Origin of the sequence: Bartonella sp. B1099, from assembly GCF_944801835.1 — a bacterium.
Taxonomy (GTDB): domain Bacteria; phylum Pseudomonadota; class Alphaproteobacteria; order Rhizobiales; family Rhizobiaceae; genus Bartonella.
The window spans coordinates 395343-856715 of record NZ_CALYLN010000001.1 but is presented as its reverse complement, the minus strand read 5'-3'; the positions used below and the strand labels follow the sequence as shown (position 1 = coordinate 856715).

At 38.9% G+C, this 461373-nt stretch carries 371 protein-coding genes, 6 tRNA genes and 8 pseudogenes (2 of these 385 running past the window's edge); 205 read left to right on the top strand and 180 right to left on the bottom strand.

Features of this window, described 5'->3' with window-relative positions; translation table 11 throughout:
• Both NNJ73_RS03655 and NNJ73_RS03650 read left to right on the top strand, forming a co-directional pair.
• A protein-coding gene (locus NNJ73_RS03655) for a hypothetical protein (protein WP_254492763.1) crosses the window boundary here: on the top strand, positions 1–1230 show its 3' portion. Its footprint begins 6 nt before the window's first position; only the last 1230 of its 1236 coding nucleotides appear in the window; its start codon lies beyond the left edge, outside the window; the stop codon is at positions 1228–1230.
• Positions 1227–2432, top strand: coding sequence for an ATP-grasp domain-containing protein (locus NNJ73_RS03650; protein WP_254492762.1), 1206 nt, complete (start codon positions 1227–1229; stop codon positions 2430–2432). Before NNJ73_RS03655 ends, NNJ73_RS03650 begins: the two co-directional genes overlap by 4 nt.
• 174 nt (positions 2433–2606) lie before the next feature.
• On the opposite strand, the gene NNJ73_RS03645 is transcribed toward NNJ73_RS03650, so the two are convergent.
• From NNJ73_RS03645 to rplU, 4 genes are all read right to left on the bottom strand, one after another.
• Positions 2607–2696: transfer RNA gene (locus NNJ73_RS03645), tRNA-Ser, on the bottom strand.
• 546 nt (positions 2697–3242) lie between these two features.
• Positions 3243–5780, bottom strand: a complete 2538-nt coding sequence (ptsP, locus tag NNJ73_RS03640) for a phosphoenolpyruvate--protein phosphotransferase (protein ID WP_371923247.1) — start codon at positions 5778–5780, stop codon at positions 3243–3245.
• Positions 5781–6751: 971 nt separating this feature from the next.
• Positions 6752–7021, bottom strand: a complete 270-nt coding sequence (gene rpmA, locus NNJ73_RS03635) for a 50S ribosomal protein L27 (protein ID WP_254492761.1) — start codon at positions 7019–7021, stop codon at positions 6752–6754.
• 12 nt (positions 7022–7033) lie between these two features.
• Complete coding sequence (gene rplU, locus NNJ73_RS03630; protein ID WP_254492760.1) at positions 7034–7510, bottom strand: 50S ribosomal protein L21; 477 nt, start codon at positions 7508–7510, stop codon at positions 7034–7036.
• 289 nt (positions 7511–7799) lie between these two features.
• Here rplU and NNJ73_RS03625 point away from each other — a divergent pair.
• Positions 7800–7889 (top strand) — tRNA-Ser (locus tag NNJ73_RS03625).
• 572 nt (positions 7890–8461) lie between these two features.
• Here NNJ73_RS03625 and pgi read toward each other — a convergent pair.
• The 3 genes from pgi to NNJ73_RS03610 form a co-directional block, all read right to left on the bottom strand.
• Positions 8462–10126 carry a glucose-6-phosphate isomerase gene (pgi, locus tag NNJ73_RS03620; protein WP_254492759.1) on the bottom strand — a complete coding sequence of 555 codons (1665 nt, stop codon included), beginning with the start codon at positions 10124–10126 and terminating at the stop codon, positions 8462–8464.
• Between the two features lie 188 nt (positions 10127–10314).
• Positions 10315–13452, bottom strand: coding sequence for an efflux RND transporter permease subunit (locus NNJ73_RS03615; RefSeq protein ID WP_254492758.1), 3138 nt, complete (start codon positions 13450–13452; stop codon positions 10315–10317).
• On the bottom strand, positions 13449–14588 hold the full coding sequence (locus NNJ73_RS03610) for an efflux RND transporter periplasmic adaptor subunit (RefSeq protein WP_254492757.1): 1140 nt from the start codon (positions 14586–14588) through the stop codon (positions 13449–13451). Before NNJ73_RS03610 ends, NNJ73_RS03615 begins: the two co-directional genes overlap by 4 nt.
• A 366-nt stretch (positions 14589–14954) precedes the next feature.
• On the opposite strand from NNJ73_RS03610, the gene NNJ73_RS03605 reads away from it, so the two are divergent.
• The 4 genes from NNJ73_RS03605 (at position 14955) to NNJ73_RS03590 (ending at position 19897) form a co-directional block, all read left to right on the top strand.
• Positions 14955–15031, top strand: a tRNA-Arg gene (locus tag NNJ73_RS03605).
• 770 nt (positions 15032–15801) lie between these two features.
• Positions 15802–17475: a formate--tetrahydrofolate ligase gene (locus tag NNJ73_RS03600; protein ID WP_254492756.1), complete on the top strand. Its 1674-nt coding sequence runs from the start codon at positions 15802–15804 to the stop codon at positions 17473–17475.
• Positions 17476–17659: 184 nt separating this feature from the next.
• On the top strand, positions 17660–17893 hold the full coding sequence (rpsU, locus tag NNJ73_RS03595) for a 30S ribosomal protein S21 (protein WP_005774473.1): 234 nt from the start codon (positions 17660–17662) through the stop codon (positions 17891–17893).
• A 1446-nt stretch (positions 17894–19339) separates the two neighbouring features.
• Positions 19340–19897, top strand: coding sequence for an SH3 domain-containing protein (locus tag NNJ73_RS03590; protein WP_254492755.1), 558 nt, complete (start codon positions 19340–19342; stop codon positions 19895–19897).
• Positions 19898–19916: 19 nt separating this feature from the next.
• Here the strand turns inward: NNJ73_RS03590 and irrA are convergent, their stop codons facing one another.
• A complete protein-coding gene (irrA, locus tag NNJ73_RS03585) occupies positions 19917–20456 on the bottom strand; it encodes an iron response transcriptional regulator IrrA (RefSeq protein ID WP_305883331.1) in 540 nt (179 codons plus the stop codon).
• Positions 20457–20690: 234 nt separating this feature from the next.
• Between irrA and fabA the strand changes: the two genes are divergently transcribed.
• Genes fabA through fabI form a run of 3 tightly spaced genes read left to right on the top strand, consistent with a single transcriptional unit; the run spans position 20691 to position 23344 of the window.
• Positions 20691–21200, top strand: a complete 510-nt coding sequence (fabA, locus tag NNJ73_RS03580; RefSeq protein ID WP_254492754.1) for a 3-hydroxyacyl-[acyl-carrier-protein] dehydratase FabA — start codon at positions 20691–20693, stop codon at positions 21198–21200.
• Positions 21201–21255: 55 nt separating this feature from the next.
• Complete coding sequence (gene fabB / locus NNJ73_RS03575; protein ID WP_254492753.1) at positions 21256–22476, top strand: beta-ketoacyl-ACP synthase I; 1221 nt, start codon at positions 21256–21258, stop codon at positions 22474–22476.
• A 49-nt stretch (positions 22477–22525) separates the two neighbouring features.
• Positions 22526–23344: an enoyl-ACP reductase FabI gene (gene fabI / locus NNJ73_RS03570; protein ID WP_254492752.1), complete on the top strand. Its 819-nt coding sequence runs from the start codon at positions 22526–22528 to the stop codon at positions 23342–23344.
• A gap of 1007 nt (positions 23345–24351) precedes the next feature.
• On the opposite strand, the gene gpsA is transcribed toward fabI, so the two are convergent.
• The 11 genes from gpsA to acnA all read right to left on the bottom strand — a co-directional run bounded on the left by gpsA (position 24352) and on the right by acnA (position 38784).
• Positions 24352–25356, bottom strand: a complete 1005-nt coding sequence (gpsA, locus tag NNJ73_RS03565) for an NAD(P)H-dependent glycerol-3-phosphate dehydrogenase (protein ID WP_254492751.1) — start codon at positions 25354–25356, stop codon at positions 24352–24354.
• Between the two features lie 397 nt (positions 25357–25753).
• Entirely contained in the window at positions 25754–26476 is a 723-nt protein-coding gene (gene cyoD, locus NNJ73_RS03560; RefSeq protein WP_371923233.1) for a cytochrome o ubiquinol oxidase subunit IV, read from the bottom strand.
• A gap of 5 nt (positions 26477–26481) precedes the next feature.
• On the bottom strand, positions 26482–27150 hold the full coding sequence (locus tag NNJ73_RS03555) for a cytochrome (ubi)quinol oxidase subunit III (RefSeq protein WP_254492749.1): 669 nt from the start codon (positions 27148–27150) through the stop codon (positions 26482–26484).
• Positions 27147–29165, bottom strand: a complete 2019-nt coding sequence (gene cyoB / locus NNJ73_RS03550; RefSeq protein ID WP_254492748.1) for a cytochrome o ubiquinol oxidase subunit I — start codon at positions 29163–29165, stop codon at positions 27147–27149. The genes NNJ73_RS03555 and cyoB overlap by 4 nt, the downstream gene beginning before the upstream one ends.
• Positions 29166–29240: 75 nt before the next feature.
• The gene (gene cyoA, locus NNJ73_RS03545; protein WP_254492747.1) at positions 29241–30212 is read right to left on the bottom strand and encodes a ubiquinol oxidase subunit II; all 972 of its coding nucleotides are present in this window, start codon (positions 30210–30212) and stop codon (positions 29241–29243) included.
• A 106-nt stretch (positions 30213–30318) separates the two neighbouring features.
• On the bottom strand, positions 30319–30786 hold the full coding sequence (gene aroQ / locus NNJ73_RS03540; RefSeq protein ID WP_254492746.1) for a type II 3-dehydroquinate dehydratase: 468 nt from the start codon (positions 30784–30786) through the stop codon (positions 30319–30321).
• A 54-nt stretch (positions 30787–30840) separates the two neighbouring features.
• Positions 30841–31974, bottom strand: a complete 1134-nt coding sequence (gene recF, locus NNJ73_RS03535) for a DNA replication/repair protein RecF (RefSeq protein ID WP_254492745.1) — start codon at positions 31972–31974, stop codon at positions 30841–30843.
• Between the two features lie 20 nt (positions 31975–31994).
• Positions 31995–33116: a DNA polymerase III subunit beta gene (gene dnaN, locus NNJ73_RS03530; protein ID WP_254492744.1), complete on the bottom strand. Its 1122-nt coding sequence runs from the start codon at positions 33114–33116 to the stop codon at positions 31995–31997.
• Between the two features lie 187 nt (positions 33117–33303).
• Complete coding sequence (gene dnaA / locus NNJ73_RS03525; protein WP_254492743.1) at positions 33304–34875, bottom strand: chromosomal replication initiator protein DnaA; 1572 nt, start codon at positions 34873–34875, stop codon at positions 33304–33306.
• A gap of 713 nt (positions 34876–35588) precedes the next feature.
• A complete protein-coding gene (gene rpsT, locus NNJ73_RS03520; RefSeq protein WP_139412681.1) occupies positions 35589–35855 on the bottom strand; it encodes a 30S ribosomal protein S20 in 267 nt (88 codons plus the stop codon).
• 241 nt (positions 35856–36096) lie between these two features.
• A complete protein-coding gene (acnA, locus tag NNJ73_RS03515; protein WP_254492742.1) occupies positions 36097–38784 on the bottom strand; it encodes an aconitate hydratase AcnA in 2688 nt (895 codons plus the stop codon).
• Between the two features lie 296 nt (positions 38785–39080).
• On the opposite strand from acnA, the gene ccmA reads away from it, so the two are divergent.
• The 5 genes from ccmA to NNJ73_RS03490 are packed head-to-tail and all read left to right on the top strand — an operon-like array spanning position 39081 to position 42026.
• On the top strand, positions 39081–39692 hold the full coding sequence (ccmA, locus tag NNJ73_RS03510) for a heme ABC exporter ATP-binding protein CcmA (RefSeq protein WP_254492741.1): 612 nt from the start codon (positions 39081–39083) through the stop codon (positions 39690–39692).
• A gap of 11 nt (positions 39693–39703) precedes the next feature.
• Entirely contained in the window at positions 39704–40369 is a 666-nt protein-coding gene (ccmB, locus tag NNJ73_RS03505; RefSeq protein ID WP_254492740.1) for a heme exporter protein CcmB, read from the top strand.
• Positions 40370–40415: 46 nt separating this feature from the next.
• Entirely contained in the window at positions 40416–41195 is a 780-nt protein-coding gene (locus tag NNJ73_RS03500) for a heme ABC transporter permease (protein WP_254492739.1), read from the top strand.
• Positions 41183–41434, top strand: coding sequence for a hypothetical protein (locus NNJ73_RS03495; protein WP_254492738.1), 252 nt, complete (start codon positions 41183–41185; stop codon positions 41432–41434). The genes NNJ73_RS03500 and NNJ73_RS03495 overlap by 13 nt, the downstream gene beginning before the upstream one ends.
• Positions 41409–42026, top strand: coding sequence for a DsbE family thiol:disulfide interchange protein (locus tag NNJ73_RS03490; RefSeq protein WP_254492737.1), 618 nt, complete (start codon positions 41409–41411; stop codon positions 42024–42026). The genes NNJ73_RS03495 and NNJ73_RS03490 overlap by 26 nt, the downstream gene beginning before the upstream one ends.
• A 678-nt stretch (positions 42027–42704) precedes the next feature.
• Here NNJ73_RS03490 and NNJ73_RS03485 read toward each other — a convergent pair.
• Genes NNJ73_RS03485 through NNJ73_RS03475 form a run of 3 tightly spaced genes read right to left on the bottom strand, consistent with a single transcriptional unit; the run spans position 42705 to position 45867 of the window.
• The gene (locus NNJ73_RS03485; protein ID WP_254492736.1) at positions 42705–43688 is read right to left on the bottom strand and encodes an Hsp33 family molecular chaperone; all 984 of its coding nucleotides are present in this window, start codon (positions 43686–43688) and stop codon (positions 42705–42707) included.
• Positions 43689–43723: 35 nt separating this feature from the next.
• Positions 43724–44659, bottom strand: coding sequence for an ornithine carbamoyltransferase (argF, locus tag NNJ73_RS03480; protein WP_254492735.1), 936 nt, complete (start codon positions 44657–44659; stop codon positions 43724–43726).
• Positions 44656–45867, bottom strand: a complete 1212-nt coding sequence (locus NNJ73_RS03475; protein WP_254493203.1) for an aspartate aminotransferase family protein — start codon at positions 45865–45867, stop codon at positions 44656–44658. The genes argF and NNJ73_RS03475 overlap by 4 nt, the downstream gene beginning before the upstream one ends.
• A gap of 486 nt (positions 45868–46353) precedes the next feature.
• Between NNJ73_RS03475 and NNJ73_RS03470 the strand changes: the two genes are divergently transcribed.
• The gene (locus NNJ73_RS03470; RefSeq protein ID WP_254493201.1) at positions 46354–46884 is read left to right on the top strand and encodes a GcrA family cell cycle regulator; all 531 of its coding nucleotides are present in this window, start codon (positions 46354–46356) and stop codon (positions 46882–46884) included.
• Between the two features lie 923 nt (positions 46885–47807).
• Here the strand turns inward: NNJ73_RS03470 and NNJ73_RS03465 are convergent.
• Both NNJ73_RS03465 and NNJ73_RS03460 read right to left on the bottom strand, forming a co-directional pair.
• The gene (locus NNJ73_RS03465) at positions 47808–48398 is read right to left on the bottom strand and encodes a Smr/MutS family protein (protein WP_254492734.1); all 591 of its coding nucleotides are present in this window, start codon (positions 48396–48398) and stop codon (positions 47808–47810) included.
• A gap of 46 nt (positions 48399–48444) precedes the next feature.
• On the bottom strand, positions 48445–49137 hold the full coding sequence (locus NNJ73_RS03460; protein ID WP_254493200.1) for a Tim44/TimA family putative adaptor protein: 693 nt from the start codon (positions 49135–49137) through the stop codon (positions 48445–48447).
• Positions 49138–49306: 169 nt separating this feature from the next.
• Here NNJ73_RS03460 and NNJ73_RS03455 point away from each other — a divergent pair, with 169 nt between their 5' ends.
• Positions 49307–49801 carry an FxsA family protein gene (locus NNJ73_RS03455; RefSeq protein WP_254492733.1) on the top strand — a complete coding sequence of 165 codons (495 nt, stop codon included), beginning with the start codon at positions 49307–49309 and terminating at the stop codon, positions 49799–49801.
• Positions 49802–49943: 142 nt separating this feature from the next.
• Positions 49944–50420, top strand: coding sequence for a protein-export chaperone SecB (secB, locus tag NNJ73_RS03450; RefSeq protein ID WP_254492732.1), 477 nt, complete (start codon positions 49944–49946; stop codon positions 50418–50420).
• A 66-nt stretch (positions 50421–50486) separates the two neighbouring features.
• Here secB and NNJ73_RS03445 read toward each other — a convergent pair whose 3' ends face one another.
• Positions 50487–52787 carry an NADP-dependent malic enzyme gene (locus NNJ73_RS03445; protein ID WP_254492731.1) on the bottom strand — a complete coding sequence of 767 codons (2301 nt, stop codon included), beginning with the start codon at positions 52785–52787 and terminating at the stop codon, positions 50487–50489.
• 197 nt (positions 52788–52984) lie between these two features.
• Between NNJ73_RS03445 and mutS the strand changes: the two genes are divergently transcribed.
• On the top strand, positions 52985–55714 hold the full coding sequence (gene mutS / locus NNJ73_RS03440; protein WP_254492730.1) for a DNA mismatch repair protein MutS: 2730 nt from the start codon (positions 52985–52987) through the stop codon (positions 55712–55714).
• A 341-nt stretch (positions 55715–56055) separates the two neighbouring features.
• Here mutS and ilvD read toward each other — a convergent pair whose 3' ends face one another.
• From ilvD to NNJ73_RS03425, 3 genes are all read right to left on the bottom strand, one after another.
• Complete coding sequence (gene ilvD, locus NNJ73_RS03435; protein ID WP_254492729.1) at positions 56056–57894, bottom strand: dihydroxy-acid dehydratase; 1839 nt, start codon at positions 57892–57894, stop codon at positions 56056–56058.
• Positions 57895–58487: 593 nt separating this feature from the next.
• A complete protein-coding gene (locus NNJ73_RS03430; protein ID WP_005774433.1) occupies positions 58488–58739 on the bottom strand; it encodes a DUF1150 domain-containing protein in 252 nt (83 codons plus the stop codon).
• A 26-nt stretch (positions 58740–58765) separates the two neighbouring features.
• A complete protein-coding gene (locus NNJ73_RS03425) occupies positions 58766–59197 on the bottom strand; it encodes an Hsp20 family protein (RefSeq protein WP_139412667.1) in 432 nt (143 codons plus the stop codon).
• 120 nt (positions 59198–59317) lie between these two features.
• Between NNJ73_RS03425 and nth the strand changes: the two genes are divergently transcribed.
• The 10 genes from nth to NNJ73_RS03375 all read left to right on the top strand — a co-directional run bounded on the left by nth (position 59318) and on the right by NNJ73_RS03375 (position 70355).
• Positions 59318–60079, top strand: coding sequence for an endonuclease III (gene nth / locus NNJ73_RS03420; protein ID WP_254492728.1), 762 nt, complete (start codon positions 59318–59320; stop codon positions 60077–60079).
• A 156-nt stretch (positions 60080–60235) separates the two neighbouring features.
• Positions 60236–60439, top strand: coding sequence for a 50S ribosomal protein L35 (gene rpmI / locus NNJ73_RS03415; RefSeq protein WP_005774429.1), 204 nt, complete (start codon positions 60236–60238; stop codon positions 60437–60439).
• A 33-nt stretch (positions 60440–60472) separates the two neighbouring features.
• A complete protein-coding gene (gene rplT / locus NNJ73_RS03410) occupies positions 60473–60874 on the top strand; it encodes a 50S ribosomal protein L20 (protein ID WP_005774428.1) in 402 nt (133 codons plus the stop codon).
• Between the two features lie 94 nt (positions 60875–60968).
• On the top strand, positions 60969–62051 hold the full coding sequence (gene pheS, locus NNJ73_RS03405) for a phenylalanine--tRNA ligase subunit alpha (protein ID WP_254492727.1): 1083 nt from the start codon (positions 60969–60971) through the stop codon (positions 62049–62051).
• A gap of 31 nt (positions 62052–62082) precedes the next feature.
• Complete coding sequence (gene pheT / locus NNJ73_RS03400; RefSeq protein WP_254492726.1) at positions 62083–64497, top strand: phenylalanine--tRNA ligase subunit beta; 2415 nt, start codon at positions 62083–62085, stop codon at positions 64495–64497.
• A 1561-nt stretch (positions 64498–66058) separates the two neighbouring features.
• Positions 66059–66967, top strand: a complete 909-nt coding sequence (locus NNJ73_RS03395; protein ID WP_254492725.1) for a metal ABC transporter substrate-binding protein — start codon at positions 66059–66061, stop codon at positions 66965–66967.
• Positions 66964–67794, top strand: a complete 831-nt coding sequence (locus NNJ73_RS03390; RefSeq protein ID WP_254492724.1) for a manganese/iron ABC transporter ATP-binding protein — start codon at positions 66964–66966, stop codon at positions 67792–67794. Before NNJ73_RS03395 ends, NNJ73_RS03390 begins: the two co-directional genes overlap by 4 nt.
• The gene (locus NNJ73_RS03385) at positions 67791–68657 is read left to right on the top strand and encodes a metal ABC transporter permease (protein ID WP_254492723.1); all 867 of its coding nucleotides are present in this window, start codon (positions 67791–67793) and stop codon (positions 68655–68657) included. Before NNJ73_RS03390 ends, NNJ73_RS03385 begins: the two co-directional genes overlap by 4 nt.
• Complete coding sequence (locus NNJ73_RS03380; RefSeq protein WP_254492722.1) at positions 68654–69559, top strand: metal ABC transporter permease; 906 nt, start codon at positions 68654–68656, stop codon at positions 69557–69559. The genes NNJ73_RS03385 and NNJ73_RS03380 overlap by 4 nt, the downstream gene beginning before the upstream one ends.
• Before the next feature lie 409 nt (positions 69560–69968).
• Positions 69969–70355 carry a YbaN family protein gene (locus NNJ73_RS03375; protein WP_254492721.1) on the top strand — a complete coding sequence of 129 codons (387 nt, stop codon included), beginning with the start codon at positions 69969–69971 and terminating at the stop codon, positions 70353–70355.
• A 462-nt stretch (positions 70356–70817) separates the two neighbouring features.
• Here NNJ73_RS03375 and pncB read toward each other — a convergent pair whose 3' ends face one another.
• The 5 genes from pncB to aroA form a co-directional block, all read right to left on the bottom strand.
• On the bottom strand, positions 70818–72122 hold the full coding sequence (pncB, locus tag NNJ73_RS03370; RefSeq protein WP_254492720.1) for a nicotinate phosphoribosyltransferase: 1305 nt from the start codon (positions 72120–72122) through the stop codon (positions 70818–70820).
• Positions 72123–72237: 115 nt separating this feature from the next.
• The gene (locus NNJ73_RS03365; protein ID WP_254492719.1) at positions 72238–80823 is read right to left on the bottom strand and encodes a GH36-type glycosyl hydrolase domain-containing protein; all 8586 of its coding nucleotides are present in this window, start codon (positions 80821–80823) and stop codon (positions 72238–72240) included.
• Positions 80824–81054: 231 nt separating this feature from the next.
• Positions 81055–82755, bottom strand: coding sequence for a 30S ribosomal protein S1 (gene rpsA, locus NNJ73_RS03360; protein WP_254492718.1), 1701 nt, complete (start codon positions 82753–82755; stop codon positions 81055–81057).
• Positions 82756–82888: 133 nt separating this feature from the next.
• Positions 82889–83536, bottom strand: coding sequence for a (d)CMP kinase (cmk, locus tag NNJ73_RS03355; RefSeq protein ID WP_254492717.1), 648 nt, complete (start codon positions 83534–83536; stop codon positions 82889–82891).
• Positions 83533–84861: a 3-phosphoshikimate 1-carboxyvinyltransferase gene (gene aroA, locus NNJ73_RS03350; protein WP_254492716.1), complete on the bottom strand. Its 1329-nt coding sequence runs from the start codon at positions 84859–84861 to the stop codon at positions 83533–83535. The genes cmk and aroA overlap by 4 nt, the downstream gene beginning before the upstream one ends.
• A gap of 186 nt (positions 84862–85047) precedes the next feature.
• On the opposite strand from aroA, the gene NNJ73_RS03345 reads away from it, so the two are divergent.
• Complete coding sequence (locus NNJ73_RS03345; RefSeq protein WP_100129789.1) at positions 85048–85428, top strand: TIGR02300 family protein; 381 nt, start codon at positions 85048–85050, stop codon at positions 85426–85428.
• A 107-nt stretch (positions 85429–85535) separates the two neighbouring features.
• A tRNA-Ala gene (locus NNJ73_RS03340) sits at positions 85536–85611 on the top strand.
• A gap of 1326 nt (positions 85612–86937) precedes the next feature.
• Here the strand turns inward: NNJ73_RS03340 and NNJ73_RS03335 are convergent.
• Both NNJ73_RS03335 and NNJ73_RS03330 read right to left on the bottom strand, forming a co-directional pair.
• Entirely contained in the window at positions 86938–87525 is a 588-nt protein-coding gene (locus tag NNJ73_RS03335) for a hypothetical protein (protein ID WP_254492715.1), read from the bottom strand.
• Between the two features lie 113 nt (positions 87526–87638).
• Complete coding sequence (locus tag NNJ73_RS03330) at positions 87639–88820, bottom strand: DNA recombination protein RmuC (RefSeq protein ID WP_254492714.1); 1182 nt, start codon at positions 88818–88820, stop codon at positions 87639–87641.
• Positions 88821–88911: 91 nt separating this feature from the next.
• Here NNJ73_RS03330 and def point away from each other — a divergent pair, with 91 nt between their 5' ends.
• From def to truA, 3 genes are read left to right on the top strand one after another with little or no spacing between them, the layout of a single operon-like run.
• Positions 88912–89442: a peptide deformylase gene (def, locus tag NNJ73_RS03325; protein WP_254492713.1), complete on the top strand. Its 531-nt coding sequence runs from the start codon at positions 88912–88914 to the stop codon at positions 89440–89442.
• Positions 89442–90371, top strand: a complete 930-nt coding sequence (gene fmt / locus NNJ73_RS03320) for a methionyl-tRNA formyltransferase (RefSeq protein WP_254492712.1) — start codon at positions 89442–89444, stop codon at positions 90369–90371. The genes def and fmt overlap by 1 nt, the downstream gene beginning before the upstream one ends.
• Before the next feature lies 1 nt (position 90372).
• Complete coding sequence (gene truA / locus NNJ73_RS03315; protein WP_254492711.1) at positions 90373–91116, top strand: tRNA pseudouridine(38-40) synthase TruA; 744 nt, start codon at positions 90373–90375, stop codon at positions 91114–91116.
• A 32-nt stretch (positions 91117–91148) separates the two neighbouring features.
• Here the strand turns inward: truA and NNJ73_RS03310 are convergent, their stop codons facing one another.
• Positions 91149–92012, bottom strand: coding sequence for an LOG family protein (locus tag NNJ73_RS03310; RefSeq protein WP_254492710.1), 864 nt, complete (start codon positions 92010–92012; stop codon positions 91149–91151).
• Positions 92013–92118: 106 nt separating this feature from the next.
• Here NNJ73_RS03310 and dapD point away from each other — a divergent pair, with 106 nt between their 5' ends.
• Complete coding sequence (gene dapD, locus NNJ73_RS03305) at positions 92119–92967, top strand: 2,3,4,5-tetrahydropyridine-2,6-dicarboxylate N-succinyltransferase (protein WP_254492709.1); 849 nt, start codon at positions 92119–92121, stop codon at positions 92965–92967.
• Positions 92968–93549: 582 nt separating this feature from the next.
• Here dapD and lepA read toward each other — a convergent pair.
• The 3 genes from lepA to argB all read right to left on the bottom strand — a co-directional run bounded on the left by lepA (position 93550) and on the right by argB (position 98016).
• Positions 93550–95355 carry a translation elongation factor 4 gene (lepA, locus tag NNJ73_RS03300; RefSeq protein ID WP_254492708.1) on the bottom strand — a complete coding sequence of 602 codons (1806 nt, stop codon included), beginning with the start codon at positions 95353–95355 and terminating at the stop codon, positions 93550–93552.
• Positions 95356–96163: 808 nt separating this feature from the next.
• Complete coding sequence (locus NNJ73_RS03295; RefSeq protein WP_254492707.1) at positions 96164–97078, bottom strand: DMT family transporter; 915 nt, start codon at positions 97076–97078, stop codon at positions 96164–96166.
• 32 nt (positions 97079–97110) lie between these two features.
• Complete coding sequence (gene argB, locus NNJ73_RS03290; protein WP_254492706.1) at positions 97111–98016, bottom strand: acetylglutamate kinase; 906 nt, start codon at positions 98014–98016, stop codon at positions 97111–97113.
• Positions 98017–99126: 1110 nt separating this feature from the next.
• On the opposite strand from argB, the pseudogene NNJ73_RS03285 reads away from it, so the two are divergent.
• A pseudogene (locus tag NNJ73_RS03285) lies at positions 99127–99347 on the top strand (Arm DNA-binding domain-containing protein); the annotation flags it as partial.
• Between the two features lie 491 nt (positions 99348–99838).
• Here the strand turns inward: NNJ73_RS03285 and dnaJ are convergent.
• Together dnaJ and dnaK are read right to left on the bottom strand one after the other, a co-directional pair.
• Positions 99839–100981 carry a molecular chaperone DnaJ gene (dnaJ, locus tag NNJ73_RS03280; RefSeq protein WP_305883330.1) on the bottom strand — a complete coding sequence of 381 codons (1143 nt, stop codon included), beginning with the start codon at positions 100979–100981 and terminating at the stop codon, positions 99839–99841.
• A 158-nt stretch (positions 100982–101139) separates the two neighbouring features.
• Positions 101140–103032 carry a molecular chaperone DnaK gene (dnaK, locus tag NNJ73_RS03275; protein ID WP_254492704.1) on the bottom strand — a complete coding sequence of 631 codons (1893 nt, stop codon included), beginning with the start codon at positions 103030–103032 and terminating at the stop codon, positions 101140–101142.
• Between the two features lie 1025 nt (positions 103033–104057).
• Here dnaK and NNJ73_RS03270 point away from each other — a divergent pair.
• Positions 104058–104612 (top strand): copper chaperone PCu(A)C, encoded by a 555-nt coding sequence (locus NNJ73_RS03270; protein ID WP_254492703.1) that lies wholly within the window; start codon positions 104058–104060, stop codon positions 104610–104612.
• 113 nt (positions 104613–104725) lie between these two features.
• On the opposite strand, the gene lysM is transcribed toward NNJ73_RS03270, so the two are convergent.
• Positions 104726–105181: a peptidoglycan-binding protein LysM gene (gene lysM / locus NNJ73_RS03265; RefSeq protein ID WP_254492702.1), complete on the bottom strand. Its 456-nt coding sequence runs from the start codon at positions 105179–105181 to the stop codon at positions 104726–104728.
• A gap of 386 nt (positions 105182–105567) precedes the next feature.
• Between lysM and NNJ73_RS03260 the strand changes: the two genes are divergently transcribed.
• The 6 genes from NNJ73_RS03260 (at position 105568) to thpR (ending at position 110545) form a co-directional block, all read left to right on the top strand.
• On the top strand, positions 105568–106290 hold the full coding sequence (locus NNJ73_RS03260; protein ID WP_005774392.1) for a response regulator transcription factor: 723 nt from the start codon (positions 105568–105570) through the stop codon (positions 106288–106290).
• Between the two features lie 39 nt (positions 106291–106329).
• Positions 106330–108114, top strand: a complete 1785-nt coding sequence (locus NNJ73_RS03255) for a sensor histidine kinase (RefSeq protein ID WP_254492701.1) — start codon at positions 106330–106332, stop codon at positions 108112–108114.
• A gap of 22 nt (positions 108115–108136) precedes the next feature.
• Positions 108137–108601, top strand: a complete 465-nt coding sequence (locus tag NNJ73_RS03250; RefSeq protein WP_254492700.1) for an HPr kinase/phosphatase C-terminal domain-containing protein — start codon at positions 108137–108139, stop codon at positions 108599–108601.
• 135 nt (positions 108602–108736) lie between these two features.
• Positions 108737–109135 carry a PTS sugar transporter subunit IIA gene (locus NNJ73_RS03245; RefSeq protein WP_254492699.1) on the top strand — a complete coding sequence of 133 codons (399 nt, stop codon included), beginning with the start codon at positions 108737–108739 and terminating at the stop codon, positions 109133–109135.
• Positions 109136–109152: 17 nt separating this feature from the next.
• Positions 109153–109449: an HPr family phosphocarrier protein gene (locus tag NNJ73_RS03240; RefSeq protein WP_139412640.1), complete on the top strand. Its 297-nt coding sequence runs from the start codon at positions 109153–109155 to the stop codon at positions 109447–109449.
• Between the two features lie 556 nt (positions 109450–110005).
• Positions 110006–110545 carry an RNA 2',3'-cyclic phosphodiesterase gene (thpR, locus tag NNJ73_RS03235; protein ID WP_254492698.1) on the top strand — a complete coding sequence of 180 codons (540 nt, stop codon included), beginning with the start codon at positions 110006–110008 and terminating at the stop codon, positions 110543–110545.
• A 94-nt stretch (positions 110546–110639) separates the two neighbouring features.
• On the opposite strand, the gene grpE is transcribed toward thpR, so the two are convergent.
• Entirely contained in the window at positions 110640–111308 is a 669-nt protein-coding gene (gene grpE / locus NNJ73_RS03230) for a nucleotide exchange factor GrpE (RefSeq protein WP_254492697.1), read from the bottom strand.
• A gap of 124 nt (positions 111309–111432) precedes the next feature.
• On the bottom strand, positions 111433–112503 hold the full coding sequence (gene hrcA, locus NNJ73_RS03225; RefSeq protein ID WP_254492696.1) for a heat-inducible transcriptional repressor HrcA: 1071 nt from the start codon (positions 112501–112503) through the stop codon (positions 111433–111435).
• A 484-nt stretch (positions 112504–112987) separates the two neighbouring features.
• On the opposite strand from hrcA, the gene rdgB reads away from it, so the two are divergent.
• On the top strand, positions 112988–113635 hold the full coding sequence (rdgB, locus tag NNJ73_RS03220) for an RdgB/HAM1 family non-canonical purine NTP pyrophosphatase (RefSeq protein WP_254492695.1): 648 nt from the start codon (positions 112988–112990) through the stop codon (positions 113633–113635).
• Positions 113632–114831: a radical SAM family heme chaperone HemW gene (hemW, locus tag NNJ73_RS03215; RefSeq protein ID WP_254492694.1), complete on the top strand. Its 1200-nt coding sequence runs from the start codon at positions 113632–113634 to the stop codon at positions 114829–114831. Before rdgB ends, hemW begins: the two co-directional genes overlap by 4 nt.
• A gap of 430 nt (positions 114832–115261) precedes the next feature.
• Here hemW and dapE read toward each other — a convergent pair whose 3' ends face one another.
• The 3 genes from dapE to NNJ73_RS03200 form a co-directional block, all read right to left on the bottom strand.
• Positions 115262–116434 carry a succinyl-diaminopimelate desuccinylase gene (gene dapE / locus NNJ73_RS03210; RefSeq protein ID WP_254492693.1) on the bottom strand — a complete coding sequence of 391 codons (1173 nt, stop codon included), beginning with the start codon at positions 116432–116434 and terminating at the stop codon, positions 115262–115264.
• A 222-nt stretch (positions 116435–116656) separates the two neighbouring features.
• Entirely contained in the window at positions 116657–117403 is a 747-nt protein-coding gene (locus tag NNJ73_RS03205; RefSeq protein ID WP_254492692.1) for a M48 family metallopeptidase, read from the bottom strand.
• Between the two features lie 32 nt (positions 117404–117435).
• Complete coding sequence (locus NNJ73_RS03200) at positions 117436–118215, bottom strand: carboxylesterase (protein WP_254492691.1); 780 nt, start codon at positions 118213–118215, stop codon at positions 117436–117438.
• Positions 118216–118409: 194 nt separating this feature from the next.
• On the opposite strand from NNJ73_RS03200, the gene infC reads away from it, so the two are divergent.
• Positions 118410–118928 carry a translation initiation factor IF-3 gene (gene infC, locus NNJ73_RS03195; protein ID WP_254473632.1) on the top strand — a complete coding sequence of 173 codons (519 nt, stop codon included), beginning with the start codon at positions 118410–118412 and terminating at the stop codon, positions 118926–118928.
• A gap of 1502 nt (positions 118929–120430) precedes the next feature.
• Positions 120431–122197 (top strand): ABC transporter ATP-binding protein, encoded by a 1767-nt coding sequence (locus NNJ73_RS03190; RefSeq protein ID WP_254492690.1) that lies wholly within the window; start codon positions 120431–120433, stop codon positions 122195–122197.
• Positions 122198–122652: 455 nt separating this feature from the next.
• On the opposite strand, the gene NNJ73_RS03185 is transcribed toward NNJ73_RS03190, so the two are convergent.
• From NNJ73_RS03185 to NNJ73_RS03175, 3 genes are all read right to left on the bottom strand, one after another.
• The gene (locus NNJ73_RS03185) at positions 122653–122880 is read right to left on the bottom strand and encodes a hypothetical protein (RefSeq protein ID WP_254492689.1); all 228 of its coding nucleotides are present in this window, start codon (positions 122878–122880) and stop codon (positions 122653–122655) included.
• Between the two features lie 547 nt (positions 122881–123427).
• Entirely contained in the window at positions 123428–128080 is a 4653-nt protein-coding gene (locus NNJ73_RS03180) for a translocation/assembly module TamB domain-containing protein (protein WP_254492688.1), read from the bottom strand.
• Entirely contained in the window at positions 128080–130044 is a 1965-nt protein-coding gene (locus NNJ73_RS03175) for an autotransporter assembly complex family protein (protein ID WP_254492687.1), read from the bottom strand. Before NNJ73_RS03175 ends, NNJ73_RS03180 begins: the two co-directional genes overlap by 1 nt.
• 402 nt (positions 130045–130446) lie before the next feature.
• On the opposite strand from NNJ73_RS03175, the gene NNJ73_RS03170 reads away from it, so the two are divergent.
• Complete coding sequence (locus NNJ73_RS03170; RefSeq protein ID WP_254492686.1) at positions 130447–131979, top strand: YifB family Mg chelatase-like AAA ATPase; 1533 nt, start codon at positions 130447–130449, stop codon at positions 131977–131979.
• Between the two features lie 11 nt (positions 131980–131990).
• Here the strand turns inward: NNJ73_RS03170 and NNJ73_RS03165 are convergent, their stop codons facing one another.
• The gene (locus NNJ73_RS03165) at positions 131991–132950 is read right to left on the bottom strand and encodes a transporter substrate-binding domain-containing protein (protein ID WP_254492685.1); all 960 of its coding nucleotides are present in this window, start codon (positions 132948–132950) and stop codon (positions 131991–131993) included.
• 575 nt (positions 132951–133525) lie between these two features.
• Here NNJ73_RS03165 and gyrB point away from each other — a divergent pair.
• The 11 genes from gyrB to tsaE all read left to right on the top strand — a co-directional run bounded on the left by gyrB (position 133526) and on the right by tsaE (position 151293).
• Positions 133526–135958 carry a DNA topoisomerase (ATP-hydrolyzing) subunit B gene (gene gyrB / locus NNJ73_RS03160; RefSeq protein WP_254492684.1) on the top strand — a complete coding sequence of 811 codons (2433 nt, stop codon included), beginning with the start codon at positions 133526–133528 and terminating at the stop codon, positions 135956–135958.
• Positions 135959–136076: 118 nt separating this feature from the next.
• A complete protein-coding gene (gene ubiE, locus NNJ73_RS03155) occupies positions 136077–136859 on the top strand; it encodes a bifunctional demethylmenaquinone methyltransferase/2-methoxy-6-polyprenyl-1,4-benzoquinol methylase UbiE (RefSeq protein ID WP_254492683.1) in 783 nt (260 codons plus the stop codon).
• A gap of 2 nt (positions 136860–136861) precedes the next feature.
• The gene (gene ubiB / locus NNJ73_RS03150; RefSeq protein ID WP_254492682.1) at positions 136862–138448 is read left to right on the top strand and encodes a 2-polyprenylphenol 6-hydroxylase; all 1587 of its coding nucleotides are present in this window, start codon (positions 136862–136864) and stop codon (positions 138446–138448) included.
• A 68-nt stretch (positions 138449–138516) separates the two neighbouring features.
• Positions 138517–139938, top strand: coding sequence for a bifunctional phosphopantothenoylcysteine decarboxylase/phosphopantothenate--cysteine ligase CoaBC (gene coaBC, locus NNJ73_RS03145; RefSeq protein WP_254492681.1), 1422 nt, complete (start codon positions 138517–138519; stop codon positions 139936–139938).
• 1251 nt (positions 139939–141189) lie between these two features.
• Complete coding sequence (locus NNJ73_RS03140) at positions 141190–141909, top strand: sulfate transporter family protein (protein WP_254492680.1); 720 nt, start codon at positions 141190–141192, stop codon at positions 141907–141909.
• A gap of 993 nt (positions 141910–142902) precedes the next feature.
• Positions 142903–143823, top strand: coding sequence for an acetyl-CoA carboxylase, carboxyltransferase subunit beta (gene accD / locus NNJ73_RS03135; RefSeq protein ID WP_254492679.1), 921 nt, complete (start codon positions 142903–142905; stop codon positions 143821–143823).
• 4 nt (positions 143824–143827) lie between these two features.
• The gene (locus NNJ73_RS03130; RefSeq protein ID WP_254492678.1) at positions 143828–145147 is read left to right on the top strand and encodes a folylpolyglutamate synthase/dihydrofolate synthase family protein; all 1320 of its coding nucleotides are present in this window, start codon (positions 143828–143830) and stop codon (positions 145145–145147) included.
• Between the two features lie 43 nt (positions 145148–145190).
• Positions 145191–146189: a complex I NDUFA9 subunit family protein gene (locus NNJ73_RS03125; protein ID WP_254492677.1), complete on the top strand. Its 999-nt coding sequence runs from the start codon at positions 145191–145193 to the stop codon at positions 146187–146189.
• A 725-nt stretch (positions 146190–146914) separates the two neighbouring features.
• Positions 146915–148312 (top strand): adenosylhomocysteinase, encoded by a 1398-nt coding sequence (gene ahcY / locus NNJ73_RS03120; RefSeq protein WP_254492676.1) that lies wholly within the window; start codon positions 146915–146917, stop codon positions 148310–148312.
• 36 nt (positions 148313–148348) lie between these two features.
• Complete coding sequence (locus NNJ73_RS03115; RefSeq protein WP_254492675.1) at positions 148349–150814, top strand: PAS-domain containing protein; 2466 nt, start codon at positions 148349–148351, stop codon at positions 150812–150814.
• 11 nt (positions 150815–150825) lie between these two features.
• A complete protein-coding gene (gene tsaE, locus NNJ73_RS03110; RefSeq protein ID WP_371923246.1) occupies positions 150826–151293 on the top strand; it encodes a tRNA (adenosine(37)-N6)-threonylcarbamoyltransferase complex ATPase subunit type 1 TsaE in 468 nt (155 codons plus the stop codon).
• A 169-nt stretch (positions 151294–151462) separates the two neighbouring features.
• Here the strand turns inward: tsaE and trxA are convergent, their stop codons facing one another.
• The 6 genes from trxA to NNJ73_RS03080 all read right to left on the bottom strand — a co-directional run bounded on the left by trxA (position 151463) and on the right by NNJ73_RS03080 (position 164088).
• Entirely contained in the window at positions 151463–151786 is a 324-nt protein-coding gene (trxA, locus tag NNJ73_RS03105; RefSeq protein ID WP_254492673.1) for a thioredoxin, read from the bottom strand.
• A gap of 178 nt (positions 151787–151964) precedes the next feature.
• The gene (gene addA / locus NNJ73_RS03100) at positions 151965–155438 is read right to left on the bottom strand and encodes a double-strand break repair helicase AddA (RefSeq protein WP_254492672.1); all 3474 of its coding nucleotides are present in this window, start codon (positions 155436–155438) and stop codon (positions 151965–151967) included.
• A gap of 2 nt (positions 155439–155440) precedes the next feature.
• Positions 155441–158560: a double-strand break repair protein AddB gene (gene addB, locus NNJ73_RS03095; RefSeq protein WP_254492671.1), complete on the bottom strand. Its 3120-nt coding sequence runs from the start codon at positions 158558–158560 to the stop codon at positions 155441–155443.
• Positions 158561–158996: 436 nt separating this feature from the next.
• Positions 158997–160571 carry a peptide chain release factor 3 gene (locus tag NNJ73_RS03090; RefSeq protein ID WP_254492670.1) on the bottom strand — a complete coding sequence of 525 codons (1575 nt, stop codon included), beginning with the start codon at positions 160569–160571 and terminating at the stop codon, positions 158997–158999.
• Complete coding sequence (locus NNJ73_RS03085; protein WP_254492669.1) at positions 160571–162232, bottom strand: lysine--tRNA ligase; 1662 nt, start codon at positions 162230–162232, stop codon at positions 160571–160573. Before NNJ73_RS03085 ends, NNJ73_RS03090 begins: the two co-directional genes overlap by 1 nt.
• 620 nt (positions 162233–162852) lie before the next feature.
• The gene (locus NNJ73_RS03080) at positions 162853–164088 is read right to left on the bottom strand and encodes an argininosuccinate synthase (RefSeq protein ID WP_254473674.1); all 1236 of its coding nucleotides are present in this window, start codon (positions 164086–164088) and stop codon (positions 162853–162855) included.
• Between the two features lie 173 nt (positions 164089–164261).
• Here NNJ73_RS03080 and NNJ73_RS03075 point away from each other — a divergent pair, with 173 nt between their 5' ends.
• Positions 164262–164903, top strand: a complete 642-nt coding sequence (locus tag NNJ73_RS03075) for a LysE family translocator (protein ID WP_254492668.1) — start codon at positions 164262–164264, stop codon at positions 164901–164903.
• Between the two features lie 795 nt (positions 164904–165698).
• Here the strand turns inward: NNJ73_RS03075 and rlmN are convergent.
• The 6 genes from rlmN to lptC form a co-directional block, all read right to left on the bottom strand.
• Positions 165699–166925 (bottom strand): 23S rRNA (adenine(2503)-C(2))-methyltransferase RlmN, encoded by a 1227-nt coding sequence (gene rlmN / locus NNJ73_RS03070; protein WP_254492667.1) that lies wholly within the window; start codon positions 166923–166925, stop codon positions 165699–165701.
• A gap of 42 nt (positions 166926–166967) precedes the next feature.
• A complete protein-coding gene (locus tag NNJ73_RS03065; RefSeq protein WP_254493198.1) occupies positions 166968–167471 on the bottom strand; it encodes an invasion associated locus B family protein in 504 nt (167 codons plus the stop codon).
• A gap of 727 nt (positions 167472–168198) precedes the next feature.
• Positions 168199–168663: a PTS IIA-like nitrogen regulatory protein PtsN gene (gene ptsN, locus NNJ73_RS03060; protein WP_039759419.1), complete on the bottom strand. Its 465-nt coding sequence runs from the start codon at positions 168661–168663 to the stop codon at positions 168199–168201.
• Positions 168664–169783: 1120 nt separating this feature from the next.
• On the bottom strand, positions 169784–170578 hold the full coding sequence (gene lptB / locus NNJ73_RS03055; protein WP_254492666.1) for an LPS export ABC transporter ATP-binding protein: 795 nt from the start codon (positions 170576–170578) through the stop codon (positions 169784–169786).
• Between the two features lie 6 nt (positions 170579–170584).
• The gene (locus NNJ73_RS03050; RefSeq protein WP_254492665.1) at positions 170585–171184 is read right to left on the bottom strand and encodes an LptA/OstA family protein; all 600 of its coding nucleotides are present in this window, start codon (positions 171182–171184) and stop codon (positions 170585–170587) included.
• A 76-nt stretch (positions 171185–171260) separates the two neighbouring features.
• On the bottom strand, positions 171261–171905 hold the full coding sequence (lptC, locus tag NNJ73_RS03045) for an LPS export ABC transporter periplasmic protein LptC (RefSeq protein ID WP_254492664.1): 645 nt from the start codon (positions 171903–171905) through the stop codon (positions 171261–171263).
• 184 nt (positions 171906–172089) lie between these two features.
• Here lptC and ihfB point away from each other — a divergent pair, with 184 nt between their 5' ends.
• The 7 genes from ihfB (at position 172090) to NNJ73_RS03010 (ending at position 177697) form a co-directional block, all read left to right on the top strand.
• A complete protein-coding gene (gene ihfB / locus NNJ73_RS03040; protein ID WP_026500856.1) occupies positions 172090–172368 on the top strand; it encodes an integration host factor subunit beta in 279 nt (92 codons plus the stop codon).
• Between the two features lie 7 nt (positions 172369–172375).
• On the top strand, positions 172376–172672 hold the full coding sequence (locus NNJ73_RS03035; RefSeq protein ID WP_254492663.1) for a lipopolysaccharide assembly protein LapA domain-containing protein: 297 nt from the start codon (positions 172376–172378) through the stop codon (positions 172670–172672).
• A 160-nt stretch (positions 172673–172832) separates the two neighbouring features.
• The gene (locus NNJ73_RS03030; protein WP_254492662.1) at positions 172833–173765 is read left to right on the top strand and encodes a class I SAM-dependent methyltransferase; all 933 of its coding nucleotides are present in this window, start codon (positions 172833–172835) and stop codon (positions 173763–173765) included.
• A 2-nt stretch (positions 173766–173767) separates the two neighbouring features.
• Positions 173768–174616 (top strand): RNA methyltransferase, encoded by an 849-nt coding sequence (locus NNJ73_RS03025; protein WP_254492661.1) that lies wholly within the window; start codon positions 173768–173770, stop codon positions 174614–174616.
• Positions 174613–175116, top strand: coding sequence for a signal peptidase II (gene lspA / locus NNJ73_RS03020; protein ID WP_254492660.1), 504 nt, complete (start codon positions 174613–174615; stop codon positions 175114–175116). The genes NNJ73_RS03025 and lspA overlap by 4 nt, the downstream gene beginning before the upstream one ends.
• An 832-nt stretch (positions 175117–175948) precedes the next feature.
• Positions 175949–176722: a Bax inhibitor-1/YccA family protein gene (locus NNJ73_RS03015; protein WP_254492659.1), complete on the top strand. Its 774-nt coding sequence runs from the start codon at positions 175949–175951 to the stop codon at positions 176720–176722.
• Between the two features lie 111 nt (positions 176723–176833).
• Positions 176834–177697, top strand: coding sequence for an endonuclease/exonuclease/phosphatase family protein (locus tag NNJ73_RS03010; protein WP_254492658.1), 864 nt, complete (start codon positions 176834–176836; stop codon positions 177695–177697).
• A gap of 6 nt (positions 177698–177703) precedes the next feature.
• Here NNJ73_RS03010 and polA read toward each other — a convergent pair whose 3' ends face one another.
• From polA to NNJ73_RS02980, 6 genes are all read right to left on the bottom strand, one after another.
• Entirely contained in the window at positions 177704–180613 is a 2910-nt protein-coding gene (gene polA / locus NNJ73_RS03005) for a DNA polymerase I (protein WP_254492657.1), read from the bottom strand.
• 328 nt (positions 180614–180941) lie between these two features.
• Positions 180942–181649 carry a DNA polymerase III subunit epsilon gene (gene dnaQ, locus NNJ73_RS03000; protein WP_254492656.1) on the bottom strand — a complete coding sequence of 236 codons (708 nt, stop codon included), beginning with the start codon at positions 181647–181649 and terminating at the stop codon, positions 180942–180944.
• 4 nt (positions 181650–181653) lie between these two features.
• Entirely contained in the window at positions 181654–182241 is a 588-nt protein-coding gene (gene coaE, locus NNJ73_RS02995) for a dephospho-CoA kinase (RefSeq protein ID WP_254492655.1), read from the bottom strand.
• A complete protein-coding gene (locus tag NNJ73_RS02990) occupies positions 182238–183110 on the bottom strand; it encodes a shikimate dehydrogenase (protein WP_254492654.1) in 873 nt (290 codons plus the stop codon). Before NNJ73_RS02990 ends, coaE begins: the two co-directional genes overlap by 4 nt.
• Positions 183103–183699 (bottom strand): Maf family nucleotide pyrophosphatase, encoded by a 597-nt coding sequence (locus NNJ73_RS02985; protein WP_254492653.1) that lies wholly within the window; start codon positions 183697–183699, stop codon positions 183103–183105. The genes NNJ73_RS02990 and NNJ73_RS02985 overlap by 8 nt, the downstream gene beginning before the upstream one ends.
• 12 nt (positions 183700–183711) lie before the next feature.
• Complete coding sequence (locus tag NNJ73_RS02980; protein ID WP_254492652.1) at positions 183712–184536, bottom strand: pyruvate, water dikinase regulatory protein; 825 nt, start codon at positions 184534–184536, stop codon at positions 183712–183714.
• A 558-nt stretch (positions 184537–185094) separates the two neighbouring features.
• On the opposite strand from NNJ73_RS02980, the gene rho reads away from it, so the two are divergent.
• The 6 genes from rho to NNJ73_RS02950 all read left to right on the top strand — a co-directional run bounded on the left by rho (position 185095) and on the right by NNJ73_RS02950 (position 192061).
• Positions 185095–186360, top strand: coding sequence for a transcription termination factor Rho (gene rho, locus NNJ73_RS02975; protein ID WP_005774324.1), 1266 nt, complete (start codon positions 185095–185097; stop codon positions 186358–186360).
• Positions 186361–186391: 31 nt separating this feature from the next.
• Complete coding sequence (mnmE, locus tag NNJ73_RS02970; protein WP_254492651.1) at positions 186392–187699, top strand: tRNA uridine-5-carboxymethylaminomethyl(34) synthesis GTPase MnmE; 1308 nt, start codon at positions 186392–186394, stop codon at positions 187697–187699.
• Between the two features lie 106 nt (positions 187700–187805).
• Positions 187806–189674: a tRNA uridine-5-carboxymethylaminomethyl(34) synthesis enzyme MnmG gene (mnmG, locus tag NNJ73_RS02965; RefSeq protein WP_254492650.1), complete on the top strand. Its 1869-nt coding sequence runs from the start codon at positions 187806–187808 to the stop codon at positions 189672–189674.
• Positions 189674–190315 (top strand): 16S rRNA (guanine(527)-N(7))-methyltransferase RsmG, encoded by a 642-nt coding sequence (rsmG, locus tag NNJ73_RS02960; RefSeq protein WP_254492649.1) that lies wholly within the window; start codon positions 189674–189676, stop codon positions 190313–190315. Before mnmG ends, rsmG begins: the two co-directional genes overlap by 1 nt.
• Before the next feature lie 13 nt (positions 190316–190328).
• Complete coding sequence (locus NNJ73_RS02955) at positions 190329–191126, top strand: ParA family protein (protein ID WP_005774319.1); 798 nt, start codon at positions 190329–190331, stop codon at positions 191124–191126.
• A 38-nt stretch (positions 191127–191164) separates the two neighbouring features.
• Positions 191165–192061 carry a ParB/RepB/Spo0J family partition protein gene (locus NNJ73_RS02950; protein ID WP_254492648.1) on the top strand — a complete coding sequence of 299 codons (897 nt, stop codon included), beginning with the start codon at positions 191165–191167 and terminating at the stop codon, positions 192059–192061.
• 22 nt (positions 192062–192083) lie between these two features.
• Here the strand turns inward: NNJ73_RS02950 and NNJ73_RS02945 are convergent, their stop codons facing one another.
• The 7 genes from NNJ73_RS02945 to dapF form a co-directional block, all read right to left on the bottom strand.
• Complete coding sequence (locus NNJ73_RS02945; protein ID WP_254492647.1) at positions 192084–192551, bottom strand: hypothetical protein; 468 nt, start codon at positions 192549–192551, stop codon at positions 192084–192086.
• 621 nt (positions 192552–193172) lie between these two features.
• On the bottom strand, positions 193173–193661 hold the full coding sequence (locus NNJ73_RS02940; protein WP_254492646.1) for a hypothetical protein: 489 nt from the start codon (positions 193659–193661) through the stop codon (positions 193173–193175).
• Positions 193662–193663: 2 nt separating this feature from the next.
• A complete protein-coding gene (gene gloB, locus NNJ73_RS02935; protein ID WP_254492645.1) occupies positions 193664–194425 on the bottom strand; it encodes a hydroxyacylglutathione hydrolase in 762 nt (253 codons plus the stop codon).
• Positions 194426–194494: 69 nt separating this feature from the next.
• On the bottom strand, positions 194495–195181 hold the full coding sequence (locus NNJ73_RS02930) for a septation protein A (RefSeq protein ID WP_254492644.1): 687 nt from the start codon (positions 195179–195181) through the stop codon (positions 194495–194497).
• Entirely contained in the window at positions 195178–196425 is a 1248-nt protein-coding gene (ftsY, locus tag NNJ73_RS02925; RefSeq protein ID WP_254492643.1) for a signal recognition particle-docking protein FtsY, read from the bottom strand. The genes NNJ73_RS02930 and ftsY overlap by 4 nt, the downstream gene beginning before the upstream one ends.
• A 14-nt stretch (positions 196426–196439) precedes the next feature.
• Positions 196440–197723 carry a tRNA (N(6)-L-threonylcarbamoyladenosine(37)-C(2))-methylthiotransferase MtaB gene (gene mtaB / locus NNJ73_RS02920; protein WP_254492642.1) on the bottom strand — a complete coding sequence of 428 codons (1284 nt, stop codon included), beginning with the start codon at positions 197721–197723 and terminating at the stop codon, positions 196440–196442.
• The gene (gene dapF, locus NNJ73_RS02915; protein WP_254492641.1) at positions 197723–198574 is read right to left on the bottom strand and encodes a diaminopimelate epimerase; all 852 of its coding nucleotides are present in this window, start codon (positions 198572–198574) and stop codon (positions 197723–197725) included. Before dapF ends, mtaB begins: the two co-directional genes overlap by 1 nt.
• Positions 198575–198799: 225 nt before the next feature.
• On the opposite strand from dapF, the gene NNJ73_RS02910 reads away from it, so the two are divergent.
• From NNJ73_RS02910 to lpdA, 8 genes are all read left to right on the top strand, one after another.
• Positions 198800–199345: an AprI/Inh family metalloprotease inhibitor gene (locus NNJ73_RS02910; protein WP_254492640.1), complete on the top strand. Its 546-nt coding sequence runs from the start codon at positions 198800–198802 to the stop codon at positions 199343–199345.
• A 97-nt stretch (positions 199346–199442) separates the two neighbouring features.
• A complete protein-coding gene (gene zapE / locus NNJ73_RS02905) occupies positions 199443–200639 on the top strand; it encodes a cell division protein ZapE (protein ID WP_254492639.1) in 1197 nt (398 codons plus the stop codon).
• A 287-nt stretch (positions 200640–200926) separates the two neighbouring features.
• On the top strand, positions 200927–201889 hold the full coding sequence (mdh, locus tag NNJ73_RS02900; RefSeq protein ID WP_254492638.1) for a malate dehydrogenase: 963 nt from the start codon (positions 200927–200929) through the stop codon (positions 201887–201889).
• 91 nt (positions 201890–201980) lie between these two features.
• Positions 201981–203177 carry an ADP-forming succinate--CoA ligase subunit beta gene (sucC, locus tag NNJ73_RS02895; protein ID WP_254492637.1) on the top strand — a complete coding sequence of 399 codons (1197 nt, stop codon included), beginning with the start codon at positions 201981–201983 and terminating at the stop codon, positions 203175–203177.
• Positions 203178–203180: 3 nt separating this feature from the next.
• Positions 203181–204083 (top strand): succinate--CoA ligase subunit alpha, encoded by a 903-nt coding sequence (gene sucD, locus NNJ73_RS02890; RefSeq protein WP_254492636.1) that lies wholly within the window; start codon positions 203181–203183, stop codon positions 204081–204083.
• Between the two features lie 168 nt (positions 204084–204251).
• Entirely contained in the window at positions 204252–207251 is a 3000-nt protein-coding gene (locus NNJ73_RS02885) for a 2-oxoglutarate dehydrogenase E1 component (RefSeq protein WP_254492635.1), read from the top strand.
• Between the two features lie 32 nt (positions 207252–207283).
• Positions 207284–208495, top strand: coding sequence for a 2-oxoglutarate dehydrogenase complex dihydrolipoyllysine-residue succinyltransferase (odhB, locus tag NNJ73_RS02880; protein ID WP_254492634.1), 1212 nt, complete (start codon positions 207284–207286; stop codon positions 208493–208495).
• 31 nt (positions 208496–208526) lie between these two features.
• Positions 208527–209933 carry a dihydrolipoyl dehydrogenase gene (lpdA, locus tag NNJ73_RS02875; protein WP_254492633.1) on the top strand — a complete coding sequence of 469 codons (1407 nt, stop codon included), beginning with the start codon at positions 208527–208529 and terminating at the stop codon, positions 209931–209933.
• 1102 nt (positions 209934–211035) lie between these two features.
• Here the strand turns inward: lpdA and NNJ73_RS02870 are convergent.
• Together NNJ73_RS02870 and NNJ73_RS02865 are read right to left on the bottom strand one after the other, a co-directional pair.
• Entirely contained in the window at positions 211036–212274 is a 1239-nt protein-coding gene (locus NNJ73_RS02870; protein WP_254492632.1) for a saccharopine dehydrogenase family protein, read from the bottom strand.
• A 53-nt stretch (positions 212275–212327) separates the two neighbouring features.
• A complete protein-coding gene (locus NNJ73_RS02865) occupies positions 212328–213425 on the bottom strand; it encodes a carboxynorspermidine decarboxylase (protein ID WP_254493197.1) in 1098 nt (365 codons plus the stop codon).
• Positions 213426–213592: 167 nt separating this feature from the next.
• On the opposite strand from NNJ73_RS02865, the gene NNJ73_RS02860 reads away from it, so the two are divergent.
• From NNJ73_RS02860 to mnhG, 7 genes are all read left to right on the top strand, one after another.
• Positions 213593–214090, top strand: coding sequence for a BA14K family protein (locus tag NNJ73_RS02860; RefSeq protein WP_254492631.1), 498 nt, complete (start codon positions 213593–213595; stop codon positions 214088–214090).
• Between the two features lie 233 nt (positions 214091–214323).
• The gene (locus NNJ73_RS02855; RefSeq protein ID WP_254492630.1) at positions 214324–217245 is read left to right on the top strand and encodes a monovalent cation/H+ antiporter subunit A; all 2922 of its coding nucleotides are present in this window, start codon (positions 214324–214326) and stop codon (positions 217243–217245) included.
• Positions 217245–217586 (top strand): Na+/H+ antiporter subunit C, encoded by a 342-nt coding sequence (locus NNJ73_RS02850; protein ID WP_254492629.1) that lies wholly within the window; start codon positions 217245–217247, stop codon positions 217584–217586. Before NNJ73_RS02855 ends, NNJ73_RS02850 begins: the two co-directional genes overlap by 1 nt.
• Complete coding sequence (locus tag NNJ73_RS02845) at positions 217586–219208, top strand: monovalent cation/H+ antiporter subunit D (RefSeq protein WP_254492628.1); 1623 nt, start codon at positions 217586–217588, stop codon at positions 219206–219208. The genes NNJ73_RS02850 and NNJ73_RS02845 overlap by 1 nt, the downstream gene beginning before the upstream one ends.
• Positions 219205–219687 (top strand): Na+/H+ antiporter subunit E, encoded by a 483-nt coding sequence (locus NNJ73_RS02840; RefSeq protein ID WP_254492627.1) that lies wholly within the window; start codon positions 219205–219207, stop codon positions 219685–219687. The genes NNJ73_RS02845 and NNJ73_RS02840 overlap by 4 nt, the downstream gene beginning before the upstream one ends.
• Positions 219687–219968 (top strand): K+/H+ antiporter subunit F, encoded by a 282-nt coding sequence (locus tag NNJ73_RS02835; protein WP_254473751.1) that lies wholly within the window; start codon positions 219687–219689, stop codon positions 219966–219968. Before NNJ73_RS02840 ends, NNJ73_RS02835 begins: the two co-directional genes overlap by 1 nt.
• On the top strand, positions 219965–220375 hold the full coding sequence (gene mnhG / locus NNJ73_RS02830) for a monovalent cation/H(+) antiporter subunit G (protein ID WP_254492626.1): 411 nt from the start codon (positions 219965–219967) through the stop codon (positions 220373–220375). The genes NNJ73_RS02835 and mnhG overlap by 4 nt, the downstream gene beginning before the upstream one ends.
• Positions 220376–220391: 16 nt before the next feature.
• On the opposite strand, the gene NNJ73_RS02825 is transcribed toward mnhG, so the two are convergent.
• The 4 genes and pseudogenes from NNJ73_RS02825 to NNJ73_RS02810 all read right to left on the bottom strand — a co-directional run bounded on the left by NNJ73_RS02825 (position 220392) and on the right by NNJ73_RS02810 (position 223330).
• Positions 220392–220784 carry an MliC family protein gene (locus tag NNJ73_RS02825; RefSeq protein WP_254492625.1) on the bottom strand — a complete coding sequence of 131 codons (393 nt, stop codon included), beginning with the start codon at positions 220782–220784 and terminating at the stop codon, positions 220392–220394.
• A 17-nt stretch (positions 220785–220801) separates the two neighbouring features.
• On the bottom strand, positions 220802–221185 hold the full coding sequence (locus NNJ73_RS02820) for an MliC family protein (RefSeq protein WP_254492624.1): 384 nt from the start codon (positions 221183–221185) through the stop codon (positions 220802–220804).
• A gap of 403 nt (positions 221186–221588) precedes the next feature.
• Positions 221589–222722 carry a 3-dehydroquinate synthase gene (aroB, locus tag NNJ73_RS02815; RefSeq protein ID WP_254492623.1) on the bottom strand — a complete coding sequence of 378 codons (1134 nt, stop codon included), beginning with the start codon at positions 222720–222722 and terminating at the stop codon, positions 221589–221591.
• Positions 222697–223330, bottom strand: a pseudogene (locus NNJ73_RS02810) (shikimate kinase). Before NNJ73_RS02810 ends, aroB begins: the two are co-directional and overlap by 26 nt.
• A 95-nt stretch (positions 223331–223425) precedes the next feature.
• Between NNJ73_RS02810 and NNJ73_RS02805 the strand changes: the two are divergent.
• The 4 genes from NNJ73_RS02805 to NNJ73_RS02790 all read left to right on the top strand — a co-directional run bounded on the left by NNJ73_RS02805 (position 223426) and on the right by NNJ73_RS02790 (position 226346).
• Positions 223426–223587 (top strand): hypothetical protein, encoded by a 162-nt coding sequence (locus tag NNJ73_RS02805; RefSeq protein WP_254492621.1) that lies wholly within the window; start codon positions 223426–223428, stop codon positions 223585–223587.
• Positions 223584–224510 carry a site-specific tyrosine recombinase XerD gene (locus NNJ73_RS02800; RefSeq protein WP_254492620.1) on the top strand — a complete coding sequence of 309 codons (927 nt, stop codon included), beginning with the start codon at positions 223584–223586 and terminating at the stop codon, positions 224508–224510. Before NNJ73_RS02805 ends, NNJ73_RS02800 begins: the two co-directional genes overlap by 4 nt.
• An 89-nt stretch (positions 224511–224599) precedes the next feature.
• On the top strand, positions 224600–225556 hold the full coding sequence (locus NNJ73_RS02795; RefSeq protein WP_254492619.1) for an acetyl-CoA carboxylase carboxyltransferase subunit alpha: 957 nt from the start codon (positions 224600–224602) through the stop codon (positions 225554–225556).
• Between the two features lie 40 nt (positions 225557–225596).
• Positions 225597–226346: a murein L,D-transpeptidase family protein gene (locus NNJ73_RS02790; protein ID WP_254492618.1), complete on the top strand. Its 750-nt coding sequence runs from the start codon at positions 225597–225599 to the stop codon at positions 226344–226346.
• 866 nt (positions 226347–227212) lie between these two features.
• Here NNJ73_RS02790 and NNJ73_RS02785 read toward each other — a convergent pair.
• The 3 genes from NNJ73_RS02785 to NNJ73_RS02775 form a co-directional block, all read right to left on the bottom strand.
• A complete protein-coding gene (locus NNJ73_RS02785; protein WP_254492617.1) occupies positions 227213–228274 on the bottom strand; it encodes a GTP-binding protein in 1062 nt (353 codons plus the stop codon).
• A gap of 392 nt (positions 228275–228666) precedes the next feature.
• Entirely contained in the window at positions 228667–229758 is a 1092-nt protein-coding gene (locus NNJ73_RS02780) for a D-alanyl-D-alanine carboxypeptidase family protein (protein ID WP_254492616.1), read from the bottom strand.
• 608 nt (positions 229759–230366) lie between these two features.
• Positions 230367–231173 (bottom strand): 1-acyl-sn-glycerol-3-phosphate acyltransferase, encoded by an 807-nt coding sequence (locus NNJ73_RS02775; RefSeq protein WP_254492615.1) that lies wholly within the window; start codon positions 231171–231173, stop codon positions 230367–230369.
• A 129-nt stretch (positions 231174–231302) separates the two neighbouring features.
• Here NNJ73_RS02775 and thiD point away from each other — a divergent pair, with 129 nt between their 5' ends.
• Complete coding sequence (gene thiD / locus NNJ73_RS02770) at positions 231303–232157, top strand: bifunctional hydroxymethylpyrimidine kinase/phosphomethylpyrimidine kinase (RefSeq protein WP_254492614.1); 855 nt, start codon at positions 231303–231305, stop codon at positions 232155–232157.
• Between the two features lie 324 nt (positions 232158–232481).
• Here the strand turns inward: thiD and NNJ73_RS02765 are convergent, their stop codons facing one another.
• Positions 232482–233033, bottom strand: coding sequence for a GNAT family N-acetyltransferase (locus NNJ73_RS02765; RefSeq protein WP_254492613.1), 552 nt, complete (start codon positions 233031–233033; stop codon positions 232482–232484).
• Positions 233034–233378: 345 nt separating this feature from the next.
• Here NNJ73_RS02765 and NNJ73_RS02760 point away from each other — a divergent pair, with 345 nt between their 5' ends.
• Entirely contained in the window at positions 233379–233600 is a 222-nt protein-coding gene (locus NNJ73_RS02760) for a hypothetical protein (protein WP_254492612.1), read from the top strand.
• Between the two features lie 258 nt (positions 233601–233858).
• Here the strand turns inward: NNJ73_RS02760 and NNJ73_RS02755 are convergent.
• Positions 233859–233933: transfer RNA gene (locus NNJ73_RS02755), tRNA-Gly, on the bottom strand.
• Positions 233934–234119: 186 nt separating this feature from the next.
• Here NNJ73_RS02755 and NNJ73_RS02750 point away from each other — a divergent pair.
• The 7 genes from NNJ73_RS02750 (at position 234120) to NNJ73_RS02715 (ending at position 241948) form a co-directional block, all read left to right on the top strand.
• Positions 234120–235097 carry an ABC transporter substrate-binding protein gene (locus tag NNJ73_RS02750; protein ID WP_254492611.1) on the top strand — a complete coding sequence of 326 codons (978 nt, stop codon included), beginning with the start codon at positions 234120–234122 and terminating at the stop codon, positions 235095–235097.
• Between the two features lie 63 nt (positions 235098–235160).
• Positions 235161–236057 carry an ABC transporter permease gene (locus NNJ73_RS02745; RefSeq protein WP_254492610.1) on the top strand — a complete coding sequence of 299 codons (897 nt, stop codon included), beginning with the start codon at positions 235161–235163 and terminating at the stop codon, positions 236055–236057.
• A complete protein-coding gene (locus NNJ73_RS02740) occupies positions 236050–236844 on the top strand; it encodes an ABC transporter ATP-binding protein (protein WP_254492609.1) in 795 nt (264 codons plus the stop codon). The genes NNJ73_RS02745 and NNJ73_RS02740 overlap by 8 nt, the downstream gene beginning before the upstream one ends.
• Before the next feature lie 4 nt (positions 236845–236848).
• Positions 236849–237889, top strand: a complete 1041-nt coding sequence (holA, locus tag NNJ73_RS02735) for a DNA polymerase III subunit delta (RefSeq protein ID WP_254492608.1) — start codon at positions 236849–236851, stop codon at positions 237887–237889.
• 625 nt (positions 237890–238514) lie between these two features.
• Positions 238515–239453 (top strand): prephenate/arogenate dehydrogenase family protein, encoded by a 939-nt coding sequence (locus tag NNJ73_RS02725; RefSeq protein ID WP_254492607.1) that lies wholly within the window; start codon positions 238515–238517, stop codon positions 239451–239453.
• A 1155-nt stretch (positions 239454–240608) separates the two neighbouring features.
• Positions 240609–241445 (top strand): YihY/virulence factor BrkB family protein, encoded by an 837-nt coding sequence (locus NNJ73_RS02720; protein ID WP_254492606.1) that lies wholly within the window; start codon positions 240609–240611, stop codon positions 241443–241445.
• A gap of 50 nt (positions 241446–241495) precedes the next feature.
• A complete protein-coding gene (locus NNJ73_RS02715; protein WP_254492605.1) occupies positions 241496–241948 on the top strand; it encodes a YaiI/YqxD family protein in 453 nt (150 codons plus the stop codon).
• A gap of 252 nt (positions 241949–242200) precedes the next feature.
• On the opposite strand, the gene NNJ73_RS02710 is transcribed toward NNJ73_RS02715, so the two are convergent.
• Positions 242201–245497 carry an Eco57I restriction-modification methylase domain-containing protein gene (locus NNJ73_RS02710; protein WP_254492604.1) on the bottom strand — a complete coding sequence of 1099 codons (3297 nt, stop codon included), beginning with the start codon at positions 245495–245497 and terminating at the stop codon, positions 242201–242203.
• 807 nt (positions 245498–246304) lie between these two features.
• On the opposite strand from NNJ73_RS02710, the gene NNJ73_RS02705 reads away from it, so the two are divergent.
• Positions 246305–246682 (top strand): hypothetical protein, encoded by a 378-nt coding sequence (locus NNJ73_RS02705; RefSeq protein WP_254492603.1) that lies wholly within the window; start codon positions 246305–246307, stop codon positions 246680–246682.
• Between the two features lie 198 nt (positions 246683–246880).
• On the opposite strand, the gene NNJ73_RS02700 is transcribed toward NNJ73_RS02705, so the two are convergent.
• Entirely contained in the window at positions 246881–247573 is a 693-nt protein-coding gene (locus NNJ73_RS02700) for a TlpA disulfide reductase family protein (protein WP_254492602.1), read from the bottom strand.
• A 32-nt stretch (positions 247574–247605) separates the two neighbouring features.
• On the opposite strand from NNJ73_RS02700, the pseudogene argH reads away from it, so the two are divergent.
• From argH to NNJ73_RS02675, 5 genes and pseudogenes are all read left to right on the top strand, one after another.
• Positions 247606–248968: pseudogene (argH, locus tag NNJ73_RS02695) on the top strand (argininosuccinate lyase).
• 86 nt (positions 248969–249054) lie between these two features.
• A complete protein-coding gene (locus NNJ73_RS02690; RefSeq protein WP_254492601.1) occupies positions 249055–249240 on the top strand; it encodes a lipoprotein in 186 nt (61 codons plus the stop codon).
• Positions 249241–249249: 9 nt separating this feature from the next.
• Positions 249250–250524, top strand: a complete 1275-nt coding sequence (gene lysA / locus NNJ73_RS02685) for a diaminopimelate decarboxylase (RefSeq protein WP_254492600.1) — start codon at positions 249250–249252, stop codon at positions 250522–250524.
• 116 nt (positions 250525–250640) lie between these two features.
• Entirely contained in the window at positions 250641–253067 is a 2427-nt protein-coding gene (locus NNJ73_RS02680; protein WP_254492599.1) for a TIGR02302 family protein, read from the top strand.
• Positions 253068–253290: 223 nt separating this feature from the next.
• Positions 253291–254061, top strand: a complete 771-nt coding sequence (locus NNJ73_RS02675; RefSeq protein WP_254492598.1) for a methyltransferase domain-containing protein — start codon at positions 253291–253293, stop codon at positions 254059–254061.
• 769 nt (positions 254062–254830) lie between these two features.
• On the opposite strand, the gene NNJ73_RS02670 is transcribed toward NNJ73_RS02675, so the two are convergent.
• The 3 genes from NNJ73_RS02670 to tsaD form a co-directional block, all read right to left on the bottom strand.
• Positions 254831–255511 (bottom strand): response regulator transcription factor, encoded by a 681-nt coding sequence (locus NNJ73_RS02670; RefSeq protein WP_254492597.1) that lies wholly within the window; start codon positions 255509–255511, stop codon positions 254831–254833.
• Positions 255512–256139: 628 nt separating this feature from the next.
• Positions 256140–256568, bottom strand: a complete 429-nt coding sequence (locus NNJ73_RS02665) for an EVE domain-containing protein (RefSeq protein WP_254473832.1) — start codon at positions 256566–256568, stop codon at positions 256140–256142.
• Positions 256569–257105: 537 nt separating this feature from the next.
• Entirely contained in the window at positions 257106–258200 is a 1095-nt protein-coding gene (gene tsaD, locus NNJ73_RS02660) for a tRNA (adenosine(37)-N6)-threonylcarbamoyltransferase complex transferase subunit TsaD (protein WP_254492596.1), read from the bottom strand.
• Positions 258201–258586: 386 nt separating this feature from the next.
• Here tsaD and NNJ73_RS02655 point away from each other — a divergent pair, with 386 nt between their 5' ends.
• The 4 genes from NNJ73_RS02655 to NNJ73_RS02640 all read left to right on the top strand — a co-directional run bounded on the left by NNJ73_RS02655 (position 258587) and on the right by NNJ73_RS02640 (position 264297).
• A complete protein-coding gene (locus NNJ73_RS02655; protein WP_254492595.1) occupies positions 258587–259900 on the top strand; it encodes a hypothetical protein in 1314 nt (437 codons plus the stop codon).
• Positions 259901–259912: 12 nt separating this feature from the next.
• Positions 259913–261475, top strand: coding sequence for a heme biosynthesis protein HemY (locus tag NNJ73_RS02650; protein ID WP_254492594.1), 1563 nt, complete (start codon positions 259913–259915; stop codon positions 261473–261475).
• A gap of 146 nt (positions 261476–261621) precedes the next feature.
• Positions 261622–262368 (top strand): glutamine amidotransferase, encoded by a 747-nt coding sequence (locus NNJ73_RS02645; protein WP_254492593.1) that lies wholly within the window; start codon positions 261622–261624, stop codon positions 262366–262368.
• A gap of 942 nt (positions 262369–263310) precedes the next feature.
• Positions 263311–264297, top strand: a complete 987-nt coding sequence (locus tag NNJ73_RS02640; protein WP_254492592.1) for a DUF2125 domain-containing protein — start codon at positions 263311–263313, stop codon at positions 264295–264297.
• A 999-nt stretch (positions 264298–265296) separates the two neighbouring features.
• Here the strand turns inward: NNJ73_RS02640 and NNJ73_RS02635 are convergent.
• Positions 265297–270006 (bottom strand): NAD-glutamate dehydrogenase, encoded by a 4710-nt coding sequence (locus NNJ73_RS02635; protein ID WP_254492591.1) that lies wholly within the window; start codon positions 270004–270006, stop codon positions 265297–265299.
• A gap of 275 nt (positions 270007–270281) precedes the next feature.
• Here NNJ73_RS02635 and NNJ73_RS02630 point away from each other — a divergent pair, with 275 nt between their 5' ends.
• The 4 genes from NNJ73_RS02630 (at position 270282) to rpsP (ending at position 273486) form a co-directional block, all read left to right on the top strand.
• A complete protein-coding gene (locus NNJ73_RS02630) occupies positions 270282–270938 on the top strand; it encodes a carbonic anhydrase (protein ID WP_254492590.1) in 657 nt (218 codons plus the stop codon).
• 241 nt (positions 270939–271179) lie between these two features.
• Positions 271180–272742, top strand: coding sequence for a signal recognition particle protein (ffh, locus tag NNJ73_RS02625; RefSeq protein WP_254492589.1), 1563 nt, complete (start codon positions 271180–271182; stop codon positions 272740–272742).
• A gap of 24 nt (positions 272743–272766) precedes the next feature.
• The gene (locus NNJ73_RS02620) at positions 272767–273096 is read left to right on the top strand and encodes a chorismate mutase (RefSeq protein ID WP_254492588.1); all 330 of its coding nucleotides are present in this window, start codon (positions 272767–272769) and stop codon (positions 273094–273096) included.
• Positions 273097–273111: 15 nt separating this feature from the next.
• Positions 273112–273486, top strand: coding sequence for a 30S ribosomal protein S16 (gene rpsP, locus NNJ73_RS02615; protein WP_005774248.1), 375 nt, complete (start codon positions 273112–273114; stop codon positions 273484–273486).
• Between the two features lie 153 nt (positions 273487–273639).
• Here rpsP and NNJ73_RS02610 read toward each other — a convergent pair whose 3' ends face one another.
• On the bottom strand, positions 273640–273855 hold the full coding sequence (locus NNJ73_RS02610) for a DUF1674 domain-containing protein (protein WP_254492587.1): 216 nt from the start codon (positions 273853–273855) through the stop codon (positions 273640–273642).
• Between the two features lie 87 nt (positions 273856–273942).
• Between NNJ73_RS02610 and htpX the strand changes: the two genes are divergently transcribed.
• The 3 genes from htpX to NNJ73_RS02595 all read left to right on the top strand — a co-directional run bounded on the left by htpX (position 273943) and on the right by NNJ73_RS02595 (position 278190).
• Positions 273943–274986, top strand: a complete 1044-nt coding sequence (gene htpX / locus NNJ73_RS02605; RefSeq protein WP_254492586.1) for a zinc metalloprotease HtpX — start codon at positions 273943–273945, stop codon at positions 274984–274986.
• Between the two features lie 59 nt (positions 274987–275045).
• Positions 275046–276410 carry an RsmB/NOP family class I SAM-dependent RNA methyltransferase gene (locus NNJ73_RS02600; protein ID WP_254492585.1) on the top strand — a complete coding sequence of 455 codons (1365 nt, stop codon included), beginning with the start codon at positions 275046–275048 and terminating at the stop codon, positions 276408–276410.
• Positions 276411–276474: 64 nt separating this feature from the next.
• Positions 276475–278190: a heparinase II/III family protein gene (locus NNJ73_RS02595; protein ID WP_254492584.1), complete on the top strand. Its 1716-nt coding sequence runs from the start codon at positions 276475–276477 to the stop codon at positions 278188–278190.
• Between the two features lie 817 nt (positions 278191–279007).
• Here NNJ73_RS02595 and NNJ73_RS02590 read toward each other — a convergent pair.
• The 3 genes from NNJ73_RS02590 to NNJ73_RS02580 form a co-directional block, all read right to left on the bottom strand.
• Positions 279008–279160, bottom strand: a complete 153-nt coding sequence (locus tag NNJ73_RS02590) for a DUF1127 domain-containing protein (protein WP_254492583.1) — start codon at positions 279158–279160, stop codon at positions 279008–279010.
• 348 nt (positions 279161–279508) lie between these two features.
• Positions 279509–281128, bottom strand: a complete 1620-nt coding sequence (purH, locus tag NNJ73_RS02585) for a bifunctional phosphoribosylaminoimidazolecarboxamide formyltransferase/IMP cyclohydrolase (protein WP_254492582.1) — start codon at positions 281126–281128, stop codon at positions 279509–279511.
• Between the two features lie 802 nt (positions 281129–281930).
• Complete coding sequence (locus NNJ73_RS02580) at positions 281931–282713, bottom strand: SURF1 family protein (protein ID WP_254492581.1); 783 nt, start codon at positions 282711–282713, stop codon at positions 281931–281933.
• A 298-nt stretch (positions 282714–283011) separates the two neighbouring features.
• Here NNJ73_RS02580 and rpmB point away from each other — a divergent pair, with 298 nt between their 5' ends.
• The 3 genes and pseudogenes from rpmB to NNJ73_RS02565 all read left to right on the top strand — a co-directional run.
• On the top strand, positions 283012–283329 hold the full coding sequence (rpmB, locus tag NNJ73_RS02575) for a 50S ribosomal protein L28 (RefSeq protein WP_005774236.1): 318 nt from the start codon (positions 283012–283014) through the stop codon (positions 283327–283329).
• 130 nt (positions 283330–283459) lie between these two features.
• On the top strand, positions 283460–284143 hold the full coding sequence (locus tag NNJ73_RS02570) for a VUT family protein (protein WP_254492580.1): 684 nt from the start codon (positions 283460–283462) through the stop codon (positions 284141–284143).
• A gap of 971 nt (positions 284144–285114) precedes the next feature.
• Positions 285115–285345: pseudogene (locus NNJ73_RS02565) on the top strand (Arm DNA-binding domain-containing protein); the annotation flags it as partial.
• A 19-nt stretch (positions 285346–285364) separates the two neighbouring features.
• On the opposite strand, the gene cobT reads toward NNJ73_RS02565, so the two are convergent.
• From cobT to NNJ73_RS02550, 3 genes are all read right to left on the bottom strand, one after another.
• Positions 285365–287257: a cobaltochelatase subunit CobT gene (gene cobT, locus NNJ73_RS02560; protein WP_254492579.1), complete on the bottom strand. Its 1893-nt coding sequence runs from the start codon at positions 287255–287257 to the stop codon at positions 285365–285367.
• A 15-nt stretch (positions 287258–287272) separates the two neighbouring features.
• Complete coding sequence (gene cobS / locus NNJ73_RS02555; protein WP_254492578.1) at positions 287273–288253, bottom strand: cobaltochelatase subunit CobS; 981 nt, start codon at positions 288251–288253, stop codon at positions 287273–287275.
• Between the two features lie 203 nt (positions 288254–288456).
• Positions 288457–289077, bottom strand: coding sequence for a J domain-containing protein (locus NNJ73_RS02550; RefSeq protein ID WP_254492577.1), 621 nt, complete (start codon positions 289075–289077; stop codon positions 288457–288459).
• Positions 289078–289200: 123 nt separating this feature from the next.
• Here NNJ73_RS02550 and NNJ73_RS02545 point away from each other — a divergent pair, with 123 nt between their 5' ends.
• Positions 289201–289473: a BolA family transcriptional regulator gene (locus NNJ73_RS02545; RefSeq protein WP_254492576.1), complete on the top strand. Its 273-nt coding sequence runs from the start codon at positions 289201–289203 to the stop codon at positions 289471–289473.
• Between the two features lie 20 nt (positions 289474–289493).
• On the opposite strand, the gene NNJ73_RS02540 is transcribed toward NNJ73_RS02545, so the two are convergent.
• Both NNJ73_RS02540 and NNJ73_RS02535 read right to left on the bottom strand, forming a co-directional pair.
• On the bottom strand, positions 289494–290462 hold the full coding sequence (locus tag NNJ73_RS02540) for a tyrosine recombinase XerC (protein ID WP_254492575.1): 969 nt from the start codon (positions 290460–290462) through the stop codon (positions 289494–289496).
• Positions 290463–290465: 3 nt separating this feature from the next.
• Positions 290466–291287 (bottom strand): SapC family protein, encoded by an 822-nt coding sequence (locus tag NNJ73_RS02535; protein ID WP_254475135.1) that lies wholly within the window; start codon positions 291285–291287, stop codon positions 290466–290468.
• 131 nt (positions 291288–291418) lie between these two features.
• Here NNJ73_RS02535 and rimM point away from each other — a divergent pair, with 131 nt between their 5' ends.
• The 7 genes from rimM (at position 291419) to NNJ73_RS02500 (ending at position 297546) form a co-directional block, all read left to right on the top strand.
• Positions 291419–291964 carry a ribosome maturation factor RimM gene (gene rimM / locus NNJ73_RS02530; protein WP_254492574.1) on the top strand — a complete coding sequence of 182 codons (546 nt, stop codon included), beginning with the start codon at positions 291419–291421 and terminating at the stop codon, positions 291962–291964.
• A 306-nt stretch (positions 291965–292270) separates the two neighbouring features.
• Positions 292271–292969, top strand: a complete 699-nt coding sequence (gene trmD, locus NNJ73_RS02525) for a tRNA (guanosine(37)-N1)-methyltransferase TrmD (RefSeq protein ID WP_254492573.1) — start codon at positions 292271–292273, stop codon at positions 292967–292969.
• Positions 292970–293178: 209 nt separating this feature from the next.
• Positions 293179–293607, top strand: a complete 429-nt coding sequence (rplS, locus tag NNJ73_RS02520; protein WP_254492572.1) for a 50S ribosomal protein L19 — start codon at positions 293179–293181, stop codon at positions 293605–293607.
• Between the two features lie 487 nt (positions 293608–294094).
• Positions 294095–294496: a succinate dehydrogenase, cytochrome b556 subunit gene (sdhC, locus tag NNJ73_RS02515; RefSeq protein WP_254492571.1), complete on the top strand. Its 402-nt coding sequence runs from the start codon at positions 294095–294097 to the stop codon at positions 294494–294496.
• An 18-nt stretch (positions 294497–294514) separates the two neighbouring features.
• Positions 294515–294901 (top strand): succinate dehydrogenase, hydrophobic membrane anchor protein, encoded by a 387-nt coding sequence (sdhD, locus tag NNJ73_RS02510; protein ID WP_254492570.1) that lies wholly within the window; start codon positions 294515–294517, stop codon positions 294899–294901.
• Between the two features lie 6 nt (positions 294902–294907).
• Positions 294908–296752, top strand: coding sequence for a succinate dehydrogenase flavoprotein subunit (gene sdhA / locus NNJ73_RS02505; protein ID WP_005774221.1), 1845 nt, complete (start codon positions 294908–294910; stop codon positions 296750–296752).
• 14 nt (positions 296753–296766) lie between these two features.
• The gene (locus NNJ73_RS02500) at positions 296767–297546 is read left to right on the top strand and encodes a succinate dehydrogenase iron-sulfur subunit (protein ID WP_254492569.1); all 780 of its coding nucleotides are present in this window, start codon (positions 296767–296769) and stop codon (positions 297544–297546) included.
• A 1542-nt stretch (positions 297547–299088) separates the two neighbouring features.
• Here the strand turns inward: NNJ73_RS02500 and virB11 (NNJ73_RS02495) are convergent.
• From virB11 (NNJ73_RS02495) to NNJ73_RS02395, 21 genes are all read right to left on the bottom strand, one after another.
• Positions 299089–300150 carry a P-type DNA transfer ATPase VirB11 gene (virB11, locus tag NNJ73_RS02495; RefSeq protein ID WP_254492568.1) on the bottom strand — a complete coding sequence of 354 codons (1062 nt, stop codon included), beginning with the start codon at positions 300148–300150 and terminating at the stop codon, positions 299089–299091.
• Positions 300125–301261, bottom strand: a complete 1137-nt coding sequence (gene virB10, locus NNJ73_RS02490) for a type IV secretion system protein VirB10 (protein ID WP_254492567.1) — start codon at positions 301259–301261, stop codon at positions 300125–300127. Before virB10 (NNJ73_RS02490) ends, virB11 (NNJ73_RS02495) begins: the two co-directional genes overlap by 26 nt.
• A complete protein-coding gene (virB9, locus tag NNJ73_RS02485) occupies positions 301261–302067 on the bottom strand; it encodes a P-type conjugative transfer protein VirB9 (protein WP_254492566.1) in 807 nt (268 codons plus the stop codon). The genes virB10 (NNJ73_RS02490) and virB9 (NNJ73_RS02485) overlap by 1 nt, the downstream gene beginning before the upstream one ends.
• Before the next feature lie 13 nt (positions 302068–302080).
• On the bottom strand, positions 302081–302782 hold the full coding sequence (locus tag NNJ73_RS02480) for a virB8 family protein (RefSeq protein WP_254492565.1): 702 nt from the start codon (positions 302780–302782) through the stop codon (positions 302081–302083).
• On the bottom strand, positions 302779–302922 hold the full coding sequence (locus NNJ73_RS02475; protein ID WP_254475109.1) for a TrwH protein: 144 nt from the start codon (positions 302920–302922) through the stop codon (positions 302779–302781). The genes NNJ73_RS02480 and NNJ73_RS02475 overlap by 4 nt, the downstream gene beginning before the upstream one ends.
• A gap of 244 nt (positions 302923–303166) precedes the next feature.
• Complete coding sequence (locus NNJ73_RS02470; RefSeq protein ID WP_254492561.1) at positions 303167–304012, bottom strand: type IV secretion system protein; 846 nt, start codon at positions 304010–304012, stop codon at positions 303167–303169.
• Positions 304013–304131: 119 nt separating this feature from the next.
• A complete protein-coding gene (locus NNJ73_RS02465) occupies positions 304132–304878 on the bottom strand; it encodes a type IV secretion system protein (RefSeq protein ID WP_254492564.1) in 747 nt (248 codons plus the stop codon).
• On the bottom strand, positions 304875–305018 hold the full coding sequence (locus tag NNJ73_RS02460; protein WP_254492563.1) for a TrwH protein: 144 nt from the start codon (positions 305016–305018) through the stop codon (positions 304875–304877). Before NNJ73_RS02460 ends, NNJ73_RS02465 begins: the two co-directional genes overlap by 4 nt.
• Positions 305019–305262: 244 nt before the next feature.
• A complete protein-coding gene (locus NNJ73_RS02455; RefSeq protein WP_254492561.1) occupies positions 305263–306108 on the bottom strand; it encodes a type IV secretion system protein in 846 nt (281 codons plus the stop codon).
• Between the two features lie 119 nt (positions 306109–306227).
• Complete coding sequence (locus tag NNJ73_RS02450; RefSeq protein ID WP_254492562.1) at positions 306228–306980, bottom strand: type IV secretion system protein; 753 nt, start codon at positions 306978–306980, stop codon at positions 306228–306230.
• Entirely contained in the window at positions 306977–307120 is a 144-nt protein-coding gene (locus NNJ73_RS02445) for a TrwH protein (protein WP_254475109.1), read from the bottom strand. Before NNJ73_RS02445 ends, NNJ73_RS02450 begins: the two co-directional genes overlap by 4 nt.
• A 244-nt stretch (positions 307121–307364) precedes the next feature.
• Positions 307365–308210 (bottom strand): type IV secretion system protein, encoded by an 846-nt coding sequence (locus NNJ73_RS02440; protein WP_254492561.1) that lies wholly within the window; start codon positions 308208–308210, stop codon positions 307365–307367.
• Between the two features lie 188 nt (positions 308211–308398).
• A complete protein-coding gene (locus NNJ73_RS02435) occupies positions 308399–309139 on the bottom strand; it encodes a type IV secretion system protein (RefSeq protein ID WP_254492560.1) in 741 nt (246 codons plus the stop codon).
• Entirely contained in the window at positions 309136–311607 is a 2472-nt protein-coding gene (locus NNJ73_RS02430; RefSeq protein WP_254492559.1) for a VirB4 family type IV secretion/conjugal transfer ATPase, read from the bottom strand. The genes NNJ73_RS02435 and NNJ73_RS02430 overlap by 4 nt, the downstream gene beginning before the upstream one ends.
• A 2-nt stretch (positions 311608–311609) precedes the next feature.
• Positions 311610–311918 (bottom strand): type IV secretion system protein VirB3, encoded by a 309-nt coding sequence (locus NNJ73_RS02425; RefSeq protein WP_005774510.1) that lies wholly within the window; start codon positions 311916–311918, stop codon positions 311610–311612.
• Positions 311919–311930: 12 nt separating this feature from the next.
• On the bottom strand, positions 311931–312242 hold the full coding sequence (locus NNJ73_RS02420; protein WP_254492558.1) for a conjugal transfer protein: 312 nt from the start codon (positions 312240–312242) through the stop codon (positions 311931–311933).
• 120 nt (positions 312243–312362) lie between these two features.
• Complete coding sequence (trwL, locus tag NNJ73_RS02415) at positions 312363–312680, bottom strand: VirB2 family type IV secretion system major pilin TrwL (RefSeq protein WP_254492557.1); 318 nt, start codon at positions 312678–312680, stop codon at positions 312363–312365.
• A gap of 139 nt (positions 312681–312819) precedes the next feature.
• The gene (gene trwL, locus NNJ73_RS02410) at positions 312820–313140 is read right to left on the bottom strand and encodes a VirB2 family type IV secretion system major pilin TrwL (protein WP_254492556.1); all 321 of its coding nucleotides are present in this window, start codon (positions 313138–313140) and stop codon (positions 312820–312822) included.
• 134 nt (positions 313141–313274) lie between these two features.
• A complete protein-coding gene (trwL, locus tag NNJ73_RS02405; RefSeq protein ID WP_254492555.1) occupies positions 313275–313598 on the bottom strand; it encodes a VirB2 family type IV secretion system major pilin TrwL in 324 nt (107 codons plus the stop codon).
• Positions 313561–313860, bottom strand: coding sequence for a KorA family transcriptional regulator (gene korA / locus NNJ73_RS02400; protein ID WP_254492554.1), 300 nt, complete (start codon positions 313858–313860; stop codon positions 313561–313563). The genes trwL (NNJ73_RS02405) and korA overlap by 38 nt, the downstream gene beginning before the upstream one ends.
• Positions 313861–313986: 126 nt before the next feature.
• The gene (locus NNJ73_RS02395) at positions 313987–314628 is read right to left on the bottom strand and encodes a TrwN protein (RefSeq protein ID WP_254492553.1); all 642 of its coding nucleotides are present in this window, start codon (positions 314626–314628) and stop codon (positions 313987–313989) included.
• 742 nt (positions 314629–315370) lie between these two features.
• Between NNJ73_RS02395 and NNJ73_RS02390 the strand changes: the two genes are divergently transcribed.
• Entirely contained in the window at positions 315371–315658 is a 288-nt protein-coding gene (locus NNJ73_RS02390; protein WP_005774518.1) for an H-NS family nucleoid-associated regulatory protein, read from the top strand.
• Between the two features lie 908 nt (positions 315659–316566).
• On the opposite strand, the gene NNJ73_RS02385 is transcribed toward NNJ73_RS02390, so the two are convergent.
• Positions 316567–317844: a ubiquinone biosynthesis hydroxylase gene (locus NNJ73_RS02385; protein ID WP_254492552.1), complete on the bottom strand. Its 1278-nt coding sequence runs from the start codon at positions 317842–317844 to the stop codon at positions 316567–316569.
• A 788-nt stretch (positions 317845–318632) separates the two neighbouring features.
• Here NNJ73_RS02385 and NNJ73_RS02380 point away from each other — a divergent pair.
• From NNJ73_RS02380 to NNJ73_RS02345, 8 genes are all read left to right on the top strand, one after another.
• Complete coding sequence (locus tag NNJ73_RS02380) at positions 318633–321077, top strand: DNA translocase FtsK 4TM domain-containing protein (protein WP_254492551.1); 2445 nt, start codon at positions 318633–318635, stop codon at positions 321075–321077.
• A gap of 556 nt (positions 321078–321633) precedes the next feature.
• Complete coding sequence (locus tag NNJ73_RS02375; protein WP_254492550.1) at positions 321634–321804, top strand: hypothetical protein; 171 nt, start codon at positions 321634–321636, stop codon at positions 321802–321804.
• 531 nt (positions 321805–322335) lie between these two features.
• Positions 322336–322944 (top strand): outer-membrane lipoprotein carrier protein LolA, encoded by a 609-nt coding sequence (locus tag NNJ73_RS02370; protein WP_254492549.1) that lies wholly within the window; start codon positions 322336–322338, stop codon positions 322942–322944.
• Positions 322945–322977: 33 nt separating this feature from the next.
• Positions 322978–323787 (top strand): exodeoxyribonuclease III, encoded by an 810-nt coding sequence (locus tag NNJ73_RS02365; RefSeq protein ID WP_254492548.1) that lies wholly within the window; start codon positions 322978–322980, stop codon positions 323785–323787.
• A gap of 68 nt (positions 323788–323855) precedes the next feature.
• Positions 323856–325334 (top strand): efflux transporter outer membrane subunit, encoded by a 1479-nt coding sequence (locus tag NNJ73_RS02360; protein ID WP_254492547.1) that lies wholly within the window; start codon positions 323856–323858, stop codon positions 325332–325334.
• Positions 325331–326554: an efflux RND transporter periplasmic adaptor subunit gene (locus NNJ73_RS02355; RefSeq protein ID WP_254492546.1), complete on the top strand. Its 1224-nt coding sequence runs from the start codon at positions 325331–325333 to the stop codon at positions 326552–326554. Before NNJ73_RS02360 ends, NNJ73_RS02355 begins: the two co-directional genes overlap by 4 nt.
• 3 nt (positions 326555–326557) lie before the next feature.
• Complete coding sequence (locus NNJ73_RS02350) at positions 326558–328543, top strand: MacB family efflux pump subunit (protein ID WP_254492545.1); 1986 nt, start codon at positions 326558–326560, stop codon at positions 328541–328543.
• 945 nt (positions 328544–329488) lie between these two features.
• Complete coding sequence (locus NNJ73_RS02345) at positions 329489–334450, top strand: type ISP restriction/modification enzyme (RefSeq protein ID WP_254492544.1); 4962 nt, start codon at positions 329489–329491, stop codon at positions 334448–334450.
• A 461-nt stretch (positions 334451–334911) separates the two neighbouring features.
• Here NNJ73_RS02345 and NNJ73_RS02340 read toward each other — a convergent pair whose 3' ends face one another.
• From NNJ73_RS02340 to NNJ73_RS02315, 6 genes are all read right to left on the bottom strand, one after another.
• Positions 334912–335574 carry a YdcF family protein gene (locus NNJ73_RS02340; protein ID WP_254492543.1) on the bottom strand — a complete coding sequence of 221 codons (663 nt, stop codon included), beginning with the start codon at positions 335572–335574 and terminating at the stop codon, positions 334912–334914.
• Positions 335575–335578: 4 nt separating this feature from the next.
• Complete coding sequence (locus NNJ73_RS02335) at positions 335579–336532, bottom strand: ABC transporter permease (protein ID WP_254492542.1); 954 nt, start codon at positions 336530–336532, stop codon at positions 335579–335581.
• The gene (gene ftsE / locus NNJ73_RS02330) at positions 336525–337184 is read right to left on the bottom strand and encodes a cell division ATP-binding protein FtsE (RefSeq protein WP_254492541.1); all 660 of its coding nucleotides are present in this window, start codon (positions 337182–337184) and stop codon (positions 336525–336527) included. The genes NNJ73_RS02335 and ftsE overlap by 8 nt, the downstream gene beginning before the upstream one ends.
• Positions 337185–337659: 475 nt before the next feature.
• Positions 337660–339603 carry an acetate--CoA ligase gene (gene acs / locus NNJ73_RS02325; RefSeq protein WP_254492540.1) on the bottom strand — a complete coding sequence of 648 codons (1944 nt, stop codon included), beginning with the start codon at positions 339601–339603 and terminating at the stop codon, positions 337660–337662.
• 871 nt (positions 339604–340474) lie between these two features.
• Positions 340475–340651: a hypothetical protein gene (locus NNJ73_RS02320; protein ID WP_254492539.1), complete on the bottom strand. Its 177-nt coding sequence runs from the start codon at positions 340649–340651 to the stop codon at positions 340475–340477.
• Positions 340652–341616: 965 nt separating this feature from the next.
• Positions 341617–342306 (bottom strand): YggS family pyridoxal phosphate-dependent enzyme, encoded by a 690-nt coding sequence (locus NNJ73_RS02315; RefSeq protein ID WP_254492538.1) that lies wholly within the window; start codon positions 342304–342306, stop codon positions 341617–341619.
• Between the two features lie 165 nt (positions 342307–342471).
• Between NNJ73_RS02315 and leuS the strand changes: the two genes are divergently transcribed.
• Entirely contained in the window at positions 342472–345126 is a 2655-nt protein-coding gene (leuS, locus tag NNJ73_RS02310; protein WP_254493195.1) for a leucine--tRNA ligase, read from the top strand.
• On the top strand, positions 345113–345727 hold the full coding sequence (locus NNJ73_RS02305; RefSeq protein ID WP_254492537.1) for an LPS assembly lipoprotein LptE: 615 nt from the start codon (positions 345113–345115) through the stop codon (positions 345725–345727). Before leuS ends, NNJ73_RS02305 begins: the two co-directional genes overlap by 14 nt.
• Here NNJ73_RS02305 and fsa read toward each other — a convergent pair.
• Entirely contained in the window at positions 345724–346377 is a 654-nt protein-coding gene (fsa, locus tag NNJ73_RS02300) for a fructose-6-phosphate aldolase (protein ID WP_254492536.1), read from the bottom strand. The genes NNJ73_RS02305 and fsa overlap by 4 nt on opposite strands.
• A gap of 737 nt (positions 346378–347114) precedes the next feature.
• Here fsa and NNJ73_RS02295 point away from each other — a divergent pair.
• The 10 genes from NNJ73_RS02295 to NNJ73_RS02250 all read left to right on the top strand — a co-directional run bounded on the left by NNJ73_RS02295 (position 347115) and on the right by NNJ73_RS02250 (position 359083).
• Entirely contained in the window at positions 347115–349310 is a 2196-nt protein-coding gene (locus NNJ73_RS02295) for a primosomal protein N' (protein ID WP_254492535.1), read from the top strand.
• Positions 349311–349723: 413 nt separating this feature from the next.
• Positions 349724–349993, top strand: a complete 270-nt coding sequence (locus NNJ73_RS02290; RefSeq protein ID WP_254492534.1) for a hypothetical protein — start codon at positions 349724–349726, stop codon at positions 349991–349993.
• 697 nt (positions 349994–350690) lie between these two features.
• On the top strand, positions 350691–351275 hold the full coding sequence (gene atpH, locus NNJ73_RS02285) for an ATP synthase F1 subunit delta (RefSeq protein WP_254492533.1): 585 nt from the start codon (positions 350691–350693) through the stop codon (positions 351273–351275).
• A complete protein-coding gene (gene atpA / locus NNJ73_RS02280; RefSeq protein ID WP_254475045.1) occupies positions 351275–352810 on the top strand; it encodes a F0F1 ATP synthase subunit alpha in 1536 nt (511 codons plus the stop codon). Before atpH ends, atpA begins: the two co-directional genes overlap by 1 nt.
• Positions 352811–352830: 20 nt before the next feature.
• On the top strand, positions 352831–353769 hold the full coding sequence (locus tag NNJ73_RS02275) for a F0F1 ATP synthase subunit gamma (RefSeq protein ID WP_254492532.1): 939 nt from the start codon (positions 352831–352833) through the stop codon (positions 353767–353769).
• A 19-nt stretch (positions 353770–353788) separates the two neighbouring features.
• Positions 353789–355396, top strand: coding sequence for a F0F1 ATP synthase subunit beta (atpD, locus tag NNJ73_RS02270; RefSeq protein ID WP_254492531.1), 1608 nt, complete (start codon positions 353789–353791; stop codon positions 355394–355396).
• A gap of 125 nt (positions 355397–355521) precedes the next feature.
• Positions 355522–355938, top strand: coding sequence for an ATP synthase F1 subunit epsilon (atpC, locus tag NNJ73_RS02265; protein WP_254492530.1), 417 nt, complete (start codon positions 355522–355524; stop codon positions 355936–355938).
• Between the two features lie 34 nt (positions 355939–355972).
• Positions 355973–357604, top strand: a complete 1632-nt coding sequence (locus tag NNJ73_RS02260; protein ID WP_254492529.1) for an MFS transporter — start codon at positions 355973–355975, stop codon at positions 357602–357604.
• Between the two features lie 24 nt (positions 357605–357628).
• Positions 357629–358633, top strand: a complete 1005-nt coding sequence (locus NNJ73_RS02255) for an HlyD family secretion protein (protein WP_254475038.1) — start codon at positions 357629–357631, stop codon at positions 358631–358633.
• Positions 358634–358855: 222 nt separating this feature from the next.
• Entirely contained in the window at positions 358856–359083 is a 228-nt protein-coding gene (locus NNJ73_RS02250) for a hypothetical protein (protein WP_254492528.1), read from the top strand.
• Here NNJ73_RS02250 and NNJ73_RS02245 read toward each other — a convergent pair.
• Positions 359080–359367, bottom strand: coding sequence for a hypothetical protein (locus NNJ73_RS02245; RefSeq protein ID WP_254492527.1), 288 nt, complete (start codon positions 359365–359367; stop codon positions 359080–359082). The genes NNJ73_RS02250 and NNJ73_RS02245 overlap by 4 nt on opposite strands.
• Positions 359368–360301: 934 nt before the next feature.
• Here NNJ73_RS02245 and ispG point away from each other — a divergent pair.
• The 3 genes from ispG to NNJ73_RS02230 all read left to right on the top strand — a co-directional run bounded on the left by ispG (position 360302) and on the right by NNJ73_RS02230 (position 364891).
• Positions 360302–361543, top strand: coding sequence for a flavodoxin-dependent (E)-4-hydroxy-3-methylbut-2-enyl-diphosphate synthase (gene ispG / locus NNJ73_RS02240; RefSeq protein ID WP_254492526.1), 1242 nt, complete (start codon positions 360302–360304; stop codon positions 361541–361543).
• 822 nt (positions 361544–362365) lie between these two features.
• Positions 362366–363532 carry an MFS transporter gene (locus tag NNJ73_RS02235; protein ID WP_254492525.1) on the top strand — a complete coding sequence of 389 codons (1167 nt, stop codon included), beginning with the start codon at positions 362366–362368 and terminating at the stop codon, positions 363530–363532.
• 759 nt (positions 363533–364291) lie between these two features.
• A complete protein-coding gene (locus tag NNJ73_RS02230; protein WP_254492524.1) occupies positions 364292–364891 on the top strand; it encodes a hypothetical protein in 600 nt (199 codons plus the stop codon).
• Between the two features lie 301 nt (positions 364892–365192).
• Here the strand turns inward: NNJ73_RS02230 and NNJ73_RS02225 are convergent, their stop codons facing one another.
• Positions 365193–366095 (bottom strand): polyprenyl synthetase family protein, encoded by a 903-nt coding sequence (locus tag NNJ73_RS02225; protein ID WP_254492523.1) that lies wholly within the window; start codon positions 366093–366095, stop codon positions 365193–365195.
• 442 nt (positions 366096–366537) lie between these two features.
• Between NNJ73_RS02225 and rpmF the strand changes: the two genes are divergently transcribed.
• Positions 366538–366717 carry a 50S ribosomal protein L32 gene (gene rpmF / locus NNJ73_RS02220; protein ID WP_005774555.1) on the top strand — a complete coding sequence of 60 codons (180 nt, stop codon included), beginning with the start codon at positions 366538–366540 and terminating at the stop codon, positions 366715–366717.
• A gap of 1554 nt (positions 366718–368271) precedes the next feature.
• Here the strand turns inward: rpmF and NNJ73_RS02215 are convergent.
• The 3 genes from NNJ73_RS02215 to NNJ73_RS02205 all read right to left on the bottom strand — a co-directional run bounded on the left by NNJ73_RS02215 (position 368272) and on the right by NNJ73_RS02205 (position 371110).
• Entirely contained in the window at positions 368272–368856 is a 585-nt protein-coding gene (locus NNJ73_RS02215) for a CarD family transcriptional regulator (RefSeq protein ID WP_139412475.1), read from the bottom strand.
• Positions 368857–369160: 304 nt separating this feature from the next.
• Positions 369161–369502 (bottom strand): ferredoxin FdxA, encoded by a 342-nt coding sequence (fdxA, locus tag NNJ73_RS02210; protein WP_254492522.1) that lies wholly within the window; start codon positions 369500–369502, stop codon positions 369161–369163.
• Between the two features lie 21 nt (positions 369503–369523).
• Positions 369524–371110: a hypothetical protein gene (locus NNJ73_RS02205; RefSeq protein ID WP_254492521.1), complete on the bottom strand. Its 1587-nt coding sequence runs from the start codon at positions 371108–371110 to the stop codon at positions 369524–369526.
• Positions 371111–371696: 586 nt separating this feature from the next.
• On the opposite strand from NNJ73_RS02205, the gene NNJ73_RS02200 reads away from it, so the two are divergent.
• Complete coding sequence (locus tag NNJ73_RS02200) at positions 371697–372608, top strand: RNA polymerase factor sigma-32 (RefSeq protein ID WP_254475021.1); 912 nt, start codon at positions 371697–371699, stop codon at positions 372606–372608.
• 137 nt (positions 372609–372745) lie between these two features.
• Here NNJ73_RS02200 and NNJ73_RS02195 read toward each other — a convergent pair whose 3' ends face one another.
• Positions 372746–374305: a M48 family metalloprotease gene (locus NNJ73_RS02195; protein ID WP_254492520.1), complete on the bottom strand. Its 1560-nt coding sequence runs from the start codon at positions 374303–374305 to the stop codon at positions 372746–372748.
• A 150-nt stretch (positions 374306–374455) separates the two neighbouring features.
• On the opposite strand from NNJ73_RS02195, the gene NNJ73_RS02190 reads away from it, so the two are divergent.
• From NNJ73_RS02190 to rimJ, 4 genes are all read left to right on the top strand, one after another.
• Positions 374456–375091, top strand: a complete 636-nt coding sequence (locus NNJ73_RS02190) for a thiamine diphosphokinase (protein WP_254492519.1) — start codon at positions 374456–374458, stop codon at positions 375089–375091.
• Between the two features lie 103 nt (positions 375092–375194).
• A complete protein-coding gene (locus tag NNJ73_RS02185) occupies positions 375195–375581 on the top strand; it encodes a glycine zipper domain-containing protein (protein ID WP_254492517.1) in 387 nt (128 codons plus the stop codon).
• Positions 375581–377446 (top strand): ABC-F family ATP-binding cassette domain-containing protein, encoded by a 1866-nt coding sequence (locus NNJ73_RS02180; RefSeq protein WP_254493191.1) that lies wholly within the window; start codon positions 375581–375583, stop codon positions 377444–377446. Before NNJ73_RS02185 ends, NNJ73_RS02180 begins: the two co-directional genes overlap by 1 nt.
• A 552-nt stretch (positions 377447–377998) precedes the next feature.
• Positions 377999–378562 (top strand): ribosomal protein S5-alanine N-acetyltransferase, encoded by a 564-nt coding sequence (gene rimJ, locus NNJ73_RS02175; RefSeq protein ID WP_254492516.1) that lies wholly within the window; start codon positions 377999–378001, stop codon positions 378560–378562.
• Between the two features lie 593 nt (positions 378563–379155).
• Here the strand turns inward: rimJ and NNJ73_RS02170 are convergent.
• Positions 379156–379416, bottom strand: a complete 261-nt coding sequence (locus NNJ73_RS02170; protein WP_005774567.1) for a DUF2312 domain-containing protein — start codon at positions 379414–379416, stop codon at positions 379156–379158.
• Between the two features lie 264 nt (positions 379417–379680).
• Here NNJ73_RS02170 and NNJ73_RS02165 point away from each other — a divergent pair, with 264 nt between their 5' ends.
• The gene (locus NNJ73_RS02165; RefSeq protein ID WP_254492514.1) at positions 379681–380169 is read left to right on the top strand and encodes a DUF1036 domain-containing protein; all 489 of its coding nucleotides are present in this window, start codon (positions 379681–379683) and stop codon (positions 380167–380169) included.
• Entirely contained in the window at positions 380166–381602 is a 1437-nt protein-coding gene (gene pyk, locus NNJ73_RS02160; protein WP_254492513.1) for a pyruvate kinase, read from the top strand. The genes NNJ73_RS02165 and pyk overlap by 4 nt, the downstream gene beginning before the upstream one ends.
• 829 nt (positions 381603–382431) lie before the next feature.
• Here the strand turns inward: pyk and NNJ73_RS02155 are convergent.
• Complete coding sequence (locus NNJ73_RS02155; protein ID WP_254492511.1) at positions 382432–382815, bottom strand: cell division protein ZapA; 384 nt, start codon at positions 382813–382815, stop codon at positions 382432–382434.
• 12 nt (positions 382816–382827) lie between these two features.
• Positions 382828–383103: a DUF4164 domain-containing protein gene (locus NNJ73_RS02150; RefSeq protein ID WP_005774573.1), complete on the bottom strand. Its 276-nt coding sequence runs from the start codon at positions 383101–383103 to the stop codon at positions 382828–382830.
• Between the two features lie 336 nt (positions 383104–383439).
• On the opposite strand from NNJ73_RS02150, the gene tkt reads away from it, so the two are divergent.
• From tkt to NNJ73_RS02120, 7 genes are all read left to right on the top strand, one after another.
• On the top strand, positions 383440–385446 hold the full coding sequence (gene tkt, locus NNJ73_RS02145; RefSeq protein WP_254492509.1) for a transketolase: 2007 nt from the start codon (positions 383440–383442) through the stop codon (positions 385444–385446).
• Between the two features lie 204 nt (positions 385447–385650).
• Positions 385651–386658: a type I glyceraldehyde-3-phosphate dehydrogenase gene (gene gap, locus NNJ73_RS02140; protein WP_139412467.1), complete on the top strand. Its 1008-nt coding sequence runs from the start codon at positions 385651–385653 to the stop codon at positions 386656–386658.
• Between the two features lie 558 nt (positions 386659–387216).
• Entirely contained in the window at positions 387217–388410 is a 1194-nt protein-coding gene (gene pgk, locus NNJ73_RS02135; protein ID WP_254493190.1) for a phosphoglycerate kinase, read from the top strand.
• A 120-nt stretch (positions 388411–388530) separates the two neighbouring features.
• Positions 388531–389562 (top strand): class I fructose-bisphosphate aldolase, encoded by a 1032-nt coding sequence (locus NNJ73_RS02130; RefSeq protein ID WP_254492508.1) that lies wholly within the window; start codon positions 388531–388533, stop codon positions 389560–389562.
• A 155-nt stretch (positions 389563–389717) separates the two neighbouring features.
• Positions 389718–389777: a hypothetical protein gene (locus NNJ73_RS10090; RefSeq protein WP_371923245.1), complete on the top strand. Its 60-nt coding sequence runs from the start codon at positions 389718–389720 to the stop codon at positions 389775–389777.
• A gap of 47 nt (positions 389778–389824) precedes the next feature.
• Positions 389825–389947: a hypothetical protein gene (locus NNJ73_RS10085; RefSeq protein ID WP_371923232.1), complete on the top strand. Its 123-nt coding sequence runs from the start codon at positions 389825–389827 to the stop codon at positions 389945–389947.
• 637 nt (positions 389948–390584) lie between these two features.
• A complete protein-coding gene (locus tag NNJ73_RS02120) occupies positions 390585–390926 on the top strand; it encodes a hypothetical protein (protein WP_254492506.1) in 342 nt (113 codons plus the stop codon).
• A 658-nt stretch (positions 390927–391584) separates the two neighbouring features.
• Here the strand turns inward: NNJ73_RS02120 and rpmE are convergent.
• On the bottom strand, positions 391585–391806 hold the full coding sequence (gene rpmE / locus NNJ73_RS02115) for a 50S ribosomal protein L31 (RefSeq protein ID WP_005774581.1): 222 nt from the start codon (positions 391804–391806) through the stop codon (positions 391585–391587).
• A 188-nt stretch (positions 391807–391994) separates the two neighbouring features.
• On the opposite strand from rpmE, the gene NNJ73_RS02110 reads away from it, so the two are divergent.
• Both NNJ73_RS02110 and NNJ73_RS02105 read left to right on the top strand, forming a co-directional pair.
• Positions 391995–393785 carry an ABC transporter transmembrane domain-containing protein gene (locus NNJ73_RS02110; protein WP_254492505.1) on the top strand — a complete coding sequence of 597 codons (1791 nt, stop codon included), beginning with the start codon at positions 391995–391997 and terminating at the stop codon, positions 393783–393785.
• Between the two features lie 290 nt (positions 393786–394075).
• On the top strand, positions 394076–395353 hold the full coding sequence (locus NNJ73_RS02105) for a hypothetical protein (protein ID WP_254492503.1): 1278 nt from the start codon (positions 394076–394078) through the stop codon (positions 395351–395353).
• A gap of 439 nt (positions 395354–395792) precedes the next feature.
• Here the strand turns inward: NNJ73_RS02105 and NNJ73_RS02100 are convergent, their stop codons facing one another.
• From NNJ73_RS02100 to NNJ73_RS02065, 8 genes are all read right to left on the bottom strand, one after another.
• Positions 395793–396584, bottom strand: a complete 792-nt coding sequence (locus NNJ73_RS02100; RefSeq protein WP_254492501.1) for an inositol monophosphatase family protein — start codon at positions 396582–396584, stop codon at positions 395793–395795.
• Positions 396585–396596: 12 nt separating this feature from the next.
• Positions 396597–397172: an elongation factor P gene (efp, locus tag NNJ73_RS02095; RefSeq protein WP_012232455.1), complete on the bottom strand. Its 576-nt coding sequence runs from the start codon at positions 397170–397172 to the stop codon at positions 396597–396599.
• 654 nt (positions 397173–397826) lie between these two features.
• Positions 397827–398192: a helix-turn-helix domain-containing protein gene (locus tag NNJ73_RS02090; protein WP_254492499.1), complete on the bottom strand. Its 366-nt coding sequence runs from the start codon at positions 398190–398192 to the stop codon at positions 397827–397829.
• A 381-nt stretch (positions 398193–398573) separates the two neighbouring features.
• The gene (locus tag NNJ73_RS02085; RefSeq protein WP_254492497.1) at positions 398574–398939 is read right to left on the bottom strand and encodes a helix-turn-helix domain-containing protein; all 366 of its coding nucleotides are present in this window, start codon (positions 398937–398939) and stop codon (positions 398574–398576) included.
• A gap of 803 nt (positions 398940–399742) precedes the next feature.
• Positions 399743–400786: a tetratricopeptide repeat protein gene (locus tag NNJ73_RS02080; RefSeq protein WP_254492495.1), complete on the bottom strand. Its 1044-nt coding sequence runs from the start codon at positions 400784–400786 to the stop codon at positions 399743–399745.
• Positions 400787–401447: 661 nt separating this feature from the next.
• Positions 401448–401759 carry a hypothetical protein gene (locus NNJ73_RS02075; RefSeq protein WP_254492493.1) on the bottom strand — a complete coding sequence of 104 codons (312 nt, stop codon included), beginning with the start codon at positions 401757–401759 and terminating at the stop codon, positions 401448–401450.
• A 230-nt stretch (positions 401760–401989) separates the two neighbouring features.
• Positions 401990–402358: a helix-turn-helix transcriptional regulator gene (locus tag NNJ73_RS02070; protein WP_254492492.1), complete on the bottom strand. Its 369-nt coding sequence runs from the start codon at positions 402356–402358 to the stop codon at positions 401990–401992.
• A gap of 362 nt (positions 402359–402720) precedes the next feature.
• On the bottom strand, positions 402721–403086 hold the full coding sequence (locus NNJ73_RS02065; protein WP_254492491.1) for a helix-turn-helix domain-containing protein: 366 nt from the start codon (positions 403084–403086) through the stop codon (positions 402721–402723).
• Positions 403087–403973: 887 nt separating this feature from the next.
• On the opposite strand from NNJ73_RS02065, the gene NNJ73_RS02060 reads away from it, so the two are divergent.
• Together NNJ73_RS02060 and NNJ73_RS02055 are read left to right on the top strand one after the other, a co-directional pair.
• The gene (locus tag NNJ73_RS02060; protein WP_142416016.1) at positions 403974–404162 is read left to right on the top strand and encodes an antitoxin; all 189 of its coding nucleotides are present in this window, start codon (positions 403974–403976) and stop codon (positions 404160–404162) included.
• Complete coding sequence (locus tag NNJ73_RS02055) at positions 404162–404449, top strand: type II toxin-antitoxin system RelE/ParE family toxin (protein WP_254492489.1); 288 nt, start codon at positions 404162–404164, stop codon at positions 404447–404449. The genes NNJ73_RS02060 and NNJ73_RS02055 overlap by 1 nt, the downstream gene beginning before the upstream one ends.
• Before the next feature lie 276 nt (positions 404450–404725).
• On the opposite strand, the gene NNJ73_RS02050 is transcribed toward NNJ73_RS02055, so the two are convergent.
• Positions 404726–405490: a TIR domain-containing protein gene (locus tag NNJ73_RS02050; protein ID WP_254492487.1), complete on the bottom strand. Its 765-nt coding sequence runs from the start codon at positions 405488–405490 to the stop codon at positions 404726–404728.
• A 314-nt stretch (positions 405491–405804) separates the two neighbouring features.
• Positions 405805–406467 (bottom strand): thiamine phosphate synthase, encoded by a 663-nt coding sequence (locus NNJ73_RS02045; RefSeq protein WP_254492485.1) that lies wholly within the window; start codon positions 406465–406467, stop codon positions 405805–405807.
• A 142-nt stretch (positions 406468–406609) separates the two neighbouring features.
• Between NNJ73_RS02045 and NNJ73_RS02040 the strand changes: the two genes are divergently transcribed.
• From NNJ73_RS02040 to ybgC, 8 genes are all read left to right on the top strand, one after another.
• Positions 406610–407752, top strand: a complete 1143-nt coding sequence (locus NNJ73_RS02040; RefSeq protein WP_254492484.1) for an OpgC family protein — start codon at positions 406610–406612, stop codon at positions 407750–407752.
• A gap of 200 nt (positions 407753–407952) precedes the next feature.
• Positions 407953–408459, top strand: coding sequence for a DUF1465 family protein (locus NNJ73_RS02035; protein WP_254492482.1), 507 nt, complete (start codon positions 407953–407955; stop codon positions 408457–408459).
• Positions 408460–408492: 33 nt separating this feature from the next.
• Positions 408493–408639 carry a hypothetical protein gene (locus NNJ73_RS10080; protein ID WP_371923231.1) on the top strand — a complete coding sequence of 49 codons (147 nt, stop codon included), beginning with the start codon at positions 408493–408495 and terminating at the stop codon, positions 408637–408639.
• 118 nt (positions 408640–408757) lie between these two features.
• Positions 408758–408925, top strand: a complete 168-nt coding sequence (locus tag NNJ73_RS02025; protein ID WP_254492481.1) for a hypothetical protein — start codon at positions 408758–408760, stop codon at positions 408923–408925.
• Positions 408926–409374: 449 nt separating this feature from the next.
• The gene (ruvC, locus tag NNJ73_RS02020; RefSeq protein WP_120122707.1) at positions 409375–409890 is read left to right on the top strand and encodes a crossover junction endodeoxyribonuclease RuvC; all 516 of its coding nucleotides are present in this window, start codon (positions 409375–409377) and stop codon (positions 409888–409890) included.
• A gap of 13 nt (positions 409891–409903) precedes the next feature.
• Positions 409904–410518: a Holliday junction branch migration protein RuvA gene (ruvA, locus tag NNJ73_RS02015; RefSeq protein WP_254492480.1), complete on the top strand. Its 615-nt coding sequence runs from the start codon at positions 409904–409906 to the stop codon at positions 410516–410518.
• A 13-nt stretch (positions 410519–410531) separates the two neighbouring features.
• On the top strand, positions 410532–411623 hold the full coding sequence (ruvB, locus tag NNJ73_RS02010) for a Holliday junction branch migration DNA helicase RuvB (protein ID WP_254492478.1): 1092 nt from the start codon (positions 410532–410534) through the stop codon (positions 411621–411623).
• A 217-nt stretch (positions 411624–411840) separates the two neighbouring features.
• Positions 411841–412281: a tol-pal system-associated acyl-CoA thioesterase gene (ybgC, locus tag NNJ73_RS02005; protein ID WP_254492477.1), complete on the top strand. Its 441-nt coding sequence runs from the start codon at positions 411841–411843 to the stop codon at positions 412279–412281.
• A 597-nt stretch (positions 412282–412878) separates the two neighbouring features.
• On the opposite strand, the pseudogene NNJ73_RS02000 reads toward ybgC, so the two are convergent.
• A pseudogene (locus NNJ73_RS02000) lies at positions 412879–413255 on the bottom strand (helix-turn-helix domain-containing protein).
• A 713-nt stretch (positions 413256–413968) separates the two neighbouring features.
• Here NNJ73_RS02000 and tolQ point away from each other — a divergent pair.
• From tolQ to NNJ73_RS10075, 5 genes and pseudogenes are all read left to right on the top strand, one after another.
• Positions 413969–414682 (top strand): protein TolQ, encoded by a 714-nt coding sequence (tolQ, locus tag NNJ73_RS01995; RefSeq protein WP_254474970.1) that lies wholly within the window; start codon positions 413969–413971, stop codon positions 414680–414682.
• Between the two features lie 15 nt (positions 414683–414697).
• Positions 414698–415150 carry a protein TolR gene (gene tolR / locus NNJ73_RS01990; protein ID WP_254492475.1) on the top strand — a complete coding sequence of 151 codons (453 nt, stop codon included), beginning with the start codon at positions 414698–414700 and terminating at the stop codon, positions 415148–415150.
• 125 nt (positions 415151–415275) lie between these two features.
• Positions 415276–416859: a cell envelope biogenesis protein TolA gene (locus NNJ73_RS01985; protein ID WP_254492474.1), complete on the top strand. Its 1584-nt coding sequence runs from the start codon at positions 415276–415278 to the stop codon at positions 416857–416859.
• Positions 416860–416902: 43 nt separating this feature from the next.
• Positions 416903–418228, top strand: coding sequence for a Tol-Pal system beta propeller repeat protein TolB (gene tolB / locus NNJ73_RS01980; RefSeq protein ID WP_371923230.1), 1326 nt, complete (start codon positions 416903–416905; stop codon positions 418226–418228).
• A gap of 677 nt (positions 418229–418905) precedes the next feature.
• Positions 418906–419013, top strand: a pseudogene (locus NNJ73_RS10075) (DUF4102 domain-containing protein); the annotation flags it as partial.
• A gap of 723 nt (positions 419014–419736) precedes the next feature.
• Here NNJ73_RS10075 and NNJ73_RS01975 read toward each other — a convergent pair.
• Complete coding sequence (locus tag NNJ73_RS01975) at positions 419737–420483, bottom strand: YebC/PmpR family DNA-binding transcriptional regulator (protein ID WP_254492472.1); 747 nt, start codon at positions 420481–420483, stop codon at positions 419737–419739.
• Between the two features lie 383 nt (positions 420484–420866).
• Between NNJ73_RS01975 and NNJ73_RS01970 the strand changes: the two genes are divergently transcribed.
• The 12 genes from NNJ73_RS01970 to NNJ73_RS01915 all read left to right on the top strand — a co-directional run bounded on the left by NNJ73_RS01970 (position 420867) and on the right by NNJ73_RS01915 (position 432379).
• The gene (locus NNJ73_RS01970; protein ID WP_254492471.1) at positions 420867–421562 is read left to right on the top strand and encodes a DUF1013 domain-containing protein; all 696 of its coding nucleotides are present in this window, start codon (positions 420867–420869) and stop codon (positions 421560–421562) included.
• 192 nt (positions 421563–421754) lie between these two features.
• Entirely contained in the window at positions 421755–422276 is a 522-nt protein-coding gene (gene pal, locus NNJ73_RS01965; RefSeq protein WP_254492470.1) for a peptidoglycan-associated lipoprotein Pal, read from the top strand.
• Between the two features lie 53 nt (positions 422277–422329).
• Positions 422330–424279 carry a tol-pal system protein gene (locus NNJ73_RS01960; protein WP_254492469.1) on the top strand — a complete coding sequence of 650 codons (1950 nt, stop codon included), beginning with the start codon at positions 422330–422332 and terminating at the stop codon, positions 424277–424279.
• Positions 424280–424297: 18 nt separating this feature from the next.
• Positions 424298–425758: a tRNA lysidine(34) synthetase TilS gene (tilS, locus tag NNJ73_RS01955; protein ID WP_254492467.1), complete on the top strand. Its 1461-nt coding sequence runs from the start codon at positions 424298–424300 to the stop codon at positions 425756–425758.
• A 114-nt stretch (positions 425759–425872) separates the two neighbouring features.
• Positions 425873–427999 (top strand): ATP-dependent zinc metalloprotease FtsH, encoded by a 2127-nt coding sequence (ftsH, locus tag NNJ73_RS01950; RefSeq protein WP_254492465.1) that lies wholly within the window; start codon positions 425873–425875, stop codon positions 427997–427999.
• A gap of 135 nt (positions 428000–428134) precedes the next feature.
• Positions 428135–428317 (top strand): hypothetical protein, encoded by a 183-nt coding sequence (locus NNJ73_RS01945; protein WP_254492464.1) that lies wholly within the window; start codon positions 428135–428137, stop codon positions 428315–428317.
• An 808-nt stretch (positions 428318–429125) separates the two neighbouring features.
• Complete coding sequence (glmM, locus tag NNJ73_RS01940) at positions 429126–430496, top strand: phosphoglucosamine mutase (RefSeq protein WP_254492463.1); 1371 nt, start codon at positions 429126–429128, stop codon at positions 430494–430496.
• A 302-nt stretch (positions 430497–430798) separates the two neighbouring features.
• The gene (locus NNJ73_RS01935) at positions 430799–430894 is read left to right on the top strand and encodes a hypothetical protein (protein ID WP_254492462.1); all 96 of its coding nucleotides are present in this window, start codon (positions 430799–430801) and stop codon (positions 430892–430894) included.
• A 13-nt stretch (positions 430895–430907) separates the two neighbouring features.
• Positions 430908–431156: a HigA family addiction module antitoxin gene (locus NNJ73_RS01930; protein ID WP_254492460.1), complete on the top strand. Its 249-nt coding sequence runs from the start codon at positions 430908–430910 to the stop codon at positions 431154–431156.
• 200 nt (positions 431157–431356) lie between these two features.
• Entirely contained in the window at positions 431357–431620 is a 264-nt protein-coding gene (locus NNJ73_RS01925; protein ID WP_254492459.1) for a type II toxin-antitoxin system RelB/DinJ family antitoxin, read from the top strand.
• A gap of 103 nt (positions 431621–431723) precedes the next feature.
• Entirely contained in the window at positions 431724–432065 is a 342-nt protein-coding gene (locus NNJ73_RS01920) for a type II toxin-antitoxin system RelE/ParE family toxin (RefSeq protein ID WP_254492458.1), read from the top strand.
• Positions 432065–432379, top strand: a complete 315-nt coding sequence (locus NNJ73_RS01915; protein ID WP_254492457.1) for a DNA-binding transcriptional regulator — start codon at positions 432065–432067, stop codon at positions 432377–432379. Before NNJ73_RS01920 ends, NNJ73_RS01915 begins: the two co-directional genes overlap by 1 nt.
• Before the next feature lie 22 nt (positions 432380–432401).
• Here the strand turns inward: NNJ73_RS01915 and virB11 (NNJ73_RS01910) are convergent, their stop codons facing one another.
• The 16 genes from virB11 (NNJ73_RS01910) to NNJ73_RS01835 form a co-directional block, all read right to left on the bottom strand.
• Entirely contained in the window at positions 432402–433454 is a 1053-nt protein-coding gene (virB11, locus tag NNJ73_RS01910; protein ID WP_254492455.1) for a P-type DNA transfer ATPase VirB11, read from the bottom strand.
• Between the two features lie 65 nt (positions 433455–433519).
• A complete protein-coding gene (virB10, locus tag NNJ73_RS01905; protein WP_254492454.1) occupies positions 433520–434704 on the bottom strand; it encodes a type IV secretion system protein VirB10 in 1185 nt (394 codons plus the stop codon).
• Between the two features lie 39 nt (positions 434705–434743).
• Entirely contained in the window at positions 434744–435595 is an 852-nt protein-coding gene (virB9, locus tag NNJ73_RS01900; RefSeq protein ID WP_254492453.1) for a P-type conjugative transfer protein VirB9, read from the bottom strand.
• A gap of 2 nt (positions 435596–435597) precedes the next feature.
• Positions 435598–436269 carry a virB8 family protein gene (locus tag NNJ73_RS01895; protein WP_254492452.1) on the bottom strand — a complete coding sequence of 224 codons (672 nt, stop codon included), beginning with the start codon at positions 436267–436269 and terminating at the stop codon, positions 435598–435600.
• Positions 436266–436547, bottom strand: coding sequence for a type IV secretion protein VblB7 (locus tag NNJ73_RS01890; RefSeq protein WP_254492451.1), 282 nt, complete (start codon positions 436545–436547; stop codon positions 436266–436268). Before NNJ73_RS01890 ends, NNJ73_RS01895 begins: the two co-directional genes overlap by 4 nt.
• 14 nt (positions 436548–436561) lie before the next feature.
• The gene (locus NNJ73_RS01885) at positions 436562–437473 is read right to left on the bottom strand and encodes a type IV secretion system protein (protein WP_254492449.1); all 912 of its coding nucleotides are present in this window, start codon (positions 437471–437473) and stop codon (positions 436562–436564) included.
• A 62-nt stretch (positions 437474–437535) separates the two neighbouring features.
• Positions 437536–437835: an EexN family lipoprotein gene (locus NNJ73_RS01880; RefSeq protein ID WP_254492448.1), complete on the bottom strand. Its 300-nt coding sequence runs from the start codon at positions 437833–437835 to the stop codon at positions 437536–437538.
• Positions 437836–438140: 305 nt separating this feature from the next.
• Positions 438141–438431 carry an EexN family lipoprotein gene (locus NNJ73_RS01875; protein WP_139412421.1) on the bottom strand — a complete coding sequence of 97 codons (291 nt, stop codon included), beginning with the start codon at positions 438429–438431 and terminating at the stop codon, positions 438141–438143.
• Between the two features lie 302 nt (positions 438432–438733).
• A complete protein-coding gene (locus tag NNJ73_RS01870; protein WP_254492447.1) occupies positions 438734–439114 on the bottom strand; it encodes an EexN family lipoprotein in 381 nt (126 codons plus the stop codon).
• Positions 439115–439323: 209 nt separating this feature from the next.
• Complete coding sequence (locus NNJ73_RS01865; protein WP_254492446.1) at positions 439324–439704, bottom strand: EexN family lipoprotein; 381 nt, start codon at positions 439702–439704, stop codon at positions 439324–439326.
• Between the two features lie 2 nt (positions 439705–439706).
• Complete coding sequence (locus NNJ73_RS01860; protein WP_254492445.1) at positions 439707–440129, bottom strand: EexN family lipoprotein; 423 nt, start codon at positions 440127–440129, stop codon at positions 439707–439709.
• A 2-nt stretch (positions 440130–440131) separates the two neighbouring features.
• The gene (locus tag NNJ73_RS01855) at positions 440132–440398 is read right to left on the bottom strand and encodes an EexN family lipoprotein (RefSeq protein WP_254492444.1); all 267 of its coding nucleotides are present in this window, start codon (positions 440396–440398) and stop codon (positions 440132–440134) included.
• A 23-nt stretch (positions 440399–440421) separates the two neighbouring features.
• Positions 440422–441195 carry a type IV secretion system protein gene (locus tag NNJ73_RS01850; RefSeq protein WP_254492443.1) on the bottom strand — a complete coding sequence of 258 codons (774 nt, stop codon included), beginning with the start codon at positions 441193–441195 and terminating at the stop codon, positions 440422–440424.
• Positions 441192–443552, bottom strand: a complete 2361-nt coding sequence (locus NNJ73_RS01845) for a VirB4 family type IV secretion/conjugal transfer ATPase (RefSeq protein ID WP_254492442.1) — start codon at positions 443550–443552, stop codon at positions 441192–441194. Before NNJ73_RS01845 ends, NNJ73_RS01850 begins: the two co-directional genes overlap by 4 nt.
• Positions 443549–443875: a type IV secretion system protein VirB3 gene (locus NNJ73_RS01840; protein ID WP_254492441.1), complete on the bottom strand. Its 327-nt coding sequence runs from the start codon at positions 443873–443875 to the stop codon at positions 443549–443551. The genes NNJ73_RS01845 and NNJ73_RS01840 overlap by 4 nt, the downstream gene beginning before the upstream one ends.
• A gap of 28 nt (positions 443876–443903) precedes the next feature.
• Positions 443904–444251, bottom strand: a complete 348-nt coding sequence (locus NNJ73_RS01835; protein ID WP_254492439.1) for a TrbC/VirB2 family protein — start codon at positions 444249–444251, stop codon at positions 443904–443906.
• 146 nt (positions 444252–444397) lie between these two features.
• Between NNJ73_RS01835 and NNJ73_RS01830 the strand changes: the two genes are divergently transcribed.
• Positions 444398–445129 (top strand): nuclease, encoded by a 732-nt coding sequence (locus NNJ73_RS01830; protein ID WP_254492438.1) that lies wholly within the window; start codon positions 444398–444400, stop codon positions 445127–445129.
• A gap of 375 nt (positions 445130–445504) precedes the next feature.
• On the opposite strand, the gene NNJ73_RS01825 is transcribed toward NNJ73_RS01830, so the two are convergent.
• On the bottom strand, positions 445505–445957 hold the full coding sequence (locus tag NNJ73_RS01825; RefSeq protein WP_254492437.1) for a phage holin family protein: 453 nt from the start codon (positions 445955–445957) through the stop codon (positions 445505–445507).
• A 3-nt stretch (positions 445958–445960) separates the two neighbouring features.
• Positions 445961–446299, bottom strand: coding sequence for a YqjD family protein (locus NNJ73_RS01820; protein WP_254492436.1), 339 nt, complete (start codon positions 446297–446299; stop codon positions 445961–445963).
• A gap of 700 nt (positions 446300–446999) precedes the next feature.
• Here NNJ73_RS01820 and NNJ73_RS01815 point away from each other — a divergent pair.
• Together NNJ73_RS01815 and NNJ73_RS01810 are read left to right on the top strand one after the other, a co-directional pair.
• A complete protein-coding gene (locus tag NNJ73_RS01815) occupies positions 447000–447875 on the top strand; it encodes a MotA/TolQ/ExbB proton channel family protein (protein WP_254493187.1) in 876 nt (291 codons plus the stop codon).
• Complete coding sequence (locus NNJ73_RS01810) at positions 447872–448471, top strand: biopolymer transporter ExbD (protein ID WP_254492434.1); 600 nt, start codon at positions 447872–447874, stop codon at positions 448469–448471. Before NNJ73_RS01815 ends, NNJ73_RS01810 begins: the two co-directional genes overlap by 4 nt.
• A gap of 850 nt (positions 448472–449321) precedes the next feature.
• Here the strand turns inward: NNJ73_RS01810 and dut are convergent.
• Together dut and NNJ73_RS01800 are read right to left on the bottom strand one after the other, a co-directional pair.
• Positions 449322–449861, bottom strand: a complete 540-nt coding sequence (gene dut, locus NNJ73_RS01805) for a dUTP diphosphatase (protein WP_254492433.1) — start codon at positions 449859–449861, stop codon at positions 449322–449324.
• Between the two features lie 285 nt (positions 449862–450146).
• On the bottom strand, positions 450147–450956 hold the full coding sequence (locus tag NNJ73_RS01800; protein WP_254492432.1) for a VIT1/CCC1 transporter family protein: 810 nt from the start codon (positions 450954–450956) through the stop codon (positions 450147–450149).
• Between the two features lie 1034 nt (positions 450957–451990).
• On the opposite strand from NNJ73_RS01800, the gene NNJ73_RS01795 reads away from it, so the two are divergent.
• The 3 genes from NNJ73_RS01795 to NNJ73_RS01785 all read left to right on the top strand — a co-directional run bounded on the left by NNJ73_RS01795 (position 451991) and on the right by NNJ73_RS01785 (position 453433).
• Entirely contained in the window at positions 451991–452662 is a 672-nt protein-coding gene (locus NNJ73_RS01795) for a hypothetical protein (RefSeq protein ID WP_254492431.1), read from the top strand.
• A 296-nt stretch (positions 452663–452958) separates the two neighbouring features.
• Positions 452959–453174, top strand: coding sequence for a hypothetical protein (locus tag NNJ73_RS01790; protein ID WP_254492430.1), 216 nt, complete (start codon positions 452959–452961; stop codon positions 453172–453174).
• A 106-nt stretch (positions 453175–453280) separates the two neighbouring features.
• Positions 453281–453433, top strand: coding sequence for a hypothetical protein (locus NNJ73_RS01785; protein WP_254492429.1), 153 nt, complete (start codon positions 453281–453283; stop codon positions 453431–453433).
• 430 nt (positions 453434–453863) lie between these two features.
• On the opposite strand, the gene NNJ73_RS01780 is transcribed toward NNJ73_RS01785, so the two are convergent.
• The 3 genes from NNJ73_RS01780 to NNJ73_RS01770 form a co-directional block, all read right to left on the bottom strand.
• Positions 453864–454397, bottom strand: a complete 534-nt coding sequence (locus tag NNJ73_RS01780; protein ID WP_254493186.1) for a type II toxin-antitoxin system PemK/MazF family toxin — start codon at positions 454395–454397, stop codon at positions 453864–453866.
• A 414-nt stretch (positions 454398–454811) separates the two neighbouring features.
• Positions 454812–455381, bottom strand: coding sequence for a disulfide bond formation protein B (locus tag NNJ73_RS01775; protein WP_254492428.1), 570 nt, complete (start codon positions 455379–455381; stop codon positions 454812–454814).
• 12 nt (positions 455382–455393) lie between these two features.
• A complete protein-coding gene (locus NNJ73_RS01770) occupies positions 455394–455999 on the bottom strand; it encodes a YqaA family protein (RefSeq protein WP_254492427.1) in 606 nt (201 codons plus the stop codon).
• A 196-nt stretch (positions 456000–456195) separates the two neighbouring features.
• Here NNJ73_RS01770 and NNJ73_RS01765 point away from each other — a divergent pair.
• A tRNA-Leu gene (locus NNJ73_RS01765) sits at positions 456196–456280 on the top strand.
• A gap of 18 nt (positions 456281–456298) precedes the next feature.
• On the opposite strand, the pseudogene NNJ73_RS01760 reads toward NNJ73_RS01765, so the two are convergent.
• Positions 456299–456545, bottom strand: a pseudogene (locus NNJ73_RS01760) (integrase arm-type DNA-binding domain-containing protein); the annotation flags it as partial.
• Positions 456546–457384: 839 nt separating this feature from the next.
• Between NNJ73_RS01760 and NNJ73_RS01755 the strand changes: the two are divergent.
• Complete coding sequence (locus tag NNJ73_RS01755; RefSeq protein WP_254492426.1) at positions 457385–457660, top strand: hypothetical protein; 276 nt, start codon at positions 457385–457387, stop codon at positions 457658–457660.
• Positions 457661–458191: 531 nt separating this feature from the next.
• Here NNJ73_RS01755 and NNJ73_RS01750 read toward each other — a convergent pair.
• The 3 genes and pseudogenes from NNJ73_RS01750 to fumC (NNJ73_RS01735) all read right to left on the bottom strand — a co-directional run.
• Entirely contained in the window at positions 458192–459082 is an 891-nt protein-coding gene (locus NNJ73_RS01750) for an outer membrane protein (RefSeq protein ID WP_254492425.1), read from the bottom strand.
• 723 nt (positions 459083–459805) lie between these two features.
• A pseudogene (gene fumC / locus NNJ73_RS01745) lies at positions 459806–460007 on the bottom strand (class II fumarate hydratase); the annotation flags it as partial.
• Positions 460008–460588: 581 nt separating this feature from the next.
• Positions 460589–461373: the 3' portion of a class II fumarate hydratase gene (gene fumC / locus NNJ73_RS01735; protein WP_254475541.1), read on the bottom strand. Its footprint extends 604 nt past the window's final position; the window shows 785 of its 1389 coding nt (coding positions 605–1389); the start codon falls outside the window, past its right edge — the gene reads right to left on this strand; its stop codon occupies positions 460589–460591.

Here is a 461373-nt window from a genome sequence, read left to right as displayed (position 1 = left end):
ACATGGGGGGGTTATGTGCGCAAACAGCTAATGTTTCGGTTTTATGGGCTTGTTGTTCTGCTCTATTTTTCTGATATGGTGCTCTTCTTAAGTAACCTTTGGAATGCTTATCGCATAACATCCTCATCGATTTTTTTAGGGATAACCATGGCTTTGGGAACCCTTACGCCCTATCTTTTGAAAAAAAGTGGTCTTGTACACATTAAAGCCTCGCTGCGCTTGGGAGATTTATATAAAAGGCGGATTGTCATCTACAGCCTTCTTTTATTGATTGCTCTTTTTCATTATGTTGATTCCCCCTTTGGTTTTATTGTGGTCTCTATCTCTATTGGTTATCTCTCTTTGATCACCTTAAGTACGCTAGAGACTTATAATACTAAACTCGCCCTTAGTGGTTATATTAGCGCCCAAAAAGCTTCCCGCATTATGCAAACAGTGGTGCAGATTGGTGCCTTTTTGGGAGCAGCATTGAGTGGTTATCTCTTAGAAGCCACCAGCCCACGAGGAGCAGCAGCTGAAATCGGCTATAATGGTTTGATTGCAGCTATTTGTGTGTTTGACATTATCATAAGCCTTGTTGCTGGATATATCATCTTTTGCGATGAATATAGTACCGTGTGCACTACAAATGGCTTGCCACCTGCCACCGATAAAGAACCAACGCTTATACCGCAAGCAGATAAGCTTTCCCTAGAGCTTAAACTTTTATGCGTCTGCATAGGCCTTATTGGCTTTCACATTTGCGCCTATAATACACTGGCAACCATTCTTTTTCAGAGTGTGAAAGATTTTGGCTCTGAATATTATGGACTGTGCAGTGCAGTTGCGGGTGTGGGCGCTTTTTTGGCTGCTTTTATCAAAATCCCGCGCTTTGAATTCATCTTCCCAGCCCTTATGTTGGGTTTAGCTGATCTTATTTTTAGCACCACACAATCACCTTATTTGGCTGTGGCCTTTTGCTTTTTTATTGGCTTTTCGATGAATACCATGCGGATTAACGCACGCAAACATATGATTGAAGCAACAAAAACAGAAACTCAAGCAGAACTGGTGGGAAGCTATAGTGGCATGCTTTATACGCTCTCCCAATCGGCGGGTTATGTTATTCTTGGTTTTCTTACAAGCTCTGCTCTTATGGGCCCCCAAGCAGCCATTTATCTTCTCCCCCTTATCGGGCTGATAATCTTTATCTATGTTCTTTTTCTTTCATCACAGCGGGACAAAGCATGAGCAAAACCATTCTTATTGTCGATCCTTTCTCCACGGGTGCTCTCTATGCCCCTGCTTTGCAAAAATTGGGCTATACCTGTTACGGTGTTATCTCTCAACCAATTCCTTTTTCACACTTCATGCTTTCTTATCAGGGTGAAGGCATGGCAGAAGCAAAACTTCATAGTATCGATGAGATAAAACAGCGCTTTCCTATCGGCGCGATAGAAGCTGTTATAGCAGGAGCTGAGGGAGGTATTTATTGTGCAGAACAATTGGCTGCTTACTATGGTTGTCCTGGAAATAACCCCTTGACCACCGATTGGCGGCGGAAAAAAGCAGCAATGCAAAGGCGCCTTTATGAAAATGGTTTATCCTATATAAGGTCAAAGATTCTTACAAAAGGCGATTGTACTCTTGATGATTTTGAAAGCCCCAGCGGCTATGTGATAAAGCCAAACGATTCTGCTGGGAGTGATGGTGTTTTGTTTTTCTCTAGCCGTGAGGAAGTGGCAGCGTGGATTTCTGAAATTGACTGGACACAGAAAAATATTTTTGGTGTACCTAACGAGGCTTATTTGCTTCAAGAAAGATTGGAAGGAGAAGAATACATCGTAGATGCCGTTGTAAAGGGAGAGGCTATAAAGATATGCGCTTTATCACGATATAAAAAGGGTATTCATAATGGAAGTGCCTTTGTTTATGAATCGCTTGATGTGCTTGATGCTCAAGCCCCCCTTTATACCGCTCTGATCTCTTATGCAAAACAGTGCATTCACGCGGTGGGGATTGAATATGGACCTGCGCATATGGAAATCATGCAAACCGCTCACGGCCCAGTGATGATCGAAGTAGGAGCCCGCCTCCACGGAGGGATTGCACCCACTTTGTTTGCGCATTGTTACGAAAATGACTTACTTGAAAGCTCCGTTAACCTTATTGCCGGAAAGTTTTCGCCAACACCAAGTCGTTTCAAGAAAAAAGGACGTATTATCTTTCTTATCAACAAGATCGATGGTCATATTATAAAAGATGTTAACTTGTGGAAGAAAAAGCTTCATTCTTGGGAAAATGTGGTTCATTTTATGCTCTTTTTTAAAGAAAATGAGCCTCTGCCCCTGACTATCGATTTAAATACCTGCCTAGCCATTATAGCAATTTTGGGACAGAGTGATGATGAATTATCGACTCTGGAAAAGATAATTCGTAGTAATTTTTTATAGAGAAAACATCAATTGGAAATAATAAAAAAAGCCTAAAAATGCTGAATTTACAAAGCTGTGCCTTTAAGCTTATGAAAATCTATTTAAGGGAACAAGATAAATAAAAAAATAAATCAACAAAATTAAAGAAAAAAAACCTTGAACTTTTATATAACCCATTGATTTTACGATTAATGGCGGAGAGAGAGGGATTCGAACCCTCGATATGGTTTCCCATATACACGCGTTCCAGGCGTGCGCCTTCAACCACTCGGCCACCTCTCCAGAAGTCTCGCACTATACCCAGAAAGAAATAACGTGCAAGCCTAAATTATACATTCAAAATTCAAAAAACAAATTCATGTATTAAAATAAAAGCTGATATCTGTTGAATAACAAGCACATCCTCTCTTTTTAAGAAAAAACTTTTCCGTGGATAGTTATGTACAACGCAAGAATGGGAATAAAAAAGCTTATTAACATTGATTATACCATCAATAAATAGAATAAGAACGATATGAATTTCTTATATTTCTAATATTAAAATTGCTTCATCTAGATAATAAATTTCAATCAAAATCATTTTCAACCTTCTTTCCTCCCCCGAGAATGAGGATTCTTAACCATGACGAATCTGATTTAAAATTGCTCTCTCTTAAAATGAGAGCTATCTGCTCATCACTTTTATATTGTACTTTATAGGCAAAGTTTTATAATTTATCACATATAAATATTAATATGTTGCCTATAAATCGCTCTAAAAAATAATGAGCCACCATATTAAAGATCTAAGACCTTGCACAATGAGCGCATTCTTTTCTCTTCACGTTCTTACCACTGTATATCCTTGCTTAGAGCACGTACAGCGCGTGCAGTTTCACATTGTAGGGCTTTTTGTGCTAAAATTTTCATCTCTTCAAAACTATGAGTTTGCAAACACGCCTTTACTGGAGAAATATCGCAAGATATCATAGAAAGCTCATTAATTCCCAATCCAGTCAAAATCATTGCACCAAAAGGATCTCCAGCGACACCACCGCATACACTAACCCAACATTTATGTTGTGCAGCTCCCTGAATAGTCTGATAAATCATACGTAAAACTGCTGGATCAAGACTATCAGATTCAGACACAAGATACGGATTTTGCCGATCAACTGCCATTGTATACTGTGTTAAGTCATTGGTTCCTATTGAGAAAAAATCAACATGAGCGCCAAATACATCTGCCATAATAGCTGCTGCTGGAACTTCGATCATAATACCAAGTTTTAATTTTGGTGCATCAATATCATTGCGGATTTCTTCTGCAATCTTTTTTATGGTAACAATCTCTGAAACAGACATCACCATCGGAAACACAATCCATAAATCTCCGCCCTCTTTTGCTGCTCGATACAAAGCACGTAATTGCGGAACCAAAAGATCACGCCGACGTAACAAAAGCCGTGTTCCTCGAACACCTAAAAAAGGATTATCTTCTTTAGATAAATGTAAATGCGTAACCTGTTTATCCCCACCAATATCAAGCGCCCGAATAATTAATGGCTTATCTCCTACAGCTGCAATCATCGCCCGATATATATCAAATTGGACCTCTTCATCCGGAATATGCGGATTCTCTAAAAATAAAAATTCTGTACGCATCAGTCCAATACCTTCAGCCCCCGAATCAAACGCAACAGGAACCTGATTTGCATAATTGACATTAGCCATGATACGAATTCTTTGACCATCTGTCGTTTGTACTGGTAATCGAGACGCACTTATCTCAATAACACGTTTTTGTGCAACACTATCAATATGCCTTTGAGCATCTTCAACATCTTCATGCGTAGGATCAAGGTAAATGAACCCGTTATTACCATCAATAATAGCTTGAATATCAGACTGAACCGCTAAAATATCATCACCTACAGCAACAACCATCGGAATACCAAGCGTACGCGCCAAAATAGCTGTATGAGAGAGTGGACCTCCCCATGCTGTTGCTAATCCTTTCACTTTTATACCATCAAGTTGTGCGACATCAGAAGGAGAAAGATCATTTGTAACCAGAATAACACCACTTGGAATATCATTTAAAAAGAAGGATCTATAGTAGGATGGATTTATTTCACCTAAAACACGACGACCAACATCAATTAAATTAACCGCACGTGCCGCTAACAAAGGATTATCCACCTTAGAAAACATATCTGAAAATTGCCGAACCGCTCTATCCCAAGACCAAGCAACACCATGACCTTCTGCTATAAAACGACAAGCTTGAGCTATGAGATTTTCATCTTCCAGCAAAACCATTTGCGCAGAAAAAATCGCAGCAGAATCCGCTCCCATACGCACTGTAATATCAGAAATCACCGATGCCAGTTTATGTTTTGTTTTGGTAAGAGCATTTTCAAGACATGCTGCACCAACTGCAAAATCAATTGGCTGATCTATTATGGAAATATCATTTTGCCTTAAAACAAAAATCTTACCAAACGCTAACCCTGAACTTGCCCCAACACCAGAAATGCCTTTTTGCATGGAACGTGGATACCAACCATGAAAAGTCTTTGTTTGAGATTCTATTTCTCTTACCACGCATTTTTCACTAATACTCACCTTTTTTACAATAGCAATGGCATCATTGAGAAGTTGTGCTCCTTCTACAGCATCTGTAGAAAAAATCAGAACATCACCATTTTTTGCGCCTAATTGTAATAACCCAACCAAATTTTTCATTTCAACGGCATATTGACCATGGCGAACTCTGATAGAATTTTGAATTTTTTTCGCAAAATCAACCCAAAGAGAAGCTGGTCGTGCATGCAGACCACTTGGATAATCTAAAGTCCATTCCTGACACACCGAAAGATCACCAAGAAAAGTTTTTTCTTGCTTTATATCCTGATAAAACAAAGTTGTAACAATTTGCTGTTTGTCCGTAGTTGTCGCAAGTACTTCGAGTTGTTTTTTATCAAATAAAAGAGACGTCAATTTTTTGCAAATTTCTCTATAACGATCTGGACACGCTGCAATGGCAATAATCAAATGTGCTTTCTTTCCATCCTGCCACTCAACACCAGCAGGAACCTGTATAACAGCAACAGCATCTTTGATGATTAAATCACTATTTTCAACCAAGCCATGAGGAATGGCTATACCATTCCCAAGCCAAGTATTCGTTATTTCTTCACGTGCAAGCATGCTTTCCAGATAGCACTTGTCAACTGCGCCAACCTGCACAAGCAACTCAGCAGCAGCATAAATTGCATCATTTTTATGATTAAAAGCAGCTGCAAGTTGTACAGATTTGATAGACAAGATTTCACCCTCGGTCAAATCTACATTCATTGCTTCTGCTTTCTCAAATCCCATCATGAATTCAAACTGCCTCACATTTGAATACAAATATCCTTGATAAATTTCATTTCAAAGTCCCATTTTCAAAAATACAAGAGGTACACATCATCACGATTTTTTTGTTTCACGCAATTCAATAAAGCTAAGTGAGGTGCTTAAATACCTCAATATAACCGATAAAACAATTGGATATTTCCCGCGGGTAGCTTAAACCATCATAAGCAAATTTGACTCTTAACTCTTACTTTACAAAGACAAAACCTCAATTTTTACAGCCCCAATCACCTGAAAAACTATGTTTTAAAAACGCTCTCTTTATCACAAGTTATTCAACATAACTTTCCATTATTCTTCCTATAAGAAAGCATCCTTCTCAATTATCTGTAACTCAGCTAACAATTTTAACTCTTCCTCCAAGCTGATTTAACTTGCTGTGTCCCTCTTATCAATTTATTACACCATCAAAAATTGTTCCATGCACCTTACTATCTTTAAAATTCTGTGCAACTCGCCCTACGATATTCATCCATCAATCATATAACAGTGATATATTTTAAGCGAGCCCTTTGCTTCAATCAATATCGCAAACACACAATGCCCTCTGTCGCACATTTGCAAAATACGCAACGCCCCCAAACACCATCATCAGTCACGAAGCCCTTCTTTATGTATAAAAAGAAAGTAAATTCTTCTCAATTATTTATCATACACAAATTTACCAATAAATTCCATCATAACATCAATACCTTCAATGCAAACACAACACAGCAAAAATTTTTCCCTCATAGAAAAAATTCATTTCCTCAATTCTACCTTTTTCGTTTTTCGTATACTTTTTAGATTCATCATAGTACCAATGCAAAAAGGGAAAGATAACATTCTATCTTTCCCTTTTAGTGCTTATTAACACTTAAAAACCACAACTGCAATTCAATGAAATTACAAAATCCAATGACGCCCCAGTTGATTGCTAGGGAAAATGCTACAGATTATTCTGTTGCCTCCACCATAGGGATAACTGAAACATAGGAACGGTTACCTGCTTTGCGTTGAAAAGAAACCTTTCCTTTTGATAAAGCAAAAAGCGTATGGTCTTTTCCCATGCCGACATTGTCACCAGGATGCCAACGTGTGCCGCGCTGACGGATGATAATATTCCCAGCAATAACGGTTTCACCACCAAATTTTTTAACGCCTAGACGTTTCGATTCTGAATCACGACCATTACGCGAGGAACCACCAGCTTTTTTATGTGCCATAGACGCTCTCCTTTAATCTTTCTTACTTTTTGATGCTACAGCCGCTTTCTTCTGCGATGCAGCCTTTTTTTCAACCATTTTCTCAGCCTTCTTCTCAACAGCGGCATTTTTTGTTTCTTTTGCTGCCGTTTCTTCTTCTGTTATAGATTTTGCAGCTGCTTTTTTAGGCTTTGAACCACCCATTAAAATTTCTAAAACACGCAGTGTTGTAAATTCTTGACGATGACCACGCGTGCGTTTAGAATTCTGACGGCGGCGTTTCTTAAATGCGATAACCTTGCGTCCACGTGCCTGTTCTAAAATCTCAGCTGTCACCAGCGCATCAGCAACAACAGGGGTCCCGATAACTGCATTACCTTCTTGCCCAACCATCAAGACATCGTTGAATTCAACAACATCACCCGCATTTCCAATAACTTTTTCAACTTTTACCACTTGGTTAGCAACAATGCGGTATTGCTTACCACCGGTTTTAATGACTGCGAACATTTTTTATCCTTCCGTTCACTCCAGCTCTTATTTAATTTTTACCTTGAAATAAGGGGAAATAGGCTGCTTTTTATCAGTCGTAATCAATTTTAAAAAAGGATAAAACCTTCCTTAACACAAATATGCGCAGATTCCTCCACGCTGATATTCCACCTATATGAAGGAATTTCTATTCTCTGTCAATAAAGTCCCATAAAAAAGAAAAAAAGGTTGTACCAAAAACAATTGAAGGTTATCTACCCATCATAGGCTATACTTAAATAGTGCGCATTTTTGTTGCACTTCATATGGAGAGGTGGCTGAGTGGTTGAAAGCACCGCACTCGAAATGCGGCATAGGGGTAACTCTATCGAGGGTTCAAATCCCTCTCTCTCCGCCATTGATTTAAAAGGATTTTTGCCAATCACTAACCTTTGATAGAGTTTTAGAAACAATAGTGATTATAGAGCTCTTTGCAATGCCGTTGATTAACAGGCTCAATGCGTTTTATCCGCATAAGAGTTTTTTATAGTAACAAGCCCCCTCAGCTTTTTTCATACAATGTGCGCATTTAAAATTAATATTATGAGTATTTATTCAAAAAATTTTATCTCTTCCTGTAAGCACAAAAAGGAGTGTAATAATTGAATATTGTTTATACAGCTCTTTCTTTTATTTCTAAGCCTTTTAAGTAAATAGATAGCCCCTGAAAATAAATAAAGGCGCGCTAAAACCTATGAATATATAGAGGCCATATAATTAGAAAATGAAAAAAGTTTGATGCATATATGATGCACACACTGGCATCGCCTGCTAAAATCACCTCAGCTAAATCTTCAATTTTTGATTTTCTATTGCTAAAATCCAGTTCAAAAAATAAAGGAGCGTAGAATAAAATAGAGAATTGTCTTATTATTTCTCTCTTATTCTACCTTTGCTTAAGTTCGTACAAAATTTCTTATCAAATTATATTTATTTTGCGCGTCTTGCTTGAATATGGGCAAGCAACCCTAATGTTGAACTATCGCGATTATTCGCTTTACTTTCTCCACGAAGAATGGGGAGTAACTCATTTGCTAATTCTTTACCAAGTTCAACACCCCATTGATCAAATGAATTAATATTCATTAAAATCCCTTCAACAAAAATACGATGTTCATAAAGTGCAATGAGACGACCAAGTGCAAAAGGCGTTAATAAATCTTGAACCAGCGTAATGCTGGGACGATTTCCTTTAAAACTTCTATGAAGTGCTAAATAATCTGCTTCACGTTCATCAACGCCATTTTTTATTAAGATATGCCGAGCATCTTCAACACTACGTCCTTTCATCAAGGCTTTTGATTGCGCTAAACCGTTTGCTAGCAACATCTCATACATAGAATGTAAATTTTCCTCATGCCCTTTTATAAATAAAATAAACTCTACAGGAACAACATCGGTTCCTTGATGTAGAAGCTGAAAAAAAGCATGTTGGCTATTTGTTCCTGAATCACCCCAAACGATTGGACCACTTGAAAAATTTAGTGGTTTTCCATCCAGCGAGACTTGCTTCCCATTTGATTCCATATCAAGCTGTTGTAAATAAGCTGGAAAATGTATTAAGCGCTGTGCATAGGGAATGATAGAGCGTGATGAATAACCACAAATAACACGATGCCAGAACCCTAAAAGAGCAAATCGAATAGGAATATTTTTATGCAAGGGCATGGTTTTAAAATGTTGATCCATTTGTAAAGCACCATTGAGAAATTGGCGAAAGTTTCGCCCCCCTACTGCAAACATAACAACAAGCCCAATGGCAGACCAAATTGAATAACGTCCTCCAACCCAATCCCAAAATTTAAAAACTCTTGTGGAATCTATGCCAAATTCTGCCACTTTATCAAGCGCACTCGAAACAGCAACAAAATGCGTGTGAATAGCTTCTTCCCCTAAATGTGAACAAATCCACTGACGTGCAACTTGAGCATTGACCATTGTTTCAGCCGTTGTAAAAGTTTTAGAAGCAATGACAAAAAGCGTTGTTGCTGGATTCAAAAGAGAGAGCGTATCAGAAATATGAGCACTGTCAGCGTTAGAAACAAAATGGCAGCGTGGACCATCATGATAAGGTTTTAAAGCATAGGTGACCATTGCAGGACCAAGATCAGAGCCTCCAATACCAATATTTACAATATCCCTTATTCTCTTTCCACTACTTCCCTTATAGCTGCCATCACGCACCTTTTCAGAAAATCTCTCCATATCTTTAAGGACGTCTTGAATATCGGGAATAAGATTATGACTATCCAGCATGAAAATTTCATCGGCAGGTAAACGTAATGCAATATGAAGAACGGAGCGTTTTTCAGTTGTATTAATGGCTTGGCCCGAAAACATTGCATCACGCCGACCCAACACATCTGCTGCGACAGCTAAATCATCTAGAAGTTGCAATGTTTTAAATGTTACACCACATTTTGAAAAATCGAAAAGAAGATCATCAAGTCTGAGAGAAAAATGAGAAAAACGCTGGTCATCCTCTATAAAATGCTGACGAATATCATAGACTCCATCTTTTGCAGCATGGTTTTTTAAAGCTCTTAATGCGGCTTCAAAAGCCTTTTCATTTCGAATCGAAAAGCTATCTGCCATAAGCTTATCCTATACGGTTATTGATCATGAAATCTCTGTCTAAACAATAACAAAGTAGAAAATATCTCCTTGATTGTTTGCTCTTTTCACTGCTCACACAAAAAATGAAGGAATATAAAAGTAAAAAATAAAATCCTAAAATGATACTTTTACAAAAATAAACTTTCAAATTTTTTTTACTTGATACATCATTTAAGTTGATTGAGTTCTTTGGTTAAGCGCAAATCTTCTTCTGCTTTTGGTCTTATAAAACGCCCTAAAAAAAGATAAACAACCGGTGTAACGTAAAGCGTAAAAATCGTTGCTAAACCTAAACCACCAACGATAACCCAGCCTAAAGCTATACGAGCTTCTGCACCAGCACCTTTGGCTAAAACCAAAGGAATACCCCCTAGAATGGCACAAATCATTGTCATACAAACGGGACGAAGGCGAATATTTGCTGCTTCTTCTACAGCTTCACGCACATTTCTTCCCTGATCACGTAATTGATCTGCAAATTCAACAATCAGAATACCATTTTTTGCCATAACGCCAATTAACAAAATTAATCCAATTTGACTGTAAATATTAAGACTCACACCACTTAAGAGCATAGCAATCACAGCACAACCTATCCCTAATGGAACAGTGGCGATGATAATGAATCCTGAAATAAAGCTTTCAAACTGAGCCGCTAAAACCAATAAAATAATCAAAAAGGCAATGCCAAAAACAATCATAAAATTGGAAGATGTTTCATGAAGTGTTTCGGCTTCTCCTAAGGGGACCACATAGGTTCCCTTCGATAACAAAGGAGAAGCAATTTTCTGCACAGTTTGATAAGCATCCCCTAAAGTGATATCTGGAGCAAGATTTGCGCTTAAAATAACAGCGCTCATGCGCTTTTCCCGTTTTAATTGGGGGGCGATAGCTTTTTCATGTAAACGCGCAATAACCGATAAAGGAACATATCGATTGTCTTTGGTCTTTAAAAAAATATTTTCTAAATCACTAGGACTCTTCATAGGATTTTTATGCGATATCAATTTAACATCGTAAGGATGATCATCCACGTTAATGGAACCAATCTTTTTACCATCCAACATTGCTTGTAATGTATCGCCCAAATTGGTGATATCAATCCCTAAATCGGAGGCTTTTTTTCGATTGATTTCAATAAAAAATTGCGGTTGTGTAGCGTCAACAGTAAGACGTGGGCGAATAAAACGCGGATCTGCTTGTAAAACACGTACCAACTGATCAGCAATAGGTTGTAATGTTGCATAATCATTACCAAGAATTGCAAATTGTAACCCTTGCCCAGTTCCTCTCACACCTAGAGAATTTCCCTGTGCAGCAAACACAAAAACTGCCGGAAATTGCCTAACCTTCGCATTAACATCTTTCACAATTTCTTGCTGACTGCGTAAACGTTTATCCCAAGATGAAAGCAATAAAACCAAAAAAGCAGTATTGGGTGAACCGCCAATACCTGCAATAGAGTAATTGTTAGCAATCTCACCTGCATCACGTAATGGCTGTAAACTTTCTTCAATTTGCTCTACCTGTTCGTTCAAATATTGTGTTGAAATACCTTGTGGTCCATTAATGACCAAAAAGATAAGGGCCCTGTCTTCTGCTGGCGTTAATTCCTGTTGCAACTTCGTATAGCCTCCAACGCAAAGTACTGCAAAAACAAGTGAAGCAAAAACAACAGTCCAAGGCTTTTCTAAACACTTATGCAAACTATCAGTATATGCCTTATGAAACAAAGAACCCCATTTATATAAAAAAGTAAAATGATGATGGGCTTTTTCCTCTTTCTCCTCAATATGTTCTTTGAGAAAACGTGAAGCCAACATAGGGCAAAGCGTTAAAGCAACGATTGAAGAAAGCAAAATAGAAATTGCCAAAACAAAACCAAATTCTCTAAAAAGTCCTCCAACTTGTCCAGGAAGAAAAGAGATAGGGACAAACACAGCCACTAAAGTCAATGTTGTTGCGACAACAGCAAAAAAGACTTCACGGGTTCCTAATACCGCTGCGGCCCTAGAACCTATCCCCATATTGCGCCATCGAACAATATTTTCCAGAACAACAATGGCATCATCTACAACAAGCCCTGTTGCCAAAACAAGCCCTAAAAATGTGAGAATATTCAATGAAAACCCTACAAGATAAATAGCGGCAATAGTACCAATCAAAGCGACTGGAAGAGATAAAGCAGGTATCAGCGTTACACGAATGTCTCTGAGAAAAAGAAAAATAACCAAAATAACGCTCAAAATAGCTATGACCAATGCAACCTCAACCTCATGAAGGGCGCTTTTAATAAAAATTGCATCGTCACTAATAACGTCTATATGTACAGAAGAAGGAACGATACTTTTTAGGTTATCAACAACAGCTCTAACGCCTGCAGAAATGTTAAGCGTGTTGGATTGTGCTTTACGCACAATACCTAATCCAATCCCTGTCTTTCCGTTGATACGAAGAATAACGTTTTCTATATCGGGTGATAAAGTTACATGCGCAACATCACCAAGATGTACACGAGGCTTTAAAACAACTTGTTCAAAAGATTCTGGTGTTGTTAAACGTGCGGTGGCGCGGACAACTAAAGTTTGCTTAGAATTGCGTAATGATCCTACTGGAACATCCGTTGTCATATCAGCAAGAACACGTGAAATGTCTGCAACAGTTAATCCATAACTTGCAAGTTTTGCTTGATCTATATCAATCTGAAAAATCTTTGTGCGCGCACTTGCGATCTGGACATCACCAACACCATCAACAGCAGAAATTGCATCAACAATCTGATCGTCTACAACTGCGGTTAAATCATCAATACTCATTGTTGGTGATGTCACAACCAAATACATCATGGCAGCAGCATTCGAATCTGCTTTAATGATCAAAGGGACATCTGCATTTTTGGGTAAAGAATAAGCAATGCGAGACAGAGCATCCCGAATATCAGATGCTGCTACATTCAAATCAACACCGACATTAAAATTAATCTGCACACGGGAGCGTCCAAAAGAAGACGTTGAAGAAATCGTCTTAACACCTGAAACGCGAGAAACAGCATCTTCTATAACTTTTGTCACTTCACGATCAATTGTTTCCGCCGACGCACCAGAAAACATTGTTACAACCGTTGTTACTGGCGTATCAACATCGGGTAATTCTCGCACATCAACATTCAACCATGCTGCAAATCCTGCAATGATGATCATGGCATTTAAAACAAAAGTAAAAACTGGTCTGCGAATAAATAAGGCAATGAGACCCCCTTGCTCCGCTTGTGACATTGGCTGTTTTGTGCTCAATTCTTGGCTCACTGTATATCCGTTCCATAAACTGCTGATAATTGCTGTTGATGGGACTTTGGATCATCAATAATTACTTTACTTCCTGGATAAAGCATTTGCACCCCTTGAATGACAACTTGATCACCATTTTCTAAAGAGGCTTTCACGAAAACTTGATCTGCTTTATGCTGAATAATCGATACGGGTATAGGCTCTACTTTTCCTTCTCTCACACGCCAAACGAATGACCCTTTACTGTTCCATTGAATCGCAAGGGGATTAACAACAGGGAAAGAACCACCATGAAATTGCAAGGCAACAGAAAAGGACATACCAGACATGAGTGTATCTTTTTCATTATTGACTTCAACCTGAGCATGAAGTGTACGGCTTTCTGGGTCAACGACATTATCAATCGCGTAAATATGACCAACAAAAGGCTTATCTGGCTGCGCTGTTAATGTTGCCATGACCTCATCTCCTTTATGGATACGCGATACATATCGTTCAGGGACCCATATATCGACTAAAATGCGTTCCCTATTCTCAATACGTCCTATTACAGTATTAAGGGTCACGTTATTTCCCACATCAACAGGTAGAATACCAACAACTCCAGCGATTGGTGCATGAATTGTTCTCCGGTCGAGATCTACCTCAGCATTCCGTAAAACAAAATTTGCATTATCTAGCTCTAAGCGTGCCGTAATTTCTTGCACTTCTGTTGCTGTATTGCTAGCTCGTAATTTAAGAATCCGCGAAAGCGTTAATGCGTTATTATCACGTTGTACTTTTGCTTTTGCGGCCGCTATTTCTTCCTTTTTAGAATCAAGCTTTGCAATCACGTCTCCCACTTGTACTTTTGTACCAGCAGACACAAAAAGCTTATCAATAACACCTGATGATAAAGGGGTTAAATCTACTTCAGCAAGTGCTTTTCCACTCCCAATAACGTTAAGGTGTTCAGAAAAATCTTGGACTTTTACAAAATCAACAACAACATTCGTCGGTGCTCTTCCTATTTTTCCCTTTGAAGCTTTATACGATATACCCGTTTTATTCACCATAGAAATAGGTTGCTCTGCACTCTGTTTTCCAGCCCAATAAGCAACCGTTAAAACGATAATTAATAACACCAATGGAAAGATCTTTTTTAATAACGCCATACATCTACCCTTGCTGTATCATGTTTATCTGAACTAGTTTTCAACAGTCATATCGGCGTTTTACACAAAAAACCAACAGCAGGTATATATCTTACCCCCCACCGCAAAAACTTATCTTATTTCTGGCTGACTATCGTTCATAGTCTGAAACGTCAAGTTAACTATCGTTCATATTGCTTTGTACGATCATAACAAAAAAATGACCTTATCAAAAATCCAATTGAATCCATAATATATTATAACTTTTTTTAATATTTCATAAAAATAAAGAGATTTTTTTTATGACGATCCAAGTTTCACTTGCATTTCTTTAATGAAACGATTAGGAACCCATTGTCTTAGACAATGTAGAAAATTGAAATGTGTGCACCCGTAGCTCAGCTGGATAGAGCACCAGACTACGAATCTGGGGGTCAGGAGTTCGAATCTCTTCGGGTGCGCCATCTATCAATAAATTCAATATCTTACTCACAAACCCAAGCTTTTTAAATTCTTTTAATACGTAATTTATTTTTTGCCTATCTTTGAATTTCTTATAGCTTTTTATTCCATTCTGGTGTGAGTCGTTTTTTTAATCCTTTTGATAGAATGGGATGTTTGTGGCCTTTAATTTAATCCAAAGGTGTTTTCATTAGCAATAATCGTAGTGATTGCATGAGTTGGTGGGTGTTGTTGCTTTTTTTCGCAATCTATGCGCTTGTTTTTGATTTCTTCTGGATTATATTTTCTAATCAGTTGGGTAATTTTTTACGTGCTTATTTCTATCTTTTCCAGCAAGCAATCTTTCTGAACATTTCATTTTTGTTCGCCCTATCTTAAGAAGAACTTTAGGTATGTCTCCATAAATTGCAGTTTTTACCGCCTTCTAAAATTCTTCCAGCAGGCTATCCAGAATAACAAATACAAGATATCAATATCGCTGCGTAAAAAGTTTTTAAATTAATTACCCAAAAACTTTCTGCTAATGTTCATCATGAGCTCATGTTGAGAATGATATTGCAGGCTGGCTAAAAACTTATCGAAACTGAAAATACAGAATTTTTTCCCAAAAAATGCTAAAACTCTTCTTGTGCTCTTTTAGTATTATCGCTTGCGCGATACATCATTGATCTCTATGCTATCTTATACTTTCTATTTTCTATGGATTTTTTTCATTAATCTATAAAGTACAGATTCCAAATGTTAATAAAAGCTCCGTTTAAAGAATTTTTCCATGCCTAAAACAGATATTGAAATTGCTCGCACTGCTAAAAAGCAGCATATTACTGAAATTGCACAAAAAATTGGTATATCACATAAAAATCTCATTCCCTATGGACATGACAAAGCTAAAATTTCTTCCTCCTACATAAAATCACTCAATAAAAATCCAGATGGTAAACTTATCCTCGTCACGGCTATCAATCCCACACCTGCTGGAGAAGGAAAAACAACAACAACGGTTGGACTAAATGATGCTCTTAATCTCATTGGCAAAAAAACAATAGCCACTTTGAGAGAACCATCTTTAGGCCCTTGTTTTGGTGTAAAAGGTGGTGCTGCTGGTGGTGGTTATGCGCAAGTCGTCCCAATGGATGATCTTAATTTACATTTTACCGGTGATTTTCATGCTATTACAGCAGCGCATAATCTTCTTGCTGCAATGGTCGATAATCATATCTATTGGGGAAATACTCTAAACATTGATCCACGTCGCATTGTTTGGAAGCGCGTTCTTGACATGAATGACCGGGCATTGCGCGATATCGTTATTTCATTGGGGGGCATAACAAATGGTTTTCCACGCCAAACAGGTTTTGATATTACTGTTGCATCAGAAATTATGGCACTTCTTTGTCTTTCTGAAAATTTAGAAAACCTTACACAAAGACTCAAAAAAATTATTGTTGCCTATCGTTATGATAAAACACCCGTAACAGTGGCTGATCTTAATGCAGAAGGCGCAATGGCAGCTCTTCTTAAAGACGCCATACAACCCAATCTTGTACAAACAATTGAAAATAATCCTGTTCTCGTTCATGGAGGGCCTTTTGCCAATATTGCTCATGGTTGTAACTCAGTTATAGCAACAAAAACCGCTTTAAAACTCGCTGATTATGTTGTCACAGAAGCAGGATTTGGAGCCGATCTTGGCGCAGAAAAATTCTTCAACATCAAATGTCGGCAAGCAGGTATTGTACCAAATGCAACGGTGATTGTCGCAACGATTCGTGCATTAAAAATGAATGGTGGTGTGGATAAAAATAACCTGACAGAAGAAAATATTACCGCTTTAGAAAAAGGAGCCGCTAATCTTTTACGACATATCAAAAATATGAAGCTCTACGGTATCCCTTGTGTTGTAGCGATTAATCATTTTGATAGCGATAGCGATGCTGAAATAAGAACATTACAAAAAATAGTTGCAACAACTGGACACAAAGCTATTATTTGTAAACATTGGAAACAAGGTGGAAAAGGCGCAGTAGCACTTGCACAAGAACTTGTTACCTTAATTGAAAAGAAAGATTCCGATTTTAAAGTTCTCTATCAAGATGATATTCCCCTCATTCAAAAAATTAATTGTATTATAACAAAGCTATACGGTGGGCGTGGCGCCATCATCTCATCTCCTATTCTTAAACAACTTGAATCTTGGGAAAAAGAAGGTTTTGGTACCTACCCTATTTGTATGGCAAAAACACCTTATTCTTTTTCTGCTAATCCTAAGCAATATGGTGCTCCTGTCGATTTTGAAATTCCTGTACGAGAAGTTCGTCTCTGTGCGGGAGCCGGCTTTATTGTTGTCATTTGTGGAGATGTTATGACCATGCCCGGCTTACCGCATTATCCTGCCGCTGAAAAAATTCATCTTGACAAAAATGATCAAATACAAGGGCTTTCATAAGTTATAGCCGTAAACTCTATCCTTTATTATAAAAAGCATTTTATTACAAAAAGAATAGAATTTTAAAAAGCTATATAGACAAATGTCTTATTTGTATGATATAAACCTTTGTCTTTTTAGATATGCCTTTAAAAGGACGTAGGTTTTCCTATCATTTATGACACTGAAAAAAGCAGGATAAATAGTGCAAGTACTCGTTCGTGATAATAATGTTGATCAAGCGCTGCGCGCGTTGAAAAAAAAGATGCAGCGTGAAGGTATCTTCCGTGAAATGAAAATGCGTAGTTATTATGAAAAGCCATCTGAAAGGCGTGCTCGTGAAAAAGCTGAGGCTATTCGTCGTACACGTAAGCTTGCTCGTAAACGTGCGCAAAGAGAAGGTTTTGTGAGTAACGGACGAGCTGGTGCAATGAAGTGATGTGCTTTTGATGCATCATAGAATTGCATAAGAAATAGAGAATAAGCCACCAAAAGACTTTATCTTTATAGGCAATTGCGATAGATTGCTTTGATTTGTTGTTTTGTGTGTGATGTTGTCGAAGACTTTAGTTATATAAACGAGTGTGTTAATTATCTACAAAGTGATAATTTTTTTATCATAGAGATGGAGTTTACTTCACTTTGTAATTTTTAATAATAGATAACAAACGACATTTTCTTTAGAGATTTAAGCGATTTTTTCCTATGTAAAATGCGGATTGAGTGTAAGATATTTTATTATCACTTTTCACTATAACTCTTCTCCTTCTTTTTATCTCTTAAAAATTGTTTCTTATATGCACGTCTGATGATGATTTTCTTTTTTTGTCCTTAAATATTCTGCATCTTTCGAAGATTTTAGATGCGTTTGCAAAACATAAATGATTATCGCAATATGCGATTGTGCGTGTAAGAATATGAAAACACATAATTCTTTTTCCCTTCACTTATGGTAATTAACCTCATAAGCGTATTGAATAATCCCTCCTATTTTATCAAACCTTTTTATACTGAGTTGAAACAAACGAAAATTGAAAATAAATAGAGAAAACACTCTTATTTTAATATGGATGTAAGTGTCTTATATACCCATTTTTGATAAAAATGTTTTTACAATTCTAATAACGAATTAAAATTGATAACTTATTGATTTATCATCATAAGTAATCGTCTTTCATATCAGCTAATAACTCCGCATGCAGCAAATTCCTTCAATATCCTCTCATACTTGAATCAATTTTTTTGCTTGTACATCGACAAGCGGGGGTTGTCTGCAAATAAAATAAAAATGCTTTTTATAAACGCTCTAAATAATAGGAACGGTATAACATTGAGACCTGTGAAATAGAATGATGGTGTACCTGCTTATTAATGTACGGATAAACAATATCATTGCATAAGATCTTATATATCAACCTATTCTATAATGTTGCTCATATTTTTAAACTTAAATGCTTCATTCAGCGTATTCTTTTGTCCATTCAAAACTGTCTCTCAAGCCAAATCATAATCCCTTTACTGGACAGTTTTCGTGTTCATAACATGCATAATTATACTTTTATTTCAAGAAACGCTCTTGGAAAAAAAGAGACAACATTTTAGCTCTCATTTCCTATACAAAAACTGCTCCAGTCACGATATATTTTGCTGTTTTAATATTTTTCTCACGCATACAACTCGCAAAAAATCCAATATTTATTTACAACTATCCCCTCATCAACCCCCTAAGCACTCAGAAATTCAAACTTTTATTTGCCTCTTCTCGTAACAATTTTTTCATTGTTTAGATCTCGTTAACGGGCGATATGGCATAATTTTTATCAGCCTCCAATCTTATCTTCCAGATTTTAAATGACCAATATATGACGAAATAAAGGAGTTCAGTGTGCAAAATTCTCGTTGGTTTCGCGTTTTAATGTTTGCATGTATCTTAATAACAAAAGTCATTGTATTGAGTTCACCACGTTTGTTGCACGCACAAACCCTTAATCAAAATTTAGGACCTAGTGGTTTACCGCTTCCGCGATTTGCTTCGATTAAACCTACTCGTGTTAATGTCCGTGTTGGGCCAGGAAGCAACTATTCTATTATTTTTACCTACAAAAAGAAGGGACTCCCTATTGAAATCATCCAAGAATATGATCAATGGCGCAAAATTCGTGATGCAGAAGGCGATGAAGGGTGGGTATATCAATCGCTTTTATCAGGAAAGCGAACGGCTATAACTATTCCATGGCAAAAAGATAAAACAAAAAGGCTAATGCTGCGAAAAAAACCCACCGATAACTCAGAACTTGTTGCAGAAGTAGAGCCTAATGTCATTGGCAATATCCACCAGTGTGATGGACAATGGTGCGAAATCACTCTTAATAATGTCCATGGATGGCTTCATCAACCTCAATTATGGGGGATTTATCCTGATGAAAAAATAAAAGGCTGGTGAATGCTCAAACGCATCAAATTTAATTTTTATTCCTTATTAAATATCCCTGCTCCCTACCACAAGATTGATTTTTTGGTTTTAATCGCACAATTAAATCAACATGTGAAATTTCCATACCTTCTGGTGGTGTAGGCAAATTTCCAATAATGGGAGACTCTTCTAAATTGCAAGGAATATCAAGAATACGATTTTTACCTTCTATATAAAAATGGTAGTGATCAGAGGTATTCGTATCAAACCAAGTCTTCGAGCCTTCTACGGCAATAATCCGTAACAATCCCGCCTCTGTAAATTGATGAAGCGTATTGTAAACCGTTGCTAAGGATACAGGAACACCTGCTCTTACCGCTTCCTCATAGAGTTCTTCAGCCGTAATATGACGATTTCCTTCGGAAAAAATCATATGTGCAAGTTCTAACCGCTGACGTGTTGGACGCAAACCATTTTCACGCAAACGTTTTTCTAACATAGAAGCGGAATAATATTGCACACCCTCTCCACATTCTTTTGTGGACTGTTGCTCTTCATTCATATCTAAATTGTCTGCATTCTCTGACATATTACAAACCAAAATATCTTCCTGCTTCAATAAGATAAAAATATAAAAAAAATGGGAATAGTATGGTGCAATCTTGTATTCCATTTTTAAATAATTATCTATGTAGAATACATAAAAAAGGGCTTTTGTCATTAAAAATGATATAAAATCATTTCCCTCCCTTTAAAATTTGCTCTAAAAGTAGGTCGGGGAAAAGCGCAGAAATAAAGATATATGCAAATAAATGGAGTAACCATGGCTGAACAAAAGTCTCGCTACACTTATGAAGAGCTTCTAAGCTGCGCTCGCGGCGAAATGTTTGGTAAGGGTAATGCGCAATTGCCGGCACCGCCAATGTTGATGATTGATCGAATCACTCAAATCAGTGAAACTGGTGGCAAATACGATAAAGGAATGGTTCGTGCTGAATTTGATATTACACCAGACCACTGGTTCTTTAATTGTCACTTTATAGGTGATCCCGTTATGCCAGGATGTCTTGGATTGGATGGTATGTGGCAATTAACAGGTTTTTTTCTTGGTTGGTTGGGAGAACCAGGGAAAGGGAGAGCGATATCAACAGGTGAAGTAAAATTATCAGGTATGGTAACACCACAAACCAAACTTCTTGAATATGAAATAGATTTTAAGCGTATTCGACGGGGAAATTTAGTCTTGGGAATAGCTGATGGATGGCTCAAAGCAGATGGAGAAACTATTTATAAAGCGAATGATTTGCGCGTTGCTTTATTCAAAGAAGGTTGAATTTATTTTCATCAGGAAGAATTTTTACTATTCTGTATGGAATAAGGAGGTATGAATGCGTCGTGTTGTTGTAACCGGAATGGGGATTGTTTCCGCGATTGGAAATGACACCCAAGCCGTTTTAACCAGTTTACGTGAAGCAAAATCCGGAATTTCTTACGCACCTCAATATGCTGAGTTGGGCTTTCGTAGCAGAGTTTACGGTAAACCTGATATTAATATAGAAGAATGCGTTGACCGACGCGCTTTACGTTTTCATGGACGTGGAACAGCATGGAATCATATTGCCATGGATCAAGCAATTGCCGATGCAGGTTTAGAGCCTCATGAAATATCAAACGAACACACAGGTATTATTATGGGCTCTGGAGGGGCTTCAACACAGTCAATCGTCGAAGCTGCCGACATTACGCGCCAAAAAGGTCCGAAACGTGTTGGACCTTTTGTTGTGCCTAAAGCAATGAGTTCTACAGCATCTGCAACACTGGCAACTTTTTTTAAAATAAAAGGGGTCAATTATTCAATCTCTTCAGCTTGTGCTACCTCCAATCATTGTATTGGGAATGCTTATGAAATGATTCAATATGGTAAACAGGATCGTGTCTTTGCCGGTGGCTGCGAAGATTTGGATTGGACACTCTCTGTTCTATTTGATGCTATGGGCGCTATGTCTAGCAGATATAATGATATCCCTCATAAAGCTTCACGGGCCTATGATGTCAATCGTGATGGATTTGTTATTGCTGGAGGTGCTGGCGTTTTAGTCCTTGAAGAACTAGAACTTGCTAAAGCCCGTGGAGCAAAAATCTACGGAGAAATCGTTGGATATGGTGCGACATCCGATGGACATGATATGGTTGCTCCATCAGGAGAGGGAGCAGAGCGGTGCATGCGCATGGCTCTTGCAACAGTCCACGATAAAATTGATTATATCAATCCCCATGCAACAGCAACGCCTGTTGGGGATCCTCCTGAAATAGAAGCTATCCGCCGTATTTTTGGAGCAGGTGATCAATGCCCCCCCATTTCTGCTACCAAATCTCTAACAGGCCATTCCTTAGGAGCCGCAGGTGTTCACGAAGCAATCTATACATTGTTAATGATGAACCATAATTTTATCTGTGAAAGTGCCCATATTGAAGAACTTGATCCAGCTTTTGCTGATATGCCAATTGTTCGTGAACGACGCGATCATCAACAACTTAATACCGTATTGTCAAATACTTTTGGCTTTGGCGGTACCAATGCAACGCTTATTTTTCAACGCTATGTATAAATGAAAGTTCTTAGTAATTGAAAAAAAATACGGTCTTACGGAGAATAATATGAAAGGTTTGATGGAGGGCAAACGTGGCCTTATTATGGGAATTGCGAATGACCATTCAATTGCTTGGGGCATTGCCTGTCAACTCGCACAAGCAGGAGCTGAATTAGCATTAACTTATCAAGGAGATGCTTTCGGAAAACGTGTTCAGCCCCTAGCAGATAAGCTTGGCTGCAAATTAGTTCTAGAATGTGATGTTGAAAAAATTGAAAGTATCGACGACGTCTTTGAGAAACTTGAAAAAGAATGGAAAACGATTGATTTTATTGTCCATGCTATTGGTTTTTCAGATAAAAATCAGCTAAAAGGGCGTTACGTTGATGTTACAACACGTGAAAACTTTCAACGTACAATGGTTATTTCAGCTTATTCCTTTACTGAAATTGCTCAGCGTGCGGGAAAGCTTATGCCTCATGGAGGGGCACTTTTAACCCTTACCTATGGCGCTTCACAGCAAGTTGTCCCTAACTATAATATCATGGGAGTTGCTAAAGCTGCTTTAGAAGCTATGGTCCGTTATTTAGCGGCAGACTTTGGTCCGCAAAATATCCGCGTCAATGCGATTTCAGCTGGTCCTGTTAGAACTTTAGCAGGTAATGGCATTGCAGCTGCGCGTGCAATATTCTCACATCAACGACGGAATGCCCCATTACGTCGTACCGTGAATATTCACGAAATTGGAAAGTCTGCTCTCTACCTACTCTCTGATTTGTCATCAGGCGTTACAGGTGAAATCCATTATGTTGATTCAGGCTATAATATCATGTCTATGCCAATACTTGAAGAACTGAAAAAAACTGAAGATTCCCAAGAAGGATAAAAAATATCCAACTAAAAAATAAAATCGATTATCTGAGAGTGCTTTGGTTGCGTATTGGGTGTTACTCTACTAAACCAAACCTCATGGAGAAGGTTTTCAAATCCAATCTGTTGCACATATGATGTACATACAATTCTCACTAAGGGAATATGACCGATTGCAGAAAAAATCATTACGAGATAGCAAATGGCTTGTTTCAGAAATTTTTAATTCCTCTAATGACAAGGGAAACGAAATTCTATTGCAGTTATTACGCTTTCCTTTCAACTTTTCGAGCCAAAGATAATCCATATATTTCTCTCAAGCTAGCCTTTATGAATATAACGCAAAGAACGTGTACGCTCCTCTATAAGGATAAGCAAACACAAAGCCAATTGTGTCATTATTATTGTTTTGCAAAGCGTTTTATAAAAAACTAATCTATCTTTCCAATCCATTTTGCTAGAAAGCTTTGTGTTTTATGGTGTTGTTTTCCTAGCAGAGCCCATGCTTTTTCTACAGCTTGTAAATCAACATCAACCCCAAAGCCGCAACATATTTAGGACGAAATTAAGGCGTTTCGAGCTTTCTCTGCTGTTACAGCTTCTGTATGCTAGATACGTAATACCCTCCCCCTCTAGTATACAAAAACTATTAAACGCACAAATAATATTGGAAATTGGATAATAGCAATGATATTTCTAGCTTAACTTTATATAAATAAGGTGCTACTCTCCCATGGATTTTCTACTATTCTTCAAATATTATTGTAAGAGGCGGTTAAGAAAAAATTAAAATGTCTCTTTCATTACATTAAACAAATATATGTAAGTGGAAATGATAGTTTATTTTCAAAGAGATACTTAATAAGAGCCAAAACTTTTATATTTCTGCCATATTTCATAAAAAAATCGAATGATATGAATCTGTAATTTTCTGAGATGTAATAGTCTTATACAATCATCAATACAATCTATTTTATATTTCTATTTGTTACGATTGAAATTATTTAAGAATACAGGATACCATTATATTTCGTCCTTGAGAGTGCGACTTAGTAATGTGTTAGCTGCTTCAGTTATATTTTTACCACCATAGAGAATTTGATAGATTTGTTCTACAATAGGCATTTCTACCCCAATACGTTGCGCTAACGTATGTACTTCCTTGGTATTCAAATACCCTTCCACAACCTGACCAATTTGTCTTTCCGCTTCTTTTATATCTATTCCTTTACCAAGAAGTACCCCAAAACGACGATTACGCGACTGATTATCAGTACATGTCAAAACCAGATCACCTAAGCCTGTCATTCCCATAAATGTGGAAAGCTCAGCCCCCATAGCCCCCCCTAAACGACTAATTTCAGCGAGTCCTCGTGTGATGAGAGCTATTCGTGCATTGGCCCCCAATCCCATGCCATCTGATATTCCTGCACCAATAGCAATAACATTTTTGACGGCTCCCCCTAATTGAACACCAATCATATCTGAGCTTTTATAAACTCTAAAACTTTTGTCACAATGAAAAAGTTGCTGCAATTCTTTAGCAAACCCAACATCAGAAGCAGCTATCGTCATTGCAGTAGGCCAACCAATAGCGAGTTCTTTAGCAAAAGTTGGTCCAGAAAAAACAGCTAAAGGGATTTTTTCACCTAGAATCTCACGAGCGACATCTTGTAAGAGACGTCCTGTACCACGTTCTAAACCTTTCGTTGCCCAAATAACGCGTGAATGTTGATCCAAATAAGGCTGAATATTATACAACACTTGATGAAATACATGGCTTGGAACAGCCATTAGTATATTATCACTTGCTGTTATCGCAGTTTTAAGCGAAGCTTCAAGGAATAAATTTTCAGGAAATCGAATATCAGGTAAATATACTTGATTACAACGCTGTTCTTGTAATTTTTTGATGTGTTGAGAATTATATCCCCAAAGTAAAACATTATGACCATTACGAGCAAGAGCAATCGCTAATGCAGTACCAAAAGAACCAGCACCAATAACTGTCATTGCAACGGTTTTCATTAAGTTTTCTGTTTATTTTCTAAATTGCTGATTTAAATTGCACGTTATTATTATAAATAACCTCACTGCTCTCTTTAATATAAATCCTGTAAAGCTAAAACGTTACTTCTTCGTAGCTTTATTTCACACAACATAAAAACTGTTTTTCACGCCCTCTTTCTTTGTATTGAATTGTACAAATTTTATATTTTTTTACAAATAGCCATTTGTTTCAAAAATTAAAGCTTGATTAAATACTCAAGGAACCGTCTTGTTAAAAATACAAGTGTATTCAAAACCATGATACGCATTCCCCTGATATCTTACACTTAGCCTCTTCTTCATACCCTACGATTTTTTTCGACAACACCTATAGAGCTGATACATGCCGCATCAGCTCTATAGGTATTTTTTACAACTATTCTACGGGAGAGTGCATACTTGGAGTTTGCTCCATAGGCACTTCTGAACCAGGCGCTTGATCCACAGGAGTCTGCATACTTGGAACTTGCTCCATGGGCACTTCTGAGCCCGGTGCTTGATCCACAGGAGTCTGCATACTTGGAACTTGTTCCATGGGCACTTCTGAACCCGGTGCTTGATCCACAGGAGTCTGCATACTTGGAACTTGTTCCATGGGCACTTCTGAACCAGGCGCTTGATCCACGGGAGTCTGCATACTTGGAACTTGCTCCATGGATATTTCTGAGTCCAGCATATTTTCTGACTGTTTTCTTACAGATATATCTTTGTTTGATAACTGCTCAGATACTGAAGAATCATCCATTCTTGATATTTCTGGTTCAATAACACGTCCTGAGCCACCCATCATATTATAATTCAAATGGGAAATAGCCCACCACGTACCTCCAATAATAACAAAAACGCAAATAGCAGCAAACCATAAAGCGCTTAAATTCCATTTGGCATCTGGACCAGAGTTCAAGTGTAAAAAGAAAACAATTTGTACTATAATCTGAATAATTGCCATCCCAATAAGATACGCAACCTTTGTACTAATTGCCCAACTTTCCATCATTCCATACATTACAGGAATAAAAGAACCCAAGGTAAAAAATACAGCCAGAATAAAACCAACCAAATAGGAACCAGTACTGGGACCATGTGTTTCATTTTGCATGCTCATCACAACGCTCCTAATAGATAAACCATGGTGAAAACACCAACCCATACAATATCAAGTAAATGCCAAAAAATGGAAAGGCATGCTAAACGTGTTTTATTATTCTGATCCAAGCCATTACGACGAAGATGAAAAAACATCACAACCATCCAAAGAAGACCAACACTTACGTGAAGTCCATGGGTGCCAACCAAAGCAAAAAATGCTGACCAATAAGCAGAGAGAATTTCTCGTCCAAAAAGCTGTAAACCTGTTGCAGAATCGATACCCGCATAAGCATTTGGATCATAATAAAAAACCTCACCCAACAATTCATGGAATTCGTAAAGTTCCATACCAATGAAGCAGCACCCAAATACAAAGGTAATAGCCATCCATAAACGCACACCACTGATGTTGTTTTTATGTGCTTGTACCATTGCAAAACCATAAGTGACGGATGAAAATAATAAGAAAGCAGTCTCAACTAAAACAAACTTTAAATCTATAAATTCATTGCCCGCTTTACCGCCCCCATAAGAAGCAGAAAAGACAGCAAAACTTGAAAAAAGTGTCGAAAACAGGATTAAGTCTGAAAGAATATAGACCCAAAAACCAAACGTCATGACCGAGCTACTATCGTGGTGAAGTTTATCCACAGTACTCGCATTATTCATTGTTACTGCACTCATACTGTCACTCCTTGCTCTTTAAGAACAGCTGTAAAGGTATCTTCAGTTTTTTGTACTTCTTCAGCTGGAATATAATAACCATGGTGATCACCTGTTAATGAATGACACACAAGCGTTGCAATAAAACCAATCAATCCGATCGCAACAAGCCACCAAATATGCCAAACAAGCGCAAAACCAACAACTAATGAGAAGAAACCAGCAATAATTCCAGCCGATGTATTCGACGGCATATGAATTTTTGTAAATCCACTTGTCGGGCGTTGATAACCACTTTTCTTCATATTCCAATAAGCATCATCAGACTGTATCTTTGGGAGAAGAGCAAAATTATAGGAAGGAGGCGGTGAAGAGGTAAACCATTCAAGTGTACGTGCATCACCCCAAGAATCATTTAACCTTACCGGTAAGTGACCTTTATGCTTAATACCGTACCAAATTGCCAAAACAACCTGTAACACAAAACAAAGGATACCAAGTAAGATAATAAAAGCACCTAGAGCAGCAATAATAAACATTGGTTGCCAACTAGGTTCCATATAATGCTGAAGACGACGCGTCGCTCCCATTAAACCAAGGGCATAAACAGGGAAAAAGGCAAGATAAAAACCAATAAACCAACACCAGAAAGATGCAATCCCTAGTATGCGATTTGGTTTATAACCAAAAACTTTTGGAAACCAAAAAGCAAGCCCAGCTAGATAAGCAAAAACAACGCCTCCGATAATTGTATGGTGAAAATGCGCTATCAAAAACAGCGAATTATGAAACTGCCAATCAGCAGGGACAATCGATAAGAGAACTCCCGTTAATCCACCACCAACGAAGGTAAAGATCATGCCCATGCACCAAAGCATTGGAGGTTCAAAGCGTATCCTTCCTTTATACATCGTGAGCAACCAATTGAAAACTTTTACACCTGTTGGAACGGCAATAATCATCGTTGCGATACCAAAGAAGGTATTTACAGCTTCACCGCCACCCATTGTGAAGAAATGATGCCCCCAAACAAGAAGCGAAAGAATCAAAATAACCACCATAGCCCATATCATGGAAGTGTAACCAAAGAGACGTTTTGAAGAAAAAGTTGATACGACCTCAGAAACAATTCCAAAAGCAGGAACAACCAAAACATAAACCTCAGGATGACCAAAAACCCAAACATAGTTAATCCATACCATCGGATTTCCGCCACCAACATTGGAAAAGAAATTCATACCCAAATAACGATCACAGGCCAAAAGTGCAAAAGCGACAGTTAAGACAGGATAAATCACTAAAATAAGGACATTACTGACAAAAGCGCTCCAACAAAAAACAGGCATTCTCATCATTGTCATTCCAGGAGCACGCATTTTAATCAGAGTCGCAACAAAATTGACTGCCCCCATTGTTGTCGCGATACCAGAAAGCTGAAGTGACCATAAATAATAGTCTACCCCTGTATCTGGACTCGTTTGCAATTCTGTAAAAGGTGGATACATGAGCCAACCACCACGACCAAAATTACCAACACCTAGTGATATATTAATCAAGATTGCCCCAGCTGCCGTAATCCAAAAACCTAGATTATTTGCAAAGGGAAAAGCAACATCACGCGCACCAATTTGAAGCGGTATAAGATAATTGAAAAGACCAAATAAAATGGGCGTAGCCATGAAAAAAATCATGATCGTGCCATGCGCCGAAAAAATTTGATCAAAATGCTCAGGGGGCAAATAACCTGCTGTTTCACTCCCAAGAGCTAAAGCTTGATGCGTTCGCATCATAAGTGCGTCCGCAAAACCGCGAACAAGCATAATAATTCCAAGAACTATATACATAATACCAATGCGTTTATGGTCAACAGTTGTAATCCAATTTCGCCATAAAATCCCCCACCACCCAAGCACTGTTAAAGCAACAACAGCAACTAAACCAATTACAACAATCGCGATACATGTATACAAAACGATCGGCTCATGTGCAAGCGCATGAAAAGCACCTGCCGTAGGATCTGTAAGTCTTCCAAACATTTCTCAACCCATTTCAAATGAAATTCAAGTTTAAAAGAAACCTTATGTTAAAAGGGCTCTTTCTCTATTGACCCTTTAAATAACATCAGGATCAAATACTGAACACAGCGCACCCCACAGTGTCTGAGCAGCAGCACGTTTCATTAAATCTTCATTACATACCGTATTTTCATCGACACACCGATTAACAATACGATAGTAAAGCCGCTTCTCAACAGGTGCAAAATAACGAACCTCAGCATCTTTCTCTTTCGCAGCAATATCGCCCATACGAGGCGCAATAGAAAGTTGACGATAAGATTTACGATCAAGTGCTCGACCATTAGCCCGAGCTTTTACAATCCAATCTTCAAAATCCTGCGAAGACACAGAATGCCACTTAAACCGCATCCCTGAAAAACCATCGCCGCTGTAATTTGCTGAGGTCCCCTTGAATACGCCTTGTTCTTCAGCGATCAAATGCAACTTAGCATTCATCTGCGGCATAGCGTAAAGAACTGTACCCAATTTAGGGACCCAAAAGGCATTGACAGAATTTTCTGACGTCAATTGCAATAAAACTTGACGTCCTTTAGGCGCGTAAATTTCATTGACCGATGCAACACCATATTGAGGATAAATAAAAACCCATTTCCAATCAAGAGCTATAGCATCAATCTGCAATGGCTCTCCTTCACCCACAACCTCTATTGGAAGAGGCTTAGCAGGCTCAAGCTTATAGGTATAATAAGCCGTTAGTGAACCTAAAACCATTACAATTACAATTGGGATACCCCACATTACAGCTTCAATTTTATTTGAATGCGCCCAATCAGGAGAGTAGTTCGCTTTCGTATTCGATGCACGATATTTTATCGCTAAAAATACCACACTCACCATGACTGGAATGACAACGCAAAGCATAACAAGCACACAAATAACAATCAAAATGAGCTGCTGACGTGCTACATAACCTGATGGTTGAAGGACATCCATTTTACAACCAGACAAAAGCAGTGCTTCCCCTAAAATCACAAGCATTCCTAATTGTCGAACAAAGCTTTTCATCTTCTTTTACCCCCGTCATATGCACTAAAAATTGCCATAAATATAATACCTCATATTGTACAGATTTGAAAATAATTATCAAGTGAATTCAATGTCTATATTACTCTTATCCAACACTTAACTCTTTACCTTTACAACTTATTAATTGTTTTGCAATATACTCAAGTGCAAACCGATATCCATCACTTCCAAACCCACTTATGATAGCGTCTACACCTGCAGATGTATAAGAATGATGACGAAAAGCTTCGCGTTGATAAATATGGGATAAATGAACTTCTACTTTTGGCCCTGAAAACATTTTTAGAGCATCAAGAAGAGCGACAGATGTATGACTATAAGCCGCTGGGTTGATGATCAATCCAGAACTTAACCCTATTGCTTCTTGTATCCATTCTACTAGCTGACCTTCATAGTTACTTTGATAAAAATTTACGATAACATCAACTCTTTTTGCCCATTCTCTGCAACTTTTTTCTATATCTTCTAAAGTTTCAGTTCCATAAATTTCTGGCTCACGTTGACCCAGAAAGTTTAAATTAGGACCATTTAAAATCGTTATCATCACAGACATAGCAAGCCTTTTCTTCTCGACTATCACTTATTAAAAAAATATTTAGCATGTTTTTTACAGCAATAAAGCGCCATCCTTAATTTCAAAAAATTCTGCACGTCCTTTTAAGTCATCAAATAAAAGACGATCTGTTCCTGTCATAAATGTTTGCACAGCTAAATCATCAAGAATATCAAATAAAGCAGCACGTCGATGTGAATCAAGATGAGCAGCCATTTCATCGAGAAGAAGAATGGGAGCCCTTTCCGATATCATACCCGTTAGACGAGCATGACACAAAACCAGACCTGTCAAAAGAGCTTTTTGTTCACCTGTTGAACAAGATGTTGCTGCTCTATTTTTATCTGCATAAAAAACTTGTAAATCTGTGCGATGGGGGCCCTCTAATGTTCGCCCAACAGCACGATCCATTGCGCGATTACGCCGCAACAAATCACAAAATTGCTCTTCAACTTCAGTGGCTGATAGTCTCCTTAGAGCTGTTTCTAAAAAACCATCAATTTGCAAAAAAGTCCGTGGAAAGGGTATCTGAGATGGCATTTGTGTAAACATGTCATTTACAAGCCGAATAACATCAATACGCGCCGCAGAAATAGCTGTTGCCAATTCTGCCATCTGCTTTTCTAAAGCATCAAACCAAGCAGTATCTTCATTGCCATCCAAAAACAAACGATTACGTGCGCGCATCGCTCTATCATAATCGGATATGCGGCGACTATGCAAAGGATCAATGGCCAAAACCATACGATCCAAAAAACGTCGGCGTTCAAGCGAGGGGCCGGTAAAAAGACTATCCATAGAGGGTGTTAAGATACTAATATGACAGTAATCTGTTAAGCAATCACTTGGCTCATTCACACCATTAATATGGACCTTTCGACTGTTATCGCTAACCTCCAAAGCTGTACCAATCTTCACTTCACCATAAAGAGCACATTCAAGACAGGCAAAGATAACAAATCCTTCACCGCCACCATCTATAAAGCTAACATCAGAATATGCAGCCCGTCGCAAACCACGACCCGGAGAAAGAAAAGATAACGCCTCTAAAAGATTCGTCTTACCCGCACCGTTGTGGCCCGTAAAAACCACATGCTGACCCGAAAAATGAATATTAAAAAAAGAATAATTGCGATAACGTAAAAGCTTTAGCTGCCTCACAGACACTTTATGCACATGACTTGCCATGCATTGCAAAACAATCGCCCCTAAACACGAATAGGCATCAGTACATAGAGCACATCCGCATCATCATTATCACGAATCAGAGCTGGCGCTCCAGCTTCAGCCAACATAAAAACCATCTCATCGCTTGAAAGCTGCCCAGCAATATCCAAAAGATACCGTGAATTAAACCCTATCTCAAGTGGTTCAGATGTGTAAGTTACGGATAATTGATCTTCCGCACTGCCCGAATCAGGACTATTCACAACAAGCCTTAACTGTCCATGCTCAATCGTTAACTTAACTGCACGCCCCCGATCACTCGAAATCGTTGAAACACGATCAACCGCTGAAGAAAAATCCTGTCTATTAACAACTAATTCTTTATCATTTCCAAGAGGGATAACACGTTGATAATCTGGAAATGTTCCATCAATTAACTTTGATGTAAAAATCACAGAACCTACAGAAAAACGAATTTTTGTTTCTGAAAGCTCTATACATACATCACCATCATTTTCTTCTGAAAGAAGTTTTTGCAACTCTCCCACAGCTTTACGAGGAACAATAACACCGGGCATTCCTTCAATTCCCGAAGGCGCTCCCATCTCAACTTGTGCCAAACGATGACCATCCGTTGCCACCAAACGCAGTTTCAAAACATCATCATGAATAACATGGAAGTAAATACCATTAAGATAATAGCGGGTTTCTTCAGTAGAAATGGCAAATTGCGTACAATCAAGTAAATGTTTCAATCCTGAAGCCGATAGAGAAAAGCGATAACCAAACTGCCCAGGAAGTGACTCTGGAAAATCTGCCTTTGGAAGACATTGAAGTTGAAAATGCGCACAACCCGAAATAACGGACAGTGTACTCGATTGATTCTCATCGATGGCTAATACAACCTCATTGCCCTCAGGAAGTTTTCGAATGATATCATAAAGCAAATGTGCCGGAACAGTTGTTGCTCCGGCTTGTTCAACATTGACTGTAAAAGATTCTGTAACCTCTAAATCGAGATCTGTTGCCTTTAACTGCACATGACCATCTTCTGCATCAATCAGCACATTCGATAAAATAGGAACAGTATTACGGCGTTCTACCACACGGTGAACACGACCAAGAGACTTGAGAAATTGATTGCGATCCACTGTAATACGCATAAAAGCCCCGTATGATTTACCAAAAACGATAAGAATTCCTTAGAATTAAAATAACAGATCCTTGTTTAAAGAATCGCTTGCTAGAGTTTATTAAACCTCTTTTAAAATGGCAAGTCACTCCTGCATAAGAAAAAACAAATTCCTTCTTAAATCCCTTAAAGTTTCTTCAAAGAAAAAACGATAAACACTATACAGCCTGTTCTCCAATCAACCGCTTAAGCAATTCGAGCTCCTTGGCCAAGGTCTGATCACCACAAACCAAATCTTCAATTTTACGCACTGCGTGTAAAACTGTTGTATGATCACGTCCACCAAAACGACGACCAATTTCTGGCAACGAGCGAGGCGTTAATACTTTCGCTAGATACATCGCAACTTGCCGTGGCTTTACAACCGTCCGTGTTCGACGATTAGACAACAAGTCCTGTTTAGAAACATTATAATGGCGTGCTACCGTACGCTGAATTTCTTCAATCCGAATACGCTTAGGTTCACCTGGGCGTGTCAAGTGACCTAATAACTCATCAATCCGTTCTAAAGATAAATCAGACTCAAAAGATTGACGAAATAAGAGCTGGTTAAATGCACCTTCAATATCGCGCCCTGACCCTAAAACCGTTTTTGCAATATATTCCAAGACATCATCAGAAATTGATATCATGCCATCATCTTGCTGTGCCACCTTCAACCGCTGGCGCAACATTTGCAAACGCATTTCATAATCTGGTGCCTCAATTTCAAGGGCAACTCCTCCCTGAAGACGAGACCGAACGCGAAGATCAAGCGATTCTAATTCCGCTGGTGGACGATCTGCAGCGACAACAACCTGTTTTGCACTATCAAGCAACATATTAAGCAAATGGCAAAATTCATGTTGTATCGACTTACCTTGCAAAAACTGCATATCATCAATAATCAAAAGGTCGATATCGCGAAGCTGTTCTTTAAAAGAAAGAGCATCATTATCACGAATAGCTGTTGCAAAACGCCACATAAAATATTCAGCCGTTAAATAAATAACACGTGCAGATGTTAAACGCTTCAATGCAGAAGCAGCAATCGCTTGAAGCAAATGCGTTTTTCCTAAACCAACAGACGCGTGAATAAAAAGAGGATTAAAACGCAAAGCACTTTTATGCCCTTCTGCAATTGAACGCGCTGCCGCTAAAGCAACGCGATTAGATGCTCCCACAACAAAACTTTCAAAAGTATAGCGAGAATCAAGGGGAGACCCAAAAACTCCTGCTTGAGAACTTTTGGCTGAATGCTCTGCACAATTCTCAACAAAAGATGAAGTTGTCGGCTCCTCCAGCACAACAGAAGACGGACTTGTTTTACAAACAACATCTCTTGAAACGCGTTCCATACCGCGAACGATGACTTCAACACGAAGAATTGCTGAGTTCTCTTGTTTCCATAAATGAGTCAAAAGAGAACCATAGTGATTATTAATCCATGAACGTAAAAAAGCAGTAGGAACAGAAAGCTTTACAAGAGTATGACTATACTCAGCAAGTTTCACACGACCAAACCAACTGGTATAAGCTTCAACACCAACCTGCGCCTTTAATTGTGCCATAACACGTACAAAAGCCGCCGCACTCTCCTCCTCTGAAACAATAGAATGCCCTATAGAAGCATTTCTACAAACAACATCATCACTCTCTGTCATTCTATTCTTTATTATGTTCTCTGCCGACAGGATATTCACCGAAACCCTTTTAAAGGAACTAGCTTTAGAGTTCAATTTATCCACCATCTTCCATCCTGATAAAAATAAAATTTTGTCCTGCCAAACAGCTAAAATAAATCTAGCGAAGGCAAAACGCCCTACCCCAAATAAGATTACTCACCCTCCCCTAGGATAGCCTCATCACAACCCCACTAACAAAGATGACCAATAAGATTTACTTGCACTCATGATATGACCCACCCTTCTAAAATGGCAAACATACCAACTAAGAGAACTAAAAAACCATCAAAAAACCTATCCAACACAAAAGCTTTTTAAAAGCCTAAACCAAAGATTTTATATTCAACAAAATACAGGATAATGCGCTGATGTGACCCCTTCATGCTTTTTAGTCTTCATTAAGAACCATACAAAACAGCAGAGGTAAAATGCAAGAGGGCAAAATAAAATCAAAAGCTCTCAAAAAATGCTGTAAAAATGCTTATTTCAATGAGGAATGAGAAAAATAATTGATTCAATTCATTTTTTTTCTCTGAATTTACCAATCATTAAAGAATCTCTTCAGATTTAAAAAAAAAAATAAAATGCTTGACAAAAAAGACTCTGTAAAAATCCACAAAGCTTGTGGATAACCATACGCCCCCCTATAAACTTTCTCTCCTTTTTCAAGAGGAGAATCGTTATCGATTCTTGTTTTCAATAGAAACTGTTTGAAACAATAAATAAAAAGCCAGTACCCTTACGGGTACTAGCTTGATTCTGAATAAAATAAAAAAAGCTTAAACGCTGAGATCCTTTAAACGCTTCGCTAAACGCGATACTTTCCTCGCAGCAGTATTTTTATGAAAAACGCCTTTAGAAACCGCACGCATAATCTCAGGCTCAAAATTTTTAAATGCAACTTCTGCAGACGCCTTATCGCCCCCTGCTATAGCATCATCAAACTTACGCATAAAAGTACGAACGCGTGAACGGCGGGCCCTATTAACCTGTGTGCGTGCTGCAACCTTGCGCACCGCTTTTCGAGCAGAAGGTGTATTCGCCATAAATATAATCTCTCTTTCAACACCTTGGTAAAATGAGCCTTAATAATAACTCTACCAATGTAAACAAACCTAACTCAAGCAAAACTATAAAGCTGCCTATAATTCATGTGGCTTATAGCGCAATGTCAAAGCCAACGTCAATTAAATTTTCAAAGACAAACATAAAAAACGAAACCAAATTCTTTGATCCGCAACTTTATAGCTTAATCGTTTAAAGATATTCCTCAACGAACAAAGGCATTTAAACAGCTAGCTTACGCAAGACATATTGTAAAATTCCACCATGATGCAAATAATCTAGCTCATCTTCAGTATCAACACGGCATAATAATGGAACAGTTTTTACTGTACCATCAGAAAAAGTAATTGTCGCCACTGTCTTTTGACGAGGTTTCAAGTTATGAATCCCTTCAATTGTTACCTTTTCATCTCCCTTTAAGCCTAAAGATTTCCAACTTAACCCTTCCTCAAAGACAAAAGGAACAATCCCCATACCAACAAGATTAGAGCGATGAATCCTTTCAAAAGATTGCACAATCACCGCTTTGATACCAAGAAGATTAGTCCCCTTGGCGGCCCAATCGCGTGATGATCCATTGCCATATTCAATCCCCGCAAAAACAACGAGCGGAATACCTTCTTGTTTATACACCATCGCTGCATCGTAAATGGTTTGTTCTACTGCTGAGGGATAATGAACCGTATAACCGCCTTCTCGACCATTTTCTCCTAACATGAAATTACGAATGCGAATATTGGCAAAGGTCCCACGCACCATAACTTCATGATTCCCACGGCGCGTCCCATATTGATTAAAATCAGCAACATTAACACCATGATCCATTAAATATTTTCCAGCAGGAGAAGCTGCCTTAATAGAACCAGCAGGAGAAATATGATCTGTCGTGATTTTATCACCAAACAAACCTAAAATCCGCGCATCCTTAATATCTGGTAAGACATCAGGATTTTTCTGCATATCATCGAAATAAGGTGGATTACGGACATAGGTGGATTGCTCATCCCAAGAATAGGTAGACCCTGTGGGGATCTGAACTTTTTGCCAATTTTCATCTCCCTTAAAGACATCTGCATATTTTTCAGCAAAAACCTTACGCGTGACATTTTCTTCGATAAATGCCTGTATTTCTTGAGAAGTTGGCCAAATATCTCTCAAATAAATCGGTTGACCATTTGAATCTTCACCAAGAGGCTCTTTGGTTAAATCTTTACACACCGTCCCGACCAGTGCATGGGCAACAACTAACGGGGGTGAAGCTAAATAATTCGCTTGCACATCAGGGGAAACACGCCCTTCAAAATTACGATTTCCTGAAAGAACTGCAGCTGCAATAATACCATTGTCATTAATCGTTTTGGAAATAGCTGGGTGCAAAGGGCCAGAATTCCCAATACATGTTGTGCATCCAAACCCCACTAAGTTAAATCCTAATGCATCTAAATCTTTTTGCAGACCCGAATTTTTAAGGTAAGCTTCAACAACTTGTGAACCAGGTGCAAGAGAAGTTTTTACCCATGGTTTGCTTTTGAGACCCTTTGCCACCGCATTTCGTGCCAAAAGACCTGCTGCAATAAGAACACTTGGATTTGATGTATTGGTACAGGAAGTAATCGCAGCAATCACCACATCACCATGACTCAGCGTATATTCTTCACCTTCAACTGGATAATGCTCATCTTGTCCTGAAGTTTTCTTATAGTCTTCAACCAATGCCTTCTTAAAACCTTGTCCAACATTTTCCAATGCAATACGCCCTTCCGGACGTTTAGGACCAGCCATAGAAGGAACAACAGTTCCCATATCTAATTCAATTGTATCGCTAAAAACGGGATGAGCCACCCTTTCGTCATGCCACATCCCTTGTGCTTTGGAGTAAGCCTCGACTAAGGCAATCCGATTTTCATCACGCCCTGTCATGTTGAGATAACGCACTGTCTCCTTATCAATTGGAAAAAAGCCACAGGTTGCTCCATATTCAGGTGCCATATTCCCAATCGTCGCCCGATCAGCAAGCGTCATATGCTCCAAACCAGGGCCAAAAAATTCAACAAATTTACCAACAACGCCCTTTTGGCGGAGCATTTGAGTCACCGTTAACACGAGATCGGTGGCTGTGACACCTTCTTTAAGTCTCCCTGTTAGGCGAAAACCAATCACTTCAGGTAATAACATAGAGACAGGTTGTCCTAACATTGCCGCTTCAGCTTCAATACCGCCAACCCCCCAACCTAAAACACCCAAACCATTGACCATCGTCGTATGCGAATCAGTTCCTACACAAGTATCAGGATAAACCGTCTCTCCCCTCTCTTCATTCTTCATCCACACGCATTGTGCTAAATATTCGAGGTTAACCTGATGACAAATCCCTGTGCCTGGAGGAACGACACGAAAATTTTGAAAGGCTTGTTGCCCCCATTTCAGAAAACGATAACGCTCACCATTGCGTTCATATTCATGCTCAACATTTTCCTTAAAGGCCATGGGAGTGCCAAAATCATCAACAATAACTGAGTGATCAATAACAAGATCAACGGGGATGAGAGGATTAATTTTTTCAGCGTTTCCACCAAGTTTTACCATAGCATCACGCATTGCAGAAAGATCAACAACAGCCGGAACACCCGTAAAATCTTGCATAAGAACACGTGCAGGACGGTAGGCGATTTCTGCTCCTGCGCTCCCTTTGTCGCTTAACCACTTAGAAACACTGAGGATATCTTCCTTTTTAACTGTGCGACCATCTTCAAAGCGCAATAAATTTTCGAGAATAACTTTCATCGAAAACGGTAAACGCGAAATGCCTTCAAGCCCATTCTTCTCCGCTTCGATTAAGCTATAATAAGTATATTCTTTGCCACCAACCTTTAATGTTCTGCGACAATTAAAGCTATCAATGTGAGTCATGACTGTCCACCCTCATACTATAAACCACCCAATTTCCAGGAATGAACAACACAAACTACGAGTCAAGGTCGCAGCTTGAGCGCAGACGCAATTACCTCCGCCATCCATTTCCCCCTCCACCTTTCACAGGTAAATGCGGAAATCAGCGCCAAAAACCATTCTACACCAGATCTTGATGTAACACCTCCCTTATAGAACTATTTCTAGAACTATTCTAGGGACAATTGCATAAAAAAACGTGTTTTTTTATGCAATAATGCAATAAAGAATAGGAAAATATAAAAATAGGCAATCACATGGTGTTATCAGGCAAAGATTTAGCAGCTTACAGAAACGGGGAAATTCTGTTCAAAGGTCTTTCTTTTCATTTATTTCCACGGCAACTGATGACCATCACCGGACCAAATGGAATCGGAAAATCTACATTACTGCGAATCATTGTCGGTCTTCTTGAAGCTGCTGAAGGCCATATCGTCCTTAAAGACGATGAACAAAGATACCCTGTTGCCACTGCGTGCCATTATCTCGGATCTCAAAATGCCATGAAACCTTTCTTATCTGTCATTGATAATTTGCAATTTTGGGCAGAGCTTTATGGACAGCCTCTATACTCCCCCTATGAAGCCCTTGCCGATATTGGTCTTTCTGATCTTGAATATTTACCCTTTAACACACTGTCAACTGGGCAACAAAGGCGTGTCGCTCTTGCTCGTCTTTTGCTCTCCTATCGCCCTATTTGGATTTTAGATGAACCAATATCAGGACTTGATAGCCATGCTCACAAACGCCTTGCTCGTATTTTTCAGCGCCATCTCAATCAAGGGGGTATGATTATTGCCGCAACTCATAATTCCTTAGGTATTCCAGAAAACCATACAATCGCTCTAGAAAAATTTTTACCTTTCTAGGAGAGAATAAAATGAAAGCACTGTTCTGGCGTGATCTTAAACTATTATTAGCGCCACAAACCTCTTCGCTAACAGGACTATTGTTCTTCATCACTGTTGTGGTCATAACTCCCTTTGCCATTGGACCAGATCCAAAAATTCTTGCACAAATAGGGCCAGGGATATTGTGGTTTGGAGCCCTTCTCGCAGGACTCCTCAACCTGAACAAACTTTTTCAAATCGATCGTGATGATGGTAATCTCGACCAATTTATCCTTTCAGGACAAAGACAAAGTTTTACATTGATCGTCTTTACCAAATGCATCGCCCATTGGGTAGGTACGATGCTTCCTCTCATTTTTACCACGCCTATTTTAGCTCTCATGCTCCACTTAGATGTCACGATAACTTTTACAACAATACTTACCCTTTTATGCGGAACACCAGCTATTATTTTTATTGGCGCCATAGGAGCGGCACTTGCAAGCTCATTGTTACATAGCACTCTTCTTATTTTTATCATTATCTTGCCGTGGATCATTCCAATTATGATTTTTGGCGTTTCAGCGGCGACAGCTCCAACAAATCCAAATGCCTCTTTTCTCACTTCCTTAGCTCTTCTTAGCGCTTTTTCACTTTTTTTGAGTCTCTTTAGCTCTTTTGTTGCCTCTCTAACGCTCAAGATTTTATCCGAATAGTAAAAGATGATTGCCGCATAGAAAAATTCTGCCTATTATAAATTTCATGAATGAACCATCTCACGCACATAAAATGAGATCACTCCCTGCAAGTTTTTCCCGTTTTATGAAAATAAGTAAAATCATTTTACCATGGCTCGCCAGCATAACGTTATGTCTTCTGATCTTAGGGCTTATTCTAGTGATGCATTCACCAGACGACTATCAACAGGGTATGACTGTTAAGATTATGTATCTCCATGTCCCTTTCGCGTGGTTGTCTACATTCTGTTATATAACGATGAGTGCAGCAGCATTCGGAAATTTGATTTGGAAATATCATCTTGCTGATGTGGCTCTTAAATGTGGGGCGCCCATGGGAGCAATTTTTACCGCTTTGGCCCTCATGACAGGAGCGCTTTGGGGGCGCCCTACCTGGGGAACATGGTGGGTATGGGATGCACGATTAACATCGGTTTTAATCCTGCTTTTTATCTACCTTGCCATTATCTTGCTTGGACGTGCTTTTGACAATCAAGTAAAAGCTGCTCGTGCGACTTCAATTCTTACCCTTGTTGGTTTTGTTAATATCCCTATTATTAAGTTTTCCGTTAATTGGTGGAATACATTGCATCAACCAGCCTCCTTGTTACGTGCTGGAGGACCAACAATCGACAAGGCTATGTTATGGCCCCTTATAACCATGTTATTTTGTTTCGTCTTTATGTTTATTGTGCTCTATTTGATGGCTATGCGAAATGAAATCAATAGCCGTTATATCAAAATACTTCAGATTAAAAAATCCCGTCGTGCACAACAACAGGACTCTTCATCATGCTTGACCTAAATGACATCCACAGCGGACTTTTAGGAAACCTGTCTTTGAAAATCGATTTTTTCCTTGGTACCCTTAAACACAAGCAAATTGTTGTTTTAAGCTATACACTTTCTGCAATATCCCTCCTCTGTCTTATTGGCTATATTCTTTGCAAAGCTTTCTACCAAAAAAAAATTCTCCAACAGCTAAACAAAAAAGAAATGTCAAAAAAAGAAAAATACAATGAAGAACATCCCTCCAAAACTTAAAAAAAATATATCTTTGCCTGTTTTGTTTGTTCTTTTTGGACCATTTGTGCTTTTTCTTCTTCTCATGGTGTTTTTTTTCAACTTTATGCATAAAAAACACCCGCAAGATCCTTCTCTTCTCCCAAATGCATTGGCTGGGAAACCAGCCCCTGATATACACCTTCCTCTTCTTGATCAGGAAAATTATCTTCATTCAAAACAGTTTAAAGGACGTGTCACATTGGTCAATTTTTGGGGTTCTTGGTGTTTACCCTGTCGTGAAGAGCATCCTCTTCTTATGAAAATTGCACAAGATAAACGTTTTGATCTAATTGGTATTAATTATAAGGATAACAAAGCAAACGCCCTGCGTTTTTTAAATCGTTTTGGTAATCCTTTTAAATTGATTGGCTTTGATGTTTCAGGATATACAGCCATTGACTGGGGGGTATATGGACCACCAGAAACCTTTCTCTTAAATAAAGAGAGCATCATTATTGCCAAACATGTTGGTCCCTTAACATGGCAAATTTATCAAAAAAAGATCCTCCCCAAAATTGAACAAGCAATCATGACAGAAGAAAAAATGAAATATCAACATATTGATTTATAAATGTAATTTATCATTTCTCTCTATTCAATGAAAACACCAAGTACTATGAGATTTTTTCACATCTTCTTATGTTGAATCAAAAAAATATCTTAGAAAAAACTAAAAATGCCTTTTTGTACATTTTTCAAATAGAAGTGTCATGAACAACGTTTTAAATTGAAAAATACGGTCATGCAGACTTATAAAAAGATAAAATTTTAACAGGATTACTATTATTGATTCAAACACACATGTGAAAAGATATCTGTAGAAAAAACACCTAAAAAATGACAAATCCGTTCCCTCGCAGTGTCATTTTTCTATTTATGCCCTATACACCCCCTCTGTTCGTAAGAGTTTTCATAAGGTTCATATTGAGTCTTTTTTATACGTTCTTATTCTCTCGATAATTCCTCTTATGATCATAACCAATGATCTTTTTTGACTCTTAAATAAGACAAATTCGAGTAAGAAAATATGACTATAGTCAAAAAGAAGCCCTTTCGAGAAAAGAAAGTATCTTTTACAGGGCTTCTCTTTTTAAAAAGGCATATCGAGTGAATAGTGATTTCAACAGAAAGATCATTGGCATACATCGAAAAATGCTAAGGAAAGAAATATTCAAGAGCTTCATATGAGCTTATGCTTTAAGTTTTTATAGCGCGAATAAAATGGGCTTTATCATTTTTATGAAGTTGATTATATTTTTTCTTCCAAAAATTCTTGCGGTGTAAAACGATATGTTTTTGAGCAAAATTCACATGTCACTGAAATATATTTATTTTTAACCATTTTATTGCGTTCATCAATCGGGAAGCCTTCTAGGATTCCTTTGATTTTTTCACGCGAACAAGAACATTGATCAACAAGAGAAAAAGGATTAAAAACTCTCACACCTTGTTCATGAAAAAGACGGAATAAGAGCTGCTTACTCCCGACTTTGGGATCTGTTAATTCTGAACTCTCAATCGTTGCCATGAGTATTTTAGCTTCTTGCCATTGGTTATCTAATTGGGTTTTGGATTTTGTTTCTTCTCGCTTTTGATGATGGGACGATGCTTGGGGCAAAAATTGAGTCAAAATACCTCCAGCTCGCCAGCTTTTCTGCGGTTTTCCTTGGTTGTCACGATTGATTAATATAGCAACAGCCAAACGGATATCGGTAGGAATTTGCTCTGATTGATCAAAATAAATACGAGCAGCTTCTTGTAAATTTGATCCATCTAATGCCACTATCCCTTGATAGGGTTGCATGTGGGACCCTTGGTCAATCGTGAAAGCTAAAGTGCCTTTTCCTAAAAGTGTTTCTGAAAACGTTTGATCATTGTCTATAGCTTGGTTAAGCTGTTCTTTATCAAAACGGGCGTATCCACGTAAACTGGAAGGAGGAGAAAAATCACACACTAACATATTAACCGGCCCATCGGAATGGGTTTGTAAAATAAATTTTCCCGTAAGCTTGAGAGAGGTTCCAAGCAGAACAGTTATAAGTAAAGCCTCTGCCAGAAGATATGAAACTGGTTCAGGATATTGGTGTCTGTTAAGAATAGAATTCAAAGTCTCCCCAAGTTGTACGGCACGTCCACGGATATCAAGTTCTTCGACTTGAAAAGGAATCACACTATCATCTTCATGCAAAGAGATATGGTTGAAAGAGGCTTCATCTTTAGCTTGTTCACTCATGGCTTTGCCTTTTATTATAATCTGTTATAGGGAAACTATTGTGGAGAGAAAAACGCATCTTGTAAACACCAAGAAAGAATTGCTTTTTGAGCATGAAGACGATTTTCAGCCTCATCGAAAACAACGGAGTGCGGCCCATCAATCACAGTATCGACAACTTCTTCCCCACGATGAGCAGGAAGACAATGCATAAAAAGAGCATCAGGTTTTGCTAATTTCATGAGCGCTTCATTGACTTGATAAGGCTGAAAAATAGAACGGCTGCGAGCACGAAATTCTTGTCCCATGGAAACCCATGTATCGGTCATAATACAATCAGCACCTTGAGCCGCTTTTTGGGGATTATGAGTTAGCGTAAGATGTGCTCCCCGTTCACGTGCCCAATCTATAAATTTTTCTTGTGGTTCACTACCCTTTGGAGTGGCAATACGCAAATGAAAATCAAAAAGAGCCGCCGCCTCAATCAAAGAATGAAGCACATTATTCCCATCCCCCATCCAAGTAAATATTTTGCCCGTAATTGACCCTCGATGTTCTTCATAGGTTAAAATATCTGCTAGAACTTGGCAAGGATGTGTATCATCTGTAAGGGCATTAATGACAGGAATTTGTGCATATTGCGCTAATTCAAGCATGCGTTGATGTTTTGTTGTTCGCAATATTACGATATCCACAAAACGCGATAAAACGCGTGCCGTGTCAGCTATGGTTTCGCTATGACCAAGTTGCATTTCTGAACCCGTAAGCATAATTGTATCTCCCCCAAGCTGGCGCATACTAATATCGAATGAAATACGGGTTCGTGTAGATGGTTTTTCAAAAATCATCGCAAGTGTTTTGCCCTTAAAAGGTTTTGAACCTTTCCCTCGTTTAAAAGATGCTTTAAGTTTTTTTGCATATTCGATCAGTGCGCGTGCTATTTCTGGCGTTAAAACAGATAAGTCCGTGAAATGACGAAGAACATTTGTCATGTGTGTGATATTAGTCTTTCTTTGTTTACAGAAAGATGAGCAACTGCTTTTTCAATACGATGCAAACTTTCATCTATTTCTTCTTCCCTAATGATAAGAGGAGGCAATAAGCGCACAACGTTGTTGTTAGCTGCAACACTTAAGAGATATTCATTGTCCAAAGCATTAATGACAAGATTTGCAGGAACAACACACTGAATGCCCACCATAAGGCCCATCCCCTGAACGGCGCAGATAATATCAGGATAGATATTGAGAATATGCAAAAGTCCACTTTTCAGCCTATCCCCCATGTTTTGCACATGGTTAAGAAAACTTGGCTCTAATAGAACATCAAGAACACTATTTCCTACAGCCATTCCAAGAAGGTTTCCTCCAAAGGTTGAACCATGGGTCCCAGGTATCATACTTTTTGCAACTTTATCCGTTGCAAGGCAAGCGCCTAAGGGAAATCCTCCTCCTAATCCTTTTGCGAGGGTAAGAATATCAGGTGTGACATCACTCCATTCATAAGCAAAAAGCTTTCCTGTTCGTCCCATGCCCGTTTGGACTTCATCAAAAATCAACAATAGATCATTATCATCGCATATTTTACGCAAAAATTTTAAATATTCATGAGAAACCGTTCGTATTCCTCCTTCTCCTTGAATAGGTTCAATAAGAATAGCAGCAGTATTTTTATGAATAGCGTTACACAAAGCGATTTCATCACAAAAAGGGACTTGAATAAATCCACCCGCTTTAGGTCCAAAGCCTTCAAGATATTTTTCATGCCCAGTCGCAGCCAGTGCTGCAAGTGTCCGTCCATGAAATGCCCCTTCAAAAGTAATTATTTCAATGCGTGATGGATAACCCGCAGCATAATAATAATGACGTGCCGTTTTGAAGGCGCATTCCAATGCTTCAGTGCCTGAATTGCAGAAAAAAACCTTATCCGCAAAACTATTTGCACAAAGCCGCGTAGCAAAAGCTGTTTGTTCAGGAGACTGAAAAAGATTGGAAACATGCCAAAGTTTTTCAGCTTGTCCTTTGAGCGTATCAACTAATTTAGGATGGGCATACCCTAATGCATTAACAGCAATGCCAGATGTGAAATCGAGATAATGTTCTCCTTTATCCGAAATAAGCCATACCCCACGCCCCTGTTCAAAATGCAAATTTCGTCGCGCAAAACATTCATAAAGTGGTTGTATAGAGATGGCATCCATCATAATTCCCTTTATATTTTAACCTTTTCAATATATATACAAAGAAACACGACAAATAAAACAACATGATACATTTCATTCCGGTGCTTTCAACATTTCACTCGATTAATGGTTACACCTATGGAATAGATCATTACACCAATTGAAAAAAAGTCAATGAAGGTTCTACAAATAAGCATTTTGGGAAAAAAACCTTAAACAAAAGAGAATGTTTAACCTATGATTGATTTGCAAGTTGGGGAAAACATTCTAAATAAACTTTTCAAGAGGCAAAGACTCTTGTCATAGAGTGAGTGCATATTGTAATTTACACTATCGTTAAGCAAGATGATGTGTTTTGATTTGTAAGTTCCACAAGTTGGATGATTTTCTTATGCTCACTTAGAGTATAAAATTCTTTCATTCAGCGCATTGAAAACATTATTGAAACATTTGAAGATGCAAAGGGGAAGCATCTCAGTGGCGTTATCGGAATGGAGTGCTGATATGGGTTGGACATGTGAACGCGTTGAGCTTCTTAAAAAGCTTTGGAGTGAAGGGTTAAGTGCAAGTCAAATTGCTGCCCAATTAGGTGGGGTCAGCAGAAATGCAGTCATCGGCAAAGTGCATCGATTGAAGTTGCCAGGGCGTGGTAAGACAGCACAAGGAAGCACGCGTGCGCAAAAAACTTCCGCAAATAACCCATCATCTCCACGTGTGCGTCGCAACACATCCACAGTATCGCCAGTAAACACATCATCTATCAACGTTGAAGAAACAGCTTTAAAGACAGAGTTTGTAGCAGAAGATGTTAAAGAAGTTGATATGTCCGCAAAATCTAATGTCGTGGTGCCTATATCACGGCAACTTAATCTGTTACAATTGAGTGAAAATACATGTAGATGGCCGGTTGGCGATCCATTATCAGCCGATTTTCATTTTTGTGGGGCCGATTCTGATGAAAATAGTCCCTATTGTGCTTTTCATGCTAAGCTAGCATTTCAGCCCATATCTGAAAGACGGCGAATAAGAGTATAATATCTGCCGATATAATTTCATATTATGTACTTTTTGCACCTCATAATTAAATCTCAATGATAGAATTATTATAAAAAAGAGGTTTGTTGAGGTTTTTAATGAATGAAAACGTTTCTTCATGAAAATATTCAACGATTATAAATCTATGCTCTTCTTTATTTTCACGATTCTCTTTAATTTAGTTGTATCGTTTTTGAAATTATCCATAGGAGTATGTTTTGAATAATGCAGTTTCCCAATCTATTATGTTTTTATTCCTCGTGTTTTAATAGCGTACTATCGTGGTTGATAAAAATAATTTATCGTTTGGCAACCTGAGTAAAAACCACGAATATATATCTCTTATTTTAAGCTCTCTTATATTGAATCAATCAACACTTTTGGTTTGCGCGTCACGTGCAAAAGGGCCCCATGTAGAGTAAAAATATTTAAAGAAAAACATACCTCTTATACCCCCTCTCAAGTTTCAAGAGTTTTGCAATATGAGGGGCTAGAAAAATGTGTGATGGTGCCGGCTTGCACTTTTATTAAGCGTAAAGATAGAGGTTATATAATCAATTTTATACGCTTCATGGAGGTTACTATTTCATGCGCTCTATCACAGAATAAGCTTGAAATTATTAAGAGATATTTCTCTAAAATAAGCACGTGAATATGTACCATAAGCGTATTTTGTTTGAGGCGTGCTGTTTTGCTATGAGGAACCTGCCCTCAAAAGACATGCGATAAACAAAAGTGTGAAACAATGCGTAGTGCGTAAACGAATAGTCTTTATAAAAAATTAAAATAAGGAAATATTGCATTCAAGTCTCTTATGCAATAGACGAAAATAATAAATTAATATGTTATGATGCCTCTTCTACGATCTATAATATACGGGATCTTTTGAAATTAATATTGAACCTGAAACGACTACAATAGCATCACATTTCTTTTCCCGACACAAAACGACGCAACCAAACATAAAGCGCACCCTCACCGCCATGCTGGCGCGCTGCTTGCTCAAATGCATGAACATAATATCGAAAAGCTGGTGTTGATAACCAATAAGGAACAAATCTATACAAAGCCCCATCACTCCCAATGGATCGTCCTTTTCCTGTAATCACAAGGACGTAACGCAATCCACTCTGTTGAGAGGATTGTAGAAATTTTTTTAAGAAAAAATAAGCTTCTTCCTGCATATAACCGTGAAGATCAAGACGCGCCTCAAGAGGATAACGACCTTGGGAAATTTTACGATGTGCAACATGATCAAAGAAATGAATCTTATGCGCTTGTGTAAGGGCTCTCTTTTCTTTTTTAATAATTGTTGAGCGTTGTTGATTTTCCTGAATCCCTAGAGGGGTTTGAGTTATGCACTGTTTCTTATCAGTAATATTTGCAATATCTTCTGAAATAGAAGAGAGCCTCTTATTATGAAGCGGTGTTATTGTGCGACAAACCTTCTCCCATAAAAGGCGATCTTGTGAAGTTAATAAATCTCTTTTTTGTCTCCATTTACTTGAGGACATTTCAATTTCTCATAAATTATTGAGTAATTATGGAAGAAAAAATACTTTAATTTTCATCCTCTGTAGCAAAAAGCTTCCAGTTTGGGTCCGATGATAGGCTATTGCGAACAAAAGTCCAAATATCTCTAATTTCTACGATAGCATCGGGATCACCGTCTATACGCTCGCCCTGTTCATTATAAGTAACAGAAATCATCTCACTGATAATACGTATCGTTAAAAGTTCATTCTTTTCTTGTATTGCCGCTGCAACAAACTCAATTTTATTAATTCCAACAAAAGTAAACTCTATTTTTTCTTTGTTTTTTTCTCGTTGCTCAATAGCAGCACAAAAGCTCTCAAAAACATCCTGACAAAGCAAATTTTTAAGTTGACTGCGATCACCTTTGGCAAAAGCTGTTACAATCATTTCATAAGCAATTTGTGCACCTTTTATAAAAGATTGAGGAGAAAAATGAGAATCAATTCTACGCAGTGCACGCAAATTTTCATTCAAAATACTCCCCTCTGGTGCAATCTCATCAATTTCACTAAAATCGCCTTTTTGTAAATTTTTTTGATGAGGGAACGAAACAATATTATCCGTCGTTTCTGTCTCAGCTTGTTTTTTAGAGCGACGTGAATAAGGATCAAAGGGAGGCTTTTCAAACCCAATTCGCTTCCCTAATACACTACGGAGTTGCACAAAAATAACAACCATAACAACAAGAGCGATGACAAGTATAACGTCAAATTCCATGGGCGCTGTCAATCTCCAAGCTTTAAGTCTGTAATAAACATTGCAGTCAATATCATTTATCAATAAATATGTAAAATAGAGAAGCCTACCATTCAAATATTTTTGTAGATTTTATATAAGGAGTGCTTGTAAGAATTTCTCCCCGCCTCTTCCAGAAGGAAATTTTCATGTGATAAAACTTTATTCTATAAATCCTCGTTTTTTTGTCGTTGTCTTTCTCTGCATTCTTTTAATTGAGATCGCTGGTTTTATTTTTGTTGGTCAAGAAATTGGCATTCTGGCAACTTTGAGTTTGGTTATTCTCACAACCATAGTTGGGGTTGTTTTATTGCGAATTCAAGGGATTAGCCTTTTAAAAAACATACAAAATGAACTTATCCAAGGACGCACATTAGAAAACAATATTATTCATGATTCTTTCATCATGTTGAGTGCGATTTTGCTTATTCTCCCCGGTTTTGTAAGTGATCTCTTGGGAATATTACTTCTTATTAAGCCAATTCGCTCTGTTGCTTGGCATTTCTTTTCATCATTTAAAAACACAATGAATGCCAATACGAAAAACAAAAATGACTCTGAAAAAATCATTGATCTTAACGCTGAAGATTACAAAGTTCATGATACGACAGAATCTCCCTGGCGCAAAAATGATGATAACCATTGAAAGTCTTAAAAGAATCTGTAACGAACGAAAAAAATAATCAAGATAAAGAGCGCATTCCTTGCAACCTTTTGCAAGGCGTGATAACCAATTCGATCTTTAGATCTAAAATAAATACATATTATAAATGAGAGAGGTTCGTCGTATGGCCGAAGGTGAAATGAACAACAGTGGTGGAGAGCCAGTTTTTGCAGTATTAACGCAATATTTAAAAGACTTATCATTCGAGAACCCAGGTGCTCCTCATTCATTGCGTGTGCGTGAAAAATCACCACAAATTGATATCAATATTAATGTCAATGCTAACCCAATTGGTGATGATAATTATGATGTTGTCTTGTCTCTCTCCGTCAAAGCCAATGATAACACTGAAACCTTATTTCATGTAGAACTGATTTATGGGGGTGTTTTTCACCTTAAAAACATTCCACAAGAACATGTTATGCCACTGGTCTTTATTGAATGTCCCCGTCTTTTATTTCCATTTGCTCGCCAAATTATATCTGATGCTACTCAAAACGGTGGTTTTCCGCCTTTGTGGATTGATCCTATTGATTTTGCAGCCCTCTTCCAAAAGCGTCTCGCTGAAGAACAAAAAGACAATCAAATACAGCCTTCTTAAAAATTTGTTCTTTTGCTATCATAAAGCCCTTTAATATATTATTGGTATATTAGGGGCTTTTTTCCTTTAGACGACCTTTGCCGCATGATAAGCTGCAAGCATTGCAATATTGACAACATCTGTATCGCTTCCACTAAACGGTACAATTTGAACAGATTTTTCCAATCCAATTAAAATAGGACCGATGATGGTTGCTCCTCCAAGTTCTTGTAACATTTTGCTTGCAATAGAAGATGCGTGATAGCTAGGCATAACCAAAATATTAGCGGGCTCTGTTAATCCCATAAATGGATATTGCTGCATCAATTTGGAATTAAGCGCTACATCAGCACTCATTTCTCCATCAAATTCAAAATCAACTTTGCGTTCATGCAAAATATTAATCGCATCCTGAATTTGTTGTGTAACCTTCCCTTTCATATAACCAAACGTAGAAAACGCTAAAAATGCAACTTTTGGCTGATATCCAAATCCACGCACAAACGAAGCGGTTTGTTCCGCTATATCCGCTAATTCTTCAGCATTAGGATTTTCATAAACAGCAGTATCCGCAATAAACACAGTTCGATCACGGCAAATAGCCATTGAAATACCAATCAATCGTTCTTTTGGTTTTTCATCAATTGCTCGACGTATATCAACCAGCGCTGTTTCATAATTGCGTGTCACCCCTGTAACCATTGCATCCGCATCTCCTAGTGCCACCATACATGCAGCAAAATAATTTCGATCATTATTGATACGGCGATGACAATCACGCAACAGCCAGCCTTGACGCTGCATCTTTTTATAAAGATAATTCGCATAAGCATCTGTACGACAGGAAAGCTTAGCATTCATCACTGAAATACCTTCACGCTCCAGATCAATTCCAGCGATAACAGCCGTTTCTCTCACTTGCTCTTCGCGACCAACCAAAATTGCTTGTCCTAATTTTTGATGAACATAGGAAACAGCAGCCCGCATGACTTGCTCTTCTTCACCTTCTGCAAAAACAATTTGTTTTGGTGCTTGACGAACATGGTTATACACTCCACGCATCACTGAAGAAGTAGGATTACGTCTCGCATTCAAATCGCGCTCATAGGCTTCTAAATCATCTATGTTCTTTTGTGCAACACCACTTTCCATTGCTGCTTTTGCTACCGCACTTGAAACAACCGTCAACAAACGCGGATCAAAAGGAACAGGAATGATATAATTAGGACCAAATTTTAATCGCTTTCCATGATAGGCTTCTGCAACACTGTCAGGAACTTCCTCATGCGCTAAATTAGCAAGGGCCCTTGCCGCAGCAATCTTCATATCTTCATTAATAACCGTTGCGCGCACATCAAGCGCACCACGAAATATATAAGGAAAACAGAGAACGTTATTAATCTGATTTGGATAATCGGAACGCCCTGTTGCGACAATGGCATCCTGACGTACTTCTAAAACCTCTTCCGGCGTAATTTCTGGATCGGGATTAGCCATAGCAAAAATAATTGGCTGCGGCGCCATAGATTTTACCATTTCAGGAGTCAGTGCACCTTTAGCAGAAACCCCGAAAAATATATCTGCCCCTTCCATTGCTTCCATAAGCGTACGTTTATCCGTTCGAACAGCATGCGCCGATTTCCATTGATTCATGCCCTCTTTACGACCTTCATAAACCACACCCTTCGTATCACAGAGGATGATATTTTCAGAACGAAAACCCATCGCTTTAATCAGTTCAATACAAGCAATCCCAGCAGAACCAGCACCATTACAGACTAACCGCGTATTTTGCATATCGCGTCCTGTTAAAGCCAAAGCATTGAGAACACCAGCAGCCACAATGATTGCTGTACCATGTTGATCATCGTGAAAAACAGGAATATTCATCACTTCGCGTAGACGACTTTCAATCATAAAGCACTCAGGCGCCTTAATGTCTTCAAGATTAATTCCACCAAAAGAGGGTTCTAAATGACGCACCAAATTGATAAAATTTTCCGTATCGTTGATATTAATTTCTAAATCTATGGAATCAATATCCGCAAAACGCTTAAATAACACTGCTTTACCTTCCATGACCGGCTTAGAGGCAAGAGCACCTAAATTTCCTAATCCTAAGATAGCGGTACCATTTGAAATAACAGCAACAAGATTGCCTTTTGCTGTATAGTCATAAGCGAGCGCTGGATTTTGAGCAATTGCCTTAACGGGAACCGCAACACCTGGTGAATAAGCAAGGGCTAAATCATGCTGTGTTGCCATAGACTTTGTTGCAACAATCTCAAGCTTTCCTGGTCGACCACGACTATGAAAATCAAGAGCTTCTCGTTCGCTCGCACTGTAAACTGTTTGAGACATTTTCTGATCCTGATCGCTCTTTTTCATCTCACTTTATTTTCTCCAAAAACAGTGTAAATTTTGCTTGATAATGCTTATAGTCATTCAATTTGATTCATATGTTAGAAATCGCTATTCTTTAGCCTTAGCAAATCTGATGATGCGTTTCAATTTAGAGATAAATAAATATCGAAGTAAACAAAAAAGAGTAAATGCTTCACTGAAAAGGAACAGGCCACGTAGAAATGGATAAAAAAAACGACCATAAAAATAATTTAATTCCACAGCCTGCTTCCTCTCAAGAACGTCTTACACCTATGATGGAGCAATACATAGAAATCAAAGCTGTCCATCATGATTCCCTTCTTTTTTACCGAATGGGAGATTTTTATGAATTATTTTTTAATGATGCAATTGAAGCTGCTCAGGCTTTAGGAATCACACTCACAGCACGCGGAAAACATTTAGGGCAAGATATTCCTATGTGTGGTGTTCCCGTTCATGCTGCAGATGATTATTTACAAAAATTGATTGCTTGTGGTTATCGCGTTGCTGTTTGTGAACAAACAGAAGATCCTGCTGAGGCAAAAAAACGCGGCTCAAAATCTGTTGTTCGGCGTGATGTTGTTCGCCTTGTAACCCCTGGAACAATAACAGAAGAAAAACTCCTTGATCCAACACGCGCAAATTATTTGATGGCACTTTCTCGGGTAAAAACCGTTGATGGAGAAGAGTTTGCCCTTTCTTGGATTGATATCTCAACAGGCATATTTCGTGTAACTGAAAGCCGCCAAGAAAAACTTTTAGCCGATATTATGCGTGTCGATCCACAAGAAATCATTGTTGCTGATTCCTTTTTTCATGATCAATCGCACAAATCACTTTTTAATGTTCTTGATCGTATCGTTTCACCTCAACCGGCGTGTCTTTTTGATACCCTCACTGCTGAACGCGATATTTGCACTTATTTTAAACTTTCAACGCTTGAAGGTGTTGCCGATTATTCACGCTGTGAACTCTCTGCAATCGTAGCTGCTATTCGTTATATCGAAAAAACACAAATCACGCATCGTCCCCCCCTCATGCAACCTGAGCGCCAAAATGAAAGCGCTACCCTTTTTATTGATGCTGCAACCAGACTAAGCCTTGAGCTTATTCGAACAACATCAGGTCAACGGGATGGAAGCTTATTAAAAGCTATTGATCGCACTGTAACAGGAGGAGGATCTCGCCTTCTCATCGATCGCCTGATTGCTCCTCTTACCATCCCTTCTGCTATTGATACGCGTTTGGATTCTATCGATTTTTTTCTCCGTAATCCTTCTCTTGCAGAAGCGATAAAACTCACTTTAAAAGGGGGACCAGATATGCCCCGCGCCGTTTCACGTTTGGCTCTTGGACGAGGAGGCCCCCGTGATATGGCAACGATTCAACGCGGCTTTGAAATCATTCGTGAAATTCATCAGCTTCTTAATAATGAGCTCCTGCCTCAAGAAATAAGTGATATACAACAGGTGTTTTCAAATCTACCCGTTGCTTTACATTGCCATTTAGACCAAGCATTGGCTGATGATCTGCCACTGCTTAAACGTGATGGTGGTTTTATTCGTTCCAATTATCATCAAGAGCTCGATGAAATGCGTGCCTTACGGGATGAATCACGCCGTGTCATTGCTGAACTTCAAGCGCAATATGCCCAAGAAACAGATATTAAGACGCTTAAAATAAAGCATAATAATATTCTAGGCTATTTCATTGAAGTCACCAGTACACAAGCATCTGCCCTTACAAATGATCCACAAGCTAAAGCACGCTTTATTCATCGGCAAACAATGGCAAATGCTATGCGTTTTACAACAACAGAGCTTGCTGATCTTGAAAGTCGTATTGCCCATGCTGCAAACCACGCCTTGACACTTGAACTGGAAATCTTTGATACGCTTGTTCAGGAAATTATCAAACACGTTGATTTTATTCGTAAAGCCGCTGAAGCCCTTGCTATTTTAGATGTCTCTGTCGCTTTAGCACATCTTGCTGAAGAACAAGGATATTGCCGCCCTAAAGTTGATCATTCACTAACCTTTCATATCACCGCAGGTCGCCATCCTGTGGTTGAGCAAGCACTCCGAAAACAAGCAGCCGAACCCTTTGTTGCCAATCATTGTGATCTCTCTGTGCAAGAAAATCAGCAATATGCAGCAATCTGGCTTTTAACAGGACCTAATATGGGAGGAAAATCAACTTTTTTGCGGCAAAATGCTCTTATTGCGATTATGGCGCAAATGGGATCCTTTGTTCCAGCAACTTCAGCACATATTGGCGTTGTTGATCGCCTGTTTAGTCGTGTTGGGGCTTCCGATGATCTTGCACGGGGACGCTCAACTTTTATGATGGAAATGGTTGAAACGGCAACGATTCTTAATCATGCCAGCCACCATTCCCTTGTTATTCTTGATGAAATAGGACGTGGAACATCAACCTTTGATGGACTTTCCATTGCTTGGGCTGCCGTTGAATATCTCCATGAAGTTAACCATTGTCGTGCTATTCTCGCTACCCATTTTCATGAAATGACAGCATTGACCGAAAAACTTGACAGACTGCATAATGTAACCATGAAAGTTAAAAATTGGGATGGTGATGTGGTTTTTCTCCATGAGGTCACACCAGGAGCCGCTGACCGATCCTATGGTGTACAAGTTGCAAAGCTTGCTGGGCTTCCTCCAGCTGTTATTTCACGAGCAACAGATGTCCTCCTTCAATTAGAACAAGGTGAAATGGCTGGAAAAGGACATAAACTCATTGATGATTTACCGCTCTTTTCACTTAAAGCAACCTCTCCTCTCAATGAAAAAAGCAACAAACATGATGCACTTCACGAAGCTTTAAAAAATATTCATCCCGATGAGCTCTCCCCTAAACAAGCTTTAGAAGCAATTTATCATCTCAAACAACTGGAAAAAAATCCTTTATAGGCCAATAAACACTGTATTTTTTCTTGATTGTTCTGATGCATATTAGATTTTACACACTATTATCACCTTTTCATGCAAAATCTGTTAAAAAGCATTAAATGGATATAAAGAAAGCAAATGTATAGACATTTCCTCAAACCAATTGTTTATTTTCTTGTAAAATCCAACAATCATAGCACTGTATTTTTACTTCTCTCTCAAAACCTTATGTATCCTATGCATCCTGGTTTAAAATATTTTTCCAGAGCCAGGTAAAATAATCAGCTTGGAATATTAGGAAAAATACTTACTCCATCTCTTATCACACCGTTTATTTTCCATAAACCGGACCTTTCATGTAATCATATGCTACGAACTGCACCCTTTGCAGCAGATGTTGTCATTGCAGCATAAGCTTTGAGAGCCTTTGAAACTTTGCGCTGACGCTTCTCAACCGGCTGCCAAGCATCTTTTCCTTTTGCTTCCATGTTAGCACGACGCTGCTTCATCTCAACGTCATCAACCAACATATGAATACTCCGGTTTGGAATGTCAATTTCTATGATATCCCCTTCTTCCACCAACGCAATTTCTCCTCCTTCAGCCGCTTCTGGTGAAACATGTCCTATCGAGAGCCCTGAGCTCCCCCCTGAAAAACGTCCATCCGTAACAAGTGCACAAACCTTACCCAATCCTTTAGACTTAAGATAACTCGTTGGATAAAGCATTTCTTGCATTCCAGGCCCCCCACGTGGTCCTTCATAACGGATTAAAACAATTTCACCTGATTTAATTTTATCATTTAAGATTGCTGAAACAGCTGAATCTTGGCTTTCAAAAATTCTTGCTGGACCTTTAAAAGTCAAAATTGATTGATCAACACCTGCTGTTTTTACAATACAGCCATCTTTAGCAAGATTTCCATAAAGAACTGCCAATCCTCCATCTTGTGAATAGGCATGTTCCTTATCGCGAATCACACCTTTTTCACGATCACGATCAAGAGTCTCATAGCGACAAGATTGGCTAAAAGCTGTCTGTGTTGGAATCCCCCCTGGAGCAGCACGATAAAATGTACAAACTGTTGGTTCATTGGTTTGTTTCACATCCCAACGATCAAGAGCTTCTTTCATCGTTTTTGCGTGAACCGTATAAACTGATGTATCAATGAGTCCTGCCGCATCTAATTCGCCTAAAAGCCCCATAATACCACCCGCGCGATGAACATCTTCCATATGGACATTCGCAACAGCAGGAGCAACCTTGCATAAAACTGGAACACGACGTGAAAGGTGATCAATATCCGTCATGGTAAAATCCACCTCGCCTTCTTGCGCCGCGGCTAAAAGATGCAGTACTGTATTGGTTGACCCCCCCATGGCAATATCAACGGTCATAGCATTTTCAAAAGCCTTGCGTGAGGCAATAGAACGTGGCAAAATTGTTGCATCATTTCTTTCATAGTAACGCTTGGTCAATGCAATAATCTGCCTTCCAGCTTCTTCAAAAAGCATCCGTCGATCTGCATGCGTTGCGAGCACTGATCCATTTCCGGGAAGCGAAAGCCCTAAGGCTTCTGTTAAGCAATTCATGGAGTTGGCCGTAAACATTCCTGAACAAGAACCACATGTAGGACAAGCTGCACGCTCCATTTCAGCAACTTCTTCTTCTGAGTTCTGGTCTGAAGCGGCGGCGACCATAGCATCAACCAAATCAACCCTTAAGTCTTGATCTTTCCATTTAATCTTACCGGCTTCCATAGGACCACCCGAAACAAAGATTGTTGGAATATTCAACCGTAAAGCAGCCATTAACATTCCAGGTGTAATTTTGTCACAATTAGAAATACAGACGAGAGCATCCGCACAATGGGCGTTAACCATATATTCTACAGAATCAGCAATGATTTCACGTGAGGGTAAAGAATAGAGCATTCCATCGTGCCCCATGGCAATTCCATCATCGACAGCAATGGTATTAAACTCTTTTGCAACACCACCGGCAATGGCTATCTGTTGTGCAACCAATTGTCCAAGATCTTTTAAATGGACGTGCCCTGGTACAAATTGTGTAAAAGAATTTGCAATCGCAATAATGGGTTTACCAAAATCCGCATCTTTCATCCCTGTTGCACGCCAAAGACCGCGAGCTCCCGCCATATTACGCCCGTGTGTCGATATTCTTGAACGATAAGAAGGCATTATTTTTCCCCTCAAATAATTTCATTTTGCTTGTTGTGCTGTAACTTTACTATAAAAACAAGAGCTTTAATATTCAAAAGAGAAAAATACCTTGTACTGAGGCATTTGAAGCACAAAATTAAAAGCCCTGCATAAACTTCCTCATAAAGACACAAAGCTTTTATTTTTCTATGACTTGTTAATCAACATCTAATCCCAGCGTAAATGCATGTTTGAAACAAGTATCAAAACGGTTCAACGCAGCACAAATTCTTCCAGACTTTTATATGCTAGATTTAGCGCGTATATTGCATCTATCTGTTTGCGTAATTTCTGGAACGAGACGGCAGCCAATTGGTAAAGACTATGAAAGCCTCATGGTAAAAACTTACCATATCCTTACACTTTAAGCTTTATGCCTTTTAAAAGCCTCCATAGAGATATCTCAAATCAAGCCCGTGAATGGTATAAAGGCCCCATAAATGAATACACTTATAGAGCACCATTCCTCCCTTTACACTTATTTAAAGAGAAATACAGCTCAACATCCTTTAATTGAGAAAAAACAAATAGAATTTATTAAAGAGCTTAAGTTTTTTCTCGTAAAGCGCAATCTAGTGTAGAGTGACAATTTGGAGTTCGTGCTCATTGGCTCCAGCAAGAGCAATAGAGCGTTCATCAGATAAAATGATAGGATAACCTGTTTCACCAAAAAGCGCCCATATGGTAATGCCTGGGGTCATAGGTGGAAGATCTGGAAAGTTTTTAGCCAGATCATCTGTACAAACCTTTTTTAAATAAGCAATCTGTCCCGCATCAGAGTAGGACGTGTTCTGAAACGATAAGCTTTGTTTATGTTCTCCCATTTCACTGTTCCTTTACGCCTTAACTTTTATGACTCACCACTACTGACTTTAATTGGAATCTGTTTTATTTCTTTTTTTAGTTTTGGTTGATACAGATTAATTGATAAAAGACCATTTTTCAACTCGGCATTTGTGACATTCATCCCTTCAGCAAGAACAAAGGTCCGCTGGAATTGTCGCGCAGCTATACCGCGATATAAATATTGATGATTTTGATTGTCTGTTTGTTTACCATGAATAACCAATTGATTATCATCGAGCAAAATATTAAGATGATTAATCTTAAATCCAGCAACAGCTAAAGTTATCCGGATATGATTTGCATCATCGTTTTTATGTAAACGTTCAATATTATAGGCTGGGTAAGCCTCATCAGCTTTACCGATACGTTGTAATATTTTTTCTACGGTTTCAAATCCTAAAAGAAAAGGATTGGAGAAAGGTGTCACATGTGTCATTCATGAGTATCCTCTTTAAAGCGGCTTTACTTGACCAAACCCTATATAAAGTGTTCGCTGCATTCTTCTCATATGGCGAGCGTGAATGATAACTTCAAGAGAGATAATTAAGAGAGTTCCATGACTCAAAGTAACATAAAAGTACCTCGAAATACTATAAAAATATCAAAAGTGCGAAATTTATCTAGTATATTATATAATGAAGATGAAATTGCAGAAATATTTCGCCGTTTTTCTGTGCAACGCCCGACACCTAAGAGTGATCTTAGCTATATAAATACTTTTACGCTTTTGGTTGCCGTTGTTCTTTCAGCTCAAGCAACAGATGTAAGCGTTAATAAAGCGACAAAAGAACTCTTTCACCTTGCTGATCAACCAGAAAAAATGATTGCATTAGGAGAAGAAGAAATAGCATATCATATTCGTTCAATTGGTCTTTGGCGCGCAAAAGCACGCAATGTTTATGCACTTTGCAAGTGTTTAATGGAGAAATATGGTGGTCAAGTCCCTGATACGCGTGAAGCACTTATGGCTCTTCCAGGCGTGGGGCGCAAAACAGCTAATGTTATTTTGAATGTTGCTTTTGGTCAGCCTACATTGGCAGTTGATACACATATTTTTCGCTTAAGCAATCGTCTTGGTTTGGCACCTGGCAAAACACCAGAGATTGTTGAGAAAAAATTATTAAAAATTATACCGATTCATTATCTTCGTCATGCGCATCACTGGCTGATTTTGCATGGGCGTTACATCTGCCAAGCACGTAAAGCACAATGTAGGCAATGTATTATTGCGGATCTCTGTAAAGCTGCAAGCAAAACAAATGCTATTCCGGCACCTTTGGTTGAAATTCAAGGCAACGGAGCGCCGTTTTTTTTGTAATACGCTCTTGCTATTTTGTGTATACTAGCTTATAAAAACGTCTCTGGAGAACCGCCCGGCAGGGCATGCCGTGGCTGTTTAAATGCTTATTCAAGTGTTGGTCCACTTGAATGGATAAAATATTCGATTGAATTAATTAATGTATGGAGTAGCAAAATGCCCAAGATGAAGACCAAATCATCCGCTAAAAAGCGGTTTAAAATCACTGCGTCAGGCAAAATTAAAGTAGCAGCCGCCGGTAAGCGCCACGGCATGATTAAGCGTTCGAATAAATTTATTCGCGATGCACGTGGAACAATGGTTTTGTGTGAACAAGATGCTAAAAAAGTCATTCAGCATTATTTGCCGAATGGTCATTAAACCTTGCGCTTTTGATTTTGAGGAGATTATAATATGGCACGTGTGAAAAGAGGTGTGACAGCACACGCTAAGCACAAAAAAGTTCTTAAACAAGCTGAAGGCTTTTACGGTCGACGTAAAAATACCATTCGCGCTGCTAAAGCAGCCGTTGATCGTTCAAAGCAATACGCTTATCGTGATCGCAAAAATAGAAAGCGTACTTTCCGCGCTTTGTGGATTCAGAGAATTAATGCGGCTGTTCGTGCAGAAGGTTTGACTTATGGACGTTTTATTGACGGCTTATCAAAAGCCGGTATTGAAGTTGATCGTAAAGTTCTTTCAGATATAGCAATCTATGAAGCGGAAGCATTTTCTGCTTTAGTTGCTTCGGCAAAAAAAGCTTTAGAATATTTAAAAGACACAACACCTAATGCTTTTGAAAGCGCTGTCAAGTAAGCCAGTCGTGTTCTCTTAAAGCATTTATTTATTCGAGGTCCCGTGCTGGCTATTGCGAGTGCGGGTTTTTTTTATTAAAAAAATAGGCAAAAATATGAACGATATTGAGCGTCTGGAACAAGAAATTTGTTTAGCCTTAGAAGCTGCAGGTGATGAACAGGCACTTGAAGTAGTGCGTATTGCAGCATTGGGTAAAAAAGGCAGCATCTCTGAAAAATTAAAAGCATTAGGAAAGATGGAGGCAAGCGAGCGCCAAAAAGTTGGCCCTATTCTTAATGGATTAAAAAATCGTATTTTAGAATTATGGACGCAAAAGCGTGATCTTCTGAAAAGACAAAAAATGAATGCCCGTCTTTCTCGTGAAACGGTTGATATTACCTTGCCTGTTCGTTCTTCGCCTATGGAACGGGGGCGTATTCATCCTATTTCACAGGTGATTGAAGAAATTATCGCCATTTATACAAAATTGGGTTTTTCACTTGCAGAAGGACCAGATATTGAAACAGATTATTATAATTTTACGGCATTGAACTTTCCTGAAGGGCATCCAGCACGTGAAATGCATGATACCTTCTTTTTTAATGTTGATAAAATGGGAGAACGCAAATTATTGCGGACCCATACCTCGCCTGTACAAATTCGCACACTGGAAAAACAAAAAGCACCGATACGGATCATTATTCCCGGGAAAACATATCGTATGGATTCAGATGCAACGCATTCGCCCATGTTTCATCAGGTCGAAGGTCTTGTCATTGATAAAACCTCTACCATCGCCCATATGATGTGGCTGCATGAAACTTTTTGTAAAGAGTTTTTTGAAGTTGCTTCAGTAAAAATGCGTTTTCGTCCCTCTTTTTTCCCTTTTACTGAACCATCTATGGAAGTAGATATTCAATGTGATCGTTCTGGTTCAGAAGTAAAATTTGGCGAAGGACAGGATTGGTTGGAAATTTTAGGATGTGGAATGGTGCATCCTCATGTGTTGAAAAATGTTGGTTTAGATCCCGATGAATATCAAGGCTTTGCATGGGGAATGGGCATTGACCGTATCGCTATGTTGAAATACGGCATGCCTGATTTACGCGCTTTTTTTGATGCTGATCTGCGTTGGCTAGACCATTATGGCTTTCGTTGCTTTGATATGCCTGCTTTTTTTCCTAATAGAAATGTGTGATCTTATCATCGCTTTCATGTGAGGTTTTAAAATGAAATTTACTTTGTCGTGGTTAAAAGATCACTTAGAGACAGATGCATCCTTGGATGAAACTTGTGAGAAACTAACAGCGATCGGTCTTGAGGTTGACCATGTTGATGATCGTTCTTCTTTAAAAGGTTTTGTGATTGCGAAAGTTTTAACAGCAGTAAAACATCCTGATGCAGATAAACTCCAGATTTTATCCGTGGATACAGGCTCTGGTACACCTGTTCAAGTTGTCTGTGGAGCACCAAATGCACGTGCAGGACTTGTGGGTGTTCTTGCGTTACCCGGTACTTACATTCCAGGACTCGATGTGACATTATCTGTAGGAAAAATCCGTGGTGTTGAAAGTTTTGGGATGATGTGTTCATGGGGTGAGCTTGAATTATCAGGTGAACATGATGGGATTATCGAACTTCCAGAAGATGCACCTATTGGGGTGGGATTTGCAGCTTATGCTGGTTTAGATGATCCGATCGTTGATATTGGTTTGACTCCCAATCGCTCTGATTGCACAGGTGTTCGCGGCATTGCCCGTGATCTTGCTGCTGCTGGAATCGGGCAATTAAAAGAATTGTCTTTACCAAAATTTGAAGCTTCCTTTGACACACCCCTCGACGTTTCATTCGATTTTTCACAAGCTTCATCGTTATGCTTAGGTTTTGCTTGGCGTGAAGTGCGTAATGTTCAAAATGGTCCATCACCACAGTGGATGCAACAACGTTTGAATGCAATTGGTTTAAGACCGATTAATGCGCTTGTTGATATAACCAATTACATCAGTTTTGACCTTGGTCGTCCGCTCCACGTTTTTGATGCTGACAAAATTAAAGGGAATTTGTATGTTCGTTGTGCATATGAAGGAGAACAACTTCAAGCACTTAATGGAAAAATCTATCATTTGAGTGTTCAGGATTGTGTTATTGCCGATGAAGACGGTGTTGTTTCGATTGCCGGTATCATGGGTGGTGAGAGAACAAGCTGTGATGAGACGACGCAGCGCGTTATTATTGAATCGGCGCTTTGGGATACGCAAAGCATCGCACAAACAGGGCGAACATTAGGTCTTATCAGTGATGCACGTTATCGGTTTGAACGGGGTGTTGATCCGGCTTTTATGGAAACAGGGCTTGAGATTGCAACAGAATTGGCCTTACGTCTTTGTGGTGGTGAAATATCCAAGGCAAAAATTATTGGCTATCAGCAACAAGAAACCAAACAGATTGCTTTTCCTTTTTCTGAAATTAAACGTTTGACACATTTGGAAATAGAGCCAGCAAAAGTCATCTCTATTTTAACGAAACTTGGATTTTGCGTTGAGGGAAAAGGAGATGTCGTTACAGTAAAAGTACCATCATGGCGCCCTGACATTATGGGTAAAGCCGATTTGGTGGAAGAAGTCATGAGGATTTATGGGTTAGATAAAATTAAACCTATCCCTTTGGAAAACTTCGCAGAAGGAAAAGATCAAGTTTTAACATGCGCACAAATTCGTTCACGCGCTACCCGTTTGGCTTTGGCACATCGCGGTATGAAAGAAGCGGTAACGTGGTCTTTTATCTCCGAAAATCAGGCTCTGGCTTTTGGGGGAGGTCAAACACAGCTTAAATTGGTCAATCCTATTGCCGCTGATATGTCAGTGATGCGTCCTTCTCTTTTACCTGGTTTGCTTATGGCAGCACAGAGAAATGCTGATCGTGGTTTTTCTGATCTTGCTTTGTTTGAAGTTTCCAGCATTTATGAAGGCGATACCCCTGATAAACAACGACGTGTTGTAAGTGGGATTCGTCGTGGTACAGAGCAATTTGAAGGGACTGGGCGTTTTTGGAATGGAAATGCAACAGCTGTTGATGTTTTTGATGCCAAAGCAGATGCTTTAGCCGTTTTAGGAGCATGCGATATAGATGTTAGGAAAGTGCAAATTGAAGTTGGAGCCCCCGATTGGTATCATCCAGGTCGTTCAGGAGTTATAAAACTTGGTTCAAAAATTATTCTTGGTTTTTTTGGTGTTCTTCATCCAGCGACCTTAGAAAAATTAGATATCAGTGGTCCTTTATGCGGCTTTGAAATTTTTCTAGATCAAATTCCAGAACCAAAGAAAAAAACAACGAAAAGCCGTCCTCCTTTGAAATTATCGCCGTTTCAAATGGTGCGGCGTGATTTTGCATTTATCGTTGACAAAACAATTGCTTCTTCTCTTATTGTTCGTGCTGCTCAGGGAGCCGATAAAAAACTTATTCATTCCGTACAGGTTTTTGATCTTTTTGAAGATCAGAGCCTTGGTGAAGATAAAAAATCTGTTGCCATTGAAATTGTTATTCAACCGATTGAACGCACTTTGACAGATAAAGACCTAGAAGAAATTGCTGCAAAAGTAATAGAAAATGTCACTAAAACGACAGGCGCTTATCTTCGTCATTGAGTATTTTCGTATGACTTTTATAAAGATAGGAGCGCTTTATGAGTGCTCCTTTATTTTTTAAAGGTTTAAATTCTATGAAATTTTTTGAAAAAGAGTTTTACGATAATCCATTCATTGATAATTTTTATCCTAAATAAGAATCCCCAATATTATGGGACTTATCATTTCAAATCCCCTTTGAATGAATCAAAATCATTGATTCTCCACCTTAAAGTGGGGCAGTTGTTTAGAAACCATAAAAAAGAAATAAAAATGCTTCTTACACAGGCCCTCAAATGCCAAAGTCTATCGCAATATGAAGAATTGATCGTGCAACAATGGATTGAGAAAATAAAATAATGATACCACATTTTGTAAAATCAATGATGGAGCTCATCCCCTTTGGGACCTGTATCTTTCAGCTCAAGCCCATGAAATGAATATAAGGGGTTATGTTAAAACAAGTCGCATGAATAACATGATAAGTCTCTGTTTTGAGCGTTCTGTTTTTGTGTGAAGGATGTGATCTCATTGGAAAATGAGAGTAAAAACATGGGGCAATACACATTCTATGAATTAAAAGACATTGTTTGAGATGCTTTAGAAAAACGCAAAAATTGCATTATAACTGTAAATAACTTGACTAACCTGATCTATTAGAGCCACCAGTAATAGACTAAAACCCTTTGGATTTTCAAAATTCATTTTCTGTAAAGCTGAATTAAAAAGAGAAGATCATCGGAAGATGTTTTTTTACTTTATATCTTGATATTCTCTTCTAAAAAAGCTGTATTCTTATTTCAGAGATAGACCAAACAGATATACGTAATATTTTTGCTCCATTTTAGCAGATAAAAGCGAGAGTTGCTTATAAGGCTTTTAAACGTAATGTTTTTTCAAATGTGCGCTTTGAAACATATTTCAATGCTTCTAGGTCTATTTTACGACAGCATGCGTGAATGGTATGATTAAAGCTTATTTGGGAATTATCCTCTTTATGCTTAATAAAAAAAATTTGCTCCATCATACTTTCTCTGTTCTAGCTTCTATGTAATCGACAGCCCCTTGTATTGGCGAGAGACCATAAGAAGCATTTTTATCCCTTTCTATCGTTTTTGTTCACAGGTTCATTCTGCTTGTACTGATCAAGTAAAAGATAGTCATTGCGTCATAATAAGAAAGTTTAAAATGATAAAACCCTATGATATTCAGGTCATTAACTCAATAAAACGATACGTTATCCTTATAAATGAATATGTTATCATTGGAATGAGCTGTTGATTCAGCAGCAACAGAAAAGTCACAGGCTTTATGAGATAAAAAGTGCCATAAAACACAAGCTTACCAGCAACGAATGAGAAAGATATCTCAGCTTTTTATTAAATGCTTTGCAAAACAACAAAGCAACCTTTCTTTAAAACCATTCACCTTTTTCAAGGTGAATTTTCAAGACGATAAAAAATTATTTTTAAAGGACTTGAAAAGTTAATTTTTGTAAAAATCCTTCATTGCAAATGTAAAAGATAACTGTTATTGCTAAATGATAATGCAAATCATTCGCAATAAAATAAAGAGAAAATTAATGAATATAAAAAAAATTTTTACTCTCATTCTGGGAAGTTTTATTTTTCTTACTCCCAATTTAGCGGTATGTGCTGGTAAATTTAAAGCTGTTACGACATTCACCATTATTGCCGATATGGCGCGAAATGTAGCGGGTGATGTCGCTGATGTTGAATCAATCACGAAACCAGGTGCTGAAATTCACGAATATCAACCCACCCCTCGTGATCTCATGCGTGCACAAGGCGCAAATCTTATCCTATGGAATGGGTTAGAGTTAGAACTTTGGTTTGAAAAGTTTTTTCAAAATATCAAGGATGTTCCAAGTGTCGTTGTTTCAAAAGGCGTTGTACCCATTACAATTGGTGAGGGCCCCTTTAGTGGTAAACCGAATCCTCATGCATGGATGTCACCGACCTCTGCTTTGATTTATGTTGATAATATTCGCGATGCCTTTGTAAAATATGATCCTGAACATGCTGCTATTTATAAAGAAAATGCTGAAATTTATAAGCAGAAGATTCGCGCCACCATTGATCCAATTAGAACTGAATTGGCAGCAGTTCCTCAAGATAAACGTTGGCTTGTAACCAGCGAGGGTGCATTTAGCTATTTAGCACGTGATTTTGATCTAAAAGAACTTTATTTATGGCCCATTAATGCGGATCAGCAAGGAACCCCGCAGCAAGTTAAGCATGTTATTGATATGGTTCGAAAATACAATATTCATGCCGTTTTTTCTGAGAGCACAATTTCTCCAGCACCTGCAAAACAAGTCGCAAGAGAAACAGGAGCTAAATACGGTGGTGTTCTCTATGTTGATTCTCTCAGTGAGAAGAATGGTGAGGTCCCCACTTATATTGATTTATTACGTGTCACGAGTGGACGTATTAGCAAAGCCTTATTAGAGGGAGTAAAAAGCCAATGACGGAATGTGGAATATTTGCCCAAGGGGTAACGGTAACTTATCGTAATGGACATACAGCTTTACGCGAAGTAAACTTTGAAAGTCCAAAGGGTTCTATTACAGCATTGGTTGGCGTTAATGGATCCGGTAAATCAACATTATTTAAAGCGATTATGGGGTTTGTACGCCCCTCAAAGGGAAAAATTCGCATGTTTGATTTGCCCGTTGATGTCGCTTTGAAAAAAAACCTTATTGCTTATGTTCCTCAAAGTGAAGATGTGGATTGGAATTTTCCTGTTCTGGTTGAAGATGTTGTCTTGATGGGGCGGTATGGCCATATGAATTTCTTTCGCTATGCCAGCGCACGAGATTATGAAGCTGTTCGTGTTGCCTTGGAACGCGTGGATATGTTGCCTTTTGCCAAGCGCCAGATTGGAGAACTTTCTGGTGGACAGAAAAAGCGTGTCTTTCTGGCGCGTGCTTTGGCACAAAAAGCAAAAGCTATTTTATTAGATGAGCCGTTTACAGGGGTTGATGTGACAACAGAAGATAAAATCATTGCTTTGTTACAAGATCTTCGTAAAGAAGGAGCCGTGATCTTGGTCTCTACCCACAATTTAGGCTCTGTTCCGGAATTTTGTGATCATACGGTTTTAATTAAAGGAACCGTTTTAGCTTCTGGGTTAACCGAAAAAATCTTTACAAAGGAAAATCTGGAAAAAACTTTTGGAGGGTCTTTGCACCACCATATTTTCGATCTTCAAGGCGCTAAAAAAAATGATGTTTTCATGGGAAGAAAACAATCCGCAGTTCGTGAAAATATTGAAAAAGTGGAGAACGTTGCATGATTTCTTTTTTGCTTGAACCACTGAGCTATCAATATATGGTAAATGCAATGTGGGTTTCTGGATTAGTGGGGTGTGTTTGTGCCTTCCTTTCAGCTTTTTTGATGTTAAAAGGTTGGTCATTAATTGGTGATGCGCTATCCCATTCGATTGTTCCTGGTGTCGCAGGAGCTTACCTTTTAGGGTTACCTTTTTCACTTGGCGCTTTTTTTTCTGGTGGTCTTGCTGCGGCAGCTATGCTGTTTTTTAATCAGCGAACAAAACTGAAAGAAGATACCATTATTGGTCTCATTTTTTCTTCCTTTTTTGCTTTTGGGTTATTTCTCAAATCATTAAAACCAATGGCTGTTAATATTGATACAATTGTTTTAGGAAATATTTTAGCAGTCAGTTCATCAGATATTATACAATTAGCTTTTATTGGTTTTTTCTCTTTGTCCATATTGCTTTTGAAATGGAAAGATCTCCTTGTTTCTTTATTTGATGAAACACACGCACGTGCCATTGGATTGAACGTAAAGTTTTTAAAGATTCTCTTTTTTACACTGCTTGCTGCTTGTACTGTTGCTGCTATGCAAACGGTTGGCGCATTTTTGGTTATTTGTTTGGTGGTGACGCCTGGGGCAACAGCTTATCTTTTAAGTGATCGTTTTGTGAATATCTTGGTTATTGCAGTTATAATTGGGACATTCACAAGCGTATTAGGTGTTTACGTGAGCTATTTTTTGAATGCACAAACGGGTGGTGTTGTCGTGCTTTTTCAAGCATTCTTATTTATGTTAGCTTTTATTTTTGCTCCTAAACACGGCTATATTGCTGCGCGTTTACGGATAAATGCAGCAAAAAAAGGTGTGATGTTATCATGATTGATCAATTACTACTTCCTTTTCAATTTTCTTTTATGTTGAAAGGCATGCTTATTGTTATGATCCTTTCTATTCCAATGGCAATGCTTTCTTGTTTTCTTATTTTGAAAGGATGGGCCCTGTTAGGCGATGCCATTTCCCATGCCGTTTTTCCAGGTGTTGTTGTTGGTTATATGACAACACCGTGGGTGATAGCATTTTTAGCTTCTTTGCCATTTGCTTGGTTCCAGCATATGCGTCCAGAGAATATTACAATGACTTTGATTACTTGCGGTGCTTTTGTTGCGGGTATGATTTGTGCACTTACAACAGGTTTTTTGGGAAGCAATAGTCGTATCAAACAGGATACAGTGATGGGTGTTGTTTTTTCATCGATGTTTGGTTTAGGGCTTGTTTTGGCAACATCTATCTATAGTAGCCTAGATTTAAATCATATTCTATTTGGTAATCTGTTGGGCGTTAATTGGCTTGATATTACCCAGACAGCAATCATTTCTGCCATTGTTACTTTTATTTTAGGCGCAAAATGGCGCGATTTTATGCTGTATATTTTTGATTCAGTACAAGGGCGTGCGATGGGATTGCGAATATCACTGCTCCACTATACCCTTCTCACAATGATTTCTCTTACAATTGTTGCGGCTTTGAAAGCTGTTGGAATTGTGCTTGTGATTTCTTTACTGATAGCACCAGGAGCAATTGCTTATCTTGTCACAAAACGGTTTTCTTTTATGTTAATGATCGCGATACTTGTTGCAGCTCTTTCTGGTTTTTTAGGGATTTATCTCAGCTTATTTATCGGCTCTGATTCTGCTTCCACAATTGTGTTGATCTTGACATTGATTTTTATTGCCATTTTCATGACGATTTTCGTTCGTCGAAACACAGTTCAAGAAACTTAACGGTGATAAAATTCATGCATATCAGCCATGCATTTTTATATATTGTTTCTCATGCTTATTTTAATTAGAGGTTGAGTCGCTAGGTTATTTTTCCTCCTAATGTCTAGCAAATGAGTGCAGTAAGTATTCTCCCCCCCCAACGCTGCATTCTTAATTAAGAGGCTGCATTGATTTATTCTGCAGCCTTTTTATTTTTTTACTTTTCTAAAATCTCTTCTTATTTCTTGAAACCATTTAAAATGATTATCATATTGCAAAGCTATTTAGTATCTTGAAGGAACTTATGACAGTAAAGACACTTACACATAGAAATGTGTGGAGAGGGATTATCCATTCAAATACATGAACAGTGAAACAGATACAATTTTTTGTGTAAAATTTTTTACGTGAAAGAAAATAATACGAGAAAATGAAGAAATATTTCAAGATATCACACCCTTTACGCCTCTGCTACTCTATAGCAGGTTGGGTAATGATTATATTAGGCATTATCGGTGTGGTATTACCTATTATGCCAACAGTGCCTTTTTTGTTGGTTGCCTCATGGTGTTTTACGCGTTCTTCTCCACGTTTTCATCACTGGTTGAATCATCATCGTATTTTTGGTCCCTCTCTTAAACGATGGGAAGAAAGAAGAGCTATTTCTCCATTTGTTAAAATTTTTGCCGTGATGAGTATGACAGGAGGGGGATTATCCTTTTTCGTAATGGTACACCCTCCTTTATGGATTTCTTTACTCGTTGCCGTTATATTATTGTTGATTGCTATTTATATTGTGACACGTTCATCTTCATAAAGACTCTATGAGAGATGCTCTTTTTAGCTTTGACTTATTTGTTAGAACAATAAGGGAAGATTTTTCTTTCAAGTTTTAGTATAACTTCTCCATATTCAAAATACATATGAAATAACAAGCTTTTTATAAGCAAAGAAAATTATGTACAATCCCTTTAAAACGCATAAAGAGTCGTTTTGTAAACAATGATAAATTACATTCATTAAGAGGTTTTATTTTTGTAAAGCATGTAAATTTCGCTAAACTTTCTTGGCATGTTAAGCCTTTTTAAGTGCCTCGTGCATATTTTTAAGTTTTGCTTATCGCACCTTATGTAAGTAAACCGCATATATGAGAAACCAAGTAGAATCCACTCAACAAGAAGCTGAACGATTTACTGTGACCTACAAGGGTTAAGAATACTCGTCCTTAGAGGAGTAAAGGTTACTTTTTAAACAATATATTCGTTTAAAAAGCCCAAAACTACATCTTTATAGGTCTAGAAACGCGCTTTTTATTGCCAAAAAAATTGAGATAATGTTGTATTTCTTTTGAATCACCGATCGTTTTTTCAGGATTATCTGAAAGTTTTACGGCTGGTCGACCATTGGCATGGGTCACCTTACAAACAAGGGAAAGAGCATCAAGGGTTGCGATTTCTTGAGGAGCACAACCTGTAAAGTCATTGGTAAGATCAGTGCCCCATCCAAAACTCATGCGCACTTTTCCATGGAAATGATGATAGGTTTTTTCAATTGTATTGACATCAAGTGCATCAGAAAAAATTAAGAGTTTTTCGCGTGGATCTTTCCCTTTTTCTTTCCACCATTGAATAATACGTTCTCCACCTTCAATAGGGGGTGCACTATCCGGTCTAAAACCCGTCCAATCTGCTACCCAATCTGGAGCATTGCATAAAAATGCTTCTGTACCAAAGGTATCAGGTAAAACAATGAGAAGATTTCCGCCATAATAACGGTTCCAATCTTGCAAAACTTGATACGGAGCTCTATGTAATTCATCGTCGTTGTTGCTGAGAGCAGCAATAACCATAGGCAATTCATGCGCATTGGTTCCAATAGCTTCTAAATCTGTATCCATGGCAAGAAGAACATTAGAAGTTCCCGTAAAAGAATGACCAATACCTTCTTTTAATGCTTCAACACACCAGCGCTGCCATAAAAAAGAATGGCGACGCCGTGTCCCAAAGTCAGATATTTTAATATCAGGCAATTTTTTAAGGCGCTCAACTTTACTCCACATTTTTGCTTTAGCACGTGCATAAAGTACATCAAGAGCAAAGCGATCCAGTTTTTTCATAGCAGCACGTGAGCGTAATTCACTGACGATAGCAAGGGCTGGGATTTCCCACATAGAGCTATGAGCCCATGAACCATGAAAATGCAGAATATATTGGCTATCTTTGCGGGTTAATTCATATTCTGGGAGTTGAAAATTCTCAAGCCACTGAAGAAAATCCGGTTCAAAAATTTGTTTGCGTCCATAAAATGTATTACCAGCAAGCCAGATCATTTCTTTTTTTGTAAAGCGCAAACTAAGAGCATGATCAAGTTGGGCACGCAATTCACTTTCATCAATATCATCAGCAAGCCGTATTGTTTTAGAGCGATTTATAAGAGAAAAAGTAACATCGACAGTGGGATAAAGCCCCCAAATCATCTGTACCATAAGAAGCTTATAAAAATCTGTATCAAGAAGTGAACGAATAATGGGATCAAGCTTCCAAGTATGATCGTAAACACGTTTAGCAATATCCGGATGATTCATAATTTTTTTCTTTCAGTCTCATAAAATCTAAAATTATTATGTACCAACACGGTCAATATAGGCGGTGCAAGGACTATAACAACTCTAAGATTTTAGGCAAGAATAAAAAAGCTCTTTAGCTTTTCTGTTTTGAGGACTTAAGTATGCGTATGATTTCATGTTTTCCCGTTTTTTGTAACTTTATCCCTGTATGAACTTCGGTATATTTTTTGCCATTAACATGAAGTATATTTTTAGATCCCCATTTGACTTTAATGGTATAAACAGCCTCATAAAATTTCATTTTTACTTCACACTTTGGCCAAGTAGAAGGTAAATGTGGTTTTAAAAACAACAGATCTCCCTGACGCTGTATTCCAAGAATAGCTTGTGTTGCAGCATGATAAAACCAGCCTGCTGAACCTGTATACCATGTCCAACCACCTTGTCCAAGGTGTGACTCAACGGCATAAATATCTGCGGCCATTACATAAGGTTCAACACGATAAGTTTCAGGATCTTGTCCATGATTAATAGGGTTAATTGTGGAAAATAAATGATAGGCTTTATCGCTTTCATTCATTTCAACAAGCGCTAAAATGCTCCAAATAGCACCATGGGTGTATTGTCCACCATTTTCTCGAATACCTGGAGGATAACCTTTTATATAACCAGGTTCGAGCGTTGTTTTATCAAAGGGAGGCCAGAAAAGACGTAAAAGTTTTCCTTGTTTATCATAGAGACGTTCAAGCATTGAGGCCATAGCTTGTTTTTGGCGCTCAAGCAGTGCCATTTGAGAAATGACAGCCCAAGATTGAGCAATGGTATCAATTTGGCATTCATCATTGATTTGAGAGCCAAGAGGCGTCCCATCATCAAAATAACCACGTCGATACCAAGTACCATCCCAAGCATTTTTTTCTAGAGATTTTTTCAAACGTTCAAAATACGCGCTCCAGGTTTCAATACGAGTGTTATCACGCTGTTTTTGAGCTAAAGGAATGAATGCTTGTAACGTGCACCCAAGAAACCATCCCAACCAAGTGCTTTCGCCTTTTCCTTGCACACCGACCAAATTCATGCCATCATTCCAATCGCCACCTAAAATAAGAGGGAGCCCATGAGATCCACAGCGTTTAATGGCAAGGTCTAAAGCTAAAGCACAATGTTCATAAACTGTTGCAACCTTTGAGGATTGGGTAGGTTGAAAATAAGCATCCTGTTGCCCACTTTTGAGAACATCGCCTTCAATAAAAGGAACGAGCGTATCAAGAAAAGCATCATCGCCAGTGGTATTGACATAAAAAGCTGTTGCATAGGCAAGCCAAACGATATCATCAGAAATGTGTGTGCGAACACCAGCATTTGTTTCAGGCAACCACCAATGTTGCACATCCCCTTCAAGAAATTGATGCGCAGCTGCGTTTACCAATTGTTCATGGGCTAATTGTGGTTCCAACAACAATAAAGACAAACTATCTTGTAACTGGTCACGAAAGCCAAATGCACCACTTGCTTGATAAAAGGCAGCGCGCGCCATAATGCGGCATGCATAGACTTGATAAGGAAGCCAATGATTGACCATAATATCAAAAGAGGGATCAGGTGTTTTTACTTGGAGCGGGGAAACAAAATCACTCCAATATTGTTTTTGTTGTGTGAGCAAAGTTTCAAAATCACTTGCACGTACTTGATTGAGTAATTTTTCAGCTTCTTTTCTATTTTCAGCACTGCCAAGATAGAAAATGATTTCTTTTGTTTGACCTGGAAGAAGGTCAATATCATAAGCAAATGCTGAACAAGGATCATATCCTGCTTCAATAGTATTCGAAAGTGCCCTGGCTTTACCGATCGCGTTTGGATGTGTTACAGTTCCCGTTGCACCAATAAATTCGCTGCGATTGGTTGTGGTGCTGGTTGGCGTTTCGGATGCTGATAAAAATGTAACTTGTTGAAATTTTTCAATGTGATAAGGATTTTGAATAAAATGTGCCCCCCATTTAGCCTCGTAAGAGGGAACAATGAAAGGAGCATATTTTGTTTGAGTCTTGCCTAAAACCCATTCAACATAATTATAAAGGCGTAAACTGCGTGGCTTTTCCCCTTCATTCGTGAGGAGTAGACGTGAAAAGCGAACAGGTTTCTCTAGATCAAGTGTATGGGTTAGTTCTAATGCGATTTCTGAATGTGTCGACTTAAAAGTTGAGAATCCAAAACCATGACAAGCCTCATAGATAACATTTTCATCACATTCGACAGCAGAAACGGGTGAGAAACGTTTTAAAGACTGGCGATCAACCAGATAAAGCGCTTCGCCTGGCCGGTTAGACGTTGGATCATTCGCCCAAGGCGTTAATTGATAATCACGGCTATTGTGAGCCCAAGTAAAAATTGCACCTTCAGCAGAAACATGAAAACCAAATCCGTAATTAGCAATGACGTTAATCCACGGATGCGGTGTCGTTGTCCGTCCATGAAGACGTATGATATAATGATTATGCTGATTAAAACCACCATAACCATTCCAATATTTTAGATCTTCTCCAGTCATTGGAGGAAAAGATGGTTTTTGTCGGCTCGCAAGACCAATGGAAGCAAAAAGATTTTGTTCAGTTTGTGTTGTGACTTGTCTTCCTTTGTTATATTTTGAGGTGTCTAATTGATCATGAGCCCCCTGATCACTTTTACGAATTGAGAGATCAAAATCATTCTCACTAAGTCGTTTAAGCTGTTCAGATAAAGAGCCATTTTCGGCATCGAGAATAATGCGTGCGGATGCAAGAAGCGTTTTAAAACTTTGCTCACTCATTTGATCACGCCGAAGCGTAAAAATATGTTGGCGTGCATTTGGTTCTTGCGTGTAATGTCGATAAGATTCGCATACCCATTCAAGAGCGCGTTGTGTATTTTGTATATAGGAAAATGCTTGTTCATTGAGAATGACTAAATCAACAATAAGTCCGCGCATCCGCCAATATTCATGTGCTTTAAGGAGCTCACGCAATACAGTTATATTTCCCTCGTTATTTAATCTAAGAAGACAAAGTGGATTGTCACCAGAAATGGACATGGGCCAAAGATTAGACTGTTTTCCAAGTGTTTTTGCTAATATTTCAGAAGGAAGACGCCATGTTCGATCAAGATAGATAAGAGGCGTTGCATATTTTTGATAGACAATCGCTTCTTTAAGCGAGGTTCCGCTCTGATACAGTGCAACTTGTGAGCGTGTCCATGCCATTGAAAGTTCTTTTTGAAACATATCAGGTTGTCGATAATGTTTTATATGATGATGCAGTGCTTCTTTTGTATGAGCAGCAAAAGTCCAAAAAATAAGTTCTGCTTTTCCATGGGCTGGAATTTTTATACGGCATCGCAGTGACATAATAGGATCAAGAACACAACCTTGACTGTTACTAAAATGAGCATTTCGATCAAATGCAGCGGGCCGATGAATGGATCGCCCCCGACCAATAAACAACGAACGATCCGTTTCAGCTTCTGTTTCTCTAAGAGTATCTGTTGTACTGGAAACAAAATGAGCAATATAAATTTCAGGATCATTAGGTGAGCGTTTGCGCCTTTTGGCAAAAATTGTTTTGCCCTCCTCAGCAATTTCCGTCTCTATAAACATCCGTGAAAAAACAGGATGAGCTTGGTCCATATCCATTGTTGCAAGCGCTAGTTCACCATACGAGGTTACTTCAATAAGACAGTCTTTGTTTGTTGTATTCATCAGTTGAATACGTCTACCTTCACCACATCCTTCAGATGTAATAAGACATTCAAGGGTTGATTTGATACCATCAACCATTTTCGTATATTCAGCCTTTTCATCCATAAAAATGCTGACAGCTTCTTCTTCAATAACGCGTGTTGGTTCGCTGGTCACAGACCACCACCGTCCACTATGTATATTGCGTAGGAAGAATAAAATCCCTTGTTGATCTTCTGTTGCATCAGGAATAAAGCGCGTAATCGCATAATCGTGCCAACGGCTATAGCCAGAACCATTCGCTGTCAACATGATAGAATAAAAACCATGAGACAAAAGTAAAGTTTCCCGTGGTTTAAGCAGCGGATTTGTAATAATGCGCAAAGGGGCGGCATCCAATACTTCAGATTTATTGCGCATACGATGAATAGCTTTGGTGTGAATCATAGGAATAAGATGGGCAGCGCGCTCTTGTAAAAGCAATTGCGTTGCTTCCACAACGGGATCACGGTGAAAACGATCACGCATTCGTCCTTGAAAAATAACATTGTTAAGAGCAAGAATAGACATACCATGATGGTGCGCATAATAATTGCGTACAATAGCGTATTTTTCCCCTGTTTTTACGCGTGAAGGGGTAAAATCAATAGAGTCATAATAACCATATGTTCCTAAAGCTCCAAGATTACGCAATCGCTTTAAATTGGTTACAGCTTTGTGAGGCACATATTGTGCTGCAAGAAAGCTGGCATAGGGAGCAATGACAGCATTGCGTGAAAGACCACGTTGGAGTCCGAGGTTGGGAACACCAAAATGAGCATATTGGTAATTCATTAAATGATCACGAGCATTAAATGCAGCCTCTGAAATCCCCCATGGCAATTCCCGTGTATGAGCATATTGTATTTGACAACGAATAATCAATCGATTGGTTTGATCCAAGAGAGACCCTAAAGGTTCATGCATCACAAGAGATGGCATAAGATATTCGAACATGGAACCAGACCATGATAAAAGAGCACCTTTCCACCCTATGGGAACGAGGAGTCGACCAAGATGAAACCAATGTTTAAGTTTTATATCGCCTTTTGCAATGGCAAAAAAACTTGCAAGACGTGCCTCTGAAGCAAGTAGATCATAACAGTTTTCATCGAGTTTGTTTTCTTGAACACGATATCCAATGGATAAGAGATGCCGTTTAGGCTGTTCTAAGAAATCAAATTTCATATCAAAGGCTATTTGCCTTGCCGCTATAGCTAACCTGTTTAGTTTTTTGCATAATTTTTCAGGATCACAATGAGCCATTGCATCATGATGATAAGCATCGCAAGTTTCGATAAGGCATTTAGACCAACAAAGCGCACGAGCAGATTCTATTGTTTGAATTTTTTGGTCGAGTTCATTAACTAAGTCTACAATATCATGGGCTGCACGTGAAAGATCCTTGATGTGAGAAGGTATCGTATTTTCTTGTTCGACAAAAGTACGGAAAGAGTGATGAAAACGAACAATATTTTCTTCAACTCTTTGTCGTAAAGCGCGTAGACTTGGTTGATGATCTGGAATTTCTTTAACCGTTTCTTTAAGAATAATAAGAACATCCGATAAGCCTTCTCGATCACTTTGAAAAAGAAGATGCGGTTTTTCAGCCCATTCCCTTAAAGCAGAAGAGAGTGTTACCAAATGACCAGCAAGATTTCCTGAATCAACGGTTGAGACATAAGTGGGCAAAAGAGGCCTGAGTGTATCCGTTGCATACCAATTATAGAGGTGACCATGGAACTTTTCCATTTTTGCAAGAGAGCGTAATGTACATTCGATACGGGTAACTGTTTCTTCAAAACCAATCCAGCCAAAATCACGTGCCGCAATAATAGACAGGAGATAAACTCCGATATTTGTAGGGGATGTGCGTTGAGCAACAAGAGGTTCAGGGTCTTCTTGAAAATTATCGGGAGGCAAATAATTGTTTTGCTCATTGACAAAGGTTGCATAATAAAGCCATGTCCGCCGAGCAATAGAGCGGAGGATTTTTTCATCTTTTGAAGAAAGTTCAAGGCTATCTTGAAATGTTGAAGGTTGACTTACAACCCAAGCAATGAAAGGTGAAAAAAACCATGCTATCCCAAAAGGCAAAGCAATAAAGCTTGCAAAACTATTAAAAAAAAGAGGGAGTGTTAGGGCAAGAGAACCAATAAGTGATGCTGGTGCCATTGTAAAAATATAGAACTGCAAACTATTGGGCATTGATTTTGTTGCGGCAGAGGTTTTCCATTCAAGAAGATGCTGTCTTGAAATCGTCATACGATAGAGTGTACGAATAATCGCATCTGTCATAAAATACGCCGAATGAGCAAGAAAAGTCGTCTTAAGAAAGATATCAGCGCTTGTAAGAGTGGTTTTATTCCAAATTAATTGAAAATGTCCGCGCAAAGAATAATCTATATTGGATGAAAAAAACGTTTTTAATACACATAAAATGGGGGCAATGAAGGTGCTAAGCAACAAAAATATCTGCCAGATGAGTGCACTCTTTAATGGCAAAAGAGCCCACCCTGCAAACGCTGCAACTAACCACATGAGTGGTGTAAGAGAACGACGCAAATTATCCTGCATTTTCCAACGCGTCACGGAGCTTATTTTATGGCGAGAAAAAAGATAGGGCAAAAGTTGCCAATCACCACGAATCCAGCGATGATAACGCATAACATCAATATGATAAGCCGTTGGGTAGTCCTCAATGACTGTGATGCTACTGACCAGAGCAGTACGGGCATATCCTCCTTCTAAGAGATCATGACTGAGAACAGTATTTTCTTTAACTTTGCCGTCAAGTGCTTGTTCAAATGCATCAATATTATAAAGACCTTTACCGATAAAAGTACCTTCTCCTAAAAGATCTTGATAAGTATCAGAAACAGCAAAAACATAAGGATCAATACCACGGCTGGTCGAAAAAACCCGTTGGAAAATTGATGTTTTTTTTCCTGTTGTCAGAGACGGAATAATGCGTGGCTGCAAAACGCTATAGCCTTTGACAACCTTTCCACTTTGCGGATCAAAAATGGGATGATTGAGTGGATGATTAAGCTTTCCAACAAGTTTTGTCACACTTTCAGGGGTAAGACGTGTATCACAATCCAGTGTCATAACAAAACGACAATCCATCGGAAGATTTGGATTAGGAGAGTAAAAACTCGTATTTTTATCGCCTCTTAAAAGCCGATTGAGTTCATGAAGTTTTCCCCGCTTTCGTTCCCATCCCATCCAACATTTTTCACCGCTATTATAAAGACGTCGGCGATGTAAAAGGAAAAAAACAGGAAATTCATCACGATGATAACGACCATTGAGTTTATCAATACCCTTTTGCGCATAGTGCAACAAATCAAGATCATCTTGCGTTTCTCTCAAGGGAGCATCTACCCAATCTGTAATGAGTGCAAAATGGACCGCACCTTTAGGATTGGAAAGATAGTGCACTTCAAGATTGTGCACTTGCGCATCAATATCATCGCATGATGTTATCAAGGTAGGTACAACAACCATTGTCCGAGCATGTTTTGGAATACCTTCTTTATATTCATAACCAATGAGCTGTCTTGATGGAACAAACCATGAAACAACTGTATTAAAGAAAGAAAAAACCGTATCCATAGCAGGAAAAAGCGCTAATACAGTAAAGCAAAGGGACATCCATAGTGTCATACCAGATATTTGGAAAACGGTATAGACTGCAAGCAAAAGGGCAAGCGTCAGAAAAGAGACAGGTATGGCAATGACTCTCAGTTTTAAGCAATAAAAAGCGCGTGCCCATTTTATGAGAAGAGGCGGCGTATATCCACAAGCCTTTTCAAATATGCCACGACCATCACCGACAAGATACCACCCAACAGAGGAATAATGAGGCATATCTTCAAAAGTGGGGTTTGCCATTTCTACAGATTTGTGTGCAACTTCCAGCTCGCTAAGAGATGAAAAACGTGAGATTTTTTCAATGACTTGTCGATAAATACTGCGTGAATGGGAATCAATTTCAGAAAAATCACTCTTTTTACGTAAAATAGCATCGACACAACTCACAGTTTCAAACCATATGGTCCAGTCAATATTATCTATCGCTTTAAGAGCACAGATAATATTGCCCATGGTCACACCATCTGCCGCTTGTCGGGTATGCTCATCGGCTGTTGCACTTTCTAAGCTACTGCCTTGACTTTCTAATTGCTTTTCAAGCCAAGTTAACGCTATGGTTGAATCGATAGATGCACTGCGCAGGCGATAGAATAAATGCGCTGAAAAAGTTGGGTCAGCAGTGAATGGTTTGTACTGCGTAAAAAGAGAATTTAGACTGGTTTTATTTTCTACAAGAGAAATTTTATCAGCTACTTGACTGGCAAGATGGCGCATCTGCCGCGCTTTTTCGATACGCACTGAAAGACGACGAACATTTTCAATGAGTAGCATTTGCATAACTAAAGGAAGAGCCCACAATTCACCAATTGTGAGCGCACAAACTTCTTGAAACCCATTGATCATAACTGTCAGTGTTTCTTGTGAAAAACTGCTATCGGTATGCGCAATATAAAGCCAAGTTAAAGCAAAAATGCGTGGTATTCCTGCTTTTTGTGGTGAAAGAGGAAGTTGCCTTATGAAGGACTTAGGGAGATTACGGCGTAATTGTTGTATGGTTTTATCAATGGTGTAATGATTATCAATGAGCCATTGCGCAGACGGTGCGATAGTTTCATCGTTTCGGGCAGCAAAATCACTGGTATGAAAGGCATGAAGAATAAGTTTAGCATTTTCATTCAATCTCTTGCGAAAATCTTCTACTCCTTCATATTCAGGGAGTAAAATTTCTTTGCCAGAAGCTATATCATGCCCTAGATCATAAAGATCTTCCTGTACTTTATAAATTGCACGAAGAGGAAAATCACTATTAATAAAATGGTCTTTTCTCTTCTTTTGAGAAAAAAAGTACTTTATGAAAGGTATTGTGCACGCCATAATGTCCCATTATCATTCAATTACATCGCTTTTTATTTAAATTGTAAGCATTTTATTTGAATAGTGAACCGTTGATAGACAAAAAACAAACTTTTTGTTTTTATTTGCAAGCAGTTATAATAATTTTTAATGCGATAATTAAAAATTAAGGAAATAATTTCTTTAGAAAATAAAAAGGTCACTCATTTTAGGAGTGACCTTAATAATACCATCAATGTTAATGATTGATGATTAATCTTGTTCTTGTTTTTTCAAAGCTGCACCGAGAATATCGCCAAGAGAAGCACCTGAGTCTGTAGAACCATATTGGGCGACAGCTTCTTTTTCCTCTGCAATTTCTAACGCTTTGATCGATACTGAAATTTTACGTGTTTTTTTATCAAATGCTGTGATGCGCGCATCAACCTTTTGTCCAATAGCAAAACGCTCAGGACGTTGTTCATCACGATCACGCGCGAGATCAGCACGCCGAATGGTTGTCTCAAGATTGTGATCAATCAATTTCACATCAATGCCATTTTCGTTAACAGCGATCACTTCACAGGTTACAACAGCCCCTTTTCGCAATTCGCCAGAAGCGGCGGCTTCTCCAACTTTATCGCTGGAAAGCTGCTTAATTCCAAGAGAGATACGCTCTTTTTCAATGTCAACATCCAAAACCACAGCTTTAACGATATCGCCTTTGTTGTAAGTATCAATGACTTGTTCACCTGGACGGTTCCAATCAAGATCAGAGAGATGAACCATACCGTCAACATCGCCTTCAAGCCCAATAAACAGACCAAATTCTGTTTTATTTTTAACCTCTCCCTCAATTTGTGAATTGACAGGAAATTTATTGGCAAAAGCTTCCCATGGATTTTCAAATGTTTGCTTTAAGCCAAGAGAAATACGCCGTTTAGAAGGATCAATTTCAAGAACAACCACTTCCACTTCCTGTGATGTAGACAGAATTTTTCCAGGGTGAACATTTTTCTTTGTCCAACTCATTTCAGAAACATGAATCAATCCTTCAATCCCTGGTTCAATTTCAACAAAACCACCGTAATCCGTAATGTTGGTCACAGCACCCGTAATTTTTTTACCAATCGGATAGCGGACACTGATGCTTTCCCAAGGATCACTTTCAAGCTGTTTCATTCCAAGAGAAATACGGTGCGTATCTTGATTAATGCGAATAATCTGAACTTTAATCGTTTGACCAATTGTAAGCACTTCAGATGGGTGGTTTACACGCCGCCATGCCATATCTGTAACGTGTAAAAGACCATCAATTCCACCAAGATCAACAAAGGCACCATAATCTGTGATATTTTTCACCACACCTTCAACGATTTGGTTTTCTTCAAGATTTTGTACAATTTCTGAACGTTGCTCAGCGCGGCTTTCTTCTAAGACTGTACGACGTGAAACCACAATATTGCCACGACGACGATCCATTTTCAAAATTTCAAAAGATTGTGCATTATGCATGAGAGGTGAAACATCACGAATGGGACGAATATCAACTTGGCTGCGCGGCAAAAAAGCAACAGCACCATCAAGATCAACTGTAAAACCACCTTTTACTTGGCTAAAGATAACGCCCTCAACGCGTGCACCAGCATTGAATTTTTCCTCTAAACGGACCCAACTTTCTTCGCGCCGTGCTTTTTCACGCGATAAAACAGCTTCGCCCATCGCATTTTCAATGCGTTCAATATAAACCTCAACTTCAGCGCCAACTTGCAAAGAACCATCTTTTGCTTTAGCTCCAAATTCTTTGAGAGGTATACGTCCTTCGACTTTAAGTCCAGCATCAATAATGGCCATGTCTTTTTCGATTGCAATAACACGACCTTTAACAACAGATCCTTCATTAAGATCATTGGTTTGAAAAGATTCTGTTAAAAGGGCTTCAAAATCCGCTGTTGTGGGATTGTATTGTGACATAAGAACTCCTAATATATACCTTATCTTATAAGGTATGAGCGCTAGGTTAGTGTTAACATGGGCAACCCCTTAGCCTTTTCCCTTGAATAAAGGAGGAAAAATTAGCGCTAGGCTGGGAGCCACCTTAATGAATTTATCCAATTATATGCATTTTTATGATTGGATCAATAAAAGCACATGCAATTGCAAATGTTGCTTCTATACTCAATTCTGACGTATCAAGCAAGTGGGCGTTTTTTGCTGGTTTTAGAGGGCTTTGTTTGCGTGTTATATCGCGACTGTCTCGCTGTTCAAGATCACTAAGAATTTCATGATAATTTGCTTGCCCCCCCTTTTCTAAAATTTCTTGGTAGCGACGTTTGGCACGTATCTGAACATTGGCTAGAACATAAAACTTGATATCGGCATCAGGACAAACGATCGTACCAATATCTCGCCCATCGAGCACACTTCCAGGTAAAGTTTTGGCAAAATTACGTTGTTTTTCGACAAGAATTTTGCGTACAGCAGGGTTAATCGCTATTTTTGAAGCCGCTTCACCAAGTTCATGAGAAGAAAGAAGAGCAGGATTTAAGGTATTAAAATCAAGTTCATTAGCACAAATGATAGCATTTTTTTCATCATTAAGAGCCAGTTTTTGTTGTAAAAGTGCATAAGCAACACCACGATAAGTAAGCCCTGTATCCAGATGATGAAGATGATAATGTGCAGCGATCTTGCGTGCTAAGGTCCCTTTGCCTGAGGCTGCAGGTCCATCAATGGCAATAACAAAAGGCTTCAAGCGATTTTTCCCCCAAGTTGTTTTATAAAAGGAATAAATTCCGGAAAACTCGTAGCAATCATTCGTTTATCATCAATGGTAACAGGTTTTTCTGATGCAAGCCCAAAAATGAGAAAACACATCGCAATTCGATGATCAAGATGTGTGGTAACATGTCCACCCCCCAAATTTTTAGCAGAGCCTTTCCCATAAACAACAAGAAAATCTTGACCTTCTTCACAGTCCACGCAATTAATTTTTAACCCTTGAGCAACAGCAGACAGCCGATCTGATTCTTTAACACGCAATTCTTCAATTCCTAGCATCACTGTTTTGCCTTCTGCAAAGGCTGCTGCAACCGCCAAAGCAGGATATTCATCAATCATCGATGGAGCACGTTCCTTCGGTACAGTAACACCTTTGAGAATCGATGATTTTATCTGTAGATCGGCAACATCTTCTCCACCTGTTTGGCGCTGATTCAAAAATTCAATTTGAGCGCCCATTTCCCACAATGTTTCAATAAGTCCTATTCGAGAATTGTTTATCAAAACATTTTCAATAGTGATATCAGAATCTTCTACAAGAAGGGCTGCGATAATTGGAAAAGCAGCAGAAGAAGGATCTCCGGGAATATGAATCGTTTGTCCAGTAAGATGGGGGTGACCGTGAAGATGAATCAAACGTGCTCCTTCTTTATCTCTTTCTATTTCAAGTTGAGCACCGAATGCTTTTAACATTTTTTCCGTATGATCGCGCGTGAGAACCGGTTCAATAACGGTTGTAATGCCAGCGGTATTCAGTCCAGCAAGGAGAACTGCCGATTTAACTTGAGAGGAAGCTATTGGGACACGGTAGCGAATCGGATTAGCCATTTTGGGGCCATAAAGCGTTAAAGGAAGGTGATCGCCATCTGTTGCTTCAATTTCCACCCCCATAAGACGCAGTGGATCAAGGATACGTCCCATAGGACGTTTAGAGAGAGAAGCATCACCCATAAAAGTTGTTTTCATATGATAGGGACCAACCATTCCCATAACCAAACGAGCACCTGTTCCAGCGTTTCCAAAATCTAAAGGTTTTTGTGCAGCTAAGAGGCAACCATTCCCTGTTCCTCGTACGATCCAGAAGTCATCTTTCTTAATCATACAGGCGCCCATAGCCTTCATAGCAGCAGCTGTATTGAGTACATCAGCGCTTTCAAGTAATCCGTGGATATATGTTTCACCATTTGCTAACCCTCCCAATATAAGAGAGCGGTGGGAGATTGATTTATCTCCTGGTATTCGAATTTTTCCAGAGAGACTACTCGATTTATAGGCGGTTATAGGGATTGCTTTTTGCATGGAAATTCTGTTTAATTCTATCTAACTTGTATGAAATTATGCATTCTTTAGCACATGCTTTAAAGGGCGTCATGAAAAAATCTACGTGGAACAGTATATTTATCTTTGACAAAGGCATTATTTTTCGATTAAGCACCATAAAATTTATCTTTTAATGGAATAGAGTTAATCAAAGAGGCACGGTTTATGGCAAAACAGGAACTTGGAACGAAACGTGTTGATCCAGAAACAGGAAAAAAATTTTACGATCTAAATCGCGACCCTATTGTGTCGCCTTATACAGGAATCTCTTATCCGCGTTCTTATTTTGAGGTTGCAGCAGCTGAAGCAAATAATGAAGAGGAAGTGGATACTGAAGAGCTTGATACAGCACTTGAAAAGTCTGCTTTTATGCTTCTTGAAGAGGATGATGATGGTTCTAAAGATGACGATCTTCCTGATCTGGAAGATAGTGATGTTGATCTTGGTGATGACGACGATACATTTTTATCTCACGATGATGACGATGAAGATGATGACGTTACCGATATTCTCGGAGGCGGCGTTTCTAATGATGACGACGCTTAAAAGAAGGCATCTTTTTCATTGAATGCAAATTCTTCTTGATCTTCAATTTTTCTCGTTTTAGAAAAGTTGAAATTATAGACTATTCTTTTGGGGAAAATTTGTTTTTAGGGGCTATAGCTCAGCTGGGAGAGCGCTTGCATGGCATGCAAGAGGTCAGCGGTTCGATCCCGCTTAGCTCCACCAAAAGAACCAGCTCTTCTCTCAAGGAATCAATCTATAGCAGAGAACGTGTGATCAATTTAAAAAGGTTATGGGCTATGTAACTATTAATCTATTAGTGCACGCTTCTTTCAGCATTATAATATATTTGTAATCATTTGTTGGATTGTGAAATTTTATTTTCATAGTAACGGAAAGTAAGTGACGTTTTTTATGCTTTGCATAGAAATAAGAAATGTATTGTTTATCTTACACATTGTTTTAAAAACAAAATTTTAACTCCCCTCCGCTACAACATTTCCGCAAAATTAATATATTGGTTATGGATATCTTGTTAATAGGTGCAAGCTACCTAAAATAAAAGCTCTAGAACAGGATATACTTCTCGATCATAGCGAATCAAAACTTTTTCCAGTGTTTTTAATCTTATCAAATGACCTACCAATTTAAAAAAAATCCCCACTTAAATAATGTTCACCAGCTCATTCCTGAGGTATGTTAATGCCTAAAGAACATATTGATTTATCATGATTAAATTATCTCCTCTATTCAATAATAATTCCGAACAGAGTATGCTTTTCTTATCATAAATCCTCACATATTAAATCAATGAAAATCGTTTCCTTAGCACATCATGAGCAAAGTTGAGGTATAGGAGCAAAGCGACGCTATCACACATTTTGCCCGCTCCCAATGTTACTTCATGCTAAAAGAAAATCTTGCCTTGATTATATGAAAGCAGTATATAGCTTCCCCCCTAAACAATAGGGGCGTACAATAAGATAACTTTTTAATTAATATGGAAAGTCTTCATCTCATACAATACTAAAGACTATTAGTCTTTTGGAAGGCTACAACTATACCTTTATACGAAGCAACATTTTTATGAAGCGATGCTCTTTCGTTTAATGCATTTCTCATTTTTTATATTGAATGTTTTACCCTTTTATGATGCTTGAATTGCATTTATTTTAATTGCTCTTTTATACGCTTAACAAATAAATATTCATGTCATAATCAAGCCAATCATGCGCATAATGAAATTTAAAAATTTCCTTCAATAATTTCTGTCATTTCGCCCAGAGTTAAATGCCAGCGTTCAATGGAAGATAGTATCCATTGTAAATTTTTTGAATAAATATACCTTCTTAAGGAGGACAAAAATATCAAGAGTGTCTTCAAATAGATTATGTCTTGCAAAAGCTTTCTGTCACTTGAGTTTATTTTAATTTGTTTCTTTAATAATCGGAAAAACGATACTGCCTTATCACCCCATAAGAAATTTTACTCTTGAACAATTTTATCCCATCAATTCATCAATTCCCTAATTGAGATTTTTAAAAATCTTTCCTAATGCCATCCACATCTCTTTAATTGCTGTGCATAGAGCTTAGACATCCTTGCCATACGCTGTGCTGCCTGTGAAAGTGCAGCATTAATATGTCCACCACTCCGCGCATAAGCACCATGCCCCATATGATAATTTAAATAAAGGCTATAGGCATCATCAAACCTCACCCCATTGCGCTGAACACTTTGGCGATGATACCAAGCAACAAAATCAGCAGCATCTGCAAAATTCGTACGCCATGCAAAAGACTTTCCTGTAGAGCGCAGATACATTGCCCATGTACTGTCAAGCGCTTGAGAATAACCATAAGCTGTCGACCGACGCTTCCATGGAATAAAACCAAGTAGTTTTTTGCGTGGAGGACGTGCATTATGACGAAAACTTGATTCCATATTAATAGTTGCCAGAATAATCGGCATAGGAATTCCATAACGCATTTCTGCTCTTTGAGATGCCCTACCCCAATTATCAAAAAAACCATTTTTTTGTGCTAGAATAGCGCAAGCATTGTTTGTGTGGATGGGAGTGGTTGTTGTGCACCCCCCTAGCAAAAACACCAGTGCCCCTAAAAACAAAAGGTGTCGCATATTCCCTATTCCTCTCGTTTAAGAAATAAAACAAGATAGGGATACTAAAAAATTATTACCAATCAATAAAGAACATGATCTGAACTTGTAATCGTTCAGAAGCTTGCTTTTCTTTATTCTTCATCAACCAAACGCAATGTTTGCGACTGAGCCGATGTTGTCATTTTTGTTGATTCTGAGTAATTTTCTTTTAATTCGACAGTTTCAATGCGATTTGCCCGTTTCATAATTTTGGAGGACGATATTAAAATTCCCTCTATATCTTCACCTACTTTGTGAAAGTGCTTCTGTAGTGCGCGAACACGTATATCCATTCGTCCAAAATCTTCCATCAATTTTGCCACTTCTGATTGAATTAAATGCGCTTGTTCACGCATCCGTGCATCTTTCATAATGGTTTGGACAACTTGAACAGAGAGCATCAACAAAGACGGTGAAACAATAATTACATGAGCTCTATTGGCTTTTTGTACCAATGGCTCAAAATCTTCATAAATTGTTGCAAAAATCGATTCCGATGGGACAAAAAGAAAAGCGGTGTCATGGGTTTCTCCAGGAATTAAATATTTTTGCGCAATATCACGGATATGGACTTCCATATCGGTACGAAATTGGCGTTCTGCCTCTTGGCGCTCTTGCTCTGATGCAGCTTTACGCAGAACATTCCAAGCCTCCAGAGGGAATTTAGCATCAACAACCAGAGATGGTGCTTTATTGGGCATATGAATAAGACAATCTGGGCGCTTTCCATTGGAAAGAACTGCCTGAAAAACATAAGCATTTGTTGGTAAGGCATCGGCAATAATAGCTTCCATTCGCCCTTGACCAAAAGTACCCCGTGTCTGCTTATTGCTTAAAATAGACTGCAACTGAACAACTTGTCCCGTAAGCGATTGAATATTATTTTGTGCCGCATCAATCACAGCTAAACGCTCTTGCAAACGATTCAAATTTTCATACGTTGATTTGGTCTGTACCTGAAGTGTTTGTCCCAAACTTGTTGTCATGCCATTGAGTTGCTCACTGAGTGATTTGTTCAATTCAGCTTGCCGTTGACCAAAAATTTCCGCCATCGTTTGCATGCGCCCTTGCATTTCAGCTTGTGTTTTGAGCAAAGTAGCCATTTGCTCTTGTGCTTCACGAGCACGCTTGGCAATTTCATTTTCCAAAAATGCTTTTTTTCGATGAGAATGTATCAGCATAAAAAATGCCAAACAGACAAATATCAATAAAAGCAAAAGTGTTAGTTCAGAAAAAAGCCCACCAGCCAGTATAGAAAAAAACGAATCAAACATGAGAAGTAATATAACGCCCTCATCGTAAAAAAGCGCAAAAATTTGTTATTCAATATTGACCCATACACAAGCATTGATTAATCTGTACCTTATGTCAATGAGATCTTTAGTTACTTTACCAGATCCAATTTTACGCGAAGTGTCCAAACCTATCGAGCATGTTGATGCAACCCTCCAAAAGCTTGCAGATGATATGTTGGAGACCATGTATTGCGCTAAAGGCATTGGTCTTGCTGCTATTCAGATTGGTATACCACTGCGCATATTAGTTATGGATGTCTCTCCAAATGAGGAACCGAAAAATCCGTTTGTCATTATCAATCCAGAAATTCTATGGCTTTCAGAAGAACGTAATATTTACAAGGAAGGTTGTCTTTCTATTCCTGACTATTTTGCAGAAGTTGAACGCCCTAAACGTCTGCGTGTTCGCTATCAGAACCGTGAAGGAAAACAGACAGAAATTGAAGCAGATGATCTGTTGGCAACTTGCTTACAGCATGAAATGGATCATTTAGATGGGCGTCTTTTTATTGATTATATCTCAAAAATCAAACGCGATATGGTGATACGAAAATTTAAAAAACGCGCAAAAGAAAAAAATACTCAGGAAGCAATTTTGTAATGGCATTACGGTTGAGTTTTATGGGAACACCCAGTTTTTCTGTTCCCGTTTTGCATGCTTTATTGGATGCTGGTCATGATGTTGTCGCTGTTTATAGTCAACCTCCTCGCCCAGCAGGACGTCGTGGTCTTAAACTCATCCCCTCACCCGTGCAAAATGCAGCAGAAGAAAAATCTATTCCTATCTTTACGCCCCAAACACTCAAAAAAGCCGAACAACAAGCCCAATTTGCAGCACTTCGTGTTGATGCTGCTGTTGTGGTTGCCTATGGACTCCTCTTACCAAAAGCTATTCTTGAAACACCGCGTTTTGGATGTTTTAATGCCCATGCTTCGCTTTTACCACGCTGGCGTGGTGCTGCACCTATTCAGCGTGCAATTATGGCTGGGGATAAGAAAACCGGGATGATGATTATGAAAATGGATGAAGGGCTTGATACAGGGCCTATTGCCCTTTCACACTCTATTCCCATCACTGATACAACCACTATGGGTGAACTGTCAAATAAGCTTTCATATATCGGCGCAGAACTTATGATAGAAACTCTATCAACTTTAGAAAAAGGACAACTCAAACTGACCCCCCAATCAGAAGAAGGCATCACCTATGCTGCCAAAATCAAAAAGGAAGAAACTCGCATTGATTGGACAAAATCTGCTGAATTTATTCATCGATATATTCGTGCACTCTCTCCCTTTCCTGGTTGCTGGTGTAACATGAATATCGTGGGACAAGAAGAACGCGTAAAAATTCTTGGAAGTCGTTTAATAACTGGTCCTTCTCTTGAAATTGGTCGAATAGAACCAAATTCTTTGATTGTCCATTGTGGACAAGGGCTCCTTGAAATAACCCACCTGCAAAGATCTGGTGGTAAAATCCTTGAGAGCGCAACCTTTTTGCGAGGTGCTCATATTTCTGCTGTTTTTTGATATGCCCCGTTTTAAACTTACTCTTGAATATGATGGATCAAATTATGCTGGCTGGCAGCGTCAAGCAGAGCTTCACACAATACAAGGAGCTCTTGAACAGGTGATTTTTCGCTTTAGTGGACAACAATTAACTATTACAACAGCGGGTCGAACGGATGCTGGGGTGCATGCTACGGGACAAGTTGCCCATGTTGATTTCATAAAAAACTGGCCTCCATATACTGTACGGGATGCGCTCAATGCTCTTTTACGCCAACAGGGAGAAGCGATTTCAATCTTAAATGTAGAAAATGTCCCTGATGACTTTGATGCACGATTTTCCGCTATCAAACGTCATTATCTTTTTAAAATTCTCAATCGTCGCTCTCCACCAGCCTTAAATGCCAAACGTGTGTGGTGGTTGCCAAAGCCTCTTGATGCTGAAGCTATGCATGAAGCCGCTCAAAAGCTTGTAGGACAACATGATTTTACAACTTTCCGTTCAGCACATTGCCAAGCCAAAAGCCCTATTCGGACCCTTGAACGCCTCGATGTGCAAAGAGAAGGTGAAGAAATCTTCCTTTATGCGCGAGCCCGCTCTTTTCTTCATCATCAAATCCGTTCATTCGCAGGAAGCCTCATGGAAGTGGGGATTGGACGTTGGACAACTCAAGATCTTGAAGCAGCTCTTCATGCTAAAGACCGTAAACATTGTGGTGTTGTTGCTCCCCCTTCAGGACTTTATTTAACCAAAGTAGAATATTAACTGTCTCACAAAAATGACTTTTTCAAAAACAATTAAGGCAGTTTATAAAAAGAACGAATTTCTTTGAAAGCTTCTGCTGCTGTATTGACAAATTTCACCAAATTAACATCCGTAGGAGCAATTGTACCTTGCGAAGCTAAATATTCAAAATTGACCGCATTGCTCCAAAATTCTTTGCCAAACAATAAAATTGGTACCTGTTTCATACGCCCTGTTTGTATTAAGGTTAACGTTTCAAACAACTCATCCAAGGTCCCAAATCCTCCAGGGAAAATAGCTAATGCTTTCGCTCGTACTAAAAAATGCATTTTTCGCATCCCCAAATAGTGAAAATTGAAACACAAATGCGGAGACACATATGCATTAGGCTCTTGCTCATGCGGTAAAATAATATTTAAGCCAACTGTTGGAGCACCAACATCACAAGCACCACGATTTCCTGCTTCCATGATCCCTGGTCCGCCCCCTGTAACAATCACAAATTCACGATATTCTGTTTTCGCTGAATAAAGGGAACACAAACGTGCAAATTCTCTGGCTTCATCGTAATAATGCGACATAGCATGCAAGTTTTTCTTTTGTATTTCATTTTTTGCAGCCCACGCTGCTTGCCCGGGTTCAGGAATACGTGCACCACCAAACAAAACAACTGTTGATTGAATATTATATTCTTTAAGTGTTATCTCTGGCTTTAAAAATTCAAGACCAATACGTTGTGAGCGCAGCTCTGGTCGCATCATAAAATCTTGATCGATATAGGCTAAACGATAAGTAGGTGAACACATTTGTGCTGAATTAGAAACTTTATGGATCTGTTGGAGAGCTTCTCTCGTGTGAAGAAGTGGTGTCCAATTTTCTTGTTCTTCTTTTCTTTTTTCTTTACAGCCTTTTTTCATGCACATGTCCTACTTTCTCATCGTTTTATTGACTGAAAACATTTCTTCGCGTAGGTCATAGAGAATAAATCTTGAAGCTTTCAACTTGTTTAACGGAACTCTCGTCATGACCCATCTCACACAACTTGAAATCATTATCGAAAAAGCATTTGATGATCGCGATTCTGTCAATACTACCACAAAAGGCGAAATTCGTGAGAGTGTCGAACACACATTGAACCTTCTTGATAAAGGTGAAATCCGTGTTGCAGAACGGCAAAAAAATGGACAATGGCATGTTCATCAATGGTTGAAAAAAGCTGTTTTGCTCTCTTTTCGGCTAAACCCAATGCAAATTATTGCTGGTGGAATCAATGGAACACATTGGTGGGATAAAGTTCCCTCAAAATTTTCTGGTTGGAAAGAAAATGATTTTCAAAAAGCGGGGTTTCGTTCCGTTCCTGGAGCAATTGCACGTCATTCTGCCTATATTGCACCAAACGTCATACTCATGCCATCCTTTATCAATCTTGGTGCTTTTGTCGATGAAGGAACAATGGTTGATACCTGGACAACCGTTGGTTCTTGTGCACAAATTGGCAAACATGTTCATCTTGCTGGTGGTGTTGGTATTGGTGGCGTTTTGGAACCTCTGCAAGCAAATCCAACAATTATTGAAGACCATTGCTTTATTGGCGCTCGCTCTGAAGTTGTTGAAGGCTGTATTATTCGTGAAGGTGCTGTTTTAGGCATGGGAGTCTTTATTGGGAAGTCTACAAAGATTATTGATCGTACAACAGGGGAAATTTTTATCGGTGAAGTACCAGCCTATTCAGTTGTTGTACCGGGGTCTCTTCCTGGAAAACCACTCCCTAATGGTGAAACAGGCCCAAACCTTTATTGTGCTGTTATTGTAAAACGTGTTGATCAAAAAACACGCGAAAAAACATCCATTAACGAGCTTTTACGTGATTAGATACCATGTTGATTGATAATGTCATTTATTGTTTTTCAACTTGAATAACACCCTCAAATACAAGGAGTCTCTTATTTCAAATCCTTGCATATTGAATTAATCGCTCTCATTTCCTTGCACATCACAAACGTAAGAAGTGTATGAGTAAGACACACCTTAATACACAGAGTAAAAATGTCCTTAATGAACGCTCTCAAACACCAAGAGCTATCATAACATTTTGAATGCGCAAAAAGTATGATGATAGCAGCACGCGTCTTTATGACATGTAAAGATGATCATGCCAAATGGGTTTTATGTCATTTACGGAGGCTTTAGATTATCCTTTTGACAAATACCATTGTGAAATGAGATCGGGTGTATTGAGAGATATTTCTTAAAAAAAAGGGAGCCAATATGCAACACCAATGTATTTTGTTTAAAGCATTCCATTTTACGTGAGCAACGTAACACAATGAAAAAACACACTATACCCAAAAATGTGAGGACTGAGAAATTGCCATTTAAGAAGCACTCTTTAAGAACCTGAACAATCAACAAAAGCAAAAGCGCAATCTAATGAGGAAAATACGCCTTTTTTCGTTATTTATTCATTTTAAGGGCTTGAATAAAAGCTGACTGAGGAATTTCTACCTTTCCAAATTGGCGCATCCGTTTTTTACCTTCTTTTTGCTTTTCCAACAGTTTACGCTTACGTGTCACATCGCCCCCGTAACATTTTGCTGTTACATCTTTACGCAAAGCACGAATTGTTTCGCGCGCTATAACTTTACCACCAATAGCCGCTTGAATTGGAATCTGAAACATATGCTGGGGAATAAGATCTTTCAGTTTTTCACACATGGAACGCCCACGCTTTTCCGCAATCGTGCGGTGCACAAGCATCGACAATGCATCTATAGATTCTCCATTCACCAAAATAGACATTTTAACTAAATCCCCCTCGGCATAATCCCTCATCTGATAATCAAAAGAAGCATACCCCTTTGAGATCGATTTTAAGCGATCATAAAAATCAAAAACAACTTCATTGAGTGGTAAATCATACGTCACCATAGCACGCGTTCCAACATAGGATAAACCAACCTGTATTCCACGCCGCTCTTGGCACAGCTCTAAAATTGACCCAAGATAATTATCAGGAGTCATGATTGTCGCTCGGATCCACGGTTCTTCGATAGAAGAAATTTTAACCACATCAGGCATATCTGCTGGATTGTGCAACTCTTTAACAGAACCATCATTCATATTCATACGATAAACAACCGAGGGTGCTGTCGCGATTAAATCCAAATTAAACTCACGCTCTAACCGCTCTTGAATAATTTCAAGATGAAGAAGCCCTAAAAAACCACACCGAAAACCAAACCCCAAAGCCGCAGATGTTTCCATTTCAAAAGAAAAACTCGCATCATTTAAGCGTAATTTGCCCATGGCTGCACGCAAATCATCAAAATCGGCAGCATCAATTGGAAAAAGTCCACAAAAGACAACTGGTTGCGCAGGCTTAAAACCAGGTAAAACATTTTCACAAGGACGACGCTCTTCAGTAATCGTATCGCCAACCCGTGTATCGGCAACCTCTTTGATAGAAGCAGTGATAAAACCAATCTCACCTGGTCCTAATTCATCAACCTGCACCATTTTAGGTGTAAACACCCCAACGCGCTCAACAGGATATTTTGCCCCTGTCCCCATCATACGAATGGTTTGGCCTTTTTTTAACACACCATCAATGACTCGCACTAAAACGATGACACCAAGATATGCATCATACCAACTATCAACCAACATTGCCTTCAAGGGATTTGCACCATCGCCTGTACGTGGAGGGGGTAATTGTGTAACAATTGCCTCCAAAACATCAGGGACACCCAAACCTGTTTTCGCTGATATTTCCACGGCCCCAGATGTATCAATGCCTATCACATCTTCAATTTGTTCTTTAACACGCTCAGGTTCTGCTGCTGGAAGGTCAACTTTATTGAGTACAACAACCAATTCATGGGAATTATCAATGGCTTGATAAACATTTGCTAATGTCTGTGCTTCCACCCCTTGGCTCGCATCTACCACCAACAGAGAACCTTCACAAGCTGCCAGTGACCGCGAAACTTCATAAGCAAAATCCACATGACCTGGTGTATCCATAAGATTTAAAATATAGGTCTCACCATCCTGTGCTTTATAGTGTAAACGTACTGTTTGTGCTTTAATAGTAATTCCACGTTCGCGCTCAATATCCATGGAATCGAGCACTTGTTCTTTCATCTCACGTGTGTCAAGCCCCCCTGTTATTTGAATCAAACGATCCGCTAAAGTGGACTTGCCGTGATCAATATGCGCCACGATGGAAAAATTACGAATATAATTACGATCTATTGTCATATAAGGCGATTTAGCAAAGAATAATATAAAACGCAAAGACCAATTATGTCTTATCGAGAACCTTTCAAAAGAATATTAACCCCAACAGCCTTTCAAAACATGAACTTCTCATAGCATAAAAAATAAGGCTTTTATTTAATAAATTAAATACCAAAGGGACTAAAATGATCTTTTTGCATCTTGTTTGATGACTCATAGGCTGGTAAGCCGCTACCATCACACACTTTTCCAACCTCCAATGTTGCGATAGTCCTTGATACTTGAAAGAATTTATAGAAGGCGTGCCTTTTTTATGCAATTTTAACCACATGGCTCTCGCTTATGGCGTGTAAGCAAATGATTGGGATTGATTTAACATGAAAAACATTTGAAATGAGAAAATTTTACAGTCTTCAGAGTTTTAACTCAATATAAATAATGTTATATTATCATTATAAATCAATATGTTGTATGAATATCGGGTGGACGCGTATATCACTTAAACTTTCGATAAAATTTGCGAGAAATGCTTTTTATTTGTATGCAATAATTTGCTTTTTTAGCAATCTTATATAAAATAAATGTATGTTGAAAGGGATCGTTTTCTTTTTAACGTTTAAAACTGTAGAAATAAGCTCTATTGCATAGAGTTTTTATGTACTTTTTGTACAACTCCTTTCTTCCTCCGTTAAAGATAAAAACATTAACTTTCTTCAAATAATTGGATAATATATTGATTTATAATGATCATTTATTGTTTTGTAATTTAAATGAAAACGCTGCAAGCAAAAAACGCATGCAATAAAATCATCATAGGAAAAGTGCATCGCTAATCAATTTTTTCAATTGCTTTACTTTTTTTACGCCATTGTGAAGGTTGTAATTCAGCAACAATGATCCCAATCAGAATAAACAAACCACCTAATAAAGCTAAAAGAGATAAATGCTCTCCAGCCAAACGCCCAACAATGCCAGCCCACACCGGTTCACCTGCGTAAATGAGTGTTGCACGCGTAGGGGAAATAGACTTTTGTGCCCAATTCATCGCCAATTGAATAATAGCACTCATTAATGCTAATCCCATACCGATACTAAACCATACCCACGAAAATTCAGGAATGCTTTCACCCATCAAAGGCATACAAGAAAATGAAAAAAAACCACTAAAGAATAACTGGATAATGGTTACACGCCGACTATCAACCTTGTTGGCAAAAATTCCGATGAGTATGACTTCTCCAGCAATCGCTAAAGCGCCCAATAACGTCAAAATTTCGCCTTTTGAAAAATCAAAACTTCCTGGCTTTTGTCCTGAAACAAGTACAAGCCCAATAAAAGCAAAAACAATACCAACCCAACAGGCAAAACGGGGAGGTTTTTTAAAAACAATCCATTGCAAGATTGGAACCATCGGAACATAAAGCGCTGTGATAAAAGCCGACTGACTACTAATAATCGTTTGAAGTCCAGCTGCTTGAAAAGCATAACCCAAAAACATGGATAAACCAATTGCCATCCCAGCAAAAACTTCATAAACAGTTATACCTTTTATAGAGCGCCAAAAAATTGCTCCACATATAAGGGAGGCAACAATAAAACGAAATCCAACAAAAAACAGAGGACCGCTATAGCGTACTGCAATGTGAATGACTAAAAATGTAATCCCCCACAATATTGTTGCAGCAAATATTGCCAATTCTGGTTTGCTTAATAAAGGATATTTAAACTGTTTGATATTCGTCATGAAAGACCTTCTCCTCCAATTTTCCGCACAATTTATGAAACAATAAGCGTTCCAACTCCCTGTTCAGTAAACAGCTCTAGTAAAACAGAATGAGGGGTTTTTCCATTCAAAATGACAACACCTTCCACACCATTTTGAAGGGCTTTCACACAAGTCTCTACTTTTGGAATCATGCCTCCTGAAATTGTTCCATTTTTGATAAGTTTCTCAGCTTCAGAAACTGTCAATTCTTTTAAAAGCTTACCCTGTTTATCCAAAACACCAGGAACATCAGTGAGAAATAAAAGACGTTTAGCTTCTAATGCACCCGCAATAGCTCCAGCAAAAATATCAGCATTAATATTATAGGTTTTACCATCCCGACCTGGAGCTACAGGAGCAAGAACTGGTATCATTTCAGAACACGCTAATAGATCCAGTAATGTACGATCAACTTCAATAGGTTCACCCACAAATCCCAAATCTAAAACACGTTCAATATGCGAATCAGGATCAATGACAGTTCTATAAGCCTTTTCGGCAAAAACCATATTGCCATCCTTTCCGCACAACCCTATTGCCCATTCACCCTCAGCATTGATGAGTGCAACAATCTCCTTATTGATGGAACCCGCCAAAACCATTTCAACCACTTCAACGATCCGTTCATCGGTTACCCGTAAACCGTTTTCAAATCGTGATTCAATCCCCATTTTCATTAAAATTTCAGCAATCTGAGGCCCTCCACCATGAACAACAACAGGATTAATCCCCGATTGCTTTAATAGAGCAATATCACGCGCAAATGCTCGTCCCAAAGCGGGATCACCCATAACATGACCGCCATATTTTACAACAACTGTTTCATTTTCGTATTTTTGCATATAAGGTAAAGCAGACGATAAAAATGCTGCTTGTTTTTCCAAAACATCAACAGCACTGTTTTTAGCATCATCCATTAATAGAGCCTCCTCATCACTTTTTACCATCCCTTAGTGAAATTTAGGAAAAGTGAAAACAATAAAACAAAGCTTTACTCTATCTATCCCCCTGAAAATCGTCAAATTTCCTTCAAATTACGAAAACGTAATAACGAGATGAAACAAGAAAACAACTTCCTCAATAAAATTAGCAACGAAAAATTAAATAAAATAAGCGCAAAAAACGTCATTATTTTATGATCTGATGTATAAAATTGAAGAGTAAAATTTTTAAGCTACACTGTACAGTCAACTTATTAGCTTACCCTTGTGGATACTTAACAATGAATAGGAATATATACAACCATTGATTTTGTGAAATAAAAATAAAATTTTCTTATAATAATAAAGTTAATATATCACCGACATAAAAATCGCTCAATTGCTTTATTTATATCTTATTTAAAATTGAACTTTCGAAAATATCAATGAAATAATTTACGAAAATGCACGTTATGGGGAGTTATAATAAACTGATTTATAATAATAATTTATATTTTTATAGCGTAAAAAAATAAGAAATTTGGGTAGAAGAATGTTTTGTCATTTTAACTCTCAAATTACAAATCAATCAAAACCATTGGTTTTCACATTAAAAATGAAATTGACACATGAACACCATATAAAGCTTATAATATAATTTGATTTATAATCATAATTTAACGTTATCCGAATAAAATGCCCTATATTTTAAAGCGGGCTGAGGTTAAGACTATGAAAATAGCACTTTATACAATCGATCATGAGAGGTTATATTATTGGGAATAAGATAGATTGCCCAACAGCTTTTGTAACCTTACTTGATCAGTTTTTGCCATTTTAAAATTTTATGATGGAGCTTTTAAAAAGAGTTTTGAGTAAAAAATCATAGACAAGAAAGATAAACACAAAATTTGGAACCTTTTCTTTTTCGTACAACATATTGATTTATAATGATAATTTACTATTTTGTGTGTTGAATGAGAGTCCCGAATAACGTAAGATTCTCTCATTTCAAATCTGTTTATGTTGAATCAATCAAAACCACTCCCTTGCACGTCAAAAGCGGGGCTGGCGTGTGGGTTAAAATTGTATAAGAAAGGACTAAAAATGGCTCTTATGAATCGGCTTAATGCAAGATCTGTCGCAACATTGGGGGCTGGCAAATATAATGATGGTGCCGGCTTGTTACTTCATAAGCGTAAAGATGGTGGTGCTCAATGGCTTTATCGTTATACCATTCACGGGCGTCGTCGCGAAATGGGCTTGGTGCCTTAAGAGATGTTTCTTTAAAACAAGCCCGTGAATTGGCAAACCAATGGCGTTCTGTTTAAAGAAAAATGTTCGTAAAAGATTTTGTCTGTAAATAACCTGGATTCTTACTGGGTCGGTTCCACCTGATAGCCGCTCATGTGATTTATTCACTGAAGCCTCTACAAAAAAGCCTAAGAACCTTGCACTTTCTAAAAACACTTCATGTGTGCAAGAGGCTTATGTGGCTTGTATTACCGCCTTAAATGACGATCTTTTATGGCACAAAAGATAAATGCCATTAACACTGGTATTATCAGTCATTCAGTGTATCCTTCTATGGATAAGCTCTTTTTAAAATGTTATAGGCATTTCAAAGCAAGGCTTATCCATAAAATTCATTAAATGTAAAAAACTCTGCGCAGCAGGAGCTTACACTTAAATTAATCGTTTCTCTTTTTTCTTTTCAAACCAAAAGAATGCTTCTCAAAGATAATAAAACAATCGAAAGTTTAACGAAAATAACCTTCCCAAAATATTTTCTCATGTACTCTGGAAACATTCACCTATTTTAACCGGAAATATTTTCAAAAAATTCTTTCATCCGTGAAAAAAAACCATGTGATTGTGGTGAATTCTCATGATTGGAAAGCTTTTCAAATTTTTGCAATAATTCACGTTGCTCTTGCGTAAGTTTCTGCGGTGTCTCAATCGTGATATGGATATAAAGATCACCCCTTGCTTGCTGACGACGCAACATAGGCATGCCTTTGCCTTTAAGACGGAATTGACGTCCATTTTGTGTCCCTTCTGGGATCTTAACACGTGCTTTAACACCATCAAGGTCAGAAACTTCAAACTCTCCTCCTAAAGCCGCTGTTACCATCGAAATAGGAACACGACAGTGAAGATCTGCTCCTTCTCGCTGAAAAAATTCATGCGGTTTAACAGAAAGGAAAATATAAAGATCACCATTAGGACCACCACGAATACCAGCATCACCCTCACCAGAAAGACGAATACGCGTCCCATCTTCAATACCAGCTGGAACATTCACGCTTAATGAACGTTTTTTCTCTATGCGTCGTGTCCCCTGACATTTGGGGCATGGATCCGTAATCGTTTCACCACGTCCATGACATGTAGGACATGTTCGCTCAATAGAAAAGAAACCTTGTGCAGCACGCACACGACCAGATCCATGACATGTTCCACAAACTTGCGGCCTAGAGCCCTTTCTCGCGCCTGAACCTTCACAAACATCGCACGTGACAGAACTAGGAATATTAATTTCTGCAGTTTTTCCTGAAAATGCCTCTTCTAAGGTCACTTCCATATTATAACTCAAATCTGCACCACGTTCGCGACCATCACCACGCTTACGGTGCACACCTCCCATCATCTCACCAAAAAAATCTTCAAAAATATCAGCAAATCCACCACCAGCAGCAAAACCGCTAAAGGGATTGCCTCCCCCTTGACCACTGCTATTTTCAAAAGCCGCATGACCAAATCGGTCATAAGCAGCACGCTTTTGGGGATCTTTAAGAACTTCATAGGCTTCGCCAATTTCTTTGAATTTTCGCTCTGCCTCTTTATCCCCGGCGTTGCGATCAGGATGATATTGCATTGCCAATTTACGAAAAGCAGATTTCAATTTTTTATCATCACATTCACGAGTCACGCCAAGAACTTCATAATAGTCAACCTTCATCATGTATTCCTGATAGTTTTTCTATCATCCACCTTTATGGATAATATCACTTTTAATTTATATTTTTAGCAACAAACTTGCAACTTATCTCAAATAATAAAGCCCAGCCTTATATTTCAAAGGCCGGGTTTATAAATTAATCAACACACATGCTGACACTATTTCTTCTTATCATTAACTTCTTCAAAATCAGCATCGACAACATCATCATTCTTTGTCTCTGTTTCAGTGTCAGCGCTCGCTGCTTGTGACGCTTCATACATAGCCTGCCCAAGCTTCATACTGACTTCTGCTAATTTTTGCATCTTTGTTGTTATTTCTTCCGTATCACTGCCTTCAAGCGCAGATTTCAAATCAGATATTGCTGTTTCAATCTGCCCCTTTTCTTCAGCTGATACTTTATCGCCATATTCATTGAGTGACTTTTCAGTTGAATGAATAAGAGCCTCCGCTTGATTTCTGGCTTCAACACCTTCACGGCGTTTTTTATCTTCAGCCGCGTGCTCTTCTGCATCCTGCACCATTTTTTCAATATCAGCATCACTTAAACCACCTGATGCCTGAATACGAATTTGATGCTCTTTACCTGTTCCCTTATCTTTGGCCGAAACATTAACAATACCATTCGCGTCAATATCAAAAGTAACTTCAATTTGCGGTATACCACGCGGTGCTGGAGGAATACCAACAAGATCAAATTGAGCCAATAACTTATTATCACTGGCCATTTCCCGTTCACCTTGGAAAACGCGAATCGTTACAGCACTCTGGTTATCATCAGCTGTTGAAAAAACTTGCGATTTTTTCGTCGGAATCGTGGTATTGCGCTCAATGAGACGTGTGAAAACGCCCCCCAATGTTTCAATCCCTAAGGATAAAGGTGTTACATCGAGCAGCAACACGTCCTTAACATCGCCTTGTAAAACGCCCCCTTGGATGGCAGCACCCATCGCAACCACTTCATCGGGATTAACACCTTTATGTGGATCCTTGCCAAAGAAGTTCTGCACAACTTGCTGAATCTTGGGCATACGCGTCATACCACCCACCAAAACAACTTCGTCAATCTCACCAGCCTTTAATCCAGCATCTTTCAATGCAGCTTTACAAGGCTCTATGGTACGCTGCACTAAATCATCAACGAGCGATTCAAATTTTGCCCGAGTCAATTTCATTGTTAAGTGCTTGGGACCTGATTGATCTGCCGTGATAAATGGTAAATTGATTTCTGTTTGCTGTGATGAAGAAAGCTCAATCTTTGCTTTTTCTGCCGCTTCTTTTAAACGCTGTAAAGCAAGTTTATCATTTTTCAGATCAATTCCTTGCTCTTTTTTGAATTCATCGGCAAAATAGCCAACCAAGCGCATGTCAAAGTCTTCACCCCCTAAGAATGTATCTCCATTGGTTGATTTAACTTCAAAAACACCATCTCCAATTTCAAGGACTGAAATATCAAATGTACCACCACCAAGGTCGTAAACAGCAATTGTTTTGCCGTCCTTTTTGTCTAAACCATAAGCTAAAGCAGCAGCAGTTGGCTCATTAATAATCCGTAAAACTTCAAGTCCAGCAATTTTACCCGCATCTTTAGTCGCTTGACGTTGTGCATCATTAAAATAAGCAGGAACGGTAATAACTGCTTGCTCAACTTTTTCACCAAGATAAGATTCAGCTGTTTCTTTCATCTTTTGCAGAATCATCGCTGAAATTTGCGATGGAGAATATTTCTTACCCGCTTCTTCAACCCATGCATCGCCATTGTCACCTTTAACAATTTTATAAGGCACAAGTGCTTTATCTTTTTCAACCATAGGGTCATCAAAACGGCGACCTATCAAACGTTTCACTGCAAAAACTGTCCCTTCAGGGTTTGTGACTGCCTGACGTTTAGCAGGCTGTCCAACAAGCCGCTCTCCCCCATCCGTAAAGGCAACAACGGAAGGTGTTGTCCGCGCTCCTTCTGAGTTTTCGATAACTTTTGCGTTTTTGCCATCCATAACAGCCACACAAGAGTTCGTCGTCCCCAAATCAATACCAATTACTTTTGCCATATTATAATCTCCATTCAGCAAGCTACCTCAACCTTCATAAAGCATCTTTTTAAGATAGCTCCTCATAACACTCAAAGCCCGTATTCTGCTTCAAGCAACATAAATAATAATAAATCGCAAGTCGCCAACAAGCCTCGCTGTCCCGTATATAAGAACAGGATTTTATTGCTACAAGAGAATAATGAGAGAAACATCTCCAAAATAAAAAATTTCTTTTAAAATAGGCACTCTAATAACCCATAAATACCATATTTATGAAAGACTCGAGATCATCATATATTTTTCCCGCAATTCTCAACAAACATATCTGTCTATAAAAATAAAAAGAATCATTGAACACGCGCTCTTGATCTCTCATCATGAAGTAAGAAATACTGACACAAAAGCTTTTTAAAAATATCGCTTAAAGGCGAATACTTATCTCATAAAATAGTATAAACCTTCCTTAAGACTATAAAATAGCCATCATATCTTATGAACCTATTTTTTATAAACCTCCTTCAAGTATTAAACGGTACTTTTCCAAATGCTCATATTGATAACGATATCTTTGATCGATCTCCTCTTACAAAATTCTTCTTCTAATAGACTCATCGTTCATTACTATTTGAAAGCTGTGCTTTAAATTCACCGAAAAAGCTTTTTCTTAACTGTATCCTTCTAAAATTCGAAAATATATAATAATGCCTCTGTATAAACGCTTTAAAGTACCAAGAGCTGTCGTAACGCTAAGAGTTTATAAAGTTTATGATCTTTCTGTATTGTATCTTTATTCAGTAGAATAATAGTGGATCGTAAATTTTTAGCATTTACAAATACTTTTGTGAGATGAACACAGAAATGTTGCGAGATGTTTTGCCTTTGTAAACATGACTTTCTTTCTTTAATATTCAAGAATTCTATGATTTCTATTCTCATATTAAATCAATTTTATTTTAGTAATTCTTTGCTTTTATTTTAAATAAAAAATCTGCTAAAATAAAAAAACAATTTAAATTGTGAGTCTTATGAAGGAGGGTGAATCAATGGTAACATCTATTATTAAGAAAATAACAAATCTCATCTTTAAGAATACAATACATGCACTATTTCCGTATAAAAAGGTTATCGCAAGTATCGTGTGTGCTCTTCTTTTTGCTGGTGTAACCCTACCAGCAAGTGCTCAGCAATATAAACTTGGTGACATAGAAATTCTCAATCCTTGGGTACGCGAAACACCTAAAGGTGCAAAAGTTAGTAGCGGTTATTTTTATATTATTAATCACAGTAATACCCCAGATCGTTTAGTTTCTATTTCCACAAACGGCGTAAAAACAACAGAAATGCACACTATGGCCGTTGTTAATGATATTATGAAAATGGAAAAAATGCATAATGGCATTGAAATTCCGGGAAATGGCGAAGTCACACTCAAGCCCGGGGGTGATCATATTATGTTTATGGGGCTTTCACAACCCTTCAAGCTAGGTGATAAAATTAGCGCAAAATTGACATTTGAGAACGCAGGAACCATTGATGTTGATTTCTCTGTAAACGCTATGAAAACAACCTCACCTTCCAAATCCACTCCTGCTCATTAAGCCCTTTTTATTATAGACACACATTTTATAAAATGAAGAAGCGTGAAATTGTTTACGCTTCTTCATTTTGTTTAATGCCATAACATAAGCAAAAAATTATCCTCTTTGAGGCATCAAAGATGATCAACTTCAGGAATACGTAAAACTTGTCCAGGATAAATTTTATCAGGAGATTTTAGCATTGGTTTATTGGCTTCAAAAATAAATGTGTTTTTATTCCCTTGCCCTTTTCCATAAACTTCTTCAGCAATTTTCCAAAGATTATCACCAGACTTAACCTCATAAAAACGAGACGTTTTTTTAGGAGTCGTATCGATAACCTTTAATTGCTCAACATCCACAGAAGAAATACCTTGTGAATTACCAACAACCAGAAGTGCTTTTTCAAGTGTTTCCCTATCTGGAACCTCACCGCTTAAAATAGCTTTACCATCTTCAACTTGAATATTGACTTTTTCTGTATCAAGTTGAAAACGATCAAATGCGGACTTAAAGTCTTTTTCCTTTGGCTCATGCTCCCCTATACCTAACTTTTCCCCTACAGTTTTAATGAAATTAAAAAATCCCATTATGACCTCCTTTCGTGTAGCAGAAACAAATTTTTGTGCATATATTGCCACATTCTTGTCTTTGCTCTTAAAACACATAGGTGGATTTTCTAAACTTCAACAATCAAAACTAAACATGTTCAATTTTGGGACAAAGACAAGAATAAACTTTGCAATAAATTTTAATAAAAAAAGCCTTTATGCAAATTTTCTCTCAAACGAAGGGATCTTAATAGACGGAGAAACATTATAAATTATGAAAGCAAAACAAGATTTTACAGGAATAACAAAAGGTTTTTTACTTTGCTACAATTTGTATCATATTTGTTTTGCAAAAAAAATGTGAACTCCCATATAAATAAGTGTGGGTAATTTGCTACCGCAGCAATAGAAAGGTCTAAGAAACCATGAAAGATACACCAACAATCACGCAAACGATTGTACTTGTTGATGATGATCGCAATATTTTGACATCTCTATCTTTTGCGCTTGAGACAGAAGGATATCGGGTTGAAAGCTATACAGATGGAGCATCTGCACTCAAAGGTCTCACACTTCACCCCCCACATTTAGCTATTTTTGATATTAAAATGCCCCGAATGGATGGGATGGAGCTCTTGCGTCGTTTACGTCAAAAATCTGATCTTCCCGTTATTTTTCTTACCTCCAAAGATGATGAAATTGATGAATTATTTGGTCTCAAAATGGGAGCTGATGATTTTATTACGAAACCTTTCTCCCAACGTCTTCTCATCGAGCGCGTGAAAGCTATTTTGCGCCGTTCCAATGCACGGAACCAACCACTTTCTACAGGAACTTCTTCCACCTCTTCTCTCAAACGTGGAGATCTTGTAATGGATCAAGAACGTCATACCTGTACTTGGAAAGATAAACCTGTTATTTTAACTGTTACGGAATTTTTGATTCTGCAAACCCTCGCACAAAGACCAGGCGTTGTAAAAAGTCGTGATGCCTTAATGGATGCTGCCTATAGTGATCAGGTCTACGTAGATGATCGCACCATTGATAGTCATATTAAACGTCTGCGTAAAAAATTTAAACAAGTGGATGATGATTTTGCAATGATTGAAACACTTTATGGTGTAGGTTATCGCTTTCACGAGGTGTAAAACTGCTTTGTCGCAAAAATTTGAACGGCAATCAAATCGATGACAGACAATTCTCAACTGGAAACTTTAAAAAAAACAGCCCCTAACGGTATATCCTCAGCGCCATTTCTTATGTTTGCTCGTTTACACCTTCGAATACAACGTCTCTTTAGACAATTGCTTTTTTCCAGTCTCACACGCCGCATTGTTATCTTAAACATTGCTGCCCTTGCCGTTCTGGTTACAGGCATTTTATACCTTAACCAATTTCGCGATGGTCTCATTGAAGCAAAAATTAAAAGTTTATGTACCCAAGGAAAAATTATTGCTGGGGCCATTGCTGCTTCTGCAACAGTAGATACAAACTCTATCCTGATTGACCCCCAAAAACTCTTAGAGTTACAGGCTGGTGAAAGCGTTACACCCGCCCCTCAATCAACCGACTCTTGGGATTTTCCCATTAACCCTGAGCAAGTTGCCCCTCTTTTACGACGTCTCATCACACCTAAAACGACACGAGCACGTATCTATGATCGTGATGCTACTTTACTTCTTGATTCGCGGGTTCTTTATTCGAGTGGAGACGTTTTTAGATATGATTTACCCCCCCTTAAAACAGAACAAAATATATGGGATCGTCTTACTTCATGGTATTCAAACACATTTTATGACAAAGGTATTGTTCTTGATAGAGAACAAACAAAAAACCGTGGTATTGCTTATCCAGAAGTCTACCGAGCATTAAACGGATCTCTTGCTACCGCCAAAAGACGCAATAGACAAGGTCAACTCATCGTTTCTGTTGCTGTTCCTGTTCAACGTTATCGCGCAGTGGTTGGTGCTCTTCTTCTTTCAACAACTGGCTCCGATATTGATAACATTGTAAAAGCCGAAAGACTGGTTATATTCAAAGTCTTTGCCGTTGTGGGCAGTGTACTTTTGGTTCTTTCGCTCTTTTTAGCCCATACGATTGCCCATCCATTAAGCAAATTATCTGCATCTGCTAACCGAGTGCGGAATGGCAATAATCAGCGTGTAGAAATTCCTGATTTTTCAATGCGTGAAGATGAAATTGGTCATCTCTCAACCTCTATTCGTGACATGACCAATGCTCTTTATATGCGTATTGAAGCCATTGAACGCTTTGCGGCTGATGTAAGCCACGAATTAAAAAATCCTCTCACTTCTCTCCGCAGTGCTGTTGAAACCCTCCCTCTGGCGAAAAATGAAGAAGCACAAGAAAAATTGCTTGAAATTATTCAACATGATGTGCGCCGTCTTGATCGATTGATTACAGATATTTCTGATGCATCGCGGCTCGATGCAGAACTTGCACGAGAAACCGCAGAGATCGTTGATATGACACCACTTTTGGAAAGTCTTGTTCATGCCGTTCAGGAAGTATACCGCAATGCACAAACCATCGATGTAAGCCTGAATATTATCCCACGTCCTTATGGAAAACCTTATCTTGTGCTAGGACATGAGCTCCGTTTAGGGCAAGTGATTTCCAATCTTCTTGAAAATGCACGTTCCTTTATTCCTCGTAATCGTGGCAAAATTTGCATTACTATGAAAAGCCATGCTTCAACTCTTATTTTAACCATTGAAGACAATGGCCCTGGTATTCGTTCAGAGAATATTGAACGTATTTTTGAACGTTTCTATACTGATCGCCCCAACGAAGATGCTTTTGGACAAAACTCTGGACTTGGTCTTTCTATTAGTCGGCAAATCATCGAAGCCCACAATGGGACAATTACAGCCGAAAATATTATTGATCCGTCACCTGGAAAATGTAAAACTGGTGCACGTTTTATTATTATGCTTCCCCTCGTTAAATAATCTTTTACCCAAAGTAAAGGACATGAAAACAAAATGTGAAATACTCCACGCAAATTGCCTTCAATTGGGGGGAAAGGGGCTGTTAATTAAAGGTCCCTCGGGATCAGGAAAATCGACCCTCACCCTTGCTTTGCTTGACCGCGCCGAGTGGTCAAAACGTGAAGCAAAACTCATCAGTGATGATTATACAATGCTACGTGTGGAAAATGGAAAACTTCACGGATACACGCCTGACAACTTACAGGGCGGTATTGAGATTCGTGGCGCTGGTCTTTATATGATAGAATTTCAAAAGCACACAACCGTCGATTGTGTTATTTTTCTCGGCCCCGAATATGAACGTTTTTCTACAAATAAAACTTTTCAATTTGAAGATTTGCACATTCCTCTTTTAAAACTTCCTTCTCTTCACGAAGCCGATTGTACCGCCATTTGTCAAGCTATTGAAGCATTTTTGTTTAGAAAATTATGGCGCAAACCTGTTTAATTTTTTTCTAAAGATAAAAAAATCACACTTTTTGCCTTTTTTTTGCAAATTTTTCTTGGCAGCAAGACAAAGCATTGTAAAATACCTTTCCCACCAATATGGTCGGATCTTATTAGTTAACAGGAGTTTGCGTAAATGATTGGACTCGTGCTTGTAACGCACGGTGAGTTGGCTGTTGAATTTTTACATGTCGTGGAACATGTTGTTGGAACACAAGAAAAGTTCGCAACAATATGCGTTCATCCCGATGACGATATAGATCAGCGCCGAGGTGATATTATAGCCGCAGTAACCGATACAAATACAGATCATGGCGTTATCATATTAACAGATGTGTTCGGGGGGACACCATCAAATATAGCTATTCCTGCTATTGAAAAAGGACGCGTTGAAATGATTGCGGGGGTTAATTTGCCCATGCTTATTAAATTGATTTCTATTCGCAAATGTCCTGATATCTCATTATCAGACGCGTTAAGAATAGCACAAGAAGCAGGACGTAAATATATTAATGTACCAAGTATGATTTTATAGCGGATGATACAATACTGATGCTTTCCAAAGATGCCCTCCCCTCTCAAATAAGCCGTCATTTCAATATCTGTAATAAACGTGGGTTGCATGCAAGGGCTTCCGCAAAATTTGTGCAAACTGTTGATAATTTTAACGCCACTGTTGAAGTTGAAAAGGATGGAAAAATCGTTGGTGGATCATCAATTATGGGACTTATGATGCTAGCGGCTTCAGCAGGTTGTAACCTTACCATTCGTGTTTGGGGACCAGAAGCAACAGATGCTCTTAATGCTCTTGAAAAGCTCATCAATAACAACTTTGGAGAGGAAAACTAGCGCTTTCTCATAATAAACAAGGATGATGATTCTTAGAGAATAAAAATTTCCGCCATTATCTTGAATTTTGATTGCTTTTCCCGTTTTATGCCAAATTTTTTTTACTTTCTTTCCTAACATTATTTCGCCAATTTAAATAGTTGTTGCGTATTATGGCTGTTACCCACCTTAACTGTATGATTGATATCTTTACGGAAAAGAGAATTTTGACTTGGACTGAATATGTTGGCTTTTAGGCAAAAGAAAAAGATCAAGATAATTTCACAAATCAGAAATTGATCAACTTTCGTTATTTTCTACTCAATTTGCAGTTTTTTATAACACACAAGCAATCCCCGACTTTAGATCATTGTGATATGGATCATGAAAACGCAATTTTTATCGATATCATAACCACTTTCTTACAACAAATAAGTTTTGTACATTTATAATTATGGTAAGCATTTTTTAGACATTCTTTTTCTATACTATTGCCTTATCTTTTGTAGCATTCTTCCCTTTTAATTTATCTTTCATTGCACTTGATATGATATCTTTTCATTATAGGGAGATAATAATGGGTCGTTTATTTAGTGCTCTTCAGATTCCTCAACAAATAACGCAACAACTTGTATCGTTGCAAAAGGGCTTACCAAATACGCAGTGGATTAATCCGCAAAATTTTCACATCACTTTGTCTTTTTTCGGTGAAGTTGAAAATGCTACAGCAGATGCACTTAGGCATGCCTTTGATACAATAAAGCTCCCTCCTTTTATGCTACAAATAGATGGTTTTGATATTTTTGGTTCAGAAAATACTTCTCCTTCTCTTGTTATTCGCATTAAACCTTGTAAAGCTCTCAATCTTTTACACGAAAAAATACAATGTATTCGCAGCCATTTAGGTCTAACGCCTGATAAAAGAGAATTTACGCCACATATTACCATTGCGCGACTGCGCAATACTAAACCTGAAGACCTTGTTCCTTATCTGCTCTTTCGAAGAAATTTTTCATTTTCTCCTTTTGAGGTCGATCACTTTGTTTTATTTTCATCACCATTTCCCTCAAGCGATGTCGTGTATCTTGTCAAAGGAAATTGGCCCCTTCAGAGATAAAAGGGTGTTTGTAACACCCTTTAAAACTCTTTGAGAAAAGACCCCAATACACGCGAAATTGCAGGGAATGCTGCATTTTACGTTAGAGGTTATGTTATTGATGTGAAGCCGAATCAGTTTCAACAGAGGCTTCTTTTGTTCCTCCTTTAGCCACACCCACTATCGCTGGGCGTAAAACCCTCTCTCCGATAATATAACCAGCCTGAACCACTTGTTGAACAGTGTTATCGGGAACATCGGCATTAGGAATTTCAAACATCGCTTGATGAAAGTGAGGATCAAATTTTTGCCCCTCTGGATGAATTTTCTGTACCCCATGACGCTCTAATGCTGCCATCATGGCACGTTCTGTCATTTCAACACCTTCTGCCAATGATTTCAAACCAGAATCACTTTCTCGTGAACCTTCTGGTATTGCTTCCAAAGCGCGATTGAGATTGTCAGAAACAGATAACATATCCCGTGCAAAATTAGCAATGGAGTAAGCCTTTGCATCCGCTACATCACGCGCAGTACGGCGTCGAAGATTTTCCATATCTGCAGCAAGACGTAAAAGCTGATCTTTCAACTCTTTATTTTCATCCTGCAAAGACACTAAAGAATCAACCTCATTATTTTCTTCCTCAACCTCTCCATGTGCTTCTGTTTTATGTGTTTTTAAAAATTCATCCGCGGCTTGTTTAAGTGTATTACGATCAGATGGTTTTTTTAAATCGCAATTTTCAAATGAAGCGTCAGTAAATTTGTTTTTTTCATCAGACATAAAAATTCTATTCCTTCATAAGATTTGTTATTCTCGATATCGAAATTTTACAGACAAAAATCAAGGGGTATTAATGCATATTAATACAATGAGCTTCTATAGTACAAATACTTACCTGCATCGTTTAACGCAATAACTGTGACACAAGTTGAGCTGTATAATCAACCATAGGCACAATCCTTGCATAATTAAGTCGTGTAGGACCAATAACGCCTAAAGCACCAATGACTCTTTGTTGTGAATCACGATAAGGTGCTACAACTAAAGAAGAACCAGAAAGTGAAAATAACTTATTTTCTGAACCAATAAAAATTCGGACCCCTGACCCTTCATCCGTTAAATCGAGAAGCTGTGCCATACTCTCACGTGTTTCAAGATCATCAAACAAATGGCGTAACCGTTCTAAATCTTCTTCTGCTTTCACATCTTCAAGTAAATTACTGCGTCCACGAACAATGAGGTGTATTTTATGATCAGCATCTTTTCCTCCCCAAAGAGCTAATCCCGTTTCAACAAGATGATGCGATAAATCATCAAGTGCAGCCCGTGTTTCTGCGCATAGGCAAGCAATTTCCTCTTTAGCTTCACTCAAAGTACGCCCTTGAATATGGGCATTGAGAAAATTCGTTGCTTCTGTCAATTGTGCATGGGTAACCCCTTCTGGCAAATGAACAATACGATTTTCAACCTCACCTTGTTGAGTCACTAAAACGGCAAGAGCATGCTCTCTATCAAGACGCACAAATTCAATATGTTTCAATGTTCCTTCTTGTTTTGTTGCGAGAACAAGCCCTGCTCCACGGGAAAGATCTGAAAGAACTCGGCTTGCTTGAACAAGAAAATGTTCAACCGATTGTGCATGACCTGCCTCTTTGACTTGCATTTCAATATTTTCTCGCTCCTCGTTTGGCAAATCACCCGCTTCCATAAATGCATCAACAAAAAAACGTAAACCCGATTGGGTTGGCATTCTCCCTGCTGAAACATGCGGGGCATAAATCAAACCGAGATGTTCAAGATCACTCATCACATTGCGAATCGTCGCAGGTGATAAGGTCTGTTGCAAAAGTCGCGAAAGATTGCGTGACCCTACAGGTTCACCATCATTAAGATAGGCTTCAACAATATGGCGGAAAATATCACGCGAACGCTCATCAAGATATTTTAGTTCATTATCAATAGGCTTGTGCTTCATCACAATTGTTTCACTACTTAAAAAACACTCTTCTCTTATATAAGTTTTGCTAAGGTTTGGTCAAATAATCTAAAGTAGTATCAAAACATATTATCCCTATTGAGCCATAAAACATCATCTTTTAGAGCGATGATATAAAGCATATAAATTGTGCATGAAGTGTTTTTTATTAGAGTGTGTGATTGGATATTTAAGACAGGAATTGGTCTCTTTAGGAGCTTACCAAGAAGAGCTTGTTTGTTTATAAACCACTGGAAGTAGAAAATTGGATTTCTACCATAAAAAGACTTTCATAAAAAAAATCGTCTCTCATATCTTTTTAATCGTTGTCTTTACAAAATACGAAAATTTTTATTTGAATAAAATATCATAAAACAAGTAAAATAACTCTATCATATAAAATCAAGCAGAATGTGTGTATATGAGCATTTAAGCTGGTTCTTAGCACAAGAATAGTTCCCCTTTCATTTTTGGAGAAATCTATATGAGAAGCATAGCAGATAAAAAACTTGTCATTGCGACGCATAACGCCGGCAAATTACATGAAATCACCACCTTGGTTGCACCTTTCGGTTTAATAACACAATCAGCAAAAGAGCTTGGCTTGCCAGAACCAAAAGAAACAGGAACAACATTTGAAGAAAATGCTTATATTAAAGCTTTTGCAGCAGCAAAAAAGACAGGACTTCCTGCCCTCTCTGATGATTCAGGCTTAGAGGTCGATGCATTGGATGGTGCACCGGGCGTTTATACAGCTGATTGGGCGATTCAAGCCGATGGTACACGTAATTTTCCAAAAGCGATGCAAAAAATAGAAGATGAACTCCAAAAAGTCGGAGCACGAGAAAAAAGCCAACGGAAATGCCGTTTTGTATCCGTCATTTGCATTGCGTGGCCTGATACTCATGCAGATTATTTCCGCGGATACGTTGAAGGAACATTCATTTGGCCTCCACGGGGAGATAAAGGCTTTGGCTTTGATCCTATTTTTTTACCAGATGGATATGAAAATACCTTTGGAGAAATGTCAACAGAGCAAAAACACGGCTGGCAACACAATGACATTCCCCCTCTTTCACATCGCGCACGAGCTTTTAAACTTTTGGCTGAAAACCTTTTGGCATTCTCATGAATGAACCTTTTGGCATTTACATTCATTGGCCCTTTTGTGCTGCTAAATGTCCCTATTGTGACTTTAATTCACATGTTCGCCTCCATGGTGTTGATCAGCCGCGTTTTGTCACCGCCTTTAAGCGCGAAATAGAAACGCAATACCATAAAATAGGTCCACGCCATATTACGAGTATTTTTATTGGTGGGGGAACCCCCTCTCTTATGGAGCCGCAAACTGTTGATGCCCTCTTGCAAGCACTTGCAAAAAAGTGGATACTTGATGATAAAGTTGAAATTACATTGGAAGCTAATCCATCCAGTGTGGAAGCAGAACGTTTTCGCGGATACCGTGCTGCAGGTGTTAATCGCTTATCTCTAGGAATACAAGCACTCAATGATAAAGCATTGCGCAAACTTGGCCGACTCCATAATGTAGAACAAGCTCTTTATGCCATTGATTTAGCACGGCAAATTTTTCCACGCTTATCCTTTGATCTTATTTATGCTCGCCCCGAACAAACCCTTGAACAATGGAAATCTGAACTTGTACAAGCCATTGATTTGGCAGCAGACCATCTTTCTCTGTATCAATTAACAATCGAAGAAGGAACCGCCTTTAAACGACTTCATGATGCAGGAAGGCTTATCCTTCCCCCATCTGAGCTCGCAGCAGATCTGTATCATCTTACCCAAGAAATAACAACTCTGTATGGACTTCCTGCCTATGAAATCTCAAACCATGCCATGCCTGGTGCTGAATCAGCACACAACCTTCTTTATTGGCGTTATCACCAATATGCAGGCTTTGGTCCAGGAGCACACGGCCGTTTTATTGAGAACATACCAAATTATTCTTCCACCTTTTCAAAAACATCTTTATCACACCTTGAAAACCATGAACGTTATGTCACTATCAATGAAAAGAATCCCGAACAGTGGCTTGAATTAGTCGAACAAACAGGGCATGGCTGTATTGAAACAGAACGATTAACTCTTCAGCAACAAGCAAATGAAATGCTCCTCATGGGTTTGCGCCTTTGTGAAGGCTTGGAACTTACACGCTATGAAACCTTAAGTCCAAAACGTATCCCAATAGAAAAACTTATCGATTTACAACACCAAGAATTGGTCGAAATGGTGGATAATCAACGCTTAAAAGCAACAACCAAAGGACGTATTGTTCTTGATTATGTCATAAGCCAACTTGCAAACTAAAGTTTTTATAACAACATATTGATTTTAATGATCATAATTATTTTTCATAGCAAAAATGAAACAAAAATATCGTAAAAATTTTTTTAAAACTGTTTATAATACATTAATAACAACCATTCACTTACCCCTTAAAGGTAAGGGAATTTTTGGATAAAAATGACTTTTATGAACACTTTCAAATGCCAAAAGCTATCGTCATATTTTGAGATAGAAAATATATGATGGTCTAACTTTCTTTTTTAGAAGCGATAAAGGTGATGATTCACAGAGCTGAAGGCTTTACGAGAAAAAATTCCAGCTTTAAAATTGCGCACCACGTACTCTAAAACCACTTGATATATTAACACCTAAAACGACAATGTTTTATGGGAACAAAAGGGTTTTGTGGTAAAATAAGATAAAGATACTATTGAACCAAACAATTATTTTTTTATGCAAAAAAATCAACAATAAAACGCTCATAAATAACTGTGAGCGTTTCCACTGCATCAAGAGCGACACATTCATCAACCATATGCATCGTTTGCCCTGGTAAGCCAAATTCAACCACGGGGCAATAATCCTTAATAAATCGCGCATCTGAAGTTCCTCCAGATGTGGAGCATTCTGGCACACTCCCTGTTACACTTTTAATAGCATTGGATAAAATTTGAATAAGTTTATCATTTTTGGTCAAAAAAACATCCCCTAAACTCGGAATCCATTTAAGCTGATAAGAGGGATATTGACCGCTGTTATTTTTTGATTGCACCAAAGCAAGACGCTTTTCAATTTCCGCCATCAAGGTTTCTTTTGTCCAAAGATCATTGTAGCGTATATTAAAACGAACCGTTGTCTGCGCTGGAATAACATTGACCGCCAAATTACCGGTATCAATGGTTGTTAGCTCTAAATTACTGGGTTGAAAATTCTCTGTCCCTTGATCTAAAGCCGTTTGTGTCAATGCTTGAATAAGCTTACTTGCCAAAGGCAAAGGATTAGCAGCCCGCTCTGGAAAAGCAACATGACCTTGGCGACCTTTCACAGTAATAATCCCAGAAATCGATCCGCGACGACCAATTTTGATAACATCACCAACAGCCTTTACGCTTGTTGGTTCTCCCACAAGAGCCGCAGTCCATTTTTCGCCTTTTTCTTCTGCCCATTGGAGAAGTTTTACCGTGCCATTAACAGCAGTCCCCTCTTCATCACCAGTAATTAAAAGGCTTATCGTTCCTTTAATGGATTGTTTCTCAAGAACGCGCGCGAGAGCCGCAATAAAACAGGCAATACCGCCTTTCATATCAACAGCACCCCGCCCATATAATTTCCCCTGATCTATAACAGCTTCAAAAGGTGGATAAGTCCAATCTTCTAATGCACCTGGCGGTACGACATCCGTATGACCTGCAAACATAAGATGGGGTCCTTCGCTTCCCATTTTTGCATAAAGATTTTCAACATTATCTGTATTTTTATCCGTAAAAATAGGGCGCTCAACATGAAATCCCATTTTTTTCAAAAATTGTTCCAACGTTGATAAAGCCCCTGCTTCATGAGGTGTAACAGAAGGACAACGAATCAGTGCCTGTAATAGCTGAAGTGGATCTGTAAGAACAGACATAAAAACCCCTTCCCATTTGTTATAAATTATCGGAACTTAAGGGTATTACGCTGAATGGCAAAAAAGATAAAGTAAAAACATTGAAGACACTCAGCAAACCAAGCAGGGGAGGACAATCGTGCTGAGAGCTTCAATGGCTTCCTCATCATGCATGACGAAGCACACATACAACGAAACACTCAACAAAAAGTTCCGTTAAATATTGCTCTCATTTGCAAGTTTTTACGCCTCTAATTTATATGAATCAAAATTAATGGCGTGTAGTCTATGAGCATTTTCTTTCAACCAAGCACGATACGTTTTACTATCAGGGCAAAGTTTCTCACAAAGAGCCCAAAATCTTGGTCCGTGATTCATTTCAACAAGATGAGCAACTTCATGAGCGACAACATACTCAACAACTTCTTTTGGTGCCATAATAAGGCGCCAAGAAAAAGAAAGACGCTTATCGATGGAACAAGATCCCCAACGACTTCTCGTGTCTTTATAACAAATGGATTTAACTTTCCGCTCTACCTGATGGGCATAATGTGCCACCAAAGGTGTTATAATAAGTGCTGCTTGTTTTTTTAAAACATCAGCAATGCGTCTTGGAAGATATTCTAATTGACCATAAACAATAATTTGAGGTCCTTGCTCCGCATCTTCTGTAACAATTTCTGTTACTCCACGTCCTTGCTCATGCTTTATGGTATGGAAAACACCCAAGAAAGGAATTGTTGCGCCCTCTTTGAGATAGGTATTTTCATGAGAAATTTGTATACGCTTAAGGCGCATCTCAATCCAAGACTGATGTTTTTCAATAAAACTTTCAACCGTACAGAGATTTATCGCTGGTGGTGTTGTTACACAAATCTCCTGACTGCTGGCATCAATACGTAAGGTAAGACGGCGGGCGTGCTTATTCTCCCGCACACGTATAGGGATAGCACGATCAGAAAAAATAAAATGCTTTTTAGAAATGCTCATATATTTATCTTCATCATCAATAAATAGCCCCCTTATTTTGCATTAATCTGATTAATTAAAGATCTCAAGGCTGTTTCTAGACAATCTAAATCCTGTGGACGAGAAAAACGGTGATCTGCATCACGTACAAGTGTCAATGTTACGTCATGAAGAGGTAAATGATCAAGTAAAGTCAATGTATGCTGATAAGGTATCTTATCATCTTCCATTCCTTGGAGAATATGAATTGGACAGCCAACATCAATACATCCTCTCATAACACAATTTTCGCGTCCATCTTCAATCAATTTTTTTGTAAAGGGCATCGGCTCCTCATCACCAACAGCAGGTCGTTCAATATAGCCTTTTTCTTCCAAAATTTTCCATTCTTCAGGGCCTAATTCTGGTTCCACCAATGTTTGTGTAAAATCAGGCGCTGGAGCAATTAATATCATACCAGCAAGCTTCTTATTTTTCTGTGCTAGCATCATAGCAAGCCTTAAAGCAATCCATCCTCCCATAGAGGAACCAACCAAAATTTGCGGTCCCTCACAATAGGTTTCAAAAGCTGCTAAACTTTCGCTCACCCAACGAGAAATCGTTCCCTGAAAAAAATCTCCTTCAGATTCCCCATGGCCAGAGTAATCAAAACGTAAACAAGACAAATCATGCTTTTGAGCAAACTGATCAATCAACATCGCCTTACTTCCCAACATATCGGACTGATAGCCATGAAGCCAAACCAAACCTGGAGAGTGGCGCCCTTTGCGATGGCGTACTGCAAGAGCAGTGTCCTCAAATGAAAAAAACTGGCAAGGAATATTTTGATTCATGATTCTTTTCCTCCATAAAACAATTTCTTTAAATCAAGAGAAAAACTTTTATAATCTAAATCACTTAAAAAAGTAACAAATCAAATAATGAAAAATACACGAATTATAGTTGTTTTTATGTACATAATTGTATATTAAATTAACTGTAATTGAATCAAAATGAAGGAGCATAAACCATTCGTAAACCGTTTAAAATGACACCTACCCAAAAAGACGGACCACGTTCAAATCAGGATATTCGGGTATCTCATGTGCAGCTTATCAATGATGAGGGACAACATCAGGGAGTTGTTGCAATACAAGAGGCTCTTGCTATGGCCGCAGAAGCTGGACTTGATCTGGTTGAAATTGTACCAAATGCCGAACCGCCCGTATGTAAAATCATCGATTTGGGCAAATTAAAATATCAAACTCAAAAAAAAGCTGCAGAGACGCGTAAAAAACAAAAAGTCATCGAAATCAAAGAGATTAAGATGCGTCCGAATGTTGATGTTCATGATTATGGAGTCAAGCTCAGGGCTGTTCATCGCTTTATTGATCATGGTGATAAAGTAAAGATTACTTTGCGTTTTCGTGGTCGTGAGATGGCTCACCAAGATCTTGGATTAAAGCTTCTTCAGCGTGTGAAAGAAGATACAAGTGAAATTGCCAAGATTGAATTGGAGCCAAAACTTGAAGGGCGGCAAATAATGATGGTGATAGCACCTAAATAGTTTTTCATTGGAATATGTCCTATGTACAACTCATCAAGATGAGCGTGTAAGTATATCGTTTAGAGGCACCATGTTATAGGGTTGTGTGGTGCTTTTAAGGTTTTGTAAATGTGTATAGATCTTTTTAAGAGTTTAATAGTGCTTTCTTGATTTATAAGAAGAACATATTAAATGAGAGAGCGTTAGCATCGTAAGGTCTTCTTCATTTTCAGCTCTCTTATTCATGGAATCCAGCAAAAAATCATTTTCTTGTACATCACAAACAGAGATAATGCATAAAATATTAAAAAACTCGAAATATCTTTTGTAAACCATTTAAAATGCCAAAGCCTGTAGCAATATGGAAACTGGTAAAGAAATGATGGGGTGTTAGTTTGAACTTTCGTAATCATAAAGATAATGGTGCCTTTTAGCACTACCACCATCATCTGTTACTTGCAATGGCAACGTATTGGTTTATAAAACAATTCATTGTTTTGCATGTTGAATAAGAGTTCCGAAGATTGTAGGATTCTTTCATTTCAAATCTGTTTCATGTTGAATCAATCAAAATCGCTTGCTTGCACATTACAAGTGAAGAGAATTGTGTGAAGAAAAACTATACAAAAAAAGAGTAAAAATGCCTCTCACAAATCGTCTCGAGTGCCAGCGGTTATCGCTACGCGCACGAGTTGTCAAAGTGTGTGATGGTGTCAGCTTGTTTCTTCATAAGCGTAAAGATGGAGGTGCTTAATAACAACACTTTACCAAACTGTATTCAATAAGCCAGTGGACAACCTGTGTTTATTTTTTCAAATCAGCGATCATCTCCTCATTAAAAATTTCCCCTTATTATCCTACTCTATTGTCAGCATTCTCAGCAACTTTAGCCACTATCTCTTTTAAAGAGAGGTTGTTTTGTTGATTCATCACCAAAGCTTTTAAAAATTTTTTATTTCTTTGGTTTTAACTTAACCTTCTGAATGTAATAGGATAAAGCGTATACGCAACGTTATAGGATGAAAATGATATATTTATAAATGCTCAAAGCATAAAAAATTTCTTGCGCGATATTTTACATGGAGCGGAATAGAATAACATATTAATTAATGATAATAATTTATATTTTTGCTCCTTGAATAAGAGAAGTGAATATCGTAGAATTTTCTCCTTTCAAATCTTTTAATATGAAATCAAACAAAAATACTCACTTGTGCATCATAGAGGATATGATGTGCATAGAAAGAAATCATTATCCTCTTATGAAGCTTTTCAAGCGACTAGGGGAGATTGTTGCAATATGCGAATGCCAATAGAGTAATGGTATCAGCTTATATCTTATAGATGGTGTCTATAGGGCACAGACCATTTCTGAAGAATTTCACGTTATACGAAACGTTATCGCATGAAAGAACATGACGCACATTGAAAGAAGAAGGCTCTTTTTGTAAAAAAGATTAAGGAGCTTTAATTAAGAGCGCTTCAATCTTGCATAAAACAACAAGAAAATATAGAAGCACTTCATGGCCAAAAAACAACTTTCCTCTTTTGATAAACATCTTATTATCCGCCTTTTGCGAGAAAATTTTCATAAACATGCGCGTTGGTACAGTGCAGCGATTATTTCAATGATCATCATTTCCTGCACAACGGCAACCAGTGCATGGATTATGCGTGATGTTGTTAATTATATTGTTGATGCGCAAAATTTTGCTATGATCGTTGTGATTTCTAGCTTCATTGCTTTTATCTTTATTCTTAAAGGAATTGCAACTTTTTCCCAAACTTACTTCTTAAGCAAAGCAGGCAACAGTATCATTGCTGAACAACAGCGCAAAATTTATGCACGCCTTATGGAACAAGGTGTCTCTTTTTATCACAATAACACGTCATCTGATCTGCTTGTGCGTGTGACCCATAATGCAACAGCTGTGCGTAATATCATTGATACGATTATCACAACTTTTGTGCGTGATTTGCTCTCCGTTAGCGGTTTGTTGCTTGTCATGTTCATTCAAAACTTTGTGTTAATCTCCATTACTTTAATCGTAGGACCACTGGCTTTTTTAGGTGTTCGAATGGCTTTAAAACGCGTTCGCCGCCTTATGGAAAAAGAACTTCTTTCACTTGGTGAAATTATCAAAATCGTGCAGGAAACGGCTGTTGGTATTCGAGTCATCAAGGCTTTTTCACTAGAAGAAGTCATGAAAAAAAGGATGGACAAAGCCATTTGTGATGTTGAAAAACAAACAAACAATATTGCAACACTTGAAGCGATTACCAATCCTATTATGGAAACACTCACAGGGGTCGCCATTGCCGGTATTATCTGTTTTTCCGGATACCTTGCAACCCAACGCTCAGGTGTTCAAGGTGAATTTATGTCCTTTATTGTTGCTTTACTTTTAGCTTATGAACCCGCAAAAAGACTAGCAAATGTCCGTGTCAAAATTGAATCTGGCTTGGTCAATATCCGTACGATGTTTGAAATACTCGATCGTCCCCTCACTGTTACAGAGCATAAAGAAGCTAAAGATCTAAATAAAACGCAAGGAACTATTCATTTCGAGGATGTTTCTTTTGCATACACTGATAACAAAATGGTATTGAAAGACATCAATCTAGAAATAGAAGCCGGAAAAATGACCGCATTGGTAGGACCATCTGGTTCAGGAAAATCAACCCTTATCAATCTTATTATGCGCCTTTATGACCCCACAAAAGGACGCATATTGATTAATGATCAAGACATCCGCTACACAACATTTCGTTCTCTGAGAAACCTGATGGCCTATGTAGGGCAAGATACTTTTCTCTTTCAAGGAACCGTTAAATATAATATTGGGCTTGGAAAAGAAGGCGCTCGTGATGACGAAATTATCGCAGCAGCAAAAGCAGCAAATGCTCATGACTTTATTATGAATTTGCCAAAGGGTTATGATACACAGATAGGCGATAATGGCTGTAATCTTTCAGGGGGACAAAAACAACGCCTTGCTATTGCTAGAGCAATGATTCACGATAGTGAGATTCTGATTCTTGATGAAGCAACAAGCGCTCTTGATTCACACACTGAAACACAAATTAATGAAGCCATTCATCATCTTACCAAAGGGCGTACAACGATCATTATTGCGCATCGCCTTTCAACGATTGCTCGTGCTCATAAAATTGTGGTCATACAAAATGGGCAACTAATTGAACAAGGAACTCAGAAAGAATTACTCGCAAAAGAACATGGGTTTTATAAAAAACTTCATAATATCCAGTTCAAAAAACACACGTCTTAATTTCTAGGTGTTTAAAGAAGATTAAATTAAAAAATAGATAGAAGCTAACGTCCCACTTGTAAAAACAGAATTACCAAGGGAAAGTATTATTTCAATTAAGAATTAGCAAAAAATTTATGGTTTATTGAAAATAAACTTCTTGGATTTAGATGAAAGCCTTACATACTTTCAAAACACTTGGTCAAAGAGGCTACACGCCTTACTATCACCACACTTCAAATGACTGTCTTCTATAAGGGATCTATTATACCTTTTCACAAGCAATCTTGTGAAATAGGTTCAAGCGCACACTAAGAAATATTTTTTTAAACAAGCCCATAAATTTGCAACACAAATGTGTTATATTTTGAGGTATTTCGTTGGGGAACCGTTCGTTACAAAAAAAGTGATCTCATTCAAAAACACAATAAACAAAAATGTAAAAAATAATAGGTCATTTTTATTATTGAAAAATATTACTTTAACTGCGTTTGAAAATAAAATCGATATTTTATAAATTCTATGCTTGCCTCAGGCTTTTGTTTATCGCATTCTTTAATGAGCGCACGTCCTTCATGTAAAACAAAATGGCATTCTGTTGCAAATTCACCGGCTTGTTTTAAAGAGACGTCTCTCAATATTCTCCCAAACTCATTTTGCGACAACATCCGTGAAATTGTATAACGATAAATCCATTTGAGCACCTCCATCTTTACGCTTATGGGGTAACAAGCCAGCACCATTCACACTATTTTGTCAGCTCGTGGGTATTGCGACAGCCCTTAGTTCTCGAGATGATTCATAAGAGGCATTTCTGAATCGTTTTTACCACGCAGACTTCTCCACTTTAATATACAAGAAAACGGTTTTTATTTAATATGAGAGAGATTTGCAATGAGAGTAGCTTACGGCATTCAAAGTTCTAATTCAAGGTGAATAAAGATAAATTAACTTTATAAATCAATATGTTGTATATAATACACTCTTTAGTCAACAGCATGAAATGGGCTTGAGAATAAGGCTTAAGTATTTTTCTAAAATAAATATAAATCAGCAAAATAATATGCTCTCTTTCATGAAGACTTTGTTTCTTTAGAGACTGTCATAAACAAAAAATCAACTATTTTGGATCGTTCTCTTAACACCGCAATAAAACACTTCTCCTTTGAGTATATTTCTAGTCTAAGCTTCCTTCCCTGCCCGAGAAATGAGAGAGAAAAAATAAAAAACTTGTTTTTTAAACTTTAATCTTTAGTAGTCTCTTTCATAAAAGAGACCAATACTCGAATTTTTTTCATTTCCTATAGCGCCTTTAGCTTTGAGGTGACGGGAAATATCCAAATTAATTGTCCCTTTTGTCGTCCCATCAGATCCTGCTTCAAAGCCTAAATAAATGTTATTGTGTATGTAGCGTCCAATGCGTAAACCTGTATTACCCTTTTCATTAACGATAACATCAAGATCATCAAGTCCAATTTTAGTTCGTAAAGTATTCAACAAAGATGTATTAGAACCACCTGCGAGATCAGCGGCGGCGGCCGCAAGTTGCGCAATCTGAAATGGTGATAGTTCACTCAGAGAGCGATTAAAAATCAAACGCGCTAAAATTTCATCCTGTGGCAAATTCGGTTGTGAAGAAAAATTAATATCAAGATTATCAATCGTTCCACTTACGGTTACAGTGACGCGAATGTCACCACTGTTATTGTTGGTTACAAAATAAACCGTAGGATTAAGATTACCGCTAAAACTTGCTTGTCCCTGATCAAAATTAAGGCGTTGTGAAAGAATATCAAAACGTCCACGAATCATTCTAAATTCACCCACTGGATGCACATCATTTAATGGACCTGCTAAATTAATGCGCCCTCCCAGTTCGGCATCTAACCCTTTTCCCCGTACAAAAAATTGATTGCGTGCTGTAATACGCATATTTGATAACATAACAGATGATGATTCTTCTGTGACACTAGGACTTTTATTCGTGCTCTTAACATCAGCACGTTCAAGTGTTGTTTGAATTGGCTTTGTTAAATTCTTATTTTTGACTTCAAGAAACTTAGCATTTTGAAAATGATCAGGAACCAGAATTTCAGCCTTTTCAACGATGATATCTCCACCAATAACAAGATCACTGAGAAAATGACCTGTCATTGTCATCTCACCTGACAATGTTGCAAGAATCATAGAACCATCATTATAATTGGCATTATCAAGATGAAAGATCAAATCTGTCTCTAAATCATTAGAGATACGACCTGAAGCAGAAATTTCCCCTCCCTCAGATGAAGAAGCTGAAGCTTTTTCTATAAGAATATGATCGCCATTTAATTTGCCTTCAAGCGTTATATTATTCAATCCTACATGGGTTTTTGAATCTAAAAAGCTACCATCGGCTATAGAAATATTTCCAATAAATTGTGGCTTTGATAACGCACCATTAAGAACTGTATTAACTCTTGCTGTACCCGTTATATATGCACCACGCTTAGCTAATAAAAGATTAACAAAATCAAGAGGCATTATCCCTTTAACATTTAATTTTGCCTCTGAACCATTAAGAGAAACAGGCCCATGAATGGAAAGATCTAATCCTTTATCTCCAGTTGCTATCATATTTTCAATATGCAATGTCGTTTTTTTATAAGAACCACGAGCATTTATATTGATTGACATCGGTCCTTTATGCGTCATAGTGGTTAAACTTTGACTTGAAAGCTCAAAATGAGCCGATGGATCCTTCATTGTCCCATCAATATCAATTTTGCCTATCACCATCCCATCAAGCGCTTGTCCTGCAATAAAGCTATTCGCCAAACGTGCAGATAAATTTTGCAAATTAATATGGAGATCAAGTTTGTCTTTCTCTAAAGATACCAGCCCTTGAGCTTGTGCTTGTACTCCTTCTCCTGTTAAACTTGCATTCAAAGTAAGGTTTTGATCTAAGGTTTTCCCCGTAGCAGAAAGCGAAAAAGGCATAATTTTTTTATCTTGAAGAGCAACGGTTGTCAGTTCCTCACCTTTTATATCGTAGGTTATATCAGGTTTTTTTAAATGACCACGAATCATAACCTTTCCTGTTACACTCCCTGCTGCCCCAAGATCGGATTTCCACAGATTGGCTAAAGTAGCAGGAAGAGAATCCACGGTAAGTTGCAAATTCAGGGTATCTTGAATATTCCCTGCAAGGGTAATTTTACCGCCATTTATTACAATTCCTAATTCATTGATTGTTATCCCATCTTTATCAAAAACAATTATCGATGGTTTTGGCAATGTTGCATGAAAATGGTGTTGTTTTAAATCTACGGTTTCAATTTGCACTTCTCGTTTTATGCCTTTTGGAAGTTCTACACCCATTACTCGACCAGAAAGCTGAGCATTAAGAGCATCATGCAACATCGCTTGGACAGTAAAAACCGTTTGTTCATTATTTCTATTGGCGTGAGCTTTTAAACGGTTGACCATTATCAAAGGAGTTTGGATATGCTCTGCATTGATAACACCTTCAAACTGTGTCGCACCAAAAGGATCAAATATGTCGGCATCGATTGCCAGTTTTTTTATTTTATTCTTGGCAAAATTCAAATGGTTAACATGCGCCTTCACATGGGCTTTTTGTCTGCCATGTTGTTCATCAAAAATAAAATCTCCTTTTACTTCTCCACTACCATCCTGTAAAAATAACGCTGAAAGCACTGAAATATCATCGGCATCAATATGCAGCGCTCCTTTCAAAAAACCTCCAAATCGTTGAGAAAGATCACCCGTTATTTTTGCACTTCCCCCTTTAATATCAATATTCTCAAGTTTTCGAATCTTATGAGAATCCTTAAAAGAAGCAGATAAATGAAGAGGTTTATAAGCAAAAGTTCCTTCAACTTTCACATCCCCCGTTAAAGAAGTAACGGGTGCTGTATTATCTACAAGTGCCTTTATATTAAGTGTTGTGTTTTGAAGTTTCTTCCCCATAACGAAGGCTTCAGCAATATGAGCACTTGTATTGAGCTTTATATGGCTATTGCGCCCTCTTGCTGTCCCTTGAATTGTAAGCGCACCGCTTATCTTCGAATCTAATTTGGCGAGATCAGATATTTGAGCAGATAAGTCCATTTTAGCGCTTTCATCCGAAAAATAACCATTAGCTTTTATGTTTGTATATTGATTTTTCAAATTTAAATGACGTAAAATAAAGCCCTTCGTATTTCGAGCAATACCACCTGAAAGAGTGATATTTCCTTTGAATAAACGATTTAAAGGCTGCACACCTATTTTCATATTGTCAGCCATTCCTGATAATTTCAAATCAAAAATGCCACTCAATAAACCAATCGTTCCTTTGGCTTTAATATCTGCACTACCAGAGAGGGGTTGTTTACTGAATACTTCTAAAGGAGTTAGTGTTTGGGCTTTTAACCCAAGATCACCTTTAAAAATAAAATTCTCCATTGTCCCTTTTAACCAAGAAGAAAAACCCTGAGACGTAACACTAAGATCATGAATAAAAATTGGTTTATTCGAAACAATATCCGTATCTAAATGTACATGAACTGCTTGGCTTAAATCTTCTACGACCCCTCCTTTAATCTTTTTAACCCCTTGAAGCGTTCCATTAACCTGAACACCAACATGACGAGAAGCCGCATTATCAAAATTTTCGCTTACTCCCCCCATATCAAAAACCGCATCGCGAATATAAATATTTTTATTGCTAAAATGATGGACAACCAGCCGCCCATTCCAAGATTGTTGTCCTTCACGACCATAGTCAATGTTCAAAGCAACATTATTCGCAGGTTTTGACGCCTCTGATATGGGCAAATGAACAAACTCCTTTTCGTTATCAAGAGCTATTTTGCCATCAATAAAAAGCTGACGCAAAAATCCATCAGCGGTTATTTTAGCATTGGCGATAACATTCATTGCTTTGCCCTGAAGAACCATCTGATCAAGGTGAGTCACCCCCTCTCTTGTCCTTCTTGCCTCTGCTTTTAATATTATATCAGATGCGAAGAGATGACGATATTGAGAAGGTATTAAAGGATCCAATCTACCCTCTAGTTTTGTAGAAAAACTGTGTCCTTCTGAAACACTTGCAAGAATAACATGACCATCTAAAATAGAATGATGATCGGATTCTAAAGAAAGCTTGATAACCAAATCATCAAAAGTACCATCACCTTTAATCGCGAGATTCAATGCTGGGCGTTTTTCAATGTTAAAAACATTCGCCAAAATACCATTTTGCGGTTCATTAGCAGAGATATCAATGTGAGCTGTACGATTGTTCTCTGATATCTTGGTAAGAACAGAAAAAGACCCCGGTGCGTCTAAACGATGCGCCACCATATCAACATCAAAATGACCACTTGCCAAAGTGAAATTGCCTTCTAAGGACATATCAGCAGAAAAACCAAAAAGATTCTGCTCAAATGTCACATGTTGAGCTGTAAGTGTATTGATCGAAAGAGCAAGCGGCAGTTTTGGTAAAGAAAACCTACCCGTCTCAAGAGAAGAAATAAAAGAAGAATTGCCTTGTGGTTTGCGTAAAAGCGTAATCTGTTCTGCCGAAAGCTGATTAATATCCATCCGCCCTCTTAGCAATGCTAGACGATTCCAATCCATTTTGGCATTAGTAATTTTAAGCCAAATCCCCTTTTTATCACTGACAGTAATCGCATCAATTGTTGTTTGAGAAGACAGCGCTCCTTGCATATTGTGCAAGCGAACTTGACGATTAGGTGCTGAAAGCTTGCTTTCAATTAAAGAAACAAACCATGAACGATCATCTGCTGTCTCTTCGCTAGAGGGAAGATGGCCTTCTTTTTGCGCAAGAACAAAACCTCCGACCAAAAAAAACACAAATCCAAAAAAGAAAGCTGATAAACGTACGCTTTTTTTCATTAAAATGCTTGTCCTATACCCACATAAAAACCAATGCGAGGATCACCCTCCTCCCTTTTTAAAGGAAAGGCTAAATCAACGCGTAAAGGACCAAGACCTGTCATATAACGACCTCCTATACCGGCTCCCCATTTAATTTTTTGAGAAAAATCAAAATTCGCCTTTTTCCCTACGAGACCTCCATCAAGAAAACTGACAAATCCTATTTTATCATTTAAAGAAACACGCAATTCTGCCGATCCCTCAATAAGCGCCCGTCCGCCAACAATCGCATCATTTTCTGTTTTGATACCAATATTACGATAAGCATAACCACGAACAGAGCCCCCACCACCAGAAAAAAAGAGCGTATCCGCAGGGACTTGTGCTGTATTATTTCCAAGAATTGTACCAAACTTTGCCCGCGCAGCAAAAACAAAACGATCCCCTTCATCCAACGCCCAATAAGAACGACCTTCTGCTGTTACTTTTGCAACAAAATTGCTAAAACGCATCTCATAAAAGGGTTCAATGAAAACTTCACCATATAAACCTTTTGTTGCATTGAACTTATTATTACGACTATCATAAATCAAACCGCTAGGAAAACCAATTGTTGTAAAATTACGGCTTCCAAAATAGATATCACGTGAGTAACCATTTGAAACTTCTATAGCAGCCTGTCCCGATAGATTACTATTGAAAATATGCGTAATACCTAATTTCCCTTTGATAGCTTTCGTTGTATAATTTTCCAGAACATCTTGCTGTATTTTTAATTCTGACCTGAGATCTGTATCAGGTGTGAGTACACCAGGTTTTATAAATGTACTACCGAAAAGATAATCAAAATTTTTAAAATTATATGATTGTTTTTTGTTGCTGCCAACACCATTTATTTTTGTTTCAATTTTAAGGACTTCTGCATGACCAAAAAGATTGTTATGCATCCAATAAGCTTCAAAACCAGCACCATCTAATGTTGAATAACTACCCCCTACACCAAAACGACGCGGCTTACGTTCTTGTACAATAAGCATAAGCGGTAAACTGCCATCTGGGTTAATGGTATCAGCCTCACGGATATTGATCGCACGAAAAACACCAAGACGTGCAAGACGTTCATTTGCCTTAGCTAACGCATCGGAATCGTATTTCTGGCCGGGTTTCAATCCGGTCATCCATGCGATATAAGCTGAATCGACACGTGGTTCCTTACTTATATTACGGACACTTAAAGGACCATAATGAGCCTTTTGTCCAGAATCAACAACAATCCTTCCTTCAATACGCAACGCAGCATGATCAGCCACAATCTCACTTTTTATAATTTTAGCTTTTGCATAACCTTGTTGACGCCATCCTTCTACCGCCCATTTTTCTGCTTTCAAAATGGTTTCAGATTTGGCAATAGCTCCAACTTTATAGCCCAATTCTTCAATGGTGAGCATTTTATGCGCTTTACGCTTTTCAGGAGGCGCTACTTTATCAATATCTGCAATACTAAAAACATATTGTGGACCAGCATTAATCGTAATAACAATATTGGATTGTGCTGGAAGTTGCGTTACTGGACTTAAATCAGCAGCTTCTAAGCCATTAATTTTAATACTAATAACACCACCATAGCGCCCATCAGCATAAAGAGCAGAAAGAATAGCACGATAATCTGAACGCGCTTTGGCTAACAAACCAGAAGAACTCGCAGATGCTTTCTCTTTATCTGCAAAAAGAGAAGAGACAGATTTAACTATTTTTATGCCTTCCGATGGCGCCCCTGGTGGCGTAACAATATCAACTTTGTAAAATCTCTCTGTACTTTTAACAGAATGTGAAGAAGAATTTGTTTTCTTTTGACCAAAAAGAGGGATGCCGAAAAAATCAAATGCAGCAAGTGGCTGTGGAAAAGCAAAAGCGAAACACAAACCTATAAATACACAGCGTACAGTTCCTGATTTTAACAAAATTCTTGCTTGGTATACCATAAATCAGATACCTTTAATACACTTTGCATCTACTACACTTTAAATAATATAAAATAAAAAAGGTAAATATGACTACTTCGCATGCTTTATACGTTTTATCACATCAAATAACACTCTGCGATACATAACGTCACCCTCCCCTCATATCTTAACAACATTCTGCTCTGTTGTATCACACAAACAGCCTTATTCCTTCTTCTTAACATATTCATTTAGCTTATTATAAGTGTTTTATTGCGCTCCATATTATCATGGTTAAATTTGTACAAATAACTTACCATGAGAACGCTATAAAAACCTATGTATGCATATAGACCTCTCCATTTAAAAAACCATAGAGATGCTTCTTGATTTTTGTGCGTAGATATGATTGTCTCTCCCAAGTCTGAAGGGGGAAGATAAATGATCGCACGTATTACAACTGTTGCTTTTCGCGGTCTAGAAGCAGTTCCTGTCGATGTACAGGTTATGATTTCATCCGGTAAAATAGGAATGGCTATTGTTGGATTAGCCGATAAAGCCGTTGCAGAAAGCCGTGAACGTGTACAAGCAGCCCTCCATGCTTGTGGGCTTTCTATGCCAACCAAACGAATTACGATTAATCTTGCACCAGCTGATTTGCCTAAAGAGGGATCACATTATGATTTGCCAATTGCTGTAGGCTTAATGCTTGCTATGGGAATCCTCCCTCCCGAAGTAGCGCAAGACTATGTCATTTTAGGTGAATTGTCACTGGATGGTTCGCTGACCGCTGTCAATGGTGTTTTACCAGCGGCCATGACAGCTGTATCACTCGATAAAGGACTGATTTGTCCCTTTCAATGTGGACCTGAAGCAGCATGGGCAAATGCAGAAATAAATATTCTTGCCCCAGAAACTCTTCTTACGATAGTCAATCATTTTAAAGGGACCCAAATTCAAAAACGTCCACAACCGCGCCAATATACAATCGAAACTGAACTTCCAGATCTTTGTGAAATCAAAGGACAGAAAACAGCCAAACGTGCCTTAGAAGTTTGTGCTGCTGGACGCCATAACCTTTTGTTTGTCGGTCCTCCTGGTGCTGGAAAATCTATGTTGGCGCAACGCTTACCTTCTATTCTACCCCCTCTTGATAGTCGCGAGCTTTTAGATGTCTGTCTGATTGCATCTATTACAGGAGAAACAATTCACAATACCATTTCACTTCATTGCCCCTTTCGTGCTCCACATCATTCTGCTTCTATGGCAGCAATGATTGGTGGAGGACTTAAAGGACGACCAGGAGAAGTTTCACTTGCTCATAATGGCGTGTTATTTCTTGATGAGTTGCCTGAATTTTCTCCGCAAGTTCTCGATTCCCTTCGTCAACCTTTAGAAAGTGGAGAAGCGGTTATTGCTAGAGCTAATCACCATATCAGCTATCCTGCTCGCTTCCAACTCATTGCCGCAATGAATCCTTGCCGATGTGGTATGGCAGGTGAAAAAGGCCATGTTTGTGCTAAAGGTATACGCTGTCAAATCGATTATCAATCCCGTATTTCTGGTCCGCTGCTCGATCGAATTGATTTACGAATTGATGTTCCTGCTTTGACAGCGATGGACCTTATGCAACCAGAGAAATCAGAAAAAAGCTGTGATGTTGCAAAACGTGTCGCACGGTGCCGTACCATTCAAGCCAAACGTTTTGCAAAACTAGGGTTGAATCATATCCGAACCAATGGCGATTGCCCTGCCAAAATTATAGAACAAATTGCCATTCCTGATAAAAATGCCGCCATACTCTTACAAGATGTGAGTGAAAAAATGCACCTTTCTGCACGTGCTTATCATCGTATTCTCAAAGTTGCACGCACAATTGCTGATCTTGATGGATCCGATAATCTTTCACGCCATCATCTTGCAGAAGCTATCTCCTATCGACTCGGTACGGAAAGATTAACAGCTCTTAACTAAAAAACTGCTCATCAATAAAAACTTATTGGAAAATAACGTAAATAAAGCTCTGCGAGTTTACCATCCTCTTCTAAAGATTTTAGGGCATAATTGAGGATATCAACCAATTTTTCGTTCTTTTTTGCAACAGCAAGCTGCATTCCTTGACCCAATAACTGTGGAGCCATATATGCCCCCCCAACAAAATGGCAGCAATCAACAGATTTTTGATTTTTGAACCATAACGATAAAGCAAATCCATCATCAAAAATAAGGTCAATTTTATGCTCCTGTAAGGCTTTATAGAGCTCTTCTCTCTCTTTAAATCCTTGCCATTTTGCTTTAGGAAAATAATCATGAAAAAGCTTTTCGTGAATACTGTTAGACAAAACACCACTGGTTAAATGGACCAATTGATCGCTTATTGGTTCATCAAGATTTAACTGTCGAGAAGCAACAAATCGCGCTGGAAAGCGCAAATATGACTTTGTAAAAATAAGATCTTGTTGGGTTTGACTTGTTTCTTTTAAACCCGCAATAATGACTTCTGCACCACCATTTTTGACATGCTCGACAAGCTCTTTCCAAGGAACCACTTCTACTTCACAAAGTTTCTCTAAGTTTAATTTTGAGCAAAGAGCACGCAATAAATCGATATTATAACCTGCAAGATGCCCCGTTTGATCAAGAAAATTAAAAGGAGGAAAATCAAAAGTTGTTACAAAACGCAAACGAATGATATCCTTGGTATCAGGTTGTACAAAATGTTCATGCGAATCAAAAAAAGAAGGCAACCTTCCAGCTATTTCAGCTTCTGCGTAAGAGAAAAATAGAAATCCCCCTGCTACAAATAAAATACGAATAAAAAGAGTGTATAAATTATGGAGTAAAAAATACTGTAAACGCCATTGAAGATGTTTGATGTGGATAGGTTTTCTTATTTTCAAAATCTCTTCCCCATTTTTCAAAGATAAGATGCAACGCTGCTTCATTATTATCTAACGCTCTTCACTAAAATATCTTCCGTTTTATCAATAAAATTCTTGCGCTTTTTTAAACTGTTAAAAATTTTAACAGTTTGCGTATATTTTTTGAAATATATTGAAAATGCTTAAACTTTTGATCTCAAATATTCCCAAATAAATCTATAAAAAGAAATTAACCTTATAGAATTCTCAAGGTATTTGACGTTATACTCTTCAAACTCAGCTTCTCTCGATAAATTACGCTTTTAAATTCTTTTGTCTTCCCATTCATGCGATTCACTTAACGAAAGGCTAGACAGATAAACCCTGCGCTGAATATTCACCACGCACTGTAAAAATACTTAAATATATCAAAGAAGCGCTTACTTATTTTATATAACCGTCCTAAATGACAGTGTTTTACTGTATAATAGTGTCATATCATTTCATCATTCTCTCCATTATATATCGACAGATATTGAATCTAACGCTGATATACGGTAAATGTTTAATGTGGTTATTCCATAAATAACTGAGCGGAACATTGAGCTTTAAAAAAGCGGATAAAATATTATAAATTGAACACAGAAATGGACTAACTTATGAGTGATGAAATAACCTCACCGACACCAGGCGATGACTATGGCGCCGCCTCTATCAAAGTTCTCAAAGGTCTTGATGCTGTACGCAAACGTCCGGGTATGTATATCGGTGATACTGATGATGGATCAGGGTTACATCATATGGTCTATGAAGTTGTAGACAATGCTATCGACGAAGCTTTAGCCGGTCATGCAACCCTTGTAAACGTCACACTCCATGCGGATGGTTCTTGTTCGGTTCGTGATAATGGACGTGGAATTCCAACAGATATCCATCCAACAGAAGGTATTTCTGCTGCTGAAGTTATCATGACACAGCTTCATGCCGGTGGAAAATTTGATCAAAACTCTTATAAAGTTTCAGGTGGATTACACGGTGTTGGTGTCTCTGTGGTGAATGCACTCTCTGTTTGGCTTAAATTGCAAATCAGACGGAATGGTAAAATTCATGAAATATCATTTACCCATGGAGTGGCTGATGCTCCCTTAAAAGTTGTTGGCGATTGTGATCGAGAAAGTGGAACAGAAATTAGATTTTTACCAAGCTCTGAAACTTTTACCATGGTTGAGTTTGATTTTGAAACTTTAGAGCGTCGTTTACGGGAATTGGCCTTTCTTAATTCTGGAGTTCATATTCTTCTTGTTGACGAACGTCATGCTGACATTCAATCCGTTGAATTGCATTATGAAGGTGGATTAACAGAGTTTGTCAAATATATTGATCAATCAAAAAAAGCGTTGCTTGACACTCCTATTTACATTACCAGTGAAAAAGATGGTATGGGCGTTGATGTTGCTTTATGGTGGAATGATTCCTATCATGAAAAGGTCTTGTGTTTTACCAATAATATTCCTCAACGGGATGGTGGAACGCATTTAATCGGTTTTAGAAGTGCTCTTACACGCCAAATTAATGGTTATGCTGAATCTTCAGGGATTGCCAAAAAAGAAAAAGTGAATTTAACCGGTGATGATTGTCGTGAAGGATTAACAGCTATTCTTTCTGTCAAAGTTCCTGATCCTAAATTTTCTTCACAAACAAAGGACAAATTGGTTTCTTCTGAAGTGCGCCCTATTGTTGAAAATTTGGTCAATGAAGGTCTTTCAATATGGCTGGAAGAACATCCTAATGAAGCAAAGCTTCTTATTAGTAAAGTGGTGGAAGCTGCAACAGCACGTGAAGCAGCACGTAAAGCACGTGAACTCACAAGGCGAAAAGGAGCGCTTGATATCACTTCTCTGCCAGGAAAACTTGCCGATTGCCAAGAGCGTGATCCTGCAAAATCAGAAATCTTTATTGTCGAGGGAGATTCAGCAGGTGGTTCAGCAAAAAGTGGACGTTCACGTCAAAATCAGGCAATTTTACCTCTTCGCGGTAAAATCCTCAATGTTGAACGAGCTCGCTTCGACCGTATGCTCTCATCTGATATGATCGGAACCCTTATTACAGCTCTTGGAACATCTATTGGTAAAGATGAATTTTCACCCGATAAATTACGGTATCATAAGATTATTATCATGACAGATGCAGATGTTGATGGAGCCCATATCCGCACTCTGCTGCTCACTTTCTTTTTTAGACAAATGCCCGAGTTGATTGAACGGGGACATCTTTATATTGCGCAACCACCTCTTTATAAAGTATCGCGTGGAAAATCTTCTCAATATATTAAAAATGAAGCAGCCTTTGAAGAATTCTTGATCGATACGGGACTAGAAGAAACAACTCTCGAGCTTTCAACGGGAGAGGTTCGTGCAGGGGCTGATTTATATCAACTCGCTAAAGATGCCCGTATATTCCGTCAACTTTTAAATGGTCTTCATACCCGTTATGACCGCAATGTTGTTGAGCAAGCAGCCATTGTTGGGGCTTTTAACTTTGAAGCCTTTGCAACACAAGAAAAAGCACAAAAAATAGCAGATGCTGTCGCGCAGCGTCTTAATCTGATTGCTGATGATATGGAGCAAGGATGGCGTGGGCAATATACAGAAAATGGAAGTTTATGTTTTGAGCGTGTTTTGCGTGGTGTTAAAGATGTTATCACGCTTGATGCAGGACTTATAAACTCAACAGATGCACGTCAGATTGATCGTATTTCCCAAAATTTTAGCGACCTATATCATCCTCCTCTTCTTTTACGCCGCAAAGATAAAACAGAGCATATTTTTGGACCTATGAGCCTCTTAGAGAGCATTTTTACAAACGGTAAAAAGGGTATTACTCTTCAACGCTATAAAGGTCTTGGGGAAATGAATGCTGAACAGCTTTGGGAAACAACCCTTGATCCCAATGCGCGTTCTCTTTTACAAGTAAAAATTAATGATGCAACCGATGCAGATTCACTCTTTTCTCGTCTCATGGGTGATGAAGTTGAACCTAGACGTATTTTTATTCAAGACAATGCCTTAAGCGTTGCTAATCTTGACATCTAAAGGTACTCTTCTGTTTTTGGCTGTATAAACGTCGCAGTTTTATACGTTGTTTTTTCGTATTTGAACATTACCTCTCTCTTTCATTTACGATAAAATAAAAATAAGGAAGGTCATAGATATGGCAACTGAAACAGAACGTGTAGGCGCCCAAGGAGGTATGGAGCACTCCTTTGGGTTCACAAGAGTTGATGAAACACAAAAACAATCCATGGTGGATGGTGTGTTTCATTCTGTTGCTGAAAATTATGACAAGATGAATGATATCTTATCCTTAGGGCTACACCGTGTGTGGAAAAATTCTATGGTTGCATGGCTTTCTCCACCAGCACTTTCTCATTGGAAAGTTCTTGATGTCGCTGGTGGTACAGGTGATATTGCTTTTCGTATCCTTAATGCTTCACGCCAAAAAGCCCATGCTACGGTTCTTGATATTAATGGCTCTATGCTCAACGTTGGCAAACAACGCGCACAAAAAAATGGTCTTGCCCCTCTGATTGATTTTGTTGAAGCCAATGCAGAACATCTCCCTTTTGAAAATCAAAGCTTTGACGCTTACACGATTGCTTTTGGAATTCGCAATGTTCCTCATATTGATCAAGCTCTTAGAGAAGCTTTTCGTGTTTTAAAGCCCGGTGGACGTTTCTTATGTCTAGAATTCTCAAATGTCGAGATGCCTTGGCTCGATAAAATTTATGATCTTTGGTCTTTCCATGCTATCCCTAAACTGGGTCAATTTATTGCAAATGATGGCGATGCTTATCGTTATTTGGTTGAGTCTATTCGCAAATTTCCTAAACAAGATGATTTTGCCCATATGATCAAGCAAGCGGGATTTTCACGCGTATCGTACCGCAATCTCACCGGTGCGATTGCAGCACTGCATTCAGGTTGGAAACTTTAAAAATGGTGCAAATTTCTCCTTACTTTCAATTGATGCGTGCAGGATGGGTTTTAGCGCGTGAAGGTGTTTTAAGTGCTCTTCCTCATGATGATCTTCAAGGATTTCCAGCGTTATGTCATCGTATAGCGCGTGCATTAGCACGACGCAAAACAAAAAAGAAACAGCGATCTGAAAATATTTCGTATGCCATCAATAAGCTTGGACCCTCTTACATAAAACTTGGTCAATTTCTTGCCACAAGACCTGATATTGTCGGACGGAATGTTGCAGACGATTTGTCACAACTCCAAGATCGTGTTGAAACATTTTCTTGCAGCGCCGCTATTGCTCAAATTGAAAGTTCTCTTGGTCGTTCTATTGATGATTTATTCGTCAATTTTTATCCCCCCATTGCCGCTGCTTCTATCGCTCAGGTTCATCCTGCTGAATATCGTGATGAAACCGGTCATAAGAAAAAATGTGCCGTAAAAGTTATTCGTCCCAATATCCGCGCGCGTTTTTCTAAAGATCTTAGAGGTTTTTATCTCATTGCGCATTTACAAGAACGTTATATCCCTGCCTCCCGAAGGCTGCGCCCTGTTCGTGTGGTGGATACTTTAGCACAAACAACACGCCTTGAAATGGATCTACGCTTAGAAGCAGCAGCCATATCTGAAATGGCTGAAAATATTCAACAGGATACCGGTTTTCGAGTGCCAAAAATTGATTGGGAACGAACAGGGCGTAATGTTCTTACCATGGAATGGATTGATGGTATCAGAATATCCGAAATTTCCAAGCTTAAAGAAGCGGGTTTTGATCTACAGGCGCTTGCCATTACGCTTATTCAATCTTTTCTACGCCACACATTGCGTAATGGTTTTTTTCATGCCGATATGCATCCTGGTAATTTATTTGTAGACTCAGATGGGTGTATTGTTGCTGTTGATCTAGGGATTACAGGAAGGCTTGGCAAAAAAGAAAAACATTTCCTTGCTGAAATTCTTTATGGCTTTATTACCCGCGATTACCATCGAGTAGCCCGCGCTCACTTTGAAGCAGGCTATGTCCCTTCACACCATAATATTGAAAGCTTTGCGCAAGCCAATCGCGCGATTGGTGAACCAATTCACGGACAATCAGCACAAAGCATTTCCATGGCTAAGTTGCTCACATTGTTGTTTGAAGTCACTGAATTGTTTGACATGCAAACGCGACCTGAACTTCTCTTACTGCAAAAAACAATGGTTGTCGTAGAGGGTGTTGCTCGCACATTAGACCCCAGTTTTAACATGTGGAAAGCTTCTGAACCCGTTGTCAGAGAATGGATTAGTAAAAATTTAGGCCCCATAGGTGTTGCAAAAGACTTTAGCGAAGGAGCGCAAGCTCTCCTTTCTCTGGCACGCAAAACACCACAATTGGTACAAAATTTCCAGCGTATAGAAGAAGATTTCAATCAAATAAGGAAAACAGGTTTTAATCTTTCTCCTGCGACCCTCAAACAACTTGCTGCTGAACAAAGTCGTAGAAACCGTTATGGTCGTTATAGCCTGTTTATTATTGCACTTTGTTGTGTTTTTTTCACTTTTTACTTTTTTCATCTTTTCTAATCTCCTTAATATGCTAAAAATATCAACAATGAAATCATTGCAATCATTTTGTTTCTTGGAGATATTTTATGGCCAGTATTACTATTCGTAACCTCTCTCCTGAAATTAAAGAAGCTTTGCGCATACGCGCCGCGCAAAATGGCATTTCTATGGAAGAAGAAGCGCGCCGTCTTCTAAGTAATCCTACCGCTCTCACCCCGCACCTCTCTCATGTAAGTGCCGTTGAGGTGCAATCATTGCAATCAAAATCACTCCTTCTTATTATTGGTGGAAGTATTGCGGCCTATAAAGCGCTTGATCTCATTCGTCGTTTAAAAGAACGTGGAGCACACTTAAATGTCGTAATGACAAAAGCAGCGCAAAAATTTATTACGCCTTTAGCCGCTGAAGCTTTAAGCGGTCGTACTGTATATACTGATTTATTTTCACGCGAAGAAGAACATGATATCGGACATATCCGCCTAGCTCGTGATGCCGACCTTATTATTTTAGCCCCTGCTACAGCCAATCGCATTGCAAAAATAGCCCATGGTATAGGAGATGATCTCGCCGATTGCATCCTTTTAGCAGCACGCTGTCCACTCTTAATTGCCCCCGCTATGAATCCAGCCATGTGGGCGCATACAGCCACTGTTCGCAATGTTGCACAATTGCGCGCAGATGGCGTTCATATTATCGGACCAGAAATCGGAAATATGGCTGAACGTGACGAGACAGGCCATGGGCGCATGAGTGAACCCTTAACCATTGTCGCTGCCATAGAGGCTCTTTTAGATGACCATGAAAAACCTCTCTCTGGCCGCCATTTCATCGTTACCTCTGGTCCTACCCATGAACCCATTGATCCAGTGCGTTATCTTGCTAATCGATCTTCGGGTAAACAAGGTCATGCCATTGCAACCGCCCTTGCGCATTTGGGGGCAAAAGTAACTCTTATTTGTGGACCCGTTAATCTTGCAGATCCACAAGATGTAAAAACTATTCACGTTGAAACAGCACAACAAATGTTACAAGCTGTTCAAGAATCATTGCCCGCTGATGGTGCCATCTTTGTTGCTGCTGTTTGTGACTGGCGCAGTCAAACGCAATCTTTACATAAAATTAAAAAGAATGCTCATAAAACACCACCATCCCTCCATATGGTTGAAAATCCCGATATTTTAGCAACAATTGGACATGCTCCAAACCGCCCCTCCTTGGTTATTGGTTTTGCTGCTGAAACTTGTGATATCATTGCCAATGCACAAAAAAAATGTGTTGAAAAAGGCGCTGATTTCATTCTTGCTAATGATATTTCTCTTCAACCGGATGGCACAAGTGTCATGGGCGCTGATACAAATCAAGTTTATCTTGTAAGTAAAGAAAAAGTTGAACAATGGCCCCCTATGCGTAAACAACACGTAGCGCAAAAATTAGCAAATATAATCGTATCATTTTTTGCCCTCCAAATGCCTACACCTCATGAGAAAAAAGCACCTCATTTCAAATAATAAATTTTAAAACGCTAAAACATCTCATAAAATAAGAGATGAATTTTTGAAGACACAGAAGCTATCTATCCATCTCGATTAGATTAGATAACATATTAATTTATCATGATAATCTAGCGTTATTCAACTTGAATGAGAACCCCGAATATCGTAAGCTTCTCTCATTTCAAATCCATATATTGAATCAATCAAAACCATTTGCTTACACGTTAGCAAGGATGGCTGCATGAATAGAAAATGTTTAAGAAAAGACTAAAAAATCTATAATGAGCTGTTTCAAGGGCTAAGTGCTTGTCGCAACATTGAGAGGATTGGCAAAGTGTATGGTGCTACCGGCGTGTTCTTTTGTTAAGCATAAAGGCAGTGGTGCCCTATAAGTTTTTATAGTATTCATGGCAGCTTTATCCTTATCCCATTCACAGGAGCTATTGCAAAATGGGTGTGACAAGCGTTGAGACATGTTTTTTTTAACCGCATCTTACCCTAGCCTTCATAAAGAATAGAATTTTTTATACCACTGTCTTTCCAACTTCTAAAAAGACAAGCTAGAACCATCGTTTGCCACCCTTCAACTTTACGAAAGCCTTACAGTAGGAGAAAATTTGAGAGAATATCTCTCTATTTTGGATCCTCATTAAAATTGAAGATGATAAATTCTCTTCATAAATGAATAGTGTTATTAGCTAAAAATTATTCGTTCCAATGCACCATTTGTATGAAAAATGTTTCAATAAATTCTTACTTTATAGCTCTTAAAATTCAAAATATTAGGGATCGTGCAAAACAAATAAGGATATCGATAAACAAAATTAGGAAACTATACTGGATAAAAAATATCAGTAAAAAACGCCTACTCAATATTTCTTACCACCTTAATTTATATATCATGTAAATGCAATAAGCTAAACTCTATACGAAAATATTTAAAAACTCTGCTACAATAGCTGCTTCTTAAATTCTGCTCGGTTTTTTAAAACCAAAATTCCTATTGATTCAAATTTTATTTTAAACGAAGAAGCTTTCGTTATTTTTTATTTTAATTTACTTATTCTATCCATTCTATAAGAAAAATTTAGCCTGATTTTAATAAATATATACAAGGTGAAAATCCTCTTTTTTACAAAGCAATATCAATGTATTTCTTTAGTGTTATTGAAAATAGAGCTTTAATTCAAGAAAGGAAAAATTACACAACACCTTCTTTAAATATATTTCTTGTTTTTTTTGCTTCTTTCCTTAGTTTATTAATCTATGATTTTTACTGCTGCCTATCGTGCTTTACAACGTTTGCTGACTTCACAATATAGCATTATGATCCTAAAAGCATTGGGGATTACTTTTTTTGTGCTCGCCATTTTATGGTTATGTGTGCACCAACTTTTTGTGTCTTATTTTTGGCCTTGGGTTTCTCAGTTTCTTCCTGGACTCCCGAGTTGGGCAGGATGGTTGGGATTTAGCATGCTTATCATTTTCAATCTTGGTTTGGCTCTTTTGTTGGCTTTTTTGATTGCCCCCATCACCGCTATGATTGGTAGTTTTTTCATTGACTCTGCTGCTGAAATTATTGAAAAGGAAGATTATCCAAATGAGCCTCTTGGACAAGCTATGCCATTTGGGCGTTCTCTTATACTCTCCTTTAAATTTGTTATTTTAAGCCTTCTTGGTAATGGAATTGCTTTTATTTTATTCTTCATACCAGGTGTTAATTTCATTGCTTTTTATATTATTAATGGTTATTTGCTTGGGCACGAATATTTCTTGTTTGCTGCTTATCGTTTTCGAACAGAGCAAGATGCGCGTGCTTTTTTACATACTCATTATACAACGGTTTTTGGTGCTGGATTATTGATTGCGGTTTTTGTTTCAATTCCCATTCTTAATTTAGCTACACCACTTTTTGCAGCTGCTTTTATGACACATTTACACAAAATGCTTTCCCAAAAAAACATGGCACGCATCACTCAAAAATAATATTCTTTAAACTTCACAAAACTTGTCAGCCAAAGAAAACATACTATAAAATTCTATGCTTGGCCTTTTTAAGTCAATATATTGATTTATAATGATAATTTATCGTTTTATGACATGAGTAGAAAACCTAGATATCATAAAACTCTCTCATTTTAACCCTGTTCATCTTGAATCCAATTGCAATGGTTTGTTGAGATGTCATAAACGGAAACGGTGTGTGGATAAAAGCACTTTTAAAAAGGCATAAAAGACCTCTCATACTCCCTCTCAATGCAAAAATTATTGTCACATTGGAAACGAGCAAAGAGTATGAAGATATCGGTTTGTACCTTCTATTTCAGTAAAAATAGGGGAGCATCATGAATTTTATACCTTTCATGGAAAGGAGAGTATACGCTTCATAGGCACTCTCATGAATATGTGAAACTGTTAAATCTAGAAATACGTGGATACACAATAAAAATGATATTTTTGAGGGTGCTTTATTTTATGTGAAACGCGTGCGCTTTAAGAAAACCGTTTGAAAAAAATCTTGCTCTACTATTAGCGTTTCGCTAACATAACATTGTCATATCCGTTCTTTTTAATGGATACATATCACCTTGTTAAGGTTTTTTATATTATGAGGTTTCTTTACTTTAGGACTGTTGATGTTCGTGATTAATTGGAGAGTCATTTTTATTAAAAGAAAATAAGCCGTTTGTTAACCAGCGCAAGAGGTGAGTTTTAACACCAAAGTCAAAGAATAAAAACATATAAGTTCTTAAGATGTCTTAGAGATTTGTGATAGGGAACACTCGTCGTGCATATGATTTTTATGACATTGGAAATGGTAAAAATAAAAAAACAATGAGGTTAGAGCTATACGTGCATGAATAAAAGTATTAAATGGATTCATTATTGTTCAGCCGGAAAAGCAAATGTAACTGCTTAAGTTCTATATTCTTTCAAATCATGCAAAAGATGTGTAATATTTAAAGGAAGGCTATAAAGATGAACTGGATTACAAATTATGTTCGTCCTAAAATTAACTCTATATTGGGACGCCGTGAAATTCCAGAAAATCTATGGATTAAAGATCCTACCAGTGGTGAAATGATCTTCCATAAAGATCTGGAAGCCAATCAATTTGTGGCTCCCAATTCTGGCTATCATATGCGTATCAGTGCCAAAAATCGTCTCATGCATTTTTTTGATGATGGTGTCTATACAGCTCTTGAAAATCCAAAAGTTGTAACAGATCCTTTAAAGTTTCGCGATGAAAAACGTTATATTGACCGGTTAAAAGATTATCGTTCTAAACTTGGTGTTGATGACAATATTTTAAGTGCACGCGGTACGATTGAAGGCTTACCCATCATTGCAACCGTTCAAGATTTTGCCTTTATGGGTGGATCTCTCGGTATAGCTTCAGGAGAAGCTATTATCAAAGCTTTTGATACGGCTATTGCGGAAAGGTGTCCTTTGGTTCTTTTCGCTGCTTCTGGTGGTGCGCGCATGCAAGAAGGAACACTCTCATTGATGCAAATGCCCCGTACAACAGTAGCAATCGAAATGCTGAAAGAAGCAAAACTTCCCTATATTGTTGTTCTGACCAATCCAACCACCGGTGGTGTTACTGCTTCTTACGCCATGCTTGGTGATATTCACATTGCTGAACCCGGTGCTATGATTGGTTTTGCTGGCCCACGTGTGATTCAACAAACTATACGCGAAACTCTACCAGAAGGTTTTCAAAGTAGTGAATATCTGCTTGAACATGGTATGGTTGATATGGTTGTATCGCGTTTAGAAATGAAAACAACCATTGCACGTCTTTTACGCTTAATGATGAAACATCCTGCTGTTGTTAACCCTTCCCACCCATCCCCTACAGATTCTCAAACATTGCTTTCTACAACAAAAGCAGCTTAAATTTATGCAACAAAGTCAAGTACAAAGGGTGGTGGATGATTTACTCAAGAATTATCCGAAAAAATTTGATCTTTCTTTAGGGCGTATTGTCCGCCTTTTAGAGCGTCTCGGCAATCCACATTTAAAACTTGGCCCTGTTATTCACATTGCTGGAACAAATGGCAAAGGATCCGCCTCAGCAATTTGTCGTGCTCTTTTAGAAAGTGCAGGCTACTGCGTTCATATGTATAGTTCACCTCATCTCGTCAACTGGAATGAACGCTGCCGGTTAGGACAAAAAGGAGGTGGTCAATTTGTTCCAGAGACCTTATTAGCTGAAACAATCCGTGAAATCATAAAAGTCAATCATCAAGAGCCGATTACTATTTTTGAAATTTTTACAGCCGCTGCCTTTATGCTGTTTCGTATACATCCAGCTGATGTTGTCATTTTAGAAGTTGGGTTGGGAGGACGTTTTGATGCTACCAATGTCATTAACAAACCAGCCGTATCGCTTATTATGCCTATTGATTATGATCATGAGAACTTTCTTGGAAACACAATTGCTCAAATCGCTTTCCAAAAAGGGGGGATTATCAAACCAAACGTTCCTGTAGTAATCGGTAAGCAAAATTATGAAGAAACTCTCGCTACTTTAATATCCCTTGCCGATAAAAATAAAGCACCTTATTCTCTATTTGATCAAGATTATCAAAGCTATAAAGAACATGGACGTATGGTTTTTCAAAACAATCAAGGTCTCATGGATCTTTCCCTTCCTAACCTTATTGGAGACTACCAAGTTGCCAATGCTGGTGCTTCTCTTGAAGCAGTCTATCAAGCAGGTTTTCAACTTTCAGAACAAGTCATAAACAACGCTTTGAAAAATATTTATTGGCCCGCACGTATGCAACATCTCACCCACGGATATTTGGCTGATCAACTGTCTCCTAAGTTTGATTTATGGTTAGATGGTGGTCACAATCCTGCTGCTGGAAAAGTTATTGCCGCTGAACTTACACAATGGAGAAAAAAAACAGATCGTCCCATTATTATGATTGCTGGCATGATCAATACAAAAGATGCTGTCGGTTATTTTCGTCCTTTAGCGAGCCTTGTCGAGAAAGTATATACGATACCGCTTATTAATAATAACGCCAGTATCTGTCCAATAAATTTAGCTGAATCAGCCCAAAAAGCAGGAATTTTTGCGTCCGCCCAAGCACACCTACAAGATGCTTTGCATAAAATTAAGGAAGAATATCAAGAGGCTATTGTTCTTATTGGAGGTTCCCTTTATCTTGCGGGCGATATTTTGCGTGACAATAAAACACCACCGTGTTAGAAATTGACTATTTTTAAAGCTTTGAAAGATAGACTTTTTAATCATGCAACTTGATTGTGCACTTTATCAACATCCTAAACTTATTACTGTTTTTGGCGGGTCTGGTTTTGTAGGACGTTATGTCGTTGAAACTTTGACGAAACAAGGATATCGCGTTCGTATCGCTGTTCGTTGTCCACAAAAGGCTTATTACATGCTCCAAATAGGAGAAGTAGGACAAACCCAAATGCTTAAAACGGATATCAAGCATCGTGCCTCTGTTGCACGCGCATTACTTGGAGCTGATGCTGCAGTGTTTTTGCCTGGTAGTTTAAAACAAGCCAATCAATCCAATTTTAAAAGTACACAAATTGATGGTACTTACAATGTTGCTGAACTAACAGCAGAAGCTGGTATTCCACTCATCTATATGTCAACACTTGTAGCCAAAGAGAATGCTTCATGTCTTTATGCGCGTGTTAAATTTATGGGTGAGCAAATCATTCATAACAAGCATTCTCAAGCAATTATTATCCGTCCATCTGTTATCTTTGGACCAGAGGATTGTTTCTTTAATACCTTGGCAGATTTGTCCCGTTTTTTACCCATTATGCCTCTTTTTGGAGGTGGACAAAGTAAATTGCAACCCGTGTATGTTGGTGACGTTGCTGAGTTTATTGCGCGCGCTTTAGATGGGCAGGTTTCTTGGGGAAAAAATTATGATCTTGGTGGTCCCCAGATTATTACCTTCCAAAATGCTCTTGAAAATATACTCAAAATTATTCACCGTAAAAAAATGCTTCTGTCGATGCCTCTTTCTGCGGGGGTATTGATTGGAGGAGTTTTGGGAACAATCGGTAAATTGCCCTTTGTACCAACACTTGTAACGGTTAATCAGATACGCTTTTTGCAAATGGATAACATTGTTTCTCAAGAAGCTCTTGAAAATGGCTATACTTTAGAAGGTGTGGGAATTACTCCTAAAGCAATCGCTGCGTCCTTGCCAAGTTATCTCTGGAGATTTCGTCTACATGGTCAATTTTCCCAAAACTTAACCGTCTAAAATAAATTCTCCCAAAACTGAATTAGTTATTTGATTTATAATTCATGGCTTGTTGTTCGCTATTTTAAAAACAGCGTGTTCAATAGATTGGTGTTTTTGCATCTTAAATGCTCCATTCAAGATTACATAAAGTGTTTCTTCACACATTTACAGTCTTTTGATAAAAATTATTGAAAATAGAAAAAAGTATCTCTTAATAAACTGTCTTTATGCAAAAGCAGAGGCACCCCATAGGAATCTAAAAAAAAACTATGCTGAGATTACCTATTCATAAATATAAAGATAACAACATATAGCTTTGCATTATATTATTTTGCTCAAAAGCTTAATCATGAAATGAAACAAGGTAATGATACTTTTTCTAAAAAACTACATGAATGAGGAGAATAAGAGTATACTATTTTTGATTATCCTGTAAAAAAGTCGATATAAAAACTGTGAAGCAATACATCATTTTTATTCTTTAAAAGGTATACCTCTGAAGATTTTTAAAAGCTTTAACCTTCCGTAAAAAGGATAAAATTTTGTTTTTATAATAAGACTTATCCTGAGATCTCTTGTCCTCTTCGTAAATCACTACTCAGATCCATAAATGCATATTTGTTGCACAAATTTATAGAGATTTTAAAAGAACTTTTTCACATAAAGAAGTCTTCTTCTTGTCTTGCATTTTTTTTTAATTTCTCCTACCGTCTTTAAAGAAACTGATTTTAAAGGAATGAAGAATGACAGCTCAAGATTTTGTTGTCAAAGATATTGCCCTTGCCGCTTATGGTCGTAAAGAACTTGATATTGCTGAAACTGAAATGCCTGGCTTAATGGCTTGTCGCAAGGAATTTTCCTCCAATCAACCTTTACGCGGTGCGCGGATTTCTGGCTCATTGCATATGACAATTCAAACAGCTGTTTTAATTGAAACATTAAAAGCGATTGGTGCCGATATACGGTGGAGCTCTAGCAATATTTTTTCCACGCAAGATCATGCAGCAGCAGCTATTGCCGCAACGGGTATTCCTGTATTCGCCGTTAAGGGTGAAACATTGGAAGAATATTGGACTTATATAGATGCAATTTTCCAATGGCCTGACGGTAATCCTTCCAATATGATTTTAGATGATGGAGCAGATGCTACAAACTATATTTTAATGGGAAGTCGTGCAGAACAAAATAAAGATATCCTCTCGCATCCCAAAACAGAAGAAGAAGAAATTTTTTTCAAACAAATTCAAAAGCGTATGGATATAACGCCAGGATTTTTTACACGACAACGCGCAGCAATTAAGGGTGTAAGCGAAGAAACCACAACAGGTGTCAATCGTCTTTATCAATTACAAAAAGAAGGGCTTCTGCCTTTCCCTGCTATTAATGTCAATGATAGCGTCACGAAATCAAAGTTTGATAATAAATATGGATGTAAAGAATCATTGGTTGATGGTATTCGCCGTGGAACAGACGTGATGATCGCGGGGAAAACTGCTATTGTCTGTGGTTATGGTGATGTAGGAAAAGGTTCAGCGGCGTCTCTTTCAGGTGCTGGAGCTCGTGTTAAAATAACAGAAATTGATCCTATTTGCGCGCTTCAAGCGGCTATGGATGGCTATGAAGTTGTTAATTTGGATGATGCTGTCTCCAGTGCTGATATTATCATCACAACAACAGGCAATAAAGATGTCGTCCGTTTAGATCATATGCGCCAAGTAAAAGATATGTGTATTCTTGGCAATATTGGTCATTTTGATAATGAAATCCAAGTCGCAGCCCTTAGAAATTTGCCATGGACCAATATTAAACCTCAAGTTGACATGATCACCTTTCCTGATGGAAAACGTATCATTTTGCTTTCTGAAGGGCGTTTGTTAAACCTCGGTAATGCGACGGGGCATCCTTCTTTTGTCATGTCAGCTTCGTTTACCAATCAAGTTTTAGCGCAAATTGAACTTTTTACCCGTGCCGAACACTATAAAAATGAAGTCACTGTTCTGCCTAAACATCTTGACGAAAAAGTTGCACGTCTCCATCTTGATCGATTAGGAATAAAATTAACTGTTTTATCAAAAGAACAAGCTGCTTATATTGGAGTTACACCGCAAGGACCTTATAAACCAAACCATTATCGTTACTAAAATGCTTCCTTGGGTTTAAAAAGAGGGAAAAATGTCGTGCTCAGCTTTGGTGACCATACCCCCAAAGAAAAAGCTCAAAACATGATTCGAATCTTCACGTATATATTTTGCCTTTTTTTCTTTTTTTCTCCAACACGCACTGTTGCTCAGTCGTTAGAAGGTTATTTACCATTCTCTTTCACTTTGCCAAATGGTCCATGGCTGCTTTTAGCGCTGTGTGGAGGAATTTCTTGTGCTTCATTTTTTACGTGCATGGTTGTTATTATGCATGCAAAAAAAGCAGCCCAGAAACCTTTGAAGATAATTCAGACAGATTTTTCTGAAAAACTTAAATATTATGAATGGCTTCTGGAAGAAACCAAACAACTCCTTCTTATTTGGGAAAATCCAACATCCTTGCCTCGTGTCGTTGGTGGCCTTTCCACATTACAAAAAATAGGCATTGATCAGCAAGATTTTCAGCGCTTTGAACTCTGGGTTGAAGAAAATTCTCTGCAAGAACTTGATTATGCGTTGACTCAACTGTGTTGTAAATGTCACCCTTTTGAGCTTTCTATCACCACCACAAATAATGTGCTGCTACAAGTTACAGGGGTTATCGCAGGAACAGTCGCTATTGCTCGTTTTCAAGATATCTCAAAACAGCAGAACGAAAATGCTCGTTTACAAAAAGATATTGCTCGCCTTCTTACTGAACTTAGAATGCAGCGTAATCTTCTTGATCTTATTCAAGAGCCTGTATGGATAAAAGATTGCGAAGGAAAAGTTTGTTTTATCAATCGCGCCTTTAGAGAAATGACAGACTTTCGTGAAGATAGTGATGAAATGGGTGATCTTTTCAATGAAAACACACAACGCAAAACAGATGAAACAGAAACAATTTTTCAAGAACATGTTCATACCGTCATTGATGGTGAACGGCGCTATTTTCATCTCACACGTCTCACAACAGCCGAAGGAATGGCTGCTTTTGCACGAGATGACAGCGCCTATGAAAGTCTTTCTCATGAATTAAGATATGTGCTTCAAAGCCATTGTGAAACCCTTGACCAAATCTCAACAGCTGTCGCCATTTTTGATACAAACCAAAAATTAAAATTCTGCAATCATGCTTTTAAAATTTTATGGCCGTTAGAAAGTTCCTTTTTAGAAAGTGAACCAAGCCATACATTATTCCTTGAACGTTTACGTGAAAAAGGGCTCATTGCTGAACATCCTGATTGGCGTGCGTGGAAAGAAGAACTTTTTAAAGCCTATCGGCAAACAGAATCGAACCAACAAATTTGGAATCTTCCAGATGGTCGTACGGTGCGTGTTGTCTCGAATCCTCATCCACAAGGAGGGGTTACGTGGCTTTATGAGAACCTTACAGAAAAAATTGATCTTGAACGCCGTTATAATACACTTATTAAAATACAAGGTGAAACACTTGATAAACTTTCTGAAGGTGTGGTCGTTTTTGGTGCTGATGGACGCCTTCGTTTATCGAATCCTTCCCTGTCGAAATTGTGGTCGCTTCCTTATAATTTAATGGTAGAAGGAACCCACATTACACAGTTAAAAAGCCATTGTTCAGCCTTAACAGTGCGACAAGAATGGGATCAATTTACTAAATTCATTACCGGTTTTGCTGAAAAACGTGAAACATATTCAGGTCGTATAGATCTTAAAAATGATATGATTATTGACTATACTTTGGTCCCTCTTCCCGATGGACAAACGATGCTTACTTTTGTGAATGTCACAGATACTGTCCATGTTGCACGTGCTCTTCAAGAAAAAAATGAAGCCTTAGAAAGTGCAGATCGTTTGCGGAATGAATTTGTTCAACATGTTTCCTATGAATTGCGTACACCTCTCACCAATATTATTGGATTTTCTGACATTTTACGGGATCAAATTTTCGGTTCTATCAATGAACGTCAACAAGAATATCTTGGGCACATTCATTCAGAATCAGGAACCCTTTTAAATATTGTTAATGATATTCTTGATCTTGCCACTCTTGATGCAGGTATTATGGAGTTAGACATAAAACCAGTTAACATTGCCGATGCGATGATACAAGCAGTAGCCCGTGTAGAAGATCGCCTTAACGGGCGTCATATTACGCTTTTACAACAAATTTCTCCTTCCCTAAACACTATTTCTGCTGACGAAAAACGCTTACATCAAATTTTTGTGAATGTCTTAAGTAATGCACTTAATTTTGCAACGGAAGCGAGCACAATTGAATTTTGTGTCGATGAACAAGATGATAACATTGTCTTTAGCGTTCACAATGAGGGCTCTGACATCCCTGAAGACATTCTTGATCGTATTTTTAAACGTTTTTCTTCCCATTCACACCATGGTGGGCGTGCAGGAGCGGGGCTTGGTCTTTCGCTTGTGAAAAGTTTCGTTGAACTACATGGTGGACATGTTGAAATTCTTACCGGTTCTGGAAAAGGAACAACAGTTAAGTGTTTTTTCCCCCTCCCAAAAGGAGATGAGATTTTTTAATGAAAGCCTTAATGAATTTTGATTTTTTTCTTGAAAATGAAGAGGCAACAAAGCTTTTTGCAAAAAATTTAGCCCTTTCTTTAAAGCCAGGGGATCTTGTAACGCTGCAAGGGGATCTTGGAACTGGAAAATCAACCATCGCACGGACAATCATCCAAACGCTTGCAAACGATAACACTATAGATGTTCCAAGCCCTACTTTTACTCTTGTGCAAAGCTATAAACTTCCACAGTTTGAAATTATTCATGCTGATCTTTATCGACTTTCCATGGCAGAAGAAATTGACGAATTAGGGCTTCATGAAGCACGTGAGAAAACCATTTTACTCGTTGAATGGCCAGAAAGAAGTGCAGATCTTTTAGAGATTGCCACTTTTGCACTCACCTTACAATACAAAGCACAGGGACGTCATGTGACATTGAAATCAGCACAACATTCCATTGAATGTTTGCAACAATCTTTTGCAATTCGTTCATAAAAAATATCGCATAATCACGCTTAACAATATGGACTCTTAAAAGCATTAAAATAAATGCATCTAACTTTTTTCTTTAATTGAACTTCTTTTACAATATATCGTAGAATATTTAAAAAAAATCAAAAGGAGAGATAAAATGTCTCTCCTTTATCGTTGCCTATGTATAGCATTAACTAAGCCCATCTTTTATCCATTCAGAAAGACGTCCTTTAGAGGTAGCGCCAACCATATTTGATGAGACATTTCCATTTTTAAACATTAATAATGTAGGGATAGAGCGTACTCCATATTGGGTAGCCAATTCCGGATTTTCATCAATATTTACTTTGACAATTTTAACTTGATTTTGCATTTCCGTTGAAATTTCATCCAAAATTGGCGCAATCATTTTGCAGGGACCACACCATTCTGCCCAAAAATCAACCACAACAGGGGTGGAAGAAGTTAAAACTTCACTTTCGAAATTGTTCTTATCAACTTTTATACACGTCATTGATTTATCCTTTATACTACTCACTTTTTATAGATTGGTATAATAACAATTCATATCAAGTTATTGTAAAAATAAATTATTAAAGGGCTTTTCTGTACCAAAAATTGTGGAGTGCGTTTATTTGAACGATTTTATGAAAGTAAAAAAGCATAAAGATACTTTGAAGGGAAAGAATAACTTATAAGGCAATTTCATCAAGAAATGCCTCAAGCTTTTCTGGAGGAAGTTTAAAAATTTTAGCTTCTTTACTGTAGATAAGCAGAGCTTGGACATCTTTATTGGGATGAATAGCCTGCAACAATTTCCGATAAAGAGCCATTTGCAACCAATGATGAGGAGCAATAGCGGCTTCATTTTCTGGTGGGTGTCCCGTTTTAAAATCAGCAAAGATAATGCTGTTTTTCGTGATGTAGAGACGATCAATTTGACCAGAAACTGCTTGTTCTTTTCCACGAATTTTTACAATACCCATTAAAGGAACCTCAGCACGTGAATGCTCAGAAAAGAGAGGTTTGAGGTAAACATGATCTAAAATTTTCCAAACATGGCGAAGAGCACCTTCTCTTTGGCTTTTCTCCCAATGAGAAGCTTTGATATTGAGATAGTTTCGAGCATAATCTTGACGTTTTTGTGGGGGGCAATTGGGTAGATATTGTAATAATCGGTGAATGAGATGACCATATTCAATGAAAAAAGCTCTGTTGGTGTTTGTTTCTCCTAAAACAGGCGAAGTGAAAAGTTGTTTTGGGCTTGAAGAAAGCTCTGTATCAGCTTCAATGGAAAGGCTTGCGACAGAGGGTTTTAACGGTTTTGGAAGCATTGGTTCTGCTGGTACTTTATGAGAGAAAAAAGCAGGCAAAGGTGGTAAGGCTTGACTCTCAGCGAAAGCGACTTCTTGGTTTATAGAGGCAGAAGAAGATGTAATGCAATAACGCCAAGCTGCAATATCTTCTGCGGGACCTTTTATAGCAACCGCATGGGGTTCAAGGGCGTTTTTTACCAGTTGTAGCCATGTGTCAGAGGGCGTTTTTTTACCTTTATATCCACAAACAAATAAACGATCTTCAGCACGTGTCATTCCTACATAAAGAAGGCGCCTATATTCTTCTTCGGCACGCTCTTTTAAATGTGAAATTGCTTTCTTAGAGAGCTTTGTATCAAACTTTTCATTGGGGCGCCAAATAAAAGCTTCTTGTCCGTTCCCTTGTGTATTGTCTAAAGAAACTTTAAGCAAATGAGGCGCATGCTGAGGATGCCAAATCGCGCTACCAGGATCAACCAAAAATACAACAGCAGCTTCTAGTCCTTTTGCAGCATGAACAGTCATGATGCGAATTTCTTCATTGTTTTGTTCAAATTCACGTTTAATTTCTGGTTCGCTTGCACTTAATGTTTCTAAAAAAGCTTGTAATCCTGGTAATCCTGTTTTTTGAATGTTAAGCGTATAATCCATAAAAGCATCGAGCACATCATTGGCTTCAGATCCTAAACGAGACAGAATTTTTTGTCTTCCCTTATCATTATTCAAAATATGGCTATAAAACTCGAAAACCGGTATTTTATCTACTAAAGCGCGATAATGATTCAACTTTTCAAAAGCATCTTTAAAAGATGCTTTCAATGATGCGTGCGTAAATAAGCTTTGCCAAAGAGAGCCGGTGCGGTGTGCGGCAAGCTGATAGAGTTCCTCTTCACAAAAAGCAAAAAGGGGGCTTTTTAACACGCAAGCAAGAGAAAGATCATCTTGTGGCTGCAAAACAAAACGCCCAAGTGCCATTAAATCACGGATACTAATATGTTTGGTGAGTTGTAAACGATCAGCCCCTGCTACGGGAATATTAAGGTGTTTAAGAGCACGAGAAAGAGCTGAGACAAATTTATCACGTTTACGGACCAAGATCATAATATCACTTGCCCGTATTAAGCGTCCTTTTGCTGGAAGCATTTCGCCTTTTCGTAACCAGCCAGCAACCGTTTCAGCAATTTTTTCTGCTAAACGCACTTCAGGTGTATCTAAATGGTCAACGCTTAAATGCCAGTCATGCGGAAATTCGCTTGTTTCTTTAGAAATAGCATCCCATATAACAACCTCTCCCGGACTATGAACACGAATAGCTTCATGCACCGTCTTTGTATTTTCGGCCGAAAGTCCTTTATAGTTTTCTGGTGTTTCAAAAACAAGATCAACGCTTTTAAGAATATCTGCTGTAGAGCGAAAAGAATAATGCAATTGTATTTTTTCAAATTGCTGATTTGTTTGCTGCGCTTTTTTTTGAATAATTCGTCCATTTGCAGCAAAATTTTCTGGAGCCGCACCTTGAAAAGAATAAATAGATTGCTTTTCATCTCCAACAGCAAAAAGAGTCCGTATATTTGTTCGTTGGCTATACCCTGAGAAAAATTCTTGTGCCAACAGTTGAATAATTTGCCATTGCTCAGGGTTGGTATCTTGTGCTTCATCAAGTAGAATATGATCAAGCCCCTGATCAAGTTTATAGTGCACCCATTGGCTTGCACCTTTGCGCTGTAACAAATGAAGTGTACGCTCGATAATGTCATCAAAATCTAAGAAGCCATTGGCCTTTTTTAGATTGGTATAGATTTCGAGATAAACAGTACACAGCTGAAAAGCAGCCATATTGAGGGTGGCAACTTTTGCGCATTGATATTTTTCTAAAAGAACAGAAAGCTTGTTTTGTTTATCTTCAAGCATCTGTTGAATAAAAGGCCAAATTTCATCTGATTTTTTACGAAATAAATGTGGAAAATTACGTGGTTTACCCTCTGTGGTCAAATAAATATCAGAGACAATATTGAGAATATTGGTCTCATCACGCGCTTCTTCTAATTGGGAAAACTTTTCCACCATCTCTTTTAGACGTTGACTGCCATTGGTTTCACAATGCTTAAGAGCATAAAGAGGAAGACGCGCGGTTTGTTGAATTTGTTCTAATAGGGATTGGTTTGTTTCATCAGGCGCTAAGTAAAAAAGCGCACGAAATTTTTCTTCTCCATTTTCAGATAAAAGAGAAGAGAAAAAATCAGAGAGTTTATGTTGCTTTTCAATAGCTTCATAGAGAAGTTTGTTAAAAGTATGTTCGCTAATAACTTGAAGTAACTGTTGTAAAGCAGGCTGTATATCACGACGTACTAAAAGTTGGCGACGGGATTCTTGTCGTAATTTTTTGCGACTGACATCATCAGGAATTTCAAAATGCCGTGCAATATTGGCTTCTAACATAAATTGATACAAGAGAGATTCGCAAAAAGCATGAATCGTTTGAATTTTTAAGCCACCAGGTGTTTCAAGAGCACGCGCGAAGAGTTGTCGTGCATAAGTTAATTTTTGCGCATTGACGGGCTTATTTTCAAACCGTGTCAAGGTTTCTTGCAGCTGTGCATCATCCAGTTCATTCCAACTGGACAACGTGCGAAAAATTCGTGATTGCATAACAGCAGCAGCAGCTCTTGTATAAGTAAGGCATAAAATACGTGCTGGAGGCGTACCATTTAAAAGCAAACGAATAACACGTTCACTTAAAACATGCGTTTTTCCAGATCCTGCATTCGCAGAAACCCACACGTTTTTCTGGGGATGTGTTGCCGTCGCTTGTGCATCAAGAGCAGCTTCAGGAATAGAAAAAAACGTCATGATTACTCTTCTTCATGAAAACCAATTGACCATTCCCACAACCTTGCTAAATGGTCGTAGTCACCTTCATGCCGTTTTTCAATGGGAACAGCATGTGAGAGATAGCCTTGTTGTGGATTTTGATAATACGTTATAAGGGCAATAAGATTTTTCCATGCGATTTCACCAAGATTAACGGCACTAAGATAAGTTTTTTTGTCTTTTTCCGTTAAAAGAATGGATTGAGATTTAATTTCACCTTTTCCGTTCAGAGGAACATAAAATAAATTTGAGGGAACAAGATCTTGAAAATCTGGAAATGCCCCTTCCATCAGCAAAGCTGTTTCTAAAGCCAATTGTGGAAATAATAATTCACGAACTTGTTTTGATGAAGGAGGGGTTCCAGTTTTGAAATCTAGAATTTCAACCATTTTGTCTGGCAAAACATCAAGGCGATCAGCCCGTCCTGAAAGGGTTACTCCTGTTTTGCCTATAGGAATTTTTTGTGAGACTACTTCCGAATACCGCTCTCGCGGTCCTAAACTTTGTTCCCATTGAATTAGAAATGGAGCAAGATTTTCAAAACTGTTCCACCAAACTGTTTCAATATCAGGTGGAAAATTGAATTTATCAAATTCTTTACGTCCAATAGAAAGCAGAACATTGAGTGCATTTGCAGCATTTGGATTTTTTATTTGTGTGCAAAAAGCGGCAAGAATAGCGTGATAAAGTATTCCGCGCTCAAGTGTGCTAGGGTCATGAATCAGTGCTTTAAGAGGTTTGAGTCGTAAGATTCTTTTGGCATAAATAGCATAAGGATCATACCGCAATGTTTCTATTTCAGTGACTGAAAAATGACGCGGACGCATAGTAAGAGGTGGTACAGGACAAGGACGTTTCACCTCAGAATTTACGCTTGTATGATCAAGCATCTTGCTCCAATGGCGTAATATTTCACCGCGTGCACGAATTTGTTTCCAAACCTGTTTTCCTACAACTGTTTCTATACGTTGTAGCCATCGTGAGGGAATAGAAGGAGTATGATTAACCCGCAATGAACGACTCATCACCACTTTATCCATTCCCATAGCCCATTGAAAATCATGCGCAGAAACACCTATACGTTGCTCTGGTGGTTCCAGAGTTAACATCATTTTCATCGGGCGCGATAAAAAAGCATCATTTCGGGTTGATATCGGCCATGAACCTTCATTAAGACCGCCGATGACCACTGTATCAACCGTTTGCAAACGTGATTCCAAAGTACCCCAGATGAATAAACGTGGATGTCCTCCAGGTGAAGGTGTGACGGAACGCGTTGCGATCAATGCAGAAAACATAGCAGGCCATTCGCTAAAATGAAATGTTAATCCTGATTGATCACTGACCAATTCACGCAAAAAATTTGATAGGGTTTGTCCTGCTTCGTGTTGATAAAGATGAGCAAGAGAATTATCCTCATTGCGACCAAAATTCTCAAAAATTTCAACAGTTGCTATCGCAGCTTCATTGACGGTGCATTCTTTCTCTTGTTTCATGAGAAAGGTTAAAGGTTCAACAGCTTTCTTCAAAAGATGACACAGAAAACGTGCTTCTTCAAACTTCTGCTGATCAAGGGCATTCATTTCAGAACGATCATGAGAATATGTTTCAATCCATTTTTCAAGGAATTGATCACATTCAAAAAGATTGATGCGCCCTGTATTCCCTCGAAGTACAAAAAGTTCAAAATTTTCTGCCAGTTCGCGTAAGCGATGACGGTTTTGGTGGAGTGTTGTCAGTGGATGTTTAAGAAGAGAAAGAAAAGCAATGGGATCATCAGGTTGCAACACATTTTCTAAGATCAGTCGTAAGAGTGTTACAGGCAATGTTTGTGCAAGTGGTATTCCCCCTGAATCATTTGCTTCAATACCAAATCGCTGTAATTCCGCCGCAACACGGCGGGCTAAATTACGGTCATTTGTAATAAGAGCTGCGGTTTTTTTGGGATTTTCAATAGCTCTTCGTAAAGCAACAGCGATAGCCAGAGCTTCCTCACGTTCATTTATAGCTTCAATAAATGACCAATCTGCACAAAGTTCCTCATAATCATCACGGACAATTTGTACCCATTTATCGGTTGTAGAAGCTGGTCGGAATGCTTCTGATAAAAGCGCCATTCGCCTTTTCTTTGTTGCACTTTGTTGGCCAATCTCACAAACATGGGCGCGTTGACACTCCATGAGAGTTAAAAGTTTTTTTAAATGATATTGAGGATGGCTAAAAACGTTTTCTACATGATTAAAAGAAGCAGAAACTGCTTTTTCTTTATTGCTCGTGCCAAGTGCATTCCATTGCTCTTCATCCATATGAAGATCAAGACCCGGAAGAACAACTGCCCCTTTTGGCAGAGAGGCTATAACCTTTAAAAGATGAGAAACTTCCGGCATAGAACCTGATACACCAGCCGCAATGATAGGTTTATCAGATTGTGCGCGTCGTAAAGTCTCTGCGTGCATTGTAAGTGCTTGATTACGCCATTCAGCGGGATTACTTCGTTGCCTTTCTGTTAAAATTTGCGGCCAATTTTGTGTCACAATCGTTAAAAAATCGAGCGTTATTTGCCACCATTCAGCGACCATATCAGGGGCAATATCTTTAAGTTTTGACCAGTCTGCTCCTTCTGTTTCAATTTCATCCATCAAATGTGCTAAATCTTGAGCAAGCCAAAGTGCATCGGCACTATGAGCCGGAATAAGCACATCTTCTGTACCAAACATGGTACGCAAATGTGCAGGCAAATTTTCACGCCATGGACGAATAAGACGCGCTAAAAGCAGCAGGCGTTCACTTTCGCCAATGGGTGGATTGAGAGTGCTGGTATGATTTTCAACAAAAAGGAAACTGTCTTCATCGACATCTCCTAGAGCACGAATGGTTGGCAAGAAGGTTGATCGTGTATCACTTCTTTCAACAAAGGCTAAACGCAAAGCCCGAGCCGCACGACGTGTCGGAACATAAATAAGGCTATCGGCAAGAGCCGTTTGAATATCTCCATCAGAAGCAAAATTATCAATAAGGGCACCAGAGAACAGCGCATCAACAAAGTGAGGCAAAAAAGCTGTTCCAGAAGAAATAGAAAAGACACGTGGTTTATAGGTCATATGATATTGTATTTGGGATAACAAATTCCATCTTATTGATTATTTGTATTATTTTGACTGTATACAATTTTCATACAATTAAAAACTATATTTATACAGGAGATTCTTAATTTAGATTTTAAAAAGATTGAAAGACATTTCATATCTTATCGTAAAAAAACATATCAAAATTTTTTTGATATGTTTCAACGAAGAATGGGCGATAGCTTGTTCTCTAACTCACATAAGTACTCTAAAAAATATTAAAATTTTAAAAGCGCCAAAAGTATAAATATATTGTAAATTATTGAATATAATAGTTAAATTTACGGCATTCTTTCTATCGTGCACTCTGAAAATGTTCTTTACATACTCTATCACTTTCAGAAAAAATACTCCAACTCAACGTGACAAATGATTACCAACCAAATTGTTGTATAACCGATTCTTCTTTACATTAAGCGCGTATTTGATAATCTTTAAAAGCAGAAAATTTTATTTTAGGAGCTCTTTCTGCCTCATAATTTAATGAAAAATGGTTCTCTGCTAAAAATACTGGATCACCCTCTAAATCATACGCAATAGCAGAGCGGTGATTGCTGAGAAACTTTTGCAACTCATCTTTGCTCTGTGTTGAAATCCAACGACATACATTAAAGCGTGCTGGTTCAAAATTTACCGGTAAAGAATATTCTATTTTCAATCGCTCTTTTAAAACATCAATTTGCAAAGCACCAATAACACCAATGAGAGAAGGTGACCCATCATCTGGAATAAATAATTGCACAACCCCTTCTTCCGCCATCTGTTGCAAAGCTTCTTTAAGCTTTTTTGCTTTCATTGGATCGCCTAAACAAACACGACGCAAAATTTCTGGTGCAAAATTGGGGACTCCCTTAAAGAGGATATCTTCTCCTTCAGTCAAAGTATCGCCAATCCGTAACGTTCCATGATTAGGGATTCCTACGATATCACCAGCATAGGCTTGATCAGCAATTTGGCGTGAACGCGCAAAGAAAAATTGTGGAGCCGAAAGTGTCATCGGTTTTCCTGTTCGCACTAACTTTGTCTTCATGCCGCGTTCAAGTGTTCCAGAACAGACCCGAAAAAATGCAATACGATCACGGTGATTAGGATCCATATTTGCTTGAATTTTAAAAACAAACCCCGTCATTTTAGGTTCAGTTGCTATGATATTGCGCTGATCTGCACTTTGATCACGAGGACTTTGACCAAAATCAATGAGTGCATTGATCAAATCACGAACACCAAAATTTCGTAACGCCGAACCAAAATAAACCGGTGTCATATGCCCTTCACGGAAAGCTTGAAGATCAAAATTTTTGCAAGCATTTCGAGCGAGTTCCACCCCTTCAATAAAAGTTGAATGTTGATACTCTGGAAGTAAATGGACAATTTCACTGGGATCTGAAACGATCTGTTGTGTTACTTCATCATCTTTTTGACGAAATCGATTATGATGAAGATCAAAAGTCCCAACAAAATCTTTACCCGTCCCAATGGGCCATGTTATGGGTGCGGTATCAAGCGCTAGCTTTTCTTCAATTTCATCTAAAAGCTCTAGAGGATCACGCGCCTCACGATCCATTTTATTGATAAAAGTAACAATAGGAATATCCCGCATCCGACACACTTCAAACAATTTCAGTGTTCTAGGCTCAATCCCGCGGGCGCCATCCAAGACCATGATAGCACTATCAACAGCTGTCAGCGTGCGATAGGTATCGTCTGCAAAATCTTCATGGCCTGGCGTATCTAAGAGATTAAAAATATGATTTTCATATTCAAACGTCATCACTGAAGTCACAACGGAAATACCACGATCACGCTCAATATTCATCCAATCAGAACGGGTTTGAATACGATCCTTTTTAGCTTTTACTTCTCCTGCAAGTTGAATAGCACCACCAAACAATAAAAGCTTTTCTGTCAATGTCGTTTTTCCAGCATCTGGGTGAGCAATAATTGCAAATGTACGGCGTCGCTTTACTTCTTGCACTCTTCTTTCCATTATTCCTCCACAGATCGTGCAAGTGCTTCAGCAATTAGTGCACGCATTTCATTAATCCCATAAAGCGCAATAAATGATCCCAATCGTGGTCCTCGTTCCTGCCCTAAAAGGACTTCATAGATCATTTGAAAAAAAACATTTGAAACACCCGGTCCCCCTTCAGGGCTTTTTTTGTTATGATCTTGATAGCGTTCTATTAAACGTGCAACATCAAGAAGTGCATTTTGAATCATATTGCTATCAGCAGTTTCAGGCAAACTGGCTAATTTTGCATCAATTTGCGCTAATGTTGCCCGTTCACTATCATCTGCTGCGCGAAATTTTTTGTTAGGTTTCACAAAAATATCAAAATATTTAAGAGCAAATTGCACTAACTGATCAAGTTCTGGATAAGTTTGTGCATTGGCTCCTTGAGCATAGCGAGAAATAAACCCCCAGAGAACCTCTTTATTCTCTGCATTTGAAGCACTTACCAAATTCAACAGAAGAGCAAAGGGAACCGGTAAATCAACCTGTGGAGGACAACCATTATGGATATGCCATACTGGATTATTAAGCCGTTCTTGCCAACTTTGACGACCATAAGCTGAAAGATGTGCATAATATTCATCCACGACTTTGGGAATAACATCAAAATAAAGCCTTTTGGCTGTTTTGGGCTTTGAAAACATATAAAGCCCTAAACTCTCCGTTGGAGCGTAAGTAAGCCATTCATCAATGGTTAAACCATTTCCCTTGGATTTGGAAATTTTCTGACCCTTTTCATCCAAAAAGAGCTCATAGTTAAATCCTTCTGGAGGTTTCCCACCCAAGACTTTACAAATTTTAGAAGAAAGATTTGTGGAATCGATAAGATCTTTTCCTGCCATTTCATAATCAATGCCAAGCGCTGTCCAGCGCATAGCCCAATCAACCTTCCATTGACACTTAACCTTGCCCCTAGTGACCTCCGTTTCTATAGTTTCTCCTGTTTCAGGCTCGATATAAGTAACCGTTCCTTTTTCAACATTACGCGCAATCATCGGTACCTGTAATACTTTCCCAGAAAAGGGAGAAATCGGTAAAAAGAGAGAATAAGTCGCCTGCCGTTCTTCACCCAATGTTGGTAAAATAATTGCCATCACCTTGTCATAACAGGCAAGGATTTTTAAAAGTGTTTCATCAAAACGACCGGAACTGTAATAATCCGTAGCACTTGCAAATTCATAATCAAAACCAAAACGATCAAGAAAAGCCCGTAAACGTGCATTATTCGCCGCTCCAAAAGAAAGATAATCATCTCCAAAAGGATCAGGAACGCGGCTCAACGGTTGACCAAGATAATGTTCCATCTTCTCGCGATCAGGCACATTCTCAGGGACCTTGCGCAAACCATCCATATCATCAGAAAAACAAAGCAGCTTTGTTTTTACTTTATTCTCTGTAAGGATATGAAATGCATGACGCACCATGGTTGTACGTGCCACTTCACCAAAAGTTCCAATATGCGGTAAACCAGAAGGCCCATAACCTGTTTCAAATATTACACTGTCTGGATAACCCGTCTTTTCGTACCGTTTGATAATCTTACGTGCTTCTTCAAATGGCCAAGTTCTCGATTGAGCAGCCGCATCCTTTAATTCAGGCGTAAGGCTAAGGGCATCACACTGATCACGCATCATTATCTTTATCCTAAAAATTATACTCTTTTCAAAATAGGGTGTATGGTTCTTGAATTTATTCGTCAATAATAGCAAGCAAAAATATGGAAATTTCTTGATACTCACCATATAAAAACAAACCACGCTGTAAACATATTTTATTTTGATAAAAATAAAAAACGTTCAATATTATAAAGCAAAAGTATCTTGTTTTGCTTATCAAAGCCTTCTTTTTTCTTAATCATAAGGCGTGCTTATTATATTGGTGAGCAAACCAACATCATCACAAACTTTGCTCCCTAATGTTGTTACAATTCTTAACGCTTGAGATGATTCATAAAAGATATGCCTTTCTTGTACAGTTTTTACCCACATGGCTCATCAGCTTGTAATATGCAAAAAAATGATTTTGATTGATTCGATATGAGAGACATTTGAAAAGAGAAAATTTTAAAGTCTTCAAGATTCTAAATTCAATAGAAAAAAGATAAATTATCATTATAAAACAATATGATAAATCATAAAAACGAAATCTCTAATAGTAAACAAAAGAACTGTAAAAAAATTAATAGATAAAAATACTTCAATAAATCGTTTCATACAAAAGCACTAACCCACATGATACTTGTCAAAAAAATCTTTTATTTCTTTTCTTTATCACCTTGATGCTGCATGGCTAATGTACGCAAGCGCAGAGCATTTAATTTAATAAAACCCGTTGCATCTTTTTGATTATAAGCGCCTTGATCATCCTCGAAGGTTACCAACTCACTCGAATAAAGCGATTTTTTACTTTGGCGTCCTTCTACAATCACATTTCCTTTATAGAGCTTTAATGTAACTTCACCTTCAACATGTTCTTGAGATAAATCAATCGCTGCCTGCAACATCTTGCGTTCAGGCGAAAACCAAAAGCCATAATAAATGAGTTCTGCATAACGTGGCATCAATTCATCTTTTAAATGAGCTGCACCACGATCTAGCGTTAAAGATTCCATAGCCCTATGTGCTGTCAAAAGAATGGCCCCCCCTGGGGTTTCATAAATACCCCGTGATTTCATACCGATAAAGCGATTTTCTACTAAATCTAACCGACCAATACCATTATTGCACCCATAATGATTTAATTTTGTAAGTAAAGTTGCAGGTGATAAATTTTTTCCATTGATTGAAACAGCATCGCCTTTTTTAAAACCAAGCGTGATTCTGGTTGCTTGATCGGGAGCATCTTCCGGCGAAAGAGTACGCATATGGACATATTCAGGAGCAGAAAGTGCCGGATTTTCTAATATCTTTCCTTCTGATGAAGAATGCAATAAATTTGCATCCACTGAAAAAGGTGCTTCACCTTGCTTATCTTTTTCTATAGGAATTTGATGTGTACGTGCGAATTCAATTAGATCTGTTCGACTCTTAAAATCCCAATCACGCCATGGAGCAATAATCTTGATATCAGGATTAAGTGCATAAGCAGAAAGCTCAAAGCGTACTTGGTCATTGCCTTTTCCTGTTGCCCCATGGGCAATGGCATCCGCTCCTGTTTCCTTAGCAATCTCAATAAGCCGTTTTGAAATAAGTGGACGCGCAATTGATGTCCCCAAAAGATATGTTCCTTCATAAACAGCATTGGCGCGAAACATTGGAAAGACAAAATCACGCACAAATTCCTCACACAAATCTTCAATGTAGATTTCTTTAACACCCAGCATCTCTGCTTTACGACGCGCAAGTGCTAACTCTTCCCCCTGCCCTAAATCAGCTGTAAAAGTTACAACCTCAACGCCTAGTTTAGTTTGCAACCATTTGAGAATAATTGATGTATCCAACCCCCCGGAATAAGCCAAAACAACTTTCTTCATATTTTGCCACTTTTTCATTTTAAAGTTCTATATGAGCTGCTTTTTTTATTTTTTCCTAAAAATTTAAACGATGCAAGAAATATAAAAATAAATTCTTTTTAAGCAACATTAAAAAGACTCAAAAAGCGTAAATAAAGGCGCTTCGGACTATAAATAGCGTGAACACTACTTAAAAATAAGAGGAGATTTAGGTGTCATTTCTACCGGAGTGGTCTATTATTGTACAATTTTCTTTAGCATCGTTGATTTTAGCACTTATTCCAGGACCAGACATGATGCTTTCTGTGGGAAGAACCATTACACAAAGCAAAAAAGCTGGAATTATGTGTGCCTTGGGGAGTGCAACAGGATTTGCTATTCAAGTTATTGCTGTAGCACTTGGCTTGTCAGCACTTATTTTTGCTGCGCCACACGCCTTTGTTCTTCTGAAAATTGTTGGAGCCTTTTATCTTTTATGGTTTTCTTTCCAAGCTTTACGGAGAAAACCAACATTTTCCTTTGAACAAACATCTTCTAAATCTCAAAGCTCCAAACGTAACTATCTTGCTGGTATTGGAATTAATCTTCTCAATCCTAAAGTTATACTCTTTAATGCAACATTCTTACCACAATTTATCAATGAGAATGATCCTATGGCAACACAAAAGTTACTCTTTTTAGGACTCTCTTATATTCCTATTTCTTTCCCCATTACAATTTCGGTCGTTTTTACAGCGCATAAACTTACCAAAACCCTTAAACAAAATCCTCTCTATATTCGCTTTCTCGACTGGCTTATTGCAGGGACCTTTACCAGCTTTGCTCTCCACCTTCTTATCGTTACAAAAAATTGATTTATAAGGTGTAATTTATCGTTTTTAATTTAAATGAGAACTCTAAATATTGTGAAACGCTCTCATTTTAAATCTGTTTATATTGAATTAAACAATAGCTTTATTTTCTTGTACATCACAAGAAAAGCTAGAATTGTCGTGTAGATAAAAACGACTTAAGAAAAGAATATCTCTTATGATGTGTCCTAAACACCAAAATCTTTTACAACATTGAAAACTAAAAATTTGAATGCTCGTGCCAACTTACATACCTTGTATGAAACCTTAAAAATATGGATGGTATCATATATTTCACAGAGGTTTTTGTGCTATAGTTTTCACAGGCGTTGTCGTGAGACGGGGAGTACATTAAGAAATGCTTTTTTAAAAACATATCAATGGATAACAATGGTATTTATGGTGTGGGATATTTATATTTTAGTCACACCATTTTATGTATGAAGCATAATCTTGCTAAAAAACGTAACAAACAAAAGCATCAGGCAATGTATATCTCCACTCTTTAAAAGTTGTTACTGTCGATGCTTTTAAAAATCATAAAACCGAAGTAAAGAGTGTGAAGTGAGGTGAAAATGAGTGACTCTTGAGACTTTCCTCTAAATTAGGCTGCCTCCTCATTTCAGAGATTACACAAACAGACTTTATACAATATCTTTCCCCTATTGAACCTATACAAGCAAAGACTGTTTGTCTCGCAAATCCGTCTTAATCTCTGTCTCACACATATCTCTATATGACGTTTATATGTTGATTTACGAAAAAATACAGGCTTTATAGCACTGAAAATTACATTAACTAATGACCAATGGCATTTTCAAGTTTCAAACGTTCAGATTTTCGTAAGCGCTCTGAAGCCGATTTAAGCTGTCCACATGCAGCTAAAATATCGCGTCCACGCGGTATCCGAATAGGAGAAGCATAGCCTGCTTGATTAACAACATCAGCAAAACGCTCGATTTGCTCCCAATCAGAACATTGATAATTACTCCCTGGCCACGGATTAAAAGGAATTAAATTGATCTTCGCTGGAATACCTTTTAGCAACTGTATTAATCGCTTAGCATCATCTAAACTATCATTGATATCTTTCAGCATAACATATTCAAATGTGATTCGTTTTGCATTAGACAGACCAGGATAATTACGGCAAGCATCCATGAGAAGAGCAAGCGGATATTTTTTATTGATAGGAACAAGCATATCCCTTAGTGTATCGTGTACGGCATGCAGTGAAATTGCTAACATCACACCAATTTCTTCCCCAGTTCGAATAATTCCAGGAACAACCCCACTGGTTGAAAGCGTAATTCGACGTTTTGATAAAGAAAGTCCATCGCCATCAGAAGCAATCAATAAAGCTTTTTTTACAGCTTCAAAATTATAAAGAGGTTCTCCCATTCCCATCATAACAATATTGGTAATTTTGCGCCCTTCAACAGGAACAATTGCCCCATCAGGCGTATCCTTATCAGGAAAATCCCCCAAACAATCACGTGCAACCAACAATTGTGCCAAAATTTCTTCCGCCGTCAGATTGCGAACAAGCATCTGCGTTCCCGTATGACAAAAAGAGCAGGTTAACGTACACCCGACTTGCGATGAAAGACATAAGGTCCCACGTCCTTCTTCAGGAATATAAACCGTTTCAATTTCAACAGGTCTTCCAGCCCCACGTGCAGGAAAACGTAAGAGCCATTTACGTGTGCCATCCTTTGATATTTGTTCTCCAACAATTTCAGGACGTGCAATGGAAAAATGATGTTTAAGTGTTTCCTGCATTGCTTTAGAAATGTTCAGCATTTCACCAAAATTTGAAATGCCACGGACATAAAGCCAATGCCAAAGTTGGCGTGCACGCATACGCGTTTGACGCTCTGGTACACCAACTGTCTTTAAAGCTTGCACTATTTCATCTTGCGATAATCCAATTAAAGAGAGCTTAGAACTCTCCTTCACCACCACATTATCTGTTTTTTGTGCTAAACATGAACCAACAGGTCTAAGGTCGTAGGAAATAGCCATTGCTTTCCAATTTACATTACTATTTTAAAAGTTATTAAAACCTTAATGGCACTTTTGAGCCGCATTTAATGCAGCAGTGACTCCTTTTAAGGAATAAGTATAGGTGGTATGCGTTCCTCGTTTTGATATTGCTTTCACCGTCATATTGTTTCCAGCACGCATCGCAGAAACAAGTTGCTTTTCTAGCTCTGATGACGCCAACCAAGCTGAGGAATCCTTCGTGAAAAAATCAAAGTCCTTATCTCCAATGGTCACTGTCACTCTCGACCCTTCTTGAAGCGTATAACCAGCCATAAACTGCGGTTCAAACGAAACAGGCGATTGAGAACGCTTGGTAACTAAGAAAAAATTATCCCCATGATTAACCGTTGTTGGAAGAGCCTTCAAAGGAACAGATAACACATAGCAAATCGTATTTTGGGACGATTTATAAGAATAGGCTCCCCACGCTTCAAATTGATTTAAACGGCTTGGCGTTTGTGCACATACCGCCCCGGCTGTAACAAGAACCATTACAGATGCAGCAATAACAGTCTTTTCAAACATCTTCATTTAGCTCACTTCTTTAATCTCTAACAAGATTCTCTTCATTGGAAAAGTTCAAATAAAAACTCCTCAATACTCATGTGTAATTATCCTAATTCCTTCAATAAGCGAAATATTTTCACAGCAATCAGAACAGATTTCACGTTTCATTGTGACCTTTTAGTCGTTACCAAAATATGAACTTTTTATTCAATAATCGCATTAAAAAACAATATTTTTGATTTCACATCACCCATTTCGTTTTTTCATAAAAAACGATTCCTTTAGGCAATAGGATTTCAAAACAAGATAAAAATATACCACCACTCTGCTGAGAAATAAACCATACTCTTTACATCACAAGCAATCTGCTGCAAAACTTTGAAAATACACTCTATAATCCCCAAAAAATTTCATAGCATCTCATAGCTTTGTGAATATCATTTCTCAACTCTACACATTCAATACACGTCTGTCCGTAAGATACTCCACCTTTTAACTATTATAGTGTATTCATACGTCGTATTCAATATCATGCTGATATCGTCTTGTCATAATCTTAAAAATATCTTGCAAAAATAACCAAATATTATCAATATATTAAATCACAAAACATAGAAGCCTTAGATTCTGTCTCAATAGCGAATCGCATAACGTTATCTTTTACTATCAGCCCTTTAAGATATAAATTATACTATTTCTAGGCTCTATGGTGTATACTCCGCAATTTATACACTTATAATCTTTTTTAAGCTGCGTTTGATTCTGAAGTTTGAATCAATAAAGCATAAAGCGCATTGGCATTGTGCGTATTGCGTAATTTTTGCACAACATCAGCATGACGCAAAACACGTGCAATCTGTGATAAAGCTTTTAAGTGATCTGCACCAGCATTTTCAGGTGCCAAAAGAAGAAAAACAAGGTCTATAGGCTCATCATCGAGAGCTTCAAAATCAACAGGACTTTCAAGACGTGCAAATATACCAATAATCCGATTAATATCAGGTAATTTTCCATGCGGAATAGCAATACCACCACCAAGCCCTGTTGAACCAAGCTTCTCACGTTGCAAAACAATATCAAAAATTACATGCTCACTAAGACCTGTCAGCTGAGAAGCTTTTTCGGCTAAAATTTGCAGAACTTGTTTTTTCGAATTAGCCTTAAGAGCCGGAATAATTGCTTCCGGTGCTATTAACTCACTCAAATTCATCCTTTAATTTTCCTCTTACACGCTCAAATGCTCACCAATAAACCTATAAACGGTATCGAACCTTTAAGTTCTTTCACTTTTCGCAACAGCGCATGTGTTTTTATTTTTCAATTTATAATGGGTGATGGCTTAATACGTCTCATATCACTTTTAACAGAACAATAAATAGTGCTTAGCTCCTCATTAACCGCATGAGAAAAGAAAAAAAGAAATGAAGTTGTTCATAAAATTAATTTCCTTAAGACACTAGAAAAGGGCATTATTTATAAGTTTATTAAACCTGCCATAAAAGTTAATGTATAACTCCCCATTAGATTTTTTTCTTTCTTTAAAAATGAACTCTTAATAGAATGAGAAGCATATCGAGCAAAATGGACCTTTAGTTTGAAAATTACTGTATAGCTTAAACAAAGCCTTATAACAAGAACCTAAAGCTTTTCTCCCATTTTAAATACGCTATACAAGCCAATAAAACACGACAATCCCTATTGAATAAACGCAATATATAACGGATGGATGCTCCAATCAAAATACCCAAAACAGCATCATCGATATGTTCTTTGATTCGACAGAGAAAGTGTGATGAATATCTCTCACTTTTCAACAAAACACGCATTTATTTGCAGCCTCGTTTATCACTCATTATTAAGTTAATTCAATGATATCTTTTCTATGATACAATCATGAGTAAGCTCAACCAATAAAACAATAAACTCATCTTAAGTGACGAAACCTCTTTCACCACTCAATGAGAATTTATTAGATTATACTCATAAAAGAAGTTTGGCATAAATAAGGAGATTTTCAATAATTCAATAATAATGTCATAAAGACAACTATCAGAGAAAAACTTATTGCACACCCCAAATTAAAAAACTCTATCCTAAAGTCACATTCTTTTATTGCTTTACAAGCCTTTAACAACATGATCATCGTTTCTCAATAAAGAAAAATTTGCCTTTGTTTCTGTAATAGAAATATATCGATAATATGTTTTATTAATAATCACAATGAAACCTTATCTACCTCCTTTGAAATGTGTTTGATTACTTAGAATAGTGTTTGTAGCAACTATGTTGTTTCTATTAAACTTAAATGGAAAAGCATAAAAGCTGTAAAATCATAGAGAAAACTGATGTCCTAAATAAATTCTGCGGACATCAACATTGTTGATAATATCATTAGGACGACCGTGAACTAACACTTTGCCGGTATGAATAATATAAGCGCGGTCGACAAGCCCTAATGTTTCGCGTACATTATGATCTGTTATTAAAACACCAATGCCACGCTTCGTTAAATAACGAATAAGCTGCTGAATATCAAAAATAGCGATAGGATCAATTCCTGCAAATGGTTCATCAAGTAACATAAAATGAGGACGAGAAGCTAAAGCGCGCGCAATTTCAAGTCGTCGACGTTCACCCCCAGATAACGAAAGTGCAGGCATTTTACGTAAATGATCAATTTTAAATTCATGTAAAAGACTATCAAGCTCTTCGCGTTGTTTAAGGCGATCTTTTTCAATGACTTCTAAAACAGCTTTGATGTTATTTTCTACGGAAAGACCACGAAAAATAGATGCTTCTTGGGGAAGATACCCAATACCTAAACGTGCCCGTCGATACATCGGAAGATGCGTAATATCAAATCCATCAATTTTAATGGATCCTCCATCAGATTTTATGAGCCCCGTAACCATATAAAAACAAGTTGTTTTACCTGCCCCATTAGGCCCTAAAATGCCAACGGCTTCTCCCGTACGAATGCCAAAAGAAACACCATTAACTGTTGGTCTTCCTCGATAAACTTTAATCAAATGACTGGCAATCAAAGTCCCTTTTAAGCGCTTTTTTGAAGCTTCACTTGCAAGGTCATGCTGATCAGTCTGTTTTTTTCTTTTGATTCCAAACATGAAACCTTAATGGCCATTTTGTTGATTTTGTTTAAAAATAATAGAAACGCGACCTTTTTTCTTAGTCGTCTCACAACCTTCTAAAAAAGCCTGTCCGCTTTCCATATTGGCCGTTAATTTGCATCCTGTTGCCACATTGTCACCATCCGTTAATACAACATGATTCCCTGTCAAGCTCATCATTTTTGATTTTCCATCAAAAACACCTCTATCTCCCGTAGCAACTTGCGTCGCTATTTTTATATAGACTTTTCCTAAGGCTTCCATTTTTTGTATACTCGACGAACCAAACAAGGCAACAGATGATGCCTTCCTATCTTCCCTGTTTCTATCCGCTTCTTTATGGGCTTTATCATAATAAACAATTAATTTTGCCGTCCGTAAAAGACGTTCACCTTGCACCACTGAAACATCACCCTTAAAAAGGGCTATCCCTTCTTTATCACGTATTTCTAAAGAATCTGCATGAAGCTCTACCGGTTCTTTGTCGTTTGATAGATTTATTCCAAAATGGGTCCCTTCAGCATATCCTAAAACCGTTCTTCCTCCTAACATTCCCATGCTAAAAGCCAACGTCATACCGATCCATCTTTTGTATGATCTCATTCTTTCAATTCTTCTGTTTGCATATACACATGAATTCTCTTTTAAATATCCCTTAAAGATTCATCTTGATATTGCGTCATTGCTTTTCAAGCACTAAATGCACACCACCATGGAAATACATGTTTTTTCCTTTTTCTCGAATTTGTAAGGCATTGGCAGCAAGATGAAAACCGGCTCGCTGAATATTAACGCGTTGTTCTGTTTTTAACTGTCCCTCAGATAAATTAATATTAGCCGACATAAATTGTGCCATTATCCCATCATTCGTTGTAATGGTGAATGGCTTATCCAACTGTAAAAAACCATGAATGTTATCGTAAATACCCCCTTGTGCAGCAAGAAAAACTTGTCTTTGCTGGCCCACAGATGCTTTCGCTGTAATGTTTTGTAATCCAATTATTCCAGAGCGCGTATGATCTTGAAATGCCTTTTCTGCTTTAAGCCAATAAGGTTCATGAGCACGCGTATACCCTTCTAATTTTAGATTGAGCATTGTCAAGTTCGTCACTCCATTCTCTTCATTATTCAAAGGTATAGGCTCAGACGTAACGGGAACCAAGAAAAACGTAAACCAGCAAAAAACTACCCCTGAAACTAATGCTAAGAGGGGTAAAAAAATTTTTAAGTGGCTAATGCGACGCGAATGCCGAGATGCTTTTTTAAAAACATCTCCAACAGATGATTGCGTTGAAAAGACTTCATAATGATTGTGTACGGACATACTCTCCTAATCTCTTAAAATTCCGCATTTTTAATCTGTATAACCTTTATAAGAGGTATTTTCAAATTTTGTTTCTTGAAATTTATTTTTTCTTGGTTTTATTTTGCTTTTATCCGTTTATATATTGTAATATGCATGAAGTGCACAATTATAAAAAAGTTTTTTGTGTGAAAGTGAGGCTATTGTGGTTAAATCAGAGCTTGTGCAAATTATTGCTCGTCACAACCCGCATCTTTTTCAACGGGATGTGGAGAATATTGTAAACGCTATTTTTGAAGAAATTTCAACAGCACTTGCCAATGGCGATCGTGTTGAACTTCGGGGATTTGGAGCTTTTTCTGTAAAAAGCCGTTCAGCCCGTAATGGACGTAATCCAAGAACAGGAGAAGCCGTTGCTGTTGAAGAAAAATGGATTCCTTTTTTTAAAACAGGCAAGGATTTACGCGACCGTCTTAATCAGTGAGAAACTTATGATCATTAAACGTATTCTTCTAACAAGTATCGGTGTGATTATCACAGCGTTTTTGATTGTTTTTATCGTAGCTAATCGTCAAATTGTTCCGTTAACCCTTGATCCTTTTCGAGCAAATTCTGAAAGTTTTACTTATCATGCTCCTCTCTTTATATGGCTTTTTATTTTCTTTGGTTTTGGTATTTTATTAGGAAATCTGATCCGTTGGTTTTCCTATCACAAATGCAAAAAGGCCCTCAAAAAAAGTAAAGCTGAGATCGAGAAATTGAAAACGTCTATCACAAATCTAGTGTAATGGTCTTTTAATGAAGTCTTTTTCTCTTTAGTATTTTATATTCAATACAGAATTTGTTTCTATACGTGTTTTAATTGATTTTAGTTCTTTTGCACTTTTACGAAACATTTAAGAGTTTTATAATGTAATTCTTTATACTTCATATACCGTGATACAAAACATGCCTGCACAATGCTTTCAATCCTCCCACAAGAATAGATATCCGCAGGAAAAGTTGCCTCTTATTTTAGAAACAGGTATGAGTGAAAATTATGCTCTCATTGATTCTGGCAATGGACAAAAATTAGAGCGTTATGGGGATTATCGAATTATTCGACCAGAAGGTCAAGCATTATGGATGCCCGCTTTATCACAAAAACAATGGGCTGATGTTGATGCTATTTTCACAGGAAACCGTGATGAAGAAGGTGTTGGTCGTTGGCATTTTCCTAAAAAGCCACTTGGTGAAACATGGCCTCTTTCTTGGAATGGATTGTCTTTTCTAGGTCGCTTTACTTCCTTTCGTCATGTAGGCGTTTTTCCTGAACAAGATGCCCATTGGCGCTCTATGGAAGAACAAATTGTTAAAGCCGCACGTCCTATAAAACTATTGAATCTTTTTGGCTATACAGGTGTTGCCTCTTTGATTGGAGCACGAGCGGGTGCAAACGTTACCCATGTTGATGCTTCTAAAAAAGCCATTGCCTGGGCAAAAGCTAATCAGGAAAGAGCAGGATTACCAAATCATTCTATTCGCTGGATTTGCGATGATGCTGTAAAATTTGTCGAGCGAGAACTGCGTCGCAAAAAAAACTATGATATGATTCTTCTCGATCCCCCTGCTTATGGACGTGGACCCCATGGCGAAGTTTGGCAACTGTTTGATCATTTACCAGCCATGATCACAAATTGTCGTAAACTCCTCTCTGATAAACCGCTCTCTGTTGTCCTTACAGCTTATTCCATTCGTGCTTCCTTCTTTGCACTTCATGCTTTAATGCGCGATGCATTTGTAAATCTTGGGGGTACAGTCGAATCAGGAGAGCTCATTTTGCGTGAAGAAATTGCAGGGCGCGCCCTTTCTACTTCTCTTTTTAGCCGTTGGATTGCTTGAATATGTGTAGACCCAAAACCGGTAGCGTGAAAGAAATTACCTCTCTTAGCAACCCTATCATAAAAGATCTTAAAGCACTTAGCCAAAAGAAAAACCGTAATCGAGAAGGTCTTTTTATGGCAGAGGGATTAAAATTGGTCATTGATGCTCTCAATCTCGGTTGGACAATACAGACACTTATTTTTTCTAAAAGCGAAATTGGTAATGCCACTATCGAAAATACTGCTGCACGCGCTGTAGCCAATGGTGGTTTTGTTATCAAAGCCTCACAAAAGGTTATGGAATCACTTACCCGACGCGATAATCCACAAACAGTTATTGGTATTTTCAAACAAAAATGGCAACCTCTTGAAATGATAAAAGGGCAAGCTAAAGATGTTTACATCGCGCTTGATCGTGTGCGTGATCCTGGAAATCTTGGGACTATTATTCGCACTGCTGATGCTGTAGGTGCTAAAGGTGTTCTTTTAATTGGCGAAACAACAGACCCTTTCTCACCTGAAACAGTTCGTGCAACCATGGGATCTATTTTCTCTATACCCCTTTATCGTTTTGATGAAAGCGCCTTTTTAAACTGGTCGGCTCACTTTAAAGGCATAATCGTTGGCACCCATCTCAAAGGATCTCTGGATTATCGCACTCTTGATTTGAAAAATGGTCCGATAATCCTTTTAATGGGAAATGAAAAACAGGGGTTATCAGATATTCTGACAAGTCGGTGTGATAAACTTGCACGTATTCCACAAAGTGGACGCGCTGACTCGCTTAATCTGGCTATAGCAACAGCTGTTATGCTTTATGAAATCCGTCGCCCTTATTTAACACTGGAACCATGCGAGGAAAAAATATGATCCGCAAATCACTCCCTTTTTTTCTTCTTGGCTTAGCCCTTACAGTAGGACTTGACCAAGCTGTTAAGTATTGGATTATGCACAATATGCCTTTAGGAACAGAAATCCCGCTTATTCCTTTCCTTTCCCTTTATCATGTGCGTAATTCTGGCATTGCATTTTCGTTTTTCTCTTCCTTTTCTCACTGGGGAATCATTGCCATCACGATCATTGTGATTATCTTTCTTTTATGGTTATGGAAGAATACTGAAGACAACAAATTTTTAATGCACTTCGGTCTTGCCCTTATTATTGGGGGAGCAATCGGCAACCTTATTGATCGTATTCGCTTTCATCATGTCACTGATTATATACTTTTTCACATTGATGATATTTTTTATTTTGCTATTTTTAATCTTGCAGATAGTTTTATCACTCTGGGTGTTATTGCTATCCTTATTGAAGAACTGCGTACTTGGATGAAAGCAAGACATCATTCCAACCATACATCTCCTCATTGATGTTCTCATCGCCTTAAAAACAGAGATTTTTAACCACCATAAGCTTGATTACAAATCCTTTTGGATAATTCTTGTAGCTGATTACTTTACATATTTTTCTTTATGAGAATTTTTTTCTCTTCAATTTTACATATCTATCTTTGCTTAATACAAAAAAACTGACTTCAAATAGAAATCAATATTTTTTATCCATATATCCTCTATCACACCCTAAGAAAAAATATTTTACAGCTTTTTATTAGCACGCCAATCCTGCTCGTGTGTCGTGCAAGAAAATAATCTTGATGGATTGAATATAAACAGATTTGTCATCAGACAATCTTACGATATTTTTGGGAGATATATTTAGAGTAAAAAATTAATATATCTTTATATATCAACGTGTTATATAAAAACTCAATTCAATTAGGAGTTCTGGTAGGGCAGAGCATATGCAATCTTGAAGGTTGAAAAATAGTGTGATGCTACGCAACACTTTTCTTATCACCTTAAAGATAGATATTTTATAAGTGAGAATTATAGGGTTCCTGTGAATAATAAAAAAAATTTTAGTATCGTCCTTTTATCTTGCAAAAATATGGCAAAAAATGGAAATATTTTTCATGAAAATGAACCATTTTCTTACAAATTTGTAAGGTTCCTTGCTTTGATAAATCTCTTGTAATTTTTAAATAAATCTCCATAATAAAGGGAGATATGCTGGAATTCCGCCAGTGATTCTGAAGGTTTTTGTATTCGCTAAATTAAAGCTTATACAAAGTTTGTTTCTGGAATGAGAGAAACACTTTAAAACCCAATGCCTGACGGAACATATGCTAAAGGATTTTATATTATGGCTAATTTTAAAAATTTACGTTCAGCGCCTACTTCTCATGCTGATGCATCGATTGATCAGGGATTGCGCGACTATATGTTGGGTGTTTACAATACAATGGCCATTGGTTTGCTTATTACAGCTGCTGCTGCCTATGCAATTGTATCATTAGCAACGACAACAGATATGAACCAGGCAGCAGCTCAGATCAATAGCAGTGTTTATTTAACATCATTTGGAGTAACATTTTATACATCGCCATTTTCTTATATTGTGATGTTTGCACCACTCGTTGCAGTTTTATTCCTCAGTTTTAAAATTAATACATTAAGCACCAATGCTGCCCGTAGCCTGTTTTTTGGTTATGCTGCTTTAATTGGGCTTTCACTCTCTTCAATCGTTTTACGTTATACGACAGAGAGCATTGTACAAACCTTTGTTATTTCCGCTGCAACTTTTGGAGCTCTTTCACTTTATGGATACACAACAAAGCGTGATCTTACAGCAATTGGTTCATTTTTATTCATTGGACTGATTGGCTTATTGCTTTCTATGGTTGTGAATATTTTTCTTGGATCAAGTGCTTTGCAATTTGCTATCTCCGTTATTGGTGTTTTTATTTTTGCTGGTTTAACAGCTTACGATACTCAAAACATTAAGTTGATGTATTATGAAGGAGATCAAGGCGATACCAGAGGTCGTAAAGTTATTATGGGCGCGTTGAGTCTTTATCTTGATTTCATCAATATGTTTGTCTTCTTGCTACAATTTCTCGGTTCAAACCGTGATTGATTGCAAAAACAGCGCTTAATGAAGGAACCTTGTTTCTAAAAGAGACAAGGTTCTTTTGTTTTTGGTGTAAGTTTTTATCCTTTGCCTTTTAGGAATTATTCTTTTCGTAAAATGACAAAAATGCCTTACAAGCAAAAACTCCCTTGGTTTAGCGGTTTTATTCAACAAAAGCTCCATAACACCCTTTTAAAGGCAATCCATAGCCGTTCTCATCATCCATCAAATATTCTCAACCCAAATAATCATTATGATCTGACCGTTGCTTCCTATAATGTGCATAAATGCGTAGGTATTGATAAAATTTTTAATCCTACTCGGATTGTCCGTGTTATTACTGAATTACAAGTTGATATCCTTGCTCTTCAAGAAGCAGATAAACGTTTTGGTGAACGTATTGGTTTAATTAATCTTCAACTGTTAAAAGCTGAAACCGGTTTGATTCCTGTTCCTCTCAATACTATGTCACCTCAGGGTCATGGTTGGCATGGGAATGCTCTTTTTTTGCGAAAGGGATATGTACGTGACACTTTACAAGTCACTCTTCCTGGTATTGAACCACGTGGAGCTATCATTGTAGAATTGGAAATGGCAGCAGGTCCTATTCGTATTATTGCGGCTCATTTTGGCTTATTACGTTATTCTCGCAAACAACAAACAAAAATGCTCCTTGCAATTTTGCAAAAACGCTCCCTCATGCCTACACTCCTCATTGGAGATTTTAATGAATGGAGGATGGGAAAAGGCTCATCTTTAAATCATTTTTATCCCTATTTTGATAGCGCACTTGAAGTTGTACCAAGCTTTCCCTCTCGCTTTCCTTTTTTAGCTCTTGATCGCGTTTTTGCCTTTCCTCACCAATTGGTAACAAATCTTGAAAATCACCATTCACCACTTGCGCGCATTGCCTCAGATCATTTGCCAATCAAAGCTTATCTTAATCTTGCTAATGCAATAAATATCCTGAAAGATAAATGAAAAAAGTTAATGTGCCTCATCCCAGTTTTGAGCCGTCATGACTTTCACTTCAAGGGGTACAGACAAAGATAAAACCGGCATTGTAGCATTTTCCATGACATTTTTAACAACTGCCATGGTTTTTTTACTCTCTTCTTCTGGTACTTCAAAAATCAGTTCATCATGCACTTGAAGCAACATTTTTGCTGATAGTTTTTTTTCTTTTAAAGCACCTTCCATCTGTATCATAGCGCGACGAATAATATCGGCCGCAGAACCTTGAATGGGAGCATTAATCGCTGCTCTCTCATTAAGAGAACGAATTTTTACATTCTTTGCTTTTATTTCTGGATAATGGATACGACGTCCAAAAATTGTTTCTACATAACCATTCTCATGCGCAAAGCTTTTAATCTTTTCCATATAATCTTTAATTCCTGGAAATCTTTCAAAATAAAGTTGAATATAACGACCTGCTTCTTGGCGTGAAATCCCTAATTGATTGGCTAATCCAAAAGCTGAAATACCATAAATAATACCAAAATTAATCGCTTTTGCACGCCGTCGTGTATCTGAAGGCATTCCCTCTATCGCAATGCCAAACATTTCTGACGCCGTTATAGCGTGAATATCATGTCCTTTAGCAAAAGCTTCTTTTAACGCTTTTATATCCGCAATATGTGCGAGAATGCGTAATTCAATCTGACTATAATCAGCAGAAAGCAAAACATGTCCTTTGGGAGCAATAAAAGCTGTTCGAATCTTACGTCCTTCAGCAGTTCGTACTGGGATATTTTGCAAATTTGGTTCTGATGATGATAACCGCCCTGTCGATGTTATTGCCAAAGAATAATTCGTATGAACACGCCCTGTTTTTGGTAGAATATAAGAAGGTAAAGCATCAGCATAGGTCGATTTTAGCTTTGCAAGTTGACGCCACTCAATAATTTTACGCGGTAAAATATGACCTTCAGCAGATAACTCTTCTAAAGTTTGTGCAGAAGTTGACCATTGGCCACCCTTTGTCTTAGCGCCTCCAGGCAATCCCATCTTGCCAAAAAGAATATCCCCCAATTGCTTTGGCGAAGCAAGGTTAAATTTTTCATCCGCTTGTTTATAAATTTCTTCCTCTAAAATCAAAGCAGCTTGTGTCAATTCTCCTGAAAGGCGCAATAAAATCTGCCGATCAATAAGAATCCCGCGCTCTTCCATTCTTGCAAGAACTTCTACAAGAGGTCGATCAAGGCGTTCATAAATTTTTGTCATACCCTGAGAGACAAGTTGCGGTTTCAAAACTTGCCAAAGACGTAGCGTTATATCCGCATCTTCCGCTGCATAAAGGGTTGCTTGTTTTAAATCTACTTGTGCAAAAGAAGTAATTTTTTTTCCGTTATGTGTTAAATCCTTATAGGCAATAGGTTTATGTCCAAGCCAACGTTCCGATAAATCATCCATATTATGGGTTAAAGTTCCAGCATCCAAGGCATAGGACAAAAGCATGGTGTCATCAAAAGAACGTATCACAATGTCATATTGCTTCATCACCAACCAATCATATTTTATATTCTGACCAATTTTTAACACCGCTGAATCTTCTAATATCGGTTTTAAAAGTGCTAAAGCTTTTCGAGTCTCAATCTGCAAAGCGATGCGCCCACCCCTCAAAAGATCCTCCTCTCCTTCATCAAAATGTTCAAGAGGTATATAGGCCGCTTTTTCTGGCTGTAATGCGAGTGAAAAACCAACGAGTTTTGCTTGCATCGGATCAAGAGAGGTTGTTTCAGTATCAAAAGCGAAAAAACCCTGCTCTTGTGCTTGTGATAACCACTCTTTTAAAATTTCCTCATCAAGAATTGTTGTATAAGTCTCTCTGGTAACTTTTTGAATCAGTGCTTGATCTTTACGTTTTTGTGCAAAAGCTTGTGGAGAATTTTCAGAAAACTCATGACGAGATTTTTGCTCTATGTTTTTGGTACTAAAATCATGCTTGTCGTTAGGTTTTTCCCATTCAACATCTATATCCAGTGCATCAATAACAGCTGCATCGCATGCTGTCGCCTCTGCTACGCGACGCGTTAATGTTGAAAATTCCATCGCTTTCAAAAAAGCAATTAAGCGTGGTCCATCTTGTGGCTCCAAAATAAAATCATCTAAATCACTGTCTATAGGAACATCTGTTTTAAGCTTAACAAGTTCACGAGAAATTTTAACCTGTTCACTATAAGCTTGTATGTTTTCACGTCGTTTTATTTGTTTAATTTCAGTCACACGTTGCAACAAAAGATCAAGAGAACCAAACTGATTTAACAACTGAGCAGCAGTTTTTGGTCCAATTCCTGGAATCCCTGGTATATTATCCGTCGAATCTCCAATTAATGCTTGTAAATCGATCATCTTTTCAGGATGAACACCCCATTTTTCTATAACTTCTGAGACACCTATATGCTTATCTTTCATTCCATCATACAAGGATACATGCTTATTGACGAGTTGCATAAGATCCTTATCAGAAGAGATAATCGTTGTTTTTGCACCAACCTTTGTTGCCAATTGTGCGTAGGTCGCTATCAAATCATCCGCTTCAAAGCCTTCCTTTTCAATACAAGGCAAATTAAAAGCTTTTGTTGCTTGGCGGATTAACGCGAATTGAGGAATTAAATCTTCAGGAGGTTCAGAGCGATTCGCTTTATACTGAGGATAAATTTGTTTTCGAAAAGTATCAGATGAATAATCAAAAATAACAGCAAAGTGTGTTGGAACAATACCTGTCGCTGTGTTACGAGCATCACAAAGTAATTTCCATAACATATTACAAAAACCAGCTACGGCTCCTATAGGAAGTCCATCCTTTTTACGTTTTAAAGGCGGTAAAGCGTAGTAAGCACGAAAAACATAGCCTGATCCGTCAACCAACAAAAGATGATCTGTTGCTTTCATGACAATTTTATTTCTCCATTTCAGCTAAAAAAACACATTCCCCTTATATATTTTTTTCATTTTTATTTTAATTTTTTCATTTTGCCTCTAAAAAGCCATTTTTTCTTTTCATAAGACATGAAGTCGTTACACTTTATATTATGTACCTAGAGCTTTTCTTTGCTGTTACAGGATTAATAGCTTTCATTTTGCTCCTCCTATGATAGCTGAGGTACAATGTAGCGACAGGGTCGTTGTGGTGTTCCCCTCCCCACAACGACCGTTTTTTTGACAACCGTATTTTTCATTCCTAATCTTAAGTAACTTTTTTAAAGATAAAGTAGGGATGTTATTCATGAATTTTGAAGTTATTCCACAGAGCTTTTTCACCCATTTTTCTGATAAAATCAGCGTGCAACCTTTTTTCCTGTGCAGTCAATCTTGAAGGTAAAGCCTGTGGACGAGATTTAACTGCATAAGATGTATCTTTATCATTTTGGGTATGTTCATCAACATTCCTTTTGTTCTCAAAACCCAATACGCCCTGCTTTCCACCAATCAGTTCAATATAAACATCGGCCAAAATCTCCGCATCAAGCAAAGCGCCATGAAGAACACGATGGCTGTTATCAATTCCAAAACGTTTGCATAAAATATCAAGAGAATTAGGACCCATAGGAAATTTACGCCGTGCCATAGCCAATGTATCAAGAATATTATCAACACTGATAAGCGGCTTATTGACGCGTTTTAATTCTGCATTAATAAAACCTATATCAAAACTGGCATTATGCGCAATCATAGTCGCACCATCGATAAATTCCAAAAATTCATCAACAATATCACTAAAACTTTTCTCGTTTTTTAAGCGTTCATTGGTTAATCCGTGAATTGCTACAACTTCATCAGGAATAATAACGCCTTCAGGGTTTAAATAAACATGAAACTGGCGCCCTGTAAGATAACGATCAACCATTTCTACACAACCAATTTCGATTATGCGATCTTTCTCTTTATCTAAACCTGTTGTTTCTGTATCAAAAATAATTTCCCGCATAACTTCAATTCTTTAGCAATTTTTTTATCACATCAAAAACCTGTTGACGTGTATTCTCTAAATCTTTCCCTGTATCAATAATAAAATCAGCACGTTCTCGTTTTTTTTCATCCGACATTTGCCTCGCATTGATAAAGGCAAATTTTTTCTCATTCATTCCTTGGCGAATCATCACACGTTCTTTTTGTATCTCTGGTGGAGCAGAAACAACAATAACGCTATCTACACGACTTTCACCATTTTTTTCAAACAGAAGTGGAATATCAAGAATAACTAATTTTTCCCCCTGGTAGCGCGCTGTATCAATAAATTCTTTTTCTTTTTCTTGCACCAAAGGGTGAATTATTTTTTCTAATGTTTGTAATTTTTCCTTATCATCAATCAAAATTTCAGAAAGTTTCAGACGATTAACTTCACCGTTTTCAACAACACCAGGAAAAATACGCTCTATGCGCGACAAAGCTGGCTCACTTTTATAAAGCTGTTGTACCGCCTCATCAGCACTAAAAACAGAAATACCCGCTTGCTTGAAAAAATCAGCAACTGTTGATTTTCCCATAGCAATTGATCCCGTTAATCCTATGATCTTCATTCTCTCTCTTCACTCATATCCTCTAAAATAGCTTCCCGTAATGCTTTTGTTACCTGTGGTCTTATTCCAAACCACTGTTCAAAACCTATAACAGCCTGATGGAGAAGCATCCCAAACCCATCAACAGTCTTTAGACCACAAGCTTTTGCCTGTTGTAAAAAAGGGGTTATCAATGGTGTATAAACAATATCTGTTACTAATGCCGTTTTTTTTGCTTTATGAAAATCACAAAAAAAAGGATCATTTTCTTCTTCTGGATTTTTTATGCCAATGGACGTTGTATTAACAATCAAATCAGCTTGATAAAGTATTTCATGGACCTTATGCCAATCGTAGACTTTAATAGGTTTTCCAAAATGTTGGGCTAAATTATCAGCGCGTTGTTTTGTACGGTTAACTAAATAAATCTGTTCAAATCCGCGTTCTTTTAAAGCATAGAGGATAGCGCGTGCAGCACCACCTGCTCCAAAGACAAGAGCTGTTTCCCCTTCCCAATCAGATGCAAAATCATCAAGATTAGCGCTAAAACCATAGGCATCACTATTTGTGGCACAGAGTTTATCTCCTTCATACCAAAGTGTGTTAGCCGCACCAATTATTGTTGCTGTTTCATCTTTATAATCTGCTAGACGAAAGGCTTCCTGTTTATGAGGTAGAGTAATATTTCCTCCACAAAAGCCCATTTTTTGTAAAGAACTAATAAAATGGTTGAACTCTTCAGAAGACACTTCCTGTGCAAGATATTCCCCTTGTAAATTATATTGTTTAAGCCAAAAATTATGAATTCTTGGCGATTTTGAATGATGAATGGGAAAACCAACAACAAAAGCGCGGGGATAATTTGTTTTTTTTATTGTTAAGTCAACCATCGATAATCCCTAAATGACGTAATTTTACGAGTAGAGGGAGCAAAGGTAAACCAACAATAGTGAAAAAATCTCCATCAATTTTTTCAAAGAGTTGAATCCCTTCCCCTTCAATTTGATAGACTCCCACACTGTTTAAAATATCTTTTCCTACACGCACTAAATAACGTTCAATAAATTTTGATGAAAGTAAACGTACGGACATATGTGCACTAAAAGCTTCAACCCAAATTTTTTGACCATTTTTAAATAAAGCTACTGCACTATGAAGAGAATGTGTTTTTCCTGATAATTCGCATAAACGTTGATGTGCTTCCTTAATATTTGTTGCTTTATGAAAAACTTGACCTTCCAAATCAAGCACTTGATCACAACCAATAACAAAAGCATCAGGAAAACGATCTGAAACATTTTTTGCTTTTGCACACGCAAGAAAACAGCTAAGCTCTTTAGGTGTTTTTTCTTTTGCTTTTTTTTCTACTTCTCTTTCATCAAAAGAAGCTCCTTCAATTAAAAAATTTAAACCTGCTTTTTTTAATAATTGTGCACGATAAAAACTAAGAGATGCTAATATTAATGTCTCTGTGTTCATGAGAATTTTCTCTCATTTTCCTTCACGAAATCGTGATAAAAATTCAAATATTGCCGCTGCAGTTTCTTCAATAGAGCGCCTTGTGACATCAATAATAGGCCAACCAAAACGTTCGCAAATGCGTTTTGCATAGATTAATTCTTCAGCTATGTTAATACGATTTGTATAACTATCAAGAGCAAAACCTTCTCCCAAATCACGATTTTGGCGAATATGTGAGATTCTTTCAGCTGAAGCAATTAAACCAATAATTAAAGAATTTTTTGCCTCTAAAAGGGATTCTGGTAAATCAATATTAGGAATAAGAGGGACATTGGCCGTTTTGATCCCCCGATTTGCTAAATAGATACTTGTTGGCGTTTTAGAGGTCCTTGAAATTCCTACAAGGATTACATCTGCTTCAGATAAGCTACTGCAAGATTGTCCGTCATCATGCTCTATCGTAAAATCCAATGCCTCAATACGGCGAAAATAATCAGCATTAAGATCATGTTGTGCGCTCGCACGTAAATGAGTTGGCATTCCGAGATAAGACTGAAAAGCATTAAAAACAGGATGTAATATATCAATATAGGGAACTTTTATTTTTTCGCATCTTTTTTGAAGAAGAAGTTTAAGTTCTTCATCAATTATTGTGTAAAGAACAATACCTGGCTCTTGTTGTATTTCATCAAGAGCTTTTTGTAACTGTATTTTGTTACGAATCATAGGATAGATATGTTCTGTTGCCTGACTCATTGTATACTGGGATGCTACAGCTCTTCCAACAGAGATTAAAGTTTCCCCCGTTGCATCAGAAAGCATGTGTAAATGAAAGGATTTTTTTTCTTTTGTCACAAAAATTTTAACTCCTTGTTAAGACATGTGTATATATCTTTATGCTTTTTTATAAAACTAAAATTTAGAAAAAATCTTCCATTATTATGCACAAATAAATCCCTTGTGATAATTGAACGCTGCTTATGAGAAAAAAGAGGGGATAATATCTTTAAGATAGTGTTATTTTTATTCTTTTTATCCTCTCTTTTGTGGATAAAATTGAGGATAAATGAAGTGTAACTAATAATTCACACTAAACACAGTTTTAAATAAAAAGAATCCTTACCTTTAATATAAATTTATTAATAAAAAGTTTTGGAAAAAAATACTCTTGAATGGAATTTCATTAGTGCTATATAGCTTAAGTTCATATTTTTGTTGTAAAATAATTAAATACAAATAGTATTTAATTATTTTTTATATAATATTCTTAATATTACACGAATAAATTTTCATATAAATGGTACTTGCAGATTGAAAAAATCGAGTGTAAAATGCCTTTTTCTTGAGAATATTTCATTCTACAAATCTCCATGTTCAGGATAATTCTCTCCTTAAATTTAAAGAGCATCTTTCATGCAAAAAATGAAACTACAAGAACTTAAAAGCAAAAATCCCGTCGAACTTGTTTCTTTTGCTGAAACATTAGAAGTTGAAAATGCTTCCCTTATGCGCAAACAAGAATTAATGTTTGCAATTTTGAAAAAACTTGCTCTACAAGATGTAGAAATTATAGGAGAAGGCGTTGTTGAAGTTTTACAAGACGGATTTGGATTTTTGCGATCTGCTGATGCTAATTATCTTCCTGGACCTGATGATATCTATCTTTCACCTTCACAAATTCAGTCATTTTCTCTAAAAACAGGCGATACCATCGAAGGCCCTATACGAAGCCCAAAAGAAGGGGAACGTTATTTTGCTCTTCTTAAAATTAATACAATTAATTTCGAAAAACCTGAAAAAATTCGTTATAAAATTCACTTTGATAATCTCACCCCTCTTTATTCAAATGAACGCTTCCAAATGGAAATACAAGATCCTACAGAGAAGGATATGTCATCGCGCGTGATTGATTTGATATCTCCATTGGGAAAAGGACAAAGAGGATTAATCGTTGCACCACCTCGTACGGGAAAAACAGTTCTCCTTCAGAATATTGCTCATTCTATTACCACTAATCATCCTGAATGTTATCTTATTGTTCTTTTGATTGATGAACGACCAGAAGAGGTTACAGATATGCAGCGTTCAGTAAAAGGAGAGGTCGTTTCTTCTACTTTTGATGAACCTGCAATACGTCACGTACAAGTGGCAGAAATGGTCATTGAAAAAGCCAAACGCCTTGTTGAATATGGTCGTGATGTTGTTATTCTTCTGGATTCGATTACACGTTTGGGGCGCGCATATAATACGGTTGTTCCTTCTTCAGGTAAGGTTTTGACAGGTGGTGTGGATGCAAATGCTTTGCAGCGTCCAAAACGTTTTTTTGGTGCTGCACGTAATATTGAGGAAGGTGGATCTTTAACCATTATTGCAACGGCTTTGATTGATACAGGAAGCCGTATGGATGAGGTTATTTTTGAGGAATTTAAAGGAACTGGTAACTCGGAAATCGTTCTTGATCGAAAAGTTGCTGATAAGCGTATTTTCCCTGCTATGGACATTTTGAAGTCAGGAACGCGTAAAGAAGAGCTTTTAGTCGCACGACAAGATTTACACAAAATTTTTGTTCTTCGTCGTATTTTAGCGCCTATGAATGTAACAGATGCAATTGAATTTTTGATTGATAAATTAAAGCAAACAAAAAACAATAGTGAATTTTTTGATTCAATGAATACATAGAGTCATTAAAGTTTTTATTAGGATAGAACCTGTGGATACAATCTTTGCTGTTTCGAGTGGATTGTTACCTTCAGGGGTTGCAGTCATTCGGCTTTCTGGTCCTCATGTTGTGCATGTAGTTAAAACGCTTTGTGGTTGTTTACCTAAAGCGCGCTTTATGCATCATGGAAATCTTACTGCTCGTGATGGTAGTTTTTTAGATTCTGCTTTAACTGTTTTTTTCCCCGCTCCTCATAGTTTTACAGGAGAAGATTGTGCAGAATTCCATTTGCATGGCGGAAAAGCAGTTGTTAATCGTTTTCTTGATGAATTATCTACATTTTCTGGATGCCGTATGGCTGAGGCAGGTGAATTTTCACGTCGTGCATTTATGGAAGGGAAATTAGATCTTGTTCAAGCAGAAGGTTTGGCTGATTTAATAGAAGCAGAAACTGAGAGTCAACGGCGTTTAGCGGTGATGGGGACAAGTGGACATTTAACGACACTTTATCGTGATTGGCGCCATAAGCTTATGAAAGCGCGTGCTTTTATTGAAGCAGAACTTGATTTTGCTGATGAAGCAGATATTCCCAACACAATATCTGATAAAATTTGGAAAGATGTGGAAGATCTTTGTATTTCTCTTCGAGAACATATTGCTGAAGGAGAGCGTGCAAGTATTTTACGTGATGGATTAAAAATTGTTATTGCGGGGGCTCCAAATTCTGGAAAATCAAGCATTATGAATCGTCTTGCAGGAAGATCTGTTTCTATTGTAACGGAAGAAGCAGGGACAACGCGTGATGCTTTAGAAATGAGGCTTATTCTTGCTGGTTTACCTATTTTTTTAACGGATACTGCTGGTTTTAGAAAAACAGAAAATAAGGTAGAACAATTAGGAATAGAAGTTGCTAAACAGCATGTTAGAGAAGCTGATTTGGTTATTTTGGTTTATGATATAGGAAATCCTAAGCAAGTCGATTTACCAGAAACATCGGCTGAAATATGGCATATTGGTAATAAGCTTGATCTTTATAAAAAAAATGACCAGTGCTGGTCTATACAATTTTCTGCATTAACGGGTTTAAATTTTGATTGTTTTATCAAAGCACTTGAATTATTTTGTCATCATCGTGCTTCTGAAGTTGGGAACCTTGTTCCGGCGCGAAAAAGACAACTTCAACTCTTAAAGGAAGCTGTTAAGGAAATTGAAAATTCTCTCAATTATCATTCTCTTGATCTCAGTTTACGTGCAGAACATCTCCGTCGTGCAAGTGATTTTCTTGGAAAAATTACGGGAGATATTGATGTTGAAGATTTACTTGATATTATTTTTTCAGAGTTTTGTGTTGGTAAATAATGATTCACGTGAAACATTAATTATTTTATAGACAGATTTTAAAGATTATGTAATTTATGTTTGTTTCACGTGAAACCTTAGAATTATTTTCTATGGAATGAATTAAATGCAATCATATGATGTTATCATTGTTGGTGGTGGTCATGCTGGCTGTGAAGCAGCTTCAGCTTCAGCGCGTGTAGGAGCACATACAGCACTTGTGACACATAAAATATCAGCATTGGGAACAATGTCATGTAATCCTGCTATTGGAGGACTTGGAAAAGGGCATTTAGTTCGTGAAATAGATGCGTTAGATGGTCTCATGGGACGTGCAGCAGATGCTGCTGGAATTCAGTTTAGACTCCTTAATCGACGTAAAGGACCAGCAGTAAGAGGTCCACGGACACAAGCAGATCGGCAACTTTATAAAGAAGCCATTCAAAAGCTCTTAAAAGAACAAGAAAATCTTAAGCTTATTGAAGATGAAGTTATTGATCTTGTTATTAAAGATCATTGTGTAACAGGTGTTGTTTTAAAAAAACAAGGAATAATTTTTTCTGGTGCTGTTGTTTTAACAACGGGAACATTTTTAAATGGCTTTATTCATATTGGTGATAAAACGTGGGCTGCTGGTCGTATGGGAGATCCCTCAAGTGTGCAACTTGCTGAACGTTTGAAAAATTATTCTATAAAACTTGGACGATTAAAAACAGGAACCCCTGCTCGTCTGAGTAAAAAAACAATTGATTGGGATCGTCTTCCAAAACAACAAGCCGATGAAAAACCTGTTCCTTTTTCTCTTTTAACAGAGAAAATTAAACAGCCACAAATTGAATGTGCAATAACACGTACAAATGCGCAAACACATCAAATTATTCGTGATAATATTCACCGTTCTGCTTTATATTCTGGAAATATTGAAGGATTAGGACCTCGTTATTGTCCCTCAGTTGAAGATAAAATTGTTAAATTTGGGGAACGTGATGGACATCAGATTTTTCTAGAACCAGAAGGATTAAAGGATGATACGGTTTATCCAAATGGTCTTTCTACTTCTCTTCCTGAAGACATACAAATTTCCCTATTGAAAACCATTGAAGGATTGGAAAATGCTACAGTTTTACAACCTGGTTACGCTATTGAGTATGATTTTGTCAATCCGCAACAATTAACGAGAAGTTTAGAATTACGCTCTTTAGCAGGTTTGTTTTTAGCAGGACAAATTAATGGGACAACAGGATATGAGGAAGCGGCAGCACAGGGCCTTTTAGCTGGATTAAATGCGGCACGTAAAGTGGGTAAATTAGATGAAATACTTATAAGTCGTTCTACGGCTTATATTGGTGTTATGGTTGATGATTTGGTTTCACGTGGTGTTTATGAACCTTATAGAATGTTTACATCACGTGCTGAATTTCGTTTATCTTTACGATCTGATAATGCTGATACGCGTTTGACACCTTTGGCACAAGAATGGGGGATTATCAGTAAAATAAGGTGGGATTGTTATCAGAAAAAGCAACAACGGCTTGATCAAGCACGATCAATATGCCAAAATCTCTTTTTAACACCGAATGAAGCTTCTGCTCATGGATTACATGTGAATCATGATGGAATTAAACGTTCGGCTTATGATTTTCTTGCTTATCCTCATATGACTTTAGAGCGTCTTTCACATTTTTGGCCACAATTAAAAACAATTGATTCTAAAACAGTGGAATCTTTAGAAATTGAAGCACAATATGCGGTTTATTTAGATAAACAAGCACAAGATATTGCTTCTCTTCAGAGGGATGAACGTTTAGAAATTCCTCCATCTCTTGATATTCAGGCAATTTCAGGTCTTTCAAATGAGCTTAAATCAAAAATTAAAGAAATGTCGCCGCGTTCAATTGCCGATGCACAAAAAATTGATGGTATGACACCCGCCGCGTTATCTCTTATTATTACATATATTCAACGTCAACGACGTGAAAAGGCTAAAACAGCTTAATGGATTTTTCTACAGAACAAAAATATCAGCAATTATTAAATATAGTTCCTTCTGTTTCACGTGAAACGATGGAAAATTTAATTCAGTTTGAGTCTTTAATACTTCAATGGAATGCGCATATTAATTTGATATCTTCTGCCACAATACCAGATCTATGGATACGGCATATTTTAGATTCAGCACAAATTTTTCCTTTGTATAATCATTCTTTACAGTGGTGTGATTTAGGATCAGGAGGAGGTTTTCCCGCAATTGTGATTGCTATCTTTTTGAAAGAAAAAGGAACAGGGCACATTAATCTTGTTGAAAGTAATGGAAAAAAAGTTGCTTTTTTGCGAACAGTTATTGCTCAACTCAATCTTCCTGCAACGGTTTATCATGCTAGAATTGAAGATGTATATCAAAAAATTCCCATATCCGATATTATAACGGCGCGGGGATTAGCGCCGCTCAATGTTCTTTTACCGCTTATTTTTCCTTTATTAACAGAAAAAACAATCGCTCTTTTGCAAAAAGGTCGGGATTACGCTGCAGAAATAAAAAATGCCTCTGCCAATTGGCACTTTGATCTGTTAAAACATAAAAGTAAAGTTGATGAAAATTCTGTTATTTTAGAAATTTCTCATATTCGATCATATTAGAGGGTAAAGCAAAATGAGCGAAACAAGAATTATCGCTATTGCAAACCAAAAGGGTGGAGTCGGAAAAACAACCACAGCAATTAATCTTGCAACAGCTTTAGCAGCCATTGGTGAAAATGTCCTTATTATGGATGTTGATCCACAAGGTAATGCAAGTACAGGCTTGGGAATTGATCGTAATAGTCGTCCTTTGTCGTCTTATGATGTTCTGGTTTCTGGAGTTTCAATTACACAAGCGGCTTTAAAAACAGCTGTACCCAATCTTTACATCGTTCCTTCTACACTTGATCTTTTAGGTGTAGAAATGGAAATTTCTTCATCACAAGACCGTATACGACGCTTGCGTAAAGCTCTATACGATGATCCAGAAATGGAAAAAAAATTCAATTATATTTTAATTGATTGTCCACCATCACTTAACCTTCTGACACTGAATGCTATGGGAGCTGCGGATTCCGTTTTGGTACCTATGCAATGTGAATTTTTAGCGCTTGAAGGTTTAAGTCAATTGCTTGAAACAGTAAAACAAGTGCGATCTGTTCTTAATCCATCTTTAGAAATCCAAGGTATTGTTCTCACTATGTATGATGGACGGAATAATCTTTCAAATCAAGTTGTTGAAGATGTACGTTCTTTTATGGGAGACAAAGTTTATCGTACTGTTATTCCACGAAATGTAAGAGTATCAGAAGCACCCTCTTTTGGTAAACCTGTATTGCTTTATGATCTCAAATGTGCTGGGAGCCAAGCTTATTTACGTTTAGCATCAGAAATGATTCAACGTGAAAAACAAGCACGCGCTGCTGCTTAGAAATATAAAAAATATATAAAGGTTTAAAGAGAAAAATTATGAATGATGATCTCTCAAAAAAAAGACTAGGACGTGGATTAGCAGCATTAATTGGCGATATCAATTTAAACAATAATCTTGCACGTTCATCAAGTTTTGATAAATTAACCGAATCCAGTAGTATTTCCGAACGATTTGTTCCTCTTGAATCTATTTCATGTAATCCTCATAATCCGCGGCGTCATTTTACTGAAACAGAGCTTGATAATTTGGCACAATCAATTCGTCAGCACGGTGTGGTTCAGCCTGTTGTTGTAAGACCTTTAAAAGATCATCCCCATCGGTTTGAGTTAATTGCGGGTGAACGACGTTGGCGTGCTGCACAACGTGCAAATTTAAGTCAATTACCCGTTATTGTTCGTGATGTGGATGATAAAACCGCTTTGGAATTGGCTATTATTGAAAATGTTCAGCGGGCTGATCTTAATCCTATTGAAGAAGCAAAGGGATATGAGATGCTCCTGAATGAACATGATTATACACAAGTTGATTTAGCACACGTTATTGGGAAAAGTCGTAGTCATGTTGCTAATACGCTTCGTTTGTTAAAACTTCCAGAAAAAGTACAACAATTTTTAACCGATGGGCAACTTTCCGCTGGGCATGCACGGTGTCTTATAACCGTTGATAATCCACAAGAGTTAGCTGAAAAAATTATCCGTGAAGGGCTTTCTGTGCGTCAAACAGAAATACTTGCCTATGAGCAAGCTAATCCTAAAACTAAAAAACGTACTGTCATGGAAAAAAATGCAGAAACAAAATCTTTAGAAAAATTACTTGCAGATGTCATTGGAATGAAAGTTATCATTCGGCATGGTAAAAAAGGTGGTGATTTAAAAATACATTATTCTTCATTAGAACAATTAGATGAAATTTGTCGTCGTTTACAAAGTTAATCAATTATTTTTAAAGACCTTTTTAACAATTCCCTTTTAAAATTTTGATCATTCTATACATATGTTCTTTAGCGAATTCAATATTACTTGAAGGTATAATATTTTGTTCATGAGGAAAAGTTTCTTCATTTGTAAGCACAATTAATGTTGCTTGAAGTGCAAGTTTGCTAATAGTAAAATCTCTGGGTGTGAGATTGTTTTTTCTTAAAATATTTACGAGTTCTTGTTTACTAGAAATATAAGTGATATATTCCTCAAGATGATCGTTATCAGTGGTAAAACCACTTTTTGTATTTTCTTTTTTTAGCTCTGGAAGTAAATTTTCACATTCTTTTTCAATTTTTTCCAGCTTTAAAAGAAGATCTTCTGTTAAGGGATAATTGGCCACAAGAGGTGATATAAGAGAAGAATTATCCATTTCTTGCTTTTTTTCTTGAGTGTGTAATACAAAAGGAAAAAGGAAAATAAAACATAATATGAATTTAAACATAATCAAATACCTTTTCTTGTACGAATTTCAATAAAGATTTTTCATTTATTGTTCTTTATTTTTAGAAAAATCATTTATAAATATAACCGAAAATAAGGTAATTGTTCGGAATGGTAAAAATATGATGATTTTTAAATGAACCATTCTTTAATAGGGGCACGATTCCTCATGAAAAATAAAATGCCACTGGTTTCCAATTCACACGCTTATTTAAAAAAGATATTTTCCAGGCTTTTTCAAGCCCATTTCATGATGGTTTCTGTGATAAGGTACTATGAATAATAGAAAATTATAGGATTCCAATTTTTATGCTTATGAAGGAGTAAGCTATATCATTACATTCTTTGATAGTTCCCACAATCTGCTGCGATAAGCTCTTGGCATTTAAGATGATTCATAAAAGATATTTTTGTTATAGAGTTTCACTTCACACGGACTGCTCTGCTTATAATATGCAAGCGGATGGTTGTGATTGTTTTAAAATGAGAGAGAGTTGTAATAAGAGAATCTATGGTATTTAAAATTCTAATATAATATGAATTAAAGAAAAATTACCATTATAAATCAATATTTTGACTTATATAAAAAATGGAAAGATATTTTCCGACAGCTTATAATTGATTAGTTTTTAAACATGAATTCTTCACAGCTTCCTAAAAGAGTCGTTATTTTGTAAAAATGCTTTTTAACAAATTCAAGATTATTTAGAAATATAATATTTTTTTCAAATGAATATTCCTTTTCGGGTACAAATGCAAGAAGCATTGATATTTCTATAAGTGCTAAGGTGCTAGCAGCGAAATCTTTAGGTGTAAGATTATTTTTTTCTAAAATATCCATGAGTTTTGGTTTATTAGAAATATAGGCCGTGTAATTTTCAATACTAGAGTGAGTCTTAGAGTCATAAGTGATGGGGTTATTCTTTATTTCTGGAAGTAAAATCTTACATTCTTTTTCGACTTTTTCCAGCTTTAAAAGAAAATCTTCTGTTAAGGGATAATTGGCAATGAGAGGTAATGTAAGGGAAGGGTTATCCGTTTCTTGCTTTGTTTCTTGAGCATATGATAGAAAAGGAAAAAGGAAAAGAAAGAACAGTAGAAATTTAAACATGATTAAAAATTATCCTTTATTTTTCGAATTTCAGCAAAAAACTCTTCATCTGTAGCATTCTTCATTGAAAGATTTTTTCTGATTGCTTGATCATCCCAACGAAGAAAGGGATTTGTTGCTTTTTCTTGCTCTAATGTGACAGGAAGAGTCATAGCGTTTTTTGCACGTAATGAAAAAACTTCTTCTGCTCTTTGTTGAAGTTTTTGATTACCTGGATCAAGTGTCAATGCGAAAAAAGCATTATTTTTTGTGTACTCATGTCCACAATAAAGAAGTGTTTCGTCAGGAAGTTGACGAAGTTTTTTTAAAGAGTTTAGCATTTGTGCGGCTGTTCCTTCAAATAGACGTCCACAGCCAAGTGAAAAAAGTGTATCTCCAGCAAAGAGTAATTTTTTTTCAGGAAAATAATAAGATAGTGCTCCTAGGGTATGGCCAGGGGTTGAAAGAGCTAAAAGTGTATGGGAGCCAAAAAAAATTTTTTCATCAGGTTGAAGTGTTTGATCAAGGTGATGAATTTTTTCTTTTTCTGCTTCTGGTCCGATAACCATAGCGTTGTACACTTGTTTTAATTCTGCTACGGCTTCTACGTGATCATAATGATGGTGAGTCACAAAGATAATGTTAAGTGTCCAATTACGACGCTTTAAAGCATTGTGAATTGCTGCGCTTTCAGGAGCATCGATTGCGGCTGTTATACCGCTTTTTTCATCATGAATGAGTACACCAAAATTATCTTCTCGACAGATAAACTGTTCAATCAACATGTCTTTTCTCCTGAACAGTGCACAATGATAAAATTTATACAATAACGTGTAATATAAATTATGTTGTATTTAAGAATTAGATTTATCCTCTTCTGTAAAAAGCCCTTGTGAGTGTTTTAGTATAAGAGGCATTTGGGTAAGCATAAAGAGAATTGTTATAGGCATGACGCCAAAAACTTTGAAACTCGTCCAAAAATTATCGCTAAAATTACGCCAAATGATTTCATTCAAAAGAGCAAGGAAAGCGAAAAAAAATGCCCAACGATAGGTGAGTTTTTTCCAGCCTAAATCATCAAGTTTTAAGGTAGAGTCGAGAGCATAACGTAAAAGTGGTTTTTTAAAAAGCATCCCACCAAAAAGTATAAAAGCAAATAAGCTGTTAATGATTGTTGGTTTCATCTTTATGAAAGTTTCATTATGAAGCCAGAGCGTTAGAAAGCCAAAAACGAGAACAAATATTCCCGAAATAAGAGGCATAATAGGAATTTGTCTTGCAAGGATCCACGATAAGCTTAGAGAAATAATAATTGCTACCATAAAAATAGCTGTTGCAGGAAAAATGGGCTTACTAAAATTTTGAAAAAATTCAATGTTTTTTATCAACCATTCTCCCTTATAATTGGCAAAAAAGAAGGCGACCAATGGCCCCATTTCTAAGAGAAATTTAAATGTTGGTGAGAGAGGTGCTTTTTTATTGTTGTTCATATTTTTCTCAGAATTATTGTGTGAATTAGGGTTCGTTAAAGGTTGTTTCATACATGTTTTCCTACAATAGTTTCGGCAAAGTCAGAAGCAGAAAAGGGTTGAAGGTCTTCAATATTCTCTCCTACACCGATAAAATAAATGGGTAATTTATATTTTGCTGCGATCGCGACAAGAATTCCTCCGCGTGCAGTCCCATCTAGTTTTGTCATGACTAAACCATTAACACCGGCAATATCACGGAAAATCTCCACTTGGCTGAGTGCATTTTGTCCGGTGGTGGCATCAAGTGTTTGAAGAATTGTATGGGGCGCTTGGGGAGAGTGTTTTCTTAAAACACGAATAATTTTTGCCAACTCATCCATCAATTCAGATTTATTTTGTAAACGCCCCGCTGTATCAATAATTAATACATCACTGTTTGCTTTTTTTGCCTTCTCGAAAGCATCAAAGGCTAAGCTTGCGGCATCTGCACCCAATTTAGTTGAAATAACAGGAGAATCGGTACGTTTACCCCAAATATGTAATTGTTCAATCGCGGCGGCTCGGAAAGTGTCACCTGCAGCAAGCATAACTTTTAGTCCCCCTTCAGTTAATTTAGCGGCAAGTTTTCCAATAGTTGTCGTTTTTCCAGTACCGTTTACACCGACCAGCAAAATAACATGAGGCTTATGACTGAGATCAAGTTCTAATGGTATTGCTACAGGCTCCAAAACTTTTTTGATTTCATCAGCAACAATCATATGAATGTCATCTGGGGAGAGATCTTTTTCATAACGACTGGAAGCTAAAGTATTCGTGATGCGTGTTGCCGTTTCTACACCGAGGTCAGCTTGAATAAGAATATCTTCGAGCTCTTGCAATGTCTCTTCATCAAGTTTTCTCTTAACGAAGAGGTCGCTAATTGATCCGCTTAGGCGTTGTGAAGAAAGGGCTAAACCTTTTTTAAGGCGTCCAAACCACGCTGTCTTTTTTTGTTCAACAGAGGGTTCGGGTAAAGTTTCTTCACTCTTTTTTTCACGAATGGTGTTTGTGACAATAATTTTGCCATAAGAAGGAACGTCACCAGAAAGGAGGGGGCTATCAGAATGGAGTTCTAAAGATGTGGGGAGGTCATCGTGTTTTATAGGTGTTGATTTTTTACTTTTTGTTTTTTCGTTCTCTATAGAAGTTTGGCTGTTTTTTATCTCTTCATTTTCTTCTATTATATCGCTTTTATCAGGAGCGAAAATTTGTTCTATTTTCTGCTCTTTGGATTTGGAATAAGAGAATATTTTTTTTATAAAAGATTTTGTCATAAGAGTTTTCCTGCTCAAGCAGCGTTTAATTTTGGAAGGACAGCAATTAATTTATCGCCATCATGGTCAATGATAAGAGCTTGAACAATTGTTCCTGCTTTTGCACCTTTAATTTGTACAAGAGTATAATCTTCCGTTCGTCCAATTTCATCTTTTTCAACAAGAATTGTTTGTTGGCTGTTTTGTAAATGAGCAAGATGTTTTTGGTAAACCTCTTCACCTGCTTTACGCAATCTTTCAGCACGCATCTTAACTATTTTACGGTTGACTTGTGGCATTCGTGCGGCAGGTGTCCCTTCTCTTGGACTAAAGGGGAAAACATGAAGGTGGGTTAAATTACAATCTTTGATTAAAGCAAGACTGTTTTGAAACATCTCTTCTGTTTCCGTAGGAAAACCAGCTATTAAGTCGGCACCATAAACCATTGTAGGACGTTTGGAACGTAATTCTTGGCAAAATTGAATAGCATGTTCACGCAAATGACGACGTTTCATTCGTTTTAAAATCATATTATCGCCTGCTTGCAAGGATAAATGCAAATGGGGCATGATCCTTTTCTCATAAGCTAAAAGATTTATAAGTTCTTCGTCTGCTTCAATAGAATCAATAGATGAAAGGCGTAATCGGGCCAAATCGGGAACATGATGTAAAATGGCTGATGTTAATTTTCCTAAAGTCGCTTTTCCAGGAAGATCGTGACCATAACTTGTAAGGTCAACACCTGTAAGGACTACTTCTTGAATCCCCTCGCCTGTCAGTTTTTTAATTTGCTCTATGACAGCACCCATGGGAACTGAACGAGATGGTCCACGTCCATAAGGAATAATGCAAAATGTACAGCGATGATCGCATCCATTTTGTACCTGTACAAAAGCGCGGGTGCGCTCTTGCATTGCACTGACCATATGGGGAGCAATTTTTTGTACTTCCATAATATTATTAATACGCACCTTTTCGGAATGGTTAATACCAAAATCAGGAAGTTGACGATAAGAATGGGCGTGAAGTTTATCTTCGTTCCCTAAAACAAGATCGACTTCTATCATTGAGGCAAAATTTTGTGCTTCTGTTTGGGCTGCACATCCTGTTACAATAATGCGTGCATGAGGATTTTCACGCCGCGCTTTGCGGATAGCTTGTTTTGCTTGTCGTACGGCTTCGGCAGTGACAGCGCAGGTATTAAAAATAATAGCACCATCTTTGAGCTGGTCTAGACCTGAAGCAGTGCTTTCTTTGCGAATGATTTCCGATTCGTAGCTATTGAGTCGACAACCGAAAGTTACAATTTCTACTGCCATCAAGAGTGATCCTTTTTATAGCACCCTGTTAAAGGATTTAAAAAACCACTAAATTGATATTTTATGGGTCCTGTCATAATAATGCGATTATCTTCTCGGTAAAAAATATTAAGTGTTCCCCCTGGTAAATTTACATCGATATGGCGCTGTGTAAAACCACGTCGATAAGCGGCTACGGCACTGGCACACGCAGCACTCCCACATGCTTGTGTTAATCCTGCTCCTCGCTCCCATGTCCGTAAATTTAGACTTTTCTTTGACGTTATGCAAGCAATGGAAATATTGCACCGTTCTGGAAAAAGGGAATCATGTTCAAGTATTGGTCCGTATTTTTCTAATGGAATATGTTGAAGATCATTTTCAACAAAAAAGATAGCGTGAAGATTGCCAATAGAGACAAGACAAGCATCTTTTAGAGGACCAGCTGTAATTTCTACGTGATTGGTATCCACTATTTCACGTGAAACAGGCATCTCTTTTGCATTGAAATTTGGGCATCCCATATCAACAGAAATGAGATTGTTGGTTTGGTATGTTCCTTCGATTATTCCAGCAGGCGTTTCTAAACAAAAATTGTCACCAAAATTATGGTCTTTAAGCCATGCAATGACACAGCGGGTACCATTGCCACAAGCTTTAGCCTTTGAACCATCAGCATTCCATATTTCAATGCGGAAGTCGGCTTCGTTCTGGGTGGGTGTGTGGATAGCCATGATTTGATCAAAATGCATTTCAGGATTTGCCGATAAAGCAAGGATGGCTCGTGGTGTAAGAGCCTGTGTGCTTTCGCGCATATCAGCAACAATAATTTGATTTCCAAGACCGTCCATTTTGCTAAATGGCGTTTTCATGAAATTTCTCTATTCTAAAGATTACTTATTCAAGGGATATATGACTAAAAACCTTATAAATTTCTAGTGTTTAATAAACATAAACTTAAGTACATAAATTATTTTTTTTAAAATAAGGTATTTTAACCCTGTTTTTTTAATTTGTTAATTTATCTTTGTAATTATAAAAAATATTCACTTAATTTTTTTGTAAGCTTATTTATTGTCATGGGAGAGAGTATAGATATGTCGTTTTCAAAAATTTCATTTTTCGTTGCAATGTCAACTGTAATGCTTTTAGGGGGATGTTCAACAGCACGGTTTGACAGTAATGATAATAGTAACGCATTAGAAGTTTTTTATCCATCTCAACAAATGACAACATTGGAAGTTTCTGATCCATCGTCTACTTCTTCATCTATATTTGAAGCTGCAAATGCTTCGATGTATGAGAAAGGAGATTCTCAGAGCGATGGACGAATGGCTAGTCTCGAATTGCCAAGCAATGCCACTGATTTGTTTCCTGCAAGTATTGCTGGGGTATGGAATCTTTCTATGGGGGGTAAAGTTTGTCGGATTGCAACGCCACAAACAAAGTTTGGACAAGGGTACAGAGCTGGTCCTTTACACTGTCCAGGAATTGCTTCTCAAGCGAGATCGTGGGCTGTAAAAGGAAAAAGATTATATTTCTATAATAATTCTGGACGTGTTATCATCGCTCTTTATTCTTCAAATGTTGATCGTTTTGAGGGACGTACACTTGATGATCATCCCATTGTTTTAAGCCGTTAGATCATTTTTTACTGTTTATGAAAAAATAAGCTATATGGGCAGATTCGTGAAAAGAATTTGTATTTTTCATTGAAAACGGTTGGAAAAGGTTGTTTGGATGGTTCTCGTTTCAACGCGCTATAAGGAGCTGGTCTCTAAAAGGGAAGTCCGTTTTGATCCAGCTCAGTTGGCTGTAACAGAGCACTTTGATCATTTATTAAAAAAAATTTCGGAACAAAATGCTTCTCGTCCTTGGTCTTTGATATTTTGGTCTTTTTTTAAAAAAATATTTAAAAAGAAGAAACAAGATTTTGTTCGTGTTGCAAAACAAGGGGAAAATAGCTCCTTTCAGGGATTGTATATTTATGGTGAAGTAGGACGGGGCAAAACCATGCTGATGGATTTGTTCTTTTCTTGTTTGCCGAAGGTCCATAAAAAACGCGCTCATTTTAATGATTTTATGGCTGATGTGCATGAGCGTATTAATGTTTATCGTCAAGCATCTGGGCGTGCAAAATCTAAACAAGATAATCCTATTTTAGCTGTTGCTGAAGATTTTGCACGAGAAGCAAAGGTGCTTTGTTTTGATGAGTTTACTGTAACAGATATTGCTGATGCTATGGTGTTGGGGCGGCTTATTTCCGCTTTGTTTGATAAAGAAATTTTCTTTATTGCGACTTCAAATGTGGCGCCGGATAACCTTTACTATAACGGTTTAAATCGTGAACTCTTTTTGCCTTTTATTGAAGTTTTGAAAGCATATGTTCGTGTTGTTAATCTTGATGCAAAAACAGATTATCGTCTTGAAAAATCAAATCTACAGTCTGTGTATGTAACGCCATTAGGGAAAAAGGCAGATGAATGTATGGATCAAGCATGGGCACGTGTGTTGCAAGGGCATAAAGAAAGATCTGATGAGCTTTCTATAAGAGGGCGCCTTATTCCTATTCCGCGTTTTGCTGCGGGTTGTGTGCGCTTTGATTATCAAGACTTGTGTGCAAAACCTTTGGCCGCAGCTGAGTATTTGGTATTGGGCGAGCGTTATCATACGATTTTTATCGATAATGTACCGATCATGGATGACACATGTCGCAATGAAACAAAACGGTTTATTTTGCTTATTGATATCCTTTATGAGCGTCACACCCGGTTATTTATGTCGGCAGCAGCAGGGGTGGAAGATTTGTATAAGGGGCATGCTCAGACACCGGAAACATTTGAATTTCAAAGAACACAGTCACGTCTCTTTGAAATGCAAAGCTACGATTATTTGAAGCTTTGGGAAGAACATTTTCTTTTGAAGAAAAAGCTTTGATTATACTTTTACCTTTACGTAAACTGTAAAAACAATAACTCTTTGAAATTAAAGAAATGTAATAATTCTGTTGTATTTTTTTAAAATTCACTTTATCGATACATCATGATAATTTTCTAATAGTTGTTTCTGCGGAGGGTTGTTGTTTCTGTAAGGAGAGAAATTTGTAATTTTCATTTCTTTATTCCTTTTTATGATATCGTTTAAATATGGTTGAAGTCAAAAATTTTCAGTATATGGGCGCTGATGAGTGTGCGCTGAATGATCTAAAAGTTAGGAAAAATAAAATGGCACGAAAAAAGATAGCTCTCGTTGGTTCAGGTATGATTGGGGGTACTTTAGCACATATTATTGGGTTAAAAGAGCTTGGTGATGTGGTCTTATTTGATATTGCAGAAGGTATGCCACAGGGTAAAGCTCTTGATATTGCTGAATCCTCTCCCGTTGATGGTTTTGATATTAATTTAAAAGGTGCAAATGCTTATGAAGCAATTGAAGGGTCTGATGTTGTTATTGTAACAGCAGGGGTTGCACGCAAACCTGGCATGAGCCGTGACGATCTTTTGGGTATTAATTTAAAAGTCATGGAACAAGTTGGTGCTGGGATTAAAAAATATGCACCTTCAGCTTTTGTTATTTGTATCACAAATCCTCTTGATGCAATGGTGTGGGCGTTGCAGAAATTTTCAGGTCTTCCCGTCCATAAAGTGGTTGGTATGGCTGGTATTCTGGATTCAGCGCGTTTTTGTTATTTTTTATCGGAAGAATTCAAAGTCTCTGTTAAAGATGTAACAGCATTTGTTTTAGGTGGGCACGGTGATTCAATGGTGCCTTTGGTACGTTATTCAACAGTTGGTGGTATTTCTTTGCCTGATCTTGTTAAAATGGGTTGGACAACACAGGAAAGGATTGATCAAATTATTCAACGGACCCGTGATGGTGGTGCAGAAGTTGTTAGTTTGTTAAAAACAGGTTCTGCTTATTATGCACCAGCTGCTTCTGCCGTTTCCATGGCTGAAGCTTATTTAAAGGACACTAAGCGTGTTGTGCCCGTTGCAGCCTATCTTTCAGGGGAATATGGCGTAAATGATACCTACGTTGGTGTTCCTGTTGTACTTGGTGCAGGTGGTGTTGAAAGGGTCATTGAAATTGATCTTGATAAAAAGGAAAGAGAAGCTTTTGATTATTCCGTAAATGCGGTTAAAAAGCTTTGTGAAGCTTGTATTGCTCTTGTGCCTAGTCTCAAGTAAATAAAACAAGTTTTCGTTCATTAAAATAAAGTATTTTAGAATATTAGAACTTTAGGATTAATAATAATTCATAAAAGAAAAGGACAAATGCATGAATATCCATGAGTATCAGGCCAAACGTCTGCTTCATGAATATGGAGCACCCATTGCAAATGGTGTTGCTGTTTATTCTGTAGAGCAAGCTGAAAAATGGGCAAAAAAATTGCCTGGACCTCTTTATGTGGTTAAAAGTCAGATACACGCTGGTGGTCGTGGTAAGGGTAAGTTTAAAGAACTTGATCCTGATGCAAAGGGTGGTGTTCGGCTTGCACAATCTGTTGAAGAAGTTGTTGCAAATGTTCAAGAAATGCTTGGGAAAACTTTGGTAACCAAACAAACTGGTCCAGAAGGTAAACAGGTCAATCGTCTTTATATTGAAGATGGTGCCGATATTGAGCGCGAGCTTTATCTTTCACTTTTGGTTGATCGTAGCGTTGGTCGGATCGCCTTTGTTGTTTCAACAGAAGGTGGAATGGATATTGAAACAGTTGCTGAAGAAACACCAGAAAAAATCTTCACTCTGCCCATTGATGCTACGCAAAGTGTTACCTCAGCTGATTGTGCAAGACTTTGTGATGCATTGGAATTGCGCGATAGTGCACGAGAGGATGGTGAAAAGCTTTTTCCGATTCTCTATAAGGCATTTTGTGAAAAAGATATGAGCCTTTTAGAAATTAATCCGCTTATTGTGATGAAAGATGGTCATTTGCGCGTCCTTGATGCAAAAGTTTCTTTTGATAATAATGCCTTGTTTCGTCATCCAGATATTTTAGAATTGCGCGATCTTTCAGAAGAAGATCCAAAGGAAATCGAGGCTTCAAAGCATGATCTTGCTTATGTTGCTCTTGAAGGCACAATTGGTTGTATGGTCAATGGTGCGGGTCTTGCGATGGCAACCATGGATATCATTAAGCTTTATGGCGCTGAACCGGCAAATTTTTTGGATGTTGGGGGTGGTGCATCAAAAGAAAAGGTGACAGCTGCTTTTAAAATTATTACAGCTGATCCAAATGTTAAAGGCATTTTGGTTAACATTTTTGGTGGTATTATGCGTTGTGATGTCATTGCTGAAGGTGTGGTTGCTGCTGTGCGTGAAGTTGGTTTAAAGGTTCCCTTAGTTGTTCGTCTTGAAGGTACGAATGTTGAGCAGGGTAAAGCAATTATCAAGGACAGTGGTTTGAATGTTATTCCCGCTGATGATTTAGATGATGCTGCTCAAAAAATTGTTGCAGCCGTGAAGGGAGCTTGAGTTATGTCGATTCTTGTGAATAAAAAGACGAAAGTTCTCGTTCAAGGGCTTACAGGAAAAACAGGAACATTTCATACAGAACAGGCGCTTGCTTATCATGGCACGCAAATGGTTGGTGGTGTTAATCCTAAAAAGGGTGGAGAAACATGGGAAGGTTCAAAAGGTGAGACTCTTCCTATCTTTGCTAGCGTTGCAGAAGCAAAAGAAAAAACAGGCGCGGATGCTTCTGTTATTTATGTTCCTCCTGCAGGGGCTGCAGCAGCTATTATAGAAGCAATTGAGGCTGAAGTTCGTCTAATTATCTGTATTACGGAAGGTATCCCCGTTATGGATATGGTTAAAGTAAAGGCGCGATTAGAAAACTCAAAATCTCGTCTTATTGGTCCTAATTGCCCTGGTATTCTCACGCCAAATGAATGTAAAATTGGTATTATGCCTGGTTCTATTTTCAGAAAAGGCTCTGTTGGGGTTGTTTCACGGTCAGGAACTTTAACTTATGAAGCTGTTTTTCAAACGAGTCAGGAAGGTCTCGGACAAACAACCGCTATAGGAATTGGGGGCGATCCTGTTAAGGGAACTGAATTTATTGATGTGTTGGAAATGTTTTTAGCAGATGATGAAACCCAGTCTATTGTGATGATTGGTGAGATTGGTGGATCGGCTGAAGAAGAAGCAGCACAGTTTTTACAAGATGAAGCAAAAAAAGGTCGTAAAAAGCCCGTTGTTGGCTTTATTGCTGGTCGTACGGCTCCTCCAGGGCGTACAATGGGACATGCTGGTGCTGTTATTTCTGGTGGTAAAGGTGGAGCAGAAGATAAAATTGCGGCAATGGAATCAGCAGGGATTCGTGTATCTCCTTCGCCATCACAGATAGGTAAGACTTTGATGTCAGTTTTGAAAGGCTAAAAGAAAATTTCACCTGAATTAAGAATATTTTCTTAATTCAGGTGAAAAAAAACTTGAGTATAAAAGGTATAACTTTTTTGAATTTTCGACCCCTCATCTGCTTTGTAAGCATTTAAAGGTTGAAAAAGAGATATATAAGGAGACGGAATAAATGTTCCGGAGAGGTATATGGCAAGGCAGGACGAGATAAATAGTCTTTTTGCACAGACGTCATTTCTTTATGGTGGGAATGCGGATTATATAGATCAACTTTATGCTCAGTATGAAAAAGATCCTACCAGTGTTGATTCACAGTGGCGTGCTTTTTTTGAAGGCCTTCATGATAACAAAGAAGATGTTCTCAGAAATGCTGAAGGAGCAACGTGGCAGCGTGATCATTGGCCATTAAAGCCAGATGGTGAGTTGGTTTCTGCTCTTGATGGTGATTGGTCTTCTCTTGAAAAATATCTTGGTGATAAATTAAAGGAAAAAGCAGCAACAGGGGGTGCTCAAAAGGGAAAAGTTTCTAGTGAACAAGATATTATTCGTGCAACGCGTGATTCTGTTCATGCCATTATGATGATTCGGGCGTTTCGAGCACGGGGGCATCTTCGGGCAAAGCTTGATCCTCTTCAATTGGCGGAAAAACTGGAAGATTATAAAGAACTTTCTCCAGAAGCTTATGGTTTTACTCCTGCTGATTATGAGCGTTCCATTTTTATTGATAATGTTTTAGGATTAGAATATGCAACTATTCCGCAAATGCTTGAAATTCTCAATCGTACCTATTGTTCAACAATCGGTGTGGAATATATGCATGTTTCGGATCCAATCCAGAAAGCATGGCTTCAAGAGCGTATTGAAGGGCGAGATAAAAAAATTGCTCTCACACAGCAAGACAAGAAAGCTATCCTGAATAAGCTTATTGAAGCAGAAGGATTCGAACAGTTTTTAGACACGAAATATAAAGGGACAAAACGTTTTGGACTTGATGGTGGTGAAGCGCTGATTCCTGCTCTTGAACAGATTATTAAATGCGGTAGTGCTTTAGGCGTTCAGGAAGTTATTTTAGGCATGGCCCATCGTGGTCGTTTAAATGTTCTTTCACAAGTTTTGGCTAAACCGCATAGAGCCATCTTTCATGAATTCAAGGGTGGGTCTTATAAGCCAGATGATGTAGAGGGATCAGGTGATGTTAAATATCATTTAGGAACGACGGCTGATTTAAACTTTGATGGAAATAAAGTTCATTTATCGCTTGTGGCTAATCCTTCTCATCTTGAGATTGTTGATCCGGTTGTTATGGGAAAAGCTCGTGCTAAACAAGATCAACTTGTGGGGCCTACGCACACTGATTCACTCCCATTAAGTGAGCGTTCAAAAGTATTGCCATTGCTTATTCATGGTGATGCTGCTTTTGCAGGACAAGGCGTTATCCAAGAAACTTTTGGTCTTTCAGGTCTTAAAGGTTATCGTGTTGCAGGTTCACTTCATGTGATTATCAATAATCAGATTGGTTTTACAACAGCGCCACGTTTTTCACGTTCTTCGCCTTATCCATCTGATGTTGCAAAAATGATTGATGCTCCCATTTTTCATGTGAATGGTGATGATCCTGAAGCGGTTGTTTTTGTTGCTAAAATAGCAATGGAGTTTCGTCAAATTTTCCATAAACCGGTGGTCATCGACATGTTTTGTTATCGCCGTTATGGACATAATGAAGGCGATGAACCTTCCTTTACGCAGCCACTTATGTATAAAGCAATTCGTAATCATAAAACAACTCTTCAGCTTTATAGTGATCAATTGATCGCAGAAGGAGTGATTTCTTTAGAAGAGATTGAGCAACAAAAAAAATTATGGCGCGATAAACTTGAAGGTGAGTTTGAAGCAAGTGCTTCTTATAAGCCTAATAAGGCTGATTGGCTTGATGGAAGCTGGACGGGACTTAAAGCCTTTAGTAATGCTGATGAGCAACATTCTAGAACAACGGGTGTTGAATTAAAGACTTTAAAGGAAATTGGTCAGAAACTTGTCGAAGTTCCAGAAAAATTTCATGTTCATAAAACGATACAGCGTTTTTTAAACAATCGTGCTAAAATTTTCGAAACTGGTGAGGGCGTTGACTGGGCAACCGCTGAGGCTCTCGCTTTTGGTTCACTTTGTTTAGAAGGAGCACCGGTTCGTCTTTCCGGTGAAGATGTTGAAAGGGGAACTTTTTCACAACGTCATTCAGTTCTTTATGACCAAGAAAATGAAGCGCGTTATATTCCTTTGAATCATTTACAAAAGGGGCAAGCGCTTTATGAAGTTGTTAATTCTATGCTTTCTGAAGAAGCTGTTCTTGGTTTTGAATATGGATATTCTCTTGCTGAACCACGAGGATTAATACTTTGGGAAGCACAATTTGGTGACTTCTCGAATGGTGCACAGGTCATCTTTGATCAATTTATTTCATCTGCAGAGCGTAAATGGCTTCGTATGTCTGGTCTTGTGTGCTTATTGCCTCATGGTTTTGAAGGACAAGGACCAGAGCATTCTTCTGCACGTTTGGAGCGGTTTCTTCAGCTTTGTGCGGAAGATAATATGCAGGTTGCTAATTGTACAACTCCTGCAAATTATTTTCATATTTTGCGTCGACAAATTAAGCGTGATTTTCGTAAGCCATTAATTCTAATGACACCTAAATCGCTTTTGCGTCATAAGCGGGCTGTTTCTCTTCTCAATGAAATGGGACCAGAAACGAGTTTCTCTCGTGTATTGCTTGATGATGCAGAATGTCTCAAAGATTCTGTCGTGAAGTTGCAGAAAGATAATAAAATTCGCCGTGTCGTTCTTTGTACGGGAAAGGTTTATTACGACCTTTATGAAGAACGTGAAAAAAAGGGTATCGATGATGTTTATCTCCTTCGTGTTGAACAGTTGTATCCTTTCCCTGCAAAAGTTTTGGTGAATGTGTTATCGCGCTTTTTGCAGGCAGAAGTTTTTTGGTGCCAAGAAGAGCCAAAAAACATGGGGGCTTGGTCATTTATTGAGCCTTATTTGGAATGGGTTTTGACGCATATTAATGCGCAATATTCACGTGCTCGTTATGCAGGACGTCCGGCGAGTGCGTCACCAGCCTCTGGGTTAATGGTGAAACACCTTGAACAACTGGCTGCGTTTCTCAAAGACGCGTTAGGTTCTTAATTTGTTACTACTCTGATGTATGGAAAAATATTATGACTACTGAAATCCGTGTTCCTACTTTGGGCGAATCGGTTACCGAAGCAACGGTTGGCAAATGGTTTAAAAAACTTGGTGAAGCTGTCGCTATGGATGAGCCTTTGGTTGAATTAGAAACTGATAAGGTAACTGTTGAAGTTCCTTCTCCTGTTGCAGGGAAATTATCTGAAATCATTGCAAAAGAAGGCGATACGGTCGAAGTGAATGCTCTTTTAGGAGCGGTGGAAGCTGGCCAAGCCGGTGTTTCCCAATCATTTTCGCCTTCTGCAGCATCTATTCCAGCGGCTTCATCTGAATCAGAGAAGCTTGCTTCGAGCAGTACTATGCCTCCTTCACCCGCAGCAGCAAAATTGATGGCTGAAAATAATGTGGCAAAAAGTGATCTTGCAGGTTCTGGAAAACGTGGGCAAATTCTTAAAGAAGATGTTCTTGGTGGATTAGAACAAAGAACAAACGCTCCTATACCTTCTTCCTCTGCGGCCAGTTCTTCAGTGGTTTCTGTTCCAGAAACACGTGAAGAGCGAGTCCGTATGACGAAATTGCGTCAAACAATCGCCCGACGGCTTAAAGATGCGCAAAATGTAGCAGCAATGTTAACCACATTTAATGAGGTTGATATGTCGGCGGTGATGGATTTGCGCAAGCGTTATAAAGATCTTTTTGAAAAGAAACATGGTGTTAAACTTGGTTTTATGGGATTTTTTACCAAAGCTGTTTGTCATGCATTAAAAGAACTTCCTGCTGTTAATGCTGAAATTGATGGAACAGACATTGTTTACAAAAACTATGTCAATGTTGGAATTGCTGTTGGAACGGATAAAGGGCTTGTCGTTCCAGTGGTGCGTGATGCAGATCAAATGTCATTGGCAGAAATTGAAAAGGAGATTGGCCGTTTGGGACGTCTTGCGCGTGATGGAAAATTAGCCGTTTCTGATATGCAAGGTGGGACTTTTACCATTACTAATGGTGGTGTGTATGGATCGTTGATGTCAACACCGATTTTGAATTCACCACAATCTGGTATTTTGGGAATGCATGCGATTAAAGAACGGGCAATGGTTGTCGAGGGCCAAGTTGTGATCCGCCCCATGATGTATTTAGCGCTTTCTTATGATCACCGTATTGTGGATGGGCAAGAAGCTGTAACTTTCCTTGTGCGTGTTAAGGAAAGCTTAGAAGATCCGGAACGCCTTGTTCTTGATTTGTAAAATACAGTTTTCAGGATGAAAGGAAAAACGGATGTCTTATGATGTGGCTGTGATCGGAGCGGGTCCAGGTGGTTATGTAGCAGCAATAAAGGCGGCACAACTAGGGCTTAAAGTAGCGATTATTGAAAAACGTACAACATTAGGGGGAACATGTCTCAATGTTGGTTGTATACCTTCTAAAGCATTGTTACACGCTTCAGAAGTGTTTGCTGAAACCCAGCATGGTTTTGAAACGCTTGGGATTTCTATTGGCAAATCTAAGCTTAATCTTGAACAAATGATGGTTCATAAGAAAGCAGTGGTGACAGCTAATACAAGCGGTGTTTCTTTTTTGATGAAAAAAAATAAAGTTGATACTTTTTTTGGAACAGCCAAAATTGTAAACGCGGGTCATGTGGAAGTTGTTGCTAGAGATGGTAACAAGCAAACAATTGAAACAAAAAATATTATTATTGCTACGGGCTCAGAGAGTTCAAGCATTCCAGGGGTGAATGTTGAAATTGATGAAAAGATAATTGTTTCTTCTACGGGAGCTCTTTCCCTTGAAAAAGTACCATCACGTATGATTGTCGTGGGCGCTGGTGTCATTGGTTCGGAACTTGGGTCGGTTTGGAGCCGCTTGGGGGCTAAAGTGACTATTATTGAGTATCTTAATAAAGTTTTGGGCTCAATGGATGGTGAAGTTTCACGTCAATTTCAAAAGTTAATGGAAAAACAGGGGATTGAATATAAAACGGGTGCAAAGGTAACAGCCATTACACAATCTGGCTCAACGGCTCAGGTAAGCTTTGAATCTGTCAAAGGTGGTGAATCTGAAACTTTAGAAGCTGATGTTGTGCTTATTGCGACTGGGCGTTCTCCTTATACAGAGGGGCTTGGTTTGAGTGAGGCTGGTGTTCAGGTAGATGAACGCGGCTTTATTGCCATTGATGCTCATTGGCAGACAAATGTTCCTGGAATTTATGCGATTGGTGATGTCGTAAAAGGACCAATGTTAGCGCATAAAGCAGAGGAAGAAGGCGTTGCGGTGGCAGAAATTTTGGCAGGTCAAAAAGGACATGTTAACTTTGATGTTATTCCTAGTGTCGTTTATACACAGCCGGAAATTGCGAGTGTGGGAAAGACGGAAGAAGAACTGAAAGAAGCCGGTATTGAATATAATGTTGGAAAATTTCCTTTTATGGCTAATGGTCGTGCACGCGCGATGCAAAAGAGTGATGGATTTGTTAAAATTCTTGCTGATAAAAAAACAGATCGGGTTTTGGGCGGGCATATTCTTGGATTTGGTGCTGGTGAAATGATTCATGAAATTGCAGTTTTAATGGAATTTGGTGGTTCATCAGAGGATCTAGGACGCTGTTGTCATGCACACCCTACCTTATCAGAAGCAGTTCGTGAAGCAGCTTTGGCAACATTTGCTAAACCGCTTCATATTTAAAAAGCTTTTAAAAAGGACATTTTAAAAAGCCAAAGAGGACAGTAAATATTTGTGAAGCATGCAAAAAATTTTGAGAGAGAATAAAAACAATCGTATGAGGTGTTCCACTTAATTTTTTGTGTGCTTTTCAATAATTGTTATTTTAAATCTCTGTTGTGCTGTTTTGATTAATTACCCTGTTGTGCACACGCGCTTAGAGCGTGTGGTATTTAGTCTATATCAAGTTTTACATATGTGGTGTTTCATCATGTTATAAATTTCGAGATGGGATTCTCAGCCTATTTACGTGCTGTGTTTTAAGGAAACATCTCTCAAAGCTCTCAAATCTATTTCGCGATGGAGCTGGTGAATGGTATAACTATAAAGCTCTTCGTGAAGTATATAAAACTCATTATATACCATCATCTTTATGCTTCATAAAAGGTATAAGTCAGCACTATAAGTTATATTGACGGGTCTTCAATGTTATACTGATTTTCGGTTATTTGACAGCGTTTATAAAAGGTATTTTTTCTTGCTGCTCCTTTTATTCATACGGACTCCTACCGCTTGTGACATGTAGAAAAAATAGTTTTGATTAATTCAATATAAAATGAAAGAATCCTACGATATTAGAGGACTTTCATTCGGCGTGTAAAACAATAAATTATACTTACAATTTATATTCAGAGCAAAGTTTTCTTATAGAGCTGTATGAAGTGGAAAGCCAAGAGAAATTTTTTCAAAGAAAGCAGGATTGGTGCGAGTTAAGGATCTTTGTTTTTTAAGATGAAGCGGGTGCTAAATATTTTGAAAAATACCACCTTAAAAGGTGGTATTTTTATATCTTTTGTTGAGGAACTCTCTTTTTAAGGATAATAGCAGGTCATACGGTATGATTAAATTAGTTTTTACCTCTTAGTTCTTTTTAATTGTTGCTTTCTCTGTCTTAAAAAGATGATCTGGTTCTTCTTTAAAGTTTTTAAGAAATCCCAATGTTGTCAAAATATGATCCATAGCTAAAATTTTTGAAAAAACATAATTTCTTAAGAATATTAAGTTTTTTATGAGACAGTTTTGTAATAACTTAAAAATCAAGCCTATGCACTCTATAGGGATAAATTTAAAATTGTAATTTTTTATCCTCTTGTTGTTCTCTTATAAAGGTAGGGAGCCCCATATGATCAAGATATTTGAGGAAAGGACGGGGAGGTAATTCTTCTACATTGACCATCGTTTTAACATCCCATTCGCCTGTGGCAATGAGAAGAGCTGCTGCTGCTGCGGGTACACCAGCTGTATAAGAAATGCCTTGTGCACCGGTTTCATGAAAAGCTTGTTTGTGATCGGCTATGTTATAGATAAAAATTTCCTTTGGTTTTCCATCTTTTTCGCCTTTGATCAGATCTCCAATACAGGTTTTTCCTGTGTATTCAGGGGCGAGAGAAGAAGGATCGGGTAAGACAGCTTTGACAACTTTTAAAGGAACGACTTCTTGTCCTTCTGCAGTTTTAATGGGCTGTTCGGATAAGAGACCAAGATTTTTCAAAACGGTAAAAACAGTGATATAACGATCACTAAACCCCATCCAGAAGCGGACATTTTGGACATCAAGATTTTTGGAAAGTGAATGAATTTCATCATGTCCTGTCATATAGGCTTTTTGTTTTCCAACAACGGGAAGATCCCATTCATGGCTGACTTCAAACATTTTATTAGAAGTCCATTTTTTATTTTGCCATGACCATACTTGTCCTGTAAATTCTCGGAAGTTAATTTCTGGATCGAAATTTGTAGCAAACCAACGCCCATGATTTCCAGCATTAATATCAATAATATCGATGTCTGTGATTTTATCAAAATAACATTCACGCGCTAACGCTGCATAAGCATTCACTGCACCTGGATCAAAGCCTGCACCCAAAATAGCAGAGATACCCACTTTTTCACATTCTTGACGCCGAGGCCATTCATAATTGCCGTACCAGGGTGGGGTTTCACAAATTTTAAGAGGGTCTTCATGAATGGCAGTATCAATATAAGCACATTTAGTTTCGATACAGGCTGAAAGAACAGACATATTAAGAAAGGCTGAACCAACATTAATGACAATTTCACACTTGGTTTTTTGGATGAGCTTTACAGTTTCTTCTACATTCATGGCATTGAGCGAATGGCTTTCGAGAACACCTTGTTCTTTCATGCTGCTTTTTTCTTTAATAGAAGCAATAATGGCTTCACATTTTTTGAGTGTTCGTGAAGCAATATGAATTTCGCCAAGAATATCGTTGTTTTGAGCACATTTGTGGGCAACAACTTGTGCAACACCTCCAGCACCAATAATGAGAACGTTTTTTTTCATTGTAGGTTCATCTCCTTTTTAATACTGTTGTATGACGTTTTTTATGGTTATTTTTATGAAAGGCTTGTCCGATAGTCATTGTAGCTGAATTGGCGTTGCAGCGTTAATTTACCATCGCACTCTTTAAGAACAATAGCAGGCATTGTTACACCATTAAACCAATTTTTCTTGACCATTGTATAACCTGCTGCATCTTGAAAAGACAGTCTATCTCCTACTTGAAGAGGTTTTTGAAACTGAAACGTTCCAAAAATGTCTCCAGCAAGACAAGATTTTCCGCAAATCATAATTTCGTGTTCTCCTTGATTGGGTTCTAATTTAGCATTTTCACGATAAATGAGAAGATCAAGCATATGTGCTTCGATTGAGCTATCGACGATGGCAAGATTCTTTTCATTGTACAATGTATCAAGGACGCTAACTTCTAAGGTGGTGCTTTTGGTGATAGCAGCTTCTCCTGGTTCCAGAAAAAGAGTGACACCATGGGTCTGTGAAAAGTTTTTTAAGCGTTCTGCGAAAGCTTCTAGCGGATAATTTTCAGCTGTAAAATGAATTCCACCACCAAGGCTTATCCAATCTACGGCAGAAAAAAGTTCTGAAAACTTTTCTTCCATGTACCCGAGCATTTGATTAAAAAGATTAAAATCAGCATTTTCGCAATTGTTATGAATCATTAAGCCGTTGATGAGAGGTAGAACTTCTTTAATAGCACTTTGGTTCGTTTCTCCTAAGCGGCTAAAAGGGCGAGAGGGATTGGCAAGATCAAAATTGGATGCACTTATTCCTGGATTTAATCTGAGACCTCGTTGAATGGTTTTGGTTGCATCAGAAAAGCGTTGAAGTTGCTGGATTGAGTTAAAGATAATTTTATCTGCATAACCACAGGCTTCATCAATTTCGTGATCAGCCCACGCAACCGAATAGGCATGGGTTTCTTTACCAAATTTTTCTCTTCCTAAACGCAGTTCATAAAGGGATGATGAGGTGGTTCCATCCATGAACTCAGACATTAAATCAAAAACACTCCATGTGGCAAAACATTTCAAAGCAAGCAAAACTTTTGCTCCTGACATTTCTCGTAAACGAGAAATTATTTGCATATTTTTGATGAGTTTCGATTTGTCTATAAGGTAGTAAGGGGTTTTTATCATCATTTATTCATTCTTTTTTAAAGGATCTTATTCTTGAGATCAGCGTTTAGTACAAAGAGTAACAGAATGTCTCAAGAAAAAAGAATCTTAAGAAAAGAATCTGTTTCTGTCTAGCAAGAGAAAGGCTTTCTGTAACGGTTGTCGTTTATTCGTTCGAGTTTTGCGTTATGCGTATGAAAAAAAAATTATATTATGCTTTAGCTTTTGTATTTATAAGCAGTCTTTTTATTATAACAACCGCTCGTGTTCATTTGGGGCAAAATAGAGGTGATGCTAAAGCCAAACTGGTCTCTCAAACCGCTGTACAAGAGAGTTCGGTGCCTTTGATTTTTACGGGACGTAGAGAACTGAATGGTTTTAAGGGTTATCATCATTATCGGCGTGGTTATGTTAAGTATAAAGATAATTGGTGGTATCCTGAAGCGGCTTTTGTTACATCATCACACTTAAGCACAAAAGGCGCATCATTAAAAGTTGTATCAGATGCTAAAAGAGTCTTTTTAACGGCTTCTTCTGAAAGTCCAGAAAAAAAAGAGCCATGGATGCTTAAACAGCATATTGAATCTTGTCGTGCTCGTTATCGCTCTTATAATCAAAATGATAATAGTTTTCAGCCTTTTCATGGGACTCGTAGACAGTGCTTATCGCGCTTTTTTAAAGGATAGAAATGATTAAATAAAATTTTAATTGCTTCTTGTCGTGAGCGTTATTGTTCTTACAATAAAAAGAGAACTGGAGTTGTGCGCAGCATTTCCATGCAAGCATTGTTTTTTGAAAAATTTAAATGCTTTTAAGTTTTATTAAATCTTATTATCATTAAGTGTGCAATGGGGGGGTGAGAATATAAATTTTTGTTTTGTCAATGACAAAATATTAAGGGTAGGATGGAGCTGAAAGAATGGCAACACGGGAAGCAATGCTAATATTGCTCATTTTGCTTCCCTTTTGTGGGAGTGCTGTTATTGGCTTTTTTCGTTCGACAGCAAAAAATAATGAAGCATGGTTTGCAGGGGGTATTGCTCTCTTTAGCTTTCTTTTTACAATCATGCTTTATCCGGCAATTCGTGGCAATCACATTATCCGTTTAAATATTTCTTGGCTCCCAGAATGGGGAGGTGATTTGATCCTCCGGATGGATGGCCTGTCTTGGCTTTTTTGCTTGCTCATTACAGGAATTGGGCTGCTTGTCGTTGTTTACGCCCGTTATTATATGGATCCTGCAGATTCTGTTCCACGATTTTTTTCTTTTTTTCTAGCCTTTATGGGCTCAATGACAGGGATTGTTTTATCAGGTAATCTCGTGTTTTTGGTTGTTTTCTGGGAACTTACCAGTATTTTTTCTTTTTTGTTGATTGGTTATTGGTATCATAATGCGAGTGCGCGTGAAGGGGCGCGTATGGCTTTAACGATTACAGGTTTGGGTGGTTTTGCCCTTTTTATTGGGGTTTTATTGATTGGGTATATGGTTGGTAGTTTTGATCTGGATAAAATTTTGCAGTCTGGAGATGTGATCCGGTCAAGTTCGCTTTATATCCCTGCCCTTATTTGTATTTTATTGGGTGGATTAACAAAAAGCGCACAGTTTCCTTTTCATTTTTGGTTGCCTAATGCGATGGCAGCGCCAACACCTGTATCGGCTTATCTGCATTCGGCAACGATGGTGAAAGCTGGGTTGTTTTTGCTGGTTCGTTTATGGCCCGTACTCTCTGGGACAGAGTCTTGGTTTTGGATGGTTGGCTTTTCAGGACTCTCAACACTTCTCCTCGGCGCTTATTTTTCCATGTTTCAGCAAGATTTAAAGGGATTGCTCGCTTATTCAACGATTAGTCATCTTGGATTGATTACAACGCTTTTAAGCCTTGGGAGTCCCCTTGCTTGTGTTGCTGCGATTTTTCATATGGCTAATCATGCTACTTTTAAAGCGTCTTTATTTATGGCTGCTGGCATTATTGATCACGAAACGGGAACACGTGATATGCGTAAGCTAACAGGTCTTTATCGCTCTATGCCGATTACAGCAACTCTTGCTTTAGTCGCAAGTGCGGCAATGGCTGGTGTTCCTTTGCTCAATGGTTTTTTATCAAAAGAAATGTTTTTTGCTGAAGCTGTTGAAACGCATATGGAATCATGGCTTGATTGGATTGCTCCTTATGTCGCAACGCTTGCTAGTTTGTTTAGCGTGACCTATTCTATACGTTTTATTCATGGTGTCTTTTGGGGACCAAAACCTCATAAATTACCCAAAACTCCGCATGAGCCGCCGCATTTTATGCGTTTACCCATGGAACTTTTGGTGTTTATTTGTTTGGCTGTTGGTATTTTTCCTAATTTAACAATCGGGCCTATTTTAGATAACGCTGTTGTCTCTGTTTTAGGACCGATGACGATCTCTTATAGCTTGGCTGTTTGGCATGGGGTTAATACACCATTAATGATGAGCTTGGTGGCTTTATTTGGGGGTGGTTTGCTCTACGTTGTTGGGCGGCGTTATTTTTTATCTTGTGATGATGGGGCTCCCTTTTTTCGTCATTTGAAAGGACCGCGTATTTTTGAACGCATTCTTGTGATTATTTCTTGGAAATGGGCACGCGCGGTGGAAGCTCTTTTTTCAACACGTCGTTTGCAAATCCAGTTGCATTGGATTTTTGCTGTGTGTTTTATTTTTGTTGGTCTTTTGCTTTGGCGTGATGGTTTCATTGCACTAGGAGGGTTACCGCTTTTTCCACTTGATATTCCTTTTCTCGCGCTTTGGCTGGTCGGTGGATTGTGCGCGCTTTTAGTCGCTTGGCAAGCAAAGTTTCATCGTCTTGCATCACTCATGCTGTTGGGGGGAGCAGGGTTAATGACGTGTGCAACCTTTTTATGGCTTTCTGCGCCCGATTTGGCTATAACGCAATTGGTTGTTGAAGTGGTGACAGCTGTTTTATTATTGCTTGGTTTGCGTTGGTTGCCTAAGCGTGTGTATAATCCTGCTCCAACGTCTATTCATTTCGGGGTACGTTTACGTCGCGCTCGTGATTTCATTATAGCAATTATGGGAGGTGCTGGTGTTGCATGGCTCTCTTTTGCGATGATGACACGTCCTCAAGGGACAACAGTTTCTAATTTTTTTCTGAAAAATGCTTATTCTGGTGCTGGTGGTCGCAATGTTGTGAATGTATTGTTGGTTGATTTCCGTGGTTTTGATACGATGGGAGAAGTTGTGGTTTTGGGGGGTGTTTCTTTGACTGTCTTTGCTCTGTTACGTCGATTTCGCCCTGCTCCTGAAAGTATTGAGCCGCCGTTTCAACAACGTGTTCAGGAAGCTTTTGATAAGACACAACCGGATCGAAATGTCGGGGATACAGTTTTGAATTATCTCGCCATTCCTTCTGTTATTATAGGGTGGCTCTTTTCTGTTATTATTGCTTTTTCTTTTTATTTATTTGTGCGAGGACATGATCTTCCTGGAGGTGGATTTGTCGGCGGTGTGACTTTAGCGATAGGCTTTATTTTGCAGTATCTTGCCCGGGATATTCGTTGGGTGGAAAACCATTTAAGAGTTTTGCCTTTACGTTGGATGGGCTTTGGCTTATTGCTATCAGTTGTCACGGGAGCAGGGGCTTTGTTTGTTGGGTACCCTTTTTTAACATCATTTTTCCAATATATTCATGTGCCTTTGATTGGAAAGATTCCTATAGCATCTGCTTTTTTGTTTGATTTTGGTGTGTTTTCTCTTGTGTTGGGAGCAACGATTCTCATTTTAATCGCACTTGCACATCAATCAATACGCAGCTACCGAATCGGTAAAAAACCTGCTTTAAAAGGGAAGGAAAATTAATGGAAATTATTCTTTCTTTGGCTATTGGTGTTCTTGTGGGATCGGGAATTTGGCTCATTTTGCGTCCTCGAACTTTTCAAGTCATTCTTGGTTTGTCTTTGATATCCTATGGCGTTAATCTTTTTATATTTGCAATGAGTAGGCCACGCAGTAATGCAGCGCCAATTATTGATCCTACGATGGCTATCAATCCAGCGAATTATGTTGATCCTCTTCCACAGGCTTTGGTTTTAACGTCAATTGTGATCGGTTTTGCAACGACAGCTTTATTTTTGGTTATCTTGTTGGTTTCACGCGGTTTAACAGGTTCAGATCACGTTGATGGGCGTGAGGTACAGTGATGGAAGCTTACGTGAATTATCTTCTTATCTTGCCGATTCTTTTGCCGTTAACTACTGGAGCCTTTCTTCTTTTCTATGATGAACGTCGTTCAAAACTGAAATCACTCATAAGTATTTTTTCTGCCGCATTGTTAGTTGTCATTGCTGTTTTACTGGTGATACGTGCTCTTGACGTCGCACCAGCTGTGGATGTTTATCGGCTTGGTAATTGGCCTTCTCCTTTTGGTATTGTTTTGGTGCTTGATCGCTTAAGTGCTATGATGCTTTTGCTTTCTAGTGTGTTGATCAGCGCGACGTTGGTTTTTGCTCGAGCACATTGGTATAAAGCGGGTCCTCATTTTCAGTCATTGATGCAATTTTTCATGGTTGGAATAAACGGCGCTTTTTTAACAGGTGATTTATTTAATTTATTTGTATTTTTTGAAGTGATGTTAACAGCTTCTTATGGCCTTGCGTTGCATGGTTCTGGTCCATTACGTGTGCGTGCTGGGTTGCATTATGTCGTGGTTAATCTGGTTGCTTCGTTGTTTTTTCTCGTTGGTGCGGCGCTCATTTATGGAATCGTAGGCACCCTCAATATGGCTGATTTGGCTGTAAAAATACAATATATCGCTTCTAGCGATATAACTTTATTCGAAATAGGGGCTGCACTTTTGGGAATTGCTTTCTTAATTAAAGCGGGGGTGTGGCCATTGAACTTTTGGCTGATGCCAACTTATAGTGCAGCAGTAGCGCCTGTGGGAGCTTCTTTTGCACTTTTAAGCAAAGTCGGTATTTATATTATTTTACGTTTAACATTGTTATGGTTTGGACCAGAAAGTGGACATTTTAGCCATTTTGGTCAAACGGTTTTGTTTTACGGTGGGCTTGCCACTATGGCTTTTGGTTTTATTGGAGTGTTGGCAAGCCAGATTTTGGTACGTTTGGCAGCTTATAGTGTTTTGATTTCTTCTGGGACATTGTTGACAGCAATTGGGATTGGCAATACAGACCTGATTGCAGGGGCACTCTTTTATATTGTTTCCTCAACTTTGGCACTGGGTGCTTTTTTTCTTTTGGTGGAATTGGTTGAGCGCTGTCAAGATGTTGCAGCCAATGTTTTGACGGTGACAATGGAAGTCTATGGGGATGATGAAGAGGAGGAGGAAGATGAAGTCGGGACTTATTTACCAGTAACTTTGGCAATTCTTGGGGCTTGTTTTGGTCTTTGTGCTCTTTTGATTATTGGTCTACCTCCTTTTTCTGGCTTTGTTGCTAAATTTATGATGTTTGTGGCACTCTTAAACCATAGTAAAGAAAATATTTCTCCCTCTCTACCCGTTTATCACGATTGGCTTTTTATGACTTTTGTCACTCTCTCTGGTTTTGCGGCTTTTATTGCGATGACACGAACGGGCATTCGAACTTTTTGGATTTCTCTTGAAGGGAGAATTCCACGGGTGCAAGTGATTGAATTTGCCCCTATTGCTGTTCTTCTTGCTTTGGGTTTTCTTATTACAGTTGTCGCTGGTCCTGTTAGTCGTTATATGTTTGAAACAGCTAAAACTTTGTATGAGCCTCAAAATTATATTGGTAGCGTTTTAGATGATTTTTCTTTTGAAAATAGGGGGATTCATCAATGAAATATTGTTATTTTTTCCCTTTTTCTAGCGTAGCAATTATTTTTATGTGGCTGATCTTAAATGGTTTTAGTGCTGGTCAACTGCTTTTAGGCGTTATTATTGCGTTATTTGGGGGCTGGATGATGCGGCTTCTTGAGCCGGAAAAAATAACTATTAAGAGTTGGCGTGCTGTTTTTCAGCTGTTTTTTCGTGTGTTTATTGATTCTATTATTTCAAATATTGCTGTGGCTTGCTTCGCTTTAACCAAAAGATCTCGAAAACAGCAGTCTGGTTTTATTGTGGTGCCCATTTCGCTTGAAAGTCGCACCGCTTTAGCTGTTTTGGCATGTATTCTTTCAGCAACTCCAGGGACTGTTTGGATTGCCTATAATAGAAAAAATAGTGAACTTTTGCTTCATGTCTTAAATTTTGAAAATGGATATGACTACCAAAAATTGATCAAAAAACGCTATGAGCAATTACTTTTGGAGATTTTTTAATGAGTATGCTGATCCTTTATTGGGGGCTTTATCTTTCACAGTTTTTTTTAAGTTTGGCAATGATTCTTGCACTGTTTCGGTTGATTCGTGGTCCACGAGCGCAAGATCGGATTGTGGGGTTGGATGCTCTTTATATAATCACTATTCTTTTGTTTCTGACATTCGATATCCGTTCAGGAACAACCATTTATTTTGTGGCAGCTCTCATTGTTGGCTTATTGGGCCCTGTATCAAGTATTGCGTTGGCAAAATTCCTTATGCGGGGGGAGATTATTGAATGAAGGACGATGTATCGCTTATTGTTGCTATTGCTGTTACGTTTTTTTTGATCTTAGGATCTGTTCTCACGTTGATTGGAACGATAGGATTGGTGCGTCTTCCCACTTTTTATAAGCGTTTACATATGCTTTCGTTGAGTACAAGTTGGGGCGCTGGTAGTATTCTTGTTGCGTCGTTTCTTTATTCAATTTTTGTCGATCATCATTTTGTTTTTCATGAATTTTTGTTGATGATTTTTTTACTTGTAACAATACCAGTCGCTTCTATGTTGATATCACAAGCAGCAGCTTATCGAGACTATTCAGAAAATAAATTAAAAAAACCGCTGGCCCTTTTATCACGTCAGATGGAAAAACAAACACCCACTTCCGAAGAAATGTCATGTGATACGAGCCAGAGCGATTTTTAAGATACCATAAGCTTTTTTATTCTGGTTTTTGTTCTTCTATACAGTGAATAAGATTTTTTTCTTCTGGGTCATTGATGAGATCAGAAAGCATGGCTTCGTTCCCTTTTGTCCACCATATATAGGGTCCTCCCATATATTTTGTTCCAGAAGCACTGATACTACGGGAAGCGATGATGCGCTTTCCTTGCCATATGAAATCAACAAGTGAAATATTACCCGCATTGAGATAGGTTACTTCAACAGACTCTTTATTTGTCCCTGTCTCGCATTGATAGGCAGTAACTTCTGTTGTGGGCTCTGGATCATCTGGGACTTCAATAACTAAAGAGCCAGCAAAAGCATTAAGTGAACCGAAGAGCGGTAGGCTTAAAGCAGTAAAAAATCCTACAATAAAAGCAATTTTTTTCATGATATTTCCTCAGTTATTTAAAATAATAACAGTGATTCATCCTTACAGAGGATGGGTTTTTTTTCTTCTGGATCTTGGATAAGATCATAAAGTGTTACTTCTTTATTTTTCTCCCACCAGATATATTGCTCCCCTACATATTTTGCTCCAGAAGCAGCAATCACATTCGCAGCGATAATACGATCACCTTTCCATTTGAAATCAACCAATGAAATATCGTCAGCGTTGTGATAGGTTGCTTCAACGCGTTCTTTATTTGCACCCATATCACATTGATAGGTTATGGTTTGTGTTTCTGGATTACCTGACACTTCAATGACTAAAGCAGCAGCTAAGCTACTCGTGACATTGAGAAATAATAAAAAGGAAAAAAATCCTAAAATTTGTAGAGTTTTTTTCATAATGCTTCCCTATATGAAAAGTAATTTGTCTTAATAAGATGGTGTCTACGGCAGGATTCGAACCTGCGACCCCAGGATTCATACCACTTCGGTTTTCACCGCCAACCTTATTGGTTGTTTGTGGTCTGGACTGTCTCTTCACCTTGAAGCTTGCGCCTTTTAGGTGCTGCCCGTTCAGTCTCTACACCTTCCTCTCATGTGAAGAGAGGCTTGGCTCGGGATTGGCATATCGTTTTGCCCATGAAGCTTTCCCCGAATTTGAGCAGATCCGCTTTGTGGATTTCTCCTCAAAGCGCCCAATTTTTAGGAATCCTGTGCTCTATCCTACTGAGCTACGCAGACATCATCATAGCTATTTCCTTTAATAGAAGTATAAAAACGAATCAATTATATTCAATATGAATTAACGAATTTCTGTTAATTTTTGTTCCAAAAAGGATAAAACTGCATTTGGTGGAACATTTTTTGCAATAAAAGATTGGCCAAGTCCGCGTGTCAAAATAAAAGTCAAATTATTTTGTGAAACTTTTTTATCTTGAGCAATGAGAGTCATTAATGTTTCAGCATCTGGTAGCTCTCCTGGGATATCCTTTAACTGTGTAGGCAAACCCACAGCTTTAAGGTGTGTTTCGATACGATGTATGAGTGTGGGGTCACATAGATTCAGTTGTGCAGAGAATTGATGTGCCAGAATCATTCCAATTGCTACAGCTTCACCGTGAATTAAACGCTTGGAATCATAAGAGGTTGCTGTTTCAAGCATGTGTCCAAAGGTATGACCGAGATTTAAGAGTGCACGTTCTCCTGTTTCGTATTCGTCGCGGGCGACTATGGCAGCTTTAAATTGGCATGAGCGAACAATGGCTTCTATTCTTATCGCACCATTGGAAAAAATTTCTTGTCCGTTTTTTTCAAGCCATTCAAAGAAAGTAGGCTGGTTAATAAGTCCATATTTGACCATTTCCGCATAACCTGCGCGAAATTCACGTGGTGGGAGTGTATTAAGAACAGATGTGTCAGCAATAACGCATTGCGGTTGATAAAAAGCACCAATAAGATTTTTACCATATCGGCTGTTGATGCCCGTTTTTCCACCAACAGAAGAATCAATTTGTGCAAGAAGTGTTGTGGGCATCTGGATGAAATTCATTCCGCGACGTATCATACTTGCCGCAAATCCTGCTAGATCTCCAATGACACCACCACCAAAAGCAATCACACAGTCACCTCTTTCTAAGCGTGCGGCAAGAATTTGGTCGATGACAGTTTGCAAGGTTGAAAATGATTTTGACTGTTCTCCTGATTCTACAATAATAGGGACGGTATGGATTTTATTTTTTGTTAACTCTGCTTGTAATGGATCCAAATGGAGAGGTGCAACATTTGTATCTGTAACAATTGCTAAACGCGTTTGATGAAAATTTTTTTTCTGAAGAGAATGCTTAATTTGTAAAACAGCTTGTGTAATAAGATCTGGACCAATGATGATATCGTAACAGTGCTTGTCTAATTTAATGGTGACGGTTTTGGCTTGCATGCTTGTTCTTTCTATCGTTATTTTTTTGTATAGAGGTAATGTTGTAGAGAGCGTATGACATTTTTTGCTACACTGTAGGGGCTTTCTTTATGACTGTTAATTGTTACGTTTGCTTTTGCATAGAGAGGATAACGCTGCTCCATGAGTTTTTGCATCGTTTCTTTAGGATTTACTGTTTGAAGAAGTGGTCGTGTTGGACGCTTTGAAACACGTTGCATCAGGATATCAAGATCTGCTTTGAGCCAGATAGATATTCCATTTTGCTGAATAGCTTTTCGTGTATCTTGATTGATATAAGCACCACCACCGGTTGCTAAGACAAGGGGACGTTTTTTTATCAGGTTGAGAATAACACGCTGCTCAAGGGAACGAAACTCCGCTTCACCATAGATTTTAAAGATTTCTGTGATAAACATTTGCGCTGCTTTTTCAATTTCTTGATCAGAATCATAAAAGGGTAAATCAAGCATGGTGGCAACACGTTTTCCGATGACTGATTTTCCTGCCCCCATAAGACCAACAAACACAAGAGCTTGATTATCGAGAGATGATAAGATTTGTCTTTTTATTTGTGACAGAGGCGGATATTGGGGTCGATTACTTTTCATAGCTTATTTCGGCATTTATCTGCTTTAAAGTCAATTCCTGTTAATCTTTATAAGATAGAATAAGAGATAGAGTATTTTGGAAAGTTTATTATTTTATGCCAACATTAACCAGACTTTTGATGATTCTTTTCATTTTGCTTGCTATTCTTTTTAGTATAATGATCATTCTTGTCGTTTTTGTTGAACCTGTAACTGTTGATATGTCTGTTGATGTCCCTTTGGATTCGCTGGCTCTTTCTTTGAGAATGAATCAATGAAAAGTAACATTGTGATAGAGCGTTTTCTTGAAATGATGAGTGCTGAACGAGGCGCTTGTGCTCATACGCTTGTGGCTTATCAGCATGATTTACAGTGGGCGCAAGAGGAATTGTCTTCGCATTCGGTTTCGCTCCTTTCAGCACAAAAGGAGGATCTCATTGGTCTTTTGTCGCTCATGCATACATTTGGTTTTGCCGCAACGTCACAAGCGCGCCGTTTATCAACATTGCGTCAATTCTATCAGTTTCTTTATGCAGAAGGATTAAGAGCAGATGATCCTTCCAATGATATTGATGCTCCTCGCCAAGGACGTCCTTTGCCCAAAATTATCAGTGAAGATGCGGTGACAAAATTTCTTGATTTGGCGCAGGTGGAGGTTAATCAAGCAGATTATGGATCGAAGGATTATTTGCGCGCATTGCGTCTTCAGCTGTTGAGCGAAATGCTTTATGCAACAGGTTTACGCATTAGTGAGTTGGTGAGTCTGCCTGTGCAGGCTGTTCGAGGGAAAGCATACAGTATTTTGGTTCGCGGTAAGGGAAAAAAAGAACGAATAGTGCTGTTATCAAAAAAAGCTCATCAAGTTCTTTTGCAGTGGTTGGATTTGCGTGATCAAGGGAAAGATGCGAAAAGCCTTTATCTTTTTCCAGCCCATTCAGAAACAGGCTATATTGCGCGTCAAGTTGTTGCGCGGGAATTGAAAAATCTTGCTAAAAGGGCTGGAATAAAAAGTGAAAGCTTTTCTCCCCATGTGTTGCGCCATGCTTTTGCTAGCCATCTTTTGCAAAATGGTGCTGATTTGCGTGCCGTTCAACATTTGTTAGGTCATTCTGATATTTCTACCACTCAGATTTATACCCATGTGTTGGAAGAGGGACTTTATCGTCTTGTTAATGAGCATCATCCACTTGCCGATGCGTAAAAGGCTCGTTAAAGAAAAGGTGATGTTTTTGAAAAGACTTTATAAAGCAAATTATAAGTGTATAAGTGACACTGAATGAGTTGGTACAAATGTATAATTATCTTGATTTTGAAAAACCAGTTGCTGATCTCGATGGGAAAATTCTTGAATTAAAAAAAATTTCTCAGGAAAAAGGCGGTCTTGATATGAGTGACGAGATTGCGCGTCTTGAAGCACGTTCCCAAACGGCATTGCGCGATCTTTATAAAAAATTGTCGCCGTGGCAAAAAACACAAGTTGCTCGTCATCCTGATCGTCCGCATTTTATGGACTATTCTAAGCGCTTATTGAGTGATGTGACACCTTTGGCAGGAGATAGAAAGTTTGCTGAAGATGAGGCTATTCAAGCTGGATTTGCACGCTTTAAGGGAGAAGCCGTTGCTTATATCGGTCAAGAAAAAGGTCACGATACACAAACACGTTTGCGTTATAATTTTGGTTCTGCACGTCCAGAAGGATATCGTAAAGCTGTCCGTGTTATGGAAATGGCTGACCGCTTTGGTTTGCCACTCCTTACTTTTGTTGATACAGCGGGTGCTTACCCTGGGGTAAGCGCTGAAGAACGCGGGCAAGCAGAAGCAATTGCTCAATCAACCGCTGCAACTTTGCGCCTAAAGGTTCCTGTTGTATCCGTTGTGATTGGAGAAGGTGGTTCTGGAGGGGCGATAGCAATTGCCGCTGCCAATAAAGTGTATATGTTGGAACATGCGATTTACTCGGTTATTTCTCCAGAAGGAGCAGCGTCTATTTTATGGCGTGATCCAGCACGTGCAAAAGATGCTGCAATGAATATGCGTATTACCGCTCAAGATTTGCTTCACTTAAAGATTATTGATGGCATTATTTCAGAGCCTGTAGGAGGAGCGCATCGTGATAAAGAGATTGCCATTGATGCAACGGGTGAGATTATTTCACAGGCTTTAAAAGCGATGGCTGGAAAAGATGGTGAAGTTCTTAAACAAGAGCGAAGGGAAAAATATCTTCAAATTGGTCGGTCATTAACATAAGTCGTTTTTTATAAGGGGTGTTGGATTGGAGTTGTTTTCGATGACATTTAACAGATTCCTGGCTGTGTGTGTGTTGTTTGTAATGGGAATATTGACGGCTTGTGAAGGAAGATTACCAGCTTCTATTCGTGCTAAAGTTGAGCAGCCTCTTCCGCAAGAAATCCAGAATAGAATGGCTTTGTATGATATTGATCCCTATGCACCAATTGTGATGCGTTTTTTCAAGGAAGAAAATCTTGCCGAAGTTTGGAAGCAATCTCGTTCCGGTCCTTTTATCTTAGTTGCTCGTTATGGCATTTGCAAGTGGTCTGGTAAGCTTGGACCTAAATATAAAGAAGGGGATCTTCAGACACCGGAAGGTTTTTATACGATTACGGCAAATCAAATGAATCCTTATTCAAAATATTATCTTTCTTTTAATATAGGATTTCCTAACCTTTATGATCAGGAAAATGGTCGTACAGGAAGCAATCTTATGGTGCATGGTTCTTGCTTTTCTGCCGGTTGTTATTCTATGAGCGATAAGAATATGGCTCAAATTTATGCCTTTGCACGAGACGCTTTTAAAGGAGGACAGAGAGCATTTCAGTTGCAGGCTTTTCCTTTCCGCATGACCAAGGATAATATGTTACGTCATAGCAATAATCCTCATTACCCATTCTGGGTGATGCTTAAGAAAGGTTATGATTTTTTTGAAGAAAATCGCCAACCTCCAACCGTTGAAGTGTATGGAAAACGTTACATTTTTAATCGCGATATTGATAAAACTTCAGTTTCCCTCATGAAGTGAGCGTTATTTTATTCCGCTATACTGTAAAATACCATCGCTTACGATGGCGATACAAGACATACAAAATTTTATGCATGAGGTATTTAAGGGAGTTACCTATTTTAAACGCTGAGTTTGTTTATAGAGCTTTATGTCAGTAAATCGAAGTAGGAGGACCAAGAGCAACTTGCCCAGAGAATTTGGGTTGTTTGCAGACCAGTATGGATGGCAATTTTGGTTTTCTCGTGGAGAGTGAATTAACATAAAATGTTTCTCTCTTTTTACTTTCAAAGGGTTTTATTCTTTTATGCTGTAAAGTATTGTCTTATCGTGCTGGTCTATAAGATAATATATACATCTAAAAATACGTTATCAGCTCTATTGATTTTAGTTTTTTTGCTTAAACTTAAGAGGATTTTGTTTCAATCAGTTGAAGAAATATAGAGTTAAGTAGAGTATTTAAAACCAAGAACGTATCCAATGGGGTTTTTGAAATGAATCACATGAAGTGATTCGCAGATGAGGTGTACGTCGAGAGAAAACAACCTGATTACAGATTGGTAAATATTAAAAAATTTTACAATAACAATTTGATTTATAATTTTCTATTTTAATAAGAGTTTGAATATCATGAGGTCTTTTATCTGAAAATCTGTTTATGATAAATCAATCACAATTATTCGCTTGCACATTCCAAGAGCAAAGCGCTGCATGGATAAAATTGTACAATAAATAAAATTTTACAATAAAAATGCCTCTCATGAATCGTCTCATGTGCCGAGAGCTACCAAACATTGGGGGCTGGAAAAATCTATGGTGGAGCTGTTTTGCTTCTTTAAAAGCGCAAAGAGGGTATAGCTCCATGGATTTAACGTTGTAAGGGTGAATTAAAACTTTATTCCTGGAATGATGAGAGGGTTTTCCAAGAGAGCTGTTTTGTCTGCAGTATCTATGGCTGGTTTATTAAAAAAAGCATTGAGAAGTTTTTGTATTGCTTCTTTTTCAATACCATCGGCAATGATGACAAAACGTGTTTGTTTTATTCCTTTTGGCCATGCTGGAAGTCTGATGGGGGGATGAAAAAATGTTTGTACACCATGTAATACAAGGGGGCGATAAGGATCATCACGCAATGCGATTATTGCTTTAATACGGAGTAATTTTGTACCATAACGGTCTTGTAGGAGATCTAAAAAAGCTTCAATTGTGGCATAATCAACGAGTTCTTCACAATCTAATGAAAAGGTACGAATGGTTTTATGGGGGGTATGGTCGTGTGGAGCGGTGGTAAGATTTTGCTTAAGGTGTGTATTTTCTCCTGGTTCATTCCATAATGTGTGATTTATTAGTAGATTTGAGCAGAAATCTTCAGAGTGGACATCAATGATTTGTGCTGCAGGATTCATTCGTTTAAGTGTGTTAAGGAGCGTATTAGAAAAGGATTGTGGTGCTGTGAGATCTGTTTTGGTGAGAATAATTTTATCAGCAAGGATTAATTGTTTATATATTTCAGGATAGCGTTCACATATGGAAAGTGTGCTTAATGTATCAAATGTTGCAAGAACAGCATTTATGGACAATGTTTGAATAAACAGTGGGTGGCTTAACAGTATTTGTAAAATAGGGGCGGGATCAGCCATCCCTGTTGTTTCAATAATAATGTGATTGAGTTGTTTGATTTGTCCTGTCTGAACGCGATTGATTAAATCCATTAATGTATCAATGAGATCACTGCGTAAATTGCAGCATAAACAGCCATTGGCAAGCTCAATAATTCCTTCTGTCGTCTTTTCAACAAGAAGATGGTCAATACTGATTTCGCCGAATTCATTAATGATAACAGCACATTCCGTTAAGAGAGGGTCTTGTAACATACGGTTGAGCAAAGTTGTTTTGCCAGAGCCTAAAAAACCAGTGATAAGCGTGAGAGGAATGCGCTTCATTTTCATTTTAATCATCAACCGTGGTTCTGTTTTAAAGAAACATATCTTACGACGTCAATTCCATTCATAATGGGGCGTGAGGGATATGTGATGGGTAATTGCCTACGAAATCCATTTTATCACCACTTTTAAGTTTATAAAGGTAAGTGCGGGTGCAATCATGTTACTTTTTAGCGCTCATGTTATAATAATTTTTGGAATTTGAAAGGTCTTATAGGAAGAGTTTTAATTCCTTACTTTGATTATTTTATCTATTATGCTCGTCTATCTTGTGATGTGTGAAAGAGACAGATTTTAATTGATTCAACAGCGATGGATTTGAAATGAGAGAATTTTACGATATTTGTGGTTTTGGAGAAACGGGGCAAAATAATTAATCATAAATTGTGAATTGTGGCTTACGGTTTTTTTATAGAATAGTTTGCGCGTTTTTTATACGAACTATGGGGTTTTCTTAGCGGTTTTACTGTTATTTTAGGCGTCTGTGGACTACGAATGAGATGTACTACTAAAGGATGAGAAAAAGAATGTGGAGCGGTGATAAAAGGTGAGGTGAGAATAATATTTCCTTGATCATCATATGAATTGGCGTGCATTTTTATGGCTTCAGGCGTGCATGTTTGTTGTCTCATATTGTTGGCTTGTGTTATGTTGCTCCCATAAGGTTTTAATGTTGTGAGTGTTAGTTGGGGGCTTCCTTGATGTAAAAATCCTATTTCAAGAAGTTGTGCCGCTTTTTCTTCCCTTTCACTTATGTTGTTTGCCCCTAGAATGACAGCAATAATTGTACGTTTATTGCGGGTGGCTGAGGCAACAAGATTAAAACCAGAGGCGCAAATAAAGCCTGTTTTCATACCGTCTATTCCATAAAAACGACCAATAAGGTTGTTTGAGTTATGCTGGATTTTTCGGTTGTTACCAAAATCAATGGCTGGAATAGAAAAATAATGAGCATATTGTGGAAATTCTCGACGTATTTGGACAGCTAAAAGAGCAATATCACGTGCGGTGGAATAGTTCTGAGGGTCTGGTAAACCACTTGCGTTTGCAAAATGGGTGCCAAACATGCCTAAGCGTTTAGCTTCGCTATTCATTTTGCGTACAAAAGCTTTCTGTGAACCTGCAATGGCTTCACTCATGGCAATGGCCAAATCATTGGTCGATTTAACCATGGTGATACTTAAGGCTGTATCAAGTGTGAGAACAGAACCAGCTTTATAGCCTGAACGATACGCGGGAGCTTTTGCAGCATATTCGCTGATGGTGATAGGTTTGTTGGGTGAAATTTCCCCTCGGCTCATGGCGCGAAAAATAACATACGCGGTCATTAATTTTGTTAAGGAAGCTGGATACCAACGCTCAAAAGCTTGATTATGTTTTAAGATATGTCCCGTTGTAACATCAACAGAAATAAAAGGCTGTGCTAAAGCAAAAGTGCTCGACAAACTCAAAATGAAATAAAAAAATAAATTGTAGAAGAGACGTTGCATGAATTTAAATCCAGTTCCTTCTCATTCGTTATTTAGAATTGTTTTAATGTAGCATACAAAGCTTTTAAGTCCAGTATAGAGAGGACAGATGGTTAATTGCTATATTGAGTTATGTCTCATGGATAAAAACCAACACTCATTTTATTTTCCCCTTGAATTTGGTTTGATGATTGAAGTCTCTCAAGAAATACTTTTTAAATAATGAAGATTGTAAAAGATTTCAGGTTCTTGAGGGGGGTGATGTTTTTCAGGAAAGAACAAGTTCGTATAACTATACATTTTGCCTGTTATTCTTTTATATATAAACATTGATTTGTAATGATCATTCACTATTTTACATATTGAATGAGGCTTTTGAATATTATACAACTTTTTCACTCCAAATCTGTTCCACATTGAATAGGGATAAATTATATTTATAAATCAATACCCTGTGTGTTATTTAAATGATTTTAAGGAAAGCAAGAATGCTTTCTCAAAAAAATTCATACGTTGATCATTTTTGATGATGTGTGTTTTATAATTTCGGATGAGAGAGTTTGAAATATCTCCCTTATATTTTTGTTTCATATGCTGCATTTAACACACAAAGTGATGTTTTTTATCAATCAAGATTGTGTTTCATGATGCTTCAGTTTTTGAAGCTTTTGAACAGCAGATGGTGGCATAGGAGGAGGGGTAGGATCTTGAGCGGCTAAGAGAAGCAGTTCATCACATGCTTCTTCAGTTTTTTGGATTAATTGATTTAGAAAATCACGTTTGCTTAAACCTGCTTCTATCGGAGGAAGAATACGAACACGAATTGTTCCGGGATAGCGGCGGAAATTACTTCGTGGCCAATATAAACCCGCATTGTGCGCAATAGGGACAACTTGAAGTCCTAATTCATTATAGAGTGCGACAATTCCTGATTTATAATCTGGTTCTTGACCAGGTTGTCGGCGTGTTCCTTCGGGAAAAATGAGGATTTGGCGTCCTTGTTTTACTTTCTCTTTTGCTTTTTGTATAACCATTTTTAAGGCTTTGATGGGCGTTGTGCGGTTAATGGGGATAATTTGTGTTTTTGCCATATACCAGCCAAACAAGGGAATCCACATCAATTCACGTTTTAAAATGAGAGTGGGATCATCAAAATAGGGAACAAGGCTAAAAGTTTCCCATGCAGATTGATGTTTTGGAGCAATGATATAAGCCCCTTGGGGGAGATTTTCTAATCCTTCAATTTCATAACGTGTGCCTGCGATGTATTTTTGCAAAAATAGTGTAACGCGCGCCCATGTTTTAGGAACAATCCATGCCTTTTTTCGGGGCATGAGAAAATAAACGGGAGCGTAAAGAATCATTTGTATGAAAGTTGTGGTATAAAAGGCGAATGTAAAAAGAATAGAACGAAGGATAAGCACTATATTTTCCATTTTATATCTATAAGAAGGCTTCGTATATAATATAATTCGCATGAGAAAACATTTTCTTTATGTTTTTTCAAGCATCTATTTTTTCGGTAATTCATTTTCCGATATTTAAAAACAGAAGGAAAGAGATTGATGGAATTACAAAAAGATGAACTTTTTATTCCACGGATTTTATCTATTGCGGGAACAGATCCTTCTGGTGGCGCTGGAATGCAGGCGGATTTGAAGGTTTTTTCAGCTATGAAAACTTATGGTATGAGTGTGGTTACAGCTGTTGTTGCACAAAATACTCAGGGTGTGCATTCTTTTCAAGCATTAGATGCTTCTTTTGTTGCTGATCAAATTGATTCTGTTTTTGAGGATATCCACGTTGATGCCGTTAAAATTGGTATGGTTGCAAATGCTCAGATTGCACAAGCTATTGCAGAACGTCTTGCTTATCATAAAGCGCGTTTCATTGTTTTTGATCCGGTTATGGTTGCAAAAAGTGGTGATGTTCTTTTAAAGTCTGATGCCATTGAAATTATGCGTGAAGTGCTGGTACCCATGTCAACTTTGATTACGCCCAATTTGCCTGAAGCTGCACTGTTATTGGGATGTGATGTGCAATGGTCTTTAGAGGCTATGTATCAATATGCTCCACGACTCTTGGCGCTAGGGTGTCATGCAGTTTTGTTAAAAGGGGGACATTTGAATACGCTTACCAGAAATAGTACAGAAAATTACGATTGTTCTAGTCCAGATCTTTATTGTGATCGTAAAAGTCTGGTTATGCTTGAAGCTTCTCGTCTTTCAACCACACATGATCACGGGACAGGGTGTACAATTTCTGCTGCTATTGCAGCTTTATTGCCTACACAGCCTTTAGACTGCGCCGTTAAACAAGCAAAAGAGTATTTACATGGAGCGTTATCTGCCTCAAATGCTTTGCAAGTCGGGAAAGGACGAGGTCCACTTCACCATTTTTATGCATTGTGGAAAAATTGATACAACAATTTATGGTGAAAAATCTCCACTCTATGAATTTGTTTCGTCGTTATAGGCTGTTTTGAACTTATAACGGATAAATGTTAACACATTGTAGCTTAACAGTTGTTTTGTATTTAAAGAGAATTTAGAGAGACAAAAAGTTATAATTTGTTGCTTTTATATATGTTTTTTATGATTAATATATTCTATTTAGAGGCAATTTAAAGTGAAAAATAGAGAGCCAAGAGACTCTTATAAATCAAGGTTTGTTAGTAAAAAGGGTAGAGGGATTTTTAAAAGCCTTTTATAAGACGATATTAAAGATCGTTGATCCTATCATATTCACTGTTGTATTGATTGGTTGGCTATATTTGCGTTCTGCTGAGAATAATAAATGCTCATTCCCTCGTGAGATGCTTGCAGATCAATAACATGACAATTCTTTCTTTTTAAATGCTGAATGGCAATTTTTGTTATGAATGTCCCAATACCTCTTTTCTGAAAATCTGAATGGGTGACAATATCATAAACGCCACCAATGCCATCCGCTTTCATACAAAAACATATGGCTACAGGATTGTTATTGATATAACCAACGAACAGATCTACATTAGGATCTTTTTTATAAAAGCTTCCTATCGTTTCATAAAATATGACCGCTTCTTTATCAAAAGGCTCGAAGACGGATGCCATAACATTTACGTAATCTCTAAAATCTTGAAGTGATTCAACTTCCTTGATTTTGAAGTTATCTGGCGTAGAAGTTATATGTGAATCTATATCTTGCGCTAAAGCCGCCATTCCTACCTCTGTTTCAACATGCTTTAAACCAATCGATAAAAGAATTTCATCAACTTTATAATGAGATGAATGAGGTCCAACCCACCAAGCCAAAGGAAGTTTCTGTGCATTGAAAGAATCGATTATGGACTTTGCTTGGCTTACAGGTACCGTTTCTTGTAAATTTTTAGCAGAGATAATGTTGAATGTGTCTGAAGAAAATGTTTAATGAACAGAAGATACGCCATTTGAAAAATCAATAACCTGCATTTGGGGACATAATTTTGGTAAAAAACGGACCTTTGAACAAAAATTATTTTCTAATGATAAGTTAATTTTTATTTTGTTTAATATTTGTTTTCCTTGTCATTTCTCATTGATCTTTTAATACTGAGGGCCGTAAAAAAAATCCGTTAGCTCAAAGGTGAGCCCAAATTCTTTTACATAAGTTTTTATAAAATGAAAGGTCGCAAAAGATCTGCCGCCAATACTAAAAAAATTACCCTCGCGATGACAAGAGACAATGCAAAATACTGTTGTGGCAAAATATTGTTGGGAAAAATGCCTTTGAGAAAAATATTCCTAGCAAAGTTACAAGTTATTGTTGCCAAACAGTGTCATAAACCAATGGGAATTGTCTCAAGCATAGCTTTACACGAGGGACCTAGCGAATTACAATGATTTCCTAGAAAAATGCTGCTTAAATCACTTTCATATAAGTAATGACTATTTTTTCTGAGTTAAAAATAATGATCCGATGATTGAGAAGCAAAATTCCATAGATTCTCACAAAAAATGACGAATCTTAAAACACCCTTTGAAAGGTCTATGAAGACCCTTTGAGAACCCCTTAAAAATCATGTGAAACAAAATAAATTGGTACAAAATGCTGACAAGCTATAATGACTCTACGCAAAAACAAATAAATTAAAATTTAAATGGAGCGGGCGATGGGATTCGAACCCACGACCCCAACCTTGGCAAGGTTGTGCTCTACCCCTGAGCTACACCCGCTCACCGATTCGATATATACTCTGCTTGTATGGCGTAGGCTTCTGTGAATTGCAACAAAAAAATATCATCTCAGTTTGATTTATTTTGTCTATGTTTCGATAAAATGAAATAAAGATTGATTTTAGAAGATTTTTCAGTAATAAATCATTCCTTTTTTAATTTTTGCATGGAGAGGGGTGGAGTGTAATGTTGAAGAGAATAAATATATTAGGGATTGTCATCGCAGCTGTTTTTATGATGAACAGTGTTGCAAAAGCCGATGACCAAGTTAAGCACGTTAAAGTTGCTTTAACACAAATTATGATCCATCCTGCGGCGGATGCTGTTCGTAAAGGGGTGGAAGATGTTCTTGCAGAAAATGGTTATAAGCAAGGTGAGAATTTTCAACTGACCTTTTTATCAGCGCAGGGTAATATTTCAACAGCAACGCAAATTGCACGTAAATTTGTTGGTGATAAACCTGATGTTATTGTAGCGATTACTACACCTTCAGCGCAAACAATGCTTGCGGCAACAAAAACAATACCTATCGTCTTTGCAGCGATTTCTGATCCTATCGGAGCTAAAATCGTTTCTTCTCTGACCAAACCTGGTGGTAATATGACGGGGAGTTCTGATCGTATCGATGTTGCTGAAAGTGTTAAACTTTTGCAAGAAGTAAAACCAGATTTGAAAAAAATTGGTTATCTTTATAATGCTTCTGAGGCAAATTCTGTTTCAACCCTTAAGACGTTAAAGGATGTGGCAAAAAAAGCTGGAATTGAAATCATTCCTTCATCGGCACCAAAGCCGTCAGATGTTCAGGCAGCAACACGCGCTTTAATCGGTAAGGTCGATGTTATTTTTGTTCCTGCTGATAATACGATTCTGTCTGTTTTAGAAGGAGCCATAAAGGTCACACAGGAAGCCAATATGCCTGTGTTTACTGTTGATGCGAATACGATAGGACGTGGTCCTTTTATGACACAAGGTGTGAATTTCTACGATGTTGGGGTTGATGCTGGAAAGTTGGTTGTGCGTATTCTAAAGGGTGAAAAACCTGGTGATATTGATGTTGTGCAGGCCGCTAATAATGACATTCGAATTAATCTGAAAGCAGCAAAAAAGGCAGGAATTGTTATCCCGCAGGCCGTTATTGACCGCGCAACAAAAGTGATTCAATAACTTTTGTTGAGAGAGTGTTGATACAATAAAAGTACGTTACGTTTTCATGGGGATTTTCTTTACATGAATATATTTGCCTTTTCTGGCGCTGTGGAATTAGGTCTTATTTATGCGTTTGTGGCTATAGGGGTTTATCTCTCATTTCGCGTTTTGGACTTTCCGGATTTGACAGTTGATGGCTCGTTTCTTCTTGGGTCCTGTGTTTGTGGCGTCTTGATTCTTTTAGGTTTTAATGCATGGACAGCTATGGCATGCGCTTTTTGTGCGGGTATGGTAGCAGGTTTGATCACAGCTCTGTTGAATTTGCGTTTTGGCATTTTGAATCTTTTGGCTTCCATTTTAACAATGTCAGCACTTTATACGGTTAACCTTCGTATTATGGGAATTATGGGAGGGTCTAATGTTAATTTGGCGCTTGCCGATACGGCTTTAACACCCTTTTATAATTTGTTTGGGTTGTCTGATATCTTTGTGCGTCCTCTTTTCGTTGGGATTGTATTGCTTGTTGTGGCGTTTTTGATTTGGCGCTTTTTAGAAAGTGAAATAGGTCTTGCTATGCGTGCAATGGGCGCTAATCCACGCATGGCGACGGCGCAAGGGGTTCATACATCTGCATTGATTTATTTTGGTATGGGGCTTTCCAATGCCTGTGTTGCACTTGGTGGTTCTCTTTATATTCAAACTGCAATTGCAACAGATATTACCGGTGGAATTGGTACAATTGTTTTTGGATTGGCTGCCGTGATTATTGGCGAAACGCTTTTTCGTACGCGCAATATTTTTTGGATTATAGTCAGTTGTATTGTGGGGTCTGTGCTTTATCGTGTGGCGGTGCAATTTGCATTTGAAGCTAATGGAATTGGTATTGATACCTCGACAGATCTTCAGTTGATTACGTCACTGTTGGTTGTGTTAACTCTTATTGTGCCACGCTATTGGAGGAGGCGTAAACGTGATTGAGTTGTTTCATGTTGGGGTCACATTTAAACCACAAACGCCTTTGGAAAAACAGGCATTAATTGATATTAACCTCAAAATTGATCAGGGTAGCTTTGTTACGGTTATCGGTTCAAATGGTGCCGGTAAATCAACGTTGCTCAGTGTTCTGGCGGGGGAAACGCTTCCCTCGACAGGAAAAGTGGTTATCAATGGACAAAATGTTTCTAGGCAATCAGTCAGCGAACGTGCAGGAAAAGTGGCATGTGTTTTTCAAGATTCGTTAAAGGGAAGTTGTGGTTCTTTAACAATTGAAGAAAATTTGGCTCTTGCTGCTCTTCGAGGAAATCGTCGTAGTTTGCGTTCAGCTTTAAACCATGAAAAAAAACAATTTTTTCGAGATAAAATTGCTCAATTAGGCATTGGTCTTGAAGCCTATATTCAAAATCCTATGGACAGTTTATCTGGTGGACAACGCCAAGCCGTTTGTCTTGTGATGGCAACGTTAGCCCATGCAGATGTTTTATTATTGGATGAACATACCTCAGCACTGGATCCTGGGATGGCTGATTTTGTGATGCGGTTGACGGAAAAAATCGTTGAAGAGAAAAAATTAACGACTATTATGGTCACTCATTCTATGCGCCAAGCTCTTGATTATGGCGATCGCACATTAATGTTGCATGGTGGAAAAGTGATTTTGGATGTCTGTCATGAAGAGCGTAAAGGCTTGGATGTTAGTGATTTAATTCATATGTTTCAGAAAGTTCGAGGGGAAGTTCTTGATAATGATGAACTGTTAATGGATTAAGAGTGTGGCTCAGAAAAAAGCACATGAGGTTGATCAGTTTCTAACGCGTTTCTCACGTGCTTTTCCTATTGTTCTCATTTATGGGGCAGATCGTGGTCTTATTTGTGAGCGTGCTCAACGTTTTGCCAAGCTTACAAAGGTCGCAATAGAAGATCCATTTTCAACAATTCGTTTGGATGCGGCTGAAATTGATAAAGATCCTGCACGTTTGGAAAATGAAGCGCGGACTTTATCGCTTTTTGGGGGGGATCGTTTAATATGGATTTCTAATGCTGCTAACCAAAAAGGTTTTCTTGCAGCCTTGAAGCTTTTAATTGAGAAACCACCGGAGAAAAGTTTTATTCTCATTGAGGCAGGGGATTTGAAAAAAGGAATAGGGTTGCGCAATGCTGTTGAAACGGCAGAAAATGCAATGGCTTTGCCCTGTTTTGCCGATGATATGCGTTCTCTTGACAGTTTGATTGATGAGGTTTTAGGGCAGTTTAAGAAGACTCTTTCTTTGGATGCACGGAGATGGTTGCATGAAAGTTTAGGAGTCGATCGTCTTGTATCACGAGGTGAATTAGAAAAACTTTGTCTTTATGCTTCAAATGTTCATATTACTCTTGAAGATGTGAAGGCTGTTGTAAGTGATGTCAGTGCTCTTTCTCAAGATGAAATCATTGACGCTCTTTTATTGGGCGATATATCAGGTTTTGAAGCACATTTTAACCGACATGCAGCATTGCAGGGGGCGCTTTTTTTTATTTTAAGTACAGCACAAAGGCATTTTCAGCAATTACAGCTCTTGCGTTATCAGGTAGAGGTTGAAGGCAAATCGCCTTTTACGGTGGTTTCTCAAGCGCGTCCCCCTATTTTTTTTCAACGAAAAAAAATTGTTGAACAAGCTTTAAAATATTGGAAATTAGAACAGATTTCTTACGCAATGGAAAGAATTCAGACTGCTGTTTTAGACAGTCGTAAAAATACACTTTTGGGTGAAGCCATCATTCGTCAAGCTTTGTTAGGACTCACAATTATTGCACGACGGCAAATGGCAGCTTAACATATTTAAAATATGATGATTTTTTATTTTGAGTATAGCACAAGGGTATTTTCAGCAATTACAACTCTTGTTTTACCAGATAGAGGTTGAAGGCAAAACGCCTTTTACGGTGGTTTTTTAAGCGCGTCTACTCATTTTTTCAACAGAAAAAATTGTTGAGCAAGCTTTAAAATATTGGAAATTAGAATAAATTTCTTACGCAATGGAAAGAATTCAGACTGCTGTTTTAGACAGTTGTAAAAAGGCATGTAGAGAAGAAGTTCTTATTGTAAGGTGCAAAAGACATGATTTTGATTAAACTCAACATAAGAAGGCTTAAAATAAAATAATCCTGCGGTATTTAAGGGATCTCTTTCAATATAATAAATAATGTCATTATCTTTATGAATCAATGCGTTGTATGTTCGTAAGAAATGAAGTGAGAATTTTAAAGTTTGTTGTTCCATTTTTCGTATGTTTTATAGGTAAAAATGATCTGTTGTTTATTTACGCAGGGTAAATTGTATTATTCTCTCGTTGTAGTTTTTTAATATTTTGCGCATAACTCATTAAGACGAACAAACAGAAAATTATGTTTTTACAACTGTCTTTTTTGCCATTTGCAAAGAATCTTTAAAGGTGAAAGATGCCCCATATTCAATTTGAAAAAATAGCACTCATTGGGATTGGTCTGATTGGATCTTCTTTAGCAAGAGTAATTAAAAAGAAAAATCTTTCAGCTCAGGTTTCTATTGCAACGCGTCGTCAAGAAACACTGGAAAGAGCGCGTGAATTGGAACTTGGAGATTTTTATACAACGGATAATGCAAAGGCTGTTGAAGGTGCTGATCTTGTTATTATTTCTGTTCCTGTTGGAGCGAGTGCAGAGGTGGCAAAAAACATTCATAATTATTTAAAGCCAGGGGCGATTGTGAGTGATGTTGGTTCTACAAAAGAATTGGTTATTACAGAAATGGCACCTCTATTACCAAAAACGGTTCATTTTATTCCGGGACATCCTATTGCTGGAACGGAATATTCAGGTCCGGATTCTGGTTTTGCTGATTTATTTATGAATCGCTGGTGTATTTTAACACCTTTTGCAGATAGTGACGCGACAGCTGTCGCACGATTGACAGTGTTTTGGGAAGCTTGTGGGGCGCGTGTCGAAAAGATGGAGCCGAAGCATCATGATCTTGTTTTAGCGATTGTTTCGCATTTGCCACATTTGATTGCTTATAACACTGTTGGGACAGCGAGTGATTTAGAAAAAGTAACAAATTCGGAAGTGATTGCTTATTCTGCTTCCGGTTTTCGTGATTTTACGCGTTTGGCATCTTCTGATCCCGTTATGTGGCGGGACATTTGTTTGCACAATAAAGAGGCTATTTTAGAGATGCTGGGTCGTTTTAGTGAAGGGCTTGCTTTTTTAGAACGGGCAATTCGTATAGGTGATGGTGAAACACTGTTTAATTTTTTTACCCGTACGCGTGCTGTACGTCGTAATATCATTGCGGCGGGACAGGAAATTGACGCCCCTGATTTTGGCCGTCATAGCGTTTCTAAAGAGAGGAAGCAAAATTAAGAGATTTTTGAATTTTGTGCTGTTGTTTTGCTCATTCTTATCATGCTTCTTAGGTATCTGCTTTTTTTAATTGTTCGTTGTGATGAAGATACGGCGCTGTTCTCTGTTGTTTGTACGACGAATAAGTGGCGCTGCTTACCTTTATCTCCAACCCTGTGCTCCAAAATGGTTTTTGCATTCTCAGAGGGACGCTTGTTGTTTTGGTTAGCCAATTCGCATAAATGAGAGCGAAAAGAGATATGCTTCAAGTTCAATTTATTTCATATCAATGGACATGCAATTCTTATTAATTACGTCTGTAAAAGGAAAGAAATCATTTTTTTTGAAAGATAAAGGCTTTGTTCAATAATTGTTTGTATTGCTGATGGTAAAGACCTATAAAATGCTTCTATGGTATTATTCTTCACATCATCGAGCCAAGAATTATAGCCCCATCAATTTGATTTTTACGAATATAATCAAGAGATTTGCGAAGGATTTTTCAGGGAGAGGGATTTTGTATGAATGCCTGTAAATCAATGCAAGGATAGGTTGTATTATGGGTGTTGTCTCGTAAAATGTTTTATAAAAAACAGAGAGGCATTCTCCAATCGATGATAAGTATATTTTTCATTTTATGATGTTGTTTTTTCCTAAAGTTTGTACTTTTTCTGTCAATTGTAAACGAATATTCAAATCTCATGGAGCAACATGTTTAAAAAAAATATTAATATGATTCAGTGTATTCGTTGTTTAGCTTTTATGTGCTTGTTTGGAGTGGAAATATTCTATCTGATTGATTGCTCTTTTGAAGTGGCGAAAAACTTTATTTGAGAAAAATATATAAAGGCGTAAATATAAAAACTCACTTTCATCTATTCTCTTTGCATTTAAGCGTTAAAACGTGAAGAAGCACTCATGGAAAGATCTTTTCCTCAGATTTTATTTTTTGTGTTCTTTAATGGAGCGGAGCTCTCAATATAAAATAAAAAACTCTAAACAGAAAACAATTTGATTGGTAAACTTTGTTGGCTTTTCAGTTTTTGAAGAGGGTGAGGCTTGACCACATGGATTATTGCCCTCTATACATAAAAAATGTTTGTTTTTAAAGTTTTGATGGTTTTTATAAAGTGTGAGATAACTGAAAAAAAGGATATTACCAGAAAGTATTGAGGTTTGTTTAGGAATATCTTTTGGTATGGCTATCGTATTTTTGGTGACGCAATAAGTCATTATTGGCGTGATAGTGGGAGTGCTTTCGCAAGCCATGTTGCGCTGTCAGGTCTTTTAGCATTTTTCCCTTTTTTTATTTTTGGAACATCTTTTGCTCGTTTTCTTGGGGCTTTTACCTATACACCGCAAAAAATTAAAGCGCTCGTACAGTTATTGCCTGATGTCATTGCTGAGCCTTTATCGCAGGAAATTGTCAATGTTTTAACCCTTCATCAAGGAGGTGTGTTGACGCTTTCTGTTATTGGAGCGGCTTATTTTGCTTCTAATGGAATAGAGGCTTTGCGTACAGCTTTGAATAAAGCTTACCGTGTGACGGATCAACGGAGTTTATTGTTTTGTCGTTTTCAAAGTTTGTTTTTTGTGATCCTTGGCGCTTTTGGTCTTGTTGTGATGAGCTTTTTATTGATTTTAGCGCCTTTGTTGATCAAAATTATGCAAAATCATTCTTTTTTTATGACTGAATATATTGGGATCATTCGTTTATGGCGGTATACAATTGCTGTCGTTATTTTATTTGTGAGTCTTTTGATTGTTCATAAATGGCTTCCAGCAGGACAGCGGAAATTTATAGATATTTTACCAGGGATTGTGGTGACAATGTTTGTATGGTTTATGGCTTCTCTTGCTTTTGCGCAATATTTAACGATGTTTGATTATATTTCAACTTATGCGGGGTTAGCATCTATTATGGTTGCCATTATCTTTCTTTATATACTAAGTGCAATTTTTATTTTGGGGGGTGAAATAAACGCTGCAATCATGTTTTATCGCAATTATTGACAATTGTTTCGGTGAATGAAAAAACCTGTGGATCCTATGAAAGACAAAAGATGGGGCAAGGAATAAGACCAGCCATTACTTTATTGGTTGATGCGGATGCCTGTCCTGTAAAAGCTGAAATTTATCGTGTTATGAATCGTTATCAGCTTAAAACATTTATTGTCGCAAACCGTTTTCTTTCTCTTCCCCAAGAAGAACTCATTGAAAGAATCGTTGTTTCTGATGGGCTTGATAAGGCTGATGATTGGATTGTCGACCATGTGCATGAGGCGAGTATCGTTATTACCAGTGATATCCTTTTAGCTGCAAGGGTTGTAAGGTCTGGGGGGCTTTGTCTTTCGCCAACGGGGCGTATTTTTAATGACAATTCAATCGGCCAAGCTTTAGTCATGCGCAATTTGATGGAAAATTTGCGAGAGCAGGGCTATATAATAGGAGCTCTCTATTCTTTTTGTTACAAAGATTGTTCTATATTTTTACGGTATTATGTAGAATTTGCATAAGTCCTTGATTTTATAGTGATTTATTTAAGGCTCTATTTTCAGATAGAGCCTTTTCTTATATATTATAATGTAAAATAGCTGAATTTTTAGGAAAAAATTTATTTGAATAAAATAATAACATAATTACGAATACACAAAAAGCAGCCTCTTTGGACTGCCTTTAAAGTATGAACCAAGCTTCAAAACAAACGTTTAGAATATCGGTACACGATAAATGATTAGATACAAAATAACAAGCCTATTTTGTATTAATTAGGCTAATTTATCTAACATATCTAAATAAATAATGCTTATATCACTTTTAATTCGAGTGATTGCCTGTTTATCATTATGTTTCTCATGAGCTATTTTAGATAAAGTCGCAATTTTATCTTGATAATCCTTAATACCATTTAAACCATAAAGAGGTATTTGATACCGCGGATTTATAGGGAAGGATCGGCCATCAGATGATATTTTCACAAAATTGCTCACTATATCAGCATTTATTATTCCTGCAATATAATACGCTTCATCTAAACTAATATAAGAACCATCAGGTCTTTGAGATATAGTTACTGCATGATTTTGAAATACAGGAGGCTTTAATTCCCCCCACGGCATCATTAAAGGTTTGGCTATACTAGCAACATTCTTTGTATTATCTCTAAAAGCAACATGATAAGGTGCAAAAGTATAATCCCCAACTCTTGCTAATGAGTAAAATGGGACATTTTTGCCGTTAATAATTTTTTTACTATAAGGATTTTGGGCTTCAAAAATTTCTTTATAAGCTATAAAATGTTTAAATAGTTTGGGAGAATTTTCTCTTAGAGATAACTCATCTATAGCTACTCGTTTGCTTACATTTTTATCATACGCAAATGGTACAATAAATTTACTATTTATATGAAAAGGCGTAATATCTACTCCTCTAATCAAAGGATGTAGATATTTTTTTTCAACAAATACATGCATTGGACTAACTTTAAATTTAGATTTTTTGAACTGTGCATTTCTTAATGTAACCTCATTTTCTGTACGCACACCATTTTTAATATATTCATAAAGCATTAACTCTAAAGGATAAACTTCAACCCCTTCTCTACCTCTATAATCTGATGGTTTTAATGCAATCAATTTAACTTTTTCAGTATTAATAGCATGATTATCTTCATCATAAAATGTTAAGAAATTAGTGCTTCCATTATTGGGCTGAATAACTTTACCGTTAGTTATTTTGAATGTTTCTTCTATGTTAAGTAATTCAGTCTTAGTATTTATATTCCTATTTTTAGTGTATTTATATATTTTTAAGCCTTTTTGGTAATCTTGAATTTGTTTTGTGAAATAATAAGTATAAAATTTTTGCATTACTCCTTCAAAAGGATTGCCTGCTTTAGTCCAGTCATCAAAACCTAAAAAATAGGCTTTTTCATTATTTGTTAATAATAAATTACGATAACCTTCATAAGTTTTTTGAACTAAAAAAGTGTCAGGCATCAATAGCCCCATAACACCTTTAGGATCTAACCAATTACTTGCTACTACATTCGTTATTAATGCTGCGACATTAAGATTTATTCCTCCAGTTCTGGCATCACCTGAAAATATAGTTTTTGTTATACCAAGAGATTTAATTTTTTCTCGATAATGTGATGGTAGATTTTTCCAATCCACCCAAGGTGGATTACCTACCACAATATCAAACATACCTATTTTAGATGTTGTTAAATAATTAGTTATGATCCTAGCCCAGATTCCATTCCAATTATTTTTTTCAAATCTAACAAAATTATCAGCTAACTCTTGTAATTTTTTATTTATTATATGAATTTCTTTATATTCTTCAGGAATTAACACTTTTAATCTATTAAATACAGCTTTTGCGTTTAACAATTGTATATCTAACTCTATGTCAATCATACAGCGAGAAAATTTCTTTAAATTTCTTAAACCAACTTCAGGAAAATAAACAGGAAAAGTCATATCATCTTGATTTGAAGTTGGGATATTTGTATTAAGGGAATATTTTATAAACTCCACATTATCTAAAACAACTAATTCTGGGGTATAAGCAGCATCCCCTGAATAGATTGGTATTTCTATTTCCGAGTCAAAAGTCATAAATTGTGATATATTGAGAAAATAATTTACTCTCGCCGTTAGTACAGCTAATGGATTTAAGTCAATACCAACAACCCTGGATGTTATTTCTCTTAGAATATCTCCTTTATCCATATCTTTTGGTAAAGAACGAATTAATTGGTTAATCAAGGCGGTTATAAAAGTTCCTGAACCACAAGTAGGATCTAGTGAACGCCATTTATTACTTTGTTTTAAATTTTGCATTGTTATTGTCTTATGAGCAATATGATTTGCTAACCAATACGGCGTATAATATTCACCTAATGCATGACGTACAGGTGAAGGCATAACAGTTTGATAAAGATTTTTAAAAAAATCTTTAGCTTTTACCTGAGAATTAAAGAAATCAAATGTAGTATATTTATTTAATTTTTGTATAATTAATTTAATACTTACTGCAATTTCATTATTCCATTGAAATTTAGTTGAATACCATGAAAAGAAGTCTCCCTCTAATAAATTTTGCACTCCGTAATCTCTAATAATTGATCCAGACTCTAATTCCATCATTTTTGCTTGTAATGAATGTGAGTCAGCGTTAAGCATTTCTGCATAATTTACTAAAGAATCATCAAATTTAACTTGGGATACAACTTTGAATGCTATTAATTTGATCAAAATAGAATATGCTGTTTGTAAAGAAAATAGAGCATTGTATTCACTTTCAACATTTTCTAATGATAATGAAAGATAATCACCAAGAGCTTTTTTACGTTTAATAATATCTTTTTGTTGAGAATGGTCATTATGTGATAATTTAAATAAATTTTTCCATTCCTTTAGTAGCATTTGGGTTTTTTCTGTTGCTGAATCGTTAATTGTTTTATATAACAGCAGGGATAAATTTCTAATCGGTGAGTTAGTTGTGGGAGAAAAATCATCTATTAAAGCTGTAGAATCAAAAGTTTTTTGATTAAGTCCCACGATAGCTTTAATTAGTCTTGCGTAGTGATTACTTGTAATTGAAGTAAAATTTTCTTGACGTAAAATTCCATTATTATCAATAGTAATAATATAACAGATTTCCCCATCTGTGAGTAAGCCAAAAGACTTTAAAATGTGATTTTCATTTTCACCTTTGAGGTAGTTCAGTAACTGTTTTATAGCGTTTTTTTTATCTTTATCTGATGATAATTTGCTGGGCTGTTTAAATTCAATTAAAACATTAGCAAGAGCAGTATCAACTCGACCAGATTTAAATGTTACAATATTTTTTTCCTTAATTGGTTTATATTCAAAGTCTAGTTCACTAAAAAATCGCTCAAATAACGCATATAAATAGTTATCGAATCTTGTTTCAATAGTTTTTTCATTAGGTGCTGTAGAAGCGTCTTCTTTTACTTTTTGAGTAATTTTTTCTAGTTCTGATATAAAATCTTTATTATTAAAGACACTTTCTAATGTGTTTAAATTAATATTCATTTATTATCCTTATTTGATGATTTTACTGTTAAATGAAAATCACTTTTTTATGAAGATGGTTTTTGTTCTTAATTTTTGTCTTTAGGGGTGTTCTTTATTTATTGTTTTTCAGTGATTTCTTTAAACCAAATCGCAAACGCATCTTTTATATGTTTATAGAGTTTATCGCAACTATGGCACAACATTTCCTCATTTCATCCCAAGCCAAAACATTTTCTTGAATGCAGATAGTAGGCTATTTCATGAAGGAGTGTTTGATTTGTTTTTTGTAAATTGAGATGAGGAGGCAAGGAAAATGTAGTCTATACGAAATATGGTATACAATTTAAAGTCTATTGGATTTCTACTCGCAAGTAATGGTGCAGAAAACATTGCAAGCACACATTTTCTGTTACGTCAGGTACAATTTCTGCTAACCACAAGAAACCGATTCAAACCTGTTTGTTATGTTTGCTTAATTTGTGAATGCAGCCAAAGAAATTTCAGCATTACAGCTATACCGTTTTTCTGATATGAAGAATTATCGCTCAAATTTCAGATTACTCCATAAATTTAGAAAAGTCTTATTTTGAAAAACGTGATATAAAATTACTTGCTAATGAAGTTGATGTGGGTGGCGCTTACGTTCATCTCGTCTAACGCAAAGCTAACTAGAGAACCAACTGCATCGACAATCATCTAAAAGAAAATGAGAATTCCGATAAACGTTGTGTGATTGCGGCACGTGAATATTATTCCTTTGAAAAAAATTAAAATACTTTGCATTGTGGAGGAAAGCATAACCACATTTTTACCGTTCGCAGTGTAATGCGGCCTGTCGTTAAGCAATTTGCCGATAAATTTATCAAACGGAGTTCACGCATCAATACTGATAAAAGTAATGCCTATACTGCATTGATGCCTTATTACACCTACGTACTGTCAATCATAAATACGAATATTGCAGTGATTCAGGCATTACTAATAATCAAGCAGAGTCGTATTTTTCTCGCTTCAAAAAACCGCTATTTCATAGCTATTGGACTTACCAAACTGGTTTTAGAATGTAATAATCATCTTAGCAATGCAATGATAAAAAGTCATATGGTATCAGTATGTGGTGCATTAACAAACTGGTTAGATCAAGCTGTAGTGGAAAAGTTGACTATCAATGCCGTTGATGTGCATTGGAAGCACAAAGAGTAATTTCCTTTATATTTTTATTTCCACTTAATATAATATTTTTCTACTTTATAAAATTAACTAAAACAAATTCCACAATTTAAAATTTGTAGGATTTTAAATAAAATCAATCGGTAAAATCTTCGTGCAACTGCTAAATAATACCGCATTTATCGGCATTGGATCTCGTTATACAACGTTTAAAAAGACGTGGTTATTAGATTATTGTGCTTCTTTTATGACAGCTTTGATAAGTGCTTTGGCTTCATCATTGGCCCATGGCGCTGCCCCATTATAGGAAGCAATCAGATAACCCTTTTTATCAATGAGAAATGTGATGGGGAGTCCTAAAGCAAGTCCTTGTTTTCTCATGTCGTTGAAGATACTCATGGTTTCATCGCGATAGTAGACTAAATTATCAGCATGAATATCTTGCAAAAATTGCTGAATTTTTTCCACAGAAGCGGCTTTATCGATATTAATCGCTACGACATCAAAGTTTTCTCCACCCAATTCGCGTTTTAATTGCGCAAGTTCCGGCATTTCTGTGCGGCAGGGTACGCACCAGATAGCCCATAGATTGATAAGTATCGGTTTTCCGTTAAATTCAGCAAGTGTGTGGTCTTTTCCTTGAATATCTTTGAAAGAGAGAGTGTTCATATCTAAGGGTGTATCCATAAATCGCATGTGAGCAAAAAAGCCTGTTGCGGCTTTTTGGATTGTCATCATTTTTTTGTTTTGTATCTTTTCGGTCTTTTCTTTTGAAAAAGTGTTGGCAAAAGAAGAGACCTTCTTGTCATGATGATTTTTTATTGCGTATAAACTGACACCAACCAAAATAATAAAAAAAGATGCGATAAAGATTATCTTCTTTTTGTTTTTCTTCTTTTGGCTATTAACACTTTGAGGAATCATGATTTTATCCTTTTTATGGGTGTTTTTAAAATATGATCGATGAGAAGGTAAAGAACCAAATGTGTGTGGGGCGGTTTATTGCAGAATTTGCTGCCGTTATGGAAGAAATGAACACCTTAATTGATATTGAACAAAAATTCTATCGGCAATATATTGAAGGTTCGCTCTCTCATGCTGTGATATTAGCGCAAACAAAGATTATTTTACAGTCTGATTATGAAAAAATTTCTCATAGTTTAAAATTATTCTCAAAGAAATTAAAGAAGGTACATTTGTTTTTTCACGAACGCTTAAAAATATCTCATATGAATATTGAAGCGCGATTAAGCGCGTTGATTGGTCGTGGTGCTGGGCATTTGCATATGGCGCATGCACGCAATGATCAAGTGGCTGTTGATTTTCGGTTATGCGTTCGTGAAGCAGTGCAGAAAGTAGCACAAGCCTTAAAGGCGTTTATAAAGCAATTGCTTGCTCTTGCAGAAAAACATGTTAAGACCTTTTTGCCAAGCTTTACGCATTTACAATTGGTTCAACCCGTAATATGGAGTCATTAGAGGATGGCATATGTTGAAATGTTTGGTTGCGATTTATCGCGGATGTCTGGTGCTATTAAGCGAATGAATGAATCGACTTTGGAGGCTGTGGTTTTGGCAGGGGCATGTTTTCCGATTGATCTCTTTATGACAAAAAAAGCTAGGTTCCCGAAAATCTATAGGCAATTCAATTGATCGTGTTTTTAACCGTAACTTTACATTGAAATTTTTAAGGGCTGGTGCTCTTTGTACAATGCATCTTTCGCGTTTAGCAGAAAAAATCATTCTTTGGTTAAGTGAACAGTTTTATTTTATTCGTTTGTCAGGTGCCTTTTCAAGAGATTTATCTATTATGCTAAAAAAGAGAAATTCTGATACAGCAGAGTTGGTAAGGGCGAAAGCAGGTCGATTAAATAGTGCGCTTATAGGATTGTTGACGATGATGAAAGGATTACCGCTTGCTTATTTAAAGGATATATAAGAAGATAAAGAATATATGTTTAATGGGGCTTTGAGTTTGGACTTATCATTGACAGCGATGATAGGGATGGTTGCTGATTTGGAAGTGAATAAAAAAGCCATGAAACAAGCAGCGGATTTAGGGTATGTAACAACTACGGATTTTGCTGATTGGCTTGTCTCCGCATTAGGGATTACTTTTCGTGAGGCACATCATATAACAGAGCGTGCTGTAGCATTGGCAGAAAGAAAACAGTGTCGCCTTCAGGATTTATCATTCGATAAACTTCAAGCAATTTGTTTTGGTATCAATATGGCACTTTTTGATGTGTTGACCGTTGAAAAGTCTGTTGAAAATCGCAAAAATTTTTGGGGAACAGCACCAGCAAAAATTCTCAGGTAAATTGCATATTGAAAAAAGCATCTTGTGAGCGCTTGAGTGATTGTGCTTTAAAGGTAAAAAGAGATCGAGATGAGGAAAGAGGGCAGATGAAAATTATAGTAAAGGGGTTGGTGATTGTCCTTTTGGGGGGCTTGGGTGTCGTTGTCGCTGGGTGTGGGCGTAAAGGGTCATTAGAGATGCCTCCTGCAAGTGTGGAAAAGTCTATGCAGGGAACATCTGCTGCTAAAAGTGAAGATGACCAACCTTTTATTCTTGATCGTTTGATAAAGTAGGAGAAAAATATGAATTTTTTTCCCTACCATCAAGGTATGCTTTATGCTGAAGGGTGTTCGCTTGCTGCTCTTGCGCAGGAGGTGGAAACACCTTTTTATTGTTATTCGGCTAATGCATTGGTCACATGTTTTAAGGACTATCAAAAGGCATTTCAAGGGATGCCTAGTTTGATTGCTTATGCGGTTAAAGCTAATTCTAATCAAGCAATTTTAAGGCTTTTAGCGGCAAATGGGGCAGGTGCTGATGTGGTCTCAGAAGGCGAATTACGGCGCGCCCTTGCTGTTGGTATTCCGGCACATCGTATTGTTTATTCTGGTGTTGGTAAAACCGTGAGGGAGATAGATTTTGCTCTTTCTCAGAATATTTATTGTTTTAATGTTGAATCAGAACCGGAACTTGAACAGTTGTCACAACGTGCTGTTGCGCTTTCAAAGACAGCACGTGTTTCATTACGCATTAATCCAGATGTTGACGCAAAAACTCATAAGAAAATTACGACAGGAAAATCTGAAAATAAGTTTGGTATTCCATTGGTGTTGGCAAGAGAGGCTTACAAAAAGGCTGTCTCTTTACCTGGATTGCAGGTTTGCGGGATCGATATGCATATTGGCAGTCAAATTTGTGATTTAAAGCCATTTGAGGAGGCATTCTTTCTTATTGCAGATTGTGTGCGTCAATTGTGGAGCGATGGTTATGCAATAACGCATATCGATATTGGTGGTGGGCTTGGTATTGCCTATGGTTGTGAACAACATACTGTACCCTCTCCTTTTGATTATGCTGCGCTGGTAAAGAAGCATATTGCTCCTTTAGGGATTAATATTGTGGTGGAGCCGGGACGCAGCATTGTAGGTCAGGCTGGTGTGTTGGTAACCTCTGTTCTCTATTTAAAAAAGGGACAAGGGCGGAATTTTGTTATTGTGGATGCAGCGATGAATGATCTGATGCGACCAACGCTTTATGATGCTTGGCAGAATGTCGTCCTTGTGAAACAAGCAGTAAAAGACGCTCCTCTTATTCGTGCAGATATTGTGGGTTCCGTTTGTGAGACTGGTGATTATTTGGCATTAGATCGCTGTTTGCCGATTTTGGCACCTGGTGATCTTTTGGCAATTACTCAGGCTGGGGCTTATGGTGCTGTGATGGCAAGTACTTATAATAGTCGACTTTTGATCCCTGAAGTTCTCGTGCAAGATACACGTTATGCGGTTATTCGTCCACGCCTTGATTATGCGCAATTGATGGAATGTGATCATATTCCTGATTGGGTTGAGCATTCTTAAATGTTTTTGGTCTTATTTTTACTAAACTTTGATGAAACAATTTATTTTCTGGAAATTGTCTTATATGGGTTTTATGATCTTAATGCATCACGGTAAAAGGGGAAAAATGCTTGTTTATGAAAAATAAAAACATCAAGAGCTTTGAAATAAAGCTTTTGGGTGTACGCATTTTGATGTGGGGGATCCTTTCATTTGAACGGGTATGGATACGGTTGTTGCCATTTTTCCTTGTTCTTAGTCTCTTTTGTTCGCTTAGCTGGTTGGGGGTTTTTGGCGTTTTAGGCTATTGGTCCCATTGGCTCTTACTTGGGGTGTTGCTTGTTTGTGCTGGAGCGAGTTTATTTTTTCTTATTGGTTTTCGGTTTCCCACAATGCGGGAAGTGGATCACCGTCTTGAACGCGTTAATGATCTTAAACACCAGCCTTTGAATATTCAGACAGATCATGTATGTTCTGAAAATGAAGAAGATTTTAGTGGTGTTATTTGGCGTGAGCATCAACGCCGAATGGCAAAACAATTAGACCATTTAAAAACTGGATTTATCTCTCTTAATAGTGCGGCTTATGATCCTTTGGCTTTGAGGGCTTTGTGTGTTCTCCTTTTTGTGTGTGCCTTTAGTTTTTCTTTTGGTTCACGTGGGGGGCGCTTGGCTGATGCTTTTGATTTTCGTCCTGTGATTGATGAAAAATTCATGCGGATTGATGCGTGGGTAACACCACCTGCTTATACTGGCGTGGCACCGATTTATTTGACAAAAGATGAGAAGACACAACTGGAAATTCCTGAAGGGAGTGATGTGGTTGTGCGTGTTGTCAATGGGGCTGGTGTTACAGTCAAAGCAAAAACTGTAGAAGATGGGCAGAAAGTTTTGTTTTCAGAGAAAACGGAAAAAACAGCTTTCAATGAGCCAATCGTTCATTTTGAAACCCATTTAGAGCATTCAATGGATTTGTTTATCTCATCACGTCGTAAAAAACAGCAGTGGCATTTACAGGTGATGAAGGATAAGCAACCAACAATTGATTGGCTGGAAAAACCAGGGCGGATTTTAACGGGGTCGTTAGAGTTGCGGTATATGTTGGATGATGATTATGGTGTGACAAAGGCTTTTGTTGAAATAGAGCCTCTCTTTCAGAATAAAAGTGCTTCTTCTCTTTATCACGCACCGGAAATAAAGCTTCTTCTTCCACGGAGTGGAAAAGGTAAAATGCGAACAGTGCACGATGTCTCAGCGCATCCATGGGCGGGTTCACAAGTCAAAATTACTTTGGTGGCAGAAAATGGTGCAGGGCAGACAGGGCATAGTAAAACTTTTGTTATGATATTACCGCAGCGTGTTTTCTCAAATCCTGTTGCGCGTGCGGTCAGTGAATTGCGTCGTTTACTTGCTCTTGATGCTGCTGCGAGAGAACGTGTATTGGATATGCTCTCTGCTTTGTTGGTGCGTCCAGAAAAGGGGCTTCAAAATGTAACGCATTTTCTCGTTCTACAAAGTGCGTGGACAAGGCTCTCTTTGGCACAAACAGACGAGGATTTGCGCGATGTGGTGGATTATTTATGGCAGATTGCTTTAGGTCTTGAAGGTAATCAGCTTGAATCGGCGCAAAAAAAATTAAAACAAGCACAAGCTGCTTTACGCGATGCACTGCGATATGGTGCTCCAGCGGCAGAAATTGAACGGCTTATGGCAGATTTACGTCAAGCTATGGATGCGTATATTCAAGCTTTGGCTGAAAAAGCACCAGATGGTCAAGTTTCTAAAAATTCTAAAAGCTCAAAAAGTCCTAATCTTTCTGAAAATACATTACAAGAAAAGCTGAATCTCATTGAGGAAATGGCTAAAACAGGCTCTTCTTTAGCAGCAGAACAGCTCTTGACGGAAATTGAACAGACGCTTGACCACTTGCATGTGCAAAAAGGCAATCATAATGAGAAAGAAAACAATCAATCTGCACAAATGAAAGAAAAAATGGACAAACTTGGTGATTTAATGCGTCGTCAGCAAGAAATTCTCAATGAAACGCATCAGTTGGAGATGAAACAAAAACGTGGGGAAAATGTACCGGAAAAACAAAAAAAATCTTTAAAAAAACGTCAGACTGAATTGCAGTCTGAATTATCAACATTAGAAAAAGAATTATCAAAACAGGGATTTGAAACAGGTGATGCATTGAAAAAAGCGGAAGAAAAAATGAATTCTGCAGGAGATGCTCTTGATCATGGAAATCATCAGGCATCTATACAAAATCAGTCTGATGCTTTGGAATCTTTGCGACAAGGTGCCCAAAGTGTTTTGAAAAAAATGCGTGAAATACTCAAAGAAACAGGAAATGCTCAAAACTCTGATTCTGGTCCCAAAGACCCTTTAGGGCGTCCACTTTCTTCAAAAAGCGATGAAGGACAGGAAAGTGAGGCACTCCCACAAGAAAGTGATCAAATGCGTACGCGGCAAATTTTGGATGAAATTCGCAAACGTTTGGGCAAGGAACATATTCCAGAAGCAGACAAAAACTATCTTGAAAGGTTGCTGCATTTTAATTAACAAATTGTTGGCTTTTTTCTTAATTGATGTCAGAAACAACGTATGAGAAACCTCTATGGCGTTCATCTCAAAAGAAAATGATTAAAGCGCTTATAGTGCAATAATCATCTATTGTACGGTTTTTGGGGTTATTTAAGTTTAAAATGTGAAATATTAAAATGTTCGCTATTGCGGAGAAAGTGTAGAAGTCCATATAGGGTGAGTAAATAAAAACTGTAATATTTTGAAATTTATTTCTACATGGTATGTTGAGTTGGATATCGTTACACTGAAAGATTTTTATGCTTCTGCACTTGGACTACGTGTACAAAAGACACTGTGTGACCAGTTGAATTTATGGTGGCCAGATCTTGCGGATAAACGGGTTATGGGGTTGGGGTATACCCTTCCTTATCTTTCTGCATTGCGTGAACGGACTCAACAATGTTTTGCTTTTATGCCAGCAAGACAAGGTGCTTCGTCTTGGCCTTGTGTTGAAAAAGTTGCTACAGCGCTTGTTTTTGAAGAAGATTTGCCACTTTCTGATGTATCGGTTGATTGTATTTTATTGGTTCATGCCTTGGAATATACAGAGAATTCATTTGAAACGTTGAATGAAATATGGCGTGTTTTAGCCCCCAATGGTCACTTAATTGTCATTGTTCCTAATCGTTCTGGCTTTTGGGCGCGTAATACGACTACGCCTTTTGGTTACGGTGAACCTTATACGCGGCAACAGATTACGCGTTTGTTTGAAAAAACAAATTTTGTTTCTGGACCAATACAAGAAATTGTCCATTATATGCCTTCTACAGGTTATGTTTCGCGGTTGTTCTCATTTTTTTATGAACCATTTGCACGCCATCTTTTTCCCTATTTTGGTGGCCTCCTAATGTGTCAGGCGCAAAAACGTATCTATCAGGGATTACTTGTACAGCGTCGTCAGTCACGACGTGTTTTTATTCCTGCTTTATCCCCACAGACAAGAAATATTTTAATTTATAAAGATCATTAATCATTTTGCTATTGGCATAAGAACTACCTTTTATTTCAAATTTTCCGCATATTGAATCAAACAAAATTATTTGTTTGTACACAAGTGGGTGGGCCATGTAGGTTGAAATTATATAAGAAAAAACATGCTTCTTATGAGTTTTATGGACTGTCTCAAGAATTATAGGGCTGTCACAACATTTTAGAGCAGGCTCAAATGTGTGATGGTGCTCGCTTACTCTTTTATTAAGTGTAAAGAGGGTGGTGCTTAATGTCTCTCTTTATCGTTAAGATAAACATTTTGCATTCTTATAATGAATTATCCTGTCTTTTAAGAGGAGATAAGTAAGGGATGGGGAGAAAATATAAAAATTATCTCTCAATGTAGGCTCAAAAATGTGAGGTAAAGCAGTGAAGGGGAGCGGTATCTTTAAAAAATAATTATAAATATCAATATGTTAAAGAAGATACTTATGATAAAGAATGCTGCCTTAAAAGAGAGTACGATTGTTTGTATGCGAAACATATTTTAAATTTTTAAAGAGAGCAAAAGTATATGAAGCAGAAGTTGCCAAGTATATCGTGAGGATGGAAAGTATTTCTATTGTTGGTTTTCGTGTTGGGATATTTTCATAACGGATTTTTTGTATTTTGTCATAAAAGTGCTGATAGATGAAAACTTTATACGCTACCACCCAAATTGCATGTGAGCGTTTTTTCATCTTGTTTTTGTCTTAATGCAAAGGAAGGCTAAAGATACTAAAATTATTTTTGAAACAGTCCATATCAAATTAAAAGTTTAAACGATACCCATTTTGATCGGTTATGAGAATTTGTGCATTGGAGGGATCATTTTCGATTTTTTGTCGTAAACGATAGATATGGGTTTCTAAAGTATGGGTGATAATATTTTCATTATAACCCCAAACTTGTTCTAATAATGTTTCACGGCTGACAATTTTATCGTTAGCGTAATAGAGGCATTTGAGAATCGCAGCTTCTTTTTCTGTGAGATAGATTTTATTGTTGCATTGATCAAGAAGGAGCTTTTGTCTTAGTTTAAAAGTATAGGGGCCAATCTGAAAGGTTGCGTCTTCATTTTGTTCATATTGGCGCAACTGTGCTCGAATTCGCGCTAATAACACCGCAAAGCGAAAGGGTTTTGTCACATAATCATTGGCGCCTGTTTCAAGATCTAAGATACTATCGCAGTCTGTATCATCATTCGTTATCATAATAATGGGCGCACGAAATCCTTGGGTGCGTAATTGTTTAACGGCTTTGCGACCATCCAGATCAGGAAGTTCAAATCCCAAAATGATGAGATCAATATTTTCTTCTTGGATTATTTTCATTCCTGCGTCAGCTGTTTTTGCTTGGAAAATTTCAAACTCTTGATGCATTTGCAATTGTTCCACCAAAATGGGACGTAGATCATCATCTTCAATGATTAAAAGAGTATGGTGGTTCATATTTTCCCTTATAGGCATGTTAAGGCACTGATTGATAAAGAGCAGTTTCATGAAAAATGAGATTTCATGCAAGAAAAATTAAAAGAGGAAAGTTAAAAAAGAGAGTCTGTAAAAAATGAACTTTCACGATTTCTATAGTTTCTTGCTAAAAAGAAGATGTATCTTTCGTACGCAGAATATTTATACATTGATTGGAAGCGTTGTTTTATACTTTAGGGTGTGTTTTGCCATGGGGGATCATCATCTTTACACTCATAGAGAAACAAGCCGGTGCCATTATATATTTGAGCTTACTCCCAATGTTGCTTATCCTTGGTATTTGAGATTCTTCATAAGAGGCATGTTTTTTATCTACGTTTAGTTTAGTTTTTTCATCACATTTGTATGGGAATTGGGTGGTGTAGTGCTCGTGGTGTTGTCCACTATAATTGTTGAGTATTCTGAAAAGATGTATCATGAAGAGGGTGTTGGTGCAATTTGGTGAGAGTTGTATTGAGAAAGGATATAGAATAAAAAATAACAAGAAACATTAGCATGAGAACACGTAAGGGATGCGTTGTGCTTGTCCTTCTGTGCTGTAAAGCTCTTTTCCATATGAGTTGATGAATAAAAAATTATTATTTTAAGATCAAGGCATTTCCTTCTTAAGGTTGCCCATCAAACACACTTCTTTCCATTCATCTTCTGTCACGGGTTGTACTGATAAACGGCTGGCATTGACCAGCACCATATTGGCTAGTTTGGGATTTGCTTTAATTTGTTTTAATGAAACAGGTGTTGGCATGTCACAAAGTGCGCGGATATCCACACATTCCCAGCGCGGATCAGAAGTTGTAGAATCGGGGTGTGCTTCAGCACATATTTCTACAATGCCTACAATTTCTAACCCTTTATTTGAGTGATAAAAAAAACCTTTATCACCATATTTCATGGCGCGCATATTATTACGGGCTTGATAATTGCGGACACCATCCCATTGTTCGCCATCAGCTCCTTTTTTCTTTTGCATCTCCCATGACCATTTATGGGGTTCAGATTTAAAAAGCCAATAAGCCATGCGTTCACCTTTTCATAGACTGTTATGTATTCATCATATGTATTTTTATAAGCATATTGGTAACATCATCAATGATGATTTTTAAAATGGCGTAAAGAACGAGCATTATCTGTTTTTCGGCTACGGTTTAAAATGCGCTTACTGTGGCAGTATTGCGTTGGAAAAAGTTTAGCAAGAAAATTGGTTCTAAAAAGTGATGATAATGGTCTTGAAACAAATGGGTGATCAAAGGTGAAGAAGTTAAAGAATGGCTTCATATTATGCTTCGGTAAGGGGTAAGGTGCGTCTTATGATGCCGTAAAATACTGTCATGTGAAGTGTGGTGATATAAGGCAGTTTCTTTGAAACATGAAGTGTTTTTAGAATATGTGATGAATATTTAAGTTCGCGTATCAAGTTTTGGGTTAAGTGAATCGTGTAAAATAAGAAGCAGATGGAATCGTTTACAGGTGGGAAATCGATTCAATAACTATCTAGATTACAGACCGGATTGAGTGAAAATCTTTGTTCTTTAAAAGGTGAGGGAAAGCAATTTTCTTATGCTTTTGTTCCACGGCGTCCCGTCCCGATTAAGGGTGAGGCTTTTTCATCTAATGGCCAGCGTGAGCGAGGAGCAATATCAAGCGAGCTTATTTCTCCACGCGCGAGCTTTTGTGCACCGGCAAAAGCAATCATTGCTGCATTATCCGTACACAAGGAAAGAGGAGGCGCTATAAATTCGAAACCATGTTGATGGGCAAGTTCTTCCAATGTCAAGCGAAGTGCTTGGTTTGCGGCAACTCCGCCTGCGACAACTAGAGCAGGGGAATGCTTTTCTTGATCATGAGAGAAAGGGTATTGGTTGGTAAAGTGTTGTAGAGCCAATTGAACGCGATCACGCACCGTATCGGTCACAGCGGCTTGAAAACTTGCTGCAATGTCAGCAACATCATTTTCTGTAAGAGGAGCTATGGCTGTTGCGGCTTGTCGAACAGCCGTTTTGAGGCCTGAAAAAGAAAAATCTAACCGTTTTTCACCTTTTAAAGGTCGTGGAAGAGGGATGCGATTTTTATCACCCAATAAAGCTGCTTTTTCAAGCGCTGGTCCACCAGGATAAGGAAGACCTAAAAGTTTTGCAGTTTTATCAAAGGCTTCTCCTAATGCATCATCAATGGTGGTTCCTAAACGCTGATAGTTGCCTACTCCATGAACAAGGATTGTTTGTGTATGTCCGCCTGAAACTAAAAGTAATAAATAAGGAAATTTGACATTGTGCGTTAATACAGCTGTTAAAGCATGTCCCTCTAAGTGATTGACGGCAATAAATGGTTTTCCAGTGGCAAGAGAGAGTGCCTTTGCGCTCATAACACCTACCAATAGCCCCCCCATTAAACCAGGTCCACTAGTGGCTGCAATGCCATCAATATCTTTTAGTTTTATGTTTGCTTCTGTGAGGGCTTGCAGAATTAAATGATCAAGAATTTCAACATGCGCACGCGCGGCAATTTCAGGAACAACACCCCCATAGGGTGCATGATGATCAATTTGACTCCAAACAATATTGGAAAGAATTCGGCTGTTTGATTCATTGTTGTATTCAATGACAGCCGCTGCCGTTTCATCACAACTTGTTTCTATTCCCAACAGACGCATTTTAAACAAAACCTTATATTGAAGCTTCTTTCCTGTGTGCGTACCATGAACAGAAAAAGATGCAAAGTTTTTCTATTAAGAATTGATTTTTCTATGAGAGAATGATTTCATTTGGCACTTTTTTGAATTTTATGGCATTGTTGATTAAAAAATGAAGCTGTATTTTTGAGTATAAAATGAAGCTATGTTTTTAAAAACTTGTCTATTAAAGTTTATCATTGTAAATATTCTTGAGGAAAATGCGTTTTAGAAAATTTCTATAAAGTTATACACTTTATGAAAAGTGTGTAAAGAAAACAAAGATATTTGAGAAAAGCTTCATTTTTAAAACTTTTTTCATTTTATTATTTTATCATTAAAAGAAGTGTGCACAAAAAGTAACAAAAATGGTCGATTCTTCAAAACCAAAAGTTAAATCGCATTATACTGGTACGCGTCGTAAGAAGCCAGTCATTGAACATGAAGCTGCTTCCCATGATTCAGAGGAAAAAATACAAAATTCTGTAGAATCTCATGTCCAAGAAAAACAGAATATGCAAAATCAGGATCAAAGTACTTCTCGTACAGCTTGGCTTTTGTTGCCTCTTTCAGGGGTTTTAGGGGGACTCATTGCTTTGGGAATTTTTGTGGGGCTTCAATGGGTGGGTTTGTTTTCTTCTCCTTTTGTGAAAAATTCTGCTGAAGGGAAAAAAGTTTTACAGATTGCTGAGGCTGCAAAAGGCCAAAGTGAAGAAACAAGAGAACAATTGGAGCGAATGCTTCAAGAGATCGATGCCTTAAAAACAGCATTTTCTTCTGAGGAAAATTCTGTTGGAGAGGAAAAAGTTTTGCAGATTGCTGAAGCTGCAAAAGACACAAGTGAAGAAACAAGAGAACAATTGGAGCAGGTCCTTCAGGAGATTGATGCGTTAAAAACAGCATTTTCTTCTTTTTCATCACAACAGTTTCAAACAATGAAAAACGATGAACTTTTGCAAAAGGAAAGCAGAAAAGCTTTTGCGATTTTAGAGGAAAAAGTAAAAGCTCTTGAAGAGGTTGTACAAACTTTTGTTGGAGAGTCAAAAGAGATAGAAACGGCTTTGTCTATCGGGCAGAGCAATGCACATGATCTTGCTTCGTTAAAAAAACAGTTGGAAGCACTACAGCAAGAAATTATTGTTAAAAATAATGAAAAAAAAGAAATAAATACAGCACTTTTTACAGCGATCAGTTCGTTAAAAAATGCTGTAGAACGGGGTGGATCTTATAATAATGAATTAAAGCTGTTAGAGCAATTATCACCCTCGATTGATGGACTTGATCTGTTGCAAAAGACAGCTACTGTAGGTCTTCCAAGTTCAGCACAACTCTCTGTTGATTTTGCGCGTGTTGCTGATGCAATTGTTGGTACGCAAAATATTGTTACGTCAGATGCTGGTTTTTTTGACCGAATTTTAGCGTGGATAAAAGGGCTCGTTGTTTCGCGACCGATTGGAAATGTTGAAGGGATGACGCTAGGGGCTATTACAGCACGCATGGAAGTTGCCATTCAAGTGGGTGATTACGAAAAGGCTTTGAGCGAATGGCAATCATTACCTCAAAATGCAAAAGATGTTTCAAGAGATTTTGTTCAGCAGCTTGAAAGACATATTGCGGTTCAACAATTGCTGCAGCAATTGTTGTTGTCTGTGCAACAAGGGTCTTTTAAGGCAACAAAGTAAAATAGGCTCCAGATGATACGTGTTTTTATTTATACTTTTGTTGTTTGTATCTTTGGGTTAGCTTTCGGGTGGGTTGCTAATCATAATGGTATTTTTGTCCTCACATTTTTGAATTTCAGATTTTCTGCTTCATTGCTTACAGTATTAAGTGTGCTTACTTTGCTTTTTGTAGCGCTGGTGCTTTTGTGGTGGTTATTGTCTTTCTTTTTTTCCATACCGAGTGCGCTTTCCAATTATTTTTATAAACGTCATCGAAGGCGCGGTTATGAAGCTCTCTCAAAGGGGATTCTTGCAACTTTTGCTGGTGATGGTATGGTTGCGCAAAGAATGGAAGCACAGGTTGCTAAATATCTTGCAGGAAAACAAGAGCCATTGGTGAAACTCTTAAAAGCGCAAACCTTGTCTTTACAAAATAACTCTGTTCGGGCTATCGGTCTTTTTGAGGAGATGAGAAAGGAAGATCCGACAAAATTGGTTGGACTTTATGGTTTGTTTCGTGAGGCGATGAAGAGTAAAGCTTATGAGGCAGCGCAACAATATGCAGAAGAAGCGCTGTCTTTATCGCCAGCACTTGTGTGGGCGCATCAGGCGGTGCTTGATCGGTTGGGTGCTGAGGGTAAATGGGATCGGGCACTTACTGTTTTTGAAAGAGCACAAAAAGCTCTCCCGCGTTCTGCGCGCGTGACTCCAGAGCGACAGCATATACAGGTTTTACTGTTAAGTGGACAGGCTCTTCATCTGTTTGATACACATCCAGTACAAGCACGTGAAGCCATTTTGAAAGCTCATAAATTGGCGCCTGATTTTGTTCCAATAACGATTATAGCTGCTGATATTCTTTATAAATTAAATGAAACGCGTAAAGCGGATAAAATGATTATAGCTGCTTGGCAGAAGGATCCTCATCCTGATTTGGGGACACTTTATCTTGAAAGAGAAGAAGGAGCTATTGGGCGGTTGAAAAGGGCTAAGATACTTGCTTCTTATAATAAAGATGCATTTGAGTCAGCTTTCCTTATTGCTAAAGCCGCTTTGGATGCTGGTGAAATGGCATTAGCAAGAGAGCAGGCACAAAAAGCATTGCAGTATCATCCACGGGAAAGTGTTTATTTATTATTGGCAGATATTGAGGAAGCACAGGGAAACAATCAAGGTGCTGTGCGTCAATGGCTTTCCTTAGCTCTTCGTGCTGAACGTGATCCAGTATGGATGTGTGAGGGATCTATTTTTTCTTCTTGGTCAGCTGTTTCTCCAATCAGTGGACGTTTGGGTTGCTTTGAATGGAAAGCGCCTCCCCGTGTACCTTCTCTTACATTAGAGGCGGTCAATATTGTGTCAAACAGCCAAGATAAAAAGGACATGGTGGAAAAAACTGAAGGGGTTGAAGATAAGAAGCTTGAAAAATCAAAGCCTGTAGATGATTCTTTTTTGCATAATATGCAGGTGGACAAACAAGATATAAAAGAACAAGATGCAAAAACATTCAGCCAAATTCATTTAAATGTTGATGATCCAGGGGTTAAAACAGAAGAAGAGGACACGTCTTTATCGAGGAAAAAATTTCGTTTATTTTAAATTGCATCAACAGGGTAATTTGAGGGTTTTCTCAGAAGAAACAATGAATGTAGAAGAAAAAATATCGTTAATCTTATTCAATAAAATTATTCTCTTATGCTTTAAAAATGAAGTTTTGCTCGGTTGCAGAGGTGATTGATTAAAAAATGTTTTTAAATCAGAGATGTCTTGATAAAAAGCAAAAAAATAGCAAACCAAGGATTGCTGTCGTTATTCATCGGCGGTCTACCTATACTGGTCGTTTGGGAAAATTTTTACAACAAAATGGTTTTGTTCTTGATGTTTATCGTCCTATTTTTGGGCAAAAACTCCCTGATACATTAGAACATTATGCCGGTGTTGTTATTTTAGGGGGTCCAATGAGTGTGAATGACAGCGAAGCCTATATTGGTGAGGAAATTGATTGGATTTCGTTATCTCTAAAGGAAAATAAACCTTTTTTGGGTATTTGTCTGGGGGCACAAATGTTAGCGCGAAACTTAGGAGCACGCGTTGGTACAAGAAGTGATGGGACTGTTGAAGTGGGCTGGTATCCACTCGAAGTGACCCCACAAGGAAAGGAATTGATGAATTGGCCAGAAATGGTCTACCATTTTCATGATGAAGGTATTTATGATTTACCAAAAGAGGCAAAGCTTTTGGCAACAGGGTATACATATCCTACGCAAGCTTTCCGTTATGGAAAAAATGCATGGGGCTTGCAATTTCATGCTGAATTTACCCGCGCTATGATGCGGCGTTTGTTGGTGCGTTCGGCCCATAAATTGACCGAAAAAGGTGCTCAACCTGCTTGTGCACATTTAAAAGGGCGTTTAATCTATGATCAAGCTTTAAGCCAATGGTTTGAAGGTGCATTACGGCAGATCTTTTGTACACCGCCCGCACTGGTGTGAGTATGTACTTTATATTCTTAATGGGCTCACGACCTTTACGTAAAACAGAACGTCATTTAGTTGCATGGTTACGGGCTTGTTTTTAAAGAGACATTTCTCAAAGCATACTCAAGCACATTTCACGGTGCTGATCATGAATAGTATAATGATAAAGCTCCCATGGAATAATATAAAATACATAGAACACCGCCATTTTTATGCTTGTGAAGGAGTAAGCCGGCACCATCACACACTCTGTCCGACCCAATATTGTGACATCCCTTGGCATTTCTCGACGATTCATGAAAAGGCTTTTTGTCCTTTCTTGTGCCGTTTTTACCTCTACGTCAGCTTCGCTTTTGACGTGTAAGAAAATGGTTTTGATTAATTCAACCTGGAACAGGTTTGAAATGAGAGAATCTTACGAGATTCTGGACTCTCAATTCAACATGCAAAACAGTAAGTTATTACTGTAAATCAATTTGTCATTGTCATTCTTGTTGTACTGTAAAATAATGTCGTTTAAGGTTGAAGATAGACAGCGCATGTAAAACTTTACATATAAGGTATTTTTTGTTAGAAAGTGTAAAGGGTTCTCTTAAGAAAGTCTTGCTTCTTGAGCGTGTGAGATACTATACTTTAGGACGGTGAATTATGTCCTCCATAACGTGCTCAGTAGATAAAATCCGATAGATTAAGAAGCTGGATTGTTTATAGATTGGTGAATGTTTAAGAAACTTTATCCTTTTTAGGGTGGGGTGAAAATCAAAAGGTAAAGAAAGTTTTAAAGTTGTCTACGTCCTCTCAAATACCATCATCACAAAAAAGTTTTTCTTTGCGCTATTTATTATGGGGGCTGTTTTGTCTTGCTCTGATCCTCATTTATAGCGCTTTCTGGTTTTTTTTTCACGTAAAATAGAAAACTATGTTTCTGATATATCTGCAAAAGCATCTTCCGGTAATATGGCGGCCGTGTGTGAGAATGTGCGCAAGAATGGTTATCCTTTGCGTATCGGTGTTGTTTGTGACAAGTTTCAATTTTCTTGGCCTTTATACGGGATTTCTTTATCGACGGGGCGTTTGACAGCTGGTGCACCAATTTATGCACCTCATTTGGTCGAATTTAATGTTGATTCTCCTGCATCAATTGTTTTTTCTGGGAAAACTTCCATCGTATCCCATTGGCGTAAGTTGGTGATTGAAACAGAACCTTATTGGAAAACGGGTCAGACATTGAAGGTTATCGCTGAAGGGCTTGAACTTTCTCCTCTTGCCTCTTCTCTTGAGGATCAAAAGCTTCAAGAGGCATTAGGATCAAAAGCGACAGACAAAAAGGCAACACAACAAAGTGTTGAAAATCCGGCATTGTTGCAAGATAGTCCTGATGGGGTTTCACAGCCATTACAGCCAAAAGATGTCTCTCAAAAAATAACGACAGAATTTTTGCGTCTTGATCTTAAACATGAAAAGAAGCATTTCTCAGGAAATATCATTTTTGATGGTTTTGATATTTCTCCAATTTTTATATCTTCTTCTGTTGAAATTCCAAAAATCGATGGAAATTTGGAATGGATTTTAAATGATGCCTCTCTTCTGTCTGGCCATGAAGGAAAAAATTGGAAACAGCGTCTGTATGGAAAAAATGGCGTTTTAAAGCATGCTAAATTGGCTTTTCATACAGGTGGTGGGGTGCATATTAGTGGACCTTTTTCTTTTGATGATGAAGGATATTTGTCAGCAACATTCGAAATTGTTTGTATACAGCACGTGAAGTTTCTTGAGGCTTTGCAACATTTGTTTCCTGAAGAAACGGATAATTTTCAAGCGTTACTTTTTATTTTGAGTACACTGCCTAAAAATGCAGATGGCTCTCCCATTCTTCCCTTAACTATTAGCCATGGCTGGGTCAAATTGGGATTTTTAGAACTTGGTCGTCTTGCTCCACTTTAGGTTTGAGAAGAAATGAATAAGAGCGTCTGTATGGCTAGGTATTGCTTTATAAAAAGTGTCCACTGTTTTATATGTTGAATGAGAATCTTGAAGATTGTAAGACTCTCTTCTCATTTCAATCTTGTTCATATTGAATCAAACAAAATCCTTCCTCCTTGTATGTTGTGAATGGGAAAGCCATGTGGATCACTTGCTTAAGAAAGGGCTAAAAATGCCTCTTATGAACCGTCTCAATAGTTCAAAGGTATTGCACACATTAGGGGCTGGAAAAGTGTGTGAGGGCGCCGGCTTACTTCTTCATGTGTATAAAAGATGATGGTATAGATTTTATATTATTCCATGGGGGGTATCATTGTATTATTCATGGTCGGTGCCGTGAAATGTGCTAGGGTGCGCTTTGAGAGATGTCGTTTTAAAACACGCCGATGAATATGCGACGCAGTGTATTTTGTTTGGGGCGCTTTGTTTTATGTGAAAGTCGTGACTTTCTTAAAGAACGTGATAAACAAAAGCGTGAGGCAATCAAAAATCTCTATTGTTTTAAAAATATTGCTCTAAATTCTTTTGAAATCCGTAAAGCTAAATTAAAAAATGATGATAAGGATGGGAACAGATTTATACCTTTAAAACTCTACGTTTTCCCTAAATGAGATTGACTATTGTTTTAGAGATTACACAAACCGAGATACACAATTTTTTTTTGCTCCAATTTAGTATATAAAAGCTAAGACAGCTCGTAAAGTACAGAATCTTCTTAATATTTTTCTCAAACATACTGCTTTTAAATCTGAAAATTGATGTTTTTACGTTGAGAAATTAATTGTTAAAATCCATTCCTGTTGTCTTTTTGAAATTGTTATAAGTAATTCTGTTGTGATAGAGAGCGGAATTTTTATTTTGGGTGCTGCATCTCAAAACAAAAACTCCCGCTTCATCTTTGCTGGTTTGATCTGGTAGAATGGAACGGAAATTTTTAAACTGGATTGTTTTATAGTCATGTTAAGTTTGAAAGCCAGTATTTTGCAGTTGAGAAATCAACCCTGCTGCAAAAGTAAAACGAGAAATATTGAGATCATTTTCAATAAGGGCACTAATACGGTTTGTGACATTGTGAATATGATCTTCTTCTGTTTTTTTCCAAGTGGTAAAAGGATTCTCTTTTTTTCCATAATTTTTGAGAATTTTAATGACGATTTGCCGTAAGCTTTCGGAAATACTTTCTTTGGCTTGGCTTAAAGCCATACTGTCATAATAATCTACTACAGGAATAATACGACTTGCTTCGTTAATTCGGTTGATACGAATGATTTGCGCAAGTGAGAAATAGATCTCTGCAGTTTTAATAAGATCGCTGTTGCTTTGTTTTGCAATTAAAGAAATGTCACAGATGGTTGGAGCAGCTTCCAAGAGAGCCAGTTGTTTTGCTAATGCTTTTGGAGCCCCTTCTTCACTGTAGTGTCGTGCTTTTTCTTCAATCTTTTGCTTAATATCATTATCGTGAGAATGCATAAGCTCTTTTTCAATAACACTACGGGCTTGTTTTATTGTTTCTACAATTTCTTCTAATGGACGTGAGAGATCCATGTTGTGTAAACCCCAATTTGTTGTTTCAAAGAGCATTGGGGTCATTGCTGCGTAGAGTTTGTTTTGGACAAGACCGGGTATTTTATTATCAAGCTTATCAATTTGATCAGATAGTTGAGGAATTTCAAAACCATCACGGATGGCAATGAAAACACGAATAATATTTTCAGTCTTTTGTTCTGTTGCATCGTGGAGTTGCTTAACAAAAGTGGGACCTCCACGATTGACAAGATCGTTGGCAATCAGCGTTGCAATAATATTACGACGCAATTGATGGTTAATGACTTCCTTTTCAAAATTTTCTTGAATTTGGGTTGGAAAATAATTCAGCAAGGCTCTGTTGAAATAGTCATCATCAACAATGGGGCTATGAGCAATTTCTTCTTTGAGCGTTAATTTAGCATAGGCGAAAATAACAGCGAGTTCTGGACGGATAAGACCTTTGCCTTGGGTTATTCTTTGCCGTAAAACTTGCTCATCAGGGAGTACTTCAACTCTGCGATCTAAAAGCTTTTTTTGTTCCAAATCATGCATAAAACGTATTTGATAGGGTAAATCAGCAGTGCTTTGGCTTTCTGCTAAAGAAAGAGCAAGCGGTTGTAGATAATTGTTGCGCAAGACGAGTTGTTCGACTTGAGGAGTCATTTTTTTCAAGAGTTTATTGCGTTCTTCGCGGGTGAGTGTTTTAGCACGAAGTGCTGATGCAAGAACAATTTTGAGATTGACTTCAATATCAGAACAATTCACGCCGGCTGAATTGTCAATGGCATCCGTATTGCAGCGACCACCATTTGAGACATATTCAATCCGTCCACGCTGCGTAACACCAAGATTAGCCCCTTCACCAATAATTTTTGCACGCACTTGTTCTCCGGTAATGCGTATTGCATCATTTGCACGATCACCTACTTGGGCATCACTTTCTGTTGTGGCGCGGATGTAAGTCCCAATGCCACCAAACCATAAAAGATCAACAGGGGCTTTGAGAAGAGCAGAGATAATTTCAAAGGGGGTTCCTGTTTGTTTTTCGAAACCAATAGCCCCTGCTGCTTCAGGGGAGAGCGTAATGGTTTTTTCTTTTCGTGAGAAAATACCACCGCCCTTTGATAATTTGCTTTGGTTGTAATCCTGCCAGCTTGAGCGAGGTAGTTTGAAGAGACGTGCACGCTCTGCATAGCTTTCCTCTATGTTCGGATCTGGATCAATAAAGATATCGCGGTGATCAAAAGCGGCAATCAATTTTGTTTGTTTGGAAAGGAGCATTCCATTGCCAAAGACATCACCAGACATGTCGCCAACACCGACACAGGTGAAGGGCGTTGTTTGAATATCCTGATTAAATGATTCTCGGAAATGTCTTTTAACGGCTTCCCATGCACCTTTCGCTGTAATCCCAATTTCTTTGTGGTCATAACCTGCTGAGCCGCCAGAGGCAAAAGCATCATCGAGCCAAAAATGGTTTGCTTGGCTGATGGCGTTGGCTGTATCAGAAAAGGTTGCTGTTCCTTTGTCGGCTGCAACAACAAAATAGGGATCAGGGTCATCATGACAGATGACATTGTGGGGCGCACTTATTTTGCCGTTAACCAGATTGTCTGTGATGGAGAGCAAAGCTGTTATAAAGTCCGTATAAGCTTGTCGCGCTGCTTCTATGATAACAGCACGATCACTTGTTTGAGGAAGGCGATGGGGATAGAAGCCACCTTTTGCCCCTGCAGGAACGATAACTGCATTTTTAACTTGTTGGGCTTTGACTAAGCTAAGCACTTCAGTGCGATAATCGAGTGCGCGGTCAGACCACCGAATTCCGCCACGAGCGATAGGTCCAAAACGCAAATGGACTCCTTCAACTTCTGGTCCATAAACAAAAATTTCTCGATAAGGGCGTGGTTCAGGCAAACCTTCAATTTGGCGTGGATTTAATTTGGTGGCTAAAATACGCCGTGGACTGCCATCGCTAAGAGGTGTAAAGGCATTCGTTCGTAAACTCGCATCGATAAGGTTACTATACCGGCGTAAGATAAGATCATCATCTAAACCAGATACTTTCTGTAATTTTTCTTCAATGCGCCTTTGAATAATCTGTTGGTTTTTTGCTCGTTCTTTTTCTGTATGGCTTTGATGAAATTTTAAATGAAATAAAGCATAAAGCTCTTTGGTAATGTCAGGATAAGCATTTAAAGTTTGGGCGACACGATCTTGCGAGTAAGGAATTCCAGCTTGTTGGAGATAGCGCCCGTAATGGCGCAAAATAACAATTTCATGCCAATCAAGCTCAGCTGTTTGGGTGAGGGCATTAAAGGCGTCATTATCAGCATTTTGTGCCCAAATGGCTTCAAAAGTTTCGGCAAGCTTTTGACCGTCTTTTTCAAAATCGAGACTGAGCTGGAAAGTACTCTCTAATTGCATATCATGAAGATATACAGATTGCCCGTTGCCATCTGGTAATTCAAGGGTTTGTTCAGCAATAACACGAAATCCCATATTTTCAAGCAGTGGAACACGTTTGGAAAGAGCAAGGGCTTCATGGCGGTGAAAGAGACGAAGAGAAATGTTCTGTTTTTCTTTGTTTTGCGCGTGATAAAAGGTCACAAAAAGGGGGTTATCATCATGAAGACTGAGAATATGTCCGGCGTCTTTAATGGCATCTTCTGTTGAGAATAAATCACGATAACTGTTGGGAAATTCACTGGCTAGACGGGTTTGTGGTTCTGTTGTTTTATGGGTAAGAGCGATGGCTTGAACACTATCTTCCCAACTTCGTGCGATTGAACGAACATGTTGTTCAAGTGTGGTGCGCTCGTGAAGTGGAACAATTTCGCTTACTTTGCGATGGATAATATAATAGACACGGATAAGAGTGCTTTCCAGAAATAGCGGATAGGATTCAAAAAAGTCGCCTTTGTAAAGTTCAACAAAATGTTCGCCAACTTTTTCACGGAGGCTGCTGCTGTAATGGTCACGGGGTACATAGACAAGGATAGAAACAAAACGTCCAAAAGAATCAGTGTGGACGAGCACCCGCAAACGTGGACGTTCGTCTAATTGCAGGATAAGTTTGGCATTTTCTGTTAGTGTATCAACATCAACACGAAACATTTCATCTCTTGGATAGGTTTCTAAAACACTGATAAGGGCTTTTCCTGAATAATCAGCGTGATTATGTCCAAGGCGTTGAATGATGGTTTGGGCTTTTTCTTTTAAAAAAGGAATTTGCAAAATAGAGCGTGTATAAGCTGAAGAGGTAAAAAGCCCTACAATACGTAATTCTCCACAGAGCTGGTCTTCTTTATCAAAGATTTTAAGACCAATATAATCGAGCCAAACGGAACGGTGAATTTTGGAGCGGCTGTTCGCTTTTGTCACAATGAACAGGTTATCACTTTCCATAAAGGATAAGACTTCCTGGGGTGGTTCTTTCATACTTTCATCGTCAACAATATGAATAGAAGCATCCGCGAGTATACCAAGTTCGACGTTACTCGCTGTAAAAGATTTTATAGGTTTCTGATCTTTGATGAAGTTGTAAGTGCGCATGCCAAGGAAGATGAAATTATCGTCTGTGAGCCAGTGAAGAAATTCAATAGCCTTTTCGCCTTCTTGTTTGTAATGTGAGGGAAGGCTTGTTTGATAGGCATGAATATGCTTTTCAACTTCTTCAAGCATAGGTTTCCAGTCTCGTACAGCAGCATTAACCTGCTTAAGAACTAAGGTGAGTTCATGTTCAAGTTTTTGTATCTGCTGTTTGTTTAAAGACTCGATGTGAATTTGCATCAGACTGATGCGTTTTCCAGAAGTACAATCAAGAATAGGGTGTGCAATCAAATAAATATGGTTTTTGTGTTGATTGACGAGATTTAAAATAGAATCGAGAAGAAAAGGTTTGTTATCATTGACAAGGGTGATAACAGTTATAGGTCTGTTATTGCGGGTTAAATTTTGTTCAAAGCAGATAGTATTTTTTCCTGCCTGATGGAGATTAAAAGCTTTTACTGCGATGGCTGCGGCTTTTTGAAGTTCTTTATTTTCGTAATAAGCAATATCTTCTTTATCAGTTTGAGCAAAAAGGATTTTTTCTATTTTGTCTGGTGTGTTTTTTGTTTCTATTGTTTTTTGTTGTAACACATTTCTCTCCCTTTTTGCTCTTAGAGGTCTTTTCTTGTCTTCACATTAAAAGAAGACCATTATATCTTTTTATACTGTAACACTTTCTTCTTAAAGAAAATAGCTCTTTATTTGAAAAGAATGACTTTGTTTTTGCTCTTTTTTAGTAATAATTTGCACTTTAAAGAAATATTTTGCATCAACAAAAGGGACTTTTTAGTATTTTTGTATGGTAATAGTTTGTTTTTCTAAATATACGAAATGAAAGTAAAGAGAGAATTAGAAGTAAAGAGAGAATGACTCGTTTACCAGAAAGACTTTTAAGTGGTTATCAAAACTTTATAAATAATCATTTTTTATATAAAACAGCAGATTATCAGCAATTGGCAATTGAGGGACAGAAACCTGAAGTTTTGGTTATTGCTTGTTGTGATTCGCGTGCTGTCCCAGAAATGATTTTTGATGCTAAACCAGGGGAAATTTTCACCCTGCGCAACGTGGCAAATGTGGTTCCTCCTTTTTCTCCTGATAACCAATATCATGCAACATCAGCGGCTCTTGAATATGCCGTGCAATTGCTTGAGGTGAAACATATTGTCGTTTTTGGGCATGCCCATTGTGGAGGGGTTCTTACGGCTCTTAAGGAGACGTGTAAATCTTTATCGTCAAATGATTTTATTGGCCAATGGATTAGTCTTTTAGCACCAGCCGCAGAAATCGTTTTGAATAATAAGTCGCTCTCTTGGCCAGAAAAACAAACGGCTTTAGAGCAGCTTTCTATTCGCCATTCGTTGAGAAATTTAGAGACGTTTCCGTGGATAAAGTTCCGAAAAGATCAAGGTATTTTAACATTGCATGGGGTTTGGTTTGATATCTCTAGCGGAAAATTATGGAATATGGAACAGGAAACAGGGTGTTTTATGTGTGTTGAAGTTGAAAGTTTTGAAGTGTAGTATTTGTTGTTTTTATTTCTTCATATAAAGACATTTTATGATAAAACTTGACAAAGCTGGGGTTTTATTGTTTGAAGGAGCAAGCTTTCAGTGACAAAATTAACTTGGAGCCACCGACTGAGACCCCAGTTTAAGGGTATGAAGAGATCTCAGAGGTCAACATTCGACGGCGCGATGCGTTCTCGGGTGTTCTTTTGGTTTGTTTGTTATGCAACTTTGTTCGGAAACAATGAGGTAAATAATGTTTGAATCCTTACAAGAGCGACTTGGTTCTATCCTGTCTCATTTGACGGGGCGTGGTGCTTTGTCGGATCAGGATGTTGCAGAGGCGCTGCGTGAAATTCGTCGCGCTTTATTAGAAGCTGATGTTGCTCTTGATGTTGTTCGTTCTTTTACTGATAGGGTGCGGGAAAAAGCCGTTGGGACTGAGATTGTTAAATCAATTAAACCAGGCCAAATGGTGGTTAAAATTGTTCATGATGAATTGGTTCGTATTCTTGGAAATGAAAGCGTTCTGAGTGATTTGAATGCACCTGCTCCCGTTGTTATCATGATGATTGGTTTGCAAGGTTCCGGAAAAACAACCACAACAGCAAAGCTTGCAAAACGTTTCACTGATAAGCACAATAAAAAAGTTCTCATGGCGTCATTAGATACACGTCGTCCCGCTGCACAGGAGCAATTGCGCCAATTGGGAGAACAAGCAAAACTTGCAACTTTGCCTATTATTGCGGAACAATTGCCCGTTGATATTGCTGCACGTGCTGTGCAAGCTGCTAAATTGGGCGGTTATGATGTGCTTCTTCTTGATACTGCAGGGCGTAATCATATCGATGAAGCTTTGATGCTTGAATTGGCTGAAATTAAAGCATGTTCTCTTCCTCACGAAATTATGTTGGTGGCTGATAGTTTGACGGGGCAAGATGCTGTTCATCTTGCGCGTTCTTTTGATGAGCGTGTAGGGATTACAGGAATTATTTTAACACGGATGGATAGTGATGGGCGTGGGGGTGCGGCTCTTTCTATGCGTGCTGTGACGGGCAAGCCAATTAAAGCCATTGGAACTGGTGAAAAAATAGAGGCTTTGGAAGAGTTTCATCCCAGTCGTATTGCTGATCGTATTCTCGGAATGGGCGATATTGTTTCTTTGGTTGAAAAAGCGGCTGAAACAATGGATCATGAGAAAGCTGCTGCTTTTGCAAAAAAAATGCAGGCCGGAAAATTTGATCTGAATGATCTTGCAGAACAGTTGCAAAAAATGAAAAAACTCGGTGGAATGGGCGGTATTATGGGTATGTTGCCAGGATTGGGTAAGGTGAAAGAGCAGATTGCGGCGGCGGGTCTTGATGATCGTTTGTTTAATCGTCAATTGGCTATTATTTCATCCATGACACCCCAAGAGCGTGCGAATCCGGAGCTTTTAAAACATAGCCGCAAACAACGAATTGCGAAGGGGTCTGGGACAACGGCGGCTGATATTAATAAACTTTTGAAGATGTATCGCCAAATGGCTGATATGATGAAAGCCATGGGTGGTAAAGGCAAAAGCGGCTTTATGGGAAAAATGTTAGGAGGCCTTGGCTCCAAAATGGGTTTTGGAGGGATGGGAGGTGCAGATTCTTCAGCTGTGCCTGATTTATCGGGATTGGATCTGAAGCAACTTTCAACGCTTCAAAAACAGATTGAAAATGGCCATGGAGGGAAGGTCTTGCCCGGACTTCCCGGACGTGATCCTACATTTCCTGGTCTTTCCAATGGCATTGCCGATAGGGGAAAACTTCCTCAGCATTTTAAGAAAAAATAAGATGCAAAGAGGGAAAGGAATGTGATGCAGGAAACAGTATTAAACGAATTGGCGCATTTACGAGCATCTATTGATAATTTTGATGCAACTTTGATTCATATTTTAGCAGAGCGTTTTCGTTGTACAAAGGCTGTTGGGCGCTTAAAAGCCCGTTATGATTTGCCTAAAGTAGATCTTCTGCGTGAGCAACATCAGATCGCACGTTTGCGGCAATTGGCTATGGAAAGTCATCTTGATCCTGATTTTGCTGAAAGATTTTTAAAGTTTATTATTAAAGAAGTTGTGCGTCATCATGAAGTTATTGCTGAAGAGCAAAAAACAAAAAAAGTCAATTTAAACGAAAGCCAGAGCTGACAATAGGAGAAAAATATGGCATTGAAAATTCGTTTGTCCCGTGGAGGTTCAAAGAAACGTCCTTATTATCATATCGTTGTGGCGGATGTTCGTAGTCCGCGCGATGGGCGATTTCTTGAACGTGTTGGTGCATGGGATCCAATGTTGCCTAAAGATGGACCGAGGGTGAAACTTAATGAAGAACGTATCCAATATTGGCTTGGGCAAGGGGCTCAACCAACAGATCGCGTTTTACGGTTTTTAGATGCCGCTGGCTTAAAAAAACGTCCAACCCGCAATAACCCACATAAAGGTGAACCGGGTAAAAAAGCACAAGAACGTATAGCAGCAGCAAAGCAGGCAGCAGAGGAAGCAGCAGCTGCGGCTGACGCAGAATCTGCTTCAGAATAAGAAGCATGATTGCTTAATCAACGCTTTTTAAAAAAATTCTAGGAGAATAAATATTATCCGTTTTTGCCAATCAAAAACGGATCTTCTTTAAAAGAATGTTTATTTAAAACGGCGTTGGTTGTTTTAAAAGTTCAATTTTGAAAATCTATGGCTTTAAAAGTCGATGGCGCGGCCCTTAATTTCCCAGTCTCCATAGCGGGAAGGGTCTTTGCCGCCACGTCCACCGTTTTCCAACGGGTGTTCTTTTTTTGCTTCGTCTTTTCGCCTTGCTTCAGCTTCTTTAAGGGCGCGTTGTGCTGCGGGAGGAAGAGATTGCTGTTTAACAATAGTTGAATTTTTTGGGCTTGTTTTTTCATCTTTTTTATTCATTTTACACCTATTCCATTGAAGAAGCAGAAAGAAAACCCCATCATATATATAGCATTGGTAGACTTTTATCATGGAGTTTTTTGAGTAATGAACATAATGCGTACAGCCATGCTTTTGGCTTTTTTAACGGCCCTCTTTATGGGGGTTGGTTATCTTGTTGGAGGGGGCAGTGGTATGGTCATTGCTCTTTTAATGGCAAGTGGTTTAAACTTTTTTTCTTATTGGAATTCAGATAAAATCGTTTTACGTATGTACGGGGCGCGTGAGGTTGATCAGCATTCCGCACCCGTTTATTATAAAATCGTAAGCGATTTAGCTAAAAAAGCTTCTCTTCCTCAACCAAAGGTTTATGTGCTTGATAGCGTGCAGCCGAATGCTTTTGCAACAGGACGTAATCCTCAAAATGCTGCTGTTGCTGCGAGTCGTGGCTTGTTAGAGCGGTTAAGTGCAGAAGAAATTGCTGGCGTTATGGCGCATGAGCTCGCACATATTGAGCATCGCGATACCTTAACCATGACTCTAACAGCAACGATTGCAGGGGCAATTTCAATGCTTGGTAATTTTGCTTTTTTTATGGGAGGACAGCGTAGCTCTTCGGAGGATTCTCATGGTGCGGGGGCAATTGGAGGATTTATTGCATTGCTCGTGGCACCTTTTGCTGCAATGCTCGTGCAAATGGCCATTAGCCGTACGCGTGAATATGCTGCGGATCGGAGAGGCGCTGAAATATGTGGTAATCCTTTATGGTTAGCTTCGGCATTGCGTAAAATTGCTGATGGTGGGCATGGGGTTTACAATGAAGAGGCAGAGCATAATCCAGCAACCGCGCATCTATTTATTATCAATCCTTTGCGCGGTGAGGGAGCGGATAGTCTTTTTTCAACACATCCAGCAACGGCAAATCGTATTGCTGCTCTTTATCGGCAAGCAGAAGAGATGAAAGGGGCTCTTGCTGAAAGTGGCGGATGGAATAGAGAAGACGCTATAAATAAAAAAAGCAACGAGAAAAATTATGAAGATTTTCGCAGTCAGGCTCATGCATCAGGTGAGAAAGAAGATGACACTTTTCAGCGAGTCACAAAACGTCCTTCTTGGCTTCGTTATGAAAATTCAAAAAGTTCTCGTTCATAGAGTTTTTGAGGAGATTTCTAGGAGATCTCTTGAGGAAGCAGTGATATAAAGGTGTTATTTTGAAACACAAAAAAGCGGGGCATGTGTCTGAAAAAGATGTTCCAGGATTGGCTGTTCGGCAGGTGTGTGTGCGTCTTTTAGGGGCGGTTGTTGATAAGGATACGCCTCTTTCTGGTTTAACGGATAATGAACACGGGCACCCACAATATTTAAAGCTTTCACAACGAGATCGTTTATTGTGTCGGGCTATTTTGACAACGTCATTGCGTCATCGGGGGCCGATTGCGGCGGCTCTCTCGCGCTTTTTAGCGCGCCCTTTGCCTTTACAAGCACTGTCACTTCAGCATCTTTTGCATATCAGTGTGGCGCAAATTCTTTATCTTGATATTCCCGATCATGCCGCTATTGATTTAGCTGTGCGTGTGGCGAAACTTGATCCTCGTATGCGCCGTTTTTCAGGGGTGGTAAATGCTCTTTTGCGCAATGTTGCGCGTGAGGCGGCATCTTTACGCCAACAAATTCCGACCATTGAAGGTGTTCCAGCGTGGTTTGGAGAGCTTTTAGTATCAACTTATGGAATAGAGAAGGCGCGTCAAATTATAGAAATTCAAAGTGTGGAGCCTCCACTCGATTTGACAGTAAAATCCGATTGTGTTGGATGGGCGGAGAGACTTGGCGGTGTGGTGTTGCCTAATGGTTCTATTCGATTGAATCGTTTGGCATGTTCTGTTTCTGATTTACCAGGCTATCGTGAGGGGGCGTGGTGGGTTCAAGATTTTGCCGCAGCGTTGCCTGTTTATTTATTGGGAGAGCTTCGGGGTAAAAATATTGCTGATCTTTGTGCGAGTCCTGGGGGAAAAACAGCACAATTGGCTTTGCAAGGGGCAGAGGTGACAGCCATTGAGCTTTCTGCTAACCGCGTCAAGCGTTTAAAAGAAAATATGGAACGGCTGCATTTTTCCGTTCACATTTGGCAGGGAGATGTGAGAAATTTCCATCCCACACAGCTTTTTGATGCGGTTCTTCTTGATGCTCCTTGTTCTTCTACAGGAACAATCCGTCGTCATCCCGATATTTTATGGACGAAATCGAGGGATGATGTTGTCAAGTTAGCGGCGTTGCAATATGATTTGCTGGTCGCCGCCATTGCTTTGGTAAAGGAGGGAGGACGGATTGTTTTTTCCAATTGTTCATTGGCGCGAGAAGAAGGTGAAGATCTCATTGAGAAAATTTTATCAACACGCAATGATATTGTTTTAGACCCTATTGATCCAGAAGAAATGGGGGAGCTCACACATTTGCTTTGTGAGGGGATGTTGCGCACGTCGCCGGCAGATTTTTGTCATAAAAATTTTGATTCTGAGAAAACTGCCTTTTTAGGAATGGATGGTTTTTTTGCCGCGCGTTTACGAAAAATTGCTTAATTAACGCTTCATTTACAAAAATGGTCGAAATTGTATTTGATTCAGCATAGATGGAGATGGAATTTTGGCGGTTGCGGTAAAAGCTCCTCAGGTAAAGATAGCAGCCTGTATCGATACGCTACAGCATGTTATGCGACGTTTATGGGTTGGACCATTGTTTCGTTGGCGTTTTTCAGGGTTTCGTCCTCATAAAATTTTAGCCCATCCCATTGATTTGCATGTGGCTGATCCGATGATGGCGCATGAATTTTATCACGGTCGTTTTGCTTTTGCTGGTCATATTGTTCATTCTGGTGCTGTTTCACCCTTTTCATTGGTTGCGCCAACGCCCGAATGGGAAGCGGCTCTGCATGATTTTCATTGGTTGCGCCATATGGAAGCAGCAGAAAGTGATTTAGCTGCAGCGCATGCACGTTCTCTTTTAGAAGATTGGCTGGACCATGCTGGTAAAAAGGTAAAAGGGCTTGCTTGGAGTGGTCCTGTTGTCGCACGGCGTTTGATTTCGTGGATTTGTCACTCAAAAATGTTGTTAGAAGGGGCAAGCGAGCGGTTTGAAAAACGCTTTTTACGTGCACTTGGTTTGCAATTCCGTTATTTGCGCGTAACAATTTGCAGTATGGAGCACAATGATCAACGGTTACAAGCAGCAACAGCTTTGACGTTTGCATCTCTTGCTTTGCCTGTTTCTGCAGCCGTGAAAAAAAAGGTCCAAACCACGCTTATAGAAGAGCTTTCGCTTCAGATTTTGCTTGATGGTGGGCATATTTCCCGTAGTCCTATCATTTTGCTTAATTTATTATCAGATTTATTATCTTTACGTTGCCTTTTTATGCGAAGTAATGAAACAGCACCCCGTATTTTGATTGATTCTGTTGAGCGCATGTTGCCAGCTTTACGATTCTTTATCCATGAGGATCAAACATTGGCGCATTTTAATGGGGTTGGTGCCCTCGTGTCGGAACGGTTATCGACACTTTTGGAGCTTGATGAAACAGGAGGACATCCTTTTAGTTATGCGCGTTATTCAGGGTTTCAGCGCTTAAAAGCCAATCAAACAACAATTCTTGCCGATACAGGAAAATTTCCACCACGCTCTGTAGCACAGCAGGCTTGTTCGGGATGTTTGTCTTTTGAAATGTCTTCACAAGGACACCGTTTTATTATCAATACCGGTGTTAATCCTGATGGGCGGGAGGACTATCGACATTTAGGGCGTGTTACTGCAGCTCATTCAACTGCGACACTTAATGATTGTTCGGTGGGCGTTTTTTACAAAAAAAAGAAAAATGGCGCTTCCCTTTTGTTTGATGGTCCAACTGATGTTCAAGTGCGCCGTATAGAGGATTCTGAGAAAACAGGTTTTATTGCGAGCCATAATGGTTATGTGCGCTCCTTTAATCTTATTCATGAGCGTGGTCTTATTTTGGCGACGAGTGGAGATATGATCGAAGGTTTTGATCGCTTTTTTATGCCCAATAAAGAGGGGAAAAAACATAAAAGGGCGCAAAGTGAACAAGATCATGTTGCTGTTCGGTTTCATCTTCATCCACAAGTTGACGTTAACTATGATGGTGAGCGTGTGTGTTTAGCGGTAAAGAACGAACACGTAGCGGGCGAGCAAGTATGGTATTTTATTTCGCCTGATGCGGATATTTATCTTGAAGATTCGGTTGATTTTGCGGAATTAGCAGGTCCACAACGGACACAGCAGATCGTTTTATATTTTCGCCCTGCATTTCAGGAAAAGGTTCGCTGGCGTTTTATTCGTCAAGCCGTTTGATAAAAAATCAAAACATTGTTCTTATCGTCTATTGCGTTTTATTTTCGTGTCCTAAAATATCATCGTTTATTGGGAGTATATCCTCTTGAAGGACTGTGTAAATTTTTATACACGGAAGCATTTTTTGTAAGTGTGTGGGATGAATATTTTGAGGTAAAATTTGCCTATAGAATCTCATGTGCTAGTGTTAAGAAGAGAGGATGCTCTAGCGGAAATGGGGATGTTGACAGACCATTATTGACAGATTGGTACTGATTTTAAGAATCTTCATTCTTTAAAGATGTTAAGAGAAAATTAAACGGTTGCTTATCTTCAAAAAGTTTTGGAAGGTGCTGTCGTGATCAATATTCTTGGTTTTGGTCACATTATAGCTGCTTATAGAGTAATATGCTGGTACCATCACACACCTAGGGTTGTTTTTAATGTTGAGATACTCTCCTTGGCGTTTGAGACGGTTCTTTATAATTCCTTTTTGTACAGCTTTACTCCATACACCACGCTCCTCGCTTGGTAATGTGCAAGAGACAGGATTATAGTTGATCCAATATAAATAGATTTAGAATAAGACACTCCTCCAGTAGAATCTTTCATAAAATACGCAAAATAATGCACATTCTTGATAAATCAAAAGTCGCCCATCATAGAAACATTGAGAATTCAAGAAACAACATTACACTAAAGCACTCGGGAAAAATCTTTTCTGCTTTGTGTCATTATCAAAGTGTTATTATACTAAAAACGACGTCACAACCACCAACCCTCAAAATGCCCGTTTCTTTACAGCAAAATATGCTCTCAAATATTCTTCAAACAACTCTTAAAAAGATTTACGCGAATAGTGCCGCGCAACTGAATCAATATCACCTCGACAAATGCCAAGGTCATTGAGTTCATATATCGAAAGACGGCTTAACGCATTAATGGTTCGGCGATAACGGCGCCAATTACTATAAGAACGTAGAATATTCATATCCTGTACTCAAACTTTGTTACACTCTTTAGTTTAAGAATAGAGCATATTACTAAAAATAGTTGTGATATAATGTCATAACAGGTATGCATCTACATACAAAGAAGCTCCTTTAACACATGTCTCATGTAAAAGGGCCACTCTTAAAGCTATCAATAACGGTAATATTCTATTCCTAAAATAATGGCTAAATTATGTGCATTTTTTGCGGTGATAATTTCTTCATCATGTGTAGATTCTCCAGATTGAATCATTGCTCCTATTTCAACGGTTATCGATCGATATACGATTTAAGAAAAATCTCTTGAAATGCTTGTCTTATATGAAGAGAAAATTATCCCAATTATATTAATGACGGAAGTGTCGTATTCCTGTAAAAATCATCGCTAAACCCTGTTCATTCGCAGCCGTGATAACTTCTTCATCACGCATGGAACCTCCTGGTTGAATGACGGCAGTTGCCCCCGCTTCAGCTGCTGCTAATAAACCATCTGCAAAAGGAAAAAATGCATCGGATGCAACCACTGATCCTTTTGTGAGCGTTTCTGTTAAGCCTTCTCTCCTTGCACTTTCCGCTGCTTTACTTGCAGCAATTTTTGCTGAATCGATGCGGCTCATTTGTCCAGCTCCAATGCCAACTGTTGCACTATTTTTCGCATATACAATAGCATTTGATTTAACGTGTTTTGCTACACGAAAAGCAAATTGAAGATCACGCATTTCATCTTGAGTTGGTGCTCGCTTGGTTACCACTTGCAACTTAAGATCATCAACCACCACATTATCACGTGATTGCACTAAAATGCCTCCCGCAAGTGTTTTTGCAAGAAGTCCTCCACAACGGGGATCAGGAACGCCCCCTGTAATGAGCAAACGAAGATTTTTTTTACTAGCAATAATTTCACGTGCCGCCATTGTTGCATCAGGCGCAATAATCACTTCCGTGAAAATTTTAACAATCTCTTCTGCACATTCCTCATCAAGGGGTTGATTTAAAGCAACAATTCCACCAAATGCTGATACATTATCACACATAAGAGCTTTCAAATAAGCTTCTTTCAAATTTTTCCCTTCCGCAACACCACAAGGGTTGGCATGTTTAATAAGAGCAACAGCAGCAGTTTTTTGCGGATCAAATTCTGCTACGAGCTCAAAGGCTGCATCTGTATCATTCAAATTGTTATAAGAGAGCGCTTTGCCTTGTAAAAGTTTTGCTGTTGCAACGCCAAAACGTTTTTCATTATTGCGATAAAATGCCGCCTGTTGATGTGGATTTTCTCCATAGCGCATAACACTTTCAAGATGACCAGAAAAACTCTGCCATGATGGTGTTTCAATTTTTAAATCTCGTGCAAACCATGCTGCTATTGCCGTATCATAAGCAGCGGTGTGCGCATACGCACGCATTGCCAACTGATGGCGCATGGATAAGCTTAAACATCCGTTATGCTGTTTTAATTCCTCAAGAATCAAATCATAATCATTTATTGCTGTTACGACACCGGTATAAGCATAATTTTTTGCCGCAGCGCGAATCATCGCTGGTCCACCGATATCAATATTTTCAAGAATCGTTTGTGGATCAGCTCCTGAGTGGAGTGTCTCTTCAAAAGGATAAAGATTTACCACCAAGAGATCAATTCCATGAATGCTGTTTTTTTCCATAGCTTCCCTATGGCTAGGATCTTCTCTTACCCCTAACAAAGCACCATGAATCAAAGGATGGAGTGTTTTTACACGCCCATCCATTATTTCAGGAAATCCAGTAACGTCAGCAACATCTTTTACAGGTAAACCAGCAGCTATGAGAGTTTTGGCTGTTCCTCCTGTTGAAATCAATTCAACATTGTAAGTTGCATAAAGGGCTTTTGCAAAGGCAACCACAGCCGTTTTATCAGACACAGAAAGAAGAACACGACGAACCCGATGAAGATCAGGTATGGGAAAATTTTTGGCAACAACGCCCATAATAGAAGCCTTAAAAATGAAAGAGTTAAAATTTCAGCAAAACAAGTTTATACATTTATAGCACAAGCCTTTAGCAAAATACACTGAAAGGATAAACTGTCTTTTTAAAATAGACGATGTCTCTCCTTTTTTCTTATTTATACTGTAAAATGCCATAATTGGAGGTGTTGTGATAGGTATAAAAGTCTCATTGATACATTCAAATATTTTTTGTTGCTTATAACTCAATATCTCATCTTCATAGCAGGCTTGAAATACAAAACGTTTCCATACGTTTTTGTTGTATTCGCTTTTGTATGTGCGATGAAGGCGAGAATATTTCATATACCCGTTTGAGTTATTTTTAAGAAAGGCGAAATAACTAGCAAGAATATGAAATTATAACGGTAGAAATGCATGCTCATTTTTCCTGCCATTTTTAATTTTTATGTTTTTGTAAAAGCATTACAATGTTTGTAATAGAACGTTTTTTTAAGAGTGGAAATGACACATTGCCCCACATTTTTGAGTATTGCCTTTTTAATGAGATTACGCTTTTCATGCAAAATAAAATGCTATTATAGTGTGCATTCACGCGCGTTTATTTTAAAGTAAGCATTTTTCAATGAATCAACTTTCATTTTATGGTTGTCTTGTGAAGAGTGTCGTGTAAATCCTTCGTGAATGGTATAGACCCATTGTATGCCCATGATCTGTAATTAAAGGTGCGAGGGTGGGACGCTCATTCTCTTTATACTTTAATAACGCTTGCTTTAACAATATTTGGCATGTGAGAGGAAGGAAGTATTGATCTTGTTATTTTTTAATCTTTTTGTTGTAGCAGAAAGATTAAAGCGCCTAACATACCAGCAGCTAAAATAAACCACGTGATTGCGTAAACAAGATGATTGTTTCGAAAATGGATCATCGTAAGACCAGCAACGGGAAGGTTTGCTTGTGGAGATGTTTTTCTGGCATCAATAAAATAAGGGGCAACAGTGGTTAACCCAAGTTTTTCTGCCATAGCGGGAAGATCACGCGTATACCATACATTTTTTTCAGGATTATTTTTGCGTGGAAAAAATCCATTTTTTTCACTCATGCGTAATAAACCGATAATTGTCGTTTGTTCTGTGTTTGTGGTAGAATCTTGCTGAGATGAGGCATGTGTATGCGATGGCTCTGAGTGTTGAAAATTATTACGCTCATCCATGGGGATAAAGCCACGGTTGATAAAGATCAGTGTGTTGTCTGCGGTTTTTAAAGGAGTCAAAACCCAGTAGCCCGTGGTGTTTTGAGCAGCAGCCGTGACCAAAATATTTTTATTTTTTAAAAAATTTCCTGTGATCACAACCGGTCGATATTCATCTTTTTCAAAAGTAACCTCAGCCCATTGATCTTTTTGGGGGGCTTTTATGGGGGCTAAGTGAACGCGCTGATTGGCACTGGTGATAAGATTTGTTTTCCAGTTTAATCGATGTACTTGCCATATGCCTAATGCACTAAAGAGAAGAAAAAAACAAACGCATAAAGTTCCAAATAAAAGAAAAGAAAAATGATAAGAATTTCCTTGAAGCTTTGTCATGGGGGGGACTTTTTTGCTCATGATTTATGCTTCCTTTCAGGACAATAGACTTTTATTCTAACACGGTATACCTTTTAAAAAAGCATTTTGTACGCTTTTTAGCAAAATTTGCACGCCTTGATTTTGGAAAAAGATGAAGGATGAGCCAGAAAGAGATAAAAAAGGTTTTATAAAAGACTTGACCTTTTGTTGTCGAGCCCCTATTAGAAAGGAACTTCCCAATGATGCCCGTTTAAGGTCGCATTATGCGTGTTTTGCGCTTATTCTGTGCTTTGGGTATAGGGATTTGAGAGTTTCTTAGAGTTTAAAGGTGAAGTTTATGTCTCGTGCATGTGAATTGACAGGGAAAACGGTTCTGTATGGTAATAATGTTAGCCATGCGAATAATAAGACTCGGCGTCGTTTTTTACCAAATCTTTGCAATGTGACATTGATTTCAGAAGTGTTACAGCAAAGTTATCGCTTGCGTATTTCAGCAAATGCATTGCGTTCTGTTGAGCATCGTGGTGGTCTTGATGGCTTTTTGGTCAAGGCAGACGATAAAGAATTGTCGCAACGTGCGCGTTTGTTAAAACGCCAAATCATTAAGAAAAAAGCTGAGCAAGAAAGCGAGCAAAAAGCTGAACAAGCAGCGTGATTATTCGTATCATTATCTTTGGTGGATTGATGCTCTAATCACCGATCTTTGTTCTAGAAGTTCATTTTTTGGCTTTTCTCTCTTTGATCGCTCTATTATTTTATTGGTTCCATACCCCAGGTTAAAAAAAATGTTTTCAAGCGATCTTTTATTAGAACAGCAAAAGAGAAGATATGTTGTTTTTTCTATTTTAGCAATGTGTCTTGCGGTTACTGCTTCTAATATTTTGGTTCAATATCCCGTTTATTGGTTTGGTTTAAATGAGCTTTTGACTTATGGGGCTTTTACCTATCCATTTGCTTTTCTCATCAATGATTTGACCAATCGTTTTTATGGTCCATCTGCTGCGCGGCGTGTGGTTTATGCTGGTTTTTTTGCCGGTGTTTTTGTTTCTTGGATATTGGCAACACCGCGGCTTGCACTTGCTTCTAGTTTGGCATTTTTATTTGGCCAACTCCTTGATATTGTTGTTTTTACGCCTTTGCGACGGAAAACATGGTGGAAAGCACCTTTAGCAGCGGCGTTGGTTGGTTCGGCGTTGGATACGGTGTTGTTTTTTTCTCTTGCTTTTTCGAGCTCTTTTGCTCTTCTGGATAAACTAACAGGCTATGCTGATAGTTCACTGGTGGAGAGTACTGTTTTGGGAGGGATAGGCATGCCAGTTTGGCTCTCGCTTGCTTTTGGCGATTTCTCCGTAAAAATTATTATGAGCTTGTTGATGTTGATTCCTTATGGAACAATTCTTAACATTGTGAAACTCCCTCTTTATCAAAGTCATGCAAAGGACGATTCCTCTTTTGCTTGTAACAAATAATAACCTTTGTTTTTTGTTTTCTTTAAACTTTAAGAAAGTTTCCGTTATGTTACGCGTGCGATAGTATCGTTGATTGAGAGAGTTTATCGCTTCACGTTTTAAAGGGGGAGGCTCTCATTTCAAGATTTTTTTGTGAGGAAGCAATAAAAATTATTTGTTTAGGCTTTCATAAAAAGTGGATGGATAAACACTCTTTGAAAGAGGTTAAAAATACCTTCTTATAAACTACATTGATGTAAAAGAAATTTCAGTTATATGTTATTAACTCATTGAAGTTATAAGGATAATTCATCATTTTGCAACATGACGAGAAGCTGCATGTAATAACTTTTGCGTATTGTAAATCTTCTTATATTGTTTCAATAAAAATCTTTCTCTTATATATGATAGGCGGGGAAAAGCCCCTGTAGATAAAACCATTAAAAAAAGATAAAAATGCCTTTTCATGAATCATCTTAAATACCAAGGTTTGTTGCGATATCGGGGGGGGGGAAGCAGAATAATGGTATCGTTTTTCTCTTTTATGGAGCGTAAAGATGGTGATACTGAATGGATTGTACATTCAATATTATTCATAGCTTCTTTTGTGAAATAAACTTGGAAGTAACGTGAAATATTTTTTTAAATAGAATTATGCGCTCCAGCATCGCTTGTTATGGGTAAGAAAATGATTTTGCTTGATTTAACGGGAGACAGATTTGAAATGAAAGAATCTTACGGCGTTTAGGATTTTTATTTAAGTTGAATAATGTTCGATGCGTGATGATAAATCAATAGATTGCTGTATGATAGATATACAAGTTATTGATTTATAATGATAATCTATAGTTATTCATATTGAATTAGAACCCCGAATAACGTAAGATTCTCTCATTTCAAATCTGTTTATGTTGCATCAATCAAAATCACTCATTTGCACATCACAAGCGGGGCTGGTGTGTGGGTAAAATTTGTATAAGAAAGGACTAAAAATGGCTCTTATGAATCGGCTTAATGCAAGGGCTGTCGCAACATTGGGGGCTGGTAAATATAATGATGGTGCCGGCTTGCTTCTTCATAAGCGTAAAGATGGAGGTGCTCAATGGCTTTATCGTTATACCATTCACGGACGCTGCCGCGAAATGGGTTTGGGTGCCTTAAGAGATGTTTTTTTAAAACAAGCTCGTAAATTGGCAAACCAATGGCGTTCTGTTTTGCGTGAATTTAAGGCGGATTTATTTCTTATAAAGTTTGAGGTGTTTTATCACTAAAAAGTGCTTCTAGTTGTTTTGTTATGGCGCCTGCAAGCTCTTCGGCATTCATAATTGTTACAGCACGTTGATAATAACGGGTGACGTCATGACCAATTCCAATGGCAATGAGCTCAATGGGGGAATGGGTTTGAATTTCTTGAATCACTGCGCGTAAATGTTTTTCTAGATAATTGCTGGCGTTGATCGATAGTGTTGAGTCGTCAACAGGGGCACCATCAGAGATGACCATGAGAATGCGACGTTGTTCACGCCGTGATAAAAGGCGTTGATGCGCCCAAATTAAAGCTTCCCCGTCGATATTTTCTTTGAGTAATCCTTCTTGCATCATCAAACCTAGATTGCGGCGAGCGCGACGCCATGGGGTGTCAGCACTTTTATAGATGATATGACACAAATCATTCAGGCGTCCAGGATGATGAGGTTTATGTTGCTCCAGCCATTTTTCACGTGATCTTCCCCCTTTCCAAGTTTTGGTGGTAAATCCTAAAATTTCAACTTTGACACCACAACGTTCAAGTGTTTGTGCCAAAATATCAGCACAACTTGCGGCAACGCTAATGGGGCGCCCGCGCATTGAACCAGAATTATCGATGAGGAGTGAAACAACCGTATCCCGAAATTGTGTGTTACTTTCCATTTTAAAAGAAAGGGGCTGCATGGGATCAATAATCAGGCGTGGAAGCTTTGCGGTGTCGAGATATCCTTCTTCAAGGTCAAAGTTCCAGTTGCGATTTTGTTGTGCCATAAGGCGGCGTTGGAGACGGTTGGCTAAACGTCCAACAATGTTTTGAAGATGATGAATTTGCTTATCAAGACAACGGCGTAAGTGATCTAATTCGTTTTCAGAACAAAAATCGGTTGCTTCCAAAACTTCATCAAATTGACGGGTGAAGATTTTATAATTGCCAAGTTTTTCCATTTGCTTTGAATCGGAAAAAAGATGTTTGGATTTGTTCGACTTTTCTTGCCAAGGGCCATTTTCTTGCTCACCGTCAGTTTGATCAATGTCACTTGTTTGTGTTGCTTGTGTTTTTCCTTCGTCTTGACCATCACTTTCTTGTTCTGTGCTAGTTTGTTCTTCACTTTGAGCGTGTTTTTTGTTTTTATTTTCTTCTGCTGTTTGATCTTGAGGTTCACATTCGTTTTTTAATTTTTTATCGTTTTCACTGTCAGAAGTTTCATCTTGTTGCACTGTCATTTTAAGGGTAGTAAGCATTTGGCGAACGATCTGTGCAAAAGCTTGTTGATTGTAAATATGATGCGTGAGCTCATTGAGTTCTGCTGCAGCTTTTTGTTCAAGTTCTTGGCGCCATAATTCTAAGACGGGACCTGCTTCTTTTGGGGCTGCGCGCTTTGTTATTTTTTCACGCAATAAAAGGGCTAACGCTTCTTGGATAGGGGCTTCACTTTGGTTACTAATCTTTTCATAATGGGCTCTTTTGTATTTATCGGCGAGCATGGCATCAAGGTTTTTTGCAAGCCCCTCCATGGCTAAAGTACCAATTGCTTCAACACGTGTTTGTTCAAGGGCATCAAAGATAGCCTGTGCTTCTGATTCTAGCGGAGAAAATTGCATGTGAATGCGGTTATCATGCCATGCTTTGCGCAGAGCCATGGAATCACCTAAACCGCGGGTAATGGTGATATCTTTATCCGTAGCATGGTGTGGTAATTCTGGTAAACGTGCATAATTTTCGCTCAAAGATGGACGGTTATGACTAAAGGAAACTTCGAGGTGGGATGTACCGGCAATGGCACGCATACAAGTGGTAAGAGCTTTCTTAAACGCTCCACTATCAAGCGTATTGAGGGGAGGATTGTTTGTTTGATTTTTGCTGTTGTCGTCAGGGGCGATCGCCATAATTGACATATTCCTTTAAGACAAGACACCCTGCATGAGTGATTCGGGAAGCTCTTGTCCAAAGGCGCGTTGATAAAACTCTGCGACAGTGGCACGTTCGAGTTCATCACATTTATTGAGAAAGGTTAACCGGAAAGCAAAGCCGATATCTTGAAAAATTGTGGTATTTTCTGCCCAAGTAATGACAGTGCGTGGGCTCATAACTGTTGAAAGATCCCCATTGATAAAAGCTTGGCGGACCATATCTGCAACGTGAACCATTTGTGAAATTGTCTTTTTCCCCTCAGCCGTTTGAAAAGATTTTACCTTTGAACAAACAATATCAACCTCTTTATCATGGGGTAAATAATTCAGTATCGTAATAATAGACCAGCGGTCCATTTGGGCTTGATTGATTTGTTGGGTACCATGATAGAGTCCTGTTGTATCGCCAAGGCCAATGGTATTGGCTGTTGCAAAAAGGCGAAATGCTGGGTGAGGAGAGATAACGCGGCTTTGATCAAGTAAGCTGAGTTTGCCAGAGGTTTCAAGAACACGTTGGATGACAAACATAACATCAGGACGTCCCGCATCATATTCGTCGAAAACAAGAGCAATATTATTTTGATAAGCCCATGGCAAAATGCCCTCTTTAAATTCAGTAACTTGTAAGCCATCTTTTAAAACAATCGCGTCTTTTCCTACAAGATCGATACGACTTACATGACTGTCGAGATTAATGCGAAGACAAGGCCAATTGAGACGGGCAGCAACTTGTTCAATATGCGTTGATTTGCCTGTTCCGTGATAGCCGGAAACCATGACACGACGGTTAAAAGTAAAACCTGCAAGAATCGCTAAAGTTGTTTGCCGATCAAAAAGATAATCGGGATCGATATCAGGAACATGCGGGCTTTTTGTGCTAAAAGCAGGAATTTTCATATCTGTTTCAATATGAAATAAGTCACAAGCACAAAGGGTAATATCGGGTGTATTTTCGGGGTTAAGATTTGTCATGATGTTTCTGGCAGGGAAAGAACGCTATTTGTTTCATGAGAAAACGATACAAGAGTTAGAGCATTTATGCAATGCTCTAACGAGAGCCTTAGAGATGAAGGAAAATCGTTTTCATCTATTCTATCATGTTTTGTGAAGACAAGAATGTTTTATGTAAAGAGTGATGATCTCAATGAGAATGGGTCCGCATCAATGCGTATTTTTTAGCATAAACCAGATTTTTTGAGTAAATTATAAGCATGTAAAACATCGCGAAAGCGCTCTTCAGAAGCACGATTACCACCATTGGAATCAGGATGATGCTTTTTTACCAGCTCTTTATATTTCATTTTGATATCTTCTGCTGAAGCGTTTGCTTGTAGTCCTAGTGTATCAAAAGCTTTTGCTTCTAAGGGTTTTAATTTTCGTGAGAAACTATTGCTTGAACGCCGCTCAGTAAAAAGCGTGAAGGGATCACGCATACGATTTTGATAGGCCGCTGTTCCAGAGCGAATCTTTGCATAATTGGCAGCAGTTTTTTTCGCTGTGCCGTTGCTAAGATCTGTCGGCCATGTTGGGCGATGCCCTGTGAGAGCATCCTTTTGGAATTTTGCGATATCTTGATTGCTAAGACCCGAGAAGTAATTAAAATTTTTATTATAGGCACGCACGTGCTCAATACAAAAATGTAGATATTGTCCTTCGTGATTTCGACCTGCCGGTGCCTTATGGGTTCCTGTCTTTTCACACCCTTCCCACTGACACTGTTGCGCTTCTGGCTCAGATTTTTGTTTTTTATTTGAGCTTATGCGAATTGAATCGAATAATTTAGATGTTATTGCCATATTATTGGTTTATGCAAAATTGATTAATTTTACAAGAATTGACTTTTAAAAAATTTGTTTTCACACTTATTTGGTTATGAAAAAGGTGTATTCTTACACGTTCATTTTGTTAAGGAATGAAAAATGTCTATAGAAAAAATAATCAAGAAAAAGCTTCAGGATGCTTTTCATCCGCAGAAACTTGAAGTGATTAATGAGAGCCATCTTCATGAGGGACATCCTCATAATGAACATGCTTTTGATGGTAAAGGAGAAACACATTTTCGCGTGAAAATTTTGTCTTCTTCTTTTTCCAATATGACGCGCATAGAAATCCATCGAGCGATTTATAAAGTTTTACAAGAAGAGTTAGCGACTTGTGTTCATGCCTTGGCACTTGAGGTTGAAGCACTTTAATTTTTTTGATGAGGCTTTTTTTAAGAACGAGGATGGGCCTTTTGATAAATTTCCAACAAATGGTCTGTATCGACATGGGTATAGGTTTGTGTGGTGGAAAGACTCGCGTGCCCAAGAAGTTCTTGAATCGTTCGCAAATCTCCCCCCCGTGATAAAAGATGGGTGGCAAAAGAATGACGTAGCGTATGGGGGGTGGCCGTTTCTGGTAAACCAAGACTTGCACGTAAGTTGCGTACAGTTTTCTGAATGATAGCCGGCTGTAGGGGACCACCTCGTGCACCGCGAAACATGGGTTGGTTATCTTTTAAAGGATATGGGCAACATTTGAGATAATTTTGTACAGCTTCGTAAACAATTTTGATGAGAGGGACAAGACGTGTTTTGCCCCCTTTTCCTGTTATGTATAAACTTGTTTTTTCAGGATCAGAAAATTGTTCTGGTGTGAGGCTTAAGGCTTCTGATATTCGCATACCACAGCCATAGAGAAGCATAAGGACAGCTGCGTTACGCGCGTTAATCCAAGGTTCGTTTTCTAGCTGATTTTCTTGTTGGACGATGTGGAGAGCTGATTGTATTGCTAAAGGTTTTGGGAGCGACTTTGGATGTTTGGGGCTTCGGATAAGCTGTGCAGCGGGAATATTGACGATTCCTTCGCGAGATAGGTATTTAAAAAAAGAACGGATGCCTGCTACCCCACGGCTTAAAGAGCGTGCACTGATATTGTTTGTACGCCGATAAGCAAGATAAGCACGCAAATCACTGACGCGTAAATGAGCAAGATCTGTGAAAGTTGGTGCTTGGCTTAAATGTTGACAGAGAAAAGATAAAAATTGCCGCGTATCACGTTCATAGGCTTGTGCTGTTTGTACGGACATACGACGGGTTTTTACAAGATGCTCTAACCAGTTTTTCCTTGCAGTTAAAACCGCATGGTCGGCTGGAATGAGAGGGCTATTTTCATCTTTTCTCTTGTCGTTTTTTATAGGCATTATCTAGTTAAGGGTCTCTTTCTTTGTAGATTTTTCATCGTTGATGTGACCATTCTTGTTTTCGGGTTTTTCTTCATGGTTGATAAGTTGCTTTTCACCTTTGAGAGAGAGTATTTTTAAAAGATTATGCGTTGACATCAAATGCGCAAAAATTAACCCTAAAAAGCCATTTTTATGAAGTTTTGCAAGTTGGCTTGCTGATAATTTATTCAATTTTTCTTCGTCAACAACCCAAAAATTTTCCAATTGCGCCGAGAGACCTTGATCGTTTTTCACATTGATTGATTTTTGACTGAGAAGATCCATTTCCACAAGAGCATCAATGAATTCAGAGGTTTTCTCCATCGCGATTTTAAAACTTTCAAGAAAACGAATACGTTCTTCCATAAAAGGAGAAATAGAGCCATCAGAATTAAAAAGTTCTGTACCTGCAACTTCATTAAACATTCCTGACTGTTGATCAAAGCAAACAGAAAGTTCTTTTTCATTGCTAATTTGTGCTAAAACAAAAGGATAGCGACGAACGAAAGCAGGAACATAAGTATGGGTTCTCCAACTTTTATCAGAGGCGATATAGTCATTTTCATCGTTAGAAAGGCCAACAAGGGCAGCGGAAGTATAGTGCCGTTTTTTTTGTTCATCTTCGGCGCACATAAACAAAATAGGATAGTCTAGGGCTGCTTGAAAATATTCAGTACTTGCTAAAGGAACCCAGTGCGTATCTTTGGCAAAAGACATATCACTTGGTGGCGCAAATTTTAGATTTTTATGGGAAACTTTATTGATTGGCGTGATATCTTTGTAAAATAGCATAATATTTGCCATAAGACTTCTCCTTATATTAATTTGTTTTTGTTACCAAGAAAGGTCTTTGGGGAAGATTGTCTCATATGGCAACAAGATTGAATAGAAATGATTAAGATTGAGGGTTCACTTTTGAGAGATAATGTTTTTGTATGAAGTATAATAAAGAAAAGCTTAAAAATAAAGTCTATCTTGCCATTATTGGTATGCCTCATGGTATAAAAGGGGAAGTTTTTGTTAAAATTTTAAGTGCTGAGCCACAGCGTTTCAAATCTTACGGAACTCTTTATGATGATATGGGGCGTTCTTATGAAATTGTAACTCTTCGCACACAAAAAAATAACGCGATTGTACATTTTAAAGGGATCGATAATCGTAATGATGCCGAGTCTTTGAAAGGGATTCACCTTTATGTGATGCGTGATCAATTGAGTGATGATTTGGGCGAGGATGAGTTTTATCAAGTTGATTTAATAGGACTGCGTGTTCAAGATTGTGGGGGAAAAGTCTTAGGGGAAGTGTGTGGTTTTTATAATTTCGGGGCTGGCGATTTGCTTGAAATAGGTTTGAATACAGGCAAAAGAGTACTTATTCCTTTTAGTAAGGTGGCGGTACCAGAAATTTGTATGGATTCTGGTTTTCTTATTGTTGATCCCATGGCGGCTGGCTTGAGCAGTGGGAGAGAAAATGATCAGTAACGAAATAGCTTGAATCTAAGAAAATAAAGATGAAAGTAAAAAATAACTGGCGAATTTTATCAATAAAAAGTGAAAAGTATGCAAAGATTAAGAGAATACTTTTGAGCAGATATTGTAAGCATTTTATCTTGAGATATTCTTGAATTTTTAGAGTCTTTTTTGAAAGTGTAAGTATGAAAAGGACCCTATTGAATAGGTTGCAGGTTAAGAAGATTCCATATAACGCTATAGCGTTATATGGAATTGGTTTGTGTAATTTTGACTTTAAAAGAGCTTGTTGAATAAAATGAGGATGAAAAAACAAAAATGAAATTTCAAGCGCGCGTTTTAACTCTTTATCCTGAAATGTTTCCTGGTTTTTTAGGGTATTCTTTAGCAGGGCAAGCTTTAGAGCGCGGAATTTGGTCACTGGAGACAGTGCAGATTAGAGATTTTGCTTTGGATAAACACCATAGCGTTGATGATACACCTGCTGGTGGGGGGGCTGGTATGGTGATGCGGGCAGATGTCTTGGCAGCTGCGATTGATCATTGTCCACAGGATTCGCCAAGATTATTGATGAGTCCCCGTGGGCGGCCTTTTGATCAAGCTTATGCACGTCGTTTGGCTGGTGATTCGGGCATAACATTGGTTTGTGGACGGTTTGAAGGCGTTGATGAGCGAGTCATAGAAGCACGGGAATTAGAGGAAGTCTCTATTGGTGATTATATTCTTTCAGGCGGTGAAACTGCCGCACTGGTTATCTTAGATGCTATTATCCGTCTTCTCCCAGGCGTGATGGGAAATGAAGCTTCTGCAAAGTGTGAAAGTTTTGAAAATGGTTTGCTGGAACATCCCCAATACACGCGCCCTTCTCTTTTCGAAGGACGAGCGATTCCGCCTGTGTTAACCTCAGGGCATCACAAAGCGATTGCAGATTGGCGTCAAAGCCAAGCCGAATTGTTAACACGTCAACGTCGTCCTGATCTTTATGCGCGTTATGATAAAAATCGTCAGAAAACTTGATTCATAGGATAAGGTGGTGTATTGCATGGCTCTCTTTTTGAGAGAATTTTGAATAAAAGGTTTTCTATAGTTCCGAAAGTAAAATGAAGGAACGGTGTATTCGCTCCTGTGTAAGGCATAGCCTAAAGAGCATCTTTTCGTAGTACAAGGCTTTTTGGGTAAGAGTTGAGCGCTCTGACTGTTCGATAAAGAACATGAAGGATAAAAAAATGAATATTATCGCACAGCTTGAAGCTGAACAATGTGCAAAAATTGAAGAAAAGCGCCAATTTCCAACCTTTAAACCAGGAGATACTGTCCGTGTTATGGTGCGTGTGACGGAAGGTACGCGGACGCGTGTTCAGGCTTATGAAGGGGTGTGTATTGCGCGTTCCGGTGGTGGATTGAATGAGACTTTTACAGTCCGCAAGATTTCTTATGGTGAAGGGGTCGAACGTGTATTCCCTGTTTATTCTCCTTTGATTGAAGCGGTTGAGCTGGTGCGTCGTGGTAAAGTGCGTCGAGCAAAACTCTATTATCTTCGTGGTCTGAGAGGTAAAGCCGCCCGTATTGCTGAAAAGAGAGATTATCGAAAAAAGGGTGAAAAAGTAGAAACAGCCCCTGTAAGTGCAGATGTTGAAATGCACGTTGCTGAGTAAAAATTATCGGTTATACTTTATGCAAAAGCGGCTTTTATGCCGCTTCTTTGCGTCTTTTGTGATTCGTTTTGTCATTTAAAAGGCTTGTAGAAGGCTGGGAGGGGACATAAAAATGTTTGACCTATCCAAATTTTGTCTCTTTTTTATTCTTAATAATTGAGTGAAGTGCAGGGTATCATTGCACATGTCGTGGACACTCAAACGGAATAAGTATAGTTTGAAAAATGTCTGTTTATATTTGATAAAAGATGTTAGACCTTTGACGTTAAGATAAAAGTGTATTAGATTAAGGCAAGTTTTGCGGATCATATCCGTTGAGTAATCGGTTTTTTTTATGCGTGACCTTTAATCCGTTATGTGAGACAACCGACCTGTAATCGGTATCTTGAGATACCAAACAAGTAAAAACGAGAGAGTATATTTGTTCATTTTGTGTGAACCTTCTCGTTCGTTGCGGTTGCAAAAAAAAACCAGGTCAGGATATTTTATGACAGAGACAACTAGGATAAAAGAGCGCCCTCGTTCCCCTCATATCAGTATTTATCGTTGGACAATTACCATGGCCATGTCTATCGCACACCGTATTACGGGTATGGCCCTTTATGTTGGAACGGTTTTTCTTGCCGTTTGGTTAATTGCTATTGCCTGTGGGGAGGAGGCATTTAGAACTGTTCACGAAATTTATAGTTCTTGGTTTGGATTGTGTATTTTGTTTCTTTATACTTTGGCAGGGGTTCATCACATGGTTGGTGGTGTTCGCCACATTGTTTGGGATCTGAAACCTTGCCTTTTGGCAAAAGAAAAGGCAACAGTTACTGCTTGGGCGACAGTGTTTATTTCTCTTATTGTTACTTTTGCAATTTGGATTATTGGATATACCGTTGTTTAACTGGGGGTGAAAAGAGACATGAAAAAAGATTTTCGAACGGAACTTGGAAAAGTACGGGGGCGGGGGAGTGCACATGAGGGAACAGAGCATTTTTGGCGAGAACGTTTGACAGGGTTTATCAATCTACCACTTTTGATCTTTTTTATTGTTCTTATTCTTTCGCTTGTGGGCAAGGACTATAGTCTTGTGCGTGCAAGGCTTGCACATCCTATTGTTGCTATTTTGATGGGATTGATGACTCTTTCAGTTCTTTATCACATGAAACTTACTATGCAGGTGGTGATTGAAGATTATATTCCACGTGAAGGTTTCCGATTATTCTTTTTGACGTTAAATATTTTATTTTGTTTTTTCATGGGCGGTGTCATTATTTTTTCTCTTTTAAAAATTGCATTAGGGGGTTAAACAAATATGGCGGGTACAAGATCATCTTTGGGCGCTAAAGCAGGTAACGCCCCTTATCACACTGTAGATCATAAATTTGATGTTGTTGTTGTTGGGGCAGGTGGTGCAGGATTACGTGCAACACTGGGTATGGCAGAACAAGGATTAAAGACAGCTTGTATCACGAAGGTTTTTCCAACTCGCTCACATACCGTTGCAGCACAAGGGGGAATTGCCGCATCGCTTTCAAATATGGGACCTGACAATTGGCAGTGGCATTTATATGACACCGTGAAAGGCTCTGATTGGTTGGGTGATACCGATGCAATGGAATATTTGGTGCGTAATGCCCCTGCTGCTGTGTATGAATTAGAACATTATGGCGTTCCTTTTTCCCGAACGCAAGAAGGAAAAATTTATCAACGTCCCTTTGGTGGACATACAACACAATTTGGTGAAGGTCCACCTGTTCAACGGACTTGTGCTGCAGCAGATCGTACAGGCCATGCCATTTTGCATACGCTTTATGGACAAAGCTTAAAGCATAATGCGCAATTTTTTATTGAATATTTTGCACTCGATCTTATCATGACCGATGGGGTTTGTACGGGGGTTGTGGCGTGGAATCTCGATGATGGTACAATACACCGTTTTTCTGCTAAGATGGTTGTTCTTGCAACCGGTGGTTATGGACGTGCTTATTTTTCCGCGACATCAGCGCATACCTGTACGGGTGATGGGGGTGGAATGATCACACGGGCTGGATTACCCCTTCAAGATATGGAATTTGTGCAATTCCATCCCACAGGGATTTATGGTTCTGGCTGTCTCATTACAGAAGGCGCTCGTGGTGAGGGGGGGTATTTAATCAATTCTGAAGGTGAACGCTTTATGGAGCGCTATGCGCCTTCCTTTAAGGATTTGGCTTCACGCGATTTGGTTTCACGTTGTATCACGCTTGAAATTCGTGAAGGGCGTGGCGTTGGACCTAAGAAGGATCATATTCATTTGGTTCTCAATCATATTGATCCTGCAATCTTACACGAGCGTTTACCAGGGATTTCTGAATCCGCTCGAATCTTTGCAGGGGTGGATGTCACAAAAGAACCGATCCCCATCTTGCCAACGGTTCATTATAATATGGGCGGGATTCCTACCAACTACTACGGCGAAGTTCTCAATCCAACAGCTGATTCGCCTGATCGTATTCAGCCAGGACTGATGGCAGTGGGTGAAGCGGGATGTGCTTCTGTTCATGGTGCTAACCGCTTGGGATCAAATTCATTGATTGATCTTGTGGTGTTTGGGCGTGCTGCTGCCATTCGTGCGGGGGAAGTTATTGACCGAAATGCAGAAATTCCGCCTTTGAATGAAGAAGCTGTTGACGAAATTATGGCGCGTTTTGATCGTTTACGTTTTGCACAAGGAGCGATACCAACAGCTCTATTGCGTGAAAAAATGCAACGCACCATGCAAGAAGATGCAGCAGTCTTCCGGACAGAAGATTCTTTGCAACAGGGATGCCAACGGATGAATAAAATCTGGGAGGAATTGTCTGACCTTAAAGTCACAGATCGTTCCATGATATGGAATTCTGATTTGGTTGAAACCTTAGAGCTTCAAAATCTCATGGCAAATGCAATCATGACTGTTCATTCTGCGGCAGCACGTTTAGAAAGCCGTGGCGCTCACGCCCGTGAAGATTATCCAGAGCGTGATGATAAAAATTGGCGAAAACATACGCTTTCACATTTATCAAAAGAAGGTAAGGTGACATTATCATATCGACCTGTCCATGTGGACCCATTAACATCTGAAGCTGATGGTGGAATCGATTTAAAGCGCATTGCACCTAAAAAACGGGTTTATTAAGGGGAGAATGAAATATGGTACAAATTAAGCTTCCCAAAAATTCTCAAGTAAAACCAGGAAAGGTTTGGCCTAAACCTGAAGGTGCGACAAAACTGACAGAATTTCACGTGTATCGTTGGTCTCCTGATGATGAGAAAAATCCCCATCTGGATACCTATTATGTGGATCGTTCTGCTTGTGGTCCTATGATTCTGGATGGGCTTTTGTTTATTAAAAATCATATTGACCCGACTTTGACACTTCGTCGATCTTGCCGTGAAGGCATCTGTGGTTCTTGTGCGATGAATATTGATGGAACCAATACATTGGCTTGTACCAAAGGTATGGATGATGTAAAGCACCCCATTAAGGTCTATCCTTTGCCCTCCATGCCAGTCGTGAAAGATTTGGTTCCTGATTTAAAGCGCTTTTATGCTCAACACCGAGTCATTGAACCTTGGTTGCAGACTGTTTCGCCGGAGCCCGCAAAAGAGTGGTTACAAAGTCATTCCGACCGCCAAAAAATTGATGGTCTTTATGAATGTATTTTGTGCGCCTGTTGTCAAACATCATGTCCAAGTTATTGGTGGAATGGTGATCGTTATTTGGGTCCTGCTGTTTTGCTCCAAGCTTATCGCTGGATTGCAGATTCACGTGATGAGATGTGTGGTGAACGTCTGGATAATTTAGAAGATCCTTTCCGCCTTTATCGCTGTCATACGATTATGAATTGTGCACAAACTTGTCCAAAGGGATTAAATCCAGCAAAAGCAATTGCTGAAATTAAAAAACTCATGGTTGAACGCCGCCTTTAAAAAATGACGACTTCATGAAAGTAAAGGTTAAGGCTAGAAATAGCATGTATCTTTGGAGATTTAATCTATAAAAGCGCATGAACCTCTTATGATGAGGTCGTTAACTATGTTGTTCTAAAAGTGAAGTAATCTTTAAAAATGAAGTTTTTTCTGTAAAAGCAATCCTTGCTAACTGTATGGGCTTAAGAAAGCTCATAGTGGAGTTTTATCTGTGCAAATGGACCGATTCATAAACAGTAAAGTGGAACACGGAAAATTGTGTTTTTGTTTTCATTAAATTCGTATCAAAATTCTCATTTTAATGCATGATTTGATTGATCGTTTTTTATAAAAGAAGGCTACCTTATATCAATAGGGCACAAAAAACAAAGAATAATACAAACATTATAACGCATGTAAATCATTCAAATGAAATAAAAAGGAATGACGATAGTTCGTAATTTTACGATACGTTTATTATAATATCGAAAATACTGCTGATATGCAGTGATTGGGCGCTTTGATATCATCATCACATATATTTAAAGGTCATATTTTGTTTTAGGTATTCGATTGTTAAGTACATTAAAAAAAACAAAATTTATAGTTCTCAAAATTGGAGAGCATAAGATCACTCTCCATTATTCTGATAGATTATATAATTAAGGGGACAGGAATTTAAAACTGTTATAACGTCAAATGATTTGAATTTATTAGAGAGCCCAAAAGGCTTTTGAGGAAATATCAAATTTATATAAGTTTAATCCTTATTTTTCAGTATAAAATATATTTCTTAATATAAAAAAGAGCTCTACAAGTATTAATGATATGATCCGTTATTCTTTGTGTATTTATTTGGTTGTGCTGTAAAATACCGTCATTTGCGATGTGGTGCTTAAAGTGGTTAAAAGTTCACCCTGCTAGGCAAAGAGACAGAGAGTTAAAGATCACGTTTGGGTTGAGAAGTTTAATCCTTTGGGGTGGGTATAGCGCCACGTGATATGGTTAGCAAAGCTTTCTTTAGAGAAATTTGATTGTTTAAAAGTTGGTATAGGATAAGAATCTTTCTTCTTCCGAGGAAGATCGATATGTCACTATACTTTTTATTCCCGAATGAAATGTGATTTATAGATGCTCAATCAGAATGATACTATACTTATATTGGGTTCTCTGTATCTGGAGATTGTTTGATTAAAAAAATATTTATTGATCGCTTAAAATAAGCTTTTGTTTTGATGATGATAATTATTGGTGATGATCGGTATTTGTTTCATGAAGTTCTTATTGATAGGCGAATCAAAATTTACTTTTTCTCTTTTGCATCAAGTATACATTTTTAAAAGATAAATCGAGAGAATGAACAAAGATAAAAGAATAAAACTTCATATGCGATTTTGTTTTCTTTTGAAGTTTTTATCTGTTCGCTTTTTTCTTTTTTTGTTCATGAAGAGTGTAGAAAATACATTTGAGAAGCAAAGAGAAGAAGAATATTCAATAAAAAGCCGTAACAATTGGTTACGGCTTTTTTTATTTGTGTGCTCTTATCGAGAGTGTAATCCTTATTTAAGCGATTTTTGATTTAGCAAAAATCGGGTCGTAAAAGATTTCAGAAAGCTTTCTATCTTTAAAGAACAACACGACATCAACTGTTGTGTAAAGAACAATCTTGATCATTTCTATCTCGAGTTGGCGGCCAATTTCTGATCTTTTAATCAAGGTGGCACAGCGCTCAAATGTCTGCAAAGCGCTGTTGGCATGCGTCGTTGTAATCGATCCAGGATGACCTGTGTTGAGTGAATTGAGATATTCCCATGCCTCATTGCCTCGTAATTCAGCAAGAAAAATTCTGTCAGGCGATTGACGCATACAGGCATCTAAGCATTCTTCAGCTGAAACACGACCTACATTGTTGCCATAAATCATATTTACATGATTAGGATGATTGGGTAGAAAAAGTTCATGAACATCTTCAATCGTGATAATACGCTCTTCTACAGGGACTTTTTCAATGAGCGAGCGGGCAAATGTTGTTTTCCCCGATCCTGTCTTGCCGGCAATGATAATGTTGCGTTTGTGAAGGACGCATTCTTCCAAAAATTCAAGAATTTTTCCTTCACGTTTACGTTGTAAGAGCTGAACTTCAAATGGTTCCAACCGCGTGAAGTCATGCTTCGATAACAAGTTATTGGCTTCTTTTGCTGAAGGCTTGTTAAAACTTACATCAGAAAAATTATCAAAAGCCCCTTCTTCTTTGAGTTCTTCTAACGTCTTAACGATAAGGGAATGTTTACGAATCACAAAGGAAAGAGAACCATCAACGACAGCTGGCGTTTGGATAATTGTACCACGTTGTCCACCAGGCAAGAGCACATAATTAATGCTTCTGGGAGCCATTCCGTTATAAACGATAATCGCTGTAATAAGCGTTTGCAAAAAAGCTGTTGTTAACTCAGGTACGCTATGGACCTGCCACCCGTTGAAGCTTTTTGTCCATACTTCACAGGGGCGGCAGATCGATAATTCAGTGATCTTCGGATCTTCTAAGAAACGATCAAGCGGTTGCAAAAGCTGAGAAACAGCTTGATCTTTTTGTATTGGATTAACGTGTGACGAGACTGTAGACATCGCTGAAATCCAGATCACGAGCAACAAAAATATTCACTCGTTCGCCTTGGTGTTTGTAAAGAGTTGGTGTGATATTGATGGAATTTTGAAGAACATCGGCTACTATCGATTCAGCATTCTGAGCACCTTGAGGTTGTGATTTTTCTTTATCTTCTTTGCTACTTTTATTGATTTTACCTCTCACCCATTCTCCTAAATCACTGATGATACTCACCATAATTGCACCACTAAATCGCTCCCAAAAGTGTCTATCAACCCAGCCACCAATACCCGCTTCACCAAGAGGACCTGTACCGGGTGAGTCAAGATTGACAATAACTCCAGAAGGGGTTTCAATGCGTAACCATTGTACAAACACACGTGTTTGTCCTTGCTGTAAGCCACTTTGGTAAAAACCAACGACTTTAGAACCACGGTCAAGCAAAACAACACGACCACTTGTAGAATAAATATCCCGTGTTAAATGACATGTCGTCATTCCTGGTTGTGACGTGATGATTTTTGTTTCCAATGTACAATCTATTTGCGTTCCTTGTGTAATCAAAAGATCACGGTTACGAAGTTGCACCGCATGTGATTGACCTAAACGTACAGGTTGGAGATTTAATGCACCACTGTCATCATTCGATGTGTTAGTTTCTGTAGATCCTTCGCTCCCACCATTGTTAAGACTAGAACTAAGCATACGTTTACGCGCTAATTCTTCAGAATCTTGGAGCATATGTGGGGGAACGGTTGTTTGAAGAAGTTTAGCTAAGGCTGGTGAAATATCTAGACTTGAATCTTCAATTTGTGTTGGTTTTTCTTCTTCTACAGGTTTTGGCTCTTCTATAACCCGAGGGATATAGCTCGGTATAATTTGCTGTACCGTTTGTTGTGGTTTCTCTTCCTCTACTTCCACGGTACTACCCATTTTTAAAGCTTTCCAAGTTAGAGCAATTGGTACCGCTATTATGACAATAAGTCCTACGATTAACAATGCACGGGTCCCTGGAATTGTTGGACGGCGATCTGAACCTAGTTCGGAGCTCCCATAGGCATCTTCAATATGTTTTTGCTCTATATTGTCCAGTTTTCTACCTTTTTCATCTCCTTCCTTATTGTCAAACATTATTTTCCTCCTTTATTGATACGATAAACCACCGAGGATACTGTTCCTGTTGTGTTTGGTATACCATGGGGGTCATAGGCTTCATTAAAAACAGCGAGAGCGCGTTTACCAAGTCGTATGAGCCATTTAGGATTAACTTTATGAACGGCGATAATATCATTAGAACTACCGATAATGGTGCGCGGTATTAAGCTTTCATTCCCTTCGGCATCTACGACATAAATCGATGGCATATCCATGTTAGCAGGAAACTTGAAGTAAGTAATACGCCCATTGTCCCAAGCATTGATGGGAGCAATATCTTGATGACCGCTCATGGTGTAACTGAGATTATAGCCCTTCACGCTTTGGTGAAAACCACGTTCAATCGCAAGGCGTCGGTTGTTTTCTTCTGACTTTTCATCGGTTGAATCGGGATAATGGAAAGCCAATTCATAGGTTGATCCCGCACGGTCATTTCGAAATTGTAGGCGGAATTTGTAACTCCGTTTGTCAGTTACAACGATGAGATTGGTATTGGCAAGTTCTGCTTTTGGTTTAATAAAAATATGCCGCCCTTTATGCGCAAAGGCATAGGCTTCTGAATCACCAAAGGCATGAGTGATATACTGTTCACCTTCTTCAAGAATAATATGTGTTGCTACTCCAAGAACTGTTTCAATTTGAACCACATCGGCTTCGTTATACGTTATATAGCGAATGCGGTGATCATATTGTGAATTTGATGGACTTTTGAGTGCCTGAACAGGTACCGTATAAAGAGAAGAAAACGAAGATAATAGAACAACGAATGCAAGTTTTTTCATAACAATCAATTCCTTAATCATTCAACAGTATTTCTGGATCAGAACGGTAACTTGTTACTTGAAAACCAAGGGGGTTAAGCAATCGGATAGATGATTTCATAGGTGCACCGACATAGGTATAACCAATTGTTGCAATCTGGTGCTGTTTTGGTCCAGTAGCAGCACCGCTGCTGTCAAGTTGTTGAGTCGTAAAACGTACAGTTGCTTGACCAAGACCATTAGGCTGGATTGAACGTACTTTAACTGTGATACGTGCTTTGTTGGAAAGTACTTTATCTCGTGCATTTTCCCCATCATAGATTTTATAATATTCTTGCTGAACAGAAGCCGCACTTAAAAGTGCTGTTGTGTCATAGTTCAGTTGAATGGTATCGTAGTCATAAGTTTCGCGGTTAAGTACATATTGGTTGAGCCAATATCTATCTACAACTTCACCATAGCTTTCTTCGTGCTCGCGCATAATTGAGATAACATCAACAGCACCTGTTGTGTTATCAACGCGTAACACTAAAGGTGTAGGCGCTGGTTGGGAAAATCCAATGACACCACATATCATACCGAATAAGCCCAAAAGACCAACAGCACTTGCTACACGCCACGCCGTTCTGCGCGACTTTACAAATTCGCTTATCAGATCCCGTTCTAGACCACGGCTTTCTTCGTAATAACTGCTAAGTTGTTCGGCTTTCACTGGTTTTGCTTGTTTTGTTTTCATCTGTCTCCTCGCTTAATTTCGGCAGGGATTGTTTTATTAATAGGCACACGGTTCCTATCATTGGGTTGTTTGAGCTTTGGTGCTAAAGCACAAGCCGATAGAAGGTTTGCAATCAAAATCATCAGAATGATATTTTTCATTTTAATATTACTCTTTTTTACTGTTAGTTGCATCCTAACATTTATTATCATTATTTCCATTTTGAATGTAAAGTAAAGTGCATAGTGTATAATTATTTTACTTTTCTTAATTTCATTTTTTATATTGATGAAAATAGCTCAATTTCAGTGCAAATATTTTTACTGTAAGATCGGATATGTTGGTTATTTTGTCCTATGGATATTCAGAGTGTCTGTTAGGGGAATCATTGCTTTTGGTTATCCTCTAGTTTTTATGTTTCCATAGATGTCCAAATGTCATGCCTTTTGCGAGAGAATTGGCAATGCTTGATAGTTTGAGTAACAGCATGATGGATATAATGGAGAGGATGAGAGCTCCCCCAAACGTGAAGCTTATATTTTGTTGGTAATCGAGTTTCATATCACCTAAATAGTTTGCAAGGATATTCATCATCACATTAAAGACAGTGGCTAAGAGTATAAAGAGAATTATGTAATTCACGACTTGGATTATCCATTGCTGGAAAAGGCGATGGGTTGGTTGCCAGAGCAAAGCAGTGATGAAGATAGGGCCAAGTCCCACGAGAAGTGTAATAGCGATTTTTGTCAGTATAACGAGGCCCCCGCCGATTGCTACGACGAAACTTGTTGCCAGCAAGATGAGGATGCCTAAGAAAGCGTAAAGCAGTCCATTGGCTTCGAAGAAGATGGTTTCTTGGAAAAGATGACTTGCATATTGAAATCCTTTTGTTGCTACTTTATCAAGCAAGTCCATTAATTTTGTGTTATCGAGTGGGTTTGTTATGAGCGCTTTTGATAAATCATAGGGCATTTGAGTTATCAAATTTGTAATTTCTGGTTGATAAAGTCCTGTGGTTAGAGCGATTGAAGTAATAATACTTATTCGCAGGAAACGATTTACGAACCCAGAGAGAGGCATATCGATAGCGCCACGAATGATAAGCCATCCATAGATGAGGAAAGAGATGGTAAGACCGATTGTTACAAAGGGTGTGATTGTCACAATTGCTTTTGAGGGAATATCCGTGACATATGTTTTTGTTATCTGATCAATTATATTGAAAAGTTGCGTGAACACGGTGAAGTTCATGGCATTCCTCTTTAACGAATAGTCAAGTTTTAATCATTTCAAAACACATATACATGCTAAAGACTTTATGTGCGTGAAAAGAGAAAACAAATGTTATAAAGAATTTTATCGGATAAATCTTATGGAAATTTTATGGTGGGCATTTTTGTGTTTTTACTGTCAAAAGTTTTCATATCAAATTCGCGCTTTTGCGTTTTTGTAAGCGCATACTCAGCATCACGTAATTGCGTAGCTATTTGCAGTTTTATAGATTCATTTTCGATCATAGCTAATATACCGTCCACATTTGCTTGAAAATTGGCAATCTCTTGCAAATTTTTTGCTTTCTCAAATGTGTCTAACAAAGATAAGATATACTTAAAGCGTCTGTCTGATGCTTGCAAAGCATGTAGATTTATAGCTCTATCCGTAACTGACGCATATCGTAAACGCCCAAGAAGATTAGAAATAAACGGATTTTGTTTCTCAGCAGCTTCTTTCTCTTCCTTTAGAATCTGTTGATATAAGGCATCTGAATTCTTATTTTTTTTGTAGAACAAATCTGAATTCTTTAAAAAAAGCTTGTCATATATTTCCCTCTTAGCTTTAATGCTCGGATCCGTAATTATAGTTTCATCAGTTATAGCTTTATAAGTGCCCTCTATTGCCGAAAGCTGTTTTTCTTTCAATTCAAGCTGTTCTTTTAATAGCTTAATAATCTCCAGATATTCTTCTGGTGGAGCAGGAGGTGTCTGTACAGTAGAAGACTGTGAAATTAAGGTTGAGTTGCCGGATTGGGGAGTTACTGCTGCATCTGCATTTGCTGGAGCTAGATTCAGCATTTCCAAAAGGGTAATCATTGCTGTTATAATAAACCGCCTTTTCATGTGTCTCCTCGCTTAATTTCGGCAGGGATTGTTTTATTAATAGGCACACGGTTCCTATCATTGGGTTGTTTGAGCTTTGGTGCTAATGCACAAGCCGATAGAAGGTTTGCAATCAAAATCATCAGAATGATATTTTTCATTTTAATATTACTCTTTTTTACTGTTAGTTGCATCCTAACATTTATTATCATTATTTCCATTTTGAATGTAAAGTAAAGTGCATAGTGTATAATTATTTTACTTTTCTTAATTTCATTTTTTATATTGATGAAAATAGCTCAATTTCAGTGCAAATATTTTTACTGTAAGATCGGATATGTTGGTTATTTTGTCCTATGGATATTCAGAGTGTCTGTTAGGGGAATCATTGCTTTTGGTTATCCTCTAGTTTTTATGTTTCCATAGATGTCCAAATGTCATGCCTTTTGCGAGAGAATTGGCAATGCTTGATAGTTTGAGTAACAGCATGATGGATATAATGGAGAGGATGAGAGCTCCCCCAAACGTGAAGCTTATATTTTGTTGGTAATCGAGTTTCATATCACCTAAATAGTTTGCAAGGATATTCATCATCACATTAAAGACAGTGGCTAAGAGTATAAAGAGAATTATGTAATTCACGACTTGGATTATCCATTGCTGGAAAAGGCGATGGGTTGGTTGCCAGAGCAAAGCAGTGATGAAGATAGGGCCAAGTCCCACGAGAAGTGTAATAGCGATTTTTGTCAGTATAACGAGGCCCCCGCCGATTGCTACGACGAAACTTGTTGCCAGCAAGATGAGGATGCCTAAGAAAGCGTAAAGCAGTCCATTGGCTTCGAAGAAGATGGTTTCTTGGAAAAGATGACTTGCATATTGAAATCCTTTTGTTGCTACTTTATCAAGCAAGTCCATTAATTTTGTGTTATCGAGTGGGTTTGTTATGAGCGCTTTTGATAAATCATAGGGCATTTGAGTTATCAAATTTGTAATTTCTGGTTGATAAAGTCCTGTGGTTAGAGCGATTGAAGTAATAATACTTATTCGCAGGAAACGATTTACGAACCCAGAGAGAGGCATATCGATAGCGCCACGAATGATAAGCCATCCATAGATGAGGAAAGAGATGGTAAGACCGATTGTTACAAAGGGTGTGATTGTCACAATTGCTTTTGAGGGAATATCCGTGACATATGTTTTTGTTATCTGATCAATTATATTGAAAAGTTGCGTGAACACGGTGAAGTTCATGGCATTCCTCTTTAACGAATAGTCAAGTTTTAATCATTTCAAAACACATATACATGCTAAAGACTTTATGTGCGTGAAAAGAGAAAACAAATGTTATAAAGAATTTTATCGGATAAATCTTATGGAAATTTTATGGTGGGCATTTGCCAGAGCCGGAGGCTAGCTATTAGATATATTCTGGCTTTTTGCATTTTGATAAGATTTTCTTCATTATTGAAGAAATTTCTGATCATTTGCATCTTTACAGATTCATTTTGAATCATAGCTAACATATACTTTAGCTCTGCTTGCAATTTAGTAGCTTCTTTTAAACTCTGCATTTTGCCTGTAGTATCTAATAAATTAGCGATTCTTTCAAAACGCTTATCTACGTCCTGAAGAGCTTGTAAACTTAAAGCTCTAGCGATAACTCCTTTATATCTGATACGTGTATTGATTTTTGTACGCATCTCATCTATTGGTTTAATATCTCTTAATTCCTCTTCGTCATAAGCTCTAACAGTATAGTGATAGAATGATGGCAAAGTATGCCTATTAATTGTAAAGGTGGCGGTCTGGTACGCATTTTGTACTTTTGGGTAGATTGACGCCAGATTGTTAAGAAAATATTGATTCTCATTTGGCAATGCTTTCTTAATTCCATTACCGGTTATAGAATCATGTATCTTTAATGTTTCGCTGGATTTCTTTTTGCTCAGTTCAATCTGTTTTTTTAATAACTCAATAATTTCCAGATTTTTTTTTGATGGCGGCTGTGACTGTAATTGCGGGATAGAATCCTGTTGCTTTATATCTGCATCTGCATTTGCTGGAGCTAGATTCAGCATTTCCAAAAGGGTAATCATTGCTGTTATAATAAACCGCCTTTTCATCTGTCTCCTCGCTTAATTTCGGCAGGGATTGTTTTATTAATAGGCACACGGTTCCTATCATTGGGTTGTTTGAGCTTTGGTGCTAAAGCACAAGCCGATAGAAGGTTTGCAATCAAAATCATCAGAATGATATTTTTCATTTTAATATTACTCTTTTTTACTGTTAGTTGCATCCTAACATTTATTATCATTATTTCCATTTTGAATGTAAAGTAAAGTGCATAGTGTATAATTATTTTACTTTTCTTAATTTCATTTTTTATATTGATGAAAATAGCTCAATTTCAGTGCAAATATTTTTACTGTAAGATCGGATATGTTGGTTATTTTGTCCTATGGATATTCAGAGTGTCTGTTAGGGGAATCATTGCTTTTGGTTATCCTCTAGTTTTTATGTTTCCATAGATGTCCAAATGTCATGCCTTTTGCGAGAGAATTGGCAATGCTTGATAGTTTGAGTAACAGCATGATGGATATAATGGAGAGGATGAGAGCTCCCCCAAACGTGAAGCTTATATTTTGTTGGTAATCGAGTTTCATATCACCTAAATAGTTTGCAAGGATATTCATCATCACATTAAAGACAGTGGCTAAGAGTATAAAGAGAATTATGTAATTCACGACTTGGATTATCCATTGCTGGAAAAGGCGATGGGTTGGTTGCCAGAGCAAAGCAGTGATGAAGATAGGGCCAAGTCCCACGAGAAGTGTAATAGCGATTTTTGTCAGTATAACGAGGCCCCCGCCGATTGCTACGACGAAACTTGTTGCCAGCAAGATGAGGATGCCTAAGAAAGCGTAAAGCAGTCCATTGGCTTCGAAGAAGATGGTTTCTTGGAAAAGATGACTTGCATATTGAAATCCTTTTGTTGCTACTTTATCAAGCAAGTCCATTAATTTTGTGTTATCGAGTGGGTTTGTTATGAGCGCTTTTGATAAATCATAGGGCATTTGAGTTATCAAATTTGTAATTTCTGGTTGATAAAGTCCTGTGGTTAGAGCGATTGAAGTAATAATACTTATTCGCAGGAAACGATTTACGAACCCAGAGAGAGGCATATCGATAGCGCCACGAATGATAAGCCATCCATAGATGAGGAAAGAGATGGTAAGACCGATTGTTACAAAGGGTGTGATTGTCACAATTGCTTTTGAGGGAATATCCGTGACATATGTTTTTGTTATCTGATCAATTATATTGAAAAGTTGCGTGAACACGGTGAAGTTCATGGCATTCCTCTTTAACGAATAGTCAAGTTTTATATGTTTTTTTAGGCATTCTTCGTTGAATTTTTTAGGGTGGGTCAAACTTGACAGAGCTTCTCAGTCTATGAGAGAAAACTGAGTATTATGCATTAACTTTTTCTTTTTACGAGCATACAGGAAAAATAATATAGAAAATACTATTATAAAAAGCTTTATCTAATAAATTTTATAGTAGGCATTTTTGTGTTTTTACTATTCAAAATTTTTATGTTATGTTTATCTTTCTGCTGTTTGATAAGTGTATGTTCAGCGTTACGTAAATGTGCGACCATTTGTAGTTTTGCTGTTTCATTCTGTAGCATAGCGAGCATTCCAATTATATGTGCTTGTAACTCTGCAATGCTTTTTAGATCTTTTGTTGTTTTGATTTTTTTTAATAGTTCTTCAATGTGCTGAAAACGGTTGTTCGCTTCTTGAAAAGTCCTTAAACTTACAGCTTTATCCGTGATGGCTGCATATTGCATGCGCTCATTGATAAAACTGCTAGATTCATGGATAGAAATAGGAATTTCTTCTTCTTTTAAAATATTTTTAAGGGATGTCGATAGAGCAGAAGGTTCATTTCTTTTGTAAAGCGTCTCTGGATTTTTGAGAAAAAAACTGCTGTGATCTGTTTGTATATTTTTAAGCTTTTGGGTGTTGGGTTTTTGGCTTCCCATTATAGATTCGTGTATCTTTTTTACGACCTCGAGGAATTCTCTAGGATCTACTTTTGGTTGTGAAGGTTTTTTAGGGGCTGGTTTACTTGAAAATGATCCCCAAAAGTTGGGCCATTCTGTTGGAACTGTTGCTGATAAATCTGCTACTCCAGCTCCAAACAAAGGAAAAGCTATTGCCGGGTTTGAGACTCCTAAGGTTATTGCTATTGCTATTGAAATGACCTGTTTCTTCATGTTTCCCTCCTGTCATTTTTTGCGTGCTGTAAAAAAATCGGTAACCATATTGCCGGATCATCACCCACTTCAGCGATAATTCTTTCGACTAACTCCGCGTTATCAGGTGTACCTGATAACACCAAGAGCTCGTCACTAAAGTCATGTTCGATAGTTTTTCCATTGCTTGTTACATGGAATTTACCAAGATTCAGTTCTGCAAGCGCAGATTGATCACCCTGTTTAATGAGGAATTGACGACTAAACTCACCAAGTCCTTTAACGAGTTCAAATTCAGTATCTGTCAATTTAAAGCCTTTTGTATAATCTTCATAATTTGCTTTGGGGTTAGCCAGAAAAATATAAGTCGCACATTGTTGAATGAGTGTTTTGGCAATATTACTTTCCAAAGCATCGCTAGGCTCTTGTGTTGCGTAAACAAAAATACCATTTTGTTTACGGATAGTCTTTTGTTTATTTTTTGCTAAATCTTCAAAGTACGGATCTTGCAAAGGCTTCCAGAATTCATCAAAGATATACATAAACCGCTGTCCGCTAATCATACCCTCTGTACGGTAAAGCAGATACATCATCACTGGAGTACGCGTTTCCAAATTATCTAAGAATTCGGTGATATCAAAGCCGTAAATTTGATGGGTTGAAAGATCAAGAGCATCATGGGGATTATCAAATAACCAACCATAATCACCACCTTCACACCATTTGAGTAAACGAGCGTGAACAGATGGAGGCGCATTATAATCACTTAAACGCGGATTTGGTAAGAATTGCACCAGAAAAGACAAACGACGCAGCGATAGGTCAATGTTACTGCTCATAACAGACATAACAGCTTTATTAATTTCTTCCTCGTCGTGATGTGTGACTTCACCACCTGCTTCTGCTAATTTTTTAACAAATTGTTTCAGAAAAATCAGATTGTCTTGTGTGGCGGGAAGTTGGAAAGGATTAAAACCACTTGATCTTCCTGGCTTGAATGTTAAATATCTTCCCCCCATAGCTCGAATGGCAATTTCCATGCCACGGTCTTTATCAAAAACGACAGTTGTTGGTTTAAATTTTTGCGCTTGTGCTAACAAAAAGCCGAGCAACACAGTTTTACCAGATCCAGATTGTCCGATAAGTGCGGTATTACCGAGTAACCGCTTATCGGTTGAATCTTCTTCAAGTTTGGAGGCATGAAAATTGAAATAAAGTGGTGTTTTACTGGTTGTTTTAAGAATCGTGACCGCTGGTCCCCATGGATTTCCAGTGGGTTTTCCTGACATAAAATTATGAAAAGATGAAAATGATAAAAAGTTTAGTGATGTAATTGGGGCAGGGCGGGGCCTCCATTTCCAATTACCAGGAAGTTGTGCCCAATAGCCAGCTTCTATCGCCAAATCCACGGGTTTGGGTAATAGCGCAACATCTAATAATGCTGCACTTGCTTTGGCCATATGGTCGCGAATTTGTTGAATTGTATCACCATATATGGTCAATGTACAATGATGTTCCCCCATGACAAAATGCCCACTGATAAGCTGGTTTAAGGCTTCGTCAATCTGAGCAATTTGACTTGTTGCCACATCACGTGCATCAATAAGATTACGTTGATGCCGCTGCAAATAATCTTTAGCAGCATGCCGAGAAAGCACTGAAAAACTCTGCGCCAATATGAACTCAAAGTCACTTTCTAACAAAGAATTCAGTTGTCCTGGTTTAGTTGTTGCATCGTATTCTTTAATTTCCAACATTCCAAATCGACGTGTTCCACTGGTTGTGCGGAGCTCACCAAGAGCACCCCATTTTGAGAAAAATGGTCGATTGATAGACATGTAGTCAGCAAAACGATCATGGCAAATTGGCATAGGACGATATTCACCATTGACAAGCATTCCAAGAAATTCAAGTGCAGAAGAATAAACATGTCCATTTTTTTCATAAGCACCAAGCAGTTCTGCACCATAACGCCTTAAAGATTGACCTAAAGTACGATTGACGTCATTGAGTTCTTTGATACATGAGTCTTGTCGCATCTTTTTTTGATCAAGCGTTTCGCGCTCATGTTTAGAAAAGAACGACATAATTTTATCCGCTATCGGTTGGAAAACGACAGTCAGATATAGATCATTGACCATCAAATTATAACCAGCAAAACTTTGCCGATATTTTTCATCAAGCTGATAGCAAAACATTTGATCAAATGTTGAATCAGGATATTCATAAACACGACGGCGCACGATATGCGTCCAAAATGATAAATTAGCTGATGCAATACCCCGTAGAGTATTATTAAGCTCTTTTGTCCATTGAAAAATATCTTCTTCTGAAGCGCTTTGATGCGAACGTCCGTCAATTTTCCAAATTGACAAATATTCTGAATTCTTCGTAGAGATAATCGTATCTGTAATATGATGGGAATAGGGGAGGAACAGGCTTACAGGTGTCTCTGATGCGAGACGTTTGCTGCTTTCAACAGCTGTCATGTTTATCTCCTTTTACTATAATCAGAGGGACTATAACTTGATGCGCCCCAAAAACCTTTGTTGCGATTACGAAATTTTGTGTCAATCCATAACCACCAGATACGAAATGCTTTATCATCATTTTTAGTAATTTGCACCATAATGAACCATAGTAGTGGTGCTATAATCCACAAAAAGATACTTACCGTCATAGCAATGACAGCAACTCCCATAAGCATAACGATAAATGGCATCATAGGAACCCCCCATATCGTTGGAACACGTGTTGCTCCTTTGAATAGAGGAAATTCTTTTTGTTCTTGTGATTTCATGGGATGCTCTTGTCATTGGAGATGAAATAATATGTGGCTAATATAGAAGGCTGCACCAGCAATAATGACGCTGAATGCCCATCGCATAAATGTGGCTCTTGCGATGAGACGAAATATATAAATAAGCAAAAGAAATAAAAGGATAAAGGCAGCAGCGATAGGAATAAGTATACTTAATCCATATTGCATACCTATGAAAACATCTAAGCTTTTTGCTTCCGTTTGAGCATATGCAGATTGAGACATTAAGAAAATCATTGAAATGATAAAAATGGAACTAATCTTATTGCATATTTTTACCCGAATTGTATTTAATTGTTTCATATATTTTATCCCCTTTTAATTAAAGTTGCTATATAATATTCCTTTTTTCAATATGGCTACATTATTACTAGTACACACCTATAATTTACAAAAGTTAAAAACACTATGTATTATACTAGCTTACGGCTGACTTACAAATAATAACTTAGCAAGTTGGGCTGCTGAACCCGCGATAACAACGCCTACAGACCAACGTACAAATGTATCCTTTCCGATGTAGCGTCCTGCATAACCAATTGCTAAACACAAAAGTATAACAGCAGCAGCAATAGGAATAATTATATCTAAGTCTTTTTGGAGTTTATCTAAAGCATCTTCTGCATGTCCTAAATATTTCGCTTTAGCATATACAGGATTGTTCATAGAAAGAACAATCAAAGCTGCAGAAAATGCAGTAATTTTATTATTTTTTGATTGTAAATTAATTAATCTTCGCATATCTCTCTCACTAAGATACTAAATAATATTTCATATATTTTTAATATAAATGAAACATTATTGGCTTGTTTACAATTAATGGATAAATTTTACTTCTATAAGATATATTTATTATACTGCCATAGTGAATTTCAAGCAGCTACGCCCCTTTGAATAAAAGATTAGCAAGTTGGATGGCTGAGCCAGCGATAACAACGCCTACTGACCAACGTACGAATGTATCCTTTCCGATGTAGCGTCCTGCATAACCAATTGCTAAGCACAAAAGTATAACAGCAGCAGCAATAGGAATAATCAGCTTTAAGTCATCTCTAAGCTTCTCTAAAGCACCTTCTGCATGTTTTAAATATTGTGCTGCTTGAGCATACCCAGGATGCGTCATAAAAAACACAATTAAAACTGCAGAAAATGTAGCAATTTTATTATTATTTTTTGACTGTAAGTTAATTAATTTTCGCATATTCTTCTCACTAAAATTTTTAATAATATTTCATATATTTTTAATATAAATGAAAATATCATTGTCTTATTCACAATTAATGGATAACTTTTACTTATCCATAAGGCATTTTTATTATATTGCCATAGTGAATTTCAAGCAGCTGTACCGCTGAATAAAAGATTAGCAAATTGCGCAGCTGATCCTGCAATAACAACGCCTACAGACCAACGTACAAATGTATCCTTTCCGATGTAGCGTCCTGCATAACCAATTGCTAAGCACAAAAGTATAACAGCAGCAGCAATAGGAATAATCAGCTTTAAGTCATCTCTAAGCTTCTCTAAAGCACCTTCTGCATGTGATAAATATGTAGCTTTAGCATATACAGGATGCGTCATAAAAAACACAGTTAAAGCTGCAGAAAATGCAGAAATTTTATTACGAGCTGTTGGGCGAAGAATATTTAATTGTTTCATGTTCTTTATCCTGATTAAGATTAAAACTCCCACAAATGACCCCTCTTTCATGAAGAAACTTAAAGAGATATTTGGGATTAGCCCAAGTTCTTAATTTTCCTCTTTGTGTAAGTAATGTATATTTATCGGGTTTTCCGGTGATTGGATCATCGGCAACAAACGTAAAATACCATTCTCTCTCTGAACGCATCACAACTGTAATTTCACGTGCCGCTCTCTGATTAAATGCTATATCAACGCTGTTTTGTTCTATCATTTTCATTTTCTTGCCCTCAATTAGAAGAGATTTTGTCCAATCTTACTAATTAGAGCTTTAATATTTTCTTATCTAGCTTTCATTATACCATCCTATCAAAATTCTAGTTTTCATTCATGAAAATACCAACCGTCACTCTAGCTGATTTATCGATGAAGAAGAATCTTCCGCGGCAAAAGCATCACGATTGCTACTTTCTTTACGCATAAACACATCTCCTAATTCCTCTGAAGAAAGAGGAAGAGAATCTACTTTAGTTGTCTGTCCTGGTTCTTCTTTTTTAAGCCTTACAGGCTCTCGCAAATCTTTATCTCTTTGCATAGCAGTTTTTACTCCGATATATGAAGCAACTGTCTGTGTATCAGCACCACTGTTTAAGTTTTCTGTATTGTAAAAACTCAACGTAGACTGCAATGTCGCTTTTTCAAAGATACACTTTGATGTTGTTTGTTCATAGCAGTAAGTTAAAGTGCTTTGTATTGCTGCAAGATTCCTATTTCTGCAAGAGTCAAGTACCTCAAAAAGAAAAAACCATTTCATATTTTGAACATCGATTTGCTCAAAAATTGCGTCAAAATTATGTTTATTTTGTTTAAATTGTTCAGTTGTTGCAATTTCTTCTCTAAGCGGAGATGATGGACAGAATAATTTATCATTATTACCTGTTATATAAAAATTATCCCGTCTTTCTTGTTCGAAGAGAGTTGAAAATGCTATGAGGGGGGGATTGGATATGGATGGCGTAGTAAATATTGTGAAATCTGGAACAATCATTAGAAATACACCTTATTATGAAGAATTTTATTGATATAAATGCCAATATTGCTTGGTGTTTTTTGTCGTTGTCTTTTTATTTTACAAATTTGAAAAACGGAATCGTTTAGCTTAAAATGTCCCTGGTGGTTATGACTTCTTTCTTTTCTGAGAAGATTTCTAGTATACGTGAATATCCAAGAAAAAAGATCAATGTGTGGTATAAAGCAGAGCAGACTACGCCAACCAACATTATTGGGATGAATGAAAAAAATACCATTTTTAAGCAATAATGATCTTTGGGACTCTCTTGATGTTACTTGTTTTATATAATTTTCTCGTTGTAAAAAAAGATTTGAAGGACATTTATACAAAGTGAAAATTCGTTGTACTTGAGGGGATTTCTTATTGTCATAATAAACGATACCATCATTATAGGGAGAGGGCTTGTTCTTTGTTGCATATTGCCATAGTTTATAGAATGGTGATTTATATTTACTTTTGACGACTGATTCATGAGAGTCAGCGAAGTGTGATGGCATTTGTGCACTGCTCTTTCCAATTTCAGCAACTGAACTGAAAAAGGATGTAGTGGTGGAAGCTGAGACACAAATAAACAGTTCTTTGTGGTACAAAACACATCTCCGTCAAAGTGATATATGTATCGTAATTTTAATTTTGACAATAAATAGACAGGAATTGTCTATAATTGTGTTTAAAATATGGCAATGGCAATTCTTTTTTTGCAAGGGGAGTAATTAAGGTGAATGATCTCAAAAATATGAATTTTGATGAATTACAAGAGATGCGTACACAAATTGATGTGGAATTAAAAAAACGGCAAGCAAAGGAAAAACAAAATGCACGACGAAAAATTCTTGAAATTGCTAGTACCCATGGAATTGATATCGCTGATCTTGTGAGCAAAGAGCGCCATTATAGGAATCCCAATAACCAATGGGAATTATGGAATGGGCGTGGACGGAGACCTAAGTGGATTAAAGAGTGGTTGGAGAATGGGTATACACTTGATGAACTCGAAGTAACATAAAACATGTATAATATTTATAAAGAAAGGGAATATCAAGAGATATGAATGCAAAAAGTAGCCTCTTCTTGCTTATTTGATTGTATAAAAATACTGAATGGATGTATTGACCTATTGAGGTATTAAATAAAATGTTAGAAAGTATGGACAAATGTATCTCAATGTAGAAGGTATTGTTGTCATAAGTTGCCATCATCATTAAGTTTGCCAGCTTAAGATGTTATGATTGCTTTTGGCATTTGAGAAAGGGGAGATTTTTACTTATTTTTTATCGTTTTATTTAACGTTGCTCTTTTTAGTCTAGGCAAATAAATGGTTTCATTGATTCTTCACAAAAAGAGTTGAAATTAGAAGAATTTATTGTGTCAGGAGTATGCCAATACTGTTGTTATATTTTCTAGCCGCAATGTTGTGATTTAGTATTGGGGAGAGGATAGGAGGGGCTTGGATTCTTTTTTTAATCATTTTTTATCCATATGCTCATCTCATTTGTGATGTGTAAAGGGTGATTTTGATTGCTTCAACAAGAGAGAGGTTGAAAATAAGGGGATTTTACGATCTTCAGCTCTCTCATTCAACATGAGAACCATGAAGTGTTTCTTATAAGTCAAAGTTTGTCTGATCAAGAAAGTCTTGTTTATTTTGTTATGCCGTGAAAGAGTGTCATGGGAAGAGTGATAAGATTGCTTTCATGAGATGTTTTTTCAATGTGTGGTGAATATTCTTAAAATATGGCTTGCTTGTTTTTCTCTCTCTATGGCTAAGCGGAATACGAGAAGGGCACATCAAGGGAAACTTGCGTGACAAGAATCTGGGCTGTTTACAGACCGGATTGAATGGAAGTTTTTGCTTTTTGTGAGGGAGAAAAGAAGCCAAAGGTTGTAAAAAGTATGAAGAGTATGAATTTTTGCTTAAAGCGGGAAGCCGTTTAGAAGACGGGGTGCATTGGGGGTAAGGCCAGCAGCTTCTTGAATGAAATATTTTTTTATTTTGGGCGCTTGATTGATGATTCCAAGACCGGTATCGCGAAGCATCCGTAAGAGAAGGTTATCGTTCGAAAAGAGTTTATTAAGCCAATCATTGCTTAAAGCCATACGGACAATTTCAAAACGTCTCCAGCTTTGATAGCGTTCTAAAGCTGTGAGGGAGCCAATATCAAGACCTAATCGCGCTGTTTCAATAATCACTTCAGCAAGGGCAGCGCTATCGCGTAATCCTAGATTGAGTCCTTGTCCTGCAATGGGGTGGATGGTATGGGCTGCATCGCCAACGAGGACAAAACGGGGCTTAATACATTGACGTGTTAGAGAAAGGTTTAGCGGAAAAGCTTGACGTTCACCATTCCAAGAGAGTTTTCCTAATCGATGACCAATACGTCTTTCGAGTTCTGTTTCAAAAATAAGGGCATCAGCTTTGAGATAATATTGCGCAGTTTTATGGTCTTCATTCCATACAATGGCGGATCGGTTGCCTTTGAGAGGGAGAAGAGCAAAAGGGCCGGCGGGTAAAAAATGTTGAATTGCTTGACCATTATGGGGTTTTTCATGTTCAACTGTGCAGATGATTGCTGTTTGTTTATAGGGGTGAGAAAAGTTTTTAAGACCTGCTTTTTGGCGTAATGTAGAGTGGGCACCATTGGCTGCAATAAGCAATTTTGTTTGCCAAACCTCTTCATTATCTAAAGTGACAGTTGTGTGTTGGTTGTCTTGATGAAAATCAATGACACGTGTGTTTGTGAGAACAGGGATATTGAGATCTTTGACACGTTTTTTTAAAGTATTGATCAGTTCTCTATGCTCTACCATCGTTGCAAAGGGTTCACCGGGGGTAATGTCGCCTTCAAAGGTTAAAAGAGGGGGTTTAACAGGATCATTTGTGCTTGTATCTGTGATGATCATTGAGTGAATAGGTTGCGCAGAGGGGATGATAGAGTCCCAACATTGCAATTGTTTTAACATACGAACAGAAGCAGCAGCAAGGGCAATGGTTCGTATGTTAGAAGCAGGAATATCTTCTTGTGGAGCAGCATCAACGATTTTTATTTTCAGATTAGGGGCTGTTTGCTTGAGCGCTATTGCCAGTGTTGAACCGACAACCGCCCCCCCTGCAATGAGAAGATCACATTGTTTGATTTTATGAGATTTTATTTTCTTATGGGGTTTTATATCTTTATGGTGATTAGAATACACAATGTTTCTTCCATTATTTACGAGACTTCTTCCATTGTTTAAAGCTTGCTTGCTGTTAAAAAGAATATTGTTCTTTCAAATTATCTACAGTATTTTAATTTTTACTTTCCTCCCTACTTCACAAAGAAGAGGCTTCTCTTTGGACGCAATGCCTTTTTGGTGTCAATCTGATGACAGATGAGTGTTTTAGAGCGCTTTTGTTTTACTTGTGTGACTCACTTTACAGATTTATCGGATCAGCCTTTTTTGAATGTCCTCTTCAATTCTTTTTACACTTGGTTGATAGAAAAGAAAACTAAAATTAGACAAAGATGAGAATGTATTTTTTTAATTTGTATGAATGTTCTTTAAGAGGCGTGTTCTGAAAGGGTACATTGAGGATGATAGATAAGGAAAATACTGTTCATTTGTGATGGTTAAAACGGTATTAATATTTTTCTGTTACCATGGTGATGTGGTTTAATCTTCTGTTGAGGAGGGTGGGTGATAGGGCTTTTCGTAAACTTGATAACCCATGTAAAACTTTACAGGTGAGGTGTTTTTTTGTTGTTCGTGTGATAATATTTTAGGATAGGGCTGTTTTTATGCTTTATGAAGGTTTCGTTCTTCAGATGGTGGTTTATGAACGACATGAAGTAGGAAAAAGGCAGAACGCACGAGATTAAGAAGTTGGATTATTGACAGATGATTGTTTACAGATCGGCGCTGAGGTAAGCTTTGTCCTTTTTTAAGAGAAGAGGGAAGTTATAACGCTTTGAATATGAAAGTTTTGTATTTGGAATTGATGGATGCACCGAAGTTCTTCACCTTATGATTCATTAGAGTCCCGAGATTCTCAAGGTTTTCGACTTGTTGAGATGTTTTTACGGCAGATTGGCGTATTTATTGGGCTTGGGCTTTTGGGCTTTATTATTTTTTGTGTATTTGCTTTGGCAACGTGGAATGTTGCTGATCCCTCTTTAACCCATGCAAGTACAAATGAGGTTACAAACCTTATGGGGTGGATGGGGGCAATTTTTGCAGATTTTATGATGCAGTTTTTTGGCTTGGCAAGTCTTGCTGTTTTGTTGCCGCCATTATTTTGGTCTTTTCTCTTGTTGGCACAAAAGAATATCTACAATTTGACTTTGCGCTTTTTTTTGTGGGTGCTATCAACAATTTGTTTTTTAATGGCTTTTGCTCTTATGACGCCTGTTGCTTCTTTTACCTATTGGCCTTTGCCTATGGGATGGGGAGGGGTTTTCGGAGATAAAGCTTTAAATGTTGCTTCTTCAATTTTTCCTCTTTTTCTTTCTCCACTTTACAGGATGTTCTTCAGTGTTGTTTTTATTCTTTTAGGTTTTTTCATTGCTGCTTTTGCTGGCAATGTGATATGGCGGCGTCGAACAAAGAAAAGAAAAGAAAAAAGCATTCCAAAAAATGAAATCGTTGATCCGGTCTTTGAGATGGAAGAAGATGTGGAATATGCCGCAGAAAATGATTGTGAGAAGCATGGTTTTTTTGCTACAACTTTTGGCGCTCTTTTGCATCTTTTTTATTTTTTACAAGCGCGGTTTTTTCGTTTTTTCTGTTTCAAAAGGCATTCTCAGAGTAAGCGGCAAGGCAAGTCATTTGATCGGATTGAACCAACTTTTTTGGGTGAAAAAGAAAAGCGTGAGGAGAATCAAAATAAAGTCCATGTTTCTTCTTCTGTTAAAAGTCGAAAGTCTTTAACAGTGTCTTCAAAGGATGGTTTTGTTCTTCCACTTTTAGATTACCTATCGGTTCCACCACCCTCTGTCAGGGATGCAAAACTTTCTCCTGCTGCGTTAAGAGCAAATTCTCAAGAACTTGAGGGGGTTTTGTTAGATTTTGGGGTCAAAGGAAAAATTATAGATGCTTGTCCTGGACCTGTGGTCACTTTGTATGAATTTGAACCGGCTGCTGGCATTAAGTCTTCTCGTATCATTAGTTTAGCAGATGATATTGCGCGCTCGATGCGCGCGATTTCTGCCCGTGTTGCTGTGGTTCCTGGGCGCAATGTGATTGGAATAGAATTACCCAATGCAAAGCGGGAGATGGTTTATTTAAGGGAGATTGTGCAAGCGCAGGAATTTGTTGAAAGTAAAGCCAAATTAGGGCTTGCTTTGGGAAAGACTATCGGCGGGGAAGCTGTGATTGCGGATTTAGCAAAAATGCCGCATCTTTTGGTTGCTGGGACAACAGGATCGGGGAAGTCTGTTGCTATCAATACAATGATTTTATCATTGCTTTATCGTATGACGCCTGAACAATGTCGTCTCATTATGGTGGATCCGAAAATGCTTGAACTTTCGGTTTATGATGGTATTCCTCATCTGTTAACACCGGTGGTGACAGATCCTAAAAAAGCTGTGACTGCGCTTAAATGGGCTGTTCGTGAAATGGAAGAACGCTACAGTAAAATGTCAAAACTTGGCGTTCGCAATATCGATGGGTTTAATGCACGTCTCAAGGAGTCAGAAGGTCAAGGAGAGACAATGGTGCGGACCATTCAAGTGGGCTTTGATCATGAGACGGGTGAACCTCTTTATGAGACGGAAACTCTTGATTTTAGTCCTATGCCCTATATTGTTGTCATTATCGATGAAATGGCTGATTTGATGATGGTCGCGGGGAAAGATATTGAAGGTGCGGTTCAACGCTTAGCACAAATGGCTCGAGCCGCCGGTATCCATGTGATTATGGCGACACAGCGTCCTTCCGTCGATGTTATTACGGGGACGATCAAAGCCAATTTTCCTACACGCATTTCCTTTTCCGTGAGTTCAAAAATCGATAGCCGAACAATTTTAGGCGAACAAGGGGCCGAGCAATTATTGGGACAAGGAGATATGCTCTTTATGATGGGAGGAGGACGTATTCAGCGTGTACATGGACCTTTTGTTGCGGATGATGAAGTGGAGCAAGTTGTGGCGCATCTCAAAGCGCAAGCACGACCTGATTATTTGGAAACAATTACCCAAGAAGTTGAAGAAGATGGTGCTGATGTTTCTTCGGCTTCTCCTTCAGCAGATGATCCCTATAGTCAAGCTGTTGCTATTGTTCTTCGTGATCGTAAGGCTTCAACCTCTTATATTCAACGCCGTTTAGGGATTGGTTATAACCGTGCTGCAACATTGATTGAAAGGATGGAAGAAGAAGGTATCATTAGTCCAGCAAATCATGCAGGCAAACGAGAAATTTTAGTCCCTGCTGAAGAAGAACGCTTTTGAAAAATCTTTATCATCATTTTTTAAATGACTTATAAAAACAAATCGTTGCCTTATTGTACCGTAGAAAGCCTGCGGCGTCATACACGAGCTCTCAATTTGCGATAGGTCCATAGCATTTGAGACTTTTCATAAGAGCTATCCCTTATTTTATATCATTTTACTTACATGTTAGTTTTTCTTGTAACGTGTAAGTAAATAATTTGAATTGATTTAATATATAGAGAGTATTTTATAATCTTCGGCGTTATGATTTTAGTTAAAAAAATGATAATTTACCATTATAAATCAATATGTTGATGTAAAATAGGATTATGTGAGGTGTGGTGGTATAAAGGCATGAAAGGATTGATATTTAAGTGTTTTTGTTGTTCTTGTCGTTCAATCTCACGGCAAAACCAGTTGCGCCACGTGATTTGTCTGTCTGTTTTTAGAAAAGGGCTGGTCTGTCGAGCTTTTGTTTAAGTGAATTATATGCGGTGGGAAGTTAAGTAGAACTTGCTAAAATTCAAATTATTTACACAGCGGATTGGCTGAGAATTTTTATTCTTTTGGGTGCATGGTAAGTCAAAAAAGCATTTTTTCCATTGAGTCATTTAAAAAGTTTTCAGGTTCGCAAGAAATATGTTTAGAACTTAATGCCATCCACGTATTGACTATGATTCATGCAGCTTTACGGATTGGGGGTGGAGAAGAGCTTATGCGTTTAGCCAATCAGCAGAAAAGTTAAGAAATTAGGGTGATTTCGAAAACTCAAGAGCAGACTGATTATTTGGATAATGCATTGATTTATAATAATATTGCATTACTCATTTTGAATAGGAGACCTCAATATCGTAAGATTCTTTCATTTCAAACCTGTTTGTATTGAATCAACCAAAACTATTCGCTTGCACGTTACGAGCGGGATGCCCTGTGTGGATAAAAATGATTAAGAAAGAACTAAAAATGTTTTTTGCGAACTGTTTAAGGGCCAAGGGTTTTCGCAACTTCTTATATTCAACGCCGTTTGGGTATTGGTTATAATTGAGTAGCGACATTGATTGAAAAGATGAAAGAAGGAGGTATCGTTTGTCCAAAAAATCATAGGGTTAAGTAGAAAATTTTGGTGCCTGTCGAAGAAGAATACTTTTAAAAATCTTTTGATAGTGTTTTCAAACAATATCTTTATCTTATAAAGCAGGGTATTTATTCATCATTGATGATTTAATTATAAATGATAATGATCAAGTCAATTCGATATTGTTTGGGAGCATTTTTTATGAAAACATCTTTTTTACCGCAAAGAAGAGTCTTAGGGTTTGTGAGAATTTTTGTCTTTTGGTGTTTAACTTTTCCTGCTCTTTCGCAAGCATCTAATAAGGTGGCAAAGGCGCAGAATATTGCTAACCACTTTGCGGCAATCAAAACAATGACAGGTGACTTTGTTCAATTTAGTCCAAAGGGGAAAATGTCTCAAGGAACATTTTATCTTGAGCGTCCAGGGAAAATTCGTTTTATTTATAAGAAAATGCCTTTACAAATCATTGCAGATAGTCAATTTGTGGGCATTAACAATCGGGCTTTAAATACTTGGAACTTTTCACAACTTTCACAAACGCCAATGAAGTTTTTGTTGGATGATAAAATTGACGTATCATCCGGGCGTTTGTTGGCATTTCGTGAAGATCCAGGGGCTGTGACAATCGTTCTGCGTGATAAAACGATAGGGGATGGGCAAATAAGAATGGTGTTTGATTCCAAAAACTTTGCTTTGCGGCAGTGGACAATTGTTGACCAACAAAACATGGAAACCACAGTGCAGATTATGAATGTGCGAACAGGCGTTCGTTTTGCTCAGGGAATGTTTATACTTCCCTCAAAAAAATGAAGCAATAGTATCACGTCATTGGGATTGAAGCAGATGCTCTTTCGTATTGCGACTTGGAATATTAACTCTATTCGTTTGCGTCTTGCACAGGTTTTTCAGTATTTGAAGCTCTTTCCGGCCGATGTTTTATGTCTACAGGAAACAAAATGTTCCGATGCTTTATTTCCAGTGGAGGCTTTTGAAGCAGCAGGATATAAGTATATCGCACTGAGTGGTCAAAAATCTTATAACGGGGTGGCGATTGTTTCTCGTTTGCCTTTTAAAAAGGTAGAAAAGCGTTTCTTTTGTCAAAACCAAGATTGTCGCTATATTTCAGTGATTGTGGAAACCCATGGTAAATTGATGCGGATTCATAATTTTTATGTCCCCGCTGGAGGTGATATTCCTGATGCTGAGGTGAATGAGAAATTTCGTCATAAGCTTGAGTTTTTAGAAGAAATGTCTTCTATTCGCGCCGATCAGGAAGAGGGGCTGTCTTCTCTTTTGTTGGGCGATTTGAATATTGCTCCTTTAGCAGAGGATGTTTGGTCTCATCAGAAATTGTTGAAGGTTGTAAGCCATACACCCATTGAAACCGAGCGTTTACAAAATTTGTGTTGTCAAGGTGGATGGGTTGATCTCATGCGGTTGCATATCCCTGTTCCCACACAACTTTATACATGGTGGAGTTATCGTGCGCGCGATTGGGCGTTGACCGATTATGGGCGGCGGCTTGATCATGTTTGGTCTTCTCTAGATTTAGCACCTTTTATGGTGGATCTTTCAACTTTTCGTGATGCGCGCGGATGGGAACGTCCTTCAGATCATATTCCTGTGCAAACTGTATTTGATTTTTCACGTTAATTTTGAAATAACAAGGTAAATAAAGTATTAATATTAGATAATGATTCTGAAAGAATGCGGGAGACTAGATGCATATCAAAAATCTCAAAAGGGGCGCTTCTCGTGGATTACTTTCTAGTATCTTATTTTGTTTTCTTTTGTCTGGATGTATGGTTGGTCCGAATTATCATAAGACATTTTTCTCTGTTCCTTCCAAGTGGGGACAGCAGTCTGCGCAGATATCTCAGCGTTCAATTTCCCTTGCAGGGTGGTGGCGACAGTTAAATGATCCGGTTTTAAATGCATTAATGGACGAGGCAATTTCTGGAAATAATGATGTTGCGGTTGCCAAAGCTCGGGTTCGTGAAGCACGTGCGAGCTTAGGGCAAGTGGTGGGATCTTTGTTGCCAAGTGCGTCCAATACGATTTCAGGAACGCGTAGCGGCTCTGGACAATCTGATACGTTGAACCAGTATCGTAGTGGATTTGATGCAAGTTGGGAACTTGATTTTTTTGGAGGGCATAAGCGAGGCGTTGAAGCGGCGCGTTATGGTCTTGAAGCGACCGTGGAAGATATGCGTGCGACGATGGTTGTATTGTTAGGCGATGTAGCAACAAATTACGTTCAAATGCGTGGTTGGCAACAAAAGTTATTGATTGTGCGGCAAATTGCTGCAACGCAGCGCAAAACATATGAATTGATGCAGGCAAAATTAACAGCGGGTGATATTTCTGAGCTCGACGTTTCAAATGCACAAGCGCAAATGGCCAATACACAAGCCGATATCGCTCAGATGGAAGCAAGTCTGGAAATGAGTATGCATCGCCTTTCCGTCTTAACCGGTCATGTGCCTACGGCTTTAAAGGACCTTTTGCAAAAAAATGCCAAACACGTCAAAATTCCACAACCGCAATGGCCAATACCAGCAGGAATCCCGGCAGATATTTTGTTGTCACGTCCCGATTTACGGCGGGCAGAGCGCCAATATGCACAAGCAACAGCCCGCATTGGTCAACGTGAGGCAGAACGTTATCCGTCGCTTACATTAACCGGGAATATTTCAACAGCAGCAACAGCCATAGATCAATTATGGAAAAGCTCAACAATTGGTTGGTCTTTTGGACCTGGTCTTCGTTTTCCCTTCTTTAATGGAGGACAGATTGTTGCTTCTGTTGCAATGGCGCGGGCGCAGCGCGATCAGGCTTTTATTACTTATCGCTCTGCTGTATTGAGGGCTTTAGAAGATGTTGAAAATGCGCTCGTGAGATTAACAAAGGAACATCAGCGTTTACAAAAGCTTGTCGTTGCAAATAAAGCTTTTCTGCATTCTTTACACCTTTCACAAAGTCTTTTTGAAAATGGCAATACCAGTTTTCTTGAATTATTAAATGCTGATCGTTCCTATTATTCTGCGCAAATGGCACTTAAAGATAGCCGCATTGCTTTAGCTACCCAATATATTGCTCTGATGAAAGCATTGGGGGGGGGATGGGATGGTGTTGTTGATGTGTCGCGTCCGGAAGTCGTTGATGGTGTTTCCCATTCACTTGCAAAGGTAGGGCAATGAAAAAAAATTTCATCAAAAATTTCATTACAAAACGCAAAAAGCTTTCATTCTTTCTTATTTCTCTCTTCATTATTATCATTTTGTTGTGGTTACGCTCTGTTTTTTTTGGAACATCCACGCCAACCTATATGACAGCTGTGGTGAAGCGTGGTGATATTGAAGAAAGTGTTTTGGCTTCTGGGATTGTGCGCCCTTATCGATTGGTGGCGGTTGGGGCGCGTGCTACAGGGCGGGTGGTATCCATGCGCGTCTTTCCAGGAAGTGTTGTGAAAGAGGGAGATCTCTTGGCAGAAATTGATCCTACAGACCAAGAAAATGATCTGAAAAGAAAAAAAGCAGCCTTATCGCATTATCATGCCAATTTAATGGAACAAGAAGCTTATCTTGCCCTTGCGCAGAAAAATTTAGCGCGGCAGAAAAAAATGATCGAAACACGTGCAATTTCAAAAGCTAATTTTGATGATGCTGTGACACAGGTGAAAATACGTGAAGCGCAAATTGCTCAACTGCGTCAACAGATTGTACAAGCCCAAATTGATGTGGAGAGTGCAGAGGTTAATCTTAGTTATACGCGGATAACTGCACCTTCAGCGGGAACTGTTTTGGCAACAGTTGTTGAAGAAGGTCAAAATGTTAATGCTGTTCAATCGGCGCCCACAATTGTTATTTTAGGTGATTTGTCAAAGATGACCGTTAAAGCACAAATTTCGGAAGCCGATATTCTTAAAGTTCGCACCGGGCAACCTCTTTATTTTACGGTATTAGGTAATGCAGATCGTCGTTATGAGGGAACGTTAGAAAGAGTTGACCCAGCCCCTGAATCCATTCGTGCTGATGTGAGTATTAACCCTGGTTTAGGGGGGGGTAGCTCTCTCTCATCGTCGGCAATTTATTATAATGGGATTGTGCATGTTGATAATAAAGACAACTTTTTGCGAACTTATATGACTGCTCAAGTGCATATTATTTTAGGACGTGCTCAGAATGTTTTGCTGGTTCCAAGTGATGCTTTGCGTGATGAAACAAAAGAAGGAAAAGCATGGGTTTCAGTGTTGGTCGGGGAAAATAAAGTAGTGGCAAAACAAGTGACTGTAGGGCTTAATAACAAAGTGATGGCAGAGATTTCTTCAGGGCTTGATGAGGGGGATGTGGTTATTACTGGTTCGCGCGATGGTGTGATGCCAGAAATTCCTGATGAACACAGCGAAGATGAGAATTAAGTCATGAAAGCAGAAAAAGCAGAGGCTGTTTTCGTTTTAGAAAATATTGTGCGCACATTTCCTGCGGGTGAAACATTTGTTACTGTCTTAAGGGATATCAACTTGACCATTAAGCGTGGGGAAATGGTGGCAATTGTGGGGGCTTCTGGCTCTGGAAAGTCCACACTGATGAATATTCTAGGGTGTCTTGATCGATCAAGTTCTGGGCGTTATTGGATTTCAGGAAAAGAAACAGCTTCTCTTTCTGCTGATGAATTATCAGCCTTACGGCGCAATCATTTTGGATTTATTTTTCAGCGCTATCACTTGTTGAATGAATTAACCGCCCTTGGCAATGTTGAAATTCCAGCGATTTATGCAGGTTGTGCACCGGATATAAGAAGAAAACGTGCAGAAGAACTTTTAACACGCTTAGGTATGGGAGAGAGAATCAATCATCGTCCCAATCAACTTTCAGGGGGACAACAACAACGGGTGTCTATTGCGCGCGCATTGATGAATAATGCGGAGGTTATTCTTGCTGATGAGCCAACCGGTGCTTTAGATAAACACAGTGGGCAGGAAGTGTTGCATATTTTGGATGAGCTTCATCAAGAAGGGCGCACCATTATTATTGTAACGCATGATATGCAGGTGGCTAAAAGAGCAGATCGTATTATCGAAATCAGTGATGGGGAAATTATTGCTGATAAGCTTTCAAAAAGTGCAAAAACAAAAATAAGTGTTCAACCTCTTCAGGAACAAGAAAATATGAAAGATCAAAAAACATTGGGTTTTTTTCGTTCTTTTGTTGAACGTTTTCGTGAAGCATTTGTTATGGCATTGTTAGCTATGAATGCACACCGTCTGCGAACTTTTTTAACAATGCTCGGGGTGATTATCGGTATTGGGGCGATTATTGCCATGGTTGCTTTGGGAAATGGTACGCGGGAAAAAATACTGGAAAATTTTAAAAGTTTGGGGTCTAATACATTAACCATTTTGCCTGGAAAAAGCCTCTCTGATCCACAAGCAGAGAAAATAACCAGTTTGGTGGAGGCGGATGCAGACGCTCTTTCTAAGTTACCTTATATTGCTGGTGTAACACCTCAGATTTCAGCAAGCTCTATGGTGCGTTTTGGTGCGGTTGAAGTCAATGCTATCATTTCTGGGGTAGGAGAACAATATTTTCAAACACAGGGACTTAAAGCTGTTCAAGGGCAGCTGTTTGATCAAAAAAGTGTGCATGAGCGGGCGGTTGATCTCGTTATCGAAAAAGAAGCACTTTCGGTGCTTTTCCCTCATAGTCATGGGAGTGCAATAGGGAAAATTGTTCATTTGGGTAATGTTCCTGCGCGCATTATTGGTGTGGTAGATCCGCAACATATGGGAGGAGGGACTTCAAATACGTTGCAGGTTTATTTGCCCTATACAACCTTACAAACACGTTTTCTTGGTACAACTCAAGTTCGGGCCATTACTGTGAAGATCGCCGATCATGTTGATTCAAATTTAGCGGAGAAGATGGTGAAACGTTTCCTTATTATGCGTCATGGTGGGGAAGATTTTTTCATTAGAAATTCTCAGATCTTTCGTGATCGTATCACAGAAAGTACACAGATTTTAACACTTTTGGTGTCTTCTATTGCTGCTATTTCATTGATTGTAGGGGGGATTGGGGTGATGAATATCATGTTGGTTACGGTTTCTGAGCGGATCAATGAAATTGGGGTGCGTATGGCTGTTGGCGCACGCCAAAGTGATATCTTGCAGCAATTTCTCATTGAAGCAATTTTGGTTTGTGTCATTGGTGGCGGATTGGGCGTTCTCTTTGGATTTTCTATCGGTGGTTTGTTTTTGCTGTTTAAGGCGCCTATTCACCTCGTCTATACGATTGATTCAATCATTCTATCTCTTACTTTTTCCACCCTCATCGGGGTATGTTTTGGCTTTTCGCCAGCGCGACAAGCTTCACGGCTTGATCCTGTTGTTGCACTCTCACGTGATTAAGTGTTCATCACCCTAAGGCATGTTTATTGTTCTATCTGCTTGGATATTAGCGTTTTTGAAGCAAAATATGGATGAGAAAAAGTTTGATTATCTCCGCTGCTTTTTCTCAGAAAACACTTCATTTGTTAAGGGAACATATTATTGAGACTCATGAAGTTTTATAGCACACCGTTCTCTTTATGTTTGATCAGAAGCAAATTGGAACCATCATACACTGCTCTTCAATATTGTTACAGCCGTTGGCATAAGAAGAGTGGAGATTTGAAACGCTTCATAAGAGACATGTGCCGTTCCTTCATGCGCGTAATTTAGCTTTCTTTAGACTATTTGTTTAAGATATCGCTTTTTTTCTTCTCCATCTTCTCATTTTGGGGGCTGAGATAAAACAAGCTATTTTGGTTGTTTGCGACAAGGATGCTATCGGTGTTTTCATAGGAGGATGATTTTAGGAAGCAACTGCGTAAAATGTGGCTTTGATCTCATGATTTTGGTGAGGGGGATAAAAAAAAGTTTGAGAGGTGGCAAGCCTCTCATTTTGAATGATGTGTGAATGAAAAGGGTTTTCATTTATTGAAAAAGCATAAGCTCATAATTAGCAGGAGCGAGACGGAGTAAGAGAGCATCGTAAAACCAAGCCGCAGATAAGCTACCGAAAAGAAAAACAACCAAAGCAATGACTATTATTGTGTTTTTTTACAAAAGGCAAAAAAATATTTTCAAAATCATCACACTTTCCTTTTATTTCCATAAGAGAGGAGACATGCAATCAATTCATCGTATAGTTTGGGGCATTATAGTTTGGGAGGGGCAAAGAGATTTTGTCGTCCAGGATAGAAAGAAAATCTTAAAATTAAGATATTTTAAATCTTTTGGGGAAGACATAAGAGGCATTGACGAATTGGTCTAGATTCGATAATTGAGGGTATTTAAAATTGGGGGGGAAGCATGACGACGCTACAATCGCTTTTACAGACCTATCGTGAGGAAGCGCGTACCGAACGGGATAAGGGCACGTATTTTGAGCGTTTTGCTCTTGCTTATCTGACCCATGACCCTCTCCAGTCTCAGTGTTATGAAAAGGTTCAGACCTTTAAAGATTGGGCACATGAAAATGGTTGGGATGGTCGTGATACCGGTATTGATCTGGTGGCAAAACTTCGTCATGAAGATGGTTTTGCGGCAATCCAATGTAAATTTTATGATGAATCCTATCGGATTAAAAAAGCAGATATTGATAGTTTTATTTCTGCATCAGGGAAAGAACCGTTTAAGCGGCGTGTGATCGTAGATAGTACACTCAATGCTTGGACTGACAATGCGGAAACAATGATACAGGGGCAAAAAATTCCTGTTACACGGATTAATATTTCCGATTTGCAAAAAAGTCCAATCCGTTGGGAGACTTTTGCAGCCAAAGGCACAATTGCGTTGGAGGGTAAAAAGAAACTCCGTCCCCATCAGGGGGAAGCATTGCGTTTTGTGCGTGCGGGACTTGCTCAGGCAGATCGGGGTAAGCTCATTATGGCTTGTGGAACCGGTAAGACATTTACCAGTCTTAAGATTGCTGAGGATTTAGCAGGTCAAGGCAAGTTTGTTTTGTTTCTTGTGCCCTCCTTGGCACTGATGTCACAGACGGTGCGTGAATGGACGACGGATGCAGAAATCGATTTACGTTCCTTTGCGGTTTGTTCTGATACACAAGTGGGAAAGCGTCGTAAAAATAGTGATGATGTTGCAGAAATTGATGTGTGTGACCTGGCTTTTCCAGCGACAACCGATGCAGCAAAACTGGCAGAACAGGCGGGTACGAGTGTTGCAGATGAGATGAGCGTGGTGTTTGCAACCTATCAATCCATTCAGGTGATTGCGGATGCGCAGAAAAACTATGGTTTTCCTACCTTTGATCTGGTCATTTGTGATGAGGCACATCGTACAACAGGAGCAACGCTGGAGGGAGAGGATCAATCCAATTTTGTGAAGGTGCATTCCAATGATGTTATTCGGGCTAAAAAACGTCTTTATATGACAGCGACACCCCGCATTTTTGGGGATAATGCAAAAAGTCGTGCGAATGAAGCCAATGCTGTTCTCGCTTCGATGGATGATGAAAAGCTTTTTGGTAAAACACTTTTTTATCGGGGTTTTTCATGGGCTGTACAGCATGACCTTTTAACGGACTATAAGGTTATTGTCTTAGCTGTGGATGAAAAACTCGTGAGTTCCGCTGTTCAAAAGCGCCTTAGTGATAGCGAATCTGCGCTTATTCTTGATGATGCTACGAAGATTATTGGTTGTTATAAGGCACTGACCAAACAAGATATGCAAGCGGATGTTGGTATGGATCAATATCCCATGCAGCGTGCTTTAGCGTTTTGTAAAGATATTCGCAGTTCTAAACTGGTCCGTGATGAATTTTCTGCGGTTGTTGAGGAATATCTTGAGTATACTCAAGGGAATGCGGAAAACGAGAATTTTCTGCAGTGTGAAATTGAACATGTTGATGGTACTTTTAATGCCAAGGACCGTAGTGCACTGCTTGATTGGTTGAAAGCGGATAGCGGTGATGAGGTTTGTCGTATTTTGACCAATGCTCGTTGTTTGTCTGAGGGGGTGGATGTTCCAGCTCTTGATGCCATTATGTTTTTAAATCCACGCAAGAGTCAGATTGATGTTGTGCAAGCGGTTGGGCGGGTGATGCGTCGCAGTGAAGGCAAAAAGATGGGGTATGTCATTTTGCCCATTGGTGTTCCTTTTGATATTCCTGCGGAACAGGCTTTAAACAACAATGATAAATATCGGGTTGTTTGGCAAATTTTAAATGCTTTGCGCGCCCATGATGATCGTTTTGATGCGACGATTAATAAGGCATCCTTGGGGCAAGATATCAGCAATGTGATTGAGATTATTGGGGTGACACAGAGTACTGAGTTACAGGCTGTGACGGCTGTTGTCGAGAATCTTCCGGTCCGTTCACAACCAGCACGATCGGGCATTGGAAGTCCTGAGCGTGATTTCCTTTTTACAGATGAGAACAAAGGGCAACTTTCCTTCTCTGTGGATGAGCTTTCGCGTGCCATCATGGCAAAGATCGTCAAAAAATGTGGAACGCGTGATTATTGGGAAGATTGGGCGAGCAATATTGCGGAAATTGCTAAAAATCATATCACGCGCTTAACAGGGATTTTGGCAGAGCCAGAGACGAGGGCGCGACAAGCTTTTGATCAGTTTTTAGCAGAATTGCGTGATGACTTAAACAATACGATTACAGAGGCTGATGCGATTGAGATGTTGGCACAACATATTATCACGCGTCCTGTTTTTCAGGTGTTGTTTGAAGGTTATCAGTTTACGCGTGAAAACCCTGTCTCGCGTGCTATGCAACAGATGCTTGATGTGCTTGATGAAGCAAATCTTGATAAGGAATCCAAAGATCTTGAGAAATTTTACGCCAGTGTGAAATTACGCGCCAGTGGTATTACCGATCCACAAGCAAAGCAGAGGTTAATTATCGAGCTTTACGATAAATTTTTTCGTTATGCTTTTCCACGCACGGTCGAAAAACTAGGCATTGTTTATACGCCCGTTGAGGTGGTGGATTTTATCATTCATTCTGTCAATGATGTGTTAAAACAAGAATTTGGCCAAACTCTAGGTTCTTCGGGGGTGCACATCATAGACCCGTTTACGGGAACGGGGACTTTTATCACACGGCTTTTGCAATCAGGCTTGATCAAACCAGAAGAAATGAAGCACAAATTTTGTCATGAAATTCATGCCAATGAAATCGTGCTTTTAGCCTATTATATCGCAGCCATTAATATTGAGACAACCTATCATGGTCTGATGGGGGGTGATTATGTTCCCTTTGAAGGAATTTGTCTGACCGATACATTTCAGCTTTATGAGCAAGATAAAGATCTGATTAGCGATTTGCTGGTGGATAATAGCACCCGACGGGCACGACAGAAGGAACTGGATATTCGTGTTATTGTGGGCAACCCTCCTTATTCTTCTGGACAAAAAAGCGAAAACGATAATGCCAAAAATATCGGTTATCCTAAATTGGATAGGCGTATCCGTGAAACTTATGCTGCTCAATCTAGTGCGAGCAATGTTAATGGACTTTATGACAGTTATATTCGTGCCATTCGTTGGGCAAGTGATCGCATAAAAGACTGTGGCATTATTGGTTTTGTCACAAATTCAGGTTTTATCAATGGATATTCTACGAACGGCTTACGAAAAGAATTGAGTAAAGAATTCTCAAACATTTATGTTCTCAATTTGCGGGGTGATATTCGTAAAAATATGTTGAGTAAAGGGCGTGCGCAAGAAGGACAAAATATTTTCGGCAGTGGAAGTATGGCAGGAATTGCTGTGACACTGTTTATCAAAAATCCCAATGTCACGGGATCTTGTAAAATTCACTATCATGATATTGGAAATAATCTCACAACAAAAGAAAAACTGCATGAGCTTCAGCGAATAGGTAGTGTTGGTGGTATCAAGCGTGAACGTGGTTGGCAGCTGATTACACCAGATGAACATGGCGATTGGTTGGATCAGCGCAACAGTGATTTTGAGAAATTTTTAGCCTTAGGGGATAAGAAGGGCAGTGATAAAAAGCTCTTTGAAAATTTTTCACTTGGTATTTCAACTAATCGTGATGCTTGGGCTTATAATTCAAGTCGTGAAGCTTTAGCTAATAATATGAATCATATGATTGCTTTTTATAATAGTGAAGTAGAACGTTTTAATGTTGCGTATGGACATTCTAACCGAAAGTTGCGTGCAAATGCTGTGAATGATTTCGTCAACACAGATACTAAAAAAATCAGTTGGAGTAGTAGCCTTAAAGAAGAATTAGTAAGAGGCAAGTTTTCCGAATTTGAAAATGATTGTTTAGTTCAGAGTTTGTATCGTCCTTTTACACAGCAATGGCTCTATTATAATCGCACTTTTAATGAGAGAGTATATCAAATGCCGCGTGTCTTTCCTATGGAGCAAGTAGTTGAAAATAGAGTCATACAAGTTACGGGTAGGGGGGCAAACAGTGGTTTTTCTGTTTTGATGACTAAAAAATTACCCAATCTTCATACAATGGATACTGGTCAATGTTTTCCACGGTATCTTTATGAAAGTGCTAAACTCTTAGAGAATAAAGAGGATGGTCAGGTTCATTTATTTACAAATTTTGCAGAAGGCAGAAAAAAAGCTGGTCTGCAGCGACGTGATGCACTCACCGATGAAGGATTGGCGTATTTTAAGGCGGCTTATCCTGGTGAAGTGATTACAAAGGATGATTTGTTTTATTATGTCTATGGAATCTTGCACTCTGAGGATTACTGTGCGCGTTATGCGCATAATCTGTCTAAAGAATTGCCGCGGATTCCAACGGTTAAAAAAGTAGAAGACTTTTGGGCTTTTGTAACAGCAGGGCGAAAGCTTGGTGATTTACATATGAATTACGAAGAGGTTGAGCCCTATCCGGTGACCTATAAACAAGGCGATCCAAAAACTTGGGTGATTTCTGATGCGGTGAGTTTCTATCGTGTTCAAGCGATGAAATTTGCCGGTAAGCGCGGGGCTATTGATAAAAGCACCGTGGTTTATAATAGCAATATTACCATGCGAAATATTCCTCTTGAAGCGTATGAATATGTGGTGAATGGCAGGTCCGCTCTTGAATGGGTGATGGAGCGGCAGATTGTCAAAACGGATAAAGCAAGTGGGATTGTGAATGATGCTAATCGTTATGCTGTTGAGACGGTGGGTAATCCAGCCTATCCTTTGGAATTGTTTCAACGGGTTATTACGGTAAGCTTAGAAACCATGAAAATTGTGCGTAATCTTCCAAAATTGGAAGTGCGAGAAACTGAAAAGGTTCAGTTGTCCATTGTACGCTAAAATGAGAGTTTTTGGGGGCGGTGATAAAATACTCTTCTTTAAGGGAGCGTGATCCAAGCCGGCATCATTATCCACTGCCCCCAATTTTGTGATAAGCCCTTGACACTTGAGACTTTTCATAAGAGGCATGCTGTTTTGGGACAGTTTTATGCCACGCAGGTTCTCTTTTTTTGTGATGTGTAACAAAACAGTTTTGATTGATTCAATAGAGAACAGATTTAAAGTGAGAGGATCTTACGGTATTTAAGACTCTTAATTTAAGATAAATTATGGTAGATGATTATTATAAGTCAATGTCTTGTAATGAATGCATAAGTGTATTGGGGCGTTTGCTTGGCAGGAGGATTTGTTTGTCAAACCTTTATGGAGGAATCCTGTGAGAAGGGTATGGAGAAAACGCTAGGAAGTGGTCAGAAGGTGGCAAGGTTTAAGGGCACCAGGATAAAGGATCATGGGGAAAATCAGAAGGCAGTTCTGATATAGACTTGGAGCGTTTTAATATATTGGACTATAAGAATGCGGGCTTGCTTGATCTGTTGTATTGTACTTTCAGCATCGCTCTTTTTCACAGGATAAGCAATGAAATGGATATTAGGCATGAGATATTTAAGTTCACGCATTGAGCGCCATATGTGGTAATCATGGGTGACGATATAAAGGGTTTTATAGTGGTGCTTTTTAATCCAAGCGGCGCTTTCTTCGGCGTTTCCTCTGGTGTTAATTGCTTGGTGTCCAATGTCAATACAACAGGAGATAAGCTGTGGGCTAATATGCATATTATGCATAAATCCCTTTAGATTGGTTGAGGCGTTTACGCCACTGATGAGAAGTCGTGAACCAAGCCCTTTTTGTAAGAGATGAAGTCCTGTCTCTATTCGGTGTTCTCCGCCTGTAAGCACGATGATGGCATCGGCTTTGGGAAGAGGCATTGGGGGAGAAAGCCGTTCGGTTTTTTCAGCAAAAATAATAAAACCACCCCAAAAAATGAAAACAATAACCGCAAGAGTAAGGGTTGTGGGTGGAAAATAGCGAAATAAGCGGCGGGGAGACCAGCTATGGTGGGGCTGTTTTGAAACAGGACGTTCTAAATTATTTTGAGTCAATGAGTTGGAGTGGTGAGTCATAAAATTAAAATAAACCGTTTTCACATTGATCGATTTTTTTCAGTTGCGCTAAAATAGTCATCCGGTTTGTAAGGGTTGTGAGAAAAGAAACGAAAATAATCAGGAGAATAATTTTTCCATAAGGAATGGAATTTATGGAAATATGTCCAAATAAAGCGGTTACTTGGCTGGCTTCTGCTCTTCCTAAGTTATAATTCGTCCACAGACAAAAGGTTGAGAACAGAAATATACTTGTGAGACCACCATATAAAGCACCGCGCAGCGCATTTTTAAAAAAATGCCAGTCAAATTGGCGTGCAATGAAAAGGGTTTCAGTACCAAGAAAATATAACACATTGATAATATGGGCGTTTTCTGCCAATGCATTGCGGGTGGCAAAAACAATGGTGAGGATAAGAGAGCCTAAAACCAATGCTAAAATTGAAAAACCAATGAAAACAGTGGTATATGCCATGGTTGCAAAACGATGGACCCAAACACGGTGATCATCAAATTGACCGCCTGGAATTTGAGTTTTAATAGCATGATTAATGGCGGCAAAATTGATTGTTTCATCTTCTTTTAAGGTGACAATGATCAGGCGGGGAAGGGGCAATTCGTTCAAATTAAAACCTGTTCCAAGCCATGGTTCGAGTAACTTTTCGGTGGCGTTTTGGTCAACAATTTTTGCATCTTGTACACCAGAAAAGGTTTTAACTAATGTTACGGCATCATGAAGTGCTTTGTTGATATCAACATTGTCAATGGGGCGTATTTGTATTGTGGCTTCATAGCTAATCTGATTGCTCCAATTTTTGGCAGAACGCTGGACTAAATCAACACCAATTAAGGTGAGGCTTGAGAGAAATGTCATAATAGCAATGACGGCAACCAGCGCTTGTCCAGAAATGTTGCTACTGGGAATAATCGCCGTTGTGTTTTTTTTATTGCTGGTAAAAATGGAAAAAAATTTATTCATGAATCGTCATCCGTCCATTATGGAGAAGCATACGTCGTGCTGCAACTTGTTCCATTAAGGCGATATCATGAGTGGCAATGATGACAGCCGTTCCAAAACGGTTTAATTCAATAAACAAACGCAGCAGGCGTTTTGCCAAGGGCGGGTCGACATTTCCTGTTGGTTCATCCGCAAGAAGAATTTCAGGCTGATCAATCAATGCACGTGCAATGGCGACTCTTTGTTTTTCCCCACCGGAAAGAACCGGTGGTAAAACATGAATATGATCGCCAAGACCTACCCAACAGAGAAGATCTTCTACTTCACTTCGGTAGGTTGCTTCTTCTTGCCCTTTAATGCGTAAGGGCAAAGAGACATTTTCATAAGTGGTCATGTGGTCAAGGAGACGAAAATCTTGAAAAACCACACCGATACGTTGTCGTAGCGCAGGGAGCTCTTGTCGTCTGAGTAAAGCTGTGTCTATTCCAAATAAATCAATATGACCACGCGTTGGTTTGAGTGCTAAAAACATCAGACGCATCAATGATGTCTTACCCGCTCCAGAGGCTCCCGTGAGAAATTGAAATGAGCCAGCAGGAATATGAAAGCTAATATCGCGAAGGACCTCTGGGCCCATTCCATAGCGCAGACCGACATTTTCAAAATGAATCACTTTTTATTCTTACTCCCGATTTTATCTTGTAGCATTTATTTTAAAAATTTTTGCCGTTTCATGGCGTTAGGCTTTTGTTGTAAGCTTGTTCATTTTAGATTTCATGGTTTTTTTCTGTGTTTTTGTTATCGATAAATATTCTTGCTCAAAAATATTATTATTTATACTTGCTCTTTCTCCCTTTATTTATGATTTTAGCAGGAATTTCAAAGTGATTCTAGCATAAACATCAGAATTATCTTTCCTTTTTGTTCAGAGACTTTTTTGCATTGAGGAGGGCATGAAGCCATTAAAAAGGCAATTTAAAAAGGCTCTATTGCTCTTTTTATCTCATTTTTTTATTCACATGCATATTCCCATTAAGAGCATATTCCAGTTAGGAAGTTTTTCTTCTTATCGGTGGTTTTCATAATAATGCCGAGATATTTGTGCAAAAAATAAAAACCACCGTATGGTTGTATTTTGTCGTTTTTCTTTAATCTTGTCGATTGGCAATCAGATCTTCAACAACTTGTGGTTCGGCAAGGGTTGAAATATCTCCTAAATTATTGAAATCATTTTCAGCAATTTTGCGTAAAATGCGTCTCATAATTTTTCCTGATCGCGTTTTGGGAAGTTGCGGAGCAAACTGAATTTTATCCAAAATGGCAATAGAGCCTATTTCCTTTCTAACATGTTTAATCAGCTCTTTCTGCAATTGGTCACTGGGTGTTGTTCCTTCCATGAGGGTGACAAAGCTGTAGATCCCCTGTCCTTTAATGGGATGTGGGTAACCAACAATAGCGGCTTCTGATACAGCGGGGTGCAAAACAAGGGCGGATTCAATTTCAGCGGTTCCTAATCTGTGCCCTGAGACATTGAGAATGTCATCAACCCGTCCTGTAATCCAGTAATAGCCATCGCTATCGCGCCTACAGCCATCGCCTGTAAAATATTTTCCTTTATAGGTGGAAAAATAGGTTTGAATAAAGCGCTCGTGATCCTTATAGAGCGTGCGCATTTGTCCGGGCCATGAATCACTGATACAAAGATTGCCTTCTGCTTCACCTTCTAAAACATTGCCCTGGGCGTCAACGATTTGGGGTTGAACACCAAAAAAGGGACGTGTGGCGGAGCCTGCTTTGAGGGGTATTGCACCGGGGAGGGGGGTGATCATATGTCCTCCTGTTTCTGTTTGCCACCATGTATCGAGAATCGGACAATGGTCATTTCCAACCGTATGATAAAACCATTCCCATGCTTCTGGGTTAATTGGTTCTCCGACAGTTCCTAAGAGACGTAAGGATGTCCTTTTCGAGCGTTCAACGAATGAATTGCCTGCTCCCATTAAGGCGCGGATAGCGGTTGGTGCGGTGTAGAATATATTAACTTGGTGTTTGTCAACAATTTCCCAAAATCTGCCTTTGTCAGGAAAGGTTGGGGTGCCTTCAAACATTAAAGTGGTGGCTTTGTTGCACAGAGGTCCATAAACCAAGTAAGAATGCCCCGTAATCCAACCAATATCGGCTGTACACCAGTAAACTTCACTGGGGTGATAATCAAAAACATATTTGTGGGTCATTGCAGCAAAAACAAGATAGCCCGCTGTGGTATGCAAAACACCTTTGGGTTTGCCGGTTGAACCTGAGGTGTAAAGAATAAAAAGTGGATCTTCAGCATTCATGGGCTCTGCTGGACAGTCTGTTTTGGCATGAGCAATTTCTTCATGGTACCAAAAATCACGCCCTTCTACCCAATCAATTGGTCCACAAGTTCGCCGTATAACCATAACTTGATCGACACACACATTTTGACGGGCGGCAATCTCAATGGCATGGTCAACATTGTCTTTTAAGTTAATCCTTTTGCCACCACGCAAGCCATGGTCAGCGGTAATAATGAAGGTTGATTCACAGTCAACAAGGCGTCCTGCTATGGCTTCAGCAGAAAAGCCCGCAAAAATAACCGAATGAACAGCCCCAATGCGGGCACAGGCGAGCATGGCATAGGCTGCTTCGGGAATCATGGGAAGATAAATGGTTACTTTATCGCCTTTCTTAATGCCACGTCTTTTTAAGAGATTGGCAAAACGACAAACATGTTCATAAAGCTCATTATAGGTTATTTTTTTATCATGATAGGGGTTATCCCCTTCCCAAATCAGAGCGATTTTATCTCCATCGGTTTTCAGGTGGCGATCAATGCAATTATAGGCAACATTTGTTATCCCATCTTCGTACCATTGAATTGATACATCATCATTAAAAGAAGTGTTTTTTACTTTTGTAAAAGGTTTAAACCATTCAATACATTGACCATGTTTCGCCCAGAAGCTTTCTGGATCATTAATGCTTTCCTGATACCATTTTTGATAAGTTTCCTCATTGAGTAAAGTATTTTTTTTGATCTCTTCTGATATCGGATAAATTTTTTCAGTCATGTTTCCCTCTTTTAATTTATTGTTTGGAAAAATCAGCCATAGTATTTTTTAGGCAAAACTTTCCCATAAGCTTTTCATTGTGAGGGTAGACTAAATGACAAAGATTGGAATAGTCAATTTTTAAAATCTGATACGTTTGTCTTCAGATGAGTAACTTATGCTCATTTAGGGCACGCACATGCGGAAGAACCTATTGTCGTACAGAGCTTTTTATAAAAGCATAAAGATATTAAAAAATACCCTAGGAGAGGGAATGAGACTGCTTTCTTGATGAGAATATTTTTATTTTGTACTTACTCGTTTTAAAAGAATAAATTTACTAAATATTAATATAAACCAAAATATCTACGCAAGAAATCAGAAATAATGAACATAATAACTGACGATAATGCCATTATAATAGACAATTTCCATCCCATACCACTGAATACTTTAAAAGGGATGGCAATTATAGGAGTAATTATAATTAGCATGCAAAACATTCTTATAATTTCATAATGAATATCCATTATAACAAAATCCTAGTTATGGTATGAGATCAATAGATACCTCTAAAAAATATTTTTTTCAGTGTTTTCGTAACTCATCTAATAAAGATTAATATAAACCAAAGTATCTACACAAACTATCAAAAATAAATAATCCAACTCCCCCCGATAATGATATGATGATCGCTAACTTCCAACTCCGACCAAAGCATACTTTAATAATAGTAGTATAGATAGAGACAAATACAACAAGCATACAAAACATTCTTATAATTTCATAATGAATATTCATTGATAATAAAATCCTAGTTATATTATCTTATACTAATAGATATCTCTGAAAATTACTAACTTCAGAGATATCTTTATATTTCTTCTCTAAATTAGAACCAACATTCTTGAGCTTTATCTATAAAGCCTCCAACAAAACCTCCTATGAATCCCGTTGTAAAACCTGTAATTCCACCTGAAAATGCACCCGCTGGTCCTCCAGTAAAACTACCTAGAAGTGCTCCGCTTACTCCTGACGGAACTGCTACTGCGAAGCCTACTGCATTCATGTGAGTCATAAAATCATTAGGACTACATGCATTCTTAATTATCTATATTAAAATAGTATCACAATGATACATTTCAAGTTAGTACAATGCATTTTATAGGAGTGTCAAATATAATTTTTAAAAATAGAAATAAAAAACTGTATAAATAATTGGACACATTATGTATATATGAAATATTATTCTTATTAAGATGAGAATATTACTTATAATAATTTAAAAATATAAGAAATATGTCCATATTTTTTCTTAACTTTATTTTAAAATGAGAAAAATTGTGCATCTGAAAAGTTGGTGTTTTTCTCTTGATTTACAAAGATCACCAAGAAATAGATTTGTGCTATCATTGGATTTAGTTGTGTTGTTATTGTTTGTACGCATGTATTGGGATTAATACTTTTTTAGGCGATTGCCAAGCGCATTTTACTCCTTTTTGGTATGTAGAAAGCCTTTTCTTATCTGCTTTATGCCATTGGAAACTGGGGAATTGTTTACGCGTGTTGGGGAAGTTGAGAGAATTCGTGGTTTTTAATGGAAACCATTGCGATAATCGTTTTGAATGTTCTTTTGCAGTTATTTATTTGGCGAGAGTTTTTTCATGTATGCGCAACGTATCTATTCTCATTATTTTGTCTTTAATATAAGGATTTTTTTGGGTGCTTTTGGTGGGAATTGACCAGAGGGGGTGAAGTAGAGGCGATGTGTGAGAATATGAAAGACAAAATAGAGCTGTTTTGAAGTCATTTTATGGGTTGAAGATGTGCTCGAAACATGCCGGTGAGAAGTTTTGGAAGACCAAGTTTTTGTTCATTTTGCTTATGGGATGAAAGAGAGACGGGAGTTTTTTCTGCTAGAGTTGCTCTTTTATTGAGGGGAATATTTTTTCTCATGTCTGTTGTTTTGGGCTTATTCGTAGAGTTTTCAAGGGGAATTTGTATGGAGGGGGAATGTATATTGGGAAAATTGCTTTATACAGGGCGTTTGCCGAATAAAGCAGAGCCAATGCGAAGGACATTCGAGCCAAATTGTAGGGCTGTTTTAAAGTCATTAGACATACCCATGGAAAGTTTTGGAAGATCGGCTTGTTTTGCTAGTTTTGCTAATAGAGCGAAATAGGGTCCAGGGTTTTCCTCAACGGGGGGGATGGCCATCAGACCAATGATATCAAGTCCATAGTTGTTTTTGCATTGAGAAACAAAAGGGATCACGTCTTGCGGTGCAACACCACTTTTTTGCGATTCTAAGCCAATATTGACCTGAACATAGCAGGGGAGATGTTTTTGTTGTTTTTGCATTTCTTCTGCCAAAATTTTGGCTATTTTTTCACGATCAACCGTTTGAATGACATCAAAAATTTTAACAGCTTCAGCGGCTTTATTGGACTGTAGAGGACCGATGAGATGAAGTTTAATATTTTCAAATTGTTGACGTAACTCCAGCCATTTTTGTGCTGCTTCTTGCACACGATTTTCTGCAAATTGAGAGTGACCGGCTTGCAAAAGGGGACGTATATCAGCAGCAGAAACAGTTTTTGAAACAGCAATCAGTTCAACTTCTTCCACAGGACGTTGTAGCTCTTGGCATGTTGCTGCAATGTCTTTTTGAAGGTTTTGCAATGCTTCAGTGGAAGAGGCTTGGGGGCGTGTGTGTGTCTTCATATTTTTGTGCTTTACTGTTTTTATTCAAGTTTTATTCAGGGGGTGGTTATTTTTATAAAATACTTCGGGAAATATTGCACGAAAATGTTGACGATGAGGTTAATCCATGGTCAAGCATAATAAAACAAGTTTTTGGTTCAGTTTTATTAAAAGAGTATCATGGGAATGACGATTGAGCATTATAAGATAGGTGAACGCTATAATCCACGTGCGAGAGAAAAAAAATGGCAAGAAATTTGGGATGAAAAGAAAATTTTTCAGACTGTAGGGGAAGATTGCCGTAAAAAATATTATGTTTTAGAGATGTTTCCTTATCCATCAGGCCGTATTCATATGGGGCATGTGCGCAATTATGCCATGGGAGATGTGGTGGCACGCTATAAACGCGCAAAGGGGTTTAATGTGCTTCATCCTATGGGCTGGGATGCTTTTGGAATGCCGGCTGAAAATGCTGCTTTGCAAAGTAAAGTGCATCCTAAAACGTGGACCTATGAAAATATTGCCGTGATGCGTGGGCAATTAAAGCAATTAGGACTCTCACTCGATTGGACACGGGAATTTGCAACGTGTGATGTGGACTATTACCACCGCCAACAAATGCTGTTCCTTGACTTCTATCAAAAGGGGTTGGTGACACGTAAAGTGGCTAAGGTCAATTGGGATCCCGTTGACCACACGGTTTTGGCCAATGAACAGGTTGTGGATGGACGGGGTTGGCGTTCGGGCGCGTTGGTGGAACAGCGGGAATTAACCCAGTGGTTTTTCAAAATTAGCGATTTTAGTGAAGATTTACTCGCAGGACTTGAAGAACTGGATCAATGGCCTGAAAAAGTGCGCACGATGCAAAAAAATTGGATCGGAAAATCCCAAGGTTTGCTGATTCGTTGGGCTTTAAAGGCAACAGCTGATGATGCAAGGGATGCTCATGATGTTTGTCAGTCCTTTAATGAGGTTGTTTGTTATTCAACGCGTCCTGATACCCTGTTTGGTGCTTCTTTTTTAGCTCTGTCTGTTGATCATCCCATTGCGCAAGCTCTTGCAAAAAAAGACAAAGCCTTGGCAGCTTTTGTTGAGAGTTGTCGGAGTGGTGGAACAACAACAGCAGCACTTGAAACAGCGGAAAAACAAGGGTTTCGCACATCGCTTGTGGCAGTACATCCTTTTGATGTGGCGGTGCATATCCCCGTTTATATCGCTAATTTTGTGTTGATGGACTATGGAACGGGGGCTGTTTTTGGCTGTCCAGCCCATGATCAGAGAGATTTCGATTTTGCGCGTAAATATAATCTTCCGATAAAACCTGTGGTTTTGCCAAAAGGGACGAAGGAAGAAAATTTTGTCATTACTGAAACACCTTATGTGGGTGATGGGGTGATGATTAACTCCAGCTTTTTGAATGGCTTGACGCCCCAACAAGCCTTTGAGGAAGCTGCCAAAAGGCTTGAGAAACAACTGCTCAATGGGCAACCGCAGGGAGAAAAAACAGTGCAATTTCGATTGCGTGATTGGGGAATTTCGCGTCAACGTTATTGGGGATGCCCCATTCCGATAATCCATTGTAAAACGTGTGGCGTTGTGCCTGTCCCCCGTTCTGATTTGCCGGTTATATTGCCTGATGATGTTACTTTTGATCAACCGGGAAATCCTCTTGCACGCCATGAAAGGTGGCAAGCTGTTGCTTGTCCTTCCTGTGGTCAACCTGCCAAACGCGAAACGGATACCATGGATACTTTTGTGGATTCTTCTTGGTATTATGCGCGCTTTACGGCTCCTTTTGCCGCAGAACCTGTTGAAAAACAAGCAATCGCTGAATGGTTGCCTGTGCAACAATATATTGGTGGAATTGAGCATGCCATTCTCCATCTTCTTTATGCGCGCTTTTTTATGCGTGCTATGAAATTGGTTGGTCATGTGAGTGTGGATGAGCCTTTTAAGGGGCTTTTTACCCAAGGCATGGTGGTGCATGAAACCTATCGCGATGATCAAGGGTGGGTTTCTCCAGCAGAGATTTCGATTGTTGAAAAAGATGGAAAACGGTGTGCTTATAAATTAACCGATCAAAGAGAAGTGACGATTGGTTTGATTGAGAAAATGTCAAAATCAAAAAAGAATGTCGTTGATCCTGATGATATTATTGCCTCCTATGGCGCTGATACGATACGCTGGTTTGTGTTGTCTGATTCACCGCCGGAAAGAGATGTCATCTGGACAGAATCGGGTGTTGAAGGTGCGCATCGCTTTGTCCAGCGTGTTTGGCGCCATGTGGCTTTGAGTGCTTCTGTTTTAAGGGATGTCGCCCCTTGTGCAGGGCATCAGGGGGCAGCTTTGGAACTCTCAAAGGTTGCACATCGCACGCTTCACGCTGTCGAAGATGATTTAGAAAAATTTGCTTTTAATCGGGCTATTGCACGTCTTTATGAATTCTTGAATATTATGGCACCTTTGTTAAATAAGGTGGCAGATGTTGAGGATGAAATGAAAGCGGCTTTACGTCAAGCTATGGATTTTTTCCTTGCCATGATTGCACCGATCATGCCCCATTTAGCTGAAGAATGCCATGCGGCTTTAGGGGAGGAAACTTTAATGTCTGAACTTGCTTGGCCTGTCTATGATCCCGCATTAATTGTTGAAGAAAGCTATACTTTGCCGGTGCAAATTAATGGTAAAAAACGCGGTGAGGTCACCGTTGCTGCAACTGCGAATGAGACGATGATTAAAGAAGCGGTTTTGGCTTTAGATTTCGTACAGGCGCAGCTGGGTGAAAAACCTATGAAAAAAATTATTATTGTTCCACAAAGGATTGTGAATGTCGTTCTTTAAAAGTTTTCTGCTTGTTGTTTTAGCGGGTGTCTTCACACTGTTGTACGGGTGCAAAATTGAACCGCTCTACCATCAAGAGTCGCAGAGTTTAAGAGTAATGAATTCTGCTGTTTATGAGGGGTCTTATGCGCATCAGAATTCTCTTTCTGAGCAAGCTTCTTTGGGGCTTTCAGCAAAGCTTAGCTCTATTGTTGTGGAAGAGCCTTCGGATCGTTTTGGACAAATGGTGCGCAATCATCTGCTGTTCCTTTTGTATGGAAAGGGTGGAAAACCTTCTCAACCGGCTTATCGATTGGCATTGCAGATATCCGTCTTGACAAGAGAATCGATGCAGATAGAGGTTGATTTTGAGAAAAAGAGAAAGGGGCGTCCTTCTGTTGGAACTGTTATGAGCAAAGCTTCCTATACCTTGCAAGATATGAAAAATAGACCTGTTGCAAAAGGAACAGCAATAATGAATGCATCTTTTGAGCGACTTCGTCAAGAATATGCAACGATGCAAGCAGAAGAAGATGCAAAAAAGCGTGTGGCAGAAGAGCTGGCTGAACAGATTTTTTTGTTACTTTCAAGAGATCTTTCCAATAAAACTTCTAGTCCTTAGGCAATATTTTGTCCTGTTTTTTGCCAATCGTTGAGAAATATTTGTAACCCTTTATCTGTAAGCGGATGGTTGACGAGGGCTTTTAAGATTGCGGGTGGAACTGTTGCAACGTCAGCACCGCTTAAGGCTGCTTCTTTGACATGGTTAACGGTGCGGATTGAAGCGGCTAAGATTTGTGTTTTAAAGTTATAATTATCATAAATTGTGCGAATTTCATGAAGGAGTTCACCTCCATTGAGTCCGCAATCATCGAGTCTCCCAATAAAAGGTGAAACAAATGTTGCACCTGCTTTGGCTGCAAGTAAGGCTTGATTGGCAGAAAAACAAAGGGTGAGATTTGTTTTTAGTCCTTCTGCTGTCAGGGCTTTACAAGCTTTTAATCCATCCAGTGTTAAAGGAAGCTTGATGCAAATATTATCGGCAATCTTTGCTAAAACAGCCGCTTCTTTCATGATTTTTTCAAATTCTGTTGCAGCAACTTCAGCAGAAACAGGCCCACTAACGAGGGAACAAATTTCTTTTGTCACTTCAAGAATATTGCGTCCTGATTTGAGGATAAGAGAGGGATTGGTGGTCACACCATCAACAAGACTTAAATTCTGTAATTCTCGTATTTCTTCAATATTGGCGCTGTCCACAAAAAATTTCATCTCTAACCTCTTCCTTTTAGCTTTTTATGTTGTAGCCTGTTTTTTTGTTATGCGCTATTGTTGACTGCAAAAGCAAGAGTAAGAATAAATATCCTTGTGAAAATTAGGAATGCCATGATGTTCATAAAAAAGGATACTATGGTGTTCATCATGTATTTACTTTCTGTAAAGGAAGATCGCGTGTCAGTGAATGGATTTTTGTGTCATAAATTACCATTGAAGAAGTTATGTGTTTTACGCATGAAGTTTTTCTTATGTTCAAAGAATTTATTTATAACGAAAAAATTCTCATATTGAGCGTTTTTATGACGATATGTAAAAATGATTTATCTTTATAAATCAATCTATTGAGAATAAGTTGAGCATTGAGCTGGAAAAAATAAAAATGTATATGTTGGGCATGAAATTACACTTATGGATTGCTAGGGAGCGCAGGGATAATGTTGGGTGGAATGCTTAATTGTGATGGATTTTAATTGGCACTGGAGAATGGCGCTGTTTTTTTGTTAGAGAGGATGACATTGTATTGATTGTTGGCGTTTTGGTGATGGAATGCGTCTTAAAAAGAATTTTGGGGAGAAGCTTGTTGTGAAAAGGGGAGTGATTGAAGCCCGCCATGAATTTTATAAGAGTGTTTAAAGATAAGGTGTAGACTTGTTGGGGTTCAAGAGGATCGTAGACAAAAGGATTGTAGATAAGGGGGAGATCATGGATTGGTTAAAAGGGTGAATTCAAACATGATAGAGGAAAAGGTTGTTTCTGTCTTGGTTCCTCTTCCTGTTGCGCATGCTTATAGTTATAAAGTTCCGTTTTCTATGGAGGTGGAAATTGGTTCTTTTGTTCGGGTTCCGGTGATGGGGCGTGAACTTTGCGGTTTTGTGGTGGATGTTGGAAAGAAGACAAAAGATGGTCAAGGAACTGCTTCGGTGGCGCGTGAAAAATTACGTTCTCTTTTATATGTTTTTGATTGTCCGCCATTAAAAGCAGAAATGATCGCATTTTTGCGGTTTGTTAGCCGTTATACCATGACGCCTTTTGGTCTTGTTGCACGATTGGTTTTGTCTGTACCGGCTGCTTTAGAGCCGGAAGCGCAGATGCTGGGATTGCGCTATTGTGGGGGAGATGTGGAACGTCTTACACCAGCGCGGTCACGGGTTTTGGAATTGGTGCGCAGTGAGAAGATCTGGACACGTTCTGGTCTTGCGCATGCGGCTGGAACGTCTGTTTCTGTCGTTGAAGGTTTAAAAGCACTAGGAATTTTTGAAGATGTTAAAATTCCTGCTCCTGATCTTGTGAGCATGCCCGATCCTGACTTTTGTCCTCCTCAGTTGCAGGGCGCACAGAGTGAAGCAGCAAAACTGTTGCGGGAAGGTGTTTTGTCTTCTCAGTTTCAAGTTTTTTTGCTCGATGGTGTGACGGGCTCTGGAAAGACAGAAGTTTATTTTGAAGCGGTTGCTCAAGCTTTCAAAGAGGGTAGCCAAGTTTTGATTTTATTGCCAGAAATTGCTTTAACACAGCAGTTTTTAGATCGTTTTTATGCACGCTTTGGCGCTGCAGCAGCAGAATGGCATTCCGATTTGACACCGCGTCGTAGAGAACGTGTCTGGCGGCAAGTGGCAGAAGGGCGGGTGCGTGTCGTTGCGGGGGCTCGTTCGGCACTTTTTCTTCCCTTTCATTCACTGGGCTTGATTGTTGTCGATGAAGAGCATGATAGCGCTTATAAACAAGAAGAGCGCATTTTTTATCATGCGCGTGATATGGCTGTTGCTCGGGGCTCTTTTGAGCATTTTCCTGTTATTTTGTCCTCAGCTACACCGTCGATTGAAAGTCAAGCCAATGTTTTAAAAGGGCGTTATCAAAAGGTGCATTTACCCTCCCGTTTTAAAGAAGTTGCCCTTCCACAGTTGCGGGTCATTGATATGCGTCAAGGAGGAGTGCAAAAGGGGCGCTTTATTTCTTTTACCCTTGAAAGGGCTTTAAAACAAACGCTTGAAAAAGGTGAGCAGGCGCTGCTTTTTCTTAATCGCCGTGGTTATGCGCCTTTAACTTTATGCCGAGTGTGTGGACATCGTTTTCAGTGTAGCGATTGTTCAAGTTGGTTGGTCGAACATCGCGCGCAAGGGCAATTAAAATGCCATCATTGTGGTTATCATCAACCACTTCCAGAAGCCTGTCCTGAATGCGGAACATTAGACCATCTCGTGGCTTGTGGACCGGGTGTGGAAAGAATTGCAGAAGAAACACAAATGCTTTTTCCACAAGCGCGCTCATTGATTCTTTCAACGGATCTCAAAGGGGGGATTGGGCAGTTGCGAAGCGAATTGCAAGCTATTGCCAATGGTGATGTGGATATTATTATTGGAACACAGTTGGTCGCTAAAGGACATCATTTTCCCAAGCTCTCTCTGGTGGGGGTTGTTGATGCTGATCTTGGTCTTGCTAATGGCGATTTACGCGCCAGTGAACGAACCTTCCAGCTTCTCTCTCAAGTGACTGGAAGAGCAGGGCGGGTGGGATTGGAAAGTTTAGGATTATTGCAAACCTATCAACCGGATCATCCAGTCATAAAGGCTTTACTTTCATGCCAATCAGAAGATTTTTACACACGAGAAATTGCAGCACGTCAACAGTATCATTTGCCCCCTTATGGGCGTCTTGCCTCTTTGATTGTGTCTGCACAACAGCGCCAAGCCGCAGAACATTATGCGCGGGCACTCCGTCAAGCCGCACCGCGGGAGAAAAATATCTCAGTTATGGGACCGGCAGAGGCGCCTTTGGCTCTGGTTCGGGGGCGTTATCGTTTTCGGCTTTTATTGCAAGGTCAGCGCTCTTTTGATATACAAGGGTTTATTCGGGCAATGCTGAGAAATAGCCCTAAAATGCCCAGTTCCGTTCGGGTTCAAATTGATATCGATCCGCAAAGCTTTTTTTAAAAATAAAATTTCTCTTTCAAGTGATTGGAAGAGCAGGGCGGGTGGGATTGGAAAGTTTTAGGATTATTGCAAATCGATTAACTCGATCCATCCGGTCATAAAAGCTTTACTTTCATGCCAACCAGAAGATTTTTTTATACACGGGAGATTGCAGCACGTCAGCATGATCATTGTCCCCCTATAGGTGTTTTGCCTCTTTGATTGTGTCTTTTAAGCAGCACCAAGCCGCAGAACATTATGCGCGTGGCATTGCGTCAAGCCGCACCGCGGGAGGAAAATATCTTGCTTAATAAACCAACAGAGACATCACCCTTATTCGTACAACATGTTGATTTATTAAGAGTTTTCACTTTTACAGGTTACAGGTGAGGCGCTCGTGTGGCGTGGAATTATCCAAGAAAGGCATGCCTCTTATGAACTGTCTCAAGTGTCAAGGGTTTATCGCAACATTAAGGCAATGGGTGAGAGCCGTTGGTTTGCTTCTGATCAAACGTAAAGATGGGGGCTCAATGGCGGTTTATCGCATTCATGGGTGCTGTTACGAAATGGAGATGCTCCATTTCTTACACTTTTGTTCCTTTCGTTTTTTAATGGAAGAAGATTTTTCATGCAAAGCAGAACGCTCCCAATCGAGTATTCCCAAAACAGAATGTCATTATGGTTACTTTCATCTGCTTGTTTGAGTCATTGTTTGAGCAAATATTTCTCAGAGTGTTGGTATTCATTTTATGATGTTGCTCATCAATAATGTAAACACTTTGCATAAATGAATAAAGCCGTTAAGGCTCCCTATCTTTTCACACAAAATATAAGTTGGCACCTTCTAGAAGTTCTGTATACATAAGAGTGTTTTTGGAAAGTTTTTTTGCAAGAAAATATACTTGGTGAAATGTTTTAAAAAGAGTGGGCATTTAAAACAAAAGGATCATTTTTGTTAATTTTAAGGAGATATCCATTGTTATTTCTTGCTTATCCATTTGAAATAATAGATTTTTTAGTCGCTTCTCGCTTCTCGCAAAACTTTTGTAGAATAAGAGGAATAATCTTTAAAGAAGAACCGTTTTTGGGGGTGGCAAGAGCGTTTGAAGTACAATAAAAAACGTGAAAATCGCTTATGAAAATGTCAAAAAGAGGTATAAAAAAATCGTGATGCTATCCTGCAGATCTAAAAAAAATCCTTTTCAAAAATATTTTGAATATTTTATTTAAAATTTTTAAAAAGCAGCGATTTGTGGTGTTGCGAGTCGGCTATGTCTATGCTAGAAACCAAATGGTTTTTGTTCTAGGTTTTAAGAAGAAGATTCTTAAGATTGAGAATGTCTGTTTCATTATCATCTGATAAATATCAGAGAATCGCTCAAGGGAAAGAGGCGGTATTTCGTGTCGGATTCATTTTCTCTCATACCGCTGCCGTTGGTAGATCAACGCTATGCGCAAGCGCTTTTTAATTGCGTTCAAGAAGCAGGAAACGTTGAAAAAGTTGAAAAGGCAGTGGAGGATTTTTTGCTTGTCTTAGAGCAAAATGAGGATTTAAAACACTTTGTGCTCAGTCCATTCTTTTCAGTCAAAGAGCAAATTAAGGTGATACAATCTGTTTGTGAAAACATCAAATTTGCTGATAAAGACGCAGGACAGATTGTTGGTAATTTTTTACGTGTTATTGCTGCAAACCGTAGGCTTAGTGCCGTATTTGGTATTTTAAAGGCTTTTCAGCGTCATGTCGCACGCGTTCGTAGGCAAGTTACTGCGCAAATTGTTTCTGCACACCCGTTGAGTTCTCAACAAAAACAAGAGTTGTGTGAGGCTTTGGAAGGTGTCGTTGGGGGAAAAGTTTTGCTTCACATCATTGTGGATCCAACAATTCTTGGTGGATTAATCGTTCGTGTCGGGGCGTCTCAAATTGATACGTCTCTTCTCACAAAATTGTCTTCGCTTAAGCTTGCATTGAAAAAAGAGGTCAGCTGATGGATATTAGACCATCTGAAATTTCAAAAATTCTAAAAGAGCAAATCAAAAACTTTGACCAAAAGGCTGAGGTTTCAGAAATTGGTTGGGTTCTCTCTGTGGGAGATGGTATCGCTCGCGTTTATGGTTTGGATAATGTTCAAGCTGGGGAAATGGTTGCTTTTCCAAATGGTGTGCGTGGGATGGCGCTCAATTTGGAAGTTGACAATGTCGGTGTGGTCATTTTTGGCTCAGATCGCGAGATTCGTGAAGGGGATTGTGTCAAGCGGTTGGGCGCTATTGTGGATGTCCCTGTGGGTCCCGCTTTGCTTGGTCGTGTGGTTGATGCTCTTGGAAATCCTATCGATGGTAAAGGACCTATTAAGGAAACAGAGCGTCGTCGTGTTGATGTTAAGGCACCAGGGATTATTCCGCGTCAGTCTGTGCATGAGCCTATGTCAACCGGATTAAAAGCTATTGATGCGCTCATCCCCATCGGACGGGGACAGCGTGAATTGGTGATTGGTGATCGCCAAACAGGAAAAACAGCGATTTTGCTCGATACCTTTTTAAACCAAAAACCTTTTCATGAAAAAGGAGCTGGACGAGAGCAGGACAAAGTTTATTGTATTTATGTGGCTATCGGTCAAAAACGTTCGACGGTGGCACAATTCGTTAAAGTTTTAGAAGAACGTGGAGCACTGGAATATTCTATTATTGTTGCGGCAACTGCTTCTGATCCTGCGCCCTTGCAATTTATTGCACCTCTTGCGGGATGCGCGATGGGCGAATATTTCCGTGATAATGGGCAACATGCTTTGATCGGTTACGATGACTTGTCAAAACAAGCAGTGGCTTATCGACAAATGTCTCTTTTGCTGCGTCGTCCACCGGGGCGTGAAGCTTATCCGGGAGATGTTTTCTATCTTCATTCACGTCTTTTAGAACGGGCGGCAAAATTGAATGCGGAAAATGGATCTGGATCATTGACAGCTTTGCCGGTCATTGAAACGCAAGCAAATGACGTTTCGGCTTATATTCCAACAAATGTGATTTCCATTACTGATGGGCAAATTTTCTTGGAAACCAATTTGTTCTATCAGGGTATCCGTCCTGCTGTGAATGTTGGTCTTTCTGTATCGCGTGTTGGTTCGGCAGCACAAATTAAGGCAATGAAACAGGTTGCTGGATCGATTAAAGGGGAATTGGCGCAATATCGTGAAATGGCCGCTTTTGCGCAGTTTGGTTCTGATTTGGATGCATCAACCCAGCGCCTTTTAAATCGGGGAGCTCGCTTGACAGAGCTCTTAAAACAGCCACAATTTTCTCCACTCAAAACAGAAGAACAAGTGGTGGTTATTTTCGCAGGGGTGAATGGCTATCTTGATTCTCTAGCAGTTTCTGATGTTGCGCGGTTTGAGCAAGGGCTTTTGGTGCTTTTGCGGAGTGATTATCAAGATCTCTTAAAAGCAATTGCTGAGCAAAAGCAGATAACAGATGAGCTAAAAGATAAGTTGATAACTGTTCTTAACACCTATGCGAAAAATTTTTCGTGATGAATTGATGGAATGCTTGAATGGCCTCACTAAAGGATCTTAGAGACCGTATCGCTTCGGTTAAAGCAACACAGAAAATTACCAAAGCTATGCAGATGGTTGCAGCAGCGCGGTTGCATCGTGCGCAAGAGGCGGCGCAATCGGCACGTCCTTATGCGAAGAGGATGGCTGATATTTTAACCAGTGTTGCTGGGGATGTGGATGGTGTTGATGCACCGGCTCTTATGCGTGGGACGGGGCGCGATGATGTCCATCTCTTGGTGGTGTGTACGGCTGAGCGCGGTTTATGTGGTGCTTTTAATGTGCAAATCGCTCGTCGTGCTCGTGAGCAAATTAAAGCGCTGTTGGCCGCTGGTAAAATTGTGAAAATTATCACTGTGGGCAAAAAAGGTGCGGATATCTTATCGCGTGATTACAAAAGTTTGATGATTGATCACATTGATTTACATGCTGTAAAGCGAATTGGTTTTGCAGAGGCGATGATGATTAGTCAACGCATTGTTGATTTGTTCAATGAAGGCGCTTTCGATGTCTGTACGTTGTTTTATTCTGAATTTGTTTCTGTGATTAATCAACGCCCAACAGCTTTTGGCTTGATCCCAATGGGGGCTCCCAAAGCAGCTGTTGAAGCAATAGATGTTGGGGAGCAAACAGAGCTTAAAGGTTCACAAGGGATTGTGTCTGAGGCAATTGTTCATGAGGCGGTTGTTTATGAGTATGAACCTGATGCTGCTTCTCTTTTAGAGGCGCTGGTACCCCGCAATCTTTCAGTGCAAATCTTTCGGGCTTTACTGGAAAATGTTGCTGGTGAAATGGGCGCAAAGATGACAGCTATGGATAATGCGTCGCGTAATGCGGGTGAAATGATAAATAAATTGACGGTGGCTTATAATCGTCAACGTCAGGCACAAATTACCACAGAATTGATCGAAATTATTGCGGGCGCTGAAGCGCTTTAAATGGAAAAGGTAAGGATTGATGGCAAAAGCAGTAACCTCAAGCAAAGGAGCAGAAAAAGGTGAAAAAAAGAAACCAGCTGCTCGTTCCGGTGTGAAAAAAGACGCTTCGAAATCTCAAGTGGAGGTAAAGGCTTCATCTGCGCCTGCACATCGCGCCGCTAAAGATGCACCGGTGAAAAAAGAACAGCGTGCAAAAGGCGCTGTTGGTGAGATCAAGCAGGTTATTGGTGCTGTCGTTGATGTGCAATTTGAAGGGGCATTACCAAATATTCTCAATGCGTTGGAAACAGAGAATTTAGGCAATCGCTTGGTGTTAGAAGTTGCACAGCATTTGGGTGAAAATACTGTGCGTACGATTGCGATGGATACGACCGATGGTCTGATGCGAGGACAAAAGGTCGTGGATACAGGAGCACAGATTAGCGTTCCTGTAGGAGAAGCGACCTTGGGACGTATTATGAATGTGATTGGAGAGCCGGTGGATAATGTGGGTCCAATCCCTTCAACTAAAACACGTTCTATTCACCAAGAAGCACCTGAATATGTTGAACAATCGACCGTTTCAGAGATTCTTGTTACGGGTATTAAGGTCGTGGATTTGTTAGCCCCTTATTCGAAAGGGGGGAAAATTGGCTTGTTTGGTGGGGCTGGTGTTGGGAAAACCGTTCTCATTATGGAGCTTATCAACAATATTGCAAAGGCACATGGTGGTTATTCCGTGTTTGCTGGTGTGGGAGAACGGACACGTGAGGGAAATGATCTTTATTACGAAATGATCGAAAGCCGCGTGAATGTGAATCCAAAAGAAAATAATGGTTCAACAGAAGGATCAAAATGTGCGCTTGTTTATGGGCAAATGAATGAACCACCAGGAGCACGTGCGCGTGTGGCTCTTTCAGGATTGACCATTGCAGAAAGCTTCCGTGATGAAGGACAAGATGTCCTCTTCTTTGTGGATAATATTTTCCGGTTTACACAAGCAGGGGCTGAGGTGTCTGCTCTTTTAGGACGTATTCCCTCTGCTGTGGGGTATCAGCCTACTTTGGCAACGGATATGGGCGCTTTGCAAGAACGTATTACCAGTACAAAAACAGGCTCTATTACTTCCGTTCAGGCGATTTATGTTCCAGCTGATGACTTGACAGATCCAGCGCCGGCAACGTCTTTTGCCCATTTGGATGCAACAACCGTTCTTTCGCGCTCTATCGCGGAAAAGGGAATTTATCCAGCCGTGGATCCGCTTGATTCTTTCTCGCGTATGTTGGATCCATTGATTGTAGGGGAAGAGCATTATACGGTTGCTTGTCAAGTGCAAACCATTTTACAACGTTATAGAGCCCTTCAGGATATTATTGCTATTCTTGGGATGGATGAGCTTTCTGAAGATGACAAACTGTTGGTGGGACGGGCGCGTAAAATTGAACGTTTCCTTTCGCAACCTTTTCATGTGGCGGAAGCCTTTACGGGTTCGCCAGGGAAACTCGTTCCTTTGGAAGACACAATCAAAGGCTTTAAAGGTCTTTGTGCAGGCGATTATGATGATTTGCCGGAAGCTGCTTTTTATATGGTGGGTTCGATTGATGAAGCTCTTGAAAAAGGAAAACGTCTCATGGCAGAGGCTTCTTGAATTAGAAGCTTCTTACTTGAGGAGAAATCTGTCGTGAATATTTGTCGTTAAATAAGGGCAAGTTGTTGAAAAAGGTAAGTTGTTAAAGAGGGCGGAGAGCCCTTCTGGGTATTGTGGAGACTTTTGTGGAAAACAATAGAGAAGAGCATTTTTTGTTTGAGCTTGTATCGCCTGAAAAAATTGTGTTTTCAGAGCAGGTCGTGTCTGTTGTTCTTCCTTCAGCTTCAGGGGCTTTGACTGTGATGGCACATCATGCACCATTGGTGGCAAGCATTGTGTTGGGGGGTGTTCGTGTTCGCACCTCTGCGGGAGAAAAGCTTTTTGCTGTTTGCGGAGGTGTTGCAAATATTACCTTTTCGGGTTGCTCTTTATTGGTCGAGCATGTTGTGGCTGTGGAGCATCTTTCTTTTGATGTCTTAGAACAGAAGATTTTGCAGATTCAAGCAACATTAGAGGGGGGAACGAGTGATGCGGACAATCCTAAAATCGAGGCTTTTTTCAAACAATTGTCAGCGGATGGTTCTGTGTTGATAGAAGCGTAGCAGGATATATCAGGATATATTAGGAAAAGGTGACATGAGCGGGAAAAAAGGTACGGTTGTGTCTGCCAAAAGGGGCGGAAAGCCTTTTCCTCGTCCTGGTCGTGTTTTTGCGGGACCTCTGCCGAAATGTTTTGTTTATATTTTTGCTTCTCTTATTTTGCAATGGGCTTATGGCTTGGGAGCCAATATTGTTCAGTCTAATATTGTTCATCTGACCGGGGATTTTCACGCAACTTTGGCCGAAACAACATGGTTGGTTGCAGCCTATATGGCACCAAATGTCAGTGTGGCGATTATGTTGATCAAAATCCGCTATCAATTTGGATTGCGTGCTTTTGCTGAACTATCGATCCTTGGTTTCGTTTTGGTTTGCGCGTTGCAGCTCTTTGTGACCGATTTGCGTTCTGCGCTGATTATTCGCTTTTTTGCTGGGATTGCTGCTGCGCCTTTGGCTTCGCTTGCGTTGCTTTATATGATGGAGGCTTTTGCACCAGCAAAAAAGTTTACTGTTGCTCTTAGTTTGAATTATATGAATGCGGCTTTAGCAGCACCTTTATCCCATTTGATTTCTCCTGATTTGCTGGAAAATGATGGATTTTCCAGTCTTTCTGCTCTGGAAATGGGGTTGGTTCTCATCAGTTTGGTCTGTATCTATACTTTACCTCTGACCCCTGTTGTCCGGAGTAAGGTTATTCAAAAGTTGGATTGGATAAGCTATGGTTTGATTGCTCTTGGTCTTGGTCTTAATGCCGTGATTATGTCTGTTGGCATCTTGTATTGGTGGTATGAAGCGCCATGGATTGGTTGGGGGCTTGCACTGGCTATTTTCTCTTTGGCTGTTGCTATTATGATTGAGCTTAATAGAGAAAAACCATTGATTGATCTGCGTTGGATTTTCAGTAAAGAAATGATTCAATCTGTTTTTATTTTATTGATTTTTCATGTTTTCTTGTTGGAGCGATCCAATTTGCCCTTCGGTTTTTTTAATCTTTTTGGTTTGCTTAATCGCGAGATGGCACCCATGTATCTTGCAGTGACATTGGGGACTCTGTTAGGGGGGGCTGTTTGTGTGTTTTTTTTACGAGCAGGGCGTGAGGATTATTTTTATTTGTTATCTTTGGGTTGCTTGGCTCTTGGCGCTTATTTAGATAGCCGTGTAAATCATTTAACGCGTCCGCAAGATATGATGTTGAGCCAAGGATTGGTGAGTTTTAGTTATGCGCTTTTTTTGCCTCCTGCGCTTTTTAAAGGGTTTGCGATCGCTGGTGAGCGAGGACCGCGTTATGTTTTGAGTTTTATTGCTGTTTTTTTGCTCACACAAGTAACGGGGGGATTGATGGGGTCGGCTTTTTTTGGCAGCCTGCAGTTTTATTTTGCCCATAAAAACTTTGAGTCCTTAACACAAAATATTGTTGTGACTGATCCGCTTATTTCTGGTGAGATGAATACTTTATTTTCACCTTTTTATGGTACGTCTGTCGCTCATGGCTTGGGAAAAGATCAGGGGACTTCTCTATTAATAGAAAAATTTAAGTTAACAGCAAATATTTTTGCTTATGATGACGTTTTTCGGCTTTATTTTTATATTTCAATGGTTGTATTCGTTATTTTTCTTGTCACAATGATTGTTAAGTCATGCTCTGTGCGTGCATTAGAAAAAGAGTGATGTCATAGAAGAGGGGTGCAAAAAATGATAAAAGCATTACGGTCAAAGGCTACAATTGTTGCATTCCTGTCAGGTATTACGGGGGTTTTACTGATTTTGTGGGCTTGGAGACTTCCTCCTTTTGTGAGCAATATTCAAATAACGGATAATGCTTCCATTAAAGGCGATGTTACTTTGGTGAGTTCACAGATCTCTGGGGTGATCGCACGGATTTATGTGCAAGATTATCAACGCGTTGAAAAGGGAATGCTGCTTTTTGAGCTTGATGATTCTCTTTTTCGTCAGCAGCTTGCACGAGCACAGGCTGTTCTCGATTCAAAAAATGCAAAATTGGCCAGTATTGAATTGCAAGCACAGCTTTTACAGGGTGAAATTAATACAGCAGAAGTCGAATTGGCCCGTTCACGAGCATTCTCCAATGTTGTTCCTGATAAAAAGTTAGGCTTTGGTGATGCGGCAAGTGCTGTTTCTCGTCCTCTTTCACAACTTTTGGCGGCATTGGAAACAAAACGGCAATTGCAAAAACAATTAAATCTTGAACGGCAAAGTTTACAGTCAGAAGTTGCGGGCGCAAAGGTGGGCGTTGAGTTGGCAAAACTCAATCTCGATCATACAAAGATTTTATCGCCGCGAACAGGATATATTGGATTGGTTGGCGCTAGGGTAGGACAATATGTTATGCCGGGGACGCAATTGGTCTCCGTCATTTCTGATGATATTTGGATTATTGCTAATTATAAAGAAACGCAACTTTCTCAGATGCGTGTGGGACAACCGGTTGTTTTTTCTGTTGATGCATTGAACAACAAAAAGTTAACAGGGCGTGTGGTTCGTTTTGCTCCAGCGACAGGTTCAGAGTTTTCATTGTTAAAAACGGATACGACAATTGGTAATTTTATTAAAATTGCGCAACGTATTTCAGTACGAATTGCTTTAGATCCTGGTCAGGAAGGAATCGAAAAGCTCATTCCTGGGATGTCTGTGGTGACGTATGTGGATACTTCGCAGAGGGTTGATTCTGGAGGGTAAAATTTTGGGTTTTTTCAATTTAATTTTTATACCATTTTCTTACAGCAAGTGGGTGTTTACTTTAGAAGATTTCGTTTGGTTTGTGATGCTCTACCTCTTAAAGCTTTTAAAACTCTTATTGGTTATGATGTAAAATAATGCTCTAAAGAACATTAAGGCGCATGCCTCTTTAATCCCTTCCATTTCTTTTAAAATAACTCAGTCGAGGGGGAACGAGGGTAGATGGAATACATAAAAGTTGGCTTGTCGTCTCTTATCATACTGTTCTTTTTGGTATGGTGGTGTGGGTTGTATGGCATGGAAGATAAAAAGCTGGATGATAGACTGTGGGGTGAAAAATTTATCCTTTGGGGGCATAAAGTTAGGGGGCGTAAAGTATTATGCTTTATCAACGATAAAAAAATGCCCGTTTTGAATCAGGCATTAAAAGGGGGAAATTGTTGGTGTTAGTAATTTTTGCGTATGAGTAAGACGCTTGCTAAAACTAATCCTGCAGCTAATGCGAGGGTTTTTTTAGGATTTTCTTTTGCTTTTTTCTTTAATTCTGTTGCCTGTTCGTTGAGGTGGTAAAGCGCGTGACGGCCTTTTTGTTTCCATGTGTCGAACAGCTCAGAAATGTTTTCAAAGCTATCATTTTGAGAACTCCAGCGATTTACGGGGACAAGTTCTCTTTTTAATTGTGCAATACGTTTTTTAATTTTAGCATTTTTGGCGTTGGTTGAAAATAGACACATCTGTTGACTCCTTCATGTGTTAAATTGTTGCATGATAGTTGGAATTGTGTTTGGGGTTTTGCTATAACGGCTTAAAATTTGAAAGGTTGCATTGATTATGCGGCTTGGGGGGATATTGTTTGGGGGGATTATGTGGCTCGGGCGTGAGGTGAAAATTTAAGCGTTTGGGTTTAATGAGGCGTTTCTTAACGAGCTTGCGTTCATTTTATGATGGCGGTTTGTGAAGGATATAAGATAAAATCTCCTGCAAAGAATAATCCCTCGTGAGGGGTATCAAGCTTATCGCGCATTTCCATCATTATTTCATAAAGGGATCAAATTGGGCGCTTCATTTTCTTGTACTTGTTTCAGAGTGTTGCGATCGCTTTTGAAGACAGTTCTTCAAGCATTTTTACTTTTTTAGTTTTATCTGCATGGGCGCTTTTAAAGTGTGTAAGGGACATGGCTTTGATTGATGATGAACAGATTTGAAATGAGAGAAGCTGACCATGTTTAAGTTTTTTTATTCAAATTTATAAAAAAGAGATTATTATAAATCAATATGTTGTCTTAATTAGGTGGTACCTTTCGTGCATTTTAAAAAATTGTGCTGTGATAAGCGTTATCTGTTGTGTTGTAAATATTGTTTTTCGATGATGTGGATGTAAGGTATAGGATGCCACTTAAAAATGTGGTGTTGTCCGTGTCTGATTTCAGTTTCTTTTTGAAGTAACCAAGTGTAAAACTATGAATGTGAGCAGGCGTGGTAGGATTTATCTGAGGCATCTATAAAATGGACCTCGCTTATGGGCTTAAATTGCATTAGGGATTAACAGATGGAACTTTAAGCAATCTGTTAAGATTGATGGGTGGTATCGTTTTCGTCCTTTGAAGCGCGGAGGAAGTCAATGTCAATGATGATTGATCGTGCAGGTTTTAAAAATTTGAGGACTTGATGAGTACAACCTATTTTTTATCGAAACCTCTTGAGCGTCGCCGCTCTGTTGGTGTTGCTGTTGGTGATGTGATGGTTGGGGGAAAAAGCCCGATAGTTGTACAGTCAATGACCAATACAGATACCGCTGATGTTGATGCAACCGTTGCTCAAGTGGCTGCTCTTTGGCAAGCAGGCTCACAATTGGTTCGCATTACGGTTGATCGTGATGAAGCGGCAGCAGCTGTCCCAAAAATACGGGAACGATTGGAAAAATTAGGATTTTTTGTCCCATTGGTTGGGGATTTTCATTATATTGGCCATAAGCTTTTATCAGAGCATCCGGCATGCGCTGAGGCGCTTGCCAAATATCGTATCAATCCTGGAAATGTTGGTTTTGGTGCGAAAAAAGATCGTCAATTTGCAGAAATTATTGAGATTGCTTGTCGTTATCATAAACCTATTCGTATTGGTGTGAATTGGGGCTCTCTTGATAATGCGTTGTTAACACAGCTTATGAATGAAAATGCGAGACAAGAAAACCCTTTATCGGTTGCTGAAGTCATGCGAGAAACGATTGTTCAGTCGGCTTTGCTTTCGGCTTCTTTTGCGGAAGAGCTTGGATTGGGGCGTGATAAAATTATTCTTTCTGCTAAAGTGAGTGATGTTCAAGATCTTATTGCTGTTTATATTGCCTTGGCAGAGCGTTGTGATTATGCTCTTCATTTGGGATTAACGGAAGCAGGGATGGGAACGAAGGGGGTTGTGGCTTCTTCGGTGGCTTTGGGCGTTTTATTACAGCAAGGGATTGGCGATACAATACGGATTTCTTTAACGCCGGAACCGGGTGGGGATCGAACACGAGAAGTAAAAGTGGGGCAAGAACTTTTGCAAGTGATGGGGTTTCGGCAATTTCTCCCCGTGGTTGCAGCTTGCCCTGGATGTGGGCGTACAACTTCAACGGTCTTTCAGCAATTGGCGCAAAAAATTGAAACAGATTTACACAAAAATATGCCTGTTTGGCGTGAAAAATACCCTGGAGTTGAAAGCTTGAAGGTTGCTGTGATGGGATGTATCGTTAATGGACCGGGGGAATCAAAACATGCGGATATTGGAATTTCATTGCCTGGCGTGGGGGAAAGTCCAGCCGCCCCCGTTTTTATTGAAGGACAAAAGGTAAAAACTTTGCGGGGTGATCACATTGCTGAAGAATTCGAAGGGCTTTTGAGTGATTATATTCATAAACGCTTTGGACAAGGTTGAATAATTGTACAAGGTTGAAATAAAGAGGATAAGTTGTTTTAAAAGGTATCTCTTAAGGTTTCCACTTCACGATGGGGTTTATAGAAATGCTATAATGGTAAAGTTCTCGTGAAGGATATAAAACTTATAGAGCATCCCTTCATCTTTTAAGTTTAATAAAAGAACAACCAGCTGCATATGCTTACGCTTGCTTCCCATACAGTTCTAATATCTGAGACTCTACATAAGAGATATTTTAGTTTTTACTCACATGCTATCTCCGTTTGTAATAGGGGCAGTTAAGTGATTTGAATTGATGCACTATGAGTGGGCGAAAGAATTTTACAATATTCAGAATTCTCATTCGACATGCAAAACAATAAATGATGATTATAAATCAATGTATTGTTTATTTTATAGGTTGCTTTGGCTACCGTAAAGATCTTGGATCATTTATTATTTCAAATAAAACCAGCTGTTATGCATTTTAGAAGCCTATGACTGATATCGATGCGTTTGAGTTTGTTAAGACTCTTCAGCAAAACGATATGAAAACTTTGATAGATTCGACAATGTGGATGTTGGCTCGTTGGCGGTTCTTGCGTTCGTGGAATAATAGACTTTGACAAAAGCAAAATTATAGAAAGAACATGATGCATTCATTCTTTCTTTCGGTATTTAGGGGGCATTCTTTCGATATTTTCAGGCATTTTTCTGGATATAAAATTGATAAAACTGAAGATCATTATAGCGGTTATTGTCCTATTTGTAATAAAATGTGAGCTTTATTTTTCTATAAAATGATGTATCTGGATGCCTTTTTTGGCGCTATTGGGGGAATGAATGACAAGTATATTAGCCTTTGGCTTTTTATTTAATGGTATAAGAATTTTAACAGGCGCCTTTATTGTCTTTTATATGCTTGAAAAAGGCTTAACGCTTATTGATATCGGGATCATTAAGTCATTTCAGGCTTTTATTATGATGGTGACTGATATTCCTCTGGGGTATTTTGCCGATCGAAAAAGTTATAAAATATCAATCGTTTTAGCGGCGACTTTTGCTGCTACATGGCTCTTTCTTATGGGCGTTTCGACAAGCTTTTACGGTTTTCTTGTGGCAGAATCTTTTAATGCAGTGTCGCTGACATTGATTGCGGGGGCTTATAATGCTTTACTTGTTCAATATGCAAAAGCAAAAGTGACATCGACTAAAAAAGTGTTGGGATTAAGTTCTCAATATAATTATATTGGCATGTTTATCTTTAGTTTGATTGGTGCTTATTTTGCTGATTATTCGAGCCAATCTATATGGTATATCGCGGCATTTTTAATGTTGATGACAGCATTCTTTGGTTTGTTTTTTCTTGATGACTTCAAAGGAGAGAAAAGACCTCGTCACAGAAATTCTCTTCAGGCAAATTTTCTTGCTTGTGAAGCTAAAGAGATGGTTTCTATTTTTGTTAAAATTCCTTATATCTCTTTATGCTTTTATTTTTCATTGATTTTTTTCAATATCTTTTCGCAATATTGGCAGTGGATCTTTAAAGATCATCATATTCATGTCACTTATTTTGATCTTGGGGTGACATTTTCACTGATATTGCTCTCTCAGCTCTTGGCGAGTTTTCTCTTTACAAAACTCAGCGAGAAGATAAATTTTGTTTTATTGTTGTTTCTTTCTGTTTGTCTGATTTTTACAGTGACTTTCTTTGAGCCAAGAAAAGAAATTGCTGTCATTTTAGTCTGTATGATTTTTTATCTCATTAAGTATACCTATCTTCGTGTGGAAGTTATTCTGCATGATTGTATGAGTGATCATTTCAGGGCGACATATGAGTCTTTCTTGTCAACCGTTGGAAGACTGAGCCTCTTGGTGTTTTTTTATATGAGTGCATCTATGGTCAATAGGTTTGGCTTTTTCTCACTCGTTTATATTTTTGCTCTTTATTTATTGATTTACTTGTTGTCCGTATTTTTTTTAGAAGGAACGCGCAAAAAAGTTCAATGAGAAGAGTAACTTATTATTACACGTGTGTGTTTCATGGGGGAATAGCAGATCAAGTCTTTGATTGAGACCATCATTGTTTTGCATGTTGAATGAGAAAGCCGAATATTGTTCATTCTTCTTATTGCAAATCGATGTTTGTTCAATCAATCAAAACTATTCTTTTGCGCGCCACAAGCAGGTGTAGTGTAAAATCAATTAAAAAAGAAGTTGCTTCCGATAAACACTGAGCCAAGAGTTATTAGCCATGATTAAAAAAGAGCAAAGAAAATGATAGTGTTGGATGCTCTTATGATAGGAATGGTGGTGGTATACATTCAGTCAATGGGATGGTACACAACATTTTCTTATTTTCACTTTGTTCTTTGCCGGCAATATCTCATTCAATCGTGCTCATTGGGTGGTAGGAAATTCATCGCTTGTCCAGCTCGATGTCCTGATGATCGATTTTATCGTTGGTATCGTGAGTGGATTCTCTTCCCTTTAAATATGTGGTGAGATAACTTCCTCTTTTATTTTCAATATCTTATCTTTGGTTGTGGAGGCGCTCTATTGTCTTGTCATAAAATATTCTTATCCAGAGAATAAAAAAACTATTTACTGGGATTTTGCATAATATCTCTCTTTGAGAGGGAATAAAATCAAGTGCGACAATATTGTTATATACAATTTGATATAAATAAACAATAAAACGGCACATATTGATATATTTAATAGGAATCAGTAAAGCCAAAAAATTATGGTTATTAAAAGGTTAAAGCGATGAAATCATTCTCCATAACGCTTCTTGTAACATTTATAACTCTTTTTTTTGTATCCGTATTATTAGGGTGTACGAGCGTCGATAGTCTAGAGAAGTACAATAAACTTTACGAAGAATATATCAGTCAAAATTATGGGGCTTTTGAACATCTTCAAAAGGAGGAACAAGCAAAAAAATTTGTATATAGCCATGGCTATCAGAATATAGCACCCAAATTTGACGTTATACGACATCGTCATATCCTTATTGTTTTATGTGGTCGCTTTGTTGATTTATTGCGCGGGGATTATAATGAAGGGATATCAGCAGATATGTTACTCAATGTCATAAGTAGTTTGCGTAATGACTATAATTGGAGAGAAAGCGATTTTATTTGGGCCTATAATATGTCTATGAACTCTGCCGATCCCATGATGGGTTATGCAAAAAAGTTTCTTAATTCTTCAAGTGGAAATGGTATGAGCCCCAAAGCACAAATAATTGATCTCGTGTCTCGTATGAGAACCGATAATAATGAAAACACTAAACAAATAGCGCGTTTTTGCATAGAGCTCCACACAATATATGACATGATGCAACCAAGAGGAATGTATAAATGACAGCGAGCGAGCACATTAAAAATATTATAAATTAATGGGTGGAATGCATATTTCTTCGTTTTTTCTCTTGTTTTTTAGGCAAAACAGGATGTCTAGAATGCATTTGTTTTATAAGTTCATGTGCTTGTTTTCATGAAATCCCTTCTTAAGGTTTGTCACATCCCCTTAGGGTTTGTTATATTCATTGAATGATGGGACCAATAATATCATGGAGATCAATGGTAAGTTTTTTTTGAAAAATCTCTTGGACATTTAATAAAGAGGACAGTGTAGGCTCTGTACAATAGGGCGGATGACGTTATTAATTTTTACGTGTTGCACTAAAGCGAGCTGCTCGTTGGAGAGGGAGTGCTTTGATACCAAAAGGGTGTAAGAGGGTTTCTGCTTTTGTGATGAGGGCATCTCGCTTTTTTTGGGTTTCTTCAATGCCATAAAGGCGAACAAAAGTTGCCTTTTGTGTTGTTTCATCTTTCCCAGCGGTTTTTCCTAAAGTCTGTGTGGTGGCAGTAACATCAAGAAGATCATCGGTTAATTGAAAGGCTAAACCAAGGTAGGTCCCAAAAGCCGTCAACTTTGTCGATAATTCTTCTGATGCATTGCCAATGATGGCGCCTGCTTGGCAAGCAAAGCTTATCAGAGAAGCTGTTTTCATGCGCTGTAGGGTGATGATGTCAGTACTTTCTTGTGGTCTTTTTTCTGCTTCAATGTCAAGCATCTGTCCCCCTATCATACCACCAAGTCCTGATGCTTGTGCAAGTGCTGTGATCAATTTTATTCTCATCTCTGTCGACAGCGCATTGGCTTTATGGGCAATAATTTCAAAGGCAAATGTCAAGAGCGCATTGCCTGCTAGAATTGCTGTTGCTTCATCAAATTCTATGTGGACAGTGGGTTTTCCACGCCGGAGGGTATCATTATCCATGGCTGGAAGATCATCGTGAATGAGTGAATAACAGTGAACACATTCTAAGGCACATGCAACATCAAGTGAATGTTCTACAGGGATATCAAAAAGTGCAGCACTTTGAATCACAAGAAAAGGTCGCAGGCGTTTTCCTCCGTTCAGCACCCCATAGCGCATGGCTTTGATTAAGTTTTCGGGGCGTGAAATTTCACCAGTTTGGATGTGATCACTTAACAGTGTGCTCAGTCGATTTTCAACGCTTTGACCATGTTTTGCAAGAAGGGTGGTAAATTCGTGCATTCTTGCTTCCTTTGTTTTTATGAAAATGAAATGATGACGCTCAAAGAGAGAGACTATTGCTTTTTCTTGTGTTCATCAATGGATGTAGGTTTTTATTAAAAATCAATTTCTTTTTATTATGCGTATCTTTACTGTATGCACAAATTCCTTTTAAAGCCAAATAAAATAATGCTAAATAAAAAATTAAATGTTAGTCTTATGAAAATACTTTCATGGGTGTATAAAACTCATAAACTTTGTGGTGCTTTTGCTCTTCATTTGGTCATTGTGATATCATTTTTGATAAAAGGAAGGTTATTTTTGGTAAGAGGAAGATCATTTTCACATTGCCTCTTCTTTTTTATCAGTATATAATGCCCTCGAATTTTATGGTGTTTTTAAATGAAGCATTGTCATTTTTGACATTGCTTTTTCTATTTTAATGGATTTGGAGTGTCTTTTTATGGCTGTACCTAAACGAAAAACCTCTCCAGCGAAGAGGGGCATGCGCCGTTCGGCTGATGCTCTGAAGGCGCCGACTTATATCGAGGATAAAAATTCTGGTGAATTGCGTCGCCCTCATCACATTGATTTGAAAACGGGAATGTATCGTGGACGTTCCGTTTTAGTGGTTAAGGACTGAGTCTTTTATCTCTCTGTCTATACCGGTAAGATCCTTTTGATTTATGGGTAAATGTGCGTTCTCGAGCGTGCATTTTCTGCTTTGAGGTGGCTGTTGAGGTGACCTTGCGTCGCTCTCATGCCATTGATTTGAAAATGGGCCATTGATTTGAAAACGGGAATGTATCGTGGACGTTCCGTTTTAGTGGTTAAGCCTTTAGTCTTTTATCTCTCTGTCTATACCGGTAAGATCCTTTTGATTTATGGGTAAATGCGCGTTCTCGAGCGTGCATTTTCTGCTTTGAGGTGGCTGTTGAGGTGACCTTGCGTCGCTCTCATGCCATTGATTTGAAAATGGGCCATTGATTTGAAAACGGGAATGTATCGTGGACGTTCCGTTTTAGTGGTTAAGCCTTTAGTCTTTTATCTCTCTGTCTATACCGGTAAGATCCTTTTGATTGATGGGTAAATGCGCGTTCTCGAGCGTGCATTTTCTGCTTTGAGGTGGCTGTTGAGGTGACCTTGCGTCGCTCTCATGCCATTGATTTGAAAATGGGCCATTGATTTGAAAACGGAAATGTATCGTGGACGTTCCGTTTTAGGGGTTAAGATTTTAGTCTTTTATCTCTCTGTCTATACTGGTAATCCTTTTGATTGATGGGTGAATGCGCGTTCTCAAGCGTGCATTTTCTGCTATTTCCTAGAATAGAGGGTAAGCTTTTGTTGAGAGAGATGATTTTATTGGGGGGGGGTGATTTTTTTATTTTCTTGAGAGACAATATTTGTGTGCAGTGTCTTTTAAAGAATGGAGATGACGATTTGTTTCATGCTTTTCTTATTCTTTGATGAGATCACAGCCATCATATAAATAAAACGCTCCAAACGGAATATACTTGTGTTGTACATCTACGCGTTTTTTTTTAAAGCACCTCTCTCAGTGTGCTTTTCAGCCCATTTTGCGACAGTACTTCGTGAAGGGTATAATGATAACCCCGTGAAATAATAAAAAATTTATTTGCCTTTAAGCTGCATAAAAGTGCAAGCGAGCATTGTTATACATTTTTCGCTCGTGGGTGTTGTGAATAGCTTTTAACTCTTGAAATGGTTCATAAGAGACATGCTTTTTTTGTAAAGTTTTTACTCACATAACTTCCCCGCTTGTAACGGCTAAGCGAGTGTTTTTAATTGATTCAACATAGAATAGGTTGGAAACAAAAGAACTTTACGATATTCGGGGGGTAATTCAATATAAGACAAAATTATAAATTATCTTTATAAATCAATATCTTGAATTACATGGGATGTGTGAGGGGGAATTTGAATGTTTTAATGGGAGAGAAGCTTTCTGTATTTAGACTGATGATTGAAGATAAAAATGATATCTTATGATGATGAGTCAATGAGCTCGCTATGAAGTAAAACGCATGAAGCGGTGGCGAGTGGAATGGGTCGAAAAGTTAGAGTGTTGATTGGTGCTTTAAGAAATTTTCTCCTGGAGAATTCAGAGAATGATAAAAAAATAAAACCAGCAAAGAGCTGGTTTTATCAAAATATCCTGTTGTTATGAAAGAGTGTATTATGCCGCGTAGACAGCTTCGCTGTTTTCAGCGTTTTCTTCTCTTTCAGTTTTAAATTCGCGTTTTGGCTTGTTGGAAAGGTGCATCTCAATAAGATTAATTGCTTCTGTTTCAGAAAGGCTATTAATAACCGCAATTTCACGAGCCATTCTTTCAAGGGCAGCAGTGTAAAGTTGACGCTCAGAGTAGGATTGTTCGGGCTGTAGGTTAGAGCGAAAAAGATCACGGACCACTTCAGCAATACAAATAAGATCTCCTGAGTTGATTTTAGCATCATATTCTTGAGCACGTCGGGACCACATGGTTCGTTTAACGCGTGCTTTTCCGCGTAAGACTTTTAGCGCGCGTTCGACGGAATCTCCAGCAGATAATTTACGCATTCCAACAGAAAGGGCTTTTGCAATGGGGACTTTGACATCCATTTTATCTTTCGCAAAATGAATGACAAAAAGTTTTAATTTATGTCCTGCAACTTCTTGATCTTCAATCGCTATAATTTGTCCTACGCCATGCGTGGGGTAGACGATATATTCAGAGGTTGCAAATTCTTTAGTCTTTGAGGACGTTCCATGTTGGGATGCCATAATTTTATTTTACTCCCTTATGATCAACAAATGCATCGGAAAACAGGTTATAAACCTGAGGGTTGAGTTTTCTTTAACCAAGTATATTGTACCAATTAAGTGAGCATAAAAGCCGAGTACTTTTAAATCCAAAAAAAATACATTGCTTTACTAAAAAAAGCAAAGAAAAATACTTAGAAAGATGATCATGCTAGAATAACACTAACATCAAACTTCAAAAGAATCAATCATTTCGCTTGAGGATTTTTTATTTTTACAAGAGAAGTCTTTCAATTGTTGAAGGAGAGCGCTGTACATTGTAGCATTACTCTTCTCCACTTCCTGGATTTTCTGAAAAATACTTTTCTAATTTGTTTGGAACGCCATCCATTTCTTTGGCTTGAGGAAGAGGTTCTTTTCGGGTCGTCAGATTAGGCCATTTGTTTGCATAATGAAGATTAAGTTCTAACCACTTTTCGAGTCCTGGTTCTGTATCTGGTATAATGGCTTCTGCCGGGCATTCTGGCACACAAACACCGCAATCAATGCATTCATCAGGATGAATGACCAACATATTTTCACCTTCATAAAAACAATCAACAGGACAAACTTCAACGCAATCCGTATATTTGCAGTGAATGCAGTTGTCGGTTACGACGTGGGTCAAGATCAAACTCCATTTGTTACTTTAATGCTCTTTAGAGGAAAGTGTGTGTGTGTCTTTATGATTGGTGAGTTGATCGCGTAGTACAGCTAATTTTGCAAAAGGTGAATCTGGGTTAAGATGTTTTTCTTTTTGAAAAGGCTTATAATTTGCACGCTTGCCTTGGGATTTATGAAACTTATGAGAACGTTTTGTTGGTGAGGGGGCCTCTTGAAGGAAATTTCCATTCGCATTGTCTCTTCTTTTTACAGCGCTCTTTGGTTTATTTTTCCACTTATGTCCAGATTTATCACGTTTTTTTTGTGGGTGGTGGTGAAATTGATGCCTATAATGCCATAATAAAATAACTTTATCTTCCGCGAGAGGGAGAGTGGGCTTGGCAAAATTTCCAATAGGTTCAGCTGCTGGTAAACGATTGGTTTTATGGGGCTGTTTTTCAATATGAGAGGATAAAGTATTCAGAGTTGAGGGATTTTTTTCTTCTTGTGTTGTTTGTGAAGTTCTGATTGTTTGCCATAGACTGCCAACGCATTCTGCGGGGTGAGTTTCTTGTGTTGTCGCAGTCACAGAAAAAGAGCTTTGCTGTGCAAGAAGATTTTGTTCAAAAACAGTATTGCTTATGCTGTATGATTGGTAGCCAAGTCCTTTGAGGATTTCTTCCATATCGCTTCCATTGGCTCCAAGAATGGACATCATGGCTGGGGTTACAAAAAAGCTTTTGCCGTCATAGGCGCCATCGGGTTTGGGATCACTTCCTTGTTTCCACTGAAGGGCGGGGCGGATGAGATTGGCAAGACGTTCTAAAATATCAATCCGTACGGCACGTTGTCCTAAGATTCGGTAACCGGCTAATTGATAAAATTGGCGGTTATAGGTAGGGTCAACAATTAAAGAGGTACGACCAGCAGATAACGCTGTAAAAATTTTATCCAAACCCGTTTGGTCTTGTCCTGCATTTTGAAGGTTCCACAAAAGAGTAATGGCTTGTACCGGAGCGGGTTTAAGCATTCCGGCAACATAGATATGAAAAGCACCAAAACGCACACCTAGACGCCGAAGTACGGCACGTGATTCTTGCGCAAGGTTTTTGACAAGGTCTAAAACTTCGCGGCGGGGTAAAACCCCTAAAGCATTAAACAGTTGTAAGGCAAGATTACTGGTTGAATCTGTTAAATTATCGGCATTGCGCAAATCAAAAAGGGGCTTTAAAGCTGTCTCAAAATGAAAGGTTACAAAGCGTTCTAATCGTTTTATGACGTTATCGCGGGATTCTCCGGTGAGTTGTGTGTCTGCTAAAACAATCAGTTTGGGTTTGAAAAAATCTTCTGTCGCAACAAGTTGCCCCACAGGTTGACCAATCCAGCGCACAATGCCATCAGAACTGAGGGCAAAATCACCATTTGCACAAGCACAAAAACGCGTCGCACGTTTGGAAAACGCAAGAATCAAACTCTCATTCTCTGTTGAGCATTGCTGCTCACCTGTTTGATCGCTATTGTTTTTGTTGGCATAAAAACGAAAACCTTCAAATTTACCCCTTCCGTATTTTTCAATGAGAATATCATCCTGAAGAATCTCATTCTGTTGAACAATCTTGCTATCCATGATCATTTTCTTTCTCAGTGTGACACTGGTAAAAAGCCTTTTGCGACAACTCCATAATGCTGTTCTTTCTTTAACACGTTTGTTGCGCTTGCTTCAATCATTCTTGTCGTTTTTTGATGTTTCTTTTTGCGTCTTTAAAACTTAGAGGCTGCTTTTTTATTCAGTTTTTATTCAGTTGGGATAGTTTATATTTGTAGATTACACTTATTAGTTGTAATGTAAAGCTGAAAGCGTAAAAAGCATAAACAGATTCTCTAAAATTAAAAGGAAATGGAATCGGTCATCAAAAAAAACAGCATGTATTTTGTCTGAGCATTTTATTTTTTTTTTACTATTTTGTCATGAAAAGTGAAGAGAAAGTTTTTTTCAAATATTTCATAGGCTAAAAGGCATATTGTAGGGGCATTTTGCAGGTGAAATTATGTCTTATGACAAGAAGTTTTACCATGATCATGAAAAAAACAATTGCGATTATAAATTTACACGCTAAAGTAGTGCGCACACAAGCGGACAACTTTTGAGTTCTTTTTAAGAAAGAACAATGATGTCGTTACCAAATCAATTTTGATAATTTTAATCGCAAGGGGTTATTATGGGTAATCTTTCAAATGCTGTTTATAAAAGCAGCAAAAATTATGGCGATGCAGACAAAAGCTTAGGACGGAATATGATGCGTTCTGCTATGCAAGCACCTTATCTTGAACGACAAAAAGAGCATGATTTGGCTCTGCGATGGAAAGATAAACGCGATGATGATGCCATGCATCAAATTGCCGCAGCTCATATGCGTCTGGTGATTGCTATTGCGAACCGCTTTAAACGTTTCAAAATGCCCTTGGGGGATTTGGTACAAGAAGGGTATGTGGGATTGTTGGAAGCGGCTGCGCGTTTTGAACCTGATCGGGAAGTGCGTTTTTCAACTTATGCAACATGGTGGATACGGGCTTCTATTCAAGATTATATTTTGCGAAACTGGTCAATCGTTCGAGGGGGAACGAGTTCTTCGCAAAAAGCACTTTTCTTTAATCTGCGGCGTTTGCGCGCAAAACTGGTACAAGATGATAGTGCTTTGTCAAAACAGGATATTTTTCGTACAATCGCTGAAAAGCTCGGTGTTTCCGTACGCGATGTGGAAACAATGGACTTTCGTTTTTCCAGTTCGGATAATTCCTTGAGCGTTTCTGTTTCTGAGAATAGTGATAATCCCATTGCGAAGATGGATGTTTTGGTCGATGAGAGCCCTCTTCCTGATGCTTTAATTGAGCAAGTGATTGACGGTCAACGGCGGACGCAATGGCTTTACGATGCGTTGCAAATTCTCAACGAACGGGAGCTGGAAATTATTCGCTTTCGTCGCTTAAATGAAGAGGGGGCTACTTTAGAAGTCTTGGGTGAAAAATTAGGAATTTCGAAAGAACGCGTGCGTCAAATTGAAGCACGGGCTTTGCAGAAATTGCGTTCTGCTCTTCTTACGGTTCATTCAGAAGATGCTTACGATATATAAGCCATGAAAGGCTTTGTGAGGGGGGAGGTGCGGAGGCGTAGGGCATGAGGAAGCTGGTTGCATTTGCGAATAGGTGTGGGGAAGACGTGATTAAAGAGAGACAAAAAATCAAGATTGTCGCAGATGAAAAAGGAGCTTTATTCGGTGATAATTTTCACTTTTGTACCAGCGCGTAACGTTTGAGTTGGTGAGAGGGCATTGAGAATCCGAAAGAGTTTTTCTTTGTTTGGTGTGTGTTGCATTTTATTGGCAAGGTTTGCAACATTTTCTCCTTGTTTAACGCGGACAATACTGATCTTTAAGGGTTTTAATTTTTTTAACTCTAAAGTTGAAAGAGGGTGAAAGCTTTGGATCGTTTTTTGGGCAATTTCTGCAAAATTTTGAGAATTATAGGGAGCTGCCGTCAGAAAACGAAAAATATGATTATTGAATAGAATGACAACCACATCAAATTGCCATTGCTCATGAATCGCACGGGCTTGTGCTCCAAGTAAGTTTTGGCTTAAGTGTCCTTGATGAGGGAGCCCTTGAATTGTAAGGGGGCGGATAGATGATGGGTCTAGACCGATAATCCACCCGCTTTTCAAATAATCACTTGCAGACATTCCAGCAATATAGGGGACAGCATCAAAACGAATCGCAATTTTATTGGGACCACTCGCCCAAACTGTGTGTGCTGAATGCTCTATTGTAAAATTGTTGGGAACAGAAAAAGCGATGCGCCATTGTGGGTGAATAAATTGGTTGCCTCGTACAAACCCTGTGTAAAAGCTTCCTCCAAAAGTCATGCCATCAATGCTTCTGAGAAAAGAATCACGATCGATGATTTGATGGTTCTCTTTACTGATTTTACGGGCTTTTTCTATCGCAAGTCGAATGCGTTGAGGGGTGGTGGGGTGAGAGGCTAGAAAATCTAAGGAAGCATTTGGGGTACCAGAAATATTCTGAAAAGCACTATAGGCTTCCATTGTTTGAAGAAAGCGCGGTGAAGCAAAGGGATCATATCCTGCTTGTTGGAGCATTTCGAGGGCAAGGGAATCAGCTTCTAGCTCTTGATTGCGGGAAAATTGCGCAAGTTGTTGCTTGTTGTGTATGGGATTGTGATTTTTGCCCATAGAAGAAAGAAAGCGTGGAGACAGATGGTTTGTCATCTTCAATTCGGCTTCTTTTTTCAAGCGTAAAATGCCATGATTAGCTCTGATATGGGCCATCTCATGGGCTAAAATGGCAGCAACTTCTGAAGAATCATTGGCGAGTGCCAGCATACCACGGGTGATGTAGATGGAGCCATTGGGGAGCGCAAATGCATTGACACTTGCTGAGTTTAAAATTGTGATACGATAGCTTTGAGGAGAATGGTGGGAGGCAATGGTTAGTTTACGAATAATTTCTGCTAAAAAGCGTTCAAGTTTTGTATCATGATAGGCGCCACCATACATTTGCAAAATACGGGGGTGTTGCAGAGCGCTTAATGTGACATAGATATTGTCATTGTTGGTACGTTTGATTGTTTCAGAAGAATTGGAAGAGAGCTTATCATTTTGAGAAAGGGGGATATGACAAGCCGAAAGGAGAAGCATTAAACTGAGGAAAGTTGCTTTATAAGGCAGAGAGCGAAAAAGAAAATTTCGTTGAAAAATGGAGAGTGTTGGGTCGCGGTACAGGTTGTTTCTGCGGGGTAATTTGGCAAATTTCATGTGTATCTTTATATCGTGTGTGTTTTTTTAAGAGAAGCTTTAAGGATTAAGGATTCGTTTGGCTATATCACGGTGATTGTTTATAAAAATAGCTCTCATGGATAAAGGAGTGTGAGAGAAAATAGAATTTTGTGAAAGGCAAAATATGGCATGACAACATTTACGATATTGTTAAACGGAGACCTTTTTATCACTGATCGTTTGCTTAATCAAATTCAAAACAGTCGAGTGATTGCTGCGGATGGTGGGATGCGTCATGCGGCAGCACTTAACGTGATACCTGAGTTGTGGTTAGGGGATTTCGATTCGTCTGATCAGACTCTGATTGGCAAATACAGCCATATTCCGCGTGAGGTTTTTCCCTCTGATAAAGATATGACCGATAGTGCTTTGGCTTGTGAAAGAGCGCTACAAAAGGGGGCTAAAAAGCTGATTTTGTGCGGGGCTTTGGGAGGGGAGCGAAGTGATCATAGCCTTTCTCATATGACACAAGCGTTGATGATGGCTGAGAAAGGCATTTCAGTGTTGTTAACAAGCGGTTTGGAAGAAGGTTGGCCGGTTGTGCCAAAACTTGTGTCATATGATTTGCCTCAAGAGTGTTTGTTTAGTCTTATTGGGTTTTCTGACTTACAAGGCTTAACGCTTGAAGGGGTAAAATGGCCAATTTGTGATAAAAATGTGTCATTTGGCTCTTCTTTAACACTTTCTAACCGTATTTGTGGAACCTTTTCTTGCCATTTAGGTTCTGGAAAAGCTATATTGTTAGCGTCTGTGCCTATTCCGTAAAGCTCTTCCAATATATTTTGAATAAGGCAGGGGGGGGCTGAGTGTTTAAGTGCCGACATAAACGATATATTATGTATTGATCTTGAGAAGGAAAGGTTTTGCTATGTTAAAATCAATTTTAAAAGTGGCCGTCGTTTCTGCGATTGGTTTCAGTTCGGTGGCTTGTACAACAACTGATGAACGCGTTGCACGTTACGGTGTAGGGGGTGCAGCAATTGGTGCTTTGGCTGGAACAGCTATTGCTGGAAGTACGCCTGGAGCAGCGCTTACTGGTGCGGCATTTGGTGCTTTGGCTGGAACAGTAACCGGTGAGGCTGTAAATCAAAGAAGACAACAAAGACAAGCTTCACAATTGTGCACATATCGCTCTCGCAGAGGACATGTTTACCAAGCACCTTGTGCGCAAAGAGTCCCAGTACGTCAATTATGTACCTATCGTGATGCAAGAGGGGTGATGTATCAAGCACCTTGTCCGCACCGCGTTCGTTAATGGCGGTGCCATTACTGCGGCTTGACCGCATTTTCTTAAACGTGGGAATAACGCCTTTGCTCAACCAAGCCTGTTTATCGGTTGAGCAGGGAGCGCGTATTGCTTTGGTCGGCCGTAATGGTTGTGGAAAATCGACCCTGTTAAAGATTGCCGCAGGAATATTAGAGCCTCATGGTGGCGAAATTTTTCGCCACCCTCGCGTAACACTTCGTTATGTCGCTCAAAATCCGGATTGTTCAGGTTTTGCCGATATTAACGCTTATATGGAAGCGGGGCTGGACCAGACATCTGATGACCAATGGAGCAATACGCTTCGCACAAATTTAGGGTTTTCCGGTGAGGAAAAATTAGAAACGCTTTCGGGGGGTGAAAAGAGGCGTGTTTCATTGTTACGGGCAATTGCAGCAAAACCCGATATTTTGTTCTTAGATGAACCAACCAATCATCTTGATTTACCAACCATTGAATGGTTGGAAGGCGTGTTGTCTTCTTTGCGTTCAGCGATTGTGGTGATTTCCCATGATCGACGATTTTTGGAAAATGTTACGCGTTCAACGGTATGGCTTGATCGTGGGACAACGAAAAGATTGGAAAAGCGTTTTTCAGAATTTGAGAGTTGGCGCGATAAAGCTCTGGAAGAAGAAGCACTCGAGCAGCATAAATTGGGGCGTCAAATTGTCCGTGAAGAGCAATGGTTGCGTTATGGGGTAACAGCACGCCGTAAGCGTAATGTACGGCGCTTGAGTGAATTAAAAAACTTAAGACAGCGTCATCAAACCTATCAGGGGCAGCCTGGACGTGCACTGTTGAGCGCTGCTAAAACTCATGATTCTGGTCAATTGGTGCTCGAAGCAAAAAAAATTTCAAAATCCTATGGGGATCGCGTTATCGTGAAAGATTTCTCTTTACGCATCCAGCGGGGGGATCGAATTGGCTTGGTAGGACCTAATGGGATTGGAAAGACAACGCTCCTTTCTACATTGATTGGGCAAGAAGCCGTGGATAGTGGGACGGTGAGGCATGGCTATAACCTCTCCATGGCATTGCTTGATCAGCAACGTATTCTCAATGAAGAAGAAACTTTGGCGTATTATTTAACGGGAGGAAGGGGCGATACTCTCGTGATCAATGGACAAGAACGGCATGTGGTTTCTTATATGAAAGACTTTTTATTTTTGCCGGAACAAGCGCGCACTCCCCTTAAAGAATTTTCCGGAGGAGAAAGAGCACGACTCATGCTTGCACGCCTTCTGTCGCGTCCGGCAAACTTTTTAATTCTTGATGAACCAACCAATGATTTGGATATGGAAACTTTGGATTTGTTGCAAGAATTTATTGCTGATTTTGCGGGAACTGTGTTGTTGGTTAGCCATGACAGAGATTTTTTAGATCGTACGGTAACGCATATGTTGGCACCGGAAGGCGATGGTCATTGGGTTTTATATGCGGGCGGCTATAGTGATATGATGGCGCAAAATAAGCAGGCTTTCCGTTTACAACGCAAAGAAATAGAATTATCGAACCGTAAAGCATCTGCAAAATCTTGCGCAGGAGAGGGCGGAAAAAGTGCTTCATCAAAAGATCCTAGCTTGAATAGTGCGGGAGAGAAAAAAACACGAAGAAAATTGTCCTATAAGCAGGTTTATGCATTGGAAAAATTGCCTGAAGAAATCGCTGTTTTGCAAAATGAAATAAAAAAAATTGAACAAGAGCTCTCTGACCCAACTCTTTATCGCAGTGATAAAGAACGTTTTGAGCATTTATCAACAGCGTTGGAGAAAAAGAAAATGACTTGCACACAAAAGCAAGAAGAATGGCTAGAACTTGAAATTTTACGCGAAGAAATAGAAGCGTGTTCACATTAATGTCTCATCATTTCTCAGCATTTTAAGAGATTCCTATTGTCTCATCACTTTATGTAGAAGCGCTTGAGTGTATTAAAAAACGACCACAGTGCCTTATGAGTTCATAAAGAGCCGATTGTAGAAACATACTTTTGACTGCGGTTCAAAGTCATAGGGCTGGTTAATGGGATTTTGAAGCAAGCTTTACTGTTTATGTTTGGCTTTTTTGCACAATTCTTGATAAAGAAAAAATTATTGGTGCGGTGCGTTTTTCAAAATGTCCTGTATGCAAGCAGGGCAGCACCCTCAAACATTTTGCAAGTCCCCAATGTTTGTTATCACTCGTGGCGCTTGAGCGCATTGATAAAAAGCATTTTCTTGTTTTTGTTTTATACCTTCAACACACCAATCCTGTTTATGAAGGAACAAGAATATGATCCTCATTGATTCTCATGTGAAAAGTGTTGTGATGCGAAAAGCGTAAGGTATTCGATGTTACGGTTTAAGTTTAAACATGATGATATGTCACGACAAATCAACGTGTGATTGTAGCATTTCTAGGAGGAGAAAATGATGGCAATTAAAACAAAGCGAACAATTTCCACATTGATTGGTGTAGAAGATGCTGCTGAACTGTCTTCTTATTACTTGCGGAATGCGAATCATCTGCGTCCTTTCGAACCGTTGAGATCTGACGATTACTACACTCTAACAGCTTGGCAAGCACGCGCCAATGCATTTGCTGATGAAAGCGCACAAGGGCAAGCCTATCGATATGCCGTACGACTCAAAAATGAAAACACAATCATCGGTGTTGTAAACTTCACAAATGTGGTTCGTGGTGTTTTTCAAGCCTGTCATCTTGGTTTTTCTCTTGATGAGAAACAACAAGGCAAAGGTCTTATGTTTGAGAGTTTATCGGCTCTTATACGCCATATCTTTCAAGTCTATCACCTGCATAGAGTGATGGCAAATTATAGACCTGAGAACATAAAAAGCGAACTTTTATTAAAGCGCCTTCATTTTGAAAAAGAAGGCTATGCCAAAGATTATTTGATGATTTCTGGAAAATGGAGAGATCATATTCTAACCTCTCGAATCAATGACCTTTATGAGCCCGTCAATAGATTTGAATAAAGCTAGAGGCTTTTTACTAGATATCTAAATATACCGAATTTTTCACGATCTTAACAAGATGCAGATTCTTAACCATCTCTCTTCTGTAAACAGTTCAGCCCCTTGTTGAGAGAATTTCTGCTGCTGACCCCTTTAAATGTTTTTTATCCTAGACAATGAATTGATTGATCATCATCATTCATTGTTTTGCAATTTAAATTAAGAGTCCTCAATAGCGCAAGATTTTCTTCATTCTTCATTTCACACCTGTTTTTAGGTTGAAGGACTCAAAACGCTTTATTGGCATGCACAAGTGGGGTTGGCTTATGGGGTTGGCTTACAAGGGAGACCCATATGGATAAAATACCCTCCCTATGGATACAAACGCTCCTGTGGATAAAAATAATTGAAGAATAAGACGTAAAAATGCGCTTTTCATGAATCCTTTCAAATGTGAGGGCTGTTAAAATCTTATGCATCTTGTGAAGTCGTCTCGTCACAAGTTATATGAACTTTTCATATTTGATACAAACTGCTCATGGTTGGCAGAATTTTTGTGCATTCACGCGTTTTTTTCCATTTTCTTAAGAAAATTTCCAATGTTATCAATGTTGTTAATTCATCCCAAGCGCATTTTTATAAAGTTCAATGATCGCTTCTTCTTCCATTCGTTCATGCTCTTCTTTTTTACGTAACCGTATAATGCTTCGAACAGCTTTGCTATCAAAACCAGAGCCTTTAAGTTCCGTGTAGACGTCTTTAATATCATCGGAAATGGTTTTTTTTTCTTCTTCTAGTCGTTCAATTCGTTCGATAAAAGAGCGTAATTGGTTGACGGATATAGCGTGTGTTTGATCGGTTACTGTATCATTCATTGTATTTTTCTCCAGGTTATATGTTTTAAGTTATTTTTTCGATGACAAATTTATGTTGGAAAAACTTGAAAAATAAAAAATCAATCAAGTACCATAGTTTTTTTACAAATTGACTTTAAATATTTTGTAAAGTTTTTAAGATATATGTATTGATAAAAGGGCGATAAAAAGAAAAATATAAAAATATATGTTTTAGACGTGAATGGCTTTTGAAAAAAGAGATGTATGATTTGTTTTGAGAATTGACATTATAGAGGAAGTTTTGTGATTTTGAAAAAACAATATTGGGCATTTCAGAAAAGATTAAAGGTTTTTCTCTTGAGCATTTTGCTTTTGTTTTCCCTTGTTGTTTATGCAAAGGCTGACTTTAGGGTGTGTAATACAACCCAACAGTCTGTAGGGGTTGCTCTTGGATATCGTACCTTTTCAGGGTGGGTGAGCGAAGGCTGGTGGGTGGTTCCCGTGACAGAATGTAAAACTTTAATCGAAGGACCTCTTGCCTCGCGGTTTTATTATTTTTATGCGGAAGGGGCACAAAAAAAAGGAAGCTGGGCAGGCTCTGTCACCATGTGTGTGCAAGATAGCCAATTTACCATTCAAGGGGTTCATGATTGTTTCCCTCGAGGATATCAAAAGGCTGAGTTTAAGGAAATCGATACCGGTAATCAAACCAGTTGGATGGTACAGTTGACGGATGATTCTTTGTTCAACAATTCAGTTGCCTCTTCTCTTTCAGGAAATTCTCCACCGTGAAACGGGCTCGTAAAGTAAAAATTATTGCGACTCTCGGTCCTTCTTCTTTTTCTCGTATAATGATTGAGAAGCTTTTTAGGGCAGGGACAGATGTTTTTCGCCTTAATATGAGTCATACGGATCGTGACACACTGGGTGATTTGGTCAAGTCGATACGGGAGGTTGAAAAAACGGTTCGCCGACCCATTGGTATTTTAGTAGATCTTCAGGGACCAAAACTGCGTATTGGTTGTTTTGACAAAGGGCAAGAAGATTTGCGTGTCGGGCAAAGTTTTACATTAGATCATCGCGATGTGGCTGGCGATGCACAGCGTGTTTTTTTCCCTCATGAAGATGTCTTTTCGGCACTTAAACCAGGAGATCGCTTGTTAATTGATGATGGAAAGTTGGAACTGCGCGCTGAAGTGTGTAATGATCATTTTGTTCAGTGTCGCGTGGTTGCTGGAACCCGTATTTCTGATCGAAAAGGTGTGAGTTTTCCGGATACAATTTTGCCTTTTGATTCGATGACCTCAAAAGATAAAGCTGATCTTCAGGCGTTGTTACAGCTGCCTGTTGATTGGGTTGCTCTTTCTTTTATTCAGCGTCCAGAAGATATTATAGCGGTGCGCAGGTTAACAAAAAGCAAGGTGTCTTTGATGGCTAAAATCGAAAAGCCTCAAGCCTTGGAGCATATAGAGAAGATTATTGAAGTCTCTGATGGTATTATGATTGCACGCGGAGATCTCGGTGTGGAAATGCCTCTGGAAAGGGTTCCTGCACTTCAGATGGAGTTGATTAAAGCTTGCCGTTTAGCCGGAAAACCGGTGGTGGTGGCAACACAAATGCTCGAATCAATGATCACATCTCCTGTGCCAACGCGTGCAGAAGTGTCGGATGTTGCTACAGCGGTTTATGCTGGAACAGATGCGGTGATGTTGTCGGCTGAATCTGCTTCTGGTCGTTATCCGGAAGAAGCGGTGCTTATGATGGACAAAATCGCGCGGCAAATTGAACAAGATCATACTTATGCTGCTCAGGTTGGAGCACAACATCCAACACCAGAATCAACAGGGACGGATGCGATTTCTCTTGCAGCGCGTCAGATTGCTGAAACACTTTCACTCGCCGCTATCGTTGCCTATACGGCTTCAGGAACAACGGGTCTGCGCGCTTCTCGTGAGCGTCCCAATAGACCGATTATTGCTTTATCGCCCATTGTGGAAACAGCACGACGTTTGGCACTCGTTTGGGGGCTTCATTGTGTGGTCACTGAGGATGCAAAGAATTTAGAGGATATGGTTGATCGTGCAGCAACCATTGCCTTTCAGGAAGGTTTTTGCCAAGGGGGAGAGCGCTTCCTTGTGACAGCTGGTGTTCCCCTTGGAACACCTGGTGCAACAAACCTTTTGCGTATTGCCTCTGTCTCTCAAGATGGAACGAAGGGGATTTGATCCGTTTACACATAATGTTTTTTCATGCGCCTTTGAATGGGCTTCAGGAACAACGGGTCTACGCGCTTCTCGGAGCGTCCCAATAGACCGATTATTGCTTTATCGCCCATTGTGGAAACAGTATGGTCGTATGGGGTTTGGGTATTAAGTTTTGGGGTGGGGTGCGATGATGTTGTAATTTTACTGTTCGTTTTGAAGATGATTGCCTATGGTGAAAATTTTTTTTCTATCATCTTTTTAGATATGTTTCAGATCGCTTTATTGATCTCTTACAAGCGAGAGATTCATTGATCATGAAAATTCATTCTTTTGCTGTTGGAATGAGAGCTTTAAAATTTTTCTCACTTTAAGCTTTTGTGAATGGGTGAAACTTTTGCAAATAGAATTGAATAAAATTATGTGTCCTCAGAAATCATGAAGGTCAGGTATGAGAATAAAGTGATGGGTGAATGTGTTTTAAAAAATAGGCTTTGCATGCATCGTTTTTATGTAAAAGCAGTTGGCTTTATGCATTATGATTTTTTTTACAATAGCGTTGGTTTGGGGATGTTGGTTTTGGTCGTTTGTTGTGCAAGATATTTCATTGGAAGCCTAGTGGTATAAGGCGGATTCTTTGAAGTATGAAGTGTTTGTGTGTCAATGAAATATTCAAGAGAGGTTTTTTGAGGAGAATTGAAGTCAATTCCATGAGAGCTATGCGTGATCAGTTATTGGAATCCTCTTGATAAGAAATCGAACTGTTTATGTGTATGCGTTTTTTAGAGTTTTATGCCTTTTGAGGCGCGGAAGGTAAGTTAAATCGGCTTGCTGAGTGCACGATGATGGGTGTTTAAAAGTCTTCCTGTTCTTGTTCTTGAATGTTTGTGCTGTTTTGATCATCTTTGAGCAATTGGTTGGTGAGCTTTTCAATGCGTTGTGTGGTGTCACGCATAATTCTTCCCATGGCGCGCTCCTTTTCATTGTGGAGTCGTAAAAGAGCATCGTAGCTTTCTTGTAATTTTTTATTTTCTCGTTTTATTTCTTCCATTTCATCGATAATCATTATGCCCGCCATGACCGATAAACGATGGTCGCCAATTTCTCCAAAATTTTTCTTTAAATGGGAAATATATTGATCCAATTGTGCTGCAAGCGCAATAAGATGGCTTTCTTGTCCTTTATTACAAGCCATACGATAATTCTTACCATCAATGGTAACGGAAACTGTTTCCATACATTCAAACCTTTATCTATCAATGACGACACGAATCGTTTCCATTGCTTTAATAAGACGTTTGGAAACTTCTTTGTTAACAGATTCTAAGCGTTCAATTTGAGCTTCAGCTTTGTCAAGCGCTTGGGCAAGATGGCTGCGGTCAGCATTCATTCGTTGAATTTCTTCTTCCCATTCGTTATTTTTATCAATAACGGCGTTGCGGTTTATTATGGTGATCTCTAAGGTTCTAAGTGCTTTTTCTAGGTGCTCTAGAGCATCTTGCAGAACCGTAGTCTCTTGGTTCATTGCTTTTGTCCTTTGGGTAATTATATCCTTTATCAATGCGTTATGCAAAAACGAATCACTTACATTCTTATATGGTGTCTCTTTTATTTTTAAGTATGTAGGATATTTTAGCAAGCAAAGCAGGGGATGGATATAAATTAAAAGCTGGATTTTTTACGCGTATTGGCATAAATGACATGGATATACAGGATGCGTGAGGGGAATGTGTTACTAATGTTATGGAAGTGATGACAAAAAGTCTCACGCTGATGGTTAAAAAGAGTATTTCTTAAGGAACTTTAAGAGAATACGGAAAAAGCAACAGTATAACGTAATTAACGAAATGGTCGATCATTCATGACAAACACCCTCCAACAGAATCAGATGGCCAATGCTATCCGTTTTCTTGCTATTGATGCGATTGAAAAAGCCAATTCTGGTCATCCCGGCTTGCCAATGGGAGCCGCTGATATTGCGACGGTTCTTTATACGCAATTCCTTGCTCATGATCCCAAAAATCCTCGTTGGCCTAACCGTGATCGTTTTGTCTTATCAGCAGGACATGGATCTATGTTGCTTTATGCGCTGCTGTATCTTTCTGGTTATGAAGATATCTCACTTGAGGATCTTAAAAATTTTCGCCAATTAGGGGCAAAGCTTGCAGGTCATCCAGAATATGGGCATGCGGCAGGAATTGAAACCACGACAGGACCTTTGGGACAAGGATTGGCGAATGCCGTGGGGATGGCTCTTGCAGAACGGTTGCAAAATGCCCGTTTTGGTGATCTTATCAACCATTACACTTATGCGTTGGTGGGGGATGGATGCCTGATGGAAGGTATTGCACAAGAAGCACTTTCCTTGGCAGGACATTTAAAACTGCACAAGCTTATCGTATTGTGGGATGATAATAATATTTCTATCGATGGAGAAATTTCCCTTGCGGATAGTACAGATCAGATCGCCCGTTTTAAAGCATCCGGTTGGAATACACTCAAAGTGAATGGGCATGATCAAGCCGCCATCGCACAAGCTATTGAAGCAGCACGCAAGAGTGATAAACCAACGTTGATTGCCTGTAAAACAACAATAGGCTTTGGGGCGCCTAATAAAGCGGGAAGCAATAAAGTTCATGGAGCCCCTTTAGGTGTGCGAGAAATTGCTGAGACCCGTATCGCCTTAGGGTGGGAGGCAGAGCCTTTCGTTATTCCTGCCGATATTCTCGATAATTGGCGCTTGGCAGGGCTTAATGCTGCTAAAAAGCGACAAAAGTGGGAAGAAAAATTGGACGCTCTTCCTGTCTCAGAGCGAGTGGAATTTGAAAGATTGATGCGTGGTGATCTCGTGGGCGGATTTGATGGCGCTGTGGATGCTTATAAACAGAAACTTGTTGAAGAGCGTCCCTTTGTTGCTACGCGTAAAGCTTCGGAAATGGCTTTGGAAGTGATCAATGAGGTCGTTCATGAGACCATTGGTGGTTCTGCTGATTTGACCGGCTCTAATAATACAAAAAGCAGCCAGATGAAAAGTATCACGACAGATGATTTTTCAGGGCGCTATCTCCATTATGGCATTCGTGAACATGCCATGGGCGCTATCATGAATGGGCTTGCTCTCCATGGAGGCTTTATTCCTTATGGGGGAACATTTTTATGCTTTTCTGACTATATGCGTCCTGCCATGCGTTTATCTTCTCTTATGGGGTTGCGGGTGGTTTATGTCATGACCCATGATTCTATTGGGCTTGGTGAGGATGGTCCGACCCATCAACCCGTGGAACATTTGGCCTGCCTGCGCGCCATGCCTAATCATCTTGTGTTTCGCCCTGCTGATGCTATGGAAACAGTTGAGTGTTGGCAATTGGCTTTGAAAGCACGCGGGACGCCTTCAACTCTAGCTTTGAGCCGACAAAATCTACCGCTGTTGCGTCAAGAGTATGAAGAAGAAAACCTCTGTATGCTTGGGGCTTATGAATTGTTAACGGCCAGTGATGAGGCGCAAGTGACACTGTTTGCTTCTGGTTCAGAATTACAAATTGCGGTCAAAGCACGGGAAGCCTTAGAAGAAAAAGCTATCCCAACCCGTGTGGTTTCTGTGCCTTGTTTTGAACTCTTTTCTCAACAGTCTGGCTCCTATCAACGGGCTCTCATTGGCGATGCGCCGATTAAAATCGCGATTGAAGCTGCTGTTGCTCAAGGATGGGACCGTTTTATTGGCTGTGATGGGGTGTTTATTGGTATGGAGGGCTTTGGGGCGAGTGGAACAATTGATGACCTCTATGCACATTTTGGTCTTACTTTTGAAAATGTCGTTGCGACTGTTGAAAGAGAGCTGGAAAAGATCAAAGAAGAAAAGACAAAATGACAGCGTGTGTTGTCATGCGTGAGGGTGTTTGTAGGGTATCATACTCTGCGCGGTGTTGTGGATAGTGTTGTGGATTATTGTGGATAAGTGATTGATTGATCGAGATATTGACGTCTTGAGAATTCATAGTTTGGGATTGGAAAATGCCCATTTGTTGTGTTTTAAATGTTATGCTTTAAAAAATTAAATGAGGAAACATGTGAAATGACAGTTCGTGTTGCAATTAATGGGTTTGGTCGTATTGGACGCAATATTTTACGAGCACTTATGGAAAGTGGACGAAAAGATATTGAAGTGGTCGCAATTAATGATTTGGGATCGGTGGAAACAAATGCCCATTTGTTGCGCTATGATTCAGTTCATGGGCGTTTTCCGAGGGACGTTAAGGTGGTGGGAGATGCCATTGATGTGGGGGCTGGTTTAATAAAGGTCTGTGCAGAGCGTGATCCTGCACAATTGCCTTGGAAAGATTTGGATATCGATATCGCGTTGGAATGTACGGGTATTTTTACTGCGCGTGATAAAGCAAAGGCGCATTTAGATGCGGGGGCAAAGCGTGTTTTGGTTTCCGCTCCCTCAGAGGGTGCAGATCTTACGGTCGTCTATGGGGTTAATCATCAGTCTTTAAGCAGTGAGCATCGCATTGTTTCAAATGCTTCTTGTACAACCAATTGTTTGGCGCCTGTTGCACAAGTTTTGCATAACACGGTGGGCATTGAAAAGGGCTTTATGACAACAATCCATTCTTATACGGGAGATCAACCTGTGTTGGATACCATGCATCGTGATCTTTATCGTGCGCGTGCGGCTGCTCTTTCGATGATTCCTACCTCAACAGGAGCGGCAAAGGCTGTGGGATTGGTCTTGCCAGAGTTAAAGGGATTGCTTGATGGGGTATCCATTCGTGTTCCAACCCCTAATGTTTCTGTGGTTGATTTGACATTTAATGCTAAGCGTTCCACAACAATTGAAGAAATTAATACGGCTATTGCGACTGCTGCACGAGGTCCTCTCAAGGGAATTTTGGATACGACAGAAGAAAAGCTTGTGAGTTGTGATTTTAATCATAATCCGCATTCAGCGATTTTTCACAATGATCAAACCAAAGTGATTGATGGTAAGCTCTGTCGTGTTCTCGTCTGGTATGATAATGAATGGGGCTTTTCTAACCGTATGAGTGATACGGCTGTGGCTTTTGCCAAGACAATATAGACACCATAAGAAGGACCTTAGGGTCCTCTTTTTATAGGAGAAAGTTTTATTAAGAAAAAGCTTCGTTTTTGTACAAATTAAGGCGCATTCTTTTGGGAAAGTCGAGAGAGGTTCTTGTTTTTATGTGCTAGAGAGAAGATGCTGTTGAAAGATTGATGGCGTTTTTTGATACGAGGCGATATGTGCTTTTAAAAGCTGTATGAAACAGTAACATCTGACACGAGATGATGTTCGAGAAAAGGTCAAAAAACGAAAGAAGTAAACTCTTTTATATAAAAGTAAAAAGCGTTTTAGTGAAAGTAAAATGGAACCAATGCATTTGTTTGCAACAATGGAATGTAGAAGATTAAGAGCAATGAGGGGCTTTTGTAAACTTGACGATGGGCGCTTTGGATTTTCAGACAGAGAGTTGAGAGAAGGGGTGTCGTGGGTTCTTTTCATGCAAAAGCAAAAATAGAACGTGCAAAAGCAAAGAAGAGGTTTTAGTGGAAATGAAATTAAGCAAGTTTGTTCGATGCGTTTTTATTTGAAACAATGGAAAGTGAAGAGGAAGCAGTGATGGGGTTTCGTACGCTTGATGATGTTGATGTTTTGGGCAAACGTGTCCTTGTGCGCGTGGATTTTAATGTTCCTATGGCACAGGGCAAAGTTTGTGACGACACGCGTCTTCAACGACATAAAGAAACACTCGTTGAGCTGCAAAAGCGGGGAGCTAAGCTTATTCTGCTTTCTCATTGTGGTCGCCCCAAAGGAAAGGTCGAGTCAGAATTTTCACTCCGCCCTGTTGTGCCAGTGCTGGAAAAGATCATAAAACAGCCGGTTGCTTTTGTTCCTGACTGTATTGGTTCGGTGGTGCAGGTCGCGGTGGAGGCATTGCAAAATGGGGGTGTTTTACTGCTCGAAAATGTTCGTTTTTATGCCGGTGAGGAAAAGAATGATTGTTCTTTTGCAGAAGCTTTAGCCCATAATGGGGATCTTTATGTCAATGATGCTTTTTCGGTTTCTCATCGTGCCCATGCTTCAGTGGAGGGAATAACCCATTTGTTGCCTTCTTATGCGGGGCGATCGCTGCAAGGGGAATTGCAAGCCTTAGAAAAAGGGCTTGGAAATCCAACGCATCCTGTAGTCGCATTGGTGGGAGGGGCAAAAGTTTCCAGTAAGCTTTTTGTTCTCAATCATTTGGTGGAAAAAGTCGACTCCTTGGTTATTGGGGGTGGGATGGCCAATAGTTTTTTAGCTGCGCAAGGTATTCATGTGGGGAAGTCACTGTGTGAATACGAATTGATGGAAACGGTCAAAAAAATCATTAAAAAAGCGCAAGAATGTCACTGTGAACTTCTACTCCCTGTGGATGCTATCGTTGGATTTCGCTTTGAAAAAAATGCGCCGCATCGTCTCTATGATATTGGCGATATCCCTGAAGATGGCATGATCTTGGATATTGGGACGCGCTCTATTGCTCATATCAAGAGCGCCATAGATAAGGCTGCGACCCTTGTGTGGAATGGACCCCTTGGTGTTTTTGAGATGCCTCCCTTTGATAAAGGAACAATTGATGTTGCACGCCATGCCGCAGAACAGAGTTTAACGGGCAAGTTGGTTTCAATTGCAGGAGGAGGCGATACGGTTTTTGCTCTTAATCATGCGGGTGTTGCCAAGGATTTTACTTATCTCTCAACTGCAGGAGGGGCTTTTTTGGAATGGATGGAAGGGAAGGTTCTTCCTGGAATTCTTGCCCTTATGCAGGATTAAAGGGATTATTTGAAAAGCAGTTTTTAAACTGTGTGTCGCTCGTGTAGAGTGTGTTCAAGCGTATGGCACACTTTTGGGAAGTTTTAAGACAAAATAGAGAAAATAAAGAGGAATTTTTTTATGACTGAACGGCTTGAAGATATTGCACTTTCTCTTGTGCAGGCGGGTAAAGGTATTTTGGCGGCAGATGAAAGTACGGCGACAATAGGCAAGCGTTTTACAAGCATTGGTATTGAATCCAATGAAGATAGCCGCTGTGCGTATCGTGAAATGCTTTTTAGCGCAAAAGAAGCTATGGAAAACGCTATCTCTGGGGTTATTTTATTTGATGAAACCATTCGACAAAAAGCATCAACAGGGCAAATGTTGACGGATCTTATTCGGGATGCCGGCGCTTTGCCAGGAATTAAAGTGGATACCGGTGCTAAGCCCTTGGCTGCTTTTCCTCAAGAGACAATTACCGAGGGGTTGGATGGTCTTCGTGAACGGTTAAAAGACTATTATGCTTTAGGCGCGCGTTTTGCGAAATGGCGCGCGGTGATTGCCATTAATGCCGATAGTTTGCCAACAAGAGGCGCCATTAATCAAAATGCACAAGCTCTTGCCCGTTATGCTGCTTTATGCCAGGAACTCAATATTGTGCCGATTGTTGAGCCGGAGGTGTTGATGGATGGACCGTTTTGTCAACATTCCATTACGCGTTGCTTTGAGGTGACACGCGCTGTTTTGACCACTGTCTTTAACGAATTGTTTGAAGCTCGTGTTGTTTTAGAGGGGATGATTTTAAAACCCAATATGGTGATTGATGGAAAAGATGCGCGCAAGGCTGGAGTTGAAGAAGTGGCTGAAAAGACTGTCCGTGTGCTTAAACAGACTGTTCCTGCCGCTGTTCCAGGAATTGCTTTTCTCTCTGGAGGGCAATCTGATCAGGAAGCAACGGCGCATTTGTCTGCCATGAATTCTTTGGGCGCTTTGCCTTGGACATTGACTTTTTCCTACGGACGCGCATTGCAAGCGGCTGCTTTAAAAGCATGGGCTGGTCGCCATGAAAATATTGCTGTTGCACAAAAGGCATTTTGTCATCGTGCGCGGATGAACCATCTTGCGGCTTTAGGACAATGGACAAAGAGCCAAGAAAAGGTAAGCGCTTGAATTGCTATAGATTTGAATTCCCATAAGGTTGCGCGCAAGGCTGGAGTTGAAGAAGTGGCTGAAAAGACGGTCCGTGTGCTTAAACAGACTGTTCCTGCCGCTGTTCTTAAGAATTGCTTTTTTTGTCTTGCGGGCAATCTGATCAGGAAGCAACGGTGCATTTGTCTGCTAAGAATTCTTTGGGCGCATTGCCTTGGACATTGACCTTTTCTTAATCGACGTGCATTGCAAGCGGCTGCTTTAAAAGTATGGGCTGGTCGCCATGAAAATATTGTGGTTCGCACAAAAGGCATTTCATCATCGTGCGCGGATGAACCATTTGGTAGCTTTAGGACAATGGATAAAAGAACAGGGGACAAAGAGCCAAGAAAAGAAAAGCGCTTGAAGTACAAGCTCTATGCTTAAATGGGGAATATTTTGCATGTTTCTGCGTGATTGGGAAACTCTCATCATGATAAAAATGATGGGGGCGTTTTAGGCTTGAAAGCTTTCTTAGAGGGGTTTTCTCATTGCATATTTTTAAAGTCTTTATGCGTGGCATCGCGCGATAAGATTGCGGGAGAGGCGCGTTTGTAGGAAGGGGAGATGGTGCTTTAAAGGAAATTCGTGAATGCGCAGCAGTGTGTTGTCGTTCATGAGGGGGGCTTACTTTTTAAGTAAAAATCATAAAGATGATATTATATTGAAGAGTTTGATATTATGCTTTCTCTATGGATTAGACATACAGCTTATGAAGCTTTTGTGTGTCAGGATAGCTTTCTTTTCAATGGGGGCGTCTTTTATTGACGGACGGGTTGAATAACTCTTGCGAAAGAAAATAGATTTGGATCTCAATAAAACGCCTCTTTTTTCATTAAAATGAATAAATTTTTCTTGTATTTTGTGATGATATCATTATAGAAAATTAATCTCGTAGCATTTTGGCTTTAAAATCGAGGGGGGGAGTTGTGGACAGCATATCTTCTAAGAATACAAGCACCAAAGCAAAAAATCGGTACGCAGAAAAGAGCGTTTCTGCAATTATGATGCGGAAATTTTGCCATATCGTGCGTGGGGTATTCTCTGAGATATTCGCAGTGTTTTTTTTCATAATTTTTCTTATCTTGCTCAACATGCGTGGATTGGTTCATATCGTACTAAACTTCTTTGCGGGTGCGAGTGGACTCGCGTGCTTTTTCTTTTTTTTAGGATATTTCTTACAACGCCGCGACGCAACAGTAGATGAAGCCGCTCTATCGCTCACATTACTCTTAGCAATTGGTGAAGGCGTTTTTTCTATTTGCTGCATGTCTGCTAGTTGGGGGTATGATGCTCTCTTATACCGTTTAGCGCCTCCAGGGTATGTTCTTATTCTCTCTGAATAAATAGAGTGCACTTTGGTTGTGTACAAATCAAAATAAGAGGCGGGCAGCCTCTCAAATTCTTAATAATTGTTCTCAAAAATCATGACATTAGAGCTGCATTTAATGAAGGGACTATAACAAACCTTGGTCCTTAAGCTCAATGGAAGTCTTGTAGGGCGGAAATCTCGTAGGGCGGACTCACTGCGTCCTTGACCTTAAGACACCCAAACGGCTTGTTTTGTCTTTTTCACGCGGCTTATGAAGTCATGATATAAGGGGAAAGCTTCTCAGGGTGCCTCAATGGTATGTTATCGTGTGTTAAATGGAAAAATGAGAAAGCATCTTTATGCAATATAATCCAATTATGATTTTTTGATTTAAATATAAAGGGTTCAAAGCCTTCTACAAAATTGATACGCTATAAGGGGGAAAAGCGCCTATATTTAGCAACAAAGGCGTATTTTAGGTGCTCTTAATAGAGCTATATCACAAAATGATTTTTGAATTTAAAAAAAACGCAGCCATCATGATTTATAAGAGTTTGAGACCGATCTATTTCTGTTGGATGCGTTTTTAAATTGATCTTTAAAGTGCGCTCTTTATAGCACAAAAAAAGCCTCATTGCTTAACGAGGCAATCATTTTGTTTAAAATCTTTGTGTCTCATGAGAATGAGGTTTTTACATACCAATATTGCCAAAACGATTTTTGAACTTAGAAAGGCGACCGCCACGGTCTACGAGTGTCTGGGACCCACCTGTCCATGCTGGATGTGTTCTTGGATCAATATCCAAATTAAGGGTATCCCCTTCTTTTCCCCAAGTGGAGCGCGTTGTATATTGAGTTCCATCCGTCATAACAACGGTAATTTTGTGATAGTTAGGATGAATATTCGCTTTCATGCGTCAAACCTTTTGCGTTTATAGAATGAAAGAACACTTACTCGATTTTTTAAGTGCGCTTCCTTTGTCTTTTTGATACACTGATTAAAGTATCTATTCCTATAGCTGAGCACGCATCAAAAAACAAGTGTTCAAGATGCATCATTGTGTCACGTGTTTAAATCATTTAATATAGTGAGCGAAGTTTTATGAAATTATATCGTCATTCAGAAAAATCTGCAAAGCCTTTCCCTAAAAAATCTTCCTTCTCTTCGCTTGTAACTTTCGGTCCTTATCTTTTGCGTTATCGCTGGTTGTTTATCTTTGCCTTTGTTGCTTTATCTGTTGCAGCTCTTGTCACGCTCGCTTTACCTGTTGCTATCGGCAAAATGTTTGATCATGGTTTTTCCACTTCAAGCCATGGTTACATCAATTTTTATTTCTTTATTTTGTTCGCTTTGGCTTTGCTGCTCGCACTTGCTTCGGCTTGCCGTTATTATTGTGTCATCACCTTGGGAGAACGGATTGTTGCCGATTTACGCCGTGATGTTTTTGTCCATATTATGAAACTTTCCCCTGCTTTTTTTGACAAGTCTCATTCTGGTGAACTTGTTTCAAGGCTTCTTACCGATACAACACAAATAAAACTAGCCGTTGGTTCAACTGCTTCTACGGCTTTGCGTCATCTCATTGTGGTGATTGGTGCTGTCGTGATGATGGTGATCACCAATGCTAAATTATCTCTGCTGGTTCTGGCGGCTATTCCTGTTGTGGCAATTCCTTTGGTGATCTTTGGGCGTAAAGTTCGCGCGCGTACGCGTGCGGCGCAAGATCGTGTCGCAGATGCTAATGCTGTGGCAACAGAACAGGTCAGTGCTATTCGTACGGTGCAAGCTTTTACTGCTGAAAAACTTGTTGCGACACGTTTTTCTCAGTTGGTAGAACGTGCCTTTCAGACAGCGCGGGCTTCTGTGATTTTGCGTTCCTTTTTTACGGGCTTTGCCATTTTTCTTGTGTTTAGCAGTGTGGTGGCTGTGTTGTGGATTGGATCGCGTGATGTTTTGAATGGAACGATGACAGGGGGCACCTTAGGACAATTTGTCCTTTATGCTGTTTTTGGCGCCTCAACCTTTGCTCAGTTATCAGAATTGGGGGCAGAATTAATCCAAGCTGCAGGGGCTGCTGAACGATTGGCTGAATTATTGCAAGAACAACCCATGATTTTAGCTCCCAAAAAACCTGTCTCTTTGGCAAAACCTGTTCGGGGCGAACTTGTTTTTGATCATGTTGATTTTGCTTATCCCTCTAGAGCACAAAAGAAGATTTTACGCGCGCTGTCCTTTTCGATTAAAGCGGGTGAAACAGTTGCTTTTGTTGGTGCTTCAGGGGCGGGTAAAAGCACACTTTTTTCTTTGATCCTGCGTTTTTATGATCCGACAAGTGGAAAAATTAGGCTTGATGGCGTGGAGATTGATCGCCTCTCTTTACAGGATTTACGTGGTGCAATTTCTTATGTTCCTCAAGATGTTGCTATTTTTGATGGCACACTGCGTGATAATATTGTTTTTGGGACTGAAAATGCTATGGAAGAGGATGTTATTGCTGCTGCTAAAGCAGCCAATGCCCTTGAATTTATTGAAGCTTTACCTGATGGTTTGGATACACAAGTCGGAGAACGTGGAACTATGCTTTCTGGGGGGCAAAAGCAGCGTATCGGTATTGCGCGGGCGATTTTAAGAAATGCGCCTCTCTTGCTGCTGGATGAAGCAACCTCTGCGTTAGATGCAAACAGTGAAAAGCTTGTGCAAGAAGCCTTAGAAGGACTGATGAAAAACCGCACAACATTGGTGATCGCGCACCGTTTGGCAACCATTTTAAAAGCGGATCGTATTCTTGTGATGGATAAAGGCGCTCTTGTGGAAGAGGGAACCCATGCCGAACTTGTGGCAAAAAATGGCGTTTATGCTTATCTTGCAAAATTGCAATTTTCACCTGAATAAGAGATCTTGATACAAGAGTCGTTTCTTTAAGGGAATAAACAGCACTCTTTTGAAGTAGGCTTATCAATTTTTGAGGGCTGTCTTTTCTTTAAAGTGCATCAACTTCTAGAGCAGTTTTATTAAATACAAATTGTTGTATTTACAAACGTGAATACCTATACTTTGTATACTATTTATATTAAAATAGAATATATAGAGGGTTGCAAATCTGTTATACACATAATGATATAATATTGAGGAAGCGATAAGAGAGCTATATGAAATGTCGGTGAAGATAAAAGAGAGCAAAAATGAGTGATCACGATACTTTCATAGTTATAGTAGGAATAATCATAGCAGGGGGCATAATCTATAGTCTTTGGTTAGCAAACCATCGCAACAAGCAATTAAGTGAACAACTTGAGCAATATGAGAAATTACTGCAGCTAAAAGATCGAGAGTGCGCGATATATCACAATATTATTGCACAATGGGAACAAAGGCTTTTTAAAAAAACGCGGAGAATATCACAAGAATGGATTAAACAATGGGATGAGGGAGTAAGGCAATGGGAGAAAAGTATACTGGAGATAAAAAATCCTGGGCACTTTTCTCAAATTAGCGGACAGCAGCATCCGATGGTGGTGAAAGATATTTGTGCTCACGGATATGCAGATACATTTTTTCTTTATGAGGATGCGCTGAGAGTAAAATTTACTGTTGAGCAGATTGAAAGAATAAATGAAGTAATGAGGCGTCCACTTTTTAAGCAAAATTATCGTAAAGTTGTACGATTAATGAGGCAGAATGGCATAAAATTGCAAAAATTTGTAAATCCTCTTACGAAAAAAAAGCAGTATAAGCCTACGATGTTGTTGTTGCATTGGTGGTTATATATGATTGATGATATGATTACAGCGAAATATGAACAGCAACAAAAAGATAAAGCTTCAGGGCACTATAAAGAGCTCGCATCTATGGCAATCTACTTTGAGGATATACCTAAATACACAGAATATGAAACGCTAGAAAAGATACTGAGAGGATTTGGTAGTCTGCCTGGTCGTGGACTATGCATTTGTAAAAAGGTGCTTCTATCATTATTGTATGATATTTCCAGTGATTATAAAGCGGCAAGAGAAACTTTTATTTACTATAAGATGCTTATTGATACTGTGAAAGAAGGATATATTGCCTTCGATAAAGATTGTTGTTACTCCACGGTTGAAGAGGCAATGAAGGTTTGTAGAAAGAGAGATAAAGAAGAGAAAAAAGACCTTAGTATTTCTGAAGAGATGCCAACATTTGAAGAAGCTTATAAATTAGGCGTCAAAGAATGGATGAAGGGGGCAAGTAAGAAATGTGATGATCGGTTGATTTTTTGGAAGGAACTTGTCACAATAGGAAATTCAAAAGAAAAATTAAAAATTATCTTCGGTGATGAGAAGGTGCAAGCATTGCGAGAGGCTGTTGATAAAGAACAAGAACGGTTTGAAAATGAAGTACAATCAGCAATCCTCGCGAATAAATATTTGAATGACGATAAATCTTACGCTTATTTGGCAGGTATTCTGGAATATAATGGTTGATAAAGGGGGAATGCAATGGGTTTTCTGAGGTTTCTGTTGCTATGTAGGGGTGCAGTGAGAGGCATTGCTCTTAGCTGAGAAGAGAGGCGGTTTGGAGGCAAGCTTTTGGCGACACGTGTAGGGAGGATTTCTTAAGAGGATGAAGGGGAGAATTCTTGCCTTAGCTGTGGTTGGTGTTTTGGTTTTCTAGTTTGTTTGTAGGGGAATTGAGAAAAAAAGCAGCGTTAATAATATTGGCTAAGCTGTCATTGAATTTTTAGGGGGGAGGGGACATTGATTGTTTGGTGATGGTGTTTTGTCATCATTTTCTGTTGTGTCTGTGAAAAAAGTTGAAAAGCTTCTCTCCACATTGTTTTTTTAAAAGATTCTATAAAATTTTAAGGAGGGCATTCAGGTTCTAAGGGCTTTTTTAAAATTATGCGGGTTTTGGCTATAAGGTTTAGATACCTTTTTTGAGAACTTTTTCTAGTTTGGTGCGAATGTGTTCATTGCCGGCGAGGATATTTTTTTTGCGGAATATGTCATCACCACCTTCTTTATCGGTGACAAAACCACCGGCTTCACGAACCATTAAGATTCCAGCAGCCATATCCCAAATTTGCAGGTTGTCTTCCCAATAGCCATCGGTTCGTCCTGCTGCAACATAGGCTAAGTCAAGGGATGCTGCGCCAAAACGGCGAAGGCCAGAAACTTCCATCATTACATTGCGCAATTCAATGAGATAGGTTCCATGACCTGGACGACCCAAATGAGGCATGCCTGTGGCAATGACACAATCTTCTAGTCTGCGCCGCGCAGAAACGCGACAGCGCCGGTCATTGAAAAAAGCACCACTGCCGCGTTCTGCGGTAAAGAGCTCATCACTGACCGGATTGTAAATGACAGCCGCAACAATTTTGCCTTGGCTTTCTAAAGCAATGGAAACGGCAAAAAAAGGAATGCCATGGAGAAAATTGGTGGTGCCATCTAAAGGATCAACAATAAAACGATGTTGTGAATCTTCTCCAACGATTTCTTTAGATTCTTCCATCAGAAAACCGAATTTGGGGCGTGCTTTGCTCAGTTCAGTGAAAATAATTTTTTCTGCTTTACGGTCTGCTTGACTAACGTAATCGGCTGGACCTTTTAAAGATACTTGCAAATTTTGCACTTCACCGTAATCACGCACGAGCGAGCGTCCTGCTTTCATGGCGGCTTGCACCATGACATTCATGATTGCAGAATGGGCCATCTTGTTATTCCTTTATTTATCTTTTTCATTTGCACGACGCAAATAGATCAACTCGTTGGTATCGACAATGATCCGTTCTCCGGCATTCATAAAAGGGGGAACAAGAATACGAATCCCGTTTTCAAGAATGGCAGGTTTATAAGAGGAGGTCACCGTTTGTCCTTTGAGAGCTGGATCAGCTTCCACAATCGTGACAGCAACTTGATCAGGTAGGGAGATGCCGATAGGCTTTTCTTGATAAAGTTCAACTGTGACAGTCATCCCATCTTGCAAGAAAGCAGCGCGTTCACCTACAAAGTCTTTTTGGAGTTCAAGTTGTTCATAAGACTCTGAATCCATAAAGACCAAAGCATCGCCTTGTTGATAAAGAAAGGTGAAATCCTTTTGTTCAAGGCGGACCCTTTCAACTGTCTCAGCGGCACGAAAGCGTTCATTGAGTTTTGTACCATCAAGCAAATTTTTCAGTTCAACTTGATTAAATGCACCGCCTTTTCCAGGCTTTACAGCGTTGCATTTGACGGCAACCCACAGACTTCCTTGATGCTCAATCACATTTCCTGGGCGAATTTCATTGCCATTAATTTTCATCGTTTCTATCCAATTCTCTTCTTGCAAAAAGAGTTCTCTTACTTTGTCCTTACGGCGCTTTTCTTTGCTGCCTTAACAGTGAACTCTTTTGTTGTTTTTAGGTTCAAAATTTCTTGTTCGTTTTGCGGTTCCCTCATGGTCTTTGTGTGCTTTTCATCTGTCTTACCATGGATTTTCTCATGGGGTTCTCTCATAAGTTTTCTTATGAGCTTTGCAGAGAAAAGCTTAAGGACAAAAAGGACCTTGATGTATTCTTGCTTTTCAGTTCTTTGCAAGACCATAAAAAGTGCCAAGACGCAAGCTTTTTAAAAATTTGCACAAAATTTTTTGAGACTTTTGAGGATTTTGGGGAAATTTATCCCGTTGTGTTGTAAAATTTCATTCAGACTGATGATAGAAATTTTGTAAAACCATGAGGCGTTGTTTTATGAAAATGACACGGGGATATTGTGCGGGGAAACTTGTCCGAATAATCTTGTGAAATCAACCCCATGAAACGGAAAGCGGAGTTTCGTTCTGAGAAGCCTGATTGCTGAGAAATTGGATCGGGAAGGAGCTTTGTGTCCTTTAAAGGTGTATGAGGTAAGAAAAGAGCGTGTAGCACCTTATAGCGCGTTTCGTTTTATAGAGAATGTGGTGCGCTGTCACGTGGTGTTAGCTTGTATTCTCATCCATGATAAGCTGTAGAATGGCTCTTTGTTTTATCGAGGTGAGCGTTCTAAATCTTTTGAGCAGCAGGTATTCTTCAGTGTTCGAGATGACTTCATCGTGATGGTGTGGAGGCTGTTGTTTTGTGATGATATCGGCATAAAAAAAGGAAATCGGAACATTCAAAATATCGGAAATTTGCATTAAGCGCCCCGCGCTTACACGATTTAAGCCGTTTTCATATTTTTGAATTTGTTGGAAACTTACGCCTAAAGCGTTCCCTAAAGTTGTTTGAGACATTTTGAGTATTTTTCGTCTCAAGCGAATTCTTTTGCCGACCAGAAGATCAATATTAAGATTTTGAGATTGCATTGCTCCCCACCGGTTGCGAGCGCCCTCGCATAAGTATTCCGGGAGCTTGAAAGTACTGAAATCTAATCAGCTTTTTTTGCTTTTAGTGCTAAAGAGCACCTGGACATAGCAAAATCTCCCGGAATTCCGGGATACCCACAGAGTGGGACAAATTCATGCTTAGATTTTCGGGCTTTCAAGACCCTCTTGGTCGTTGCGTATGCGACCAAAACACCCTTTTATTCATAAAGTAATTTCAGCAGGTTGGCAATAAAAAACAGTTTTTTAAATGAGAAGCGGTGTGTTTTTTTATGAAAGTAATAAAAGCATCCATATCGAGGGAGTATGGCTTTGAACAGCGCGTATCGCGTTATAGAGAATGTGGTGCGCTCGTGCGTGGTGTTAGCTTGTATTCTCATCCATGATGAGCTGTAGAATGGCTCTTTGTTTTATCGAGGTAAGCGTTCTAAACCTTTTGAGCAGCAGGTATTCTTCAGTGTTCGAGATGACTTCATCGTGATGGTGTGGAGGCTGTTGTTTTGTGATGATATCGGCATAAAAAAAGGAAATCGGAACATTCAAAATATCGGAAATTTGCATTAAACGCCCCGCGCTTACACGATTTAAGCCGTTTTCATATTTTTGAATTTGTTGGAAGCTTATTCCTAAAGCGTTCCCTAAAGTTGTTTGAGACATTTTGAGTATTTTTCGTCTCAAGCGAATTTTTTTGCCGACCAAAAGATCAATATTAAGATTTTGAGATTGCATTGCTCCCCACCGGTTGCGAGCGCCCTCGCATAAGTATTCCGGGAGTCTAAAACACTGAACTCAAATCAGCCTTTTTGCTTTTAGTGCTAAAGAGCACCTGGACATAGCAAAATCTCCCGGAATTCCGGGATACCCACAAAGTGGGATAAATTCATGTTTGAGTCTTCGGGTTTTAGAGCCCTATTGGTCGCCGCGTATGCGACCAAAACACCCTTTTATTCATAAAGTAATTTCAGCAGGTTGGCAATAAAAAACAGTTTTTTAAATGAGAAGCGGTGTGTTTTTTTATGAAAGTAATAAAAGCATCCATATCGAGGGAGTATGGCTTTGAACAGCGCATATCGCGTTATTGAGAGTGTGGTGTGCACTATCACATGAGGTTAGATTGCATTGTCCCCGCCGGTTGCGAGCGCCTCTTATGCGTATTCCGGGAGTCTAAAACACTGAACCTAAATCAGCTTTTTTGCTTTTAGTGCTAAAGAGCACCTGGACAGTGCAAAAACTCCCGGAATTTCGGGATACCCACAGAGTGGGGCAAATTCATGTTTAGGTTTTCGGGTTTTTGAATCCCTATTGGTCGCCGCGTAGGCGACCAAAACACCTTTTAATGTGTAAAGTAATTTCAGTAGATTGGCAATAAAAAACAGCTTTTTAAACGAGAGGCGGTGTGTTTTGCATGTAATTGAAAAGAAGGTAGTGCTCTTTTGATCCTCTGATCTTTCCATATTTTGAGGATAAATATTTTACAAGCGGATAGCTTATTTTGCACATTGGATAGTGTTCAGTAAATGATACAGGGCGTTTTAAAAAACAGGAAGAAGCTTTATTGCTTCTTTGCGTGCCTTTTCTTGTTGTTTGTTGTCCATACCTTGGAGCATTCTTTCAAGATCAGGGGCTTGCATTTTTGCTTCTTTCGCAAGCATATACCATGCTGCTGCCATGATCGTATCGCCTTTTGTTCCGATGCCATCTCGATAAAGTCTTGCAAGAGAAATTTGGGCGGGGGCAACCATGTTGTTGGCATTGTGAAGCAGCAAATGAAAAGCACGATCAAAATCTCTTGCGCCTCCACGGCCCTCTATCAGCCATTGTGCTAAATGAAGTTGAGCTGTTAAGTGGTTGTTTTGAGCCGCGACTTCCATGAGCTTGCGGGCATTATGATCATCCTTTGGTCGAGTTAACGTGCCTAGGGAAAGAATTTTTGCCGCCGCAAAAGCCGCTTCAGCATCCCCAAGAGCAGCCCCTTTTAAGTGCCATTTTAAGGCTTGCTCGATGGCTTCATTTTCACGGCTTGGAGAAGAAACGCCAGGAAGATTTTGTTTTTCCAGGGAGGCTTTATAAAGAAGCAGTTGTCCATAATAAAAATAGGCTTCCTTAACACCTGCCTTGACAGCTTTTCGAATATACTGTTCACCAAGTTCTTGATTTTGTTTTACAAAGTGACCATCAAACAACATAAGCCCATAGCGAAGTTGCGCTTGGGGTTCTCCTTGTTTGGCGGCGCGTTCAAACCATAAAGCAGCCCGCGCTCCGTCAACAGGAACAGCGCATCCTTCCATATAAATTCGGGCAAGAAGCGTTTGCGCAAAAGGATCATTTTTTTCAGCACGTCGAAGAGCTTCTTGAAAAGCTTTTAAATAATAGCCTTGGATGTAATAGTCATAGGCTTGGTCATAGTCTCCAGCTTTTAAGGGCTGAAAAGGTTCTTCTGGGGGGGAAGATTCTTGAATCGTATTCAAAGAGTGTTCAAAACTTGCCGTTTCATCAGTGCTGCCAGCAGAATTTACAACAGAACTTGTAAGCCCTACCATTCCTAGGATAAGCAGTTTAACACCTCTCTTGATCATCGATATCTCCTCCTCATTATCGATCAGAATTTTCACATTTTTTTTTCATCATTACAAGCCGTATCAGAATCCCATGGCTTTCTTATTTTTCATTTCAGTTAAGGGAGGTTTTTTAGATCCCTTTATAAAGATAGCATAAACGTTGATCAGAACCAGACTGTTTTAAACAGTGCTATTTTAAACAACAATAATGAAAGAATGATCCAGAGAGGTGATCTTCTCTTATCAATACTTTATCACCCTAAAATAAAAAAGCGTCTACCATGAGGCTACTTTTTAAAATACGTGACGAATTGCTTATGAAGAATGTGAAATGTTGAGAAAAAGAGAGCGCGTAGGAGCACTTGTTAGAGCCATTAAAATGAGGTGCAAATCTCTTTATCTTTTGCAAAAAATTTTAAGTCTTTATGTTTGAAATAGAGAGAATGTCCATCTTCAAAGAGCGGGTTTATTTATTCTGATAAATACGTAGATAATACTTGGTTCTCCCGACCAATCATACTGAAGCACAGAAATTATACGTCCATCATCCTTTGGTGTTCGTGTGTAAAACAAACCCAAACCCATGTTTTGCTGCTTTTGGGGTTGATCTGTATAAATCACATTCTATCCTGTTCGCCGCAACAGATCGATAAATAAAGGCGTAAAGTTGTCTATTGTATCACTTTGATAAGAGGAGAAGTGTGGTTGGATTGATTGGTAAAGATCTTTTGACATCGTTAGAAAAATCGTATACTTCTAAATCTACCACCCTCTTCTCCGCCGCAAGATTTTCATCAACATAATGTGATACATAGTTCCCTGGAGATGCACAACCAGCCACTAACAAAAGTTGTGACAGAAATAAATATTTTAACATCTTCATTCCCCCCTCTATCATTTTTCCTTTTTCTGACTCGTTTTTTCTTAAGAAAGTTCTTGCACAAGATAAGAAAAGCACCTTTTCTACCGTTATACTATCACGTATCGGCATCTCAGCAAGTATTTATTTATCAATATTTACACATTATTTAAAAAACTGCCATCATCTTTCATGGTATTTAAAACTTATGCTTAACAGACAAAGTCAAATGATTGCATGGGGGTGCTGCTGCAGATTGATCCAATAAATTTTCAAGCGCTGCTCTTTTGGGGGGATGTTTGTGATGTATGCAGATGCATAGAGTCTGTAGGGTGAACAGAGTCTGTTGTATTCACGTGATATTAAAAGCTTTCATTGGGTTCAGAGAGTAATTGTAAAATGGCTCTTTGTTTTATCGAATTGAGCGTTCTAAATCTTCTAAGCAGCAGGTATTCTTCTTTACTGGAGATAGCTTCATCATGGTGGTATGGGGGCTGTTGTTTTGGCATGATATCCGCATAAAAAAAGGAAATCGGAACATTCAAAATATCGGAAATTTGCATTAAACGTCCTGCGCTTACGCGATTTAAGCCGTTTTCATATTTTTGAATTTGTTGGAAGCTTATTCCTAAAGCGTTTCCTAAAGTTGTTTGAGACATTTTGAGCCTTTTTCGTCTCAAGCGAATTCTTTTGCCGACCAGAAGATCAATATTAAGATTGTTGGTTTGCATTTTACCCTCCCGCCGGTTGCGAGCGCCTCTTATGCGTATTCCGGGAGTCTAAAACACTGACTTGACTCAGCTTTTTTGCTTTTAGTGCTGGTGAGCACCTGGACATAGCAAAATCTCCCGGAATTCTAGGATACCTGCAAAGTGGATTTGTTTTTATGTATCGGGTCTTAGGGTTTTTAATCCCCGTTGATTGTTGCGTATACGATCAAAAATACCTTTTAAGTCATAAAATCATTTCAGAAAATTGACAATAAGAAACCGCTTTTTTAATGAGAGGTGATGTGTTTTGCGTGAAAGCAATAAAATAACCACATTGAGAGAGGCTTTGAACAGAGCGTGTTTTGCGCCGCTATCGAATGATGTTAGCTTGCATGTTCATCCATGATGAGTTGTAAAAAGGCTTTCCTTTTTACAGTGGTGAGCGTTCTAAATCTTTTAAGCAGCAGGTATTCTTCAGTGTTCGAGATGACTTCGTCGTGAGGGGTGGGTGCATGTTGTTTGGTGGCGATATCCGCATAAAAAAAGGAAATCGGAACATTCAAAATATCGGAAATTTGCATTAAACGCCCCGCGCTTACACGATTTAAGCCGTTTTCATATTTTTGAATTTGTTGGAAGCTTATTCCTAAAGCGTTTCCTAACGTTGTTTGAGACATTCCCAGCTTTTTTCGTCTCAAGCGAATTCTTTTGCCGACCAAAAGATCAATATTAAGATTTTGAGATTGCATTTTTCCTCCCGCCGGTTGCGAGCGCCCTCGCATGAGTATTCCGGGAGTTAAAAACACTGAGTCCGAGTCAGCATTTTGCTTTTAGTGCTAAAGAGCACCTGGACATAGCAAAATCTCCCGGAATTCCGGGATACCCACAGAGTGGGTTTATTTTTATGTATCGGACTTAGGGTTTTTAATCCCCGTTGGTCGTTGCGTATGCGACCAAAATACTTTTCATTCATAAAGTAATTTCAGGAAATTTACAATAAAAAACAGCTTTTTTAATGAGAGGCGGCGTGTTTTGCGTGAAAGCAATAAAAAGCATTCATATCGAGGGAGTATGGCTTTGAACAGTGCATATCACTTTATCGAGAGTATGGTGTGTACTATCACATGAGGTTAGATTGCATTGTCCCCGCCGGTTGCGAGCGCCTCTTATGCGTATTCTGGGAGTTAAAAACACTGAACCTAAATCAGCATTTTGCTTTTAGTGCTAAAGAGCACTTGGACAGTGCAAAATCTCCCGGAATTCCGGGATACCCACAGAGTGGGTTTATTTTTATGTATCGGACTTAGGGTTTTTAATCCCTATTGGTCGCCCGCGTATGCGACCAAAATACTTTTCATTCATAAAGTAATTTCAGAAAATTGGCAAATAAAAATAGTTTTTTGACTTATAAAATTTGTTTTTTGAATGAGAGGCTATTCTTGCCTCTCAACCTCTCTGGAATGATGACCAAAATCACGACATCTACCTCCGTGTTTGTTGAGAGAACGAATAAGCTTTTTTTAAGATAAAAAAAACTTTGGACGCTTAAAAGTTAAACATTTTCAATTCGCTAATATTGACAACATAACCAATAGTTATTACCTTTAATACCAAGGAATAGAAAGGACATACTGCTATGAAAACTACCCTTTCTCCGCTCATTTCAGAGTTCGAAACCGTTGAACAGGAAAGCAGCTACACGGCGTGGTTGCGCGATAAGGTCGCGATAAGTCTTGCAAATCCATCTCCTCCTATTCCGCACGATGAGGTGATGGCTGAAATGGACGTTATCATAGATCAATGTGAAGCTGAACAGAAACAGTGATGCTTCCGGTTGTTTGGTTGTCTTCGGCTCGTGATGATTTGCGTCAGATTTTAACTTACATTGCTCGCGAAAATCCATTTGCTGCACGTCGAATGAAAAGGTTATTGGAAGAATCTGTACTACCATTGGCTGAACATCCATATCTGTACAGACAGAGTGAGAGGATATTAGGGTTACGGGAAATTATAGCACATCCAAATTACCTTATATTGTATCGAGTTGCTGCAAATCAGATCGAAATTGTCGCTGTCGTACATGCCCGACGTGAATTCCCTCCCTCTCTTTAATTGAATGAGAGATTATTCTTACCTCTCAACCTTTCTGGAACGCCTACCAAAATCATGACATCAGCCTCCGTGTTTATTGAAAGCGGTAAAATGATTTCGTCTACGGTAATGAATTCACAGGCGGTTTCTTCATTAAAACCTGCGCAATCGTTTGCTATTTAAAAAAGGGTAGGGGGTAATTTTGTGTCTACAGAATGTGTATGTCTGTGGGAAGTGATGGCGTGTCGTGTGGTTTGGGCGTGTACTTTCAAAATTAAAGATGAGCGTTGTTTAAATTTATAATGCATCAATTGCATCTGCATCTATATGGAAGCCTGCTGCCTTTAACCGCTTAATAAGTTTGGGATATGCTTCTTTTATGTCTTCTTTAAAAGAAAGGTAGTAAACTCCATTAACATCTGAAGGCAATTCAACGCCTTCTTTGTATAAAATAGCAATTCTCTCAAGAGGAAGCACGCCGGCTAACATGCCCATTTCGAAAGTAGCATTTTGTCGCGCACGAAATTGCGCTTTTGTTTCACCGTCAGATCTAGCATAGCCTATATCATCGGGCGTTAGCAATACAATACCAAACCCTATAGAATCCTTACAAATTTCTTTTTTCAAAGTTTCAATGATAGGTAAACCATTACCGCTCGTGTTTTGCAAGATGTACGGATCGAGCTTAAGTTTGAGAAGAATATTTTCAAGGTCTTTTAAGGAGCCACGATCATGACCGTGAACGATAAAGATTTTTTTAGGGGGTGATTCTGAGACATTAGAAGATGTTTTGGGAATGTTGGAAAGAATTATTTGGGAAGGAGTCGTTGATGTTTCTTCTACATTCTTTGCTAAATCTTCTTTTAACTTTTGTTTTATGTTTTCTTTGCCTTGAATTTGCAGCTTCCCTGTTTGTTCATACCAATTAATGATACCTCCAGTAGTAGTTTTGATCTGATATGTTCTAGGGGATTTATGTGGTAGAAGTTTGGCTTCTTTGATTTGATATCCAGCCTTGCAAACTATGTTTTTAAGATCTTCAGATGTTCCGTTATATTGCATTTTTATGTCCCCTTCACATCTCTATCATTCGTTGTTGGTCTTCATGACCAAGATTAACAATGACGAGCTCCCCCAATCATAATGGCTTCTTTTGATAAAACATTGAACTAGAAAATTTTTATAATACTTCCCTCTATATATTATGTCAAAAAAAGATGCTAGCTTTTTCATCCCATTTGATTAGATTATTAAGCAATTTTATTGAGTTTTGAGGCCAGAAAAACACATTTTTATCCTCTTTATCTGTTATTGCGATATAGCGGCGAATGTTTTAGATTTTTATTAACACTTCATTTATGAATTGCCCTCCCATATTACAAGGGGGCGTTTTTACATTTTTCATGGCAAAGTTGAAGCAGAACCAAGGGGGTGTCATGGGTAAAGATGACTTCTTCCATGGCAATGAATTCACATCCCGTCTTTAAAGCTTCATCAAAATTTGCAAAATCGCTGCCTGCTTGAATAATGGCGGGGGTTTCCATAATCTCTGCCCACCACGTGGCTAACTGAAGATTGCGTGGGTGCGCTTGGGGTTTTTTATCAGCTCCTAATTTGCCAAAGAGAAGATAATCAACCCCCGTTTCTGCTGCAAGCATAGCACTATGGCGATTGCGTAGATTGCCAAAGCCGATGATTTTTTGTTCCTTTTGCTGATTTTTTAAGCTTTCAAGAGCATTAAGATCATCTTCTATGTGCAATCCATCAGCCTTTATGCGTCCAGCAATGCGGCTGTCACCAGCGATAAGAAGAGCGGCGTCATTGTTTTGAATATCTTCTGCGTAAGTTTGAGCCTGTTTTTGTAAAAAAGAGCCATCATCTTTCTGCTGTTCAGAATCGTAAAGGATGACACAGGCAAAAGACTTTGTTTGCAACATGGGACGCAAAAAGCCGTGTGGCATATTGCGTCGAACATCAAGTGTTAAAACCAATTGAGGAACAAGAGGGGAGTCAATCGGTTTATTTTTTTGTTGTGTCATGTCCTATCTCTGATTTTTGTAAATGATTGTTAAAAAGAAACTTGACTCTTAAAAGTTAAAGTTTCATCCTGCCTTGTTTGCGATAAAGGTAACTACCATTTTTATGTGACTTCAAAGTTTTGTGACGCGTGGGAGTCCATTTATGAAATACCAAGCCGTTGTTGATCATAAGACGCAGCCTTTTCGTCGTGATACACGCATTGATGTTTTTCGTTCTTTAGCCTTATTGACGATTTTTATCAACCATATTCCCGGAACGCTCTATGAGCATGTAACCCATAGAAATTTCGGTTTTTCTGATTCTGCAGAAGTTTTTGTTTTGCTTTCAGGCGTTTCATTGGGCTTAAGTTTTCATGCGCGGTTACAGAAAAAACCTTTTTCCTTCATTGTGCGTAAACTTTGGTACAGGGCTTTGCAGCTCTATGGCGCATATCTTTTGACCACTTTTGTTACGTTAAGCTTGTTTTTAGGAGCCTTTTTCTTATGGAGAACAGAAAAACTGTTAGCGATGAACAATGTGGGGCTTTTTGTTACACAACCGCTTACAGCATTTTTGCATAGCTTAAGCTTGGGACATCAATTAGGCTATAATAATATTCTGCCGCTTTATATGGTTTTGATGTTTTTTGCGCCTTTTATCCTATATTTGAGTTGTAAACAGACAAAGTGGCTGCTTTTGGGCTCATTTATACTTTACCTCATCTGTGGATTTTATAAAATTGCGCCCCCTTCTTATCCTATAGAGGGAAAATGGTTTTTAAATCCTTTGTCTTGGCAATTCTTGTTTGTTATAGGCTTAACCAGTACTTTAGCGCTTAAACAAGGAAAAACAATCGCTTTTCAGTCTTTTTGGGTGGTTTGTGCGGCAGGCTATCTCTTGGTGGCACTGTTATGGGTTCGCTTAAATTGGTGGGGCGTTTTGGGTTGGTTGGGCTGGTCTTCTCCGTTGCTCAACTTTAATAAAACCTTTTTAAGCTTGCCACGTTTGCTCCATGTTCTGGCATTATCTTTTCTTATTCTTTCGTTGCCGCGCGTCAATAAATGGTTTGCTGTTTCAGAGCAACATCCTTTAGTAATCCTAGGAAAACATAGTTTACCGGTCTTTGTAACAGGAACTATTTTTGCCATGTTTGGACAAATTATCAAAATAGTGATGACAGGAACGTTTTTTTCCGATAGCCTCTTAATGATAACGGGCATCGCTCTGCAATTTGGAGTCGCCTATTATTGTGAAAAACGGCGGTCTTTACAGGAGGCTTTTTCAAGAAAACTGATCCGCTTATAAGAAAAACGCGGTCCCGTGATCCCTGTTTGGCTGCGTTAACCTTAGTATAAAAAGCGAATTGCACAAAAAAATTAAAAGAGGTAGTCATTTCAAAAAAAAGCATTCTATACAGCAACAAAAGAAACTTTTTAGGACTCTGTTCGTTGAGTGATATAATATTGAGCGGTGTGGTTTTGTGCTGATCCTTGGAGTATAAAAGCGTGAGCGTACATAAACGTCCCTATGATGAACCTATTATCATGATTGAGCATAATGCTTTTAATCGTCTCTATGAAGAGACAATGGCGCTGATTGAAAAAACAGCAGCCTATATCGATTCAGAAGGGAAAGTCGTTGCGCGTTCCCTTTCGACAGAAATTTCTGCACTCTATGCAAAGGAGGCGATGTATTTAAGTACAAGACTGATGCAAATTGCCTCTCAACTCCTTCTTCTTCGAGCAGAGCGCGAAGGGGAAATGTCATCAGAACAAATAAAAAAAGAAATCGTTAAAGTTTCCCTTCAGACCCCGACGTTGGAACTTGAAACCCCTCATTGGAACGAACTCCCAGAAATTTTTCGCCAATTTGTTGCTCATTCACTGCGTTTAGAAGCGCGCATAAAGTATATGCGCGCAGGGTGGGAAGCGGCGGCTTCCTGTACTTTAGAAGATGAAAATCCAGTAGGAAAACAAATAGAATTACTCAAAACAGCCTTTGGGCGTTCTTAGAGGATATTCTCTTGGGCTTTTGTCTAAGGGGAAATGTCATCAGAACAAATAAAAAAAGAAATCGTTAAAGTTTCCCTTCAGACCCCGACATTGGAACTTGAAACCCCTCATTGGAACGAACTCCCAGAAATTTTTCGCCAATTTGTTGCTTATTTACTCTCGTTTGAGAGGCTCGCATAAAATCTATACGCGCGGGGTGGGAAGCGGCGGCTTCCTGTACTTTAGAAGATGAAAATCTGCTGGCAAAACAAATAGAATTACTCAAAACAGCCTTTGGGCGTTCTTAGAGGATATTCTCTTGGTTTTTCGCGAAGGGGAAATGTCATCAGAACAAATAAAAAAAGAAATCGTTAAAGTTTCCCTTCAGACCCCGACATTGGAACTTGAAACCCCTCATTGGAACGAACTTCCAGAAATTTTTCGCCAATTTGTTGCTTATTTACTCTCGTTTGAGAGGCTCGCATAAAATCTATGCGCGCAGGGTGGGAAGCGGCGGCTTCCTGTACTTTAGAAGATGAAAATCTGCTGGCAAAACAAATCAACATGGGTGGGTATAACGTAAAAAGACTCGGTGGCGTATATACCATCCAGAGAGGAGAATTTTTATACTTATGAATGTATGGATCCTCTCTTTGCTCGTTTGAGATGGTTTAATCATTATGACATTGGAGATGAGATAGAAGGGGGAGATGAGATAAAAGGGGTGTTTTTATACTTTTCTTTTGCTTCCTTGTCAGGTGTGAGGGGTTTGGTTTGATGGCATTTTTAGTCTCATAAAAGCTGCTGTTTTTTCGGGTGTTATACGGCATAAATTATGATACATGTTCCTCTTTTTACGGGTTTTATGTTTTGCTGCTGTTTTCTTGGTGGGCGAGCCTTTATTCAAAAGAGGGAAAAGTGTATAAACTGGATTTTATGGCAGAGACGATTCGTATTATAGGCATTGATCCCGGACTACGGTATACGGGGTGGGGCGTTATCGATCTTGCGGGTAATCGTCTTCAGTTTGTTGCTGCAGGGACAGTTTCTTCCGATGTAAAGTGTGATCTGGCTTCCAGACTCTGTCAGATCCATAAAGGTCTTTCAGAGGTTGTGCATCAATTTATGCCTCATGAAGCTGCGGTGGAACATGTGTTTGTTAACAAAGATGCGACAGCAACTTTAAAACTTGGGCAAGCGCGTGCGATTGCGCTGCTGGTTCCTGCGCAGGCAAAGTGTCCTGTTTTTGAATATGCACCCAATAAGGTGAAAAAATCGGTTATTGGTGTTGGACATGGGGCGAAAGAACAAATTCATATGATGGTAAAAGTTTTACTCCCACGGGCTGAATTTGATAGCAATGATGCCGCTGATGCCCTTGCGCTTGCTCTTTGTCATAGCATGCATCGTAAGAGGATTGATCAATCTTATCAGGCAAGGATGGCGATATGATTGGGGCGACAACATGATTGGCAAATTAAAGGGTACGCTTGAACATATCTTTGAGGATTATATTATTCTTGATGTTCATGGTGTGGGGTATGTTGTTTTTATCTCAAATCGGTTGCGTCCTTCTTTGCCTTCTGTTGGGGAGACGTTAAGCCTCTTTATTGAAACGCATGTTCGGGAAGAGGCAATCCGCCTTTTTGGTTTTGCAACAAGAGCCGAACAGGAGTGGTTTTGTATGCTCCAAAATGTTCCAGGCGTAGGGGCTAAGGTTGCCTTAGCAATCTTGGGCACTTTATCGCCAGATGAACTTGCACAAGCTATTGCTTTAAACGATGGGGCGATGATTAGTCGAGCGCCAGGCGTTGGTAAAAAAGTTAGTGAAAGAATTGTGGGTGAGTTGAAAAGTAAAACGCTTCCCTTTGAACAGGCGGTCAAGACTGTTTCAATTCCGCAGCATGAGAGCGCTAATCAACCTGCGCAGGATGCGCTTTCCGCTTTGATGAAGCTAGGCTTTGAACGCGAGCAGGCAGCTCGTGCTCTTGCTCTTGCCATGAACGCCCTTGAGGGAGAAACTGTTTCTTCTGCTCTCTTGATTCGCCATAGTCTCAAATTGCTTTCTTCTCCTACTTGAAATTAAGGTAACAATGCATAAAGATGAAGATCAACGCCTTTTAGGGGCTGCACCCCTTCCCAACGATCCGGATCGTTCCTTAAGGCCACAAGTTCTCGATGACTTTATCGGGCAAGAAGCAGCGCGGGCTAATTTAAAGATATTTATTGAAGCCGCAAAAACTCGGAAAGAAGCGTTGGATCATGTTTTGTTTGTAGGACCACCGGGACTGGGAAAAACAACGCTTTCACAGATTATGGCAAAGGAATTAGGCGTTAATTTTCGCTCTACTTCAGGACCGGTCATTGCTAAAGCAGGAGATTTAGCTGCTCTCTTGACCAATCTTGAAGAACGCGATGTCTTGTTTATTGATGAAATTCATCGCTTAAATCCAGCAATCGAGGAAATTCTTTATCCAGCTATGGAAGATTATCAACTCGATTTGATCATTGGGGAGGGGCCGGCAGCACGCTCGGTTAAAATTGATCTGGCTAAATTTACTTTAGTGGCGGCAACCACACGGTTGGGGCTTTTGACCACACCGCTTAGAGACCGTTTTGGCATCCCTATTCGTCTTAATTTTTATACAATAGAGGAATTGGAATATATTGTGCAGCGTAATGCGCGGCTTTTTGCCGTCAAGATCAGTGATGATGGCGCCCATGAAATTGCACGTCGAGCACGTGGAACTCCGCGTATCGCTGGACGGCTTTTACGGCGCGTTTGTGATTTTGCTTTGGTCAAACAGGCAAAACAAATTGATCGAAAAATCGCCGATGAAGCGCTTTCGCGCCTTGAAGTGGATTATCTTGGGCTTGATCCGCTTGACCGGCGTTATTTGCTGCTGATTGCGGAAACTTTTTTAGGAGGACCGGTAGGCATTGAAACCATTGCGGCTGCTTTGTCAGAACCACGCGATGCGATTGAAGATATTGTTGAGCCATATCTTCTCCAACAGGGTTTTATTCAAAGAACGGCTCGAGGACGCATTCTTACGGAAAAGGCGTGGAGCCATTTAGGACTTGCTGCGCCTGCTTCAACATCGATACAAAAACGTACGCAACTTTCTGATGCTCAAGACAATGCATCACTTCAGACGTCTTTATGGGATGGGGAAGAGGACTAAGGCATTTTTTTAACCAAAACTGTGCGGGTGGTTTATCGCAAGCTCTTATAAGGACAAGAAGAACGCCTCTGGTTCTTGTGTTTTCACCGAAAAGGTTTAGAACGATAGGGGGGATTTTGTGCTTTTTTCTTTTCACAACTTCAACACAAAAATATGTTCAATCTTTTGATTGATAAACAATTTTCTAACTTAAATGATTTTATGGGACATGAAGTCAATGACAGAAGTAATGCCTTTCAAGAGCGATCATAAAAATGCTTTTCATAATTTTCAGGTGCGCGTTTATGTGGCTGATACAGATTTTTCCGGTGTGGTTTATCATGCGCGTTATCTGGAATTTTTTGAACGGGGACGTTCAGAATTTTTACGGGATACCGGTTTTAATAATAAAATATTAGCTGCAGGAGGGGAGGGGGAAAAACTGTTTTTTGTTGTGCGTCATATGGAAATTAGTTTTTTACGACCAGCCCAAATTGATCATCTTTTAGTTGTTAAAACACGTGTTAATCATGTCCAAGGAGCACGCTTTTTTATGGAGCAATCTATTGTGCACGAGGTGACCACGTTGGTAACAGCAAAAGTGGAAATTGCTCTGATTAATGAAGAAGCAAAACCGCGACGTTTACCCAAAGAGCTGTTTGCAAAAATGCTTGGTTAAAACTCTTGCATGTTGAATATACAACAGTTTTATTGATAATGATAAGATAGAGTTATTCAATTTAAATGAGAACCGTGGATGGTGTAAAATTTTCTCATTTCAAATTCTTTTGTGAATTCACCAAAATCATTTTCTTGCATGTCACATTTTTTTCTTGTTACAGGCAGGGTTGATGGGTGGAGATAAAAAGGATTGAGAAAGGCATAAAATGCCTTTTATAAAGCGTTTTAAGTGGCAAGATTGATCGCAAATTTTGAGCTGGAAACGCTTATCCTATCATGCCGTAAAACACTGCTCTTTGGGCGGAAATCGTTGGGTAATGTAAATGTCAAGGGCTTCTTGTGAAAGTGGGGGGTGAATATTTTAGGGAAAGATTTGCGGGCTGGGGAACACTCTTCTTTGAGAGACAGTGATAATCCTATGAAATAATAAGCTGAGAAATCCGCTAGCATCAGAAGTCAGCGTTTTGACAGACCAGTGTTTATAGAATGGTGCGGAGGATAGTTTCGTTTACTGATTTCTGTCAAAATGAAAAAGCGTAAAAACGTGGATCTGTAAAAATGAAATAAAGGATTGGAGTTTTGTGTGTGCTTTTGCTTAATCGGAAATTAACCACCAAATTGCCTTTTGTTTTTTAGGGTGGAGTTCTCTAAAATTTCTCAAAAGGGCGTGTTCTTTTTCGCTATAGATTTCTTGATCATCGTGTGAGGGAGGTTCTTTTGTGGGGGGATCTTCTTTTGTAGCAATAATATCCGCATAAAAAAAGCTCATTGGAACTTCCAGTAGATTGGCAATTTCTAGCAAACGTCCTGCGCTTACACGGTTTAACCCTTTTTCGTATTTTTGGATTTGTTGGAAACTGACACCTAAAGAATTCTCTAATTCTTTTTGAGAAAGCTTCATTGATATTCTTCGATGACGAATTCTTTTGCTTGATAAGAAATATCATTAAAATGTGAATTTTTGGTTTGCATGTTAAGTCCCCCCGGTTGCGAGCGCCCTCGCATGAGTATTCCGGGAGTTAAAGGTACTGAGCTCTAGTCAGCTTTTTGCTTTTAGTGCTGAGATGCACCTGGACATAGCAAAATCTCCCGGAATCCCGGGATATCCACAACAGTGGATTTATTTGTACGCTAGAGCTTAGGACCTTTAATCCCTCTTGATCGGTGCGTAGACGATCAAAATATCTTTTGATTGATAAAGTACTTTCAAGAGATTGGCAAGACAAATTAAAACATTAGCTATTCTATTATACTGTAAAATGGGGTTGTTTGAGAGGCGGGGATTTGAAGCCAATAGAGGGAATTCGCTTTAAGGAAAGCTGGCGTAGATTATTGTTTGCAAAACGGTGCGGGGTTAGAAATTTTGTCTTTTACAGTGAGGGGGGAAAGTCAAGATGGTGGAGCATTCTTTTCATAAACGGGGGGATTGGGTTTTATCCTTCATAGGTATTGATGAAGGGGGAGGCTTTAGGGTGATCTTGCATAAATGTCTTTGTGAGAGAGAGGGGAGATGTCTTGAGAGATGTCTTTGATGATCACTTTTTAAAGAAATTTAAGAAACAGGTCTTGTTTTCGTGCATGGATTTATGTGAGACTAAAGTTTTTTACTTAAATTTAGAAACTATAAAACAATCTGTTTTATAAAATTTTAAGAAGTGCACCTTTCATTTAGAGGGACAAAAATTATGCCGCATGGTGAACTAATGAATCCGGAAACAATGGGAATGTTGCATTTGTTTATGCAAGCAAGTCTCGTCGTTAAAGTTGTTATGGTTGGGTTGCTGCTTGCTTCCGTCTGGAGTTGGGCTATTATTTTTGATAAAATTTTTACCTACCGGAGAATACGGCGTGAAATCAAACAATTTGAACGGACATTTTGGTCTGGCAAAGCGCTAGAGGATCTTTATGTCACCTGTAAGAGTCACCGTACCAATAGCATATCTGCTGTTTTTATGGCAGCAATGGCTGAATGGAAAAAATCTCTTGAAAAAGGAACCCATACTTCGATCAGTTTGCAGAGCAGAATTGATAAGGCGATGGATCTAACACTGGGACGTGAAAGTGAAAAAATAGAATCAAAGTTAAGTTTTCTTGCAACACTGGGATCTGCAGGACCCTTTATCGGTCTTTTTGGAACAGTGATTGGTATTATGGAGTCTTTTCTTTCTATTTCTGCTTCTCAAAATACATCTCTTGCCATTGTCGCACCAGGGATTGCAGAAGCACTTTTGGCAACGGCTATTGGTTTGTTTGCGGCAATTCCAGCCGTTATTGCCTATAATAAATTGACCCATGAAAGTGCACGCATCATTGCACAAATAGAAAATTTTGCCGATGAATTTTCAACAATTGTCTCACGGCGTATTGATGAAACACGTACAGCACCTTCCTCTTTATAAAAAGGAGCTTATCCCATGGGAATTTCTGTTTCTTCTTCTTCTCAAAAAAATACACGGAGGCGGCATCATTCACGAAGCCAACTGATGAGTGAGATTAATGTCACCCCTTTTGTGGATGTCATGTTGGTGTTGCTTATTATTTTTATGGTCTCTGCTCCCCTTTTGGTGAACGGTGTTCCTTTGGATTTACCACGCAGTCAAGCGGGTCCCGTCCGCGCACAAAAAACACCCCTTACAGTTTCACTGGATGCGCAAGGGCGCTTTGCCATTCATCAAGATTATTATGAAAGTTCACAAGCGTTGATTGCACAGCTTAAAACTCTTCTAGAAGCGGATCCTACACAAAAAGATCAACGAATTTTTGTGCGGGTTGCTAAAACTGTTGAATATCAACAAGTCTTAAAATTGCTCGCAGATATTCAAAAAGCAGGGTTTTCTCAAGTTGCGCTAGCAAGTCTAGCACAATAAATAACGGACAATAAAAAATAACAAACAATAAAATTGTCCATAACTATTTGTTTTTAAATGTTTTTAAAAGAGTGCAACGTGATTAAAAGTGAAAAAAATACAAGGTATCAATTAAGGCATAAAGGATGAACAAAGACTCCTATCATAGTATGAAACGAGGCTTAGTTTTATCCCTTGTGGTCCATGTTATTTTGATCAGTTGGGGCGCCGTTCAGTTTACAAACTCTGTTTCTTTGCCACAACCCTTGGAAGCAATTCCCATCACTCTTGCGCCCGTGAGCGAAGAGTTTTCCTCTCAACAAGGCACTGTGAAAGCGCCACTCCATGCAATTCCTGCTGTTAAACCAACGACTACCCCCCAAGAGATAGAAGATGCTCGCCATATTGGAGAAGGACAACGAGATAGTCTTGCGCCTTTCCAACCAAAGGAAAAGCCGCGCCCCGTTGAGACAACACCGCCGCCGCCAAGCAATCCCTCAGAACCATCTAAACTTACAGAACCAGTCGAAGCAAAAACAGAGGAAACTCCCAAGCTCGCACCTGAGATGCCTGTAGAAGCGGTGGAGGAAGCCCCCAAGCTTGCACCTGAGATGCCTGTAGAAGCAGTGGAGGAAGCCCCCAAGCTTGCACCTGAGATGCCTGTAGAAGCAGTGGAGGAAGCTCCCAAGCTTGCACCTGAGATGCCTGTAGAAGCGGTGGAGGAAACTCCCAAGCTTGCACCTGAGATGCCTGTAGAAGCGGTGGAGGAAGCTCCCAAGCTTGCACCTGAGATGCTTGTAGAAGCGGCAGAGGAAATTCCCAAGCTTGCACCTGAGATGCCTGTAGAAGCGGCAGAGGAAACTCCCAAGCTTGCGCCTGAGATGCCTGTAGAAGCGGTGGAGGAAACTCCCAAGCTTGCACCTGAGATGCCTGTAGAAGCGGTGGAGGAAACTCCCAAGCTTGCACCTGAGATGCCTGTAGAAGCAGTGGAGTCCCCTCCCAAGCTTGTGCCTGAGGTGCCTGTAAAAACATCGGAGGAAGCGTCTAAGACTGTGCTTCAGCCTGCGCACAAAAATGAAGAGAAGGTATCGCCGAAAGAATTAGCTCCAACGGTAGAAAAGGCACCAGCAGAGCAGGTTGTGTCTCAAGCGTCTAAAATTGCACTTCCAGAAAAACCTCTTCTTCCGCAGTTTAAACCAAAATTTAATGAAGAATTTCCAAGGAAGAATGAGGCTGCATTGAAGCAAAGGACGCCAAAGCTTAACAAGAAAAATCAAGAGAAACAGACTATTGAAGATATTTTAGCGCTGGAAGAAAATAATTTGCTCAATCGTGCGCGCTCACAAGGAGGGGGAGCAAAACGTTCTCATACACCAGAAGCTTTGGGGGCAAGAAAAAATATCAATGATATCACAAAAATGGCACAAACATTGGTCAATATTGCGGGGGGTTGTATTCAACAGAAGCTTAAACTTGTGGCGCTTGGTGGCGATTTAAAAAACCGTCCCATCGTGCGGTTGCGTTTTTACTTAGACCGTGAAGGGATGGTTATGGGGGATCCTATCATTGATCCTGTAAGCGGTCTTGAGAGCCAACAGGCGATTATGATAAGGCAGGTGTACGCGGCTGTCTTTTCATGCCAACCTTATGCAGATCTTCCTCGTGATCAATATGACCTGTGGGGGCAGGGTTTTGACTTTAATGTTGACCCTCTCCAAGAAATAAGATGATAAATGAGAGAAATTAAATTCGCTTAATGAAAGGACACATTCTATGATGACTATAACAAGACATAAAGTTTTTAGATGGTTTATAGTCACTTGCAGTTTGTGGCTTTCAAGTCTCTCATCGGGTTATGCGCAATTGAAAGGAACAATTTCCAGCGCTGATTTTAATCCCATTCCCATTGCAATTACAGACTTTATTTCCAATGATTCGATCGGGTTGAAAATATCTGCTGTAGTGACAGCCGATCTTGAACGGTCGGGGCTTTTTTTACCGCTTGATAAGGAACATTTTTTTGAAAAAATTTCTAATCCGAATAAACAACCGCATTTTGCTTCGTGGCAGAAAATAAAAGCGCAAGGTTTGGTGACGGGACAAGTCATGAGAGAAATCGATGGACGGTTGAGGGTCGATTTTCGTCTATGGGATGTTTTTGGACAGCGACAATTGAAAGGACGGCGTTTTTATACTGCCACAGAACGTTGGCGGCGTGTGGCCCATATGATCGCAGATGAGATCTACAGTGAAATGACAGGAGAAAGTGGCTATTTTGATACAAGAATTGTTTTTATCGATGAAACAGGTCCCCAAAATGCACGCATTAAACGTCTAGCCATGATGGATCAAGATGGCGCAAATTTGATTTATATGTCTGATGGAAGTGAATTGGTGCTTACACCGCGGTTTTCACCAAAAAGGCAAGAAATCACCTATATGGCTTATGAGGATAATCAAATCCCTCATGTTTATCTTCAACAAATTGAAATGGGGCAAAGAGAGTTGATTGGAACGTTTCATAACATGACAATTGCGCCGCGTTTTTCTTCTGATGGACAAAAAGTCATCATGAGTTTATTGCAAAATGATGGAAGTGCAAATCTTTACACTATGGATTTGCGGACCCGTACAATGACGCGGTTGACAACAACTTCTGCCATTGATACCTCTGCTTCTTATTCACCAGATGGAACACAAATCGTCTTTTCCTCAGATCGTAGCGGAAAGCCGCAAATCTATAAAATGAATGCCGATGGCAGTGATATTCAGCGTATTTCTTTAAACGAAGGCAGTTATTCGACACCCATTTGGTCGCCACGGGGTGATTATATTGCCTTTACAAAACAATTAAATGGACAATTTTCTATTGGTGTTATGCGCCCTGATGGACAAGCAGAACGAATTTTAACTACAGGGTTTCATAATGAAGGACCGACTTGGGCCCCCAATGGTCGTGTGTTGATGTTCTTTCGTAAAAACCCTGGTATGGGACCCAAAATCTATACCATTGACATTACGGGACGCAATGAACGTCAACTCCCCACACCTAATGATGCTTCTGATCCAGCATGGTCACCATTGCTCAATATACAATAAAAACAAAATGCTTGATAAAAAGATAAAAACAGAAAAAATATAGAGTCTACACAATCTCAATGGTTTTTAATCAGTTTAAAGAACGCACTTGTGAGAGGGCGTATGGGGGCCTATCGATTTTATCCAGCATCGGCTGTTGTTTATCGATAGTCGAATTTTCTTGAGACGAAAACGTTTTTTAAAAAAACAATTTCTTGAAAAAAATAGAGCCGTGTGGTGGTTTCTAGATTGCCTTTATTTTCCAAACTGTCGCTATAGATCCTTTTGACTTCCTCTCTGATCTGGTTTGCTTAAAGTTCAGCCATTGCTGCCATAAAAACGGCAGATATGCTATTGGTATTTAGATTTTTGTTAAGAAGATTTTCTCTGCTTCCCCCTGATGTGTTTTCACAAAACACGAAAAGAATCTCTATGGGTAAGTTCTATTTACAAGACGATGGAATGCGTCTTGCAAAAAAAATATTGAATGTCTCTAGAATTTTTTAGGCTTTATAACAGATGCAACTTATTGATTTATAATGATAATATAGCGTTGTTTAACTTGAATAAGGACCCTTAAATAGTGTCAATTTTTCTCATTTCAAATCTGTTTATCTTGAATCAATCAAAATCACTCGCTTGCATGTTGCAAGCGGGGTGAGTGTGTGGATAAAAATTGTATAAGACAAGGACTAAAAATGCCTCTTATGAATCGTCTCAATGCAAGGGGTGTCGCAATATTGGGCGCTGGAAAATATAATGATGGTGTCGGTTTATTATTCCATAAGCGTAAAGATGGCGATGCTTAATGGAGCAAGTGAGCATCACATAAGCTCCTCATGTTGCAACCACCTTACAGCCTTTGAGACAGTTCGTAAGGGGGTATTTTCTCCTTTCAGTTTTACGTGCCACACGGGCTTTTTCTGCTGAAGAATGTGCAAGTGTATGATTTTAATTGATGCACCATACACACAGATTTGAAATGAGGGAATTTGACACTCTTTAAAGGATTTTATTTAAGTTCAATAATGCTAAAATACCTTTATTAATCAATGTGATAAGCTTGTTGCTTTTAGTTTTAAGTAAATCTCATGTGTGAGAAGAAGAACGCGTCTTTAAGAAAATTCGAATGGTTTACAGACCAAATCATCTTCATCTCTTGAGAGGAGGACGGAAAGAGTAAGCTTAAACAACAAAGAGAGAGGCTATAGAGGGAGCATTCTTAGACTATAGGTAATTATAAGAAAAGCGTGAGATGATAGAGTGTTGTATGTTTTTATCATCAAAACTGTTTGAGTGTTCAAAGACGTTCAAGGGCGTTCAAGAGGGGGATTGCTTTGTGCTTTCTTTTTTCTGCACGCCGCTTTTAGGGACATTGTTTCTATTTTTTTGCACTTGATGGTGGTTTTCTTGGGCGCTACCAATGATTAACCCCGCTTTTTATGCGGGGCTTTTATCGGTGCGGTTCAAAAGGAGTGGTGACAGTTTTTCAGTCTCTCATCGGTGAAGAGAGGGGTCAATAATGGGCATTATACGGACAGTTTTGCCAAAATCTCATCGCTGACATCAAAATTAGCATAAACATTTTGTACATCATCATCTTCTTCTAAGGTTGAAATCAGTCGTAAAACGGATAAAGCTTTTTCTTCATCTATGGGAGCAAGGGTGGTGGCTTTCCAAATTGTTTTAATCGATTCTGCTTCCCCAAGTTTTGCTTCAAGTGTTTTTGAAACTTCACCAATATCTTCAAATGCGCAGGTAATATGATGTCCGGTTTCTTCGGACTGTACATCTTCAGCACCAGCTTCAATGGCTGCATCCATGATGTTGTCTGCGGTTCCTGCTTCTGGTTTATAAATTATTTCTCCAATCCGATTAAACATGAAACTGACCGATCCTGTTTCTCCTAGGGCTCCACCTGATTTGGTGAAGGCGGCGCGAACGTTTGAAGCGGTGCGGTTACGGTTATCGGTTAAAGCTTCAACAATCACGGCAACACCGCCTGGTCCATAACCTTCATAGCGTACTTCATCATAATTTTCGACATCGGCTCCTGACGCTTTTTTAATCGCGCGCTCAATATTATCTTTCGGCATTGATTGTGCTTTGGCATTTTGAACAGCCAGCCTTAAACGTGGATTCATGGCCGGATCAGGGGCACCTTGTTTTGCTGCGACGGTAATTTCACGTGCAAGCTTAGAAAATATTTTCGAGCGCATTGCATCTTGACGCCCTTTACGGTGCATAATATTTTTAAATTGTGAATGGCCTGCCATAGTTTTCCTTCCTGTTTGAGGGCTCTCTTTCTGGGGTGGGCGTTTTTTAGAATGTAAGGCGATAAAATCACGCATCCCACCAGAATAAATGTGCCACAGCATGAGGTGAAATAATCAAATAAATCCTTTATAGGAAAATTCATCTTAAAGGTAAAGATACCTTCGTTGAGGATCATTCCAAGAGAGATCTCTTGTCGTTGAGCAAAAATCACGCTATAACAGAATATAATCTCATGGCAAAATGGTTTATTCCATGTCTCGCTTTATTTTACAAAGTGGGTGGAAAAGACGAACATATAAGAACATATAATGAAGAAGTTCCAGTGCTCTTGAGTGGGCGGTAACCTGCCTCATAGAAGAGGCGCAGAAGAGGATTTATAAAAATGGCAACGCAACTTTTGATGCCCAAAGCAACAGCTGTTTGGTTGGTTGATAATACAGCTCTTTCTTTTGAGCAGATTGCAGAATTTTGTAAATTGCATGTCTTGGAAGTAAAGGCTATTGCTGATGGTGAAGCAGCTTATGGTATTAAAGGTCTCAATCCGATTAATTCTGGGCAGTTGACGCGCAGTGAAATTGCCCGGGTGGAGGCGGATCAAAACGCACGCTTGAAAATTTCTCAATCAAGGGTGCACATTCCTGAAAAAAAACGTAAAGGAGCACGCTATATCCCTCTTTCTCGACGTCAAGATCGTCCCAATGGTATCTTATGGTTGGTGACCAACCATCCCGAGTTGAAAGATGCACAAATTGCAAGATTGATTGGGACAACAAAAGCAACCATTGAACAGATCCGCCTTCGAACCCATTGGAATAGTGCTAATTTGTCTCCTCTTGATCCTGTAGGGCTTGGCTTGTGTTCGCAAATCGATTTAGACTTTGAACTCCAGCGTGCGGCAAAAAACCGCCCTGTTGCTGCAGAAGAAGATAGGTCGTTGCTTCCCGCCTCTGTGACGGAAAACGCTCCTCTCGAGGAAAATGAAAGTGAAGACAATTCTCACAAAACTTTTGATGCTGATAAAGTTTTTGCAAAATTGAATGCGCTGCAAAAAAATCGTCAAGATCAAGAGGAAGCGTAAGCGGTAGGACGTACCAGAGCAATGTTGCTCAATTGATTATCGAGATGTTAGGGGAATAGCTGGGAGGGAAAAAATTGGCAGAGACTGAAAAATGATGAAAAAAAACAGAAAAATTTCGTCTTCATTAGGAATTAACGGTTATTCTTAAAAATATTTTTAAGAATTTACCCTTCTTTAAAGGAGAAACGGACTATGTGCTCTACCAAAAATACTCTCTCTCGTTCCTTAGCGATCCTCTTTCTTTTCTCCCTATGTTTGGGTGGGTGTGGCAAAAAAAATACCGGTGCATTTCATGGTATGAATGGCGCTTATATGAATGATGCTGGTTTAAATCAGGTGTTACCAGGTTCAGGACAAGAATTTACGGTTAATGTGGGTGATCGTGTGTTTTTTAGTCTCGATTCTTCTTCATTGGATGCAGATGCTGAACGTATTTTAACGCGTCAAGCAGAATGGTTGCTTCATTATCCTTATTATTCTATTATGATCGAAGGTCATGCTGATGAGAGAGGAACACGTGAATATAATTTGGCACTTGGACAGCGTCGTGCTGTTGCTGTGCGAAATTATTTGGTATCTCTCGGTGTGTCTGCGCAACGGATTCAAACAATTTCTTACGGAAAAGAAAGACCTGTCGCGGTATGTGATGATATTTCCTGTTGGAATCAAAATCGACGTGCTGTGACAACGCTAAGTGATATGAACAGTCATTAAATGAGCAAATTGTTTGTTTCTACCATTCAATGAACTCTTAAGGGGAGAAAAGAATGTATCGTAAAATCAATTGGAAAATGATCTTTTATATGGCGGTTTTCATCGCTTGTTCTATTTCATTTGCTGAAAGTGCGGCTCGAAAGGCTTCAGAATATCCTGCACATGATACGGATAAAGTTGGCACCGCTGATAAAGCTTCTGACACTGTTGATAAAGCCGCCTCCGATGCGGTGGAAAAAGCCTCTGACGTTGCAGATAAGGCTACTTCCGGTGTGGTGGAAAAAGCTTCAGATGCCGCTGATAAGGCTTCCGATGCGGCGAAGAAAGCCACGGATGCTGCCGATAAAGCTGCTTCCGATGCGGTAGAAAAAGCTTCAGATGCTGCAGATAAGGCTGCTTCTGGTGTGGTGGAAAAAGCTTCAGATGCCGCTGATAAGGCTTCTGATGCAGCGAAGAAAGCCACGGATGCTGCCGATAAAGCTGCTTCCGATGCGGTAGAAAAAGCTTCAGATGCTGCAGATAAGGCTACTTCCGGTGTGGTGGAAAAAGCTTCAGATGCCGCTGATAAGGCTTCCGATGCAGCGAAGAAAGCCACGGATGCTGCCGATAAAGCTGCTTCCGATGCGGTGAAGAAAGCCACGGATGCTGCCGATAAAGCTGCTTCCGATGCGGTGGAAAAAGCTTCAGATGCTGCAGATAAGGCTACTTCCGATGCGGTGGAAAAAGCTTCAGATGCTGCAGATAAGGCTACTTCTGATGTGGTGGAAAAAGCTTCAGATGCCGCAGATAAGGCTTCCGATGCGGTGAAGAAAGCCACGGATGCTGCCGATAAAGCTGCTTCCGGTGTGGTGGAAAAAGCTTCAGATGCTGCCGATAAGGCTTCCGATGCGGTGAAGAAAGCCACGGATGCTGCTAATAAAGCTGCTTCCGGTGTGGTGGAAAAAGCTTCAGATGCTGCCGATAAGGCTTCCGATGCGGTGGAAAAAGCCTCTGACGCTGCTGATAAGGCTGCTTCCGATGCGGTGAAGAAAGCCACGGATGCTGCCGATAAAGCTGCTTCCGGTGTGGTGGAAAAAGCTTCAGATGCTGCCGATAAGGCTTCCGATGCGGTGAAGAAAGCCACGGATGCTGCTAATAAAGCTGCTTCCGGTGTGGTGGAAAAAGCTTCAGATGCTGCCGATAAGGCTTCCGATGCGGTGGAAAAAGCCTCTGACGCTGCTGATAAGGCTGCTTCCGATGCGGTGAAGAAAGCCACGGATGCTACTAATAAAGCTGTTGGTGTTTCAGTGCATCAAGGGATTATTTTAGAGAATCAGCAGGTTTTATTTAAAGATTATGATTTAGATAAGCTTTTACATAAGATACGGATGGTGCTTGAGCATAACAATTTGAAGAATGTTAACAAGCAGTTTCACCGGCTTTTTGATAGAAAAGACTCTTCTGTTTATTCTTGTTCCGTTGAAAGTGCTGCTTTGGATGCAAAATCTCAGACTGTAAAAGAAGAGATGGTGCAGGAGCATAGCGCGGGTGATCAGACAAAGGTTGCAGATGTGAAAGACCATCCTGCGAAGGAAATAGGCGATCATTTACAAAAAGCGCATGATGTGAAAGCTCATATTAAAGCACATCAGAGTGACACGCTTTCTTCTTCAAAAGCTTTGTATAAGGAAGGGTATGATTTTATTCATTCTGCCAATTATGTTGAGGCTGAAAGGAGCTTTTGCGCTTTTCAAAATCGTTACAAAAAAGATCCTTTGAGTGATGATGCTTTGTTTTGGTTGGCTGAATCTTTGTTGGGACAAAAACGCTATCATGAAGCAGCACAAGTTTATCTGTCCGCATGGTATGCCGATAAAAAGAAGCTCTATACCTCTGAGATTTTGCTGAAATTAGCAAGAAGTATGGTTGCTCTTGAGAAAAATGAAAAAGATTGTGCTTTTTTCGCAAAGAAATCAAAACATCATCAAATATTAGAGTCTGTGTTTTGTAAGTCTCTAAAATAAGCAGCGAGGTCGTTTTGGGTGTGCGTTAGACTGGCAAGAAATCTTTTTAAAACATCGGATTTTATTCAGTGTCGACGAGTGATTCTTGCCGTCTCAGGGGGAAGTGATTCTTTAGCTTTGATGTTTTTGGTCAAAGAGTATTTCGAAACGCTCTCAGTGCCCCCAGAAATTATTGCTGTGACGGTTGATCACCAATTGCGTAAAGAGTCCGCGTATGAAGCAGAAACTGTTGCGGAAATTTGTCGTGCCCATCACATTAAACATATCACTGTGCGGTGGGAAGGCAAAAAACCAAAGACGCATATTGCTTCCAGCGCTCGTATTGCGCGCTATGATCTCTTGGTTCGGGAAGCACAAAAACAAGGCGCCTCTCTTATTATGACGGGCCATACACTCAATGATCAGGTTGAAACCTATCAAATGCGATGTCAACGTCTCCAAAAAAGTAGGGGGGCTTTATGCGGTGAAGCTGGTGCTATGCATGATGGGGGTTCTGCGGGCGGTCTTGCCGGTGCATTGTGCGGTGAAGTTGATGCCAGAGAAACGAGAAAAAATATTGCCGAAAAAGAGGGGCTCTATGAGCGTGGTTTATCCTGTATTCCGCGTGAGGCATTGTTGCAGAGAAAAGTGCGTTTGATTCGACCGCTTCTTGGTGTAAAACGCCAAACATTGCGTAATTATTTACGCTTAAAAGGAAAAATGTGGATTGATGATCCCACAAACGAAGATCGCAATTTTGAACGTGTGCGGGTGCGTCAATCTCTTTCTTCGCAAAAGCTTACTGATATTGCTCAAAAAATAAATCAAGCCGCTTTGCAACGTCGTCAACAAGCGCAAAATATTGCCAATTTAATTGTAGCGCTGGATATTACGGTTCAATATGGGCGTTGTTTCATCAAAAAGCCTGCGCCACTTTTACAGAAACATGTCTGTTTCCCTTTTGTTGTTGGGCTTTTTGCCGTGTTGATGGGTGGGGGATTTTATTTGCTCCCCCAAAAAAAATTAAGCACGCTTGTTCAAAAACTCTGTCTCCATTCTCCCGTAAAGCAGCGTTTTACATATGCAGGCTGTGTGATTGAATATAACAAAGCTGGCATTGCTTTATGGCGTGAAGGGCGCAATATGAAAGACGCTCTTGTAAAGCCAGAGGAAACACTGTTATGGGATGGGCGCTATCAGATTACCAATCATGGATCTGAGGCTATAAAGGTTGGAGCTGCCAATTTAGAACAGTTGAAATCTTTATTGAAAAACAACAATTTTGATCTTGAAAAGCCTCATTTTCCCTCTTTACAATCGCTGCTGCTGATTTCAAATGATAAAGGGTGTGATATTCCTGAGTTGATTTCTCAAGCGATTATTCATAAAAATGTTATCATCAAGCGGATTATGGCGCCTTTCGATTGGCTTTCCTCACGCGAAGATGCTGCGCTGGTGAATGTTGTGGAACCTTTTTTTAATCTTGAGGTGAAAAGATAAAGAAAAATAACGCTAAAAGAGAATAAACCGTCTCTCATCCCTTGGCAAGGGGCTGACAAGGTTATATGTTAAGGGGAACTGTTTGAAATCTATATTTGATTAAGTGGGCTGAATATGAATTCCAATTACCGCTCTCTCCTCATTTGGGGAGTTATTGCCTTGATTTTGATTATATCGTTTTCTATTTTTAATGGAGATAGTCAACGTTCTGGTGGTGGAGAAGTCTCCTATTCTGAATTTTTGCAAAAGGTTGAGAATAACGAGCTGAAATCGGTGACCATTCAAGGTCAAAAATTAACAGGACAAACTGTCGAACAGAGAACTGTTTCAACTTTTGCACCACGCGATCCAGGTTTGATACAAAAATTGGAAAGCAAAAACGTTAATGTTAAAGCTATTCCTGAAAGTTCTGGAAATAGTATCTTCCTTAATCTCCTTTTTTCTTTGTTGCCTGTTATTATTATCGTTGGGGCGTGGGTCTTTTTTATGCGACAAATGCAAAATGGATCACGCGGAGCAATGGGATTTGGGAAATCAAAAGCAAGATTGCTTAATGAAGCGCAAGGACGTGTTACCTTTAAGGATGTTGCTGGTGTTGAAGAAGCAAAACAAGATCTGCAAGAAATTGTTGAATTTTTACGCGAACCACAAAAATTTCAACGCTTAGGAGGACGTATTCCTCGTGGTGTTTTGCTTGTTGGTCCTCCAGGAACCGGTAAAACGCTGTTAGCGCGCTCTGTCGCGGGTGAAGCCAATGTGCCATTTTTCACCATTTCAGGGTCTGATTTCGTGGAAATGTTTGTCGGTGTTGGGGCAAGCCGTGTGCGAGATATGTTCGAACAGGCTAAAAAAAATGCACCTTGTATTATCTTTATCGATGAAATTGATGCTGTTGGACGCCATCGGGGGGCTGGACTGGGGGGTGGAAACGATGAACGCGAGCAGACCTTAAATCAGTTGCTTGTTGAAATGGATGGGTTTGAGCCCAATGAAAGTATTATTCTTATTGCTGCGACAAACCGCCCTGATGTGCTTGACCCTGCTTTATTGAGACCAGGACGTTTTGACCGACAAGTTGTGGTGCCAAACCCAGATGTTTCTGGACGGGAACAAATCTTGAAAGTGCATGTGCGCAATGTTCCTTTAGCCCCGAATGTTGATTTGAAAGTTTTGGCAAGGGGAACACCAGGATTTTCCGGTGCGGATTTGATGAATCTTGTCAATGAAGCTGCTCTTATGGCTGCGAGCCGGAATAAAAGAGTCGTGACAATGCAAGAATTCGAAGATGCAAAAGATAAGGTGATGATGGGGGCTGAACGTCGTTCAACCGCTATGACGCAAGAGGAAAAAGAACTCACGGCTTATCACGAAGCAGGACATGCTATTGTGGCTCTCAATGTTCCCGTTGCTGATCCTGTCCACAAAGCAACAATCGTTCCAAGGGGAAGGGCATTGGGAATGGTGATGCAATTGCCAGAAGGTGATCGCTATTCTATGAGTTATCGGTGGATGATTTCTCGTTTAGCCATCATGATGGGAGGACGTGTGGCTGAAGAGTTGAAATTTGGAAAGGAAAATATCACATCGGGGGCTTCTTCTGATATTGAGCAAGCAACGAAATTAGCACGTGCCATGATCACACGGTGGGGGTTTTCTGATCTGCTTGGAAATGTCGCTTATGGCGATAACCAAGATGAAGTCTTTTTGGGTCATTCTGTTGCGCGAACACAAAATGTTTCTGAAGAAACAGCGCGCATGATTGATATGGAAGTGCGTAAGCTTATTGATGATGCCTATAAAAGTGCAACCAATATTTTGAAAACAAAAAGAAAAGAATGGTTTGCTCTCGCTCAAGGCTTGTTGGAATATGAAACTTTAACGGGCGCTGAAATTAACGAAGTCATTGCAGGTAAGCCTCCTTCACGCACACAGAAAGATGAAAATGCTGCGCCGCGGACTTCCTCTGTTCCAAAAACTGGAACAGTAAAGGTAGAGACCTCTGTGGACGATGAAAAAGATGCTAAAACAGCGCCTAAAACAGTGACCCATAAAGCAGAAAACGTTAAAGGTGAGGCGGGAAAGGTAGAGGGTGCTGTTGGGAAAAAAACAGCAAAATCCAAGGATACTGAGTCTAAAAAAGCGCAAAATGCAAAAGGCACCACAAAATCAGTCAATCACTCTCAAAGTAAAAACAGTGCTGAAAAAAAACCCAATACTGTGGGAGCTGATAAAGAAAAATAAGAGCCTTTTAATAACGCTTGAGTGGCTATGTTTGGGAAAAATTTCTAAATTCTTTGAAAAAGGCGCGAGCATTGCTTTGCGCCTTTGATGTAATATTAAAATATGGAAGCAAAAAATTAAGCAAATCCGTTTATTATGACAGCTTTAGCAGGGGATAAGGTGGTCTGTTCTTTTGCAGCATTGGTAGGGTGCGATGAGGTGCTGTGCGGTTTTTGTCCGAGGGTTGTGAGGTTTGATGATGAATTGGCTTGCAGGTTTGCTCAAGAGTGCGATGTAAGGCGATGGGGGTGCTGTGCGGTTTTGGGTCGAGGGCTGTGAGGTTTGATGATGAATTGGCTTGCGGGTTTTCTCAAGAGTGCGAGGTAAGGCGATGGGGGTGCTGTGCGGTTTTGGGGCGAGGGTTGTGAGGTTTGATGATGAATTGGCTTGCGGGTTTGCTCAAGAGTGCGATGTAAGGCGATGGGGGTGCTTTGCGGTTTTGGGTCGAGGGCTGTGAGGTTTGATGATGAATTGGCTTGCGGGTTTGCTCAAGAGTGCGAGGTAAGGCGATGGGGGTGCTGTGCGGTTTTGGGGCGAGGGTTGTGAGGTTTGATGATGAATTGGCTTGCGGGTTTGCTCAAGAGTGCGATGTAAGGCGATGGGGGTGCTTTGCGGTTTTGGGTCGAGGGCTGTGAGGTTTGATGATGAATTGGCTTGCGGGTTTTCTCAAGAGTGCGAGGTAAGGCGATGGGGGTGCTGTGCGGTTTTGGGTCGAGGGCTGTGAGGTTTGATGATGAATTGGCTTGCAGGTTTTCTCAAGAGCGCGAGGTGAGGCGATGGATTGGTATGGATTGGTTTGCGATTTTGGCAGGGTGTGAGACTATCCTTTGGGTGTCTTCAAGGAATGTGTAAAGCCTGTTTAGAAAATAATATTGCTTTATGTGTGCAGAGGAGAAACATTATTGGTTGAGCGTCGTTTAGATGCGTCAATGGTGAAGAGGGTCTTTGATGCTCTAAAAAGATGAGGGGCAAGTCCAATGGTCTTGTTGAGAGGGTAACGGGTATAGAATTAGAGGATCCATTGTACCCAAGGGGGCTGTTAGAGTGTTAAAGAAAAGCTAAGGGAAGAAGGATAAAGGAAAGAGGCATGGTGCAAAAATATTTTGGGACAGATGGAATTCGGGGAAAAGCCAATTCATTTCCTATGACACCTGATTTTGCCATGAAGGTAGGGATGGCTGTAGGGGTTTTATTCCGTTCACACCATCAATCACGTCGTGTGGTGATTGGCAAGGATACCCGATTATCTGGCTATATGTTGGAAAATGCTTTGGTTTCAGGACTGACTGCTGCGGGGATGGAAGTTTTTTTATTGGGGCCCGTTCCGACACCTGCTGTTGCAATGCTTTGCCGTTCTTTGCGCGCGGATCTTGGGGTGATGATTTCTGCTTCTCATAATCCTTTCTATGATAATGGCATTAAACTTTTTGGTCCTGATGGTTTTAAACTTTCAGATGATATGGAAGCAAAAATTGAACAATTGATCGATACAGATCTGTCAAAATCTTTAGCAAGTTCTGCCGAAATTGGTTATGCAAAACGGGTCGAGGGAGATATTTATCGGTATATTGAATATGCCAAACGAACTTTGCCTCGTGATGTTCGCTTAGATGCTGTGCGTATTGTGGTGGATTGTGCCAATGGCGCTGCTTATAAAGCCGCCCCCCGAGCTTTATGGGAGTTGGGAGCTGAGGTTTTTGCTATTCATGATGAACCCAATGGGACCAATATTAATCAAAAATGTGGCTCAACCGATTTAAGCTCTTTAAAACGAAAAGTGCATGAAGTGCGTGCTGATGTAGGGATTGCTCTTGATGGAGATGGCGATCGTGTTCTCATTGTTGATGAAAAAGCACAAACTATTGATGGGGATCAGTTGATTGCTGTGATTGCTGAAAATTGGCATAAAATGGGACGGTTACGGTGCAATGGGGTTGTTACAACAATTATGTCCAATCTGGGACTGGAGCGGTTCTTGAACAGCAAAGGATTGGATCTTATCAGAACAAAAGTTGGAGATCGTTATGTTGTCGATGCCATGCGCCAAAAGGGATATAATGTTGGAGGTGAGGCTTCTGGGCATATTGTGCTCAGTGACTTTGGGACAACGGGTGATGGGTTGGTGGCAGCCTTGCAGATTTTAGCTTGTATGAAGGAAAGTCAAAGCCCTATGAGCCAATTGTGTAAACGGTTTGAACCTGTTCCACAAATTTTAAAAAATGTAACGATTAAAAATAAAAATGTCTTGAAAACCCCCCCCGTCAAAATGGCTATTGATCAAGCAGAAAAACGGTTAGGAAAAGAGGCGCGATTGGTTATTCGCGCTTCTGGAACCGAGCCGGTTATCCGCCTTATGGCTGAAGGGGATGCACGAGATGTGTTGGATACAGTCGTGACAGAATTGATGGATGTGATTACTCAGCATGATACACGCGTGGGGACTGCACTTGAAAAATAAAAAGATGAGAATGATCAATTTTTTTCATGACAGTTCTAATGTTTATAAAGTAAAAAAGTCATGTGATATAAAAATAATAAACATTTTTTGTTTCTTGTCGTGTTATACATTCTCTTAATTTATGATTTTAGGATTTAAACATAAAAGGATTGAAGCCTTCTATAATACCGATACGACTAAAGCGATTAGACCTCCCCATGCTGTTCTAGGGGCTCTTGAAGAAGATGTATCGCCAAAAGATTTAAAGTTATGCGTCCTTTTGATTCCATCTGCTAAAAGGTGATCTCAAAGATTATGGGTCAATGATTGTCAATGGAAATTATCGTGTGATATTTCGCTTTGATGACATATTTAATGGTGTAGATGCCTCAATGGTGGATTATCTAGATTATCACTAAGGAGTGCTAAGCAATGATGAAGAATCTTTCACATCCTGGTGAATTATTGCGTGAAGATGTGATCAAAGAACTTGGTTTATCGATTAATGAAGCAGCAGAGTGGCTTGGTGTATCTCGTGGAGCACTTTCTAGAGTTTTAAATGGAAAAGACGCTATGAGTGCTAATCTTGCTATTAGGCTTGAAATGGCTGGTGTAAGCACAGCACGTATGTGGCTTGCACTGCAAACAAATAATGATTTATCAAAAGCAATTCTTAAATAACAGTCTCATGATAAAGATTGCATAAAAGAGTTTCAAACGGCTGTTAGATTTTTTCAACAGAGATATTGGGAAGAGCAAAATAACGCGAGTAGTGTGTATAAAATCAAAAGATGTGACATGGTAAGGAAAGGAATAAGACCTTATGTTTGTAGTCCTATTAAGCCATATGACAAAAGAGAGGTCATCAAAGGAGGTTTAATATGAGTGTGGAAAAAGATATTGTACGTGCACGCATAGATAAGACGTTAAAAAAAGAAGCCCATGAAATATTATCAAGTCTAGGACTTACGGTGTCTGATTTTATTCGGATTGCTTTAACAAAAGTTGTCAATGAAAGAGGGTTGCCGTTTGAGATGTATATTTCTAATGAGGAACAGCCTGAAACTTTCAAGAAAAGTGACAAGGGCGAAGATATATACAGGGCTAAAGATATGGAAGATTTGTTTCGTCATTTGGATATTTGATATTTCTGATCATAAATAAGCTTTTAATTTATATCATTATAGTTACGGGTATCACGTAATTTTTTATTGACAATTTACGGGTATTCCGTATATTGAATGATGTATGCAAACAGTGATTGAAACGACAGCTTATTTAACTTCTGCAAAAGAAGAAGGTATATCACCTGAAGAATTGTTTAATATTGTTTCTTTTATTGCTGTTAATCCAAATGCTGGTGATCTTATACAAGGTACAGGTGGAGCAAGGAAAGTTAGATTTCCAACAAAGCATAAGGGTAAAAGTGGGGGATATAGGGTTATTACCTTTTTTGGTGGTCAAAATATTCCGGTGTTTCTCTTAGATATTTATAGTAAATCATCTCAAGGAAATTTGACAAAATCAGAGAGAAATGAGCTGAAGAAAATTTTAACTGCGCTTCTTGATGAATATCGAAAGGAAAAATAATGGATAAGACAAGTAGAGCTGGTTCTCGTATATTACAGGGTGCTCGTGAAGCTCTTGCCTATGCTAAAGGTGAAGCGGATGTCACCAAATTTGGTATCCATATTCCTGCAAATGTTGATGTCAAAAAAATCAGAAAAAATATTGGGTTGACACAGGCTCAATTTGCGGAACGTTTTGGTTTTTCTGTAGGTCGCATTCGTGATTGGGAACAGGGACGATATTCTATAGATACTTCTTCCCGTTTGTTGCTTTCAATCATTGAAAATGAACCAGAAGCGATCAATCGTGCTCTTAAAAAATCTCTATTGGCTTAAGAAGGGGGAAGGTGTTATTTTTTTAAAAAGCATCACGGCGCTTGAAGGGGTCGTAGTAAATTTCTGTGACACGAAATTTGCCTTCAAGGCGTTTGCATTGGATGATGACGTCTATCATAGAAATTAATAAGCCGCGGATGTCTTCTCTTGCTAAATTACCGCCACCCTCACTTTCTTTGACAAGAAGGGTCATTTGTTCAAAGGCGGAAAGGGCTGTGGAGGCATGAACTGTGGTGATGGAGCCTGGGTGACCAGAGTTGACATTGCGGATATAGTAAAAGGCTGTGCCATCACGCAGCTCTTGTAGAAGAATGCGGTCGGGGCGCATGCGCAAGCCCGATTCAAGGAGTTCTTTTGCACCAGCTTTTGCTAAGCCTTGGTTATCTTTCGAATAAAAAAGTTGCACTTTGTTTGAATGGGGAACAACCAGTTCTGGTGTGTCTTCAATGGTGAGAATGCGTTCGTATTCGGGGATTTTGGCAATTAAAGCTTTGGAGAGGGTGGTCTTTCCAGAGCCGGTTTTGCCAGATATTAAGATGTTTTGTTGAGTGATAACGGCGCGTTCTAAAAACTTGCAAAAATCTTTGGCGATAAAGAGGTCTATTAGTTCTTGTTCTGTGTCAGAAAGTTCATCTGCTCGCTTTTTCATTTGTTCAAGGGGGGTGAAACTGACGTTTCTTGCCACAGAAAACAGTTGGTTTTCGTGTAAACTTTCAAGGGAAAAAGTGCGTGATGAAGGTTTGCGGATTGTCATGCTGATGGTATTGGGGGAAACAGCGGGGGGCATGACAATTTGTATGCGTTCATTATTGGGGAGTGTTGCGGAGAGAACAGGGTTTTCTACACTGATCTTTTGTGTTGTGTAGGCAGCAACAACTTTTGCAATGCCTTCTAGCTCGCTGTAGGTTAGTTCTTCTCTTGTGTGGGTTTGCCAACCATCTGGACCTTCGACAATCACTTCACCAGGGCGATTGACGACAATTTCAAATAAATTTTCATTATTGAGGAAGTCATCTAAGATTTTTAATTTTGTTAAAACGATGGAGGCTCGTTCTGCATTTTTTGCTGTTGGCATAATGTGACTTTAATTACTTTATGTGTTTTATGGGATTTATATATTTTTATTGATTGTGAGCGTGACTAATGAAAAAAGGAATAGCCCGGGGTTGAGTGGGAGTAAGTGCTGTTCCTTTTGTGGGTGAGCGTTAGTTTATAGACAGATGAAAAGTCGAGATCTCTTGCGACGAAAATATTGACCAGTTCGCCTTGGAATTTTTCTAAGGTAGGGGGGATGTTGATTTGGTTTTCAAGGGCGATACTTGCTGCATCTTTTCCCATGTTGTTTGCGCCTTCAAAGCCACCGCCTCCAGAGTTGTTTGCACCTGCTTTATTCTTGTTTTGCATTCTGTTGGTGAGGGTGGTTGTGGCGCTATCAATAACGGTGAGTAAAAGGGAAGAGCCAAAGCGTTCCCACCAGTGGGTGTTGATGTTGCCATCAAAGCCGGCGCGCCCTAAACTGTCGGTTGCGGGTGAGGCAAGGGGGATGATGATCCCGTTTGGGGTTTTTGCTCTGGTCCAGAGGACGAAGAGACGGGATTGCCCTTGTTTGATGCCTCCGCGATATTCGCCAACCACTTGGGTTCCTTTATCAAGCAAAACAACGCGTCCATTGTCAGAGAGGATATCGCGGTTAATAATGCAGCTGGCAAAGCCTGGTTGGTCACTGTTTAAGGCGGTTTCTAAGATACAGGGGATAGAGGTTCCCATGGCGATGATAAAGTTTCTATTGCCGATGAGTTTTGCTTTTGTTTCTTCTGATGTGGTGGGTTTTAGGAGGGTTGCAAAATTTTGTGTGTTTTGAGCGGCAGGAGAATTTTGCATATGCTCGAGATTTTCAAGGGCATTCAATTTCTCAAGGGGGTTGAAAGCATTGTTGACGACGTCTTTTAATTCAGATTTAGAGCCTTTGGCAAAAGCTAAGACAGGGGCACGTCTTGCGGCATCAAGTAAGGGGTCATCTTTTTTGGGGGCTGGTGCGAGTGGTTGTGGGGCGGGCAGGGTTATGGGTGCCATTTTTGCACGCGGGGTGGAGGGGAGGATCTCTAAAGGCGCGAGGGTGTTGTGAAAGCTTTGTGCTTGTTTTTTATGAGCTTTTGCGGTGTCTTTTTCTTTTTCTGGGGGAGATGAGAGAATGTTCCAGACCACGTAGGCGCAGACTCCTATACAGGCGATGGCAACAACTATTTTTTTGCCAAGGCTTTGTGAGGTATTGTTGCGTTTATCGCCAATTGAGCCTCGATCGCTGATAGTGGTTTTATCACTCATGTGTTGGTCCCCTTTGAATTCCCGCTTATTTAAAGATGTTTAAAGATCTGATGCAATTTTACGTTCAACAGATGGTGAGGTTGTGCCGGTGTCTGGATTGATGCCTTTGGGTTGATAGGCTTCGTTAAAGATGCAGAGGACATTTCTTCCCTGTCTTAGGGTGAAGCGTGCGCTAATGGCATGGACAATAACCATGTTGCCTCTTGTGGTTTTGGGAACCAGCGATTCTGTTCCATCACTGCTTACGATGTAAATGGCAGGGATTTCTTGGTTGTCAGGGAAGGTAAAGGTTGTGGTTTTGCCATTGTCGTAAACAGAGGAGGGTTCAAGGTTGCTTGAGCCTTGTGCGGTGTAAGCCCAATTGCGTGGTCCGTAGGTTTCATAAGCATTGAAGACGCTATCGATTTGTCTGGCTTGTTTTTTTTCTTGTCGCAGAAGGGCTGCAAGTCTTCTTTGTTCTGCTTCTTCTTGGGGGTAGCGAAATTTCACGAGGAAATAGGTTTCTTGTCCAGAGGAGATTTCTCCATCTTTGATGATCAGTTCAAATTGATAGGAGCGTTTTGAACCATCAAGTTTTGTGGTGACGACTTGGAGATTGGTGATGGGTTGGACTTCGCGCGCTTTGAGGAAAAGAATATTGCCAGCGGGGGCGACTTCCCATGCGACGCTGTTGCCAATGGCGACATGCGCAATTTCTTCATTGGCAGAAAATTCTATTTGGACCGATGAGCGGATGGAGCCAATAATTTTTGTGACATTATAAGCATCATAATTGATGAAGCGAATGCGGCTATCGCTCGGCGCGCGGGTGGGAAAAACACTGGCGTTACTCCAAGGTGTAGGAGAAAGGGCGAGGAGGCTGAGAATAAGAAAAAGGATTTTTTTTGTCATGATCAGTTGACCACTTCCGGATCAGTTCTATATTCATTAACAATAAACCCAAGAGGATTTATCAGACGATTTTGGACAGAGATAGGGGCGTTGATGTATTCAAAGGTGAGCGTTGCAACCCAATGAGTGATGAATTCTTTGTTGTTTTCATTGTCATGGATTGTTCTGTAGTAACGCACTTGAGCAACATCTTGATTGATGAAGGAGATTGATTTTATCGTTATTGTAACGGTGGCATGTTTATAGAGAATTTGGGGGCTTTGTGGATTTCTTGCGCCGTACCAGCTGGCAAATCTTTCCTGCTCTTCAGGGGAAGAGAGGAGAGAGACAGTTTCGAAGTTGTGTTGTACTTCTTCTGTGGCAAAGCCTTCACGCGAGCGGACGTATTTTGCGGCGAAATAGCGTGTGATGGCTTCATCCACATTGGTGGGTCCTTCTTTTAAGGCTTCCACGACTTCTGTGATACCGGTTGAATTGTCCACACGGATGACAAAAGGCTCTACGGTTTTAAGCGGTGTGAGGGTGATGACCGCGAGTGAGGAGATGAGCGCGACGATAACGGATATCGCGGCAATTGTGAGGGAGGCGCGAGTGGTGCGTCGTGCTGCTAACATGCGGTCTTGATCAAAAGAGCGCGCTTCAGCGATGTATTGTTCTACGTCTTTTTCTTTCATGCTTTTTGCCCGCAATTTTTGTAAGATCTCATTTCCTCATCCGTTAACTTTTGTGCCAGAAGCATTTCCAGCTTTCCCTCTTTTAAGGGTAGGCGTGTGTTGTTACTGATGATGATGGGGGTGGGTGTTGGTTTTTTCCCTTCCCAATTCCACATGGATCGGTTGAGTGGACGTTTAGAATATCCATCACACTTTGGAAGTGACTTCAGCGTGTGTGATGAAGACATACAGCCACTGAGAAAGAGAAATGGTAAGATGACCCCAATTTTTTTAAACATTCTTCCATTTCCTTTCATTTTATTATACCTAATATTGCTATTGCTTTCTGTTCCATCTTCTCCATACGCTTCTTCATAGCTTTGAAAGGAGCTTTTACTGCGTCGACACCTGCTTTCGTTGATCCTGTAAGAGCAGCTCCACCAGAAGCTAAAGCCGATGCGATTTCTGGCAATTTGTAAAAGATAAGAATACCACAACTGCTGATACCTAAAAATTGCACTAAAGCAACGATCATATCCAGAACGCTTCTTGAAAGGATGGTTGTTGCAAGCTTGACATATAAACCACCGATTATGACTATTAATACCTGAAGTATAATGAAATTTACTGTTTGATTTAGCCATGCTTCTGTAAACCTTCGTGTTGCTGAAAACATATAAAGGCTTATAAAGAGGGGCCCCACTGATAGGACAAGAAATAAACCAATTTTAGCATATACTGAGACGAAAAAACCGACGCCACAAAAGAGAGCAGAAACTCCTAAGCAGAAAAGACCAGCAAGCCAATAGACAGCAAATGTAAATGTATGTTCTCTGTTGGCAGCATCAAAAACGTGTGAAGCAGCAGTTTGTATCATATTATCCCATACATTTTTATCTGAATGTGCACCTTGGGTAGCATTTGCAATGGCATTCGGCAGATCGTTGAAGAATATATCCCTAACCCAAGTATTATAATGGGTGGCGTTTGTGGCAAGTGCAACAATAATGCCAAGTTTGAAAACTGTTGCTATAAAGTCCCATAAAGGCATGGAAGAACGCCCATAGATGATATTGTATCCTATAAATATAATATAGATTGTACAAGACGCTTTAAGCGGAGTAGATAAAGACGATGAGAGATTTCTAATGGTGTCATCCATTACCTTTGTGAGGGGCTCCATCAACCCGTTGTCTATCATGGTAAATATATCATACGCTGCCATTGTTTTCCTCCGCTCCTTATCATATGGGTTTTGCGTTCCATACTAAGTTGAATTTTTATGCTTTAATTACTGTCCTCTTTCTTTTCAGATTGCTCTTCTGTTTTTTTCTTATCGTCATTTTTACGATATTCATTTAGATATTTTTGAAAGGATTCTTTACCAAGTTCGTCTATTGCTTTTCCTAAGTTTTCACAATTTTGAGGAGATTCTGTCTCAGAAGGCTTTTTCCACATACATTTAGATATCCACTCATCGCGTAATTTTTCGTCTTTCTTAAATTCCCCTACACTGTGGATTTTTTCACAACCAGCTGTGATGAGCCCAGTGCAAAGTAGCAATGTTGTTATGAGAACTTTATTCATCGATATTTCCCCTTCTTTCTTTCAGTTTTACAAGGTTTGAGCACAATTTTTAAATTATGCTAGGTTATCGGTTTTTTATAACCAGTGATGATAAATCTAGGGCAGTGACATAATCTTGCCATAAATCTATTGTATAGTCTGCAAGGTTATTTAAGTTGAGCAGCTAAAGCGCAATAGCTATGTGTGATGGCGTCATTCATTGTCTTTGTAAGAGGCTGCGTTAATATCGTGTCTCTATCAGTGAATATGCCTTTGCTGTCTACTGCCATTTAAATGCTCCGCTCTTCGTTGTGTATTTTTATAATTTAATTATTATTTTGTTCTTTCGCTTTTTTTTCTTCATCAGCACGCTCTTTTATCCCAAATGTAGCGTTCCATATTTCTTTAGCTTTTGCCTGACGTTCTTTCTCAAGTTCTAAAAATGCTAACCGCATGTTTTCACAATTTTTTGAAGTTCCTGCAAATCCACATCTAGCATCCCACTCTAGGCGTAATTTTTCATCTTTTTTAAATTCTGCGACGCTATAGGTTTTTTCACAGCCAGCAGCGATGAGTCCTGTGCCAAGTAGCAATGTTGTTATGAGAACTTTATTCATCGATATTTCCCCTTTTTCCTTTCAGTTTTACAAGGTTTGAGCACAATTTTAAAATTATGCTAGGTTCTAGTTTTATAACCAGTGATGATAAATCTAGGGCAGTGACATAATGTTGCCATAAATCTATTGTATAGTCTGTAAGGTTCTTTAAGTTGAGCAGCTAAAGCGCAATAGCTATGTGCAGAGGTATTGTTTGTTGCCTCTGTAAGGGGATTCATCAACATATTGTCGATATAAGAAAATACGCCTTTGGTTACTATTGCCATTTAGATACTTCGCTATTCGTTGTGTATTTTTATAATTTAATTATTATTTTGTTTCTGTTCAGCTTTTTCTTTTGCTTCTTGTTCGGCTTTAGCCCGTTGCTTAGCTTCAAATTCAGCTTTCCATTTTTCATATTCAGCGTCTTCTTTATCCCTAAGTTCCTTTAATCTTTTATCCAAGTCTTCTGCGGCTTTACGCTGTCTCTCTCCAGCTTTTGCTTCATATTCCTTTTGAAGTTCAAGCTGCGCTAATCTTAAGTTTTCACAATTTTTGGCAGTTCCTGCGAATCCACATTTAGCATTCCACTCTTCCATCAATTTTTTATCTTTTTTAAATTCTGCGACGCTATAGGTTTTTTCACATCCAGCAGCGATGAGTCCTGTGCCAAGTAGCAATGTTGTTATGAGAACTTTATTCATCAATATTTCCCCTTTTTCCTTTCAGTAAATGTAATATAAGATGCTTGTAAGTGTTTAGCTTGAGCAGCTAAAGCGCAATAGCTATGTACAGAGGTATTGTCTGTTGCCTCTGTAAGGGGTTCCATTAACATATCATCTATATCAGTAAATACGCCTTTGGTTACTATTGCCATTTAGATATTTCGCTATTCGTTGTGTATTTTTATAATTTAATTATTATTTTGTTTCTGTTCAGCTTTTTCTTTCGCTTCTCGTTCGGCTTTAGCCCGTTGTTTTGCTTCAAATTCAGCTTTCCATTTTTCATGTCTAGCTTTTTCTTTAGCCATAAGTTCATCCATACTTTTTTTCCGCTCCTCTGCTGCTTTACGACTTCTTTCTTCAGCTTGTGCTTTATATTCTTTTTCAAGTTCTAAAAATGCTAACCGCATGTTTTCACAATTCTTTGAAGTTCCTGCAAATCCACATTTAGCATCCCACTCTAAGCGTAAATTTTTATCTTTTTTAAATTCAGCGACGCTATAGGTTTTTTCACAGCCAGCAGCGATAATTCCAGTGCTAAGTAGCAATGTTGTTATGGTGATCTTGTTCATGATTAATGACGGTCCTGTTGTTGTTTAGCGCGCTCTTTTGCTCTTTGTTCTTCTTCAGCACGCTCTTTTGCTTTTTCTTCAGCTTCTTTTTTTTCTAGTTCAGCCTTTAGTTTTTTTATTTCAGCTTGTCTTCTTTGATGTTCTGCTTCCATTTCGGCTTGAAACTTTTCCATAGCATCACGAAAACCTTCGTTTTGTTCCCTAATTCTTTCTTCCGCTTTTGCTTCATATTCCTTTTGAAGTTCAAGCTGCGCTAACCTTAAGTTTTCACAATTTTTGGCAGTTCCTGTGAATCCGCATCTTGCATTCCACTCTTCCATCAATTTTTTATCTTTTTTAAATTCTGCGACGCTATAGGTTTTTTCACAGCCAGCAGCCATAAGCCCTGTGCAAAGCAGTAATGCTGGTATGATGATTTTATTCATGATTAATGATTGTCCCCTTGTTTTTCAGATTTTTGCTGCTCATCATTTGTAGAGCCAAAACCTCCCCATTTCTTACGGGTTTCAAATTCAGCTTGCTCTGCGTTTTTACAATTTTTCGATTTAAGATCCCCTGATGTCAAACATTTCACGAGTACTTCTTCCATCAGTTTTTTGTCTTTTTTTAATTCTTCTACGCTGTAGGTTTTTTCACAGCCAGAAGCCATAAGCCCTGTGCAAAGTAGCAATGTTGTTATGATGATCTTGTTCATGTTCAAGCCCCTCTTTTTTCCCTTTATTGACCACGCAGTTTTTTGGCAAAATCTTTATATCGTGCTGTAAATTCTTCGTAGCCACGTTGTTCTGCCGCTTTATCTTCTGCTTGTTGAATCATCGCGGCGGCTTGCATTTGAAGGACTTGTGTTTGCAGTTTTGCTTGTATCGCCGATAATTTTGCTTGAATGCCTTGAATTTCACCAGCCTTATCAGTGTTTCCAAGTTTATCGAGAAGCTTGTTAATCTCTTTTTGCGTTTCACTGGCTTCTTCGTAGACATCTTGGCCTTTTGCCGCTTGTCCTACTATGTGCTGTTCAGCTTTTTTAACTTCCTCTGCGTAAAAAGCATCCACCGCTTCTTTTGATCCTGCACCCCCCGCGGGCTCTTTATATTTAAGCTCTTCTTGCCATTTTTGTGCGTTTTTGCTGCTGCTCCCGCCACCACCGCCACCGCCGCCGCTGCCCATCGATTGTTGAAAGTGGTTAAAGTCAGAAGGCAGAGCGCCATTGCTCCCTTGCTTGTTAAACATTTCTTTCAATGCCGAAATGTCAGGTTTGGCATTTAAAGAGCTATAGAGTTGTTTCATTTGATCGAGTTGGCTCTTTAATTGATCAAGCTGTTCTGTGCCTAGCTTAAATTGTTTCTGCAATTCTTGAAGATGTAGTTTGCCTTGTTCGAATTGTTTCATCATTTGTCCTACAGCCGCGGGATCATATACCATCATGGCTAAGGCATTTGTTTTTAAGCCTAAAGAAATTGCGCAAAGCGCGGTTGCCAATAAAAGTTTTTTCATTGTTTTGACCTTTCTTGGAAAATAGGAAGCCATTTATCTGGAGATGTCCCAACTTCTTCCATAATGGTTTCGAGAAGTTCAATGTTTTTCGTGGTGCCGCTTAAAATGGCTATTTCATCATCAAAACCCCGTAAATTCAGTTCTGCTACCACAGAACTTTGTCCCTGCTTGATGAGAAAACGCCGTGACTCTCGGCTTAATTCTGTTTGTATCAGGTTAAACTCTCGGTCTGATAATTTAAAACCCTCTACATAATCCGCGTGGTTCCCCTTTTGATTGGGAAAATAAACCTGGGTGGGACATTGCTCTATAATGGTGTGGGCTATCGTCGAATTAATCGCATCTTTGGGAGATTGCGTGGCAAACAACATCAAACCATTTTGCTTCCGAATGGTCTTCAGCCTATCTTGCGCAAAGGCTTTAAAGGAATCATCCTCTAGCGCTTTCCAAAACTCATCAATGACAATGATAATACGACGCCCGTCAATCAGAGACAGAATCCTATGAAAGAGATACATCATTAATGGTGGACGAATTTCGTCATTGTCCAAAAAATCCGTCATATCATAACCAATAAATTTGGCATCAATCCCTATGTCATCATCAGGATTGTCAAATACCCACCCTAAAGCATTGCCTTTACACCATCGCTCTAAACGCCCCGCTATCCCCTCCCGATGCGTGGTGTCAAAAAACATTTGTAAAGCCGATATGGTCCGCTGCTCTTGAGGGAGCAAGGCAAGTTGGTCAACCGCAGAAGCAATATCTTGCCTTTCCGATTCACTAATCTTTTGACCCTCAGCAGAAACAAGCTTGGTAATCCATTGGCGTAAAAAGACCCTATCAGCTGGATTGCTATAATCTAAACCTTTTAAGGGTGCTATCCCCGTCGGCTTGCCATTTTTTAAAGGCATATACGTGCCGCCACCCGCTCTGACAAAAAGCTCTGCTCCACGATCCTTATCAAAAAACACCATATTGGGATCATGCTTTTGAAGTTGTGCTAGTAAAAAATTAACAATAACCGTTTTACCAGAACCAGACGGACCACAGACAAAGGTATTGCCTAAATCACCAAAGTGAAAGTTAAAATAAAACGGCGAACCAGCTGAAGTCTTCATCAAGGCTACCGCTGGTCCCCACACATTGCCATCTATTTTGCCAACCGGAAAAGAATGAAAAGGTGAAAGCGCTGCATAATTGCGGCTGGTTATCGCGCCAGAGCGGGTGCGATAGGCATAATTGCCAGGCAATTGTGCCCACCAAGCCGCCGCTAACCCTAAATCCTCCCGCGCAATAACAGCACCACCATCTGTCAGACGAGAACGTGCTTTGGCAAGATTATCCGCTAACTCTTGTGGCTCATCGGCAAAAACCGCTAACGATAAATGATGCTCCCCTAAAACAAAACGATTCGATTCAAGATCATCAAGCGCATCATCCAGCTCCATGATTTGTGAGCCCGCACGATCTCCGGCATTGACCATCTGGTTTTGTTTGCGACCCATAATCTGCTTGGCAGCATTTTTGCTCTTGAAAATAAAAGATTGCGTAAAAATAAACTCAAAGGGAAGCGTTAAAAGACCATCCGCCATGCCTACTCTGGTTTTGGCTGGATACTCTTTCCAACCAAACATGCCAGCAAAACGCTGGCCCGCTTCGGTGCGTATTTCTATGACTTCTTTCCCAAAAATCAGACGGTCTGAATAAACAGTCGACGCTATCGTCCCCCATGTCAACGGTATGCGTTCACGACGACCGCCTACCAGTTGGTGAATAAACTCACTTTGCTGCGAATAAATAGTGCCTTCATACTCATACAGACTTAATCTTCTTGCGCCATAACGCTCTAAATTTTGAATGACATCTGTCGTAATATCTTCAAGCTTGCGAATCGATTCTTCATCAACTTCCGTTTTTTCTTGCTTGGCTTTGCCTAAACGTTTAAAAAATTCTAATAATTTATCCGTCTTATCAACGTGTGGATTCCACAAAATTGAAAGATAAAGCTCATTGCGATAAAGCTCCTGAGAAACCATTCGCTCACGATATTTATCATCTAATTGCTTGGCAAATGCCGATCTGAAAGTGCCATCCGGATAAACCGTCTCCCGCTTTCGGATAATATGGCTATAAAGCGCAATCCGTTCATCCGCAATGTTCTTAAACAGATTATTGAGCTGTTCGTGAAGCACGTTCAGATCAATAATATCCGCTGTCTCAAAGTTAATGCCCTCAAGTTTAACAACCATCATGAGCGCGCGTGAATCCAGTGCAATGACATGCTTGTTTACATGGCGCACGTAAGGGATGATCGCTTCTGGCTGCTTTTCACGCTTGCGCTCTGCTGTTTTCATTTTAATTCCTCATAATTACGAATTAATCGTAATGGAGAAATACTTCCTCCACCCCATAGACTAGAATTTCTGGCAAAAATAGTTGTCTTTTGCCATGTCAGAAGAATACGAAATTTGTTATGGTCATGTTTGAGAATTTCTTTGAATATGAAATGGATGGCAACACCAATGGTTAAAAGAAAAATATTGCCTGCCATAATAAACAATATCATCGATCCTATCCCATTTAATCCCATAGCTTCCACCGTCACGCCTGCAATCATTGCAGGGCGCGTGCAAGCAAGAAATAACGTATCCTCCGTTAGCTTCTCATGCTCTTTCATGATTTTTGAAAATGCTAGAGCACGTTAATTAAGCTTTAAGCATTGATACGATTTGCGCTGCGCCAAAGATTATGCCAATGCCAACACAAACAAAAAATGCCTTACGCATTTCAACATAACCAGCAATCCAGGCAAGCCCGATACCAGCAACCGCAATGGTGGCAATTGATGTGGCAATAGATCCGTTTAAAGTGTCAACTATTTTTTGAAGTGCACCTTCAACTTTTCCGAAGCCTTCTGCAAATGCTGGATCACTGAGTGCAAGGAAAGCAATAAAAAGCATCAAGACTGTGGTTAGCCATTTCTTTTGAGTGTTTGAAAAGGCGAATTTTGATAAAGTACGGCTAGTCGTAAAGTGATTATTTATTTTAGGCATAAAAATGTCCCCGCGTATTAAATTAAAAATTGCTTAACATTAATTTACTGTAATGTATAACGTAAGAAAATAAAAAATTCTACTGTTTCATTTATAGTATTTTATTTTTTATAGTACAATAAACAAAATTCTTTATAATATACAAAATGATATTTTTAAAAAAAACTTCTCGATCAGCATTTAAATATCTGATTTTTATTTTTTTTATTTTTTCAGCTGTTTTTTATTTTCGTAAATATTTTGAAGATTTTATGCAAAGCCCTGTTGTACAAAAGATACAGAAGACAGTGGAAAAACAGTTTCAAGAAACAGATTTAAAAAGGCATGATTATGCGCAAGGACAAGATGTGTCTTCCCCGTTAGAATCGTTATCAAGACAATTTTATGAAGAAAATGTTCCCGTCTATTCTGGTGCGATTCAGGTCACAAGTGGTGTGACCTTTAAAATGATCACACCAACAGATGATGGATGGAGAAAAAGAATCATGCGCAATATCCGCCTCTATGGTGTGGAAACCTGCGAAGTGCGGCAATTCGCCTCACGCAATGGTGTTAAGTGGCCCTGTGGGGCTTTTGTCACGGCGTGGCTGGTCTCAAAAACAATCGATAAAAATGTTACCTGTCGGCAAACCCGTGTCATTAAACAAATTCATTATGCTCAATGTTTTGTGGATGGCATGGATCTTGCACGCTTAGGCCTTGCAGAAGGATTGATGGTGTTGACAAAAGATCAGCATAACTTCCCATCCCCCGCAGACTATAAAAATTTACAATTGACCGCTCAAAAAGAAAAAAATGGTTTGTGGTCAAGCCAGTTTCAACAACCAGAAGATTGGCGAAGAGAGCATGGAAGCTATAATCCCATTGACCACAATTGATTTTGACCATAATTGATCAAGCGTCCTCTTCAGTGCTGTTTACAATTAAAGACAATATGCCACAATGAGCCTTAATAGCTTTAAAGTTGACCATAAGCGATATAGATCTTGATGGATAACTCTCGTCATGGAAAAAAGGCTTATGAAAAAATAGACAAAAGCAAAACTAAAAACCCTTTACCTTCAAAAAACACTGCATTGCTTAGATCTTTTACCTGAAGTATTCTCTCATACTGCTATGTTCGTGAAAAATGGCGTGTGCATTCTGAGAGGGATTTCCTCTCAAGCGCTTGAAGAAGCTAAAAAAAATATGAAAGAAAAAGGTGCTTTCTTTTATTGTAAAAGAAAGCACCGGGGGGGGATAGAAACACAGTCTTACATATTTTCATCTAAAAGGCGGTCTTTTTTATCTTTTTTCCACAGAAAATACGTTGCTAGTCCCAGAATGGGCACACCCAATTTGGCAAAAGGGAGATGTTGACTGAGAACAGCAAGACTGGAAATAGTCGCATCTGTCATCAGTTTGTGACGTTGTTCTTCGGTCTTTTTTTGTTGGTCATAGCGTTGATAAACCTTCAGAACCCTGTTGATCATAAGTGCTAAGCCGGCAAGAAAAAGCCAAATTAAAAACATGATACTGGCGGCAAAAAGTGGCTTCATAACAGTACATAACCCAAGAAAACCAATCATACATAAAAAAAGCAAAGCCATGAATAATGAAATGCCAATAAACCCACAGCAAATTGCTTGAAGGCGCACTTGCTTGACAGTGCTTTTTAGCCCTCCACCGACAAGATGGTTTAAAAGAGGAGTGATAAACTTATGCATTGCTTAACGACGCAGTAACTGAGAAAGAATAAAACCAACCCCTGCTGCAAACAAAACACTTTTGCCAGGATTTTTACGAACGCATTGATTCATAGTTTGCTCAAGATCACTGATTTTGTCTTTTGCTTGAGACATGATGTCTTCACTACTTTCTTTTGCTGAGTGGTACAGTTTTTCCGCTTTGTCTTTGGCCGCATTGAATTTTTTAGCACCAAGATCTGTCAGTGTGGAGGTCATCCCTGAAATTTCATGACGTAACGTTTCTAACTGTCCCTGGAGCTCGTTTTGTAGATCTTTTTCTGCTGCAGTTTTATTTTTTTGTGTTGTTTTGTTCTTGTTCATGATGTTCTTTCCCTCTCTTGTATAGTGGTGTTTGCTGTGTTCATCGTAATCATTTGCATGGGAGTGAAAATTTTTACTGCTGGGATAACGCTAAAAGTGTTTTTTAGTTCCTTGTCTTTTTGTACAATTTTTAAAATTGTTTTATGCCTTTCAAGGTATTCAGCACCATTTTCTCGCTTTTGGGGGGCTGTTTCTTTTAAAAGGTTAAAGATCTTTTTCTTTAAGAGAAAAATCTTTGTTGTTTATCCCGTATAAATTATCCCTTGCATATGTTTTGTTCTCTTTATTCAAGAGCGGTTGAAATGAGAAAAGCTTGCAATATGAGGGGCTTACTCAACCGTAATGATGATAAATTATTCTTATAAATCAATATGTTGTAAGTAGATAAGATGATGCATTATTTTTACTAATTGAAATATTGTATGGGAGATTTCTGATAAGTCTATCATTTTGCCAAATTTACACAGTAAAGTAACTTAAGTAAGGTAAACTTTTGAAGGGTTATAAAAAATTTCTTGAATGATTTCTTTAGAATAAGAGAGAGCGTTTAGGGAATAAAACTATACTTGATTTATCAAGTTTTCTTTCTTAAGAGGAAGGTGGAAGTGACGTTGAAGTGGCATTGTGGAATAGGGGGGGCTCTGCAGAATGGCGATTCAGCGTATAATTGAAGATAAGACCACGAGAGTGTGAGACAGAAATGGAATCTGAAACAGTCCCTTTAGAGAAGAGTTCTGCTGGATTGGCAATGCATGATTTTTCGCCTTTTTCTATGTTTATGGCTGCTGATTGGGTGGTGAAAGCTGTTATCGTTCTTTTGTTGCTTGCTTCTTTGATATCTTGGACAATTGCTTTTGTGAAAATTATTGAGATCACTTTGGCAAAACGACGCGTGCGTCATGAACTCCGATTGGTTCTGAACGCTCAGACTCTTACGCGTTTGGCTGCGAGCTTGAAAGAAAGCAAAGGGGCTGGGGTGTTTTTTCTCAAAGAAGTCCTTAAAGAGGTCTATCTTTCGACGCAAGAGGTTCATTTTGTGGCTCCTGAAGGAACAAGCGAAAGTTCGGGTGAGAAAACCAATCCAAGAAAAAGTGCACAAACGCTTGAAGATATTCTCTTTTATGAGGAAAATAAGCAATATGGAGATGTTTCTCGCGATGTTTATGTCCGCGATGTCCATGAAGGTTTAAAGGAAAGGGTTCATTCGCTTTTGTCACGCTGCTTGCTGGCTGCGACACGACGTGTTGCCTGTGGAAGTGCTGTTCTTGCAACCATTGGCGCCATTGCGCCCTTTGTGGGGCTTTTTGCAACAGTTTGGGGAATTATGAATTCTTTTATTGGGATTGCGCAATCGCAAACAACGCGGCTTGATGTGGTTGCTCCTGGAATTGCTGAAGCCTTATTTGCAACGGCGATTGGGCTTTTTGTAGCGATCCCCGCCGTTGTTATGTATAATAGCCTTATGCGTGCTTTGAATGGGTATCGCAGTGATTTAGGTGATATCGCGGCTGCTCTTGAAAGGCTCTTGAGTCGTGAACTTGATCGACAAAGACAACAGAAAAGTCATAAAAAATGAAAGCAAGCTTTAATGATGATTTTGATCTCGATGAAAGTGGGTTGCACAGTGAAATCAATGTGACCCCTTTTATTGATGTTGTGTTGGTCTTGCTGATTGTTTTTATGGTTGCTGCTCCCTTGGCAACATCTGTCATTCCTGTTCAGCTTCCTTCGATCACTCAAGCGCCTTCAGTGGTTCAACCTGATGAGCCCCTTTATGTCACTTTGCAAAAAGATCATTCTCTTTACATTGGCGATTATCTTATAGAACAAGCAGCCTTGAGGGAAACTTTGTTGAGGGAAACTAAGCAAAATTTAGAGACAAAAATCTTAATCAAAGCCGATAGTGAAATTGATTATGGCATTGTCATCGATTTATTAAACCAAATACGCATGGCTGGATATGGAAAAATCGGTCTTGTCGGATTGCAAAATTCTCCCAACCTTGCCGCAAGAGATGGGGGCAATCATAAAACAGCAGATGGAACAAAGGGACTTGTTGTGACAGACGATGCTAGCGAGAAAGCGGGCGCTAACATGGTGGGTCATGGGAAGGTGGAAACAACCAGCACTGTGGAAAACGCTCATATTTCTGGAACAACTTCTGCTCCGTGATAAAAAATATCTGATAAAAAATAGCTTTGTTGAAGGAAGCAAAGCAACTTTATCAAAGTCATATCAAAGGCATAGCGTAAAATTGATGAGGGGCAGTGTCATCGATTGATGCAACCAAAGATGTATGTGTTGGATAGCGTCAATCTGTCTGATCGGATTACAAAACGCTCTCAATCTTGCTGCTAACGGACAAGAGACTTGGGGTGTGATGGTGCAAAAAACACATTGGTCATGAGACATTCTTATGGCATTTGAATCGCTTATTTTACAAGACAAGGAATTCTTCTTAAATCCAGTCAAGAGGAGCTGTCTTCTTGGATCATCACACGCAATCGTCCTTGGGGTGTTAAGGCATGTGAGGGATGTGCGGGCATGTGGAGGCTTGTGCTTTTAAATGAGACGCGTGGAGGAGGATGCGTGCTTTAAAAGCCCTAAGTGATCAAGGAAAGACGTCAAGGAAGAAGGGCATATCTTACGTGCAAAGGTTTTTGCTTCTTCAAGGGTTGCATATCAATTATTAAGACCAGTAGAACCCGCTGTCGCGTAGTGAGAAATTTTTATTGTTTTCAAACACAAGATTTTCTGAATTGATAACGTCACGGGGGTCGTGAATGTTGAGAAGGGACGTGGGAGGAGAAAGGATGCAGGGCTTTGTGCGTTTGATTAAAAGGTAAAAGCCTTGGGCATAAATGGACGCTGCTTTGCTTTAAAAGCTCAAGGAATCTCAAAAATCAAGAGCTTGTAAAATCCAAGGAAAAGGAGTTCAAATCCCAATAGTGCTTGCAAAAAAATCAAGGGATTGGGAAGTGAAAAAACCTTTGGAATGCGTTTTGTGTTGCTTTAAGCTGCTTTAAGTATGCCCTGTGGAACCAAAACCTCCTGTTCCACGGCTTCCGTTATGGCTTTGGCTGTCTTCTTGCGCTGGTTCAATGGCACAAACATTAACTTGGGTGACAGGGGCGATGACTGTTTGAGCAATGCGCATGCCTCGTTCAATAGAAAAGTCTTCCTGACCACAATTAATGAGCAAAACTTTGACTTCGCCACGGTAATCACTATCAATCGTCCCTGGAGTGTTAAGGCATGTGATGCCGTGTTTTAAAGCTAGACCAGAGCGTGGGCGTATTTGCGCTTCATACCCTGGGGATAAATGAAAAATGAGTCCCGTTGGAATAAGAGCACGCTGCCCTGGTGAAAGGACGAGCGTTTCTTCTTTTCCAAGGGCGGCGCGTAGATCAAGACCCGCAGAACCCGCTGTTGCGTAGTGAGGAAGCTCTAAATCTTGTCCGTGTGCAAGAATCTCGACGGATAAAGTCACGGAGTGTGAAGATTTTGAAGAGACACAATTTTCTTGCTTGTTGAGGGGTGTGTTGGTTTCAGTGTGCGGCATGATCAAAGCATTTCCAAAATATGAGGTCTAGAAAAAAAGGTACTTTAACAAAAGATATTCATAAAACAAGCCGATAAAAGTTTTTTGATGCAGGTTGTCCCCAGAGCTTGGTTATGATCTCTTGTTGATCCAGAATACGCCAAAGTATACACATCCCAAAGCACCATAAGAATCTTTTTAATAAGGGGATTGCCAACGATGATTTGATGTTTCGTTAAAAAGGAACTCTCTATGCGAGAGCGAAATTATATTCGAGATCGAAAGGATAAGGGGTGCGCGTTTTTTTTAAATACTGCCGATAAGAATCCCTGTGGCAAAAACCAGAGTCCCCCCAATGATGACCTGTAAAGAGGCGCGCCAAAAAGGGGTTGACATGTATTTGTTCTGGATCCAGACGATGGCGCCGAGTTCAAAAAAAACAATGATACAGGCAATCACTGTTGCGACATAAAAAGAATTGATCAAATAGGGAAGCGTATGACCTAACCCGCCCAATGTGGTCATAATGCCGCTGGCAAGACCTCTTTTCAAGGGCGAACCCCGTCCTGATAATTTGCCATCATCATGGGCGGCTTCTGTGAAACCCATTGAAAGTCCCGCTCCAATGGAAGCTGAAAGCCCGATCAAAAAAGTTTGATGGGTTTCTCCCGTGGCAAAAGCGGCAGCAAAAATGGGGGCAAGGGTGGAGACAGAGCCATCCATTAACCCGGCAAGACCCGGTTGAATCCATGTCAAAAGTGTTTGTTTTTCCGCTTTCGAGGGCTTTTTTATGGTGTGATTTGCTGCTGTTTTTGGGCGAGAAGGTTGGCTCCCCTTGCTTTTTACAAAAGAAGTTTGTTCACATAATCCAGCCGCCGTGTGCGCTCGATTATGGCAAGAAAGACACAAAAGTTGCTTATAATTTTCAAGCTCTTGAATTCCCATCGCCGTAAAAACCGCCGCTTCTTTAGAGGAATAAGACTCTAGCGCTTTTGCATATTTTAAATAGAGCGCTGCTTGTTGCTCTTTTACTTTGAGTGCTTGAAGGAGCATGTTTTGTGCCGAACGAAAGAACAGAGCTTTACGCTGTACAAATGAAAAAAACGATTTAAACATTCTCTGTTCCTTTGCACTTTAGAATAATTCTAAAAGATGAAGAAAAATAAACTGAAAGTCAACCTAAAAATTACAAACTGAAAAAATGCAAAAAAGTTGCAGTGAGAAAAAAAAGAATGTGCGGGCACCATGAAAGTAAAGCTGACCAATCAATAAAGGAGATTTATCCAGGGGTTTCGCGAGGGGAGCCCCGTGAAGGAATTGAGAGAAAATAGGCTTTATTTTGCTAAAGGGGTGTTCCAATGGAGCATTCCAATTATTGTACGAGAGTCAATGGATTTATGCTCGGAAATGTATGAAAAAAATAAGCCAGCGCTATCATTTAGTTGGTGCGTTCAAAAAATGATAAAAAACTTTTTGAAATTTGAGATCATTCTTTAAAAGAGACCTTGTCTCAAGGGTTCTAAGTCTCTTTTCGTAAGAGCGCTGCTGAAGGGAATAAAGCAGTAAATGCCTATGAAATAATAAAAATCTATTGAGTCTTCTCATCTTTATGCTTCATAAAAGAGCACGCCAGCGCCATCACTTGTCTTAGTCCCCAATGTTCGCGACAGTCTTTAGCAGCGTTTATTCTCGGCATTTTTATTGGATCGTTTTACATTCCGCATCGCGTTTTAAGTGTAAGCCAGCCCTCTTATGATATTAGCATTGAGGTGGACTTGTTTGCGTCTAACAAATTATCTTTTGTGCTGTAATTGGAACTTGTTTTAAAGGTTAGAGTGTATCAATGAAAGAGATGTATTTGTTTGATCACGCATGAAAATGGTGCTTTATGAAAGGTCATTTATCGCCTTGCAACGCGCCTTATATCTTGCATGAAAGCCCCAAATTCAGTAGGATTCTCTCACTTCAAAACTTCTTATATTGAATCAATCAAAATCATTTCCTTGTGAATCACGAGAAGGGAAATGTTGTGGACCACTTAAAAGTGTAATAAATTCGGGAGGGAGTGCATAATCTCTGTGTATTGAGGGAGATTGTTCTTAGCGTTTTGAAAAAAACATTCAGTTTTGTAGAAAAAGGCGGGGAAATATATGGAAATTGATAAATGCTTGGAATTGTGGCGGCTTCTTGAAAAACTAACAATACTCCAGGCAGCGCTTTTAATAGCTGGTTTGAATCCTATGACATGTACAGTTATCGAGACACCTTACCCAGAAGATAGTGTTATTTACGAAGATGGCAATGTCGTATCTCGAGAGAGTACTGTTGTATTCCATATTGCTTATAATGCCATCGTTCAAGCAGGACACAGCAGTCGGTTAATAATAGAATGGGTTGAGAATAGTATTCTAGGTTTTATAAATGAATCTTCCTCACATGTTCTCGTTGAAGATTTAAAAGAATGGCTTTTATCACGTGGTCAGCGCCCTACATTTTTCTTTCCTGAGGATGATTCTGGCGACATTAAGGATCAAAAGTATGCGTTTCAAAATCCAAATCATCCACGTTATGCTCCAAAGCTTGCTGCAGCTGTGGCGGCATGGGAAGCAGTGAGCGAGGCTGAACTGGGTAAAAGTGTTAAAGCAACGCTTGCACAATGGGTGCAAGGGAATGGTAAAAAATATGTAAAGAAAAATGGTGAATTAACAAAGGATTTCATTGAACAGGTTTCAAGCGTTGCTAATTGGGTACCTGAAGGAGGGGCTCCAAAAACAAAAGCTAGCGTTTCTTTATCAGAAAAAAAAGAAACTAAAAAAAAGTGATAATTCTGTTTGTTCTGCGTCTGTTGATGATGCAGAAATGCCTTTCTAGGGGGGGGGAGGTTTAAGCTATCCTCCCCTAGATTATAACTAATTGTTTTTACATAAGAAAATATTTTATCGTATTTCAATGACTATTCAGAGGGGGGAAAATAGACATTGTTGGGCAGTAAAACCTCCCCTATCGTTTTCATAACTTAACCATCTATTTTTATTGATTTTTTTTGGCATTGTTCAATTCGATTCAACTGAATAGGAAAATCAAATGCAATGGAGATGAAAATGTTATGGAGATGACAATGCTAAAAAAAATCTTTTCTTTTTTTACGGGGACTGAAAGTGCAAAAAATTCTCAAGGAAATATACCGATGAATGGATCGATATTGGAGCAGCCTGTGGCGGATGAGGTGGTGCGAAAATCGTTTAGAGGGAGCGTATTGTCGCGTTGGCTAAAGTTTGAATTTATCATTGTGATGGAAAAGGTCAAAACACGGCGTCCTGTGCGTTCTCCCTAAAGAAACCTTGCTCTCTATCGCTTTGTGAAGGATTTCTCTTGAAAAATTGGCGCTATAGTAAAATCCTCTCATGGCATAATACGAAAAGGATATCTTATGATTTATCATGATGAAAATGCGAAAAGAAAAACAGCTGTATGGCATGGTTACTCTGGAAGAATTTGTCGCTCGCGCAGGTGATGATCGATATTTCAGTGTCCCTTTTGTCCATTTATTTCTGACCAATGGAAGTGATGAACAAGCTTTTGTTTTATGGTGATGGTGGTCAACGTTAAAGAATGACACTTGAAGAATATCAAGGGCTTTCAAGGGGATAGAACAAAGAAAAATATATTCCACCAAAGAGGGGTGTTTCTTGGAAATAAAATTGACCATTAAAATCGCTTGTTTAAAGGAAACAGGTAACCGTGTAAGGAGAATGCATCCTGCGGGCTGTTTATTGTGAAACAGTTCTCTAAAGAGAGAATTATAATCCTTGCTACTGCGTAAGCCTCTTTACTGCAGTTTGTGATCGTTGCTTTTGCGTGATGATGGTGATACTCTTGCTGGATCGCTTAAATTAAAGGGAGCACTTAAACGACGAAAGGAGTGGTTTCCCACTCCTCCGTTCCTATCTCCCCTTGCGGGGAAGCGGCCACCATTACTGATGCCGTATATGCTTTTTTATATACGCTTATTGTAAAAAAAAGTCAAGGGTGTAAACGGGGTAAATATTTAAGCATAAGAGAAATAACTTTATGAAATTCTTCCTCCGATAACCTTGGGGCGCCACTATGTGAGCAACTCAGACGGCTTACCGAAACGGTTGTTACATAATTGCAGATAATCCATGCTTTTTTATGTTCTATTGGAGATTGTAAGGGATAAGCCGCGGGATTATTCGGTTGTGATTTTGTCGAAAAGGGCAAAACCGTAACATTCCCGTAGAGCTTCGCATTCTTAGAGAGCACTAAAACAGGACGTTTTTTCCAGAATTCAGGGAGAATCGAATCATGAGGGAAATCGCACCAAAAAACTTGTCGAATGCGTGGTGCTGATTTGAGCCGAGGTTTTATATGAGGGGGTTTTGTGTAAGGCGCATTGAGATCTCCAAATTTCTCATGTTCTCGCCATGCGGCATGATCATGTTCCATCACACTATGCGGTGCTTCAAGGTGACAGATCTCTACAGGAGTAAGCGAGGAAGGGGGAGTGGGAGGCGTTGTGTTTTTATCCTCAGGCATGGTTGACCATTCAATCTTTATCGGTCCCCTCACTTAATTCTCTGATCGCTTTTCTGCCGCCAGCTTCTATCAAAATATTGCTGATAAGTACAGAGAAGCAAAACGATAAAATATAGATATTCGTTGTTTTTGTTGTTTCTCTCCCCTTTGGAGAGGAGGATATTGATAACAACATTAAACCTGCAAAGGCATGAAAAAGAAAACAGAGGGAGATTTTACAACAAAAGGTGTGTTTCATCCGTTTTAATGTTTAAGGAGAAGTTTGATGAGAAGATGATGTTTGCGGACGCGTGTTGCAGGGATAATTTTTGTGTTCTTGACGCTTTGTGCTGGGGGCTCTTTTGCTATTGCAAACCCATGCGCTATGCAGTGTTTTAAAGAGAAAGTATGCTGTTCTGCGTGGGAGGAATTCGTTTATGTCTTGTGGCCTGAAAGAATGCCTTTTGAAGTAATATAGAGGCTCATAAGGATGAAAAGGAGGCTTGCAACCACATTCCAACCGGCAAATGAAAGAAAAAGAAAACGGGTGGGGGCTTCTGAACAAGAAGGAGGGTGAATGTTGTTTAATTGATTAAGCAGTTGGTTAATGTCTGAGGTTTTTCGCACAGCGTTTAAACCACAACTGGGAGGAGCTTCCCAAAAGCCATATTCAACACCGGCATGATAAACGGCTAAAACAAGGCTGATGCTCATTAAGACAAAAACACATAAAAATAAAAGTTGTATCCAAGAAGACATGCGAAAAAACCATGCTCCAAAACCTGCTAAGAGCAAAAAGGGGATGGCACCGTAATAGGGAAAACGTTCGATAAGACATAAATCGCAAGGAAGATACCCACCAAAATATTCAAAACAAAGGGCAAGACCTACGGTGGCGGACAAGCAAAAAGCCAGAAAAAAAGCCCATAAACTTTGTTCTTTTCTGCTGGGTTCTAGATGAAGATGCTTGTGTAAAAGGGAATGGGAAGAAAAAACACATGCCATTGGGTCTGTTCCTTATAAAAGCTGTTTGTTAAAAAAAGCTATGAAAAGCCCATAAATTAAAAGGAGACTAACACACCCCATGAGGATAATCCATTTGAAATGCTGTTTTAGAAAATTCATTGCTTTTTGTCCAAAATGTTTAATCAGCCACGCGAGAAGATAAAAACGGGCACCTCGGGAAAAAATACAAATGAGAATGAAAAGTTCAAGATGGACACTCATCACACCCGCCAAAATTGTGACAATTTTGATGGGGGGAAGATGAAAAAAACCTGATGTTATCAATAAAATGATTAGAAATTGCAGGGTTGCATGGTTTTTTAGAGCTTCAAAACTTTCAACTTTACCGTAAAATTCTAAAATGGGTTTGGCAAGGGTGTCATAGGCAAAATGTCCGATAAACCAACCGGCAATGCCTCCTAAAACAGAACAGATGGTTGCAATGAAAGCATAGCGATAAACCCGATTTTGGCGGATAAGCAGCAGTGGGATATATAAAATATCTACGGGAATGGGAAAAAAAGAACTTTCAATAAAGGCAATGAAACCAAGCCAGTGTGGTGCTGTACGCCGATTTGCTAAAGAAATCGTCCAAAGCTTTAATTTGTTTAATATCATGAGTTTTTTTTATAAATTTAAGAGGTAAAAACTTTACAAATGAATTTGCTATAAATGTGATAAAGAAAATATTCCATTAAACAGAGAAGAAAATGAGAGAAATTCTTAAAAAATCAAAAGTCTTCTGTTGACGAATCTATGCTTCTTCATATAGTGCAAGGGAATAATCGACAAGTCTGTCTTTTATAATACAAGTGCGGGTGTGGTGGAACTGGTAGACGCGCCAGACTCAAAATCTGGTTCCGAAAGGAGTGTCGGTTCGAGTCCGACCACCCGCACCACTTTTATAAAGACTTCCATTTAATGGGGGCACGACCTTTACGAAAAACAGAATGCCACCCAGTTACCAATTCATGAGCTTTTTTAAGAAACATCTCTCAAGGTACTCAAGCCCATTTCGTGACTATGCCCGTGAATGGTATAATGGTAAATCCATTGAGCACCCCCATTTTTACGCATGTAAAAAAGCAAGCCGGTACCATCATTATATTTACCAGCCCCCAATGTTGCAACAGACCTTGCATTGAGACGGTTCATAAGAGCCATTTTTAATTCTCTTATACTTATACAAATTTTATCCACACATTCATCCCGCTTTTAACGTGCAAGGGTATGATTTTGATTGATTCAAGATAAAGAGATTTGAAATGAGAGAATCTTACGATATTCGGGACTCTCATTCAATATGCAAAACAGCAAATTATTATTTATAAATAAATGCGTTAACTTATTCAAACAGAGTGCATCATATTGATTTATAAAATCATGGGATTTGTAAAAAATTGGGATTTATCAACAGGATTCATTGTTTTGCCTGTTGAATGAACAAACTCGAAGACAAGAGGGGGCTCTTATTTTTAAATCTGTTGATTGCCAATCAGTCAAAACCATGCTCTTGCACATGATAAGCCGGATACACTTTTGTGGCGTAAAACTGTACAAGCATGCCTTTTCATGAATTTGATTAAGTGTGAAGGGGTATCCTTGGAGGGGGGCAAAGTATAGGAAGCTTCCAGCGTGCTCTTTAATGAAGGGTAAAGAGGGTGCACAATAGATTTTATTTTTTATGGGATCTGTGGCGAAATGGGTTTGCGGGTTTCATGTTTTTTTTAATACGCCCGCAAATGAGCCCGTGTCTTGAGGGCATGGTTTGAAGGACTCTCCTATGATGTGAGGGGACCCAAATGGGTTGAAAAACAAAAACGTGAGGTAATAGCCCTATTCTTTAAAAGATACTGCTTGGCCTTTGCTTGCTGAAGCAGACGTCAAAAAGGAGAAGGTAAGGCTGGAAACGGCTTTTCACAAATGGTTTTTTTGGCTTTTACAACGTCATATTCTTCCCCAATGAGTTCTTCTCCAATGAGATTGTCTCTTTCGCTTCAGAAATGACACAAACAGAGAGAGGCGATATCCTTGTTCCATTCTGGCATAAAACAGTTGTAACACAGCGTCATTTGACGTGGGGTGATAGAAGGCAAGCCGTTGCAGTATTTTTTTCAGTGTGTCTTGAATATTCAAGTGAGAGCTTTCCCATAGCATTTTTCAATTTAAGTGAAACCCATGAAATGGGAAGTCAAGAGGAATTCACTCAAGAGTTGTCGTTTCTTTACAAACTGACATGGGGGGGTAATCCGCCATGGGTTTTTAGAATAGTGGTTTAAAATAGCGGGTTAAAATCTTTGTTTTTTTGAGATGGGGCGCAAAAGCAATTTCCGTGACCCTATCAAGTGATCTTACTTGAGGAAAAAGGAGGTGATCGGTGAATTGACACTGAAAAACTGGATTGTTTATCGATGAAGAAACATTGCTTTGGGAGGCGTGAAGATAAAGATTGAAAAATAAACACATACACTCTATCTCTGTTATGCTGTTGTCCGTGTTATCATCATCAGCTGCCCTTGATGCGCAGTATGCGTCTTTGTTTTAAAGAAATATCCGTGTTCTTCCTTATTTCATGTAATGATCGTGAGGGTAAAGCTCTTCTATTTCACATGTGTCCTCTAAAGGGGGGAGGATAGGAGCTTGCGAAAAGCTGGATTGTTTCACAATTTCTTTATGGATGGTTTAGCCTTTATGGACGGTTTAGCGCTGGTTTTTAGAGTCTTCGTCTTTTTTAAAGGGGGGAGAGAAGCATAAAAAAAAACCCTGCTTTTACAGGGCTTTTTAAACGTTTCATTGTTTTCTACAAGAGATTAGAATTTATAAGCGATGCCAAGGCGAAAATTATGCGCCTGGGTACTCATTTTAAGTTCATCATTGGCAAATTTCTGTTTAAAAAAATCTGTATAACGATATTCTGTACGCATGATAATGTCATCTGTCATGGCAAGATCAAAGCCACCACCAACAGTATAACCAATCATTCTTTTTGTCTTATCGAACACATTGCCAGAAGCAAATACTGTCGAATCTTCTTGCGATTTTGTTAAAAGAGATAGGATATATTGCATCTGTGTGTAGGCAACACCCCCTGCAATATAAGGCATAAGACGATGGGAAGCAAAACCAATGCGCGCACGCAGAGCGCCAGCCCATTTTTCTTTCAATGTGACACTGCTCACAATAATATCACCATAGTTGGGGATCGTTTCATCCTGAGCAGCGGGTTTTATAATAGGAATTCCAGCTTCTTGAAAGACTGCGTTAAGAGAGTCTAAGTTATCGAGAATTTTCTTGCCATTGTCCGTTTGGCTGTTTTTCCGCCCAGACCAGATCATATCTGTATCAAAACTGACAACAAGGCTATTTCCTAAATCAATATTAGAACCTGCATAAAAACCGCCGATAAATCCTGATGGTTTTGGTGAGAGATCTCTGTTGACCCAAGCCCATTTCCCGTTCTCTGTTTTTGGAGCGTAATCTAAAGTGCTCTTAGTGAAAACTTGTCCAATTTGTCCGCCAAAATAAAAACCAGACCAAGAAAAAGGCACAGAAACAGTGACTGGCGCAATCCTTGGAGCTAAACCACTTGGCGCTGTAACATTCGACTTTGATGGTTGAAACATTACCGTATCAGCCGCTTGCGCTGTTGAAGCAGTCATAAAAGTGAAAAGAGAGAGTGCAATTAAACATTTTGTATTCATAAAACGTCCCCAATTTATTTCAATTACATAATCTATTATGCATAAATTAGTTAAAAAAATCTATATATAATTTCATTATGAAAAAAATAAAGCACACCAAAAATCCATAATTTTTCAGTATTAAGTATTTTTTAAAAACGTGTTTATCTTGCTCTTACACCGTGAACGTCTTAATTTTTAAGAATTTTTTTGGCTATATCCTTTCAGTATTCTCTGTATTGTAGAAAACATTATGATTTAATAAGTTAATATTTTATCTTGTTAAAAAAATATTATTTTGTAGATATAAAAATACTTTTTTATTGTTAATGTATAAATGCATTATCCATAATGATTGATATTCTTGTGCTTCATATATATGCTGGATATCAATGTCCTTCGTTTTAAAAAGTGCAGAGTACGTCCTTCCTATTCTTTGTCAGTTTTAATCTTCTGACTCCTCTTGTATGGCGATAGTCTTGAGCGTTTGAGAAGAAGAGCAACGTTCTTTTTTCCATTGTTTTTATCGCTATGCTACGCTTTCTTGTAACGATCCAAGCACAGCGTTTGGATTGATTCAATGGAATATTAAAAGGGGTGACATGAAGAATAAAAAGGAGGAAGCGCTATTCGTTTATGAGGTTTTTTTTCATGAAAAGGATAAACCATTCTTCTCGTTCGTCTCAGCTGGAATGGAGATGAAATCCTAAAGACCGATTAACATTGGCAATTTTTAAAAAAGAGAGCAGCTTTAAAGAGAACAGCGTATGGATTCAAGCTTATGTGAAAATGCGCAAGAGCGCCATGATGCGCAAGCGCTTCAAGTTTATTGTGGGCCATCTTAAAGGATATTTCTGTGAGGGCGCTGATTATTTGTCGCAAAGGCAATGTCAAAAACTTGTGGGGTGTTGCGTTTTGTTCCAATAGCTGTTGCCTCATTGAGAAGCATTCCTATCGTTACGCTTCATAAAAAAAGAGCAAGCCGGTATCATCACACACTTGGGCCTGTTCTAAAATGTTATGGACCAATCCTCAGCACTTCTCGAGGGTTCATTAGAGGCATTTTTGAGTCCTTTTTTATACAAATTTTTACCACCCACACATTTCGCTTGTGATGTGCCAGCAAGTGATTTTGATTGTTTCAACCAATATAAAGGGATTTAAAATGAAAAAATCTTACAATTTTCAGGACTCTCATTCAAGTTTAATAACACTATATTATCTTTGTCGGATTCTTATTGGGAAGCGATCATCTTTTTGGGATCAACCCGCCGGTCATAATCTTCTCCTAAAAACACTTGGCTTTAAGGGCTTTGGTGCACAAAGTTGTATCATTTTTATGCGCTGCTTTGGCAATTCTAGCTACTTTTTCATAGCCAATTTCTGGTGCAAGAGTTCCTTTGGACCAGAGCCAAAATGGAGATGAGAACCTAAAATAAACACTGTGAGCAACTATCATCGGGGCGTGGCGCCCCGATGGCTTCGAGGGATAAGAGTTAAGAAGTTTGTTTCTTCTTTGTCGGATTTTTATTGGGGAGCGATCATCTTTTTGGGATCAACCAGCCGGTCATAATCTTCTCCAGAAACGCCTGCTTTAAGGGCTTCAGTGCGCAAAGTTGTATCATTTTTATGCGCTGCTTTGGCAATTTCAGCGGCTTTTTCATAGCCAATTTCTGGAGCAAGAGCTGTGACTAACATCAGTGAACGCTCCATGAGGGCGTGAATATGAACGCGATTGGCGCGTAATCCTTGAATGCAGTGCATATCAAAGGAGCGCATGCAATCCCCAAGAAGGGTAATCGATTGTAAAACGTTATAGCCAATAACAGGTTTATAGACGTTGAGTTCAAAATGCCCTTGACTGGCGGCAAAGGTGACGGTGGTATGGTTGCCAAAAACTTGGGCTGCAACCATGGTCATGGCTTCGCATTGGGTGGGGTTAACCTTGCCGGGCATAATAGAGGAGCCGGGTTCATTTTCAGGCAAGTTGAGTTCGCCTAAGCCAGAACGGGGACCAGAACCCAAAAACCGGATGTCATTGGCAATTTTAAAGAGATCAGCGGCTAAGGCATTTAAGCTACCATGGAAATGCGCAAGAGCACCATGATGAGCCAGCGCCTCAAATTTATTGTGTGCCGTCTTAAAGGATATTCCTGTGAGGGCGCTGATGTTTTGAGCAAAGGCAACGTCAAAGCCTTTCGGGGCGTTGAGCCCTGTTCCCACAGCTGTTCCGCCCTGAGCAAGCATTTGAACATCAGCAAGGGCTGTTTCAATCCGATGAAGATTGGCTTCCAGCGCGACCCGATAGCCTG

Bases quoted from the DNA above. Each gene is read 5' to 3' on its own strand.
- NNJ73_RS03425 (WP_139412667.1), bottom strand. From the start codon at position 59,197: ATGACACATGTGACACCTTTCTCCAATCCTTTTCTTTTAGGATTTGAA.
- ybgC (WP_254492477.1), top strand. From the start codon at position 411,841: ATGACAGAAGTAATGCCTTTCAAGAGCGATCATAAAAATGCTTTTCAT.
- NNJ73_RS02845 (WP_254492628.1), top strand. From the start codon at position 217,586: ATGGAAGCTTACGTGAATTATCTTCTTATCTTGCCGATTCTTTTGCCG.
- dnaN (WP_254492744.1), bottom strand. From the start codon at position 33,116: ATGCGTATTACAGTGGATCGCAATCAATTTCTCAAGTCTCTTGGTCGT.
- fabI (WP_254492752.1), top strand. From the start codon at position 22,526: ATGAAAGGTTTGATGGAGGGCAAACGTGGCCTTATTATGGGAATTGCG.
- ffh (WP_254492589.1), top strand. From the start codon at position 271,180: ATGTTTGAATCCTTACAAGAGCGACTTGGTTCTATCCTGTCTCATTTG.
- aroA (WP_254492716.1), bottom strand. From the start codon at position 84,861: ATGCAAAAAGCAATCCCTATAACCGCCTATAAATCGAGTAGTCTCTCT.
- thpR (WP_254492698.1), top strand. From the start codon at position 110,006: ATGGGTCGTTTATTTAGTGCTCTTCAGATTCCTCAACAAATAACGCAA.
- gyrB (WP_254492684.1), top strand. From the start codon at position 133,526: ATGAGTGATGAAATAACCTCACCGACACCAGGCGATGACTATGGCGCC.
- NNJ73_RS01815 (WP_254493187.1), top strand. From the start codon at position 447,000: ATGGAATCTGAAACAGTCCCTTTAGAGAAGAGTTCTGCTGGATTGGCA.
- NNJ73_RS02780 (WP_254492616.1), bottom strand. From the start codon at position 229,758: ATGCAACGTCTCTTCTACAATTTATTTTTTTATTTCATTTTGAGTTTG.
- NNJ73_RS01830 (WP_254492438.1), top strand. From the start codon at position 444,398: ATGATATTTTTAAAAAAAACTTCTCGATCAGCATTTAAATATCTGATT.
- NNJ73_RS03650 (WP_254492762.1), top strand. From the start codon at position 1,227: ATGAGCAAAACCATTCTTATTGTCGATCCTTTCTCCACGGGTGCTCTC.
- NNJ73_RS01845 (WP_254492442.1), bottom strand. From the start codon at position 443,552: ATGAAAACAGCAGAGCGCAAGCGTGAAAAGCAGCCAGAAGCGATCATC.
- NNJ73_RS03385 (WP_254492723.1), top strand. From the start codon at position 67,791: ATGATTTCTTTTTTGCTTGAACCACTGAGCTATCAATATATGGTAAAT.
- virB11 (WP_254492568.1), bottom strand. From the start codon at position 300,150: ATGTCTACAGTCTCGTCACACGTTAATCCAATACAAAAAGATCAAGCT.
- infC (WP_254473632.1), top strand. From the start codon at position 118,410: ATGACACCTACCCAAAAAGACGGACCACGTTCAAATCAGGATATTCGG.
- NNJ73_RS02255 (WP_254475038.1), top strand. From the start codon at position 357,629: ATGATAAAAGCATTACGGTCAAAGGCTACAATTGTTGCATTCCTGTCA.
- NNJ73_RS03170 (WP_254492686.1), top strand. From the start codon at position 130,447: ATGATCGCACGTATTACAACTGTTGCTTTTCGCGGTCTAGAAGCAGTT.
- NNJ73_RS02365 (WP_254492548.1), top strand. From the start codon at position 322,978: ATGCTCTTTCGTATTGCGACTTGGAATATTAACTCTATTCGTTTGCGT.
- NNJ73_RS02225 (WP_254492523.1), bottom strand. From the start codon at position 366,095: ATGCACGAATTTACCACCCTTCTTGCAAAACATGGTCAAAGCGTTGAA.
- polA (WP_254492657.1), bottom strand. From the start codon at position 180,613: ATGAAAGCAACAGATCATCTTTTGTTGGTTGACGGATCAGGCTATGTT.
- ubiE (WP_254492683.1), top strand. From the start codon at position 136,077: ATGGCAACTGAAACAGAACGTGTAGGCGCCCAAGGAGGTATGGAGCAC.
- NNJ73_RS01750 (WP_254492425.1), bottom strand. From the start codon at position 459,082: ATGAATACAAAATGTTTAATTGCACTCTCTCTTTTCACTTTTATGACT.
- NNJ73_RS03365 (WP_254492719.1), bottom strand. From the start codon at position 80,823: ATGGCGTGCACAATACCTTTCATAAAGTACTTTTTTTCTCAAAAGAAG.
- NNJ73_RS02425 (WP_005774510.1), bottom strand. From the start codon at position 311,918: ATGAAATCACAAGAACAAAAAGAATTTCCTCTATTCAAAGGAGCAACA.
- NNJ73_RS02835 (WP_254473751.1), top strand. From the start codon at position 219,687: ATGAGTATGCTGATCCTTTATTGGGGGCTTTATCTTTCACAGTTTTTT.
- aroB (WP_254492623.1), bottom strand. From the start codon at position 222,722: ATGCAAGCCAAAACCGTCACCATTAAATTAGACAAGCACTGTTACGAT.
- NNJ73_RS02590 (WP_254492583.1), bottom strand. From the start codon at position 279,160: ATGAATATTCTACGTTCTTATAGTAATTGGCGCCGTTATCGCCGAACC.
- NNJ73_RS02315 (WP_254492538.1), bottom strand. From the start codon at position 342,306: ATGAAGACACACACACGCCCCCAAGCCTCTTCCACTGAAGCATTGCAA.
- trwL (WP_254492555.1), bottom strand. From the start codon at position 313,598: ATGAAACAATTAAATATTCTTCGCCCAACAGCTCGTAATAAAATTTCT.
- NNJ73_RS03490 (WP_254492737.1), top strand. From the start codon at position 41,409: ATGAAGAACATCCCTCCAAAACTTAAAAAAAATATATCTTTGCCTGTT.
- NNJ73_RS02205 (WP_254492521.1), bottom strand. From the start codon at position 371,110: ATGATCATGGATAGCAAGATTGTTCAACAGAATGAGATTCTTCAGGAT.
- NNJ73_RS03250 (WP_254492700.1), top strand. From the start codon at position 108,137: ATGAAAACAAAATGTGAAATACTCCACGCAAATTGCCTTCAATTGGGG.
- coaE (WP_254492655.1), bottom strand. From the start codon at position 182,241: ATGAAGATCATAGGATTAACGGGATCAATTGCTATGGGAAAATCAACA.
- NNJ73_RS01885 (WP_254492449.1), bottom strand. From the start codon at position 437,473: ATGGCAGCGTATGATATATTTACCATGATAGACAACGGGTTGATGGAG.
- rplS (WP_254492572.1), top strand. From the start codon at position 293,179: ATGAATATTATCGCACAGCTTGAAGCTGAACAATGTGCAAAAATTGAA.
- NNJ73_RS02910 (WP_254492640.1), top strand. From the start codon at position 198,800: ATGTCGTTTTCAAAAATTTCATTTTTCGTTGCAATGTCAACTGTAATG.
- lptB (WP_254492666.1), bottom strand. From the start codon at position 170,578: ATGTTTGGAATCAAAAGAAAAAAACAGACTGATCAGCATGACCTTGCA.
- NNJ73_RS02710 (WP_254492604.1), bottom strand. From the start codon at position 245,497: ATGAATATTAATTTAAACACATTAGAAAGTGTCTTTAATAATAAAGAT.
- ftsH (WP_254492465.1), top strand. From the start codon at position 425,873: ATGAATTCCAATTACCGCTCTCTCCTCATTTGGGGAGTTATTGCCTTG.
- korA (WP_254492554.1), bottom strand. From the start codon at position 313,860: ATGAAAATGATAGAACAAAACAGCGTTGATATAGCATTTAATCAGAGA.
- recF (WP_254492745.1), bottom strand. From the start codon at position 31,974: ATGGCAAGTCATGTGCATAAAGTGTCTGTGAGGCAGCTAAAGCTTTTA.
- irrA (WP_305883331.1), bottom strand. From the start codon at position 20,456: ATGTCAGAGAATGCAGACAATTTAGATATGAATGAAGAGCAACAGTCC.
- NNJ73_RS02190 (WP_254492519.1), top strand. From the start codon at position 374,456: ATGACAACATTTACGATATTGTTAAACGGAGACCTTTTTATCACTGAT.
- aroQ (WP_254492746.1), bottom strand. From the start codon at position 30,786: ATGTCTGTGATGATAACGATTTTAAATGGTCCTAATTTAAACTTTCTG.
- sdhA (WP_005774221.1), top strand. From the start codon at position 294,908: ATGGCGGGTACAAGATCATCTTTGGGCGCTAAAGCAGGTAACGCCCCT.
- NNJ73_RS01785 (WP_254492429.1), top strand. From the start codon at position 453,281: ATGATGAAAATGCGAAAAGAAAAACAGCTGTATGGCATGGTTACTCTG.
- NNJ73_RS03030 (WP_254492662.1), top strand. From the start codon at position 172,833: ATGCCTGCACAATGCTTTCAATCCTCCCACAAGAATAGATATCCGCAG.
- NNJ73_RS02800 (WP_254492620.1), top strand. From the start codon at position 223,584: ATGAAAAGTAACATTGTGATAGAGCGTTTTCTTGAAATGATGAGTGCT.
- NNJ73_RS02475 (WP_254475109.1), bottom strand. From the start codon at position 302,922: ATGAAAAATATCATTCTGATGATTTTGATTGCAAACCTTCTATCGGCT.
- NNJ73_RS02930 (WP_254492644.1), bottom strand. From the start codon at position 195,181: ATGAAACAACCTTTAACGAACCCTAATTCACACAATAATTCTGAGAAA.
- NNJ73_RS01935 (WP_254492462.1), top strand. From the start codon at position 430,799: ATGATTGTCAATGGAAATTATCGTGTGATATTTCGCTTTGATGACATA.
- NNJ73_RS03485 (WP_254492736.1), bottom strand. From the start codon at position 43,688: ATGAGTGAACAAGCTAAAGATGAAGCCTCTTTCAACCATATCTCTTTG.
- NNJ73_RS03600 (WP_254492756.1), top strand. From the start codon at position 15,802: ATGCCTAAAACAGATATTGAAATTGCTCGCACTGCTAAAAAGCAGCAT.
- NNJ73_RS03335 (WP_254492715.1), bottom strand. From the start codon at position 87,525: ATGCGACACCTTTTGTTTTTAGGGGCACTGGTGTTTTTGCTAGGGGGG.
- NNJ73_RS01795 (WP_254492431.1), top strand. From the start codon at position 451,991: ATGGAAATTGATAAATGCTTGGAATTGTGGCGGCTTCTTGAAAAACTA.
- NNJ73_RS02545 (WP_254492576.1), top strand. From the start codon at position 289,201: ATGTCTATAGAAAAAATAATCAAGAAAAAGCTTCAGGATGCTTTTCAT.
- virB11 (WP_254492455.1), bottom strand. From the start codon at position 433,454: ATGCCAACAGCAAAAAATGCAGAACGAGCCTCCATCGTTTTAACAAAA.
- NNJ73_RS03260 (WP_005774392.1), top strand. From the start codon at position 105,568: ATGAAAGATACACCAACAATCACGCAAACGATTGTACTTGTTGATGAT.
- NNJ73_RS02870 (WP_254492632.1), bottom strand. From the start codon at position 212,274: ATGAAAAAAAACGTTCTCATTATTGGTGCTGGAGGTGTTGCACAAGTT.
- hrcA (WP_254492696.1), bottom strand. From the start codon at position 112,503: ATGAAGCACAAGCCTATTGATAATGAACTAAAATATCTTGATGAGCGT.
- NNJ73_RS02840 (WP_254492627.1), top strand. From the start codon at position 219,205: ATGAAATATTGTTATTTTTTCCCTTTTTCTAGCGTAGCAATTATTTTT.
- NNJ73_RS01960 (WP_254492469.1), top strand. From the start codon at position 422,330: ATGTATCGTAAAATCAATTGGAAAATGATCTTTTATATGGCGGTTTTC.
- NNJ73_RS02805 (WP_254492621.1), top strand. From the start codon at position 223,426: ATGCCAACATTAACCAGACTTTTGATGATTCTTTTCATTTTGCTTGCT.
- NNJ73_RS02630 (WP_254492590.1), top strand. From the start codon at position 270,282: ATGACTCGTTTACCAGAAAGACTTTTAAGTGGTTATCAAAACTTTATA.
- NNJ73_RS02820 (WP_254492624.1), bottom strand. From the start codon at position 221,185: ATGAAAAAAACTCTACAAATTTTAGGATTTTTTTCCTTTTTATTATTT.
- lpdA (WP_254492633.1), top strand. From the start codon at position 208,527: ATGTCTTATGATGTGGCTGTGATCGGAGCGGGTCCAGGTGGTTATGTA.
- NNJ73_RS01975 (WP_254492472.1), bottom strand. From the start codon at position 420,483: ATGGCAGGCCATTCACAATTTAAAAATATTATGCACCGTAAAGGGCGT.
- NNJ73_RS02950 (WP_254492648.1), top strand. From the start codon at position 191,165: ATGAATGATGATCTCTCAAAAAAAAGACTAGGACGTGGATTAGCAGCA.
- efp (WP_012232455.1), bottom strand. From the start codon at position 397,172: ATGAAAATTAATGGCAATGAAATTCGCCCAGGAAATGTGATTGAGCAT.
- NNJ73_RS02785 (WP_254492617.1), bottom strand. From the start codon at position 228,274: ATGAAAATGAAGCGCATTCCTCTCACGCTTATCACTGGTTTTTTAGGC.
- NNJ73_RS02550 (WP_254492577.1), bottom strand. From the start codon at position 289,077: ATGGCAATAACATCTAAATTATTCGATTCAATTCGCATAAGCTCAAAT.
- argF (WP_254492735.1), bottom strand. From the start codon at position 44,659: ATGACAAATGTTCTTCGTCATTTCACGGACTTATCTGTTTTAACGCCA.
- NNJ73_RS03080 (WP_254473674.1), bottom strand. From the start codon at position 164,088: ATGAAAAAGTGGCAAAATATGAAGAAAGTTGTTTTGGCTTATTCCGGG.
- NNJ73_RS02235 (WP_254492525.1), top strand. From the start codon at position 362,366: ATGACAAGTATATTAGCCTTTGGCTTTTTATTTAATGGTATAAGAATT.
- NNJ73_RS02370 (WP_254492549.1), top strand. From the start codon at position 322,336: ATGAAAACATCTTTTTTACCGCAAAGAAGAGTCTTAGGGTTTGTGAGA.
- NNJ73_RS01875 (WP_139412421.1), bottom strand. From the start codon at position 438,431: ATGAATAAAGTTCTCATAACAACATTGCTACTTGGCACAGGACTCATC.
- NNJ73_RS03295 (WP_254492707.1), bottom strand. From the start codon at position 97,078: ATGACGAATATCAAACAGTTTAAATATCCTTTATTAAGCAAACCAGAA.
- NNJ73_RS03460 (WP_254493200.1), bottom strand. From the start codon at position 49,137: ATGGAATTTGACGTTATACTTGTCATCGCTCTTGTTGTTATGGTTGTT.
- NNJ73_RS02430 (WP_254492559.1), bottom strand. From the start codon at position 311,607: ATGACAGCTGTTGAAAGCAGCAAACGTCTCGCATCAGAGACACCTGTA.
- dapF (WP_254492641.1), bottom strand. From the start codon at position 198,574: ATGAAAACGCCATTTAGCAAAATGGACGGTCTTGGAAATCAAATTATT.
- rpsP (WP_005774248.1), top strand. From the start codon at position 273,112: ATGGCATTGAAAATTCGTTTGTCCCGTGGAGGTTCAAAGAAACGTCCT.
- NNJ73_RS03500 (WP_254492739.1), top strand. From the start codon at position 40,416: ATGAATGAACCATCTCACGCACATAAAATGAGATCACTCCCTGCAAGT.
- NNJ73_RS02350 (WP_254492545.1), top strand. From the start codon at position 326,558: ATGAAAGCAGAAAAAGCAGAGGCTGTTTTCGTTTTAGAAAATATTGTG.
- NNJ73_RS03015 (WP_254492659.1), top strand. From the start codon at position 175,949: ATGGCTAATTTTAAAAATTTACGTTCAGCGCCTACTTCTCATGCTGAT.
- ftsY (WP_254492643.1), bottom strand. From the start codon at position 196,425: ATGACAAAATCTTTTATAAAAAAAATATTCTCTTATTCCAAATCCAAA.
- NNJ73_RS02085 (WP_254492497.1), bottom strand. From the start codon at position 398,939: ATGCAATCTCAAAATCTTAATATTGATCTTTTGGTCGGCAAAAAAATT.
- NNJ73_RS01835 (WP_254492439.1), bottom strand. From the start codon at position 444,251: ATGCCTAAAATAAATAATCACTTTACGACTAGCCGTACTTTATCAAAA.
- ruvB (WP_254492478.1), top strand. From the start codon at position 410,532: ATGCATAAAGATGAAGATCAACGCCTTTTAGGGGCTGCACCCCTTCCC.
- NNJ73_RS02680 (WP_254492599.1), top strand. From the start codon at position 250,641: ATGAAAAATAAAAACATCAAGAGCTTTGAAATAAAGCTTTTGGGTGTA.
- zapE (WP_254492639.1), top strand. From the start codon at position 199,443: ATGGTTCTCGTTTCAACGCGCTATAAGGAGCTGGTCTCTAAAAGGGAA.
- NNJ73_RS02985 (WP_254492653.1), bottom strand. From the start codon at position 183,699: ATGAACACAGAGACATTAATATTAGCATCTCTTAGTTTTTATCGTGCA.
- NNJ73_RS03180 (WP_254492688.1), bottom strand. From the start codon at position 128,080: ATGAAAAAAAGCGTACGTTTATCAGCTTTCTTTTTTGGATTTGTGTTT.
- NNJ73_RS02345 (WP_254492544.1), top strand. From the start codon at position 329,489: ATGACGACGCTACAATCGCTTTTACAGACCTATCGTGAGGAAGCGCGT.
- NNJ73_RS03345 (WP_100129789.1), top strand. From the start codon at position 85,048: ATGGCAAAACAGGAACTTGGAACGAAACGTGTTGATCCAGAAACAGGA.
- NNJ73_RS02450 (WP_254492562.1), bottom strand. From the start codon at position 306,980: ATGAAAAGGCGGTTTATTATAACAGCAATGATTACCCTTTTGGAAATG.
- NNJ73_RS03390 (WP_254492724.1), top strand. From the start codon at position 66,964: ATGACGGAATGTGGAATATTTGCCCAAGGGGTAACGGTAACTTATCGT.
- NNJ73_RS02320 (WP_254492539.1), bottom strand. From the start codon at position 340,651: ATGAATGCAGTAGGCTTCGCAGTAGCAGTTCCGTCAGGAGTAAGCGGA.
- NNJ73_RS02250 (WP_254492528.1), top strand. From the start codon at position 358,856: ATGGAATACATAAAAGTTGGCTTGTCGTCTCTTATCATACTGTTCTTT.
- ccmB (WP_254492740.1), top strand. From the start codon at position 39,704: ATGAAAGCACTGTTCTGGCGTGATCTTAAACTATTATTAGCGCCACAA.
- NNJ73_RS02090 (WP_254492499.1), bottom strand. From the start codon at position 398,192: ATGCAATCTCAAAATCTTAATATTGATCTTCTGGTCGGCAAAAGAATT.
- NNJ73_RS03200 (WP_254492691.1), bottom strand. From the start codon at position 118,215: ATGAATCAAAATATTCCTTGCCAGTTTTTTTCATTTGAGGACACTGCT.
- tkt (WP_254492509.1), top strand. From the start codon at position 383,440: ATGACAAACACCCTCCAACAGAATCAGATGGCCAATGCTATCCGTTTT.
- NNJ73_RS02155 (WP_254492511.1), bottom strand. From the start codon at position 382,815: ATGGAAACAGTTTCCGTTACCATTGATGGTAAGAATTATCGTATGGCT.
- pheS (WP_254492727.1), top strand. From the start codon at position 60,969: ATGAACGATATTGAGCGTCTGGAACAAGAAATTTGTTTAGCCTTAGAA.
- NNJ73_RS01985 (WP_254492474.1), top strand. From the start codon at position 415,276: ATGAACAAAGACTCCTATCATAGTATGAAACGAGGCTTAGTTTTATCC.
- pgk (WP_254493190.1), top strand. From the start codon at position 387,217: ATGGGGTTTCGTACGCTTGATGATGTTGATGTTTTGGGCAAACGTGTC.
- NNJ73_RS01855 (WP_254492444.1), bottom strand. From the start codon at position 440,398: ATGAACAAGATCATCATAACAACATTGCTACTTTGCACAGGGCTTATG.
- dapD (WP_254492709.1), top strand. From the start codon at position 92,119: ATGACCCATCTCACACAACTTGAAATCATTATCGAAAAAGCATTTGAT.
- sdhD (WP_254492570.1), top strand. From the start codon at position 294,515: ATGAAAAAAGATTTTCGAACGGAACTTGGAAAAGTACGGGGGCGGGGG.
- NNJ73_RS01880 (WP_254492448.1), bottom strand. From the start codon at position 437,835: ATGAATAAAGTTCTCATAACAACATTGCTACTTTGCACTGGGCTCATC.
- NNJ73_RS02130 (WP_254492508.1), top strand. From the start codon at position 388,531: ATGACTGAACGGCTTGAAGATATTGCACTTTCTCTTGTGCAGGCGGGT.
- rimM (WP_254492574.1), top strand. From the start codon at position 291,419: ATGAAGTATAATAAAGAAAAGCTTAAAAATAAAGTCTATCTTGCCATT.
- rpmB (WP_005774236.1), top strand. From the start codon at position 283,012: ATGTCTCGTGCATGTGAATTGACAGGGAAAACGGTTCTGTATGGTAAT.
- ispG (WP_254492526.1), top strand. From the start codon at position 360,302: ATGAGTACAACCTATTTTTTATCGAAACCTCTTGAGCGTCGCCGCTCT.
- NNJ73_RS02260 (WP_254492529.1), top strand. From the start codon at position 355,973: ATGAGCGGGAAAAAAGGTACGGTTGTGTCTGCCAAAAGGGGCGGAAAG.
- NNJ73_RS02170 (WP_005774567.1), bottom strand. From the start codon at position 379,416: ATGAATGATACAGTAACCGATCAAACACACGCTATATCCGTCAACCAA.
- fmt (WP_254492712.1), top strand. From the start codon at position 89,442: ATGGCATTACGGTTGAGTTTTATGGGAACACCCAGTTTTTCTGTTCCC.
- NNJ73_RS02725 (WP_254492607.1), top strand. From the start codon at position 238,515: ATGCCCCATATTCAATTTGAAAAAATAGCACTCATTGGGATTGGTCTG.
- virB9 (WP_254492566.1), bottom strand. From the start codon at position 302,067: ATGAAAAAACTTGCATTCGTTGTTCTATTATCTTCGTTTTCTTCTCTT.
- hemW (WP_254492694.1), top strand. From the start codon at position 113,632: ATGAATGAACCTTTTGGCATTTACATTCATTGGCCCTTTTGTGCTGCT.
- ahcY (WP_254492676.1), top strand. From the start codon at position 146,915: ATGACAGCTCAAGATTTTGTTGTCAAAGATATTGCCCTTGCCGCTTAT.
- odhB (WP_254492634.1), top strand. From the start codon at position 207,284: ATGACTACTGAAATCCGTGTTCCTACTTTGGGCGAATCGGTTACCGAA.
- NNJ73_RS02055 (WP_254492489.1), top strand. From the start codon at position 404,162: ATGCTTCCGGTTGTTTGGTTGTCTTCGGCTCGTGATGATTTGCGTCAG.
- NNJ73_RS02665 (WP_254473832.1), bottom strand. From the start codon at position 256,568: ATGGCTTATTGGCTTTTTAAATCTGAACCCCATAAATGGTCATGGGAG.
- NNJ73_RS02275 (WP_254492532.1), top strand. From the start codon at position 352,831: ATGGCCTCACTAAAGGATCTTAGAGACCGTATCGCTTCGGTTAAAGCA.
- ptsP (WP_371923247.1), bottom strand. From the start codon at position 5,780: ATGATGGGATTTGAGAAAGCAGAAGCAATGAATGTAGATTTGACCGAG.
- rpmI (WP_005774429.1), top strand. From the start codon at position 60,236: ATGCCCAAGATGAAGACCAAATCATCCGCTAAAAAGCGGTTTAAAATC.
- gpsA (WP_254492751.1), bottom strand. From the start codon at position 25,356: ATGAAAACCGTTGCAATGACAGTTATTGGTGCTGGTTCTTTTGGTACT.
- NNJ73_RS02290 (WP_254492534.1), top strand. From the start codon at position 349,724: ATGAACTGTCTCAAGTGTCAAGGGTTTATCGCAACATTAAGGCAATGG.
- acs (WP_254492540.1), bottom strand. From the start codon at position 339,603: ATGACTGAAAAAATTTATCCGATATCAGAAGAGATCAAAAAAAATACT.
- leuS (WP_254493195.1), top strand. From the start codon at position 342,472: ATGACGATTGAGCATTATAAGATAGGTGAACGCTATAATCCACGTGCG.
- cobT (WP_254492579.1), bottom strand. From the start codon at position 287,257: ATGGCGATCGCCCCTGACGACAACAGCAAAAATCAAACAAACAATCCT.
- trwL (WP_254492557.1), bottom strand. From the start codon at position 312,680: ATGCGAAGATTAATTAATTTACAATCAAAAAATAATAAAATTACTGCA.
- NNJ73_RS02750 (WP_254492611.1), top strand. From the start codon at position 234,120: ATGTTGAAGAGAATAAATATATTAGGGATTGTCATCGCAGCTGTTTTT.
- NNJ73_RS01820 (WP_254492436.1), bottom strand. From the start codon at position 446,299: ATGAACAAGAACAAAACAACACAAAAAAATAAAACTGCAGCAGAAAAA.
- dnaQ (WP_254492656.1), bottom strand. From the start codon at position 181,649: ATGCGGGAAATTATTTTTGATACAGAAACAACAGGTTTAGATAAAGAG.
- NNJ73_RS02610 (WP_254492587.1), bottom strand. From the start codon at position 273,855: ATGAATAAAAAAGATGAAAAAACAAGCCCAAAAAATTCAACTATTGTT.
- NNJ73_RS01930 (WP_254492460.1), top strand. From the start codon at position 430,908: ATGATGAAGAATCTTTCACATCCTGGTGAATTATTGCGTGAAGATGTG.
- NNJ73_RS02480 (WP_254492565.1), bottom strand. From the start codon at position 302,782: ATGAAAACAAAACAAGCAAAACCAGTGAAAGCCGAACAACTTAGCAGT.
- lptC (WP_254492664.1), bottom strand. From the start codon at position 171,905: ATGTCCGTACACAATCATTATGAAGTCTTTTCAACGCAATCATCTGTT.
- NNJ73_RS01755 (WP_254492426.1), top strand. From the start codon at position 457,385: ATGACACAAACAGAGAGAGGCGATATCCTTGTTCCATTCTGGCATAAA.
- NNJ73_RS02715 (WP_254492605.1), top strand. From the start codon at position 241,496: ATGGGGCAAGGAATAAGACCAGCCATTACTTTATTGGTTGATGCGGAT.
- trmD (WP_254492573.1), top strand. From the start codon at position 292,271: ATGAAATTTCAAGCGCGCGTTTTAACTCTTTATCCTGAAATGTTTCCT.
- NNJ73_RS01800 (WP_254492432.1), bottom strand. From the start codon at position 450,956: ATGTTTAAATCGTTTTTTTCATTTGTACAGCGTAAAGCTCTGTTCTTT.
- fabB (WP_254492753.1), top strand. From the start codon at position 21,256: ATGCGTCGTGTTGTTGTAACCGGAATGGGGATTGTTTCCGCGATTGGA.
- NNJ73_RS03375 (WP_254492721.1), top strand. From the start codon at position 69,969: ATGAAGAAATATTTCAAGATATCACACCCTTTACGCCTCTGCTACTCT.
- NNJ73_RS02355 (WP_254492546.1), top strand. From the start codon at position 325,331: ATGAAAAAAAATTTCATCAAAAATTTCATTACAAAACGCAAAAAGCTT.
- NNJ73_RS02215 (WP_139412475.1), bottom strand. From the start codon at position 368,856: ATGGCATCCCAACATGGAACGTCCTCAAAGACTAAAGAATTTGCAACC.
- NNJ73_RS02865 (WP_254493197.1), bottom strand. From the start codon at position 213,425: ATGATAAAAACCCCTTACTACCTTATAGACAAATCGAAACTCATCAAA.
- NNJ73_RS03380 (WP_254492722.1), top strand. From the start codon at position 68,654: ATGATTGATCAATTACTACTTCCTTTTCAATTTTCTTTTATGTTGAAA.
- NNJ73_RS02825 (WP_254492625.1), bottom strand. From the start codon at position 220,784: ATGAAAAAAATTGCTTTTATTGTAGGATTTTTTACTGCTTTAAGCCTA.
- rho (WP_005774324.1), top strand. From the start codon at position 185,095: ATGCAAAAAATGAAACTACAAGAACTTAAAAGCAAAAATCCCGTCGAA.
- NNJ73_RS03470 (WP_254493201.1), top strand. From the start codon at position 46,354: ATGGGTTGGACATGTGAACGCGTTGAGCTTCTTAAAAAGCTTTGGAGT.
- virB9 (WP_254492453.1), bottom strand. From the start codon at position 435,595: ATGACAAAAAAAATCCTTTTTCTTATTCTCAGCCTCCTCGCCCTTTCT.
- lepA (WP_254492708.1), bottom strand. From the start codon at position 95,355: ATGACAATAGATCGTAATTATATTCGTAATTTTTCCATCGTGGCGCAT.
- pal (WP_254492470.1), top strand. From the start codon at position 421,755: ATGTGCTCTACCAAAAATACTCTCTCTCGTTCCTTAGCGATCCTCTTT.
- NNJ73_RS10080 (WP_371923231.1), top strand. From the start codon at position 408,493: ATGTCATCAGAACAAATAAAAAAAGAAATCGTTAAAGTTTCCCTTCAG.
- dnaA (WP_254492743.1), bottom strand. From the start codon at position 34,875: ATGGTGGATAAATTGAACTCTAAAGCTAGTTCCTTTAAAAGGGTTTCG.
- NNJ73_RS02150 (WP_005774573.1), bottom strand. From the start codon at position 383,103: ATGAACCAAGAGACTACGGTTCTGCAAGATGCTCTAGAGCACCTAGAA.
- htpX (WP_254492586.1), top strand. From the start codon at position 273,943: ATGAACATAATGCGTACAGCCATGCTTTTGGCTTTTTTAACGGCCCTC.
- NNJ73_RS02230 (WP_254492524.1), top strand. From the start codon at position 364,292: ATGAAATCATTCTCCATAACGCTTCTTGTAACATTTATAACTCTTTTT.
- dnaJ (WP_305883330.1), bottom strand. From the start codon at position 100,981: ATGAAGGTTGACTATTATGAAGTTCTTGGCGTGACTCGTGAATGTGAT.
- NNJ73_RS02045 (WP_254492485.1), bottom strand. From the start codon at position 406,467: ATGACACAACAAAAAAATAAACCGATTGACTCCCCTCTTGTTCCTCAA.
- dapE (WP_254492693.1), bottom strand. From the start codon at position 116,434: ATGTCTGTTCTTACAGATCCACTTCAGCTATTACAGGCACTGATTCGT.
- NNJ73_RS03255 (WP_254492701.1), top strand. From the start codon at position 106,330: ATGACAGACAATTCTCAACTGGAAACTTTAAAAAAAACAGCCCCTAAC.
- NNJ73_RS03140 (WP_254492680.1), top strand. From the start codon at position 141,190: ATGATTTTTACTGCTGCCTATCGTGCTTTACAACGTTTGCTGACTTCA.
- NNJ73_RS02105 (WP_254492503.1), top strand. From the start codon at position 394,076: ATGAGTGATCACGATACTTTCATAGTTATAGTAGGAATAATCATAGCA.
- cyoD (WP_371923233.1), bottom strand. From the start codon at position 26,476: ATGCAAAATGAAACACATGGTCCCAGTACTGGTTCCTATTTGGTTGGT.
- NNJ73_RS02745 (WP_254492610.1), top strand. From the start codon at position 235,161: ATGAATATATTTGCCTTTTCTGGCGCTGTGGAATTAGGTCTTATTTAT.
- NNJ73_RS02690 (WP_254492601.1), top strand. From the start codon at position 249,055: ATGAAAATTATAGTAAAGGGGTTGGTGATTGTCCTTTTGGGGGGCTTG.
- NNJ73_RS02340 (WP_254492543.1), bottom strand. From the start codon at position 335,574: ATGACTCACCACTCCAACTCATTGACTCAAAATAATTTAGAACGTCCT.
- NNJ73_RS02850 (WP_254492629.1), top strand. From the start codon at position 217,245: ATGGAAATTATTCTTTCTTTGGCTATTGGTGTTCTTGTGGGATCGGGA.
- NNJ73_RS02070 (WP_254492492.1), bottom strand. From the start codon at position 402,358: ATGCAAACCAACAATCTTAATATTGATCTTCTGGTCGGCAAAAGAATT.
- NNJ73_RS02790 (WP_254492618.1), top strand. From the start codon at position 225,597: ATGACATTTAACAGATTCCTGGCTGTGTGTGTGTTGTTTGTAATGGGA.
- rlmN (WP_254492667.1), bottom strand. From the start codon at position 166,925: ATGGCTATTTCCTACGACCTTAGACCTGTTGGTTCATGTTTAGCACAA.
- NNJ73_RS02650 (WP_254492594.1), top strand. From the start codon at position 259,913: ATGATACGTGTTTTTATTTATACTTTTGTTGTTTGTATCTTTGGGTTA.
- NNJ73_RS02295 (WP_254492535.1), top strand. From the start codon at position 347,115: ATGATAGAGGAAAAGGTTGTTTCTGTCTTGGTTCCTCTTCCTGTTGCG.
- fabA (WP_254492754.1), top strand. From the start codon at position 20,691: ATGGCTGAACAAAAGTCTCGCTACACTTATGAAGAGCTTCTAAGCTGC.
- NNJ73_RS02375 (WP_254492550.1), top strand. From the start codon at position 321,634: ATGGTAAGTCAAAAAAGCATTTTTTCCATTGAGTCATTTAAAAAGTTT.
- NNJ73_RS03245 (WP_254492699.1), top strand. From the start codon at position 108,737: ATGATTGGACTCGTGCTTGTAACGCACGGTGAGTTGGCTGTTGAATTT.
- accD (WP_254492679.1), top strand. From the start codon at position 142,903: ATGAACTGGATTACAAATTATGTTCGTCCTAAAATTAACTCTATATTG.
- rplU (WP_254492760.1), bottom strand. From the start codon at position 7,510: ATGTTCGCAGTCATTAAAACCGGTGGTAAGCAATACCGCATTGTTGCT.
- NNJ73_RS01920 (WP_254492458.1), top strand. From the start codon at position 431,724: ATGCAAACAGTGATTGAAACGACAGCTTATTTAACTTCTGCAAAAGAA.
- NNJ73_RS02435 (WP_254492560.1), bottom strand. From the start codon at position 309,139: ATGAAGAAACAGGTCATTTCAATAGCAATAGCAATAACCTTAGGAGTC.
- rpsA (WP_254492718.1), bottom strand. From the start codon at position 82,755: ATGTCACAATACAATCCCACAACAGCGGATTTTGAAGCCCTTTTAACA.
- tolQ (WP_254474970.1), top strand. From the start codon at position 413,969: ATGCCGCATGGTGAACTAATGAATCCGGAAACAATGGGAATGTTGCAT.
- NNJ73_RS02620 (WP_254492588.1), top strand. From the start codon at position 272,767: ATGCAGGAAACAGTATTAAACGAATTGGCGCATTTACGAGCATCTATT.
- NNJ73_RS01890 (WP_254492451.1), bottom strand. From the start codon at position 436,547: ATGTTTAAAAAAATTGGGGTCATCTTACCATTTCTCTTTCTCAGTGGC.
- rpmA (WP_254492761.1), bottom strand. From the start codon at position 7,021: ATGGCACATAAAAAAGCTGGTGGTTCCTCGCGTAATGGTCGTGATTCA.
- gap (WP_139412467.1), top strand. From the start codon at position 385,651: ATGACAGTTCGTGTTGCAATTAATGGGTTTGGTCGTATTGGACGCAAT.
- sdhC (WP_254492571.1), top strand. From the start codon at position 294,095: ATGACAGAGACAACTAGGATAAAAGAGCGCCCTCGTTCCCCTCATATC.
- mnmG (WP_254492650.1), top strand. From the start codon at position 187,806: ATGCAATCATATGATGTTATCATTGTTGGTGGTGGTCATGCTGGCTGT.
- NNJ73_RS03395 (WP_254492725.1), top strand. From the start codon at position 66,059: ATGAATATAAAAAAAATTTTTACTCTCATTCTGGGAAGTTTTATTTTT.
- ptsN (WP_039759419.1), bottom strand. From the start codon at position 168,663: ATGAATTTGAGTGAGTTAATAGCACCGGAAGCAATTATTCCGGCTCTT.
- thiD (WP_254492614.1), top strand. From the start codon at position 231,303: ATGGAATTACAAAAAGATGAACTTTTTATTCCACGGATTTTATCTATT.
- NNJ73_RS01945 (WP_254492464.1), top strand. From the start codon at position 428,135: ATGACAGCTTTAGCAGGGGATAAGGTGGTCTGTTCTTTTGCAGCATTG.
- NNJ73_RS02100 (WP_254492501.1), bottom strand. From the start codon at position 396,584: ATGGCCCATTCTGCAATCATGAATGTCATGGTGCAAGCCGCCATGAAA.
- NNJ73_RS03065 (WP_254493198.1), bottom strand. From the start codon at position 167,471: ATGTTTGAAAAGACTGTTATTGCTGCATCTGTAATGGTTCTTGTTACA.
- NNJ73_RS03010 (WP_254492658.1), top strand. From the start codon at position 176,834: ATGACAAAAATGCCTTACAAGCAAAAACTCCCTTGGTTTAGCGGTTTT.
- ilvD (WP_254492729.1), bottom strand. From the start codon at position 57,894: ATGCCTTCTTATCGTTCAAGAATATCGACACACGGGCGTAATATGGCG.
- gloB (WP_254492645.1), bottom strand. From the start codon at position 194,425: ATGTTGATTGAACAGTTTATCTGTCGAGAAGATAATTTTGGTGTACTC.
- NNJ73_RS02535 (WP_254475135.1), bottom strand. From the start codon at position 291,287: ATGGCAAATATTATGCTATTTTACAAAGATATCACGCCAATCAATAAA.
- NNJ73_RS02395 (WP_254492553.1), bottom strand. From the start codon at position 314,628: ATGATTGTTCCAGATTTCACAATATTTACTACGCCATCCATATCCAAT.
- atpD (WP_254492531.1), top strand. From the start codon at position 353,789: ATGGCAAAAGCAGTAACCTCAAGCAAAGGAGCAGAAAAAGGTGAAAAA.
- NNJ73_RS03205 (WP_254492692.1), bottom strand. From the start codon at position 117,403: ATGAGCATTTCTAAAAAGCATTTTATTTTTTCTGATCGTGCTATCCCT.
- NNJ73_RS02110 (WP_254492505.1), top strand. From the start codon at position 391,995: ATGAAATTATATCGTCATTCAGAAAAATCTGCAAAGCCTTTCCCTAAA.
- sucC (WP_254492637.1), top strand. From the start codon at position 201,981: ATGAATATCCATGAGTATCAGGCCAAACGTCTGCTTCATGAATATGGA.
- cyoA (WP_254492747.1), bottom strand. From the start codon at position 30,212: ATGAAAAGCTTTGTTCGACAATTAGGAATGCTTGTGATTTTAGGGGAA.
- NNJ73_RS01860 (WP_254492445.1), bottom strand. From the start codon at position 440,129: ATGAATAAAATCATCATACCAGCATTACTGCTTTGCACAGGGCTTATG.
- NNJ73_RS02080 (WP_254492495.1), bottom strand. From the start codon at position 400,786: ATGATCAAGAGAGGTGTTAAACTGCTTATCCTAGGAATGGTAGGGCTT.
- rpmE (WP_005774581.1), bottom strand. From the start codon at position 391,806: ATGAAAGCGAATATTCATCCTAACTATCACAAAATTACCGTTGTTATG.
- rpsT (WP_139412681.1), bottom strand. From the start codon at position 35,855: ATGGCGAATACACCTTCTGCTCGAAAAGCGGTGCGCAAGGTTGCAGCA.
- NNJ73_RS02455 (WP_254492561.1), bottom strand. From the start codon at position 306,108: ATGAACTTCACCGTGTTCACGCAACTTTTCAATATAATTGATCAGATA.
- NNJ73_RS03085 (WP_254492669.1), bottom strand. From the start codon at position 162,232: ATGATGCGTGATCAGTGTGATGCCCTTAGCCTTACGCCTGAATTAAAG.
- NNJ73_RS02335 (WP_254492542.1), bottom strand. From the start codon at position 336,532: ATGAATAAATTTTTTTCCATTTTTACCAGCAATAAAAAAAACACAACG.
- NNJ73_RS02195 (WP_254492520.1), bottom strand. From the start codon at position 374,305: ATGAAATTTGCCAAATTACCCCGCAGAAACAACCTGTACCGCGACCCA.
- ruvC (WP_120122707.1), top strand. From the start codon at position 409,375: ATGGCAGAGACGATTCGTATTATAGGCATTGATCCCGGACTACGGTAT.
- dnaK (WP_254492704.1), bottom strand. From the start codon at position 103,032: ATGGCAAAAGTAATTGGTATTGATTTGGGGACGACGAACTCTTGTGTG.
- rdgB (WP_254492695.1), top strand. From the start codon at position 112,988: ATGAGAAGCATAGCAGATAAAAAACTTGTCATTGCGACGCATAACGCC.
- NNJ73_RS02885 (WP_254492635.1), top strand. From the start codon at position 204,252: ATGGCAAGGCAGGACGAGATAAATAGTCTTTTTGCACAGACGTCATTT.
- NNJ73_RS02580 (WP_254492581.1), bottom strand. From the start codon at position 282,713: ATGAGCAAAAAAGTCCCCCCCATGACAAAGCTTCAAGGAAATTCTTAT.
- lspA (WP_254492660.1), top strand. From the start codon at position 174,613: ATGATCCGCAAATCACTCCCTTTTTTTCTTCTTGGCTTAGCCCTTACA.
- NNJ73_RS02460 (WP_254492563.1), bottom strand. From the start codon at position 305,018: ATGAAAAATATCATTCTGATGATTTTGATTGCAAACCTTCTATCGGCT.
- def (WP_254492713.1), top strand. From the start codon at position 88,912: ATGTCAATGAGATCTTTAGTTACTTTACCAGATCCAATTTTACGCGAA.
- ubiB (WP_254492682.1), top strand. From the start codon at position 136,862: ATGGTGCAAATTTCTCCTTACTTTCAATTGATGCGTGCAGGATGGGTT.
- NNJ73_RS01775 (WP_254492428.1), bottom strand. From the start codon at position 455,381: ATGGCATGTGTTTTTTCTTCCCATTCCCTTTTACACAAGCATCTTCAT.
- NNJ73_RS03475 (WP_254493203.1), bottom strand. From the start codon at position 45,867: ATGGATGCCATCTCTATACAACCACTTTATGAATGTTTTGCGCGACGA.
- NNJ73_RS03090 (WP_254492670.1), bottom strand. From the start codon at position 160,571: ATGGAAAGAAGAGTGCAAGAAGTAAAGCGACGCCGTACATTTGCAATT.
- NNJ73_RS02040 (WP_254492484.1), top strand. From the start codon at position 406,610: ATGAAATACCAAGCCGTTGTTGATCATAAGACGCAGCCTTTTCGTCGT.
- rplT (WP_005774428.1), top strand. From the start codon at position 60,473: ATGGCACGTGTGAAAAGAGGTGTGACAGCACACGCTAAGCACAAAAAA.
- atpA (WP_254475045.1), top strand. From the start codon at position 351,275: ATGGATATTAGACCATCTGAAATTTCAAAAATTCTAAAAGAGCAAATC.
- tolB (WP_371923230.1), top strand. From the start codon at position 416,903: ATGATGACTATAACAAGACATAAAGTTTTTAGATGGTTTATAGTCACT.
- purH (WP_254492582.1), bottom strand. From the start codon at position 281,128: ATGGGCGTTGTTGCCAAAAATTTTCCCATACCTGATCTTCATCGGGTT.
- NNJ73_RS02775 (WP_254492615.1), bottom strand. From the start codon at position 231,173: ATGGAAAATATAGTGCTTATCCTTCGTTCTATTCTTTTTACATTCGCC.
- pgi (WP_254492759.1), bottom strand. From the start codon at position 10,126: ATGGCAGATAGCTTTTCGATTCGAAATGAAAAGGCTTTTGAAGCCGCA.
- virB10 (WP_254492454.1), bottom strand. From the start codon at position 434,704: ATGAGTGATAAAACCACTATCAGCGATCGAGGCTCAATTGGCGATAAA.
- NNJ73_RS02940 (WP_254492646.1), bottom strand. From the start codon at position 193,661: ATGTTTAAATTTCTACTGTTCTTTCTTTTCCTTTTTCCTTTTCTATCA.
- NNJ73_RS10085 (WP_371923232.1), top strand. From the start codon at position 389,825: ATGAAAATATTGTGGTTCGCACAAAAGGCATTTCATCATCGTGCGCGG.
- NNJ73_RS02640 (WP_254492592.1), top strand. From the start codon at position 263,311: ATGGCGGCCGTGTGTGAGAATGTGCGCAAGAATGGTTATCCTTTGCGT.
- ccmA (WP_254492741.1), top strand. From the start codon at position 39,081: ATGGTGTTATCAGGCAAAGATTTAGCAGCTTACAGAAACGGGGAAATT.
- NNJ73_RS02185 (WP_254492517.1), top strand. From the start codon at position 375,195: ATGTTAAAATCAATTTTAAAAGTGGCCGTCGTTTCTGCGATTGGTTTC.
- NNJ73_RS02670 (WP_254492597.1), bottom strand. From the start codon at position 255,511: ATGAACCACCATACTCTTTTAATCATTGAAGATGATGATCTACGTCCC.
- NNJ73_RS03190 (WP_254492690.1), top strand. From the start codon at position 120,431: ATGGCCAAAAAACAACTTTCCTCTTTTGATAAACATCTTATTATCCGC.
- pheT (WP_254492726.1), top strand. From the start codon at position 62,083: ATGAAATTTACTTTGTCGTGGTTAAAAGATCACTTAGAGACAGATGCA.
- tolR (WP_254492475.1), top strand. From the start codon at position 414,698: ATGGGAATTTCTGTTTCTTCTTCTTCTCAAAAAAATACACGGAGGCGG.
- mnhG (WP_254492626.1), top strand. From the start codon at position 219,965: ATGAAGGACGATGTATCGCTTATTGTTGCTATTGCTGTTACGTTTTTT.
- trwL (WP_254492556.1), bottom strand. From the start codon at position 313,140: ATGCGAAAATTAATTAACTTACAGTCAAAAAATAATAATAAAATTGCT.
- NNJ73_RS02050 (WP_254492487.1), bottom strand. From the start codon at position 405,490: ATGCAATATAACGGAACATCTGAAGATCTTAAAAACATAGTTTGCAAG.
- NNJ73_RS02120 (WP_254492506.1), top strand. From the start codon at position 390,585: ATGATGCGGAAATTTTGCCATATCGTGCGTGGGGTATTCTCTGAGATA.
- NNJ73_RS01870 (WP_254492447.1), bottom strand. From the start codon at position 439,114: ATGAATAAAGTTCTCATAACAACATTGCTACTTGGCACAGGACTCATC.
- NNJ73_RS02705 (WP_254492603.1), top strand. From the start codon at position 246,305: ATGCGGCCTGTCGTTAAGCAATTTGCCGATAAATTTATCAAACGGAGT.
- NNJ73_RS03610 (WP_254492757.1), bottom strand. From the start codon at position 14,588: ATGGCGTTATTAAAAAAGATCTTTCCATTGGTGTTATTAATTATCGTT.
- NNJ73_RS02570 (WP_254492580.1), top strand. From the start codon at position 283,460: ATGTTTTCAAGCGATCTTTTATTAGAACAGCAAAAGAGAAGATATGTT.
- NNJ73_RS02305 (WP_254492537.1), top strand. From the start codon at position 345,113: ATGTCGTTCTTTAAAAGTTTTCTGCTTGTTGTTTTAGCGGGTGTCTTC.
- NNJ73_RS02760 (WP_254492612.1), top strand. From the start codon at position 233,379: ATGAAAGGTCGCAAAAGATCTGCCGCCAATACTAAAAAAATTACCCTC.
- NNJ73_RS03050 (WP_254492665.1), bottom strand. From the start codon at position 171,184: ATGAGATCATACAAAAGATGGATCGGTATGACGTTGGCTTTTAGCATG.
- NNJ73_RS02855 (WP_254492630.1), top strand. From the start codon at position 214,324: ATGGCAACACGGGAAGCAATGCTAATATTGCTCATTTTGCTTCCCTTT.
- NNJ73_RS02200 (WP_254475021.1), top strand. From the start codon at position 371,697: ATGGGTAATCTTTCAAATGCTGTTTATAAAAGCAGCAAAAATTATGGC.
- NNJ73_RS03125 (WP_254492677.1), top strand. From the start codon at position 145,191: ATGCAACTTGATTGTGCACTTTATCAACATCCTAAACTTATTACTGTT.
- NNJ73_RS02500 (WP_254492569.1), top strand. From the start codon at position 296,767: ATGGTACAAATTAAGCTTCCCAAAAATTCTCAAGTAAAACCAGGAAAG.
- NNJ73_RS02990 (WP_254492654.1), bottom strand. From the start codon at position 183,110: ATGGTTGACTTAACAATAAAAAAAACAAATTATCCCCGCGCTTTTGTT.
- addB (WP_254492671.1), bottom strand. From the start codon at position 158,560: ATGACCTATAAACCACGTGTCTTTTCTATTTCTTCTGGAACAGCTTTT.
- NNJ73_RS01895 (WP_254492452.1), bottom strand. From the start codon at position 436,269: ATGAAAGAAAAAGACGTAGAACAATACATCGCTGAAGCGCGCTCTTTT.
- NNJ73_RS03330 (WP_254492714.1), bottom strand. From the start codon at position 88,820: ATGTTTGATTCGTTTTTTTCTATACTGGCTGGTGGGCTTTTTTCTGAA.
- NNJ73_RS02860 (WP_254492631.1), top strand. From the start codon at position 213,593: ATGCGTATGAAAAAAAAATTATATTATGCTTTAGCTTTTGTATTTATA.
- NNJ73_RS03240 (WP_139412640.1), top strand. From the start codon at position 109,153: ATGCTTTCCAAAGATGCCCTCCCCTCTCAAATAAGCCGTCATTTCAAT.
- NNJ73_RS03270 (WP_254492703.1), top strand. From the start codon at position 104,058: ATGGTAACATCTATTATTAAGAAAATAACAAATCTCATCTTTAAGAAT.
- NNJ73_RS03175 (WP_254492687.1), bottom strand. From the start codon at position 130,044: ATGGTATACCAAGCAAGAATTTTGTTAAAATCAGGAACTGTACGCTGT.
- trxA (WP_254492673.1), bottom strand. From the start codon at position 151,786: ATGACGTGTATAAAAGTTGATAAGAACAATTTCGAAAGTGAAGTTTTA.
- NNJ73_RS01790 (WP_254492430.1), top strand. From the start codon at position 452,959: ATGCTAAAAAAAATCTTTTCTTTTTTTACGGGGACTGAAAGTGCAAAA.
- lysA (WP_254492600.1), top strand. From the start codon at position 249,250: ATGAATTTTTTTCCCTACCATCAAGGTATGCTTTATGCTGAAGGGTGT.
- mutS (WP_254492730.1), top strand. From the start codon at position 52,985: ATGGATAAAAAAAACGACCATAAAAATAATTTAATTCCACAGCCTGCT.
- NNJ73_RS03130 (WP_254492678.1), top strand. From the start codon at position 143,828: ATGCAACAAAGTCAAGTACAAAGGGTGGTGGATGATTTACTCAAGAAT.
- cobS (WP_254492578.1), bottom strand. From the start codon at position 288,253: ATGACAAATCTTAACCCCGAAAATACACCCGATATTACCCTTTGTGCT.
- truA (WP_254492711.1), top strand. From the start codon at position 90,373: ATGCCCCGTTTTAAACTTACTCTTGAATATGATGGATCAAATTATGCT.
- NNJ73_RS02420 (WP_254492558.1), bottom strand. From the start codon at position 312,242: ATGAAACAATTAAATACAATTCGGGTAAAAATATGCAATAAGATTAGT.
- NNJ73_RS02795 (WP_254492619.1), top strand. From the start codon at position 224,600: ATGTATAATTATCTTGATTTTGAAAAACCAGTTGCTGATCTCGATGGG.
- NNJ73_RS01925 (WP_254492459.1), top strand. From the start codon at position 431,357: ATGAGTGTGGAAAAAGATATTGTACGTGCACGCATAGATAAGACGTTA.
- NNJ73_RS02445 (WP_254475109.1), bottom strand. From the start codon at position 307,120: ATGAAAAATATCATTCTGATGATTTTGATTGCAAACCTTCTATCGGCT.
- NNJ73_RS02645 (WP_254492593.1), top strand. From the start codon at position 261,622: ATGTTTTTAAATCAGAGATGTCTTGATAAAAAGCAAAAAAATAGCAAA.
- NNJ73_RS02470 (WP_254492561.1), bottom strand. From the start codon at position 304,012: ATGAACTTCACCGTGTTCACGCAACTTTTCAATATAATTGATCAGATA.
- rpmF (WP_005774555.1), top strand. From the start codon at position 366,538: ATGGCTGTACCTAAACGAAAAACCTCTCCAGCGAAGAGGGGCATGCGC.
- grpE (WP_254492697.1), bottom strand. From the start codon at position 111,308: ATGTCTGATGAAAAAAACAAATTTACTGACGCTTCATTTGAAAATTGC.
- NNJ73_RS02955 (WP_005774319.1), top strand. From the start codon at position 190,329: ATGAGCGAAACAAGAATTATCGCTATTGCAAACCAAAAGGGTGGAGTC.
- NNJ73_RS01840 (WP_254492441.1), bottom strand. From the start codon at position 443,875: ATGAAAGAGCATGAGAAGCTAACGGAGGATACGTTATTTCTTGCTTGC.
- NNJ73_RS01850 (WP_254492443.1), bottom strand. From the start codon at position 441,195: ATGAAAAAACTTTTATTGGCAACCGCGCTTTGCGCAATTTCTTTAGGC.
- NNJ73_RS02075 (WP_254492493.1), bottom strand. From the start codon at position 401,759: ATGCCGATACGTGATAGTATAACGGTAGAAAAGGTGCTTTTCTTATCT.
- virB10 (WP_254492567.1), bottom strand. From the start codon at position 301,261: ATGTTTGACAATAAGGAAGGAGATGAAAAAGGTAGAAAACTGGACAAT.
- NNJ73_RS03025 (WP_254492661.1), top strand. From the start codon at position 173,768: ATGTGTAGACCCAAAACCGGTAGCGTGAAAGAAATTACCTCTCTTAGC.
- NNJ73_RS02245 (WP_254492527.1), bottom strand. From the start codon at position 359,367: ATGTGTCTATTTTCAACCAACGCCAAAAATGCTAAAATTAAAAAACGT.
- NNJ73_RS01770 (WP_254492427.1), bottom strand. From the start codon at position 455,999: ATGATATTAAACAAATTAAAGCTTTGGACGATTTCTTTAGCAAATCGG.
- addA (WP_254492672.1), bottom strand. From the start codon at position 155,438: ATGACGTTTTTTTCTATTCCTGAAGCTGCTCTTGATGCACAAGCGACG.
- NNJ73_RS02180 (WP_254493191.1), top strand. From the start codon at position 375,581: ATGGCGGTGCCATTACTGCGGCTTGACCGCATTTTCTTAAACGTGGGA.
- NNJ73_RS01780 (WP_254493186.1), bottom strand. From the start codon at position 454,397: ATGCCTGAGGATAAAAACACAACGCCTCCCACTCCCCCTTCCTCGCTT.
- cyoB (WP_254492748.1), bottom strand. From the start codon at position 29,165: ATGTTTGGAAGACTTACAGATCCTACGGCAGGTGCTTTTCATGCGCTT.
- sucD (WP_254492636.1), top strand. From the start codon at position 203,181: ATGTCGATTCTTGTGAATAAAAAGACGAAAGTTCTCGTTCAAGGGCTT.
- tsaD (WP_254492596.1), bottom strand. From the start codon at position 258,200: ATGCGTCTGTTGGGAATAGAAACAAGTTGTGATGAAACGGCAGCGGCT.
- NNJ73_RS03465 (WP_254492734.1), bottom strand. From the start codon at position 48,398: ATGTCCTCAAGTAAATGGAGACAAAAAAGAGATTTATTAACTTCACAA.
- rsmG (WP_254492649.1), top strand. From the start codon at position 189,674: ATGGATTTTTCTACAGAACAAAAATATCAGCAATTATTAAATATAGTT.
- NNJ73_RS02700 (WP_254492602.1), bottom strand. From the start codon at position 247,573: ATGATTCCTCAAAGTGTTAATAGCCAAAAGAAGAAAAACAAAAAGAAG.
- acnA (WP_254492742.1), bottom strand. From the start codon at position 38,784: ATGACTCACATTGATAGCTTTAATTGTCGCAGAACATTAAAGGTTGGT.
- NNJ73_RS03430 (WP_005774433.1), bottom strand. From the start codon at position 58,739: ATGGGAGAACATAAACAAAGCTTATCGTTTCAGAACACGTCCTACTCT.
- tsaE (WP_371923246.1), top strand. From the start codon at position 150,826: ATGAATTTTGATTTTTTTCTTGAAAATGAAGAGGCAACAAAGCTTTTT.
- NNJ73_RS02945 (WP_254492647.1), bottom strand. From the start codon at position 192,551: ATGTTTAAATTCATATTATGTTTTATTTTCCTTTTTCCTTTTGTATTA.
- NNJ73_RS02060 (WP_142416016.1), top strand. From the start codon at position 403,974: ATGAAAACTACCCTTTCTCCGCTCATTTCAGAGTTCGAAACCGTTGAA.
- NNJ73_RS03035 (WP_254492663.1), top strand. From the start codon at position 172,376: ATGATCATTAAACGTATTCTTCTAACAAGTATCGGTGTGATTATCACA.
- dut (WP_254492433.1), bottom strand. From the start codon at position 449,861: ATGCCGCACACTGAAACCAACACACCCCTCAACAAGCAAGAAAATTGT.
- argB (WP_254492706.1), bottom strand. From the start codon at position 98,016: ATGGATGATGCTAAAAACAGTGCTGTTGATGTTTTGGAAAAACAAGCA.
- lysM (WP_254492702.1), bottom strand. From the start codon at position 105,181: ATGGGATTTTTTAATTTCATTAAAACTGTAGGGGAAAAGTTAGGTATA.
- nth (WP_254492728.1), top strand. From the start codon at position 59,318: ATGACTCAAAGTAACATAAAAGTACCTCGAAATACTATAAAAATATCA.
- NNJ73_RS01825 (WP_254492437.1), bottom strand. From the start codon at position 445,957: ATGCATAAGTTTATCACTCCTCTTTTAAACCATCTTGTCGGTGGAGGG.
- NNJ73_RS01810 (WP_254492434.1), top strand. From the start codon at position 447,872: ATGAAAGCAAGCTTTAATGATGATTTTGATCTCGATGAAAGTGGGTTG.
- NNJ73_RS02360 (WP_254492547.1), top strand. From the start codon at position 323,856: ATGCATATCAAAAATCTCAAAAGGGGCGCTTCTCGTGGATTACTTTCT.
- NNJ73_RS02380 (WP_254492551.1), top strand. From the start codon at position 318,633: ATGCACCGAAGTTCTTCACCTTATGATTCATTAGAGTCCCGAGATTCT.
- rimJ (WP_254492516.1), top strand. From the start codon at position 377,999: ATGGCAATTAAAACAAAGCGAACAATTTCCACATTGATTGGTGTAGAA.
- NNJ73_RS03495 (WP_254492738.1), top strand. From the start codon at position 41,183: ATGCTTGACCTAAATGACATCCACAGCGGACTTTTAGGAAACCTGTCT.
- NNJ73_RS02465 (WP_254492564.1), bottom strand. From the start codon at position 304,878: ATGAAAAGGCGGTTTATTATAACAGCAATGATTACCCTTTTGGAAATG.
- glmM (WP_254492463.1), top strand. From the start codon at position 429,126: ATGGTGCAAAAATATTTTGGGACAGATGGAATTCGGGGAAAAGCCAAT.
- NNJ73_RS03310 (WP_254492710.1), bottom strand. From the start codon at position 92,012: ATGAAAAAAGGCTGTAAAGAAAAAAGAAAAGAAGAACAAGAAAATTGG.
- NNJ73_RS03555 (WP_254492749.1), bottom strand. From the start codon at position 27,150: ATGAGTGCAGTAACAATGAATAATGCGAGTACTGTGGATAAACTTCAC.
- NNJ73_RS03165 (WP_254492685.1), bottom strand. From the start codon at position 132,950: ATGAAGCAGCGTTGCATCTTATCTTTGAAAAATGGGGAAGAGATTTTG.
- NNJ73_RS01970 (WP_254492471.1), top strand. From the start codon at position 420,867: ATGGCAACGCAACTTTTGATGCCCAAAGCAACAGCTGTTTGGTTGGTT.
- ruvA (WP_254492480.1), top strand. From the start codon at position 409,904: ATGATTGGCAAATTAAAGGGTACGCTTGAACATATCTTTGAGGATTAT.
- coaBC (WP_254492681.1), top strand. From the start codon at position 138,517: ATGGCCAGTATTACTATTCGTAACCTCTCTCCTGAAATTAAAGAAGCT.
- mtaB (WP_254492642.1), bottom strand. From the start codon at position 197,723: ATGGCAGTAGAAATTGTAACTTTCGGTTGTCGACTCAATAGCTACGAA.
- NNJ73_RS01915 (WP_254492457.1), top strand. From the start codon at position 432,065: ATGGATAAGACAAGTAGAGCTGGTTCTCGTATATTACAGGGTGCTCGT.
- pncB (WP_254492720.1), bottom strand. From the start codon at position 72,122: ATGAATCATCCGGATATTGCTAAACGTGTTTACGATCATACTTGGAAG.
- mdh (WP_254492638.1), top strand. From the start codon at position 200,927: ATGGCACGAAAAAAGATAGCTCTCGTTGGTTCAGGTATGATTGGGGGT.
- NNJ73_RS02065 (WP_254492491.1), bottom strand. From the start codon at position 403,086: ATGCAATCTCAAAATCTTAATATTGATCTTTTGGTCGGCAAAAGAATT.
- NNJ73_RS02540 (WP_254492575.1), bottom strand. From the start codon at position 290,462: ATGCCTATAAAAAACGACAAGAGAAAAGATGAAAATAGCCCTCTCATT.
- NNJ73_RS02655 (WP_254492595.1), top strand. From the start codon at position 258,587: ATGGTCGATTCTTCAAAACCAAAAGTTAAATCGCATTATACTGGTACG.
- NNJ73_RS03445 (WP_254492731.1), bottom strand. From the start codon at position 52,787: ATGAAAAAGAGCGATCAGGATCAGAAAATGTCTCAAACAGTTTACAGT.
- NNJ73_RS01865 (WP_254492446.1), bottom strand. From the start codon at position 439,704: ATGAACAAGATCACCATAACAACATTGCTACTTAGCACTGGAATTATC.
- fsa (WP_254492536.1), bottom strand. From the start codon at position 346,377: ATGAAATTTTTTGTGGACAGCGCCAATATTGAAGAAATACGAGAATTA.
- secB (WP_254492732.1), top strand. From the start codon at position 49,944: ATGGCCGAAGGTGAAATGAACAACAGTGGTGGAGAGCCAGTTTTTGCA.
- NNJ73_RS02440 (WP_254492561.1), bottom strand. From the start codon at position 308,210: ATGAACTTCACCGTGTTCACGCAACTTTTCAATATAATTGATCAGATA.